Source organism: Chryseobacterium aurantiacum (assembly GCF_003020585.1).
GTDB classification, from domain to species: domain Bacteria; phylum Bacteroidota; class Bacteroidia; order Flavobacteriales; family Weeksellaceae; genus Chryseobacterium; species Chryseobacterium aurantiacum.
This window is the reverse complement of the sequence record NZ_PXUE01000003.1, coordinates 1-461,373: the sequence shown is the minus strand read 5'-3', so window position 1 is coordinate 461,373 and position 461,373 is coordinate 1. Positions and strand designations below refer to the sequence as shown.

At 36.1% G+C, this 461,373-nt stretch carries 405 protein-coding genes, 4 tRNA genes and 3 riboswitches (1 of these 412 only partly in view); of the genes, 214 read left to right on the top strand and 195 right to left on the bottom strand.

Annotation, left to right across the window (positions count from 1 at the left end; genetic code table 11):
- From C7D53_RS14210 to C7D53_RS14195, 4 genes are all read right to left on the bottom strand, one after another.
- On the bottom strand, positions 1-264 hold the 5' portion of the coding sequence (locus C7D53_RS14210) for a hypothetical protein (protein ID WP_106917092.1). The gene continues 156 nt to the left of window position 1, outside the view; only the first 264 of its 420 coding nucleotides appear in the window; its start codon is at positions 262-264; its stop codon lies off the left edge, out of view.
- A gap of 6 nt (positions 265-270) precedes the next feature.
- Positions 271-2,793: a beta strand repeat-containing protein gene (locus C7D53_RS14205; RefSeq protein ID WP_106917091.1), complete on the bottom strand. Its 2,523-nt coding sequence runs from the start codon at positions 2,791-2,793 to the stop codon at positions 271-273.
- A 5-nt stretch (positions 2,794-2,798) separates the two neighbouring features.
- Positions 2,799-3,275 carry a T9SS type A sorting domain-containing protein gene (locus C7D53_RS14200; RefSeq protein ID WP_106917090.1) on the bottom strand — a complete coding sequence of 159 codons (477 nt, stop codon included), beginning with the start codon at positions 3,273-3,275 and terminating at the stop codon, positions 2,799-2,801.
- A gap of 162 nt (positions 3,276-3,437) precedes the next feature.
- Positions 3,438-4,145: a LytR/AlgR family response regulator transcription factor gene (locus tag C7D53_RS14195; protein WP_228422354.1), complete on the bottom strand. Its 708-nt coding sequence runs from the start codon at positions 4,143-4,145 to the stop codon at positions 3,438-3,440.
- A 195-nt stretch (positions 4,146-4,340) separates the two neighbouring features.
- Here C7D53_RS14195 and hflX point away from each other — a divergent pair, with 195 nt between their 5' ends.
- The 9 genes from hflX (at position 4,341) to C7D53_RS14150 (ending at position 13,843) form a co-directional block, all read left to right on the top strand.
- Positions 4,341-5,564 carry a GTPase HflX gene (hflX, locus tag C7D53_RS14190; protein WP_106917089.1) on the top strand — a complete coding sequence of 408 codons (1,224 nt, stop codon included), beginning with the start codon at positions 4,341-4,343 and terminating at the stop codon, positions 5,562-5,564.
- A complete protein-coding gene (locus tag C7D53_RS14185) occupies positions 5,564-6,193 on the top strand; it encodes a DUF4919 domain-containing protein (RefSeq protein WP_106917088.1) in 630 nt (209 codons plus the stop codon). Before hflX ends, C7D53_RS14185 begins: the two co-directional genes overlap by 1 nt.
- Positions 6,194-6,221: 28 nt before the next feature.
- Complete coding sequence (locus tag C7D53_RS14180; RefSeq protein ID WP_106917087.1) at positions 6,222-7,508, top strand: cation:proton antiporter; 1,287 nt, start codon at positions 6,222-6,224, stop codon at positions 7,506-7,508.
- Between the two features lie 32 nt (positions 7,509-7,540).
- Positions 7,541-8,260 carry a DNA alkylation repair protein gene (locus C7D53_RS14175; RefSeq protein ID WP_106917086.1) on the top strand — a complete coding sequence of 240 codons (720 nt, stop codon included), beginning with the start codon at positions 7,541-7,543 and terminating at the stop codon, positions 8,258-8,260.
- 133 nt (positions 8,261-8,393) lie between these two features.
- Positions 8,394-9,062, top strand: a complete 669-nt coding sequence (locus C7D53_RS14170) for a hypothetical protein (RefSeq protein ID WP_106917085.1) — start codon at positions 8,394-8,396, stop codon at positions 9,060-9,062.
- A 17-nt stretch (positions 9,063-9,079) separates the two neighbouring features.
- Positions 9,080-11,104 carry a hypothetical protein gene (locus C7D53_RS14165; protein WP_106917084.1) on the top strand — a complete coding sequence of 675 codons (2,025 nt, stop codon included), beginning with the start codon at positions 9,080-9,082 and terminating at the stop codon, positions 11,102-11,104.
- The gene (locus tag C7D53_RS14160; RefSeq protein WP_106917083.1) at positions 11,105-12,340 is read left to right on the top strand and encodes a hypothetical protein; all 1,236 of its coding nucleotides are present in this window, start codon (positions 11,105-11,107) and stop codon (positions 12,338-12,340) included.
- Positions 12,341-12,367: 27 nt separating this feature from the next.
- Complete coding sequence (locus tag C7D53_RS14155) at positions 12,368-12,706, top strand: DUF6122 family protein (RefSeq protein ID WP_106917082.1); 339 nt, start codon at positions 12,368-12,370, stop codon at positions 12,704-12,706.
- Positions 12,707-12,772: 66 nt separating this feature from the next.
- A complete protein-coding gene (locus C7D53_RS14150) occupies positions 12,773-13,843 on the top strand; it encodes a calcium:proton antiporter (protein ID WP_106917081.1) in 1,071 nt (356 codons plus the stop codon).
- A gap of 130 nt (positions 13,844-13,973) precedes the next feature.
- On the opposite strand, the gene C7D53_RS14145 is transcribed toward C7D53_RS14150, so the two are convergent.
- Together C7D53_RS14145 and C7D53_RS14140 are read right to left on the bottom strand one after the other, a co-directional pair.
- The gene (locus tag C7D53_RS14145) at positions 13,974-14,387 is read right to left on the bottom strand and encodes a fascin domain-containing protein (RefSeq protein ID WP_106917080.1); all 414 of its coding nucleotides are present in this window, start codon (positions 14,385-14,387) and stop codon (positions 13,974-13,976) included.
- A 345-nt stretch (positions 14,388-14,732) separates the two neighbouring features.
- Positions 14,733-15,113, bottom strand: coding sequence for a group III truncated hemoglobin (locus C7D53_RS14140; RefSeq protein WP_106917079.1), 381 nt, complete (start codon positions 15,111-15,113; stop codon positions 14,733-14,735).
- Between the two features lie 153 nt (positions 15,114-15,266).
- Between C7D53_RS14140 and C7D53_RS14135 the strand changes: the two genes are divergently transcribed.
- From C7D53_RS14135 to C7D53_RS14125, 3 genes are all read left to right on the top strand, one after another.
- Positions 15,267-16,238 (top strand): ion channel, encoded by a 972-nt coding sequence (locus C7D53_RS14135; protein WP_106917078.1) that lies wholly within the window; start codon positions 15,267-15,269, stop codon positions 16,236-16,238.
- Positions 16,239-16,727: a YkgJ family cysteine cluster protein gene (locus tag C7D53_RS14130; RefSeq protein ID WP_106917077.1), complete on the top strand. Its 489-nt coding sequence runs from the start codon at positions 16,239-16,241 to the stop codon at positions 16,725-16,727.
- A 178-nt stretch (positions 16,728-16,905) separates the two neighbouring features.
- A complete protein-coding gene (locus C7D53_RS14125) occupies positions 16,906-17,214 on the top strand; it encodes a hypothetical protein (protein ID WP_106917076.1) in 309 nt (102 codons plus the stop codon).
- Positions 17,215-17,258: 44 nt separating this feature from the next.
- Here C7D53_RS14125 and C7D53_RS14120 read toward each other — a convergent pair whose 3' ends face one another.
- From C7D53_RS14120 to C7D53_RS14105, 4 genes are all read right to left on the bottom strand, one after another.
- Positions 17,259-17,627: an iron chaperone gene (locus C7D53_RS14120; RefSeq protein ID WP_106917075.1), complete on the bottom strand. Its 369-nt coding sequence runs from the start codon at positions 17,625-17,627 to the stop codon at positions 17,259-17,261.
- Positions 17,628-17,759: 132 nt separating this feature from the next.
- The gene (gdhA, locus tag C7D53_RS14115) at positions 17,760-19,118 is read right to left on the bottom strand and encodes an NADP-specific glutamate dehydrogenase (RefSeq protein ID WP_106917074.1); all 1,359 of its coding nucleotides are present in this window, start codon (positions 19,116-19,118) and stop codon (positions 17,760-17,762) included.
- A gap of 190 nt (positions 19,119-19,308) precedes the next feature.
- Positions 19,309-20,418: a DNA-processing protein DprA gene (gene dprA, locus C7D53_RS14110; protein ID WP_106917073.1), complete on the bottom strand. Its 1,110-nt coding sequence runs from the start codon at positions 20,416-20,418 to the stop codon at positions 19,309-19,311.
- 33 nt (positions 20,419-20,451) lie between these two features.
- A complete protein-coding gene (locus C7D53_RS14105) occupies positions 20,452-21,219 on the bottom strand; it encodes a rhomboid family intramembrane serine protease (protein WP_106917072.1) in 768 nt (255 codons plus the stop codon).
- 248 nt (positions 21,220-21,467) lie between these two features.
- Here C7D53_RS14105 and C7D53_RS14100 point away from each other — a divergent pair, with 248 nt between their 5' ends.
- Both C7D53_RS14100 and C7D53_RS14095 read left to right on the top strand, forming a co-directional pair.
- Positions 21,468-22,394: a DUF3078 domain-containing protein gene (locus tag C7D53_RS14100; protein ID WP_106917071.1), complete on the top strand. Its 927-nt coding sequence runs from the start codon at positions 21,468-21,470 to the stop codon at positions 22,392-22,394.
- Positions 22,395-22,618: 224 nt separating this feature from the next.
- Positions 22,619-23,542: a DUF3078 domain-containing protein gene (locus tag C7D53_RS14095; RefSeq protein ID WP_106917070.1), complete on the top strand. Its 924-nt coding sequence runs from the start codon at positions 22,619-22,621 to the stop codon at positions 23,540-23,542.
- A gap of 68 nt (positions 23,543-23,610) precedes the next feature.
- On the opposite strand, the gene sufD is transcribed toward C7D53_RS14095, so the two are convergent.
- From sufD to C7D53_RS14070, 5 genes are all read right to left on the bottom strand, one after another.
- Positions 23,611-24,918, bottom strand: coding sequence for a Fe-S cluster assembly protein SufD (gene sufD / locus C7D53_RS14090; protein ID WP_106917134.1), 1,308 nt, complete (start codon positions 24,916-24,918; stop codon positions 23,611-23,613).
- Positions 24,919-25,088: 170 nt separating this feature from the next.
- The gene (sufC, locus tag C7D53_RS14085; protein ID WP_106917069.1) at positions 25,089-25,832 is read right to left on the bottom strand and encodes a Fe-S cluster assembly ATPase SufC; all 744 of its coding nucleotides are present in this window, start codon (positions 25,830-25,832) and stop codon (positions 25,089-25,091) included.
- A gap of 18 nt (positions 25,833-25,850) precedes the next feature.
- The gene (locus tag C7D53_RS14080) at positions 25,851-26,357 is read right to left on the bottom strand and encodes a GNAT family N-acetyltransferase (RefSeq protein ID WP_106917068.1); all 507 of its coding nucleotides are present in this window, start codon (positions 26,355-26,357) and stop codon (positions 25,851-25,853) included.
- Positions 26,358-26,363: 6 nt separating this feature from the next.
- Positions 26,364-27,812, bottom strand: a complete 1,449-nt coding sequence (gene sufB / locus C7D53_RS14075) for a Fe-S cluster assembly protein SufB (protein ID WP_106917067.1) — start codon at positions 27,810-27,812, stop codon at positions 26,364-26,366.
- 84 nt (positions 27,813-27,896) lie between these two features.
- Positions 27,897-28,226 (bottom strand): HesB/IscA family protein, encoded by a 330-nt coding sequence (locus C7D53_RS14070; protein WP_027372006.1) that lies wholly within the window; start codon positions 28,224-28,226, stop codon positions 27,897-27,899.
- A 145-nt stretch (positions 28,227-28,371) separates the two neighbouring features.
- Here C7D53_RS14070 and C7D53_RS14065 point away from each other — a divergent pair, with 145 nt between their 5' ends.
- Positions 28,372-29,229, top strand: coding sequence for a GLPGLI family protein (locus C7D53_RS14065; protein WP_106917066.1), 858 nt, complete (start codon positions 28,372-28,374; stop codon positions 29,227-29,229).
- A gap of 64 nt (positions 29,230-29,293) precedes the next feature.
- Here the strand turns inward: C7D53_RS14065 and ypfJ are convergent, their stop codons facing one another.
- The 13 genes from ypfJ to C7D53_RS14000 all read right to left on the bottom strand — a co-directional run bounded on the left by ypfJ (position 29,294) and on the right by C7D53_RS14000 (position 45,315).
- Positions 29,294-30,157, bottom strand: coding sequence for a KPN_02809 family neutral zinc metallopeptidase (gene ypfJ / locus C7D53_RS14060; protein ID WP_106917065.1), 864 nt, complete (start codon positions 30,155-30,157; stop codon positions 29,294-29,296).
- 75 nt (positions 30,158-30,232) lie between these two features.
- A complete protein-coding gene (locus C7D53_RS14055; RefSeq protein WP_106917064.1) occupies positions 30,233-32,311 on the bottom strand; it encodes an LTA synthase family protein in 2,079 nt (692 codons plus the stop codon).
- A 211-nt stretch (positions 32,312-32,522) separates the two neighbouring features.
- Positions 32,523-33,041: a 6,7-dimethyl-8-ribityllumazine synthase gene (ribH, locus tag C7D53_RS14050; protein WP_034734563.1), complete on the bottom strand. Its 519-nt coding sequence runs from the start codon at positions 33,039-33,041 to the stop codon at positions 32,523-32,525.
- 3 nt (positions 33,042-33,044) lie between these two features.
- Complete coding sequence (locus C7D53_RS14045) at positions 33,045-33,752, bottom strand: YfgM family protein (protein WP_106917063.1); 708 nt, start codon at positions 33,750-33,752, stop codon at positions 33,045-33,047.
- Positions 33,753-33,946: 194 nt separating this feature from the next.
- Positions 33,947-34,483, bottom strand: a complete 537-nt coding sequence (locus C7D53_RS14040; protein WP_106917062.1) for an adenine phosphoribosyltransferase — start codon at positions 34,481-34,483, stop codon at positions 33,947-33,949.
- Positions 34,484-35,689, bottom strand: coding sequence for a hypothetical protein (locus C7D53_RS14035; RefSeq protein WP_106917061.1), 1,206 nt, complete (start codon positions 35,687-35,689; stop codon positions 34,484-34,486).
- 50 nt (positions 35,690-35,739) lie between these two features.
- A complete protein-coding gene (locus C7D53_RS14030) occupies positions 35,740-36,756 on the bottom strand; it encodes a hypothetical protein (RefSeq protein WP_106917060.1) in 1,017 nt (338 codons plus the stop codon).
- A gap of 152 nt (positions 36,757-36,908) precedes the next feature.
- Complete coding sequence (locus C7D53_RS14025; RefSeq protein ID WP_076353017.1) at positions 36,909-38,240, bottom strand: quinol:cytochrome C oxidoreductase; 1,332 nt, start codon at positions 38,238-38,240, stop codon at positions 36,909-36,911.
- Between the two features lie 8 nt (positions 38,241-38,248).
- Complete coding sequence (locus C7D53_RS14020) at positions 38,249-38,935, bottom strand: c-type cytochrome (RefSeq protein ID WP_106917059.1); 687 nt, start codon at positions 38,933-38,935, stop codon at positions 38,249-38,251.
- A 1-nt stretch (position 38,936) separates the two neighbouring features.
- Complete coding sequence (locus C7D53_RS14015) at positions 38,937-39,458, bottom strand: DUF3341 domain-containing protein (RefSeq protein ID WP_047376185.1); 522 nt, start codon at positions 39,456-39,458, stop codon at positions 38,937-38,939.
- Positions 39,445-40,842 carry an NrfD/PsrC family molybdoenzyme membrane anchor subunit gene (gene nrfD, locus C7D53_RS14010; protein ID WP_076353019.1) on the bottom strand — a complete coding sequence of 466 codons (1,398 nt, stop codon included), beginning with the start codon at positions 40,840-40,842 and terminating at the stop codon, positions 39,445-39,447. Before nrfD ends, C7D53_RS14015 begins: the two co-directional genes overlap by 14 nt.
- Positions 40,843-40,867: 25 nt before the next feature.
- The gene (locus tag C7D53_RS14005; RefSeq protein ID WP_106917058.1) at positions 40,868-43,933 is read right to left on the bottom strand and encodes a TAT-variant-translocated molybdopterin oxidoreductase; all 3,066 of its coding nucleotides are present in this window, start codon (positions 43,931-43,933) and stop codon (positions 40,868-40,870) included.
- A gap of 23 nt (positions 43,934-43,956) precedes the next feature.
- Entirely contained in the window at positions 43,957-45,315 is a 1,359-nt protein-coding gene (locus tag C7D53_RS14000) for a c-type cytochrome (protein WP_106917057.1), read from the bottom strand.
- A gap of 181 nt (positions 45,316-45,496) precedes the next feature.
- On the opposite strand from C7D53_RS14000, the gene C7D53_RS13995 reads away from it, so the two are divergent.
- On the top strand, positions 45,497-46,054 hold the full coding sequence (locus C7D53_RS13995) for an SPOR domain-containing protein (protein WP_106917056.1): 558 nt from the start codon (positions 45,497-45,499) through the stop codon (positions 46,052-46,054).
- A 48-nt stretch (positions 46,055-46,102) separates the two neighbouring features.
- On the opposite strand, the gene C7D53_RS13990 is transcribed toward C7D53_RS13995, so the two are convergent.
- The 5 genes from C7D53_RS13990 to C7D53_RS13970 form a co-directional block, all read right to left on the bottom strand.
- On the bottom strand, positions 46,103-47,380 hold the full coding sequence (locus C7D53_RS13990) for a DUF6080 domain-containing protein (protein ID WP_228422352.1): 1,278 nt from the start codon (positions 47,378-47,380) through the stop codon (positions 46,103-46,105).
- Between the two features lie 73 nt (positions 47,381-47,453).
- Positions 47,454-48,995 carry a protein adenylyltransferase SelO gene (locus tag C7D53_RS13985; protein WP_106917055.1) on the bottom strand — a complete coding sequence of 514 codons (1,542 nt, stop codon included), beginning with the start codon at positions 48,993-48,995 and terminating at the stop codon, positions 47,454-47,456.
- Positions 48,996-49,070: 75 nt separating this feature from the next.
- Complete coding sequence (locus C7D53_RS13980) at positions 49,071-51,449, bottom strand: transglycosylase domain-containing protein (protein ID WP_106917054.1); 2,379 nt, start codon at positions 51,447-51,449, stop codon at positions 49,071-49,073.
- A gap of 6 nt (positions 51,450-51,455) precedes the next feature.
- Positions 51,456-51,920 (bottom strand): gliding motility lipoprotein GldH, encoded by a 465-nt coding sequence (locus C7D53_RS13975; RefSeq protein ID WP_106917053.1) that lies wholly within the window; start codon positions 51,918-51,920, stop codon positions 51,456-51,458.
- Positions 51,913-53,325 (bottom strand): PSP1 domain-containing protein, encoded by a 1,413-nt coding sequence (locus C7D53_RS13970; protein ID WP_106917052.1) that lies wholly within the window; start codon positions 53,323-53,325, stop codon positions 51,913-51,915. Before C7D53_RS13970 ends, C7D53_RS13975 begins: the two co-directional genes overlap by 8 nt.
- Positions 53,326-53,815: 490 nt before the next feature.
- On the opposite strand from C7D53_RS13970, the gene C7D53_RS13965 reads away from it, so the two are divergent.
- The 5 genes from C7D53_RS13965 to C7D53_RS13945 all read left to right on the top strand — a co-directional run bounded on the left by C7D53_RS13965 (position 53,816) and on the right by C7D53_RS13945 (position 59,789).
- Positions 53,816-55,057 (top strand): OmpP1/FadL family transporter, encoded by a 1,242-nt coding sequence (locus C7D53_RS13965; protein ID WP_106917051.1) that lies wholly within the window; start codon positions 53,816-53,818, stop codon positions 55,055-55,057.
- 11 nt (positions 55,058-55,068) lie between these two features.
- The gene (locus tag C7D53_RS13960; protein WP_106917050.1) at positions 55,069-56,616 is read left to right on the top strand and encodes an SGNH/GDSL hydrolase family protein; all 1,548 of its coding nucleotides are present in this window, start codon (positions 55,069-55,071) and stop codon (positions 56,614-56,616) included.
- An 84-nt stretch (positions 56,617-56,700) separates the two neighbouring features.
- Complete coding sequence (locus C7D53_RS13955) at positions 56,701-57,639, top strand: ribose-phosphate pyrophosphokinase (RefSeq protein ID WP_106917049.1); 939 nt, start codon at positions 56,701-56,703, stop codon at positions 57,637-57,639.
- 56 nt (positions 57,640-57,695) lie between these two features.
- Positions 57,696-58,337, top strand: a complete 642-nt coding sequence (locus C7D53_RS13950) for a 50S ribosomal protein L25/general stress protein Ctc (RefSeq protein WP_106917048.1) — start codon at positions 57,696-57,698, stop codon at positions 58,335-58,337.
- Positions 58,338-58,568: 231 nt separating this feature from the next.
- The gene (locus C7D53_RS13945; RefSeq protein ID WP_106917047.1) at positions 58,569-59,789 is read left to right on the top strand and encodes an aminotransferase class V-fold PLP-dependent enzyme; all 1,221 of its coding nucleotides are present in this window, start codon (positions 58,569-58,571) and stop codon (positions 59,787-59,789) included.
- 94 nt (positions 59,790-59,883) lie between these two features.
- On the opposite strand, the gene hemE is transcribed toward C7D53_RS13945, so the two are convergent.
- Genes hemE through hemA form a run of 4 tightly spaced genes read right to left on the bottom strand, consistent with a single transcriptional unit; the run spans position 59,884 to position 63,866 of the window.
- Positions 59,884-60,915, bottom strand: a complete 1,032-nt coding sequence (gene hemE / locus C7D53_RS13940) for a uroporphyrinogen decarboxylase (protein WP_106917046.1) — start codon at positions 60,913-60,915, stop codon at positions 59,884-59,886.
- A 45-nt stretch (positions 60,916-60,960) separates the two neighbouring features.
- Positions 60,961-61,644, bottom strand: coding sequence for a uroporphyrinogen-III synthase (locus C7D53_RS13935; RefSeq protein WP_106917045.1), 684 nt, complete (start codon positions 61,642-61,644; stop codon positions 60,961-60,963).
- A 52-nt stretch (positions 61,645-61,696) separates the two neighbouring features.
- Positions 61,697-62,605, bottom strand: a complete 909-nt coding sequence (gene hemC, locus C7D53_RS13930; protein ID WP_106917044.1) for a hydroxymethylbilane synthase — start codon at positions 62,603-62,605, stop codon at positions 61,697-61,699.
- Positions 62,592-63,866 carry a glutamyl-tRNA reductase gene (gene hemA, locus C7D53_RS13925; protein WP_106917043.1) on the bottom strand — a complete coding sequence of 425 codons (1,275 nt, stop codon included), beginning with the start codon at positions 63,864-63,866 and terminating at the stop codon, positions 62,592-62,594. Before hemA ends, hemC begins: the two co-directional genes overlap by 14 nt.
- A 465-nt stretch (positions 63,867-64,331) precedes the next feature.
- On the opposite strand from hemA, the gene C7D53_RS13920 reads away from it, so the two are divergent.
- The 6 genes from C7D53_RS13920 to C7D53_RS13895 all read left to right on the top strand — a co-directional run bounded on the left by C7D53_RS13920 (position 64,332) and on the right by C7D53_RS13895 (position 70,681).
- Positions 64,332-65,357, top strand: a complete 1,026-nt coding sequence (locus tag C7D53_RS13920; protein ID WP_045491741.1) for a rod shape-determining protein — start codon at positions 64,332-64,334, stop codon at positions 65,355-65,357.
- A 28-nt stretch (positions 65,358-65,385) separates the two neighbouring features.
- Complete coding sequence (gene mreC, locus C7D53_RS13915; protein ID WP_106917042.1) at positions 65,386-66,240, top strand: rod shape-determining protein MreC; 855 nt, start codon at positions 65,386-65,388, stop codon at positions 66,238-66,240.
- Entirely contained in the window at positions 66,233-66,739 is a 507-nt protein-coding gene (locus C7D53_RS13910) for a rod shape-determining protein MreD (RefSeq protein WP_065395698.1), read from the top strand. Before mreC ends, C7D53_RS13910 begins: the two co-directional genes overlap by 8 nt.
- The gene (locus tag C7D53_RS13905; protein ID WP_106917041.1) at positions 66,736-68,763 is read left to right on the top strand and encodes a peptidoglycan D,D-transpeptidase FtsI family protein; all 2,028 of its coding nucleotides are present in this window, start codon (positions 66,736-66,738) and stop codon (positions 68,761-68,763) included. Before C7D53_RS13910 ends, C7D53_RS13905 begins: the two co-directional genes overlap by 4 nt.
- Positions 68,760-69,989: a rod shape-determining protein RodA gene (gene rodA / locus C7D53_RS13900; RefSeq protein ID WP_106917040.1), complete on the top strand. Its 1,230-nt coding sequence runs from the start codon at positions 68,760-68,762 to the stop codon at positions 69,987-69,989. Before C7D53_RS13905 ends, rodA begins: the two co-directional genes overlap by 4 nt.
- A gap of 116 nt (positions 69,990-70,105) precedes the next feature.
- A complete protein-coding gene (locus C7D53_RS13895) occupies positions 70,106-70,681 on the top strand; it encodes a pentapeptide repeat-containing protein (protein ID WP_106917039.1) in 576 nt (191 codons plus the stop codon).
- Between the two features lie 103 nt (positions 70,682-70,784).
- Here C7D53_RS13895 and C7D53_RS13890 read toward each other — a convergent pair whose 3' ends face one another.
- The 3 genes from C7D53_RS13890 to C7D53_RS13880 form a co-directional block, all read right to left on the bottom strand.
- Complete coding sequence (locus C7D53_RS13890) at positions 70,785-71,495, bottom strand: C40 family peptidase (RefSeq protein WP_106917038.1); 711 nt, start codon at positions 71,493-71,495, stop codon at positions 70,785-70,787.
- Between the two features lie 338 nt (positions 71,496-71,833).
- On the bottom strand, positions 71,834-74,029 hold the full coding sequence (locus C7D53_RS13885) for a glutamine synthetase III family protein (protein ID WP_106917037.1): 2,196 nt from the start codon (positions 74,027-74,029) through the stop codon (positions 71,834-71,836).
- A gap of 139 nt (positions 74,030-74,168) precedes the next feature.
- Positions 74,169-74,657, bottom strand: a complete 489-nt coding sequence (locus C7D53_RS13880; protein WP_106917036.1) for a hypothetical protein — start codon at positions 74,655-74,657, stop codon at positions 74,169-74,171.
- A gap of 248 nt (positions 74,658-74,905) precedes the next feature.
- On the opposite strand from C7D53_RS13880, the gene C7D53_RS13875 reads away from it, so the two are divergent.
- The 4 genes from C7D53_RS13875 (at position 74,906) to C7D53_RS13860 (ending at position 80,090) form a co-directional block, all read left to right on the top strand.
- Positions 74,906-76,597 (top strand): DUF6909 family protein, encoded by a 1,692-nt coding sequence (locus tag C7D53_RS13875; RefSeq protein WP_106917035.1) that lies wholly within the window; start codon positions 74,906-74,908, stop codon positions 76,595-76,597.
- Between the two features lie 214 nt (positions 76,598-76,811).
- Positions 76,812-78,650: a M1 family metallopeptidase gene (locus C7D53_RS13870; RefSeq protein WP_106917034.1), complete on the top strand. Its 1,839-nt coding sequence runs from the start codon at positions 76,812-76,814 to the stop codon at positions 78,648-78,650.
- Between the two features lie 103 nt (positions 78,651-78,753).
- The gene (locus C7D53_RS13865) at positions 78,754-79,512 is read left to right on the top strand and encodes a type III pantothenate kinase (protein ID WP_106917033.1); all 759 of its coding nucleotides are present in this window, start codon (positions 78,754-78,756) and stop codon (positions 79,510-79,512) included.
- Between the two features lie 41 nt (positions 79,513-79,553).
- A complete protein-coding gene (locus C7D53_RS13860) occupies positions 79,554-80,090 on the top strand; it encodes a GNAT family N-acetyltransferase (protein ID WP_106917032.1) in 537 nt (178 codons plus the stop codon).
- Positions 80,091-80,145: 55 nt separating this feature from the next.
- On the opposite strand, the gene C7D53_RS13855 is transcribed toward C7D53_RS13860, so the two are convergent.
- The 10 genes from C7D53_RS13855 to C7D53_RS13810 all read right to left on the bottom strand — a co-directional run bounded on the left by C7D53_RS13855 (position 80,146) and on the right by C7D53_RS13810 (position 92,286).
- Positions 80,146-80,325 carry a hypothetical protein gene (locus tag C7D53_RS13855; protein WP_106917031.1) on the bottom strand — a complete coding sequence of 60 codons (180 nt, stop codon included), beginning with the start codon at positions 80,323-80,325 and terminating at the stop codon, positions 80,146-80,148.
- A gap of 81 nt (positions 80,326-80,406) precedes the next feature.
- The gene (locus C7D53_RS13850) at positions 80,407-80,838 is read right to left on the bottom strand and encodes a nucleoside deaminase (protein WP_106917030.1); all 432 of its coding nucleotides are present in this window, start codon (positions 80,836-80,838) and stop codon (positions 80,407-80,409) included.
- Between the two features lie 50 nt (positions 80,839-80,888).
- The gene (locus C7D53_RS13845; RefSeq protein WP_106917132.1) at positions 80,889-81,407 is read right to left on the bottom strand and encodes a hypothetical protein; all 519 of its coding nucleotides are present in this window, start codon (positions 81,405-81,407) and stop codon (positions 80,889-80,891) included.
- Between the two features lie 163 nt (positions 81,408-81,570).
- Positions 81,571-82,491: a helix-turn-helix transcriptional regulator gene (locus C7D53_RS13840; RefSeq protein WP_106917029.1), complete on the bottom strand. Its 921-nt coding sequence runs from the start codon at positions 82,489-82,491 to the stop codon at positions 81,571-81,573.
- 263 nt (positions 82,492-82,754) lie between these two features.
- On the bottom strand, positions 82,755-84,236 hold the full coding sequence (locus C7D53_RS13835; protein WP_106917028.1) for a hypothetical protein: 1,482 nt from the start codon (positions 84,234-84,236) through the stop codon (positions 82,755-82,757).
- A 33-nt stretch (positions 84,237-84,269) separates the two neighbouring features.
- On the bottom strand, positions 84,270-87,986 hold the full coding sequence (locus C7D53_RS21165) for a hypothetical protein (RefSeq protein ID WP_228422350.1): 3,717 nt from the start codon (positions 87,984-87,986) through the stop codon (positions 84,270-84,272).
- 40 nt (positions 87,987-88,026) lie between these two features.
- Positions 88,027-89,754 carry a hypothetical protein gene (locus tag C7D53_RS13825; protein WP_106917027.1) on the bottom strand — a complete coding sequence of 576 codons (1,728 nt, stop codon included), beginning with the start codon at positions 89,752-89,754 and terminating at the stop codon, positions 88,027-88,029.
- 269 nt (positions 89,755-90,023) lie between these two features.
- The gene (locus C7D53_RS13820; RefSeq protein ID WP_162926177.1) at positions 90,024-90,194 is read right to left on the bottom strand and encodes a hypothetical protein; all 171 of its coding nucleotides are present in this window, start codon (positions 90,192-90,194) and stop codon (positions 90,024-90,026) included.
- A 232-nt stretch (positions 90,195-90,426) separates the two neighbouring features.
- Positions 90,427-91,464: a patatin-like phospholipase family protein gene (locus tag C7D53_RS13815; RefSeq protein WP_106917025.1), complete on the bottom strand. Its 1,038-nt coding sequence runs from the start codon at positions 91,462-91,464 to the stop codon at positions 90,427-90,429.
- Positions 91,465-91,785: 321 nt separating this feature from the next.
- Positions 91,786-92,286 carry a M15 family metallopeptidase gene (locus C7D53_RS13810; RefSeq protein ID WP_106917024.1) on the bottom strand — a complete coding sequence of 167 codons (501 nt, stop codon included), beginning with the start codon at positions 92,284-92,286 and terminating at the stop codon, positions 91,786-91,788.
- Positions 92,287-92,521: 235 nt separating this feature from the next.
- Here C7D53_RS13810 and C7D53_RS13805 point away from each other — a divergent pair, with 235 nt between their 5' ends.
- The 4 genes from C7D53_RS13805 (at position 92,522) to C7D53_RS13790 (ending at position 96,654) form a co-directional block, all read left to right on the top strand.
- Positions 92,522-93,817 carry a Y-family DNA polymerase gene (locus C7D53_RS13805; protein ID WP_228422348.1) on the top strand — a complete coding sequence of 432 codons (1,296 nt, stop codon included), beginning with the start codon at positions 92,522-92,524 and terminating at the stop codon, positions 93,815-93,817.
- 229 nt (positions 93,818-94,046) lie between these two features.
- On the top strand, positions 94,047-94,907 hold the full coding sequence (locus tag C7D53_RS13800; RefSeq protein WP_106917022.1) for a C1q-like domain-containing protein: 861 nt from the start codon (positions 94,047-94,049) through the stop codon (positions 94,905-94,907).
- Positions 94,908-94,918: 11 nt separating this feature from the next.
- Complete coding sequence (locus C7D53_RS13795; RefSeq protein WP_106917021.1) at positions 94,919-95,731, top strand: hypothetical protein; 813 nt, start codon at positions 94,919-94,921, stop codon at positions 95,729-95,731.
- A gap of 11 nt (positions 95,732-95,742) precedes the next feature.
- Positions 95,743-96,654, top strand: coding sequence for a hypothetical protein (locus tag C7D53_RS13790; RefSeq protein ID WP_162926176.1), 912 nt, complete (start codon positions 95,743-95,745; stop codon positions 96,652-96,654).
- 1 nt (position 96,655) lies between these two features.
- Here C7D53_RS13790 and C7D53_RS13785 read toward each other — a convergent pair whose 3' ends face one another.
- The 4 genes from C7D53_RS13785 to C7D53_RS13770 all read right to left on the bottom strand — a co-directional run bounded on the left by C7D53_RS13785 (position 96,656) and on the right by C7D53_RS13770 (position 101,673).
- Entirely contained in the window at positions 96,656-98,215 is a 1,560-nt protein-coding gene (locus C7D53_RS13785) for a tetratricopeptide repeat protein (RefSeq protein ID WP_106917019.1), read from the bottom strand.
- Between the two features lie 12 nt (positions 98,216-98,227).
- Positions 98,228-98,839 (bottom strand): YdeI/OmpD-associated family protein, encoded by a 612-nt coding sequence (locus C7D53_RS13780; RefSeq protein WP_106917018.1) that lies wholly within the window; start codon positions 98,837-98,839, stop codon positions 98,228-98,230.
- A gap of 6 nt (positions 98,840-98,845) precedes the next feature.
- Positions 98,846-99,979 (bottom strand): serine hydrolase domain-containing protein, encoded by a 1,134-nt coding sequence (locus tag C7D53_RS13775; RefSeq protein WP_106917017.1) that lies wholly within the window; start codon positions 99,977-99,979, stop codon positions 98,846-98,848.
- 152 nt (positions 99,980-100,131) lie between these two features.
- Positions 100,132-101,673 (bottom strand): glycine--tRNA ligase, encoded by a 1,542-nt coding sequence (locus C7D53_RS13770; RefSeq protein WP_076353060.1) that lies wholly within the window; start codon positions 101,671-101,673, stop codon positions 100,132-100,134.
- A 184-nt stretch (positions 101,674-101,857) separates the two neighbouring features.
- Between C7D53_RS13770 and C7D53_RS13765 the strand changes: the two genes are divergently transcribed.
- Both C7D53_RS13765 and C7D53_RS13760 read left to right on the top strand, forming a co-directional pair.
- Positions 101,858-102,565: a pseudouridine synthase gene (locus tag C7D53_RS13765; RefSeq protein WP_106917016.1), complete on the top strand. Its 708-nt coding sequence runs from the start codon at positions 101,858-101,860 to the stop codon at positions 102,563-102,565.
- Between the two features lie 371 nt (positions 102,566-102,936).
- Positions 102,937-103,974, top strand: coding sequence for a quinone-dependent dihydroorotate dehydrogenase (locus C7D53_RS13760; RefSeq protein ID WP_106917015.1), 1,038 nt, complete (start codon positions 102,937-102,939; stop codon positions 103,972-103,974).
- A gap of 35 nt (positions 103,975-104,009) precedes the next feature.
- On the opposite strand, the gene C7D53_RS13755 is transcribed toward C7D53_RS13760, so the two are convergent.
- Positions 104,010-104,897 carry a hypothetical protein gene (locus C7D53_RS13755; protein WP_162926175.1) on the bottom strand — a complete coding sequence of 296 codons (888 nt, stop codon included), beginning with the start codon at positions 104,895-104,897 and terminating at the stop codon, positions 104,010-104,012.
- Positions 104,898-104,914: 17 nt separating this feature from the next.
- Positions 104,915-106,159 carry a DUF445 domain-containing protein gene (locus tag C7D53_RS13750; RefSeq protein WP_106917013.1) on the bottom strand — a complete coding sequence of 415 codons (1,245 nt, stop codon included), beginning with the start codon at positions 106,157-106,159 and terminating at the stop codon, positions 104,915-104,917.
- Between the two features lie 200 nt (positions 106,160-106,359).
- On the opposite strand from C7D53_RS13750, the gene msrB reads away from it, so the two are divergent.
- From msrB to C7D53_RS13735, 3 genes are all read left to right on the top strand, one after another.
- On the top strand, positions 106,360-106,806 hold the full coding sequence (msrB, locus tag C7D53_RS13745; RefSeq protein ID WP_394337085.1) for a peptide-methionine (R)-S-oxide reductase MsrB: 447 nt from the start codon (positions 106,360-106,362) through the stop codon (positions 106,804-106,806).
- Positions 106,807-106,826: 20 nt separating this feature from the next.
- Entirely contained in the window at positions 106,827-107,213 is a 387-nt protein-coding gene (locus C7D53_RS13740) for a DUF7079 family protein (protein WP_106917011.1), read from the top strand.
- A gap of 98 nt (positions 107,214-107,311) precedes the next feature.
- On the top strand, positions 107,312-108,067 hold the full coding sequence (locus C7D53_RS13735) for a murein L,D-transpeptidase catalytic domain family protein (RefSeq protein WP_106917010.1): 756 nt from the start codon (positions 107,312-107,314) through the stop codon (positions 108,065-108,067).
- 137 nt (positions 108,068-108,204) lie between these two features.
- On the opposite strand, the gene fabF is transcribed toward C7D53_RS13735, so the two are convergent.
- The 5 genes from fabF to C7D53_RS13710 all read right to left on the bottom strand — a co-directional run bounded on the left by fabF (position 108,205) and on the right by C7D53_RS13710 (position 113,085).
- Positions 108,205-109,446: a beta-ketoacyl-ACP synthase II gene (fabF, locus tag C7D53_RS13730; RefSeq protein WP_106917009.1), complete on the bottom strand. Its 1,242-nt coding sequence runs from the start codon at positions 109,444-109,446 to the stop codon at positions 108,205-108,207.
- A gap of 204 nt (positions 109,447-109,650) precedes the next feature.
- Positions 109,651-110,919, bottom strand: a complete 1,269-nt coding sequence (locus C7D53_RS13725) for an acetyl-CoA C-acetyltransferase (RefSeq protein ID WP_106917008.1) — start codon at positions 110,917-110,919, stop codon at positions 109,651-109,653.
- A gap of 10 nt (positions 110,920-110,929) precedes the next feature.
- The gene (locus C7D53_RS13720; protein WP_106917007.1) at positions 110,930-111,535 is read right to left on the bottom strand and encodes a TetR/AcrR family transcriptional regulator; all 606 of its coding nucleotides are present in this window, start codon (positions 111,533-111,535) and stop codon (positions 110,930-110,932) included.
- Positions 111,536-111,714: 179 nt separating this feature from the next.
- Entirely contained in the window at positions 111,715-112,134 is a 420-nt protein-coding gene (locus C7D53_RS13715; protein WP_106917006.1) for an OsmC family protein, read from the bottom strand.
- A gap of 84 nt (positions 112,135-112,218) precedes the next feature.
- Complete coding sequence (locus C7D53_RS13710) at positions 112,219-113,085, bottom strand: helix-turn-helix domain-containing protein (protein WP_106917005.1); 867 nt, start codon at positions 113,083-113,085, stop codon at positions 112,219-112,221.
- A gap of 196 nt (positions 113,086-113,281) precedes the next feature.
- On the opposite strand from C7D53_RS13710, the gene C7D53_RS13705 reads away from it, so the two are divergent.
- The 12 genes from C7D53_RS13705 (at position 113,282) to C7D53_RS13650 (ending at position 133,953) form a co-directional block, all read left to right on the top strand.
- The gene (locus tag C7D53_RS13705) at positions 113,282-114,160 is read left to right on the top strand and encodes an AraC family transcriptional regulator (protein WP_106917004.1); all 879 of its coding nucleotides are present in this window, start codon (positions 113,282-113,284) and stop codon (positions 114,158-114,160) included.
- A 383-nt stretch (positions 114,161-114,543) separates the two neighbouring features.
- Positions 114,544-117,504, top strand: a complete 2,961-nt coding sequence (locus tag C7D53_RS13700; protein ID WP_106917003.1) for a SusC/RagA family TonB-linked outer membrane protein — start codon at positions 114,544-114,546, stop codon at positions 117,502-117,504.
- A gap of 17 nt (positions 117,505-117,521) precedes the next feature.
- Positions 117,522-119,147 carry a SusD/RagB family nutrient-binding outer membrane lipoprotein gene (locus C7D53_RS13695; RefSeq protein ID WP_106917002.1) on the top strand — a complete coding sequence of 542 codons (1,626 nt, stop codon included), beginning with the start codon at positions 117,522-117,524 and terminating at the stop codon, positions 119,145-119,147.
- A 165-nt stretch (positions 119,148-119,312) separates the two neighbouring features.
- Entirely contained in the window at positions 119,313-120,614 is a 1,302-nt protein-coding gene (locus C7D53_RS13690; protein ID WP_106917130.1) for an MFS transporter, read from the top strand.
- Between the two features lie 34 nt (positions 120,615-120,648).
- Complete coding sequence (locus tag C7D53_RS13685) at positions 120,649-121,620, top strand: glycoside hydrolase family 130 protein (RefSeq protein WP_106917001.1); 972 nt, start codon at positions 120,649-120,651, stop codon at positions 121,618-121,620.
- Between the two features lie 120 nt (positions 121,621-121,740).
- Entirely contained in the window at positions 121,741-123,972 is a 2,232-nt protein-coding gene (locus tag C7D53_RS13680) for a GH92 family glycosyl hydrolase (protein WP_228422346.1), read from the top strand.
- Positions 123,973-124,004: 32 nt separating this feature from the next.
- Positions 124,005-125,432 (top strand): glycoside hydrolase family 125 protein, encoded by a 1,428-nt coding sequence (locus tag C7D53_RS13675; RefSeq protein ID WP_106916999.1) that lies wholly within the window; start codon positions 124,005-124,007, stop codon positions 125,430-125,432.
- Between the two features lie 110 nt (positions 125,433-125,542).
- Complete coding sequence (locus tag C7D53_RS13670; RefSeq protein WP_106916998.1) at positions 125,543-127,675, top strand: endo-beta-N-acetylglucosaminidase H; 2,133 nt, start codon at positions 125,543-125,545, stop codon at positions 127,673-127,675.
- Between the two features lie 60 nt (positions 127,676-127,735).
- Positions 127,736-130,141 (top strand): endo-beta-N-acetylglucosaminidase H, encoded by a 2,406-nt coding sequence (locus C7D53_RS13665; RefSeq protein ID WP_106916997.1) that lies wholly within the window; start codon positions 127,736-127,738, stop codon positions 130,139-130,141.
- A gap of 123 nt (positions 130,142-130,264) precedes the next feature.
- A complete protein-coding gene (locus C7D53_RS13660) occupies positions 130,265-131,125 on the top strand; it encodes an ROK family protein (protein ID WP_106916996.1) in 861 nt (286 codons plus the stop codon).
- Positions 131,126-131,146: 21 nt separating this feature from the next.
- Positions 131,147-133,429, top strand: a complete 2,283-nt coding sequence (locus C7D53_RS13655; RefSeq protein ID WP_106916995.1) for a GH92 family glycosyl hydrolase — start codon at positions 131,147-131,149, stop codon at positions 133,427-133,429.
- A gap of 26 nt (positions 133,430-133,455) precedes the next feature.
- A complete protein-coding gene (locus tag C7D53_RS13650) occupies positions 133,456-133,953 on the top strand; it encodes a cupin domain-containing protein (protein ID WP_106916994.1) in 498 nt (165 codons plus the stop codon).
- Positions 133,954-134,032: 79 nt separating this feature from the next.
- On the opposite strand, the gene C7D53_RS13645 is transcribed toward C7D53_RS13650, so the two are convergent.
- From C7D53_RS13645 to C7D53_RS13625, 5 genes are all read right to left on the bottom strand, one after another.
- On the bottom strand, positions 134,033-136,717 hold the full coding sequence (locus C7D53_RS13645) for a TonB-dependent receptor domain-containing protein (protein ID WP_106916993.1): 2,685 nt from the start codon (positions 136,715-136,717) through the stop codon (positions 134,033-134,035).
- 66 nt (positions 136,718-136,783) lie between these two features.
- Complete coding sequence (locus tag C7D53_RS13640; protein WP_228422344.1) at positions 136,784-137,107, bottom strand: hypothetical protein; 324 nt, start codon at positions 137,105-137,107, stop codon at positions 136,784-136,786.
- A gap of 55 nt (positions 137,108-137,162) precedes the next feature.
- A complete protein-coding gene (locus C7D53_RS13635; protein ID WP_106916991.1) occupies positions 137,163-137,804 on the bottom strand; it encodes a hypothetical protein in 642 nt (213 codons plus the stop codon).
- 82 nt (positions 137,805-137,886) lie between these two features.
- The gene (locus C7D53_RS13630; protein ID WP_002982671.1) at positions 137,887-138,573 is read right to left on the bottom strand and encodes a response regulator transcription factor; all 687 of its coding nucleotides are present in this window, start codon (positions 138,571-138,573) and stop codon (positions 137,887-137,889) included.
- Positions 138,574-138,710: 137 nt separating this feature from the next.
- The gene (locus C7D53_RS13625) at positions 138,711-140,255 is read right to left on the bottom strand and encodes a sensor histidine kinase (RefSeq protein WP_106916990.1); all 1,545 of its coding nucleotides are present in this window, start codon (positions 140,253-140,255) and stop codon (positions 138,711-138,713) included.
- Between the two features lie 200 nt (positions 140,256-140,455).
- Between C7D53_RS13625 and C7D53_RS13620 the strand changes: the two genes are divergently transcribed.
- Positions 140,456-140,947 (top strand): SRPBCC family protein, encoded by a 492-nt coding sequence (locus C7D53_RS13620; protein WP_106916989.1) that lies wholly within the window; start codon positions 140,456-140,458, stop codon positions 140,945-140,947.
- Between the two features lie 112 nt (positions 140,948-141,059).
- On the opposite strand, the gene C7D53_RS13615 is transcribed toward C7D53_RS13620, so the two are convergent.
- The 7 genes from C7D53_RS13615 to C7D53_RS13585 all read right to left on the bottom strand — a co-directional run bounded on the left by C7D53_RS13615 (position 141,060) and on the right by C7D53_RS13585 (position 148,230).
- Positions 141,060-141,887: a hypothetical protein gene (locus C7D53_RS13615; RefSeq protein ID WP_106916988.1), complete on the bottom strand. Its 828-nt coding sequence runs from the start codon at positions 141,885-141,887 to the stop codon at positions 141,060-141,062.
- A gap of 1 nt (position 141,888) precedes the next feature.
- Entirely contained in the window at positions 141,889-142,728 is an 840-nt protein-coding gene (locus C7D53_RS13610; protein ID WP_106916987.1) for a hypothetical protein, read from the bottom strand.
- Position 142,729: 1 nt separating this feature from the next.
- On the bottom strand, positions 142,730-143,617 hold the full coding sequence (locus tag C7D53_RS13605; RefSeq protein ID WP_106916986.1) for a hypothetical protein: 888 nt from the start codon (positions 143,615-143,617) through the stop codon (positions 142,730-142,732).
- 549 nt (positions 143,618-144,166) lie between these two features.
- Positions 144,167-144,505: a hypothetical protein gene (locus C7D53_RS13600; protein WP_106916985.1), complete on the bottom strand. Its 339-nt coding sequence runs from the start codon at positions 144,503-144,505 to the stop codon at positions 144,167-144,169.
- Positions 144,506-144,607: 102 nt separating this feature from the next.
- On the bottom strand, positions 144,608-146,650 hold the full coding sequence (locus tag C7D53_RS13595) for a S9 family peptidase (protein ID WP_106916984.1): 2,043 nt from the start codon (positions 146,648-146,650) through the stop codon (positions 144,608-144,610).
- A gap of 158 nt (positions 146,651-146,808) precedes the next feature.
- The gene (locus tag C7D53_RS13590) at positions 146,809-147,549 is read right to left on the bottom strand and encodes a uroporphyrinogen-III synthase (protein WP_106917129.1); all 741 of its coding nucleotides are present in this window, start codon (positions 147,547-147,549) and stop codon (positions 146,809-146,811) included.
- Between the two features lie 12 nt (positions 147,550-147,561).
- Positions 147,562-148,230 carry a DUF4271 domain-containing protein gene (locus C7D53_RS13585; RefSeq protein WP_106916983.1) on the bottom strand — a complete coding sequence of 223 codons (669 nt, stop codon included), beginning with the start codon at positions 148,228-148,230 and terminating at the stop codon, positions 147,562-147,564.
- 240 nt (positions 148,231-148,470) lie between these two features.
- Between C7D53_RS13585 and C7D53_RS13580 the strand changes: the two genes are divergently transcribed.
- From C7D53_RS13580 to C7D53_RS13565, 4 genes are all read left to right on the top strand, one after another.
- A complete protein-coding gene (locus C7D53_RS13580; protein WP_106916982.1) occupies positions 148,471-149,187 on the top strand; it encodes a polyprenol monophosphomannose synthase in 717 nt (238 codons plus the stop codon).
- Between the two features lie 14 nt (positions 149,188-149,201).
- Positions 149,202-149,573: a DUF4296 domain-containing protein gene (locus C7D53_RS13575; RefSeq protein ID WP_228422342.1), complete on the top strand. Its 372-nt coding sequence runs from the start codon at positions 149,202-149,204 to the stop codon at positions 149,571-149,573.
- Between the two features lie 70 nt (positions 149,574-149,643).
- A complete protein-coding gene (tgt, locus tag C7D53_RS13570; RefSeq protein WP_106916980.1) occupies positions 149,644-150,774 on the top strand; it encodes a tRNA guanosine(34) transglycosylase Tgt in 1,131 nt (376 codons plus the stop codon).
- A 7-nt stretch (positions 150,775-150,781) separates the two neighbouring features.
- Complete coding sequence (locus tag C7D53_RS13565) at positions 150,782-151,894, top strand: LptF/LptG family permease (RefSeq protein WP_106916979.1); 1,113 nt, start codon at positions 150,782-150,784, stop codon at positions 151,892-151,894.
- On the opposite strand, the gene C7D53_RS13560 is transcribed toward C7D53_RS13565, so the two are convergent.
- On the bottom strand, positions 151,888-152,601 hold the full coding sequence (locus C7D53_RS13560; protein WP_106916978.1) for a biotin--[acetyl-CoA-carboxylase] ligase: 714 nt from the start codon (positions 152,599-152,601) through the stop codon (positions 151,888-151,890). The two genes, C7D53_RS13565 and C7D53_RS13560, sit on opposite strands and share 7 nt — an antisense overlap.
- An 87-nt stretch (positions 152,602-152,688) precedes the next feature.
- On the opposite strand from C7D53_RS13560, the gene rsfS reads away from it, so the two are divergent.
- From rsfS to C7D53_RS13535, 5 genes are all read left to right on the top strand, one after another.
- Positions 152,689-153,057 carry a ribosome silencing factor gene (gene rsfS, locus C7D53_RS13555; protein ID WP_076353097.1) on the top strand — a complete coding sequence of 123 codons (369 nt, stop codon included), beginning with the start codon at positions 152,689-152,691 and terminating at the stop codon, positions 153,055-153,057.
- A gap of 17 nt (positions 153,058-153,074) precedes the next feature.
- On the top strand, positions 153,075-155,096 hold the full coding sequence (gene ftsH, locus C7D53_RS13550; RefSeq protein ID WP_106916977.1) for an ATP-dependent zinc metalloprotease FtsH: 2,022 nt from the start codon (positions 153,075-153,077) through the stop codon (positions 155,094-155,096).
- Between the two features lie 134 nt (positions 155,097-155,230).
- A complete protein-coding gene (locus tag C7D53_RS13545; protein WP_162926174.1) occupies positions 155,231-155,812 on the top strand; it encodes an LUD domain-containing protein in 582 nt (193 codons plus the stop codon).
- A 24-nt stretch (positions 155,813-155,836) separates the two neighbouring features.
- Positions 155,837-156,709 carry a phosphatidate cytidylyltransferase gene (locus tag C7D53_RS13540; RefSeq protein ID WP_106916975.1) on the top strand — a complete coding sequence of 291 codons (873 nt, stop codon included), beginning with the start codon at positions 155,837-155,839 and terminating at the stop codon, positions 156,707-156,709.
- Positions 156,710-156,713: 4 nt separating this feature from the next.
- Positions 156,714-157,367, top strand: coding sequence for a phosphatidylserine decarboxylase family protein (locus C7D53_RS13535; protein WP_106916974.1), 654 nt, complete (start codon positions 156,714-156,716; stop codon positions 157,365-157,367).
- A 110-nt stretch (positions 157,368-157,477) separates the two neighbouring features.
- Here C7D53_RS13535 and C7D53_RS13530 read toward each other — a convergent pair whose 3' ends face one another.
- The 4 genes from C7D53_RS13530 to C7D53_RS13515 all read right to left on the bottom strand — a co-directional run bounded on the left by C7D53_RS13530 (position 157,478) and on the right by C7D53_RS13515 (position 161,377).
- Entirely contained in the window at positions 157,478-157,825 is a 348-nt protein-coding gene (locus C7D53_RS13530; RefSeq protein ID WP_106916973.1) for a DUF1801 domain-containing protein, read from the bottom strand.
- Between the two features lie 23 nt (positions 157,826-157,848).
- Complete coding sequence (locus tag C7D53_RS13525; RefSeq protein ID WP_106916972.1) at positions 157,849-159,687, bottom strand: ABC transporter ATP-binding protein; 1,839 nt, start codon at positions 159,685-159,687, stop codon at positions 157,849-157,851.
- 225 nt (positions 159,688-159,912) lie between these two features.
- On the bottom strand, positions 159,913-160,833 hold the full coding sequence (locus C7D53_RS13520) for a M28 family metallopeptidase (protein ID WP_106916971.1): 921 nt from the start codon (positions 160,831-160,833) through the stop codon (positions 159,913-159,915).
- Between the two features lie 154 nt (positions 160,834-160,987).
- Complete coding sequence (locus C7D53_RS13515; RefSeq protein WP_106916970.1) at positions 160,988-161,377, bottom strand: DUF4293 family protein; 390 nt, start codon at positions 161,375-161,377, stop codon at positions 160,988-160,990.
- Between the two features lie 144 nt (positions 161,378-161,521).
- On the opposite strand from C7D53_RS13515, the gene rho reads away from it, so the two are divergent.
- Positions 161,522-163,336 carry a transcription termination factor Rho gene (gene rho / locus C7D53_RS13510; protein ID WP_106916969.1) on the top strand — a complete coding sequence of 605 codons (1,815 nt, stop codon included), beginning with the start codon at positions 161,522-161,524 and terminating at the stop codon, positions 163,334-163,336.
- Between the two features lie 209 nt (positions 163,337-163,545).
- Positions 163,546-164,142: a superoxide dismutase gene (locus C7D53_RS13505; protein WP_106916968.1), complete on the top strand. Its 597-nt coding sequence runs from the start codon at positions 163,546-163,548 to the stop codon at positions 164,140-164,142.
- A 70-nt stretch (positions 164,143-164,212) separates the two neighbouring features.
- Here the strand turns inward: C7D53_RS13505 and C7D53_RS13500 are convergent, their stop codons facing one another.
- Together C7D53_RS13500 and C7D53_RS13495 are read right to left on the bottom strand one after the other, a co-directional pair.
- A complete protein-coding gene (locus tag C7D53_RS13500; RefSeq protein WP_106916967.1) occupies positions 164,213-165,721 on the bottom strand; it encodes a T9SS type A sorting domain-containing protein in 1,509 nt (502 codons plus the stop codon).
- Positions 165,722-166,002: 281 nt separating this feature from the next.
- On the bottom strand, positions 166,003-167,202 hold the full coding sequence (locus tag C7D53_RS13495) for an endonuclease/exonuclease/phosphatase family protein (RefSeq protein ID WP_106916966.1): 1,200 nt from the start codon (positions 167,200-167,202) through the stop codon (positions 166,003-166,005).
- A 403-nt stretch (positions 167,203-167,605) separates the two neighbouring features.
- On the opposite strand from C7D53_RS13495, the gene C7D53_RS13490 reads away from it, so the two are divergent.
- Entirely contained in the window at positions 167,606-170,335 is a 2,730-nt protein-coding gene (locus C7D53_RS13490) for a carboxypeptidase-like regulatory domain-containing protein (protein WP_106916965.1), read from the top strand.
- Positions 170,336-170,349: 14 nt separating this feature from the next.
- A complete protein-coding gene (locus C7D53_RS13485) occupies positions 170,350-172,554 on the top strand; it encodes a DUF5689 domain-containing protein (protein WP_106916964.1) in 2,205 nt (734 codons plus the stop codon).
- A 374-nt stretch (positions 172,555-172,928) separates the two neighbouring features.
- Here C7D53_RS13485 and C7D53_RS13480 read toward each other — a convergent pair whose 3' ends face one another.
- The 5 genes from C7D53_RS13480 to C7D53_RS13460 form a co-directional block, all read right to left on the bottom strand.
- On the bottom strand, positions 172,929-173,399 hold the full coding sequence (locus tag C7D53_RS13480) for a DUF6702 family protein (protein WP_228394029.1): 471 nt from the start codon (positions 173,397-173,399) through the stop codon (positions 172,929-172,931).
- Positions 173,400-173,457: 58 nt separating this feature from the next.
- Positions 173,458-174,159, bottom strand: coding sequence for an LOG family protein (locus tag C7D53_RS13475; protein WP_106917128.1), 702 nt, complete (start codon positions 174,157-174,159; stop codon positions 173,458-173,460).
- Between the two features lie 59 nt (positions 174,160-174,218).
- The gene (locus tag C7D53_RS13470; RefSeq protein WP_106916963.1) at positions 174,219-174,932 is read right to left on the bottom strand and encodes a nucleotidyltransferase family protein; all 714 of its coding nucleotides are present in this window, start codon (positions 174,930-174,932) and stop codon (positions 174,219-174,221) included.
- 66 nt (positions 174,933-174,998) lie between these two features.
- Positions 174,999-175,415 (bottom strand): RapZ C-terminal domain-containing protein, encoded by a 417-nt coding sequence (locus tag C7D53_RS13465; RefSeq protein WP_106916962.1) that lies wholly within the window; start codon positions 175,413-175,415, stop codon positions 174,999-175,001.
- 13 nt (positions 175,416-175,428) lie between these two features.
- A complete protein-coding gene (locus C7D53_RS13460; RefSeq protein WP_106916961.1) occupies positions 175,429-176,445 on the bottom strand; it encodes an aminoglycoside phosphotransferase family protein in 1,017 nt (338 codons plus the stop codon).
- A 275-nt stretch (positions 176,446-176,720) separates the two neighbouring features.
- Here C7D53_RS13460 and xrtF point away from each other — a divergent pair, with 275 nt between their 5' ends.
- Both xrtF and C7D53_RS13450 read left to right on the top strand, forming a co-directional pair.
- Positions 176,721-177,251, top strand: coding sequence for an exosortase family protein XrtF (gene xrtF, locus C7D53_RS13455; protein ID WP_106916960.1), 531 nt, complete (start codon positions 176,721-176,723; stop codon positions 177,249-177,251).
- The gene (locus tag C7D53_RS13450) at positions 177,238-177,684 is read left to right on the top strand and encodes an exosortase F system-associated membrane protein (protein WP_106916959.1); all 447 of its coding nucleotides are present in this window, start codon (positions 177,238-177,240) and stop codon (positions 177,682-177,684) included. The genes xrtF and C7D53_RS13450 overlap by 14 nt, the downstream gene beginning before the upstream one ends.
- Positions 177,685-177,756: 72 nt before the next feature.
- On the opposite strand, the gene C7D53_RS13445 is transcribed toward C7D53_RS13450, so the two are convergent.
- The 19 genes from C7D53_RS13445 to C7D53_RS13355 all read right to left on the bottom strand — a co-directional run bounded on the left by C7D53_RS13445 (position 177,757) and on the right by C7D53_RS13355 (position 203,206).
- Positions 177,757-178,755 carry a cation diffusion facilitator family transporter gene (locus C7D53_RS13445; RefSeq protein WP_106916958.1) on the bottom strand — a complete coding sequence of 333 codons (999 nt, stop codon included), beginning with the start codon at positions 178,753-178,755 and terminating at the stop codon, positions 177,757-177,759.
- Between the two features lie 57 nt (positions 178,756-178,812).
- The gene (locus tag C7D53_RS13440) at positions 178,813-179,805 is read right to left on the bottom strand and encodes an aspartate-semialdehyde dehydrogenase (RefSeq protein ID WP_106916957.1); all 993 of its coding nucleotides are present in this window, start codon (positions 179,803-179,805) and stop codon (positions 178,813-178,815) included.
- A gap of 72 nt (positions 179,806-179,877) precedes the next feature.
- Positions 179,878-180,309 carry a hypothetical protein gene (locus C7D53_RS13435; RefSeq protein ID WP_076353121.1) on the bottom strand — a complete coding sequence of 144 codons (432 nt, stop codon included), beginning with the start codon at positions 180,307-180,309 and terminating at the stop codon, positions 179,878-179,880.
- Positions 180,310-180,394: 85 nt separating this feature from the next.
- Positions 180,395-182,971, bottom strand: a complete 2,577-nt coding sequence (locus C7D53_RS13430; RefSeq protein WP_106916956.1) for a TonB-dependent receptor — start codon at positions 182,969-182,971, stop codon at positions 180,395-180,397.
- A gap of 208 nt (positions 182,972-183,179) precedes the next feature.
- Positions 183,180-184,040 (bottom strand): carboxylating nicotinate-nucleotide diphosphorylase, encoded by an 861-nt coding sequence (nadC, locus tag C7D53_RS13425; protein ID WP_106916955.1) that lies wholly within the window; start codon positions 184,038-184,040, stop codon positions 183,180-183,182.
- On the bottom strand, positions 184,040-185,623 hold the full coding sequence (nadB, locus tag C7D53_RS13420) for an L-aspartate oxidase (RefSeq protein ID WP_106916954.1): 1,584 nt from the start codon (positions 185,621-185,623) through the stop codon (positions 184,040-184,042). The genes nadC and nadB overlap by 1 nt, the downstream gene beginning before the upstream one ends.
- A gap of 29 nt (positions 185,624-185,652) precedes the next feature.
- A complete protein-coding gene (locus C7D53_RS13415) occupies positions 185,653-186,279 on the bottom strand; it encodes an NAD(P)H-dependent oxidoreductase (protein ID WP_106916953.1) in 627 nt (208 codons plus the stop codon).
- A gap of 122 nt (positions 186,280-186,401) precedes the next feature.
- Positions 186,402-188,663: a T9SS type B sorting domain-containing protein gene (locus C7D53_RS13410; RefSeq protein WP_106916952.1), complete on the bottom strand. Its 2,262-nt coding sequence runs from the start codon at positions 188,661-188,663 to the stop codon at positions 186,402-186,404.
- Positions 188,664-188,819: 156 nt separating this feature from the next.
- Positions 188,820-191,087, bottom strand: coding sequence for a T9SS type B sorting domain-containing protein (locus C7D53_RS13405; RefSeq protein ID WP_106916951.1), 2,268 nt, complete (start codon positions 191,085-191,087; stop codon positions 188,820-188,822).
- Between the two features lie 161 nt (positions 191,088-191,248).
- A complete protein-coding gene (gene rnhA / locus C7D53_RS13400) occupies positions 191,249-191,725 on the bottom strand; it encodes a ribonuclease HI (protein ID WP_106916950.1) in 477 nt (158 codons plus the stop codon).
- A 90-nt stretch (positions 191,726-191,815) separates the two neighbouring features.
- Positions 191,816-193,402, bottom strand: coding sequence for a replicative DNA helicase (dnaB, locus tag C7D53_RS13395; RefSeq protein WP_106916949.1), 1,587 nt, complete (start codon positions 193,400-193,402; stop codon positions 191,816-191,818).
- A 153-nt stretch (positions 193,403-193,555) separates the two neighbouring features.
- Positions 193,556-195,706, bottom strand: coding sequence for a T9SS type B sorting domain-containing protein (locus tag C7D53_RS13390; RefSeq protein WP_106916948.1), 2,151 nt, complete (start codon positions 195,704-195,706; stop codon positions 193,556-193,558).
- A 112-nt stretch (positions 195,707-195,818) separates the two neighbouring features.
- The gene (locus C7D53_RS13385; protein ID WP_106916947.1) at positions 195,819-197,891 is read right to left on the bottom strand and encodes a T9SS type B sorting domain-containing protein; all 2,073 of its coding nucleotides are present in this window, start codon (positions 197,889-197,891) and stop codon (positions 195,819-195,821) included.
- A gap of 138 nt (positions 197,892-198,029) precedes the next feature.
- Positions 198,030-198,626, bottom strand: coding sequence for a tetratricopeptide repeat protein (locus tag C7D53_RS13380; protein ID WP_106916946.1), 597 nt, complete (start codon positions 198,624-198,626; stop codon positions 198,030-198,032).
- A 301-nt stretch (positions 198,627-198,927) separates the two neighbouring features.
- Positions 198,928-200,163, bottom strand: a complete 1,236-nt coding sequence (locus C7D53_RS13375; protein ID WP_106916945.1) for an MFS transporter — start codon at positions 200,161-200,163, stop codon at positions 198,928-198,930.
- A gap of 92 nt (positions 200,164-200,255) precedes the next feature.
- Positions 200,256-200,618: a hypothetical protein gene (locus C7D53_RS13370; RefSeq protein ID WP_106916944.1), complete on the bottom strand. Its 363-nt coding sequence runs from the start codon at positions 200,616-200,618 to the stop codon at positions 200,256-200,258.
- Positions 200,619-200,687: 69 nt separating this feature from the next.
- Positions 200,688-202,187: a GH3 auxin-responsive promoter family protein gene (locus C7D53_RS13365; protein WP_106916943.1), complete on the bottom strand. Its 1,500-nt coding sequence runs from the start codon at positions 202,185-202,187 to the stop codon at positions 200,688-200,690.
- 133 nt (positions 202,188-202,320) lie between these two features.
- The gene (locus C7D53_RS13360) at positions 202,321-202,632 is read right to left on the bottom strand and encodes a hypothetical protein (RefSeq protein ID WP_106916942.1); all 312 of its coding nucleotides are present in this window, start codon (positions 202,630-202,632) and stop codon (positions 202,321-202,323) included.
- Between the two features lie 178 nt (positions 202,633-202,810).
- A complete protein-coding gene (locus C7D53_RS13355; protein WP_106916941.1) occupies positions 202,811-203,206 on the bottom strand; it encodes a hypothetical protein in 396 nt (131 codons plus the stop codon).
- A gap of 254 nt (positions 203,207-203,460) precedes the next feature.
- Here C7D53_RS13355 and mfd point away from each other — a divergent pair, with 254 nt between their 5' ends.
- The 7 genes from mfd (at position 203,461) to pth (ending at position 212,299) form a co-directional block, all read left to right on the top strand.
- A complete protein-coding gene (mfd, locus tag C7D53_RS13350) occupies positions 203,461-206,829 on the top strand; it encodes a transcription-repair coupling factor (RefSeq protein ID WP_106916940.1) in 3,369 nt (1,122 codons plus the stop codon).
- 370 nt (positions 206,830-207,199) lie between these two features.
- Positions 207,200-208,024 carry a hypothetical protein gene (locus C7D53_RS13345; protein WP_106916939.1) on the top strand — a complete coding sequence of 275 codons (825 nt, stop codon included), beginning with the start codon at positions 207,200-207,202 and terminating at the stop codon, positions 208,022-208,024.
- Positions 208,025-208,027: 3 nt separating this feature from the next.
- On the top strand, positions 208,028-208,852 hold the full coding sequence (locus C7D53_RS13340) for a hypothetical protein (RefSeq protein WP_106916938.1): 825 nt from the start codon (positions 208,028-208,030) through the stop codon (positions 208,850-208,852).
- A 9-nt stretch (positions 208,853-208,861) separates the two neighbouring features.
- Positions 208,862-209,596: a hypothetical protein gene (locus C7D53_RS13335; protein WP_106916937.1), complete on the top strand. Its 735-nt coding sequence runs from the start codon at positions 208,862-208,864 to the stop codon at positions 209,594-209,596.
- A 149-nt stretch (positions 209,597-209,745) separates the two neighbouring features.
- The gene (locus C7D53_RS13330; protein WP_106916936.1) at positions 209,746-210,630 is read left to right on the top strand and encodes a hypothetical protein; all 885 of its coding nucleotides are present in this window, start codon (positions 209,746-209,748) and stop codon (positions 210,628-210,630) included.
- A gap of 99 nt (positions 210,631-210,729) precedes the next feature.
- Positions 210,730-211,650, top strand: a complete 921-nt coding sequence (locus C7D53_RS13325; RefSeq protein WP_106916935.1) for a hypothetical protein — start codon at positions 210,730-210,732, stop codon at positions 211,648-211,650.
- A gap of 85 nt (positions 211,651-211,735) precedes the next feature.
- The gene (gene pth, locus C7D53_RS13320) at positions 211,736-212,299 is read left to right on the top strand and encodes an aminoacyl-tRNA hydrolase (RefSeq protein WP_106916934.1); all 564 of its coding nucleotides are present in this window, start codon (positions 211,736-211,738) and stop codon (positions 212,297-212,299) included.
- Between the two features lie 186 nt (positions 212,300-212,485).
- On the opposite strand, the gene C7D53_RS13315 is transcribed toward pth, so the two are convergent.
- From C7D53_RS13315 to C7D53_RS13300, 4 genes are all read right to left on the bottom strand, one after another.
- Positions 212,486-213,121: a carbonic anhydrase gene (locus tag C7D53_RS13315; RefSeq protein ID WP_106916933.1), complete on the bottom strand. Its 636-nt coding sequence runs from the start codon at positions 213,119-213,121 to the stop codon at positions 212,486-212,488.
- A gap of 54 nt (positions 213,122-213,175) precedes the next feature.
- A complete protein-coding gene (locus C7D53_RS13310) occupies positions 213,176-214,768 on the bottom strand; it encodes a SulP family inorganic anion transporter (RefSeq protein WP_106916932.1) in 1,593 nt (530 codons plus the stop codon).
- 151 nt (positions 214,769-214,919) lie between these two features.
- The gene (locus C7D53_RS13305; protein WP_106916931.1) at positions 214,920-215,219 is read right to left on the bottom strand and encodes a hypothetical protein; all 300 of its coding nucleotides are present in this window, start codon (positions 215,217-215,219) and stop codon (positions 214,920-214,922) included.
- 21 nt (positions 215,220-215,240) lie between these two features.
- A complete protein-coding gene (locus C7D53_RS13300; RefSeq protein WP_106916930.1) occupies positions 215,241-215,909 on the bottom strand; it encodes a carbonic anhydrase in 669 nt (222 codons plus the stop codon).
- A gap of 393 nt (positions 215,910-216,302) precedes the next feature.
- Between C7D53_RS13300 and C7D53_RS13295 the strand changes: the two genes are divergently transcribed.
- Complete coding sequence (locus tag C7D53_RS13295; protein ID WP_106916929.1) at positions 216,303-217,421, top strand: helix-turn-helix domain-containing protein; 1,119 nt, start codon at positions 216,303-216,305, stop codon at positions 217,419-217,421.
- A 100-nt stretch (positions 217,422-217,521) separates the two neighbouring features.
- The gene (locus C7D53_RS13290; protein WP_106916928.1) at positions 217,522-218,130 is read left to right on the top strand and encodes a DUF2306 domain-containing protein; all 609 of its coding nucleotides are present in this window, start codon (positions 217,522-217,524) and stop codon (positions 218,128-218,130) included.
- A 66-nt stretch (positions 218,131-218,196) separates the two neighbouring features.
- Here C7D53_RS13290 and C7D53_RS13285 read toward each other — a convergent pair whose 3' ends face one another.
- The 5 genes from C7D53_RS13285 to C7D53_RS13265 form a co-directional block, all read right to left on the bottom strand.
- The gene (locus C7D53_RS13285) at positions 218,197-223,161 is read right to left on the bottom strand and encodes a T9SS type A sorting domain-containing protein (protein WP_106916927.1); all 4,965 of its coding nucleotides are present in this window, start codon (positions 223,159-223,161) and stop codon (positions 218,197-218,199) included.
- A 416-nt stretch (positions 223,162-223,577) separates the two neighbouring features.
- On the bottom strand, positions 223,578-224,132 hold the full coding sequence (locus tag C7D53_RS13280) for a serine O-acetyltransferase (protein ID WP_106916926.1): 555 nt from the start codon (positions 224,130-224,132) through the stop codon (positions 223,578-223,580).
- Positions 224,133-224,142: 10 nt separating this feature from the next.
- The gene (locus C7D53_RS13275; protein ID WP_106916925.1) at positions 224,143-225,288 is read right to left on the bottom strand and encodes a glycosyltransferase; all 1,146 of its coding nucleotides are present in this window, start codon (positions 225,286-225,288) and stop codon (positions 224,143-224,145) included.
- Positions 225,289-225,349: 61 nt separating this feature from the next.
- Positions 225,350-226,483, bottom strand: a complete 1,134-nt coding sequence (locus C7D53_RS13270; RefSeq protein ID WP_106916924.1) for a glycosyltransferase — start codon at positions 226,481-226,483, stop codon at positions 225,350-225,352.
- A gap of 144 nt (positions 226,484-226,627) precedes the next feature.
- Positions 226,628-227,104: an acyltransferase gene (locus tag C7D53_RS13265; RefSeq protein ID WP_228422338.1), complete on the bottom strand. Its 477-nt coding sequence runs from the start codon at positions 227,102-227,104 to the stop codon at positions 226,628-226,630.
- Between the two features lie 137 nt (positions 227,105-227,241).
- Between C7D53_RS13265 and C7D53_RS13260 the strand changes: the two genes are divergently transcribed.
- From C7D53_RS13260 to C7D53_RS13250, 3 genes are read left to right on the top strand one after another with little or no spacing between them, the layout of a single operon-like run.
- The gene (locus tag C7D53_RS13260; protein WP_106916922.1) at positions 227,242-228,216 is read left to right on the top strand and encodes a 3-oxoacyl-ACP synthase III family protein; all 975 of its coding nucleotides are present in this window, start codon (positions 227,242-227,244) and stop codon (positions 228,214-228,216) included.
- 27 nt (positions 228,217-228,243) lie between these two features.
- On the top strand, positions 228,244-228,477 hold the full coding sequence (locus tag C7D53_RS13255) for a phosphopantetheine-binding protein (protein ID WP_106916921.1): 234 nt from the start codon (positions 228,244-228,246) through the stop codon (positions 228,475-228,477).
- Positions 228,477-229,235 (top strand): SDR family NAD(P)-dependent oxidoreductase, encoded by a 759-nt coding sequence (locus C7D53_RS13250; protein ID WP_106916920.1) that lies wholly within the window; start codon positions 228,477-228,479, stop codon positions 229,233-229,235. Before C7D53_RS13255 ends, C7D53_RS13250 begins: the two co-directional genes overlap by 1 nt.
- On the opposite strand, the gene C7D53_RS13245 is transcribed toward C7D53_RS13250, so the two are convergent.
- Both C7D53_RS13245 and C7D53_RS13240 read right to left on the bottom strand, forming a co-directional pair.
- On the bottom strand, positions 229,236-230,396 hold the full coding sequence (locus C7D53_RS13245; protein WP_106916919.1) for a glycosyltransferase: 1,161 nt from the start codon (positions 230,394-230,396) through the stop codon (positions 229,236-229,238).
- The gene (locus C7D53_RS13240) at positions 230,396-231,235 is read right to left on the bottom strand and encodes a glycosyltransferase family 2 protein (protein ID WP_106916918.1); all 840 of its coding nucleotides are present in this window, start codon (positions 231,233-231,235) and stop codon (positions 230,396-230,398) included. The genes C7D53_RS13245 and C7D53_RS13240 overlap by 1 nt, the downstream gene beginning before the upstream one ends.
- Positions 231,236-231,489: 254 nt before the next feature.
- On the opposite strand from C7D53_RS13240, the gene C7D53_RS13235 reads away from it, so the two are divergent.
- The 8 genes from C7D53_RS13235 (at position 231,490) to C7D53_RS13195 (ending at position 240,659) form a co-directional block, all read left to right on the top strand.
- Positions 231,490-232,260 carry a class I SAM-dependent methyltransferase gene (locus C7D53_RS13235; protein ID WP_106916917.1) on the top strand — a complete coding sequence of 257 codons (771 nt, stop codon included), beginning with the start codon at positions 231,490-231,492 and terminating at the stop codon, positions 232,258-232,260.
- A gap of 135 nt (positions 232,261-232,395) precedes the next feature.
- Positions 232,396-233,418 (top strand): acyltransferase family protein, encoded by a 1,023-nt coding sequence (locus tag C7D53_RS13230; RefSeq protein ID WP_106916916.1) that lies wholly within the window; start codon positions 232,396-232,398, stop codon positions 233,416-233,418.
- 172 nt (positions 233,419-233,590) lie between these two features.
- Positions 233,591-235,318: an HAD-IIIC family phosphatase gene (locus C7D53_RS13225; RefSeq protein ID WP_106916915.1), complete on the top strand. Its 1,728-nt coding sequence runs from the start codon at positions 233,591-233,593 to the stop codon at positions 235,316-235,318.
- 15 nt (positions 235,319-235,333) lie between these two features.
- Positions 235,334-235,570, top strand: coding sequence for an acyl carrier protein (locus C7D53_RS13220; protein WP_106916914.1), 237 nt, complete (start codon positions 235,334-235,336; stop codon positions 235,568-235,570).
- A gap of 10 nt (positions 235,571-235,580) precedes the next feature.
- Positions 235,581-237,014 (top strand): MBOAT family O-acyltransferase, encoded by a 1,434-nt coding sequence (locus C7D53_RS13215; RefSeq protein ID WP_106916913.1) that lies wholly within the window; start codon positions 235,581-235,583, stop codon positions 237,012-237,014.
- 76 nt (positions 237,015-237,090) lie between these two features.
- Positions 237,091-238,029, top strand: coding sequence for a hypothetical protein (locus tag C7D53_RS13210; RefSeq protein WP_106916912.1), 939 nt, complete (start codon positions 237,091-237,093; stop codon positions 238,027-238,029).
- A gap of 277 nt (positions 238,030-238,306) precedes the next feature.
- On the top strand, positions 238,307-239,740 hold the full coding sequence (locus tag C7D53_RS13200) for an MBOAT family O-acyltransferase (RefSeq protein ID WP_106916910.1): 1,434 nt from the start codon (positions 238,307-238,309) through the stop codon (positions 239,738-239,740).
- A gap of 1 nt (position 239,741) precedes the next feature.
- On the top strand, positions 239,742-240,659 hold the full coding sequence (locus C7D53_RS13195; RefSeq protein WP_106917127.1) for a hypothetical protein: 918 nt from the start codon (positions 239,742-239,744) through the stop codon (positions 240,657-240,659).
- A gap of 51 nt (positions 240,660-240,710) precedes the next feature.
- On the opposite strand, the gene C7D53_RS13190 is transcribed toward C7D53_RS13195, so the two are convergent.
- The 27 genes from C7D53_RS13190 to C7D53_RS13060 all read right to left on the bottom strand — a co-directional run bounded on the left by C7D53_RS13190 (position 240,711) and on the right by C7D53_RS13060 (position 267,941).
- Positions 240,711-241,652: a glycosyltransferase family 2 protein gene (locus tag C7D53_RS13190; protein ID WP_106916909.1), complete on the bottom strand. Its 942-nt coding sequence runs from the start codon at positions 241,650-241,652 to the stop codon at positions 240,711-240,713.
- Positions 241,653-241,881: 229 nt separating this feature from the next.
- Positions 241,882-242,832 carry a glycosyltransferase family 2 protein gene (locus tag C7D53_RS13185; RefSeq protein ID WP_228422336.1) on the bottom strand — a complete coding sequence of 317 codons (951 nt, stop codon included), beginning with the start codon at positions 242,830-242,832 and terminating at the stop codon, positions 241,882-241,884.
- Positions 242,833-243,124: 292 nt separating this feature from the next.
- The gene (locus tag C7D53_RS13180) at positions 243,125-244,060 is read right to left on the bottom strand and encodes a glycosyltransferase family 2 protein (protein ID WP_106917125.1); all 936 of its coding nucleotides are present in this window, start codon (positions 244,058-244,060) and stop codon (positions 243,125-243,127) included.
- A 2-nt stretch (positions 244,061-244,062) separates the two neighbouring features.
- A complete protein-coding gene (locus C7D53_RS13175) occupies positions 244,063-245,001 on the bottom strand; it encodes a glycosyltransferase family 2 protein (RefSeq protein ID WP_106916908.1) in 939 nt (312 codons plus the stop codon).
- Positions 245,001-246,797, bottom strand: coding sequence for an asparagine synthase (glutamine-hydrolyzing) (asnB, locus tag C7D53_RS13170; RefSeq protein ID WP_106916907.1), 1,797 nt, complete (start codon positions 246,795-246,797; stop codon positions 245,001-245,003). The genes C7D53_RS13175 and asnB overlap by 1 nt, the downstream gene beginning before the upstream one ends.
- Positions 246,798-246,844: 47 nt before the next feature.
- Complete coding sequence (locus tag C7D53_RS13165) at positions 246,845-247,768, bottom strand: glycosyltransferase family 2 protein (RefSeq protein ID WP_106916906.1); 924 nt, start codon at positions 247,766-247,768, stop codon at positions 246,845-246,847.
- A 45-nt stretch (positions 247,769-247,813) separates the two neighbouring features.
- Positions 247,814-248,947 carry a hypothetical protein gene (locus C7D53_RS13160; RefSeq protein ID WP_106916905.1) on the bottom strand — a complete coding sequence of 378 codons (1,134 nt, stop codon included), beginning with the start codon at positions 248,945-248,947 and terminating at the stop codon, positions 247,814-247,816.
- Positions 248,948-248,986: 39 nt separating this feature from the next.
- Positions 248,987-250,111, bottom strand: a complete 1,125-nt coding sequence (locus C7D53_RS13155; RefSeq protein ID WP_106916904.1) for a hypothetical protein — start codon at positions 250,109-250,111, stop codon at positions 248,987-248,989.
- 44 nt (positions 250,112-250,155) lie between these two features.
- Positions 250,156-251,118, bottom strand: a complete 963-nt coding sequence (locus C7D53_RS13150) for a glycosyltransferase family protein (protein WP_106916903.1) — start codon at positions 251,116-251,118, stop codon at positions 250,156-250,158.
- Between the two features lie 10 nt (positions 251,119-251,128).
- Positions 251,129-251,917 carry a glycosyltransferase family 2 protein gene (locus C7D53_RS13145; RefSeq protein WP_106916902.1) on the bottom strand — a complete coding sequence of 263 codons (789 nt, stop codon included), beginning with the start codon at positions 251,915-251,917 and terminating at the stop codon, positions 251,129-251,131.
- Between the two features lie 11 nt (positions 251,918-251,928).
- Entirely contained in the window at positions 251,929-252,879 is a 951-nt protein-coding gene (locus tag C7D53_RS13140; protein ID WP_106916901.1) for a glycosyltransferase family 2 protein, read from the bottom strand.
- A 2-nt stretch (positions 252,880-252,881) separates the two neighbouring features.
- Positions 252,882-253,550, bottom strand: a complete 669-nt coding sequence (locus C7D53_RS13135) for a Rossmann-fold NAD(P)-binding domain-containing protein (RefSeq protein ID WP_106916900.1) — start codon at positions 253,548-253,550, stop codon at positions 252,882-252,884.
- Positions 253,551-253,615: 65 nt separating this feature from the next.
- Positions 253,616-254,542 (bottom strand): glycosyltransferase, encoded by a 927-nt coding sequence (locus C7D53_RS13130; protein WP_106916899.1) that lies wholly within the window; start codon positions 254,540-254,542, stop codon positions 253,616-253,618.
- Positions 254,543-254,624: 82 nt separating this feature from the next.
- Positions 254,625-255,521 carry a glycosyltransferase family 2 protein gene (locus C7D53_RS13125; RefSeq protein WP_106916898.1) on the bottom strand — a complete coding sequence of 299 codons (897 nt, stop codon included), beginning with the start codon at positions 255,519-255,521 and terminating at the stop codon, positions 254,625-254,627.
- Positions 255,522-256,622 carry a DegT/DnrJ/EryC1/StrS family aminotransferase gene (locus C7D53_RS13120; protein ID WP_106916897.1) on the bottom strand — a complete coding sequence of 367 codons (1,101 nt, stop codon included), beginning with the start codon at positions 256,620-256,622 and terminating at the stop codon, positions 255,522-255,524.
- Positions 256,606-257,076: an acyltransferase gene (locus C7D53_RS13115; RefSeq protein ID WP_167392465.1), complete on the bottom strand. Its 471-nt coding sequence runs from the start codon at positions 257,074-257,076 to the stop codon at positions 256,606-256,608. The genes C7D53_RS13120 and C7D53_RS13115 overlap by 17 nt, the downstream gene beginning before the upstream one ends.
- Before the next feature lies 1 nt (position 257,077).
- Entirely contained in the window at positions 257,078-257,479 is a 402-nt protein-coding gene (locus C7D53_RS13110; RefSeq protein WP_106916896.1) for a sugar 3,4-ketoisomerase, read from the bottom strand.
- A gap of 258 nt (positions 257,480-257,737) precedes the next feature.
- On the bottom strand, positions 257,738-258,601 hold the full coding sequence (locus tag C7D53_RS13105; protein ID WP_106916895.1) for a glycosyltransferase family 2 protein: 864 nt from the start codon (positions 258,599-258,601) through the stop codon (positions 257,738-257,740).
- Positions 258,577-259,512 (bottom strand): glycosyltransferase family A protein, encoded by a 936-nt coding sequence (locus C7D53_RS13100; RefSeq protein WP_106916894.1) that lies wholly within the window; start codon positions 259,510-259,512, stop codon positions 258,577-258,579. Before C7D53_RS13100 ends, C7D53_RS13105 begins: the two co-directional genes overlap by 25 nt.
- Before the next feature lie 109 nt (positions 259,513-259,621).
- A complete protein-coding gene (locus C7D53_RS13095; protein WP_106916893.1) occupies positions 259,622-260,407 on the bottom strand; it encodes a class I SAM-dependent methyltransferase in 786 nt (261 codons plus the stop codon).
- Positions 260,394-261,635 (bottom strand): ABC transporter ATP-binding protein, encoded by a 1,242-nt coding sequence (locus C7D53_RS13090; RefSeq protein ID WP_106917123.1) that lies wholly within the window; start codon positions 261,633-261,635, stop codon positions 260,394-260,396. The genes C7D53_RS13095 and C7D53_RS13090 overlap by 14 nt, the downstream gene beginning before the upstream one ends.
- Before the next feature lie 43 nt (positions 261,636-261,678).
- Complete coding sequence (locus C7D53_RS13085; protein ID WP_106916892.1) at positions 261,679-262,527, bottom strand: ABC transporter permease; 849 nt, start codon at positions 262,525-262,527, stop codon at positions 261,679-261,681.
- A 172-nt stretch (positions 262,528-262,699) separates the two neighbouring features.
- Entirely contained in the window at positions 262,700-263,563 is an 864-nt protein-coding gene (rfbA, locus tag C7D53_RS13080) for a glucose-1-phosphate thymidylyltransferase RfbA (RefSeq protein WP_106916891.1), read from the bottom strand.
- Positions 263,564-263,569: 6 nt separating this feature from the next.
- The gene (locus C7D53_RS13075) at positions 263,570-264,016 is read right to left on the bottom strand and encodes a hypothetical protein (protein ID WP_106916890.1); all 447 of its coding nucleotides are present in this window, start codon (positions 264,014-264,016) and stop codon (positions 263,570-263,572) included.
- Between the two features lie 9 nt (positions 264,017-264,025).
- The gene (gene rfbB, locus C7D53_RS13070; protein ID WP_106916889.1) at positions 264,026-265,105 is read right to left on the bottom strand and encodes a dTDP-glucose 4,6-dehydratase; all 1,080 of its coding nucleotides are present in this window, start codon (positions 265,103-265,105) and stop codon (positions 264,026-264,028) included.
- Positions 265,098-265,772, bottom strand: a complete 675-nt coding sequence (locus C7D53_RS20950) for a hypothetical protein (RefSeq protein ID WP_162926172.1) — start codon at positions 265,770-265,772, stop codon at positions 265,098-265,100. Before C7D53_RS20950 ends, rfbB begins: the two co-directional genes overlap by 8 nt.
- Before the next feature lie 858 nt (positions 265,773-266,630).
- Positions 266,631-267,941, bottom strand: a complete 1,311-nt coding sequence (locus C7D53_RS13060; protein WP_106916887.1) for a UDP-glucose dehydrogenase family protein — start codon at positions 267,939-267,941, stop codon at positions 266,631-266,633.
- Between the two features lie 214 nt (positions 267,942-268,155).
- Here C7D53_RS13060 and rimP point away from each other — a divergent pair, with 214 nt between their 5' ends.
- The 11 genes from rimP to pckA all read left to right on the top strand — a co-directional run bounded on the left by rimP (position 268,156) and on the right by pckA (position 287,195).
- Positions 268,156-268,623, top strand: a complete 468-nt coding sequence (gene rimP / locus C7D53_RS13050; protein WP_106916885.1) for a ribosome assembly cofactor RimP — start codon at positions 268,156-268,158, stop codon at positions 268,621-268,623.
- Between the two features lie 16 nt (positions 268,624-268,639).
- Positions 268,640-269,875 carry a transcription termination factor NusA gene (gene nusA, locus C7D53_RS13045; RefSeq protein WP_106916884.1) on the top strand — a complete coding sequence of 412 codons (1,236 nt, stop codon included), beginning with the start codon at positions 268,640-268,642 and terminating at the stop codon, positions 269,873-269,875.
- A gap of 77 nt (positions 269,876-269,952) precedes the next feature.
- A complete protein-coding gene (infB, locus tag C7D53_RS13040; protein ID WP_106916883.1) occupies positions 269,953-272,916 on the top strand; it encodes a translation initiation factor IF-2 in 2,964 nt (987 codons plus the stop codon).
- 557 nt (positions 272,917-273,473) lie between these two features.
- Complete coding sequence (locus C7D53_RS13035) at positions 273,474-276,491, top strand: SusC/RagA family TonB-linked outer membrane protein (RefSeq protein ID WP_106916882.1); 3,018 nt, start codon at positions 273,474-273,476, stop codon at positions 276,489-276,491.
- Between the two features lie 83 nt (positions 276,492-276,574).
- Positions 276,575-277,960, top strand: coding sequence for a RagB/SusD family nutrient uptake outer membrane protein (locus C7D53_RS13030; protein ID WP_228422334.1), 1,386 nt, complete (start codon positions 276,575-276,577; stop codon positions 277,958-277,960).
- Between the two features lie 102 nt (positions 277,961-278,062).
- Positions 278,063-280,015 (top strand): putative porin, encoded by a 1,953-nt coding sequence (locus tag C7D53_RS13025; protein ID WP_106916880.1) that lies wholly within the window; start codon positions 278,063-278,065, stop codon positions 280,013-280,015.
- 12 nt (positions 280,016-280,027) lie between these two features.
- Positions 280,028-281,614, top strand: a complete 1,587-nt coding sequence (bshC, locus tag C7D53_RS13020; RefSeq protein WP_106916879.1) for a bacillithiol biosynthesis cysteine-adding enzyme BshC — start codon at positions 280,028-280,030, stop codon at positions 281,612-281,614.
- Positions 281,615-281,652: 38 nt separating this feature from the next.
- Positions 281,653-283,590, top strand: a complete 1,938-nt coding sequence (locus tag C7D53_RS13015) for an amino acid ABC transporter substrate-binding protein (RefSeq protein WP_228422332.1) — start codon at positions 281,653-281,655, stop codon at positions 283,588-283,590.
- 69 nt (positions 283,591-283,659) lie between these two features.
- On the top strand, positions 283,660-284,535 hold the full coding sequence (gene fabD, locus C7D53_RS13010; protein WP_106916877.1) for an ACP S-malonyltransferase: 876 nt from the start codon (positions 283,660-283,662) through the stop codon (positions 284,533-284,535).
- A gap of 10 nt (positions 284,536-284,545) precedes the next feature.
- The gene (locus tag C7D53_RS13005) at positions 284,546-285,451 is read left to right on the top strand and encodes a GYDIA family GHMP kinase (RefSeq protein ID WP_106916876.1); all 906 of its coding nucleotides are present in this window, start codon (positions 284,546-284,548) and stop codon (positions 285,449-285,451) included.
- A 127-nt stretch (positions 285,452-285,578) separates the two neighbouring features.
- Positions 285,579-287,195 carry a phosphoenolpyruvate carboxykinase (ATP) gene (gene pckA, locus C7D53_RS13000; protein WP_106916875.1) on the top strand — a complete coding sequence of 539 codons (1,617 nt, stop codon included), beginning with the start codon at positions 285,579-285,581 and terminating at the stop codon, positions 287,193-287,195.
- Between the two features lie 196 nt (positions 287,196-287,391).
- Here pckA and C7D53_RS12995 read toward each other — a convergent pair whose 3' ends face one another.
- Positions 287,392-287,799, bottom strand: coding sequence for a type II 3-dehydroquinate dehydratase (locus C7D53_RS12995; protein ID WP_106916874.1), 408 nt, complete (start codon positions 287,797-287,799; stop codon positions 287,392-287,394).
- A 243-nt stretch (positions 287,800-288,042) separates the two neighbouring features.
- Positions 288,043-288,139, top strand: a riboswitch (SAM riboswitch).
- 83 nt (positions 288,140-288,222) lie between these two features.
- Here C7D53_RS12995 and C7D53_RS12990 point away from each other — a divergent pair.
- Together C7D53_RS12990 and C7D53_RS12985 are read left to right on the top strand one after the other, a co-directional pair.
- A complete protein-coding gene (locus C7D53_RS12990; protein WP_106916873.1) occupies positions 288,223-291,159 on the top strand; it encodes a SusC/RagA family TonB-linked outer membrane protein in 2,937 nt (978 codons plus the stop codon).
- A gap of 17 nt (positions 291,160-291,176) precedes the next feature.
- Positions 291,177-292,670, top strand: a complete 1,494-nt coding sequence (locus tag C7D53_RS12985) for a RagB/SusD family nutrient uptake outer membrane protein (RefSeq protein WP_106916872.1) — start codon at positions 291,177-291,179, stop codon at positions 292,668-292,670.
- Between the two features lie 93 nt (positions 292,671-292,763).
- On the opposite strand, the gene C7D53_RS12980 is transcribed toward C7D53_RS12985, so the two are convergent.
- From C7D53_RS12980 to C7D53_RS12945, 9 genes are all read right to left on the bottom strand, one after another.
- A complete protein-coding gene (locus C7D53_RS12980; protein ID WP_106916871.1) occupies positions 292,764-293,207 on the bottom strand; it encodes a hypothetical protein in 444 nt (147 codons plus the stop codon).
- Positions 293,208-293,243: 36 nt separating this feature from the next.
- Positions 293,244-293,630 (bottom strand): hypothetical protein, encoded by a 387-nt coding sequence (locus tag C7D53_RS12975; RefSeq protein ID WP_106916870.1) that lies wholly within the window; start codon positions 293,628-293,630, stop codon positions 293,244-293,246.
- A 380-nt stretch (positions 293,631-294,010) separates the two neighbouring features.
- Positions 294,011-294,418: a hypothetical protein gene (locus C7D53_RS12970; RefSeq protein WP_106916869.1), complete on the bottom strand. Its 408-nt coding sequence runs from the start codon at positions 294,416-294,418 to the stop codon at positions 294,011-294,013.
- Between the two features lies 1 nt (position 294,419).
- Positions 294,420-294,563, bottom strand: a complete 144-nt coding sequence (locus tag C7D53_RS20945) for a hypothetical protein (RefSeq protein WP_162926171.1) — start codon at positions 294,561-294,563, stop codon at positions 294,420-294,422.
- A 59-nt stretch (positions 294,564-294,622) separates the two neighbouring features.
- Positions 294,623-294,940 (bottom strand): DUF1493 family protein, encoded by a 318-nt coding sequence (locus C7D53_RS12965; protein ID WP_106916868.1) that lies wholly within the window; start codon positions 294,938-294,940, stop codon positions 294,623-294,625.
- A 131-nt stretch (positions 294,941-295,071) separates the two neighbouring features.
- The gene (locus C7D53_RS12960) at positions 295,072-295,377 is read right to left on the bottom strand and encodes a DUF1493 family protein (protein WP_106916867.1); all 306 of its coding nucleotides are present in this window, start codon (positions 295,375-295,377) and stop codon (positions 295,072-295,074) included.
- Positions 295,377-302,138 (bottom strand): FG-GAP-like repeat-containing protein, encoded by a 6,762-nt coding sequence (locus C7D53_RS12955; protein WP_106916866.1) that lies wholly within the window; start codon positions 302,136-302,138, stop codon positions 295,377-295,379. Before C7D53_RS12955 ends, C7D53_RS12960 begins: the two co-directional genes overlap by 1 nt.
- A 102-nt stretch (positions 302,139-302,240) precedes the next feature.
- Positions 302,241-302,726 (bottom strand): hypothetical protein, encoded by a 486-nt coding sequence (locus C7D53_RS12950; protein WP_106916865.1) that lies wholly within the window; start codon positions 302,724-302,726, stop codon positions 302,241-302,243.
- 6 nt (positions 302,727-302,732) lie between these two features.
- Complete coding sequence (locus C7D53_RS12945) at positions 302,733-303,572, bottom strand: cell wall anchor protein (protein WP_106916864.1); 840 nt, start codon at positions 303,570-303,572, stop codon at positions 302,733-302,735.
- A 261-nt stretch (positions 303,573-303,833) separates the two neighbouring features.
- Between C7D53_RS12945 and C7D53_RS12940 the strand changes: the two genes are divergently transcribed.
- From C7D53_RS12940 to C7D53_RS12850, 19 genes are all read left to right on the top strand, one after another.
- Positions 303,834-304,160: a DUF6660 family protein gene (locus C7D53_RS12940; RefSeq protein ID WP_106917122.1), complete on the top strand. Its 327-nt coding sequence runs from the start codon at positions 303,834-303,836 to the stop codon at positions 304,158-304,160.
- Between the two features lie 136 nt (positions 304,161-304,296).
- Positions 304,297-308,658 (top strand): CusA/CzcA family heavy metal efflux RND transporter, encoded by a 4,362-nt coding sequence (locus tag C7D53_RS12935; RefSeq protein WP_106916863.1) that lies wholly within the window; start codon positions 304,297-304,299, stop codon positions 308,656-308,658.
- 76 nt (positions 308,659-308,734) lie between these two features.
- Positions 308,735-309,964: an efflux RND transporter periplasmic adaptor subunit gene (locus C7D53_RS12930; RefSeq protein ID WP_106917121.1), complete on the top strand. Its 1,230-nt coding sequence runs from the start codon at positions 308,735-308,737 to the stop codon at positions 309,962-309,964.
- 133 nt (positions 309,965-310,097) lie between these two features.
- Positions 310,098-310,976: a bestrophin family protein gene (locus C7D53_RS12925; RefSeq protein WP_106916862.1), complete on the top strand. Its 879-nt coding sequence runs from the start codon at positions 310,098-310,100 to the stop codon at positions 310,974-310,976.
- 14 nt (positions 310,977-310,990) lie between these two features.
- Complete coding sequence (locus C7D53_RS12920; protein ID WP_106916861.1) at positions 310,991-311,890, top strand: cation diffusion facilitator family transporter; 900 nt, start codon at positions 310,991-310,993, stop codon at positions 311,888-311,890.
- Positions 311,891-311,907: 17 nt separating this feature from the next.
- Positions 311,908-312,327, top strand: a complete 420-nt coding sequence (locus tag C7D53_RS12915) for a Fur family transcriptional regulator (protein ID WP_089734725.1) — start codon at positions 311,908-311,910, stop codon at positions 312,325-312,327.
- Between the two features lie 44 nt (positions 312,328-312,371).
- Positions 312,372-314,354, top strand: a complete 1,983-nt coding sequence (locus tag C7D53_RS12910) for a heavy metal translocating P-type ATPase (RefSeq protein ID WP_106916860.1) — start codon at positions 312,372-312,374, stop codon at positions 314,352-314,354.
- Between the two features lie 687 nt (positions 314,355-315,041).
- Positions 315,042-315,404: a hypothetical protein gene (locus C7D53_RS12905; protein WP_106916859.1), complete on the top strand. Its 363-nt coding sequence runs from the start codon at positions 315,042-315,044 to the stop codon at positions 315,402-315,404.
- A 239-nt stretch (positions 315,405-315,643) separates the two neighbouring features.
- Positions 315,644-315,916: a YHS domain-containing protein gene (locus tag C7D53_RS12900; RefSeq protein WP_106916858.1), complete on the top strand. Its 273-nt coding sequence runs from the start codon at positions 315,644-315,646 to the stop codon at positions 315,914-315,916.
- Entirely contained in the window at positions 315,903-316,580 is a 678-nt protein-coding gene (locus C7D53_RS12895; RefSeq protein WP_106916857.1) for an SCO family protein, read from the top strand. The genes C7D53_RS12900 and C7D53_RS12895 overlap by 14 nt, the downstream gene beginning before the upstream one ends.
- Before the next feature lie 63 nt (positions 316,581-316,643).
- Positions 316,644-317,318 carry a superoxide dismutase gene (locus C7D53_RS12890; RefSeq protein WP_106916856.1) on the top strand — a complete coding sequence of 225 codons (675 nt, stop codon included), beginning with the start codon at positions 316,644-316,646 and terminating at the stop codon, positions 317,316-317,318.
- 4 nt (positions 317,319-317,322) lie between these two features.
- Complete coding sequence (locus C7D53_RS12885) at positions 317,323-317,694, top strand: hypothetical protein (RefSeq protein ID WP_106916855.1); 372 nt, start codon at positions 317,323-317,325, stop codon at positions 317,692-317,694.
- A gap of 203 nt (positions 317,695-317,897) precedes the next feature.
- A complete protein-coding gene (locus C7D53_RS12880; protein WP_106917120.1) occupies positions 317,898-318,728 on the top strand; it encodes an MbnP family protein in 831 nt (276 codons plus the stop codon).
- The gene (locus C7D53_RS12875) at positions 318,721-319,770 is read left to right on the top strand and encodes a cytochrome-c peroxidase (RefSeq protein ID WP_106916854.1); all 1,050 of its coding nucleotides are present in this window, start codon (positions 318,721-318,723) and stop codon (positions 319,768-319,770) included. The genes C7D53_RS12880 and C7D53_RS12875 overlap by 8 nt, the downstream gene beginning before the upstream one ends.
- Positions 319,771-319,783: 13 nt before the next feature.
- Positions 319,784-320,731, top strand: a complete 948-nt coding sequence (locus C7D53_RS12870) for a transporter (RefSeq protein WP_106916853.1) — start codon at positions 319,784-319,786, stop codon at positions 320,729-320,731.
- Between the two features lie 217 nt (positions 320,732-320,948).
- A riboswitch (cobalamin riboswitch) is annotated at positions 320,949-321,133 on the top strand.
- 112 nt (positions 321,134-321,245) lie between these two features.
- A complete protein-coding gene (locus C7D53_RS12865; protein ID WP_106916852.1) occupies positions 321,246-323,297 on the top strand; it encodes a TonB-dependent receptor plug domain-containing protein in 2,052 nt (683 codons plus the stop codon).
- A complete protein-coding gene (locus tag C7D53_RS12860) occupies positions 323,294-324,430 on the top strand; it encodes a YncE family protein (protein ID WP_106916851.1) in 1,137 nt (378 codons plus the stop codon). The genes C7D53_RS12865 and C7D53_RS12860 overlap by 4 nt, the downstream gene beginning before the upstream one ends.
- A 14-nt stretch (positions 324,431-324,444) precedes the next feature.
- Positions 324,445-325,641, top strand: a complete 1,197-nt coding sequence (locus C7D53_RS12855; protein ID WP_106916850.1) for a cell surface protein — start codon at positions 324,445-324,447, stop codon at positions 325,639-325,641.
- 29 nt (positions 325,642-325,670) lie between these two features.
- Positions 325,671-327,950, top strand: coding sequence for a DUF5074 domain-containing protein (locus C7D53_RS12850; RefSeq protein ID WP_106916849.1), 2,280 nt, complete (start codon positions 325,671-325,673; stop codon positions 327,948-327,950).
- A 279-nt stretch (positions 327,951-328,229) separates the two neighbouring features.
- On the opposite strand, the gene C7D53_RS12845 is transcribed toward C7D53_RS12850, so the two are convergent.
- The 9 genes from C7D53_RS12845 to C7D53_RS12805 all read right to left on the bottom strand — a co-directional run bounded on the left by C7D53_RS12845 (position 328,230) and on the right by C7D53_RS12805 (position 332,908).
- Positions 328,230-329,009, bottom strand: coding sequence for a T9SS type A sorting domain-containing protein (locus C7D53_RS12845; RefSeq protein ID WP_106916848.1), 780 nt, complete (start codon positions 329,007-329,009; stop codon positions 328,230-328,232).
- 215 nt (positions 329,010-329,224) lie between these two features.
- On the bottom strand, positions 329,225-329,998 hold the full coding sequence (locus C7D53_RS12840) for a T9SS type A sorting domain-containing protein (RefSeq protein ID WP_106916847.1): 774 nt from the start codon (positions 329,996-329,998) through the stop codon (positions 329,225-329,227).
- 457 nt (positions 329,999-330,455) lie between these two features.
- Positions 330,456-330,527, bottom strand: a tRNA-Glu gene (locus C7D53_RS12835).
- A gap of 66 nt (positions 330,528-330,593) precedes the next feature.
- Positions 330,594-330,665, bottom strand: a tRNA-Glu gene (locus C7D53_RS12830).
- Between the two features lie 87 nt (positions 330,666-330,752).
- Positions 330,753-330,824, bottom strand: a tRNA-Glu gene (locus C7D53_RS12825).
- Positions 330,825-330,834: 10 nt separating this feature from the next.
- On the bottom strand, positions 330,835-331,089 hold the full coding sequence (gene rpsT, locus C7D53_RS12820) for a 30S ribosomal protein S20 (RefSeq protein WP_076353226.1): 255 nt from the start codon (positions 331,087-331,089) through the stop codon (positions 330,835-330,837).
- A gap of 66 nt (positions 331,090-331,155) precedes the next feature.
- Entirely contained in the window at positions 331,156-331,476 is a 321-nt protein-coding gene (locus tag C7D53_RS12815; protein ID WP_106916846.1) for a hypothetical protein, read from the bottom strand.
- An 11-nt stretch (positions 331,477-331,487) separates the two neighbouring features.
- Positions 331,488-331,562 (bottom strand) — tRNA-Glu (locus C7D53_RS12810).
- Positions 331,563-331,621: 59 nt separating this feature from the next.
- A complete protein-coding gene (locus C7D53_RS12805) occupies positions 331,622-332,908 on the bottom strand; it encodes an N-acetylmuramoyl-L-alanine amidase family protein (protein ID WP_185126698.1) in 1,287 nt (428 codons plus the stop codon).
- 53 nt (positions 332,909-332,961) lie between these two features.
- On the opposite strand from C7D53_RS12805, the gene C7D53_RS12800 reads away from it, so the two are divergent.
- The 3 genes from C7D53_RS12800 (at position 332,962) to C7D53_RS12790 (ending at position 336,514) form a co-directional block, all read left to right on the top strand.
- Complete coding sequence (locus tag C7D53_RS12800) at positions 332,962-335,547, top strand: putative LPS assembly protein LptD (protein WP_106916844.1); 2,586 nt, start codon at positions 332,962-332,964, stop codon at positions 335,545-335,547.
- 131 nt (positions 335,548-335,678) lie between these two features.
- Positions 335,679-336,059 carry a RidA family protein gene (locus tag C7D53_RS12795; protein WP_045491236.1) on the top strand — a complete coding sequence of 127 codons (381 nt, stop codon included), beginning with the start codon at positions 335,679-335,681 and terminating at the stop codon, positions 336,057-336,059.
- A complete protein-coding gene (locus tag C7D53_RS12790; RefSeq protein WP_076353229.1) occupies positions 336,059-336,514 on the top strand; it encodes a hypothetical protein in 456 nt (151 codons plus the stop codon). Before C7D53_RS12795 ends, C7D53_RS12790 begins: the two co-directional genes overlap by 1 nt.
- Before the next feature lie 72 nt (positions 336,515-336,586).
- Here C7D53_RS12790 and C7D53_RS12785 read toward each other — a convergent pair whose 3' ends face one another.
- Positions 336,587-338,116, bottom strand: a complete 1,530-nt coding sequence (locus C7D53_RS12785; RefSeq protein WP_106916843.1) for a trypsin-like peptidase domain-containing protein — start codon at positions 338,114-338,116, stop codon at positions 336,587-336,589.
- Positions 338,117-338,522: 406 nt separating this feature from the next.
- Between C7D53_RS12785 and trhO the strand changes: the two genes are divergently transcribed.
- Both trhO and C7D53_RS12775 read left to right on the top strand, forming a co-directional pair.
- Complete coding sequence (trhO, locus tag C7D53_RS12780; RefSeq protein WP_106916842.1) at positions 338,523-339,899, top strand: oxygen-dependent tRNA uridine(34) hydroxylase TrhO; 1,377 nt, start codon at positions 338,523-338,525, stop codon at positions 339,897-339,899.
- 4 nt (positions 339,900-339,903) lie between these two features.
- On the top strand, positions 339,904-340,479 hold the full coding sequence (locus C7D53_RS12775) for a 5-formyltetrahydrofolate cyclo-ligase (protein ID WP_106917119.1): 576 nt from the start codon (positions 339,904-339,906) through the stop codon (positions 340,477-340,479).
- Here the strand turns inward: C7D53_RS12775 and C7D53_RS12770 are convergent.
- Together C7D53_RS12770 and C7D53_RS12765 are read right to left on the bottom strand one after the other, a co-directional pair.
- The gene (locus C7D53_RS12770; protein WP_106916841.1) at positions 340,428-341,009 is read right to left on the bottom strand and encodes a hypothetical protein; all 582 of its coding nucleotides are present in this window, start codon (positions 341,007-341,009) and stop codon (positions 340,428-340,430) included. The two genes, C7D53_RS12775 and C7D53_RS12770, sit on opposite strands and share 52 nt — an antisense overlap.
- On the bottom strand, positions 340,993-342,174 hold the full coding sequence (locus tag C7D53_RS12765) for a hypothetical protein (protein WP_106916840.1): 1,182 nt from the start codon (positions 342,172-342,174) through the stop codon (positions 340,993-340,995). The genes C7D53_RS12770 and C7D53_RS12765 overlap by 17 nt, the downstream gene beginning before the upstream one ends.
- Positions 342,175-342,357: 183 nt before the next feature.
- On the opposite strand from C7D53_RS12765, the gene C7D53_RS12760 reads away from it, so the two are divergent.
- Positions 342,358-342,699, top strand: a complete 342-nt coding sequence (locus C7D53_RS12760) for a hypothetical protein (RefSeq protein WP_076353234.1) — start codon at positions 342,358-342,360, stop codon at positions 342,697-342,699.
- 133 nt (positions 342,700-342,832) lie between these two features.
- On the opposite strand, the gene C7D53_RS12755 is transcribed toward C7D53_RS12760, so the two are convergent.
- From C7D53_RS12755 to rmuC, 4 genes are all read right to left on the bottom strand, one after another.
- Positions 342,833-343,600 carry a TrmH family RNA methyltransferase gene (locus tag C7D53_RS12755; protein WP_106916839.1) on the bottom strand — a complete coding sequence of 256 codons (768 nt, stop codon included), beginning with the start codon at positions 343,598-343,600 and terminating at the stop codon, positions 342,833-342,835.
- Between the two features lie 20 nt (positions 343,601-343,620).
- Positions 343,621-344,412 carry a CPBP family intramembrane glutamic endopeptidase gene (locus C7D53_RS12750; RefSeq protein WP_106916838.1) on the bottom strand — a complete coding sequence of 264 codons (792 nt, stop codon included), beginning with the start codon at positions 344,410-344,412 and terminating at the stop codon, positions 343,621-343,623.
- Between the two features lie 91 nt (positions 344,413-344,503).
- A complete protein-coding gene (locus C7D53_RS12745; RefSeq protein ID WP_106916837.1) occupies positions 344,504-345,343 on the bottom strand; it encodes a LytTR family transcriptional regulator DNA-binding domain-containing protein in 840 nt (279 codons plus the stop codon).
- Positions 345,344-345,405: 62 nt separating this feature from the next.
- Positions 345,406-346,899, bottom strand: a complete 1,494-nt coding sequence (gene rmuC, locus C7D53_RS12740; RefSeq protein WP_394337083.1) for a DNA recombination protein RmuC — start codon at positions 346,897-346,899, stop codon at positions 345,406-345,408.
- A 161-nt stretch (positions 346,900-347,060) separates the two neighbouring features.
- Here rmuC and C7D53_RS12735 point away from each other — a divergent pair, with 161 nt between their 5' ends.
- From C7D53_RS12735 to C7D53_RS12715, 5 genes are all read left to right on the top strand, one after another.
- On the top strand, positions 347,061-347,735 hold the full coding sequence (locus tag C7D53_RS12735) for a response regulator transcription factor (RefSeq protein WP_106917118.1): 675 nt from the start codon (positions 347,061-347,063) through the stop codon (positions 347,733-347,735).
- A gap of 1 nt (position 347,736) precedes the next feature.
- The gene (locus tag C7D53_RS12730) at positions 347,737-349,098 is read left to right on the top strand and encodes a HAMP domain-containing sensor histidine kinase (protein ID WP_106916835.1); all 1,362 of its coding nucleotides are present in this window, start codon (positions 347,737-347,739) and stop codon (positions 349,096-349,098) included.
- Positions 349,099-349,334: 236 nt separating this feature from the next.
- On the top strand, positions 349,335-350,609 hold the full coding sequence (locus C7D53_RS12725; RefSeq protein ID WP_106916834.1) for a TolC family protein: 1,275 nt from the start codon (positions 349,335-349,337) through the stop codon (positions 350,607-350,609).
- Positions 350,610-350,697: 88 nt separating this feature from the next.
- A complete protein-coding gene (locus C7D53_RS12720; RefSeq protein ID WP_106916833.1) occupies positions 350,698-351,813 on the top strand; it encodes an efflux RND transporter periplasmic adaptor subunit in 1,116 nt (371 codons plus the stop codon).
- On the top strand, positions 351,813-354,911 hold the full coding sequence (locus C7D53_RS12715) for an efflux RND transporter permease subunit (RefSeq protein ID WP_106916832.1): 3,099 nt from the start codon (positions 351,813-351,815) through the stop codon (positions 354,909-354,911). Before C7D53_RS12720 ends, C7D53_RS12715 begins: the two co-directional genes overlap by 1 nt.
- 67 nt (positions 354,912-354,978) lie before the next feature.
- Here C7D53_RS12715 and C7D53_RS12710 read toward each other — a convergent pair whose 3' ends face one another.
- Positions 354,979-355,734 (bottom strand): DUF5995 family protein, encoded by a 756-nt coding sequence (locus tag C7D53_RS12710; protein WP_106916831.1) that lies wholly within the window; start codon positions 355,732-355,734, stop codon positions 354,979-354,981.
- A gap of 131 nt (positions 355,735-355,865) precedes the next feature.
- Positions 355,866-356,102 (bottom strand): hypothetical protein, encoded by a 237-nt coding sequence (locus C7D53_RS12705; protein WP_106916830.1) that lies wholly within the window; start codon positions 356,100-356,102, stop codon positions 355,866-355,868.
- A 265-nt stretch (positions 356,103-356,367) separates the two neighbouring features.
- Here C7D53_RS12705 and C7D53_RS20940 point away from each other — a divergent pair, with 265 nt between their 5' ends.
- Entirely contained in the window at positions 356,368-356,535 is a 168-nt protein-coding gene (locus C7D53_RS20940; protein ID WP_162926170.1) for a bacteriocin-like protein, read from the top strand.
- Between the two features lie 35 nt (positions 356,536-356,570).
- On the opposite strand, the gene C7D53_RS12700 is transcribed toward C7D53_RS20940, so the two are convergent.
- From C7D53_RS12700 to C7D53_RS12690, 3 genes are all read right to left on the bottom strand, one after another.
- Positions 356,571-357,041, bottom strand: coding sequence for a YciI family protein (locus tag C7D53_RS12700; protein WP_106916829.1), 471 nt, complete (start codon positions 357,039-357,041; stop codon positions 356,571-356,573).
- A gap of 126 nt (positions 357,042-357,167) precedes the next feature.
- Positions 357,168-358,346, bottom strand: a complete 1,179-nt coding sequence (pncB, locus tag C7D53_RS12695; protein ID WP_106916828.1) for a nicotinate phosphoribosyltransferase — start codon at positions 358,344-358,346, stop codon at positions 357,168-357,170.
- A 94-nt stretch (positions 358,347-358,440) separates the two neighbouring features.
- Positions 358,441-358,917 carry a Dps family protein gene (locus C7D53_RS12690; RefSeq protein ID WP_106916827.1) on the bottom strand — a complete coding sequence of 159 codons (477 nt, stop codon included), beginning with the start codon at positions 358,915-358,917 and terminating at the stop codon, positions 358,441-358,443.
- 210 nt (positions 358,918-359,127) lie between these two features.
- Here C7D53_RS12690 and C7D53_RS12685 point away from each other — a divergent pair, with 210 nt between their 5' ends.
- From C7D53_RS12685 to C7D53_RS12635, 11 genes are all read left to right on the top strand, one after another.
- A complete protein-coding gene (locus tag C7D53_RS12685; RefSeq protein WP_162926169.1) occupies positions 359,128-360,714 on the top strand; it encodes a hypothetical protein in 1,587 nt (528 codons plus the stop codon).
- A gap of 98 nt (positions 360,715-360,812) precedes the next feature.
- Positions 360,813-362,399 (top strand): hypothetical protein, encoded by a 1,587-nt coding sequence (locus C7D53_RS12680; protein WP_106916825.1) that lies wholly within the window; start codon positions 360,813-360,815, stop codon positions 362,397-362,399.
- Between the two features lie 149 nt (positions 362,400-362,548).
- On the top strand, positions 362,549-363,496 hold the full coding sequence (locus C7D53_RS12675; protein ID WP_106916824.1) for an alkaline phosphatase family protein: 948 nt from the start codon (positions 362,549-362,551) through the stop codon (positions 363,494-363,496).
- A 180-nt stretch (positions 363,497-363,676) separates the two neighbouring features.
- Positions 363,677-364,090: a 30S ribosomal protein S12 gene (rpsL, locus tag C7D53_RS12670; protein ID WP_002983146.1), complete on the top strand. Its 414-nt coding sequence runs from the start codon at positions 363,677-363,679 to the stop codon at positions 364,088-364,090.
- A 23-nt stretch (positions 364,091-364,113) separates the two neighbouring features.
- The gene (rpsG, locus tag C7D53_RS12665) at positions 364,114-364,590 is read left to right on the top strand and encodes a 30S ribosomal protein S7 (RefSeq protein ID WP_089734635.1); all 477 of its coding nucleotides are present in this window, start codon (positions 364,114-364,116) and stop codon (positions 364,588-364,590) included.
- Between the two features lie 6 nt (positions 364,591-364,596).
- Complete coding sequence (gene fusA / locus C7D53_RS12660) at positions 364,597-366,714, top strand: elongation factor G (protein WP_106916823.1); 2,118 nt, start codon at positions 364,597-364,599, stop codon at positions 366,712-366,714.
- A 16-nt stretch (positions 366,715-366,730) separates the two neighbouring features.
- Entirely contained in the window at positions 366,731-367,036 is a 306-nt protein-coding gene (gene rpsJ, locus C7D53_RS12655) for a 30S ribosomal protein S10 (protein ID WP_002661363.1), read from the top strand.
- Between the two features lie 334 nt (positions 367,037-367,370).
- Positions 367,371-369,380 carry a TonB-dependent receptor domain-containing protein gene (locus C7D53_RS12650; RefSeq protein ID WP_106916822.1) on the top strand — a complete coding sequence of 670 codons (2,010 nt, stop codon included), beginning with the start codon at positions 367,371-367,373 and terminating at the stop codon, positions 369,378-369,380.
- A 30-nt stretch (positions 369,381-369,410) separates the two neighbouring features.
- Complete coding sequence (locus C7D53_RS12645) at positions 369,411-370,031, top strand: hypothetical protein (protein WP_106916821.1); 621 nt, start codon at positions 369,411-369,413, stop codon at positions 370,029-370,031.
- A 185-nt stretch (positions 370,032-370,216) separates the two neighbouring features.
- Complete coding sequence (locus C7D53_RS12640; protein ID WP_106916820.1) at positions 370,217-371,413, top strand: PepSY-associated TM helix domain-containing protein; 1,197 nt, start codon at positions 370,217-370,219, stop codon at positions 371,411-371,413.
- A gap of 95 nt (positions 371,414-371,508) precedes the next feature.
- Positions 371,509-372,009, top strand: a complete 501-nt coding sequence (locus C7D53_RS12635) for a low affinity iron permease family protein (protein WP_106916819.1) — start codon at positions 371,509-371,511, stop codon at positions 372,007-372,009.
- A gap of 83 nt (positions 372,010-372,092) precedes the next feature.
- On the opposite strand, the gene C7D53_RS12630 is transcribed toward C7D53_RS12635, so the two are convergent.
- The 7 genes from C7D53_RS12630 to C7D53_RS12600 all read right to left on the bottom strand — a co-directional run bounded on the left by C7D53_RS12630 (position 372,093) and on the right by C7D53_RS12600 (position 381,203).
- Positions 372,093-374,828 carry a hypothetical protein gene (locus C7D53_RS12630; protein ID WP_106916818.1) on the bottom strand — a complete coding sequence of 912 codons (2,736 nt, stop codon included), beginning with the start codon at positions 374,826-374,828 and terminating at the stop codon, positions 372,093-372,095.
- Between the two features lie 110 nt (positions 374,829-374,938).
- Complete coding sequence (locus C7D53_RS12625) at positions 374,939-375,910, bottom strand: hypothetical protein (protein ID WP_106916817.1); 972 nt, start codon at positions 375,908-375,910, stop codon at positions 374,939-374,941.
- 69 nt (positions 375,911-375,979) lie between these two features.
- On the bottom strand, positions 375,980-376,399 hold the full coding sequence (locus C7D53_RS12620) for a hypothetical protein (RefSeq protein WP_106916816.1): 420 nt from the start codon (positions 376,397-376,399) through the stop codon (positions 375,980-375,982).
- Between the two features lie 126 nt (positions 376,400-376,525).
- Positions 376,526-377,335 (bottom strand): hypothetical protein, encoded by an 810-nt coding sequence (locus C7D53_RS12615; RefSeq protein WP_106916815.1) that lies wholly within the window; start codon positions 377,333-377,335, stop codon positions 376,526-376,528.
- Between the two features lie 9 nt (positions 377,336-377,344).
- A complete protein-coding gene (locus C7D53_RS12610) occupies positions 377,345-378,076 on the bottom strand; it encodes an MIP/aquaporin family protein (protein ID WP_106916814.1) in 732 nt (243 codons plus the stop codon).
- Between the two features lie 24 nt (positions 378,077-378,100).
- Positions 378,101-379,597 (bottom strand): glycerol kinase GlpK, encoded by a 1,497-nt coding sequence (glpK, locus tag C7D53_RS12605; protein WP_106916813.1) that lies wholly within the window; start codon positions 379,595-379,597, stop codon positions 378,101-378,103.
- 7 nt (positions 379,598-379,604) lie between these two features.
- The gene (locus tag C7D53_RS12600) at positions 379,605-381,203 is read right to left on the bottom strand and encodes a glycerol-3-phosphate dehydrogenase/oxidase (RefSeq protein WP_106916812.1); all 1,599 of its coding nucleotides are present in this window, start codon (positions 381,201-381,203) and stop codon (positions 379,605-379,607) included.
- A 116-nt stretch (positions 381,204-381,319) separates the two neighbouring features.
- Here C7D53_RS12600 and C7D53_RS12595 point away from each other — a divergent pair, with 116 nt between their 5' ends.
- From C7D53_RS12595 to C7D53_RS12440, 32 genes are all read left to right on the top strand, one after another.
- Positions 381,320-382,081, top strand: a complete 762-nt coding sequence (locus tag C7D53_RS12595; protein WP_106917117.1) for a DeoR/GlpR family DNA-binding transcription regulator — start codon at positions 381,320-381,322, stop codon at positions 382,079-382,081.
- A 162-nt stretch (positions 382,082-382,243) separates the two neighbouring features.
- Positions 382,244-382,483: a hypothetical protein gene (locus C7D53_RS12590; RefSeq protein WP_162926168.1), complete on the top strand. Its 240-nt coding sequence runs from the start codon at positions 382,244-382,246 to the stop codon at positions 382,481-382,483.
- 73 nt (positions 382,484-382,556) lie between these two features.
- A complete protein-coding gene (locus C7D53_RS12585; RefSeq protein WP_162926167.1) occupies positions 382,557-383,384 on the top strand; it encodes a GLPGLI family protein in 828 nt (275 codons plus the stop codon).
- Between the two features lie 348 nt (positions 383,385-383,732).
- Complete coding sequence (gene rplC, locus C7D53_RS12580; RefSeq protein ID WP_076353261.1) at positions 383,733-384,356, top strand: 50S ribosomal protein L3; 624 nt, start codon at positions 383,733-383,735, stop codon at positions 384,354-384,356.
- The gene (gene rplD, locus C7D53_RS12575; RefSeq protein ID WP_045491156.1) at positions 384,347-384,976 is read left to right on the top strand and encodes a 50S ribosomal protein L4; all 630 of its coding nucleotides are present in this window, start codon (positions 384,347-384,349) and stop codon (positions 384,974-384,976) included. Before rplC ends, rplD begins: the two co-directional genes overlap by 10 nt.
- Positions 384,977-384,979: 3 nt before the next feature.
- Complete coding sequence (gene rplW, locus C7D53_RS12570) at positions 384,980-385,270, top strand: 50S ribosomal protein L23 (protein ID WP_103289180.1); 291 nt, start codon at positions 384,980-384,982, stop codon at positions 385,268-385,270.
- 22 nt (positions 385,271-385,292) lie between these two features.
- A complete protein-coding gene (rplB, locus tag C7D53_RS12565; protein WP_076353262.1) occupies positions 385,293-386,114 on the top strand; it encodes a 50S ribosomal protein L2 in 822 nt (273 codons plus the stop codon).
- A 2-nt stretch (positions 386,115-386,116) separates the two neighbouring features.
- Positions 386,117-386,395 (top strand): 30S ribosomal protein S19, encoded by a 279-nt coding sequence (gene rpsS / locus C7D53_RS12560; RefSeq protein WP_034702850.1) that lies wholly within the window; start codon positions 386,117-386,119, stop codon positions 386,393-386,395.
- Between the two features lie 2 nt (positions 386,396-386,397).
- Complete coding sequence (gene rplV, locus C7D53_RS12555) at positions 386,398-386,796, top strand: 50S ribosomal protein L22 (RefSeq protein ID WP_034694674.1); 399 nt, start codon at positions 386,398-386,400, stop codon at positions 386,794-386,796.
- 7 nt (positions 386,797-386,803) lie between these two features.
- Positions 386,804-387,553, top strand: a complete 750-nt coding sequence (rpsC, locus tag C7D53_RS12550) for a 30S ribosomal protein S3 (RefSeq protein WP_076353263.1) — start codon at positions 386,804-386,806, stop codon at positions 387,551-387,553.
- A 98-nt stretch (positions 387,554-387,651) separates the two neighbouring features.
- The gene (rplP, locus tag C7D53_RS12545; protein WP_029297776.1) at positions 387,652-388,077 is read left to right on the top strand and encodes a 50S ribosomal protein L16; all 426 of its coding nucleotides are present in this window, start codon (positions 387,652-387,654) and stop codon (positions 388,075-388,077) included.
- Positions 388,078-388,089: 12 nt separating this feature from the next.
- The gene (gene rpmC / locus C7D53_RS12540; protein ID WP_027371716.1) at positions 388,090-388,275 is read left to right on the top strand and encodes a 50S ribosomal protein L29; all 186 of its coding nucleotides are present in this window, start codon (positions 388,090-388,092) and stop codon (positions 388,273-388,275) included.
- A gap of 12 nt (positions 388,276-388,287) precedes the next feature.
- A complete protein-coding gene (gene rpsQ / locus C7D53_RS12535; RefSeq protein ID WP_027387210.1) occupies positions 388,288-388,542 on the top strand; it encodes a 30S ribosomal protein S17 in 255 nt (84 codons plus the stop codon).
- Positions 388,543-388,544: 2 nt separating this feature from the next.
- Positions 388,545-388,913, top strand: a complete 369-nt coding sequence (gene rplN, locus C7D53_RS12530; protein ID WP_002983226.1) for a 50S ribosomal protein L14 — start codon at positions 388,545-388,547, stop codon at positions 388,911-388,913.
- 21 nt (positions 388,914-388,934) lie between these two features.
- Complete coding sequence (gene rplX, locus C7D53_RS12525) at positions 388,935-389,261, top strand: 50S ribosomal protein L24 (protein WP_106916809.1); 327 nt, start codon at positions 388,935-388,937, stop codon at positions 389,259-389,261.
- Between the two features lie 13 nt (positions 389,262-389,274).
- On the top strand, positions 389,275-389,826 hold the full coding sequence (gene rplE, locus C7D53_RS12520; RefSeq protein ID WP_106916808.1) for a 50S ribosomal protein L5: 552 nt from the start codon (positions 389,275-389,277) through the stop codon (positions 389,824-389,826).
- 3 nt (positions 389,827-389,829) lie between these two features.
- Positions 389,830-390,099, top strand: a complete 270-nt coding sequence (gene rpsN, locus C7D53_RS12515) for a 30S ribosomal protein S14 (RefSeq protein ID WP_047376574.1) — start codon at positions 389,830-389,832, stop codon at positions 390,097-390,099.
- Between the two features lie 148 nt (positions 390,100-390,247).
- Positions 390,248-390,646 (top strand): 30S ribosomal protein S8, encoded by a 399-nt coding sequence (gene rpsH / locus C7D53_RS12510; protein WP_106916807.1) that lies wholly within the window; start codon positions 390,248-390,250, stop codon positions 390,644-390,646.
- A 17-nt stretch (positions 390,647-390,663) separates the two neighbouring features.
- Positions 390,664-391,209 (top strand): 50S ribosomal protein L6, encoded by a 546-nt coding sequence (gene rplF / locus C7D53_RS12505; RefSeq protein ID WP_106916806.1) that lies wholly within the window; start codon positions 390,664-390,666, stop codon positions 391,207-391,209.
- Between the two features lie 15 nt (positions 391,210-391,224).
- Entirely contained in the window at positions 391,225-391,578 is a 354-nt protein-coding gene (rplR, locus tag C7D53_RS12500; protein WP_034694689.1) for a 50S ribosomal protein L18, read from the top strand.
- A 19-nt stretch (positions 391,579-391,597) separates the two neighbouring features.
- Positions 391,598-392,119 (top strand): 30S ribosomal protein S5, encoded by a 522-nt coding sequence (gene rpsE / locus C7D53_RS12495; RefSeq protein ID WP_045491132.1) that lies wholly within the window; start codon positions 391,598-391,600, stop codon positions 392,117-392,119.
- Positions 392,120-392,129: 10 nt separating this feature from the next.
- The gene (gene rpmD, locus C7D53_RS12490; RefSeq protein ID WP_029297759.1) at positions 392,130-392,306 is read left to right on the top strand and encodes a 50S ribosomal protein L30; all 177 of its coding nucleotides are present in this window, start codon (positions 392,130-392,132) and stop codon (positions 392,304-392,306) included.
- Positions 392,307-392,327: 21 nt separating this feature from the next.
- The gene (gene rplO / locus C7D53_RS12485) at positions 392,328-392,777 is read left to right on the top strand and encodes a 50S ribosomal protein L15 (protein WP_034694692.1); all 450 of its coding nucleotides are present in this window, start codon (positions 392,328-392,330) and stop codon (positions 392,775-392,777) included.
- Positions 392,778-392,786: 9 nt separating this feature from the next.
- Complete coding sequence (gene secY, locus C7D53_RS12480; RefSeq protein ID WP_103289186.1) at positions 392,787-394,166, top strand: preprotein translocase subunit SecY; 1,380 nt, start codon at positions 392,787-392,789, stop codon at positions 394,164-394,166.
- A 3-nt stretch (positions 394,167-394,169) separates the two neighbouring features.
- Positions 394,170-394,385, top strand: a complete 216-nt coding sequence (gene infA / locus C7D53_RS12475; protein ID WP_034684855.1) for a translation initiation factor IF-1 — start codon at positions 394,170-394,172, stop codon at positions 394,383-394,385.
- Positions 394,386-394,447: 62 nt separating this feature from the next.
- Positions 394,448-394,564, top strand: coding sequence for a 50S ribosomal protein L36 (gene rpmJ / locus C7D53_RS12470; RefSeq protein WP_007839480.1), 117 nt, complete (start codon positions 394,448-394,450; stop codon positions 394,562-394,564).
- A 9-nt stretch (positions 394,565-394,573) separates the two neighbouring features.
- On the top strand, positions 394,574-394,951 hold the full coding sequence (gene rpsM / locus C7D53_RS12465) for a 30S ribosomal protein S13 (RefSeq protein WP_034738759.1): 378 nt from the start codon (positions 394,574-394,576) through the stop codon (positions 394,949-394,951).
- 12 nt (positions 394,952-394,963) lie between these two features.
- Entirely contained in the window at positions 394,964-395,353 is a 390-nt protein-coding gene (gene rpsK, locus C7D53_RS12460) for a 30S ribosomal protein S11 (RefSeq protein ID WP_034694697.1), read from the top strand.
- A gap of 19 nt (positions 395,354-395,372) precedes the next feature.
- Positions 395,373-395,981, top strand: a complete 609-nt coding sequence (gene rpsD / locus C7D53_RS12455) for a 30S ribosomal protein S4 (protein WP_106916805.1) — start codon at positions 395,373-395,375, stop codon at positions 395,979-395,981.
- Between the two features lie 33 nt (positions 395,982-396,014).
- On the top strand, positions 396,015-397,010 hold the full coding sequence (locus tag C7D53_RS12450) for a DNA-directed RNA polymerase subunit alpha (RefSeq protein ID WP_106916804.1): 996 nt from the start codon (positions 396,015-396,017) through the stop codon (positions 397,008-397,010).
- A gap of 6 nt (positions 397,011-397,016) precedes the next feature.
- Positions 397,017-397,529: a 50S ribosomal protein L17 gene (gene rplQ / locus C7D53_RS12445; RefSeq protein WP_106916803.1), complete on the top strand. Its 513-nt coding sequence runs from the start codon at positions 397,017-397,019 to the stop codon at positions 397,527-397,529.
- Between the two features lie 73 nt (positions 397,530-397,602).
- Positions 397,603-399,675 (top strand): T9SS type A sorting domain-containing protein, encoded by a 2,073-nt coding sequence (locus C7D53_RS12440; protein WP_106916802.1) that lies wholly within the window; start codon positions 397,603-397,605, stop codon positions 399,673-399,675.
- A gap of 96 nt (positions 399,676-399,771) precedes the next feature.
- Here the strand turns inward: C7D53_RS12440 and C7D53_RS12435 are convergent, their stop codons facing one another.
- A complete protein-coding gene (locus C7D53_RS12435; protein WP_106916801.1) occupies positions 399,772-400,206 on the bottom strand; it encodes a hypothetical protein in 435 nt (144 codons plus the stop codon).
- 280 nt (positions 400,207-400,486) lie between these two features.
- On the opposite strand from C7D53_RS12435, the gene eno reads away from it, so the two are divergent.
- The 4 genes from eno (at position 400,487) to C7D53_RS12415 (ending at position 406,736) form a co-directional block, all read left to right on the top strand.
- Entirely contained in the window at positions 400,487-401,779 is a 1,293-nt protein-coding gene (eno, locus tag C7D53_RS12430; RefSeq protein WP_106916800.1) for a phosphopyruvate hydratase, read from the top strand.
- Positions 401,780-401,863: 84 nt separating this feature from the next.
- Entirely contained in the window at positions 401,864-403,150 is a 1,287-nt protein-coding gene (locus tag C7D53_RS12425) for a citrate synthase (protein WP_106916799.1), read from the top strand.
- Positions 403,151-403,419: 269 nt separating this feature from the next.
- A complete protein-coding gene (locus C7D53_RS12420) occupies positions 403,420-404,481 on the top strand; it encodes a helix-turn-helix domain-containing protein (protein ID WP_106916798.1) in 1,062 nt (353 codons plus the stop codon).
- 80 nt (positions 404,482-404,561) lie between these two features.
- The gene (locus tag C7D53_RS12415) at positions 404,562-406,736 is read left to right on the top strand and encodes a TonB-dependent receptor domain-containing protein (RefSeq protein WP_106916797.1); all 2,175 of its coding nucleotides are present in this window, start codon (positions 404,562-404,564) and stop codon (positions 406,734-406,736) included.
- 32 nt (positions 406,737-406,768) lie between these two features.
- Here the strand turns inward: C7D53_RS12415 and C7D53_RS20935 are convergent, their stop codons facing one another.
- Complete coding sequence (locus C7D53_RS20935; protein WP_162926166.1) at positions 406,769-406,933, bottom strand: hypothetical protein; 165 nt, start codon at positions 406,931-406,933, stop codon at positions 406,769-406,771.
- Positions 406,934-407,223: 290 nt separating this feature from the next.
- On the opposite strand from C7D53_RS20935, the gene C7D53_RS12410 reads away from it, so the two are divergent.
- The 11 genes from C7D53_RS12410 to C7D53_RS12360 all read left to right on the top strand — a co-directional run bounded on the left by C7D53_RS12410 (position 407,224) and on the right by C7D53_RS12360 (position 417,765).
- Positions 407,224-408,138: a dimethylarginine dimethylaminohydrolase family protein gene (locus C7D53_RS12410; RefSeq protein WP_076353276.1), complete on the top strand. Its 915-nt coding sequence runs from the start codon at positions 407,224-407,226 to the stop codon at positions 408,136-408,138.
- 97 nt (positions 408,139-408,235) lie between these two features.
- Complete coding sequence (locus C7D53_RS12405) at positions 408,236-408,643, top strand: four helix bundle protein (RefSeq protein WP_106916796.1); 408 nt, start codon at positions 408,236-408,238, stop codon at positions 408,641-408,643.
- A gap of 56 nt (positions 408,644-408,699) precedes the next feature.
- The gene (gene ctlX / locus C7D53_RS12400) at positions 408,700-409,623 is read left to right on the top strand and encodes a citrulline utilization hydrolase CtlX (RefSeq protein ID WP_106916795.1); all 924 of its coding nucleotides are present in this window, start codon (positions 408,700-408,702) and stop codon (positions 409,621-409,623) included.
- A gap of 20 nt (positions 409,624-409,643) precedes the next feature.
- Positions 409,644-410,003, top strand: coding sequence for an S-adenosylmethionine decarboxylase family protein (locus C7D53_RS12395; protein WP_076353278.1), 360 nt, complete (start codon positions 409,644-409,646; stop codon positions 410,001-410,003).
- Between the two features lie 2 nt (positions 410,004-410,005).
- Positions 410,006-411,469, top strand: a complete 1,464-nt coding sequence (locus C7D53_RS12390) for a DUF4178 domain-containing protein (RefSeq protein ID WP_106916794.1) — start codon at positions 410,006-410,008, stop codon at positions 411,467-411,469.
- A 2-nt stretch (positions 411,470-411,471) separates the two neighbouring features.
- On the top strand, positions 411,472-411,663 hold the full coding sequence (locus C7D53_RS12385; protein WP_228422330.1) for a hypothetical protein: 192 nt from the start codon (positions 411,472-411,474) through the stop codon (positions 411,661-411,663).
- An 11-nt stretch (positions 411,664-411,674) separates the two neighbouring features.
- A complete protein-coding gene (locus tag C7D53_RS12380) occupies positions 411,675-411,890 on the top strand; it encodes a DUF350 domain-containing protein (protein WP_106916793.1) in 216 nt (71 codons plus the stop codon).
- Positions 411,883-413,397, top strand: coding sequence for a polyamine aminopropyltransferase (locus C7D53_RS12375; RefSeq protein WP_106916792.1), 1,515 nt, complete (start codon positions 411,883-411,885; stop codon positions 413,395-413,397). The genes C7D53_RS12380 and C7D53_RS12375 overlap by 8 nt, the downstream gene beginning before the upstream one ends.
- A gap of 22 nt (positions 413,398-413,419) precedes the next feature.
- Complete coding sequence (locus tag C7D53_RS12370) at positions 413,420-414,961, top strand: NAD(P)/FAD-dependent oxidoreductase (RefSeq protein WP_228422328.1); 1,542 nt, start codon at positions 413,420-413,422, stop codon at positions 414,959-414,961.
- The gene (locus tag C7D53_RS12365) at positions 414,958-415,983 is read left to right on the top strand and encodes a hypothetical protein (protein WP_106916790.1); all 1,026 of its coding nucleotides are present in this window, start codon (positions 414,958-414,960) and stop codon (positions 415,981-415,983) included. Before C7D53_RS12370 ends, C7D53_RS12365 begins: the two co-directional genes overlap by 4 nt.
- Positions 415,984-416,010: 27 nt before the next feature.
- A complete protein-coding gene (locus tag C7D53_RS12360; protein ID WP_106916789.1) occupies positions 416,011-417,765 on the top strand; it encodes a discoidin domain-containing protein in 1,755 nt (584 codons plus the stop codon).
- Positions 417,766-417,814: 49 nt separating this feature from the next.
- Here C7D53_RS12360 and C7D53_RS12355 read toward each other — a convergent pair whose 3' ends face one another.
- The 7 genes from C7D53_RS12355 to C7D53_RS12325 form a co-directional block, all read right to left on the bottom strand.
- Entirely contained in the window at positions 417,815-418,588 is a 774-nt protein-coding gene (locus C7D53_RS12355; RefSeq protein ID WP_228422326.1) for an alpha/beta hydrolase, read from the bottom strand.
- A gap of 168 nt (positions 418,589-418,756) precedes the next feature.
- A complete protein-coding gene (locus C7D53_RS12350; RefSeq protein WP_106916787.1) occupies positions 418,757-421,015 on the bottom strand; it encodes a TonB-dependent receptor domain-containing protein in 2,259 nt (752 codons plus the stop codon).
- Positions 421,016-421,058: 43 nt separating this feature from the next.
- Positions 421,059-423,290, bottom strand: a complete 2,232-nt coding sequence (locus C7D53_RS12345; protein ID WP_106916786.1) for an outer membrane beta-barrel family protein — start codon at positions 423,288-423,290, stop codon at positions 421,059-421,061.
- Positions 423,291-423,534: 244 nt separating this feature from the next.
- Positions 423,535-423,873 carry a DUF3817 domain-containing protein gene (locus tag C7D53_RS12340; protein ID WP_106916785.1) on the bottom strand — a complete coding sequence of 113 codons (339 nt, stop codon included), beginning with the start codon at positions 423,871-423,873 and terminating at the stop codon, positions 423,535-423,537.
- 84 nt (positions 423,874-423,957) lie between these two features.
- The gene (gene nadD, locus C7D53_RS12335; RefSeq protein WP_106916784.1) at positions 423,958-424,542 is read right to left on the bottom strand and encodes a nicotinate (nicotinamide) nucleotide adenylyltransferase; all 585 of its coding nucleotides are present in this window, start codon (positions 424,540-424,542) and stop codon (positions 423,958-423,960) included.
- Positions 424,543-424,660: 118 nt separating this feature from the next.
- Positions 424,661-426,373, bottom strand: coding sequence for a single-stranded-DNA-specific exonuclease RecJ (recJ, locus tag C7D53_RS12330; protein WP_106916783.1), 1,713 nt, complete (start codon positions 426,371-426,373; stop codon positions 424,661-424,663).
- 80 nt (positions 426,374-426,453) lie between these two features.
- Complete coding sequence (locus C7D53_RS12325; RefSeq protein WP_106916782.1) at positions 426,454-427,479, bottom strand: hypothetical protein; 1,026 nt, start codon at positions 427,477-427,479, stop codon at positions 426,454-426,456.
- A 93-nt stretch (positions 427,480-427,572) separates the two neighbouring features.
- Between C7D53_RS12325 and C7D53_RS12320 the strand changes: the two genes are divergently transcribed.
- Positions 427,573-428,385, top strand: coding sequence for a M48 family metallopeptidase (locus C7D53_RS12320; protein WP_106916781.1), 813 nt, complete (start codon positions 427,573-427,575; stop codon positions 428,383-428,385).
- Positions 428,386-428,466: 81 nt separating this feature from the next.
- Here C7D53_RS12320 and C7D53_RS12315 read toward each other — a convergent pair whose 3' ends face one another.
- Positions 428,467-430,089: an ABC-F family ATP-binding cassette domain-containing protein gene (locus tag C7D53_RS12315; protein ID WP_106916780.1), complete on the bottom strand. Its 1,623-nt coding sequence runs from the start codon at positions 430,087-430,089 to the stop codon at positions 428,467-428,469.
- A gap of 121 nt (positions 430,090-430,210) precedes the next feature.
- Between C7D53_RS12315 and smpB the strand changes: the two genes are divergently transcribed.
- The 5 genes from smpB (at position 430,211) to C7D53_RS12290 (ending at position 435,038) form a co-directional block, all read left to right on the top strand.
- On the top strand, positions 430,211-430,669 hold the full coding sequence (gene smpB, locus C7D53_RS12310) for an SsrA-binding protein SmpB (RefSeq protein WP_076597029.1): 459 nt from the start codon (positions 430,211-430,213) through the stop codon (positions 430,667-430,669).
- A gap of 77 nt (positions 430,670-430,746) precedes the next feature.
- The gene (locus C7D53_RS12305; RefSeq protein ID WP_106916779.1) at positions 430,747-432,264 is read left to right on the top strand and encodes an OmpA family protein; all 1,518 of its coding nucleotides are present in this window, start codon (positions 430,747-430,749) and stop codon (positions 432,262-432,264) included.
- Positions 432,265-432,358: 94 nt separating this feature from the next.
- A complete protein-coding gene (locus tag C7D53_RS12300; protein ID WP_106917115.1) occupies positions 432,359-433,099 on the top strand; it encodes a YebC/PmpR family DNA-binding transcriptional regulator in 741 nt (246 codons plus the stop codon).
- A 142-nt stretch (positions 433,100-433,241) separates the two neighbouring features.
- Positions 433,242-434,066 (top strand): UDP-2,3-diacylglucosamine diphosphatase, encoded by an 825-nt coding sequence (locus C7D53_RS12295; protein WP_106917114.1) that lies wholly within the window; start codon positions 433,242-433,244, stop codon positions 434,064-434,066.
- On the top strand, positions 434,067-435,038 hold the full coding sequence (locus C7D53_RS12290) for a glycosyltransferase family protein (RefSeq protein ID WP_106916778.1): 972 nt from the start codon (positions 434,067-434,069) through the stop codon (positions 435,036-435,038).
- On the opposite strand, the gene C7D53_RS12285 is transcribed toward C7D53_RS12290, so the two are convergent.
- Positions 435,027-435,317, bottom strand: a complete 291-nt coding sequence (locus tag C7D53_RS12285; protein ID WP_106916777.1) for a GNAT family N-acetyltransferase — start codon at positions 435,315-435,317, stop codon at positions 435,027-435,029. The genes C7D53_RS12290 and C7D53_RS12285 overlap by 12 nt on opposite strands.
- A gap of 118 nt (positions 435,318-435,435) precedes the next feature.
- Complete coding sequence (locus tag C7D53_RS12280; protein ID WP_106916776.1) at positions 435,436-436,185, bottom strand: RDD family protein; 750 nt, start codon at positions 436,183-436,185, stop codon at positions 435,436-435,438.
- 27 nt (positions 436,186-436,212) lie between these two features.
- On the opposite strand from C7D53_RS12280, the gene C7D53_RS12275 reads away from it, so the two are divergent.
- From C7D53_RS12275 to C7D53_RS12245, 7 genes are all read left to right on the top strand, one after another.
- Positions 436,213-437,196: a stage II sporulation protein M gene (locus C7D53_RS12275; RefSeq protein WP_106916775.1), complete on the top strand. Its 984-nt coding sequence runs from the start codon at positions 436,213-436,215 to the stop codon at positions 437,194-437,196.
- A complete protein-coding gene (locus C7D53_RS12270) occupies positions 437,180-438,142 on the top strand; it encodes a DUF4013 domain-containing protein (RefSeq protein ID WP_106916774.1) in 963 nt (320 codons plus the stop codon). Before C7D53_RS12275 ends, C7D53_RS12270 begins: the two co-directional genes overlap by 17 nt.
- Positions 438,135-438,926, top strand: coding sequence for a DUF4129 domain-containing protein (locus C7D53_RS12265; RefSeq protein WP_106916773.1), 792 nt, complete (start codon positions 438,135-438,137; stop codon positions 438,924-438,926). The genes C7D53_RS12270 and C7D53_RS12265 overlap by 8 nt, the downstream gene beginning before the upstream one ends.
- Positions 438,927-438,937: 11 nt before the next feature.
- On the top strand, positions 438,938-440,095 hold the full coding sequence (locus C7D53_RS12260) for a hypothetical protein (protein ID WP_106916772.1): 1,158 nt from the start codon (positions 438,938-438,940) through the stop codon (positions 440,093-440,095).
- A gap of 68 nt (positions 440,096-440,163) precedes the next feature.
- Positions 440,164-441,195, top strand: a complete 1,032-nt coding sequence (locus C7D53_RS12255) for an AAA family ATPase (RefSeq protein WP_394337084.1) — start codon at positions 440,164-440,166, stop codon at positions 441,193-441,195.
- A 44-nt stretch (positions 441,196-441,239) separates the two neighbouring features.
- Entirely contained in the window at positions 441,240-442,562 is a 1,323-nt protein-coding gene (locus C7D53_RS12250; protein WP_106916771.1) for a DUF58 domain-containing protein, read from the top strand.
- Between the two features lie 27 nt (positions 442,563-442,589).
- Complete coding sequence (locus tag C7D53_RS12245) at positions 442,590-443,009, top strand: OsmC family protein (protein ID WP_106916770.1); 420 nt, start codon at positions 442,590-442,592, stop codon at positions 443,007-443,009.
- 63 nt (positions 443,010-443,072) lie between these two features.
- Here C7D53_RS12245 and C7D53_RS12240 read toward each other — a convergent pair whose 3' ends face one another.
- Positions 443,073-445,688: an MGH1-like glycoside hydrolase domain-containing protein gene (locus C7D53_RS12240; protein ID WP_106916769.1), complete on the bottom strand. Its 2,616-nt coding sequence runs from the start codon at positions 445,686-445,688 to the stop codon at positions 443,073-443,075.
- A 187-nt stretch (positions 445,689-445,875) separates the two neighbouring features.
- A riboswitch (SAM riboswitch) is annotated at positions 445,876-445,983 on the top strand.
- A gap of 66 nt (positions 445,984-446,049) precedes the next feature.
- Between C7D53_RS12240 and C7D53_RS12235 the strand changes: the two genes are divergently transcribed.
- From C7D53_RS12235 to metF, 8 genes are all read left to right on the top strand, one after another.
- Positions 446,050-447,006 carry an alpha/beta fold hydrolase gene (locus C7D53_RS12235; protein WP_106916768.1) on the top strand — a complete coding sequence of 319 codons (957 nt, stop codon included), beginning with the start codon at positions 446,050-446,052 and terminating at the stop codon, positions 447,004-447,006.
- On the top strand, positions 446,993-448,531 hold the full coding sequence (locus C7D53_RS12230) for an ACT domain-containing protein (protein WP_106916767.1): 1,539 nt from the start codon (positions 446,993-446,995) through the stop codon (positions 448,529-448,531). The genes C7D53_RS12235 and C7D53_RS12230 overlap by 14 nt, the downstream gene beginning before the upstream one ends.
- A 120-nt stretch (positions 448,532-448,651) precedes the next feature.
- Complete coding sequence (locus C7D53_RS12225; RefSeq protein WP_106916766.1) at positions 448,652-449,812, top strand: O-succinylhomoserine sulfhydrylase; 1,161 nt, start codon at positions 448,652-448,654, stop codon at positions 449,810-449,812.
- Positions 449,813-449,844: 32 nt separating this feature from the next.
- Positions 449,845-450,237: a four helix bundle protein gene (locus tag C7D53_RS12220; protein ID WP_228422324.1), complete on the top strand. Its 393-nt coding sequence runs from the start codon at positions 449,845-449,847 to the stop codon at positions 450,235-450,237.
- A complete protein-coding gene (locus C7D53_RS12215) occupies positions 450,212-451,222 on the top strand; it encodes a homocysteine S-methyltransferase family protein (RefSeq protein ID WP_106916764.1) in 1,011 nt (336 codons plus the stop codon). The genes C7D53_RS12220 and C7D53_RS12215 overlap by 26 nt, the downstream gene beginning before the upstream one ends.
- 83 nt (positions 451,223-451,305) lie before the next feature.
- Positions 451,306-452,397 (top strand): fatty acid desaturase family protein, encoded by a 1,092-nt coding sequence (locus C7D53_RS12210; RefSeq protein WP_106916763.1) that lies wholly within the window; start codon positions 451,306-451,308, stop codon positions 452,395-452,397.
- A gap of 5 nt (positions 452,398-452,402) precedes the next feature.
- Positions 452,403-455,063 carry a methionine synthase gene (metH, locus tag C7D53_RS12205; RefSeq protein WP_106916762.1) on the top strand — a complete coding sequence of 887 codons (2,661 nt, stop codon included), beginning with the start codon at positions 452,403-452,405 and terminating at the stop codon, positions 455,061-455,063.
- A gap of 7 nt (positions 455,064-455,070) precedes the next feature.
- Entirely contained in the window at positions 455,071-456,030 is a 960-nt protein-coding gene (metF, locus tag C7D53_RS12200; RefSeq protein WP_106916761.1) for a methylenetetrahydrofolate reductase [NAD(P)H], read from the top strand.
- Positions 456,031-456,085: 55 nt separating this feature from the next.
- Here metF and C7D53_RS12195 read toward each other — a convergent pair whose 3' ends face one another.
- On the bottom strand, positions 456,086-456,793 hold the full coding sequence (locus C7D53_RS12195; RefSeq protein ID WP_106916760.1) for a hypothetical protein: 708 nt from the start codon (positions 456,791-456,793) through the stop codon (positions 456,086-456,088).
- Between the two features lie 93 nt (positions 456,794-456,886).
- On the bottom strand, positions 456,887-458,038 hold the full coding sequence (locus C7D53_RS12190) for a hypothetical protein (RefSeq protein ID WP_106916759.1): 1,152 nt from the start codon (positions 458,036-458,038) through the stop codon (positions 456,887-456,889).
- 100 nt (positions 458,039-458,138) lie between these two features.
- On the opposite strand from C7D53_RS12190, the gene folE reads away from it, so the two are divergent.
- From folE to cysS, 3 genes are all read left to right on the top strand, one after another.
- The gene (folE, locus tag C7D53_RS12185) at positions 458,139-458,807 is read left to right on the top strand and encodes a GTP cyclohydrolase I FolE (protein ID WP_076353379.1); all 669 of its coding nucleotides are present in this window, start codon (positions 458,139-458,141) and stop codon (positions 458,805-458,807) included.
- Positions 458,808-458,809: 2 nt separating this feature from the next.
- Entirely contained in the window at positions 458,810-459,241 is a 432-nt protein-coding gene (locus tag C7D53_RS12180) for a DinB family protein (protein ID WP_106916758.1), read from the top strand.
- 119 nt (positions 459,242-459,360) lie between these two features.
- Positions 459,361-460,827 carry a cysteine--tRNA ligase gene (gene cysS / locus C7D53_RS12175; protein WP_106916757.1) on the top strand — a complete coding sequence of 489 codons (1,467 nt, stop codon included), beginning with the start codon at positions 459,361-459,363 and terminating at the stop codon, positions 460,825-460,827.
- Positions 460,828-461,373: the final 546 nt, after the last annotated feature.

Below are 461,373 nucleotides of genomic sequence, written 5' to 3'. Positions count from 1 at the left end.
AAGTAACTGCCCAGAATTATTATCAGCTGGAGCCTTGGATTTTGAAGCTTGTTGTTTTACTTCCAGCCCGTGATCAGAAACAAGTCCTGTCTGAGTGTTTTTTTTCTCTGCATTTTCCTGAGTGTCTTTCAGAATTTTTGCTTCATGCTCCTTAATCTGTTTTACGGCCAATGTCTGGTCTTCTGCCGGAGCTGCCTTTTTGCTTTCCTGGGCATAAGCAATAGTGCTTAAAAACAATAACGGGATGATATATGCTATTTTCATGATAGTTTATTTTATGTTGACTAATACTTGAATTTTTCCAATCTCTTTTTGGTCATAATCCTGAAGTGCCTTTCCGATAACCTGTCCTATTCTTACCTTATTGAGATCAGCTTTCATAGCAATCCCGGTTTTGGATGAAGTTACCAAAAGATCTCCTCGTTTTATTTTACCGTTTTCCAGACATACTTTGGTTGGAATAACTCCAATCACTCCCATAGGAACTTTATCCGAAAGATCAGCATCAATATGTTCCTCTGTAAGAAGAACCCCGGGCTTGGTAGCATATACTCCTGCAACTAAATTTGAATAAGGTTTTGAAGATTTTTCAACCGTTCTGTCAGAGCTTGTTGAGATCACAAGGATATCCCCGGATTCATATTCAGAAACAGATCCCTCTACATCAAATGCTTCAGCAACGTCTGCACCACTGTTTTGAGTTCCTCCGTTGAAGAAGCCTCTTCCTGTATTATCTATACGGGCAACATTTACAGTTCCTGGGTTTCCGGATTTGAATAGAGCGAGAGATCCAGCACTATGAGTTTCTACGGTAAGAGCAGGGTTGGTATTGGCTGTGTTGAAATTGATAAATCTTGCTGCACGTCCGTTACCAAAGTTGGGTACCCACGCGAAGATGGCACTTCCCGTTCCGTCTGCAGTGGTTTCAACACCATCCCCTCCATTTGAAGCATTAGCAGTGATCCCGTTTCCGTTACCATCTGCAATGGCAATAAGGGCAGGTCCATTTCCAGAAGGGTTGCTGGCGTGAAATAATCCACCATATCCACCTGTTCCTGATGATACCCCATAAATACCCGCTGTTCCGAAATTAGCAAATATTGAATTCACCTCGCCTTTCACCGCAGCTGAGGTTCCCTGTGTTTTATCTACTTTAAAATTTCCTGCAATACCATTTCCTACAGTTGTTACGGTTATTACATCACTTGTATTGTTTTCATTAAAAATATTAAATCTTCCTGCACGTCCGGTTGAAAAGGATGGGACCCATGCATAAAGGGCATTTCCGGCACCATCAATATTGGTTTCTACACCATTTCCATCTTTACCAGCGTTGGCTGTTATTGCATTTCCATTTCCGTCTGTTAGGGCTATTAATGAAGCTCCGTTTCCAGAGGGGTTTGATGCATAGAATAATCCTGCTCGGCCTCCTGTTCCTGATGATACCCCGAAAATACCAGCAGCACCAAAGTTTCCGAAAATAGTATTTACTTCTCCTCTTACTGCCGCTCCAACACTGTTGGTATTGTCAACAAGAAAAGAGGCTGCATTCCCTTGAGTATTGTCAGGAATATTCCCGTTACCATTGGTTTCTACCTCCAAAATATTTCCTGAAGTATTGGTTTGATTAACGTTTTCAAATCTTCCTGCACGCCCTGTACTGTTGTTTATTCCAACCTGTCCATAAACACCGATACCTGTTCCGGATGTATTGGTTGCAATAAATCCTCTCACTCCATATCCACCACCATCATTACGTCCCACTACAGCTCCGGCAATATCACTGGTTGTTAATCCCACTACAGCTTCTCCATTTCCTGTGTTGCTGCCAAGAACCCCCGCAGATGATTGGGCAGAGGCAGTCCCACGAAGAGCAATACCGGCACCCGTTGAACTTGCCACCCCATGTCCGGTTCCGGAAGTGGTAACATTTACAACAACTCCGTTTCCTACAGTAGAGGCATTGAGAACATTGTTGGCGTTCGCATTATTGAAAATAGACATACTGGCTGGAATTCCATTGTTACTGGTTGCTGTAAGACCGGTACCTGTGTTACTGTTGGCATAAACTCCGGTTCCGTTAGCACTGGAATTTCCATATACTCCTAAACCGTTGGGAGTTACGCCGTACACTCCCCATCCGCTTCCGTTCTGGCTTCCCCAGACCCCTACGCCAAGTCCGCCGGTTCCGTTATTGATCCCACGTACCCCAGAAGAAAAACCTCCAGGAGCCGTGCTGGTAACAACACCTCTTACGGCTGCAATGCTTGACGTTGCTGAATTGTTATTCCCCTCTACAGAGGTTCCATCACCATCATTAGTCAATGAAAACAAAGTAGAGGCATTATTTACTGTATTGGCATAAGGAATTGTAAAAGTTCCGCCGCTGCTTCCTGCAGATTTTGCATACATGGCGTATGGTACACTCAACAGCTGAGAGGTTCCTGTTATGGTGTAAGTAGTTCCTCCTGACGGGTCTGTTTCTGTTTTTAAATAATAGTTTCCTGAAGGCCAGTCGATGGTAGAAAATGTTCCAGAAAGAACTGTTCCTGTTCCTATTTCCAAAGTAACAAGTCCGTTAACATTGGTGTTTCCTGTAAGTCTTTCAGAATAAACAGATGGGCCTGCAGCCGATCCCTGTAATATACTTAATCTTATCGCAATAGCCTGATTGCTTAATATCTGTCCGGAACCATTTCTTACGACAGCCTGATAGCTCATTTTTTCTGGAGCCTGCGAAAGTCCCATAAAGAGACCAGACAGGATTCCAAACAATAATAATATTTTTTTCATGGTGGTTATTTTTTGATGATTTTAAATGTTTTGAGGTTTTCTCCATGCTGAGTAATCCTAATGATATATAGGGCAGACGGTAGAGAAGAGAAGTTGAGCTCAGATTTTGACTGTACAATTACATCCTTTTTAATGAGCTTACCTTGAGCATCAAATAGATGATATTCTGCATCTTTATAGTTACCTGAAGTAAAATCCAGATACAAAAAGTCTTTGAAGGGATTAGGATAAATTAAGATACCCTCCGAATTTGATGAAGTTTCACGGGTGGTAAGTGCAATGATTTCGTAAGGCTGCTGTACGCCTTCCAGAATTTGGTCTCCGGCTCCTTTATAAAGGTAGGCAGTCTGGCCTATACTGTAGGAAACCGAACCATTTCCGCCTGATGCATCTATTCCGGTTGCTAAAACTGCTGACTGAGCATGCAGGAATGAGAGGGAAAATAGAGGGAGCACGAGGCAATAAATAAATGTTTTTTTCATGGATAACAGTTTTTAGATTACTAATGGAAAGTTATTTTCTATGGGGGAATTTGGGAAGACTAAATTACTCCCTATCATAATCGAATAATAGAAAAATAGACCAACGACAGAAATAATCGACCAATGGCGATTTGTGAATTATTTTTAAAATTCAGTTGGTTGTTAAGGCTTAAAAAAAGAGAGGTTGTCCTTATAGGTTCTGCCGATAGGAAGCTTGATATGGTGTATCAATTCTATTTCATGACAGTTTTTCCCGCGGATGAGGTGGCGAGGTACGGCGTAGCTTCTGTGTATTCTCACAAAGGAGTCAAAAAAATTTTTATGGAGAAGATTCCCCAAAGAGTCCAGAATACAATGCTTCTTTTCAAGCGTAATGATTCGGGTATAATCCTTTAATGCTTCCAGATAAAGAATGTCTGTTTTTCTGACCTGAAAAATATTTCCGCTTTCCTTGAGATTAATGAAGTCCTGTCCCAAGATGGCGTCATAACATTCACATTTTTCTTTAACTTTAAAAAAGTCAAAAAGCTTTTGCATGGAGTAGTGAAACCGTTCCGTGGTTAAGGGCTTCGTAATAAAGTCAAGGGTATTCATCTCAAAAACACTGGCGGCAAGTGCCGGATGAGAGCTTACGAAGATACATGCGGGGATTTTATGAGCTAATTTCCTAAGTTCAAGACCGCTCATTCCCTTTAAATTCGTCTCTGTGATGAGAAGATCAATGGGAAGTTCAAGATAAGGAATTGCTTTTTCAGCCGAATCGAAAGATGCGACAATTTCTATGTTCTCGTACTGTTTGATATAGCGCTGAAGAACCAGTCTGTCCAGTTCATCATCATCAATAATCATACATCTAATATGGGTAATCATGATCTTCTGGATATTAATTTTTTAATTCAAATGTTTAAAAATCAGAAAATTGTTATATAAAGTTATTGATTTTTTAAACAATAATAAAGCGATAACCTTAAATTTATATTAAAAAATGTTATTAAATAAAATTTGATTTTGTTTTTTTTCTGAAAAATATTATCTTGTAAAAATCATAAACATAGACAGAACTTAATGTTAGAAAAGAAAGAACATAATTATGAGAAAGCAGTCTTGGTGGGGATTATTACTCAAAATCAAGACGAAGAAAAACTGGTGGAGTACATGGATGAACTGGAGTTTTTAGCTTTCACTGCTGGAGCAACTGTAGAAAAGCGCTTCACTCAAAAATTAACACAGCCTGATTCCAAAACCTTTATCGGGAGTGGAAAAGCACTCGAAATAAAAGAATATGTAAAAGAAAACGAAATCGGAACAGTAATTTTTGACGATGAACTTTCTCCTTCACAGCTTAAAAACCTGGAAAGAGAAATGGAGGTTAAAATTTTGGACCGTACCAATCTTATTCTTGACATTTTTGCACAGCGAGCACAAACTTCCTATGCGAGAACTCAGGTAGAATTGGCCCAATATCAATATCTTTTGCCTCGTTTGACAAGAATGTGGACTCACTTGGAGCGTCAAAAAGGAGGAATCGGGATGAGAGGTCCCGGTGAAACGGAAATTGAGACTGACCGTCGTATTATTCGTGACAGAATCACTTTGCTGAAAGATAAATTAAAGACCATCGATAAGCAAATGGCTACTCAGCGTAACAACCGCGGAAAAGTCGTTCGTGCAGCTTTGGTAGGATATACCAATGTTGGAAAGTCTACCTTGATGAATTCTCTTTCAAAATCTGAGGTGTTTGCGGAAAACAAATTATTTGCAACACTGGATACTACTGTACGAAAAGTGGTGATCGGAAACTTGCCGTTCCTGCTTACCGATACTGTAGGGTTTATCAGAAAACTTCCTACTCAATTGGTAGAATCTTTTAAATCTACATTGGATGAGGTTCGTGAAGCAGATCTTCTGATTCATGTGGTAGATATTTCCCATGAAAGTTTTGAAGACCATATTGCTTCTGTTAATCAGATTTTAATGGATATCAATGCTCATCAGAAACCAATGATCATGGTGTTCAATAAGATTGACGATTTCAGCTATGAGAAGAAAGATGAAGATGATTTGACCCCTAGTTCAAAGAAGAATATTTCTCTTGAAGAATGGAAAAAAACATGGATGGCGAAATCCAAGTATCCTACTGTTTTCATCTCTGCACTTACAAAGGAGAATTTTCCGGAAATGAAAAAAATGATCTATGATGAGGTGATGAAGATTCATATTTCAAGATTTCCTTACAACGATTTCCTTTTCGAGTATTTTGAGGACGAAGAGGAAGAAAACAACAATTAATGAAATATTACTTTTTCCTTTTATTCATGATGTTTTCGGTTTTTGGGTTCAGCCAGAAATCAAAAGTGGATTTTAAAGCCATCGAGAAAAGTTTCAAAAACTCTGATTCTCCGTATAAATATGAGAAGCTTATTTTTAAGTACAAAGGATATCCAAAGTCTCTGGACAGTATAGAGTCTCAATATCTTTATTACGGAAGAAATTTCAGGACAGATAAAGTAACTACTTCAGACGAGGCTTTCACAAGTCTGACAGAAGCTTTTAAGCAAAATAATTTCGAAGAATGCATCAAGCAGGGGAAGATCTTGTATGATAAAGATCCTACCAATCTGGATATCCTGCTGATTCTTCTCCGGGCATATGATTCTGTAAAGGATGGAAATAATTTTATGCATCATCTGAACCAGTTTCGCTCACTTGCAGACGGAATGAAGAGTTCGGGAGACGGGAAATCTGAAAAAACAGCCTATTTGGTTAATTCTGTAGGAGATGAGTATATCTTGCTGAATATTCTAAATATAGGAAAGGATTATACAAGAGGATCAAAGCCATCCAAAGACGGGATGTTTGATGTTTGGGAAAAGGAGGGGCAGAAAATCTATATTAAGGTCCTTTATTTAGATATTTAGAACTATAAATTAATTAAAAAAACACTTAGTGGAATTATATTATTCATTTTCAGCATTAATCGTATTAGCATCTATATTTGCCTATCTTAATTACAGATTCTTAAAACTTCCCAGTACTATCGGAATTATGGTGATTGCCATTGTGGTTTCTATTTTCCTGGTTATGTTCGGAGAAGCGGTACTTCCAAGAACATTCGGACACCTTAATAATCTGATGGAAAGTATTGATTTCACAGAAATTCTGATGGGAGCCATGTTGAACTTCCTTCTCTTTGCCGGAGGAATTCATATTAATATTAATGATCTTAAAGAACAGTTCAGGCCTGTACTGATATTTTCCACAGTGGGAGTTGTGATTTCCACTTTTGTGGTCGGTTTCGGTATGTTTTATCTGTTGCCTTATTTAGGGGTTAATCTTCCTTTTATCTACTGTTTGGTATTTGGAGCCTTGATTTCGCCTACGGATCCTGTAGCGGTATTAAGTGTACTGAAGCAGGCTAAGGTTTCCAAGTCTCTGGAAACAAAAGTTGCGGGAGAATCACTTTTCAATGATGGTATGGCGGTTGTGGTCTTTACGGTTGTTCTTCAGTTGGCCATAGGAAAAGAAGTAGATCTGGGGGTTGAAAGTATTGGTTTACTTTTACTTAAAGAAGCAGGAGGAGGTATTTTATTAGGAGTTTTACTTGGCTGGGTTACTTCAAGGCTTATGCGTGAAGTGGATGATTATATTATTTCCGTGCTAGTGACGCTTTCTGTGGTAATGGGTGGTTATCTTATTGCAAGACAGATGCATATTTCAGGACCATTAACGATGGTGGCGGCAGGATTATTCATGGGGAATTTCAATAGAAGTTTCAAAATGAAGTCCGTGACCCAAGATTATCTGATTAAATTCTGGGAACTGATTGACGAAATCCTGAATGCCGTATTATTCCTGTTTATAGGGTTTGAACTTTTGATGATTAAAGACCTGAAACACTTTATGATTCCTGGAGTTTTAGCCATTGCTGTCGTTTTGTTTGCAAGATTTATTTCAATCTGGGGACCTACGAAGTTCACATCCTTAAGAAAAAGCTTTAGCCCACAAACTGTAAAAGTATTGGTTTGGGGAGGAATTCGTGGAGGTGTTTCTATTGCACTGGCCATGTCTATTCCTAAGAGTGAATACAGTGAAATTATCCTAAGTATTACCTATTGTGTAGTTGTGTTTTCCATCATTGTTCAGGGGCTTACCATTGCTAAGGTGGCTAATCCAAATCAAATAGCCAAGGAAGAGGAGGAGCAGGAAAGCATTGCGCTGGAAGAGAAAGTATAATGTTGATAGTAAAAAATTAACAATAATTCAAAATGAGCAGCATTGTTAAAGATATAAAAGAAGCATTAGCCGTTTTATCCATTCCTGAAAAAGCAGAATTCTTTCCAAGGTTTTTCAAAACAGGGAAAGGGGAATATGGTGAGGGAGACTTGTTTCTGGGAGTGAAAGTTCCAGATCAGAGATCCGTAGCCAGGGAGTACTACTCAAAACTCAATTTAGAAGAACTGAGTGAGCTGCTTTCATCAAAATATCATGAACATCGGCTGACGGCTCTTTTTATGCTGATCTTGAAGTTTGAGAAAACAAAAGACAATGCAATAAAGGATGAAATTGTAGCATTTTATCTTAATCACCTTAAATATGTTAACAATTGGGATTTAGTAGATTCCAGCTGCTATAAAATTTTAGGCAGATATGCTTATGAAAATAAGAAAGAGGGCCTTTTGAGGGACCTTTCGGAGGCAGAGGAGATGTGGCATAAGCGAATTGCTGTTGTAGGAACAATGCATTACGTGAAAAAGGGATCTTATGACCTTACGAAGGAATTTGTAACCAGAAACCTAAAGCATTCCCACGATCTGATGCATAAGGCAAACGGATGGCTGCTTCGGGAAATGGGTAACAAAAACGAAAAAGAATTAATCAGCTATCTGGATACCTATTATAAAGAAATGCCAAGAACCTGCCTGCGGTATGCCATAGAAAAACTGGATGAAGAGGTAAGACAGGATTATTTAAAAGGGCGTATTTAAAAAAATAAAAGCATAATAGCATCGTTTTCGCTTCTTGAAAAACTACCTGAAAACAGCTATTTATATCCAAAAAATCAAAGATTGTAAGAGTTTAAGGCCGAAATTGAGTAATTTTGTCGCTTTAAGCCCAATCATGAAAAATATTCTTAAGTTTTGTCTTCTGTTTTTACCTTTTCTTTTGCTGACAAGCTGTTTTGATATTCTGGACAAGATTAATCTAAAAGCTGACGGAACAGGAGAATATACTGTTATTCTTAATGCAAGTAAAAGCAAAACAAGACTCGCTTCAATTTCTAAAATGGAAACCATTAATGGAAAAAAGGTTCCCAAAAAGTCAGAAATTGAAAATAAAATCAATGAAGCAGCTAAAATTTTCAAAGGAACACCAGGCATCAGTAATGTTAAAACCTCTATGGATTTTGATAATTACATCATCAAACTGAGCTGTAATTTTAAGAAAGTTGAAAATGTCAATGCCGGACTAGAAAAGCTAAAAGCCCAAAGTATACTGGGTAAAATGATTCCTACACAGATCTACAGTCAGGATCTTCAAAAAAAGGTATTGACAAGAAACAAAGTAAATACATTCAAGGCGGATTATGACAAGATGAGTAAAGCTGACAAAGAGGTTTTTAATGGCGCCACATACACTTCTGTAATGCAGTTTGAAAGCATTGTAAAATCCCAGACCAACAGCGGCTATCTGCTTTCTCCCAATAAAAAAGCCGTAAAAATGGATGCTGACATCCTAGAGGTAATTCTTCAGAAAAAACAATTACAAAATACCATTCTTTTCCAATAAATTTCTAACATTCAACCATGAAATATATATTCTTAAAAACACAAAAAATTATTTTATTACTCTTTGGCTTTACCATCGCTTTAGCTCAAAATAGTATGAAAGTACCCAATGATGCTATATTTTATATGGAAGTCAATGGGAAACAACTTAATAACAAAATCAATTGGAATAAACTGAACCCTTTGCTGCATGAGTTAAGTAAAAAGAGCAAAGAAAAACTTTCATGGACGGACTATTCCAAAACGGGAATTAAATATGATGCCGTTCAGTATCATTATGCCATCATTAATGATTCCATAAAGACCTACCACACTCATTTTATCATCGATAATAAAGATAAGTTTCAGGAATTCATTGATTCCGTCAAGAAAAAAGGACAGGAAACATCCAAAAGAAATAGTTATTCCTACGTTGATGTAGATGATGATGTTTTTGTTGCATGGAATGGAACACGTGCAGTCCTTAGTATGATAAGCTATAATAAGCCCTATAAAGACCTTTGGAAAGATGAGGCAGTAGTGGTTGCAGACAGTACAGCTGTAGAGGTTGATAGTGTAGCTATTGATGAAGCTTACAGCGAAGAAGTGGCAAAACCTTTTGATTATAAAGATGAAATAAAGAGCCTGAAAGAAGATATTCTATATCTGAAAGAAAGCATCAAAGATAACAATAAGGAGATCGCAAGAATTCAGAAAGATATTAAATACCTGCAAAAACATCACCAATATCCCAAAGAAAAAGAAGAGGCATTAACACCTGAACAAGAAGGAGAGGAAAGCTATGGTTCGGAGTATGATGATGCTGAATCAGAGAAAGCTTTTCAAAAAGAGCAGGATTCAATTCGCAGAGAGAACTTTAAGGTTGTAAAAAAATATGCTGAAGATCATTTTGACGGATATTTCAGTTCCAATCTGGAACTGGAAGCTTCTAAAGAGATGTTGACTTTCAGAGATGCAAATTCAGATGTTTTCGTTTATACAGATTATGGAAGAATCTTCAATGACGGAATTTACGGTAAAATGATGGATCGCTACGATTTCGGACAGGTATTCCAAAATATGTACAACTCAAATTCTGCCTATAACCTGTATTTTGACAAAGACAAAGTAAAACTGATCAATAATTATCAGCACAAGAATGCTGAGATTCAGAAAAACATTGCATCTATTTATAAAGGAAAGAAAAATAAAAAGCTTCTGCAACTCATCAATGAAAAAAGCGTGGGTTACTACGCCGTTAATGTAAGTGGAGGGAAGTGTTTTGATTTGATGTACAGCCTTCTTCAGGAAACAGGAGACGACAGTAAGTACAAAAAGGAGATGGAACTGATCATGGAGACCATGAAAATTATTTTGGATGAAGAAGCTATTGCTAAAATTGCACCAGGAAACGGAATCTTCGTCTTAAATGAACTAAAGTCTAAAAAAGTAGAATATACGGATTACGAATACGATGAAGATTATAATGAAAAAGAAGTAAAGAAAACCAAAGATGTAGCGGTTCCTAACTTTACTTTTGCTTTCGCAACGGAGAATGAGGGCTACTGGAAACGTATTTTTAATCTATTAATAACTAATAAAAAGCTGGCTAAGAAATTTACAAAAACAGGAGAGTTTTATTCTTTTAAAGAAAATGAAAAGGCAGCAGGATACGTTGATCAATTGTTCTTTACAATAAAAGACGGCATTGTATATGCGACGAGTTCTACAGAAAACATTCTTCCTGCAACTCAATCTGATGTTTCTAAAAAATGGGCAAAGGACTCTTCAAAATATCCTTTATCCGGAAGACTGGATCTGCAGAAACTTTTAATTGGCTTAGATAAAGAGTTCAAAAGCCCTTCGGAAAGAAAAACATTGGATCTTTTCAGAAAAAATGTAGGTGAACTGTATTATAAAACGGAAGTGAAGGGAGAGAGCATACAAACAGAAATGAATTACAATATTAAAAATTCTTCTGAAAACAGTCTGATGTATTTCTTTGACCTGTTTAATGAGTTTTTCAAAATAAAAGATTCGGAAAAAAAATTACCGGTATTGTAAATGAATAAGAAGAAAGTTTTTGCCTCGTTAATTCTGTTACTCGCTATAGCAGCTTATTTTGTGCTTTTTTATAAGGATAAGAAGCTTAAATTCATCCCTGAAAATGCTGATGCGGTTGTTTTAATAGACGTGAAGAATCTGACGAGGCAATATATTTTCAGCCTGATTACCCATCCTTCACAATGGGGAGGTAAAACAAAAGGAAAAAGTTCGGCTTCTCTGAGAGAGTCGGGGATTATAATTCCGGATTTTTTACAAATGTTCCATCTTAAAGGAACAGGTTTTTCAGATTGGTACAGTGTTATAGAACTTCAAGATCCGAAGAAATTTATTGAATTTTTAAAGCAGCAAAAGTTTGCAGATAAAGGCAAGAATGTTTTTCAAAAGGATCATGTTTTTCTTAGCATAGAAGGTGAAAAATGCATTGTAGGAACCTCCGATTCGGGCTTTGGAGTCATCAGCAAACATATTTTTCAGACTTCACCCAAAAACATTTTAAGCGCAGATCAGTTTATTCAGAATACGGTGGGGAGTATTTCTTTTCTTTCGGGGCCGAAAATCCGGAATTTTTCTATTGAGCTAAAAGATGATGAAATTGAAATACAAAACAGCCCCAATCCGGAAATGGTAAATGCCATTGTCTCTACATTACAACACAGAAACCACTTTTTAGAAGCAGAATTAAATGCCGATAACATAAAAAACGTGACCCGTTTTTTTAATATAAATAAAGGTGACTCAATATCCATCAACCATTTTAAAGCGACTGCGGATCTTGAACAGGTAAATGATACCATCATCACTTATGGCTATGATGATAACTTTAACGAAGTTGAAGAAAAAACGTATCAGAAGATTGTACAGCCAAACTACATTATTGATTTTCAAAGTAAGGTTCCTGAAAAAACATGGGACTATTTTCAAGCTAAAAAATGGACGAATAGCCAAAATCAATTCACGGTGATTCCTTTTCAGCCTAATAATGTCAGCAAAAATAGTACAGGAATTATTGTAAAGTCTGTCAGGAAACCAATACAGCAATCTCCTAAACTGGGAAAAAACTATATCTTCATCAAAAACAGTGAAATGCTTTTCTCTTCTTTGAATGTGCTAAGTAAAACTGAAAAAAGAATTATTTCCGATATAGAATATGTCTTTTATGGTAATGAGGCTCAAAATTATTGGGTTAAACTAAAGGCTAAGAATGGAAAATTACCCTTAATTTTACGGTGGTAAGTTTAAAAACCGAATAAAATTATTCTAATGGCTCCATCAGATATCGCATTGCTCAAAACCTTTACTCATTATTTTTTGCATCTTGTTTTTCCTGTCTTTATTGCATTGGTTTTTTATCGTAAAAATTGGAAAAAGGCATATTTTATTCTTCTTGCCACAATGGTGGTAGATCTAGACCATCTTTTTGCCAATCCAATCTTTGATCCTTCAAGAGAAAGTATAGGTTTTCATTTTTTACATTCTTATTATGCTATTGCGGTGTATTTTTTGCTGCTGTTCTTTAAAGGAAATATAAGAATTATAGGAATTGGCCTTTTGTTTCATATGTTCACAGATTATCAGGACTTTAACTTCTGGCCTCATTAAAATATTATTAATATTTTCTTTTAATATTTCAAAAGTTATAGATTTTTTGTATTTTGTAGTCACTTTATGAAACTTAGAGAACTTTTACATTATACCTATATTTTTCCTGTCCTTGCGGTAGGATACTACTTTTCCGGACTCATGGGAACTGACGTTATGCAGGATGTTATTGCCGGGATTTTACTTATTGGAAGCGTTTTATCGGCAGTGCATCATGCAGAAGTAGTTGCACATAAAGTAGGGGAACCTTTCGGGACCATTATTTTAGCCCTTTGTATCACCATTATTGAAGTTGCGTTAATCATCTCGCTCATGGTGGCCGGCGGAGATCAGGCGATCACGCTGGCAAGAGACACCGTTTTTGCTGCCGTCATGCTAATTCTCAACGGAATTTTAGGAATCTGTATTCTGGTAGGTGGCGTTAAATATCATGAACAGTTCTTTGCAAGAACTTCTGCCACCACTTATCTGGTGAGTATTGTTTCAATCCTTATCCTTACTTTGGTCCTGCCTAATTTTACTTCAAGCGTCAACGGACCTTTCTACAACGAAGCTCAGCTTATTTTTATATCTATTGCCTGTCTTGTAATCTATGGTGTTTTCCTGATGGTGCAGACCCTGCGCCACAGAAGCTATTTTATAGTTCCTGACGAGCATCCTGAAGAACATTATATACCTACATTAACTAAAACCCTTATAAGCTTTGTCTTTTTGGTGGTTTGCTTGGTTATTGTAGTTCTTATGGCAAAAGGTTTATCTGGAACCATTGAAGATATGGTACGAAGTCTGGGAGCACCAAAATCCCTTGTAGGAGTTATTATTGCTGCTGTAGTTCTTCTTCCGGAGGGGGTGGCAGCTATTAGAGCCGCAAGAAGTAATCAGATTCAGTCTAGCTTAAACCTGGCACTTGGATCAGCGCTTGCAAGTATAGGACTTACCATTCCGGCGGTATCTGCCGTTTGTATTATGTATGATATCCCTTTGGTTTTAGGATTGGATAAAAAAGATGTAATTCTGCTTTCCTTATCTGTATTTATCGTAATGCTTTCCTTGAGCCGAGGAAAAACCAATATCCTTTATGGTACAGTTCTATTGGTGAATCTGGCAGCCTATATATTTACGGTGATTGTTCCTTAAAAGAAGCTACAAAGAATTTAAAACTTGAGCGGGAGTTCTATTTTTACCTTATTTTGGATATTTAAATAACAAAAAAAGACCTACAATCTTTATGATGATTGTAAGCCCCTTTATTTAATGTATGTCACTGTTAATCTTGTATTTCCCAAAGCTCTCCTTCTCCCTGATAACCATTTTGTAACCACATTTTATCAAAAGCGTGGCTCAATGTTTTTCCTACTTCTTTACCATAGCAGTTAAAAGAAACTTTATTTGGGCTGTGTACTTTCATTTCCCATTCTTCTCCTTCTCCCTGGATACCTTTCTGAAGCCATAATTTGTCAAAAGCATGGCTTAAGTATAATCCACTTTCCTTACTGATGCATCTTAGGGCAACTCTGTTATTTGATAATTCTTCAAGAATAAAGACTTCCCCTAATCCCTGAATGCCATTTTGAAGGAATACATTTCCATTCCCATGACTTAAGAATTTTCCTTTTTCTTTTCCTTGAGCTTGTAATAATACTACTGTAGCTGTTTTTACATTTTCTTTGATAAGTTCCATGATTTCTGAGTTTTTTAGTTTCCTACTCTAATTGCTTTTCGGATACCGCAATCAAAATTTGATTTATAAGACGTCTGTAGTAATTTTGATAGGGTAAAGGTATAGATTAAAAAAACTTCTCGCATCAGTAGAAATACTTAAAAATCAATTACTTATAAATGTAACAAAATAGTGAAATATTCTATTTTTTTTGATTATTGATGGACTGTTCCAACTTTTTATCAGAAAGAAAGCTGGGTTTGGTGATCAAAAAAAAGCTTCAAAATTTAAGATGAAGAGATAAAAGAGATAGATGAATCTAGTAGAAATTATAATAAAAATGAATTGATAGGTTCGGTTAACCTTTTACAGTCTTCTTGCCAGTTCCATTTTAAAAGCCATTAGTTTGGCAATGTTTTCAGATTTATAGATTGCCATGTCTGCATTTTCACCTACAAAATTTTCTTCAATGGTAGTTCTCCATAGCTCTAGCCACCGGTCGAAGTGCTTTTGCTCCATAGCCTGAATTTCATTAATTGGAAAGTGAACACCCATAGGATTGCCTTTATAGCTCATCTGCCCAAAAAGAATAGACTCCCAAAAAGAATACATCTTGGGAAGATGTTTGTCCCAATCTACTTTGGCAACATCATTAAAAAAGAACCCGATGGTTTCGTCCTTTACTACCTTTGTGTAAAATGAATTGACAAGATGTTCAATATCTTCTCTTGATTCCAGCTTTTTCATACTTCAAATGTACTGCAAAATCAAATTGAATAAGTAATGATTCGATTGATAAAATTCATGAAAACAATATTTTATCTTTGCAATTGGGAATAGTGAAAAGACAACAGTAAAATCTTCTATTCTGATTAAACTATAAAAACAAGTGATATAAAGATGGCAAGAGGGTTCAGAAAAAAAATCCGTCAGAAAAACACTGAGAACAGTGGGTTCGGAAGCAATGCCTCAGGAAGATTCATCAACAAAGATGGGCTCCCGAATGTCAGGAGAACAGGCGTAAACGTCTTCAACAGATTGAGTTGGTATCATACCATGCTGAATTTGTCTTCGTTTCGCTTTATTTCTTATTTAGTAGTCGCTTATATCCTTATTAATCTTGTATTTGCGATGATCTATTACCTGATTGGGGTAGAGCATCTTACAGGAATAGACAAAAGTGATCCGCTGAATGAGTTTATTGATGTATTCTTTTTCAGTTCTCAGACCTTTACTACAGTTGGGTATGGAAGAATTGCTCCGGTAGGCTTCATGGCGAGTCTGGTGGCTACTTTTGAAGCTTTTTTAGGATTGCTTACCTTTGCCATTGCAACAGGTCTTTTTTATGGGAGATTTTCAAGACCAAGAGCCTACTTAAGGTTTTCTGATATAGCAGTGGTAGCTCCTTTTCAGGATTCTACCGCTTTAATGTTCAGACTAGCTCCCTATAAAAACAACGCACTGACAGATGCTGACGTAATTGTATCTACAGCCATTGAAGTCATTGAAAATGATGTTCCCAAGAGTAATTTTTACAGATTGGAAACTCATTTGAGTAAAATAAATACATTAGCTCTGAACTGGACAGTTGTTCATAAAATAGATGAAAATTCTCCGTTTTACGGATTTTCAGAGCATGATTTTAATAACATAGATATTGAAATTATTGTACAGGTACGGGCCTTTGATGAAGTTTTTTCAAATACCGTAGTTCAAAGATCGTCCTATGTTACCGGTGAAATCGTTTACGGAGCAAAATTTGTCCCGATGTATTATCCTAATAAGGGTAATCTTGCCACAATTTTAGATCTGGATAAGATTAACGAATATCAGAAAGCAGAACTTCCTACTCAGACAGGAAACAAAGAATAAATGAATTTAGATTTTTATAAAAAGCAGGCTTTACAAAAGCAGAAAGAACATAAAAAATTTTTGGATGGGTTAAAGAAAAAGCCACCCAAAAATCTTGATTATGTAGTGCAGGAGACCCATGATGAAGTTTTTGAAGAAATAGACTGTTTACAATGTGCAAATTGCTGTAAAACAACAGGGCCTCTTTATACTGAAAAAGATATTGAACGTATTTCCAAACACCTTCGTATGAAATCTGCTGATTTTGAAGCTAAGTTTTTAAGAGTGGATGAAGACAATGATAAAGTACTGCAAAACCTTCCTTGTTTTTTCCTGAATAATGATAATACCTGTTCTATCTATGAAGTGAGACCAAAGGCCTGTAGAGAGTATCCACATACAGATCGTAAAAAGATCTATCAGATCAATCACTTGATGCTGAAAAATACGGTAATCTGTCCGGCAGCCTTTGTATTTGTAGAGAAAATGATGAAGAATGTAACCAAGTAGACAGGTCTTACCCAAAGTCAATTTATTGAATATACTTTTATACTGAGGCAAAATCAATACTTAATCTTGTTTTGTGAAATCCTCTTAAATAATTATAAAGTCCGTTAAATAAAATACTTACACATAATTTTATAAATGATGACTCGTTTACCTTAAACAATCATTTAAATATTACATTATGAAAAAGTTATTTTTAACGGCCGCGTTTACATTAGTCGGAGTAATCGCAGTATCAGCCCAAACAGATACCAAAAAGCCAACTGAAACTACGACTAATAACCAAACAACAACCCAAAATCCACCTCAGAAAGCGGAAGCTACAACAGAATGGAATACGTCTTCTACAGCAAGTGGACAAAATACAACAACTGGAACTTCCACAGCAAGTCCGGCAGCTGAAGCCACTACAAGTACAGGAACTGCTACAGAGCCAACAAAACCTGCAGAAGCTACAAAAGAAGAAAAGAAGTCTAAAAAGAAAAAGTGATCATACCTTAGTAAACTCTAGTCGGAATCCTGAAATCTTGTATTTCAGGATTTTTTTTGAATGATTTCCCCCTTTCTGAATTCTACAATTCTACTGACAAGCTCCAGCGGAATATTTTCATTGATGGGAAACTGTACGGCCCCCTTGGAAAATTTATAGTTTTTTTCCTTAAAATCCTTTTCAAAATTTAAAATTCCCTCAGCACCGGGATAAAATCCGATATGTTTTTTATACCCAGCAAAATATACCAGAGGTTTCCCTCTATATTTAAAAGCAGGCATTTGATATCCAATATATTCCTCAAGATCCGATACCTGAGCGTGAATAACCTTTCTCAGTTGAAGAAGTTTTTCCTGAACCTCTATTGGAAACATAAGGATATATTCGTCAATATTTTTAAAAGTGTTTTTCATTATTATAAAAATAAAAAAAGTGCTGCATATAGCAGCACTTTCTCCTTTCACTTTTTACTTTTTTCCCATTATCCCGGGAACAGGCTATATCAAAAAAGGTCGGGAGTTTTTCCCAACCTTTGTTTTTTTATGTTACACAACTCCCTGAGCCAACATTGCTTCTGCTACTTTTACGAAGCCAGCGATATTTGCACCTTTTACGTAGTTTACATAACCGTCTTCGTCTTTTCCGTAGTCTCTACAAGCTTTATGGATACCGATCATGATTTCCTTTAATCTTGCATCGACCTCTTCAGAAGTCCAGTTAAGACGGATAGAGTTTTGTGTCATCTCTAAACCTGATGTTGCAACACCTCCAGCATTGGAAGCTTTACCAGGAGAGAATAATACTTTATTGTCTAAGAAATAGTTGATAGCATCTAGTGTAGATGGCATGTTAGCCGCTTCAGTTACACAAACACATCCGTTTTCAACTAATTTTCTTGCGTCATCTAAATCTAATTCGTTTTGAGTCGCAGATGGGAATGCTACATCACATTTAACCTCCCAAGGACGTTTTCCAGCGTGGAATTCAGCAGATGGATATTTTTTAGCATAGTCCTCAGCTCTGTTGTTTCCAGAAGCTCTAAGTTCTAATAAATAATCAATCTTTTCTCCGCTGATACCGTCTTTATCATAGATGTATCCATCAGGACCAGAAAGGGTTACCACTTTCGCTCCAAGCTCAGTCGCCTTTTTGATAACTCCCCAAGCTACGTTTCCGAAACCTGATACAGTTACTATTTTCCCTTGGAAATTCTCTCCAATTGTTTTAAGCATTTGCTCAGCGAAGTATACCACTCCGTATCCTGTAGCTTCAGGACGGATTAATGAACCTCCATAAGCAAGACCTTTTCCTGTAAGAACTCCGGTAAATTCGTTTCTGATTTTCTTGTATTGTCCGAATAAATATCCGATTTCTCTTGCTCCTACACCAATATCTCCTGCAGGTACATCTGTTTCAGGACCGATATGCTTACATAATTCTGTCATGAAAGCCTGGCAGAAACGCATTACTTCCATGTCAGATTTTCCTTGTGGATCGAAATCTGAACCTCCTTTACCACCACCCATTGGAAGAGTAGTTAAAGAGTTTTTAAACACTTGTTCGAAAGCTAAGAACTTAAGAACTGATAAGTTTACAGTAGGGTGGAAACGAATTCCTCCTTTGTATGGACCAATAGCAGAGTTCATTTGAATTCTGAAACCTCTGTTAACCTGAATCTCACCTTTATCATCAACCCATGGAACTCTGAAAATAATAATTCTTTCAGCTTCAGCCATTCTTTCAAGCAGCTTCATTCCTGTATATTCTTTTCTCGTAGCAATGAATGGAATTACAGTTACGGCAACTTCTTTTACAGCCTGTAAGAACTCCGGTTCATTTGGATTTTTTGCTTCAATTTTTGCAATAAACTCTTGGATTTTCTGGTCAATATTATATTGTTCCATATATTAAGGTTGAATATTATTGTCAACAAATTTAATTTTTTTTTCAAGATTCACAACACTGTATTTCAACTTTGTTAAAAATTAAATAATAATGTTTCGTAATATTATTAAATTGATAATTTATGTTCAAATTTTGTTAAAAATGAAATGTTATGTGTGAAATAATGCAATATTAAGAAATCGTTAAATCTTAAATTGCAATAAATTGTCTCCCGGAAAATGATTTTACTTTCCCCAAAAGTTCCAATTCCAAAATTATTGGTAAAATTTTATGGGAGGGAGTGTCAATTTTCTGTACCAAATCATCCAAAGTAATCTGTGGTTTCTCTTTAATACTTTGATAAATAAATTTTTGATTTTCAGTTAATTGTATTAAAGTCTCACTGTAGGGAAACAACTCTTCAATTTTTTGCTGAGGATTGTTCAGCCCAAGTATATTAATAAGATCTTTTATGGTTGAAATGGCTGTAGCTTTGTTGTGGAAAATCAATTGATTACAGCCTTGGCTGCAGACATCTGTAATTTTTCCCGGAAGAGCAAAAACATCCCTGTTATAATCATTGGCAAAGCCCGCAGTACTCACAGATCCTCCTCCAAAACCAGTTTCTACAACAATAGTAGATGAAGAAATTCCTGCTACAATTCTGTTTCGCTGTATAAAGTTTTCTCGATCCGGCTTTCTGGATGAATTGAATTCTGTTAATAAAGCCCCGCCATCCTCTATTATTTTTTCAGAAAGTTTTCTGTTTTTTGCAGGATATAAAAACGGAAATCCATGTGCCAGAACTGCTATAGTAGGCTTTTGATTACGAATAGACTGTTCATGAACTTCCTTGTCTACTCCTAACGCTAAACCGCTCACCGATGTATATTTTGAGGATTGAGTGGCCTCAAAGAAGTCTTCTATAAACTTTTGCCCGTAAGTTGTCATATTTCGGGTACCAACAATACTTATTTTCTGAAGATTATCAATGATATTTCCTTTTTGATATAAGATGGCTGGAGCGTCTATACACTCATTAAGCAGAGAGGGGGCTTCTCCAAGATGTTTTAATTTGATGTGAACAGTATTCTTTTCGCAGAATTTCAGTTCTCTTTCTGCAAACTTCAGATGTTCTTCATTTCCAATGTCAGAAACGGTTTTAAGACCCATTCCATCTATCTTTTTATACTCTTTTTTAGCTCTTTTCCATGCTTCCTGAGCACTTCCAAAATTTCGAATAAGTTTATGGAAATTGATATCACCAATCTGGCTGCACTCGCGTAGGGCGATTGCGTAAAAATATTCTTCGGAAATCATGTGTGTTTTTTATCAAATGTAGTAAATTAAGTTTTATTTTCTTCTTAATTCATCCAAATGATCCCAAATATCGTCTTTTTTTTTATACGGTAACTCCAGAAAATCATCGGGATGATTTTCCTTGTATTCCTGCCATAGTTTATCATCTTTTTCACTGTAGTAATTAGGAAATTCCCAAATAAATTTTTTCTTTTTTTCGCCTACATTCTTAAAGATAAAAGCAATGATGCTCCCCACCAAAGCTCCTGAAAGGTGAGCCTGCCATGAAATTTTACTCGGTTCCTGCATATTGTAGAAAAGTTCTTCGGGAAGCATTCCCCAAACTAAGCTGCCATAATATAATACCACAAGCATTGAAATGGTAAGCAGTTTTGTATTCCACTTAAATACACCACTAAAGAAGAGGAAGAATGCAAGAACATAGACTACACCACTGGCTCCAATGGTACAGGTGTACATATACTCGCCGGTCATGATGTCAATAGGAGGAAGAAGCCACACCAAAAATCCTGTTGCAATCCATCCTGTAATGAAAACCTTGTTGGCTACCATTGGATAGAATTGATACAGTAAAAACATCAATGCAGCGATTGGAATAGAGTTTCCAATTATATGATCGATATTTCCGTGTAACAAGGGAGAAGTAAAGATCCCAAGAAGACCTTCCGGTACCAATGGAATAATGGCTCCGAAGCAACTTCCAAAAAAGCCCTGCATTTGTAAAAAATATCCGAACCACATTGCAGAAAGCATCAGCAAGGGGTATATAATTGCTTTTTTGGAAATTACATTTTTAAACATGGGAGTTGTACGTCAAATCAAACGCCAAGGATAAATTTCGGAAAATTTGTCGATGAAAAGGGTTCTACCTCCCTGATTTTAAGACAAAAGGTATCAATTTTAACTTTTATACTTATTATTTGGCATCAATTTTATTGAAGTATCTTGTTGTTAAGGGATTAAACTTTAGTAAAATGAGATACTTTAAGACGGAATTTCCCTTTAAAAAAAATTTATTAATATTTTTGCATTGAAAATTATTTAGAGTAATGAAGAAGTTTTTACTTATTCTTTCCTCTTTTATGGGGATTTATGCCAGTGCGCAAGAAGAATTAAAAAAGGATTCCGTGAAAGTAGACACGGTAAAATATTGGTCAGTATTAGGAAAAAATACCTTAATGATCAATCAGGCTGCCTTTTCGAATTGGGTAGGAGGGGGAGCCAATAACGTGGGTTGGCTTGCCGGTATCAATTATAATATCACCTATGAAAAAGATAATGATCTTTGGGAGAACATTATTCTTCTTGGGTATGGTCAGAATGATACCAAGGGACAAGGAATAAGAAAAACTCAGGACGTTATTAATGTTTCTACCAATTATGGGCGAAAGTTTTCCAAAAGCTGGTATCTATCTTTGGGAGCTGGGTTACAGTCTCAGTTTGCTGCGGGATATGAAGACGGAAATAATCCGGAAGCCAAGAAAATTTCAAACTTTATGGCGCCTGGTTATGTTAACGTCGGTTTGGGTATCACTTATAGGCCGAATGATGATCTGACGGTAACACTTCGTCCTACCAACGCCAGATGGACTTTTGTAATGGATAAAGGGCTTCAGTATGCCGGAAGCTATGGTTTGAAAAGAGATGGTGATTCTTCATTACTGCAATTTGGTTTCCTGGGAACGGCAATGTATAAGCTGAAAATAATGGAAGATATTCATTTGACCAACACAGCTTCGGTCTTTTCCAATTATCTGGATCGGCCAGATAGATTAGTTCTTGCCTATGGAGCAATCTTGAATTTGAAAGTCAACAAGTATATTTCTTCTAATATTACGCTAGATCTGTTATATGACCATAATCAGATTGAAAAAACCCAGTTAAAACAAACCCTGGGAATTGGTTTTGCTTATACTTTGGACAATGGTGTGAAGCGTTCTGACCGTAAGGACAGCCAATGGTGGATAAAAAAATAAATAAGGTTACAAATACTATATTTTAACTTAAAAAGTGTTTCATTCTTGAAGCACTTTTTGTTTTTATTTTAAGTTGGTTTAAGTTTGGGGGTTAATATTATTCTTTTTAATAGGCTTAATTTCATTGTGTTATAGGGGTTGTTTCTCTATTATTAAATTCATTTTAAAGTGAATTTTAATCTGGCGTAAATTATTATTTATACATTTGTAGGAAATCGTTAATTATGAAAAAAGTTTTATTGATCGCTTCCATTTCTTTTGGAGCTTTTGCAATGGCTCAAGAGGCTAAAACTGATGCTCCCGCAACAGATACTGTTAAAGCCTGGTCTATTCAAGGACAAAACACATTAATGCTTAATCAGGCTGCTTTTTCCAATTGGGTAGGTGGTGGAGCCAACAACGTAGGATGGCTTGCCGGTGTTAATTATAACCTGACTTATGAAAAAAATAAGGATCTTTGGGAAAATATCATTATTCTAGGGTATGGACAAAATAACACGCAAGGAACAGGAGTAAGAAAAACTCAGGATGTCATTAATCTTTCTACAAACTATGGTAGGGAGTTTGCCAAAAACTGGTACCTTTCCGGAGGGGTAGGCTTTCAAACTCAGTTTGCTCCGGGATATGAAGATGGTAACAATCCTGATGCAAAGAAAATCTCAAACTTTATGGCGCCGGGATACCTGAATGTAGGGGTAGGGGTTACCTATCGTCCCAATGATAATTTTACAGTAACTATGCGCCCTGCAAATGCCAGATGGACTTTTGTCTTGGATAAGGATCTTCAGAAAGCTGGTACTTATGGACTTAAAAATGATGGTGACTCTTCTCTTTTCCAGTTCGGTTTCTTGGGAACAGCCATGTATAAGTTGAAAATCATGGAGAATATCAGTCTACTTAATACCGCTTCTGTCTTCTCAAACTATCTGGACCATCCTGATAGATTGGTTCTTGGATATAGTGGTGTGCTAAGTATGAAGATCAATAAATACATTTCTACGAATGTAACTCTGGATTTGTTATATGACCATAATCAGATCTGGAAGACACAGTTGAAGCAAACGCTGGGTGTAGGTTTGGCCTATAATTTTGATAACGGTAAGAAACGTTCAGATAATAAGGACAACCAAAGCTGGTTGAAGAAATAAATTCAATATCATAAAATAAAAAAAGCACTTCATTTCGAAGTGCTTTTGTGTATCAATATATATAATTTTTAAAACTCTATATCTACTTCTAATTTCTCAGCCAATAGCTTTGAAATTTTCTCTTTCAAAGGCTCAATGTCAATATTCTGCATCGCATCATTAGCAAATGCATATAAAAGCAAAGCCTGGGCTTCTTTCTTAGAGATTCCTCTTGCTCTCAGATAGAACAAGGCATCTTCATTCAATTGGCCAACGGTACATCCGTGAGAACACTTTACATCATCAGCAAAAATCTCCAATTGAGGTTTTGTATCAATGCTGGCTCCTTCACTTAGTAAAACGTTGTTATTCTGCTGATATGCGTTCGTTTTTTGAGCAATTTTATCAACAAAAACCTTTCCGTTGAATACACCATGTGCATTTCCGTCAAAAATTCCTTTATAGTTTTGGTAACTTTCACAGTTCGGGAAGTTATGGTGAACCGCTGTATGGTGATCAACCAACTGGTCTTTTCCTATAATGGTAATACCGTTCATGAATGAATTGATATTTGAACCATTATGAATGAAATCCAGATTGTTTCTTACCAGTTTACCTCCAAAAGAGAATGTATTTACAGTGGCTAAGCTGTCTTTCTCCTGTCTTGCAAAAGTACTGTCGATAAGATATGATGTGTTGTTATCATTCTGAAGCTTATGCCAGTCAGCTTTTGCATTAGGATAAGTGAAGATCTCCGTCACTGAGTTTGTCAATACATAAGTACTGTCAAAGTTATGATGACTTTCAATCACTTCTACTTTTGCCCCTTCTTCTACAATTAATAAATTTCTCGTGTTGTAGAAAGTATTTTCTTCCTGATTTTGAGAAATGTAGAAAACATGGATTGGTTTTTCAATGACTACGTTTTTAGGAACTTTCAAGAAGAACCCATATTTGCAGTAGGCAAGGTTTAGGTTAGTGAAAGCCTGCTCTTTGGAAGCAATCGTATTGAAATATTTTTCAAAAACTTCTTTATGTTTATCATCATTCAATGCGTAATTGAATGAAAGGAATTCTACATTTTCAATAGAAACCTTTGAAAGCTCTTTGTGAAGCTTACCGTTTACAAAAACAATCCAATCAAAGTTTTCCTCACCCAGATGCAATTGATCGAACTGCTCCTTGGTGATGTTATGGTGCTCATTCGGAAAGAAATTATAGTTTTTCTCCGTGATCTCCTTTAGATTGGTATATTTATATTCTTCGTCTTTCTTTGTAGGAAAACCAAGGGTCCCAAACTTTTGAAGAGCAGTTTTTCTATCATCATCCAGAAATCTGTGACGAAGACTCTCCAAAAACTCATTATGGTTTTCTATAATTTGTTCTTTTAATGCCATTACTGGTATATCTGTGGTTTGCACCATTTTTTCTTTTTATTTGAACTAAAATATTGTTATTCCAAGCAACAAGGAATCCAAATTTTTAATAATAGAGATTCTTCATTTTACTACGCTTCACTCAGAATGACAGCGAAAAATTTTGATCTCCGAAATAATCGATTTCCTTCTTAGTTAAGAAGCCAGTCGTAACCTTTTTCTTCAAGCTCTAATGCTAAAGATTTATCACCAGTTTTGATGATTTTTCCGTTGGCAAGAACGTGAACAAAGTCAGGTTGGATATAGTTAAGCAATCTTTGATAGTGGGTAATCAAAAGAACTGCATTTCCTTCATTTTTAAAGTGGTTTACACCATCTGCAACGATTCTTAAAGCGTCGATATCTAGTCCTGAATCTGTTTCATCAAGGATGGCCAACTTAGGATTAAGCATCATCATCTGAAAAATCTCGTTTCTTTTCTTTTCACCTCCGGAGAATCCCTCGTTCAATGATCTTGAAAGGAAATCTTTTTTGATTCCTAATTTCTCAGACTTCTCACGGATTAATGCAAGCATTTCTTTTGCCGGCATTTCTGTTAATCCATTTGCTTTTCTTGTTTCGTTTAAAGCAGCTTTGATAAAGTTGGTTACAGAAACTCCCGGAATTTCCACTGGATACTGGAAAGAAAGGAAGATCCCTTTATGTGCTCTGTCTTCCGGAGCATCTTCGCTGATGTCTTCTCCTTGGAAAAGGATTTCCCCATCAGTCACTTCATAATCTTCTTTTCCTGCGATAACAGAAGAAAGAGTAGATTTACCAGCTCCGTTCGGCCCCATGATAGCGTGAACTTCGCCCGGCTTTATTTCAAGATTAATACCCTTTAATATTTCTGCGCCATCTTCAATTTTGGCGTGAAGGTTTTTAATTTCTAACATTTTATTTGCTTAAACAAATTATTTTTGAATTCTATATACTAAACTTTCAGGTTGACCAGGAACATCATTAAGTGTTCCAATTGGTGTCATACCTGCCTTTTCCAAAACTTTAATAGAAGCTATATTGCTGGGACGGACAATGGCGAATATTTCTTCCTTATTGTCTTCATTCAACCCAAAATCTATAGTTTTCTTTGTGAATTCTGTGGCGTATCCTTTCCCCCATGCCTGGGAAGCAAAACGATAGCCTAAATTCAATTTTTCTTCTTCTCCGTAGAGTTTATAGCTCACTCCTCCAAAACCTATTATATTTTCCGGACTGTTCTTTTCAACAATTGTCCAGCTTCCAAAATTATGCTTTTCCCAATGATCAAGCATTCTCGCAAATGTGCTTTTTGCTTTTTCAAAACTCATTGGTCCGCCTGGATTGTGAATATTGGTTTGAGGGTCATGATTAATTTCAAAGAATCTTTCAAAATCTTCTTCTGTAGGTTTCCTTAAAATCAATCTTTCCGTAGCTATCATACTTTCTTACCCAACTGAGCCTTCTAATGAAATCTCCAATAGTTTTTGTGCTTCAATAGCGAACTCCATTGGAAGTTTATTTAAAACTTCTTTACTGAAACCATTTACAATCAAAGCAATTGCTCTTTCTGTATCAATACCTCTTTGGTTACAGTAGAAAATTTGATCTTCTCCAATTTTTGAAGTAGTTGCCTCGTGTTCTAGCTGTGCAGTTGGATCCTTAATCTCAATATATGGGAATGTGTGTGCTCCACATTCATTACCCATCAATAGAGAGTCACACTGAGAGAAGTTTCTGGCTCCTTTTGCAGAAGGCATTACTTTTACCAGTCCTCTGTATGAGTTTTGTGATTTTCCTGCAGAAATACCTTTTGAAATGATCGTTGACTTGGTATTTTTTCCAATGTGGATCATTTTAGTACCCGTATCTGCATATTGGTGATTGTTGGTTACCGCGATAGAGTAGAACTCTCCAATAGCTCCATCACCTTTAAGGATACAAGATGGATATTTCCATGTTACTGCAGATCCCGTTTCAACCTGAGTCCATGAGATTTTTGCATTTTTTTCGCAAAGTCCTCTCTTCGTTACAAAGTTGAATACCCCTCCTTTTCCTTCTTCATTACCCGGGTACCAGTTCTGTACAGTTGAATATTTAATTTCAGCATTGTCAAGAGCAATAAGTTCCACTACTGCTGCGTGAAGCTGGTTTTCATCTCTTGAAGGGGCTGTACATCCTTCAAGGTAAGAAACATAACTTCCTTCATCCGCAATTACAAGAGTTCTTTCAAACTGTCCTGTTCCTGCCTGGTTGATACGGAAGTAAGTAGAAAGTTCCATTGGGCATTTTACTCCTTTTGGAATATAGCAGAAACTTCCGTCAGAAAATACTGCGGAATTCAATGCTGCATAGAAATTATCTCCTCTAGGAACTACTTTTCCAAGGTGTTTTCTTACTAAATCTGGGTGATTCTTAATAGCCTCAGAGATTGAGCAGAAAATAATTCCTTTTTCTGCCAACGTATCCTGGAAAGTAGTTTTCACAGAAACTGAGTCTATTACGATATCTACAGCTACTCCTGAAAGTCTTTTTTGTTCCTCAATATTAATCCCTAGCTTTTCGAAGGTTTTCAATAATTCAGGATCTACCTGATCCAGGCTTTCTAATTCAGGTTTTGACTTTGGTGCTGCGTAGTAACGGATAGCTTGAAAATCCGGCTTTTCATACTTGATGTTTGCCCAATTAGGCTCAACCATCTTTAACCAGATTTTGAAAGATTCCAAACGCCATTCAGTCATCCATTCCGGCTCTTCTTTTTTAGCAGAGATGGCACGGACGATATCCTCATTTAAACCAATCGGGAAATCTTCGTAATCAATCTTAGTTTCCCAACCGAATTCATATTTTTTATTTTCTAGATCGACTCTTAAATCGTCTTCAGTATATTTACTCATTATTATTTTTTAGATTTCAGATTTTAGATTTCAAGGTTCAGAAATAAGTCTGAATTCACGAATCTAGTATCTTATGTCTTTTCTCTAAAGACTAAATGACTCTCCACATCCACATGTTCTGGATGCGTTCGGGTTGTTGAATACAAACCCCTTTCCGTTCAATCCTCCTGAGTACTCAAGAGTGGTTCCTGCTAAATAGAGGATGGATTTTTTATCTATAATAATTTTGATGTTATTATCTTCAAAAATCTGATCTGTGTCTGTTTTTTGGTTATCAAACTTTAAAACATACTCTAAACCAGAGCATCCGCCGCTTTTCACCCCAACTCTTATATAATCTTCAGCAGGGTTAAAACCATCTTCCGTCATAAGTTGGATGGCTTTCTCCTTTGCATAGTCTGATACTTTTATCATTGTATTTATTTAGAATGATTTAATGATGCAAAAATACGAACAAAAATCAGGATATAAAAATCAGCATTTTTATTTTATCGATTTTTATCATTGATGAGTTTAACCTTGGTAATCTTTTGAAATCCAAAACATAAATAGATTTAGAATGAAAAAATTAAGTATTATCGCGCTGGCACTCTTGATACAGCATGTTTCTGCACAGACGAACAGATTTGTGTATCAGGTAACAATGAAGCCGGACGCTGAAAATAAAACTGATATTAAGACAGAAAATACTTATCTTGATATTTCTCAGGAGAAATCAATTTTTTACTCTGAAAACAGAATTAAAAGGGATTCCATCATGCAGAAAGCTTTTCAGGGCGGCGGCGGAAGAGGAAATATAAACAGGGATCAGATGGAAAGTTTAAGAACCAGCATCAATTATTCTGTGGAAAAAGATAAGACTAATCAAAAGACCTATTTTAAAGATAGAATAGGACGTGATATTTATTCTTATGAAGAAGACAGACCATTGGTATGGAAAATTTCTTCAGAGACTACTAAAATAGGAGAGTATAAGGTTCAAAAAGCGGAAACGGATTTTGCAGGAAGAAAATGGACGGCTTGGTTTACTACAGATCTGCCTTATCAGGATGGACCTTATAAGTTTGGAGGTTTGCCGGGTTTAATTGTAAAAGTAGAAGACGATAAAGGAGATTATTCTTTTGATTTAATGAAAAATTACAAGATTGCTGAGCTTCCGACACTAAACCAGTTTGGAAATACATTGAAAGTAAAAAGAACTGATTTTGTAAAGCAACAGCAAAAATTTAAGTCAGATCCAATGTCATTTATGAATCAAAGCGGTGGAGGACCTGGCGGAATGGCTGCTGTTACAAGAATTGGCGGTGGAAGAGGCCAGGGTGGAGGAAATCAAAATCCTGCTGATATGAGAAAACGAATGGAAGAGAGGGTGAAAGAAGAAGCTAAGAAAAATACCAATCCAATTGAATTACAGTAGATAAAAAAGGCTGTCTCATTTTTGAGACAGCCTTTTTTGTATTTGTAAAGTTTTTTAAAACTAATTATTTTAAAAGCTGGTTGAAAGTATCACCTTGTCTGATATCGCCGGTATTATAACCTTTCATAAACCATTCCTTTCGTTGTGCCGAAGATCCATGGGTAAAGCTTTCCTGATTAACATATCCCTGCGCTCTTTTTTGAATATTGTCATCTCCTACAGCTTCTGCAGCGTCTATTGCAGACTGAATGTCTCCGGGTTCAAGAATCTGTTTGGAATCATTTGTACGTCTGGCCCAAACTCCTGCATAAAAATCTGCCTGTAACTCTGTAGCAACAGATACTTTGTTCATTTCTGCCTCAGAATATCTTCCACTTCTTCTAAGGGCGTCTACTTTTTGGGTAGTTCCCAGAAGGGTCTGTACATGGTGGCCTATTTCATGAGCAAGGACATAGGCTACTGTAAATTCGGTTACTTTGGCTCCAAATCTCTGTTGAAGTTCATTGAAGAAACTCATATCCATATAAACTTTCTGGTCAGCAGGGCAATAAAAAGGACCCATTGCAGACTGAGCAGTTCCACAAGCTGATTGTGTTGTGTCTTCAAAAAGAACTACAGAGGGTTTGGTATAAGTCATGCCATTTTCCTGAAAGACCTGGTTCCAGGTTTGATCATTCCATGTGGTCATCATCTCTACCATATCACCAATCTTTTTCTCATTGGCAGTAAGTTCTCTTTTTTCACCGGAGCCTCCAGAGGTTTGCATGCTGCCGGAATTTAATATACCGGAAGGGTCACCTCCCAAAAAGAAAACAATTGCAGCTATAATTAAAGTTCCGAGACCTCCGCCTACAATCATACCGCCGCCTCCGCCTCCGGAGCCTCTGCGATCTTCAACGTTTCCGCCTCTGTCGTCTGTCCATCTCATAGTAATATCTTTTTTTGTGAATTTAAATATTTTAAGTCAATCTGTAAAAATTATTAGAGCAAAATGTCTAGATTTTTATCGGTTAAGTTGTTTGGTTTTCAGCCAATAAGATGTAGATTGATATGCAGAAATAGCATCATCTACCAGTTTTTGGTCTGTATCTTTTAATAGCTTTTCGTCATAATAAAGCTTAAATTCAGGAGCCAGGGTACTCTTTTCCAGTTCCAAAGAATATTGCTTTGCCTTTTTCACCGGTGAAATAATCGTTAGACGTCCATCCTTTACAAATCCTAAATCCTGATAAGTAGCAATATAAGCTTTAGGCTGGAATTCTTTTTTGAAAACATCCTGACCTAGGAATTTGGATTGGTAACTGAAGTTCAATAATCCAAAAAGAGTAGGCATTACGTCAATCTGTGACATTAATGCATCAAACTTTTGAGGCTGGATAAATCCTTCTGAAAAGATCATGGCAGGGATTCTATATTTATCCATTGGAAGTTCTGTTTTTCCTGCACTGGATGCACAGTGGTCTGCAATAATAACAAAGACTGTATTTTTATACCAATCCTGTTTTTTGGCCATGTCAAAGAACAGTTTTAGAGAGTAGTCTGTATATTTTACCCCTCCTTCACGAGACTTTGCGGTTCCCGGAATATCAATTCTTCCATCAGGATAGGTAAAAGGTCTGTGGTTAGAAACAGTCATCCAGTGGTTAAAGAATGGTTTTCCGGATTTGGCTTCAGCATTCATCACCTTAATTGCTTTTCTGGCCATATCTTCATCAGCCACCCCCCAAACGTTGGCGAAAGTAATTTCCTCCGGTTTAAAGTTGTTTCTGTCTACAATTCCATAGCCATTTCCTCCGAAGAAGTCCTGCATATTATCGAAATAGCTGTATCCACCATACAGGAATTTAACATCATATCCTTTTGATTTGAATACGTTTCCTGTGGTAAACTTATTTTTATTGTCATCTCTTTTAATAATACTTTCCCCTGCTGTAGGAGGGATACAAAGTGTTAAAGCTTCCAGTCCGCGCACGGTTCTGTTTCCAGTAGCATAAAGATTGGTAAACATTAATGACTTTTCAGCAAGACTGTCCAGAAACGGAGTGATCTTCTGGGTATTTCCATAATGTTCCATAAAATCAGCAGAAAGACTTTCTATGGATATCAGAACAACATTTTTCTTTGCTTCAGGCTGCTCTGCTAGAATATTCCTTGACAATGTCTGTTGTGGATATTGACTCAGGAAGTTCTTTTCTGCCTGTTGCTGATTAAGCTGTGAATAAAACTGAAAATAATCCAGCTCATTATGTGTAAAAGCCCAGTAGAACTTAGGAAGTCCGTTGGCTTCAATTTCATCGGCAAAAACATTGTCAGATTTGATCTGCATTAGGGATGGGAGGGCCAATAAACTTACTCCACAAAGTACAATAAAGGACCCCAGAAGTATCATTTTTTGCTTAAAGTTGGGTAACTCCAGCAATTCATCCTTTGTTTTCTTATAAATAAACCACGTAATGGTAAGGGTAACAATCATTATCGCTGAAAATAAAGGAACTACGGGGTAGCTTTCCATGATGTTTCCGATAACTTCGTTGGTATAAATGAGATAATCTACCGCGATAAAGTTGTAGCGAACTCCAAATTCATTATAGAAAAAGTATTCACTTACTCCATTGAATATGATCAGCAGAACATATAAAAGTAATGTAATGAAATATAAAACATTGCGTATTTTAATTCTCTGCGTAGGCAGGAAAAGCATTAATCCGAATAAAAATGTTTTTATCCCGACAAAGGTTAACGCTACTTCGGTTACAGAACCTCCATATTGTTTGAAGATATTGTTCGGAACAAGCCATATATATAAGAAGAATAGGACTAATGCTCCAAATATAGCATAACCATAGGGTTTTTTATATTTTGAATTAGAAAGAAACAGGAAATAAAGCGCAAGAATTGCACTGGCAAGTATAAAGACAAAAACGTCATTCACCAAGCCAACTAAAAGCACTTTGATAATTTCGAAAAACCCAAAACTAGCAGTAGTAATAGGATGAAAAAAGAATACGGTTCTTATTATCAGTGAAATAATAAGATAAAAAATTCCTAAATATAGGAACGGTTTTACTTTTTTTAAAAACATGTAGTGACTGTCTATATTAGTTTTCACAAAGATAGTTTTTGTGTACAACTTTTAACATAAAAAAATCAAAACATGCCTTTTATTAATAAGATTTATGAATTTTTTGAATCAGAATGATGACAATAATTGAGATGAATAGCCACTGTGAAATAGTCCAACAAAAAAGGACTATTAAAAATAGTCCCTGTATATTGTTAAAGTTGTGTAAAGGTTAAGAGTGTCCAAAACCAATGTTTCCTTTTTTATCAGATAATTTCTTTTTGAAATCAATCATTCTTAGTGCTGTTACAGCTGCTTCCACTCCTTTGTTTCCAAGATCACCACCACTTCTTGCGATAGATTGCTCTTTTGTATCATCTGTAAGTACGCAGAAAATAGTAGGAGTGTCAGTCATGATATTACAATCCTTGATTCCTTGTGCTACTGCAGAACATACATAATCGAAGTGAGGAGTCTCCCCACGAATTACACATCCTATAGAGATCACTGCGTCATATTTTCTTTCTTTGCAAAGCTGCATGCTTGCATAGTTTAATTCAAAAGCTCCGGGAACAGGGAAAAGCTTAATATTTTCAGGTTTTACTCCTTCTTTCTCAAGGATTTCCAAAGCTGCATCACGAAGATTGTACGTTACAAAATCATTCCACTCAGAAAAAACAATGCCGATAGAAAAATCTTCGGCATTAGTTATATGAAGTGGCTTGTAATCGGAAAGATTAACTGTTGCCATTTTTTAATAATATTTAGTCATTTCAATATAAGAATCAGACATTCCGTTGTCGTAGTCCTGATATTTCTCGTCAATTGCAGAGAAGTATTTTTTAGCTTCTGCATTTTTCTTTAATCCTAATGCTACGATACCTGCTTTTCTTGTGAAGAAGTAAGTAGTATACGGATCATCAGATGCAGTAGACGCTTTGTCTAATAATGATAAAGCTTCATCGTTTTTGTTAAGTCCTGATTTTGCATCTGCCATAGCACCATATTTCATGGCTACTAAAGTCTTGTTGTCAGAAGAGAATTTATCTAAAAGATCATAAGCTTCCTGGAATTTTCCTTCTTTGAATTTCAATAGACCTGCATTGTAAGCTGAAAGTTGACCAATGCTTGTTCCTGAATATTCATTATATGTACCTACAAAACCTGGGTTTGCAGCAGATTTCCCACCTAAAGCTTCTTTTTCTTTACCGTCTGTAAGGTTTTTCTGAGCAGCAAGGAAACTTTTCACAGCTTCAGCGTTTTTAGGAGCAACTACAAATTGTTTGTAGGCGAAGAATCCTAAAACCCCTAAAATCAAAGCTCCAAATACAACGCCTAGTGGCTTTGAGTATTTTTCAACAAATCTTTCAGTGTTTAAAGCTTCTCTGTCAAGGTCTTTAAAGAACTCAACCGTTTCTTTACCTTCTTGCTCGTTTTGAGCACTCTTTCCCAATTTTGCCATAAGTTTTTAAAAATTGAAATGCAAATTTAATTGTTTCTGAGAGATTTACAAAATACTTTGTTGGTATTATTGTATAAATGTTATGAAATTGCCGTAAAAAAGCTTCGACTCTGCTCAGGGTGACATTTCTAAAACCATTTGTTTTGTAATGAATGTCATTCCGAGCAGAGTCGAAGCGTATATTTATTTAAATCTTAATATTCCAGGATATGGTAAACATCTGCCCCAAATTTCTTCAGTTTTTTATCTCCATTTAGCCCTTTCAGGCCGATCAGGAAGCTGAATTGGGAAACAATTGCGCCCTGTTTTTCTACTAACTTGGCCGCGGCTTCTGTAGTTCCTCCTGTTGCTAAAAGATCATCGTGAATAAGAAGTCTTTGTCCTTTTTTGATTTGACCTTCACGGGTTTCTATTTCGGCACTGCCATATTCCAAATCATATTTTTCTGAAATGACAGGTGGGGGGAGTTTTCCTGCTTTTCTAATTAAGATAAAAGGAACCTCCAATGCAACTGCAATTGCAATTCCGAATAGATAGCCACGGCTTTCAATTCCGCAAACTGCATCTACTTTACCTTTACTGAAAGCGGCAAGATCTGCAATAACATCCTCGTAAAGTTTTGGATCTAAAAAAATAGGGGATATATCCTTGAACTGTATTCCGGGAATCGGAAAGTCTGGGATATTTTCAATTGTCTCTTCTAGTTTTTTGATCAGTTCTGCTGAAGCCATTTATGGGTTTATTTTATAGCTGGAAATTTTCCAGTCTCCGTTTACATTTTTAAGTCCGAAAGTTACTTTTAAGGAGGTTGTTTTACCATTCTTATCAGTTACGTCATATGTTGCATTTACACTGGCTCCATTAGGATTGGAAGCACTTGTGGTAATGTTTTTAACACTTACATTTTTTACAGCACCAAAACCAGAGTTTGGATTAGAGAAAGACTCATAGCTTCCCCAGCTTGGGTTGCTGGATGTTTCATAAGCCGCTTTTAGATTTTGAGAGCTTACGCTGTTCAGGAATTTGCTTACTGTATTTTTAGGATCTGCAGTCGGTTGCTTTGGTGTGGCAGGAGCTGCAGGTACTGTTGTTGTGTTTGGATCTGTAGTTGTAGGAACTGTTGCAGACGGATTATTAGGATCCACTACTGCACTTGGCTGCTGTGGTACCGCTGTTGTATCTGTTTTAGGAACTGCAGGAACCTTTAGGGCTGCTGCGTTTACATCCAATCCAATTTTAGACATTTTGAAAGTCTTTGCAGTGGTTTTTACCGAAACAGTGATATCTATTTTATTGTCTACAACTTTTGAAGCCGGAATAGAGGAGAACTTAAGGTTGAAACCCTTAAAGTTATTATCCTGCATCAGGTTTTTAGCGGTAGAAAGTCTTACTCCATTGCTGAACACCTCTAGTGTTGCTTCCAATCCGGCACCAGTGAATGATACTGGGTTTCCGGCAGCATCTACAAGTCTAGGAACAATCTGGATTGCAGTAGGTGCACCGCTTCCATCATCTCCGGTTGGTCTTGTAATAAGGCTTAATGCTCCTGCTTTTACATCGTTAGGGTCGCTTTCCTTGGCTTTATCATCACCAAAGATATTCATTTCTCCAAGTGAAGGTGGGTCTGTACTTACCCATTCTATACCGTTTTTCTGTGCAACTTCGTCAGCCAGCGTCATAATTTCAGGAACTTTCTTCCCGTTGATCAGTTTTCCAAGAGCTTTTAGCTCATTTACATCTCCATCTGCTTCTACACCGAATGTTTTAAGGATATAAAGAGCTTCATTAAACTTAATCTGCTTAATGGTAGGTAGGCTGGAAGTCATATCATTGATACTTGACTGCAGCGTTTTAGTATTCGTAGCATCTACATGATCTTTCTTACATGCCGTAAAAAGCAACAGACTGAAAACAAGTAGAAAAGAAAACTTTTTCATTTTTATTTGGTTTGTTGCAAATTTAGTAAAACCTTTATTAATAGTAGATTTTATTTTTTGTTTTGTTTTTCCTGCAAATCCTCCTTGAAAAAGCTGCTAAATACGGTCTGCATGTTAGGAAATGCAGGTTCTTGCCAATAGGATGTTTTGTAGTTGCTTATTTCCGTATTGAACTTTACACTTTCCATCTTATTTTCATTGCTAAAACTGATTTCCTTGGTGTAGAAGTTTTCATAGGTAATAACTTGATTATAGTCTTTCTCGCTTTTATGTTTTAGCTTAATAAATTCTATTGCATTAAATTCGAGAAGGTCTTTGAGGGTTTTCTGAGAATTTTTTTCAAAAGCAATATTTTGAATACCTCTTAAATCAAAAAAACGAAACCCAAATAATGCAAATTCTTTTTTCTGAAGATATTCTCCTGTAAATTCTATTTCATCCTTTGAAGCGCCTTTAAGTTCTTTAATTCTTGTATTCTTCTTTTTAAATTCTTCAAGGTTGCCTATTTTTTTTAGTTTAGGAGGATTCAGTGAGCTTCCGTAGTCCCAACTTGCTGTTTGTTTTTTTTCCTCTTTTGGGTCATTCAGTCTGTAAATTCTGTATTGTTCAACATTTGTACTTTTTAACTTTTTTGTTTTATTATCAAAAATATATGTAATGACTCCATCCGCATAGCCATTTAATTTGTTATTGACTGTAACATATGAATTGAAGTTTCCTTTAATAAGAATATATTTTGCCGGTTTATTATTTTTGATCACAACAGTTTCAATTTCTTTTACCTGGTCATTGATTTTGATAAAAGGCTGATCAAATTCTGAATAGGAAAGATTGGCAACCGGAAAATTATTATAGACTAATTGAAATTTCTCCTGGGAAGATGATAATGATTGTTTTTCAATTTTACCATCAATATCTGAATAGGCGAGGATACTTCCATCTCTGCCAAATACTGAAACTTTAGAAAGTGGTTTATTCGTTTTTTCAGATATGAATGTAATGGTCTGCGCATTTGTAAAGATGGAGATCAAGCTAAAGATAATGTAGAACATGTAAATTCTTTTCATAGAAGGACTTTATTTTGGTGTTAAAGAATGATACTGTCTTAATGTAAGGATGAAAAATGATTGTTCTAAAAGACAATTATTCACATCAGGGCATAAAAAAAGACTGATTGTTTAACAATCAGTCTTTTTTCTTTTTATTTTGTTACAAGTCCTTAGAAAGGATACTCATAAATTTCAGATTCGTGTAGGTAAGGGTTTCCTGTAGGGATCAGCTTCAATTTAGATAAAGCAGAAAGTACAGTAAACATAAACAATCCAACTACGAATAGAAGAGCTCCTAGGATTAATATGAATACTTCAGGAGTTTTCCAGTATGGTCCTACCGTTCCAGGCATTACCATGTTGAAGTAATCTAAGATGTGTCCTAAGATAACTACTACAGCCATTACTGTTACTACTTTGTAGTTTCTCTTGATGCTGCTGCTTACTAGTACCAATAGTGGTAATAAGAAGTTTACAATCAGCATTGGTAAGAATGTAGTACCATAGTGTTGGAATCTTCCAAAGAAGTAGTTAACCTCTTCCGGAACGTTTGCATACCAATAAAGCATGAACTGAGCAAACCATGTATATGTCCAAAGCATACTTGTAGCGAAAAGGAATACTCCTAAATCGTGTAAGTGATTGTCGTTGAACTGTGGTAAGTAACCATTTTTCTTAAGATAAACACTTAATAGAATGATTACAGCAATACCACTTGATAGGCAGCTAACCATTGAATACCAGATATACATTGTAGAATACCAGTGAGGGTCAATAGACATCAACCAGTCCCAAGCCCAAGCAGCAGAAGCAAATCCGAAGAATGCGATATATCCTACTGCCCATCTGTAAAGCATTTGATACTCAACTTTAGATTTAGTATCGTCTACTTTTTTAGACTGAGCTTTAAGTTTCCATGCGAAGAAAGAAGCACCTACTACATAAATGATCGTTCTGATAGCATAGAAAGGTATATTTAAGAATCTTTTCTTTTCGAATAAAATTACGTCAAAGTGTGCAGATTCAGGATTCGTTAATTCCGGATCCATCCAGTGGAATAGGTGGCCATTGTGAGTGATATTTAATATCATCATGATAACCAGAATAGCACCTCCGTAAGGGATATAAGAAGCAATAGCTTCCATTACTCTTGTAATAATAATTGGCCAACCAGCGTGGGCAGCATGCTGAATACAGTAAAAAAACAATACAGCACAACTTACTCCAAAGAAGAACACAGCTACAAAGTGTAACGATGCTAAAGGCTGGTTGTGTACTTGCATTGTAGCATGCTCTAGGTGAGCAGCGTGATCCTGCGGTCCAACCATTTCACTTGAGTGTGTAGGAGCATCATGTCCAGAAGCATGAACCGCTTCCATCATGTGTTCTATTTGCTCAGTAGAAAGTCCTTTGTTCATAAAGAAACCAATACCAAACAGAACTAAACCTACAACAAGAAGTATTATAGAAGTTGATTTTAATTTTGGTGAAAAACTATACATTTCTTTTCTTATTTTTTAGTTTCGGTAGTCGTTTCAGTTGCTGGTGCCGCCGCTGTAGCTGCTGCCGGTGCTGCTGCTCCTTTCTTGAAAGCACTCATCACATACATAGCCACTCTCCATCTATCACCAGGGTTTAGCTGTCCAGCATAAGATCCCATCGCGTTTCTACCGTTTGTTAATACATAATGAACAGATCCTACTGTAAGCTCTCTATCAGCATAGTTAGGAACTCCAGAGAATGCTCCAGTTTGTACAATTGGTCCTTGTCCATCACCTCCTGTTCCGTGACATGCAGCACAAGTATGGTCAAATAATACTTTCCCTCTTTCAAGATCCTTAGCTGCATTAGCTGGATTTAGAGGAGAAGCTGTAAGTTTTTTAGAACCTTCATACCCTGCGTTGTACTCGTCAACATTCTTTGGTAGTAAGCTTTCTTCAAAAACTCCATCTTTATTTTGAGGAACAGATCCTTCTACTGGAGTAAGACCTGTTGCACCATTATTTTTAACAAAAGCAGGAATTTCGTTTTCATGATCTGAATAAGCGTCCTGAGCTTTCATCAATGGATCATAAGCTACCGGAAAATACATATCCGGGAAATATACCAATGGAGTGTTCTCCTTTGGTCCGCAAGAGTTAAGTAAAACTGTTGTTAAACCTAAAACTGCTGTAATTCTTAATACGTTCTTTTTCATTTTAAGCGTCTTTAACAGTTATTTCTTCAACTCCAGTTTCAATTAGCAACTGCTTTACAGATTCTACATCTTCAGTTACGAATTCCATCATGAATTTATCATCAGTAGTTCTTGGATCAGGATTCTGAGCTGGAGCTCCTGGATACATTTTGTTTCTAACTAAGAAAGTTAAAGACATCATGTGAGCTGCACAGAATACCATCAATTCAAACATTGGAACTACGAATGCAGGCATATTGTGAGCCCAGTCAAAAGCTGGTTTTCCACCAATATTCTGAGGCCAGTCATGATTCATTACATACCAAGTTACAGTAGCACCAATAGTAACACCATAAAGAGCATATAAGAATGCGGCATCAGAAATTCTAGTTTTCTTTAACCCTAAAGCCTTGTCTAGTCCGTGAACCGGAAACGGAGTGTAAACCTCGTTTATTGCGATTCCTTTATCGTTGAATGCCTTAACGCCGTTCATTAAATCGTCGTCGTCAGCATAAAGTCCGTATACAATTTTAGTGGTGCTCATCTCCTTCTTTTGCTTTATAAGTTTCACCTGAGATTTTCAAAATCGATTTTAATTCAGCCTGTGCAATTACAGGGAATGTTCTTGCATATAATAAGAATAATACAGAGAAGAATCCGATAGTTCCTAAGTATACACCCACATCAATGATCGTTGGCTTAAACATTGTCCATGATCCTGGTAAGTAGTCTCTAGAAAGGTTGATAACGATGATATCAAAACGCTCAAACCACATACCGATGTTAATGATCAATGCAACAATGAATGTCCAGATAATGTTCGTTCTAGCTTTTTTGAACCAGAAAGAAGCAGGAACCACAAGGTTACAGATAATCAATGACCAGAATGCCCACCAGTAAGGTCCTACTGCAGCACCTGGAGAAAGGTAAGTAAAGTCTTCAAATCTTGATCCGGAATACCATCCGATGAAATACTCAGTAGCATAAGCTACAGTTACCATACCACCTGTAAGAACGATTACGATGTTCATAATTTCGATATGATACATTGTGATATATTCTTCTAAGTGACAAACTTTTCTAGCAATCAACAATAGAGTCTGTACCATTGCAAATCCTGAGAAGATCGCACCAGCTACGAAGTAAGGAGGGTAGATTGTAGAGTGCCATCCTTTAATAACTGAAGTTGCGAAGTCAAAAGATACCGTGGTGTGTACCGAGAATACAAGTGGAGTTGCTAAACCTGCAAGAACCAAAGAAAGTTCTTCGAATCTTTGCCAGTGTTTTGCTTTACCACCCCATCCGAATGCTAGGAATGTATAGATTTTCTTCGTCCAAGGAGTTTTAGCTCTATCTCTGATCATTGCAAAGTCAGGGATTAGTCCCATGAACCAGAATACAGTTGATACTGAGAAATACGTAGAGATCGCAAATACGTCCCAAAGTAGAGGAGAGTTAAAGTTCCCCCAAAGAGAACCGAACTGGTTTGGTAAAGGGAATACCCAATATCCAACCCAAACTCTACCCATGTGGATTACAGGGAAGATAGCTGCCTGTACAACCGCAAAGATCGTCATCGCCTCTGCAGATCTGTTTACAGACATTCTCCATCTCTGTCTAAATAATAATAATACTGCGGAGATTAGGGTCCCGGCGTGACCGATACCTACCCACCATACGAAGTTGGTAATATCCCAACCCCAGTTAATAGTTCTGTTAAGCCCCCATGCTCCAATACCTGTTCCGATAGTATAAGCGATACAGCCGAATCCGTAGATGAATAGAACTAAGGCTGCATATAATGAGATCCACCATAATTTACCTGCTCTTTCTTCGATAGGTCGTGCAATATCTTCTGTGATATCGTGATAAGTTTTGTGACCAATAATTAGAGGTTCCCTTATCGGAGCTTCGTAATGTCCTGACATTTTTTACCTATTTATTATTTAAACTTTATTTTTCTACTCTGTTTCTTACTTTAGTGTGATAGAACACGTTTGGTTTTGTTCCGATCTCCTCTAGTAAATAATATCTTCTGTTAGACGCATATTGCTGTCTCACTTCAGACTCTTTATCATTCATGTCTCCGAAAGTCATTGCTCCAGTAGAACAAGCAGCTGCACAAGCACAAGAGTTCTTGAACTCAGCATCTGTTACTTTTCTGTTGTCTCTCTTAGCTGCTAAAATAGTAGCCTGAGTTTCTTGGATACACATTGAACATTTCTCCATTACCCCTCTAGTTCTTACAACTACGTCAGGGTTAAGTACCATTCTTCCTAAATCGTTGTTCATGTTGAAATCGAACTTGTCATTTAGGTTATAAGTAAACCAGTTGAAACGTCTTACTTTGTATGGACAGTTGTTTGCACAATATCTAGTACCGATACATCTGTTGTAAGCCATATGGTTTTGACCTTGCTTACCGTGTGAAGTAGCCGCTACCGGACATACAGTTTCACAAGGAGCGTGGTTACAGTGCTGACACATTACTGGTTGGAAGATTACATCCGGATTATCTGCAGGGTGGTTTAATGCACCTCCGTCTCCGAACGCTGTTCCGTACAATTCTGGTACAGCCATTCCTTCTTTCAATCCTTCGTATACTTCTACTTTCTGTCTTGAAGAATAGTAACGGTCAATTCTTAACCAGTACATATCTCTAGACATTCTTACTTCTTCTTTACCTACTACAGGAACGTTGTTCTCAGCCTGACAAGCAATTACACATGCTCCACAACCTGTACAAGAGTTCAAGTCAATAGATAAGTTAAAGTGAGGTCCGTCTGTATCATCAAAAGCATCCCAAAGGTCGATTTTTCTCGCTGGAAGTGCTCCACTGATTGTGTGATATTCCAAAGGCTTGTTCCATCCTTTATGTTCATCATCGAAAGGTACGTTGATAAATTCAGCTAAAGGAACTTCTTTAGCAATTTCGTAACGTCCCATTAGGGTATTCTGAAGCTGGATACCTGCAAATTCGTGATCTTCTCCTGTTTTCTCGATTTTAGCACCTGAAAGAACAAGGTTAGAACCATCGAATAGAGGATAAGCATTTACACCTGTATCTGCTGTAGCTCCTGAGTTTTTCTTACCATAACCAAGTGCAAGACCTACAGATCCTTCTGCCTGACCAGGTTGAATAAATACAGGAACATCTTTTATTGTTACTCCGTTTACAGTAAGGTTTACGATAGAACCATCTAACTGCATTCTTGCATTAAGATCATTTTCAATCGCAAATTTCTCTGCATCTTTAGGAGAAATAGTCAAGTAGTTATCCCAAGACATTCTTGTCAATGGATCTGGTAATTCCTGCAACCAAGGGTTGTTTGCCTGAGTTCCGTCTCCCATTGAAGTCTTAGTATATAATACCAATTCTAATTCAGAAGCTTTGAAGTTTCCTAGTTCAGCAACAGCCTGTGCAGCGTTTCCACCTGCATAAGATAATGTTGTTGAGTTAGTAGAAGCATTGATACCGTTATATAATGCCTTGTTGAAAGAAGTACCACCTAGGATAGAAGCTGAATTCGCTTTTAAATAATCGTAGTAATTGTTAGCAGCATTATTTTTACCATTCTTCCAAACCAATAGAGATTCTTCAATCTGTCTTGATTTGTAGATTTTCTGGATCGTAGGCTGCATTAATGAATATACACCAGTCTGTGGTTCGATATCTCCCCAAGACTCTAGCCAGTTAGCAACCGGAATTACAGCTTTCGCTGCCTTGTACATTTCATTTTTCTTATCAGCTACAGCAACTACGTAAGGAACTTTAGATAAAGATTTTTTGAAATCTTCTCCTTTCGGATGAGAGTAGATAGGGTCTACATTGTTAGCGATTAATACACCAACCTGACCTGCATTTACCCATCCTAAGAATTCCTGGTATCTTGCTTTATCAAATTCTTTTAGGAAGTTTGCCTTACCTGTGAAAGCAACTGATCCTAATTTTTGGTTGATTAAGTGTGCTAAAACCTGTGCACCTTTAGAACCGTCAGCTAAAACAACAGCTTTGCTGCCTTTTGCTTTCAATTCGTTAGCAATTTCAGTAGCAGTCTTATCAGAAGTACCACCACCTACGATTGCATTGTAAACTTCAACTAAAGTTTTGTTTACAGCACTTGGTTTTAATCTGTATCTTGAGTCAGAGTTAGCACCAGTTAATGACATGTTAGATTCCACTTGGATGTGTCTCAACATGTTTGCTCCTGGCTTTCTAGCTGCTGCATAAGAAGACTCTAGGCTTGAAGCGTTATAGTCTCCTAAGAAATCAGCCTGGAAAGAAACTACCAATTCAGAACCTTTAAGGTCATATATTGGCAATGCTCTTTGTCCGAATACTTCCTGAGCTGCATCCAAAGCTGCCGAGTAAGGGAAAGCATCATAAGTTACTAATTCTGCTGTAGGATATTTAGCTTTAAATTCAGCAAATAACTTTTTGAAAGTTGGTGAAGCAAAAGAGTGTGATAAAACCACAATCTTTTTACCTGACGCTTTAGCTTCTTCTAGACCTTTAAGAACAAAACTGTCTACTTTATCGAAAGTTTCATCTTTACCGTCTAGTTTAGGCTGCTTTACTTTATCATTATCATAAAGAGAAAGTACACTTGCCTGAGCTCTTGCGTTAGTTTTACCTAAATCACCAGCAACTGGGTTTGGATCAATTTTGATGGGTCTTCCTTCACGAGTTTTTACTAAAACGCTAGCGAAATCGAAACCATCAAAATATGTTGAAGCGTAATAATTTGGAACCCCTGGAATAATATCGTGTGGTTTTACTACGTAAGGAATCGTTTTAATTACCGGAGCTTCACAGGCAGCAAGAGTTACAGCTGCTGTAGAGAATCCTAGTAATTTTAAGAAATCTCTTCTTGAAGTACTGGAACCATTCTGTTCAGCATCTCCAAGGAAATCTTCTACCGGAATTTCTTCCTGGAACTCTTTAAGAGCCAGCTTACCATTTAAAGCTGGATCTTTAAGTTCATGAATACTTCTGAATTGTATTTTGTTTGAAGCCATTTATACTTCTAATTTTTTAGTTATTAATAATGACATTTACCACACTCAAGACCTCCAATTGCATCTACAGTGATCTTACCTCCATCTTGTGGATATTGTTTTTTCAACTTGTCATGTAGATTCTTGAAGTACTCTTTATTATAACCGTTGTTCATATCGATTTCAGTCGTTCTGTGACACTCGATACACCATCCCATCGTAAAGTCATTAGCCATTTGAACAACATTCATTGTATCAATTTTTCCGTGACAAGCCTTACATACAACATCAATTTTGTTGTTAGGATTCTTTTTGTTGAAAGAATTGATGATCGCTTGTTCACCTGCTACTACGTGCTGAGAGTGGTTGAAGTAAACGAAGTCTGGCATGTTGTGGATTCTTGTCCATTCAACCGGTTGTGTTTTTCCTGTATACTGTTGTTTAGCAGGATCCCAACCTGTTGCTGCGTAGATCTTCTGGATTTCTCCATCATAGAATGCCTTATCTTTTCCTGGCTCCATGTAGTGATCTGCGTTGTATTCAGAAATTGTTCTGTGACAGTTCATACAAACGTTCATAGAAGGAATCTCAGATACTTTTCCATATTTAGCACTAGAGTGACATAATTGACAGTCAATTTTCTGTTCTCCAGCGTGGATTTTGTGAGAGAAGTAGATAGGCTGCTCAGGTTTGTACCCTTTGTAAACCCCGATCCACATTAACCAGTTCCATACTCCGTAAGCAGCAAGAATAGCAAGAATAGCTATTAATCCTTTTCCTACATAGTGGAACTTCTCATACATTTCCTTAAACGAACGAACTCTCGTTTCGTTAAGCCCGGATAGTTCGTCAGATTGGCCTAGCTTCACTAATTGTCTTAGTTTCACCAAAATCCAAACTAATAAACCAGCGATGGCTAAAAGGGAAATGATTACAATGTTTGTTGTGCTTTTGTCTGCAGGAGCTGCCGCTTCAGCGCCAGCTGCAGGAGTTGCTTCCGTCTTTTTCTCTTCCGGAGCTGGTGGATTAGTTGTGAAAGCTAAAATGTCGTCAATATCCTTATCTGTAAGATTTGGAAAGACCTGCATTTCAGTCTTGTTAAACTTTTCAAAAATCTCATTGGCGTATTTATCCCCCGAAGCTCTAAGAGCTTTGTTGTCTTTGATCCACTTGTGAAGCCAATCTTTGTCTACACCACCCTCTGTCTTTACTCGCTCTACAACCCCTTTTAGTGGTGGTCCTATAACTTGTTTGTCCAGTGCGTGACATGCAGTACAATTCGCTTTGAAAAGTTTCTCTCCGTTTTTAGGATCGCCGTCTTGCCCGTAAAATGAAGCACTGGTTGATAGCAATAAGCCTATTGCGATCAACGTTTTTTTATAATGCTTTCTCCAACTAATCATTTAAATTATCTTATGTTAGTAAATTATTGAACATATCAATTCCGCAAAAATAATATTTTTAACAGAAATTTAACGGCATAAGGAAAGGGGAAAATATCATTTACGTTTAATTTGTATTGATTCTAAATAACTGGTTTGGTATAGTTTTTTAATTTGTATAAATTTGCGCAAACAAGTTTAAATGAGAAATTTGATTAAAATATTTTCGATATTATCATTATTTGGTTTTTATAGTATTGAAGCACAGCAGGTTGTTAAAAAAGATACGCTTTCGGGAACAGAGCTTGTCATTACTATGGATTCCAAAATAAATGCAGCCTTGGAAGGAATTGAAGGCAAATGTTCAAAAGTTGCCGTTAATAATCCGACTAAGGATTACAATAATAATGATGGTAATATTTCTACAGGCATCAGTACAAAACCTCCAAAGATTTATGTACCGAATAGGGAATTGACAAATGCTGAAATTTGTAAGAAAAATCCTCGAATTTTAGGTTATAAAATTCAGATTACAACAGTGAAAAGCAATGAAGAGGCTAATGAGGTGAAGTCTTATTTCAGAAAGAGATTTCCTAACCTGAAAGTGGAAACGGATGCTTCTTTAAGACCTAACTACAAGATCTTAGCTGGAAGTTATTTTACCAAGCAAAGTGCTGCCGGTGACCTTTCAAAAATAAGAGAATACTTCAAATCTGCTGTTGCTGTACAGTATAGAATTTTCTGTTCGGAAGCTAAATAGAACTTAAAAAGATATAGATAAAAAAGCTGAGGGTTTTCTCGGCTTTTTTTATTTATAATAGGTTTCCAGGAACCAGAAAAACTCTGACATTCTGAACAAGTTATTCATGATAAGATAAGTGAATAATAGGCTAACCGTAAGGGTTAAAAATGAGGTTGTTTTAGGGGAAGATCTGTAAGCGTAAAACAACCAGCCAATAAGCAGAGGATACACGAAAACGAAGTGTCCGCCGTAGATGTAGGAAGTGTGAAGCCCAAATCTCATTAGGCAATGGATGAAGATATCAAAGAGAAATGAAAGGGCAATTATTTGCACCCATTTATTTTTGAAATTCTTAAGATAACTCCAACTTATCAGTATCAATAATACGGCAATAAAAGCATAGGAAAATGGAGATGAATAAAGATCCATATACAAGGCTTTAAAATCAAAGCCTTTCATGTTATGTTTGTCTGAAATTATAAAGCCCGGAAACAAAATATTTCCTCCAAAAAAGAAAGACATGATCATATCCCAAGTGGGCATAGACTCCACGTTGGAAAATTTTTCATACTGTTGATTGGTTTTTGAAAAAATGTTTTGATATTTAAAATCGATCCTGTTGAGATAAAGGAGAATATAGATTACCAGAGCAATTATTCCTCTTAAGAAAGCATTTCCTAATTTTTTCCAATCCCTGAACAGATTTTTTTCAAAGAATATCGGGATAAAAACCTTTACAATGTTGGTAATAGTAAGTCCACCGATAGTAATTGCTGCCAATGACAGAGCTGCAGCTGGCGTTTTTTCTTCTTTTTTAAGTTTTATGGCTGCATAATAATTGTAAAGAGAAAGCAAAAATAGGGTATAGGTGAAGTTCTCTGGTGTAAAGGATAAAATAATATTTGTAGAAAATACTCCAAAGAAAAATGTAATCAAAATGCTGAATGTGAGCGGAAGTCTGATGATATTCTTCAGATATTTAAAAATCTGAACCACATTCAGGGTAATGATAATATTGCTTAACCAAGCCAGTGTAAGCCTGAAAGTCATATCCATTTTTCCACCGGAAACAAATAATGAAAATTCCCTGACCCAGTTGAAAAAATAATAGGATAGAGGGTGTCTTTCAAAGCTGCCTCCTGTCATTAATATGGATTTATTGTCAAAACTGAAGTAAGCATCCCATGGAATTCTGCTATCGAAGATGATTCTGTAGTGGATTGCTATATATGATCCCAGAATTCCGTAGCAGATAATGAAAAATAGGAAAACTGCAAGTTCTGTATATGAGGATGGAAAAACCAGCCTTAGAAAATTGATGAATTTTGTTTTGATAATAGACACGTGTCTTATTTTTCTGCAAAAGTAAAATAAAAAACCACCAAAGTAGGTGGTTTTGTAAATATTGTTATTCTAACTAAGAACTGCAGGAAAGAGTAGAGCATCCCGTGGTGTCATCATAGCCGGATGGTCTTTTGGCAGAAAACTCAGGAAATATTTCCTCATATGGATTTTCAAGAGCTTTGGTAAGTTTTTCCAGCATTTCAGTCTTGCCGCTGCTGATCTCTTCAATACATTCGTAGAGCAGATAGTTTCTAAGGGTGAACTTTGGATTGGATTTTTCCATCAATTTCTTGGAATCTTCTCTTGAAATTGAGTTGAATTTTAATCGAGATTCATAATTTTCAATGAAGTTTTTAAGTTTTTCAAGCTTTTCTTCATTCAAAAAGGTGTAGGAAACCTTACTAAAATGTTCTTTTAGGTCTAGATCTGCTGTTATTTTTTCCAGTTGATTAAAAAATAAGGTGTAATCAAGCTCAAGTTCCTGCATTAACCCTTGCCAATTGGTGAAAAATTCTTCATCCTCTTTTTTAAGTTCATCAAATCCGAACTTTCTGCAAAGCATTGTATCATGGGCTTCCCAGAAATAGGTACCATATTTATTCAAGGTATCTTCTAAAAACTTTTCATCCTTAATCATTGGATGCAGCGCATTGGCAAGCTGCCATAGGTTCCATTGAGAGATCTGCCCCTGCTTACCAAAGGCATATCTTCTTCCCGGAAGATCTGTTGTATTTGGAGTGAAATTCAAATCATATTCATCCATCATGGAATAAGGACCGTAGTCGATGGTTAAACCTAAAATCGACATATTGTCTGTATTCATTACCCCATGTACAAATCCGACGCGGAACCATTCAACCATAAGATTGGCCGTTCGGGTACAGATGTTCTCAAAAAAGTCTTTATATTTTTGATTGTCCGAAGATGTTATTTCAGGAAAATAATTTTCGATGGTAAAATCTAAAAGATCTTGTAGTGTTTTATATTCCTGCTGGGCAGACATTAATTCAAAATGACCAAAACGAAGGAAGCTTTCGGCTGTTCTTATGACAGCAGCCCCTTTTTCCAGTTGCGGGTTGCCATTATACATCATATCACGAACAACATCTTCTCCTGTGAAAGCTAAACTTAATGCTCTTGTTGTTGGAACTCCTAAGTGATACATTGCTTCACTCATCAGATATTCCCGTACAGAAGATCTCAACACAGCTCTTCCGTCTGCATGTCTGGAGTAGGGAGTTGCACCAGCTCCTTTCCATTGTATTTCTGTTTTTTTTCCGGAATCATTAATGATTTCACCGGCAAGAATAGCTCTTCCGTCTCCCAGTTGTCCCGCCCAGTTTCCAAACTGATGTCCTGCATAAGCGGTAGCATAGGTTTGAACATTTTCTGGGAGATCATTTCCAACCAGAAAATCCAGGTTTTTCTCTTCGAATTTTCCTAATCCTATTTCTTCTGAAAGAACATTATTAAAGGCTATTAATTGAGGATGATCAAAACCTGCAGGCTTGATGGTTGAAAATAGAACCTTAGGAGTATTTCTCTGCATTGTGTTGTTAGAGAAATCTCCGGGGAATTTCTTGATAAAAGGTTGTCTGATATGTTCGATATTCATGCACCAAAGGTATTAATTATAAAAGAAAAGACCTTTCAAATTATTGAAAGGTCTTATGTATTTCTAAAAGAGAAATTATTTATTAAAATCTACCTCATCATTGGAGTGGAGATTTTCATTGATGTTTTCTTCTTTCTTTTCTGTAGGTTTCTTAGGGGTAGGATCTGCCGGTCTCGGATTCTTGATCTCGTCAATGGTCTGAAGACTTCCGTCATCACCGTATCCTCCACTTAGCCCCTTAAGGTTTGAGCATCCGTCTTTCCAGTCTGAAGGCTTGATGAATTTATCATCAGGGGTAACACCTAGACTCTTATCCGCCCATACTTTCTTCATGAAGATCGCCCATATTGGTAATGCCATTCTTGCACCTTGACCTTCTCCTGTTCCAAAGAAGTGGGTTGCTCTGTCTTCCCATCCAACCCAGGCTCCTGTTGCTAATTTTGGTGTAATTCCCATAAACCAACCATCGGAGTTGTTCTGTGTAGTACCTGTTTTGGCAGCAATTTCAACTGCTTTTGAGATTCCTCTTCTTCCAAGTTCTCCAGATGCAGTACCATATTGTGCAACACCTTTCATCAATTCGATCATGGTGTAGGCGTATAATGGATTCATTACTTCTTTAGGTTCTACATTCACCTCTTTAATTACTCTACCATTGGCATCTTCAATTCTCCAGATCATTTCTGGTTTATTGTGGTTACCATAGTTGGCGAAAGTACTATAGGCACCTAGCATTTCATAGATGGTAATATCTGATGAACCCAGGGCAATGGTATTGTTTCTAGGAATGTCTTCTGTAACTCCAAGGTCTCTGGCGGTTTGGATAACAGCGTCTACTCCTGTCATTTCGATAAGTCTTGCAGCAATCGGGTTTTGAGAGTGTGCTAAACCATCTTTTAAGGTAAGCATTCCTCCTCTTCCCGGTACATGCCATCCGTTATGATCATAAGTTCCGTTAGAAACTGTAGAGCAAGGCGTCATTCCAAGTTTCATAATAGCAGTTGCATATACGAAAGGCTTGAATGTAGATCCTACCTGTCTCTTCCCTTGCTTGATGTGGTCATACTGGAAGTGCTGCCAATCGATACCACCTACCCACGCCTTGATTTCTCCAGTTCCTGGAACCATAGACATTAGCCCGGCCTGTGCAATTTGCTTGTGATATCTGATAGAATCCCAAGGTGACATTTCCACCTCTTCTTCTCCATTCCAAGTAAATCTTGAAGTTTTGATAGGCTTCTTGAATTCCATCATGATTGAATCTTCTGGCATTCCGTCTGCTTTTAGAAGCTTGTATCTTCCTGTTCTTTTCATGGCCTGAAGCATCACATCCTTAATTTGTTTATCATTAAGGTAGTAGAAAGGTCTGTTTTTTCTTCCTCTTTGCTCTGCATCAAATCTTTTCTGAAGATCAGTTAAGTGTTCCTTGATAGCCTCTTCTGCATACTTTTGCATTTTAGAATCAAGAGTAACGTAGATTTTTAATCCGTCTTTATAAAGATTTAGTTTCTTTCCTGTTTCTTTTTCATGAGTTTCAAGATACTTGTCAATCTCTTTTCTCAGATAGAATTTATAGTAAGCAGAATATCCGTCTGTAATACTTTTAATAGGATGGAAATCTACTTCTACAGGAGTATTGATTGCCTTTTGGTAGGTTTCTTCATTAATATACCCTGTTTTCTGCATTTGATCCAATACAACATTTCTTCTTTCTTTTGCTCTTTCAGGATATCTGTAAGGATTGTTTTTCCGTGGGTTTTCAAGCATTGCCACAAAAGTAGCTGCCTCAGGCAATGTAAGCTCTGATGTTTTCTTGTTAAAATATACTCTGGAAGCCATTTCAACACCATTAGCGTTGAAAAGGAAGTCAAATTTGTTAAAGTAAAGCGTAATGATTTCTTCCTTGGTATATCTCTTTTCAAGACTTACTGCTACTACCCATTCTTTTAATTTCTGGAAAGCTCTCTCAACTTTATTTTGAGAAGCATTTCCTGTGAAAAGAAGCTTGGCTAACTGTTGAGTAATGGTAGAACCACCTCCACGTCCACCTCCATAGGCAACAGCTCTGGCAATAGAGTATAAGTCAATTCCTGAGTGTTCCTTGAAACGCTCATCTTCTTTGGCTTGCAGGGCGTAGATAAGATAAGGAGGAAGATCCTTATAAACAATAGGTTGTGTTTTTTCTTTTTCAAACTTACCTAGTGTTACCCCATCTGAGGAAATAATTTCAGAAGCGACAAAGATGTCCGGGTTTTCAAGCTCTTTTACATCTGGCATTTCTCCAAGAAAACCTTGGGAAACAGCAAAGAAAAGCCCTGAAATTCCTAAAACTACCGCAATGAGTCCAATCCAAATAAATGAGACCCATTTTTTCCAAGAGGTATCTTTCTTTTTTTTAGGAGGTAGAGGAAAAGTTTTCCCTCTGTTTCCTGCATTTTTATTGTTTTCTTCCATTTATGGTTACGGTTTAGCCGTTTCTATTTTTATCCCAATGTCCTCAATTCCCGGTAGGTTATCATTTCTCATCGCCTGTGTAAGACCGATTTGATATTTTCCCTTTCCTGGAAACTTGTAATTTAATTTATACTGAAACAATGTTTCCTTTGTGTCACCAAAGCCTGTACCAAGCCATTCTCCGTTTGGTTTTGCCAGAACATAATTTAAGGTATCAGTTTCCTTTTTTTTGTTCTGTAGATTGGTGAAATTCACAATAAACCTTATATTACTGTAAGGGTAATTGTTGTTGTTTCTTACGACAAATATAATATTTTTAGGATTCTGCGGATCTGAAATTTCAAGATTAAATTTTTGCTCACTTTTCTTATTCCATTTGTTGTCAACGGAATTCATGATAGTGTTTTCCCCCGAAGGAGAGCTGCAGCTAAAGAAAAGGATAAGGGAAAATAATCCTAAAATTTTACGCATTTTTATCTTTTTTTGGAGGATATTTCTTTTTAAATTTTTTCTTGTTTGGGTTGCTTTGCGGGTTTTGCTCAGCATTCGGAGTGGTCTCAGATTTTACTTTTTCCACTGGAGCCTTTTGTTGAGGCTGTGGTTTTTGTTGTCTGGGCTGATTTCCGGAATTTGCATTAGGATTTTCGGTTCTTTCAGGTTTATCAGATCTTTCAGGTCTTTCTTGTCTCTCAGGTCTGCTTTTCTTCTGTCCTTGTGGTCCTTGTCCTTGATTGTTGCTTGGCTTATTCTGGTTCTGGTTGCTCCTGTTGTTTCTATTGTTTCTGTTTTTCTTTTCGAAACGATCTACACTGTTTTCCTGAATCAAATCAATAGTTTGAACGGATGTTTCAGGTTGTTTCAAATCTTCTAAAGGAAGGATTTTTTCACCTCTTTTATTCTTTGAAATCAGTTTTTTAACAAGATCGATATCAAAATCATACCATGCAATGGAGTGATCCACATAGGCAAACCACATTTTCTTTTTGAAAACATCTATTTTAATACAGAAAGCTCTTCCTTTTTCCGTATCCAGAGTCGTTGAAGAAGATGGGAAGTTGCTTAATGCATCCAAATAACTGTCCAGTTCATAGTTTAGACAACATTTAAGCTTACCACATTGTCCTGCAAGTTTTTGAGGATTAATGCTCAGCTGTTGGTATCTGGCTACGTTGGTGTTTACAGATCTGAAGTCTGTAAGCCATGTTGAACAGCAAAGTTCACGTCCGCAAGAGCCAATTCCGCCTACTTTTGCAGCTTCTTGTCTGAACCCGATCTGTTTCATGTCAATCTTGGTTCTGAAAGATCCGGCATAGTCTTTAATTAACTGCCTGAAATCTATCCTGTTGTCTGCAGTGTAATAAAATGTGATCTTTGAAGAATCACCCTGATATTCTACATCAGTAACTTTCATTTCAAGGCCTAATCTTTGAGCAATTTTTCTTGCCTCAAGCTTTACGCCGTCTTCTTTTTTTCTTGCTTCCTGCCATACCTCAAGATCCTTTTGGTTGGCCTGTCTGTATATTTTAAGTGCCAATTCTTCAGAAAACTTTTTCTTTTTCATCTGAATTTTTACTAATTCTCCCGTAAGGCTTACTACGCCTACATCGTGTCCCGGACTAGATTCTACTGTAACTACGCTACCTATATGTAAAGGAATATTATTTACATTTTTATAAAACGATTTCCTGTCATTTTTAAACCTAACTTCCACAAAATCACACCTATTTGATGTAGGATTGTTGATGTTAGAAAGCCAGTCAAAAACACTTAATTTATAACTATTCCCGCAGGTATTTACACTTTCACAACCAGTTGCGGTCTTTTTAGGGCCGCAAGAATGTGCAGAATCGCCGGATGTTTTACATCCACAACTCATATTACTATTATTTATAATCTTGCAAATTTATGTATTTTTATCTTTATGCAATTCTAAAATACTTAAATAACCTGAATTCAGATAAAACATTTCTATATTTTAACAAGGAAAAGAAGCTGGGAACTGAAAGAATAGAGCTACAAAGGGTTTTGGATGGTAGCTTTTTTTGATGGTGATGAAAATTTAATAACTTTTATAATGAGTGAATTATTAAAATTAACATTTCCAGCAATTGTATTCTTTTTTCTCTTCTCTAATTCTGTTTAAACCTATAACTTTCCTTTTGTTAAACAATTGTTTAATGTTAAACAATGTTTTAATATTAATTTAATATTTTAATTAAGTCCTTATAAACTATGGTTTTGAGGCGTGTTATGTCTAGAATGCTATTTTAAACATAGTTTTCTTTTGGTGTATTGTTTAAAATATTGGGAAATGTTAACAGTTGTATTCAAAATAATTTTATATTTGACTTATATAATAATAGTCTATGAAAAAAATATTAGTATCAACTGCTTTATTGGCGGGCGTTCTATCTTACGCAGGAGGCTTTAGAGTTTCTTTGCAAGGGGTAAAACAATTGGCAATGGCGCATACTAGTGCTCATGCCGAAGATGCGAGTGTGACATTTTTTAACCCAGCGGGTATGTCATTTATCCCTACCAGGCTGAGTGTAGTGGCAGGAGGGTTTGGTGCAAGTAATAAAGTTACTTTTCAGAACTTAAATACATTACAGAGCACAGAAACAGATAATCCTATTGGGACACCTTTCTATGCAGCGATTACTTATAAACCAATAGAAAACCTTTCCGTAGGTCTTAGTGTTACCACTCCTTTTGGAAGTACCATTCAATGGCCGGATAACTGGGAAGGTAAAGAGATGGTTCAGAAAATGGAACTGAAGAGTTTCTATTTCCAGCCAATGGTTTCCGTGAAGTTAGCTCCTTGGTTGGCTTTTGGTGCAAGTTATATCTATGCAAAAGGAAAAGTTGACTGGGATAAGGCTGTAACACAGTTTAACGGACAGGTTAATATTAATGACGATAATGCAAGCGGACACGGATATGGGTTCGGTTTCTATTTCAGACCTGATCCAAAATTGGATGTAAGTATTGCTTACCGTTCAGCAATAGACATGAAAGCTAAAAATGGAACAGCTACATTCAAGTTTCCATCCAAAACCCCATACGCTTTATTAAATCTGGATGGGGCAGGGCAGGATAAATTCTCTGCAACTCTTCCGCTAGTGGAAGAATATACAATCGGTTTGACGTATAAAATAACTCCAAAATGGTTGATTTCAGCAGACTTTAACTATCACGGATGGGAAAGATACAGCAAGCTTACACTGGATTTTGAAAAAGCACCTTTGGCTACCAATAATCCCGCAGACCCAACAGTTCTTGTGAATCCGAAGAATTTCAAAAATTCAAAAACATTCAGATTGGGTACTCAATATGCATTCACTGATATGATTTATGGACGTTTAGGAGCATATTACGATGAATCTCCTTATTCTGATGATAACTTCATTCCGGAAACTCCTTCATATGATACTTACGTAATCACTGGTGGTGTTGGATTTAAGTTAAAGCAATTCGGAATTGATCTTGCCGGTGGATACGCAATGCCGCAATACAGAGATGTAACCAATGCCAGCCTTGGATTCTATGGGCAATCTAAAGCAACAGCATTCTATTTTGGTCTAGGTTTATCTTATAACCCTTTTTAATTTAAAAGACTATGAAAAAAATTATAATATCAACGATAGCAGTTTCTGCACTTCTTTGTACGGTAACAAGTTGTAAGACTGATTTCGATACTGATGTAAGAGATATGCAGGCATCAAAAGGTAATGCAGATTTCTCAAGGTATGTTGCTTTAGGGAATTCATTAACTTCAGGATACAGAGATGGTGCTCTTTATATAGATGGTCAAAATGAATCTTATCCATCAATGATTGCTCAACAAATGAAATTAGTGGGCGGTGGAGAATTCAAACAGCCATTAATGGCAGACAATAACGGAGGGTTACTTCTTGCTGTTTCGCCAACTGCTACACTGCAGATTGCAAATACAAAACTTTTTGTGAATGGTTTCATTGATGGTGCGCCTGATTTGAAAATGGCTAACAATAATGTGGCAACTACAGTTGTAAATACTGTTTTGACAGGACCTTTCAATAACCTTGGGGTTCCTGGTGCAAAAGTAGCACACTTATTGGCTCCTGGATACGGAAATGTTCAGGGAGTGGCAACAAAAACAGCAAACCCTTATTTTGTGAGATTTGCTACAACGCCTACCACTTCTGTAATTGATGATTTTACAAAACAAAATCCTACATTTTTCTCCTTATGGATCGGTAATAATGATGCGTTATTATATGCTTTAGCTGGTGCAGATAGCTCTGTGGAAACACTTACACCTCCTGCTCAGTTTAAGCAATATTATGACATGCTTATTGCTAAAATAGAGGCTACAAAAGCTAAAGGAGTTATTGCAAATATTCCGAGTGTGACTACCGTTCCTGCTTTAACAACAATACCTACTAATCCTTTGACACCAGCTGTTTTAGGTAAAGGGAACGTTGCGGCAGGGGAGGCTATTATTGATGATTTAAATAAAAACCTTTACGGACCACTTAATCAGATCCTAACAAATTTTGGAGCAGGTGATAGAATAAAACCACTTTCTAAATCAGGAGGAAATCCATTATTAATTAAAGATGAATCTATAACAGACCTGAAAGCACAAATTACCGGTGCAGCTCTTGCCTCTGGAAATCCTACCTTGGTAGCTTTGGCTACTTATCTGGGAAATACCTATGGACAGGCGAGACAGGCAAAAACTGGTGACTTGGTTCCTTTAACTACAAAAGCAGATATCGGATCAACTGAGCCGGGAGTGCCAGCAGCTCTTTCTGCAAGAGGGGTTGCTTATCCGTTTGCGGACAAATATATATTGGTACCATCAGAAATTAATGAGATTAATAGTGCAATTGATGCATACAACGTAGCTATTAAAGCAGCGGCAACTTCAAAAGGATATGCTTTTGTAGATGCTAACTCTAAATTAAAAGAATTGTCAGGAAATTCAGGAATTTCTTGGGATGGAGTGAAATATACTGCCAAATTCGTCTCCGGAGGTGCATTCTCATTGGATGGAGTGCATTTAACAGGTAGAGGATATGGTATTATTGCCAACGAATTTATTAATGCAATTAATGCAACTTATAAATCGTCACTTCCACAGGTAAACCCTAATCAATACTCAGGAGTTACACTGCCGTAATAATTGATAAAATAAAAACTAGAAACCACAGGAGTAAATCTTGTGGTTTTTTTTTAAATTTGCAAAATCTTTTAAAAAGTAAAAATGGCCGATCAGTTAAGTTATCTATTTTGTACAAGAACCAGCAGGGACTTGGCAGAGAAAATTGCCCAGAGTTATGGGAAAGAATTAGGAAAAATCAACTTTCAGGAGTTCAGCGACGGGGAATTTGAACCTGTTTTGGATGAATCTGTAAGAGGTGGAAGAGTTTTTCTAATTGGATCTACGTTCCCGCCTGCAGACAATCTTTTAGAACTTCTTCTAATGATTGATGCAGCAAAAAGAGCTTCTGCAAAGAGCATTACCGTTGTAATCCCTTACTTCGGACTTGCCAGACAGGACAGAAAAGACAAACCAAGAGCACCGATCGGTGCCAAGTTAGTTGCGAACCTTCTTACAGCAGCAGGAGCAACAAGAGTGATGACAATGGATCTTCACGCAGATCAGATTCAAGGATTCTTCGAAATTCCGGTAGATCATCTTTATGCTTCTTCAATTTTTGTTGATTATATCAAATCCTTAAATCTTGACAGCCTTACCATTGCTTCTCCGGATATGGGAGGTGCAAAAAGAGCGAAAAACTATGCAGGTCACCTAGGTGCAGAGGTAGTAATTGCTTATAAGGAAAGAAAAAAGGCAAACGTTGTAGAAGAGATGTTCCTTATTGGAGATGTAACAGGTAAAAACGTAATCCTTATTGATGACATGATTGATACTGCAGGAACGCTTTGCAAAGCTGCGGATATCTTGATGGAGAAAGGAGCGAAAACAGTTAGAGCAATGGCTACTCACGGAGTGCTTTCAGGAAAGGCTTATGAGAATATTGAGAACTCAAAACTTCTGGAAGTTATTGTAACTGACTCAATTCCTGTCAAAAATAATTTGTCATCTAAAATAAAAGTGCTATCTTGCGCCCCGTTATTTGCAGATGTTATGACCATGGTTCATGAGCACAGATCAATTAGCAGTAAGTTTGTTATTTAATTGATTTTTAGCAAATTACAAAACAAAATTAGAACAATTTTTTAAATTTTTTATAAATGAAATCTATTACAATTCAAGGTACAAAAAGAGAAAGCGTGGGCAAAAAGTCTACAAAAGCTTTACGTGATGCTGAATTAGTTCCTTGTGTTGTTTATGGAGGTGGTGCACCATTGAACTTCTCTGCAGAAGAGAAAGCTTTCAAAGGTTTAGTATACACTCCTGAAGCACACACGGTATCTATTGAAGTTGATGGTCAAACAATTCCAGCAGTTCTTCAAGATATTCAGTTCCACCCAATTACTGACAAAATTCTTCACGTAGACTTCTTCCAATTATCTGACGATAAGCCAGTTGTTATGGAAGTTCCTGTAAGAATCACTGGACGTTCTAAAGGTGTTGTAGCTGGTGGTGTTTTACGTCAGTCTTTCAGAAAACTAAAAGTAAAAGCTATTCCTGCTAACTTGCCAGACGAGATCGTTGTAGATGTTACTCCATTAAGAATCGGTAACAAACTTTACATCGGTGGTATCAAAACTACAGGATATTCTTTCGTTCACCCAGACAATGCAGTAGTAGTTGCTGTTAAGATGTCTAGAAATGCAATGAAAGGAGGTGCAGCAGCTATGGATGATGAAGATGAAGAAGAAGTTGCAACTGAAGAAGGAGCAGCTCCAGCAGAAGAAACTGCAGCAGAATAAGAATTGCTTATTTAAACAATATAAAACCTGTCAATTTATTGGCAGGTTTTTTTGTGTTGGCTTTTCTTTAGCCCGTCACTTTACAGCTTTATCCATTTTCTTCACCTTTCACTATTGAGTATTTCTATGAACTGACAAGTATCAGTACCCAACCAGATGCCTCCTTTCAGAAAAAAAGCCGTAAATTTGAAGTGTTCTAAATAAGAACGTTTTAATTTAAAAAATAAATAAATGTTTGACATTCAGGAAATAAGAAGCCAGTTTTCTATATTGGACAGAGAAGTGAATGGTAAGCCGCTGGTTTATCTGGACAATGCAGCTACATCTCAAAAGCCAAATTCGGTTTTAGAAGTCTGTCACGCATATTATACGGAACTTAATGCCAATGTTCACAGAGGAATTCACACATTAAGCCAATTAGCAACAGAAGAAATGGAGCTTTCCAGAAGAAAGATTCAGAAATTCATCAATGCTGAGCATGATTTTGAAGTGATCTTTACCAAGGGAACAACAGAAGGATTGAACCTCATCGCTTATATTTTAACGCAAAAATTGCAAAAAGATGATGAGATCATTATTTCTTATCTGGAACATCACTCCAATATTGTTCCTTGGCAAATGCTATGTGAAAGAACAGGAGCAAAACTTCGTGTAATTCCTATTGATGAAAATGGAATTTTACAGTTGGATTACCTTGATGAATTCTTAAGTGAAAAAACAAAGGTTGTTTCTGTAAATCAGGTTTCCAATGCATTGGGAATTGTGAATCCTATTGAAGAAATTATTGCAAGAACAAGAAAGAATACAGACGCTTATATTGTTATTGATGGTGCTCAGTCTGCTCCGCATTTCAATATTGATGTTCAGAAGCTAGATTGTGATTTCTTTGTTTTTTCAGGGCATAAAATGTATGCGCCAATGGGAACAGGTATTTTATACGGAAAGCAAGAAATATTGGAAGCTTTACCACCATTCCACGGAGGAGGAGAGATGATTGCTACATGTTCTTTTGATGGAACAACCTATGCGGGTCTTCCATTTAAGTATGAAGCAGGAACACCTAATGTGGGAGGAAATATCGCGCTAGGAGCAGCAGTTGATTTTATGGAAAGAATCGGGCGTCAAAATATTCAAAATCATGAAAATGCTTTGCTGGATTATGCTCAAAGGCAGCTGTTAGAAATAGAGGGTATTAAAATCTATGGTGAAAAGGCTCATAGAACAGGAGTTGTTTCCTTTAATCTTGAGGGAGTGGGGATTTCATCTGATGTGGGAATGATCCTGGATAAAATGGGGATTGCCGTAAGAACGGGGCATCACTGTACGCAGCCTATTATGAATTTCTTTAATATTGCAGGAACTGTAAGAGCCAGTTTTGCCGTTTATAACACCTTTGAGGAAATTGATATTTTAGTAGAAGGAGTTAAAAAAGCACAACGAATGCTGAGCTAGTAATTGAACTTATTATAAAAATATAAAAGCCCTTTCAGTAATGATAGGGCTTTATTATTATCTTAAACTTTCAGATCGAAAGTTAATTTTGTTTTTAAAGATTAGGTTTCCAATCCACAACTGCTCTGATGAATGCCTCAGCATTTTCCACAGGAACATTTGGAAGGATTCCGTGTCCAAGATTGGCAATATATCTGTCCTTTCCGAAACGGTTAATCATTTCATTTACCATTTTCTTGATGGTTTCAGGCGTCGAATGCAATCTTGCAGGATCAAAATTTCCTTGTAAAGTCATAGTGTGGTTAGTCAACGTTCTCGCAAATTCTGGATTAATAGTCCAGTCAACACCAAGAGCAGAAGCCTTAGACATTGTCATATCCTCCAATGCAAACCAACATCCCTTTCCAAATACTACAACATGAGTAAGAGGGCTCAGTGCTTCAACAATTTGGTTGATATACTGCCAGGAGAACTCCTGGTAATCAGTTGGAGAAAGCATTCCTCCCCAAGAATCAAATATCTGTACAGCAGAAACTCCTTTTTCTACTTTTCTCTTTAAATAAGCAATAGTAGTATCTGTGATCTTTTGAAGTAGCAAATGAGCAGCCTCAGGCTGTTGAAAACAGAATGACTTTGCGATATCAAAAGCCTTGCTTCCTTTACCCTCTACGCAATAGCAAAGGATTGTCCATGGAGAGCCGGCAAAACCAATCAATGGAATGTCGTTGTCTAATTTCTGAAGAGTTAGCTCAATAGCATCAAAAACGTATCCTAAAGTGTCATTCACATCCGGAGTTTCAATATTCTGAACCTGTTCCATTGTTCTGATCGGAGTATCCAACCAAGGACCAACAGATTCTTTCATTTTGAAATCAATCCCCATAGCCTGTGGAACCACCAAAATATCTGAAAACAGAATCGCAGCATCCAAAGGAAATCTACGGATAGGCTGCATAGTAATCTCAGCAGCAAGTTCAGGTGTCTGACATCTTGTGAAGAAATCATACTTGTCTCTTAAGGCAATGAATTCCGGCAGATATCTTCCAGCCTGCCTCATCATCCAGACAGGAGGTCTTTCAACGGTTTCTCCGCGAAGTGCTTTTAAATATAGGTCGTTCTTTATCATAATCTATTTAAACTAATATTACCTTTCCATTCGGTAACAAATATTTTAAAATTTCCCTCCCATTTCGTTTCTGATCAATTCAAAGATTGAAGTCAGGGTGTTTTCTTCGGAAGTAAAAATTTTTTCTTGAGTGTAATTTCTCAATTCCCCGGATGTGGTTTCTCCAATCGAAAACAACTTCATATCCTTTAGGGAATTTTGCTTTGCAAAACTACGAACTCCGCTTGGACTAAAAAATACTGCAGCATGATATTTTTCAGGTATTAACGGATTGGTTTCCTCTGTGTTGTAGATCGTAATTTTTTTATACTTAATGTTTTGTAGAGGAAGATCATTATCCAGAACATTAATGGCAAGGTTACCACAGAAATGAAGAAACTGTTCATGTTGGCAGTTTCCGATAATAAACTGGGACAGCATTTCTGCATTTTTCAATACCTTGAATGTTCCAAAGCCATTTTTCCTTAATGCTCTCTTGGTTTTTTCACCAACGCAGTAAATTTTATTATAATTTTTTGCCGTAAAATCCTCATTGGGTTTAAAGCGGTTTTTAAAAAACGCTGCCACACCATTCACGCTGGTAAAAATCAGGGAATAGTTTTTAAGATCAAAGGGACTGATTATAATAGGCTTGGTCTTGATTACCTCAACACAGTCAACCGAAATATCCTCTCCTAATTCTTTGGATATAATCAATTGGTCTATATTTTTGGTAAATAAGATTTTCATATTTCTGCTAAGTAAAGATGAATGGAGCGTTAAAGGAAGCTTAAAGTAATCCTTAGATCTGGCTTTTAATTTCTGCCATTAATTCTTTTCCACCATTTTCAAGAACAACTTTCGCGAATTTTTCACCAAAGTTCTCTGATGAATTGTATTCAAAGTTCTCATCAATGGCAATACAGTTTTTACCATCCAGAGAGCAAAGTGCTGCCGTGAAGCGGATCTGATCCCCGATGATTTCTGCAAATGCCCCGATAGGTGCTGTACAACCTCCTTCCAATGTGCTTAGGAAATTTCTTTCTATTTCTACGCAGACTTGAGTAGGTTTATGATTGATTTGTCTTAAAATTTCATTGATCTCCGGTTTGTCGGAATGTCCTGCAACAGCAATTACACCTTGCGATGGAGCAGGGATCATTACCGGAAGCATTTCATAATCAATTTCCATTTTCATTCTTTTGATTCCCGCCAAAGATAGAATGGTGGCATCAAAATTTCCATCTTCAAGCTTTTGAAGACGGGTCTGGATATTTCCACGAATATCTGAGAACTCCGTGGTAGGATAATGTCTTAACCAGAATGCTCTTCTTCTCAAGCTGCTGGTAGCCAGTTTCAGTTCATGAAACTCTTTATTTCTTGCAGACTCCTTTCTGATCAGGATATCCTGAGGATAATCTCTTTCCAGATAAGCAATCATCTCAACGTTTTGAGGTAACTGAGTAGGGACATCCTTTAAAGAATGAACAGCAATGTCTATTTCATCGTTGAGTAAAGCCACATCAAGATCTCTTGTAAAAACACCGGTGATTCCCAGTGAATATAATGGCTGATTAAGGTTCTTATCGCCAGAAGAAACGATAGGAACAATCTCCGTTAAATAATTGTTGTTCTGAAGGTGCCTCGCAACCTCCCTTGCCTGCCAAAGTGCAAGTGCGGAATTTCTTGTTCCGATTCTAATGCTTTTCATTGAATTCGTTGTTTGGTTGTTCAACTAATATTTCGTGCATTAATTTACTAATTTCTTCGGCTTTCAAAGGATTATCGATGATATATTTTGCAAAACGGTTGGTAATCTTCTGGATCATTTTATCCGAAAGCTCCATGTCCGTAATACCTATATATTTATTCTTCTTATAGAAATTATGCATCTCATTGCGTTCCATGTTCTTTAAAACGGCCTTGAAATGATGAATATTTGGTGCTAGTTTTCTCTTTTTTTCCCACTCAATGAAGTCTTTCATCAGTTCCTTGATGATCTTTTCAGCTTTTGGGATTTCTTTTTCCCGTTGTTGAATTGTTTCCTGGATCTGTTTTGAAAGTTCATCAACGTCAATTAGAGTTACATTTTCGTTTTCCGTTACATTTTTTTCAACGTTATGCGGAATGGAAAGGTCAATCACTAATGTCTCTTTTCCATTAGGGAAATGAGATTGGTTGATGATCGGGTGTTTTGCCCCGGTGGCTACAATGAGGATATCCGTGTTTTTTAACTCTTGGTCAAAATCAGAATAATCAACATGAGGGATATTATATTTCTGGGAAATCTTTTCAGCTTTCTCCTGGGTTCTGTTGGCTATTTTAATTTTAGGCTGAAAGACATGTTTTACCAGATTTTCAACGGTATTTTGTCCAATTTCACCTACACCCAAAAGAAGAATGTTCTTTTCAGTAATTCTTTTTTGGCTGTTTAAAATATAATGTACTGCTGCGTAAGAAACAGAAGCAGCACCATTAGAAATGCCGGTTTCATTTTTAATTCTTTTCGAAATCTGTATGGCTGCATTAATTGCTCTTTCCAGATATGGATTAGAATTTTGTCTCTCTTTTTTGAAGCGGCTGTATGCTTTTTTGATTTGACCGATAATTTCAAAATCTCCGATGATCTGACTTTCAAGACCTGCAGCTACTCTAAAAAGGTGTATTAATGCCTCTTCTTTAGTATGAATATTGGCAAACTGAAGAAAATCAGTAATGTTAACTCCAATGGTTTTGCAGTATTCTTCTGCAACTAAAAGATAATTGGGAGAAGTGGTATAGATTTCAGTCCTGTTACATGTGGAGACCACAAATGCGTCCCCAAGATCTTCCTGATGGACCCGGGAAACGAAATTCTTGATGTTTTCATCAAAGAATGCAAACTTTCCTCTCGTTTCTACATCGGCCTTTTCGTAGCTGATGGAAAGCACGGCAAAATTCGATGTTCGATGGATGTTGGAATACTGTAACATAAGCAGTCGCAAATTTACGATTTTTTTAATTAATCAACCCCTGATACTGTATATGATAATTATCGTAAAAAACTATAAGAGGTTTGTAGTAAGATGGGTACTTTTGGAATGGAAAAACAAAGGAAGAGAACGGCAAAAAGGGAAAGATCCGGCATAGTTTTTCAAACTTATTTTGCTTTTTCATCTTTTGAATGTGGTCATTTTTAACCCTAAACACAATTTTAACTCTTTTGTCTTTTCGTTTTCAGGTTGTTTTTTTGTCATTTTACCCTTTTGTTATTTAGTCTTTTGAGCCCTCAATTTCCCTCATTAATTTTAGTTTAACTCAAACTCTGTAATTATCTAGACAGAAAGTTAATAAAGAATTATAAATTTTAATAAAATTTTAACCAAATAATGTTAGCGGGAAATTTCTTTAGTAGTGTTAAATTTATATCTTTGTAATCTTAAAATCAGAAGAAAAATATGAGTTTATTTGATATGTTTACGCAAGAAATTGCGATAGACCTAGGAACAGCTAATACCCTTATCATCCATAATAATAAAATTGTTATTGATCAACCGTCAATTGTCGCGATTGAACGTTCTACGGGTAAACCCATTGCTGTAGGTGAACAGGCTAAGCATATGCAAGGTAAAACTCACGAGGATATCAAGACCATCCGTCCTTTGAAAGATGGGGTTATTGCAGATTTCCACGCTTCTGAACACATGATTAAGGAATTTATCAAAAAAATTCCTGGAATTAAAGGTAAATTCATACAGCCTGCATTAAGAATTGTAATCTGTATTCCTTCTGGTATCACTGAAGTTGAAAAAAGAGCGGTAAGAGATTCTGCTCAGAAAGTAAATGCAAAAGAAGTGAGATTGATCTATGAGCCAATGGCAGCCGCTATAGGAGTTGGAATAGATGTACAAAAACCTGAAGGTAATATGATCATCGATATAGGTGGAGGTACTACGGAGATTGCTGTAGTAGCTTTAGGAGGTATTGTATGTGATAAATCTGTGAAAATTGCAGGAGACGTATTTACCAATGATATTGCTTATTACTTAAGAACTCACCATAACCTTTATATCGGGGAAAGAACTGCTGAAAGAATCAAAATTGAAGTAGGTTCTGCAGTAGAAGATCTTGATGTAGACATCGAAGATATCCCGGTACAAGGTAGAGACCTTATTACAGGTAAGCCTAAAGAAATTATGGTTGGATACAAAGAAATTGCACGTGCATTAGACAAGTCTATCATTAGAATTGAAGATGCTGTAATGGAAACTCTTTCTCTTACTCCACCGGAATTGGCCGCTGATATCTATAAAACCGGTATTTATCTTGCCGGAGGAGGAGCGTTGCTAAGAGGTCTTGCGGACAGAATTCACAAAAAGACAGGTCTTCCTGTATTTGTAGCGGAAGATCCGTTAAGAGCTGTAGTTCGTGGAACAGGTATTGCCCTTAAGAATATGGATAAATTCAATTTCTTAATTAAATAATTTTAACTTTTTACGACTTTATATCTGAATGGGATTTTTGCTGAGACTATTTTCGAAGAACACACTCTTTGTCTTCTTTATATTCCTGCAAATTATTGCTCTGGTTTTGATATTCACCAGAAATGCCATGCAGAAATCCTGGGTTGCCGGCCAAACAGCTGCTTTTAACTCCTGGGTTTCTGGATATATTGATGAAGGAGTTTCTTATCTGAAGCTAAAACAGATCAATGAGGATCTTGTGGTTCAGAATAAAGCCCTTATGACTGAACTTTATGGGAAAGACGGAGCGAAAAACCCTGTTTTCAGAAAAGTTCATGACACCATTGGTGGTGGGCAGATCTATACTTTTGTTGATGGAGAAATTGTTTTTAACAGTATCAACAGAAGAAATAATTATTTTACAATCAATCGTGGTAAAAGAGACGGGGTCTTTCCTCAAATGGGAATAATGGGACCTAGAGGAATCGCGGGGATTGTGATTAATTCTACAGATAGTTATGCACTGGTTCAGTCTGTATTGAGTGTAAACAAGATCAGAATTAATGCAGCACTCAAAAATTCAGGATATTTTGGTACCTTAACATGGAATGGAGATAACTCAAGGGTTATGCATCTTGCAGACATTCCAAAATATGTAGCATTAAAAATAGGAGATACGGTTGTTACAGACGGAAAGTCGGCAATCTTCCCGAAAGGGGTTACTATTGGTACTATTGCCGGTTATTCTGTAGATAATAAAACAGGATTCTGGGATATCTCAGTTGAACTGAGTGAAAAAATGGGAGCGTTGAATAAAGTGTATGTAATAAAGAATCTTAAAAAAGCAGAAGTGCAAAAGATTCAGGATACTATGCAAGCTGTAATAAAGAAAGAAAATGATTAGCAGGACTTTATTTACGGACATATTGATCATGATTTTTCTTGTTGCATTACAGGTATTTGTATTGAACAGGATTACTCTTTTCGGGAAATATACTCCGGTGTTATATCCTGTATTTGTCATGTTCTATCCTTTCTTTAGAAACAAATTTCAGTTCTTGGCTTTAAGTTTTTTAATGGGGTTGGCAATTGATGGATTCCTTTATTCATGGGGGATCAATGCCTTTGCTACAACATTGATTGCTTATTTTAGAACATTGATATTCAGGACCTCCACAGATACTTCCACAGACTTTTTTTCTTTTCAGTCCCTTCAATGGGCGCAGTTTTTGCTGTTTTTATTTTCAAGTATCTTTCTGCATCAGCTTTTAGTACAGTATATAGAGTTCTTTAAGTTTAGCAGATTTTTTGAAATATTATTTAATGTGTTGGTAACAAGTGTTATTTCATTTATCTTTATCGTCATCTACGCATTAATATTTAAAATCAAACAAAAAGTTTGAACACACGTTATTTAAAAATTTTTTCCATCCTTGTTGTAATCGCTCTTATTTTTGTAGCGAGGCTTGCTTATTTACAGCTGTTTACAGACCGTTACGCATTGAATGCAGCCAATACTTCCATTAAAACTGAATATATTATTCCGCAACGTGGGGTAATTTTTGACAGAAATGGTAAAATCATGGTAGGAAATCAGCCTGCCTATGAAATTTCCTTTACACAGGCCTTGATGAAGCCGGATTTTGATACATTGGGTTTTTGTGGCCTAATGAAGATTAGTAAAGCTGATTTTATCAAAAAAATTGATTTCATTAAAAAAGAAAAATATTATTCTAAGCTGACTCCTATGACTTTCTTAAAGGATCTTAGCAGGGAAGATATTGCAAGAGTACAGGAAATTATTTTTAAATATCCTGCCTTTAATATTGTGCAAAGACCTCAGCGTCAGTATGAAGTGTCTACTTCCGGAAACCTTCTGGGGTATACCAATGAAGTAAATGATGGCGAAATCAAAAAAGATTCTGCCTATTATCTTCCTGGTGACTTTATTGGGAAAAAAGGAGTGGAAAAATCTTACGAAAAGGAACTTCGAGGGATAAAAGGGGTTAAGTATATTCAAAAAGATATCAGACTTAGAAATATTGGGTCTTATAAAAACGGAACACTGGATAAGGATGTTGTTACCGGAAAAGATATTACGCTGACCATTGACTATGATCTTCAGAGAATGGCTGAAGAGATGCTGGTAAATAAACACGGTGCCATTGTGGCCATAGATCCTAACAATGGAGAAATTCTTACGCTGGCTTCAGGCCCCGATGTTGATCCAAACTTATTTACAGGACCAAATAAATCCAAAAACCTTTACGCACTATCAAGAGATACGCTTTATGAAAATAAACCGACTTTTGACAGATCCGTGCAGGCTGCCTATCCTCCGGGATCTACTTTCAAATTGCTGACGGCTCTTGCAGGAATGCAGATGGGAGTAATGACGGAGAATACCATTTTCCCATGTGGAGGCGGATTCTATTACAAAGGATTAAGAATTAAAGGACACGGTGGCGCAGATCCACTAATCCCATCTATTCAGGTATCCAGTAACTGTTATTTTTCGCATGCTTACCTGGCTATTATGAATAAATATCCGGGTGATCCATCCAAGGGAGTAGACGAATGGAAAGCCATTATGAACAGTTTTGGTGTGGGTGAGTTTTTAAATAATGACTTGGCTTCAGGAGCAAAAGGAAGAATTCCGAGCGGTGAGTTTTATGAAAAAAGACAAAAAAGTTTAAATAAGTATAGTGGCAAAAAAGATTTCAAAAATTGGGATCCTTTGGCTACAGGAGCAGTCTTCAATGGAATGGGGCAGGGAGATGTAATGCTTACCCCTTTACAGATGGCTAATTCTGTTGCTGCCATTGCCAATAAAGGCTGGTACTATACTCCTCATATTGTTAAAGGTATTGATGGAAAGTCAAATCCAGATCCAAGATTCAAGGTAAAGCATAAAACACTTGTTGATCCTAAATATTTTGATCCGGTATTGAAAGGTATGGAGGCCGTAGTGCTTAGAGGAACAGGACGAAGCCTGAAATCCAATGATTTTACACAGCTTGCCAAAACAGGTACGGCTCAGGTTCCTCAAGGGAAAGATAACTCAATCTTCGTACTGATTGCCCCTGCAGACAAACCTAAAATTGTAGTAGTTGCTGTAATGGAGCATGCGGGATTTGGAGCAACATGGGCGGGACCTGCCTGTACTGTAATTGCTGAAAAATATATTACAGGTGATCTTAAAAGAGAAAATCTTTACAAAAAGATGACTGGCGCAAGCTTTATGCCTGAATATAAAAGACAATGGATAGCTGATCTAAAGCGCAAGGGTCTTTATGTAGATTCTAAAGCGGATTCTATTAAGCGTAAAAAAATGCAGGACAGTCTGGAGTTTGTAAAACAACAGAAAGCCAAATTGCAACAGAGAATAAACGAAGAAACTAAAAATATTAAACCTGCCAAGCAATGAAATGGACTGAAGGAATAGATAAACTGGGCCTTGGGCTGTACTTCCTGCTTTGCATTTTTGCCATTGCAAATATTTACAGTGTTGACCAGAAGTTAGGAGAAAAACAGTTGGTTTTCTTCTGTATATCTGTATTTGTAGGTCTTATCATATTTGTAGGAAGAAGTAAGTTTTTCGAGAATATGTCCGGGATTATTTATATTGGGGGTGTTCTCTTGCTGATAGGGCTTTTTCCTTTTGGAAAAGAAATCCTTGGACAGAAGAATTGGTATAAGTTCGGAAGTTTTACCATGCAGCCTGTAGAATTTGCAAAAATTGGTACAGCTTTAATGCTTGCCAATTATGTTTCCGGACCGGATTTTAACCTGAAAAACAGGAAGTCCCTGTTAACAGCTTTGGCCGTTATTGGTATTCCGGCGGTAGTTGTACTTGCTATTCCTGATGTTGGGTCTATGCTTGTATTTATCGCATTTTTCATTGCTTTATACAGAGAAGGACTTAGTGGAATGTTATTTGGCGTAGGTTTTATTTTTGCTGGAGTTTTCCTTGTTTCACTGGCCATACCTCCGGTTTATGTGGCTGTGGCTATTTTAGTAATAGCTGGTGTTTTAATTGCCATGAACTATCATAGAATGTCCTGGGATGTGATTTCTATTTCCGGAATTACAGGGTCTGTTCTTTTGCTTTGTGGCTTGGCATTTGGTTCCCCTTTTATCTTGGAGAAGCTTCCTAAGCACCAGAGAGAAAGAATTGAGGTTCTTTACAAAGGAGAAAAAGCATTTAGAGATACTTCAGGATACAACTTGTTATATTCCAAGACTGCAATCGGTTCGGGAGGACTTTGGGGAAAAGGATATCGTGAAGGATCTGTTACCCAGGGTAAGTTTGTTCCTGAGCAGGAAACCGATTATATATTCTGTACAGTAGGAGAAGAATGGGGATTCGCGGGAAGCGCTCTTCTTATTTTGTGCTACATGGTTTATATTGGCCGAATCTATTATCTGGCTGAAAAACAGAAATCCACTTTTAATCGCGTATTTGGATATTGCTTTGCTTCGATCCTGCTGATGCACTTTTCAATCAATTTAGGGATGGTTATGGGGCTTTTTCCAACAGTAGGAATTCCTCTTCCGTATTTCAGTTATGGAGGTAGCTCCTTGCTGGCTTTCTCAATGATGACCTTTATTTTCTTTAAACTTAATTATTCAGACCAAAACAGTTTAGTATAGGTATTTATTCTCTTTAGGCAAACCAATAAAGCTGTAAAGAGGAGATGTCTAGTCTTATTATTAGCTCTGCAAAATAAGCAGACAGTGAAGTTATACCCATAAATCATTATATTTTTATGAAAGAAGCCTATGTCTTAGATCAGGACTTTGAAAACGTAGATTGCTCCCAATTAGAAAAAGGAGAGTATGAGAATTGTACTTTTAGAAACTGCAGTTTTGAATATATAAATCTATCGGGTTTCAGTTTTACAGACTGTGAGTTTTTAGAATGTAATCTTAGCATGGCAAAGCTTGTTGGTACAGCATTTAGAGACGTAAATTTTAAAGAATGCAAAATGTTTGGACTTGAATTCAGTAATTGCAATGAATTTGGAATGTCATTTACATTTGAGGGTTGCTCTCTGAATAACTCTATATTTTATCAAACTTCCATTAAGAAAACTGTTTTCAGAAATTCCAGGTTGATTGAAGTTGATTTTACTGAATGCGATTTATCCAATGCAATCATTAGTAACTGCGACTTGTCTGGCGCTGTTTTCGATAGTACAAACCTTGAAAAGGCAGATTTGAGGACGTCGTCCAATTATTCGATAGATCCGGCTTTAAATAGGCTTAAAAAGGCCAAGTTTTCACTTTCTGAAATATATGGACTGTTGTATAAACTCGATATAGAGATAGATCGGAATAGCTAAGGTAAAGATAATCGTTGTTTGAACTTCAGTTTATTTAGATAAACTACATAAAAAAGCCATCAGATTCTGATGGCTTCATTATTTAAATCAATTATTTATAAAATTAAAAATTTGCTGGTGTAGCTGGAGCGGTAGACGCTAGGTTGTTATAAGCTTCTCCCTCTTCGTTGATTACTCTTTTTGCGAATCTGTACTTAGGTCCCCAATAAGAGTCATTCAGTGAAGAGATCATTACTCCCTTTGATGTTGCTGCGTGGATGAATTTTACTTCCCCTTCTTCAGTAACACTTTCTACAATACCTACGTGAGAAATTCTTCTTCCATGAGAAAAGAAAATTAAGTCTCCTTTCTGTAGGCTTTCCTTTTCAATTCTTTCTCCCTCCTGAGCCTGAGATGCTGCTACTCTTGGTAAGCTAAGACCTGCTGCTGCTCCGAATACGGAAAGAACAAAAGCTGAACAATCTATACCTCTTCTTGTAGTTCCTCCATATCTGTAAGGAGTTCCAAGGTATGTTTCAGCTTCAGTAAGGATACCGTCAATGGTTTTATTATATCTGACTGCTTTAGCAATCTCAGAATTCTTAATGGCTTTTTTAGCGTTAGCTATAGATGCGGCCTTTTCTGCAAGAAAAGAGTTGATAAGTTTTTGCTTATCCAGCTCCATTTTTTTGTTATCAATAGAAGCTAGTTTGGCATCTGTTTTGTATTCTTTAGCGTAAGTTGCTGGTTTAGAAACTACATAATTAGTGGCGCACGATTGCAATGATACTGTAGTAACTAAAGCAACTAAATAAAACAAAACTCTTTTCTTCATATATATTTGATTAACCGTGTTAAAAAGGAATATTTATTTCCAAAAGCAATACAAAAGTAGAGATTCCGAGTAAAAGACCCCTGATATGATAATTGTCAGGATCTTATTTTAACACTATTTAACATATTATTTGCTTATGTTAAAGAAAAATAAACCGCAACAGCCTATTTTTGGTGAGTCTGCGGTTTTTTTTATTAAGATTCTTTAACAAACGATATCGATTTTCTTCTATAAATCGGCATTTAAGATTTAAAACTCCAATTTTTCAGGTTGTTAACAAAACAAAAAAATTCCCCGGAAAACCGAGGAATTTAAACTAATATGGAACTTTACAGAGGTTATTTTGTAAACAACATTTCTCTGTATTTTGTCATCGGCCAAAGCTCATCATCTACCATCATCTCAAGAGCATCAGAAGCATCTCTGATTCCATCGAATAATGGTTTTACGTTGTTACAATAGCTTTCTGCCTGTTTTTGGCTGTCTGATATGCTTTTGGCTTCTTCTCTGGCTTTAAGAAGATCTTCAACACCAAGCTTAATTTTAGAAACATTTTCAGAAATACTTGTAATTAAGCTCATTTGCTCTTTTGCCAATGGTTTAAATTCTTTATCTCCGAAGATCTCCTTAAGACCTTTTACGTTTTCAATTAATCTGTTCTGATAATTTAAAGCTGAAGGAATGATGTGGTTTCTTGCGATATCACTTAATACTCTTGCTTCAATATCAATAACAGTAGAGTACTTCTCTAATTTAATTTCGTTTCTTGCCTCAACTTCTCTGTGGTTGAAAATTCCCATCTCTTCATATAGGTCTAGGAATTTCTTGTCCATTTCCTGCTTTAATGCTTCAGGAGTTGTTTTAAGGTTGTTCAATCCTCTTTTCTCGGCTTCTTTTGCCCAGTCGTCAGAATATCCGTCACCTTCAAACATGATGTTTTTACATTGCTTAATGTATTCTCTTAGTACATTAAAGATGGCTTCATCTTTCTTAAGACCTGTTTCAACTAAAGCATCAACTTCTTTCTTGAAATCATTTAACTGTTTTGCAGCAATGGTATTCATTACAGTCATAGACTCTGCACAGTTTGCAGAAGATCCTACTGCTCTGATCTCAAATTTGTTTCCTGTAAATGCGAATGGAGAGGTTCTGTTTCTATCCGTGTTGTCTAATAGGATTTCAGGAATCTTTCCAACTACATTTAATTTTAATTCTGTTTTTTCTTCCGGAGACAATTTTCCGTTGGTTACTTTTTCAAGTTCTTCCAAAACGCTGAATAGCTGGCTTCCGATGAATACCGAAATAATTGCAGGGGGAGCTTCGTTGGCACCTAGTCTGTGGTCATTGCTTGCAGAAGCGATACTTGCTCTTAAAAGGTCAGCATATTCATGAACTGCTTTAATTGTATTCACGAAGAATGTTAAGAACTGTAAGTTTTTCTTAGGGTTTTTTCCTGGGCTTAGAAGGTTTTCACCTGTATCTGTTGCTAAAGACCAGTTGTTGTGCTTTCCGCTTCCGTTTACTCCTGCGAATGGCTTTTCGTGGAATAAGATATGGAAGTGGTGCTTGTGAGCTACTCTTGCCATGATGTCCATCAATAAAGAGTTGTGGTCTACAGCAACGTTCACTTCTTCAAACATAGGGGCAAGCTCAAATTGGTTTGGAGCTACCTCGTTGTGTCTTGTGGTTGCAGGAATACCCAATTTCATACATTCAATTTCCAGCTCCTTCATAAAGTTCATTACCCTTGTAGGGATAGATCCGAAGTAGTGGTCATCTAGTTGCTGTCCTTTTGCAGGAGAGTGTCCCAATAATGTTTTACCTGTTAAAACAAGATCCGGACGTGATTGGTATAAAGCTGAATCAACAAGGAAATATTCTTGTTCCCAACCTAAAGTAGGGGTTACTTTTGTTACGTTTTTGTCAAAATACTGCATTACATTCGTTGCAGCTTCATCTACAGCGTTCAAAGCTCTTAATAAAGGCGCCTTATAATCTAAAGTTTCACCAGTATAAGAAATGAAGATGGATGGAATACATAATGTAGTCCCCATAATGAAAGCAGGAGATGTAGGATCCCAAGCTGTATAACCTCTTGCCTCGAATGTATTTCTGATTCCTCCGTTAGGGAAAGAAGATGCATCCGGCTCCTGTTGGATCAGCATGTTTCCGCTGAATCTTTCAATGGCTCTGCCTCCTTCAATAGGAGTAAAGAAAGAATCATGCTTTTCTGCAGTAGTTCCTGTCAAAGGCTGAAACCAGTGAGTGTAGTGAGTAACTCCTTTGCTCATTGCCCAGTCTTTCATAGCCACAGCTACCTGGTCTGCGATATGTCTTTGGATCTTAGTACCTTTTTTAATGGCGTCCATGATAGAACCGAATGCTTCTTTTGTTAAATATTCTCTCATCGTCTCTTCCGAGAAAACATTTTTACAGAATAGTTCCGATAATTTTGCAGGGATTTCAACAGAGTTATCTTTTCTGAAATCCTTAAATGGTAGGGTTTCTAATGCTTTGAATCTTAAGGTTGACATATTTGGGTGATTTTTTACAGGGCAAATTTACAAAAAAAATGAATTGAAAATATTTTACCCCTATTTTTTTTAGGGGTATTTCAAATTTTAACTAAAATTTAAACAATGGTTTTACTTTTTTGGGAGGGGTTAATTGGAATTAAGAGCTATTGTTACGAAAAATTAAAGTGAAAATAGCATTGAACCATGCATAAAATAGAGTGCTCAAGCTTTTATACATATTAATGATATGCTTTCTGAAAATAACCATATTAATTATAATTGTTATTGACAGAACTATAACAGTTATAATATTTGCTCCATACCCTTCATTGCAAAACTGCATGAAAACAGGATAAGTTAAAGCCAACGAGAGAATATAACTTATGTAGAACTTTTGAATGTAGAGATCAATCAGATACATTACTACCATTGATATGATGACGAATACTCCGATTCCGTCCAGTATCCCGAATAATCCTATAATAGGGCTCCTCAATAGCTTTAAAAGAATATCATTACTAAAAATACCATCATCAGCCTTGTTGTCTCTTATGATTAAAAATAGAGTCAACAGAAAAAAATAAAGTAAGATATGACAGATCCATAGTTTCCAAAAAAGAGAAATCTTACTTAATCTGCCTTTCATATCATTAAATACTTTTGATATTGTCATATTGCTATCCGGATTGAATCTATCTTTTAACCTCAGCCCTAAAATTTATGCTTGTATAAATATAAGATTAAAACCGTAATATTCATTTCATATTAAAATAAAGAAGAAGATCGTCATATCTTAAAACAATACCGCCTATTTATGGGTTTTAAACAACTTAATTAAAAGATAGTTAAAATAAGTTGAGCGGAGATTTTGTATATTTGTGTGAAATTTATTTTATGACAAATTCTAGAGCAAGAGAAACTACAGAGGCTATTGAAAGGTTATACATCTCTATGAGACATTTATTTTATAGAGGATTTTTCAAGCCAGGAGGGGTTTCAGGAGAAAGTATCAGAAGTTTGTTGAAGACGATCAATCCGGAAATTTATGGTACCATGAATATTCCAAACAAATTGGAACTGGACGGGTTGATGTATGTTTTAGACAGGCTTCCTGAAGGGATTGAGGAGTGTGCTTTTATTCATCTTACATCAGATGAGGGGTTTGATAAAGGAAGTTTCGAACCTATTGTTCCAAAGAAAAGAAGAAGAAACTGCTATAGGATAGATGAACACCAGATGAATATTGAGGTTCTTTTGGGCCGTTCTGAAATTTATGATATTCTTACCCACCTTACATTCCTATTTATAGAAGCGGATAAAATCCGTAATCTGGCTTTCATTCAGGATGAAAACTGGAAGCCTATACGTGCCTTCAAAATTATTGAAGAGGTAGTGAAAGGGGAGAAGAAATTCAGCAGAAAAGAAAAAGAAGTTGCACTTATCCATCTTTCTTCTTTAATAGGAAGATCCTTTGATGAAACATTAAGAGCTTACAATACTTTTGGAGATGATGATAACCCTGATCGTTTATTTAAAATTATCTATAACCTTGGAAAGGTAAGTCTTGAGGATGCAAAAGGAGCTAGAGAAAGAGAAATTCATTTCAGTGCTATATTAAAGGAAAGAGTAGGACATCACTATTTTGGTGAGAAATGGGCGAACAAGGTAAAAGAGGTTTTATTTGAAAATAATCTTCACATGCGTCCGTTACATATTATTTCTGCCAATATGCACTCAGTGAAAAATATGCTGTATGCAAATGAAGCTCTTAAAAAGAAGCATAATAATGAGGTAGACTATAAGCTTTATGAGGAAATTTCAAATAAGAAAGAACTTCGTGACAAGGTATTAAAATATGCCATGGACGAGGGAATGATTCATATTGCTGATAAAAGCGGAAGTAATATTGATGTTCAGATCATAGATCTTAGCAAGACAAATCTGAAGAACACTCCATTTGCCGACTGTAAGTTCTCTGGAGATGATGTAGTGATGGTATTCGATTACGCATTCGGAGAGCAGGCTTTCGAGGTAATGGACGAATTGCTGAAGCCTTTTGAGCAGAAAGGAGAAATATATATGATGCATGTGAAATCTGTTTCCATTATGGGGAAAGCAGGAATTCTTACCGGTGCAAAAGGAGATATAATGATCCCAACTTCCCATATTTTTGAAGGGACTGCAGATAACTATCCTTTTGAGAATGCATTAAAGCTTGATGACTTCCATGATGATGAATTAAAAGCTTTTGAGGGGCCAATGATCACTGTTTTAGGAACATCTCTTCAGAATAAGGATATTCTTTCTTACTTTATGAACACTTCATGGAAAGCCATTGGTCTTGAAATGGAAGGAGCGCATTATCAGAAAGCCATTCAGGTAGCATCCAAGATCAGACACCATATTTCACCGGATCTGTTTGTTTGCTATGCTTACTATGCTTCGGATAATCCTCTGGAAACGGGAAGTACATTGTCTTCAGGAGGTTTAGGTCTTACAGGAGTAAAACCAACGTATCTGATTACATTAAGAATCCTTGAAAAGATCCTTAGAAGCGCAAAAAAAGAAGCTTCTGCTAAAAAATAATTGTAGTTTTAAATTACAAGATCAGCCTCAGGTGTATTTTGCATCTGAGGTTTTTTGTGTTGAAGAAATTCACTCTGTTGATTTTCATCAATCTCTTTTAACCAATTCAATTAAAACGTATCTAAATCCATATTCAACAGAAAAAAACCTCCGGATAACTCCTGTTTGAGGTTTTTATTTAAAATACCTACCTTTAGAAAAAATAAAATTTTAAATGAGAAAATCGGCTGCAATCATTTTTGCGTTTATCATTTCACAATTTCATGCTCAGCAAGGAGCTTATTATCAGCAGGCTGCGAAGTACAAGATGGATATTGATGTAAACGCTGAAAAATTTACCTATCAGGGAAAACAAACCTTAGAATACACCAATAACTCTCCGGATGAGCTGAATGTGGTTTATTTCCACTTATATTGGAATGCTTTTAAGCGCAACTCCATGATGGATCAAAGAGTGGCTTCCCAAGGGAAAAATGGGGACTCAAGATTGCAAAAAGACGGTATCTCAAGATTATCTTCTATTCCGAAAGATCAGGAAGGAGCTCAAAATATTCACTGGATCAAACAAAATGGCAAGGATCTGAAGTTTGAAGTTCAGGAAACCATTATGAAAGTATATCTGGCAGAGCCTATCAAACCCAACTCTACAACAACCTTTACAATGGACTGGGATGCAGTAATTCCGGAACAAATCAGAAGAAGTGGAAGAAATAACAGAGAAGGGGTGGATATGACCATGACGCAATGGTACCCAAAAATTGCTGAATATGATTATGATGGCTGGGCAACATTCGATTACATGGGAAGAGAATTTCATGCACCGTTTTCGGATTTTGATGTCAATATTAAAATCAATAAAGATTATGTAGTTGGAGCTGGAGGAATTCTTGAAAATCCAACAGACGTAAAAGGATATGATGCCAATGCAAAAATAAAGGCAGAGAAAGATAAAAAAGTAACCTGGAAATGGACAGCTAAGAACATTCTTGACTTTGCTTGGAGTGCAGACAGGGATTATTCTGTAGAAAGCTTTAACGTTCCGGATGGACCGAAAGTCTATTTGGTATATCAGAAAAACGATAAGACTAAAGTTTGGAGCGAGGCACCATCTTATATCACAAAGTATTTTCAGATCATGAATTCTCATTTCGGAAAATATGTATATCCTACCTATGCGTTTATTCAAGGAGGTGATGGTGGAATGGAGTATGGGATGTGTACTATGATTCTGGGAGAAGCTAAAAGTATTAAAGATTTAATGGGTCTTATGGCTCACGAAGGAGCGCACTCATGGTATCAGCAGATGCTTGCAACCAATGAATCTGTACGCCCATGGATGGATGAGGGCTTTACAAGCTATGCAGAGGGGTATACAATGCATCAGCTATTCCCGGAAGAACTTCCAAATCCTTTCGCCAAAACAATAGAAGCCTACAGAAACTTCATTAAAAAAGGAATTGAAGAACCTGCAGTTTGGTTGGGAGACCATCATGACAACGGAACGTCTTATACTTATTCTACCTATGTAAAAGGAGAATTGTATCTGGTACAGTTAGGATACATTATGGGAGAGCAGAACCTTGCAGAAACCCTAAAGCAATATTATGATCAATGGAGTATGAAGCATCCTTCAGACAGAGATTTTCTTCATATAGCACAGAAGGTTTCCGGGATGGATCTGAAGTGGTTCCACAATTACTGGATCAATACAACCAAAACAATCGATTACGGAATCAAAGATGTGAAATATGACGCAAAGTCTACCACAATTACTCTAGTGAACAACGGTCAGGTGCCAATGCCGGTTGATTTCAGCATAATGACCACAGATAAAAAGATTGTTACTTATCAAATTCCATTAAACATGACCCATACATGGAAAGAGAAAGATATTTATGGTGATTTTAAAACAATGCCTTACTGGCCTTGGACACAGAAAGAATATACCATCACTGTTCCTTATACAAAATCTCAATTGTCTGTATTGGGAATTGATTTCAGCCAAAGAATTGCAGATGTAAATATGGCAGATAATTTTGTAGAAGTAAAATAAAAAGATAAACATATAGATAAAAGGAGTATTTGCAAATACTCCTTTTATTTTTTTATAAATTTGAAGCTCAAATTTTTTCAAATCATAGCCTGTTAAAATATAAATGAATTCAATTGTAATAAATGTAGGGAACAGCAATATCAGATTCGGCCTTTTTAATGGTGATAATTGTGATATTTCCTGGGTGATCAATACGAAACCTTACAGAACAGCTGATGAGCTGTATGTACAAATGCTGATGCTTTATCAGACTTATAAAATTGACCCAAAGGAAATAAATAAAGTGATCATAGGATCTGTAGTACCTCAGCTTACCAAAGTGATGTGCTCAGGGATCAAAAAGATTCATGGCGTTAATCCGGTTATTGTTGACAGGGCTACACCATCTGGAGTGCAGGCAAAATCCAAGCAGATGGGAACGGATATTTATGCCAATCTTGTTGCTGCCCACAATTTGTATCCAGACAGAAAAAAAATCGTTATCGACTTTGGAACGGCTCTTACCGCAAGCTGTGTAACAGAAACAGGAGAAACCCTTGGAGTAATTATCGCTCCCGGAATTGTTACTTCCCTAAACTCTTTAATTAATCAGACCGCTCAGCTTCCGGACATTGAGCTTAAAAAGCCGAAATCGGTTTTAGGACTTGATACTGTAACCTGTATGCAGAGTGGAATGGTGTATGGATTCTTGGGAATGGTAGAGGGATTTGTTGACCGCATTAATGAAGAAGTGAATGATGACTGTTTTGTGGTTGCAACAGGAGGCGTTTCTCATGTTTATAAGCCTTTAACAGACAAAATCCATGTGATGGATAGATTACATACCCTAAAAGGACTTTATTTTCTGGGAAAAGATTTATAAACTTAAATGAAGATCCGACCTTAGCTTTAACCTTGAATAACATGAAAGAATTAAATGAGTTTCCAATAATAGAAACCGAAAGGCTTATTCTCTCCCAACTGGAAGAGGCGGATATTCCCTTGATTGTAGAGTTTCTTCAGCATAGAATTTATTCGGATCTTACTTCTAATATTCCTTATCCATATACGGAAAACGATGCCAAGCTATGGTTAAAGATGTCTAAGGATAGCTTTGAAAATAATAGCGGTTATACATTTGGGATCCGTAATAAGGAAAAACAGCTTATTGGAGCCATTGGGCTGCATGACAGAGATGATGATAAAGCTGAACTGGGATATTGGATAGGAATACCTTATTGGAATAAAGGATATGTAACCGAGGCGGCAAGAGCTATTGTAGATTTTGGATTTAAAGAACTGAATTTCAATAAAATATTTGCAACTCATTTTCTTCATAATCCGGCATCCGGAAAGATCATGGAAAAGATAGGAATGGAGAAAGAAGCACTTTTGAAACAGCACATGAAAAAAGACGGTGAATACTTCGATATTGCGATGTATTCTATTTTTAGGGAATAAAGGATGACTTACATCTTAAAAATATAAAAACAGCCTTGTAAGGCTGTTTTTTTGTTTAGCATGGCTGGCATTCATGTCCCGGATTAGGATATACCCATCCTCCACAGCAATCAGGAATAGGTCCTAGCAAACACCCGAGCCTTGTTTTTCCTGTTTCTGGATCTTTATAAAGACATTGGCCTACTCCAACACTTCCGTTAATTTTGGAAGCTTCTTTTCTTGTTAATTTTCTCATATTGATTTTGTTTGGTTGTATTCAAATTTAGGTAATTATTTGATTACTCGCATGTTGTTTGTTCAATATGTAGTGTGGAAATTATCTTTTGCTTTGAAAAAAGGTCTTTACAATGGATGAACATTCGCTTTCCATGATGCCTGTAATAATTTCTGTTTTAGGATGCAAGGAAAGATGCTTATTGATGAAGCCTCTCTGCTCATCTCTGGCGCCAATAACCACCTTTGAGATCTGTGACCAGGAGAGTGCTCCGGAGCACATTACACAAGGTTCCATCGTTACGTATAATGTACAGTCTTTTAAATATTTTCCTCCAAGGAAGTTAGCGGCTGAGGTTATTGCCTGCATTTCGGCGTGAGCGGTAACGTCATTTAAAGTTTCCGTAAGATTGTGTGCCCTTGCAATAATACGGTTGTTGGATACCACAATACATCCGATAGGGACCTCATCTTTTTCCAATGCTGCTTCTGCCTCCTGCAAAGCCATCTTCATATAATATTCGTCAGTAAACATTTTAGTTGGGATTTAAAGTGAAAAATAAAAACAAACAAAAGTATTTCTCATTAATCTGAAATAGTTAAGGTTAAAGGAATCCTGAAACGAAACCTTTCCGGATCACCTTTAACAAGGGCAGGAGAAAACTTTTCAGTAATAGAATACAGTGCAATCTCTGCCTGTCTGTTGAATGTGAAATTATCGCCTTGAGCATGAACATTACTGACGCTTCCGTCCTTTTCTACAATAAAGACAACATCTGTTTTTACGGTTTTAGCATCAGAGTTAACGCCATCCACGTAAAGTAGGTTGGCAACTTCCTGTCTCAGAGTATTCATACCGCCGGGATAATCAGCAATCTTTTCTACATTGGCAGGCTTATCGGTAAGATTTTGAGAGATTCCGCCTATTGTTTTTAAGGTCTGAAGATCTTCTATATTTCTTACCTTTAGCAAAGCCCCAATTAAAGCCGTATTTTCAATACTGTCCATTTTTTTCATGAAAAAAAGAAAGTCTCCCTTAATGGCTTCCTTTTTGAAAGTATTTTTTTCGGCATCAAATTTTTTCTTGAATTCCTTATTCAGCATGCCTCTGTGCTGATTGTAATAATTTTTTACAACCCGAAATTCTTCTTTCTGCTGTGACAAGCAAAATGAAGAAATAATGCAGCAAATACAAATGAATAAAGTTCTCAATAAGGGTATATTTATGTAAATATAATCAAAAAATATGAGAACTATTTATGATCTGTTAACTCTCAAGATATCTGTTTAGCGATTCCTGAAGGTGGTTGCGAATATCATCAACTAAACATTTAGGTTCCAAAACGGTTACCTCCTTTCCATAAGACAGAATCTCCTGCATGAAGTCATAGGTAGGGTGAAGAAAGAATTCAAAATAAATCTCTTCCGGAGTTTCCTTAGTCTCTTTTTGTGATTGGTGAAGAGGAAAACTTCTGATATATTCTCCCTGATGACGGCTGCACTTTAATACAATATTCTGAGGCTTTTGTTCCGCCAGATTCATCACCCCAAAAGCATTTTTGAAATGTTCTCTAAAGTTATAATTATACTTTTCACGGAACTTATTCTTTCCAACATCCAGATAATTGATCCTGTCCAGACCAAAAGATTTTAGAATTTTATCCTTCGTATCAATGGCGATGAGGTACCATCTGTCTTTGGATTCCTTTAGCGCCAGAGGATGTACCTTTCTGGAAGTCATCAGTTTATTTTTGTAGTTGTAATGTTCAAAGCTTACCACCCTTTTATTACGAATAGCAAAGAACAGATCATAAAAATGCTCTACACCAGTTGGCTTTCTGCTTTCAAAAAAAATAAAGTCGGAAAAGTTGGGATGAAGATTCAGGGCATTGCTTACCTGAAAAGATTCCAATAGCTTTTGGTTGTATTCATCCACTTCCATGATGGGGCGGCTCTCAATATAATATCTGTTGTCACCCTTTTTTTTGTTGTGAATAGAAAGGTTGAAAAGATCGGAAATCTCACGGATATCCCTCTGCAAAGTACGGATAGAGTAGCTCTTGATTCCCGCATCCTGGAATTCAAATGAATTTAAAAGATAATCTTCCACCTGAGAATAAGTAGCAGGAGAGCTTTCAAGTCTTTTAATGATTAAGGCATATCTAGTCAGATAAAAATCTTTTTTCATTCGGATATATTTATGTTTACAGCGTTACTATAGTTATTAATAGGGTATGAAACGCAGGTGTTTCATGGTAAAGTTTTGTAAGACAAATATATGCTCTTAATGCGACAAAACTTGTCGTGTTTTATTTTTTTGTTGGAAAGGAATGGTTTTCCTTTATTACCATTATTATTTGAGTGTTTTTCATTTTTAATAATTTTAAAGAGTAATAAAAAAGGCAGAGTTTTTAGGTCTGCCTTCTTTTATAATGATTATTCTTTGCTTTTTTACAGCAATAATAATTGAGTTGGTTTTGCAGTAAATGCACCAATTCCTCCATCAGATCGGGTTGCATAAAAATATCGGGGAATGGAAGGGATAGAAGTCACGGCAAATACGCGGGTCTTTCCATTTACCTCTGCAGCTAGAGTAAGGAGACCATTATAGTAGGATATATATAATACATCCGCTCTTGTAGGGAATCCTCCTATTGGGTCCGGATAAAAATCCAAATTCCCGGTTAATGTAACACCATATTCCAAGCCGTCATCTCCTTTCATTGTGAATCGTGTATGTCCTGCGAAATTCGCTCCATTACCTGTTACAGAAGTGGATACAGAACATTTTACAACAAACCCATTGATCATCTGCGGCGTGTTGATCAAAATATTTGTTCTCGCACTTCCACCAGCCGGCAGTACAATGTTGTTATTGCTGTCTACCTGTGCGGATCCTGTTAAATCTTGCCAAACAGGGTTCAATGCTGAAAAGGTAACCCCTTGTTTCACTAAAAGTTCAGGGCTGCTCAGATTGGTAAGCAGGTTATGGGTGCAAAAGAACTGGTAATAGCCTTGGGGATATTCATTCCATTTTAATCCGAAGTTCAAAATATTGGGCATATTTTGAAGAACAGTGAAATTATTAATATTGTATTCTTCAGGAGTTGCTAATACATTTCCATTAATATCTTTTACACGTTTCATGACAAGCTTTGCATTGGGAGTCTGGTTGTCTACAAACAAATTCAGGCCAATTAAAGTGATGTATTGTGTAAAGGTTAAAGAGTTATCTACGAACGGGAGAATAACACTGTCAATTCTTGGCTGACCTGTGGAATAAAGCTCGCTAGACAAACGCATTCCTTTTCGCCATGCAATCTTTTCAGTATCATTCAATGATGACGGAAGATTCATAAAGGGTTGCTTTCCATTTGTCTTTCCAATACGGCCAGACGCATTTTGAGTTAATAATGTATTAAATAATGCATCATTGGAAACATCTGCTAATCCTGTAATTGAATAGGGTAGACCGGAAGTAGTAATGCCCCAGCTATCTCCCAAGGTTAACCCTGCCCCTGCTGTAGAAGTCAGAGCTGAATTAGCAATGTTTTTTCCCAGATCTCCAGCAGGTAATTTTGCTGTATTTCCATTATGATCCAGGCCTAAAACTTTTGGATAATCCTGAAGACTCCCATCTTTGGAAGGCTTATTTATTTTATTATCCAGTTTTTCTCTGGTGTCTGTGTTATATTCTTTTTGGGTCTTGATTCCGGCAGCTAATAACGCCGGGTCAGAGATATTAATAGAACTATCTTTTAAATCTTCTTGTTGAAGACCAACTGCCGAGGTTTTCAGATCTCCATTTTCATCAATTGCATAGTCTGTATAAGTAGCTGAACCTGGTTCAGCTACTTGATAAATGACATTATTCTCTCTTTCTTGTTCTGGAGGTAATGCATTTACCCTTATGATTTTTCCTATATTGGACATATTATTTATTTTAGTAATTGGTTGATAGTTAAATTATTGCCAGTCTCCAGAAATAACTTTCTCTGAAGAGGTTCCCGAATTTTGAACACCCAGTAGGTTATTATTCTTTTTAAAATTGACATCCTCTGTGACTACATCAGAAGGAACTTCGAAATCTTCAAGGTTTTCCTTAGTAAATGGCAATGCCGTAAGGGTTTGTAAACCTGCGGACCCTTCCTGTAGAATGTTTAGAGAAGTAGGAAGTACCGTAATCCATGCTTTTCCTTGTTTTACACCTACCGGCTCACGCAATTCGTCTACAATACTTAGGTACATTGGATCTCCGATTACCGGAACCTCTCCACCGTTCCAAATTTTTCCTGTAGACATAAAGAACTGTACTGCATCTTCAAATCCTGGTTTTACAGTAACAATTACCCTTGCCATCCCTGCCTGAAGGAAGTTTCTGAATAAAGGATCCGTACTTTGAGACAGATACATTTGCTGCCATTTGGCTTTATCTCCCCAATAGTAAGGATAGAAAGTATAATCCATAATGCTCCATTCAAAAGCTTGTTCCATGAATTTTGCCAATGCGGTATATTGCTCAAGGTCATCGCTTAATACAATACTGAAGTCCTGCATTTTTTCTACTCCATTCGTGAAATCTTTTCCAAGTGAACCATAATCCTGCAACAGGTAGGCAATACAGTTATGCTTTAGGATGACAGATTCCATACTACGGAAGAAATTACTTGTATTAAGTGTTTCTCTGTTTTTCTCTTCTTCCTCTTTAGCTTTTTTCTCTATTTCTGCTTTTTTCTCTGCGAAAATGGCATAAGCCTCATCATAAGCTTTGATAATGGCTGTAAAGTTTTCTAATAGCCATGTTGACATATAGGCTGCAGAAAGTTTACAAGTAATTTCAAATGCGATATTTACAGAATCAATATTTACACATCTGTATAAGAAATCGAATGATCCCGTTACATTTTGTGGTGTAAAATAGGCTGTTTCATCAACAGATTTAATATGGCTGATAAATTCCTTCATACCTCCCGTGAAATCACTTGTATATAAAATATTTTTACCAGGAGAGTCTCTTTCGAAACCATAGTACATTTTTACGGCACTAGCTTCATAATTGTCAGGAATATCAATTTGTCTGTGTTTTGTTTCTCCGTTTCCGTCTATTTTATCCCATTGTTTTCCTAAAATAAGGTTAATTGGAGATTTCGGCTGATCTGTAAGCTTTACACCATAGTGATTAGCCCAGTATTCAACCTGTTCCCTAGTCGCTTTTTTAGCACTTTCCATTTTCCATTTGTCGGTACCACTTCTTGGGTCTAACGGTGGAACTAATTGGTCAGATTTTGACGAAGCTGCTGCAAGATTATGAAGTCTCGCCGGCTCAGGAACCATAAATTCAAACATGGTACGTTTACCGTAGTTGAAGATCTGGTTTTTCATCTTTTTATCTACCCATCTGTAGATACCCACTACATGCTTGTCTCCATTTCTGTTATCATAACCATGAGCATTGTTTTCTTCAAACTCCTCAATAATTTTTTCAATCCTTTCTTCCGCTACTTTGGTAAGGATTCTTTCCGTAGCTTTTTCTGTGATTTCCTGAGATTTCGAAATAGCCTGTCTGGTACTGTTTTCTTTAGAGTTTCTGGCTGCAAAACTTCCTCCTACTTCAAAAGATTTACCCATACCTCCATATCTGAAATGCGCTTCGGTATTGATGTCCTGTTGGATAACATTGGCAACTTCAGATTGCATGTCGTTTCTTGTTGTGGTAGTAGTATCGCTTAGAGTTTCTCTCTCCGTAGATTTGGAAGTTGTAGTTTGGATTTCACTTCTTCTCAGTCTACGTGTTGATTTTTGTTTAAACTCTTTTGCCATAATGTTTTCGATGTGAGTGACCTCACCCGGAACATAGGCATGGGTTGTCTGTACAACTTTTAAGTAATCTGCAATTCCCAATCTTTTTACCCCAAAGTGTTTAGGAATAAAGGTTCCCTGCTTATACTGGCCGCCTCCTTCGGTTGGGTTTTCACCTTCATCTTTTGTTTCTTCAGTATAAAGAATACCTGTAAAAGTCTTGTTAAGTTCAATTGCAGAAAGACGTAACGAAGCTTCTTTTCCATTATTGAAATGAATTTTAATGTCCAGAGAACGGATAAACTTGCCAAACTTGTCAATTAAGAATAAGGGCAGTTCCACTTTGTTATCTATAACTTCAATATTGGAAAAGTTTTCTTCATAAAGCCCGAAATCAGTGCTGGCATTGATTGTTACAGAAGCGGCTCCCCAGGCATTACTTTCAGCCTGATAATAGAATGTAGCCGTTGCTGGCATTCTGGAAGAGACAGGTTCGTATGATGTTTTTAGATAATAGGATCTTGGAACAATACGGGACGCAGCACTGTAAGAATTAACAACAGGAATTAATACTCCTCCGATGCTTGCATAAGTTTGTTCAAGAGATGGAGATTTCTGGAATAAAGTCTGAACTTTTGAAGTCGTTTCTTCATCCATTTTTTCAAAAATTTCAGGATAAGTATCAAATTCATCTGTAATTGAAACCTCAACTCTGCCCAATTGCAGCTTTCTGTCATTTAAAACCGTAATCGTTGAAAAATCCAATCCGTTTTCAGGTTTTTCTTCACTTGTTACCTTTGTGAAAATATTGACAAATAATTTAAAAGAATCTAACGAAAGTTTCTCTTTCAGATCTCCAAAATTAATTTCATTTTTATACTCAAATTTGAAAGGTGGAACTTTTAATGCTTCCAATGAAGCATACAGGGCATCGATCTGTTCCTGCGTTAAACCTCCATTTGCAATTTGTGACTTAATGCTTTCATGCATATTGTCATATTTTTCAACATCAGCCTGATGAGTATTCATGTACTCTTTGTAAGCAGCATCATATGCTTTGGCTCTTAAAGTATTGAATGTCTTCTGAGTCGCTTCCAGCTCAGATCTCAACTGGATCAATCCGTCTTTTTCAAAGGTAAGATGGGATAATTCTGAAATTCTCTCCCCTTCGGCTTTTAATTGTTGTTGGGCTGCCATTGAAAGGGCTGTTCCATTGATAACTCCATCTCCAATTTTAGAAACATTGACCTGAAAAGCATTTCCACTTCCATTAGAAGTAGAATCTGTATTTTCTCCTTCATAGCCATCTCCGAACAACTTCATTGGGAGAACAACTCTTGCTTCCAATGCTTTTGCTTTTAAATCTTCTCCGTTGACTTTTATTAATTCCGGAGTGGCAGGTAAGTCACAGACATATCCGAAGTGAAAGGCTCTTAAAATGTGTACTAAAGCTTCTTTAACGTAAAAGTTGTTTTGGGTAACAGTTTGATAAATAAGATTATCCCAAACTTGTCCTAGTTTACTTTGAATTGCACTGCTGTTGTATAGATTTTTGGCTGTAATTTCATCTAATGCTGTAATAACTTCTTTTTTTGCAATCTTTCTTCCTATTTTAAGAGCTTCAGAAAGAGAACTGCCTTCAATTTCGATTTCACTTTGATAACCTGTTGTATTGAATGTTTTAGCAGCATTTTCCAATGCCCTGAATTTTTCCAAAGCGGTGCTTCCAGGATTAATTGCTGAATCAAAAGAACTTTTCAATTGTGTTGGTCTGTGAATGAAACCTAGATTGACTTTTTTAGTTTCTGTCAATTCAGGATTTCTTAAACTCACAAATCTAAATAAGGTTTGTGGTGCAGTATTATTTGTTTCGTTTGTTGCCATTTTAATATTTTGCTGTTTTTGTGTTAAGTGATTATTGATATTAGGCCGGTTGATCTCCTTTCTTGGTGTATTCGAGAGTAAGCGTGAAAGAATTAATTGAAGAATAATTATAATTAGGAATACCTTTCAGCTGAAACTGTACAAACTCTTTTTGGAGTGAGATGAAAGCTTCACCTCTTAATTGGTTCCCTGAAAAATCTGCTTTCATATCATACCACTCTGTAAACATCTTATTGGAAACGATAATTTCCATGTCTTCGAAGATTTTGTCTATCTGAATAATTCCGTGATCTGGAATTTGAGAAAAAACAACTGTTTTTCTATAGATGGGTTTATTGTCAATCCATAACCCTCCGGTTTTTACTTCTTCTCTTGAATAAGAGTGTTGCCTGTCTGCATATTTCTTCTGGATATAATCAAGATCCGTTACATTATTCGTATAATCGGATGATCCCGAAAGCCCTCTTACATCAGCCCCACCACAACTAATCAGATAAGTAGGCTCAATTGTAGTAATTCCTTTTTTTGTAATTTCAGCTACCGGACCATCAAATTGTTCAAGGAATGTAAATGTAGAATGGCCCATAAGAGTTCCGTTTTGTGTCTTATCTGAACAGAAAACGGCACCTTTAGAAAGTCTGGTAAAACTATTGTTAGCCATATCTTTGATAACAATGTCTCCTGTTACTGGCTTATTAGAGATTGTTCCGGCTAATGGAACAGACTCAGAAGAGGCTTTATCTTCCCAACCGAATGTTCCATCAGGTCTTGCAACAATATTTTTGGTGTAACTTGAGTCAGCTGCTGGAATCTGATTGGGTGTAATTGATAATTTACCATTCAGATTTACATAGCGGTCTACGAAGTTTCCGGAGATTAAAGCATCAGATAATGTTACAGAATTTCCTGACTTATTATTGTGAATATATAAGCTGTTTTGTAATTGAGCGTTTGCAAATGCAGAATTATTACCCATTATAATATTACTGCTTGAGCCTGCAGAGAGCGCCGAACCTGCATTTTGACCTAAAATGATGTTCAGACTGTTACCGTCTCCACCCCAATTTGCTGCATAAGTTCCTATAATGGTATTGCCATTGGTTTGCTTGGCATTACCAAAAGCGGAGTATCCAATAACCGTATTGTCATTCGAGGATAGTCCGTTTGAGTAGCTGGAGTTACCAATAACTGTATTTCCTATAGAACTGCCATCAGATGTAACGTATGTGGAGTTTCCAATAATGAGATGATCAGAGCCATAGGGTTTTGAATTTTTACCTATTGAAATAGTATTACTGGAATTAACATTTAAGTCATCAACTTTATCATTAATTATAATATTGTTTAAAGCAGAAGATCCACCATAGCTTATTCCTTGTATATTGATGGATTTAGTAGTTTCATTTCCTCTATCGGTAACGGATTGCAGGGTTCCAAGCTCACCCTGGGTAATATCAATGTATCTGGCCCCTGTCCATCGGTAGAGTTTATTGTGGTCTTTGGTGATATAAATCTTTCCGGATTCCCCAGCTGGAGGAAAATTAGAAAAAGTATCAAATTCTAGAACATCATCTACATAGCTTGGTAATTGTGAAGCTGGAACTATTCCGTCTACAAGATCTGCTTTTTTGGAAAAATCATAGTTTAGCTTTTCTGCTGGAATCTTTTCCTCCTTATGCCAGTAGGATTCCTGCCATTCCCAAAATTCTTCCTGTTTTGGAATGTCTCCATTTTCGAAATAGACTTTTAGTTCTTCTTTTGTTCTCATAAAAATGTGATTTAATAAATAAGTGATATCTGAAACCCTCTGTTGAAAGGTTTCAATGTATTGTAGCCGTGTTTTTGGAGTGGTTATAGGCTATGTTTCCACTTTTGGGGGATATTTTAGGATTTTATGATCATTTTAAACACAGTTCCGGCTGTTCAGCATTTTGTGATGGTGATTCAAAGGATTCGAGAATAATGTAATGAGACTGTTGGTGTATAGTAGGGAAGTGACTGAACAGCAGCAGAACGTGTTGTGTTTAAAAGTATATATTAAATGGTGTCTTCTTCCAGAACATCATCTTCAAAGTCTGTTCTGAAGAAGTTTTCAATGTCATTGAGATAGTTTTCATAGTCCATCTCTGCATTTTCGATGTCACTCCACTCTATGGTGTAGAGATCTTCATCGAAGATTGTATCTGTGTTGTGAGTTGGCGTTTCCATGTTTTTTGTGATAAGGTGTTGGTTATATTTTGAACATATTTTGGGCTGTTCAGCATTGATGAATGTTGAAATCAAAGGCTTTTAAAGTTTTTGTTGATTGTTATTTTGTGGCTTTGTTTATACTACAAAAGTAGGGGTGGGGAGCGACAAAACTTGACGTGTTAAAAAAATATTTTTCAATTTGATGATATAATCTTTTAAGCTTATATTGAGTATTTATAAGCTTAAAAACTTATATTTTGTTTTTGATGAGCTTCTGAACAATTTGGTTCAATGTTTCTCTGTTATCATCAATATAGCTCAGCCCTGCCTGTATCAGGTTTTCAATATTAGAGCGTCTTACATTATCCATTGCCGGAGAGGCATTTTTCAAAGATGGATTGAGGCGGTAATAGTTTTTCTGATTTCTCAATCCTAAGGTTTGAAACATTTGACCCAGCTGATAATCAACTGTTTCGGCATTGGCAGACATTAAGATATCAATAATAGGATTTACCCAGCCAATTTTTCCGGCTTTTTCCAGTCTTTTAAAAGAATAAGGTCTGGCCTCAATTCCTGTCCCTATAGAGATGATAATCATGTCATTAACTCCAGGGTGGTTAGCTTTCTGATGATTTTTTAAAACCTCTGCAAAAGGGATTTTTCTTGCCTCTGCATAAGCGCAAAGAGCGGGGTTGTTTGCAAACATACCGCCATCAATGAGGCTAAAGATTTGTCCATACATAGATTTAATCTGTACAGGGCTAAAATAGGTGGGAGCTGCTGATGTGGCTCTGCAAACATCTTTTACATAAAAATTATCTGTGCTGAGGTGGGCCTCCCAGGAATTGAAAAGCTTTGCTCGCCTGTTTTCTATATCATAACTTGTTATTAAACATGGTTTTATTAATTCCTTTAATTCTAGATTTCCAAAAAAGTCGTTCAGATTTTTCTGAAGAGCTTCCTGAGAAATTCTTTCATTCAACAATCCAAATGGATTAACGAGTTTTTCCCAAAAGGAAACCTGGAAGATATCACCGCCTTTTTCAGCATACAATTCCAAACCTTTCTGAATGGAATATTTCGCTTTACGAACTTCATCGGGGCACAGGATAATTGACGCGATCAAACCTCCTGTGCTGCTGCCTGCTACCAAATCAAAATAATCCCCGAGCTTAGCAGTGGGTTTATCATAATACTGGAGCTGTTCTTCTATGTAGCGCAGAATAATGCAGGTAATAATTCCTCTTATTCCGCCTCCGTCCAAAGAAAGAATGGTTGTCTTTTTCATGTGATATTTTTATTTGTTTTTTAAGAATCCGGATAATTTTTATTTCAGATATCAGTTTTGTGTCTTGTGTTTTTTTGAGCTATATATCTGATTTTCATTATCTTTTTTGTTGTTTTCTTGTAGATCAAAGATAGGACGGAGAAGCGACAGAACTTGTCGTATTATCTGAACATTTAATTAATTTTCGATAAAAAATAGCTCTGAAAATAAGCAACTTAGAGACACGGTTATTTTATTTCTGAGAAACTTTAAAAAAAGTTTTTTCCCGGAATTTTTCAAGGCAGATTTATAATAAATATGGTAATTCATCCTTTCGGAAGGTTATAGTATAACATAGCCTGCCTTATCCCTTGGCATCTTTAGGAGTTTCCTCCAGCTGATTTTTATAGGTCCTTTTTTAGATGGAATGTTCTTTTTTTCAAAATGAGGAAGATCCTTGAATGTTTTCCAGTTTCCACCCCAGTCCCAGCCATGTCTGGCAAAAACCTTTACACACTCATACCAGTCGGCAACTTTATCGTTATCCCAGTCTTTTACCGTATCCCAACTTGCTACTTTTTCGTCAATCATCAGGCACATGTCTACAGCAAAACCATAGTTGTGAATACTTTGTCCTGCTTTGGCATTGGTCACTTTTTTTCCGGAAGTAATTCTTCCTATGGCATAGAGCTTTTCCTGTTCCTCAAACGATCTTAGTCCTTGGGTGATTCTTATTTTGGCTCTTCCGGTAAGAGCTTCGTCACATTCCTTGATAATTTGCTTCACTTCATCTCTTACCAGCGGGTGAAGTTTCTGAATACGTTCCGATGTTACTTTGTCCATAATCTTAGTAATTTTAAAGCAAAGGTAGCAGTGGGAAACGACAAAAATTGACGTGTTTTAATTTAAAATGAAAGCAAAAAAAGAGGAATAGAAAAATGTTTTTGAAAACAAAAGTACCATGATAATGCGACAAAAGTTGTCGCATTTAAAAATATTATTCATTTGTTTTTCAGGGTGTTAAATCTAATGTTAATTGTGAGTCAAAAGATTATTTTATTCTTTAAAAACAATAATTTTGCATATATATTCAAGATACGTCATGTATGCGCTTGTAGATTGTAACAATTTTTTTGTTTCCTGTGAAAGGACTTTGGATCCTACACTGGAGGGCAAACCCGTTGTGGTTCTTTCCAACAACGACGGATGTGTTGTGTCCCGAAGCAAAGAAGCGAAAGATCTGGGTATTCCTATGGCTGCACCGGCTTTCAAATACAAGGAACTTTTCCAACAGCATGATGTAAAAAGCTTTTCTGCAAAATTTGAACTTTATAATTACAAAAGCCAGCAGGTTATTCATATCGCCAGCTCCTATGTTTTGGACTTTGAGGTGTATAGTATTGATGAACTTTTTCTCGATTTGACAGGGTTTAAATATATTGATATTTATGATTACTGTTTTAAAATTAAGGAAGAAATTGATGAGAAAGAAAATATTCCTGTAAGTATAGGAATTGCCCCCACCAAAACTCTGTGTAAGGTTGCCAACAGAATTGTAAAGGATTTCCCAAAGCAATTTAACGGTGTTTATATCATGGATACTCCGGAGAAAATTGAAAAGGCCTTGAAATGGCTTAATATTAGCGATGTATGGGGAATTGGAAGAAAGCTGGCTGTAAAAATGAATGATAGTGGGGTTTATAAGGCATGGGATCTTCTTCAGAAGCCGGAAGCTTGGGTAAGGAAAATCATGGGAATTCACGGAATAAGAATGATGAATGAGTTGAAAGGAATTCGTCAGCTGGAATTGGATGCCCCGTCACCCAAAAAATCAATTGCTGTTACCCGAAGTTTTATGCAAATGCTTACAGATAAGGAAGAGATCCGAGAGCGGGTGGAAACCTTTGGAATGTATTGTTCGGAAAGATTACGCAAGCAAAATACCTGTTGCAGGATGATAACGGTATTTGTACAAACCAACAGATTCAGAAAAGACCTTCCTGAATATAGGAACGGGATGACCCAAATTCTTCCCAATCCTACCAATTCTTCCATTTTAATAGGAAGGGTTGTCAACGAACTTTTTGAAGCCATCTACAGGGAAGGATTTCATTATAAAAGAGCAGGGGTTATGGTAAACGACTTTGTTCCGGAAGACCAAAGGCAGATCAGCCTTTTTGAAGAAGATATCCAAAATCAGCACCTTCCAGTGATGAAAGCGATGGATGCCATGAACAGAAAATATGGAAAAGATAAGGTGCGTCTGGGAAGTATGAGCGGTGAAAATACTTTTGGCCGTGCGCAGCTGTCTCCTGAATATGAAGCTTTCTTAAAAAATAATACTTTACCAGAAGCTAACTTTAGGTTCCATTAGAAGCCAAAGACTGGTATAGAGAAAATATCATTTTAAAAATTCCTGAAAAATTCTTTTTTTATTTCTTAAATATATTAAAATACCGAATTTTGATATTGTAAAAAACGATGTAACGTATTGTTTTTCAGTTATTTTGTTTTTGGTTGTTAGCGTGGCTATTGTGTACGACATTCTTTTGGGTTTATCTTTGACACAGAAAATAATACACATTTTTAAAACCACAAATTACATGAAAAACTTGAACTTTCTGATGAAAGGTATTCTGATCACAGGATGTCTTACTTTTAACTTTTCTATAGCACAGGTAGGTATCAATACACCAAACCCTCAAGGAATGTTTCATGTGGATGGAGGGAAAGATAATCCTGCATCAGGAAATATAGCTTCAGTACAGGCTGCCAATGATGTGGTGATTACTTCTTCCGGTGAGCTGGGAATAGGAACATTGCTTCCGATCGTAAAAATAGATACCCGCTCTCCAGACAATACAGATAATTCGATTGGTATTGGAGAAACTTCTCAAATTGCTTCTGCAGCAGGAGGTGGCGCAGTAAGATATAATCCTTTAAATGGCGGGAAAATGCAATATTCAGATGGAGTAGTGTGGCAGGATCTTATATCTACTCCTACCAAAGCGGTAGTGGTAGCTAATATAGAAGCAGCCAGCTTTGCTATTAAAATTCCTTATCAAGTTTCTACCAGCGTTCTGGGATGGAACGAAATTACAGATCCAACGGGTGACTTTACTCCCACCACCGGAACGTTTACAGCACCAAGAACCGGGGTTTATCTGGTGTCTTTTACATATGATTTTGTAAGAATCCCTATTGAATCCGGATATTTTTCTGAAGCAAGATATGTAGTGAATGGAAATACCACTGTTAAAAAGTGCGTAAAATCATTTTCCAATATTTCAAAACAGGCTCAGGTGGCAGGGTCATGTGTCGCAGGAGTACAGCTGAACAAAGGAGATACACTTCAACCCCAGATCTATCAGTCCGTGTACAATGGAAGTTTAAGCTTACGAACAAATACTTCGTCTTCAAGTAACGACTACGGATTTGTAAATATTTCGATATTAGAACAATAACACATTTTGATATGATAAAAAAATTAATACCAGCTCTAATCATTTTCGGAAGTTTAGAGGTTAATGCACAAGTGGGTATCAATATGTCTGCGCCCGAAAGAGCACTTCATGTGGATGGACAAAAAAATACTTCTGTTTCAGTACCTTCTACTTACTATGATGATGTAGTGGTAACTTCTACCGGTAACATGGGCGTGGGAACAAAATCACCCAAAACAAGGCTAGACCTGCGGTCACAAGAAAAAGTAAATGCAATTGGTGTTGGAGGAACCTCGCAAACAGCAGCGGCGGCAAAAGCAGGAGCATTAAGATACAACTCCGGCACACAGGATCTAAGTTATTCTAATGGTACATCTTGGGTAACATTGGCACATAAGGTTTCAAATGATTTTGTGGATGCTGAAAATGCCTCCGGACAAAGCTTTAGCAATAATATACAGACTCCTGTTACTGGCTGGACAAAGAAAACAGATGTGAATAGTAGTTTTAATGCAGGGACGGGTACTTTTATCGCTTCCAAAACGGGTGTTTACGTTGTTTCCTTTACATTTTCCTTAGCTTCAGGAAGTGTTGTAAATGATTCACGATATGAAACCCTGATCCAGACCAATTCTACTTCTGCTTCTACCAATACGGTTTTCAAGTGTGTGGGAAGCTATCCCGGAAATAATACCATTGGGAATCGTATTGCCGGAAATTGTTCAGGAATCTTTAACCTGATCAAAGGAGATAATATTACGGTAAGCCTTAATCAAAAACTAGGCAGCGCAAAAACACTGGATGCAGACGCAACCCTTACTTCTTTAAGTATTTTCGGATTATAAAAAAATTAATGATGAAAAAAAACTGTTTACTGATTTTGATGACTTTAGGTTTCAATTATGCGTTTTCGCAGATTGGAATCAATACGCCCAATCCACAAGGCATTTTGCATATTGATGGAAAGGCAGATAACCCCGTTTCGGGGACGGTATTTACTCCTGCTCAGCAAAGTAATGATATTCTGATTAATAGCGCTGGAAGAGTGGGAGTGGGCACACATAGTCCTGCTGTAAAGGTAGATGGCAGAAACTCCGGAAATGGTGCTATTGGCTTCGGAACATCTTCACTAACGGCCGCTTTGGCGGATGAAGGGGCTGTTCGATACAATAGCGGAGTAGAATATTCTAACGGAAAAGAGTGGCTGCCACTACTCACGGCTCAGCCGGCAAATAATAAGATTATTGTTATTGCAGCCAAGACAAATAATAATGTAAAGCTAGCGGTACCATCAACCTCTACAATAAATGCAGGCTTACAAAACAGAGCCAGTAATTATCTGGTAGATTGGACTAAAACCTTTGAAAGCAATTCCGGAACAAGCTTTAATGCATCTACAGGGGTTTTTACAGCACCCAGAAATGGGGTTTATGTGGCTTCTTTCACTACGGACCTTGCCCCCCTTGCCATCAATTATACTACAGATGTTTTAAACCCGATTCAGATAGAGGCGATCTGGCAATTGTATGATAATACAACAGGCCTGCTCGGTACCAATATTGTAAACACTGTAAAGTGCGTCAATACAATGTCTTCCAATAGTTTAACCAATATTGATGCTGGAAGCAACTGTACAGCATCATTCTATATGACTACAGGACAAAGGCTAATGCCATACATCTGGTTTAATTTAAATAATTCAAATACTGCCAATTTTTCATTAAATAATGCAGGTGGGTATAACAACCTTACCATTGCAGAACAGTAATTTATGTAACCTCTCCAAGAGTTTTGATAAAGGCTGAAGGATGTAATCCTGTGATTCTTTTAAACTCAATGGAAAAAGCACTGTGAGAAGAATAACCCGTAATTTCGGCAAGATGATTGATCTTGTACTTTCGATATTGCGGGTCATTTTTTAGTTGGTTTACAATATAGTTGATCCTAAGCTGATTGATATACTGATTGAAGTTAAGATTCTTATGTTTCTTTATAACCGCTGAAAGATACTTTGTGTTTATATTCAGGAGATTGGCTAGGTTATAGCGTGAAATATTCTTGCTGTTAAAATGAAGACTCTCTTCAAAGTTTTTTAATCCGTTTAAAATATTTTCCTCTGCCTCAGGGGAAATTTTTACTTCCGCCGGAATATTACTGTGCTGAGGTTGAATTTCCTCGGCAACGTCACTGGAATCCTCTTCATAGGCAGGCGGTGTAATCCCGTCCCGGTATATTTTGGCAACCACTTCCTTGTGCTTTTTTCTGAGGCGAATAATATTAAAGATAACAAGGACCAATAACATAACCATGAAAAGGCAAACAATAATTAATCCTCTTGAAAATTTATGACTTTTGCTAAGTTCATTGTCGAAACTTTCTTCCTTTTTTGAAAGAGTTTTATTGATCGCCATTGCTTTATTATAGGAGATGCTGTCTTTCAGTTTGAGATTTTCAACTTTATATTTTTGAACGTTGGATGAATCCTGAAGCTGGGTGTAGACCGTTTCAAGATTTTTTGTAATTTCTATTTTCTTTTCATTAAAACCATATTTATTGACGATGGCTAATGCCTGCTGATAATACAAAACGGCACTGTCCGGTTTATTTTGTTTAAAGAAAGAAAACCCGATATCATTGAGAATATTGGATTTAAGATAATGGTTATTGCCATCTGTCAGTGCAAGAGCCTGGATAAAGTAAGATTTTGCTTCCTTGAATTTCCCTACCTCAGATAAGCTATATCCCATATTGGTATAGGCTGATATCAGCAGTTCATTTCGTCTGGGGGTATTTTTGATCCTCCGAAATTCCTGAACCGCGTTTTTGGAGTAAAGTTCTTTTTCCTTGTACTGATTTTCGTTAAGGAGAATCAAAAAAGAATTATAAATCATCCCTTTCAATTCATGACCCTCATCCGTATTATTATTTTTGACTTCAGCTAATGCCTTTTGTAAATTTTTAGAAGATTCTTTTAAAAGCCCAAGTTTTGCATATTGTGTGCCCTGCATCCTGTAGGCAAGGGCTTTTCCTATTGCATAATTGTTTTGTGTGGAAGTCTTCAATGCTTTTTCGGAATAATCAAGACAGCTCTTTGCATCTGACCTTAAATAGCTGTTGTATGACTTTAAATAATAAGCCTTGGCAAGATATTCCGGCAAGTTTCTTCTTTGTGCAGAGTCTATAATTGTATTAAGAACAATTTCTGAACTGTCCGGATTTTTTGAAGAAAGTCCTCGTGCATATTTATATTGTTTCTCAAAATCAAATGTCTGAGAAAATCCATATGTCGAAATAATGAGGAAGAAAAAGAATGTAATTTTTTTCTTCATTGTGTGTTGTGTTTATTTTTTTTCGTACTTCCAGTTTCTGCCTTTACCCTCTTCAATCCATTCCAAAGCCTGTTCCATTCTTTTATTTCTGGTAGCTTCTGTTTTGGCCTCTGCTATCCACGTGATGTATTCCTTTTTGAAAGAGGGGGCTGCTTTTTCAAAGAAACTCAATGCCTTTGAATGAGCATTTAAAGCGGCCTGAAAATAATCAGGAACCTCCATCTCTGTTTTGGATGGGGCTGCCTTTTTCAGGGTAACTCCCATATCAGTAAGCTCCATGGCTTCCAGAATTGCTTTTTTAAGCTGAGGTTTCGAGGGAAGATCTTCAATTTTTGTAATTTTTCCCAAGCTGAACATGGAATTTTTTTCAATATCCAGAGTAATTTCCTGCATGGTTTTCATCTCTTTCTCCAGCCAGAATCCAAAGGTGCAATGTTGCTTAAACGAGGCCATTGCACAAAGATTTTTCCCCTTGTAAATGAAATGAGGAAAACTCCACTTTATGGTTTCCTCTACTTCCGGACAATATTCATGAATTATTTCCCGGATGTAATGAAGGATAGGCTTTGCAAAGTCCTGCGATTTCTCAATATAGGAATCTATCTTTGAACTGTATTTTTCCATGTTTTTCTATTGAAATAACTGTACGGTTTCATTGACAAGGAATTTCACCTGATCGGGCCTTCCCCTGTCATTTTTAGGATTATTGACATAACTTCCGGTCTTTACAATAACCATATTGTGCTCCGGAACCATAATGATATACTGACCCTGAAGTCCCAGGAAATAATAATGCTTGACAGGATTGTCATGATTAATCCAAAGTCCCATTCCATAGATATTCTCAGACTTTTCTGTAGGGGTTCTCATTTGCTCAATAAAATCAGAATTAAGAATCTGCAGATCTCCTACCTTACCATCATCCAGAAATAGCTGGCCTAGTTTTGCAAAGTCCCTTGCATTAGAATGAATACAACAATATGTTTTTTCCATTCCATGATTGTCTGTACTCCATTTTGCATTTTGTTCCATTCCCAGTGGAATCCAGAATTTTTCAGATAAATAGTTAGCCAATGGTTGTTTTAAAGCTTTTTTGAGAGCAAAACCAAGAAGCTGTGTTGCCCCACTTTGATATTCAAACCTCGTACCCGGTATTTCCTTGAATTTTCTTGAAAATACTGCTTTTACAAGGCTTTTTCCATAGTATGCTTTGGCATTGGGGAGAAACGGACTATTGTAATTTTCGTCCCAGTCAAGACCTGCTTCCATTTGAGCAAGGTTTTTGAGGGTAACGGTATTTCCAAATGGTTTTTCTTTAAATTCAGTGTAAAAATCAGAAATCTTTTCGTCAACATTATGAATGAGCCCTTCTTCCAGAGATTTTCCCAAAAGCATAACAGTAACAGCCTTTGCTATGGAAAAAGAATTGGTTTGTGAAAGCTGATTATAGCCGTCCCAATATTGTTCATGAAGAATTTTACCATTCCTTACTACTACAAAAGCTGCTGTTTTGGAGTGTTTTAAATTTTCGACTAAATGTTTAGGTAATTCTTTTTTATTGTAATCAGAATCTTCTTCCCATAGCCTGGGCTCCTCTGTAGCAATAGGGTTGCTTGGAAACAGGTTTCCATCATCAATGTAGGCACTTGATTTTCCTTTAAGGTAGGTTTTGGAGATGCCACTAAATAAATAGTCATATCCAAAAAAATAAGCTGCTGCCGCTCCGGCTACTGCCCCGCCTATCATGTACTTTAATATTCTCATTTTTCGTCAATCGGTCTCTAACAAATTTAAAATAATTTAGTTGAAAAAATTAAAATGAATTAACAAATAAGTTATTTTTTGTTTTAATTGATGAATTTTCTGCTTTTTAACAATAGCACATAAAAAAGCCCTGATTTTTCAGGGCTTTTAAATTATATTTTAGAAAGTAAATTTCTGAAGTTGGTCTTCTCATCAATGATTCTTCTCAACTCTGAAACCGGAACTCTTTCCTGCTTCATTGTATCTCTGTCTCTTATCGTTACCGTGTGGTCTGTTAGAGAGTCATGGTCAATGGTAATACAGTAAGGGGTACCAATGGCATCCTGTCTTCTGTATCGTTTTCCGATGGCATCTTTCTCTTCGTAGAACAAGTTGAAATCATATTTCAGGTCATTGAAGATCTTTTCTGCATATTCTGCTAAACCGTCTTTCTTCATCAGTGGAAGAATAGCCGCTTTAATAGGAGCAATAGCAGGAGGTAAAGATAATACCGTTCTTTCTGAACCATCTTCCAACACTTCGTCTCTTAAACAATGAGAGAAGATAGAAAGGAATAATCTGTCTAAACCTACAGAAGTTTCTACTACATAAGGAACATAGTTTTCGTTTCTTTCAGGATCAAAGAACTGAAGCTTTCTTCCTGAGAATTCCTCGTGAGCCTTTAAGTCGAAATCTGTTCTTGAGTGAATACCTTCCAATTCTTTAAATCCGAATGGGAAATTAAATTCAATATCTGCTGCTGCATTAGCATAGTGAGCCAGTTTTTCATGGTCGTGGAATCTATAATTCTCATTACCTAATCCTAAAGCTAAGTGCCAGTTCAGACGTTTTTGTTTCCATTGCTCGTAGAACTCTAATTCTGTTCCCGGAGCCACAAAGAACTGCATTTCCATTTGTTCAAACTCACGCATTCTGAAGATAAACTGTCTTGCAACAATCTCATTTCTGAAAGCCTTACCAATCTGTGCAATACCGAAAGGAAGCTTATGACGTGAAGTTTTCTGTACATTCAGGAAGTTAACGAAAATACCCTGTGCTGTTTCAGGTCTTAGGTAAAGGTCCATCGCAGAATCAGCAGAAGCCCCTAGTTTAGTTCCAAACATCAGGTTGAATTGTCTTACTTCCGTCCAGTTTTTAGAACCCGTATCAGGATCTGCAATTTCAAGCTCTTCAATCAAAGATTTTACATCAGCAAGATCTTCATTTTCAAGAGATTTTGCCAGCCTTGAAAGAATAGCCTCTCTTTTTGCTCTGTATTCCAGAATTTTGGGATTCGTAGCAACAAACTGATCTTTATCGAAAGCATCCCCGAATCTCTTCGCTGCTTTTTCGATTTCTTTATTCTCTTTATCTTCAATTTTAGCACAGTAATCTTCCACCAAAACGTCTGCTCTGAAACGTTTTTTAGAATCTTTATTGTCAATCAATGGATCGTTGAAAGCGTCTACGTGGCCTGATGCCTTCCATGTTGTTGGGTGCATAAGGATCGCCGAATCAATGCCGACAATATTTTCGTTAAGCTGTACCATAGCTTTCCACCAATATTGTTTGATATTATTTTTTAGTTCGGCACCGTTCTGTCCATAATCATAAACAGCGGATAAACCATCATAGATCTCACTCGATGGGAAAATAAAACCATATTCTTTAGCGTGAGAAATCACTTTCTTGAAAACATCTTCTTGCTTTGCCATAATTTTTTTAACGTCTGAAATGCAAAAATAGTGAAAATGTGGGAAGATGGAAGCGTGAAGATGGAAGTTTTTATAATGCAGTAAATTAGAAGCCGGGAACCTGCTTTTCACTATATCTTTTGCTTTGCAAAAGGATGCCGTTACAATCAGGGCTATATCGGACGAAAATTTCTACTTTTGCATCATGTTAGAAATTCTTTATCGTGACGAGCATATTATTGCTATCAACAAACCCAGCGGATTACTGGTTCATAAATCTTTCTATGCAGGAGAAGCCGATACCTATGCTATTCAGGAATTGAAGAAACAGATTGGACAAAAAGTGTATCCTGTACATCGGTTAGACCGAAAAACATCAGGGGTTCTGTTGTTTACTTTAGATAAAGATACCCTTAGAATCATGAGCGAACAGTTTGCATCACGTGAAGTGGAGAAGAAATATCTGGCCATTCTTCGTGGTTGGGCAAAAGAAGAAGAAACGATAGATTATGATTTAGTTAACGAAAATGAAGTCAAGCAAAATGCAGTTACCTACTATCGCCGTTTGCAAACTTCGGAAATAGATTTGCCTTTTTTAAAACATCAGACCTCGAGATATTGTCTGGTAGAAGCCATTCCTGAAACGGGAAGATTTCATCAGTTGAGAAAACATTTCAAACATATTCTGCACCCTATTTTAGGTTGCAGAAAGCACGGCTGCAATAAACAAAACAAATTGTGGCTTCAAACATTTGAAATCAACAAAATGACGCTTCACGCCCATCAATTGGTTTTTAATCATCCGGTTTCTAACGAAAGAATTACGGTAAATGCAACTATAGATGAGGAATTCAAAAGAGTAGGGGATATCCTGAAATTTGACCTGAGCGCGTACTCTTCATTAAAATCTTAAGATTTTAAATATCCTTTTCAAGGTTTTAAACCTTGAGAAAGATGATGAAGGTATTTCTCTGTATCTATTGCTTTAGCGCAATGCTCGCAAAGTTTAACTAAAACATGATTTTTATTTCCGATCGCAAGGGCACTTCGTTCAGCAAATATTGATAGCTGGTACTTCGCTTAGTGAAACGCCCTTACGAACAAAAATGTTTTCAGGATTGTCCTATTTCTTTGCGATCGTAGCGTTAAAATAGCTCACTGATTTGTAGAAAATTACAGTTGTTGATTATCTTATAGATACTATAGATCAGCTATTTTGATAAAATATCATAGGTTAATCAAAGATTAATTTTAAAATGAGTATTTTTGTAAAACTTTTTTTCAATGTACAAATCGCTCATTCGACCAATCCTTTTCAAATTTGACCCGGAAGATGTTCATCACTTTACTTTTTCGGTACTTAAGAATTTTGGATTTCTTACTAAATTATTTTTCCCAAAACCTATTGAAGACAAACGTCTGGAAAGAGAAGTTTTCGGATTGAAATTTAAAAATCCTGTAGGACTGGCTGCCGGTTTCGATAAAAATGCAGTTTTATTCAACGAATTAGGTGATTTAGGTTTCGGTTTTGTAGAAATCGGGACGGTAACACCAAAGGCTCAGGCAGGAAATCCTAGGAAGAGATTGTTCCGTCTTATTGAAGATGGCGGAATCATCAACAGAATGGGATTCAACAATGATGGGCTTGAAGCTGCTATCGAAAAGCTGAAATCGAACAAAGGAAAAATAATCATCGGGGGGAATATTGGAAAGAATACCCATACAACTCCTGAAAATTATACGCAGGATTATCTGGATTGTTTTGAGGGGCTTCATCCTCATGTAGACTATTTTGTACTGAATGTAAGCTGCCCGAACGTGGGAAGCCATGCCAAACTTGAAGATGTAGAATATCTTAGAGAGTTGATTACAGAAGTGAAAAAAATAAACCAGTCAAAATCTGTACAGAAACCTATATTGCTGAAAATTGCACCGGATCTTAATAATAATCAGTTAGATGAAATTGTAGATTTGATTGCAGCAACGAAAATTGATGGTATTGTAGTGTCCAATACTTCAGTAAACAGAGAAGGTCTGAAAACCTCTGCGGAAGCTTTAGAGCAGATAGGAAACGGAGGGCTAAGTGGAAAACCTATCCGTGAGAGAAGTACAAAAATGATCAAATATCTTTCTGATAAAAGCAACAGAGCATTTCCAATTATTGGAGTAGGGGGAATTCACTCTGCAAAAGATGCAATGGAGAAGCTGGATGCAGGAGCTACACTGGTTCAGCTGTATACGGGATTTATTTATGAAGGTCCGGAATTGATTAACGAAATAAATCAGGAGCTTCTGAAAAGAGCAAGCAGATTACCAAGATAATATAAAGTAAAAGAGTTCAAAAATTGAACTCTTTTTTATTTGGACTTTACAATAAGTGCATTTTTTATATCAACAGTAAGAGTGTGGGGCGGTAAAGAATCTGACTTGCCTACTTTAAGCTGTATCATCTTCCCGTCTTTTGATTTTGTTTCGGTGGTATCATCAATGTTTTCCAGACAACTTTCGGTAAGGAACTCCTCATATCGTTTATAATTCCAGTCTTTGGTAAAGTAAAGAACTCTGTATCCTTTTTCTCCTTCACTGGCCCCGCATCTCCCGCAGGCATTGAAATTCGAGGAATGTTCAAAGTACAGTAAAACCCTGTTCCCCTTTTCTCCGGAAACATAGGAAAGCAATTCATTTCCGCCATGTTGATTGATGAAATCAAAAGTATTAATCTTTTTGTTATTGGGTAGGATCAGATAATTATTATATCGGTAGATCATATCATTACCGGTAAATAATTGGGCTGACAGCGCTTTATTTCCAAAATAAAATTTTCCCGAAATAGGATTTTCCTTAGTCTGATCCTGCCCAAATATGATGGATTCTTTTGGGTTGAGGTTTTGTGTAATTTCAACTATCTTTTCCACTTTCTGTGGTGAAGTGATTTCTTCTTTTAGCCATGCGGAGTTTTTTTTATGCTTGGTTCCGAAATTATATAATGTTAGTTTGCCATAGTCATAAATTCCAGTCAGGGGAATTTTCTTCTGATATTTATCGTAGTAATACCAACCCTCTACAAAATATTGATACAGGCTGCAATCTGCAATACCGGCATAATGAAGCTGCATGGTGATTGGAACACCGGCAATTTCTCCCTTGAAGAGCTGTGAAGAATCGGTAACTTTTTTTAATTCAACTTTTTGACAGAAAAGAACGATAAAGGAGAGGGATAATAATAAGATAAAGATTTTTTTCATGGTTAAGTGCAGCATTTTTAAAGAAAGAAGTGGGAAATGGTGTAGATAATCAATCCTACCAGGCCACCTACCAATGTACCATTCACACGAATAAACTGAAGATCTTTTCCTACTTCCAGCTCTAGTTTTTCACTTAGCTCCTTACCCTGCCAGTTTCCTACAGTAGTACTGATAAGGCTTCCGAATTGATGAGTGTTTTTTAGGATGTATTTGTACGCCGTTACACGAACCCAGTGATCAATCTTGTTTTGAAGATTTTCATCTGTTTTTAAATTTTGTGAAAATTCATTTAAGTTATTCAAAAGATAATTTTTCAAAGCTGAATGATCTTCCTGTAATTCTTTCATCAACGTTTTTTTGATGGAAATCCAAATGTCATTAGAATATTCATCAAGTTTGTCATTTTTCAGAAGACCGTTTTTGATCGTTTTGAACTCTTCATCCCATTTTGGATCTTCCTTAAGGTCTGTAGAAAACTCGTGAATTTTTTGAGTGATTAGCGTTCTTACCTCATGTTCCGTATTTTCTTCAATTTCCCTGAAAAAGTCCGACAGGCCATCTGTAATCTTATCTGCAATTTTAGTATCCACAAAGGATGGAATAAATGAGTAGCTGCCTTTTTTTACACGATCCTGAATCATTTCATCATTTTCAATAATGTACTCCTTGATCTGTTTAGACAGATTGGTAATAATTCTCTGATGATCATTCTTTTCCAAAATATAATGAATTCCGTTTCCTACTACTTTGTTAAGCTTAATATCATCAGTCATATCAGATACTTTTTTACTGATAAATTGACTTACTGTAGAATCATCAAGTTTATTGAGGATATCAAGAACGATGTCTGCGAGATTTTTGACCAGAATATTCTGATTTTTTTCCTTTCCCAGCCATTCGCCTACGAAGTTGGAAATCTTTATCTTTTGAATGTACGGACGTATATTCTGTGGAGAAAGAAAATTACTGACAACAAAGCTTCCCAGATTATCTCCCAATCTTTGTTTGCTGTTTTCAATCAGATTAGTATGGGGAATGGGCAAACCTAGCGGATGACGAAATAGAGCGGTTACGGCAAACCAATCGGCCAGGGCGCCTACCATGGCTGCTTCAGCAAAAGCACGTACATAGCCAATCCAATGAGAGGGATTGGACTTCTGTAGTAGAGTGGTAACAATGAAAATAAGGGCCATCAGAACAAATAGACCTGTGGCAAAAGCCTTATATTTTCTAAGCTGTTTTTTTTTTGCTTCGTCATTCATATTCTCAAATTTACTAAATTTGGTTATGAAACTGTTTAATCTTTATAAAAGCTTTAAACACTTTAGCTAACTTAAATGTTTTAAATCTTGTAGTTCAACCTTAAGAGTTAAAATTTACAATGAAATTCTTAGTTTCAATTATTATATTAATTTTTCTGCAAGGATGTACGCAGAAACAACAACCCATTCAAATTACTTCTATGGAAAATACTGAAGCAAAAAACAATCCATACTACTCAAGAACAGATACTACAAAGCTGAATATCTCCAATGATGAATGGAAGAAGATTCTTGCTCCTGACCTTTATTCTATTGCGAGGGAAGCTGCAACAGAAAGAGCTTTTACAGGAAAATATAATGAATTCGATGAGGTAGGAGACTATTTTTGTGCCGTTTGTGGAAATCATTTATTTCGCTCCACTTCAAAATTTGCAAGCAGCTGTGGATGGCCAAGTTTCTTTGAAGCAGATAAGGAAGGAACGTATTACAAAAGAGACCAGACATACGGAATGGAGAGGGTAGAAGTTCTTTGTAAAAGATGTGATTCGCATCTGGGACATGTTTTTGATGATGGGCCGAAGCCTACAGGATTGAGATATTGCATGAATTCGGTAAGCCTGGAATTTGTTTCGGATTCACACCAATAAAATCATTTTATCCAATTACTATGGAAGAGGAGAGTCTGGAAAGCAGAAAAAAAGTCTGGATTGCTCTGTCAGAACTATATCTTGATACTGAACTTCAGGAATCAGATTTTAAATACATGGCAAAAATTTTCCTTGAAAGTCCTTTTACTTTTGAGGACATAAAAACCATTGACCAAGATGAAGTTTTTCCGGTCCTCTTTTCAAATTTATTAACCCCGGCAGGAGAATGGGCAGGATTTAATGAACCAATATTGGTTAAAAATATTATGAAATGGATAGAAACAAGAAGTAAGCTTGATATTTTTGCTGTCAAATGTATTTACCTTTTCTATGGTAAGATTAATAGGAGTTATTGGAAAAAAGTAGAAGAGATTTATAATCAGATAGATGGAGGAGGCCTCCGTTAAAGTTTCTTAAATTGAGTTAAACTTTGTGGAGTTATAACTGTCTGGTAATTATGTTTTTATAATTTTGCCCCACTAATTTGGAATTAATATATTATTGAATGAATGGATTTTATGGCGTATTAGGCCTTGTTTACATGGTGACGACCTCATTCTATCTTTCTCCAAGAACGGTGGTAAAGAATGAAAATGTCATCACGACAAAAACTGAAAGAGTAACTGACACGAAATCTGAGAAGAGTACAGCTGTTGTATCTTCATCAGAAGCATTATACAATTCAATCGCATTTGAACCTGAACACGAACTAAACTACGAAGTCTTCTCTAAGGCATTAACAGGATTTGAAAATTTAAAGAAAGCCGGATTACTTACCCAGGACTCGCATTTATTGACTATCTGCGATTTTTCTATGTCTTCCAATATGAAAAGATTATGGGTAATAGATCTTGATGACAAAAAGGTAGTATTCAACTCTTTGGTTGCCCACGGAAAAAATACAGGCGAAGAATTTGCTACGAATTTTTCTAACACGGAAAGTTCGCGGCAGAGCAGCATGGGATTTTATATCACAGATGCAACTTATCAGGGAGACAACGGATATTCACTGAAGTTACTGGGAATGGATAAAGGATTCAACGATGCAGCGTATAGAAGAGCAATTGTAATGCATGGAGCAGATTATGTAAGTGACCAATTTGCTGCTACGCACAAAAGAATAGGAAGAAGCTGGGCATGTCCGGCGATACCAAGAGAATTGACACAATCAATGATCAATACAATAAAAGGAAGAAATTTATTATTCATTTATTATCCTGATCAGAATTATCTTTCCTCATCAGAATGGTTAAAATCATAGGTATAAAAGCAGTCGTTCAGGCTGCTTTTTTATTTGTCAGATGATTTATAAACTTTTAGTATCCACACCATCAGTAATGAAAAATAAAAAATCCCTGTACAGAAGCACAAGGATTTTCAAGTATTTTTATTTCAGAATTAGCTGAACTTCTTAAATACCAAAGTGGCATTATGCCCTCCGAAACCAAAGGCATTACTCAATGCAAAATTGATATCTTTCTCTTTTGCTTCCCCAAAAACAATATTAATATCTTTCGGAATATTCTCGTCAATACGATGAAGATTAATTGTTGGAGGAATAATACCATTCTGAATAGCCTTAATGGAAAGAATAGCTTCAACAGCTCCGGCAGCACCCAATAAATGTCCTGTCATAGACTTTGTAGCACTAATATCAAGGTTTTTACTCCCTTTAAAAGCATTATTAATTGCCTTTAACTCTACCAGATCTCCCAGTGGTGTTGAGGTAGCATGCGGATTAATATAATCTATGTCCTCCATATTTGCACCCGCTTCTTTTACAGCGATCTGCATGGCCTTAATAGCTCCAATACCATCAGGATGAGGTGCTGTCATGTGATAAGCATCGGCTGTCATAGCAGCTCCGGCTAATTCGGCATAGATTTTTGCCCCTCTTGCTTTTGCGTGTTCATATTCTTCAAGAATTAAAGCTCCCGCACCTTCTCCCATTACAAATCCATCTCTCTCTGCATCATAAGGACGGCTGGCGGAGGTAACGTCATCATTTCTTGTAGACATTGCTTTCATAATAGAAAATCCTCCAATGGAAGCAGGGGTAATAGCGGCTTCAGAACCACCACTTACAATTACCTTTGCTTTTCCCAGACGGATATAGTTGAAAGCATCCATTAATGCAGTATTTCCTGTTGCACAAGCAGAAACCGTTGTGTAATTAATTCCCTGAAGCCCATATTTCATGGAGATCATCCCGGAGGCCATGTTGGCAATAAACTTAGGGACAAAAAACGGATTAAAGCGAGGCGTACCATCACCTTGTGCAAAATCCATGACCTCTTTTTCAAAAGTCCACATTCCGCCTTGTCCTGTTCCCCAGATCACTCCTGTGTCAAACGGATCCATATTTTCAAGCTCCAGACCGGAATCCTTTAATGCCTCTGCAGAAGCATACATTGCATATTGTGTAAAAAGATCACTCCTTTTAATTTCATTGTGGGTAAGGTGTAGCTTTGGGTCAAAACCTTTTACCTCACAGGCAAAGTGTACCTTAAACTTTTCTGAATCGAAATGAGTGATTAACCCCGCTCCGCTAGCTCCGTTAATACTGTTTTGCCAAAAATCTTCGACATTATTTCCCAAGGGAGTCACTGCTCCCAAGCCTGTAATGACAACTCTTTTCATATTTAGTTATTAATTTTAAACAGATTAGATTTTCATGTGGTAAATCCGATTTACCCATGCTTCATTTTCACTTCTTTCTTTTATCATTTGGGTTTTCGTTTGCAATATTATCATTTTTCTTTCGCTACAGACGAATAATTAGACATATTATTTATTGCATAACGAAATTATTTTGGATAAAAGAGTGTACTTTATTATGGTAAATTACTTTTCTATGATCATGGTTACTCCCTGACCTCGTGCTGCACAGATTGAAATAAAACCCTTCCCGCTGCCTTTTTCATTCAGTAGTTTGGCTAATGTTGCAATGATTCTTCCGCCTGTTGCGGCAAAGGGATGAGCTGCTGCAAGGCTTCCTCCTTTTACGTTCAATTTGCTCCTTTCAATTGTCCCGAGAGCTTTCTCCAAGCCGAACTGTTTAGCCAGATCATCATTTTCCCAGATTTTTATGGTGGCTAAAACTTGTGCAGCAAAGGCTTCATGAATTTCGTAGTAATCAAAGTCTTCCAGATTCATATTGGCTTTCTTCAGCATTCTTTCAGCAGCGAAAACTGGGGCTAGCAGCAGATTTTGCTGATTCTCCACATATTCTATTCCTGCCAGCTCTGAAAATGTAATATAAGCCAGGATAGGCAAATTATTTGCTTTTGCCCAATCTTCACTTGCCAGCAAAACAGCAGAAGCTCCATCAGTAAATGGAGTTGAATTTCCTGCAGTTAAAGTTCCGTTCTGTTTATCAAATGCAGGCCTTAATTGGGATAGCTTTTCAAGGCTAGTATCACGACGTAGATTATTATCTTTATCTAATCCAAATGCCGGAGTGATCATGTCATCAAAAAATCCCTCATCATATGCTTTTGCCATATTTTGGTGGCTTTTAAAGGCGAGTTCATCCTGATCTTCTCTTGAAATTTTATAATATTTAGCCGTAATTTCCGTGTGCTCTCCCATTACCAGGCCAGTCTTGGGCTCCTGTCCTTTATACGGAATAGGCATCCAGTCTTTCAACCTTGGGCTTAGCAGGTGCTTTAATTTTCCCAATGCAGACTTTTCTTTATTGGCGTTCAAAAGTGCTTTTCTCAATCGGGGAGAAGATTCAAAAGGAATATTGCTCATGGCTTCTACACCGCAAGCTATTCCGCTTTCTATCTGTCCCAATGCAATTTTATTTCCAATGTAAATGGCTGCCTCAATACCGGTATCACAGGCTTGCTGAAGATCACAGGCAGGAGTGGCTGGATCCAGTGAAGTGTTCATTACCGCCTCCCGGATGAGGTTGCTCTCAGAAATATGCTTGATAACGGCTCCGCCGGCAACTTCTCCAAGTAGTTTACCTTTGAGCTGATGACGGTCTATCAAACCATTAAGGGCGGCAAGCAGAAGGTCCTGGTTCCCTTTTTCTGAATAGGCTGTATTCATTCTGGCAAACGGAATTCTGTTGTATCCTACAATTGCCACTTTTTTTGTTTCCATATTTTGAATTTTATGAAGGAATACTTGTTAATTCATGATCAATCATACTTTTGATCTTATCCAGAGCCTGGTTCAGGAATTTCTCATCATCCATGGTCTTGGAGAGTAGAATTCCTCCCTCGATTAGCATAATCAACAGAGATGCAAATTCTTCAGCATTTACCGATGTACGCAATTCTCCATTTTTTTGTCCCTGAATAATAACCGCCGCTATTTTATCCGCCCATGAGGAGAAAGATTTCTGAACATGTTTTTTCAGAGTGGGAAATGAATCATCTGCTTCTGTTGCAGCATTCATCAAAGGGCAGCCTCCGTTTGAGAAGACCGAGCGCCAGTTTTTTCTGTAAAAAGCAACAAAGGCATAAAGTTTTTCCTTTGAAGTTGAATATTGATCTCCAAGGGAATGACTCATTATCTTACTTAGCAGAGCAGCATTATATTTATATACCTCAATGGCCACTTCATCCTTATTCTCAAAGTTTCCATAGATGCTCCCTTTGGTTAGTCCTGTTGCCTGAGTAATATCTGACAATGATGTAGAAATATAGCCTTTTGTATTGAATAACGTCGCGGTTTTCTCAATAATAAATTGCTTTGTCTTTTCTGCCTTTGACATTTTAAGTATCTATTTTAATGCAAAGATACAAAAATATACCACTTGGTATATTTTGGATTGAACTTTTACTACTATCTAATATTGGGTCTTTCAGTTTGGGCTGAAACCAATAGAATTGTTTTAAATAAAAAACGGGCAAAAGCCCGTTCTTATTGATGTTGATATAAATGCATTGATTTTTAGCTCTCTAAAGTAGCATTCAAAGTAATTTCAAAGTTGAAAGCAGCACTTACAGGACATCCTTCTTCTGCTATTTTAGCCAACTTTTGAAACTCTTCTTCTGAAATTCCAGGAACCTTTGCCGTTAAAGTCAGTTCAGATTTTGTAATTTTTCCAATGTTTGGATCAAGAGTAATGACAGAAGTGGTTTTCAGTTCTTCAGGGTTGTATCCTGCCTGTGATAATTCTGCGTCCAATTTCATGGTAAAACATCCGGCATGGGCAGCTGCCAGCAATTCTTCAGGGTTTGTACCTACGCCATCCGCAAAACGGCTGTTGAAAGAATACTGAGTCTGGTTTAAAGTTGTACTTTGAGTAGTTAAATGTCCTTTTCCTTCTTTAATGGTACCGTTCCAAACGGCTGTTGCGTTACGTCTCATAATGTTTGTTTTTATTTAATATTGTTTGATTTTGATGTTACAAAGGTATGTCGGTGATCGGGCGTATTCAATAGATAAAAGGAATTAAATATTGTACTTTTTTCCCGATGTATAATTTTTTTTGAAATTTGCGGGTGTGTTTCCTGTTTTATGGGTAAAAAGCCTGTTGAAATAGGCGGGATCTTCGTATCCCAAATCATAAGCGATTTCCTTGACGGGTTTATCTGTGTAAAAAAGCAGTCTTTTAGCCTCTAATAAAATTCTGTTGATAATAAACTGATTGGGAGATTCCAGATGAAGGCTTTTAAACTTGTGGGTTAAGGTTTTGGGTGCCATATGAAGTAATTCGGCATAATCTGAAACATTATGTTTTTCTCTAAAGTGAATTTCAAGATGTCTGCTGAAATCTCTGAAAATATCTAGTTCACTGCCCGGGATTTTTATCGTGTTATTATCCAGATTCTGTTTTTTCCATTTTCTGGTAGCCTTGATGATGATCTGTTTTACATAGGTTCTTATCATTTCTTCCGCGGAGGAGTCTTTCCATTCAAGTTCATCTTTGATGTTCTGAAATAACCCTTTTACCATTGCTGTTTCAGACTGATCAAGTTCCACAAAAGGAATTTCAAATACATTATGGAATAGAAGCCCATCACAGGCCACTTCCTTATCATGAATCTGGATGCAGTAAAAATCACGATTGTAGTGGAGAAGCATAGATTCTTCTTTTCCTTTTTCTATGCTTAGGTGCTGGTTGGTGAGAAAGAAAAGGGCGGGTTTTTTGGTCTTGTACCGGTTAAAGTCTACTGTAAGTTCATACCCTGACGGAATGAAAAAAACTTTGATGTCTGATCTGAAAAGATTTCCGTTGAAGTTCCCCAAATTTTCTGCGGAAAATATTTCCAGGCCAAGCCTTTTATAATGATCTTCAAAAATAAGTGGTTGCAGCATACTTTAACTTTAGTCTAAAGATACAAAAAAGCATGATTTCGGATATATTAAATTACAGAACCCCATGTTTTATAAGGAGAATGTTGAATCGGAATGAAAAAAAGCGAAAATATGTTTTTAGATTGGTATTATTTTATCAATTTTACAAGAACTTGTACCGCGATTTATTTATTAACCTTTTTTCAAAACGGCCTGCATGAGTGAATTAGAAAATATTCTGAGAGAAATAACTCCACTATCTCCTGAGGACAGTTTTCTGGTGTTTGACAGGATCAAGGCTTCATTTGATTTTCCTTATCATTATCATCCGGAAATTGAAATTAACTTTGTGTACAAGGGAAAGGGGTACCGCAGGATGATTGGAGATCACACCGGAGAAATCGGAAATATAGAATTGGTATTGGTAGGTCCTAATTTGCCGCATTGCTGGGCCAATTACAAATGCAAGAATAGGAAAACACACGAGATCACCATACAATTCAATCAGGATTTCTTTAACCAGGCATTGATGGAAAAGAATATCCTGAAACCCATCAAAAATCTGATGCAGGATTCTATCAGGGGAATTTTATTTTCTACAGAAACCGCTGAAAAACTGAAAGATTCGTTTCTTAATCTTTCTAAAATGAACAGCTTTGAGTCATTCATAGAGATTATGAAGATCCTTAATGAACTGGCGATTGCGGAGGATAAAACACTTTTGTCGTCCTACAGTATAGAATTGGAAACGTTTGCAGACAATGATAAGATGAAGATTATTCATGATTTTGTGCATAAGAACTTTGAAAATAAAATAACGCTGGATAGTGTGGCGTCGCTTGTTAATATGAGTAATGTAACGTTCAACCGATTTATTAAAAAGAGAACGGGGAAAACGTTTGTCAATTATCTTAATGAAATAAGGATCAGCTATGCAGCCCGCTGGCTGATGGAAAAAAATCTTACTGTTTTTGAAATTGCCTTTGAAGCAGGCTTTAATAATATTGCCAACTTCAACAAGGTATTTAAGTCTATCAAAAAGACCACTCCCACTGAATTTAAAGAACAGTTTAAAGGGGTTAAAAAGATTGAATAATGTTTTTTAACATTCCTCTTTTTACTTTTCTGATGTTTAAGTTCATTCCAATACAAATCCGTGTCTTCTTTTTATTCTCGTAAATACAAAGATAAATCCTCTTTTATTGATTGTTTAATATTGGTTGTAAAAAGCTGATATATAGTTGATTATTTGCTTTTTAATGAAATTGCTGAAAAAATAATATCGTTTTATGATAAAATAGTATTATATCAGACTGGTTACAAAATTTAGATTTGTTAATGTGAATTAAATCTTAACAAAACTTTAAATTATTTAATGCATAAACAGCAAAAAATTGTCAAAAGAATAATATTTTTTTCTGTATTGAAATATAAAGTAATGTCATTGATTCTCAATTAAATCTAACTAATCTAAACCTTATGAGAAAAGCAGTTATACCGGTTCTATTTGTTTTTTCCCTTTCTGCAACTGCACAGGAAAGAAAAGCGGCCGACACTACTAAGACAACCGATATTCAGGAGGTCGTAGTCACCTCTTTGGGGATAAAAAGGCAGGCCCGCTCTCTTACATACTCCAGTCAGCAGATTGGAGGGGATGAGCTTACAGAAGTGAAAACGCCCAATCTTTTAAATGCCATCAACGGAAAAGTTTCCAATGTACAGATCAACAGAACCAATGGTGTAGGAAGCTCCGTAAGGGTAATAATGAGAGGTAATAAATCTGTAAACAATGCTCAGCCACTATATGTAATTGATGGAATTCCTATCATTAATGGATCGGGGAAGTCTGCGGATATTGGGCAGTATTCTAATATGCCGGATCCGGGAGATGTTTTAAGCTCAATTAATCCTGATGATATTGAAAGCATGAATTTTCTGAAAGGGGCTTCTGCTTCTGCATTGTATGGATCTGCCGGAGGAAACGGTGCTATTTTGATTACCACTAAAAAGGGACGTGCAGGTAAAAGTTCTATCACATACAGTTCTAGTCTTACAGTAGACAGGGCTTATAGTCTACCAAAATTGCAACACAGTTATTTGTCCTATGATCCCTCAATTCCGGGTCAGGCTCCGGGCCAATCTACGGAAAGCTGGGGAGCAAAAGGAGAGTCTAAGGATTATCTTAAAGATTTTCTGCAGACAGGAACTACATGGGTAAACAGCCTTTCTTTTCAGTCAGGAAATGAAAGATCAACGAGTTATTTCTCTATTGGGAATACAACCAATAAGGGAGTGGTTCCGATGTCGTATTTTGACCAGTATAATATCTCTTTTAGAAATTCAAGCAAGTTTCTGGATGATAAGCTGACATTAGATGCCAACTTTATTGGTTCCTTGCAGGAAAGTAAGAACAGGCAAACTCCGGGAGCATCTTTTTCTCCTTTAACGAGTTTGTACTGGTTACCAAGAGGAGTAAATTTTGATCAATATGGACCAGATAATTATTCTTATTTAGATAAAACCAGATTTTTACCCGCTCAAAACTGGTGGGAAGTAAATCCGGACGGAAGTTTCAAAGGGAATCCGGTAACGCAGAATCCTTATTGGATTTTAAACAGAAATCCGGTTACCGTTAGTAACAAGAATGCCTATGGAGCTCTTGCGCTATCTTACCAGATCAATCCATGGTTGTCTGCAAGAGTAAGAGGAAATTATAGCTGGAATACCTCTGATAGCCAACGTGATATTGCTGCTTTTTCAGCACCTAGCTTACTGGCGAATGGTGTTAATGGAAGGATTCTTAAGAATATCTATGAAAATTCCTCTACTTATGGAGATGTTTTATTAATTGGTAGCCCTAAAATAAGTGAATCTATTTCATTAGATTTTACAGTAGGAGGAAGTATTAATACAACAAGAAACAAGATAACGCAAATTGATAATGCTTATCTGGCAAATCCTAACCTTTTTACGTTGAATAACCTTCAGTGGAGCACCAATAGAGCACCTGGAGACGGATATCATCATACTTATACCAACATGAAAAAGCAAGTGCAGTCTTTCTTTGCAAGTGCTTCCGTAGGGTACAAGAATATGTTCTATGTGGATATGACTTTCAGAAATGACTGGGATTCTACCTTAGCTTTAACTGGAAGAACCGGATTTGATTATGAGTCTGTAGGTGTGAATGCCATATTATCTTCTGTTTTCAAACTTCCGGAAGTGATTAATTTCTGGAAAGTAAGAGGATCTTATGCAACTGTCGGATTGGGATTACCAACCAATATCTCCAATGCAATGGTTGAATACAGTAAAGGATATACCTATGGTGTAGATGCAGGAACGCTTGTATATCCTAAAAGCTCTTTTGCTACAGGTGAAGACTTTAAAGCTTTACTTCCAAAGCCGGAGCTTAATAAAACTTTTGAAGCGGGGACTGAAGTAAGAATGTTAGGAAACAAATTAAGTTTTGATATCACTTATTACAACTCGAACACAAGCAACCAGTTATTGGAAACCACAATTCCATCCTATTTAGGAGGTTTGATTCCCGGGTCATACTATATCAATGCAGGGAAAATCCGTAATACAGGTTTTGAGTCTTCCTTATCTTATAAAGTTTTCAATTCGGAAAAATTCGGATGGACAACTACTGTGAATGCATCAGCAAATAAAAATAAGATTGTTGAGTTATTACCAACAAGTATAAATATTTCTCAGGAACTTCCTTTCTCGCTGACTGGAGGAGGAGAGTATACTAAACTTAAATTGGGTGGATCTTTCGGAGATCTTTACGGAATTAAGTTTAAAAGAGATGATCAGGGGCGTATTTTAGTGAATGAAAAAGGTATTCCATTAGCTGAAACTACTGTTTCTTATCTTGGAAATCCGAACCCTAAGTTTATTATGGGCTTCAATAACTCATTTAACATTGGTAAGCTTGGAGTTTCCTTCCTTATTGATGGTAAATTCGGAGGTAAAGTTCTTTCCCTTACAGAGAAAGCCAATGATGTGTTTGGGGTAAGCCAGGCTACCGCTGATGCAAGAGATGCAGGAGGAGTATCTATTCCAAATGCAGTATATGCACCGGGAACTCCTAACGCAGGGCAGGCTTATACAGGGACTACCAATGCAAAAGATTACTATAAAGCAGTTGGTACTACAGAAGGGTTTGGAAAAGGAGTTGACGAAGTCTATTTATATAGTGCTACAACGGTACGTTTACGCCAGGCTTCTGTTTCATATACCTTTGATATCAATTCAAGATATATGAGAAATGCAACGGTAAGTTTAGTGGGAACCAATTTGTTTTTCTTCTACAAAAAAGCACCGTTTGATCCTGAGCAGGTATCAGGAAACACTCCTGGAGGAGTAGGGGTAGATTCATTCGGACTACCACTTACACGATCTATCGGATTATCATTAAAAGCTAACTTCTAACTTTTACAACTAAGAAAATGAAAATCAATACTATTAAAACATTGGTATTCGGAGCGGCTGTTCTGTTTTCTGCATCAGGATGTACCAATGACTTTGAACAATATAATCAGGAAAAACTGGGAGGGCCAGAAAATTTTTACGCAGATTTTATCGCTATTGTGAACCCAATGAAATCTATACAAAGGGGTCTGCAGTCAGATTATCAGCTTTATCCTAACCTTAGTGCAGATATGTACAGTGGAATGTTCAGTACGGCAACTCAGTTTAATGGTGGAGTCAATAACCTTACCTATTCTATGATGGATGGATGGAATAACAGAATTATTGCCAGACAACAGGATATTTTCAATTATTCTATCATCATTGATAATGCTGCTAAAGGTAATTATGCGGGAGTAGATTTTACCGGAACATTTGCCGTTAAAAAGATTCTGAAAGTTATTACGGCAGCAAGAGTCTCGGACAATCATGGTCCTCTGGTATACAGTAAATATGAAAAACCTAATCCTAACGGAGTTACTGATTTTGATTCCCAGCAGGATGCTTACAATTATTTTATTGCTGATCTTACTTCAGCCATTACAGATCTACAGAAAATAGCTGCTACTCCTGCCACACAGAATGTGGAAGATAAAACTTCATTAAAAAGCGCTGATTTAGTATATGGTGGAAATATGACTCAATGGGCAAAACTAGCCAACTCTTTGAAGCTGAGGTTAGCAATGAGAATGAGTTATGCAGATCCCGCCAAATCAAAACAATTTGCTGAAGAAGCATTGACGTCATCTGCAGGATTAATTACTGATAATGCCGATAATGCATTGATTAGTGTGGGGCAGTCTGAACTAAGTTTTATTATCTATTCATGGGGGGATTGTTTGATAGGAGCTCCATTGATGGCTTATATGAACGGATATAATGATCCAAGACTTTCTGCATACGCTATTCCTGCGAAAGATGCAGATGTTCTGGGAAAATATATAGGGGTACGTCAGGGAATTGATTTATTAAACGGAAAATCAACATATGGCGCATTCTCACAACCACAGGCAAAATCAGCATCTGGAGATTATTTTTCCGCAACCGATGGTAAAATGAAATTATTTACAGCCGCAGAAACATGGTTCCTAAAAGCGGAAGCAGCGCTGAGAGGATATGCAGGAGCTGGTGATATTAAAACCAACTACACAACCGGAGTTCAGCAATCTTTTGGTGAATGGGGGAAAGGTGCTGAGGTTGGAAGTTATCTTGCCAATACAACAGCTACGGAAGCTCCTTATGTTGATCCGAAAAATGCAGCCAATAACGTAGAGATCGGAAATCCTCAATTAAGCACGATTACCATCGCATGGAATGATGCAGATTCTAACGAAAGAAAACTGGAAAGAATCATTACCCAAAAATGGTTGTCTCTTTATCCGAATGGTCCTGAAGCATGGGCAGAGCAAAGAAGAACAGGATACCCTATTCTTTTTAAAGTAAGAAAAAATGACAGTGGAGGATTAATTAGCACAGATGCAATGATCAGAAGAATCCCTTTCACAATTGATACTAAAATCTCATTGTATAATTACCAGCAGGCCTCACAAATGCTTAATGGACCAGACACTGGAGGAACCAGATTATGGTGGGATAAAAAATAAAAACAAATCAATATCACTCAACAATACAGAGACATCTCAGAAGTCAGATTTATATAATCTATTTATTCTGGCAGGAGTGTACAATCTCCAATAAATTTATAGTTTCGTTTTTAGCCGGAATTAACTTTTGAGATGTTCTCTTTCTTTAGAATCTTATTTTTTAATATGGGAAAAAACAACTCCGGAACCCGTCGGATTCAACCGATTCTTTGGATATCCACATTATATTTTGCAATGGGCGTTCCCTTTGTAACCATTAATGCGGTTTCAGGAATTATGTATAAAGATATGGGCATTTCAGATTCACAAATTACATTCTGGACCGCCCTTATTATGTTTTCATGGACGTTGAAGCCTCTCTGGAGCCCTTTTCTCGAAATCTATAAAACCAAAAAATTCTTTGTTGTTGTTACCCAGTTTGCCATAGGAATTCTTTTTGCCCTGGTTGCCTTGAGCTTGCCTTTGAATGATTTTTTCAAATACAGCATTGCTCTTTTTGCCGTCATTGCATTTTGTGGTGCAACCCATGATGTAGTGGCAGACGGAACGTATATCGGCTTTCTTACCAATAAAGAACAGGCAAAATACATTGGTTGGCAGGGAGCTTTCTATAATCTTGCTAAAATTATCAGCAGTGGAGCATTAGTCTACTTTGCAGGATTTTTAGAGAAAACAAAAGGAGTTACCCGTGCCTGGATGATCATTATGGTGATCTATGCGCTTCTCTTTTTTGTATTGGCTATTTATCATTATTTGATTCTCCCCAAAGAGAACAAGCAAATAAATCAGAAAGATGAAAAAACAGCCGGAAATGTCCGTAAAGAATTATTGGAAGTTATTACCTCATTCTTTACCAAGAAAAACATCCTCTGGTCTGTCTTGTTTATTGTTCTGTATCGTTTTGCAGAAGGATTTGCCATTAAGATAGCGCCTTTATTTTTTAAGGCACCAAGAACTTCTGGCGGACTAGGATTATCAACCTCAGATATTGGACTTATTTATGGAACTTATGGTTCGGCAGCTTTTATCTTAGGATCAGTCCTTGCCGGATATTTTATTTCAGCCCGCGGATTGAAAAAATCACTGATATGGTTGTGCTGTGCATTCAATATTCCCTTTGTGGTATATGCACTATTGGCTTATTATCAGCCGGTTGATCTTTTTCCTGTAGGAGTTGCGGTAGTAATAGAATACTTTGGTTATGGGTTTGGGTTTGTAGGGTTGATGCTGTATATGATGCAGCAGATTGCCCCTGGAAAACATAAGACCGCCCATTATGCCTTTGCAACAGGGATTATGAACCTTGGAGTAATGATTCCGGGAATGTTTAGTGGAATGATTAGTGACTGGATCGGGTATAAGATGTTCTTTATCTGGGTGCTGTTTGCTACAATTCCCGCATTTCTTGTAACCTTATGGGTTCCTTTCCCTTATTCAGAAAATCAGAAAGAAGAACAAATCAGTTAGTAAACAAATTTAAAAATAAAAGTAAAAATACTTTATGACAGCTCAATCAGTAATGATCCCTTGGCAGGATCGCCCGGAAAGTTGCAATGATATCATGTGGAGGTTTTCCGAAAACCCGATCATTAACAGATATGCGATACCAACATCTAATAGTATATTCAATAGTGCCGTGATTCCTTTTGAAGATGGATTTGCAGGAGTGTTCCGTTGTGATAACAAAGCGGTACAGATGAATATTTTTGCTGGTTTCAGTAAAGACGGTATCAATTGGGATATCAATCATGATCCTATCGAAATGAAAGCAGGAAATACCGAAATGATTGAATCCGATTACAAATATGATCCTCGTGTCACATTCATAGAAGATCGTTATTGGATTACCTGGTGTAACGGATACAACGGACCTACCATTGGTATTGGATATACGTTTGACTTTAAAGAGTTTTTCCAGTGCGAGAATGCATTTCTTCCATTCAACAGAAACGGAGTGCTTTTCCCAGAGAAAATCAATGGTAAGTATGCCATGTTGAGCCGTCCGAGTGACAATGGGCATACCCCTTTTGGAGATATTTATATCAGCTACAGTCCTGATATGAAATATTGGGGAGAACACCGTTGTGTAATGAAAGTAACTCCTTTTGAAGACAGTGCATGGCAGTGTACAAAGATTGGAGGTGGGCCGGTTCCTATAAAAACAGAAGAAGGATGGTTATTGTTCTATCATGGAGTGATTAATACCTGCAGAGGTTTCAGATATTCAATGGGAGCTGCTTTGCTTGATCTTGAGGACCCTACAAAAGTATTATACAGAACAAAGCCCTATTTATTGGCTCCGGCAGAAGTATATGAATTGACAGGAGATGTTCCCAATGTAGTTTTCCCTTGTGCAGCATTAACGGAAGGTGACAAGGTAACAGTATACTACGGTGCTGCCGATACTGTAGTGGCAATTGCTTTTGGATATATTTCAGAAATTATTGATTTTATGAAAAAGAATTCAATCTAAATAATATAAAAATTAAAAATATGTTGAATAGCTTAATTTCTCTCCTTTTTGGGATCTTTGTTATGGTTTTCATATTTTTAAACCAGCTTTTAAATTAAAAAAATTCCGATCTCTCTTATCATGAAAAAAGAATTGCTTATCTGTCTTTTTACAGCCCTGATTTCTACAGCCAATGCCCAGCAAAATAAAAATGATGTTTTATCCTGGGTAGATCCTTTCATTGGAACAGGAGGGCATGGCCATACATTTCCGGGAGCTACCACACCCTTTGGAATGATTCAGCTAAGTCCGGATCAGAATACCAAAAGCGGAGATTGGGATTGGTGTTCAGGATATCACTACAGCAGTAAAACCATTATGGGATTCAGTCATAATCACCTTAGTGGTACCGGATGGGCAGATCTTGGAGATATTCTTGTAATGCCTACGGTAGGACAGGTAAAAATGGTTCCGGGATCAGAAGATAAACCTGAAACAGGATACCGTTCAACTTTCAGCCATGATAAGGAAGCCGCAGCACCGGGATATTATTCCGTAATGCTTGATAGTTATGGAATTAAAGCAGAACTTACCGCGTCCCCCAGAGTGGGATTTCATAAGTATACATTCCCCAAAAGTGAGGAAGCCAATATCATTATTGATCCTACCAATAAAATCTTCGGAAATATTTACCATACGCTCGTAAGCATTGAGGGGAACAATAAAATAAAAGGATATTGCTACAGTAACGGATGGGGAGGTAAAAGATTTGCCTATTTTGTAATGGAGTTTTCCAAACCATTCAAATCCTATGGAGTTTATGCAGAGGGAAAAGTAAAGAATAACGAAAAAATAGCCCTTGCTAAAGATGCTAAAGCTTTCGTAAGATTCTCCACAGAAGACAGCGAAAGTATTGAAGTAAAGGTTTCTCTATCTCCGGTAAGCACAGAAAATGCACAGGAGAATTTTGATACAGAAGCAAAGAATGTAGATTTTGCAAAAGCAAAGGAAACTGCTCAAAAAACATGGAGAGACCTAATCGGTAGATTTCAGGTAACAGGAGGTACAGATAGTCAGAGAAAAATTTTCTACACAGGAGTTTATCATACATTTATTGCACCCAATCTTTATATGGATGTTAATGGAGATTATGTAGCCGCTCAGGAAAATATGAATACTAAATGGTTTACCAACTATAGTACCTATTCATATTGGGATGGGTTTAGGGCAACACATCCATTGCTTACCATTATGGATCAGAAGCATACTAAAGAATTTGCTAATTCCTTAATTAGCAGATATACAGATCGTAAAGATCATATGCCAATCTGGGAATTATGCGGATATGATAACTTCTGTATGCTGGGTTATCACAGTACATCAGTAATCTGGGATGCCATCTCTAAAGGAGTACCCGGTATTGATGCTGAGAAAGCTTTTGCAGCCATGAAAGATGCTTCTCTTACAGACAAAATGAGCAGCAGTGATGGTGGCGGAGGTCTTAATGATTATATCAAGCTTGGCTATACCCCTTCAGAAAATGGAGCTTCCGTTTCTGCAACGCTAGAGTATTCTTATGATGATTGGTGTATTCAGCAATTGGCGGAAAAACTGGGCAAAAAAGATGAAGCTGAAGTGTACAGAAAACGTTCCATGAATTTCCTGAATACCTTCAATAAAGAAAACAATCATTTCTGGCCAAGACAAAAAGACGGAAAATTCTTAGCAGATTTTGCTTTGAATGACTGGAAGAAACTTCAGCCACACTGGGTTTCCGGAAATATCTGGGCCTATGATTTCTTTGTTCCGCACCAGATTGATGAAATGATGAATCTGTACGGAGGTAAAAAAGGCTTCGAAGAAAAACTGGATAAAACCTTTACAGAAGCTCTTAATATGGAAGGAGAACAACATGTTGACATTTCGGGATTCATAGGTTCTTTAGGATTCGGAGATGAGCCGGGGCACCATGTCCCTTATTTGTACAACTATGCAGGAAGCCCATACAAGACACAAAAAATGGTAAAATACATCCGTGACAATATGTATGCAGCCAAACCGGACGGAATTGTCAATAATGAAGACTGCGGGCAAATGTCAGCATGGTATATTTTCTCATCGTTAGGATTCTATCCCGTAACACCTGGGAAACCTGTTTATGCAATCGGTGCTCCCCAGTTTCCAAAAGCTTCTTTACAATTGGAAAACGGAAAGACCTTTACAGTAATTGCAGATAAAATATCAGACAAAAATATCTATGTACAGAAAATGTTCCTTAACGGGAAAGAGTACAAAAGCTGGGAGCTAAACCATACAGACATCATGAATGGTGGTGAACTTAGATTTGTAATGGGAAGTAAACCTGTAAAATAAGACTAATAAAAATAAACGAAACAAAAGTATCAATGGAAAGGAGAGATTTTATTAAAACAAGTGCATTGGCAGGAGCCGGATTGCTGTTTACCCAAAATGTTTTTGCTAAAAACCTGGCTATGGAAGATTTTCCTATAGTCCGAGTTCCTAAAGCCAAAAGACATTTTACCAGTGAGTCCGTAGAAAGCGCCATTGCAGCCTTTAAAAAGAAAGTGAAAAATAAAGAACTAAGCTGGCTCTTTGAAAACTGCTTTCCTAATACATTAGATACCACTGTTTTCTACAATGAAGCCAATGGAGTTCCGGATACCTATGTGATTACAGGAGACATTGATGCCATGTGGCTTCGTGACAGCTCTGCTCAGGTTTTTCCTTATCTGCAGTTCTCAAAAAAGGATGAAAAACTTCATAAGCTTATCTCAGGAGTAATCCATAAGCAGACAACATTCATTCTGAAAGATCCTTATGCCAATGCATTCTACAATGATGATCAGAAAATAAGTAAATGGAAAGAATATGATCATACAGATATGAAACCAGGAACCCATGAAAGAAAATGGGAGATAGATTCACTGTGTTATCCTATCCGCCTTGCTTATCATTTCTGGAAAACAACAGGAGATACCAAGCCTTTCGATGACAATTGGTTACAGGGAATCAAACTTACTTTGCAGACTTTTACAGAACAGCAGAGAAAAAAAGACTTAGGTCCTTACAAATTTGAACGAACAACAGCCTGGGCTACAGATGGAGTTCCTATGGGTGGGTATGGCTATCCGACAAAACCGGTAGGTCTTATCAGTTCCATGTTCCGTCCAAGTGATGATGCTACAATCTATGGATTTTTAATTCCTTCCAATCTATTTGCAGTGGTAAGCCTACGCCAGGCTGCAGAAATGGTTTCCCAAATAAAAAATGAAAAAACATTGGCCCAGCAGCTAATAAGTCTTGCTGATGAGGTAGATGCAGCCATTAAAAAGTACGGAATTTACAACCATCCTGAATATGGAAAGATATATGCTTTTGAAGTCAATGGTTTCGGAAGTTATAACCTGATGGATGATGCAAACTGCCCAAGCTTGCTAGGTTTGCCTTATCTGGATGCGGTGAAATCTGATGATCCTGTTTATTTGAATACAAGAAAATTCGTTTGGTCAGAAAACAACCCGTTCTTTTTCAAAGGGAAATTAGCAGAGGGAATAGGCGGGCCACACATTGGGCTTGATATGATCTGGCCAATGAGTATCATTATGAAAGCGCTCACTACAAAAGATAAAGGTGAGATCAGATGGTGTATAGATACTTTGCAGAAAACTCATGGTGGAACAGGCTTTATGCATGAATCCTTCCATAAAGACAATGACAAAAAATTTACCAGAGAATGGTTTGCATGGTCAAATACATTGTTTGGAGAATTGCTATGGAAAACGTTTAATGAAAACCCGGAACTGCTAGCATAGTTCACCATTTCATATCGTCCTTATTTTGAGGTGTTTTTCTTTAAAGAGAAGAATACTGAGGGAATTCCATATCAAATTTTAACACAAAAAAATCACCAAAATTTATAGTAATGAAAAAAAAATCCATCTTTACAGTACTGGCTGCGGCTATGCTTCAGTGCGGTTCCCTGCTTAATGCACAACAGCTTAATCCTACAGGAATATGCTATGTGGAAGTGAACAATAACAACCTCCTGAATGCAGGAGCGTACAAACTGCAAACATCGAACAGCTATCTGTTCAATGTGGTAAATATTTTTGCAGCCAATATTAACTATGATACCAGTCGTGGCAGAGCCTACCTGTACTCTAATAATAATGTAACCAAGGTTCTTACCAATGCCGATACCTACATCAAACCGCTCCAGCAGAAAGGAATGAAAGTAGTATTGACCATTCTGGGAAATCATCAGGGAGCAGGGATTTGTAATTTCCCTACCCGTGAGGCTGCAAAGGACTTCGCATTACAGCTTGCCAATACAGTTAATACCTACGGTCTGGATGGGATTGATTTTGATGATGAATATTCAGAATATGGAAAAAACGGAACAGGGCAGCCTAACGACAGTTCTTTTGTAATGCTTGTTCAGGAATTAAAAGCATTGCTTCCGAATAAAATAATTTCATTCTATTATTATGGGCCTGCAGCTTCAAAACTTTCATGGAACGGAGCTAGGGTGGGAGATTATGTCAACTACAGCTGGAATGCGATGTACGGAACATTTTCTGCTCCCAACGTACCTCCGCTTACGAAAGCACAAATCTCTCCCGCAGCAGTATGGATGGGAAATACTTCCAACTCTACAACCACTAGTCTGGCAACTCAGACTAAAAATGGAGGCTACGGAGTATTCATGTGGTATGATCTTCACGGAACTAATGAAACAGCCCAGCTTTCAGCAGGAACACAAACCTTATATGGACAGCCAACAGTGCTAAGTGGAACTTTACAATCCTGGACACAAGGTGTAAATTGTGATGCTCCCATTGGACTATTCACAAGCAACCTTACAGGCACAAGTGCAAAGCTGAACTGGTCTTCTGTAGGTACCAATACGTATGATATCGATTATAAACCGGCTTCATCTACAACTTGGACCAATGCCGCATCAGCTCTTAATTCTACTTCAGTAACGATTTCAGGATTGGCCGCCAATACCGAATACGACTGGAGGATCAGAACGAATTGCAGCGTGAAAAGTGCTTATATGTTTGCTCCAAGATTTAACAGCGGATCAGGAACAACAACTCCTACAGGCTCGTATGCGCTTTCTCTGGATGGAAGCTCTGAGTCAGGTGCCGCTGGAAACCTTACGCTGAGCGGTTCGGCACTATCTTTTGAGGGGTGGATTAAGCCATCATCTTTCAAATCAGCATCTCCTTATATTTCTTCAATTCTGGGAACGGAAATCAGTGACAGTAACTCTGCATTTTTACGATTGGGAGACGCCGGTTTGGCAAATAACAAGCTTCAGTTTGTAGTAAGTATTAACAATGTACAGCAAAAATTGGCTTCAGCTACAGCTTTGAATGCCAATACATGGTATCATGTGGCAGCTACTTATGATGGTGCCAATATGAAAATTTACATCAACGGTGCTCTGGATGCAACCAAAGCACAAACCGGAAGTGTCAATTCAAATGGAGCATTCAATGTAGGATATTTATACAATACTTCCAGAAACTTTAATGGTAAAGTAGATGAGGTTAGAGTCTGGAAACGAGCACTAAGCCAGACAGAAATTAGTCAGAATATGTGTAACGTATCAGTTCCTGCGTCCTCTCTTGCTGCCTACTGGAAATTTAACGAAGGAAGTGGTTCTACGGTTCAGGATAGCTCAGGAAACGGGGTGAGTTTAACATTAACCGGAGTAGATTCCTCCAACTGGGGAACAGATCTGCCTTGTACAACAGGAACTTCAAAATTAGCAAGAAATGCAGGAGAACTCAATGAAAAAAGACAGATAAAACTATATCCGAATCCGGTAAGCAAATCTTCATCCCTTACAGTTACTGTACCCGATGAATACAGCAGAGGAAAATTAACGATTTATAATTTTAATGGAAAAGCGGTAGATACGAAATCACTGAATGCCGGTGATAATTCATATGAACTGACCAAATTGGGAGAAGGAAATTATATTCTTCAGTTTGAGTCTAAGGATGGAGGTTTGAAACAGACAGAAGAATTAATGGTAAAATAAAAAAAAACAGGTCATTGGGCTCAGTCCCAATGGCTTTTTCTACTATAAAATTAATATACTATGAGAAAAAAATCCTTTTTTATTCCTTTAATGGCCCTGATGCTTCAGTCGGCTCCATTGCTCAAAGCACAGCAGCTTAATCCTTTGGGAGTGTGCTATGTAGAGGTAAACAATAATAATATGCTGAATGCGGGTTCTTATACTTTGCAGAATTCGAACAAACAGCTTTTTGATGTTGCCATTATCTTTGCTGCCAATATCAATTATGATGTGTCCAAAAACAGAGCATACATCTCGAACAATAACAACGTTACCAAGGTACTCAACGATGTGAATACCTATGTGAAACCTTTGCAACAAAAAGGAATCAAGGTATTATTAGATATTTTAGGAAACCATCAGGGAGCCGGTATTTCCAATTTCCCAAACCGTGAAGCAGCAAAAGACTTTGCTTTACAAGTGGCAAATACAGTATATACCTATGGACTGGATGGGGTAGATCTGGATGATGAATATGCAGGATACGGAAATAACGGAACGGGTCAACCTAATAACAGCTCTTTTGTAATGCTGTTGCAGGAACTTAAAGCAGCCATGCCGGATAAACTGATCACATTCTACTACTATGGTCCGGCCACATCAAGACAGAGTTATAACGGAGATCAGGCAGGAAACTATATCAATTATAGCTGGAATGCAATGTATGGTACCTACAGCGTTCCGAATGTTCCTCCACTTGATAAAACCAAGCTTTCTCCGGCTGCAATCTGGGTACAGAACTCAAACTCAGGTTCTACATCTGCGTCTACACTTGCCTCTTTAGCAACCAGCACAAAGACAGATGGCTATGGAGTTTTCATGTGGTATGATCTGGGATCAGCCGATGTTGCCAATTACCTGAGTACGGGCTCCAATATTCTTTATAACGAAAATACCCAGTTAAGTGGACAGCTATATACCTGGGCTCAAGGGCAAGCCTGTGATCCACCACTAGGATTGGAAGTTACCAATGTAGCAGGTACTTCTGCTAAACTCAATTGGACGTCCAATGGAACTCAAACATATAATATTGATTATAAACCAGCTAATTCAACAGTTTGGACTAATGCCGCTACTAATTATTCGGGAAGTAATGTAGTAATCAATAGTTTGAATTTAAATACAGATTATGACTGGAGAATACAATCCAACTGTTCTCCAACATTAACAAGTACTTACCTTTTTGCCCCAAGATTCAATTCCGGAAACGGATGTGCAACTCCTTCAGGACTGGTATCAGGAAGTTACCTTGGAAATACTACACAGCTATCATGGAGTACAAGTACAGCATCTTCTTATACCTTGCAATACAAACCAACAGCAGGATCAACATGGACTGTAGTACAGAATATTACATCCAATAATTATTCATTGCAAAACCTGACTCCTAACACAAGCTATGTCTGGAAAGTACAGGCAGTATGCGATGGAGGAACTACAAGTACCTATTCCGGAGACGGAACATTCAACAGCGGGCTGGCTCCTGTTACCAGTCCTGGTCCGAGATCACTTTCCTTTAACGGAAGTACAAATTACCTGAATGCAGGGCAATTTAACCTGAATGGAAATGCCTTAACATTTGAAGGTTGGGTAAAAGTGAATTCATTTAAAGCAGCATTCCCTTATATTTCCTCTGTAATGGGTATTGAAGTGGGTGACAGTAACTCGGCTATGCTAAGATTCGGGGATGGAAACCTGGCCAACAACAAGCTTCAGTTCATATTAAGTTTTGGATCTTCTCAGATAAAACTGAATAGCAACGCTACATTTAATACAAATACCTGGTATCATATTGCTGCAACGTATGATGGGGCTTCCATGAAGATGTATATCAATGGTAACCTGGATTCAAGTGTTGCTGCAACAGGTAATTTTACAGCAAACGGTATTCTTTATCTGGGTAGAAATTATGATAATTCCCGTGCTATCAACGGCTCTCTTGATGAATTTAGAGTTTGGAAAAGAGCACTGACGGCTCAGGAAATTTTGGATAATAAATGTAATGTGGCTTCGAACTCAGCAAGTCTGGAAGCCAACTGGAAAATGGATGAAGGAAGTGGAGTTGCAGCCCTGGATTCTACCCCAAATACTCATTTTGCAACACTTGTGAATATGTCAGATACCAATTGGAAAACGGATGTACCTTGTGATCCACTTCTATCTGTGAGAGACCTGAACGTGGCAAAAGAAAACGGGGCCTATCCAAATCCTGTAAAAAAAGGAAATGACATTCATTTCACAATCAATGGCAGTTCTACTGCTGAGGTTTTGTTGTATGATTCTACAGGAAAAGTTATCAAAAAGCAGAATATTAATCAAAATAATAATACAGTGAATACGCAGGATTTAATTACTGGTACTTATATTTACAAAATTACATCCTCAAACAATAAAGTCTCATCATCAGGTAAAATAATCATAAAGTAAAATTAAGATATTCAGATTGTTATCTGTAACTAAGATAAAGCTGTAAACAGGCAGACAAGTTGTACATTCTTGTTTGTCTGTTTTTCAGTAAGAGAGAATTACTAGAAGTTAAAATTAAAAATAATGCAGAATATAGTAGGAATCGATATTGGAGGGTCACATATTACACTGGCTCAGGTAAATCCTGAAAAACGTGAGATTATGGCTTCAACTTATGTAAGGGAACATGTTAATTCCTTTGATGATAAAGAAGTTATTTTTTCTGCGTGGGTTTCGGCCATTGAGAAAGGAACTCAGGATTTGGTAAAAAAGGATCTTTTAATAGGCATTGCAATGCCCGGGCCTTTTGATTATGAAAACGGAATCTCTTTAATGCAACAGGGAAAATTCATCGATATATACAAGGTAAATATCAAAGAAGAACTGGCAAAAAGACTATCCATTTCGCAGAATCAGATTCATTTTGTAAATGATGCGGCAGCCTTTATGGAAGGGGAAGTATTTGGGGGTTGTGTACAGGGTTTTAAAAGAATCTTTGGAGTAACTCTTGGGACAGGTTTGGGAACCACTTTTTACAATGGAGAAACGGCAACCGATGAAGATCTGTGGGATTCACCCTTTAAAGACTCTATCTGTGAAGATTATCTGGCAACACGCTGGTTTGTCAACTACTATGCAGAATTGACTGGTGAAAAAATTTCCGGAACCAAAGATCTCCTGGATAAACCTGTAGAAATACGTACCAAGATATTTGATGAATATGCAGACTCCTTTTCCGGATTCATTGTAAAATATGTAGACCACTATAAACCGGAAGTTTTAGTTATAGGAGGAAATATTGCAAAAGCTTACCCTTATTTTGAGGAAAGATTTCTTCAGAATTTAAAAAAGAATAATATTAATTTGCAGGTCAAAATCTCAGCTATTTTTGAAGATGCAGCCATTCTGGGAGCTGCCAGCTATGCATTAAAAAAGAGTATATAAATTAATAAACGAAATGATACAATGAAGTCTATATTTTCTACTTTCTTTCTCGTAGTACAGGCTCTGGCTTTCGGGCAGAATCTATCCCCTGTAGATTATGTAAACCCATTGATGGGAACCCAGTCTAAGCCTTCATTATCCAACGGAAATACCTATCCGGCTGTCGGACTTCCGTGGGGAATGAATATCTGGACCCCTCAAACCGGTAAAATGGGTGATGGATGGGCTTATACTTACGATGCAGATAAAATAAACGGGTTCAAGCAAACCCATCAGCCTTCTCCTTGGATGAATGATTACGGTGCATTTGCCATAATGCCGGGGGTGGGCAAGCTAAAATTTAAAGAAGATGAAAGGGCAAGCTGGTTCAGTCACAAAGCTGAAGTTACAACCCCTTATTTCTATAGTGTCTACCTGGCGGATATTAATGTAACCACAGAGTTTACACCAACAGAAAGGGCTTCTTTCTTCAAATTTGACTTTCCCAAAACAGACAGCGCCTATGTAGTCATTGATGCTCTCAACAAAGGCTCATACATCAAAATTTTGCCTAAGGAAAGAAAAATTCTGGGATACACAACCCGATATTCCACCGGGAAGTATGATAATTTTAAAAACTATTTTGTAGTTCAGTTTGATAAAGATTTTGAGCTGACAAAAACCTGGAAAGATGATAAATTCGTCAATGATCAATTGGAAATTACCAGCGATCATACAGGAGCAGTAGTAGGTTTTAAACTGAAAAATAAAGAAGCTGTCTATGCAAAAGTAGCCTCTTCATTCATAAGCTTCGAGCAGGCAGAACTGAATCTTAAAAGAGAAATCGGAAACAGAAACTTTGACCAGGTAAAAACAGATGCCCAAAATATCTGGAATAAAACATTAGGAAAAATTGAGGTAAAAGGAGGTACAGACCAACAAATGAGAACCTTTTACTCCTCTTTGTACAGAACTTTATTTTTTCCGCAAAAACTGTATGAAGTGGATGCTCAGAATAAAATAAAGCACTGGAGCCCTTACAATGGTAAAATAGCAGAAGGTAAAATGTTTGCCGGAACAGGTTTCTGGGATACATTCCGTGCTTTGTACCCTTTCCTGAACCTGGTATACCCAAGCATCAATGTAGAAATGCAGGAAGGATTGGCTAATGCCTACAAAGAAGGAGGCTTCTTACCAGAATGGAGCAGCCCGGGATATTCAAATATCATGATTGGAAATAATTCTGCATCCGTAGTAGCAGATGCCTATATAAAAGGACTTCGTGGATATGATGTGGAAACCCTTTGGAAAGCTGTAAAACACGGAGCAGACAACGAGGGCCCTATAGAAGCGGTAGGCCGTGCCGGAGTACAATATTATAACACATTAGGCTATGTTCCTTATGACGTAAAAATTAATGAAAATGCAGCCAGAACATTGGAATATGCCTACGATGACTTTTCTATTTATCAATTAGGAAAAGCATTGGGAAAACCTGCTTCAGAAATTGATATTTACAAAAAAAGAGCGTATAATTACAAAAATCTGTTTGATAAGGAAACAGGATTGATGCGTGGTAAAAATAAAGATGGAAACTTCCAGAAACCTTTCAATCCTTTCAAATGGGGTGATGCTTTCACAGAAGGAAACAGCTGGCACTATACTTGGTCTGTTTTCCAGGATATTGACGGGCTGGTAGCGCTGATGGGAGGTAAAAAGAAATTTGAAGCCAAACTGGATGAAGTATTTTCACTGCCTCCGGTTTTTGATGACAGCTATTATGGAGGAGTAATTCACGAGATCAGAGAAATGCAGATCATGAATATGGGGCAGTATGCCCACGGAAATCAGCCGATTCAACATATGATTTATCTGTACAATTATGCAGGAGCACCTTATAAAACACAATACTGGACAAGGCAGGTTATGAATAAATTATATCACGCCACCCCGGACGGTTATTGTGGAGATGAAGATAACGGGCAGACTTCCGCATGGTACATTTTCTCAGCACTCGGTTTTTACCCTGTGACGCCGGCAACAGATCAGTACGTGTTGGGAGCTCCATTATTTAAAGAAGCTACCATCCACCTGGAAAATGGTAAGAAAATTGAAATAAAAGCTCCGGAAAATAACGCTGAAAATTTTTATGTAAAATCATTCAATGTTAATCAGCAGCCTTACTCCAAAAACTGGATTAGCCATAAGGAACTGATGAAAGGAACGGTTTTAGACTTTAAAATGGACAGTAAACCGAATAAAGACCGAGGATCACAGGAAAAAGACTTTCCGTATTCCATGTCAAAAGAAGAATCAAGTAAATAAATTTTTAATTTAGAAATACAAGCTGTATGAGTACAGAAAAAAAAGAAATATTCGATAGAGTAGAAGAAATGCTGCACACGCAAGGTTTTAATATTGCAGCAAAAGATGATGCGAGGCCATGGGGAGGGTTTTTCGTGATTGATGAAACACAGGCGCAGGATTTTGCAAATCAGTACTTTGATGGTATTGACGTAGAAAACCTGAGAATAGGAGGGAAGCTAAGCCCAAAGATTCTTATTGTAGCTCCGGAAGCAAGACTAAGCTGGCAGTATCATCACAGGAGAGCTGAGATCTGGCAGGTTGTAGAAGGAACAGTAGGGATTAAACGCAGTATGACAGATGAAGAAGGTGAGGTTGGAGAATACAATCCTCAGGATCAGGTAAAACTCCAAAAAGGTGAAAGACACAGGTTAATTGGTCTGACAGGCTGGGGCGTAGTTGCCGAAATTTGGCAGCATACCGATGCTTCCAATCCTTCAGATGAAGATGATATTGTAAGAGTACAAGACGATTTTGGAAGATAAATATATAAAAAACAGCATCAATTTGATGCTGTTTTTTTATTCCTCCCAGAGAAAAGCAAGGGATAAGATTTTCTAAATTTTAGAATGTTACATCCAGTCCCACATAGAAGTTTGCTTTCATGATCGGAGCATATACCATTCCGCCATCAAAATAATTTCCAAAAGGATTTTTAAAATCAATGATCGCATTTTTCTGATAATAAGAAGTAAGGTTTTCTCCACCTACATAAGCTCTAAGCTTCTTGTTGAAGTTCTTTGATATCTGTGCATTAAGTACAGCATAGGAATTAGAATAAGCCGGCAGCTGAAACTCTGCAGGGTTGCTAGACATATCAGGAAGTCTTTGTTTTCCTACCCAGTTTAAAGTCGTGTCAAAGCTCCAGAATCCTCCTTTATCATTCTTATTGGTTGAATAGGCCAGATTGACAAAACCTCTGTGTTTTGCCATAAAAGGAACCTCTCTTCTTCCATCAATATAATCCGCCTGTACATCATAATATTTATAAGCCAGTCTTACATCAAAGTTTTTGAATGGAGTGAAATCCCATTGAGTCTGGAATGAGTTGGCAAAAGATTTACCATCCAAATTATAAAATGTCAGTTGCTGAGGAGATCTGTCAAGATCCACCAATACCTGATCCTGAAAGTCAGTTCTGAAAAAGTCTGCAATAATGGTTGATTTTCTTCCGAAAAGCTTAAACTCCTGCTGTAGACTTGCTCCGTAGTTCCATGCAATCTCAGGCCTTAGTCCATAGATGTTTCCACCGTTTGGTAAGATATTGATGGTTCTGTTGGATGCGAAATATTGCTGGCTTTCCGCAAATACATTCGCTGTTCTGAATCCTCTTCCCGCAGAAAGTCTCAAGATAGTCTGTGGTGTAAAATCATACTTAAAGTTAACTCTCGGCGTAAACTGAGTTCCTGCCAGATTGTGGAAATCAACTCTGGTTCCTGCTACTAATGTATATTTTAATCCTGTTAAAGTATATTCAGCAAAGATTCCAGGAACAATCTCATTTCTCTTAATGTCATCCATTAAATAAGTTTCCTCATACCCGTCATATAAAAAGCTTGCACCCGCCTTATATTTGTGGTTCGTATTTCCAAGAATACTTTCAAAGATTAAATTGGAATAATAAGTATGCTGTTTCCCTACATAATTTCTCAATCCAAAGAAACTATCCTGCTGATGATACACATATTGGTTCATCCAGCCAATACTTTGGTAAGGTTTTCCCTTGAAAACATATCCTGTTTTATTCCAAACCTGAAATCTTGAAATATCAATTCCTACCCCATAGGCAGGTTGCTTATCCTGAGCCAGTTTTTTATCAAAATTAGTTTGTCCGGCAGTTCTCTCATCCCTGATAAAGTTGATCCCAAAGTGAGAACCAAATCCTGACTTTTCCAAATCATTATAATTAAGAAGGTATGCCGCATTAATTTGAGTGCCCTTTGGTCTGTCAAGAAAACCGTCGTGATTCATATCCGTATTTCCAAAAGTTCCATTTCCGTGAAGAAGGAACGTCTGCGACCATTTATCGTTGATAGGGGATACACTCGTAATATTAGCTTCTGCTCTTCCATTAAAATCGGAAAAAAGATTCAGGGACGTTTCCGGAGTCTTCGCGTTTTTCAGAAGCTCAGTATTGATCTGTCCTGTAATACTTTCATAACCATTGGTTACGGTACTTCCCCCTTTGGTTAACTGGATGCTTTCAATCCATCTTCCGGGTATAAAATTCAATCCGTAGGCTGAAGCCAGTCCTCTGATCTCCGGCAGCTGCTCTTTGGTTAAACTGGTGTACTTTTGATCCAGACCAAGCATTTTCAGCTGTTTTGTTCCTGTTACCGCATTGCTGAAAGAAACATCTACAGTAGCATTGGTTTCAAAACTTTCTGATAAATTACAACAAGCAGCTTTTAATAGTTCTTTTTTATCAATATTAAAGACAAGTCCAGCCTCTTTTTTACTTAAAGAGGTTGCCGCCTTAGAGCCTGTAACAACAACTCCATCAATATTCTTTTCATGTTTGCTGTGAGTTTCATTATCAGACTGGGTAGAATGATCTTTATGATCCTCCTGCTTTGTTTCTTCCTCATAATGTACCTTTGGATTAGCTTCTCCAAAAGTGAAATCCCTGTCATATAGACAACATCCTGGAAGACCATTGTAAACGGAATCAGAAGTCTTGTATTTTTCATTGTCGTGTCCTGCATCGGCAATTGCCTTTAACACTTTATCCGATGAGGTTTTAGAGGAATCAAAATTTAAAGTAACAGTTTGTTTTTCTGCGTTCCATTCCGCGGAATCTGCGCCTGCTCCTTTGGCTGCTTTTTCAATTCTGGCTTTACAGGAAGCGCAGTTTCCTCTTACATAGAATTCATTGTCCTTTTTAGCATGATGCTCATGATTTTCAGCTGCTTTAGGCTGAAGATCTCGCTCATAAAGACAACATCCCGGAAGACTTTCATATGTTTCATTGGAAGCCTTATACTTTTCATTGTCATGGCCTGCCTCTGCAACCTTTTTTAGGATTTCGTCTGTAGAAACCTGGTCTGTTTCTAGTGTTAGTGTTTGAAGATCAATAGAATATGTCGCTGTTTTTGCGCCTGCTTTCTTAGCTGCTCCCTCAATTCTTGTTTTGCACATTTCACAGTTCCCCTTTACCTTGAACTGATTTTTTGAAAGATTTTGAGCCGATATAAATTGAGTAAATAAGAATAATGCACCAAGTATGAACCTGGAAATATATAATTTCATTTGTTTAAAGTTTAGATTAAGTAAAAACGGTTCATTATATCATATAACGAACACATAATGTTTTAATTAACCTATTTTGGGCGGCTGCCAGATCTCCTTTAAACGGTCTGAAAGGTATGGATCTGAATACTGGAACTGTGGATTCTTATTCGCTTTGTAGTAAGAAAGTTCCAAACGTAGATTTTTTGAAAATGGAGTCTCAATAAAAGTACAGCAGACAACGCATGATGAACAGCAGTCATCATTACATGATTTGTTTGAGTCTTTTTTACCGTCTTTTTTTGAGGAATGATTTTTACAGCAGTCACTCTTTTTAGATTCTGCCTTACAGCAGGTGTCCTGCATAGATTGAGCGTAGAAGCTGTCCTTAGGAACCAAAAAAATTCCCAAACAAAATACTATTGCAAGTAGATGAAACAGCTTCATATCTGCAAAAATACAAAATTTATGGCAAAGGATCACCAACTTTTAGAGAACAGCTATGCCAAGGTTCACCATGACCCGGGTTTAGCTTTGGTTTTTCTCCCATAGCAATATTTTGTGCTGCCGGAGCTGGAGCAGGGGTCGTTTGTACCACATTTTGAACAGGCTGTGGAGTTGCTGGAGCTGCCTTACTGTTCAAAGGCTGTCCTACAGCGATGTCGCATCTATGGCCCGGCTGCCCGTGTGGAGGATTCATTCCCGGGGCCGTTTTAATCTGTTTTCCGCTATTATTGTCAATGGTTACTTTTCCTGGAGACATTGAGTTTGGATCAATCTGAATGGCATTACTATTTCCCGTATTGACCGTTTGTACAGCAGGAGTCGCTGCCGGTTGTCCGTTCAAAGGTTGTCCTACCGGGATATCACAACGGTGTCCTGGTTGTCCGTGGGCAGGATTCATTCCTGCAGCAGTTGCAATGGGAGCAGGATTAGAGACAGACTGAATTCCAGCCTGATCCATCAGTGAAGCCTTGGGAGTGTTGTTTATTGCTACAGAAGATTGCTGAGAACCTGCTTCTTCTTTTAAATAAGTTGCTTTTTCATCCTTTTTACAAGAGACAGCTAATATTGATACAGAGATCAAACCTAAAAACGTATTCTTCATATCCTAGATTGGGTATGAAACAAAATTAGCAAAACATTTTCAATTGTTTTGCTAATTTTATATTTATAATTCGATTTTTAGATTAATTTTTTACAAGAAGTCTAAAACCTTCACCGTGAACGTTGATAATTTCCAATCCTTCATCATCTTTTAATAGTTTACGAAGCTTGGCAATGTAAACGTCCATACTTCTTGCTGTAAAGTAGTTTTCCTTTTTCCAGATCTTTCTTAGAGCAAGGTCTCTAGGCATGAAGTCGTTTCTGTGGATGCAAAGAAGCTTTAATAGTTCATTTTCCTTTGGAGAAAGCTTGTATTCTTTATCTCCCACCTTCAGTTGTCTCAACATAGAATCGAAGAAGATATTACTGATCTTGAACTGCTCCTGCTCTTCATTTTCCAACGTAGAGCTTCTTTGAAGAATAGCCTTGATCTTGTATAAAAGAAGTTCAGTATCAAATGGTTTTGTGATGTAATCATCCGCTCCCAGTTGATATCCTTTCAGAATATCCTCTCTCATATTTCTTGCTGTAAGGAATATGATTGGTGTATTTTTATCAATCTTTTTTACATCTTCTGCCAATGAGAATCCGTCTTTCTTAGGCATCATCACGTCAAATATGCAGATATCGAATTCGTTTTCTGTAAATTCTTTAAGTCCCTGCTCTCCGTCTGTTGCCAGGGTAACTTCAAAATTATTGATTGTTAAATAATCTTTAAGCACCGCTCCGAAACTCTGATCGTCCTCTACTAATAATATTCTGTTGCTCATAATTTTAATAATTAATAATTAACAATTAAGAATGAACCTTCTCACTCTCTCTTCTTATATTTTGTTTTTGGTTTATATTTTATAATGGATCAATGATGGTTGATATAAAGTGATTTATCATCATTGATCTTTTATCTTTAGCCCATTGGAAGCTTTATGGTAAATGTGCTTCCCTGTCCTTTATTAGAGTCTACTATAATCTGACCCTTATGGAGTTCTACAATCTTTTTAACATAGGAAAGACCCAGACCCTGTCCTTTTACGTTATGAATATTTCCGGTTTCTTCTCTGAAGAATTTCTCGAAGATCTTTGTTTTATTCTGAGTATCCATTCCCATTCCCTTATCTGAGATTTGGATGATGTACCAATGCCCCTCATTTCTTGTCTCTACGTGAATTTCAGGAGCCTCAGGAGAGTACTTGTTGGCATTATCCAATAGGTTCACCAGCATATTCGAGATGTGAAATTCATCTATCTTAAAATTATAATGAGTTGCATTAAATTCCTGGGTTAAAGATCCATTTCTCTGCTGTACAATAAGGTTAAAAGATTCTGTTGTTCTTTTGATTAATTCCCTTACGTTTGTTTCTTTTAAGAATAGTTCTACCTCATTTCTTTCAAGCTTAGACATGTTCAGGACATTTTCCACCTGCTTTTTCATCCTAAGATTTTCCTGCTTAATCAATTCTGAATAATATTTTACCTTATCCGGATTGGTTGCAATCTTATCATTAGCCAAAGAATCCGTTGCTACGGAAATAGTTGCCAATGGTGTCTTAAATTCATGAGACATATTGTTGATGAAGTCGGTTTTTACTTCAGCCAGCTTCTTCTGCCTCATCATGTAATTGATGGAAATAATATAAATTCCCAGAATGGTAAGTAAGGAAAGGAAAGTCCCCAATAGCATAGGCCAGTTGTTCATAGCCAAAGAGTATTCCTTTTTAGGGAATACCAATGCAAGACTGTATAGTGTATTTTTTTTGTCTGTAAAAAGAGGAAAGCTATAGGTATTGCTGTCTTTTTTCTCTTTATAGGCCTTGTTAGCAATGCTTGTTAATTTGCTGTTTCTATCAAGGACACCGTATCCGAATTTCGCGGTGATCCCTCTTATTCTCAATTCCTTGGTGATGACCGAATCAAGAACGGTAGCATCAACTCTTTTAGTAATAGGAAGATTGTTCCCGTATACCTTTACAAACTCTTTCATGGAGTAGTCACCCGTTTCTATATCCTGGTTGATATCCGTAGTAAGAAGCTCGCGGTTGGTGGTATCCCTCTTTATTTTATAGGCGGCTTCGTCCGTATATAAAGTAGTCAGCTTTATAGAATCCCCTTTCTTAGAGATGGGAAGCTGTGTTTTCTCAATAATGTTCTTGGAGTAAATGATCTGTCTTTGGGTTCCGGAATCTTCAACCTGTTGAATAGTGGTTAAAGAAGGCTGCTTACTGTTGGCAAGAATATTATTTCTGAAATTTTTATAATCCTGATTTAAATATTTCTCAGCTTCAATTTCTTCAATACTTTTTGAAGTACTTTCCAAAACAGCATAAACTTTATTTGAAAAATCCTGTTCCAGCACACCGTAATAGCCTTTCAGCCAATAAAATTGGAGCGTCACAAAGACAATCAGTGAAATTGTCATAAACACCGAAATTATTGGGATGAATTTGTTATTCATTATTTAATTATATATGTTTTGGAAAAATGAATGTTAAAATTAATTGTTTTAAGACTACGTAAACAAAAAACGAGCCAAAAAATTATGTTTTTTTTCTTAAAAGAGTGTTTTTTAACAATTATTTATGAATTATTGTTTACTTGTCATATGAAAAGTCCTTTCTATAAATAAAGACTTAACTTTATTAAAAATAATTAGTTATGGAATCTAATATCATTTTCAACAAAGATTTTGACTCGAATAGCGTCTATGTAATGAAAGTTTATCATGCTGATGTTTCAGCCGTATGGAACTATTTTACCCAATCTGAATTATTGGATCAATGGTGGGGACCTAAGCCGTGGAGATGTGAAACTTTAAATCAGGATTTTAAAGAAGGCGGCATCTGGCTCTATTCAATGGTAGGCCCAAACGGAGAAAAAGCGTATGCTCAATTCAAGTATGGAGAAATTATGGAGCATAGAAGCGTGGATTGGACAAGTGCATTTTGCGATGAAAAAGGGAATGTGAATGAAGATTTTTTCGGGTCAAAATGGCTGGTTGGCTTTACGGGAATAGAAGAGGGAACAAAAATTACAATCAATATTCATTACCAATCTCAGGAAATAATGAAAAAGATGTTGGAAATGGGATTTCAAGAAGGTTTTACAATAGGCCTGAATCAGTTGGAAGAAATTTTAGATCACCATTAAAAAAATAGAAAGTTAATTTTGTACTAATAAAATAGAGTGCTCCAATGGGAACACTCTATTTATTAAAATATGGAATTAAAAATATTTTACTGTTTCTTCTTTCTACTTCAGTTTATAACTTTTCTATGCTGATAAATGTTCCGTCTGTAGGAACTATTTTATAGACATCGGCAACGGTAAGGATTGAAATACCACCGGAAACCTGAACCTTAAGTTGGTCTCCTTTTTCAAACATTGCGAGAAACTCCATGGTTCCAACTCTATTGGCTCCCGCCGTAATTAGAATGGCTTCATTCAGGGATACGTCATTTCTGGCAAGCACGCTGCCATTCTTTAAAGCCCTGAATGAGATAACAGGCGGACTTACATGGATTCCTGAAGTTTTCACCTTTAAGCTGATCAGAACTCTGTAAAATCCTGATTCTTTGAATGTAAAGTTGTTGAAGTTGCTGTTCACTGTTCCCTGTGGATCAATAATGCCCAGATGGTCTCCATCCAAAGTATTGTTGTAAAAACCAAAAGGCACATCTTTTTCCCCGCAGCCAATAAGTATACACGCTACAGAAGGAAAATTATTTTCCGGTGTAGCAGGGTTCATGCTGGCACGGGTTGTTCTTCCACCATTTTCATAAAAAGTAGGCTTCCATTTTTCACCATCATAAACAACCACTCGCTGAATGTCTTTTCTATACATGATCATTCCCTGCATAGTAGGATCATTGCTAAAATGGTCAGATTCACCGCCATTATATAAAGGCAATTCTGATTCATTGTTTACCGTTGGGATCATCATCCCCTTGGATTTGGCTGAATTGTCCTCATTATTTACAACGCTAAACATGGAATTGTTGCTTGGGTTGCTGGCACTTCCAAGAGTGACTTGCGAGTAAGCTGCTCCAGCCCAAACCATAAGTGCTGAGATGTATATTTTTTTCATCATTTTAGTTCAGTTTTTCTATGTATAAAAATGTATCCTTATCGCTCATTTTAAACGTTACACCTGTTCCCACGTTTAATCCCGTGTCTGCCTGAATACCTGCTCTCAAACGAATTTGATCTCCTGCATGCAGATATTTGGTAGTAGAAAAGCTGTTTATTGAATTTGAACTTCCTCCTGTTACCAGCAATCCATACAGCAAAAAGCTGTTTTCATGAATTTTTTGCCATCCTTCTCCCACTGCATTTGCATAAAGAGCCTGTAGAGATACAATAGTAGCTGCATTTCCTACAGAAAGACCTCCTGCGCTACTCGTTTTAACGGAGGGATTAATTCTGTAGAATCCGCTTGCAGGAATGGTGATTTCTCCATTGGCATTAACCGTTAATCCTAAATTATTTATGTTATTTCGGTCAAAATCACTTAAAATATTAAACTGTAAGGTAGGTCGCCCTGTAATTCCTAATACATTAGCAACTGTCTGGTCAGAGGAACTAGATCCAAGAATGCTTAGGTTTTTATAATTTTTAATGCTTCTTTCTGTGGCTGCAATCCATCTATAACCGTCATATTTTACGGCATCCTTTATTTCTTTGCTATAAAATATCAATCCATTGTCGGTAGCATTGTTTTCATATAAATCTGGGTGTACGGGATTGTAATTGGGCAGCTCGGTGTGATTTTCCACAACTGGAAGCATTATTCCCTTGGTGTTGTGCTCTATCTGTAAAGCTGCTCGTGGATGAACAACTTCAGGCCTGTTGCCTATTTTTACCTGGGCATATCCAAGATATCCCATAGCCGTTAAAATAAAAACGTTGAGTGTAATAACTTTTTTAATCATTTTAATCACTTACTTTGGTGAACATTATTTCTCTTGGGTAGTATTGGGCGATATTTGCATTGGCAGCTGCAGTCAGCGTAACCACTACAGATACTGTTGCCAAAGGAGAATGTATTCTTGAAACAATATAATCCCCGGGATTCAGACGAATTCTGGTTGTGGTGAATGCTGCTGTATTGGTATCTCCACCTATTCCAAGAATGCCATAGTAATCGGGAAAGAAAGTTGTTAACTTCACTTCACTGTGGCTTCCGTCACTCTGTTTCAGATAAGCTCTGAGCTGGTATTGTGGTCCGCTTGTTAATGAAACAGCTCCTCCTGTTTTCGAGGGTACATTTAAATAAATGTCATAAACACCGGCCTCGTTCACGATAAACTTAGCATTGTCGAAGCTTTTGTTGCCATAGATTCCTCCTCCTGCTACTACTGCCGTTTCTCTTGTAATATTGAGATTATTATAAGATTGTTGCCCGTCCACAGGAGCACTAAACCCAATTCCTACATGTCGTCCGCGTCCCAGAAGAACACATACCACACTGGTTTCTTCATCAGCCGTGGATAGAAATCTGGATTGCTTCATTTTGAAGTCTGCGGCGGTAGGTTCATTGTTCCATCTGGCTCCGTCATAAGAATAAAATGTTGCATGTGTTTTTTCAAACATCATCATTCCTGTCATTTCAGGATCAGAAGAGGCTGGAGTATGCAACGGGAGGTTTTCCGGTGAAGAAACTTCAGGAAGCATCATGCCTAGGTTTTTCCTTTCATGTTTTCCGTCTACCTGTAAAATAGCCTTGTTGTGAATTTCAACGGTTGGATTTTTTGAAATTCCTACTTGTGAAAAAGCCAGGCTAGCAAGGAGCAACATCAAAGAAGTGCTGATTTTTTTCATGGTTTTGATTTCTATTTAAATTTTAATCTGTTTTATCCAGAAGAATTTTTATCGAAATACATCGTTTTTTCAGTTTTTAGTTTTTTGTGGTTTTTATTCAAAATTTTATCTCTCCAGATTCGGTTGTGAACTGGATTTTTCATTTGTTGTCTTTTTTTTCGGGCTTGTGATTAAAAAAGCCTGAAGAAATTGACCATCATATTCTGAGGGAAATTGATCATGGTGCCTGATCAAAAGAACGTGGTATGGGCCTCACTAAAGTACAAATCTAATGTGGTACCAACCTATCGAATTGTGAAATATTATAAGTAAGGCATTTAATCTTTAGAAAATAAAACGGTAAAGGTTTGGGAATGAATTGATTTAAATTTTTAATTATAATTTATTTTTTAAATAATATTTTTAATCAATCATTTAATTTTGTTTAAAAAAAATAGAGATAAGTTTTTGCTTACCTCTATTGTGTGAATGATATGCTTTTGTTTTGTTTAATATTGATAATTATTCTAATGTTTTATTATCAAATATTTAAATTATTGCGTTTTCAGGTTAAATTAATTCTTCTTCCTGAAAATACTGAATAATCGCCTTTTTCATCAGTAAGCTCTGCTCATTAGGCCTTAATTCAGGAAGGTCTTCCATTTTTTCAAACTGTGGCCACCCATCTTCATAGTGAGTGAATTTATAATATCCAAAAGGTTCAAGTAGCCTGCATACCGCAATGTGGATAAGGTTTACTTTGTCTTCTTTTGTATATTTCTGCTGCCCGCTTCCCAGTTCCTGTAATCCTATTAAAAACAAAAGAGTTTCAATAGGAGGATTCTTCTCTGTCTGGAAGTTGTCTTCGAAGAACTGTTCTATTTTTTTCCAATATTCAGATTCGTTCATATGATGATATCTGCCATTTTGATAATGACAATATATTTTTATAAATTATTATTTTCTTTTTATTTTCCTCACTTTAGGTTTTAATGGAAGAAAAACGTAAAATTATTCTTTATCAATCTTCAATAAAAACGCATATTCCAATGCATCTTCCTTCAATGATTCAAACCTTCCGCTTGCGCCTCCGTGTCCTGAGCTCATATCTGTTTTAAAGACTAAAATATTATTATCTGTTTTTACCTCTCTCAATTTAGCAGTCCATTTTGCGGGCTCCCAATATTGTACCTGAGAATCGTGAAATCCTGTAGTGATCAGCATATGCGGATAATCTTTGGCCTCTACATTATCATAAGGCGAATAGTCTTTCATATAATGATAATACTCCTTATCATTAGGATTTCCCCATTCATCATATTCCCCGGTTGTTAAAGGAATAGTGTCATCCAGCATAGTGGTAACAACGTCTACGAAAGGAACCTGTGCTACAATTCCGTTGAACAGTTGTGGCTCATAATTTACAACAGCTCCTACCAGTAGGCCTCCCGCGCTTCCGCCCATAGCATACAAATGTTTTGAAGAAGTGTAGTTCTCTTTTATTAAGTGTTTTCCTGCATCAATGAAGTCGAAGAATGTGTTTTTCTTGAATAGCATTTTCCCGTCTTCATACCATTCTCTACCCAGGTACTCGCCACCTCGGATGTGAGCAATGGCATAGATAAATCCACGATCCAGAATTGATAATCTTACATTAGAAAAGCTTGCATCCACCGTATGTCCGTAGCTTCCATATCCGTATAAAAGAAGAGGGGTGTCAGCAGATTTCTTTGTGTCTTTGTGATAGACAAGAGAAATAGGAACCTTTGTTTCTCCATCTCTGGAATCTGCCCATATTCTTTCAGAAATATAGTTTTCAGGAATGAAATGTCCACCTAAAACTTCCTGTTGTTTAAGAAGCTCTGTGGTGTTGTCTTTCATATTGTACTCATAAGTGGAACTTGGTTGTGTTAACGAGGTATAACCATAACGTAAAACATCCGTATCAAATTCTAGGTTGATTCCGATATAAGTAGTGTAAGTAGGATCCGAGAACGGTAAATAATGAGACTCCTGCGTTTTTTCATCAATAATCTTGATTTGTAGCAGTCCTTTTTCTCTTTCCTCAAGAACTAAATAATCTCTGAAGATTTCAAAGCCTTCCAGTAGAACTTCTGCGCGGTGAGGAATTACATCTACCCAGTTTTCCATGCCACAGTTATCAATCTTTGTTTTTACGATTTTGAAGTTCGTGGCATCATCAGCATTGGTAATGATGTAGAATTCATCCTCATAATGCTCTACAGAGTATTCAAGATCTTCTATTCTTGGCTGAATCACTTTCCAGTCTGCAAATACATTGTCAGAAGGGATGAAATGATGCTCATCAGAAATGGTGCTTGAGCTTGCAATGAAAATATATTGTAAAGATTTTGTCTTGAAGACGTTCACATCAAATGTTTCATCTTTTTCATGGAAGATGAGAACGTCCTCAGAAGAATCTGTCCCCAATTGGTGTCTGTATACCTGGAACGCGCGAAGGCTTTTATCTTTTCGGATGTAAAAAACATGTTCGTTATCGTTAGCCCAAACTGCTTTTCCTGTTGTGTTCTCTATTTTATCCTGAAGAATTTCACCTGTTTTTAAATTCTTGAAATTTAAAGTATAAATTCTTCTGCCTACATTGTCTGAAGAAAAAGAAGCCAATTCATTATTAGGGCTTACTGCTACACTACCCACCTCGAAGAAATCTTCGCCCTCTGCTAAAAGATTTACATCCAGTACAATTTCTTCAGGATTATCCAGGCTTTTATATTTTCTGCAGAAGATAGGGTATTCCCTGCCTTCTTCGTAGCGTACAATGTACCAGTATTCATTAAAGATATAAGGAAGAGATTCGTCATCCTTTTTATAACGAGCCTTCATTTCCTCAAAAAGCTGTTCCTGAAGTTCTTCCGTGTCTTTCATAATGAATTCTTCGTAAGCGTTTTCTTCTTCAAGATATTTGATAACTTCGGGGTTTTCCCTTTCATTAAGCCAGAAGTAGTTGTCTGTTCTTCTGTCGTTGTGAGTTTCTAGTATTTTTTCTATTTTTTTTGCCTGTGGAGCTTTCATCCGGATATTTTAATTTTTTAATGTCCCACGCAATTTTCTTTTTTGAAAATGTTTTGCATAGACATTTCATTCAATGTTAATTCTCGTTCAAATTTAGGTAAAAAAAAACCATCTTTCCTTTATTGAAAAGATGGTTGAGTTTATTTTTGTATTAAAGACTACTTGTGAAGCGCTTTAATATACTTTTCCAGTGCCATTGTCATGGATGGTGTTTCTTTTGTAGGAGCCATTAGATCTACCTTTAATCCTGCTTCTTCAGCAGCAGCTAAAGTAGTGTTTCCGAAAACTCCGATCTTTGTTTCATCCTGCTTAAAGTCTGGGAAATTCTGTTGTAAAGACTTAATTCCTTGCGGGCTGAAGAAAATCAACATGTCGTAATCCTTAATGGTGATGTCTGTCAGATCGCTGCATACAGTACGGTACATGATTGCTCTTGTCCATTCCACATTTGCAGAATCTAAAGTTTTTACAATATCCGGACTTAAAACATCTGAAGATGGCAACAGATATTTTTCAGTAGGAAACTTTTTGAAAAGAGGAAGCAGGTCTGAGAAGTTTTTCTCCCCAAAGCTGATTTTTCTTTTTCTGTACACAATATGCTTTTGAAGGTAGTTGGCTATTGCTTCCGACTGACAGATGTATCTCATTGTATCCGGAACTGCAAAACGCAGTTCTTCTGCTAGTCTGAAGTAATGGTCAATCGCATTTTTACTGGTAAAAATGATTCCAGTATATTGCGTCAGATCTATTTTCTGTGTTCTGAGCTCTTTATTGTCAACCCCTTCGACGTGGATAAATGGACGGAAATCAATCTTTATTTTTTCCTTCTTCGCTATATCCAAATATGGAGAAGACTCACTAGGCGCTGGTTGAGAAACCAATATAGACTTTATTCTCATCATTGACATTTATTAAAAAAATAACAACTTCCAAAGCAGTAATAATGGTGCGATTTGGAGCGTGCAAATATACAAAAATTTATAATACCATTTCTCAGGAAGAATCTTGTTCTTGTGAAATAAATAGAAAAAAACTTTGAAAACGAATACAAAAGAAAAGAAGAAGAAATAGTATGAAAATATTTTATTTCTGTCGATAGGGAAGTAATAATGGGTAATACACAAAATTATCAACAAAAAAGACAGGATAAAATAGAATTTTGTGGAGGTGAAATAAAAAATAGTCCATTTTTTTCCATCTCCTATACTTTGATAAAATAAAAAACCTAATGCTGATCTCATCACATAAAAAAAGATCACGACCAGTAATGTATAGCCAAATTTATTAAGTTGGTATCCCAAAACCTGAAGATCGGCAATATATTTCGGTACTATAGGAATATATTGTGAAATAAGTACAGACAAGGTAAGCGTGATGACGCAGGAAGTAATGATCCAGCTAGGCAGGTTGTTACTGGCGTCAAAATATTTTTGAAGCAAAAAATCTTTAAGACTTGCATCTCTTTCTATAATGTTCATCATAAAAACATATAAAAATATACAGCCTATTAATATAAAGACCACCCAGTCATTATTCTCAGGGATCCTTACGTGATTGATGAAGTTTTGTGATGATGGCAAATCTTAAGTTTTTTTAATTTTTATTTAACGCTCAATAACACAATCTGGCATGGATTTTCTTTATCGCTTCATCCGTGGTACTTATGTTAAAGTATACTTCCTTGCAGATTGTATATGGTATGCAGAACTATTTTATAAAGTATCAGCATCGTCATATAATCTATGAGAAATATTTTTGCAAAATTATAGATTATTTTGTATAAAATAAAAAGGTTAAATAAACTATCTTTGCAAACTGAAATGAAAAAACTCGTCATTATCCCAACGTATAACGAAAAGGAAAATATTGAAAATATTATTTCCGCGGTTTTTGCATTGGAGGATGACTTTCATATTTTAGTAGTGGATGATTCTTCTCCGGATGGAACTGCGGAAGTTGTAAAGGAATTACAGAAGAAATACCCACACTATCTTCATCTGTCAATAAGACATATTAAAGATGGTTTGGGAAAGGCATATATTCATGGTTTTAAATGGGCCATAGAAAACAAATATGACTACATTTTTGAAATGGATGCCGATTTTTCACACAATCCGAATGACTTACCGAAACTTTTTGAAGCCTGCAAAAATGCAGATATGGCTATTGGTTCCCGTTATTCAAAAGGGGTGAATGTGGTAAACTGGCCAATGGGAAGAGTATTGCTGTCCTATTTTGCCTCCAAATATGTAAGATTTGTTCTGGGACTCCCTATTCATGATACTACAGCCGGTTTTGTATGCTTTTCCAGAAAAGTATTAGAGGAAATCGGATTAGACAACGTAAGATTGAAAGGATACGGGTTTCAGATAGAAATGAAGTTCAGAGCCTACAAAAAAAATTTCAAAATTGTAGAAGTTCCTATTATATTTACCAACAGAATTTTAGGAGAAAGCAAAATGAATGGTGGGATTATCCACGAAGCTGTTTTTGGGGTACTCAACTTAAAATGGAAATCAATCATCAACAGATTATGAAACAAAGCATGACCATGATGAAACTACTGATCCTTGTTTTTGTTATACTGGGACTGTCCTCATGCAGTGATTATATTGATAAGCCTAAAAATCTTATTGATAAAGATGTCATGACGGATATTCTTGTTGATCTTACCATCAATGATCAGGCAATCTTTATGTATCAGGATAAAAATATGGAAGCCGGCACAAGATTCGTGTTGAAAACGCACAAAGTAAAACCTGATGACTTCACGGAAAGCTTTAAATACTATGTGATTAAAGAAGAAATGGAGGGGATAGTGGATGATGCTCAGGAAATTTTGCTGAAGAAAGATCCCAAGGCCAAAAAATATATTGAGGATAAGAAAAAACAGAATGGAGGACTGATGCCTTTCGTAAAATAAATAATGATGAAGCGGGTTCTTCCCGAATAATGATTAACCGCTGATGGCGGTGAATTTTAAAAATATACGAATGAAATTTTTTAATATAGAAAAAACCTCTGAAGGAAAAGCAAGGGCAGGGGAGATTACTACGGATCACGGAAAGATCCAAACTCCTATTTTTATGCCGGTGGGAACTGTTGCAAGTGTAAAAACAGTTCATCAGAGAGAATTAAAAGAAGACATTAAGGCCCAGATTATTTTGGGTAATACCTATCACCTTTACCTTCGTCCCGGTATGGAAACCATGCAGGACGCAGGAGGTCTGCATAAGTTCATGAATTGGGACCTTCCAATTCTTACAGACTCAGGAGGTTTTCAGGTTTTTTCATTGGCAAGTAACAGAAAAATGACAGAGGAAGGGGCTCGATTCAAGTCTCATATCGACGGAAGCTACCATATGTTTTCTCCCGAAAGATCTATGGAAATCCAAAGACAGATCGGAGCAGATATCTTCATGGCTTTTGATGAGTGTACACCTTATCCTTGCGAATATAATCAGGCAAAATCATCAATGGAACTTACCCACCGTTGGTTGAAAAGATGTATTGACTGGACCAATGATAACCCTGAGTTGTACGGTCATAAACAAAGGCTTTTCCCTATTGTACAGGGATCTACCTATTCTGATCTAAGAAAAATATCTGCAGAGGTGATTTCTGAGGCAGGAGCTGAAGGAAACGCCATAGGAGGACTTTCTGTAGGCGAGCCGGAAGAAGAAATGTACAGGATTACTGATGAAGTAACCGATATTCTTCCAAAAGAAAAACCAAGATATCTGATGGGAGTAGGAACTCCTTGGAATATTTTGGAATCCATTGGGTTGGGAATCGATATGATGGATTGCGTAATGCCTACAAGAAATGCAAGAAATGCAATGCTTTTCACATGGCAGGGAGTGATGAACCTTAAAAATGAGAAATGGAAGCGTGATTTTTCGCCTCTTGACGAATTTGGAACCAGCTTTGTAGACCGAGAATATTCAAAAGCGTATCTTCGTCACTTATTTGTATCCAAAGAATATCTGGCAAAACAGATTGCTTCAATTCATAATCTTGCATTTTACCTTGACCTGGTTAAGGTGGCAAGAGAGCACATCATAGCCGGAGATTTCTACGAATGGAAAAAATCTGTAGTACCAGTTCTTAGACAAAGAATGTAAGAGAATTATGCTTAAAATTGTAGACAAATATATCATTAAAAAATACCTTGGAACTTTTAGTTTCATGCTGGTGCTATTGTCTATAGTGGTGCTTGTCATAGATGTGCAGCAAAAGATCCCAAGGATAGAAAATGCAAAGGCGCTTGATCCAAAGCTTGATTTGGTGTACTTCCTGATTCATTTTTATCCTTTCTGGATCGTTAACCTTGTGGTGACGTTCCTTTCCATTCTGGTATTTATTACGGTTATTTACTTTACCTCCAGAATGGCCAATAATACCGAAATTGTAGCCATTATTAGTAGTGGAGCCAGTTTTCATAGGTTTTCAAAACCTTATCTTTATACTTCAATCCTGATTGCATTAGTTGCAATGCTGGTGTATCATATGGTCCTTCCTTGGGCCAATATCAAAAAGAACGAGTTAGAAGCTTATACCTATAACGCGGCCAATAAGGAAAAGATCCTGGGAACAGCCCCGGCTTCCTCACAGCTTAGCAAAACAGAGTACATCTTTGTGGATTCCTGGAACAAAAGAGAAAAAAGAGGATCCAGTTTTGTTTATCAGAAATTTGATAAAGACAGAAGAATGGTGTACGAACTGAAAGCGGGTGATGTATATTGGGATAATACCAAAAAGCAGTTCGTTCTAAATAATTACCTTGAAAAAACCATCAATAAAGACAATACCGAAAAATTAGGAAGTGGAATAGAGCTTAGGAAAAACTACGGACATTCACCGGAGGAACTTTTTCCAAACGAGCTTTTAGGACAAAATAAAACGACTCCTGAACTGTTAAAATTTATTGAAAGAGAAAAAGCAAGAGGAAACAGTAACCTGAATTCCTATCTTAATGAGCTTCACCAAAGAACCTCAATGCCTGTTTCTATCATTATTCTTACCTTTTTGGCACTGTCGCTGTCTTCCCAAAAGAAAAGAGGAGGACTGGGGGTCAACCTTGCCATAGGGATTTCCTTGGCTTTTCTCTTCGTGTTTTCATTTGAAGCATTGAAAGTAGTGTCAGAGAATAAAAGTTTATCTCCAGCCTTGGCAATGTGGTTGCCGAATCTGGTGTTTCTTCCGCTTACCCTTTATCTTTATATCAAAAGAGCCAATCAGTAAAGAAGCTTTACTTCTTTGTGATAAAAAGAGTGCAGTCCGTCTTCCAGTTCAATCCAAAGCTCACCTTTGTCATCTGCATTTCGGATAATGCCATTTTGGCGTTCTTTTTCAATCTCAAAGACTGATATCATGTCTTTTCTGAAAAGGTTCCTGTTGAAATCTTCCAGGATTTTTTGGTCAGAGGGAATATTTTTCAGCCTTTCACAAAGGAATTCATGAAAGTTCAATGTAAGGTCTTCAAGATCAAATTGCTGTCCTGTCTGCGTTAGGAGTGATCCTGCATTGGATATTGCTTCAAATTTATCCTGAAGTACATTGATGCCGGTTCCTATGATGAAATAATTATTTTGATTAATTTTTTTCTTTTCAATTAAAATTCCAACGATTTTTTTACCTTTAAGGATAATATCATTCGGCCACTTGATCTTTACGTCATAATCAGCCAAATTGGCCAGGTAATCCCTGACAATAATTGCGGTATAATAATTGAATATAAAGTCGGAGCACAGAATGTTGTGGGTATTCACTGCCAGCGTATAAGCCAGGTTTTTTCCGGCAGTTTGAGTCCATACATTTCCATACTGTCCACGGCCTTTTGTTTGATTGAAAGTATGAAGTCCAATAAAATCTGAATTTTCATAAAGTAAAAACTTTGATATTTCGTCATTAGTAGAAGAACATTCTTTCAGGTAGAATAGTTGACTCATTTAAGAAAACTTTAAGACATTAAGGGGGTAAAAGTAAGGTTAAAGTAAAGAAAAAACAATAAATTTGCAGATTATAGTATATTTTTAATGAATAAAACAGCAGAAAAACAAGCACTAATAGATAAAATCGTTGAAGCTCTTCAAGATATAAAGGCAGAAGATATTATGATCTTCGATCTTTCTAAAATTGAAAACTCAGTAGCGGAGACGTTCGTAATATGTAGCGGAAACTCAAATACACAGGTGGCAGCATTAGCAGGAGGTGTAGAGAAGAAAGTAAGAAATGACTTGAAAGATAGACCTTGGCATGTAGAAGGAACAGAAAATGCAATGTGGGTACTAATGGATTATGTTTCAGTAGTCGTTCATATTTTTCAAAAAGATGTACGTGAGTACTACGATATAGAAGAGCTTTGGAATGACGCAGTCATTACCAAAATTGAAAATGAATTTTAAAATCTTAAAAAGTATAAATGAATAATAAAGGATTCAACTGGTTCTTTCCTATTGCAATCATAGCTCTTTTGCTGTTCTTTGGCTCCAATTTTCTAGGAGGAGATACTGCAAAATCTATTGATGAAGATGGTTTCTTTAGAGAAATGCAGACGGGGAAAGTCCAAAATATAATTATATACAAAGACATAGAAAAAGCTGATGTTTTTCTTACCAAAGAAGCAAAATCAGCTATGGTTTCTAAAACCGCAAAGGAAAACAACCCACTTTCAGCATTTGAAATGGCTCCTAAAGCAGATTTTTCTGTGAAATATGGAGATCTTCAGCTTTTCCTTCAAAAATTTGAGCAGATTAAAGCAACCAATCCAGCTATTAAGACAGCCAAGGACTATGGAACAGGTAAAAGCCCGTTCGCAGATATTCTTGTGTCTGCATTAATTTGGATTGCTATTTTAGGATTGTTCTATTTCCTTCTTTTCAGAAAGATGGGAGGTGGAGGAGGTCCTGGCGGACAAATCTTCTCCATCGGAAAATCAAAAGCTAAGCTTTTTGATGAGAAAGAAAGAATTCAGGTGACATTTAAGGATGTTGCAGGATTAGAAGGGGCTAAAGAAGAAGTTCAGGAAGTTGTAGATTTCTTGAAGAACTCTGAAAAATATACAAAACTAGGAGGTAAAATCCCTAAAGGTGTACTTTTGGTAGGGCCTCCGGGAACAGGTAAAACCTTATTAGCTAAAGCTGTTGCAGGGGAAGCGAAGGTTCCTTTCTTCTCTCTTTCAGGTTCTGACTTTGTGGAAATGTTTGTTGGGGTAGGAGCTTCAAGAGTAAGAGACCTTTTTGCCCAGGCAAAAGCAAAATCTCCGGCTATTATCTTTATTGACGAGATTGATGCCATCGGACGTGCAAGAGGGAAAAATAATTTCTCTGGCGGAAACGACGAAAGAGAAAACACATTGAACCAGCTTCTTACTGAAATGGATGGTTTCGGAACAGATGTGAATGTTATTGTAATGGCTGCAACCAACAGAGCGGATATCCTTGATAAAGCTTTAATGAGAGCAGGGCGTTTCGATCGTTCAATTTATGTAGACCTTCCGGAATTGCATGAAAGAAAAGATATTTTTGATGTTCATTTGAAGAAAATCAAACTTGATGATAATGTGGACAGAGACTTCTTGGCAAAACAAACTCCAGGATTTAGTGGAGCAGACATTGCTAACGTTTGTAATGAAGCAGCATTAATTGCAGCAAGATACAATCATACCTCTGTTACAAAACAGGATTTCCTTGACGCTGTAGACAGAATCATCGGAGGTCTTGAAAAGAAAAACATGGCAATTAAGCCGTCTGAGAAGAGAAGAGTGGCTTATCATGAGGCAGGTCACGCTACCATCTCTTGGTTGGTAGAGCACGCATCTCCACTTCTGAAAGTAACAATTGTTCCAAGAGGACGTTCTCTGGGTGCTGCATGGTATCTTCCGGAAGAAAGACAGCTTACCACTACAGAGCAGATGTTAGATGAAATGTGTGCAACCTTAGGAGGTAGAGCTGCAGAACAGGTGATCTTCAACAATATTTCAACAGGAGCACTTTCTGACTTGGAAACTGTAACGAAGAGAGCTCAGGCAATGGTTACCATTTATGGGTTAAGCCCGAATATCGGTAATATTTCTTACTATGATAGTTCAGGTCAATCTGAATATAATTTTGGAAAACCTTATTCTGAAGAAACAGCTACTAAAATTGATGTAGAGATTAAAGCAATCATTGAAAATCAATACGAGAGAGCTGTAAGAATTCTTACAGAAAATAAGGATAAACTTGATGCTCTTGCGAATAAGCTTTTAGAAAAAGAAGTTATCTTCCGTGAAGATCTAGAAGATATTTTCGGAAAGAGAGCATGGGATCCTGAATTGACAGAGAAGCCCGTTACCAATACTATTCCTGAAAAAGGGGAACCTGTAGTATTGGAAACACCTCAAATAAAAGAAAAAGAGGAAGAAAGTGAAATACAGGCTCCAGAAAGCCCAACACAGCTTTAATACTCTGAAAATAAAATAATTTTAAACCTGACAACCTCAAAATTGTCAGGTTTTTTCATATTTAAAGAGATATTTTGGAATCTATTGTAATTTATTTTCTATTTTTGTATAAAGTTGACTAAAAATAGATTAAGTTGAATTTATTCAAGAGGATTGTAAGCAAACTTACCAACCAGCCTGAGGAAGAGGACAAACAGAGCCTGGAGAAGCTTGGAGATTCGCTGAAAAATGCGGATCTTGACTATAAGTTTGCGCAATTATTTACGCATTCAGGGGGATTTTTTAATTATTGTGCAGATGAAGCGGAAGCTCTACAAACTTTAAATCAAATTATCAAAATAGAAGGTATTGGAAACCTTTTCTGTTGGGATAAGGAACTTCAAAACTTCTTAAACGTTGTGAAGACCTCCTATACTTCAGAATTACAGACTTCCAATGATGCAGCATTCATTACTTGTGAATACCTGATTGCCTATGACGGAAGGATTATGCTTTCCCACAACAATATTCTCCATTATCATTCTTCAAGGCTACCGGATAAGATTATTATCATTGCCAATGTTTCACAGATTGTAAATAACCTGAATGATGCCATGGGGAAAATAAAAAGAAACGGAAATATCAAGAACCTTACTTCCATCAGCGGCAGCCAGTCGAAAATGGATAGTTCTTCAAATTCCAATACAAAATTGTTTTTACTGCTGCTTGAAGATTAAGCACCCACATCTAAATTTTAAATTTTGGACAAAAATCTCATTCAAAGAACCATTTCAGGTCTCGTTTATGTAGCCGTCATTATTCTTTGCTCGACTCCTTTAGGAGCACAATTCATCAATAACATTTTTCCTGGCCTTATTCAGCAGCAATATCTTTATTACGGACTGATGAGCCTCCTACTGGTTGTAGGTACCTGGGAGTGTGTGAAGATTATGAAATTCGGAAAAGGATATGAAAAATGGGTGGTTTATCCATTGGTCATCTTTATCTTTTATGTCTTTTCCAAAAGATACTTTCATCACGACTTCTTTTTTGATTTCAGATTAAGTGAAATACTGGCACTGGCGCTCATTGCCATTGCTGTAGTTACTTTATTTAAATTTCCTAACGAATTATACTACGACAGCGGAAAATTGATTTTTACGGTCATTTATGTGGCCCTTCCGTTTAGTTTTGCATTAGGATTACCCAAGTTCTCCAGCTATAATGATACTTTCTCTTTGGAGGTTCTTTTCCTGTTTGTGCTGATCTGGAGTAGTGATACCTTTGCCTATCTCGTTGGAAAGTTCTTCGGGAAGCATAAAATGGCACCCAAAATTTCACCTAAAAAAACCTGGGAAGGATATATTGGAGGCGTAGTTTTAACATTGGTTTTATCCTACTTTGTAGAGCATTATCAGCCGGAACTTCGCGGAAACTGGATGGTAGTAGGATTTTTAGTAGCAGCCTTTGCTCCGCTAGGGGATTTGGTAGAGAGCCAACTGAAAAGAAACTTTGGCGTAAAAGACAGTGGAAACATCATTCCGGGGCATGGAGGTGTTTTAGATAGGCTGGATAGTTTCATAATCTGTGTTCCTGTCGTATATTTGTACTTTATTTTAGAAAAATTTATATAGTCTCATGAAATTACATAGAGAATCAAAAGGAACAATTACTGTAGCAACCCTACTTTTTATTGTGTTGGGAGCTTTAGCGATCTATTTCCTTAAAATATGGTCCCTGTTGATCATCGTACCTTTGTTGGTTATTTACTGTTTGGTATTCTGGTTCTTCAGAGTTCCGAATCGTTCTATTCTTGACCACAAAGAAAACGTAATAGCTCCGGTTGACGGAAAAGTGGTAATGATTAAGGAAGTAGAAGAAAATGAATTCGTAAAAGGAAAAGCGATTCAGGTTTCTATCTTCATGTCTCCACTAAACGTACATATTTGTAGATATCCGGTTACCGGAAAGGTGGTTTACAAAAAATACCATCCGGGGAAATATCTGGTAGCATGGCATGAAAAGTCTTCTACAGAGAATGAAAGAACTACGGTAGCTGTTGAAACCTTAACCAACCATAAAGTTGTTTTCAGACAGATTGCAGGATATGTGGCAAGAAGAATCGTATTCTATTGTAATGAGGGTGATCAGGCAAAAGCTGGACATGAGTTTGGGTTTATTAAATTCGGTTCAAGAATGGACGTTTTCCTACCTTTGGATACTGAAATTACCTGTAAAATTGGTGATATAACAAAAGGAGGTCTGGATGTTATTGCAAAGTTAAAAGATTAAGATTTATAATCATCATACTAAAGGCTGTTCTGAAAAGAACAGCCTTTTTTGTTTTTACCAACTTAAATTAAAATTGAACACAATTTATTTTCCTTTTACCTATCCGACTATTACTTAATATAAGGCTTTATTTCCTCCAGTAGGCTCAATATAAACTCTACGGGAAGATCCTCTTCAATATCAAGTAATAGAATTTTAAACTTCTTTCTTCCGTCTTGGGTCAGCTCAGGATAATCCAATTTGTCTCCATGATAAAAGCTGACATAATGCTTTTTATATTTTTTGCTATAATAAAAATAGCACAGCATTTTCTTTTTATACTTTATAAAAGGAAGGCCAAAGCTTAAGGTTTCAGTAATGTGTTCTGTATCGGATGCTAGAATTTTTTCGCGCAAAAATAAAAGAGTACTTCTTTCAGGTTCTTGAATTCTGTAGAAGTACTCTTGTATAGGGTTCATTTTAAAATAATTTAAAGATGAGTTTAGTCGAAATTTTGAAGCTCCACAAGCTTGTTATACATTCCTTTTTTAGCAATAAGATCGTGGTGGGTTCCTTGTTCTACAATGGTTCCTTTTTCCATTACTACAATCCAGTCTGCTTTTTGGATGGTTGAAAGTCGGTGGGCAATAACAAGAGACGTTCTGTTTTCCATCATTTTTTCCAGAGCATCCTGTACAAATCTTTCAGATTCTGTATCCAGGGCTGAAGTAGCTTCATCCAAAATCATAATAGGAGGATTCTTCAATACGGCTCTAGCAATGGAAACTCTTTGTTTCTGACCTCCGGAAAGCTTATTCCCGTCATCCCCGATATTGGTATCATACCCCTCAGAAAGGCTTGAAATAAAAGCATCTGCATTGGCAATTTTCGCGGCTGCAATTACTTCTTCTTTGGTAGCATCAGGTTTACCCATCAGGATGTTGTTATACACAGAATCATTGAATAATACGGATTCCTGTGTTACCATTCCCAGAAGTTGACGGTATTCTTTTAATTTTAAATGCTTAATATCGGTTCCATCAATTAGGATTTCTCCTTCTGAAACATCATAGAATCTTGCTAAAAGGTTGGCAATCGTTGTTTTTCCACTTCCACTTTGCCCTACCAATGCCACGGTTTTACCTTTTGGAATCGTTAGGTTAAAGTTCTTAAGAATCAGATTGGCTTTATCATAATAGAATCCAATATTTTTGAATTCAATATTATTCTGAAGAGTAGAGATAGAAACTGGTTCTGCAATCTCATCTATTTTTACATCAGCATCCAGAATTTCCAGTACTCTTTTCAGGGATGCTTCTCCTTTCTGTACATTGGAGATGGATGTTGACAAACTCTTTGCTGGAGGCAGAATCTGGAAGAACATTCCCAGGAATACAAGGAAGTCAGCAGGTGATATGCTTTGTTCAACAATAATTTGTTTTCCTCCATACCAGGCAATGATTAAGAATGTAATAGACCCTAAAAATTCGCTCATTGGCGATGCCAGTTCTTTCTTTTTTCCTAGGTTGATTGAGCTTGAGATCCATTTGTTCATAGATTGCATGAAGCGGTTATCCATGATCTTTTCAGCATTAAAAATTTTAATAACTTTCGAAGATTTTAATGTTTCATCTACAATAGAAAATATAGTTCCCAGCTCGTGCTGGGCTTCATGAGAGTCTTTTTTAAGGCTTTTCCCGATCAAGGCAATCATGGTTCCCATTACAGGAAGTACCAATAAAGAGAAAAGTGTCATTTCTGGGCTTAAGAAGAATAAAGTAACCAATGTGCTGATAAGCATGAAAGGGGCATTAATCAACTCTATTAAACTTCCCAGGATACCTCCTTCAACTTCACCCACATCATTGGACATACGAGACATCATATCTCCTTTTCTGCTTTCCGTAAAGAATGAAACAGGTAAGGAAAGTATTTTTCTGTACATGGCACCACGAAGATCCTTGGTAACTCCCACACGGTAGTTGATCAATAATAAAGATCCAAAATATCTGAAAGCATTTCTTAAAAAGAACATGAACGCTGTAATAATACACAACCATGCAAGAACAGTAAGAGAGCCGTGGTCTTTTACCAATGTCTGTACATAATAATTGGAGTATTCTTTTATATAAGTAAAGAAGTCTGTGATATCACCAGAATATACAGGTGCTGTTTCATACTTCTCCGGTTTAATGGTGCCAAAAAGCATTCCTAAAACCGGTAAAATTGTTCCCAGTGAAGCAATTTGAAATACGGAGTACAGGATATTGAAAAATAAACTGCCGTAAATATATTTTTGATGGGGCCTCGCGAACCTCAGAATTTTTTTATACTCGTTCATTCAATGAAAAAATTGGATAGCAAAATTACGTAAAATTAAAAGATAAGACGTTCTTAATCCTATTTTACTTTAATTAATATGTTCCTCGAAAAGCCTCTTTGTTACAACAGAAACGCATTACATATGATTTTATATGTTAAATATTAGAAAAGGCAAGATTTCAGAAAGAGATACTAAAGAATAAAAACCGCCATTGAAGCGGTTTTATAAAGTCATTTATTTGGATTAAAATTTCACCTGATCATTGTATTTTGGAGCAAAGTTTTTAGGATTTAACTTATCCAGTGTTTTTCCGAAATTATTGATAATCTGGGTCATATTGCCAACATCTACAATGCTCATGTCATCCTTTTCCTGGTGATAATGGGTTGCCTTAGACATATCAACGGTTGAAAACGAGTGGGCAATGATTTTCTTTTTTACAAAGCTTACATTATCTGAACGGTAAAATAATTGTTGTTCAGAATAAGGATCAGCATTAATCTTCAGTCCGTTCACTGCATTTTTATTAAACAACTCATCCAGGTCCGAAAATCCGTCCCCTGTCATATACAAAGCATTTTTTCCCCACTGGGACTCTGTAGCTACCATTTCAAAATTGAAAAGGGCAGTCATATTATTATAAATTTTATCAAGATTTTTGTCTTTTGAAATAGCTCTTGATCCAAGCATTCCTTTTTCCTCACCATTAAAGGCCATAAATACCATTGAAAACTCCGGAGTTTTATTTTTAAAATAATCAGCAATGCCTGTTAAAGCTGTAATTCCGCTGGCATCATCATCAGCACCGTTATAAATATTGTCTCCGCTTTTATCACTGGTTCCAATGTGATCAAAATGCCCTGAAAAAGCCAAGTTTTTCTCTGATTTTCCTTTTTTTATACCACATACATTGTAGGCTGTTTTTCCTTTATATTCAAAAGGAATCAAATAGGAATTTCCTGTGCAGTACTCAAGGTTATTTTCCTTAAAAAGAGTTGCTATATAATGGGCTGCATTGTCATTTTCAGGAGTTCCGATCTCTCGGCCTTTCATTTCATCAGATGCAAGAGTTGAAATGATGGTTTTTACCCTTTCTTGTGAAACTTCCTGTGCAAATGTGCAGATGGAGAAAAGTGATAGAGTGAGATAAGTAATTTTTTTCATTGCTTTTACATTAGTTATAGAATCAGTCGTGTACTTTACATAAAAGTTGCATGAATATATAAATAAATTAAATAATTCTTTATGGCTTCTGCAATAAGCAAAAAAAAAACAGCTCCAAAAAGGAACTGTTCTTACTCAAAAAATCGTTGTAAGGCTATCGAAGTCTGTCTACAGATTTTACGAGCCTCTCATCTTTACGGATATACACGTTTGCAATAAGCAGACATATTACCGCAATCAATGGGAAAATCGGCTCAATACCCTTCTCAGGAAATTGAATTCCTCCGGATAAGTTTAGTAACCAGTACGCCAATACACCAATCAACAAAGCGTTTATAATGATGCTGATAGTATTCAGCAAAATTTGTCTTTTTCGGTTTTTGAAACTAAAAACACTTAATGCTCCAATAATCACAAGGACTATGCATCCTATATTTAATACGGGAATACTGTCAGAAACGACCGCATCCTGTCCTGTTATAAAAAGGAAAACAGCAGCTAAAACTGCTAGTAATGTCCATATGGTTTGTATTCTCTGTAGCATTGAATATTAAATTCTTGGCAAAAATAACATAAATTTTGCACAATTCAAAAATAAGTGTAGATTTGCATTATACAATGTACTTGAAAACAAAAGTCACCGGACTTACTTTTCTTACTCACAATTAATTACATTTTTACATTAAATATGTTTAACATAGAAACGTTAAGGTCAAAATCCGTAACGGAACTGACTAAAATCTTAAAGGATTTAGGCGTTAAAGTCGCAAGAAACAGCAACGAAAATGATAAAATCTTTGCAATTCTTGACTTTCAGGCTTCCAACCCTAAAGTGTCAAAAGATTATTTCAACGCCACGGAAACCAGCGCCAATACTGAAGAAGCTCCAGCAGAAAAAACTGTAAAGGCTCCGGTAAAAAAAGCTGCTCCAAAAAAAGCTCCAGCAAAACCAAGAGTGACTGCAAAAGCACCGACAGAAACTGTAGAAGAGGAAAAAGTAGAAGACAAAACGCCGGTTGCTGAAGAAATAAAAGCTGAAGAGCCTAAAGCGGAAACAGTTCTGGCAACAGAAGAAACACCTTCCGCAACAAATTCAGCTAAAAAGAAAAGAAAGAGAGTTCCTCCTACCAATACAGGTAACACCGAAATCTCTCAGGAGAAACCAGAAGCTCCTAAAAATACAGAATCTCAAGAGCCTGCTCAGTCGGAAGAAAAACCGAACAATCCTCAACAACAACAGGCTAACAGATCTCCGAAAGGACACAACCACCCGCAGAACAGCGGAAACCAACATAAAAATCAACATCAACACCAAAATCCTAATCAAAATCAGAATAGACATTCTGAAAAGAATGAGGAGCATGCTGACCATAAAAAAGAATTTAGTTTCGATGGAATGGTAAGTATTGAAGGAGTGTTGGAAATATTACCTGATAACTATGGATTCCTACGTTCTTCAGATTTTAGCTATATCTCTTCTCCTGATGATGTGTATGTTTCTACTGCACAAATCAGAAACTTTGGTTTAAAAACCGGAGATACAGTGAAAGGAATTGTAAGATTGCCTAAAGAAGGTGAAAAATATTTTTCATTACTAAAACCTACGGAAGTTAACGGACGTGATCTTGCGTTTATTAAGGACCGTGTTGCCTTTGAATATCTGACTCCACTTTTCCCTGAAGAAAAATTCAACCTTGCAGGAAGTGAATCTACAGTTTCTACAAGAATTGTGGACTTATTTGCCCCAATTGGTAAGGGACAAAGAGCAATGATTGTTGCACAACCTAAAACAGGTAAGACAATGTTGCTTAAAGATATTGCTAATTCTATTGCAGCTAACCACCCGGAAGTATACATGATGGTTCTTTTGATTGATGAACGTCCGGAAGAGGTTACTGATATGGAAAGAAGTGTAAATGCAGAAGTTATTGCCTCTACATTTGATGAAGCAGCAGAAAAACACGTGAAAGTAGCCAACCTTGTACTTGCAAAAGCACAGAGAATGGTTGAGTGTGGACATGATGTTGTAATTCTATTAGACTCTATCACCAGATTGGCGAGAGCTTACAATACAGTAACTCCTGCGTCAGGTAAGGTTCTTTCCGGTGGGGTAGATGCAAATGCACTTCACAAACCGAAGAGATTCTTTGGAGCAGCAAGAAAAATTGAGGGCGGAGGTTCCCTTACCATTATAGCAACAGCACTTATTGATACAGGTTCTAAAATGGACGAAGTAATCTTTGAAGAATTCAAAGGTACAGGTAACATGGAACTTCAATTAGATAGAAAAATTGCCAACAGAAGAATCTATCCTGCTATTGACCTGGTTACATCCAGTACACGTAGAGATGATCTGCTTCTTGATGAATTGACTTCTAAGAGAATGTGGATTTTGAGAAAATATCTTTCTGAAATGAATCCTGTAGAAGCAATGGAATTTGTAGATAAGAACATCAGAGGAACTCTTAATAATGAGGAATTCCTGATGTCCATGAATAAATAAATTTAATTATTGTTAAAGTAGAAAGCGCGGATCTCAGGATTCGTGCTTTTTATTTTGAAAGCTTAAATATTTAAGAATAAAAAATATTTAAAATTTAATTCATTCTAAATCAATGTGTCAATGTTAAAGATTTATTAAAGTAATCCCCAATCTTTGATAATAGCTTAAATATTGGCTAATTTTGGGTTATAACATTAAAAATAAAGATTATGTCATTTGAATTACCAAAACTAGGATATGCATATGATGCATTAGAGCCAACTATCGATGCAAAAACTATGGAAATCCACCATACAAAACATCACCAGGCGTATATTGACAATTTAAATAAAGCAATCGAAGGAACTGATTTAGCAGGGAAAACGATTGAGGAGATCTGCCAGACAGGAACTGATAAACCAGCTGTAAGAAACAATGGTGGAGGACACTTCAACCACTCTTTATTCTGGGTAATCTTAACTCCTGGAGGAAGCAAAGAGCCGGTAGGAAACGTAAAGGCTGCCATTGAGAACTATGGAGGTCTTGAAAAATTCAAAACTGATTTTTCTGATGCTGCTAAAACAAGATTCGGTTCAGGATGGGCTTGGTTGGTGAAGAATGCTGACGGTTCAGTATCTGTTTCTTCTACTCCAAACCAGGATAACCCATTAATGCCTGTAGCAGATGTGAAAGGAACTCCGGTTTTAGGATTAGACGTTTGGGAGCATGCTTATTACTTAAACTACCAAAACAGAAGACCTGATTATGTTTCTGCATTCTTCGATGTAGTAAACTGGGATAAGGTAGAAGAATTATTCAACAAATAATTTTCAACTATTATAAAAATAAAAGGTTCAGAATTTTCTGAACCTTTTTTCGTATTAATGTTTTTAAAATTTATCTTTTAATTACTTTCTGGGTAAAGATTTCATTTCCTGAACTTACTTTTACAATGTAGGTATTGGATGGCAGTGAATGAATATTTACAGCCACTTCTTTTTCATTGCTGAATGACTTTTCAAAAACAATCTTACCATTGATGTCGTTAACCTGTACTGATCCTGAGCGTACTTTATCAAGCGATACTACAAACACTCCGTTGCTTGGGTTAGGTGAAACCTGAATATTTTTCTGCTGAATTTTTTCTTTAAGCATGGATTTCGTGTTGTTTGGATCTGCATTAAGATCAATACGATAATCTTTATCAGTAGGCTTGATCTTTATTTTAGCAGGAATAGAAACCGGTAAATTGTCCATTTGTAAATTTTCCTGACAGTACATAAAGTCGTATGGGAGATAGCTAAGACTGTTTTCAGCATGAATTCCCTCATTGTTGCCCGCAAAAGAGTATACCATCTCAATGATGAACTTATATTGTCCGGAAGGTGGATTGGTTAGATCTGATTGATTGATTATAAACTCAAACTCATTAGGGTTGGGAAAGTTAAGGGTAGCAGATGTTGGGTACAATGCACTTGTTGCGATATCCAAAAGAGATATCTCAAAGTTTACAATACTTGCTCCCATAGGGATGGTATAATTTCCATTTACATGTAGCGGGAAGCTTGTTACTTCTTTGCATGAGCGGGTTTGGTAAGTAAACTCAAGACTTCCTGTATTCATTTTGCATATGGCACCACTTAATTCAGTGATTTCAGTATTGGTTAAGGTAAAGTTGGTCTTGTTCAAATAAAATCTAGGAAGCTGATTTTGATCAGGATCATCATTATATTGTTCAATAGCTCCGGTATATGAACCTCCACGGCTTGCAATATTAGCAGCGGCTTCTTTATAGGTTTGGTCAGTATTTACGTGTACTACAATAAACTTTGCATTTCTGTCCATTTTAAATTTTGTGAAGGCAGCAAATGCATTGTCCTCATGCAGACCGTTAGGAGGATTAAAGTTGACCAGATAAGAACCATTGCTCAAGCTTCCGTTTGCTCTTTCGGCATCAGAAAAAAGAACAATAACTAACGGTCTTGGACGGCGGGTATCTAAAGTTTTTTGCGGGCTCACAATATCCGGATGAGGATAATGATCAAGAGCTGCTCCTATTAAGCTTACAGCATCATGAAAATGATCCCCATTTCCTAATCTTCTGGAAAATGTTTGGGCTGTTGCCAGGTCATTGGTAAAATTAGATTCTATATAGATTCTTGGAACAGAAGGAGTCATGCCTGGATAGTCCGTTCCATAGTGTACTACAGAAACACGATTGTCACGATTGCATTTTAATACCTGCTCCATAAGTTTCATGGTGGAAACGGTCATTTGATTGAAGGCTACGTCACTGATAGAGCCACTATTGTCTAGACAAAAAATAATGTCACTTCCTGATTGCGAGTAGAGAGGTTTCCAGGATAATAAAATTGAAAATAAGATAAGCTTAAATGTATTTTTCATAATTCACAGATTTTAGTAATGTTAATTAATGAATTGATTAAAAGCTTTATCCGGTATTTGGACCTTTGAAATAGAAGAAAATGAGGGCATGGGTAAAAAGCACGCCATAGGTAATGAGTGTTTCATGGTTTTAATTTTTGTTATTAGGTTATTATTCACTGAAAAATCATAAGTCAGTGATATACAAATATAATTAAAACCCAGGCTAATGTTTAAATTATTTTCAATTTGATGGGTGCCTTAAAATAAAAAAGCACTCTAAAAAGAGTGCTTGTCTGTATTTATTTTTTAATGTATTCTTTCTGAACTACAGAAACTGCTGGGAAGTGGTCACTGTATCCACCAGTAAATCGGTCACCGTCCCAAGAACGTAAAGGATATCCTTTCCATTGCCCTTCCTTGTTTACTAAATAAGCCGGAGCATAGATCTCAGCTTTGTAAATACTGTAAGTAGGAGTGATTTTTTCTGGAGAATAAAGATTCCTTGAAACAATGATCTGATCAAATAAGTTGGGAGCATCTCTATAAGCCAAAGAAGCTACACCTGCTTTGTACAATTTGTACATTAAATTATAATAAGGGGTTTTATCTGACAGCTCACTTGGATCACCCACGGCAGCTAAGTGTTTCTTTAAGCTTGGGCTTACCGGGTCATCATTGTAATCTCCCATAGAGAATAACTTAATTCCCGGATTTTCAGCAGTTACCTTGTCCATTTCGCTTTTCAGGACTGTGGCAGCTGTATTTCTTTTTGCAAGAGAAATAGCTTCTCCACCTCTTCTGGATGGCCAGTGGTTCATAAAGATTCCTACTTTTTCCCCATCCAGTAAGCCTATTGCAATTACAATATCTCTGGTATATTCTCTTTTCCCGTTTTCATCATAAATCTTGATTTCCTTTTTATAGGAATCCAAAACTGAAAATCTTCCTTTCTGATAAATAATGGCTACATCAATTCCTCTTGAATCATAAGAATTGAAATGTACAATTCCATAATTACTTCTTGCCAATGCCGGCTGCTTGATAAGATCTTCAATAACCTGTCTGTTTTCTACCTCAATCAATCCGCAGATTGCAGGATTGTCATTGGTGTATTGTCTTCCAAGTTCTGAGATAACCTTAGCTTCATTCGCTAATTTTTGGTTATAATACTTTGAACCCCATCTTTTAGGGCTGTTAACTGTAAAGTCTTCAGATAAGAATTGTTTTCTGATTACTTTTTTTCCAATCAATAGATCATCACTCCATTCTCCTTTATAATCTTCTGTTGTTTCAAGATACTTCAGAGAATCCACGGGTACACTTCTGTGAAACTTGGGATTGGAACGAGGTAACGTTCCATCAATATAATCTGCAGAAGGAATTGTATCCCAAAGGTTTTCTACGTTTAGGAATGCGACAGCTGCTCTTTTTACCTGCTTCTGCTGTGAGAAAGCGGAGCCAAAGCAAAATAAAGCGGCAATGATTAAATATTTTTTCATATTCTTAGTATATTCAAAAAATTGAGGGGGTAAAATTACTAATTTTATATAAGAATAAAGATTAAAATGATCTGAGTTTAGTTTAAGAAAAGGTTAAGGATAAGATGAAATACCCAATAAAAGGCATTAGAGGGCATTATTTAATTGTTGATGAGATTTTATTCACTATTAAGAAATGAGCTGTTTCCTGTGGGATTCATAATTTCTATGGTGATTGTTTTGTAGCTTTCGTAAGATGATCTTTCATTTTTTGTGATTGATTAAAATTGGGGCTTTTTTTTAGGATAATGTAGGTAGGTTAAGAAAAATTAATAGAATAAATAACTAAAAATGTTTTAGTTAATGAAAATAGTCCTAAATTTGTTGCCCCTTAAATAAAGAAGGAGTTAAAAATAAGTTTATTATGATTAAAAAACTATCCCTAATCTCTTTGTTTACGTTAATGCCTGCCTCTTTTTACTTTGCGCAAACCACTGTGTATGCGTATGTTAAAGATCAGGATGGTAAGCCTTTAGAGAAAGCAGAAGTAGATCTAGCACAGTCCGGGAACGATGCCGCCGCGGATAAAATTGGGTACTTCCAGTTTGTGGATTTAAAACCTGGCCATTATCTTATCACGGTAACAAAACCAAGCTTCGAGTCAAAGATCTTAGAGTTTGATGTAACTGCTGATGAGAAGAGAAAAGATTTAGGTGTTATTACACTTAATTACAATTTAGGATCAGACGCAGGAGTAATAGTTATTGATGACTCAGCAAATGATACTGAAGATGGAGGCTCATCTATGCAGCCTACTGTAGGACTTTTAAGCTCAGGAAGAGATGCTTTCCAAAATGTTTCCGCGTTTGAACTAGGTGCTTACTGGTTCAGACCAAGAGGAGTAGACAACAGATTTGAGGATGTAATGTTTAATGGAGTTTCCATGTCTAAAAATGATGATGGAAAAGTAGACTTTAATAACTGGGGTGGTCTTAATGATGTAACAAGATACCCTTACGAAAATGTAGATAACATCACTCCTTCAGAATATACTTTCGGTAATTTGGGAGGTGCTGTTTATTATAATACAAGAGCTTCCAGCTATAGAAAGCAGACTTCACTTGCTTATTCATTTACGAACAGAAGCTACCTGCACAGAGCCATTGCTACTTATTCTTCAGGTCTTACCAGGAATGGTTGGGCATTTACGTTCTCAGCAAGTAGAAGATGGGGTGATAGAGCAATCCTTGATGGTGTTTATCAGGATGCCTACGCTTATTTTGCGTCTATCGAGAAGAAATTCAGTGACAGACACTCTATTAACTTAACTGCTTTTGGATCTCCTACTTACAGAGCTTCCAATTCACCAAATACCCAGGAGGTTTATGACATCATGGGGAAAAACTATAACTCATACTGGGGATGGCAGGATGGAGAAAAAAGAAACTCCAGAATCAGAAATGTATATGAACCTGTATTTATGTTGACAGACTACCTGAAAATCGGTAAAAACTCAAACTGGATCAATACAGTTTCCTATCAGTTTGGTAGCGATGCAAGAAGTAGACTAGACTGGTTCCATGCTGCAGATCCAAACCCTACCTATTACAGAAAATTACCAAGTTTTGGCCTTTTGACTGCTGATGAATTCAGAGAACAGGCACAAATCAACTGGAATGATCTATACAATACCAACCGTCTTAACCTGAAGAATATGGATGGAACCGAAAGAGGTGCTTCCTATACTTTGGTGGATGATGTAAATAAAGACAAAACTTTAAACATTGCATCACACTTTGATACAAGACTAAAGGATAACTGGAAATTGAATATTAACTTCAATTATCAGAACTTAAAATCAGATAACTTTAGAAGAATTAATGATTTATTAGGTGCTAACTATGCCAATAACCTTAATGCTTTTAATAATGATACTCAATACAATGTTGACGACCCAAATACTAAGGTTAGAGTGGGAGACAGAACTCAATATTCTTATGAGTTAACAAGAAACCACTATTCATTAAATGTTTCCACTGAAGTAGACTTCAACAAGTGGAATGTGGTAGCTTCCATCTTCTCTTCATATTCTGAATCTTACAGAGACGGGAAATTCAGAAATGCAATATTTATGGATAACTCAAAAGGAAAAAGTGCTATCTATAATGCATTGGATGCTGGACTTAAAGGCAAGATTACCTACAAAATCAACGGTAAGAACTTTATTGTTTATAACGGAGCATTATTTAGCCTGGCACCAACCCTTAATGAGATCTTCATTAACCCGAGAATGGGTGATTTCTTAACTCCAGGAGTTAAAAATCAGGTGATCAATTCTAATGATATCAGTTATATCATGAGAGGTCAGATTCTAAAGCTTAGAATATCCGGATACTATACTACCATTAGTAACTCAACGGAAATTTCAAGATATTACTTAGCGGTTTCTTCCAATAATACAGGGTCATACAACACATTGGTTAATGAGGCCATGAGTGGGGCAGACAAGAGATATCTTGGTGCAGAACTAGGATTTGATCTAAAGGTTACCCCTACACTTAACGCAGTTGGGGTGGCAAGTGTTGGTCAATATAAATTCACAAATACTCCTCAGGTATATACATTTGATGATCTTAACGGATTCAGAAGCTATGGTTCTGCTAATATTAAGGACTATAAAGTAGCGGGAACTCCACAAAAGGCATTCTCTTTAGGATTGAAATACAACTCGCCTAAGTACTGGTGGGTAGGAGCATCTGCAAACTACCTGATGGATCAGTATCTTGATTTCTCAGCAATCAATAAAACAGCTGCAATGTACACGGTTCCGGGTACAGGAGGTCTTCTTTATGATGGTGTTACGCCGGAGCTTATTCAAGAGCTTACAGCGCAAAAGAAATTTGACGATCAATTTATGTTGAATGCTAACGCAGGTAAGTCTTTCCAATTCGGAAAATACAGAATAGGTGTGAGTGTTTCAGTAAATAATATTTTAAATAACAGGAATTATGTAACAGGTGGATTCGAACAAGGAAGATACTCAAACTTCCCGGATGCACTTGCAGAATACCAAAGAGGTACTCCTTACTTTGGACCAAAACTTTGGTATGACAGAGGAAGAACTTTCTTTACTAATGTTTATTTAAGATTCTAATAACGATGACTATAATGAAAAAATATAATTCAGTTTTAAAATATATTTTTATCGCAGCAGCTTCCCTATTTGTAACGGTAGGATGTGTGCATGACGATAAATATGACCAGCCTAACCTAGACGGGTATGACTGTGCAGACAAGCAAGGAACTGCAATGCCATTTGCTGATGTAAAGGCAAAATTCCAAAATAATACCGTATATACATTCCCTAAGGATGAGACTCCTAACAATGAAGCAGATGATCTTTATATGGTAGGGTATGTTTCTTCTACGGATGAAACGGGGAACGTTTACAAAACAATTTATATCCAGGATGCACTGGCAAATCCTACCCATGGTTTTACCATCAGTGTAGACATGGTGAGCAGCTATACTAAATTTCCTCAGGGATCTAAGGTATATGTAAAGCTTAATGGCCTTTCAGTAGGTACTTATGGTGGAGTAGTACAATTAGGAGTAAAAACAGGAGCAGAATCAGCTGCTAATGGAGTATCCAGAATCCCGGAAAAATTAGTTCCAAACACCATTTTCAGATCATGTACAACAAGAGGAGAAGTAATTCCAAAGGTTTTAACTCTTGCTGAACTGAAAAATAACGAAAACCTAATCGGTTGTCTTGTACAGTTGAATGAAGTAGAATTTGACAGCAAAGCTTTATGTTCAAACTTCGCACCCAACGGTCAGACTGTAGACAGAGGAATTGGACAGGGATGGAATGAATCTAGCAGTGCATACGTGAGTACAGCAGTAGTAAGAAACAGTGGATTTGCTTCATTTGCCAATCAAACACTTCCTGCAGGAAAAGGAACACTTAAAGGGATTTATAGTAAATTCCAGTCAGGTTCTAATACAACGTACCAATTCTATATCAACAAGGTAGCAGACCTTGATATGGAAGGAGGACCATTAGATGCTAACGGAAAAGACAAGCACTTCCCTCGTTTGGATAAAATACAGGAAAACCCTTGTAGATTCAGTGCTACAAATCTTACCGCTAAAACAGTATCAGATATTAAGCAACTTGCAGGATCATTAGCTCCAAACGGACTTGTTCAGATTACAGGAGACTTCTATCTGAAAGCTCAGATTACCGCTAATGATGAAACTGGAAACTTATTTAAATATCTATATGTAGAAGATGCAACTGGAGGGATCAAAGTAAATATCAACAAAGCTGATTTATTCCTTGATGGCAGATTCAAAGTTGGAAAAGACCTGAATATTAAATTGAAAGGTTTATACATCAGAAACGTTGCTGGTGAACTTCAGATTGGATCTAATGACTCAAGCTCTGCTATTGCTTACAGAATTAAAGAAGAAGATGTATACAAATCTCTATTTGATTCAAACGCTCCGGCAAGAACTGTGGTTGCTACGGAAAGATCAATCTCTCAATTAACAACTGCTGATGTAGGAAGATGGATTAAAATTAGAGACCTTGAATTCATTAACGGTGATTTAGGGAAAACATATGCAGACGGTTCAGCTCTTTCAAACAGAACGCTGGAAGACTGTTCAGGAAAAACAATTACACTAAGAACCAGCGGACGTGCCATCTTTGGTATAAAAGCAGCAAGTGCTATTGAGGTTGCTGGTGGAAAAGGAGATGTATATGCTGTCCTAAGTGTATTCAATGGTACCTACCAATTATGGATTACACAGCTTACAGATCTTAACCTTACAAACCCTAGATGTGATGGAAGTGTTTATACACCTATCCCGCTTCTTTATGGTGATGATTTCGCTGCAGGTGGTTTCAGCTCAGACTGGACGGTTGTCAACAAGGTTGGACCCAACCAATTCTGGGGAACTTCTAACCAAGGTAACGGAACAAACTACTATGCAATGATGAATGGTAATGCAGGAGGTGCTGGTAATAACTTTGCCAACGAAGACTGGTTAATCTCTAAAGCAGTAAGCTTAGTTGGAAAATCTAAAGGAGTTGTAACCTTTACTACAGACGTAAGATATGCAGGAAATGCATTACAGGTATTTGCTACAGATAACTACACAGGAGACGTTGCAACTACCAATTGGACGGCTCTTCCGGCAAATCTGGATACCAACTCAAATGCATTTGGAGACTGGGTGAGCTCAGGAAATGTTGACTTAAGTGCTTTCTTAGGTAAAAATGTAAGAATTGCATTTAAATATACATCTACAACATCTGCTGCTGCAACATGGGAGATAGATGACTTCAAAATTAAAGGACAATAATTATTGTTTTTATAAAATTAAAACCGGTTCGTAAGAGCCGGTTTTTTTATTTTCAGATGCTATATCAATGGAATCACAGAAGAAAAAGCACCAGTATTAAGATACATGATCTTTCCTTTTAATGGGTGCCAAACTTGATATTGAAAAACGCATAAGAATGAAAGTGAGTATAAAGTAATTGAGAAAGACCGGATATTGAACATATTCCTTTTTAAACCTATAGACTAAGCGGTTCATTACGTATTGAAAAAGTAAATACTGTCCTTATGGTTCATGAATACTTAAAGAATAAGTAGAAAGCTTCTTGGATAGGGTAGCCTATAAAACAAAAAACCACCGCATCAGCAGTGGTTTTATATTTTAAAATTTCTTTCTTAAAAAGATACCTCATTCACTTCTTTTCCTCTTTGAAAGTTCATCGTTTTCTGACTGCCTTTGTAGGCAATATTAACGAGGTTAATCTGTTTAGGAAAAGCACTTAGGAGGATCGTATTCTTAATCTTTAAGGTATTGATATCTGAAACTCCTCCCGTTTCAAAATATACCCATACAGTTTCTCCACTTATCTGACTTCCGGTGAAAGTAATTGTTTTGGGAGCACCATTAACAAATACATCAAAATTATTGTTCACATATTTTTTCACTTCTGCCTCAAATCCGGCTGTGTTCGGATTGATCTTAATGGCATCAGAGATATGGCTTGTATTCATTTTTGTGGTAAACTTCAATGTCTTGCTTCCATCAATATAATCCACCTTGGTCATTGAAGAGAAAAAGTCTACATACATAAAACTCATTAACACAAAAAATGTTAAAATTCCTGATATATATAAAAGTTTTTTCATCTTAATTAATAGATTTACAATCATACTTGCTAGTTATAGTTCACAAATAATATGCCAATTAGAAATTTACATTCACAGAATATTTATCATAAAAAGCCTTAATGTGTGCTACTGCCTCATCAGCAGTGTCTACCACTCTGTAAAGATCTAAATCATCTTCTGCAATCATACTTTCTTTTAAGAGTGTAGCTTTGAACCAGTCCAATAATCCACCCCAAAATTCACTCCCCACCAATACAATCGGAAATTTACCTATTTTATTGGTTTGAATTAACGTCATTGCTTCTGTAAGCTCATCCAAAGTTCCAAAACCTCCGGGCATAACCACGAAACCTTGAGAATACTTTACAAACATTACCTTTCTTACGAAAAAGTAATCAAAATTCATGGAATAAGACTTATTGATGTAAGGATTGAAGTGCTGCTCAAAAGGAAGATCAATATTAAGCCCAATTGATTTTCCGCTGGCATTAAAAGCTCCTTTATTTCCTGCTTCCATGATTCCGGGACCACCTCCGGTGATAATTCCGAAGCCTAGTTTGGTAATCTTTTCCGCAATTTCTACAGCCATTTCATAGTATTTATTATCCGGTTTCAGACGTGCCGAACCGAATATAGAAACACACGGGCCAATTTTTGCCAGTTTTTCATAGCCATCTACAAACTCCGCCATGATCTTGAAGACCATCCAGCTGTCCTTGGTAACGGTTTCGTCCCATGTTTTTTGTCTGAAACTGTCGTGTAGCTTTATTTCGTTCATATCAAATTCCGGATTTACTAAACTTTCATCCCTCGTTCCATCAATTCCCATTACAAAAATTATTTAAAATGTTTTTCGGCTTCTATTACAGATTCTGGTCTTCCGACATCTATAAGAAGACTGTCATGCACAAAACCGTGGATATGTTCGGTCTGCATCAGATCCAGATATTCTTCCATAACAGAAAATTTGCCTTTCCTTTTTATTTTTTCAAAGATGGTAGGGTTGATGCAATGAACACCACTGAAAGCAAGAGCCTTAAATCCTTTGTTGAATTCTGCAAGTCTCTGTTCTCCCGTCTGTACATTGAGCCAGCCTCTTAAAACCATGTCATCATTGAAAAGAAGTTTTCTCGAACTTTCACGGTCCGAAACTGCTAAAGTAGCAAAATCTTTTATCTTTTTATGATATTCTACCAAAGCATTGATGTTTATATTGGTTAAAATATCAGCATTCATGATTAGAAAATCTTCTCCATGATCAAGAAATTTTCTAGCAAAAATTAAGCCGCCTCCGGTTTCCAGTAATTCGTTGGTTTCATCCGAGATTTCAATGTTGCATCCGAAGTTATCATTTTTCTTCAAAAAATCAACAATCTGATTCCCAAAATGATGAATGTTAATCACAAAATCTTGTATACCGAAACCTTTCAGATATTGGATGTTTCTCTCCAAAAGCGGAACATCATTCACTTTTGCCAGTGCTTTGGGGTGATGATCTGTAAACGGTTTAAGTCGGGTGCCTTTTCCTGCGGCGAAAATTAGAGCTTTCATATGGTAGGAGTAATACGTGATAAGTATTGAGTTTAAATAAGTAAGTGTGATATTACTTATGGCTCATTACTGATTACTAATGTTAAGTTGTGGTTGTTCATCATGATTGATGGTTACTTTTGTTCCGTTCGGGTATTTTTCCTTGATAAATTCAGCAATTTTTATTGCAGAATATACCGATCTGTGCTGCCCTCCGGTACATCCGAAATTGATTTGTAAATTCTCAAAACCTCTCTCAAGATAATCGTCAATATTGATGGATACAATAGACTTTACAAGCTCTAAAAATTTAGGCATTTCAGTTTTTGTTTCAAGATATTCCTGAACACCAATGTCATTTCCGGTTTGGATTTTATATTCTTCAATTCTTCCTGGGTTTAGAATTCCCCTGCAGTCAAAGGCAAAACCTCCTCCGTTTCCTGAATCGTCCTTAGGAATTCCTCCTTTCTTGTATGAAAAACTGTGTATGTCGATGTGTAGCATTTTCTTTATTTTTTTACTTTAAAATAGTATCAATTTTTTGTTTCGTTTTATCTGTAGCTAGCTGTTGAATTACTTTAAAAAGTTCAGGATAATGATCCATTTCTTCCCATGAAAAGGCAAACTGAGTGATGTTTTGAATTCCTTTTTCCAGACTTGCCATAAAATGTTGTTTCCTTTGAATCAGCCCTCTGAAGCCATAAGCTCCTAATACCTGAAGAAATCTCATCATCTGAATAGGCTTGACCGATTTTTTTAGTTGATCCTGTATTTCTGGATTTTCAAATAATTGAATGTAGAAATCCAGCATTTCATTTTTAAAGTCTTCCGGAAAATCTGCCTTGGCCTGAAAAAGAAATGAGATGACATCATACATTAAAGGGCCTTTCATCGCTGATTGATAATCGATGAATGAAACCTCATTTTTATCATTCACCATAATGTTTCTTGCCTGAAAGTCGCGGATCATAATTCCTTTAGGTTCCAGATTTTCTACAAGTGAGGCTACTTTTTTGAATTCCTTTAGGAGGGTAGACTTGTTGTATTCCAGTTCCAGTACATCTGCTACAAAATTTTTGAAGTAGTAAAGATCATGAATGATGGGTAATTCATCGTAGCTTTCATATTCAAATGTTCTTGAGAAATCAATTTTGCCATTGGTTTTCATTTGCAGTTGAAAAAGTTTTTCCAGAGTTTGCTGTACCAATGAAGTTACTTCCTGAGAAATATTCTGCTTTGTAATTACCTCCGAAAGGGTTTTTTCTCCTAGAAATTCCTGTATATACATTTTCCTGTCATCCGAAATAGATAGGATTTTAGGTGTATTCAGGCTTAAGTCTGAGAATATCTGAGAATAATACAGAAAACTTTCATTTTCCGGGATATTTTCATTGTAGGTAATGATATATTTTTCAGCAGGGGTTATGGCCAGAAAATTTACCCTCGCAGAACCGCTTTGGGCTAGTGTGATGAATTCAGTGGATTTTTTACCAATATGGTTTTCAAAAAATCTTTTTGCGTTTTCAGAAGTCATAATATGGAAACAAATATACTAATTTAACATGAGTTGGAAATAAAGGATCCTGATAGTTTTAAGATGTCCTAAAAAAGAGGATGGGATAATTTTTAGTCAACTGAAATGTTGGGTTCAGTTTGTTTAATAATGGATGTTTCAAAAAAAAATTGTGAATTTTTAGATTTTGTTATTCAATAGTGGTTTCTGTTCTCTTGTAACAGGGTTTTTGTCTTGAGGTTGAAGTTTCTTGCTTCGATTTCAGGTTATTACAGTCTAATTTTTATCTTTGTAGTATGCTAAAGGACTTTAAGCCGGTATTAGGTATTTTACTTCGCTTCATCATTATTTATCTGGTGTTGCTTTTTGCTTATCAATTTTACCTGAACACCAATAAGGATTTCGGTTTGGATCCTTTTTCCAGAATAATTGCTGATCAGGTGAGTGCTGTACAGAATGTGATGGCGTATCCTACGAAGCTTTATAATGATGTTAAAAATGAACAGGTTTGGTTCTATGTAAAGAATCAATATGTAACAAGAATGGTAGAGGGTTGCAATGCGATTTCTGTTATCATTTTGTTTGTGTCTTTTATTTTTGCTTTTTATAAAGGTTCAAAGACATTTGTTTTTGTAGGAGCAAGCCTGGTTTTGCTTTACATTATGAATCTTTTACGGATAGTAGGGCTGAACATTGTCATGGTGGACCATAAGGAGTATGGAAAGATGTTTCATGACTTTGTTTTTCCGGCTGTTATCTATGGAAGTGTGGTGCTGCTTTGGCTTGTTTGGATTAAATTCTTTGCTTTAAAACATGAAAATTCTTAATTGGCTTTTAGTTATTTCCGGGATCTGTGGATTGATAGGAATAAGAGTATTAGAGGAAAAACTTTTCTATGATCCTTTTCTTGGGTATTTTCATGAAGCCAATAAAAATATTGAGTTTCCCTTATTCGAATGGGGGAAATTAATTGGAGGACATTTGTTTAGGTTTCTCCTTAATCTGTTGTTTTCCTGCCTGATTATTCAGGGATTGTTTAAAAACAGACAATGGACGATGCAGGGAGCGATTATGATGGTCATTGTTTTCGCAATTTCCTTATCTATTTATCTATATTGTATTTACAGCCATTTTGAAATTGGGTATCTTTTTTCATTTTATATGAGAAGATTTGTAATACAGCCTTTGATTATATTATTAATTATTCCAATGTTTTATTATAGAAAACAGATGGTAGAAAAAGAGTCCGGAAACAAATAAAGCTGAGAAAGCAAATCAATGTAAATCGTTAATCTACATCTTTGCTTTCTCAGCTCTCTTTTTTTCTTTGGATTACTCTATAGTATGTTTGTCTACACTGGTTACATTCTCAGGAGTCCATTCTACACGTTTCACAAAGTCTTTTTCCCGAACAGGACATTCTTTGATCTGACAAACGGAGCATGATATTGGCTTACAGTCATCCATATGGAAATTGAACTCAATACTTCGTTTAATATTTTTTGCCAGAAGAAGAATGACTTTTTCCATTTCATTATGGGCATCCCGCAGGCTGTAATACCAAGGAAGAGTAATATGGGCATCAATATGAAGTGAGGCTCCGAACTGCTGGATTTTCATGTTGTGTACATCAATCCATTCCGTCCTCCTGTTTTCTTCAAGGATTCTGATGATCTGATTTAGTATTTCGGGATCCTGTTCATCCATAATGCCGCTTAATGACTTACGAACGATTTTATAGCCTACAAAGATGATATAAAGTCCAAAAATTAATGCCACAGCAGAGTCAAGCCAATATATTTTTGTAAAATATACAATCACTAAGCTTATAACTACACCCAGAGTGGTGATGGTATCTGATTGCAGATGTTTTCCGGAAGAGATCAATACCAGGGAATTCTCTCTTTCTCCTTTCTTTATGGAAATATAACCCAAAAGATAATTAACTACAGCTGTAGCTGCAATAATCCATATTCCTAAATCGATCTTGCTGAGTGTTTTTCCTACAATAAGGCTGTGGATTCCCTCATAAATAATCATAAGCCCTGCAATGGCTATTAAAGCGCCTTCGATACCGGAAGTAACAAATTCTACTTTTCCATGGCCGTAAGGGTGGTCATCATCCTTAGGTTTTGCTGCAAGGTGAAGGGAATAGAGTCCCATAAATGCACTAATGACATTCACGATACTTTCCATGGCATCGGAGAACACAGCATCGGAATTGGTTAATTTCCATGCAATGATTTTTCCAATAAAAAGGATTACTCCAAAGGCCGCTATAATTTTTTGGAATCCTATTTTGTCTTTATGGGTGTTTTTCGGGGTATTCATAAAGTGTTTGATAAAAAAAAGAATCTCAATTTTGAGACTCTTTTTTATTTTGTTAGTTTATACTAAGTTGTTTGCTACAAGGTATTCTGCAATTTGTACAGCGTTTGTTGCGGCTCCTTTCCGTAGGTTATCTGCTACGATCCAAAGGTTGAGCGTCTTGGGCTGTGACAGATCTCGTCTTATTCTTCCCACGAAGACTTCGTCTTTTCCTTCCAGATAGAAAGGCATCGGGTAGTGGTTGTTTTTAACATCATCCATCACCACAACTCCTGGGGTTTCAGATAAGATCTTTCTTACTTCATCCAGCTCAAATTCATTTTCAAATTCGATGTTTACACTTTCTGAGTGACCTCCCTGAACAGGAACTCTTACTGCTGTTGCTGTCAAGTTGAATGTATCATCACCTAGAATTTTCTTCGGCTCTTTCATTAACTTGATTTCTTCTTTCGTATAATCATCATCTGCAAATACATCACAATGAGGTAGTGCATTTTTGAAGATTTGATAAGGATATACCTTAGCGATAGAATCATCACCGCTAATCTCTCCGTTTAATTGATCTACTGCCGCTTTACCTGTTCCTGTTACAGACTGGTAAGTGGAAACGATCACTCTTTTTAAATCATATTTTTTGTTCAATGGTCCTAAAACCATTACCAATTGAATGGTAGAACAATTCGGATTTGCAATAATTTTGTCTTCTTTGGTCAATACATCAGCATTGATTTCCGGAACAATTAGTTTTTTGTCGGGATCCATTCTCCAAGCTGAAGAATTGTCGATAACAGTTGTTCCCACTTCTGCAAACAGGGGAGCAAACTCAAGGGATGTAGAACCTCCGGCAGAGAAGATCGCAATATCCGGTTTGGCAGCTATAGCGTCCTTCATGCTTACAATACTAAATTCCTTCTGTTTATACTTCACCTTCTTACCTACTGATTTTTCAGATGCTACTGGAATTAATTCTGTTATTGGGAAGTTTCTCTCTTCCAAAACTTTAAGCATAACTTGTCCAACCATTCCTGTTGAACCTACTACAGCTACTTTCATTGATTTAATTAAAAATTTAAGATTAAACTATTTGTAAATTATAACGCATAATGTATAATTTCTTTATCTATTTTATGCCCCAAAGACTTTCACCCAAGGGAATGCAAATGCAAATAATGCTACCGCAATTAATCCCATAATGGTAATTCCTAAGGAGATTGTATCATTGGATTTTACTTTTTTGTTAACGATCGTCATTAATACCGCTGCAATTAGCATAGAAAATGGATGTTCAACATATTGGAATCTTAATGCTGAATTCTTCATTACTTCCCCCATATTTAGACCTCCAGTAAAAGTAGTTATCAACATAATGATTCCTATTAAAAACTGAACGTGGAAGAAGATCATTGTGAAAAGGGTAGTTTTCTTTAAAAACTTGTTCACTTTCCCACTGAAACCGAACATAGTAGCCAAAAGTGCAATAATAAATAATGCCACCAAAAGAAGTTCAAGATACCCGAATCCTTTGTGGGCATTTTTCAAAATTCCGTAAAAATCCATATTTTCTATTTTTTTGTACACAAAGATAACAAAAATCCCGGCTCAAAGCCGGGATTCATATTTATAAAATCTAATATTGTGATAATTAGAAGTTGAATGATAGAGTTGCAGTCCAAGTTCTACCGAATCCAAAGAATACCTGGTTAGTCTGGCTGATTCCTTTGTAGTTTCCAGCTGCCTGGTAAGCTGCAAAGTCTTTAACAAGAGTAGGGTCAGTTACAGAAACTCCCTTAATGTTTGCATATTCCTGAGCAGTAAGATTAGCATGTGTACTTGTATTTGATTCAGCAATATATGTTACATCAAACAAGTTATATACATTTCCTCTAATTGTAAAGAATTGCTTACTGTTTAGGTTAATTTTATAAGAAAGACCTACATCAAATAAGTTAAAGCTTGGTAACTTTAGTGTACCTTTATCTGCAGCAGCCTGAGTTCTGAAGTTGAAAGCATCTAAGCTAGCATATAGATTGTTGGTATTTCTCCATGTCGCATCAAAGCTTAGGTTTTTAACAGGTCTTACTGTAGCTCCTAAAGAGGCAGTCATTTGAGCAGCGTCACCTACTTTTACTTTATCTAAGTATAAAGTAGTTTCGTTGCTTGTACTTCCTGGGAAATTAAGAGGCAAGTTTGTACTGTCTTCAAAAAGAGTTGCTGTAGCATTTCCTTTATAGTACCAATCTCCAACAGAGAACATACCATTAATTGTTAATAGTTTGTTTAAGTTATAGCTTGCATCAACTTCTAGACCCATGTGAACTTCATTTAATCCGTTCATTTCTACATAGGCAGTTTTTCCAGCTACTACATCTCTTAGACCTGTTCTTCTAAGGTATCTATCATCCCAAGAAGTTCTGTATAGGTTAACGTTAGCATTGAAGTTTGAAGATCTGAATCCGTATCCGATTTCTGCGCCAAAGATTTTTTCATTTTTAAGATCTGGAGAAACAATATTTTCATTACTTCTGTATACTGCACTGAAGAATGGTTGTTTTTCATAGTATCCAATATTTCCGAAAACATTGTGCTGTTCGTTGATGTTATAGTTAACACCTGCTTTAATGTTATATCCAAAAAGGTTTTTGAATCCTGTTTTAGTATTCATGATTTCTCCTTTTTTAGACTTAGAAACTCCGTCTATAATGAAGTTATCAATTCTTTGGAAACCTTGGTTGGAAACTGACCCCTGAACGAATGCAGAAATTTTATCGTTAGTATATTCGAATTGTCCGAAAGCTCCGTACCAAAGTACTTCACCATCATTACTGTAGCCAATTCTGTTGTTCATGTCATCAACCTTACCTCCAAATGGGTTCCAGCTTGATTCTGGTTTAGATACAGCTGTTACCAAGTTAGGTGGGATGTTTTTGTTATTTTTATCAAGGTATCCGCTTCCTCCTAATAGGTCAGTAACTACCTGATAATGGTAACCATAATAATATCTTGCATCAACCCCTGCTGAGAACTTAAATTTATCATTGATTGTGTGGTTGAAACTAGAAATTACACCAAACCAGTTGTGTGAGTTGATTGACGCATTTCTGATAAGAATACCTTTGTCCGGAGTTGAAGCCTGGTTAGCAGCATAAAGATCACCAAGGTTATATAAACCTGTTGTTTGATCTCTGAAGCTGTTTAAGCTTTTTCCATTAGCAGAACCGGTTGTGTTTGTTCCACCACCTCTACCGAAAGATGCATAAAATACAGTATTAAGCTTTGACTTTTCACTCATTGTCCAGTCCCAGTTCAATGACATTACCGGCTTATGGTAGTAGTTAACTCTTGTTCCGTACTGTTCTCCGTTAAGGTATCCCCAGTCTGAGTTATATCTTCTATTTGGAGTTCCGTCTTTATCCGGGTTGAATTTTATATAGTCTGAAATAGTAATGGCATATGATCTTTGGTTGTGCCATTGAGGAGCTCCAGTAATAGTGAATTGGAATTCATGGTTACCTCCTGGTTTTTTATATCCTACAGCGAAATAGTAGTTGTACCCTTCGAACTTAGTTCCATCAGCGTACATAGATCCTGCAGTTCTGGACATTAAGAAAGAAGATGCCCATCCTTTTTCAGATCTTCCTGTATTGTAAGCGAAAAGAGACTTTACATAGTCATTGTTCCCTACTGCTAAAGATACAATACCACCTTGTTTTTTATCAGCTGCTCTTGTAAGAATGTTTACAGTTCCTCCTACAGATGCGATAGCTAATTTAGAAGAACCAAGACCTCTCTGTACCTGCATAGCAGAAGTTACATCAGATAGTCCTGCCCAGTTTGACCAGTAAACTGATCCTCCTTCCATATCATTTACAGGCATACCGTTTACCATTACGGCAATATTGTTTTGGTTAAATCCTCTAATATTTAATTTAGAGTCTCCAAAACCACCACCACCTTTAGTAGCATAAACTGATGGTGTCGTGTTCAAGATCTCAGGGAATTCCTGATTTCCTAATCTTTCAACAATTTGTGCTTCCTTAATTGTTGAAACTGCTACTGGCGTCTTTCTATCTTTAGCGATATCGGCAACACCAGTTATTACAACTTGTTCAATGTCAGTAGACTTTGTTTTTACTGTGTCCTGAACCTGTTGAGCATAATAGACGCTAGCTGTAGATAATGTGATTACCGCAGATAACATCGATTTGTTGATTAATTTCATAATCGTTAGTAATAATTAGATTTAATTTTCTGCAAAATTCGCGAAATTAATTTTAACTATTATTAACTCAATGTTAATTTTTAATCAGTCTTAATAGTATTAAGTGTCTGATTGTTAGTAAAATAGATAAAAAACAACTTTTTATATGAAAAAAGTCATGTTATTGAATTTTTAATAAAGTGGGGGTGTTTTTATTAAAAATTCAACGCTATTTCACTGCTTTGAGACTCAAATCGATATTCTCAGCCGAGTGTGTAAGGGCGCCTACAGAGATAAATGTTACTCCTGTAGAGGCAATTTCTTTAAGCATATCACGGGTAATTCCACCTGAAGCTTCGGACTCGCAAGAACCATTAATCATCTTTACAGCTTGCTTCATGGTCTTTATATCCATATTATCAAGCATGATTCTGTCAACTTTTGCATTGATGGCTTCCTGAACTTCTTCAAGATTTCTTGTCTCAACTTCAATTTTTAACTTTTTCTTGCTTTTTTTAACATAATCTTTTGCCATTTTTACGGCATTGGTGATGCTTCCGTTGTAATCGATGTGGTTGTCTTTAAGCATTATCATATCATAAAGACCATATCTGTGGTTGGTTCCACCGCCAATGGCAACAGCCCATTTTTCGCATATCCTGAAGTTGGGAGTCGTTTTTCTGGTGTCTAAAAGCTTTGTTTTTGTACCAATTAATCTGGTATCCCATTCGTGAGTAAGGGTGGCAATGCCACTCATTCTTTGCATGCAGTTAAGAACAAGTCTTTCTGTAGAAAGTATAGATCTTGCGCTTCCGGTTACAATAAGGGCTATATCTCCTACTTTTGCGGTATCTCCATCTTTAAGAAATGTTTCAACTTTTAAATTTTTGTCAAAAGTTGTGAAGATAATTTCTGCCAGTTCAACGCCTGCCAAAATACAATCCTGTTTTACCAAAAGCTTTGCACTTTGTTCAAGGTCCTTTGGGATAGTAGAGAGGGTAGAGTGATCTCCATCCTGAATATCTTCTTCTAAGGCGTTGTTTATAAAAGTTTTTAATGCTTTATCGGTAACGTAGCTTGGTTTTTTCATTATTGTATGTTTTGGACTAGGTCTTTATTGTAAAATGCTCCTTTGTTCTCTGTCATTTCCATAGATTGGGTAATGATGAGGTGGGCAACGGTAGTAAGATTTCTTAATTCTGATAATTGTGGAGAAAGGATGGAGTAGTGGTAGATTTCATCAACGGCAGCAGCAATTTCCTGATGCTTTTGCAGGGCCATATTCAGACGTCTGTTGCTTCTTACAATACCTACAAGGTCACTCATCATTTCCTGAAGCTGTTTTCTAAGGTAGCTAACAATAACCATTTCATCCATGATTTTCATTCCTTCTTCGTCCCATTCCGGAACGGCTTTCAGATCATCAAAGTTGAATTTGTTTTCATTTAATAAGGACATGGTCTTCATGGCAGCATTATGCCCAAATACCAATCCTTCAAGTAAAGAGTTTGAGGCAAGTCTGTTCGCTCCGTGTAATCCGGAGTTGGTACATTCTCCAACTGCAAAAAGGTTTCTGATGGATGATTGTCCGTCTCTGTCTACTTCAATTCCTCCCATTAAATAGTGGCAGGCAGGAACTACAGGAATCAATTGAGTGAAAGGATCAATTCCTTCATCCTTACATTTCTTGTAAATATTTGGAAAGTGTTCTAAGAATTTTTCATGATTCATTTCCTTACAATCTAAGCCGACAAATTCGTCTCCGGTAATTTTCATTTCGGCGTCAATAGCTCTTGCAACAATATCTCTAGATGCTAATTCTTCACGCTCGTCATATTTATGCATGAATTTTTCGCCTCTTTTTGTTCTTAATTTTGCTCCGTCTCCCCGTACGGCTTCTGAGATTAAGAACAACATCCCATCCATTTTGCTGTATAAAGCTGTTGGATGGAACTGATAGTACTGCATGTTGGAAACCTTTCCCTTTGCTCTGGCTACAAAAGCAATTCCGTCTCCGGTTGCAATGGTAGGGTTAGTTGTATTTTTATAAACATGTCCGGCGCCTCCTGTGGCTACCAATGTTATTTTAGAGGTGATTTTTTTGATGGTCTTGGATTTTTCATCCAAAATATAAGCTCCATAGCAATGAATGTCTCCTTCGTTTAGTTCTTGTCCCGGAACATGGTGTTGGGTAATAATATCGATTACATAATGATGATCAAGGATTTCAATGTTGGGGCTGCTGTTGGCGGTTTCCAATAACGCTCTTTCAATTTCAAAACCGGTGATGTCTTTATGGTGAACGATTCTGTTTTCAGTGTGACCTCCTTCTCTTCCTAGTGCAAATTTTCCGTTCTTCATGTCGAACTGAGCACCCCATTCTACTATTTCATTGAATCTTGCAGGGGCTTCCCTTACTACCATTTCTACAACATCGTGTTTGCTTTCTCCATCTCCGGCGCGCATCGTGTCTTGAATGTGCTTTTCGAAATTATCATTCTGAAAGTCTGTCACTACAGCTAGTCCGCCCTGTGCATATTTCGTATTGCTTTCGTCTTCGTCAGATTTTGTTACGATGATTATTTTGGCATCAGGGAGTTGTTCAGAAACTTTAATGGCATAGGAAAGTCCGGAAATACCGGAACCGATTACTAATACATCCGCTTTTATCATATGCTTGCTTTAGGTACAATCGTTTAATATTAAATAAATTTAAACAATTTTTCGTTTGGTTTTCTTACTTTTTTCATGTGCTGAAAATGGTCTTCCTCAGAACGGTAGCCTAAAGCGAGGGTAACGGTTACTTTTTCTGTCTCGGAGTTTATATTCAGGATTTCTTCTATCAGATCCTGTCGGAAGCCTTCCATAGGGCAAGAGTCTATATTCTCTATAGCAGCGGCATACATAAGATTGGCCAATACTATATAAGACTGTTTTTCTGCCCAGTTGAAAATTTCATCCTGTGTTTTTTGATTGATATGTTGATTGATGCTGTTTCTGAAAGGATCAAGATTCTCCAAAGGAGTTTCCCTTACCTCAGAAATATGATTAAAATATCCATGGATATAATTCTCTTCTATTGTTTTCTTTGAAATAATAACCACAAGATGAGAGCAGGTGGAAATCTGAGACGGGTTATAAAAAGCAGGGATTAACTTCTGCTTCATTTCTTCACTTTCAACAACAATAATTTTATAGGGTTGAAGTCCCAGCGAGCTTGCAGATAGCTTTCCCGACTCAAGAATGTTATGAAGGGTTTCCTGAGGAATGATTTGATTATTAAATTTTTTCACAGAATATCTTCTGCTTAAAGCTTCCAAATAATTCATAGGACAAATTTAAGGATTGAATATGAATAAAGAGTCTTTTAAATGAAATATATCCTTTTAATTACCACAAAAAAATCACCCCGAATATCGGAGTGATCATGTTAATATATATAAGAAAGTGATTATTCTCTATTTTTTACAACAATCCAGCCTGAGAATTTTACCGGAGTGATCTGTTTGTTGTTTTCATTCCATGAAACAGAATACCAATAATTTCCGGTAGGAACTCTTCTTCCGTTAGCTGTTCCGTTCCATTTATATCCGTTGGCTTTATCTGCTTTGAAAAGCTGTACGCCATATCGGTCATAAATATTGACTTCAAGATTTTGCTTCACAGCCAGTGCAGAATAGTCGATAATATCATTAATACCATCGTCATTAGGTGTAATTACATTGATTAGATTAGGGACTGTAATATTAATTTCAATAGGTTCGCAATTATAGCGGTCCTTTACAAATACTTTTGCTACACCTCTGGCAACATTGGAAAATACATTGGAATCCTGCCAGTGAACATTATCCATTGAATATTGATAAGGTGGGGTTCCTCCATTTACATATACAGTAACTGTTCCTCCGGAAATATCAATGTTGGACACTACAGGATGTTCAGATGGGTAAATGTTTACTGTTTGGGTAGCAATACATTCTCCGGTTTTAAGTTTTACCCAGTAGGTACCTACTCCAACATTTTTGATTATCTGTGTTGTAGCTCCTGTACTCCATTGGTAACTACTGAATCCAGGCCCTGCATCTAATGTTGTTTTACCTGTCATACAAATGGTTTGGTTTTGCAAAACTTTTGACAGGACAGGGGCTAATACGTTTAGTTTTACCTTAGCGATTGCATAACAGCCGTTTGAATTAAATACTTTTACATAAACAACACCGTTGGGCGCAATGTAATTAGCAGCATTGGTTATTTCATTGGTGTTGTCAACAGCATCCGTTAAAGATGGGTAGTATTTTTTTGTTAAACCTACAGGGGTTGGTGTGACTGCAGCTCCCGTAAGATCGAAAGAAGCTGTTGATGGATTGCTTTCAATGAAGCATGATCTTAGTTCCACCTCGTTCACGGTAACAACAGGGTGAATATTTAATGTGATCTTGGAAGTACTTACGCATCCCTGTGAGGTGGTTACTCTTACATATATGGTAGCAGGTCCCGATGCATAAGCATTAGGATTGGTAATCAGATTGGTTCCTGCATTAAGGTCATATAAGGTTGGGTAAAACTCTTTGGTTACTCCCGTCAGGGTGGTTACTGCTGCGGTATTAAGGTCAAATGTTGCTGTGCCGGCATTATTGTTATTACATCCGATAAGGCTTGCATCACTGGCGGCAAATGGAGTTGGGTTGAGTTGTATAACTCCGTCTCCATTGTCGCAAAGAGTTGAAGTAGGATCCTTAATAACCACTTTAATGGTAGTGTTTCCTGAATATTGAAAGCTGGTTGGGTTAGCGATAGGAGTAGCAACCCCTAATATATAATAAGTGAAAAGGTAATTTCCGGGATTATTTACAAACTGTGAGTTATAGGAAGTAAGATCCACGGTGCCATTTCCTGTGGTGGGGTTGGTACACACAAAAGGAGTAATGGTATTATTTAAAATAGGAACTTTATCTACAAATACTTTGGCGTTTTTGATGGAATGTCTTGCGCTGGCACCTCCTGTTGCTGCAGAAAACCCAAAATATCCCTGTGTCATTCCGATTGCATTTCCTGATGGTGCAAATGATTGATCTACAATAAGTACACCGTCTATTCTGATTTTGATAATCCAGTTGGTAGGATTGCTAAGGTCAGTTTCGCCATTTACCTCCACGTGCTTATAGGTGTCTCCTACGAATGGCTGGGTAGAGTAGAGATCAGGAGAATGGAATGAACTTCCCGGGGTATTATTGTATTCTATATTGTTACCCGCTGTATTATTGGTACCATATAAAAGATGCACCTTACTCATTTGACCTTCTGTTGTATTGTTGAAAATATCAAATCCAACCATTAGGCCAGAGGCATTAGATGGAATTCCTAATCCACCTCCGGAAACAAATCCTGTGGGAGGGTTGGCCAGGTACCAAAATGTAAATCCGTCTCCTCTTCCAAATTGGGTGGTTCCGTTTCCATCAATTCTAAAGTCGAATTCCACCTTCCATTTATCACAATAGCTAAGGGTGATGGGTGTGGAGAGCTTAATGGCTCCATATCGACTGGTTTGATCTGTAGTAAGTCTGATGAAGTCTCCGCTTACAATGGCATCTGAAACAAGATCCCATCCCGTAGTGTTTACAGGGTTTCCGGTAAGCTGATACGTTTGTGAAAGTAATTTTCCAGGGAGGCATGATAAAGTAGCCAACAAAAAAAAGAGTATATTTTTTTTCATAGTGGAAAGATTGTGAAGTTGTTATTTGTATTAAAATGTTAAAATATAATCATTGATGAGTTTTATTAATGTTATTATATAATGAGCTTGGTATGAAGCATGATGATAAAACCATTGAGCCTCTTTCATTTATAAATGATGTATTTCTGAGATTATTTATTCTCTGTTTTTTACCAATACCCAACCGGAATATTTAGTTTCAGTATTGTTTTTGTTGTCTTCATTCCAGGAAATGGTATACCAATAAGTTCCTGTAGGAACTCTTTTTCCGTAGGCCATTCCGTCCCATGTGAAATTTCTTATTTTGCCGGCTTCATGAATTTTATTTCCATATCTGTCATACACTACAAATAGTAAATTCCTTTTGTAAGCCAAAGCAGAATAGTCTATTTGATCATTGATATTGTCTCCGTTTGGAGTAATCACGTTGATGAGGTTGGGTATCGTAATTTGTACTTCAACAGGAACGCAATTGTAGAAGTCTTTTACGAAAACCTTTACTTCTCCTCTGGCCAGACCGTTAAATGTGTTTGAAACTTGCCAGTTAGTTCCGTTTAGAGAATATTGATACGGAGATGTTCCCCCGGCTACATTTACTGTAATGGTGTTATTATGGATATCAATATTTGAAATAACAGGATTAGGAGATGGTAATACGTTTACAGTTTGAGTTGTAATACAGTTTCCTGTTTTAAGCTTTACCCAATAGGTTCCTACAATTATATCCTTGATAGATGATGTAGTAGCTCCCGTACTCCATAGGTATTCACTAAAACCTGGACCGGCATCAAGATCTGTTTTCTCTTCAATGCAAATGGTTTTGTCTTTTAGAATGGTAGATTTAACAGGGGGAAGAACAACTAGATTAATTTTGGCAAGGGCAAAACATCCATTGGCATCCGTTACCTTCGCATATACAACAGTACTTACTGAGGTGTATTGAAGAGTGTTGGAAATCTCATTGGTTCCGTTAAGGGCATTTTCTACAGAAGTATAATACTTTTTACTTACACCGGTTGTTAATGAAGTTACATCTGCAGTGGTTAAATTGAATATTGCATTTGAAATATTGCTTTCAATAAAGCAGGATTGTAAAGTTGCATCTTTTACAGGGGTATCAGAATAAAAAGTAAGGTTAATTTTTGCCGTACCCGTACATCCCTGAGGAGTCGTTACTTTTACATAAACGCTTCCGGGAGCAGAAAGATAATTATTAGGATACAAGATCTCATTGGTTCCTGCATTCAGATCATTAAGTGTTTTATAATATTTTTTTGTAACTCCCGGTACACTTGTTACATTTGCTGAGGTGAGGTTGAAAGTGGCAGTTCCTGCCTTGTTATTATTACATTCCGTAAGAGTTTTATCTTCTGCTTTGAATGCTGCCAGTACAAGCTGGATCTTTCCATCAGGATTGTCACAAAGAATTCCTGCATTATCTTTAATAACGACAGTGACTGTTGTATTGGTATTAAATTGATAATTCGAAGGGCTGCTAATGGGAGTAGAACTGCCTAAAGGATAATATGTGAATGTGTAATTTCCAGGGTTGCTTACAAACTGTGAATTAAAGCTTGTTAAATTCACATTCCCATATCCTGTAGTAGGATTGGGGCAAAATGATTGAGTCGTTGAATTTTGTAAAATAGGAACTTTGTCAGTGTATATTTTTACATTTTTAATGGAGTTTCTCGCCGAGGCGCCTCCTGTAGATGCTGAAAATCCAAAATACCCCTGAGTCATCGTTGCAGCCCCTCCTGATGGGGCAAATGATTGAGAAGTAATAGTATTGCCATCTATTTTTACCGTTATAATCCAATTGGTAGGAGTGGCGGGATCAACCTGGCCTGTTACTTCTACATGTTTATAGGTATCCCCGATAAAAGATTGTGTAGAGTTAAGATCCGGTGAGTGGAATGAGCTTCCTGCAGTATTGAAAAATTCAATGTTGTTGGTGTCTGTTGTGTTGGGAACTACCCCATACGCAATATGTACCTTGCTCATTGCGCTGCTTGTAGTATTGTTGTAAATATCAAAACCCACCATAAAACCTATGGCATTCTGCGGAATCCCCAGTCCAGATCCCTGCTGACTAGTAATAGGAGGGTTGGCCAAATACCAAAAAGCAAAACCATCTCCTTTTCCAAATCCGGGTATGCCGTTTCCATTAATTCTAAAATCAAATTCTACCTTCCATTTATCACAATATTTTAAATTGATGGGATCATTTAATTTTATTGCTCCCGAACTATTTCCTACATCATCTGTCAACATAACAAAGTCTCCACTGGTTGTAGCGCTTGGTACTACAGTCCATCCAGTAGTATTAATAGGTGTTCCGGTCAGTTGATAGGTCTGTGCGAAAAAATTTTCGGATAGGCAGAATAAAAGAATTGAAAAATAAAACAATAAATTTTTATTCATTTAACTGGGATTTAGGATCAGGTAAAGATATTAAATCCTATTTGAAAAATATGTATTTAATGTTAATTTTGTTAAAAAAATTAATTATTATTCGTTAAACAGTATTTCTTGTGATGGAATAACGAATGTTAGTCGGTAAAATTTCGAATTGTGTTAATTGGTTAAAAGAGAGAATTATTGTCCAATCCTTCGAAATAGGTGTCAATATCAAGATCCGGAGAACTCGCTGCAGCAACGGCTAGTTTATCACAAAGCTCGTTTTCAAAATGTCCTGCATGCCCCTTTACCCAATGCATTGTAGGGGTGTGTTTATTGTAAAGTTCAATGAATTTTTTCCAGAGATCAGGGTTTTTTACATTTTTCCAGCCTCTTTTAATCCACCCTGCAATCCAGTTCTGGTTTACGGCATCTGCAACATATTTACTATCCGTGTAAACATGGATGTCATTTTCTGCAGACTTCAGTTTCTCCATTGCTGTGATTACCGCAAGAAGTTCCATTCTGTTGTTGGTAGTTTTTCTAAAACCTTTGGAAAATGTTTTCTGGTAGTTTTTTTCGGGAACACGCATGAGAATTCCATATCCGCCTTTTCCGGGATTTCCACTACAAGCACCATCGGTGTAAATTTCGATTCTCAAACTTAATTATATAAAAAATGAATTGTCTTTAATAAAGCCACAAGGCTACAAGTGTCCTAATGCTTATGATAATGTCTTGATTTTAAAGCCTTAAAACGGAAAGTCATCGTCATCATCAAAATCATTCATAGAAGATCCTGAAAGTTTTGAGCTGTCCGGAAGATCAAATGCTGCTCCTGGTTGGATGGTTGTTTTAATCTTGTCAAAACCGCTTGGTTCACCGTAGTTGGATGGATAGCCACCTCCTGCATTGCTGTCAAAGGCTGCCTCAATATCACCAAATTTTGCAAAATGCTTTAAGAAAGATAATCTTACATCTGCTGTTGCACCATTCCTGTGTTTTGCAATAATTAATTCGGCCTGGTTTTCTGTAGAAGTTTCCTGTCCCTCATCATCATTATCCCAAACAGTAATTTTATAATATTCCGGTCTAAAGATAAAGGATACAATATCGGCATCCTGCTCAATTGCTCCGGATTCCCTTAGATCTGAAAGCTGAGGTCTTTTCCCCGGGCGGGTTTCCACACTTCGCGATAGCTGGGAAAGAGCAATTACCGGTACGTTAAGTTCTTTTGCAATTGCTTTTAATGAACGGGAGATCATGGAGATTTCCTGTTCACGGTTTCCAACTCCTTTTCCACTGCTTCCCGCTGTCATCAGCTGAAGATAATCGACCATGATAAGTCTTACTCCATGCTGCATTACCAGTCTTCGGCACTTTGCACGGAAGTCAAAGATAGAAAGAGAAGGGGTTTCGTCAATATATAAAGGGGCATTTTCTAACTCGGATACATTGGAGAAAAGTCTTTGCCATTCTTCATCATCCAGGGTTCCTTTACGAAGTTTTTCAGATGAAATCTTTGTTTCGGAAGCAATCATCCTTGTGATAAGCTGTACAGATGCCATCTCGAGGGAGAATAGAGCCATAGGGATTTGGTGCCCCACTGCAATATTTCTTGCCATGGAAAGAAGGAATGCCGTTTTACCCATCGCCGGACGGGCTGCAATAATAATAAGGTCAGAATTCTGCCATCCGCCGGTTTCTTTGTCTATATCTCTGAATCCTGATGGAACCCCTGAAATCCCCTCTTTGTCCTTTAAAGATTTGATCGTGTCTATGGCTTGTTTTACCAAAGAATTTGCGGTATCAAAACCTTTCTTAATGGTTCCGTTAGTAATTTCAAAGAAAGATTGTTCTGCTTTGTCCAGAAGTTCAAAAACGTCTGTTGATTCTTTATAGGAAGAGTCAATTACATTCGCGGAAACATTAATAAGACTTCTTAAAATATATTTTTCAAGAATTACGCGTACATGGTATTCAATATGGGCAGATGAGCTTACTCCCATGGTCAGGTCAATGATGTAGTGATCACCACCTGCCTGACTTAGTTTATCATCTTTCTTTAAGTTCTGAATAACAGTCATTAAGTCCACGGGATGGTTTCCTTCATAAAGCTTCAGAATTGTAGAGAAAATGACCTGATGCCTAGGATCATAAAATACTTCTGGGGTAAGAAGATCAATGGAATGGTCAAGACCTTTTTTGTCAATCAAAAAAGTTCCTACAACAAGTCTTTCAAAATCCACTGCATTAGGAGGCATTTTTCCATCCGCAATAGATAGCTCTTTTGCAAAGTTTCCGTGGGTAAGGGATGATAATGTTTCTTTCTGCGCCATGATGCAAAGATAGCTTATTTAGAAAATATTAAAAAAATAGTATTCAACAAATTATTCGCACTTATTTGGAAAATGCGGTAAACAGGAGCTTGGTAATGTTGATAAAAAAAATCACCTCAAGCGAGGTGATTTTTTAATTATATGAGTAAAAGCTTACTCTTTATTTTTTACCAATACCCATCCTGAGTATTTAGTCTCGGTATTATTCTTGTCATTTTCATTCCATGAAATTGTATACCAGTACGTTCCTGTAGATATTTTTTTACCTGAGGCTGTTCCGTCCCAAGTGTAATTTCTTATCTTATTGGCTTCATAAAGCTTGTTTCCATATCTATCGTATACAATAAATATAAGGTTTTTCTTATAAGACAGAGCTGAATAATCTATTACATCATTAATGTTATCTCCGTTTGGAGTAATGGCATTAATCAGGTTAGGAACCGTAACTGTAACCTGGATAGGAGTACAGTTGTAAGAATCTTTTACATAGGCTGTATTTTCTCCTCTAGGAAGACCTTTAAATGAATTTGAATCCTGCCAGTTTATTCCGTCGATAGAATATTTGTAAGGGGGTACACCTCCCGTCGCAGTAATGGTGAAGCTGTTATTACTGATCTCAATATTGGAAACAACAGGTTGTAAACTTGGAAGCACGGTTACTTCCTGAGTTGTGTAACATCTTCCTGTCTGAAGTTTTACCCAATATGTTCCTACAGCAACATTGCTGATGGATTGAGATGTTTGGCCTGTGCTCCATTCATAGCTGTCAAATCCAGGTCCTGCATCTAGGGTTGTTTTGCTTTCAGCACAAATAGTTTTATTCTTTAAAACCTTAGATTTTACTGGAGCCAGAACTTTTAATGTGATTTGAGCAATTGAATAACATTGTTGCGCATTGTTAACCCTTACATATACTACAGTACTTTCTGAAAGGAAGTTTGTTGGACTTGCAATTGGGTTGGTTTCGTCCTTCGCGTCAGCTATCGTTTTGTAGTATTTTATTACCGTTCCTGTTGGTTCAGGATTCGGTACTCCTATAGATGCTTTTGTAAGATTAAATGTAGAACGGGTAATATCATTTTCAATATAGCAATTCTCAATTTGAGCATCTTTTAATATAACTGTTGGATGGAATTTTAACAGAATGGTAGTCGTTGCTGTACATCCAAATGAAGAAATTACTTTCACATATACTGTTTTTTCCGGAGAAATATAATTGGTAGGAGTTGTAATCTCATTGGTGTCTGCATTCAGATCAGCCTGAGTAGGGTAGTATTTAATAGTGGCTCCTGTGCCTGTAAATACATTCGCTGTTGTAAGGTCAAATGCGGCAGTGCCTGCATAGTTGTTGTTACATGAAAATAGAGTAGAGGCTGTATTAGCTTTGATGCTAACATCTACAAATTTAAATTTCCCTGTAATGAAACAGCCATTGGCCGGATTGTTTGCATTATTTGGATCATGATATACAATTCTGTAGTAGTATGTTTTAACTGCGTCTACAGTTTCAATTGTAAGAGGATTATCACCTGTAAGAACGTCATTAGTATCTTTATGGTAAGTTACTTTAAAGTCAGAACTGTTTCCATTGATAATTCCAGCAGTAAGAGTTGAAAAATTAAACTGTGTAGGAAGGGCACACACCATTACCTTACTTGGTTCACTAGTATCAGCTGCAGGTACCCCTGGAGTAATGAATGGGAAAGGAGCTAAAGTAGGATCGTTAAATGCTGAGCTTAAACTCGCTGTTCCGGTCCAGATCATGGAGAATCCATTAGTAGATTTATCCCAGTTGTCTATGATTAAATAATAGGTTTCACCTGGTAAAACATTCAGATAAGGACACCACTTACCAGTGTTCATACTGTTGGTAGCACCTGGAGGAAAGGTAGGGAATACAGCAGGAGGAGGCATAGCGATATCCAATCCTGTATCTCCCTTAGCACCATCATAGTTACATCTTATTGGCTGTACAAACACATGGTTGGCATCCTGTAAAGAAGCACATCCATTGGCAGTTGGGCCATATATTGCAAAGTCATAATCGTCTCCGGGGTCATTGGGTTTAATGGTGAATGCAAGTGTTCCTGGAGTTGAAACGGTGAAAGTATACCAAACAGAATACTTTTCATTACTTCCCAGGCATCCGCCATTTTCTCTAAGGATTTCTACGATGTTCCCCACTCCGGAAGGAGTGTAGGAAATATTAGAATTTCCACATATAGGAATTGCTGAAACACAGTCTGATTGTGAGTAAATAGTCTGTGTTATGAGTAAAATAAAAAAGAGTAATATTTTCTTCATTGTTAAAATGATTTTTGTGAAACAAAATTAAGAGGTCTATAGTTTTTTTGTCATTTTTTTTGTGTAGAGAAAAAGCCGCCAAAAGCGGCTTTTTCGGTATATTTCTACTGAATTATTCTCTGTTCTTTACAATAATCCATCCCGAGAATTTGAAAGGAGTGTTCTTTTTGTCATTCTCATTCCATGTTAAAGAATACCAGTAGGTACCTGTTGGTATTTTTTTACCAGCAATAGTTCCATCCCATTTGTATCCGTTAGATTTGTCAGCTTGGTGAATTTTCACACCATATCTATCAAAAATGTTGAATATCAGATTTTGCTTATCGGCAATAGCTGAATAATCCAATACATCATTTACTCCGTCTCCATTTGGCGTAATAATGTTGATCAAATTAGGAACCAGTACAGAAACTACAATAGGCTCACAATCGTAGGCATCTTTTACGTATACCTTGTAAGTCCCTCTTGCAATATTGTTGAAGACATTAGAATCCTGCCATATGATATTATCTATGGAGTATTTGTAGTCAGGAGCTCCACCTATAACATTTACAGTTAATGTTGTGTTTGATACATCAATGCTGGTTATTACCGGCTGCTCAGAAGGATATATTTTTACAGTTTGAGTAGTAACACATTCTCCGGTTTTCAGTTTTACCCAGTACGTTCCTACTCCCACATCCTTGATAGACTGGGTGGTAGCTCCCGTGCTCCATTCGTAACTTTTAAATCCAGGTCCTGCATCCAAAGTAGTTTTGTCTTCTACGCAAATGATTTTGTCTTTCAGTACATTAGATTTTACAGGAGGAAGTACAGTTAGCTCAATCTTAACAACCGTATAACATCCTCTGGTATCACTTACTCTTACATATACAACACCATTTGGTGCAGTGTAAGTTGTAGGGTTTAAAATCTCGTTCGTAGCATCTACAGCATCAGTTAAAGATGGGAAATATCTCTTTGTAATACCTGCTGCTGGAGTGATAACCGGAGCATTGTCTAGGTTAAACAAAGCTGTAGAAGGGTTTGATTCTATGAAACATTCTCTCATAAAAGCATTCTTCGCGATAACAATCGGGTAGAATTTAAGAGTGATCTCAGCTGTGTCAACACACCCGTATTGAGAAGTTACTTTTACATATATTTTTCCTTCTGCCGAAACATACTGATAGATTGAAGTAATCTCGTTTGTTCCCGCATTCAGGTCATGCATTGTTGGATAATATTTTTTTGTAGCAGTAGGATCTGCAAAAACATCTGCAGTGGTAAGGTCATACACAGCTGTTCCTGCATTGTTGTTGTTGCACATGGTTAATGTGGCGTCTTTTGCTACAATGGTTCCATCCTTAAACTTAAACTTACCGGTTTGCCTACACTTATTTATCGGATTGTTGGCATCAAGAGGATCCGTATAGCTAATGCTGTAATAATACTCTGTTGTTATACCTACACTAATAGGAGTTGTAATAGGATTATTAGCTGTTAAAGCTTCATTCTGATTATAGTGATAAGTAACTGAGAAGTTAGGATTTCCATTGATGATCCCTGCTGATAAAGATGAAAAATCAAAAAGCGTAGGATTGCTACAGATAGGAACCTCTCTTGGGTCTGCAGGGGTTGCACCGGCAACTCCTGGAGGGTTGAATGGATGAGGCTGTATGTTTGGATCAGTAAATGGAGATGCTAAAGTAGCAGTTCCTCCCCATTTCATAATGAAACCATTTGCAGACTCACTATGGTTGTTTACTATTAAATAGTAGGTTTCACCAGGTAAAACGTCCATATACTTTGCCCATTTGTCTCCACCTACAGTGTCACACAAATCTGTGGAAGTCATGTTAAGACCAGTAATTCCACTTGTTACCGCATAAGATCCACGAAGAGGGGTTCCTCGGGTGGCGCATGTTTTATTGGGACCAAATACTGCAAAGTCATAGTCATTACCAAGGTCATTAGGAACAATTTCAAATGTAAGAGTTCCTCCTGCAGCAATGGTAAAAGAGTACCATACTGAGAACTTTTCACTACTAAGACAGCCGCCAATGGTTTCCAGAGTATCTCCATGGCCATTGGGAGTGTATGAGATAGTTGTATTTCCACATACTGCCATTGCTGTTGAACAATCTGATTGAGCATATGCAATATGTGAGAATATTATTAAGAAAATGAGTAGTATTTTTTTCATAGGAGAATGTTTAAAACAAATATTAAAACTATGATGGTGAGAAAAAGGCTCTTGTTTTTAGTGCTGAAGAAATAATGGATATAATGTTGCAAGATAAAATGCTATTCTTCAGATCAAAAGCCATGGTCTTCATTGGGTTTATTGTTCTATTAACTGTTTACCCCAGTTTGGAGAACCGGCAGAAAGATCTTTAAACTCACTAGCTGCAGTTTGGTGCAGTTTTATAGCTTCAGTTTTGTTATTGGAAAGTTCAGCTATTTCAGCTTTTAAATGGGTAAGTCTTGGGTTATTTTTTAGTTGGGTATCTGCTTTTGTCATATATCCGATCGCTGTTTTCAAATCCTTTTGAGGATCTGTAGAAGCTACTATTCTGATTTTTTGGATATGAATGAGTCCCAAAAGTGTATTGATTTCCCCATTGTTTTTTTCTGAAGCGAGTGCCTGTGCTGCAAATTTTCTTGCCAGCTCATTCGGTTCAGTCATGGGGGTGTTTGTTGTATTTGTTAACAAAAATTGAGCTTTGGAATACATTGCTACTGCAGCATAGTAATTAGCTTTCCACTTCTCTGAGGTTTTAGTTTCGGAAAATGTATGAAAGAGAGTATCATAGTCACTGTCTGTCTTGGCATTATTGAGCTGCTGGACAGACTGCTGTAAAGCTTCATCCGAAAAAGTCTGAGCACTTACCCAGAAATTAGTCACGAAAAAGCCTAAAATAAATAAAAGTTTATTCATAAAGGGGATATTTGTAGCAAATATAAAAAATTATTAACGTTAAATTAAAGATTTTGAGATATATTTAATGAATCTGCTATGTTGTTTTTTGATATTGCATTTTTTGTTTATTATTAAATTATATGAAGATCGTAATAATAATAACGCTTTGACTTTAAATTGCGTATAAATGAAGTGAAATATTTTTAATAAACAGGTGTAAATGTAAAATGAGAATAGAAAAACATTCTATTCTCATTTTAAGTATATCGAATTTCGAAAACGCTGTAGACGTTTTTGTATTTATTTAATAATGAATCTGTTAATATTGCATTTTTCTTAGCTTAGGATTGGTGCTTGCTACTGCAAGAGCAACAAGAACAGTCATGCATCCGCCAAATACTACAGACCGTACCACACCCAATAACTTGGCCATAACTCCACTTTCAAATTGTCCCATTTCATTACTGGACATGATGAAAATTGAGTTCACACTCAGTACACGCCCTCTTATATGATCCGGTGTTTTCAGCTGCACAATGGTTCCTCTGATGACCACCGAAATCCCATCCAACATGCCACTTATGACAAGGAACATAAAAGAAAGCCAATACAGTTTGGATAGCCCAAATCCAATAATACAGATTCCAAATCCTGTAACTACGGCAAGAAGTATTTTCCCCTGATTCTTTCGTAAAGGAACAATAGATAAAAGAGTAATAATACACATGGAACCAATGTCAGAAGCGGCGTTCAGTAGACCAAAGCCCTCAGCACCTGACTTTAGAATGTCAGTAGCAAATACAGGGATCATGGCTACAGCACCTCCAAAAAGTACAGCAAACATATCCAGGCATAAAGCACCCAGAATTTCTTTTGTTTTAAAAATATAGGAAATCCCCTCACGCATACTTTCCACAACATTTACATCTTCCTTTTTATGTTCAGAATACTGCTTGTTTAGCTGCCAGAAAAATAGAGAAGCCACAAAAATGAGGGATAAAATAACCACCAATGTCCATTGTACTCCAAAATATCCAATCAAAATTCCTCCTATGGCGTGTCCACATACAGAAGATATCAGGAAAGTAGCCTGATTTAAGGTTACAGCATTTGGTAGATTCTCTTTCTTTACAATTTTGGGAATCATAGACGGTACAATAGGGCCAATAAAGGCTCTGGCAATTCCGGTAAAGAATATCACACCATAAATAAAGTAGGTGATCTGATGACCTGTGAAATGCATCTCTACATCAAGGAATGCAGGAATAAGCAAAAGGCCGATGAGAAAAATATAAACATAGTTACAAATAAGCAACAGTCGCTTTTTTTCATTCATATCAATAACGTGGCCGGCATACAAAGCGCAGCTTACCGCAGGAATTACCTCAGATAACCCAATAAGACCTATGGAAAAAGGATCCTGTGTTAATTGATATACCCACCATCCTAATAATGTGGCAAGCATTCTGAAAGCTAAAACAATAAAAAATCTTCCCGTTAGAAGATTTCTGAATTCAATATTTTGTAATGTTTTTAGGGGGGTAAAGGAAATCATGAACAAAAATAGCCCTAAAAATTTATTTAGGGCTATTTATATGTGGTTTTTTAAAAGATATAGTAAATACCTTCTGAAAGATAATATCTATTTTAGTCCGCTCTTGAAGAACTGATTACAATGGCTGCAACCCCTGCTGCACCAATGATGGCAGCTCCTGTTGCAATTCTAGCTTTTCTCTGGTCTTTTACCGCTGCTACATTTGCTTTAGGAATCGTTACTACTGTACTGTCTTTTTTTCCAGCTGTACCTACAAGGTTATCTCCAACAATATTTCTGAATAATATTTTCTGTTTAGGAGATCCGTCTTTCATGGTAACCTTATATACTTTTCCGGCTTCCAGGTTAGAATAGTTGTTTTTAGAAACATCCTCGCTGTATTTTGTAGTAGCGCAAGATGTAATAACAAATAAAGACGTTAATAAAGATGATTTCAACAGTACAGATGCTTTCATTATTTTCGTTTAGTTTTTCAAATTTATAATTTTTTTCGAATATACGTTTTTGGAATTGAAAAAATATCTTTAAAATTTGTAAATTTCTAAGATATTTGCAACATTTCTATCATTGGCTAATCTTGGAGTCTTGTTTTGACCTCCCAATTTCCCCTGAGATTTTGCATACTCATGGAATGCATTTTTCTTAAGTCTTGTGATCTGAAGTTTCTGTAAAATATTTCCGGAAATCAAATCATCGTAATACGTATTTCTGTTTCTAAGCTGCACATCCAGCTCATCTCTGAATATTTCCATGTTTTCAGGATCCTTTTCAAACTCTATCAGCCATTCATGATAAGGAAGTCCCTCACTAGGATTTACTTGTGGGGCAAGATGGAACTCTGTAATCTGTGCCGGATATTTTTCAATAGTCGCCCTCATCGCTTCCTCCACTTCAAAGGCAATTACATGTTCCCCAAATGCCGAGGTAAAATGCTTTGTTCTGCCGCTTACCAATATCCTGTGTGGATTTTTATCAATAAATCGAACAACATCACCAATGGAATAGGCCCATAATCCGGAATTGGTAGTAAGAATCAATGCATAGTCCTTATTAAGTTCTATCTCTTTTAAGGTCAATCTTCTTGCACCAGGTTTCCCATATTCTTCTAGTGGAATAAATTCATAAAATATACCATGGTTAGTCAATAGCAGAAGCCCTTCTTTTGTATAGTCATCCTGAAAAGCAAAGAACCCCTCAGAAGCCGGAAAAGTCTGAATAATATCTACACTACCACCCAATAGATCCTCCATTTTATCACGGTAAGGTTCGTAGTTTACCCCTCCGGTAACAAGAAGCTGTAGATTAGGAAACAATTGTTTGATCTTTTTCCCATGCTTCTCAGTAAGTTTTTCAAAATACATAATAAGCCATGGTGGAATTCCAGAGATCAACGTCATGTTTTCATGTTCCGTTTCCTCAATTATTTTGTCTACTTTGGCTTCCCAGTCTTCCATAATGTTGGTTTCCCAGCTTGGTAAGCGATTTTTTTGCAGGTAATTAGGAATATGGTGGGCTACAATACCGGATAATCTTCCTGTTTTTATCCCAAAAACTTCTTCTAGTTCCGGACTTCCCTGTAGGAAAATCATTTTTCCGTTTACGAAATCTGCGTTGTTTTTTTTGCTGATATAATGGAAAAGCGCACTTTGGGCTCCGGCAATTTGAAATGGCATCCCTTCTTTAGAAATAGGAATATATTTGGATCCCGAAGTCGTTCCGGAGGTTTTGGCAAAATATTCCGGAGTTTCTGTCCATAGAATATTGGCCTGTCCTTTTTTTACTCTTTCGATATAAGGTTTCAGGTCTTCATAATCTGCAACGGGAACCCTGTCCTGAAATTCTTTTACAGAATGGATGTTTTCAAAATCATGCTCACGACCAAAAAGTGTTTTTTGAGCCGTAGATACAAGAGAAATCAATAAGTCATCCTGATTTTTCTCTGCATTTTTTTTGAATTCCCCTGTCTTTTGGACATGTTTTTTTGCCCAGATAAGCGCTGCATTTTTCTTGAAGAAGTTTAACATGCGTCAAATTTATAAATAAGTATAGAATTTGAAACCATTTTTATAAAACATGACATAAAAAAAACCGATGAAATCGTTCATCGGTTTCTCGAAATTTGATTATGAAAATAACAACTATATGTTAATGTTATGCTTATTTGTTTGCTTTATATCTTTTATCTGGTGTACCGTCTTTTTTCAAATGCTTATTGTCCTTATATCTCTTGTCCGGAGTACCATCTTTTTTCATTTTGGCAGCAGGTTGTGCAGGCTTGGCCGGTTTTGCTTCTGCCGGTTTTACCGTCTTCATTTCAGCTGGTTTTGCAGCTTTTGCCTCAACTGGTTTTGCAGGTTTCATTACTTTTGCCGGTTGATGAGCCGTAGTGCTTGTAGCGGGAGCAGTCTGCTGGGCAGTAGCAAGTCCTAATCCTAAAATTAAAGACATTGCAGATAATAATTTTTTCATAAGAATTACAATTTGTTTTTGTTGAATAAAGATATACAAAAAGCAGGCTAGAAAATTTGGAATTTTAAACTTAACTAAAGTTTATTACAGCTTAAAAAAAGATTAAAGAGTTATAAGCAATGTAAAGAAAAACCTGCTCTCATTTCTGAAAACAGGCTTTTGTATATAAATTGTTTGTTTATCGGGTACAGTTGGCTGTCCAGGTTTTACCATCCTTAATATATAAAATCTTCAATGTATTATTGTCAATTCTAATGTAAGAAGTTGCGGTAGAACCGATCATTACAAGGGTGTTGTCTCCCTTTTGTTCAAATTCAACTCCATTCAGGTCAGGAATGCTGTTTGAAAATGCAAAATTGTACTTGGTACCACTGGCAATTTTTGTTACGAAAACACTTCCGTTATCAGTACTGATGTTGGTAGAACCCCCATCGTTGTAAGAAACACTTCCTTTATAGGTTCCTGCGAAGAAGTCGTTGTTGGTAGGGTCATCATCCCTGCTGCACGACGAAAACGATGATGCTGTAAAAATCAACAGCATAAAAATTCCTAAGATTTTAATTGCTTTTTTCATAATACTATTCTCTTTAATGTTTGGTAGGCTTAAAAATCCCAAACACTATGCCACGAGAAAATATTTGAGTTATTTTAACAGGTAATTAAATAAATTAGCAGAAAATTAAGATTTAAACAACCTAAGTTGTTCATTTTAAATTTGAAAGTCTTCCCATTTCTATTGAAAGAAAAAAATATTCTTACCTTTGCCATAGCATAAACGGTTTCGGAAAACTCCCGAAATCGCTTTTGTCGTTTATACCATTACAATTTATGCAGTTAAAATCCATCAACGAAAAGTTTCTTCCTGATCTATTGCAAAAAGAATTTGGAAAAGAGATTTTTAGCCAGTTAGAAAACAATCAGCATATTGCTGTGAAAGGAAGTGCCGGATCTTCAGTTTCCGTCTTTGTAGCTGAACTTTTTTTGGTTCAAAAAAAACATATTCTTTATCTTGTAGATGATAAGGAAGATGCACTATATGCCAATACGGAAATGGAAGACCTGCTTGGAAAAGAAAAGGTGCTTTATTTTCCGGCAACCCATCTAGAGCCTTATCAGGTAGAGAAAACACAAAATGCCAATTTGGTATTGAGGACTGAGGTTTTAAATAAAATCAATTCCGGGAGATCTCCAAAGGTTATTGTAGCTTATGCGGGAGCCTTATCGGAAAAAGTATTAAAGAAAGAAGATTTTAAGGCCATTTCTCACCATATAAAGGTGGGAGATCAGCTGGATTTTGATTTTGTTGATGAATTGCTCAATCATTATCACTTTCAGCAGGCTGATTTTGTTTCTGAACCAGGAGAGTTCTCTGTGAGGGGAGGGATTGTGGATGTATTTTCTTATTCCTACGAAAAACCATACAGGATTACTTTCTTTGGTAATGAGGTGGAAAGTATTAAAACATTTGATATAGAAACGCAGCTTTCTGTAGAGAGGGTCAAGGATTTTCAATTGGTTTCGAATATGAATTTTTCTGTGACCGGAAGTAGAGTATCTCTGTTGCAGCTCTTGCCTAAGGAAAGTTATGTTATTTCCAAAAATGGAATGGTAGGAATGCAGAAGATTAAAACATTCTACGAAAAATCCCTTGAAAAATATGATACTTTAAATAAAGATATTGCGCATAGAGCACCACAGGAGCTTTTTATTTCCGATCAGGAATTTTTGTTTGATTATAAGAAATTTAAAACAGTTGATTTCGGAAACGCATCTATTGAAGGCTTAAAAGAGAGAGCTGACGTTAAAATGGAACAGCTCCCACAACCATCTTTTCATAAAAACTTTGAACTCCTTATTGAGGACATAGAAGAAAAGCAAAGTGAGGGGTTTGATACCTGGATTTCCTTTTCAACGGAGAAGCAGAAAGAAAGACTGGAATCTATTTTCGAAGAACTTGAACATGAACTTCCTTTTAAAAGTTTCAAATCCGAGTTGCATGAAGGGTTTGTAGATAATGGGCATAAGCTATTGGTATATACGGATCACCAGATTTTTGACCGCTATCAAAGATACAAGGCTAAAAATACCTTTGCAAAATCGGAACAACTTACCCTCAAGGATTTGATGTCTTTAAAGATCGGAGATTATATTGCCCATATAGATCATGGAATCGGTAAGTTTATGGGGCTGGTAAAAGTAAACAATGATGGCAAGATTCAAGAATGTTTTAAGCTAACCTATAAAAATGGAGACCTATTATATGTAAGTATTCATTCCCTGCATAAGATTTCAAAATACAATGGACCTGATGGTCGAGAAATTGTTTTGAGTAAACTAGGGTCTCCAACATGGAAGACCTTGAAGCAAAAAACAAAAGCCAAGGTTAAGCAGATTGCATTTGACCTTATCAGGTTATATGCTGAAAGAAAAACAGCTAAAGGTTTTGCCTATACACCGGATTCTTATTTACAGAATGAGCTGGAAGCAAGCTTTATTTATGAAGATACTCCTGACCAGGAAAAAGCAACCATAGATGTAAAAAAAGATATGGAAGCAGATACAGTGATGGACAGGTTGGTCTGTGGTGACGTAGGTTTTGGTAAAACAGAAGTTGCAATTCGTGCTGCCTTTAAAGCTGCTACAGACGGAAAGCAGGTTGCTGTACTGGTGCCGACAACTATTCTGGCATTTCAGCATTACAGAAGTTTTAAAGAAAGGCTTAAAGATTTTCCGGTAAATGTTTCTTATGTCAACAGATTCAGAACAGCCAAGCAAAAATCTGAAACCCTGGATGATCTGAAAAATGGGAAACTAGACATTATTATCGGAACCCATCAATTGGCAAGCAGCTCAGTCAAATTTAAAGATCTTGGGTTGTTAATTATTGATGAAGAACACAAATTCGGGGTGTCTGTGAAAGATAAACTGAAGACACTTAAAAATAATGTAGATACGCTTACCTTGACAGCAACTCCAATTCCTAGGACCCTTCAGTTCTCATTAATGGCTGCAAGAGATTTATCCGTAATCAAAACACCTCCGCCAAACAGGCAGCCGGTGGATACACAATTGATAGGATTCAGTGAAGAAATTCTTCGTGATGCTGTTTCTTATGAGCTTCAAAGAGATGGGCAGGTTTATTTTATCAATAACAGGATTGAAAACCTTAAAGATATTGCAGGACTTATTCAACGTTTGGTTCCTGATGCAAGGGTTATTACAGGACATGGGCAGATGGAAGGAAAGCAATTGGAAAAAAATGTGTTGGACTTTATGGAGGGAAAATATGATGTCCTTGTTTCGACCACCATTGTAGAAAGTGGGGTAGATGTCCCGAATGCCAATACGATCTTCATTAATGATGCTCAAAGATTCGGAATGGCGGATCTGCACCAGATGAGAGGAAGAGTGGGGCGAAGTAATAGAAAAGCTTTCTGCTACCTTATTACTCCTCCTTATGATATGATGACTTCTGATGCCAGAAAACGTTTGGAAGCAATAGAGCAGTTTTCAGATTTGGGAAGCGGTTTCCAGATTGCCATGAAGGATCTTGAGATTCGTGGAGCAGGAGATTTATTGGGAGCAGAACAAAGTGGATTTATCAATGAAATGGGTTTTGAAACCTATCAAAAACTAATGCAGGAAGCACTTGAAGAGTTGAAGGATGATGCTGATTTTGAAAGTTTATTTGAAAATGAAGAAGACAGGCAGAAGCTTTTCAAATCTGTGAAAGATGTGAATATCGATACCGATTTAGAGCTGATGTTACCGGATTTCTATATTTCCAATACAGAAGAAAGATTACTGCTTTATCAGAAACTAGCTGAGATTAATAATGAAAATGAACTTCACCAGTTTGAACTTGAATTGATTGACCGTTTTGGGGCATTGCCTAAGGAAGCTGTCAATTTATTAAAAAGTGTTTCCTTGAAATGGCTGGCTGCAGATATTGGTTTTGAGAAAATTGTTATGAAAAATGGGGTATTCCTTGGGTATTTCCCGGGTAACCCTCAGGATAAATTCTATCAGACAGATAGATTTAGACATATTATTAACTATTTAACCCGAAATCCGGCCGAAGCTCAGCTTAAGGAAAAATCCGGCAAAGAGGGAAATCAGCTTATGATGAGAAAAGAAAGGGTGAAAAATGTAGATGAGGTCAATATTTTATTAAAAGCGATAATTGAGCATAATTAAAGCATAATTTCTATAAATTAATAAGTTTACTGCAAACGCTGAAAAAACATATAAAATTTTAAGTTTTTATATGTTTTTTTGTGATTGTTATCAGTTTTTAGGTAGGTAATACTCATGCTTAAGAGAATTAAACCCTTTTTAACAGGGTGAAAATCACCATTCAATGACTAAAAAAAGTTTCCAACACACGGCACAGTAAGGGTTTGGGACCTTTTGGTATTTGAAAAAAATATAAAAAGTAGAGTTACGTAGAAATAATTCTACTTTTGTGTGTGATTAATTCTATCTCGTAATGTGTTTATTTCTATAGGTTTAAGTAGGTGTAACTGGAATTTTATGGACTTCAATTTGTACCTTTGCAGTCCTTATTATGAAAAAAATTATATTTTGTTGCGCGGCTGGACTTTTATCTTTCTATGCTAACGCACAGGTGGGAATCGGTACTGATAAACCAAAATCAATGCTCGATATCAATGGTAAAACCACCTTAAGAAAAGAACTTAGAGTAGGCGGGTCTTCAACTCAGGCAGGTAGTGCAGGATTGAACGGCCAGGTTTTGGTTTCCCAGGGAGAGGGCAAAGCTCCTGTCTGGAAATCATTGAATGTATCCTTTATGGAAGAGGGACAGTATAAATTGACTAATTCATATCTGTCGTCAGATCAAACGGGTATTGCATCCCTTTCTAATGGCGTTGCGGGTGATGGTATCTACACCAATAATGTTGGAGATGATATCACAGATGCGAGCAAAGGGAAATGGGCTAAAATTACAGGTCTTGAAAATAGTTTTACCATCAAGAATGGAAAAAACAGACTTACTTATCAGTTTCAGACTGGGATTGAAATGAAAGCACCTGTATCTACAACTTCACAAAACATAAGATTTGCCTGTGGCGTTTTCAGAAATGGTAAGCTGGTTGCGGTACGTCCGGACAGAGTAGCTTCCAATAATAATGATGCAAAAGGCGGTCTTCAGGATTATATTTTCACTCTTAATTATACAGAACTTGATGTTCCGGTAGGATTACACAAAATTGAAATTGCGTGTAGAAAGATTACCACTTCAAGCTCTCTTTCTCAATTTGCAGTTGGACGTGATGTTCAGTCGTCCAATGGAGCATCCAATGCATTTACTCTGGAATCTACCATGAAGATGGATGTCATTGAATATGTAAGTTATAAAACCAATAATTAAGTGATGAAAAAAATATTATCGACCTTATTTCTTGCCTCGGGCCTGCTATTGTCAGCTCAGGTTGGAATCAATACAGATTCTCCGAAAGCGAAAATTGACGTTAATGGAGATTTGAATCTAAGACAAAAAATTGTTGTACTCAATACTACTGATAATAGCCTTTCTCAAGGAAATAATGATCAGTTACTGGTTTCTCAGGGTGAAGGTTTTGCTCCAATATGGAAAACTCTTCGTATTCCTGAATATGAAACCAATAAATTTTATTTGATATTCAATAACTCCTTTTCGGATAAAGACGGAATTTTATTTGCATCCAGTGATGAAGTAAGTTTAACGACTTCTAAGGCGGCTACATTTGTGAAGGGAGCTGATCTTAGCAGTTTGAAAGGATTTAAAAAAATTAATGGACTATCACAGGATATTAGTGTTTTCAGTACAGAGAGTAAGGCTTATTTCCAGTTTGAAACTGTGGTGCAGGCGGATTTCTCTACCCTTTCTGCCAATGCTGATGATACTTCTATAGACTATGCATGCGGTATTTTTGTAGATAATAAATTGATCAATCTTAGACAGAGAAACTTAAAGGCAATCAACTCTTCTTTTCCTTTCCTTACCCATAATCAAATTGGTATTGTAGAGAATCTTCCCAAAGGAATTCATAAAGTAGATGTGGCGTGCTCGAGACTGGCTTCCTATGGAGAAAGTTTTAGAAAGCTATCGGTTGGAACGAATACCAGTTCAAACATTAATGATTTCATTGCTCAGTCATCCCTAAAGGTAGATGTATATGAGGTTCCACAAGTATTTAACCCGATAATAGTAAATTAAAAACCAATTATGAAAAAAATATTTTTTGTTCAATTTTTATTGTTTATCGGACTTGCAAGTGCTCAGGTGGGTATTAATACTGCTAATCCTGTCAATATGCTTGATGTAAATGGAGACATTAATGTAAGAAAGGAATTAAGAACCGGAGGTACCAATGCCTTGAAAGGATCATCTGGATTAGCCGGAGATATTTTTCACAATAATACTGATCTTCAGGCCAATGACTGGAAGGCTGTCAAAATTGCTGATGGGATGGGAAGTATGTCTTTATTTTCTATCAATACCGTTGCGGATAAAACAGGAGTTTCTTTCTCCGGAAATAACGGGCAATCTGTTCCTTATTATGAAGGGAATTCTATCAGCGGATGGTCTGCAATTCCCTCAGCTTCTGATACATTTTCTGTTACCAATGCTAATAATAAAGTAACATTCTCATTTCAGACAACAGTGCAAAAAACAGGAGGTAATTCTGCCAGTTTTGCATGTGGAGTTTTTGTAGATGATTTACTTAAAGCAGTAAGAACGGATGTACTATTGGGAGAAAGTGGAGCCTACAAAATTTTTAACCTTAATGCTACATTAACTAATATTACTCCTAAAAATCAATATAAAGTTAAAGTTGCCTGCATAAAAAGAGCAATTTCCGGGAATACGCTTGGTATCGGAAGAGCTGTGGATGGCTCATTCCTAAACAGTGATATGTCACAGTCTGTATTAACAACATCTGTACTTCAGCCGTATTAATTTCCGGACTTATATAATAAATTAGAATCTAAAAACGTTATGTTTTTAGATTTTTTTGTTTATTAACTCAGTTCTTTGTGAATTTGTAAGGATAAAGTACTCCTTTTTGTTGAAAATTGAATTATATTTGAGCAAGTTAAAATTTTTTTATGGTAAAAAACTATTTTCTTAAAATGTTTGCCGGTATTGCTCTTTTTGGTTTACTGGCTTCATGTAATACAACACAGGATCCTACGGAGTCAAAACCAAACCCTGACGATGGACCTGCGGTACCAAAAATTCTTACAAAGGTTATGATGGATACAAGCCTTTATGAAGAATATATTTCAACCAATAAAGGTGTTCTGCAGCAAAATTTATTTAAAGATGAAAAAGCTGTTAATACGTATTACACAGGTACATTAACATACACTGATGACCCTGATGATAATACGAAAAAAAACATCACTAAAGTTAAGTTTGTAAGTCCGGCCGCCGGAAGCCTTAGTTATAGTTTTGATATTGTACCAGGGCAAAAAGGAAAAATCTCCTCCGTATCATGTACAGCAACAGGAGCAAATCCTGCCGTTTCTCACTTAAGTGACTATGCCTTTACCTATGATGCAACGGATAAGCTGACTAAGATTCTTGAAAAAAGAAAAGAAGGTGGAATTTCTGCCTATAATAAGTTCATAGAATATACCTTTGTGTATTCTGGAGACAATATTTTTCAGGCCATTTGCAAAAAAGGGATTCTGGATATCACCGGTGCTCCCGAAATGGCAACGGCAGTGAAGACAACCTATAGTTTTCAAAATTATGATTCAAAGAAAAGTGCATTTTCTTTACTTCCTAAGAACTATTTTATCGTACGAAGTTTAATGGATCCTACCAATTTCTATAAGATGTCTCCGAATAATCCTACATCTATGTATTTTGATATGCCGCCTCCAACTCCGTCTGTTAATACGGGGCAGAGTTATTCTTATGATAATCAAGGATATCCTATGGCAGAAAAAAATCAGAAATTTACATTTACCTATAAAAATTTATAGGATAAATATTACTATTAATCTTACCAGAATATAAATAATAATATAATTTTTATGCAAAAAAAAATTATATTTGTCAAAAAAATAATCAATTACCTGAAAATGAAACAAATTTTCTATTTTATCTTATTAATTGCAGGTTTTTCTTCAATACACTCCTGCAAAAATTTATTGGATGAAGACGGGAATCCTCTATTGGATCTGAACGATAAGGGAGGTCTGAATGGGCCTAGAGCATTATATAGAGAGATTACAGCTAAGGACACCCTTGCTGAATATCATTATAGCGGACTTCTTGTTACTAAAGTAATTACAGACAGTGCCTCTATTACAGATATCATGTACAGTGGTGATAAAATAAGCCAAATTAACTTTAATGGTTTCCTGGATCTTGATGGAAACGGAAAACTTGATAAGGATAGTGTATCGTATTCTCAGATTTTTAACTATGGTAATAACAGTAAGTTACAAACAATCTCTGAAAACCGTTCTATCTTCAGAAGAACACCTCCTGTTCTACCAACAGATCCTCCTGGACCACAAACGTTATTAAGTAAAGAAAAGTCTCTTTACAGAATAGTATACAATCCTGTAACTGCAAAACTGGATTCTATCGATATGAAGAATGGGGTAGAGGTTGCCGGAACTGCGTTTGCATTTACAAATTATTCAAAAACGGCTTATTCTTATGTTGGGGATAATGTATCTAAGGTTATAAGACATTATGGACTTATAAATAGTGCACCGACTAAAAAATACAGCTATGATTATTATGCGTATGATGATCAGATCAGTCCGTTCACCTTATTACCGCATGCCTATAAGATTTCAAGATTATTATCCACTATAATCAATGATAAAGAAAGTCTTATCCTATCTCCAAATAACCCGAAGAGATGGTCTGTTACAGATTTAACAGTACCTATTCCAACTCCGGTTGTAAAGAGCACCAATTATGCATATGACCTACAGACTTATATGACAAAAGGATATGGTATCAACTACATCTATAAACCACAATAGAATAGTTTTTTAACAATATTTAAACTCAATCTTGCTAAGGTTGAGTTTTTTATTTTTTATCTCTTAATTTTGCAAAAAATTTCTGATGAAATATTTAATAGTTGGGCTTGGGAATAAAGGCTCAGAATATGAAAATACACGACACAATATAGGATTTAAAGTGGCCGAGAAAATAGCTGAAACACTTGAGGTATCTTTTAATACCGCTAACTTCGGCTGGATGGCAGAAGGAAAGTATAAAGGCAGAAAAGTTTTTGTTCTGAAACCTGATACCTATATGAATCTTTCAGGAAATGCTGTAAGATACTGGATGCAGAAAGAAAATATTCCCTTAGAGAATGTACTGATTGTAACCGATGATTTGGCCCTTCCTTTCGGGACATTGAGGTTGAAGGGGAAAGGTTCTGATGCCGGTCATAACGGGCTCAAAAACATCAATGAAGTATTACAGACTCAAAACTATGCACGACTTCGTTTTGGAATTTCGGCAGATTTCTCTGCGGGTAGACAGGTAGATTACGTATTGGGAACCTGGAATGAGGAGGAAACGGAAAAGCTTTCTGAGAGAATTGAGACCTTTTCAAAGGCTAGTCTTTCCTTTGTTTTTGCCGGAATCAGCAATACAATGTCAGCTTTTAATGGTAAATAAGAAGCAAACCTGTTGATCAGGACAAGCATTGTATAGAAAATAATTAAATTTCGATTTGAATAAAAAAAGGCCATCGGATTCCCGATGGCCTTTTGACGTGCTTTAAAAATTAATTTCCAATCAATTTATCTGAGCGAGGCTCTATTTTGTCTATTTTTTTTTGTAACTAGCTGAAATGAAATGATGTTATAACCAGCTTACAGCGCCAGTTTCAACATCGTAATTGGCTCCAACGATTTTAATCTTACCGTCTTCTTCAAGCTTTCTAAGTGTTGTGCTCTGCTTACGGATGTCTTCAATCGCACTTCTTACGTTTTGATGATTAAGTCTTTCCAAAAGTGAGCTGTTTTTTGATGAACGTTCTTCATTTTCCTCAATCACTTCATTGATGATTGGATCAAAATGATTGATAAGGTGGTTTAGATTATCCATTCCCAGTCCTTCAATTTGTGCAGCATCAAGACCTCCTTTTAAAGCACCACATTTTGTGTGCCCTAAAACTACGATCAGTTTGGAACCTGCAACGTTACACCCGAATTCCATTGAACCAAGGATATCCTGATTAACAAAATTACCGGCAATTCTGATACTGAAAACATCTCCCAGCCCTTGGTCAAAAATAAGCTCTGCAGAAGTACGGCTGTCTATACAGCTTAAAACCACAGCAAAAGGCCATTGTCCTTCGCGGGTAGCATTTACCTGCTCCAGAAGATCTCTGTTTGCTTTAAGGTTATTTACAAACCTTTGGTTTCCTTCTTTTAAAAAGTCTAAAGCTTTTTCAGGAGTAATTGATGACTGAGTTTCGTATGTATGTGCTTTCATATAATTTAATTGTTTTTCGAATTTAAAGTTAATAATAAATGTTAATAAGTGAGCTTACATTGCTCTTTTGTGGGTAATTAGGATGTGAGAATCTTCACTCCTTTCATAATCCCTGTATGAAGTTTTAAAGCCTAAAAGCTCTACATTGATGTCCTCTTCCTTTGCACGGATATTGGCAAAATCCTGGATCATTTCCAATACATCTGTAGCAATATAAGAGGTTTCTCTTGCATCAATGATCACATTGGAATTAGGCTTAATGTTTTTCAAAGTTTTTTTAATGGCAGCCTTATTTAAGAATGAAACCTCTTCGGCTAATTTTATTCCGATCCCATCGGCATCATCCAGTTTTTCTCTGCTTAAATAATAAGCTCGTTTCATATTTCCTTGAAGGATATAGAAAACAGAGATCGCAAGACCAATTCCAACTCCTTTTAATAAGTCTGTTGCTACCACTGCCACTACCGTTGCTACAAATGGTACAAACTGGAATTTTCCAAGATGCCAGAAATGTTTGAACGTAGCTGGTTTCGCCAGCTTATATCCTACCAGAATCAATACTGCAGCAAGAGTTGCAAGCGGGATAAGGTTTAGGATAAAAGGAATGGTAAGGACGCATACCAGTAGAAGAACTCCGTGGATCATCGCTGATGTCTTGGAAGTAGCACCCGCATTCGCATTAGCAGAACTTCTTACCACTACAGAGGTCATTGGAAGTCCTCCAATGAATGAACTGATAAGGTTTCCTATTCCCTGAGCTTTAAGTTCAAGGTTAGTATCTGTAATTCTTCTTTGTTTATCTAATCTGTCTGATGCTTCAATACAAAGTAAGGTTTCAATAGAAGCTACAATGGCAATAGTTGCTCCTACGATCCATACTTTAGGATTGGTGAATCCTCCGAAATCAGGCATTACAATAAGATTTTTGAAATCCTCCAAAGATTTTGGAACCGGTAAAGATACTAAGTGCTCTGTGCCAATAGCCAATGCACTTCCAGACAATTTAAATGCTTCGTTTAAAAGGATTCCGGCAACTACGGCAACCAAGGCTCCCGGAAGCATTTTCAATTTTCTAAGACCCGGTATTTTGTCCCATGCAATAAGAATACCTACTGATACTGCAGTTACAAGAATGGCTCCCAAATGAATAGCTCCAAACAACTCTGTGAAATAATTAAAATTAATCCCATTGCTGAAAAGAGATTGATTTCCTTCGTAATCTTTATCAAATCCCAACGCGTGCGGAATTTGTTTTAGAATAATAATAATACCGATGGCGGCAAGCATTCCCTCAATAACGTTATTGGGAAAGTAATTGGAAATACTACCTGCTCGAACGAATCCTAGAATCAATTGAATTAATCCTGCGATGATTCCGGCGCAAAGAAATAGTTCAAATGCTCCAAGATCAGTAATTGCAGTAAGAACAATAGCAGTAAGACCTGCAGCCGGTCCTGAAACCGAGATATTAGAATTACTAAGAAATCCTACGACAAGACCTCCTACTATCCCGGAAATAATCCCGGATAATGGCGGGGCTCCCGATGCTAAGGCGATTCCTAAGCACAGGGGAAGCGCTACTAAGAATACAACGAGTCCGGAAGGGAAATTCTCCTTGATTCCTCCTAATAATGATGTTTTTTTCATGATATTTTTGAAAATATTATAACCGATTGATTTATTCCTAAATAATCAATTATAAAAGATTGGAAAATTAATTTTAAAGCACGTACATGATTGTTCAGTGCCGGAAAACGACATGAACGGGTGTACAAAATAATCTAATGATACTTAAAAATTAAGCTTCCGGAGGCGGAGAAAATATAGTGAGTAAAGGTGAAAGATGAAAAGAATCATCCACCAATATAAAAGACATCCCCTGAAGATCAGGTTCAGAAAATTTTAGATAATCGAAGACATCCAAAGGTTTTGGAAGGGTCTTTTCATACACAATAAATGAGGATGGGTGAGAATGTGGTTCTTCTTCATTAACTATTATATTCGTTCTTAGAATATCCCAGCCTGCAACCGCAGCAATGCTTGGCAGCGCTGTAAAATTCAGAAAAAACGTTAATACAATAATACTCCAGAATTTCATTTTACATTCTTTTTAGAAAAACTATTTGGTCTTCCTGCTCATTACCCAATCAGAACCTGTAAGATTGTAGATCTTTTGGATATCTTTTAAGGTTTTCTCAAAATCAATTTCCAGATCAATAATTTTACCTGTTCTAAGGTCAAATACCCAGCCGTGCACAATAGGTTGCTCTTCTAAGATATACCTTTCCTGTACGCAGGCCATTTTAATAACGTTGATGCATTGCTCCTGAACATTAAGTTCTACAAGTCTGTCATAACGTTTGTCTTCATCTGTGATGGAATCAAGTTCAGCCTGGTGCAATCTGTAAACATCACGAATATTTCTCAACCAAGGATTTAACAATCCTAAATCCTGAGGAGTCATCGCTGCTTTTACGCCACCGCAGTTGTAGTGTCCACATACAATAATGTGCTTTACTTTTAGATGTTCTACAGCATATTGAATAACCGCTGTGGAACTCATGTCTAAAGTATTGACAACATTAGCAATGTTTCTGTGAACGAAAACCTCTCCCGGTTTTGCACCCATCAATTCTTCTGCTGTTGCTCTGCTGTCTGAACATCCGATATACAGATAGTCAGGATGCTGAGTTTTTGCCAACTCATGGAAGAAATGTGGATCTTCTGAAACTTTAGATTCTACCCATTTTCTATTGTTCTCGAAAATAACCTCGTACGATTGTGACATAATTTTAAAAATTTAAAAAAGGTTTATAATTATTTATTTCGTTTAAATTATTTTCAAAATCAATAGACTAAATCAATAATTGTGCAAAAATATACTTTTTGCAGAAAAATCACTTACTTTTAACAAAGTTTAATATTAAAATATGCTTAAAATCATATCTAATATTCCGATATACTTTGCCTTAGAGGGATTGCTAGCCATTCGATAATCCAAACGTTTAAAATCTAAGATAAAATTACGAAGTATAAATTATAATTTGAGAATTGTACATTAAAATTTTTTTAAATTTTGATGTTGCCCTAAAGACCAGTAGATCATGATATTCAAAATAAATCATTATTTAGTGTGGGAAAATGAATAAATTAATGCCCTGATTTTAACCCTATAGTTTCAATGGAGAACTTTGATCTGGGAATATTTTATTGGGCAGGAATTTTTATTGCCTGCTTTTCATCTTTCCTGATATTGGGAAAGCCACAAAAGAGAACATCGGATTTTCTTTTGGCAATTTGGTTTCTGATTATAGGGGTTCATCTTGTTTTTTTTGTATTGCTTCGTTCAGGAGGTTATATGAAATTTCCTTATCTCATTGGATTTGAACTTCCTTTTCCTTTCATGCACGGTCCTATGTTGTATTTGTATATTTTGAGTGTTACAGGCAGAAAGATGAGCTGGAAGATCTGGTTGCTGCATTGCATGCCTGTTCTGCTGATTTATGTGGTTCTATTTCAATTTTTGATGTTGTCTCCTCATGAAAGAATGTTGGTTTACCAGAATAGGGGTAAAGGATATGAAGGGTTGAGTGACGCTCTCAAATTTTTAATGATCATGTCCGGAATTGTATATGTGGGCTTAAGTCTGCTTGCAATCAGAAAATACAAGAAAGAGATTTCCAATCAATACTCCAACACGGAGAAAATTAACCTGAATTGGGCATACTATCTGATTACAGGAATTGCGTTCATATGGATTGCCGTGGTCATAAGGAATAATATTCTTATTTTTTCTATGGTGGTACTGTTTATTCTGGTAGCCGCTTACTTTGGTATCAGTCGTGTGGGTATTTTGGGTTTACCGGTTGTAGCTGATGATGCTGATGAAAAAGAAATTGATAATGAGGTGGTAAAGTATCAAAAGAACTCTCCGGGAGATGGTGTTATACAAGGCATCTACGAAAAACTTGTGTATAGGATGAATCATGAAAAGCTGTATAAAGATCCAGATCTGAACCTGAATCATGTTGCACAGCTGCTGGATGTTCATCCCAATGTGTTATCCCAGACCATTAATTCAGTAGAAAATAAGAACTTTTATGATTATATCAACCGGCAAAGGGTTGAGGAGTTCAAAAAAATAGCACTACTTCCTGAAAATCAAAAGTACACAATTTTGTCATTAGCTTTTGAAAGTGGGTTCAATTCCAAGACCTCATTTAACAGGAATTTTAAGAAATACATGAATTGTTCTCCAAGAGAGTTTTTAAAAAGTCAAAATCTTACTTTAGAAGAGTAAGTGTCACATAATAAATGATATAATATTTGTTTCATCTTTCATTTTGGAACAGTTGAACCTTTCTTTATGCTCATTTTTGCAGGAAAATTAATCAACTGTCATGAGGAAGCTCTTATTTATTATCGTCTGTATTTTTGCATTGCTTATTGGTGTTTATCCTTTAATTTATTTTTTTGTTGATCACAAGAATACCTTTTTAGGCTCTAAATCTTTGGATGTTCTCCAAAACCAAATCTGGAGAATTGCATTTTTTGCCCATATTATTTTTGGCGGAATTTCTCTCTTTATAGGCTGGCGCCAGTTTGGGAGTAAGTTCAGGAATAAATACATCAGAATACACAGAAGTATTGGAAAAGTGTATGTGGTTTCGGTGCTGATAAGTTCTGTTGCTGCTATCTATATGGGATTTTATGCCAATGGCGGGGTTATTTCTGCTACAGGTTTTATTGGTTTGGGACTTGTTTGGCTGGTTACAACTCTTCTGGGATTGGTTGCAATAAGAAAAGGAGAGGTTATAAAACATAAACGATTCATGATCTACAGCTATGCCTGTACTTTTGCCGCAGTAACCCTCCGGTTATGGTTTCCATTGTTGCAGAATATTACGCATAACCCTCTTGGTTCCTACCTTGCTGTAGCCTGGTTATGCTGGGTTCCTAATGTATTGGTTGCTTATTTTATTACCCGGAATTTGAGAATTGAGAATTGATGTTTTTAATTTTTTGCATAAAAAAACGGCCCCAATTGGGGCCGTTTAATGTGAGAATAATAAATGTTATTCTTTAATAATTTTCACCAATGTTTCAGAATTATTGATTCTTACTAAATAAGCTCCCGATATTAAAGAAGACAGATCTGTTTTCTCATTTTCAAACTTACCGGATTTGATAAGTTGTCCAGACATATTATAGATCTGATAGTAATACTCTTTAACCTCATTAGGCTTGATATACAGAATACTTTTTACCGGATTCGGGAATACAGTTAGCTTGTCCTTTACAACCATTTCTGTAACCTTTGCTTGCTCAAAAGTATTGGATGCTTTTCTAAGGGCATCTTTTGGTACGGCTACAGCATTAGGGTCGTATCGGGCTATTTCTTTACCTAAACTGTTATATTGAATTTTGGCACAACGGCAAGACATTCCTGCCTGTGGAGAAAATGCAAAAGATGGGTTCAGGAAATATAGCTTATCATTTGCCCCGGTTGTAATTTCAGCATTGAAATACATTCCTGCCGCATGTCCACTGCTTCCTAACGGTGAAGAAGTCCAAATACCAGATCTTCTAAGTTGGGCTGTTACATCCGGTGTTACGATGTCATCAAGTGTTTTACCTCCTGCAAAACCTCTGATGCCATTATTGGCAAAGGTTCCAATGTTATATTCAGGTCTGTTTAGAATATATCCATATCGTATAGGTAGTTTATTGGTTGGTATTACCCTTACATAACCACCCAGATAAGTCATTTTATTAACGTTATAAGGTTCATTGCTTACATAGGCATTAACATCTGAGGGGTCTATTCCATAGAAGTTTTTATAAACTCCTGACTGTAGGATACTGAACTTAGCATTGTAAAACCAAGGTGAGTTACCTTTGGCATAGGCTAGATATCCATCAAATATATTCACACCTTCTGCAGATGTACCTTGTAAGTCTGGTATTCTCCATCCTTCAGGACAAGGGTCATACGGAGATTTTTCCGTAGCGTGTCCCCAACGATTGGGAAGAAGTCCGTTCTCATTAGATAACCAGTCTTTAACCGGGCTGGTGGAGTTATTATACAAGAATATAAATGGATTGTTTACAGAATATTTTATAATTTTCTTTATCCTGTCTGCTGTAGCATCATTGGCATTGATGATACTTGAATACGTGGAATATTCCTTAGTATAATTTGCTTCATAATTTGTATTGTTAATTGCCGCAGAGTATACCGGAGCAGTACCACTTATACCTGTCTGTCTAAAGATAGTATACACATTAAATGAACGATAGGTGTTGTAAAAACCTCCTGGATTATAGAATACAGGAATTGGGTCTTTTCTTCCCCACTGAAAGTGCATACCCCCACTGTTCTTTATTTGTAATACCCTTAAACTATTTTCAGCCGTTGGGTTAGCTGGGTTGTAGGATAATGGGTCGGTGGTTGACTCTGCCGGGAGTGCCATATGAGTATCGATAAAAGGCATTTGTGCTCCTAAATCCCTATCCATTAGAATAGTCTTCAAAGGAACTCCATAGTAACTGTTGGCGGGGTTTACAAATTGGTTGCTTGTATCCGCTTTAATACCTCCATTGGCTACTGTTTCTGTAGTGAATTCAGCCTGCTGCTGTACGATAGACTGTGGAACCCATATATGCCAGCTCCAGATAATAGGGTCACTGTTGTTATTGTTTACCCACTGTCCTGAATTTCCTAAATGAAATGCGACTACGGCATTACCAGCTTTGTTTTCATTCAGGGTTACTCTTAATTTAGCATCTTCCATAGCGCCATCTATAATCTCCACTTTTGAGATGAGAGTCTTGTCAGTTGTCCATACAATGGATGTTGACTTGGTACTTCCGGTAGGGAAATCATTACTCTCCGATAAGTATAGTTTATACATTGCATAAGCCTTTCTTAAAGGAATATCAATTATTCTATCCTTATCAGCCGGAGTTGGAGTTGCTAATGTTGAATTGGTATACTCAATATAGCTATTAGCTTCCTTTGTCCATCCTTTAAGGGTTTCCAATGAGTATTGTACAGGAGATGAGGCAATATATTCTGCTTCAAATTCTGTAGGCATATAAGCATTATTAGGATCCTTTATACAACGTACTGCTCTTGTTTCATAAGTATTTCCTTCCAAAACTCGGTTGTATGCGATGTTATGCCATCCCAGATTTGAGTGGCCGGGTACGTTTCCTGCATCGGATATAAGGAAAAGACCTCTTGCTCCTGTAACAGGAGCTTCTCCTGGGCTGATGGAAGAGAAAAACGTAGATGCATGCAATGCTCCGTCACTGTGCTGGTCTTGAAAACCTATGAATGGTTGTTTGTATAACTTGTTGCCATCCCTTAGGGCATCAATCTGTGCACTGGTACGGTTCGCCAAAGTCATTGGTTGAGGATAATATTCATAATTTCCTGTAATTGGCAGCATTCCTAAATTTCGGTCCGCAACATTGCTTAAATCAAATCCATATCCAGGATATACTTTTATTCCAGGGTATTGAACACTTGGAGTGTTGGGAACAATATCCACATTCCCTAAGCCTCCGGTTTTACCCCACGGGCTGGATTTAGGTGAAGCATCTACTGATGAGTAGAAAGATGGAACTCTCCATCCGCAAGGGCATGGGTCAAAAGAGGATTTCAGGGCATATTGCTTACTTTCTTTCGCAACTGTTGCATCAGAAGTATTCATATTTACCCATTTTCCACCACGGGTATCTCCCCAAAGGTCCCAGGTTTCATTTTCGTAATGGTTATTTTTATTGAAAAATTTATATTTATTTTTAGAGAACCATGTAGTTTGTTCTTTCCTTTCCCAATCAGATGCATTCGGCCCTTGCTTCAGATAGTTTTCACCATTATCCACCAACGTTTCTCCAATTTTGTATACATAGACAGGAGGAATAATCAGGTTGATTGGATTATTAATAGAATATCTGATGTTTCCGTTAGGAGAGTCAAAACCTGTATTGTCAGCTGCTGCATATAGATTTCCTCTGTATTTCAAGGGAACAGAACCTTTTAATGTTCCTACTTCTCCTTTGATGGTATATACCGAAAGGTCCTTGTAATTGGATGGGAATGGGTCTTTTCTTCCCCATTGATACTGCAATCCTCCAGATTTATGGAAATCATGACCTACAAGATTTGCATTGGTTGCTCCTAGGTTTCTGTCCATCCATCTCCAGTCTGTAACCTGTTGGTTTTCTTTGTCAGCTTCAAATCCTTGATGATAAGTACTTCCGTTCGTTGGGTCATCAGTAACCCAAACGTGCCATGTCCAGTATACCTTATCATTGATACGATAAGAAACTACAGCGTTTCCTTCTTTAAGCTTGTTAACAAGTACTTTGATTTTAGCATTTTCTCCACTTCCCTCAAGGGCAACTGATTGTATCAATCCCACTTCATCTTCCCAATATAATCCCGCTTTTGCAATTCCTCCGTCTGGAATTTTAGTATAATTGTTAAGCTCATCTTTCATTAAATCGCCTCCTTTTGCCCACATTTCATGTGCCTTTTTAACAGGAATGTAAAGACCATCTACGGCATTGCCATTCTTGTCTTTTCCTGTAAAGATATAGCTGTTAGGAGCCTTGGTCCAGTCTGTGGCATTGTTATCAGGAGTGGCTCCCGAATTTACGGTGAAACATGAGTTGACACATTCTCCAACATTATAAGGAACATTGAAGATTCCTACATAGTTAATGAATTTTGATACTTCCGATTCAATATCCTGTAAAGATCTTACAGGCTGGTAGAAGTTGGTTACATCATTTCGTAGTGCTCCCATGCCATATAAAGTCATTTCCGGAGTATGAGAAATGATGAGGTCTTCAGAACCTGGCCCTCTGCGGGCATTTCCTTCGTTATTGGTATAACCGAAATGAGGAGCTCCATAATTACTGTGAGCAGTCAGATTGGTAATATTGATATAGGTACCATTGCTTTTATATACCCTGAATCCTGTGATATAACTCGAGACAATCACGATAGGCTCCTGATCCGTCATGAAGTCAGATAGTTTCTCATGAATTGTATTATACATATTAAAGTATCTGCTTTCCAGGCTGTTTGGGTTCTTGAAATTATGATAGCCTGGTCCGTTAGGCTCTCCTGGCCATTGGCTGAATTTCATCATTAATCCGTGAATGGAAAATTTCCCTGCAAACATGTATACCGGATCATTATAGCTGTATAAATACGGTATTGGGTGTCCAGGCATTGCATGATAGATAAACTCAGGCGTAGCTCCCAATGTGTCACTTATTGCCCCTGTATTTATCAGTTTTACAGATTTACTGCCATTGATATCTGTGATGAGGTTTGAAGGATTTGTTGTAGCAAATACCACATCATCCTTTTTATTGTTCATGATGACATTGCCAAGCTTGTTCCATGCATGGGCCGATGTTACCCTGTCTTTAATACCGGTCACCTTTCCTGCATTGTCTAGGATCAATGTATTTTCCTTTTTAGGAGTAAGGAGGATGGTATATTCGTTTTCATCCAGATCACAGCTGGTAGCTGCATAATCTCCCTGCTTGTAATGACTTACTGATTTATTCCAAACCACACTGTTGAAATTGCTGAGATTGGAATTTGAGCTGAGCTCAATTTTCAGATTGTACGTTGCTGTGGTGGAGGCAGGTAATTCGAAAACAGCCTTCAGGTTTTCATTGTACTGGTTGTAAGAATACAAGATCTTGCACCAAGCGGTTACCCAGTTCCCTTGCGCGTTCTGGTACTTGATTTCCATTCGGATGTCATCACTGGTAAAAGGTTTTGTAAGCTTACCTTCAACAATGGTTAATCCTTTTTGGTTCACATTCTGCTGAATGCTGAAACCTGGATCTAAATCATAAAGATAGGGTGGAGCATAATGGCTCGACCGTGAAAATTCTTCTTTTCCATAACCGTACTCTGCCGGGACGGAAGAGACTCTCGAAAAAGCATGGGCAGGTACTATACAAAATAGTACGGCTAGTGCCCTGAGCGTAGACTTTTTTTTCATAATGTTCCGAGGAATTGTTAAGTGTTGTGTTTTGAGTACATATTAAAATAAACAGTCAAATTATATTGCGATTCTCACTGACGGATAATGAAAATGCAAGGGCTATAAACACGCAAATGTTTACAGTTTTCTAATTTTAAACCGTAGATCTTTATTTTTCGAAATCAAAAAGAGTAGGAAAATGACAGTTTTTAAACCGTCCAGGATGAATCTGAGTGTTTTTTTTCATGGTAAGTGTTTTTAGTTTTATGAAAAATAAATGATAGCATCGCTCTCTTTATTTTTTTTGTAAAAGTAAATAAAAATAATAAATCCCACAACATTGATGTGTGATTTATTATTGATTATGAATATGTTATGTTAAATAGTCTTTGGTGTTTTCCTTTTAAAAGGATTTCATTTGAGCCTGTTCAGCTTTATACTTTATTGTTGATATAACCGCTCGTTGCTTCTGTGGTTGGGGAGATCTTTCCTGGGTTTCCCATTACGACAGAATCATCCGGAACATCGAAATTGACATAGGCATTGGGAGCAATCAGTACATTGCTGCCAATCTTTACATTTCCAACGATAACAGCGTTGGGACCTATCCATACTTCATCACCAATGATAGGGTAGCCTTCATTTTTTCCTCGGTTTTGCTGGCCTATGGTAACACCCTGGGCAATATTGCAGTTCTTTCCGATTTTAGTTTTAGGATTGATGACAAGTGCTCCCCAATGTCCAAGGTACAGCCCTTCCCCAATTTCAGTTTCAGGGTAGATTTGAAAACCATATTTTATTTGATAATGCCTTAAAATTACCCTCCAGAATATACCGGAAAAAGATTTCTTCGGATATTTTTGTGCTTTTCTTAAAATATAAATGTAATGAAGATTGGGATTGATACATTTTTTCCAAATCCCAACAGTAGAAAGCCATTGGCCTTTTTCTCTGTAAAAATCTTTCTGTATTATCGTGTAATCCGGCATGGCAAATATTTTATATTTTATCTATAATTTCCTGAAGGTGCGCTACCGATTTCTCCAATACAAACGGTAGGTCTGTATTGGTAATTTCTCTTTCGTACTGTTTTGAAAGGTCCTTGTCGGTAAGTATTTTTTTCATCCCCTCATAGATTCCCTCCTCTGAATTAGGAGTAATAAGACCTAGTTTCCCATCCTGTAACAAGTCTCTGATCCCTGAAACATCTGTAGAAACTACCGGTTTATTCAGAATAAGGGCTTCAGCAATAATGGTAGGAAATCCCTCGTGTCGGGAAGACATGATATAAAAGTCTGATTTTTTAAGGTAAGGATAAGGATTGCTTCGGAATCCCAGCATTTTCACCGTTTCCTGAAGTCCCAATTGATTAAGTTTTCCCTGAATATTTTCAAAATCATATCCATCACCAATAATGATGATCTGATGCTTTAAACCTTCATCCATTAATTTTTTATGAACGTCAAGAAGTCTGTCGTAGCCTTTCTGCGGATAAACAGTTCCAATGGTAACAAAGGTTGGTAGATCTTTAGAAAAAGGGAAATCATTGATCTCTATGTCTGCCTTTTGTAAAGTATCTTCTTTATCGATAGGGTTGAAAATTTTAATAACCGCCTGTTTTTCTTTTTCACTTTGAGCCAGTTTTTGCATTTCTTCCTTTAGCTTATTGGAAATAACAAGGATCCTGTTAAACCTGAAGAGTTGCTGAATCACTTCCGGAGTATATGCCTTAAGGTTGAAAATGTCATTCTGAATCCAGATGATTTTCTTAGAATCTTTTTGCGGACTGGATAACAATTCTCTGTACATCCCATGAATAGCAGCTATTTCTACATCGTATTTTTTGTTTTTTAAAACAAACTTGTACAGAAGAGATGGAAATAAAAGAAACATTTTTTGGTAAAGTACCCTGAATGCTTTTATAGGAATCTCATGAGGCCTGTTGGTGGTAATCATTTCTCCCTTCAGAAGATAATGTAAATTAACCCATGACGGAACTTCCTGAATGTACATTCCTGTATAGAGATTAATTAATAAATCAACTTCATATTTGTCTTCAGGAAGGTTTTTGAGGAAATTGATCAAAACCTTTTCTGCACCTCCATGGCGCAGGGAACCAATACGTATAAGAATTTTTTTCTTCATTCAGGAGAATCTTTATATTTTATGAAAAATATTTATTGCTGTTTATAACGGATAATTTAGTTTATTGAAGGAGTTTGTCCCATTCCTCTAATATAGCCTCTTTTCTCCATTTTTTTGATTCTTCAAAAGAGGATTTCATCAAGCTAGCGAGCCGTTCTTCATCATGAATCAGGAGTTCAAGCTTTTCAGAAAACATTTTTCTATCATGTAAAGGTATTAAAAAACCATTTTTCTCATTAATAATATCTGATGGCCCAAATTCGCAATCATAAGAAATAATAGCATTGCTACAGAACATGGCTTCTACCAGAACCAATCCGAATGCTTCACTTAAGGAGGTAAAAACAAATATTTTTGACTTTTCTAATAATTTGGCCACTTCTTCAGGGGTTTTAGGCCCCAATAAGAAAACGCTGTTTTCCAGATTATGATCTCTTATATAGGCTGCAATAGTATCTCTTTCTGGTCCCTCACCAATGACCTGTAGCTTCCAGTCTGCCGGTTTTGGAGTGTCTTTGAAAATCCTAACCAGATCTATTGCATTCTTGGTTTTATCCAGTCTTCCGGCAAAGCTGATGATATTCTCCTTTTCATGATTAGGAGTAAATGTAAGATCTTCATAAATTCCATCCGAAAGATTAGGGATGAAAAAGGTTGTATTCAACTTTTCATAATACTCCACAGAAGGTTTATTGATGCTAACAATAGATTTTAATTTCCGATAATTCTTTCTTAGCATTTTGTCATAGATCATGCCTCCTACCCGAAATGAAGAATGTTCCCAGGCAATGGTTTTCTTGCTGATTTCCTTATCAAATGAGAGCATGGTGGCCAGTTTGTACCAGCATGTAACAATAGTAGTGTAATGATGATGATTTTCCTTGATCCAGTCCCGGAATACCCTGTAGGAACCCCAGTCATAAAGATAGGAGTAGGCTGTATGTATTTTGGGAGCAGAACTGTATTTTTCTCTGATATGCAATGCAAACTGAGAATACTTGTCTGCAAATGAATCTATATAATGTTTTTTGATTTTAGGGTTGACGGTATAAAAATCGTCATGAGGAGCCATTAAAAAAAGGATTTCAATAGTATAACCCCGGTCTGCTAAATTGGAAGTGATATTAGTTAACACTTTAGCTACACCACCAATTTTAATATTCTGATAGTATACAAATAAAATTTTTTTATTCATTTGTGATCTTTAATTCATCATTAGGTCTAACACAAAAGTATAAAAAATAAAGTTTCTGTTCTGAAATACTGAGAATTTATTATTAAACAAAAGGAATTTAGAAAAATAAATACATTGTTTCATCAGAACTAAAACCCTGTCGGTCTATTTTATTCTTCTTGCTTTTTTGTATTTGTGTGGAAGATTGGCCTTAATGTATTCATCCAGTTTTTTGCGGTCTTTTTCCAGTTCTCTCGGGTAATCCGGATTGTTTTTTAAAACAATGTCTCCATAGTCTTCAATGGTACAAAGAAATTGAGCAGGATTACCAATAAATACAGTGTTATCCGGCATAGACTGCGATAAAACAGAATTGGCTCCCAATATACAGTTGTTTCCAATCTGCACATCCTGAGTAATAACACAATTGATTCCTATTGTACAGTTATTGCCAATTTTAATCCTTCCAAGAATTCTAGCATCTTCATATCCCGGAAGCTTTCTCAGCAGGGTAGTGGTTCCTCCATGGTTAACAAATCTTACACCTGCAGCAATATTAACGTCATCACCAATTTCAATAAGATAAGGCTCCGTTCCAAAATAGATTTTGTCCGGCATATTGAAATTTTTCCCTACTTTCATACCATGATATTTTGCTGCCTCTAAACTGGCTTTGTTTAAAAAGGTATGATAGACGGAATGTATTTTAAGTACTATTCGGTATATGAATATCATTATTGTAAATTTGTTTTTTACTTTTGCAAAGAAAAAGAATTTATATGATAAAAGTTTCCAAAATAGAATATTATTTGCCGGAGCTGGTTCTTACCAACGAGGATTTGGAAAAAGAGTTCCCCGAATGGAGTTCCGATAGGATCCAGGAAAAAGTAGGCATCTCGCAACGCCACATCTCGGCAGAAAATGAAACGGTATTAGACCTTGCCGTAAAATCATCAGAAAAACTTTTTGAGAGCTACGACAGAGAAAAAGTAGACTTTATTCTCTTCTGTACCCAAAGCCCGGACTATTTTCTTCCCACTACGGCTTGCATTTTGCAGGATAAGCTTGGGCTTAGAAAAAATATAGGAGCCATGGATTTTAACCTGGGATGCTCAGGATTTGTCTATGGGCTGGCATTTGCCAAAGGTTTGATTGCAGGAGGAATCGCTAAAAGCATTTTGCTGATCACTTCAGAAACCTATACAAAGCATATTAATCCAAAAGATAAAGGAAACCGAAGCATATTCGGGGATGCATCTGCTTCAGCTATTATTGAAAAAGCTGACAACGGAAAAGACTATAAGTTCTGCCTGGGAACAGATGGAAGTGGTGCTGAAAATCTTATTGTGAAAAAAGGAGCTTTCAGAACAGATTTTGAACTGAATCCTGAAAATGAGTTTGAACCCGAAAATCTATATATGAACGGACCTGAGATTTTTAATTTTACTATTGAAAATATTCCGGGTCTTGTAAAGGAAACAATGGAGATTAATGGGCTGACAATGGATGATATTGACCATTTTGTTTTTCATCAGGCTAATTCTTTCATGTTGAATTATCTTAGAAAGAAAACCAAAATACCCGCAGAGAAGTTCTATATTGACATGGAAAAAACAGGGAATACGGTTTCTGCAACCATTCCAATTGCATTGAAAAATATGATGGATAAAGGAATGTTAAAAGAAGGCGGTAAAATTCTAGTGGCAGGTTTTGGAGTAGGTTATTCCTGGGGCGCAACCATATTGGAAATTTAATTATAAACATCATAAAATAAAAAATATATGAAGACATCCGTTTTTTTAGAAAAGTTACAAGAAGAATTAGAAGAAGATCAAACTCTTACATTAGACACAAACCTTAAAGAGCTGGAAAGCTATGATTCAATCAGTTTACTTTCTGTTATTGCTTTTGTAGATGAGAATTTCAGTAAAAAGATTGATACAAAGCATTTTAAAGACGTTCAGACGGTAGCAGATCTTGTAAATATTATTGGTAAAGAAAACTTTGAAGATTAATGAATCAGTTTTCATTAAAAGATAAAAATATTCTTATTACAGGGGCTTCTTCCGGAATCGGGAGAAGCTGTTCTGTAGAATGCAGCAAGAGTGGTGCAAACCTTATCCTGATTGCAAGGAATGAAGAAGAGCTTCAGAAAACAGTATCCATGCTGGCTCCGGAGACCAAAACTCAAACTATTATTGCAGATATTGCAGAATGTGAAAACCTTGAGGAACTAGTTGCTGAAAAAGTATCAGAATTAGGAAAGATCTCAGGCTTTATCCACTGTGCAGGAGTAGAAAAAACGCTACCACTAAAAAAACATACCCCACAGCTTTACCATGATATTTTTGCTGTTAATGTGATTGCCGGTTTTGAAATCGCCAAGATTTTGTCCCTTAAAAAATATAAAACCGAAACTTCTAGTTTTGTCTTTATTTCTTCTGTAGCAGGAATGGTTGGTGAAATCGGAAAAGCTGCTTACTCCTCCAGCAAAGGGGCCGTTATTTCCGGAGCACGTTCTATGGCCATGGAACTTTCGAGAAGTAATGTCCGCGTTAACAGTATCAGCCCGGCCATGGTAAATACCCCTATTTTGGAAAAGATGTTTGAAAATATCGGCGAAGAAGCTGCTGAGGAAATCCTTAAAAAACATCCTCTGGGAATCGGGACACCTGAAGACGTGGCCAATGCCTGTATTTTCTTACTCTCTGATGCCGCAAGATGGATTACAGGTTCCAATCTGGTAGTAGACGGAGGCTATTCCGCGCAGTAATTATTTTTGATGAAGACTCTCAATAATCTTTTCTACAGCATTGAAGATTTTCTGATTGTCAAACTGATCTTCTATTGTTTCAAGATTTTTTCTGATCTTGGCAATAAGCTCCTGATCCGTTAGAAAAACTTTCATGGCTTCATACATTTCATGGGTGTCATAATTGATGAGGTATCCGGTTTCTCTGTCTTTTACCATGACACTTACATCACCAGTGTCAGTGGCAATAATCGGGGTTTGAAGAATCAAAGCTTCAGCAACTACAAGTGGCCATGCTTCTGACTCGGAGGAAAGGATGAAGTAATCTGCGTTTTTAATATAAGGATAAGGATTCATCCTGTTACCACACAAAATAAAGGTATCCTGAACATTATTAACACGAATCTGCTCTGTCAGGTTTTTCCTTTCCTCTCCATTACCTACAACAACAACACTGTGATGAAATCCCTCGTCAATTAACCTTTTATGAGCGTCAATGAGCTTATGATAGCCTTTTCTGGTATGAAGACGCCCTACGGAAACAAAAATAGGCCCTTGAGGAAGATCGTTTATCTTTTCCTCGGCTTTCTTTTTAATTTCTTCAATAGGAATAGCATTAATCACCACACTTTCTGCTGGGTATAACAAATCAGGATAGGACTGATGCATGATATCCTTAATCTTTTGAGAACAGTAGATCATATGATCAAATTGAGGAAAGTTCTTAAGAATTTCCGGAACCAGCGGCTGCATCCCAGGAACATTAATTTCAGAGTGAAACCATCCTATTTTTTTTGAAGATCCGTTGCTGGAGTTAATCACAGATGAGAAAGCGGCATATGTGGGGGCAATCTCAATATCAAATTTTTTATTTCCAAGAATACGATCAGATACCTTGTGATCCTTTAGAGCTTGTGAAAGCTTCATTCTTCGGCGGATAAGCTGAAGTTTATGAATAAGAGGATTTTGTGAAAAACTTTCCTTCCCTTCCGTTAAATATACTTTCTTTATATGTTTTGGAAATTCATCCCGCAGTTCTCCCTGATTGAGGTTAAGGCAAACGGTAATGTCAAACTTTTCAGGATTAAGATTGTTGAGCATACTCAATATAACCTTTTCCACACCTCCCATTTCCATAGAGCGATGCCTGAAAAGAACCTGTATTTTTTTATTTTCTGACATTATCTGAACAGTTTTTGTAAAGCAATAATTATTTTCTTCTTTATTCTATAGCCAATACCATGCTGATATTCCAAAAGGGAGAAAATTTCCTGATGATTGGTATATTTTTCCGGAATTTTTTTTCCATTGATGCTTGTGAGCTTTCTTCTTTTCATTGTTGCGAAAACCACTTGAGCAAAATAATCATAGGATCTTCCCTTATTGTCATTCTGAGAAATCCCTCCGGAATGTGCCCTGTACAGATAATTGGTGTCATCAATGAAGTAAACATCACCCTTTTCGTACATCTTCAGATATAAATCCTGATCCTCAGCGATTCTTAATTCCGGGTTCATTTTTTCGGTCTGTTCATAAACATCCTTTCGGAACGTCGTAAAATGACCAATTTGGATAGGATAATTAAAGAAATAAGGGTCGTTGTTCCTTACCTGCATTGCTGATTTGTAGGCAGCAATAGGTTTAAGATCTTTATCACATCCCATAAAACGCGAATAGGTGAGTACCACATTTTTTTTGTGTTCAAAAATCTGCATGGCCTTTTCGATGGCTGTCGGAAGAATGGCATCATCAGGATCTACAAAACCACAAACCTCTCCTGCAGCCAGCTCTATGAGTCTGCTTTTAGTAACCCCAACACCACTGTTTTTTTCATTTTCAAAAAATCTGAATCTCTCGTCTCCTGCAATGATGGCTTTCACCTGATCTCTTTCACTTTCTGAAGAGGCATCATCTACTATAACGGCTTCCCAGTTCGGATAGGTCTGCAGTAGCAGAGAGTTGTAGCAATCCTTGAACAGTACCGCGTTGTTGTAATGGGCTATAAGTACAGAAAACTTCATATTAATTTAAAAGAGGGTTGAGGGTTAACAGCTGACTGTAAAGTTCAATATTTTTATCAATTAATAATGATGGAAGTCTCAGAAAGTATGTTGAATGAAAATTGTTCATTGAAAATGGGATCTTGAGGGTAAAATGGCACTTTTCATAATGAAGATACGGCCCTGTTTTTTTTCACTTGAGTTACACAAATATAATCTGTTTTTATATTAAATGAAAAAAAAATCTTTATTTTTGCTCTATTAAAGGCAACACAGTGAGTGAAATAACAAGAGTTCTCAAAACATTTATCGGGTATCTGAAAAGACCCGACCTTTATCCGGAACTGGGTAGAAAAATTATTAAAAATACGGTCAACAGAGGCAATGCATTCAAAGGAAAGGAAAAAACCAATTCTTGGGCTGCCGGAAGAGCTGTATCACAGAAAGAGGCTATTTCAAAGCTCTTCGGGCTTGAAATAGATGCTTTTCGTAGCAATTATCAGGAGATTTTAGCAACAGCAACACAAAAGGAAAAGGATTGTCCCGTAAAAATGGGAGGACCCGGTGCTTTGGAGCTGATTTATTATGCTTGTGAGTTTACGAATGCTAAACATGTAGTGGAAACAGGAGTGGCCTATGGATGGTCTTCATTGGCAAGCCTTTTATCACTGGTAAAAAGAAACGGAACTCTATACAGTTCAGATATGCCTTACCTTGCACAGGATGGCGATCAGTACGTAGGATATGTAGTTCCTGAAATCCTTAAGACAGGCTGGAAATTATTCCGTTTTGCAGACAGGGAGTCATTACCGAAGATATTTTCCGAAAACGCTACGTTTGATGTTCTTCACTATGATTCTGACAAGAGCTATAACGGAAGAATGTGGGCTTATGATGAACTTTACAGCCACCTGAGAAAAGGAGGTGTTTTCATCAGTGATGATATCGGAGATAACTCTGCCTATCAGGATTTCTGTGAAAAAAATAAAATAGAAACCACAGTTGTAGAATACGAAGGGAAATATATTGGTGTTTTTATTAAATAGCTTTTAAAAAAAGAGGTTGGTTCCCTTTTTATAATACCCGTTTAATTTAAATGGTGATAGATTTTAATCGTTGAAGATTTCTGGATGAAAAAATGTTTAAATAAAAACTTATAACACGACTGTTTAGCAGTTTATATGAAGATAAGCCAGATTACATTTACCAGGTTTCTTGCCGCTATGGCAATTGTCATATCCCATTTCAACAAAGATCTGTTTTTATATAACATAGATTATATTTCAAATATCTTTCTGAGAGCTAATGTAGGAGTAAGTTACTTCTTCATTCTTTCAGGTTTTATTATGATTGTTGCCTATCACAAAAAAGATAGGATAGACTACTTTGATTATTATAAAAACAGATTTGCAAGGATCTATCCGCTATATGTAGTAGGGCTTCTGCTTTATCTGATCACAAGGTATTATAACTTCAGTGTTTACAGAGGATTTTTGTATCTGCTGGGGCTTCAGAGCTGGCTTCCGGGAGAGGCTATGATCCTTAATTTTCCGGGATGGTCTATTTCTGTTGAGTTTTTGTTTTACCTGATTTTTCCTTTGCTATACAACTATTTTTATTCCAAGGGAAATAAAAGTATCTGGGTGGTCACAATTATTATCTGGATTATTACTCAGGTTTTCTGTAATCTTTATGCTGGTTCATCCTATTATGAAGGACCTCATACGGAAAGTCATGAACTGCTGTATTATTTCCCTCTAATGCATGTTAATGAATTTTTAGTAGGAAATCTTGCCGGATTATACTTTGTGAAGAACTCAGGACAGAAGAATTTTGATATTCCGATGATGATTATTTTTGCAGCTATTTTGATATCCTTAATCTTCGTTCCTCTTTTTTATCATGATGGTTTGATGGCGATTCTTTTTATTCCGCTTATTATTTTAATATCCAAAAATAACGGAACATTAACGAAGCTGTTTTCATGGAAACCTTTGGAATATTTGGGAGAAGCAAGTTATGCTGTATATATTACCCATATCCCTATTTTATATATTCTTAGAGAAATATTAAAAGAATATAATCTTGATATTAACACTATATTTGGAATTTATATCATTGTTCTTATTATGACTTCCATTGTGTTTTATCAATTTATAGAAAAACCATTGAGAGATTATCTGAAAAAGTTGAATATCAGATAAAAATCTTTATTTTTGCAAGAAAGCAACACAATTTTAAAAATGAAAAAAGTTTCCCATACAAACATGTCGAGTGAAGATTCGATATCCCTTGCCTGTAAAGTGAAAAATAAGAAAGAGCCGAGTGTATTCGTAGATTGTACATCTATATTTTAATTCAATAAAAAGAATAAGTATGTACAAGACGTTTTCGGAGCTTAAAAAAGAACTTCGCAAAAATATACAGGGACTAAAAAAAATAAAGATTGCCTTATTGGGTGATACTGCTACTCAGTTTCTGAATATTGCCTTAAAGGGAACGGCCATTCATGATGGTTTTGATTTTGAGATCTTTGAAACAGATTTCGGACAAATTTCCCGTCAGATACTGGATCCTACCTCTGAATATTACGAGTTTAATGCAGACTACACCATTATATTTGAGTCTTCTCATAAACTTTTGGGACAGTATTATAAGTCATATGATTCCCAGACGGTCTTTGCGGACAATAAGATCACATATGTAGAGGAACTTTATAAAACAATTCAGGGCAGAACAAAAAGCCGTGTGATCTATTGCAATTTTCCATCCATTAATAATCAGGTCTTTGGAAACTTTTCCAATAAAGTTGAGTCTTCATTTGTTTTTCAGCAGAATAAACTTAATTATCTTCTTTCAGCAGAAATTGCAGTAAAGAATAATAACTTTTTTATAGCAGACCTGGTTTCTATTCAAAATAAATGGGGAAGAGATTTTATGTTTTCTCCTAATATCTATGTAAACACAGAAATGGTATTGTCATTGGATGCATTACCTATTGTTGCTCATCATATTACAGGAATTATTTCCTCTCTGGAAGGGAAGTTTAAAAAATGCCTGATTCTGGATCTGGATAATACAACCTGGGGTGGAATCATAGGAGATGACGGCCTTGAAAAAATTCAAATCGGAAGCTTTGGAATTGGAAAGGCATTTACAGAATTTCAATATTGGGTAAAAGCTCTGCAAAAAAGAGGAGTAATCCTTGCTGTTTGTAGTAAAAATGATGAAGATAAAGCCAAGGAGCCCTTTGAGAAACACCCGGATATGGTTCTTAGACTAGAGGATATAGCGGTTTTTGTTGCCAATTGGGAAAATAAGGCAGATAATATCAGGAAAATACAAAGCATTCTAAATATAGGGTTTGACTCTATGGTCTTTCTGGATGATAACCCATTTGAAAGAAATATTGTAAGAGAGAATATTCCGGAAGTTTGTGTTCCGGAGCTGCCTGAGGATCCTGCAGAATATCTTGAGTATCTGTACAGCCTAAACCTTTTTGAAACTGCAAGCTTTTCTGAGAATGATTCCGAAAGAACAAAGCAATATCAGGTTGAGGCACAGAGAGCTGTAGATATAGAAAGTTTTACAAACGTTGAAGACTTTCTGAAAAGCATGAACATGGTTTCAGATGTTCAGGCTTTCAATAGCTTTTCAAAACCAAGGGTTTCACAATTAACCCAGCGGTCTAATCAGTTTAATCTGAGAACGATACGGTATACAGAACAAGATGTTGAAGAACTGATGAAGTCTGAAGATCATCATACCATTTCCTTTACTTTGGAGGATAAATATGGAGATAATGGACTGATATGCGTTATCGTACTTGAAAAGAAAACTCAGGAAACAATGTTTATCAATACATGGCTGATGAGCTGCCGTGTCCTGAAAAGAGGGATGGAGGATTTTACCCTGAATACCATTGTAGATACCGCCCAGAAAAACGGATACAAATATATAGAAGGAGAGTTTATTCCAACCTCCAAAAACCAAATGGTCAAAGATCATTATGAAAGACTGGGATTCACAAAGCAGGATGAAAAATGGATATTGAATGTGGATGAGTATACAACCAAGCAAGTATATATTAATAATAAACTATAAAACACATTAAACATCATGAATAAGGATGAAATTTTAGTGAAACTTACGGGTATTTTCCGTGATGAATTGGATAATGAAGAGATTGTACTAACTCCCGAAACTACAGCGGAAGATATTGAAGAATGGGATTCTCTTTCTCATATTCAGTTAATTGTAGCTGTAGAAAAGGCTTTCGGAATGCGTTTTACATCATCGGAAATCAGAAGCTGGAATGATGTGGGTGAAATGATAGATTCCATAACTTCCAAATAAAATCTGTTGTATGCTTCTTAATTCATACAGCTTTATACTGTTCTTCATTGCATTATATTTTGCTTACTATCTTTTTGGAAAAACCACTAAGATTCAAAATATAATTCTGCTTTTAGGAAGCTATATTTTCTACAGCAGCTGGAGTTGGGAGTTTTTGTCATTGCTTATTGTTTCCACAGCCATTACTTATTTCGTAGGAAACAAGATAAAGTCTTCTCATGAGAAAGCTAAGGTAATTTGGCTGAGATCAGGCGTTTTTATTGTCCTGATTCAACTTTTATACTTTAAATATTTTAACTTTTTCATTGAAAACTTTAATGATTTTCTGCAACTTTTTGGATTTAAAGACCAACTGGGTTTATTGAAAATCATCTTCCCGATAGGAATTAGTTTCTACTCATTTAGAATGATCAGCTACTTATTGGATATCAGAAACAATAAACTGAAAGAGATTCCGTCCCTATTGGACTATTCCATATTTGTAGCCTTTTTTCCATGCATCATTGCCGGACCAATTGACAGGGCAACTCCTTTCCTGAAAAACCTTAAAGTAAAGAGAGAATTTTCTGCACCTCAGTTTTCAGATGGTCTGAAGCAGATTTTATGGGGGCTTTTCAAAAAACTTGTAATTGCAGATAATATTGCAGTCATTACTGCTAAATTATTTGAAGCGTATCCCACCTTAAATGGAAGCGCATTGTTTGTAGGAGCGGTACTGTATTTTATCCAGTTGTATTCAGATTTTTCAGGATATACAGATATGGCAATTGGGATTTCAAAGCTATTGGGAATCAAAATTCAACCCAACTTCAATTACCCTTTGTTTGCACAGAATGTAGCCGATTATTGGAGAAGATGGCATATTTCCCTTACTTCATGGCTTACAGAATATGTCTTTACCCCATTATCCATTAATTTCAGGGATTATGGAAAGTACGGACTGATTATGGCCATCATTATTAACTTTTTAGTGGTTGGTTTTTGGCATGGGGCAGAGTGGCATTACATTGTACATGGGCTGGTAAGTGGAATCATGTTTATCCCATTAATTATGAGTGGGAAGATGAATAAAAAAATTAAAACATCAAATAATTTTATTCCGACCAAAGAGGAATTTAAAAATATTCCTGTAACGTTTGTTCTTTTCTCATTATTGATGATTCTCTTCTTCGCAAAAGATATGGAAATGGCTATGAAGTACTATCAGGGGATATTTTCCTTGTCATTTTTTCAGTTGCCTAATTTTCCGATCCAAAAAGGAGTTATTATTCTTACTTTTTTCATGCTTCTGCTAGAGTGGTCATATAGGGATCAGGAATATGCCATTAAAGAGATCTTTGTAGGAAGAAGCATTGTGCTGAGATGGGGACTTTATTATGTTCTCGTATTTTTAGTTTTCCTGTTCTATATTGCTCCGAAAGGATTTATGTATGCCATGTTTTAAGGTATTGTATCTAAAAAGTCTTGTTGGTGAGCAGAAATGTATAATGAGTGTTTTGAACTCAAGTATAATTTAATTTATGAAGAAATCAATTCTAAGATTGGCCGTTTTTTCTGTACTTCCATTGCTAGTCATTGTATATGCCGTCTATTATTTGGGAAAAAATACGGACGATTATTATAAAAGATTCACATCGCCCCAGCAGAATTCCCTTATTATGGGAAGCTCAAGAGCTGCGGTGGTAGATCCTGATATTATGAACAGTATTATACACGAGAAGTTTCCCCATGCAACATTGTATAATTATTCCTTTACCTGGGCACACTCACCATACGGACCGAAGTATCTGGAATCTATCGAAAAAAAGATAAAACCGGATACCAAAGATGGCGTTTTTGTGGTTACGGTAGAGCCAACGGCTTTAATGGTAGATAAAAACAAGCCGGACAGCCCGGAGTTTTATATTGAAAACGATAAATCGGTTGCAAAAACTTCCAGGGTTGCCATCAATCCTAATATTGAATATTTATTTGAAAGTTATGAGCCATCTCTTACAAATGAACTCAATAAAAAAATAAGGCCAGCTTTAGATGCAATTGCTGAAGCAGTAATCTTAGACAACGGTAAGTATGATATTAAGATCATTAAAAAAGTTTCTCCTGAAAAGCAAGCCATGTTCGACAGAAATAATATGGATAAATTTCAAGAGAGAATGAACGGATTAAAAATTTCTGAACATAGAATTATTTACCTTGAAAAAGCCATCGATTTTTTGAAAAAGCATGGTAAAGTGATTGTTATAAGAATGCCAATTAATAAAGAACCATATTCCATAGAAAATAATGCATTTCCGGACTTTGACAGCCGTATGAATAATGTGGCTTCAAAAACAAAGGTATCTTACATTAATTACAACAACCTACCGAATCAATATAAATGGCTGGATGAGGTTCACCTGAATCGTAATTCTGAAATTTTATTTTCAAGAGCCTTGGCAAAGGATATTTTATCACATTAATTCGGTTGAAGAATTTCGCTGTTGCCTTTTTGGTGGAAGAACCGTAAATTGAGTCTCAAAAGTAGATGACTTTGAAAGCTTTAAAGAAAAATTATTTTTTTTGTAAAATTTAAAAACATCCATAATGATTGAAATAACAAATGTTCCCGTTAAAACAATTCTTTTTCCAACAAAAAAGGACATAATACTTACCGGTATTTCGGAAAAAAAGACATTGGATTGAAACTTTAGAACCTTAAAAAAGTATAGAACTATTAACAAATTCTAAAGTCACCATATGTTATTCAACTCAATAGGATTCCTCATTTTTTTACCAATAGTATTTTGTCTCTATTGGTTTGTCTTCAATAAAAAATTCCAGCATCAGAACAGATTGTTATTGTTTGCCAGTTTTTATTTTTATGCCTGTTGGGACTGGAGGTTTCTCTTTTTACTTATGTTTTCTATAGGACTGGATTATTTATCCGGTATTAAAATTGAGAATAGCCGAAGTAATCGGGAAGCTAAATTCTGGCTTACATTAAGCATTGTTATCAACCTTGGATTTTTAGGCTTTTTCAAGTATTATAATTTCTTTGTGGATAGCTTTGCAGAACTTTTGGGTGGTTTTGGTTTCAAGGTGAATGTTTGGCTTCTCAACATTATCCTTCCGGTTGGTATTTCTTTCTATACATTCCACGGGCTGTCCTATGTGATTGACGTTTATAAAAAAAGAATAAAGGCAGAAAGAAACTTTACTGATTATGCCGTTTTCGTAAGTTATTTTCCTCTCCTTGTAGCGGGTCCCATAGAAAGGGCTACTCACCTTTTGCCTCAAATACAAAGAAAGAGAATATTTAATTATGAACAGGCCGTAGATGGGATGCGTCAGATCCTTTGGGGATTTTTCAAGAAAATGGTGATTGCAGATACCTGTGCCCCTCTAGTGAATGTGATCTTTGCCAATTACCAAACCGAAAGCCCCGGAAATCTTGCAATAGGTGCTGTTTTGTTTGCTTTTCAGATCTATGGAGATTTTTCCGGATACTCTGATATAGCATTGGGAGTTTCAAGATTGTTTGGGATTGAACTATTAAAAAACTTCTCCTTTCCCTATTTCTCAAGAGATATCGCCGAATTTTGGAGAAGATGGCATATTTCACTTTCCTCATGGTTTAGAGACTATCTTTATATTCCTTTAGGTGGCAGTAAGGGAGGTCTTCTGATGAAAATCAGAAATACATTTATTATCTTCCTTGTTTCGGGGTTCTGGCATGGTGCCAACTGGACATTTATTATCTGGGGTGGGCTGAATGCTTTATATTTTATGCCACTATTGATTATGAACAAAAACCGTCAGAACATGGAGGTTGCTGCCCAAGGAAAAATAGTACCGTCAGTCAAGGAGTGTTTTCAGATTTTGATCACCTTTCTGGTTACTTGCATTGCCTGGATTTTTTTCAGAGCAGAATCTGTCTCACAGGCTTGGCATTACATAGGAAGAATTTTCAGTAGAGAGCTATTTTCCATGCCGGAGCCATTGCCAATCAAAGCATTGGCGTTGATTGTTTTCATGCTCGTTATAGAATGGATCAACAGGGAAAGATTTCACGGGTTAGAAATTAAAAGATTTAATCCGTGGGTAAGACGTGTTTTTTATCTTATAGTTATTTATGTTATTCTCCGATATGCCAATTTCGGGAATAATGAATTCATTTATTTTCAGTTTTAGCATGAAAAAGTTTTTAATTAAAATAGTCCCTTACTTTGTTGCAGTACTTATTGTATTGGCCATACTTGGATCTTATGCAGATGGAAATACAGATGATAACTATATGCACTTTGCGGTTAAGAAACCACAGAATATTATTTTAGGAGATTCTCGTGGCTCTCAGGCAATAGTGTCCGGAGTTTTAAAAAATAAACTTTCTACAGATTTTGATAACTTTTCCCTGAATATTGTACAGTCTCCCTATGGTCAGGTTTACTTTAAAGCTTTGAAAAGAAAGCTGGATCCGGAAACTAAGAATGGAATTTTTATTTTAACAGTCAATCCGTGGAGTGTATCATTGAATAAGAGTGTTAAGAAAGAGAAAGATTTTCCTGAAGAACATTCTCCGCTCAATGATATGCACTTTTACGACTGTTCTCCCAATTATGAATATCTATTAAAACATTATACAAGAAGCTGGTTTAAGATTTATACAGAACGAGCTGAAGCAGGAAGATCAAATACCTTTCTTCACAATGATGGCTGGCTGGAAGTAAGCATAGACATGAACGTCGACTCTGTAGCAGCGAGAACCCAGGAAAAAACAAAATTTTATAGAGATATTGCAAATGTTGTGGAACTGTCACCTGAACGTCTTGATGCCTTTAATGAAATCATCAATTATCTGAGAACAAAAGGATCTGTTTATCTCGTCCGAATTCCTACCTCTAAAAACCTTACAGCCATTGAGAATAAAAAATATCCCCACTTCAGTAAACTATTGCAGGATATTGCCCGTAAGCAAAATGTAAAGTTTTTTGATTTTTCAAAAAATTACGCAGATTATGATTATACGGATGGAAACCATATGTATAAGGAATCTGGAAAGAAACTTACTTCCCAGATTGCAGACTCTATCATTGCCAGTAGAAAAAAATAAAATAATTGAGTACTAAGACTCCTGTTTAGTTTTTCAAAATGGATGTAAGGGCTAGAACAAGTTACCCCTGAAATTAATATTATAAATTCCTGATCGTATACTTTTATAGTCTTTCAAAAAGTATTTTAAGATCATTTTCCATTTTTTTGAAGTTGTGGAGTTGGCAATCTGAAAACTTCTGTACATTCTCATGATATGGAGTTTTATATTCTCAGGAAGAGTAGCTTCATTCTCTGCCCAGTCATTTACTTCTTTCCATAAAAGAACCCTAGTAGTGGCAGGGTTTACTTTTTTAGAATCTACTTGGGTAATTCTATTGTCTTCATGTACACCTCTTATAGCCACTGCTTTATCCAGGATCCCAGGATAAAGATCAAGATAATAAGAAAGCCTGAATAAAAACTCCGTATCCTGATGAAGCCTTAAGCTAGCCTTGAATAGGGTGTCCATTTTTTTCATCAGAGAGTCTCTGCGTATGGTTAATGCATCAATACTAAAAAGCCCAAAACTCCCCAGCATGTAAATCTGTCCAAGAAAAACCTCCTTAGGCTCATGTCTTTTATAGACTGTAGTTAGTCTGTCGCCAAATAGCTGGTAATATTGTTGTTTTGCTTTTTCAGTGTAATAATGTACGCCAAGCGCACCATAAACTCCCTCCACTTCAGGTCGTTTGAAGAGTTCTTTTTCAGCATCGAATCTATTGGGAAGAAAATAATCATCAGCATCTAAAAAAGAAATGAAATCTCCTGTAGATTTTTGTATTCCCAAATTTCTTGTAGGGCCGGCCCCGTGGTTTCCCTTGTCAGGATGTTGATAAAGCTTTACCCTGTCATATTCTTCGGCAAGCTGTTCACATACCTGCAGTGCTTGGTCGGGAGATTTATCCTCAACTAAAATAACTTCATATACCTCCTCAAACTGAAGCGCTGATTTCACAGCTTGGGATACGAACTTTTCAGCGTTGTAAACGGGAATAATTACTGAGATTCTCATTTTTTTATCAACTTAATTTTTTAAATCATTTGTATGTGTAAGAGTACTGCAAGATAGTTAATTATAAAGAATTATATAAGGATTTTTTTACATAAAAAAGTAGATATATAGATAAACTGAGTTTAGAGACAAAAATCGGCTGAATAGGAATTATTCAGTCGATTTTTGCAGAAAAATGCTTAAAATTCTGACTTTTTTTAGTAGATAAAATTTTGAGAGAATCTCATTTTTATGAGATCAAAGAATGTCTGAAATTGATATTATACAATCCTGATCTTATGCTTCTATAATCTGTGAACAGATATTTAATAATCATTCCCCATTTTTTAAATAGGGGAGCCTTGGCAATTTCAAAGCTGCGGTGCATTCTTTTGATATGGATTCTGATGTCATCAGAAATGTCATTTTCGGTTTGTGACCAAAGATCAACCTCATTCCAGAGTAAAGCCCGGGAAACTGAGGGGTCTATCAAGCGAAGATCCACCTTTGTTATTCTGTTGTCCTCATGAACACCTCTTATGGCGATAGCTTCGTCTAAAATTCCGGGATAGAGATCAAGGTAGAAGGAAAGGCGGAACAGAAATTCTGTGTCTTCATGAAGCCTTAGATGCGGTTTGAAGAAAGGATTCATTTTCTTGATCAGAGACTCTCTTCGGACCGTTAAAGTATCAATGCTGAAAAGTCCAAAACTTCCCAACATATGTAATTGTCCAGGAAAGACATCCTTGGGATCATATTTTTTATAGACAGTGGTTAATCGGTCTTCGAATAACTGATAATATTGCTGTTTTGCTTTTTCAGAATAATATTGTACGCCAAGAGCTCCGTAAACACCCTCTACGTTTGGATTTTTAAATAGCTCTTTTTCAGCATCGAACCTATTGGGAAGGAAATAGTCGTCTGCGTCTAAGAAAGCAATAAAGTCACCTGTTGATTTTTCGATGCCCAAATTTCTACTTGGGCTTGCTCCGTGATTTTCTTTATCAGGATGTTGGTAAAGTTTTACTTTTTCATATTTTTCAGCAAGCTGCTGGCATACCGCTAATGCATTATCTGGGGACTTATCTTCAATAAGAATAATTTCGTATACCTCCTCTAACCGAAGAGCTGAGTCTACTGCCTGGGAAACATATTTTTCTGCATTATAAACGGGAATAACTACTGAGATTCTCATTTTCATTTCTCCTTTTTACAATAAATTTAGAATTACAATTGCGTTTTATTTAGTACCTTTTGAATTATGAAATTTAAGCTTTTAATTTTATTTTCACATACTAAGTGAGGTTTTTTTCCATAAAAAAACACGCAAACATTGCTGGAGTAATTACAATGTAGATTTTAAGTGTAAAATATTCTTTTTGAAAACAAAAAAATGCTATAAAATCTCACTATAGGGAAAAATTTACTAATGATTCGTTCCCTAGAATAAATGGTTTAAGTAGGAGGATTATAAAAACTAATAAAATTAATTTTTATGAATGAGAGTAAGTGAATCTATATTTAGTTCTTAATATATTAGGATTTTTAATAATGGTAACAAGTAAATCTAAGGTTTTTGAAAGCCCTTTTTTTGTGGATAGTTCAAATGCCTTTTTTTGAAGATCAATGTGCTGTTTGACATCTTTTTCCAAAGCTAAAGTTTGGGACCATTCATACAAGGAATTCCAGAAAAGAAATTGTCGTTGATTGTATTGTGGAGAGTATTTTACAATCTTGGTGATTCTGTTATCATCATGCATTCCTCTCATTGCAACCGGCTGATCTATAATTCCGGATTTCAGATGACAATGATGGGCAAGTTTCATAATAAAATCAGAATCCTGATGAAGACGGAGTGCTTCATTGAATCTTAATTTGCTTGATTCTAGGGAAGATCTTCGGACAGTAACCGCATCCAGAGTAAAAAAAGAACCAAATGTTTTAGCAGTAAGGCCCAATAAACCTCTAAAAACCTCCTTTCCTTCTGCGGGATAATTAACAGTCAATAGATGGCTATCATTGATATTGGCAAGGAACTCTTCCTTTCCTTTCTCTGTTAGATATTCAGTGCCAATGGCATTGAAAACACCTTCTATAGTAGGGTTTTGGAATAATTCTTTTTCAGCAGTGAACCTGTTGGGTAGAAAATAATCATCAGCATCCAGAAAGGCAATGAAATCTCCGGTCGCTTTTTCTATTCCCAGATTTCTGCTGGCTCCGGCACCGTGATTTCCCTGATCAAAATGTTGAAAAAGCTTTACCCGACTATCCTTCTGTACGAGCTCACGGCAAACTTGAAGAGCATTGTCCGGTGATTTATCTTCTACCAGAATAACTTCATCTACTTCATCAAGTTGTAAGGCGGATTCTACAGCTTTTGATACATATTTTTCTGCATTGTAAACAGGAATAATTACTGAAATCTTCATTTTCATTTATTGTAATAAGTGAAACGATACTTGGTCTTTAATATTTCCGGGTTTTTTAGAACTTCACCCAAAATATTACAATATTTGACAAATCCTTTTTTTAAGGACAGATCAAATGATTTATAAATTAAATAAATCCTTTTTCTTGGCTCTGATGGAATTTGGCTGTCGGAAGCCCAGTTATTCAGGGAACTCCATAAAAGAAGTTGCCTTTGATTGTATTGAGGAGAATATTTTATAATCTTGGTGATCCTGTTATTGTCATGAACGCCTCTTATAGCTACAGCTTTATCTATACATCCTGTTTTTAAATGACAATGGTAAGCCAGTTTTATAATGAATTCCGTGTCCTGGTGTACCCGAAGATCCTTATTGAATCGGATGTGATGAGGTTCCAAAGATTCTTTTCTAATGGTAAGTGAATTGAGGTGGAAAGATGTACCGAAAGTTTTAGTTGTTAAACCTAAAAGACCCAAAAATACTTCTTCTCCCTCTGCCGGATAATTAACAGTACTGAGTGATAGCTCCTTAAATTTGGATTCAAATTCCTCTTTTCCTTTTTCTGTTAAATACTCAGTACCAATGGCATTAAAAACACCCTCTACCTTTAAATCTTTAAAGAGTTCTTTCTCTGCATCAAATCTGTTGGGAAGATAATAGTCATCTGCATCAAGAAATGCAATGAAATGAGCTGATGATTTTTCAATTCCCAGATTTCTTGCCGCTCCTGCGCCATGATTTCCTCGATCAGGATGCTGAAAAAACTTTACCTTGGGGTTCTTACTACTTAAATACTGACAAATTTCCAGGGAATTGTCTGTAGATTTATCCTCGATTAAGATGATTTCCTTTACTTCTTCAAATTGTACAGCGGACTGTACCGCTTTTTCCAGAAATTCAGCTGCATTGTATACAGGAATAATAACAGAGATGTCAAGCATTACAATACAGATTTATTATTATCGGCCCATAAGGCGAGCTGTAAAAGGTTCCAGTGCTTTTCATCCTTATCAAGGAAATTTTGAGCCGCTTTAAAGTCAATATAATCGAAAACTTTATGATTGGGATCTTTTAATAAATCATTTGAAAAGTTCATCAGATTATCTTCTGCAAACCAACTCTTTACTCCGAGACCAAATCCTTGCTTATGACGTGATCTGATAGTATCTGTCCAATAAGATCCCATTGCCTCCCGAAGAATGATTTTGTCATTGGTATCATTCAGTTTTAATTGATCCGGCAGCTGAATGCAAAATTCAGCAAAATCAATGTCCAGAAAAGGAGTTCTTACTTCCAGAGAGTTGGCCATAGCCATTCTGTCGGATTTCACCATCATATTGGCTGGAACATAATTTTCGAGATCTACCCTCATAATATCATTAAGAGAGTCTGGATGGGGAGTAAAACTATACGTTTGCAGATAATCAGAGCTTACCCCCAGAAGATTACGTTCCTTTTTATTGAATGCATTTCGAACATCATTCAGATGAAAATCCATAATGGACGAAAATTCCATATTTTTCTGAGTAAGGAATGAGGTTGGCTTAAGTTGTTGATAAAGTTTTAAACCAAACTGAGCAATCATATTTTTATAGCTGAAATGTTTTTTTAATTTATTTTCAACAGTATAGAAATGGTAGCCTCCAAATAGTTCATCTCCTACATCTCCTGATAATACTACGGTAAGATTCTTTTTAGCAGCCCTGCAAATCTCATAATGAGGGATAAAAGAGGCATCTGCGAAAGGTTCATCAAAGAATGGAGATATTTTTAAAAGAGAGGAAACAAGATCAGATTTCTGCTCATGAACTTCTATATGATTGGTTTTGTATTTATCAGCAATTTCTTTTGCATATTTCAGCTCGTTGTCCTTGTGATCATAACCAAAGCTGATGGTAGTCTGATGAGGCAGAAATTCATCTACCAAGGCTACAACGGAAGAGGAATCCAGTCCTCCACTGAGGAAACTTCCTACTTCAACATCTGCAATAAGCTGTTTCTTAACTGCATTTTTTAACAGATACAAAAATTCTTCCTTGGCATCAGAAAGGCCAATCACTCTGTCTTTTGCAGGGAGGTTGTAATAGCGTGATACGGTAAACCTGCCATCTTTCCAGATCAGCTGGTGTGCTGGTGGAAGAGTGAATATATTGCTGTAAATACTTTGATTGGAACTTACATATCCATATTGAAGATAGTGGGAGAGTGCATCGGAACTCACTTTAGGCTGAATAAGTCCGGAAGCCAGGATGGCCTTTATTTCTGATGCAAAAATAAATTCATTGTTTTTACCTATGGCATAATAAAAAGGCTTTTCTCCAAAACGATCTCTGGCACAAAATAGTTGTTGCTTCTGGTTGTCCCAAATAGCAAATGCAAACATCCCCGGAAGATCATGGATAAGGTTTTCCTGTTTTCTCTGGTACATGGCGAGAATAACTTCAGTGTCAGAAGTTCCATGGTAAGGATATTCGCAGTATTGTTTTTTTATATCCTGATATCCGTAGATTTCACCGTTCAGAACAATGCATTCATTTTTAGTATTGGAGAACATGGGTTGTTTCCCATTTTCAGAGAGGTCTATAATGGAAAGTCTGCGGTGGCCTAATGCAGCATTATCATAAAATTCATGATGTGAAGAATCTGGTCCGCGATGGATCAGTGAGTCTGTCATTTTCTGAATCTCTTCCTGATAATTTCTGGCATTGCTGCCTATAATTCCCGCTATTCCACACATAATATTTTATTTTTCATCATTAATTTTCAATTTTTGTATGAGCTAATTTACGATAGATTCAGAAAAGTAGGGCCTGCCTGAATCAATTGCGCTCTTAAACTGCTCAATTTTTCACTGTCTCTTGTGATTTTTTTATATTTCAAAGAAGATTCTTTGTACTTTCCCATGTTTCCTGTCATCAGGCTTTTAAACATGCTTTGTTGCAATGACTTCTTTTCCTGTTGTAAACCATTAGGAAAATTGGGGTTTAGGGTATTGATTTCAATACGAACATCTTCATATTTAGTAAAGTCTATTTTATGAAGCTGCTGTACTCCGTCATGTACAACTTTGCTGCCAGGAACAAGAAGTACTTTCTTTTGATGGAAATGAATTCTATTTACGTATTCATCATCTTCTCCATAATGAAAAAAGTAAGGATTGAAGCCTCCAATTGTTTCTATCGTTTTCTTGGGTAAAAGCCAGTGAGCGGCATTTACAAAATGAATTTCATAATAAGGTTTCAGGGTCTGAAAGTACAGATCTGAGATCATTCTTGTTTTTTCGTAATTCTTTGCGATATATTGATCCAGAAAAATATCGAGGTATTTTTCAGTACCATCCACATGAATGGGGCTTATGATTCCAATTTCATCTTTGTTGGGGTGATTGTTATAAACTTCCAACATCTTTTCTATGCTGTTTTCATATAACCATGCATCCTGATTCATCAGATAGAAAAAGTCTGCCCCATCTTTATATGCTTTTTCAATGCCAATATTATTCGCCTTTCCAAAACCAAGATTGGATTCAGACTGGGTAAAATCTACTTCAGGAAAATGATGTTGAATATATTCCTGAGTACCATCTGTAGATCCGTTGTCTATTACAAAACATTTTACAGGGACAGAGGATTTCCTTAGACTGCTAAAGCATCTTTCTGCCCACTTCATGGCATTGTAGGTAACAATAATAATATGAATCTTCGACATTGTTTATCTTAATATTTTCATCGGGAAACAAAGTTGCCCATAATTTTAAAGCAAATTAGTGATTCTAAAATACAAAAAATAGTATACGCGCTTAAGAAAGCCATCAAATTCCGGAAAGACTAAAAATCCTTGGGTCATCAACATCATTTTCCAGGAAAGGTTAAATAAGATGATTAATCCTGCTATAATTTCCTGTTTCCTGGTAAGCATTGCTTTTTGTTCTATAGCTACAAATATCGTTAGCAGAGAGAAGAAGATATAAGTCCATCTTCCCCAATCTATAGCCATATAAAATAATGGAACAAGAAAAAGAACTTGTATTATAAGAAATATTGCATTGATTTTAACCTTATTGAACCTGCTGTAAATGTAAAATGTTAATGCTCCAAGCAAGATGCTTATCCCGTAGGTTTGATAATCATACAGATGAGATCTGTAGTGGTTCAAAACATTATAATTGGGATCATAATCAAAAATCCCCATTTCGCCAAGGACTAATCCATGCGCCTTGAAGAATGAGATGGTATTCTCCGTCCTTAGATTAATTCCAAACTTATAAAGAAGGAGCATGATAATGACGGATGGCAAAAACTGATAGAGCAGTATTCTCTTTATTTTATCAGGTGATGAACCGCTATTTTTCATAAAGTAGGCGAGCCCTACAAACGGTAAATAAAAAAATGCAGCCTCATGGGTAAGAAGGGCAATGATGATAAAAAAAGTAATACTAATGTCCTTTATGATGACTTTAGAACGAAGACATAGGATATAAATAAGATAAAGCAGAAAGAATAAAATCTCTTTTCTTGTAGCGATGTTAGGATCTTTATACATCATTCCAAAACCTGCCGGAAGTAATATAAGAGCAATGGTAAGAAGATTGTTTCTTTCTTTTCGGAAGAGCTGTATCAAGAGTAAAAAAAGAACCGTGTACAGGAGGAAAACAAATGCAAATACGATATATTCCAGTTGAATATGGGTAAGCTCATTGATCCATATGAATAGAGTTCCGAAAAGTCCTCTTCGCTTAAAGCCACCATCCTGATAATTGATAATCCATTCTCCAAAACACCATCCTCCTTTTTTTGTTACAATCAGAAAGTATGAGGTTTTAATACTTATAAAATAATAAGTAATTAATATTAAGCTGATTATGTAGTTGGTTATTTTTGTTTTCATACTTAGTATCCAAGTCCGGGTTGAGTATTTGTATATTTATTAGAAAATTTTGAAATAGAAAAAATAGTACAGTTTTTTTATAAAGGCATCAAGGGCCGGAAAAGTCATGAAGCCAGCCGTGAAAAGCATCATTGTCCACAATGAGTTAAAAAGGATTAAAGCAATAGCAATCATATTTCCTTTCGCTGTACTGATTAACTGTCTTTCTCCTGCTATAAAGATGGTTAACAAAGTAAAGAAAATATTAATCCATCTTCCCCAGTCATAAGCAATATAAAATAAGGGAATCAGGAAAATGAACTGGATGATCAGAAATTTTTTGCTGATATGGATCTTATTAAATTTACAGTAGATGAAAAATGTAAGGGAAGCGAAAAACAAACTGATCAGATAGGTTTGATACCCATACAGATGAGACTTGTAAAAATTCAGGACATTATATTGAGGATCATAACCGTAAATACCTTTAAGAACCAAATCCAGCCCGTGGTTTTTCAGAAATTGCAGAGAGTTTTCAGTACTGATGCTATACCCGAATTTATAAAGCAGCAACATGACAACCGCTGCAGGGGCAAGATGGTACAGAAAGATTTTCTTTAATTTGATATAAGTTGTTGAATCCTCTTTTACAAAGTAGGTGAAACTTACAAATGGGATATAGAAAAATGCGGCTTCATGATTAAGAATGGCAACAATAATAAAAAATGTGACAGCAAGATCTTTTACTGCCTTTTTGGATTCAAGACGTAGAAAATAAATTAGATATAAAAGAAAAATAAAAATTTCCTTTTTTGCAATGATGGTAGGGTCTTTCAGCATCATTCCCAATCCTGCTGGAAGTAAAAGGATACTTATGGTAAGCAGTGTATTTTTTTTCTGAACAAAAAGCTGTATCAAAAGTGAAAAAAACAGGGCATACAGAAGAGCTACAAATGCAAATACAATAAATTGAAGCTGGATGCCGGTGAGCTCATTGATCCATATGAATAGAGTTCCGAAAAGTCCTCGGCGCTTGAACCCGCCATCCTGATAATTAATCAGCCATTCACCAAGGTACCATCCATTTTTATGGAAAGCGATCTGAAGATAGCTGTTTTGAATACAGATCCAATAGTAAATGATAAATATTGAACCAATTATATAATTGATTATTTTTGTTTTCATATACTCTTTGATTGGTTATTAAGTTTGATTTTTTACTATTTACTTTAATCAATAAATACCTTTTTAAAAGTATCCATTACGGGATGAGGTAGAAACTTTTCATAGAGCTCTTTTGCAGATAGAGTAAGATCTGCATCCAGAATAATATCCTGAAGTTCTTTACCGTCCTGGTAGTAGTAGGCCTGATCTTTCATATGGTTGATATGAGCTTTCTCAGGCGGGTTGGCAAAAGCAATCACAGGTTTTCCCATAATGGCAAATTCCGCGACCGTGATTCCGAATGTTTCTCCCCTTTCACGGGCATGAAGCAAAGCATCACAAGTATTGATAAACCTCTGTTTCATGATGATATCTGAACTTGGAGGTAGAAATATAATATTGGACGGAGCAGACTTCCACCATTTCTTTTTGATAAAAGGATCCACCCCCATGAAGATAAAATAGACATCCTTATACTTGGACGCTATTTTTTCAATCGTCTTTTGGGCAAAAACAATATTAAAGCTAATGTGGCCACCATAATATCCAAATACTTTTGCCTTTGGAGGGATGTTCAGCTCTGCTCTCAAATCTTCATTGGTTTGAGATTCAAAATTAACCATATGAGGAACGTAAGGGTATTTTGAACCTGTCATTTCCTCACTCAGCCATTCTGAAACATAAGCATAGACATCTCCATGAGGTTCAAAATGGGTGAAAACACTGTGTATGGCAGTTTTACATTCCTTAGAATCTATACCGTCTACATATCCGTTTTTAATGGCATAGAAAAGGTCTATATTATTTTCTCGGATGAGTTGATCAACCTCATTAAAGTCGGAGTAGCCATGTACACGAAAGCGTTTTTCAAATTTTTCAACTCCCAATGGATGATTGGTCTTTGAGTTTTTATTGTAAACAATTATAGATTCATTTCCCAGATATCTTTCATTGAAATCTGCATAATCATATACTGCGATGGAAGTCCCTCTGTAGTTGAGTTCATCCTCATGGAAAAGAATTTTCATCTTAGTTGTGTTATTTAAATTTATTTTTCAGTCGTCCTACTATTTTCTGAATAATGGTTTTCTTCGGATATTTTGTAAGATCATTGTGCATAAAAAGTCCTTCTCCCTGCGCAATTTTGAAGTTTTGTTTTACCCACCAGGCTGCAATATTTCTTTCCAGGGATGCTGTTTCCCCTGAAAACGGGATAATGGTTTCCAACAGAAATTTTTTCCTCACAAGATAAGGATTATTGGTCCAGTTGGCCCAGCGTGAGGTCGTAATAAAAAAATCTCCCTGCTTTTGTATTTTATCAGGAAATCCGGCTGCGGGATCCAGCCAGTGTAAAGATTCTAAAAGATGTGGAGAGGTACACTCATGCCAGTCGTCATAATAGTTCAGCTCATTTCCTTTGTGTCTTATTGATATAAGGGGATATCCCGGGTTTTCTCTGCTTCGGTAGCGGATTACATCAAATCCGTTGTCAAGCATTTCCAGTCCGCCATTAAGTTGTGTAAATACGGTCTTTTGGTCTTCAATAAGCTCCCAATCATGTTCCAGAAAGAGAATATTTTCACAGGCAGCATTTTCAGCGAGCATTTTCATCCCTTTCCCGATTCCAATATTATTTTGGAGCCCAATGTATCTGATTTTATACTGATCCGCCAGTTTTTTATCCTCTTCACTTACTTCCTGAAAAAGGATAACAATATCTTGGGTCATGTTCAGAAGACCGAATTTACTGTAGGACTTGAGCGTATTTTTCAGCGTTTTTCCTGTTTTCCAGGAAAGGATGCAGATACTTATGGGTAACTTTTCCATATTCATTGGGACTAAAGATTAAGGAACGGATGCTGTGCCGTCATGGAGGCTTTTCTGGCAGCCTCTATTTCTTTAAATTTTTTAGAGAAATACTGATACTGTTCCATATAAAACTTATATTCACTTATATTCCCTTTGGCTCCCATTTTAAGGGCAAAAGAGAGTAGGGCTGTCTTTTCTCTTTTTGAATCATAGCCGTAGTTGGGATCAAGGTATTTGGTTTCCCTTTGCATGATCATGGACAGTCTTTTATTCTTTAATAGTTCAGCCTTATCATTGGGTTCTTTTTTGTAAAATGACTGAATGGTATCATGTACTACTTTACTTTGAGTACATACGATTGTTTTAAGCCCGAAATAAGAGATTCGGTTTACATATTCATAATCTTCAGCTCCATGAAAAAAATAAGGATTGAATCCTCCTATTTTTTCAATGATATTACGTGGGATGCACCAGTGTGCGGCATTTACAAAGCTTATTTCGTAGTATTCTTTTGCTTCACCAAAATAAATATCTGAAAGCATCCTGTTATTTCTCAGGTCCTTGGCCAAATAATTTTCAAAGTGAAGGTCAAGTTTTTTTTCACTTCCATCAAGGTGCATAGGGCTTAGAATCCCAATTGTATGGTTGTCCGGATGATTATTGTACACGTCCAGTAGCTTTTGAAAGCTGTCAGGATATATCCATGCATCCTGGTTCATCAGGTAGAAAAAGTCTGCTCCTTCTTGGTAGGCTTTTTCAATTCCGAGATTATTGGCTTTTCCAAAACCTAGGTTTTCCGAAGCTTGTATAAAATCGATCTCAGGAAAATAAGTTTTTATGTATTCCTGTGTGCCGTCTGTAGAACCATTGTCTATCGTGATACAGGTAATTGGAACAGAAGAATTTCTTAAACTGGTAAAGCATTTCTCTGCCCATTTCATGGCATTGTAAGTAACGATGATAACGTAGATAGTAGCCATTTTTAGATATACTTTTGGGTTAGATTTTCCAAATAGTCCTCAGGGCTTATTTTGGAGAAAAATGTAATGATATCTTCATCAAAATCTACTTTATAGAAATCTCCTTCATCAGCTTCTGAATAAAGTCCTTTTTTGCTGGTCTTTTTTTCAATGGCACTTATGATTTCTTTTAAATCATAATAGTAGGGATAAGAGATATTGATAATTTTATTGCCGGCTTCCAGGCAATGCGAGTCTATAAACTTTGAAATATCTTCAATATCTAAAAGCAGTCTTCTTGCTTTAAGGTGCAGCATAAACTGATTGTCATTGATTATCTGTGTTTTAAGAAAATTGAAAAGTGTGTTGGGATTTCCTCCTTTTCCCACAATATTTCCAATCCTTAGAATCAGATAATGATCAATATTGTTTTCTATATACTGCTCAATTTCTTTTTTATGAATAACATAATGGCTGTTTTGCTTGGATTGGTCATGAATACTCAGGGTAGAAAAGTAGATGAGTTTTTTGCCTTTGTTCTCGTTGCATACCGTTTTTAAAAGAGAAAGCTCCCTTTCAAATTCTGATGCTCTTGTTTCCAGTGAGTTTGAAACTCCTGAAGCAAAAAAAATGATATCCTCTCTGTCATGGGATTTTACAGCATTTGCTATAATACCGTTGCCAATAATCATATGTTAGTTATTTTCATTAATGATGTAGTAGGGAAGTCATATTTCATATCCAAATTATCAACAATTTATTTCAGATAATCAAATATATGAAAATAGTATTTCATTTTTAATCTGGTCATTAGGCGTTCCAAAAAGGGCAAATTTTTAAGATAATTCTGATATTGCTGAAGACAATATTTTTTATATCCGTTTTCCAGATCCTTATTTAAATTAAGTTCGATAATCGCTTTTTTTACAAAAGGGTTCCTTTGAAATATTGTAAAGAGGGCGTCTCGGGTTAATGTTTCCTTTTCGGAAGTATTAAAGTGAGAAAAAGTTTGGTATCCGATACTTTGTTTAGGATGAATTCGATATTCTCCCAGAACTGCTTTTTCCATCCATACAGCCTCTTTGTCGGAGGCAAGAAGCAAGAGCTCATAATCGTGGATGATCACGGGATTGATTTTTTTCAAGGGAAGATTTTTTTTCAGAAAAGTATTTCTAATCGCCATACTCATTCCCGGAAATATATTTCCCTGGTATAAAATTCTTTTAATAATATCCTGTGGCTGTATAAAATTCTGTTGTTTGATACCATCCAGATCCCAATAAGTAGTTTCCTCAGAACCTTTGATCATTTCACCAAAAAGCTTAACGTTATGGCAGACAATATCAACGGTTGTGTGGCTTTTAAATATTTCAGTAATGGTCTCTATTTTCTGGCTATACCAACGGTCATCCTGATCACATAAGAAAACAAGATCTCCTGAACAAAGGTTCATTGCCTTTTCAAAATTTCCTACATATCCTAGATTTTCTGGGTTGAGGTATACCTTGATAATAGTGGGATAGCGGTCTGCATAATCAGAAAGAATTTTTAAAGTATCATCAGTAGAACCGTCATCACAGATGATAATCTCATGCACAGGTTTTGTCTGGCTGAGAATACTTTCCAGCTGTTCTGCGATATACGTTTCGCCGTTATAAGTACAGAGGGCTACAGATGAGGTCATTGTGTTTTGTTTTTTTCAGTTTTATTTCTGAAAGGGTTTGTAATAATTTCTTTTACGTCATTATTTTCAAAGATATGCTATTTTAAAAAAGTTTCTTTAATATCTTGTATAAAGGAATGGGAAGATTCTTTTTTATAGCAAAATCTAACTTTTTTAGATGAAAAGGATACGAACGATACGCTGTAAGATATTCCTCTGAAAGTTCCGTTCCTGAAAAATAAAACTTTTCGATAGCAGTGTTGATGCTACTCTTTGCAACACCCTTTTTATCAAACATCATCTGAAGTAAAGCAGCTTCTTTTTCAATTTTTTCTGCTTTAACCTTGGAAATATTTTCCTCATGCAGTCGGTAGTAGGCCTGCTTTTCAGGAATATAGGCGATCAAATATTTTTGACTGATCTTTAGCCAACGGTAGTAATCCTCAATAATAAATTGAGTATCATAGAGGCCGGTTTCTCTAATAACATCTGTTTTTGCCAGTACGGTTAAAGCCGCAATTCTGTTACCTTTTAATAAGTCTTCTTTAAAAATGGATGGATCTACTTTTCCCATCGCATTATAATCTGCAATATCCTGAATGATCTGGCTGTCATTATCAATAGCATAAGTATCTGAAAAAGACATTCCGTACTCATTTCCCAGACTCTCAAGAGTGGAAACTGATTTTTCAATGGACTCCGGATGCAGAAAATCATCAGCAGCAATCATCTTTATATATTTTCCCCTGGCAAGTTCAACGCACTCGTTCAGCATTGTGGGTAATCCTGTATTTTGAGTGTGAAAGTTTTTTTCTGCAGGGTAATGATTCTCTTTCAGCCATTCTTCAAAAACTTCTATTGAATGATCAGGAGAAGCATCATCCCCCACAATCAATTGGATATTTTTGTAGGTCTGATTTTTTATACTGTCCAGATTTTCTTTTATAAATCGGGAATGGTTATAAGAAACTACTACAATTGTTACTAATGGCTGCTCCATTTAAAAGTTGTTTACCGTTTTAATGATCATTTGTATTTCTTCTTCTTCTAAAACAGAGGAAATAGGAAGACTTAAAACTTCTGCATGAATTTTTTCACTTATAGGGAAAGAAAGCTCATTCCATTCCTTATACGCTTGCTGTTGATGAGGAGGAATAGGATAGTGGATAATGGTTTGTATCCCTTGTTCTGTAAGGTAAGCCTGAAGCTCATCTCTTTTGGCTGTTCTGATAACGAAAACATGCCATACATGCTCAGCTTCATTTTTAGGATTTTCAGGGAGAATGATATTAGGGTTTTTGATTTCTTCAATAAACCTTTTGGCTACTGTTCTCCTCGTGTTGTTCTCCTCGTCAATATGTTTCAGCTTAACATCTAAAACAGCAGCCTGAAGCTCATCTAATCTGGAGTTTAAACCTTTGTAAATATTTACATATTTTTGGTTAGATCCGTAGTTGGCTAAAGCTCGGATGGTTTTTGCCAGCTCATCATCATTGGTCGTCACGGCTCCGCCATCACCTAATGCACCTAGATTTTTTCCAGGATAAAAACTGAATCCGGCAGCATCTCCCAGATTTCCTGTTTTTATATCATTCCATTCTGCTCCTATGGACTGAGCATTGTCTTCAATAATTTTTAAATTATGCTTTGCTGCTATCTCTTTAAGCTGATCAGAAAAAACAACTCTTCCCTGAAGGTGAACAATAAGAAGTCCCTTTGTTTTTGGAGTTATTTTTTCTTCAATTTTAGAAATATCAATATTGTAGGTATTAAGTTCAGGCTCTACCAATACAGGCACTAAACCGTTGTCTGAAACGGCTAATATAGATGCGATATATGTATTGGAGGGAACAATGATCTCGTCTCCGGCTTTCATGATACCGAGTTCTATATAAGCGCGCAAAATAAGGCGGAGTGCATCTAGCCCGTTAGCTACACCAATGGCATGTTGAGTTCCTATATATTGGGCTAAATTGGTTTCAAAACCTTTATTTCTTTCTCCCTGAAGATACCATCCGGATCTGAATGTCTGTAATAAGGCCTCTTCTATTTCTTGTTGATAATTAAGGTTTACTTTCTGTAAATCAAGAAATTTTATCATGTTGATTTTTCTTTAAAAATTTAGCTGGGTTTCCTACCCATATTTCGTTTTCCGGTATATCTTTAGTTACAACGCTTCCTGCACCAACAAGGGCATTTTCGCCAATGGTAATTCCTGCAAGGATTGTGGCATTAGCTCCAATAGAAGCTCCTTTTTTTACAAATGTTTTTTCCAGTTTAAAATCCTTATTTTTAGATTTAGGAAAAAGATCGTTGGTAAATGTTACATTAGGCCCAATGAATACATTGTCCTCAAGATTAACCCCGTCCCAAATTTGAACTCCCGGTTTTATGGTGACATTATTTCCAATGATCACATCATTTTCTATGAGCACCTGGCAATTGATATTGCATCCATTTCCAATTTTTGCTCCTTTTAAAATGACACAGAATTGCCATACAAAAGTTCCCTCACCTATATTTTGAGACTGTACGTCAGCTAAAGGATGTATCATGTTAATAATTTTTAAATTCTTCAAAATCTCTGAAGTAATCTTTCTCATCATACAATTCTGAAGCCAGGCAAAGCAAAACGGCATTATGAGTAAACTGAATATCTCTCCAAATTAATTCAGGGATATACAATCCTTTGGTAGGATGATCTAAAACAAAAGTTTCCTTATTTCCTTCTTTATCTTCAGTATTAAAGGTTATTGTTCCGGACACCGCAAATATGACCTGTTGAAGTTTTTTATGTGCGTGACCTCCACGGGTCACATCTTGTGGAGTATAATAAGTCCAATATACACGTTGTATGTCAAAAGGTACATCCTTTTGTGCTTCAGCTATCGTAATGTAACCTAATTCTGAAGAACCTATCTTATCAAGAAGAAGAATATGTGGCTTATGTTTTTCCATTAATATATTTAAAATGTTCAACAATTGTCAATGTAATAAAATCATCGAAGTTAAGGTTATTCTTATTATTAAACCAACCTCGGAGGTGTCTTAAACCTCAGGGATGAGAGATACATTAGATTGCTAAACGACTATTGAGGGTGTAAAATTATGAATTTATCTTGTTTTTGTAATCAAAGACGATCAGATAACATCAAACATGAAATTCAATATCTCAAATTTTCCTCGAATTTGAATGAATCTTAAGAGCAGATGTGGTTATTTTTTTTTCTGAAAAAGTTTATAATAATACTTCTTGAAAGCGAGATAACCTGCTATAAATCTACCACCTGTTATTTTATTAAACTCAGATCTTAGCTGTATAAGCTGATTGGTATGTACATCAATCATATGATAGGCCAGTCTGTCGTGAAGATCCTCACCGTATAATTTTTTTAGTACAGGAAGTAGCTGAACCCTGCGAAGAAGAATGTTATTATAATCAGAAGACAAACTTTGTGTATCATTTTCTTTCCGATAATGGGCTAAAGGTTCATCAATAAGAATGGCTTTCGGATGGTTTTTGGTGATGTATATCCACATCAGCCAGTCTTCATTATGTTGTAAGGTAAGATCAAAACGAAACCCATCCAGCAGTTTTCTGGAAATTAAAGCACAATGTATGGGAATGGTAAATTTTAGATTCCATCCGAAAACGATATTGTCAAATGTCAGATAGTCTTGTTCAATCCTGTTGTAACCAGGTAAGTGTTGGCCGTTTCTATAGATTGTGAACTGGCTTACAATCAATTCGTAATTTTCATTTCCGATGAGACTTTTTGAAAATTTTTCAGGATCAAGAATGTCATCTCCATCTAAGAATTGTACATATTCTCCTGAAGCTTTATCAAGACCTGCATTTCTTGCAGAGGAAATACCTCCGTTTTCTTTATATACATAGATAAACCGGCTGTCTTTTTCCAGCCATCTTTTGGCTACCTCTGCGGAGTGATCCGTAGACCCGTCGTTTACAATAATGCATTCCCAATCTGTAAAGGATTGGTTCAATAAAGACTGCAGACATTCATCAAGATAATTCTCTTGATTATAGCATGGTACTATGATGGAAATTGTAGGCGACATTTTCTTTTGATGTAATAAATTTTTTTGAGTGCCTTTAAAAAAGCCTTAATTTTAAAATGTTTAAGATAAAAGAATATTACCGAATAATGAGCATTATAGGTTTTGTAATTACTCACGTTTAAATATTCTTCTACCACTCCGGATATGAATTGGTAATCAAATAATGAAGAATACTGGGTAACCAAAATTTCCTTTAACTCAAAATAAGCTTTCTGCTTTTGATCATCTAAATGATCTGATCCTGAAATGCTGGAACCTGAAATTCTTACCTTTACTTTGCTGTTCTTGGTGTAGAGAATATTATTTCCTTGAGCAAATAAAAATATGGCCAAATCATCGCTTCCCCAAGCTAATGTCATTTTTTGAAACCCTATTTTTTTATAGCTGTCAAGCTTGAAGATGTTTTCGGAAAGACTGCTCTGTATTTCGTGAGTATATTTTTTGATGAAAAACTCTGACGGTTTCAGCTCTGAAAAATCATAATCAAAATCTTCTATCACCTGATCATGTTCGTCAATCCATTGATGTGAAAACTTAATCACAGAGATCTTTTTAGTCTCAACTAAAGGCAAGCTTTGATAAAATACATCTACAAAATTTTCAGAGATCATATCATCATCCCCTAAGATCTGAAACCATTCTTCCTGAACATTTTCCAATATTCGCTCCCATTGAAGCGCCAGATTTTGACCACCAATGTTTTTTTTATAATCAAAATAATGATAGGTCCCCACTTCAAAATATTTCTGAATGATGGGCAGGGGATCATTTGGGCTGGTGTCATTACCTATATATAAAGTAAAGTTCTTGTTGGTTTGTGCTGCAACAGATTTTAAGGTTTCCTCAAAAAAATCTATCTTATAGTAAGGGATCACTATAGCCAGCTTATTCTGATGATTCTGAGGCGTCATTGTATCAGGTTTTTTATGTTATATTTTTCCAATCAGTAATGAACTACACAATAAATAGATGATGATTTAATACTTAGTTGATTCTTCTTCAGAAGAACCATTCAATATTTTACTTACTGGATTTTTTCTTCAATACTAGTAGCTGATACCCTTCATTACATAAATTCATATCATATTGATTGGTGAATTTTTCAATATCTTTTCCGGTTATATTTAATACCTTTTCCGGAGATATTCTATTGAGAATACGGTTTTTGATGGTATATTCTTGTCTTTTTCTTTCACCCGGTATTTTTATTTGCTGTAGCATAATCTCAACGATTTCGAATTTATCTGTAAACAGCTTGTGGAAATCATAGAAATTCCATTCAATAACGTGAAATGGATTATTGGGTTTTGTATTGGTAACTTTAGTAATGGGAGTAGAGATTAATAACACTCCGTCATCGCTTAGGTTTTTATATAAATTATCTATAAAGTCAATGTAATCAGGAACATGTTCAATGGTTTCAAAGCTTACAATGACATCGAAAGGATATTCATTTTTGTATTTTACACCATCTTCAACCAATCTTTTTAGATTGTGGTGAGAGTATCTGTAATTTCCGTAACGAACTGCTTCCTCACTTAGATCCACACCAATTATAGATTCAGCCTCACCCTGGTTTGCCAGAAGATAAGTGCCATAGCCACAACCGCAGGCAATATCCAGAACTTTTTTCCCTTTTGTATAGGCTTGTGCATATTTATATCTATCCAGATGTTCGTCTTCATATCTTTTTAACATAAAGCCATACACCCATCTTTCTGCTTTTCCATATACAAGTAAGTCAGACAGATTTCTCAGTTCAAAATTTGTACAGAATAATTCTTCTTCAATATTATTTTCTCTCATTTGTCCAGTTTTGGTTTATAATAAAATATCCTTGTGAATAATCGGGTTTTTCTAATGTGAAATTATCTTTCACATTCACTTTTAGTCCTTTGTCGTAATAATCTAATGTTTCGGTATTGTCACCTATATAAACTTCACAGGTGTATTTACCTGATTTTAGTGGGAAATTATCTATTGTACAATAAATCATGTTTTCTCCGATGGATAGATCAAACATTTTTTGAAAATGAGCAGAGAAAGGAGTAAATAATCTGTTTCCCATGTCATCATTGAAGCCAATACCTATTTTAACATTTTTTAAATTCTTGCTAGAGTAAATGTTAAATTCCAAAACACCATTTTTAGCGGTTTGTAAATTGCTTTCATTATCATCTTCACTATAGGAATTGAAATTTTTCAAGTAAACCTCTTTGTCAGAATTAGGAATGATATCTTCACTTTCCGCATTGTGGGAATACATGCTTATGATCGTGCTGATATCAGAAGACCCTTTCAATAATCCATTTTCTAAAAGAATTCCTTTTTTGCAAAGCTGCAAAATGCTAGGAAGATTGTGGCTTACAAAAAGAATTGTTCTTCCTTCTCCTTTTGTAACATCTCCCATTTTTCCCAGACATTTTTTCTGGAATTCTGCATCACCTACAGCCAATACTTCATCTACAATAAGAATTTCAGATTCTAAGTGAGCTGCTACGGCAAAAGCAAGACGAACATACATTCCTGAAGAATATCTTTTTACAGGAGTGTCAATATATCTTTCAACACCCGAAAAATCTACAATTTCGTCAAATTTACGCTTGATCTCTTTTCTGGTCATTCCCAGAATAGCTCCATTCAGGAATACATTTTCACGTCCTGTCATCTCAGGATGGAAACCAGTTCCTACTTCTAGCAGTGAAGCGATTCTTCCATTGGTGTATATTTGCCCTGTAGTAGGCTTGGTAACTTTACTTAATAGTTTTAACAGGGTAGATTTTCCAGCTCCATTTTTCCCAATGATTCCTACGGCATCTCCTTGTTCAATTTCAAAATTGATATCACGAAGAGACCAAACATATTCAGAATCTCCCTTTGTTGTTCTATCGTTAGCTTCACCTATTTTTAAATAAGGATCTTCCTTTCCTCTTACCTTGTGCCAAAATCTATTAAGGTCATGAGATAAGGTTCCCGTTCCCACCTGTCCAAGGCGGTACTGTTTTGATATATTTTCTGCTTTTAAAGCCAGCATGTTTAATTTGAATTTTAAATTAATAGAAGGTAATTCCCAAGTATTATACAGTATCCATAAAGGTTTTTTCAACCTTATTAAAGATAAGTATTCCTATTAGTAAAAGAATAAGAATAATGACCGTACTGATTCCCAGCATTAAAGGCGAGAAATCACCTACGCCTAACCAGGCGTATTTAAAACATTCAAAAATCCCTGTAAGAGGATTGTAATACGCCAGTTTTTTGAAACCGGCAGGAAGTGAAGAAACCGGATAGATTACCGGAGTTGCATACATATATAAGCTGATTCCAAATCCCAGTAGCATACTAAGGTCTTTATATTTGGTAGTAAGCGCAGAAAATATCATCCCCATACCTAGGGCGAAAAACGCCATTAATACAACTAAAAAAGGAGTTGCAAGAATCCATATATTAGGATGTACTTTTCCTTGGCTTAGATAATAGGCCCATGCAAGAATAAATAAAAGAAACTGCACGGAAAAGCGCATTAGGTTAGAAATAACAATGGAAATAGGAGTCACAAGCCTTGGAAAGTATACTTTTCCAAAAATAGTTGAATTTCCTACAAATGTACTGGAGGTTGCCAGCAGTGAAGCTGAGAAGTAATTCCAAAGGGTTACGCCAGCCAGATAAAACAAAATAGGCGGAGCACCATCTGTAGGAAGCTTGGCAATAGCGCCAAAAACAACCAAATATACGATCGTTGTTAAAATAGGATTAATAAAAAACCAGATCGGTCCTAAAATGGTTTGCTTAAAGCTTGATATAAAATCTCTCTTTACAAACATGTAAATAAGATCCTTATATCTCCAGACTTCCTTGAATTTTAAATCAAATAAAGAATGATCTGCTTCAATCGTTTCTGTCCACTTTTGTTGTGGTTCATTCATCTGTGTAAGTTTTTGCAAATTTATAATAATTAATTCTTACCGGATTTTTCAGTTTGTAAATTATCATTCATATAAAACTGAAAAATAACAACTAATATATTGATATTTGTTGTTATGGACAAAAACTATTGGCCATAAAGCCAATAGTTTATAAGATCTATAAATTGTGTGGTTAGTTACCTACAAGTTTCTTCAGGTATTCTCCATAGCCGCTTTTTCCATACTTTGCAGCCGTTTCCAATAGCTTTTCCTCGTTGATGAATTTATTTCTGAAAGCAATTTCTTCAATACATCCAATTTTGAAACCTTGTCTTTTTTCAATTACACTCACAAATTCAGAAGCGTCATGAAGAGAATCAAAAGTTCCGGTATCCAGCCATGCTGTTCCTCTGTCCAAGACACCTACTTCAAGTTTTCCGTTTTTCAAATAAACGTTGTTGATATCGGTGATTTCAAGCTCGCCTCTTGCAGATGGTTGTATGTTTTTAGCAATCTCCACAACCTCATTGTCATAAAAATATAATCCGGGAACAGCGTAGTTTGACTTAGGTTTTAAAGGTTTTTCCTCAATAGAAACAGCTTTGAAGTTTTCATCAAATTCTACTACACCATATCTTTCAGGATCTGCCACGTGGTAAGCAAAGACTACACCTCCGTTTGGATTGGTTTTATTTTTTAGTAAATTACCCATTTCAGAGCCATAGAAGATGTTGTCTCCTAAAACAAGTGCTGCAGGATCATTGCCAATAAACTGATCACCCAGAATGAATGCCTGAGCTAAACCATCCGGGCTAGGTTGTACAACATATTCTATATTACAGCCAATTTGAGAGCCATCACCCAAAAGTTTGATGAATCCGGCCTGGTCATGTGGAGTGGTAATGATCAGGATATCCTTAATTCCTGCCAAAAGCAATGTAGAAAGTGGATAGTAAATCATAGGTTTGTCATAAACAGGCATTAGCTGCTTGCTTACGGCAATCGTTAGAGGGTAAAGTCTTGTTCCGGATCCTCCGGCTAATATTATTCCTTTCATCTTTTTTTATTTTATATTTTCTATTGCATAGTCCATTTGATTTTTAATATTCAAATCAATGGCAGGTGTCATTAAAAGTGCAGAGTTACCTCTTGATAATTCGCCTCCTATACTCTTGTGAAACCTGATCAGCTCTTTTAGATTTTTTTCTGATATAAAAGAGAATGAACTATATAACGAAGTTTTAAAATCATCAAAATTGAAACTGTTGATGATTGAATTGGCTTGTTTCTTTGTAAGTAGTTCCTTTGGGGGATCTACATTATAATCAAACATTTTGAGTTCGAGATACTCTTTGGCATAATTGATCAATGCTTCCTTGTAGTGGGATGCTTCTATGAATTCATCAATCAGTCTTTGTTGGGAAAGATTGGACATTGCCGGAGGGGGAAGCTCCTGAGCCGAAGCAAAAGAAGAAAATACTACAAAAAGCAATGAAACAATATACTTCATTATTTTATTTTAGTTGTATTGGTTTTCGTAATACTTCTGATAATCTCCACTGGTTACATTTTCTAACCATTCTTTGTTTTCAAGATACCAATCGATTGTTTTTCCTAATCCTTCTTCAAAGGTTACCGATGGTTTCCATCCTAAATCTTTATTTAGCTTAGTGGCGTCAATAGCGTAACGCTTGTCATGACCTGGTCTATCCTTTACAAAAGTGATTAGCTTTTCAGAATGTCCTTCAGGTTTACCCAATTTAGCATCCATTTGCTTGATAAGTTCTTTTACCAAGTCAATATTCTGCCACTCATTGAATCCTCCGATATTATAGGTCTCACCAGTTTTTGCATCATTGAAAATTTGGTGAATAGCTCTCGCGTGATCAATTACAAATAACCAGTCTCTTGTATATTTCCCGTCACCATAGATTGGTAAAGGTCTTTCGTTGATAATATTTGAAATACAAAGTGGAATTAACTTTTCCGGAAAGTGATTGGGGCCATAGTTGTTTGAACAGTTTGAAACAATGAATGGCATCCCGTAGGTATTTCCATATGCTCTTACTAAATGGTCAGAAGCAGCTTTTGATGCAGAATATGGTGATTGTGGATCATAGGAAGTTGTCTCAAGGAAGAATCCAGTTTCTCCCAGGCTTCCATACACTTCATCTGTGGAAACATGATAGAATAGGTTTGTCCTTTTCTCATCAGGAAATCTTCCATGGGTATGGTCAGGGTTTAATGTCCAAAATTCCTTACATAGATTAAGAAGATTGGCTGTTCCGTTTACATTGGTATTGATAAAAGCCATTGGATCTGTAATGCTTCTGTCCACATGGCTTTCTGCTGCCAAATGAATAACAGCGTCCGGGTTATATTTTTCAAAAACCTTTCTTAGTTCCTCAGGTTTTGTAATGTCAGCTTTTTCGAAAACATAATTAGGTTCATTTTCAATGTCCTTTAGGTTTTCAAGATTTCCGGCGTAGGTTAATGCATCAAGGTTGATGATTGTCATGTCCGGATTGTTTTTTACAAATTCTCTTACAACATGAGATCCAATAAATCCGGCTCCCCCTGTAATGATTACATTATTCATTTTTTGTACTTTTATAATTGTGAGTGTGTAATTTAATAATTGTTTTTAGCCTTTCTAAACTAAAAATATTTCCTTTCGAAACGATATTAACATCATCATATAGCTCCGCAGCATCTTTGTCCCGTAATACATTTTTATTCAAAAGTACGGATTCAAAAAGTCCTATTTGTTTTAAACGATCAATATTTACAAAATAATGCCCGGGTCTTTCTCCTTTGCTTCCATAATTCTTTATATAATACGTTATAAAAGGGCTGGCCAAACCAACAGGATCTATGAAGTAAGTATTTCCACTTTCGGGCAGCAATGGTGTATGAAGCATTTGTACGTTTTCACTAATGGATGTTATATCTTTTACCGGTTTATTATAGATGAAGTTGATGTTTGAAAACCTTTTTGTATAATATTCTCTTTCGTTCGTTAAAATGAAACGTCCTTTTACATAGTTATCCGCATATAGCTTTACTACCGGAGGAAAGAAAAATACAATGGCAAATAAGACTAATGAAAGTGCAGATACTTTGATGAAATTTTTTCTATAAACCCGGATTTCTTTTTTTGAGGTAAACTCTATAATTGAGATGATGGAAATAGGTACTAAAATAGTAAACAGTCTTCCAAACATATAATCACGTACCAGAAATATATAAACCAGATAGAAGATCATCCCAAGAAATATTTTTTTATTAGTAAAATATGAACTGTATAACCCCAAGGCTATTAGCAGAAACATAGGTTTACTTTCGAATATGTTTTCCTTATAATAGAATAGAGATTGATAAAGATTGAAATTATTGGTTTTAAGATAAAAGCTATTAGGAAATATACTCCCAAAATAAAAAAAAGAAAATATAAGCCAGCTCAATATTATAATGCACATTGTCATAAATCCTTTTGTGAACTTATGCTTGTAGAAATAATAGAGTATTGTGGGACAAACTATTAGAAAAAAATCATATCGGGTGAGGAAAACTAAAGCAACAACAATAGGAATCAGGAAAACTGATTTTGGGTTCTCCTCATTCATGCTTAGTATCGTAAACCATGCTATAACCGAATATGACAATGAATTTTCTAGGCCGCTGGTACTAAAATCAATATAAAATTTTGAAGCTAATAATAAACCAAAACTAAATAGCAATATAATGATTTGCTCAGGCTTAATTGTTGTGGTTTTTAAATATAAATATCTCAATATCATTGTAATTGATGTTATTGAGAATATCATATTAATAATAATGGGAATGTTGAATATTTTATTGTCTGAGATGTGAAATACCTTGAATAATAAATCAAAAATGTAGGTGAGGGGAATAGAGGTAATGGTAAAAAGAGGAGATGTTGAAACATATGTTCTTTCTCCTAAATTCCAGACTAATCCTAATCCATTCAAAACATTGTAAGATTGGTATGTAACTGAAAGTCCATCTGAGGAAACCCATTTGGAATAATATATTAAACTAAAATAAATCAGTCCCAAGCTAGCAATAAGCCAAAACTTGAAATCTTTTACAATTGGCATAATTTAGGAAATCGTTTTTCTACCTATACTCTTATAATAAAATCCATTTTGTTCCGGGATTTCTAGCGGATACATATTTCTTCCATCAAAAATTACTTTGTTTTTCATCTTCTTAGCGATGAGTTCAAAATTAGGATTTTTAAACTCAGGCCATTCTGTAGATATAAATAAAGCGTCTGCATCTTCCAGTGCATCATACATGCCTTTAGCATATTGGATCTTATCACCAAGAAGTTTTTTTACATTATTTTCTGCAACAGCATCATATGCTACAATTTCTGCGCCTTTTTCTAATAAGAGGGCAATATTATCTAAAGAAGAAGCCTCTCTGATGTCATCTGTATTGGCTTTGAATGCAAGTCCCCACATGGCAATCTTCTTTCCTTTAATATTTCCTCCGAAGTATTTTTCAATTTCTGCAACAAGAATTACTTTCTGTGCAGTATTTACATTTTCTGTAGCTTCAAGGATCTGGAAATTAAAATCTTCCTGTTTTCCGGACTTGATAAGTGCCTTGACATCCTTAGGGAAACAGCTTCCGCCGTATCCAATACCAGGGAACAGAAATCTATGGCCAATCCTGTCATCACTTCCCATCCCTAATCTTACCTTGTCTACATCTGCTCCTACCTTTTCACAGTAATTTGCAATTTCATTCATAAAGGTAATTTTTACAGCTAAGAATGAATTGGCAGCATACTTTGTAAGCTCGGATGATTTCTCATCCATAAAGATAATAGGGATTCCTATATTTGTAAATGGCTGATAAATTTTAGCCATGATGTCTTTTGCCTTTTCAGAACTCGCTCCCACAACTACTCTTGATGGGTTCATAGAATCTTCAACGGCAAAACCTTCTCTTAAAAACTCAGGATTTGAAACCACATCAAAAGGGATGTCGGTTTTAGAAGATATAGTTTCTCTTACCCTGTCTGCGGTTCCTACAGGTACGGTGCTTTTGTTAACAATAACCTTGTATTCTGTCATCATTTCACCTATATCACCGGAAACCTTAAGCACATAAGATAAATCTGCAGATCCGTCCTCTCCGGGAGGGGTGGGCAGGGCTAAATAGATAACCTCACTCTTGTCCAGGGCTTCTTTAAGATTGGTAGTGAAGAATAGTCTTTCAGATTGGATGTTTCTAAGGAACATCTCTTCAAGGTTCGGCTCATAGATGGGAACAACGCCGTTTTTCATACCTTCTACCTTTTTTTCATCAATATCAACACAGTATACTGAATTGCCAAGTTCTGCCAGTGTAGTTCCTGTAACTAACCCTACATAACCTGTTCCTACAATCGTTATATTCAAAATGTTTGTTTTTTTAAATTCAAAGACAAAAATAATAAAAATACTTTCACTTGCTCTTTTAATTTATGGTAAATGAAATGTGCGCTATTTACTTGATAATAAGATAATTTTGCATTTTTAGAAAAAAGACGTATATTTGCATTGGATTTACGGAAAAAATGGGAAGGCTTCGGAAGAAAGCCTTTTTTCGTACTGTAAATCAAGATAAAAATTTATGGAGTTTAGAAAAAGAATTGAAGAATTATTAAATGAATTCCTTGAGACCAGAGAAGATCTCTTTCTTATTGATCTTAAGTTCTCTACAGGGGATGACATTACAGTGATTTTAGATGGTGACAACGGTGTTTCATTGCAGGATTGCCTTGATGCAAGCCGCGCAGTAGAATTCAATATGGATCGTGAAGAACATGACTTTAGCCTTCAGGTAATGTCTGCAGGATTAAGTGAGCCATTGTCTACTCCAAGACAGTTTAGAAAAAATTTAGGAAGAGAGATTGAAGTGATGCTGGAAGATGCTTCTAAAATTGAAGGAGAGCTGTCAAAGGCAGATGAAGAAAAGATCACACTTGTTTTACGTTACCGCAAACCGAAAGATATCGGAAAAGGAAAGGTAGATGTGGAGGAGGAAAAAGAAATTCCTTACTCTGAGATCAAAAAAGCATTAGTAGTAATTAAATTTTAAAAAGAAAAAAGAATAGATGGATAATATAGCGTTGATTGAATCCTTTGGTGATTTTAAAGACGAAAAGGGGATCAGTAAGATTGATCTTATGGCAATTATTGAGGATTCACTGAAGACACTTTTGAGAAAAAGATTTGATTCAGATGACCACTTTGACGTGATTGTAAACCCGGATAAAGGAGATTTTCAGATATTTTTAAATAAAACTATTGTTGAAGACGAAATGTCTGAAGACGATGACCTGGAAATTGAAATTTCTGAAGCAAAGAAAATTGATCCTACATTTGAAGTAGGAGAAGACTTTACGATGGAAATTCCTGTTGCTCAGTTAGGAAGAAGAAATATTCTTACTCTGAAGCAGATCTTGGCTACAAAACTTCAGGAACATAACAATGCAATGCTGTATGAACAATTTAGAGATAAAATTGGTGAAATTGTAGTAGGAGAAATCCACCATATCCGTCACAAGCATGTGATCTTGTTGGATGATGAAGGAAACGAATTTATTTTACCGAAAGAAAACCAGATCCCATCCGATTTCTTTAAAAAGGGTGAGAATATCAGAGCTATTGTTGAGACAGTAGACTTTAAAGGTTCAAAACCACAGATTATTATTTCCAGAACTGCACCTAAGTTCCTTGAGAAGTTATTAGAGCTGGAGATTCCTGAAATTCAGGACGGAACTATTATCTTGAAAAAGGTAGTAAGAATTCCTGGAGAAAAGGCGAAGATTGCAGTAGATGCTTATGATGACAGAATTGATCCTGTAGGAGCTTGTGTAGGAGTGAAAGGATCCAGAATTCATGGGGTTGTAAGAGAGTTGAGAAATGAAAACATCGATGTTATTCAGTGGTCTAAAAACCCTGAAATTTTGGTGAAGAGAGCTTTAGGAAATGTTACCATCAATAAAATTGATATCAATGAGGAGCAAAACTATGCATTAGTATATACTCCTGTTGAAGAGATTTCTAAAGTAATTGGAAAACAAGGACAGAATATTAGACTGGCTTCTTGGTTGTCAGGATATGAAATTGATGTATACAGAGAGTCCAGCGAGGATGACGATGTTGAATTGAGAGAATTTAATGACGATATCGAGCAGTGGATTTTGGATGAGTTTAAGAAAGTAGGACTTACAACTGCAAAATCAGTATTGGATAAAGAAACTGAAAGTCTTCTAAATATGGTTGACCTTGAAGAAGAAACTATCGAGGATGTTAAACGTATTCTGAGAGAAGAATTTGAAGATTAAGATGTAAAATAAATCTTAATAAACAGTAAAAAGGAAATACTTTAATTTTAAAAATTAAAAAACAGTAAATAATATAGATGCCAAAAATTAGATTAAATAAAGCGGTTAAGGAATTCAACATTTCGATGTCCAGATTAGTAGAGTTTTTACAGTCTAGAGGTTTCGTGGTTGAAAGCAATCCTAACGCTCAATTGGAAGAATCGGCATATTCTGCATTGGAAGCTGAGTTTGCTAAAGATGGCGAACAACGAAAGGCTTCCCATGAGGTGGTGATCACTAAAGTTCCGGAAGAAAAACTGGAAATTGAAGAAAAGAAAACCCCTGAAGTGATAAGAGCTAAAGCAAACAAACCAGAAACTAAAATTTTAGGTAAGATAGATCTAGAACCTAGCAAGCCCGAAGTTGAAGAGGCTCCTGCAGCTCCTGAGGCTCCTGTAGCTAAACCGGTTGAAGAAAAGAAAGAAGAAATAGTGAAAGAAGAACCGGAAGTGAAGGCAGCTCCTGAAAAGCAGGAATTTAAAGTTTTAGATAAAATTGATTTGTCTCAAATAGAGTCTAGAAATAGACCTGTGAAAAAAGACAAACCAAAAGTAGAGGAGAAAAAAGAAGAAATAAAATCTGTGGAACCAGTGAAAGAAACTCCCAAACCTGTCGTTACTGAAGAGAAAAAAGTAGAAGCTCCAAAAGTGGAAGCTGAACCAGAATCTCAGGAACCTCAGAAAATCGAGACAGTTTATCAAAAACTTGACGGTCCTAAGATTGTCGGAGAAAAGATTGACTTAACTCAGTTTGCACCAAAACCAGGTTCTGGGGCAAAAAAGAAAAGAAAAAGAATTGAAAAACCTGGAGGCCAGAATAATAACCAACAAGGCCAAGGTAATAATCAAAACTCCGGAAATAACAACCAAGGAGGTGGTCAAGGTGGTAACCGTCCACACAACAATGGTGGTCAAGGTGGTCAAGGAAACCGTCCTCAGGGTCAAGGTGGCCAAGGAAACCGTCCGCAAGGTCAGGGAGGTCAAGGTGGAAACCGTTTCGGAAACAATAACCAAAACCGTCCAGGTGGTCAAGGTGGTGGGTTTAAGAAAGGTGGTCAGAATAACAGACCTGGTCAAAGAGTTATGCCAGTTGAATTAACTGACGAACAAGTTAAAAACCAGATCAAGGAGACCCTTGAAAAACTTACCAATAAAGGAGGTAAATCTAAATCTGCAAAACACAGAAAAGATAAGAGAACATACCGTAGAGAACAAGATGAGCGTCAGCAAGAGCTTGAAGCACAAGATAGAACTCTAAAGGTAACAGAATTTATTACTGTAGGGGAATTGGCGAGCTTAATGAACGTTTCTCCAACAGAAGTAATTTCTGCATGTTTCTCACTTGGGGTAATGGTTACCATGAACCAGAGATTAGAAGCTGATACCTTATTATTAGTAGCAGATGAATTTGGTTATAAAATTGAATTCTCCGATGCTGATCTTGAAGAAAGCGATAGTGAAGAAGAAGTAGACAATGAAGAGGATCTTGTATCAAGAGCTCCAATTGTAACCGTAATGGGTCACGTAGACCACGGTAAAACTTCATTACTTGACTACATTAGAAAAACCAACGTAATTGCAGGTGAATCTGGAGGAATTACACAGCATATTGGTGCTTATAATGTGAAGCTTGAAAACGGACAGAGAATTACATTCTTAGATACTCCGGGTCACGAAGCCTTTACAGCAATGAGAGCCAGAGGTGCTCAGATCACGGATATCGCAATTATTGTGATTGCTGCCGATGATGATGTAATGCCACAAACGAGAGAAGCAATCTCCCACGCACAGGCTGCTGGTGTACCAATGATTATTGCATTGAATAAAGTAGATAGACCAAGTGCAAACCCTGATAATATTCGTCAACAACTTTCAGGAATGAATATTCTTGTAGAAGAATGGGGTGGAAATGTTCAGGCACAGGAGATCTCTGCAAAATTCGGTAACAATATGGATGTTCTATTGGAAAAAGTTTTACTTCAGGCAGAAATGCTTGACTTAAAAGCGAATCCTAATAGAAATGCTCAAGGAGTTGTTATTGAAGCTTCCCTAGATAAAGGAAGAGGATATGTTGCAACTATGTTGGTGCAAACAGGTACTCTAAAAGTAGGAGACTATGTGGTTGCCGGTAAAAACCATGGTAAGGTGAAAGCGATGCTTGATGAAAGAGGAAGAAACCTTACAGAGGCTGGTCCATCTATCCCTGTAACTATATTAGGACTAGACGGAGCGCCTACAGCTGGTGATAAGTTTAAAGTATATGAAGATGAAAGTGAAGGTAAAACTATTGCTAATAAGAGAGAACAACTTCAGAGAGAACTTTCAATCAGAACTAAGAAGCATACTACGCTTGAAGAACTTGGTAGAAGAATTGCTCTAGGTGATTTCAAAGAATTGAATATTATCTTGAAAGGTGACGTGGATGGTTCTGTTGAAGCATTGTCTGATCAGTTACAAAGATTGTCTACTGCAGAGATTAATGTAAACATTCTTCATAAAGGAGTAGGCCAGATTACTGAATCTGATGTTAACTTAGCTGCCGCTTCAGATGCAATTATTATCGGATTTAATGTAAGAGCTGGTGCTAATGCTAAAGACCTTGCTGATAGAGAAGAAATTGAGATCAGAAACTATTCTGTAATCTATGCTGCTATCGAAGAAGTGAAAGAAGCTATGGAGGGAATGCTTTCTCCTGAAATTAAAGAACAGGTAATTGGTAATGTTGAGATCAGAGAGGTGTTTAAAATCTCTAAAGTCGGAACAATTGCAGGATGTATGGTTCTTTCAGGAAAAGTAGCTAGAAACTCTAAAGTAAGAGTATTAAGAGATGGTATCGTGAAGTTTGACGGAGAGCTTGAAAGCTTGAAGCGTTTCAAGGATGATGTAAAAGAAGTAACTAAAGGTTACGAATGTGGTCTGAATCTGAAAGGGTACAACGATATTGAAGTAGGAGATATTCTTGAAGTTTACGAAGAAGTAGCTGTTAAGAAAAAGCTTAAATAATATTTTAATATAATAGATAAAAGTGTCATCTCATGAGATGACACTTTTTTTATGTCTATATCTAGAGGTTAAGTAATTTGTTAATGTTATTTGTTGTATTGGTTATTTTTTTTCGTTTTATAGTTTTTTCTCTCTTGATGGGGAAGTGCATGGATCTTATGCCTTTATTTAAAATTCTGGAATGCTCATCTTCTTGTTTTTGGGAAATGATGTTTAATCATTTAGGGTAATTCGTTGAGATTGTGCATTAAATGCTTGTTTTTTTTCCTTTTTATATGGGAATATGACCTAAAAAGCTAATTTTTTTCCAATACTTCAGTTTAGAATCGTTATAAATAAAATAATATTAATTTGTGGATTAGTTATTTAAAGCGTTTGTTTTTAGTCTTCATTTGAATTTTAAGCTGTTTAATCCTTTAAAAATTGTGATATATTTATAATTTAAGCTGTAATTGACGTTTGTTGTTAAAAATTTATTGTTTTATGTAAGTTAAAAATTTGCTAGTGTTAATATTTATTAACATATTTGCCTCTAAAATATATTAAAATTTGTTAATATGAATGTTAAACTACGTGTGTTATCTGCAGGAGTTTTGTTCTTTATGGGAGGACAAGCTTTGCTGGCACAAAAAAAAACTAATGATACAATTCCTCAACAGACAAAGGAACTTGATGAAGTTGTCGTTGTTGCTTTCGGATCTCAGAAGAAACAATCTATTGCTGGATCTGTTGCGAAAATTGATGCAAAAGAATTAGCTAATGCTCAAACAAGTAACGTAATTACATCACTATCTGGTAAAGTAGGAGGGGTGCAGATTACGACGAACTCAGGACAGCCTGGAGATCCTCCGCAAGTAAGATTTAGAGGTCTAGGATCACTGTCCTCTTCTAACAACCCTCTATATGTAGTAGATGGGATGCCTTTTGGAGGGAATATCAATGCATTGAATAATAATGATATTGAAAGTATTACTTTCCTAAAAGATGCATCTGCTAACGCGCTATACGGAAGTAGAGGAGCAAACGGGGTTGTAATGATTACAACTAAGAAAGGAAAGAAAGGAAAAATGAACATTACTTTTGATACTAAATTCGGGGTTAACTCGAGAGCAGTAAAAGAGTATGATCTAATTACAGACCCGGGAGAATTTTATCAAGTATATTTCGAAAGACTAAGAGTAAGCAATGTTTTCGCAGGTATGAATTATGCTGATGCTTCTGCTGATGCAGCTGCTAACTTAATCACAGGTCCTGATGGATTGGCTTATAACAATTATAATGTACCAGATAATCAATTAATAGATCCTTTAACAGGAAAGCTAAACCCAAATGCTAAGCTTTTATATCATGATGACTGGAATAAGGAAATGTTTAAACCAAGTGTTAGACAGGAATATAATGTTAGCCTTCAGGCAGGATCAGATAAACTTAATACTTACTTCTCATTAGGATATTTAAATGATCAGGGATTCTTATTGAATTCAGGATTTAAAAGATTCTCTGGACGTTCAAAGGTTGATTATCAAATTACAGATAAATTAAAATTAAGTACTAGTATAAACTATACAAGAACTGACCAAGGAGCTCCAAACTCTTTAACAGGAAATGCTACTTACTCTAACTTAATTGGATGGGGAAGAAATATCGCTCCTATTTATCCTATTTGGGCTAGAAACGCTGATGGAAGCTTGAAATATGCTTCTTATGGTAGAATGTATGACTTCGGAAGCATGGGGAATCCTAATGGAATGGGATTAGCTAGACCTTACGGAGGTGGTTTGAATACATATGCTAAGGCTGATTTAGATCAAGTTAGAAATCTTGAAGATAACGTAAGTGGTAGAGCTAGCTTATCTTGGGATTTCTTTGAAGGGTTCAATTTTACCTATAACTTCGGTATGGATATCGTAAATGGTAACTATAGCTCATATGGAAATAACATAGGTGGTGACTATTATGGTAAAACAAATGGTCAGGTAAGAACTGCAACTTCAACTGATCAAACGATCAATAATCAACAGTTATTATCTTGGAAAAAGAACTTTGGACAGCATAATATTGACATCCTAATAGGTCATGAAAATAATGACTTTACTTCGAGAATGCTATCTGGAACCAGAACAAACATTGTAATCCCTGGTGGAACAAATGTAAGTAACGGATCTAGATTTGTTGATTTGAATGGTTATAATGATATATATACAACAGAAGGATATCTATCTAGAATTAACTATGGTTACGCAAATAAATATTTTGTGAACGCAAGTTATAGAAGAGATGCATCTTCTGTTTTCAGCCCGGATAGCAGATGGGGTAACTTCTTCGGACTTGGAGGTGCTTGGATGGTTTCTAACGAAGACTTCTTAAAAGGAAATAAAATTGTTACAAGCTTAAAGCTTAAAGGAAGTTACGGTGAGCAAGGAAATGATGCTTTATACTATCCTGATTCTGTAAGCATGAACCACAGAAGTTACTTTGGATGGGCAAGAAACTACAAGGCTTATCAATCTCAGTGGGAGAATATTCCTGATGCAAATGGAGATGTTTCTATCGTACAGGTTTACGAAGGAAATCCAGATATCAAATGGGAAACTTCTAAAAACTTAAATACAGGTTTTGAATTAGAATTATTCAATAGAATTACTATTGATGCAGAATATTTCCAAAGAAAGGTAAATGATTTATTATTTAACTTCCCATTGGCTTCATCTACAGGAACTTCGTTTATTACCAGAAATATTGGTAATATGCAGAATACAGGATTTGAATTGAATATCTCTGCAGATATCATTAAAGGAGAGAATTTTAACTGGACTGTTTACGGAAACGGTACATACTATAAAAATAAGGTTACTTATTTACCAAATTCATTTACATCAGAAATCTTCAAATTTGAAGAAGGTAAAGAAGCATATACTTTCAACATGAGAAAGTTTGCAGGAGTAAATGCTAGTAATGGTAATGCGATTTGGTATAAAGATATTAAAGATGCAAGTGGTAATGTTACTGGACAAACTACAACAGAAGTATATACAGATGCAACTTTATATTCTTTAGATAAGAGTGCTAACCCTAAATATTATGGAGGATTTGGTACTAGATTCGGTTACAAGGGAATTAACCTTTCCATGAACTTTGCTTATCAGTTTGGAGGATATATGTATGATGGTACCTATGCAGGCATGCTTAGATCAAGAGATTCCGGAGATATTACAAACTTCCACAAGGATATTTATAATACTTGGACTCCTACCAATACGAATGCTGCTCTACCTGCAGTTGACAGAGTAAGACCTAACAACATGCAAACTTCAGATTTATTCTTAATTAAGTCAGATTATATAAGTCTTGAAGATGTTTCAGTTACCTATGATTTCAGTAAAACTCTATTACCAGAAGGAATCTCTGGAGTTACTTTTGGGGTATTTGCTACTAACTTAGCACTTTGGTCAAAAAGACAAGGATTGGACCCACGTTTGAATTCTGTTGGGAATTCTTTGGGTACAAATGGACAAGCAACCAACAAATATGGTGCACAAAGATCAATATCTTTAGGTTTAACAGTTAAATTTTAATTAAAATGAAAAAAATATTCGGAATATTATTTTGTTCCACTTTAATACTTACAGGATGTAGTCAAGACTATCTTGATACGGATTTGAAGTCGACGATTAATGAAGATCAATTAGCTACATCTCCTCTAGCCCTACAAGGGTTACTTGATGGAGTTTATACCAGTCTTCATACATTTGGTCTAGTAGATGGACAGAACCATGAAGATTTTGGACACAAAGCTGTTTTGGCTGGGATGGACATGATGACCAATGATATGGTACAGACAAAGGGTAGCTGGTTTGGTAGTTTTTATAACTATCAAGGAAGAATACAAACCAGTGTTAGACCTATTATGATCTGGAAAACTTATTATCAGCAAATAAAAGCTGTTAATAACGTTATTGCTGCTATTGAAAAGGGTGGAGTAAAGCCTGAAACTAAGGCTATGTATGGCCAGGCATTAGCCCTAAGAGGATATATGCATTTTATGTTAGCTCGTATTTTTGGACCTACATATGTTGGTCATACTTCAGAACTTGCTATTCCTGTATATACTGCTGTTACCCTTGAAGGGAAAGCTCGTTCTACAGTTGGTGATACTTATTCGCAGATTGTAAATGATTTGAATAAAGGGATCAGTAATTTAGATGGCTTTACAAGAGTTAATAAAGAAAAAGTTGATAAAAGTGTTGCTCAAGCATTTTTAGCAGAAGTTGCTTTGGAAATGGGAGACTATGCTAAGGCTGCTGAAATGGCTAACAAAGCAAGACAGTCTTTTACTCAGCCAACAGAAGCTCAATGGCTTGATGGTTTCTATGACTTAAACAAAGTCCCTGATGTAATGTGGGGAGGTATTATATCTGAAGCAACAACTTCTTTTGTGGCTAGTTATTTTGCACATTTTGACAATACAGATCCAAGTGGTTATGCAGGAGGGTTAGCTTTTATTAAGTCTATTGATAAAAGATTATATGATGCAATTCCAGACACTGACTATAGAAAGAAAGCTTACCAAGCTTCTAACAACGCAGCTCCATATGATGGTGTAGATGGTGTAAGCTTACCGAAGTATGCAAATCTTAAATTTAGAGATATGTCAGTAGGTAATGGTGGAGATTATATCTACATGAGAGCATCTGAGATGTATTATATTGAAGCAGAAGCTTTGGCTAGAACAGGAAATGAGGCAGGAGCAAAAGCTCTTCTAGCAGAAATTACTGTATTGAGAAACCCAGCATATACTGTAACAGCATCAGGAACTGCACTAATTAACGAAATTATTTTACAGAAAAGAATTGAGTTATGGGGTGAAGGATGTGCTTGGACAGATATGAAGAGATTAAATGTATCTTTAGTAAGAAACTATCCAGATAGTAACCACGTTCTTCTATCAGGTAAAATAGATATTCCTGCTGGAGATCCAAGATTCAAATATCAGATTCCTCAAGCAGAAATGTTAGCTAATCCAAATATGGTTCAAAACCCTTAATCGGTTAGTTTAATATTCATAATACTAAATAGGCTGTCTCACTTTCGAGACAGCCTATTTTATTTACTATTATTTCTTATTTTTGCTGTACAATAATGAATAATGAAGTATATACTTTTCATAATCACTCTCTTTAGCTTTGCTGTAAAGGCACAAGTTGTAAATACAACAGATACAAATAAGTCTAAACCAGAGGATACTTTGGTCATAGATTCAGGTAAAAAAGATTCCCTAAAGATCTTTAAACCTACCATCAACGACTATCAATTTCAAACCCAGTTTTCAGAAAAGAAAATCTTTGATACGGTAATGACTTTTGATAAAACCCTTATTTTTTCACAATACAATAATGCCGATAACTTTGGAAGAGTACAGCCCGCTAATATCGGGGCAGGATTCAATCCATTGGTATTCGAAGTAAATGCCGAACAAAACCTTTCCTTGCTGCCATCCAATAAATCTTATATGATTCTTGGAGCTAATGATGTGAAGTACTATGATGTAAAAACACCCACTGCAACATTTATCTATCATAATGCCATGAGAAACGGAGCAGCTTTACAATCTACTTACACCCAGAATATTGGAAAAAGATTCAACTTTGCCCTTGAATATATGGGACTTCGTTCACAAGGGTTATATAGAAATTCATTATCAGCGAATAACAATACCTTATTCTCTGGGCACTACACCTCTAAAAGTGGTAACTATGAACTTTTCGCTCACTATCTTCATCAAAACGTAAACAACCAGGAAAGTGGTGGTATTACTGAAGATAATCTTTTTCAAGAGGGAGCTAGTGACTATAAAAACAGACAAAACGCACAAGTAAATTTAGCGTCTAGTAGTTCACAATATGCTTATAGAAGGTACTATCTTAGCCATCAGTTTACTCCATTTAATTCAGAAAAATTTCCTTTCAGCATTAGACATACAATGTCTCACCAGGGAAATAAGTACTATTATAATCAGGGAGCATTGGAAACTTATTGGTATGACCAGCCTACAGAATTAGTCAACGGTTTTCCATTGACTACAAAAAAATACTCCAGTAACTTCAGCAATACAGTAAGTCTGGTTTTTAACAATGAAAAATTCAAACTAGATGCCGGAGTTCGTTATCAGACAATTAAACTTGGAATAAGAGATCTCGTTTCCTTTAATGGCGTTCCTTTTCCTGAAGAGCTTAAGGAGAACAGAATTGGAGCTGTAGGAAACCTACAGGTAAAACTATGGGATAAAGTTCAATTGAATTCATTTTTAGAGTTTTCCAACGGAAGCCAGTTTAAGAGCTTCCTTAAAACAACAAACAACCTGAAGTTTGAACCTATAAAAGATTACTTTGTTAATGCAAAAGTGAATTTCCAGAGTGCTTATCCATCATTCAACTACTTATTAAATACTTCAGTTTATAATAATTTCAACTACTATCTTGAAAACGCGAAGAATCAATCTGTAATGGAAATTGGAGGGAGCGTCAACCTGAAGTGGTTCAAAACACAAATTTTTGCCAACTATTTCAGAATTGATAATTATACGTATCTTGATAACGATGTTAAACCTGGATTTGGAGCTACACCAAAACAAAGTGAAAGCTCAGTGAATATCTCTCAAATTGGTGGAGACGCAACATTCAGTTATGGTAAATTTCATTTGAATACAAGATTACATTTCCAAAATGTAATGACTAATAAAAATTTGTTACCAATGCCTAGTTTTATTGGGAGAGCCAATTTCTTCTACCAAACACAGGCATTCAAAAAGGCAGCAGAAATTCAGGCAGGACTTAAGGTGTATTATTTCTCTAAATTTGCTTCAAGAGATTATTCGCCAATCCTTAATGAATATATTCTTCCCAATGCAGATTCGTTCTCAATCGGAGGGCAGCCCATTGTTGATCTGTATATCAATATGAAAGTTAAAAAGATGTTCTTTTTCATAGAAGGTCAGCAAATAGGAACCTTTATTTCTAATAACAAGGCATATGCATTCCCACATTATCCGGTGTATGATTTTAGATTGAATATTGGGATTGTGTGGTATATGTTCAACTAAAAATTATACAAGTTGAAAACAATTAATAAAATATCATTTAACGATATAGAAAGCATACCTCAATTGGTGAAAGATTTTTTGAATCAAAAAATTGAGGGTTTTGAAAACAATACATTCTCTTTAGATCACTTTAGTCAACAAATCCATGTGAAAAAAGATTCCTTTTCATCAGAACAAAGGGATGTTTTAGCCGATGTATTTGAAAAACAATTGTCGGAGCTTACCCTTTCTTCAAAACAGAAAGAAAATCTTGAAAATCTAAAGTTACCCAACACATTTACGATCACAACAGGGCACCAGCTGAATCTTTTTTCCGGACCTGTTTTCTTTGTCTACAAAATTTTGCAGACTATTAAAACATGTGTCTATCTGAAAGAAAATTTTCCGGACTTCAACTTTGTGCCGGTTTATTGGATGGCATCCGAGGATCATGATTTTGTGGAGATCAACCACTTCAAGACCGAAAATAATTATTACGAAACTAACGAGCTCTCCGGTGGTCCTGTAGGTAGAATTAAAATTAATGACACGTATTTTATTTCAGAATTTGAAAAAGAATTTAAGGATTCTGTGTTTGGTACTGAATTGATCTTAATGCTGAAAGAAGCCTATAAAGCTGGAAATACTTTGACGCAAGCCATTAAAATATTGGTTAACCGTCTTTTTTCTGAATTTGGACTTTTGATCGTGGATGGAGATTCAAGAGAACTTAAAGAACAGATTAAAGATGTTTTTAAAGATGAACTGCTTGGCTTTGAACTTCAAAAAACATCTAAAGATAAAGTAGATTTCCTGACAGAAAAATACGGGAAAGTTCAGGTAAATCCCAGGGATATCAATCTTTTTTATCTTTCCGAAACAAGAGACAGAATAGATTTTAACGGCCAGAAATATATTGTTGTAGACACCAATATTCAGTTTACAAAAGAAGAAATTATTGCAGAGCTGGAAAATCATCCCGAAAGATTCAGCCCCAATGCCTTAATGCGTCCGGTATACCAGGAAAAAGTATTACCCAACCTAGCCTATATTGGAGGAAATGCAGAAATTATGTATTGGCTGGAACTGAAAGATTACTTTTCAAAAATTAACATTCCCTTTCCAATCCTGATTCCGAGAAACTCCATGCTTTTCCTGAAAGAGAAAACATTAGGAAAAATTGAGAAACTGGATCTCAAAATTGAAGATTTTTTCCAAAACTTTACAGTAATTACCAATCATAAAATTTTAAATAATAATCCTATTTTAAAATTACTGGAAGAAAAAGAAGAACTTTTAATCAACAATTTTGCTCAGCTGAAAACATCTGCAGAATCCACTGAAAAATCCTTTGGAAATATGGTGAAAGCAGAAGAAGTAAGACAATTGAAATCTTTTAAAAGAATGAAAAAACGTCTGCTTCATGCCGAAAAAATAAAACAGAACGAATTGCTGGAAAGACTCGAAAATTTATTTTTAGACGTACACCCATCTAAAACCTGGCAGGAAAGAGTCTACAACTTTAGTGTATTCTTTTCAGATTACGGCTATTCGTGGCTTGAAAATTGTTTGGAAGAGATGGTGGTTCAAGATTCCAAATTAATAATTGTTGCCATTTAATTTTAAAGAAGTATTTTTGTAAATTATAATTATCGAATATGATAAAGAGGTTTTTTATTCTATCCAGTTTATGTATGGTTTTGGGAGTTTCAGCCCAGAAATCACATACGGTTGTACAAGGTGATAATCCTTACAACATTGCAAAAAAGTATGGAATAACTGTAGATGAATTGCTGAAGCTAAACCCAAAACATAAAGATGGCAAACTGGCTATTGGAGATGTTTTAACTATAAATTCTGAGAAAACAACTCCGGCTGTTACCAAAGCAGTGGTTGCTGAAAAAGTAACCCATACGGCAGGTACAGCAGTGGGTAAGATTGTTTTACAGCCAAAGCAGACCATTTACGGAATTACAAAACAATACCGAATCTCTGAAACCGATTTAAGAAAGTTGAATCCTGAATTGGATTCTCACATGAAAATTGGTGACGAAATTACATTGCCTCTTACAAGTATTAAAAAATATGGCGGAGACCAACAGGCTGTAGTTGCTACAAAACCTGTAGAAACACCCGTAGAAAAAACAGTAACGGCTACACCGGCTGCTGCTGAGGGAGAAGCGTATGTGATTCAGGCTAAGGATAATTATTACAGAATTACAAAACAATTTGGCATCAGCCAACAAGATCTTTTTGCTCTCAATCCAGGATTGGAAGAAAAAGGCTTAAAGCCTGGTGATACCATCAAAATTAAAAAATCAAATAGCAATACAGCTTCCGTTACTGAACCAGTGGCTAATCCAAAAGAAAAAATGGATTCAGGAAACGAAAAATCATCAACAGCCTCCAATGTGGTAGTAGGGGATGATTACGTAACCTATACTGTTCAGCAGGGAGATACTGTATTCTCTATTGTAAATAAATTTGGTGTTTCAATCGATGAATTGATCGCACTTAACCCGGATCTTTCACATGGATTGAAGACCGGAATGGTTTTGAAAATCAAAAAACAAGATGCTGCATACGTTAAGAAAAATGGAGAGGTCCTAAGCGTAGTATTGATGCTTCCTTTCGGATACAGTACAAATGAAACGCAGTACAGAGGAATGGCTCTTGACTTTTTGACAGGTGCCAAACTAGCCATTGAAAGAAATGCAAAAGCTGGACAGAAACTGGATGTAAAAATCGTAGATTCAGGAAATGAAGCTTCTTTCAAAAATTCTCTAACGCAGATTAATCCTGATAATACAGACCTTATTATCGGTCCATTCTTCAAATCAAACGTAATTGACGTTCTTGATTTTACTAAAAATCAAAAAATTCCTGTAGTAGCACCATTTGCTAATACACCGGAATTATACAACTATAGCAATCTGATTATTGTAGAAACAAACAATCAGACCTATGCAGATAAGATTGTAGAAGAAGTAAAAGCAGTGTATTCAGATCAAAAAATATATGTAGTGGCAGACGCTAAAAAAGAAAATGCGAACTACATTAAATCCGGTCTGGAAAAAGCTGTAAAGAACCCTAATATTATTATTGTTAATTCTCCGGCAGATATTCAGTTAGATCAGAATATGATGACAGGGCAATCTGCACCGGTAATTGCTATTTTGGCAAATGATGATATGGGAGATGCTTTTGCAAACAAAATCACTGCTCTTTCTAAAGAGGTGCAGGGAGTAAAGGCTTTCAGTATGTTCTATTCTCCTATTTTTGAAAAGAAAGTGGATGAATTAAGCCAGGCAAGCTTGGTATATCTAATGGATAGAAAAATCAATACAGATGGTAATTTTGAGAAGGAAATTCTAGCAGCTTATAAAACTAAGTACTGCAAAACACCACCAAAATATGCTGTTGTAGGTTTTGATGTTGTTAATGATATGCTGACAAGAGAAAATAAAAAAGGAGAAATCTTTAAACAAATGAATAAGGTTCAGACTCAGTTGGCAACAAAATTTGAGTTTGTAAAATCAAAAGCTAATGGAGCTTATGTAAATACTGGTTACAGAGTAATCAGGTTAGTTCCTTAAATGATATACTTCATAAAAAGGAATATTGTTAACATTATAGTTATATTTGCATAATATTTAATTCAATACATGAAAGCACTTGTATTTCCAGGTCAGGGTTCTCAGTTCATAGGAATGGGAAAAGAATTGTACGATTCCAGAAAAGATATTAAAGATCTGATGGAATCTGCTAATGAAATCTTAGGTTTCGATATTCTTTCCATTATGTTTAACGGAACGGATGCAGATCTAAAGAAAACAGAGGTTACCCAACCTTCAATTTTTATACATTCAGTAGCAGCATTAAAAGCAGTAAATGGTCTTGGGGCTGAAATGGTAGCAGGACATTCCCTAGGAGAGTTCTCTGCGTTGGTTGCCAATGGTGTTTTATCTTTTGATGATGGTTTGAAACTAGTATCCGAGAGAGCTAAGGCTATGCAGGCTGCTTGTGATGCAAATCCAAGTTCTATGGCAGCTATTTTAGGATTAGAAGATGCTAAGGTTGAAGAAATCTGTGCTCAGATCAATGGGATAGTAGTTCCTGCAAACTATAACTGTCCGGGACAATTGGTAATTTCAGGTGAAACTGCTGCAGTAGAAGAAGCTTGCGCTAAACTAAAAGAAGCTGGAGCAAAAAGAGCCCTATTATTACCGGTAAATGGAGCTTTCCATTCACCATTGATGCAGCCTGCACAAGAAAGACTGGCAGCAGCTATAGAAAAAACAAAATTCAGAAAAGCAACAATTCCTGTATATCAGAATATTACCACTACAGCGGTAACAAACCCTGATGAGATTAAGCAAAATCTTATTGCTCAGCTTACAGGTCCTGTAAAATGGACTCAGTCTGTTCAGAATATGATCAAAGATGGTGCTTCTAACTTTGTAGAAGTTGGACCAGGAAAAACCCTTCAAGGATTAATCAAGAAAATTGATGGATCAGTTGATGCTACTTCTGCTATCTAATTAAAAAAATATGAACGCGATTTTTTCACCGGGAAAGCTTATGCTTACTTCAGAATATTTCGCAATCGATGGAGCTCTTGTCTTAGCGGTACCTACCAAGCTGGGACAAGAGTTTTTTTTTGAAGAAAAAGATGATGCAAGATCCCTTATTTTTTGGGAAGCCCTACATCAAGACAAACATTGGTTAACTGCAGTTATAGATTATAAAAACTGGCAGATTCTGGAAACCAATATTCCAGCAAGCGCAGAATTTATTTTAAAGACATTAAAAAATGTTCAGCAGCTTTCTACTACGAAGTTCAAAACCAACTTTACTTACCATTTAAAAACAAATCTTCAGTTTCCTGCTAATTTTGGACTTGGAAGCAGTTCTACCTTAATGAACAACCTTTCAGAATGGGCAGAGATAGATCCTTTCCATTTAAACACCATCAGTTTAGGGGGCAGCGGATATGATATTGCTGTTGCAAAGGAGAAATCAGCTGTTCTTTTTCAAAACAAACCTGAGATTAAGTTTGAAAAGGTAGATTTTAACCCTTCCTTTAAAGATGAATTGATTTTTATCCATTTAAATCAAAAGCAGGATAGCAGAGAAGGGATTAATCTTTATAAATCAAAAAATAAGTCTCCGGAACTTGTTGATGAATTTTCAGATATCACAAAGAAAATTTTATTATGCAATGAATTGGAAAGTTTTTCCGAATTAATGATGATTCATGAGCGTAAAATTGCTTATTTTCTTGAGATTCCTACAGTTAAGGAAAAAATATTCTCAGACTGCCCTTCTTTCGTTAAAAGTTTAGGCGCTTGGGGTGGAGATTTTGTGATGAGTGCCAAATTTGGGGGCTTTAAAGACTATTTTTGGGAGAAAGGTTTTACAACTATTTTTGAATGGAAAAATATAATTGATTTATAACCAGTTATTTACCGTCCTGTTTTTTTATTTGTCATTCTGACTTATATCAGTATATTTAAACCTCCTTTAACAAATAATTAATATTATTTTTGTTGAAGTCAATAAAGAAATAGAAAATATAAGTAAAATGAAAAACACTAAAATCATCCAGGATTTAGAGAAATTAGGGATTAAAGGAAACTATGAAGTAGTGTATAATCCTTCTTACGAAGAATTATATCAGGCTGAAGTTTCTCCTGAAAATCAAGGGTTTGAGAAAGCTGAACTTACAGAATCTGGCGCGGTATCAGTAAAAACAGGAATTTTCACAGGTCGTTCACCTAAAGACAGATATATTGTTCAGGATGATGTTACAAGAGATACGATTTTCTGGGATGGTAAAGTAAACTTACCAACGAGTACAGAAATTTTTGCGTCTTGTAAAGAACTAGTGCTGGACCAACTTGCTGAAGCAAAGAAAATTTATGTTGTAGATGCTTTCTGTGGAACAAATGCAGATACAAGACTTAAGGTAAGATTTATCGTTGAAGTAGCATGGCAGGCGCATTTTGTTACTAATATGTTTATCCGTCCTTCTCATTATGAGCTGGAAAGCTTTGGAGAGCCTGATTTCACTGTAATCAACGGTTCTAAAACGACAAACCCGAACTGGGAAGCACAAGGATTGAACTCTGAAAACTTCGTTATGTTCAACCTTACTGAAAAACTACAGATTATTGGAGGTACTTGGTACGGAGGTGAAATGAAGAAAGGAATGTTCGCTATGATGAACTATTACCTACCATTAAAAGGTATGGCTTCAATGCACTGTTCTGCAAACGTAGGAGAAAAAGGTGATGTTGCTTTATTCTTTGGTCTTTCAGGAACTGGTAAAACTACTTTATCTGCAGATCCAAAAAGATACCTTATCGGTGACGATGAGCATGGATGGGATAATAACGGAGTATTCAACTATGAAGGAGGATGCTACGCTAAAGTTATTGACCTTTCAGAAGAAAAAGAACCGGATATCTTCAGAGCAATCAAAAGAGATGCACTTCTTGAAAATGTTGTAATCAACAATGGAGTAGCAGATTATACAGACGGATCTATTACTGAGAATACAAGGGTTTCTTATCCAATCTACCATATCAATAAAATTGTATTACCATCTAAAGCTGGTCATGCTAAGAAGATCGTTTATCTTTCTGCGGATGCATTCGGGGTACTTCCTCCGGTTTCCATCTTGAATGAAGATCAGGCTCAATACCACTTCCTTTGCGGTTATACATCTAAATTAGCCGGAACAGAAAGAGGAATTACAGAACCTCAACCATCTTTCTCACCTGCATTTGGTGAGGCGTTTCTTACATTACACCCAACAATGTATTCAAAAACTTTGATTGGTAAAATGAAAGAACACGGAGCTAAAGCTTACCTAGTAAACACAGGTTGGAACGGAACAGGAAAGAGAATTTCTCTAAAAGATACAAGAGCAATCATCGATGCTATCATTGACGGATCTATTGATAATGCTCATAAAACTCAGGTTCCAATCATGAATCTTGAGATTCCTACTGAGCTTCCAAACGTTTCTGCAGGTATCCTGGATCCTAGAGAAACTTATGAGAATGCTTCTGAATGGGAAGAAAAAGCAAAAGATCTTGCTTCAAGATATATCAAGAACTTCGAACAGTATTGTGATACTGAGGAAGGTAAGAGATTAATCCCTTCAGGGCCTCAATTACAGCAACAAACAATCTAATAGTATTGTTTATATAAATAAAAGCCTCATCATTGATGAGGCTTTTTTGTTTTTATACTTATTATAAGCTTTACAGAATCATATGATGTTTTTTAAGATTTGCATAATCTGCTAAATCAGCGAGCAATACATTTAACATGTAAATTAAATTGTATATACGGAAGCATCTTGTGAATTTTTTAATTCTTTGTTTAACTTACTTTATACTCAATAAAGCCAGCCTGTATCCATCCATTCCAAATCCGGACAAAACTGCATCAGTGTTAGCTGCAGTTACAGATTTTTGTCTGAACTCTTCTCTTTTGTAAATATTGCTGATGTGAACCTCGATCTTTGGCTTTCGAATATTCTTTAAGCAGTCTGCAATTGCATAAGAATAATGAGTAAATGCTCCGGGATTGATCACTACGGCATCGAAATCATCCTCCTGAAGTCTATTGATGATTTCTCCTTCAATATTAGACTGGTAATATTTTAATTCATGAGAATGAAACTCGGATCTTAAATTCTCCAAATAAGTTTCCATGGAAATCGTACCATAGATTTCAGGTTCTCTGGTGCCTAGAAGATTTAGGTTGGGCCCGTTTATAATCAAAACTTTCATTCTATAAAATTAAAACTTTTTTTAATTAAAGCTCAGAAATTTCTGTTTGTCTTTGGTTTTTGTCAATTGAATTATGTTTAATGATATTTGTCATGTTTGAAAAATTGATAATTCCTGCAACTCCTTATTTTAATGGCTTTTAATATAATCTTATGTTAATTTTTGAAAATTTATCATGAAAAAATAATAAGTCTACTTGTTTTGTAGACTAAAAGTTTATAGCTTTGCAACCATATTTCGATCGGCTTATAAAGAAAGATGGAGGGAACTGACCCTGCGAAATCTTAACAACCTGCTTCGCGTAAGGTGTTACATTCAGCCTTTAAAGGAAAAATAAGCATTTGGTTTATCGTATTTATCGATGCCCTTTGCTGACTTTTCTGCAAAGGGCAAAATTTTAATATATGATAAATAAAACTGATTATGTTTGGTAAAAATTTAATTAATTCTAAAGTTTGGATTCCACCAGTTGCTGCATTTTTTTTAGGAATTGTAGGCGTAAGTGGGCAGAATTCCAAGCCGAAAAAAGATACACTTAGAGAAAAGGAAATTGATGAAGTAGTAGTGGTAGCTTATGGAAAGGCTAAAAAAAATAGCTATACCGGTTCTGTAGCCACTCTTTCAGGGGATAAGATCAATAACAGACCTGTCACCAATATTACGAAAGCTTTGGATGGACAGGTTGCCGGAGTTCAGACTACGGGATCTTCAGGACAACCGGGGGCTTTGTCTACCATTCGAATCAGAGGAATTGGTTCGGTAAGTGCTTCCAGCGATCCTTTATTTGTTGTGGATGGAATTCCTTTTGACGGAAATATAAACGCGATAAGCCCTAATGATATTGAATCCATCAGTGTTTTGAAAGATGCTACGGCAAGTGCCTTGTATGGTTCAAGAGGAGCGAACGGAATTATCATCGTTACCACAAAATCCGGTAAGAAAGGAGAAGCAAAGGTTAATCTTAATATTAGCCAGGGATTCTCAGGAAGAGCCGTAAAAGATTACGAACAGGTGAGTACAGACCAGTATTTTCAATTATACTGGGAAGCCATGAGAAATGGATATCAGTCTGATAAAGTGAATGCACAGCAGGCAGGGCAGATGGCAACGGATAATATTGTTTCAGCTCTGGGAATTAACCCTTACGGAATTAATTATTCAAAACCTGTAGGCACAGATGGAAAACTATTGCCGGGAGCAACTCCTCTGTGGAATGATGACTGGAGAGATATTTTGCAAAGAGTGGCTTCCAGAAACCAGGTAGATTTGGATATCAGTGGTGGAAGTGAGAAAAGCAATTATTTCTTTTCATTAGGATATCTTGATGATAAAGGGATGGCTATTGAATCTGGCTTTAAAAGATATAATACCAGATTAAAGATTAATTCTGAGGTGAAAAAATGGTTGAATGTTGGTGTGAATTTAAGTTATACAAACAGTCTTCAGCAGGCTCCAACCTCTTCAGATTCCAAGGCTAGTAACATTATTAATGCCGCGAGATTCGTTCCATCATTCTATCCTTACTATGAAAGAAATGCAGATGGATCTTATGTGTTGGATGCAGATGGAAATAAGATTTATGATTTCGGAAAATACAGACCTACGGTAGCTCTTCAGAATCAAAATGCTGCGGCAAGTCTACCTTTAGATAAAAATGAAAATAAGGAAGATAACTTTTCAGGGAAAGGGTTTATGGAGTTTACATTCCTTCCGGAATTGAAGTTCAAGACCAGCTTTTCTGTTGACTTAGTGAATTATAACGGACATTATTATACCAATCCGCTTCTTGGACAAGGAGTTGATATCGGAGGTTCAGTTACAAAATCCAACACAAGAACGCTTTCTTACACCACCAGTAATATTCTGACCTACGATAAGAAATTTGGGAAACACCATATTAATGTTTTAGCAGGGCAGGAATTTTATAAATACGATTATCAGACTATTTCCGGGACAAGAAACCGTTTTGGTCTGCCTTATTACTATGAGCCGGATGCTGCTTCTTTATTGGTAGATTTTGGTGGGAAAAGTGATAAATTAAGTCTGTTAAGTTACCTTGGAAGAGTTGAATATGATTTTAACAATACCTATTTCCTATCGGCTTCAGGTAGGGCAGATAGTTCTTCAAGATTCAGTAGAGATAACAGATGGGGAAGATTTTGGTCTGTAGGAGCTTCATGGAAAATTTCTAATGAAGAGTTTATCAAAAACCTAAATTTCTTCAATCAATTAACCCTGCGTGCCAGTTATGGTGGACAAGGGAATGATAAATTATTAAGACCCAATGGAGAGCCGCTTTATTATGCTTATCAGGAATTATACAAAACCTATAATCTGGGTGGAGAATCTGGAACAACATTGGAAAAAGCAGGTACACTGGATCTAAAATGGGAAACCAATCTCAACTTAAATGTAGGATTAGAGTTTGCGATTTTGAAAAACAGAATTAAAGGAAATATCGAATATTTTAAAAGAGAAAGCCAGGATCTTCTGTTCAACGTACCGGTTGCTCCGTCTATAGGAATCAGTGATTATCCTGCGAATATCGGAACAATACAGAATACAGGTTTTGAATTTTCATTATTCACTACACCTGTTAGAACGGATAATTTCCAGTGGAATGTAGATGTTAACCTGAGTACTTTAAATAACAAAATAACCAAATTACCAAAAGGACCTCTTGTTGTAGGGCAAACCAAAATGCTGAGAGAAGGAGGTTCTGTATATGATTTCTATATTCAGGAATGGGCAGGAGTAGATCCAAGTAACGGAAGCCCATTATGGAAAACAATTTCTAAGGATGCCAATGGAAATACAGTTGAGGGAACAACTTCTGAATATGCAAAAGCAACAAAAATATTACAAGGCTCTGCATTACCTAAGCTAACAGGAGGGATTAATACAAGTATTGCTTATAAGAACTTTGATTTTTCTGCATTGTTAACATTTAAAATCGGAGGAAAAATTTTAGATACAGATTACACTTCCGTTCTGCATAACGGAAATTCCGGAGGACGTGCATGGGGCGTGGAAATGTTGAATAGATGGACGCCGGAAAATACCAACACGGATGTTCCTGCCTTAAGTACAAGAACAAATAACTGGACTTCAAACTCTACAAGATTTTTATATTCAGGAACTTATGCAAGACTTAAAAATGTGAGCATAGGGTATACACTTCCGTCAGATTATTTTGAAAAAATAGGACTTAAGAAATTCAGAATTTATGTTCAGGCAGAGAATCTTCTGACATTCTATAAGCATAAAGGGATGGATCCTGAGCAGGCATTGGATGGTACAACTTACTATAGATATCCTGCAATGAGAACAATTACATTTGGTCTTCAGGCAACTCTTTAATCTTTAAAATTGAAACAATGAAAAAAATAAAATATATCTCTCTTGCTCTAATAGGATTATGGTCGCTGACAAGTTGTGAAAGTGAATTGGATACAGCTCCAACCGATCAGTCTAATAGTGTAGAGGTTTTTAAAACAGCTGAAAATGCTGAGACAGTTATCAACGGAACCTGGGCAAAATTTAATAATGACGGGACCACTTTTGCCAATATTGGTTACTCTACTGTTTTAAGGGCAAGTGATGCCATGGGAAGTGATGTTGCTGTACTTACCAATAAATATGGGTTTGCGTCTACCTATGGTTTTACGGAAATGGTCAACAATACATTAGGTCGCCCGTCGTTTATCTGGACTATGCTTTATTCTACAATCAATAATATGAACAATGTTATTGCAAGAATAGACGGAACAGAGGGCAGTCAGGAAAAAAAGAATCAGGTGAAAGGGCAGGCGAAAGCATTACGTGCTTTCTGTTATCTTAATATTGCCAGCTTTTACCAGTTCAGTTACCTTAAGGATAAAACCGCTTTAACGGCTCCCATTTATACAGAACCTTCCTCTACAAGTACAGTAGGAAAGAAAAAGTCCAGTCTGGAAGACATCTATACTTTAATTAAAAGTGATCTTACAGATGCAGATAATTTATTAAAAAATTATACAAGAAATAATAAGGATAAAATCAACCGAAATGTAGTAAACGGGATTTTAGCAAGGGTTTATCTGAATACGGGGGAATGGAGTAAAGCTTCTGCGGCTGCAAAAATTGCAAAAGAAGGATTTACGTTAATGGCTCCGGAAAAGTATAAGGAGGGCTTCAATGATATTAACAATGTGGAGTGGATCTGGGGACATGCACAAACCCAGGAGCAATCAGACGCCAGTTATGCCTTCCACTACTTGGATGTATCTTCATCAGGAAGTTATTATTACAGTTTTATGGCAGACCCTTTCTTTAAAAATTTGTTTGATACCAACGATATCAGATCTCAGTTGTTTTCATGGGATGGTCTTCCGGCAAGAGAGGGATTGCTGAGATATGCTAAATTTAAATTTAAACCCAATCTTATTGCAGATATTGTCTACATGAGAGCTGCTGAGATGTACCTGATCGAAGCTGAATCAGAAGCGCGAAACGGAAATACGACACAGGCAGTAGCTATTTTAAATCAATTGAGATCAGCAAGAAATGCTAATGTATATAGCGGGCCGTTGGCACAAAATGATGTGGTGAATGAAATCTTGATTGAAAGAAGAAAAGAATTATTTGGAGAAGGATTCTCTCTTTCAGATATTATAAGAACACAAGGTTCTGTGGTAAGAAAGCCATTTGTAGATGCTGATGGAAAGCCTATCAAAGTTCAGATAACAACACCTAACGGAACTGTGAAAACAGTTGATGGTAGAGGTCATTCCATCTTTGATCTTCCTAATAAGAACGCATTTACCCCAAACAGTAGTTATTATTTATTCAGTATTCCACAGAAGGAAATTGAGAATAATCCCAATTTATAATTACAGTCCATAATTAGATTTGATTTTTTAAACCACCGCAAAAGCGGTGGTTTTTTGTTTTTAAATAGAACAAAGGTATTCGTTCTGAATGTATTAATCCTTGTCAGAAATACCAAGGTCTCTAAGAGCTACTATACATCCTATATTTTTCAGTTTAGCTCCTTTTTTCAAATAAAATAAGACATATTCCTTTTCACCCTTATTCAACTTATTAAAAATTGATATATCATAATGTTGAGTCCCTGGAGCTTGTTTCAGTCCAATTATTTGTACAAAGATCTCATGACAGGCATCTCCATGATTATATTTATCTGCCATTAAAATTGAGTAGGGTAAGGTTTTATTATGAAATGGTGAGTTAAGATAATATAGTGTTAGTTGGTTGTAAGCATTAATACTGCCATTCATCAGAACCTCTTTTTTATATTTTTCTAAAGGAATACTTTTAGGTTTATTTTGCTCCTTATCTTTTGAACAGTAGATTAGTAATGCAAATAAAAATAGCATTATGACTTTCTTTAAATACGTGATTTTCATTTATTAATATTTAAATAAACATTCTTTTTAATTTACTTAATTATCATTTTTAACTCTTTTAAATATAAACACTTTGTTATTTTTAATGATTAATAATGTATCACTATTGGCTTTTTTAATAATTTTAAAAGGAAGATTAACTTCTCTCCAAGATATGGGGAATTCATCATTTGCTAAACTTCCTGGTATTAAAAATTTTCTTTCCGCTAAACTTTTTGTATAATAAAAGAAATTATATTTTTTGTTAGCATACCTATGTTTTTCAATTTCAAATTCATATCCAATACCATAAGTTCCTTCACCTTCTATAATTGTATTAAATGAATAATTATTAAAATCACGAAGATCTTTGCCATCTTTATCCTTACAACTTAAAGTAGTGAAAAAGGAAAGTATTATTATTAAAGCTGTACGATAATTCATGTTTTCTATTTATTAAAGATTGATTTAAGTTGAATAAACCTATCGGCTGACATTGTCTTGTTGAAGTTAATATCAACACCAGTTGCTACTGAATCTAATCCAAAACTTACAGATATTCCATAAGTTTTAAATTTCCATCTTTAATCTTCTTAATAAGAACTTATTTACCCCAAACAGTAGTTATTATTTATTCAGTATTCCGCCAGAGAATATATACTAGAGTTAGGGTTTGAATGTTTATTACTCTCATCTATATTTAATTTAATATTGTTTACTTTATAATGATAAAGTAATTCTATCGCATAATCTTTGCAATCTGAGAATATGTAAGTATACAGTTTCTCTCTCTTTTATGGAGCTATCACTATAAATGATAGTTCCTATAAACAGGCCTCTTTCCATTCTCCATCACATTTATTTTTCCAATCTTTTGGAAAATTTTTGCTATTCTGTAAATCCTGAGATATAATTTCAAAAACTTGTTTATGCCATAAACCGTTATGTTTATAATAATAGAAAGGACTATTAGTAAACTTTTTTATGCTATCACCAATACTTACCATCTCTACTTTATTCAAAAAAATCAAAGTATCTTTTTGTCCTATTTTTATCTTAGCATGGGAAAGAACTCCTTTTCGAACATCTACTTTTTCTATAATTATACCGTGAAAACTATATTTAATATTATGGATAATCCACTTTTGATTTGGGTTGTGATTATAGATGAATAAACCTATTAAACAGAGAATGGATGCTAAAAATAATAAAAACTTAATATTACGATACATTTTAAAATATTTTTTTCATAATGCTAGAGTTTGCCCAAGACATTTTAGCTCCTGCTCTCGCTGCAATGGTCCAGGTACTTCCTAAAGAATTGGCAACCTGACTTCCTATCTGGAAAATTTCTCCTACACCATTTGCTATTCCCACACTGGCATACGAAATAATAAGTCAACTTTTACATCAGAAAGAAACAACAATTTGAACTTCTATTCAGGATCAAACCATTCTTTTCGCTTTGCTACCTCTATCATATGGTGTATTGTTATTGATGGTTTGTTTTCTATTTTAATTTTAAATCCAAATTCTATCAAAATTTTTTTTAAAAATGATATTTGATAAAAATATTTATAAACATCAAAATCATGGCTGTTCTCAATATCAAACTCTTTAAAGAAAGATTCAAATAACCATTCCAAATCCATAAAATCTTCATTTATATCATTAATAATTGTTTTGTTTTTTAATTCACCATTATAAACTCCCCATTTTTTAAAAAACATTATTACTTTCTCCTGTATATTCATCTTCAGTGTTATTTATTAGTTGTATTATAGATAAGTCCGTTTCCTACTCCTGCTCGTGCACCTCCAAACCACACTGGCACACGAAATAATAAGTCAACTTTTACATCAGAAAGAAACAACAATTTGAACTTCTATTCAGGGTCAAACCATTCTTTTCGCTTTGCTACTTTTATCATATGAGCAACGGTAATTAATGGTCGATTTACTTTTTTACTTTTTTTCTTAAATAAATTAAAACTAATACTGGATAAAGGTTCGAAAAATTTATCTATTTCTAAATAACCTTTCTCTATATTAAATTCCTTTATAAAACGTCCCATAATTATGTTAGCATCATCAGATAAAATAAAATCTGGATTTATAATCGCATTAACATCTTTAATGGGGATGTCATATTTTGAAAAAAAATCTATAATCTTTTTCTCTAAATCTTTCATTATTTTCTAGTTTTTGTAATTGAACTATTTATTCTGCGTGCGCTGTCATACATCATTGCAGTCCCAATTATTGGTGAATTTCTTCCTAAAAATGTACCCCAAGTAACAGCTTTTCCATATAATGTTGGTAGAGATTTCAATCCAAATAAATTAATACTTTTTGATCCTATTACATTTTCAAAGAAAACAGAAGATTTTAAGGTATATTTTGAAGCTCCAAATACAGTTCTTATGCCCACTTCTGATTTTAATACTTTTGTCACCCCCATTTTCAAAACATTATATCCTGCTTTCACTTCTCCAGCACCAATAAACATTGAAGCAACATCCCAGCTGGCATCATACATAGCTCCACCCGTTCCTTGGTTATAGTGCCTGAACCCATATCCTTCAAATGAAGAAGAAAGCTCTCCTCCTTGAGAACGAGTTATTTTTACAGACGTTGAAGATATTACATTTCCATTATCATCATATTTATAATCTGTTTTATCTCCACCATTATTGTTAATTTTATTTCCATTTTTATCATACCCATTATCAGGACTATCTTCCACAACAGTAGTTTCTTTATGCGCTAAGTAATTAAAAGCCGTAACAATTAGTCCTTGTCCTGCACCCATCCAGAAATTCCCGCCTCCAAGCACAGAACCAGCACCGCCACTTACCGCTCCATTAAATAAAGCAAAACCATCACTTCTTAAAATATTATTTTCACCTACCTTACTTGTAGCTAATCCAAGTAAATCATTAGATACGCTAGCAAAAGCACCACTTAAAGCACCACCCCAGAAGTTACCTCCTTGTACTGTTGAAAAAATACCCTGCGTTAGAGCGTGTGCCCCTGCTCTGGCTACAATCGTTCCCCATTTACCAAGAGCTCCTGCTACAGAAGCTATTTTAAATACGTCTCCTATCGCTCCTGCTATTCCAGCGCTTGCATATGACATAGCAAGACCACCTACAAAACGAGCTCCATTAAAAGGAGTCTGTGTATAATACATGGTAAAAAACTCCGAAACTACAGCTGCTATGATAGGGACAAACCAGACAAACTCCCCATTCGGGTCATTATACATCAATGGATTGTTAAATACATATCCATATTTGTTGTAATTCTGGGTGTTGAATATATCTTGTATATTCTCGTCTGCATTTAAGAATCTTCTGAGTAATGGATCATACAATCTACCATTCATGTGAATGATTCCTACTTCCATAAAATGCTCATGACTGGTATATCCTCTGTCTACACTAAGATCTTTCGATAAGTTCAGAATAGCGTCCTTATCTGTAATAACCGCTCCATTGCCAATCTGTAAATGAGTGAAATTACCCCACGCATCAAAATGCCTTTGTTCCAGTTTATTTCCTACCTCATCACTGATCGCCAGAATACTTCCGATATAATCTTTATGCAAAAATTTATAAGAACCGCTGCTCTCCGTATAGTTCTTTAAATATAGAATATTAGATTCATATGGTGTCCCACCAATATAAAGAATATGCTTTTCCTTTCCGGTCGTATTATCTTTTATCACTTCATAGCTTCCGTCTTCACTGTAAAATTTAGTGAATTTCCCTTCTCCATCTGTACTGAAATTACCGCCAAAGGTAACTCTTTGTCTCATGCTCGTTAAGCCATACTGGAATGCGGCGTCTCCTTTAATCCCATCAATGAATACAGGGTCATTATTTTCGTTATAGCTAATGCTTTGTATTAAATTATTATTATAATTCTGTTCTCCGGCAGCATTCAACGTCATTCCTGTCGGTTGGTAGATTTTGGCAGAATTCTCAAACTTGATGGTTCCTACCTGATCGTTTTGGGTAATTCTTCCTTTGATGTCATAGACATTTCTGTTCATTGCTGGCTTGATTCCGGTTACAGGATTCGTCCAGTTAATTAATCGGTTGTTATCATCATAATCGAAAGATTCTACTATATTGAAATCCCCTCCAGTTATTCTGCTTTTCAGCTCATTCTTTATAGCATCAAATGAGTAAGAAAGTTGCAGAATGCTTGGCTTAACAGCTGATGAATGGCTAACATTCGTTAAGAACCCATTAGCATCGTAGGTATTATTAACATCCGCTACTCCTAATTTAGCTTTTAAAACCTGGCCTTTAGCATTGGCTTCCTTAAGCTCCCACAGGCTCTTGCCAGTTATTTTATCTTTTACCTGTATAAGCTCTCCATTCCAAGCGCTATATACATTTTCAATCTGAACCTTAGTAAGAACACCAGAAGAATATAATTGCTTCTCATAAGAAACAACCCTTGCTTTATCATCATAGGTAATATCTTTTTGGATAAAATACTTTCCACTACTGCTTTCCGAAGATGATAATACTCTTCCCTGTGGATCATAACTGATATTGGAACTGTATGATTTTCCTTTCGAAGTTCCTGATCTTGAAATAATCCTTCCTTTATCGTCATAAGCAAAGGAAATTAATTTATTGGTTGCTTCTCCACCATCAACAGTAGAGAGTTCTTTTTGAGAAATTAATTGCCCCAAAGCGTTGTAGCTATATTCTTTGGTTCCTTTCGGACTTATGATCTTCTTTGGTTGTCCGAATCCATCGTATTCATATTTGTAAATGCCATTAGAAGGATCGTTAAATTCTGATTTTCTTCCCCAGGAGTTATATTTTGTCGTAACAATATTTTCGGCATATTTTACCTGAATTTGTTCTCCTGCTGCATTGTAGGAGAATTGAATCGTTCCTCCTTTGTCGGTGGAAGAAATGACATTTCCCAGGGCATCTGTAGTTTTGGAGGTTGTTCTGCCATAACCATTAAGTTCTTTTATCGTTGTGGTTAAACTGGAAACTGAGGTTTCTGTTCTCTTCCCGCTGAATGCATTAGCACTAGCTTTGGCAGGGAAAACGGTATCATCATAAACAATAGTATTCCATTGAGATGCATTTTGTCCCTCAAAGTAAGGTTCACTTTCTGAAGTTTGTCTGCCTAAAACATCATAAGTAATATCTTTTGAAATAAATTGCCCTTGCCCAAATGCTTTGGTAGAAGTTTTATAATCCTGGCCTAATCTGTTGGTGAATTTTTTAGAAATATCCCCATCGGGGTAATATTGTGTAACAGTGATATTAGAATTGTTATCTTTGTTATACTGATACGCGGTTGTTCCTCCAAGATTGGTTTTGGAGGTCAGTAGTTTTCCCCAACCATCATATGTGTTAACAAGCGTATTTCCTAAAGGATCTTTCTGTTTTTTTATTTGTCCCCAATCATTATATTCAATATTGGTTTCTAATCCTAAGTTATCTGTTTTTTTGATTACAAATCTTCCTTTTGGATCATACTCACTTGTATTTGTTTGGATTTGAGCATCAATGCTGTTACTTATTACTTTTTGGGTAATATTTCCGAAACCATCATTACTATAGGTTTCAAGCAAATATCCAGTATTATCCCTGTTCCATGTTTTTAACGTTTTTAAAAGATTGTTTTCATAAGTATATTCTTCCTTAGCAGATTTTGTATCACTATATGCCTGAACAGTTTCTGTTTTAACTTTAGGTTTTCCAATGCTATAATTTGTTCCGGGGGTAGTATTAGGCGGATAATATTCTAATTCAGATGTTGAAACAGAGTATCCGTCATTAATCCTCGTTACCGATTTTTTAGGAAGATATAAATTATCATATTGCTCTACAGTATGAATTGTTTTAATATTGGTTAAAAAATCTTTTGATGTCGTTACAGACGGATTAATGGCAAGAACTATTTTAGATTTATCCGCATTAGAAACATTAGTAACAACATTTCCATTCAATAACTTATCAATTTTATAATCATATTGTTTGAATGTTAATAGTTGAGTGTTATTTAACGAAATATCAATCGGAAATATTTTTGTTTCATCCGCAGTTCTTATAGACCAATCCTTATACGGTAATCCTTCATTAATAGGGTTTATTTCTGAACCTGTCCAGATTTTAGTATTTTCAAATCCATTGGCAAAGAATGTGGATCTTGCAGTTTGTCTGAAACCAATAATTCCTTTACCGTGCAAATGTCCTATTAAATCTCTGTATCTAAATTCCTGTTTTCTTTCTCCTTGGGTTAGTTTTGAGACAACATGATAGTTTAGATTCTCTTTAATATTAACATAAGGATAATTTACAGTAGTAGTCTCTAAATAAGATTTATAAATGTTTCCTTCATTTATCAAAGGAGAATATTCTATATCTGTTTTTACACCTCCTTGGATAATAGATTTAATTCTTGCTATTTTATCAAGCTTACCTTCTAGATCCCATGTGATAAGTTTTGTCTTATGGATAATAGCAAAGTCGGTATTTAACTGCGAAAGACGAAAAGTTCCCAATAAAGGCAAATAGTGCTCTCCATAATTAGAGTAGTTAATGTCTTCACCATTTTTATCTCCCCATGCTGTTTCTTCTTTAGAGGCTAGATCATAAGCGACTGTAAGTACAGGTTTACCTGTAGTGTCTACACCATCATTTCTGAAATAAACAAAGCCATAACTAGAATCTGGATTATTGATTGCCCATTCTCTAAACCATACCTCAGATTGGAATTGAAGGAAGTCACTTTTCCCATCTTTATTCAGGTCAGGTACAAAGTAATTTCTTATGGTATTTCTTCGCTTAGTAGGAGCTCCAGTATGCTGAGGTTTATAAAGTGACAAATTTGAATAATAGTACTCTGCAATACCTTTACCTGTTGAAATAAACATTTTCCAGTCTGAAGAGTCTTCTGCTACTGGAGACATTACATCAGTTTTTCCATCACCATTAAAATCACCAAGTAGTGCCACTCCTTTAACAGAAATTTGAGCTGGAGATTGTGCTTTTAAATCAAATTCTTTTGTGACAGTATTTAGGGAGTAGATTTTAGTCCCGTCTTTCAACCCAAATAAATCTGTTTTTCCATCACCATCAAAATCACCTAATGGTATAGGCTTATAGTAGGCAGACGAAATAAAGGTATACTGTCCCATATTGGTTGTATAATCCGTTAGCGGATACTCTCTCTTTTTTAGTATTCCTTGCAATGGGTCAAGGTAGAATTCAAAAACTTCACTTCCAATATTTGCAGTTCCTTGCAATTCGGGATACCCGTTCCAGTCTTGTCCCCAAATTTCTTCATATACATCTTTTAATGTAGTAATAATAAATTCAGAAATACCATCACCATTAAAATCTCCTTCAAGAAATTTTAAATCACTGAGCAGATAGCCTATTGGTCCATGTTGAGTCCCATGATAACCTGTTAGATCTGAAAACCCAAATGAAGAAAAATCAAATTGCTTTAGCATGATTTCATCAACTCCAGACCCATTAAAATTATAGGCTCTAAGAGTTAATTTATAAGTTGGCCCAAAAACCCATTCATAAGTAAAGAATGTATCGTTTGATGGCATTACCCCATTATTTTTAGGGTAATTGCCACGAGTTATAACCGTTCCTGTGTAATTAATATTTACAAAATTTCCTGAACCATCAAGCCTTCCTAGCATTAATGTGTTTCCTTTGATAAAATCTAATTTTCCATCACCATTAAAATCTCCTGAAACAACACTATCCCCATATATTTCGTCAAACCTAGAATTTTGATTAAAAGTATTTGATGATTGAGTAGATGATGCATTTTCAAAAACTATGGGATTAGCAGGTTCATTATTGGCATTGTATTCAGTTATTTTATTAACAAATTGATAATTTGAACCATTATTACTGTATTCAATTAGAAATCTTTTAAATTGATTATTATTAGATTTTACAACTATGTCGTTTAAAAGTTTATCTTGAAACAGCGAAATTCCATTTATATATGATATTTCCTTTAAGTTTCTTGTGGTATTTGTATTGTAATTGAATGTAATACTATTAAAGTGTGCTTTCCCAAGATTTTCATTTCCTCCCCAGCTAATAGTTGAAATTATCGCTATATTATTATAATTGTTCTGGGTGTAGTTGTAAATAATAAAATTCCCCAGTGCATCTTTCCATTTGACAATATTGTATTCGATAGGAGTTCTGGCATTACTAAGCCCCGAATTGGTTGCCCCATACCAAGCCTGTGAACCATCCTCAAAAGTGACCTCCCAATATTCAGGACCTTTCCATGTTTGTCCTGTTATTGAGCCAAGAGATTTTATTTTGATATTGGAATATTTCTCCGTAACATATTCGGCTCCATCTTTTCCATATTCACCAGATTTCAAGATCAGCCTTTGCCCATTGAAGCTGTAATAATCAGAATAGTCTAGTTGGACTCCCTGTAGTTCTCCATCTTTCTCAATGGTTTTCCCTATTCTTGAAATAGCTGTAAGGCCTGATATATTCCATCCATATCCAGCAATTCCATTTCCAGAGCCACTAGTATAAACAAGGTTAATTTGCGGTGCTACGCTTTTCACCCCAGGTGGTAAAGCAATAGGTAAAGTAAATTGCAATTGTCCGGCTCCATTTACTTCAATATTCCCTTTAGTATCATGGAAACTTTTCCCTTGTGGAGCCGTTGTTCCTGATGGATTGGTTGCTCCTGCTCCTGAATCTACTAGTCCTCCGCCTGGGGTTTCTGTCGCAGGACCAATCTTAGCAATAAAAGGATTAGAAACATCTGATTTTGCATGAAATCCTTCAGTCAAAATAACTGTTTGTGGATCTTGCACTGTCCGTGAAGTAGTTTCTGCCTGGTACAGTATGGTTTGTGAAAAACCTATTACTGAACACAAGGATAATATCAATGATGAAATAAATTTCATATTTATATTGGTTATTTTATAAGTGATAATTAATAAAGATTACTCAATACAGGTAAGAGCAAAGAAAACTCTTTCAATGCCTTTACATTTTTCTTTTAATCTTTATCTTTTGGTGACATTTCTGGCAAAGACTCTTCCGTCTTTTAGGGTAAAGCGTAGAATATAGATACCCCAATCATACCCAGTCATATTAATTTTAAGCTGACGGTTTAGTCCAGGAATATTCTGTTGCTGAAATTTCCAATGAACGGTACTGTGCTGGTAGAGAGAAACCGATTCTATTAATCCATCCACTTCTTCAGTCCAGTCAATCGTCAGATAATCGTTCACCGGAACCGGGTAGAGCCTGATCTGTTTCCAGAAAGTTGTTTCATCCATACTAAGAGCCTGCGTGGTAATGGCTGCTGTTTTGGACTGTTCCTCAATTTTTGCTTCTTTTAGGATTTGTTTTTCTGCGTTTTTACCCGCGGCGTTAGTTCCTCTATATCGTTGGTTTCCGGCTTCATCATATTTGAAGTAGACTTCAGTTTGTGAAAACCCTAAAAATCCAATGAACAGGGAAAACAGAGAAAGTAATTTTCTTTTCATCGGTATTTATTTTTTGGTAGAAATTAATTGCTGTACTTGTTCTCGAAGTTCCTTAATCTCTTCAGACTGGGATTTCAGTTGTTTGTTTTGTTCAATGGAATAGAGGGTTAATTCTTCTATTTTTTCCAAAAGCTTAGCATCCATTTCACCTAGATTAATTCCATCTTTTTCCACTTCTTTTGCGGATGGAATGTTGGGTAAATGACCTTTTTCCGAAATGTGTTTTTCTACCTCTTCCAAAGATCTGAGTTTATAGCCTTTTTTGAACACGTAGTCAGCCCAACCGTTGCTTGATGGATTTTCAACTTTTACCTTTTCAGCCTTGATTCCATCTTTTACAAATAATCTGTATTCGTTACAGTCACTGCATCCGGAAAGTGCTGTGTTCATTGATGTTCCGATCAGAACTCTCCCGTTTGCTCTTACTGAGAATAAGGGTTTTGCCCAATCACCGGAGAAAAGAGGAGCAGAAAGAGTTAATAATCCAACATCATTAGATTGGTATTTATTATAAACTCCCCATATTAAATCTACCCCAGCACTAACGTTATCCAATGTACCCAATACTTGAAAACCATCAGCATTAGCATTTGTATGAAACTGAGCTCTACCATAAGTTTTGAAAGTGATGTTTGGATCTATTACAGGGCCACCTATGGCTACACTTCCTGTAGAACTGATTTTTATTCTTTCAGTATTATTGGTTTTTAATATTAAACTCTGATTATCCTTAGTTCCAATAAAGTTGTTTGAAGAATTTGTACCTGTATTTCCTATAGTACTCCAGCTTTGAGCAAAAATATAAGAAGTAGTTATTGTACAGGCTAATAGTAGTAATCGTTTCATAATTAGTTAAATAAATAATTCGTTGCGTGAATTTACTAAATGCTGCATTTGTTATTTTTAGTCCAATTTGTTATTGTTTATTAATCTTATTTAATCATTTGAAGTATTTGTTTAACTTTTTTGTTGTTAATTTTGTTTTATTTATAATTTTAAAAGATTGTTTTGGACTTTTTTCTTAGATCGATGTTTTTTTATGATTTTTATCATGTATTTAAAATTGAAAGTTTACCCATTTTAGAAAAAAACTTTACCTTTGTCACAATGAACTTGTTAAGATGGATACTGGCAATTTATTTCATGGCGTTATCATTGATGCCCTGTGAAGACGTGTCTCATCTTTCATCAGACACTGGAGATAAAAAGATTTCCCTAAACATTCAGGGAGCTCACTCAACAGAAAAAGGGGATATTTGTTCACCTCTTTGTGCCTGCAGCTGTTGCCAGATTACGGTTTCAGCATTTAAAATGGGTTCATTGTTAGAAATTCCAGAGCAGATTCCTGCTTACTTTTCAAAGAAAATTTTATTTCATAAAAACGACTTTGCTTACCAGGTGTATGATCACGTCTGGCAACCCCCTAAAATTTAATTTTATTGATTTTTAGAAAGTTACCTTTCTAAACGTGTTTGAAACTTTGCAATACCATTGCAGAGGTTTTCAGGATATTTTTGCTGCAGAATTAAGCTGTACGCAATGTATTTTCAATAAAAATTAAATATAAATCGTGTTAGATAAAATCATAAAACTTAGTATCAAAAACAAAGTTGTTATTGGTATTATGACCCTGATACTGATCATTTGGGGAACATGGAGTGCCACAAAGCTACCCATAGATGCAGTACCGGATATTACCAACAATCAAGTGCAAATTATTACCGCTTGTCCTACGTTGGCAGGGCAGGAAGTAGAACAGTTGGTCACCTTTCCCATTGAACAAAGTATCGCAAATGTTCCCGATATTCAGGAAACAAGAAGTATTTCAAGATTTGGACTTTCTGTAATAACAGTTGTTTTCAAGGAAGATGTAAATATTTACTTTGCCAGACAGCTTATCAGTGAACAATTAAAAAATGCAGTAGAGGAAATTCCGAAAGGAGTGGGAACCCCCGAATTAGCTCCCGTAAGTACAGGTCTTGGAGAAGTATATCAGTATATTCTTCACCCGAAAAAAGGAAGCGAAAAGAAATACAATGCCAAAGAATTAAGAACCATGCAGGACTGGATTGTCCGCAGACAGCTTAACGGAACTCCGGGAGTGGCAGAAATCAACAGTTTCGGAGGAGAATTAAAGCAATATGAAGTAGCCATTGACCCCAATCGATTAAAGGCGATGGGAACAAGCATTACCGAAATATTTACAGCGCTTGAAAAAAACAATCAAAATACTGGCGGAGCCTATATTGATAAAAAACCCAATGCTTATTTTATCCGTGGAATCGGGCTTGTGACTTCTTTGGAAGATATCAGGAACATTGCCGTTAAAAATGAAACAGGAAGCGTTCCCATTTTTATAAAGGATGTTGCCGATGTTCGTTTAGGAAGTGCAGTACGCTATGGAGCTTTAACCTATGACGGAAAAGTAGATGCCGTGGGTGGAGTAGTGATGATGCTAAAAGGAGCCAACAGTAATGAAGTTGTTGGCAACATCAAAGAGAAAATTCCGACCATTCAGAAATCACTTCCGGATGATGTGGTAATAGAACCGTTTTTAGACAGGACAGATTTAGTAGACAGGGCCATTAGTACCGTTCAGAAAAACCTGATCGAAGGAGCGTTGATCGTTATCTTTGTTCTTGTAGTTTTTCTGGGGAACCTTAGAGCTGGGCTCATTGTGGCCTCTGCCATTCCACTTTCCTTATTATTTGCGCTGGGGATGATGAACGTCTTTGGGGTGAGTGCCAATTTAATGAGCCTTGGAGCAATAGATTTCGGATTAATTGTAGACGGAGCTGTTATTATCGTAGAAGCAACCCTGCATCATCTTGGGGTAAGGAAATCAATGAGGACGTTAACTCAGTCTGAGATTGACGAAGAAGTCTTCCTTTCAGCATCAAAGATCAGAAGCAGTGCTGCATTCGGGGAAATCATTATCCTGATTGTATATATTCCGATTCTTACCTTAGTAGGAATAGAGGGAAAAATGTTCACACCAATGGCAAAAACAGTAGGATTTGCAATTCTTGGGGCCTTGATCTTGTCATTAACTTATATTCCGATGATGAGTGCCTTGTTCTTATCTAAAAAAATATCACACAAGGAAACATTCTCAGATAAAATGATGAATCGTCTTCAGAAGATTTATCAGCCATTATTGCAAAAAGCAATCAAAGTAAAATATATTGTTGTTTCAGCAACAGTAGCGGTTTTTGTGATCTCCGCATTTACCTTTAAAAATATGGGTGGAGAGTTTATTCCACAATTACAGGAGGGAGATTTTGCGTTCCATTGTATTTTACCACAGGGAAGTTCCCTGAGCCAGAGTATAGAAACCTCCATGCAGGCTTCCAGAATCATCAAGCAGTTTGATGAGGTGAAAATGGTAGTAGGGAAAACAGGATCTGCTGAGGTTCCTACAGATCCGATGCCGCCTGAGGCAACAGATATGATTGTGGTCTTAAAACCCCAAAGCGAATGGAAAACTAAAAAATCCTATAGTGAACTGGCAGATGAAATCAGTGAAAAGCTGGAAACAATTCCCGGGGTATTTTTCGAGAAAAACCAGCCTATCCAAATGCGTTTTAATGAGCTGATGACGGGGATCCGACAAGATGTTGCCGTGAAAATCTTTGGAGAAAACCTAGATTCATTAGCCGTATATGCCGATAAAGTTGGAAAAATTATTCAGACTGTAGATGGCGCAACAGCTCCTCAGATTGAAAGAGTAAGCGGCCTTCCGCAGATCAATGTGCAATACGACAGAACAAGAATTGCTAATTACGGATTAAATATAGAAGATGTCAACAATGCGGTAAGTACTGCCTTTGCAGGAAAAGCTGCCGGACAGGTTTTTGAAAATGAAAGACGTTTTGATTTGGTAGTACGTCTGGACAGTCTTCACAGAACAGATATTTCAGATGTGAATAACCTAATGATTACCTCAGGCACAGGAGCACAGATTCCATTGTCACAGGTTGCCAATGTAAGTTATAAGCTTGGTCCGGCACAAATCAGCCGCGAACAGGGAAAACGTAGAATTGTAATCGGATTCAATGTGAAAGGTCGAGATGTGGAAAGTGTAGTAAAGGACATTCAGGCAAAGCTGGATAAGGTGAAATTACCGTCCGGATACTACTTTACCTATGGCGGGCAGTTTGAAAACCTACAGGAAGCAAGCAAACGTCTGATGATTGCTGTTCCGGTATCACTGCTTCTTATTTTTATGTTGTTGTATTTTACTTTCCGTTCATTCAAGCAGGCCGGATTAATCTTTACGGCTATTCCAATGAGTGCTATCGGAGGTGTTTTTGCCTTGATTATAAGAGATATGCCATTCAGTATCAGTGCGGGAATTGGATTTATTGCTCTTTTTGGAGTGGCAGTTCTTAACGGGATTGTCTTGATAGGAACCTTTAATCAATTGGAAAAAGAGGGTGAGAAAGATATTTTAAAACGTGTTTTTGAAGGAACAAAAACCAGATTAAGACCCGTTTTGATGACGGCCACCGTAGCATCATTGGGATTTTTACCGATGGCAATTTCTACAGGGGCTGGAGCAGAAGTACAAAAGCCTCTGGCAACAGTAGTCATTGGAGGGTTGGTATCGGCAACATTCCTTACCCTATTCGTTCTACCAATGCTTTATATTATTTTTAATACAAAGATTTTGAAAAGAAAAAATAACCAGACAGGATCATTTACAATCATTCTTCTTTTAGGATTAATGATGATGGGACAGACCTTTAAAGCTCAAACCCGACCCATATCCGTGGAAGAGGCTGTACAAATGGCGATGAATAATAATTTAACCCTACAGTCAAAGGACTTAAGCATAAAATCTGCAGAAGCTTTAAGACCTACGGCAAAGGAACTTCCCAAATTAAGCTTTGATGCTCAGCTGGGACAATACAACAGCCCAAAATTTGACCAGTCTTTTGCTATTTCACAAAGTATTCCTTTTCCCACCTTGTTTAAGGCAAGAAAGGAACTCATTAATGAAAATATTAAGAGTAAGCAAATTGATAAGGAAGTTACAGCCAATGAGCTTGTTAAAGACGTTCGGACTTATTATTACCAGATTGAATATCTTCAGTACAATAAAGAAAAACTGACGAGCCTGGCAGGATTTTATGAAGAGTTTATCAGAATTGCAACCGTAAGATTTAAAGCAGGTGATATCAAAAAGATCGAAATCAATACAGCAGAAACCCAAAAAGGAGAAATCGATCTGCTTCTGAGACAAAATGAAGTATTTCTGAATAATGCCTATAAGAATTTAAAAACCCTCCTGAATACTTCAGAATCCCTGGAGGTACCATTCAAGACAGGTTATGAACCTTTAAAGGCCGAAAATGTATTGGATAGTGCAGTGGTTGCCAATAATCCTACGGTAAAGGCTTTTTATCACGAAATGGAAATTGCGGAAAAGAATAAAAAGGTAGAAAAAGCCCTTGGGTTGCCGGATTTTAGCTTGGGATATACAAACCAGTCATTAATAGGATTCCATACCATAAACGGACAGGAAAATTTCTATGATTCCGGGAAGCGCTTTCAATCAGCAACAGTAGGAGTAGCAATACCTTTAACATTTGGTGCTACAAAGGCAAGAATGAGGGCTTTAGAATATGATAAGCAAGTAGCAGAAACCAATGCCAGAATGCAGAAAAAACAACTTTCTGCCCAGTTGGAAAATGCATTTAATCAATATCAGCAGGATACACAGCAGTATGATTACTATACCAATCAGGCGCTGCCTAATGCTGAGAAAATTGTAAAAGCAGCTCAATTAGGATATAAAACAGGGGAGATTTCTTATGTAGAATACCTTTTTGCCTTACAGACCGCCACCAATATTCAATTAAAATATCTGGAATCAATCCAGCAGGTGAATCAATCTGTAGTTACCATTAATTCAATCATTAACAAATAATATGAAGCCGCTATTAACAGAAAATTCCCCAATGAAGATGATGGCATACGATTTTAGAAAAAATAAATATTCGCATATGAAACTCAAATATAATATCCTATCTCTTGTATTAATCTCTCTGTTTGCAATAAGCTGTGGGAAAAAGGAATCTACAGAAGAAAAAGCACCGGAAAAAACGGAACAGAAAGAGAAAGCCCACGAAGAAGCCCCTGAAACCATTGCCTCATTAACAGAAGAGCAGATGAAATCTGTAGGAGTAGCTTTGGGGTCGGTAGAAATGAAGGAACTTACCTCTACCATCAAGGCAAATGGTCTTTTGAGCGTGCCGAACAGTAATAAGGCAACCATAACTTCTCTATACGGAGGAATTATTAAAACAATCAATATTCAGGTAGGAAGTATTGTGAAAAAAGGACAGGTTATCGCAACCATTGCCAATCCTGAATATATACAACTTCAGGAAGATTATCTGACTACCAATAGCAGGATTGCCTATGCTGAACAGGAGTTCAGAAGACAAAGAGAGCTTTTCGACAATGATGCGGGAGCCAAGAAGAATCTTCAAAGTGCAGATGCAGAATTGAAAACACTAAGAACCAAAAGAGCCTCCCTTTTGAAGCAGCTTCAAATGATGGGAATAAACCCGGGAAGTGTAAACAATGGTAACATGAAATCCGGTTTGGTTATCACAGCTCCAATCAGTGGAACAATCAGCGGTATCACAGCACAGATAGGAAGTTATGTAGATATTTCATCCCCTGTTGCTACAGTTATTGATAACGGTTCCATCCATCTGGATCTTCAGGTGTTTGAAAAAGATCTTCCGAAAATGAGAGTAGGGCAGATTGTTCATTTTAAACTGACCAATAATCCCGAAACAGAATATGATGCAAAAATTTACAGCATTGGATCTTCCTTTGAAAACGAAAGCAAGACCATCTCTATGCACTGCGAGGTGATAGGAAATAAATCTGGGCTGATTGACGGGATGAATATTACAGGGCTGGTAAGCCTTGATAAAAGTACAACACCTGCAGTTCCTACTGAAGCCATTGTAGAGGCAGACGGAAAATACTATGTGTTTGTACAAACCGATAAAAAGGTAGAAGAAGAACATGAAGAAAAAGGAAAACCACATCCGAAGACCCTGAATTTTGAAAAAATGGAAGTAGTAAAAGGAACCTCAGACATGGGATACACTGCCATTACTTCTATTGGACAAATCCCGGAGCAGGCAAAAATTGTAGTAAAAGGAGCCTTTTTTGTGAATGCGAAACTAGTAAATTCAGGAGAGCATGAACATTAATGAAAGTGTTTAAAATCAATAAAATGTCGAATTTTATACTTAAATTAGAGCTGTTTACGGAATAGTTTTATTGAAGTTAAAACGACTGAGGGAAAGCAAAGAATATCTTATAAAATTTAATACATGCCCAACTATGCTATTAAACAAAAAAATATCAGTCTGGTATTTCATCCGTGAAATAAAATCTCAAATTCTGTTTATTGGAATATTCGCCGTGGTTATTGGACTTTTGGATATGCTGCCATGGTTTCAGAAAATTTCACTTCCACTGAATATTCCGGCGCTTTTAGGAACAGCGGTTTCGCTATTGCTGGCGTTCAGAACCTCTCAGTCCTATGAAAGATGGTGGGAAGCCAGAACGGTTTGGGGAGCTATTGTGAATGATTCCAGAACACTGGTAAGGCTGGTTAGTCAGTTTTTGCCTGAAGGAGATCAAAATATCAGAGCCATTGCAGAAAGACAGATCATCTGGACCTATGCCTTGGGAGAATCTTTGAGAAAGCTGCCTTTTTCTGATAAAGTTCAAAAATATTTGGATGAAAATAAAATCAGTGCAGTCAATATCCCCAACGCTCTTTTAGATGCCCATTCCAAGCAGCTTAAAGAAATTGCAGCTTCAAAAGAGCTTACAGATTTTCATCAGATGCAACTGAATGATATGATCACAAGGCTATGTGACAGTATGGGAAAATGTGAAAGATTAAAAAATACAGTTTTTCCAAGATCCTATAGTGTTTTAGTGCATATTCTGATCTATGTATTTGCAGCTATCCTGCCATTTGGGTTGGATGATTCGCAGCTGACAGTAGAGATTATGATTACTTTTCTGGTTCCGATAGTGTTTATTACCATAGAAAAAACATCTATCATTATGCAGGATCCATTCGAAAATGGTCCGGTAGATACTCCCATGACTTCCCTTGCGCAGACTATAGAAATCAATATCCGGCAAATGATCGGGGAGCAAAATGTGCCTTTAAAAAAAGAAAATACATCCTATTATGAAATGTAATTAAGCCACCAGCTATGGAAACCAAAACACAAACCCAACTTCCCTCTGCAGCAAGCAGACATAAAAAAAATCTCCTGATTGTACTATGCCTAAGTGGAACCTATCTCATTGCTGAGGTAATTGGAGGACTTATTACCAATAGTCTTGCCTTATTAGCCGATGCTGCACATATGCTCACAGATGTCGTAGGCCTATTATTGGCATTTATTGCCATAAAAATTGGAGAGAAAAAAGCAGACCCTTCCAGAACCTACGGATATTACCGTACTGAAATATTGGCTGCTGTTATTAATGCTGTGGTGCTATTGGGAATTTCTATATATGTTCTATTTGAAGCATATCGACGCTTTCAGGATCCACCGGAAGTACAAAGCAAATCTATGCTGATTGTAGCAGGTATAGGATTGTTAGTAAACATTGTCGGAATGATGATTCTAAGAAAAGATTCAGAAAGAAGCCTTAATATGAAAGGAGCCTATTTTGAAGTCCTTTCAGATATGCTAACCTCAGTAGGAGTGATGATTGCAGGAATTATTATGCTGACAACCGGCTGGTATTATGCTGATCCGTTGATTTCGGCAGCCATTGGCCTTTTAATATTTCCAAGAACATGGCGGCTGTTGAAAGAAGCGATCAATGTATTATTAGAAGGAACTCCCAATGATGTAGATATTCATGAGCTGCGTAAATCACTGGAGCAGACACAGGGAGTGAAAAATGTTCACGATCTTCATGTATGGTCGTTAACATCAAGTGTGAATGCGATGAGTGCCCACATTGTGAAAGAAGAAACATTTCCCCAGAATCAATTGTTGAAAACATTAACAGATAAAACAGTGGAGAACTTTAAAATAAGCCACACTACTTTTCAGATAGAAGAAGATGGCTATGAAGAAAATGAAGTCCATCTGTAAATTTTAAATTGTTGAAAATGAAAAAAGATATAGAAAACAAACTCATTGATAAAAATACCAAACCCACCAGCATGAGGATTCTGGTGTACGATTTTCTAAGCTCACAGGATGCAGCAATGTCCCTTTCTGAAATAGAAAATCACTTTGAGAATGCAGACAGAATTACCATTTACAGAACATTAAAAACCTTTGAAGAAAAAGGAATTGTTCACAGTATACAGGAAAATACAACCACAAAATACAAACTGTGTGATGATGATTGTGACGAGAAAACCCATAAGGACTGGCACCTTCATTTCTATTGCAAAATATGTAAGCAAACAACATGTAAAGAAGATATTTCCTTTCCTGAAAATATTCAGACCAATTTCAGGATTGATGAAATAAGGCTTTTTGCCAAAGGAATATGTGAAAATTGTCTTGAAAGTTTGCAATAGCATTGCATCCGTTTCCCCATTAAATTTGTATAAAAATATCAGTTATGGAAAAATGCTGTAGTACAACCCCCGAAAAAATAGAACCAAAAGGACACAATCATAATCATTCAGACGGAGATGGACATGACCATGACGGGCATGATCACTCCCATGATTCCGGAGATCAGACCATCTTTCAGATGTTTCTTCCGGCCATTATATCCTTTGTGATCTTATTATTAGGAATTGCTTTTGACAATTATATAAAACCAGCATGGTTTACAGGCTGGGTAAGACTGGTGTGGTTTCTTGCCGCCTATATTCCTGTAGGATTTCCTGTATTGAGGGATGCCTATAAAAGTATTATTAAAGGAGATGTGTTTTCAGAATTCTTTTTGATGAGCATTGCTACCATCGGTGCTTTTGCCATTGGAGAATATCCTGAAGGAGTTGCTGTAATGCTTTTTTATGCTGTAGGAGAAGTTTTCCAATCCATGGCGGTAACCAGAGCAAAAGGAAATATAAAAGCCTTGCTGGATCAGCGTCCCGATGAGGTAACGATTATGGAAAATAATCAGCCTAAAACCATTAAAGCCAAAGAAACCAAAATCGGAAATATTATCCAGTTGAAGCCGGGAGAGAAACTGGCATTGGACGGTGAACTGCTTTCAGATTCAGCATCATTCAATACAGCTGCCTTAACGGGAGAAAGTAAACCGGATACCAAAAATAAAGGTGAGGTTGTATTGGCAGGGATGATCAATATGAACAGCATAGCCCTTGTTAAGGTAACTACGGCCTATGAAGACAGTAAATTAAGTAAAATATTAGAGCTGGTTCAGAATGCAACCGCTCAAAAGGCTCCTACAGAACTATTCATCAGAAAATTTGCCAAGGTTTATACACCGATTGTAGTTTTTCTTGCCATAGGAATCTGTCTCTTGCCTTATTTCATTGTAAATGATTATCAGTTCAGAGATTGGCTTTACAGAGCCTTAATTTTCCTTGTGATCTCTTGTCCTTGTGCCTTAGTAATTTCCATTCCATTGGGGTATTTCGGAGGAATCGGAGCAGCCAGCCGAAACGGAATTTTATTTAAAGGAAGTAACTTTCTCGACAGCATTGCGGAGATTCAAAATGTTGTGATGGATAAAACAGGAACTATGACGGAAGGAGTCTTCAAAGTTCAGGAAGTAAGTATAGCCTCCGGATTTAATAAAGATGAGATTCTTCAATTAGTCAATCTACTGGAAAGCAAAAGTACACACCCTGTAGCAACTGCTATCCACAACTATGTAGGAGATATTAATTATTCCATTCCGATGGAAAATGTAGAGGAAATTGCAGGACACGGATTAAAGGCTACCGTTAATGGAAAAGAACTACTTGTAGGGAATTTCAAATTAATGGATAAGTTCAATATCCAATATGATATTAACCATGCCAATATTGTATACACCCTTATTGCTGTAGCTTACGATAAAAAATTTGCAGGGTATATTACTATCGCAGACAGCATAAAAGAAGATGCAAAAGAAACAGTTGATAATCTTCATAAAATGGGTGTAAAAGCCACAATGTTGAGCGGTGATAAAGGAACCGTTGTAAAATATGTTGCAGACCAACTTGGTATTGATAATGCGTTCGGAGACCTTTTACCGGAAGATAAAGTGAATAAGGTTAAAGAAATAAAGGCAAAAAAACAAACAGTAGCTTTTGTGGGAGATGGCGTTAATGATGCTCCGGTAGTTGCTTTGAGCGACGTAGGGATAGCCATGGGAGGTTTAGGAAGTGATGCAACCATTGAGACGGCAGATGTCGTTATTCAGGATGACAAACCAAGCAAAATTCCAATGGCCATCAATATCGGAAAGCAAACGAAAAAGATCGTTTGGCAAAATATTATTCTGGCTTTTGCAGTAAAAGCAGTTGTTTTGGTTCTGGGAGCAGGAGGTCTTGCAACCATGTGGGAAGCCGTTTTTGCAGATGTCGGAGTAGCGCTGTTGGCTATTTTAAATGCTGTAAGAATTCAGAGAATGAAGTTCTAGAAAGCAAACAATAACATACAACTAAATTATATTAATAAAGGCTCTGCTGTTTTCAGTAGAGCTTTTTTATTGAAATTCTATATATAAAGTGGGAAGAACATAAAACCCGCATTATTCAATTTTATCAGAGATGAATCCTTGCTCCTTATCATGGGCTTAAAAGAACTTAGCGTCTTTCCGAATTTCCAACCAAAAATATCTGCATAATCAATAAAATCTGCGAGAGAGAAAAATGACATGAAATTCACTCAACCTCTAGTGTCCAAAGAAAAGCTCCACTGAAAACCATCAGCAGAGCTTTAACAAGATTAAACTTTTATAAAGAACTAAATTTTGCTTTGATAAGAAAAGGAAGCCAAATGTTTGTTTCCTGATCCTGAATTAAATTCACAAGCCTTATAATCAAAGGTCGTGATAATATTAATACAATAACAGATACAGTTTTTTTAATTTTATGGGTAACAGATCTCTATTTTCATTTTAGTAGCTATTAATAATGAAAAATGAAGAATTTTCACCTGAAAATATCTGCCCAATCAGAAAAATCTGCGGAAATAAAAATGACAAGAAAACAACTCTAATCAATATAATCTACATGTAAAACAATAAAATCAATGAATGACATTCATCATAAATAGAGCATAAAACAATTTCGAAATAGTATATTTGTAACACAGAACTGAAGAGTTGAAGGTATTCATTTCCATATTTATCATTTTTACAGTTGCAATACGTCCTGTATTGCCGTTGGTAAACTATGTGGTAAACTATGATTACATTGTAAATAACCTTTGTGAAAACAGAGAAATACCTCAGTCTACCTGTAAAGGAAAATGTTATGTTGAAAAAGAACTTGCAAAAACAGAAAAGCAATCCAATAGTTCACAGACTATAAAGATAGCAGGTCTGGATGTTTTTCTTTCTCATGATATCCTTTCATTTTTGGATCAAAAAGATCTGGAACCGTTGGTGGAAACTCCCAGTTCGGATTATCCCGATTTCCAATCTTCAGATTATTTTTTCAGGATTTTTCATCCTCCGCTTATTTAATTTCAAAATAAACTAAAATATTAGTTTTAAACTAACGGTATCTTAATCATTTAATTATATAGCATGGTTTTAGACTTACTGAAATAGATTTAAGTAAGTTTAAATAAAATCATCGTGTTTTTTTATGATGTAATCCAATGAGCTTCAACAACTATTTGTTAAAGTTTAGATTTTTTTCAAGATGCATTGCTTAGTGTTATACCTTTATTCAATAATATTAATTTCAATTTACCATTAAAATGAAATCTCCAGTTATTTTGGCTGCATTGCTGTCAATATCATTGCTATCCTGTGCAAAAGAACCTCAGGTGAAGCATAAAAACAACATGAGTTCTTCCAAAGAAAATATAAAAAATGTACAAGTTGTGAACCAGGAAGATCCTATATGTCATATGAAAACGGCAGAATTTTTGAAAGATACTGCAGTATATAAAAATAAAACATACGGTTTCTGCAGTTCTTATTGTAAAGATGAATTCAAGAAAAATCCGGAAAGCTATGTCCAAAAATAAGCAGACTAATAACAAGAGCAAGGTCATCATTCCGATTGCAGTTATTGCCTTATTATTTCTGGGAATAGGAGTAGGAATGGGATATTTTAAAAAGAATCTGTATACAGTAATGGCGGTTCCTAATTTTGAACTGACAGATCAGAACAGTAAAAAGATTACCAATAAAGATATGCTTGGAAAAGTATACCTGGTTGAGTTTTTCTTTAGCAAATGTCCTACCATATGTCCTGTGATGAATAGCAATATGAAAGCTATTCAAAACCAGATTAATGATCCTGATTTCGGAATTGTTTCCATTAGTATTGATCCCGAAAATGATACACCCGAAGCCTTAAAAGAGCATGCTCAAAGAATAGGAGCAAAATCTCCAAACTGGCATTTTTTGACGGGTGACAGAACCTATATCGGTAATCTTGCAGACAAGTTTAATATTTATGTGGGAGATAAGGAGGACGAAAGTGAAAGTCTGAATCACAGCGGAATGATTGCCTTAGTAGATCAGGAGGGAAATATCCGATGCAGATACAACAAAGACAATATGCCGATCTTGTATTATTCAGGACTAAATTATGAAGATCCCGAAGGGAAGACAGCGAAACTAACAGGGAAGTATCATCCCGACAGAGAGATTTTGATAGAAGATATCAAAAAGCTTTTAAAGTAAGTACCGGAAGCAAATAGCTTCCATTTGAGAAAAAAATATTGTTTAACCATACAACAAAATGTTATGAAGATTTTGAAAATTGCTGCTTTAGGAGCAGTATTTGCGGCTCAGTTTACAATGGCCCAATTTAAGCAGACTCCTCTGCCATATGCCTACAACGCATTGGAAGGGTCTATAGATGCACAAACAATGGAGATCCATTATTCCAAACATGGAGCAGCCTATGCGGCTAACCTGAATAAGGCTATTGCAGGAACACCACAGGAAAAACAAACCTTGATTCAGATTCTTTCTGAAACATCCAAGTTAACCCCTGCGGTAAGAAATAATGCAGGTGGACATTACAACCACGAGCTTTTCTGGACCATTCTTACCCCGGAAAAAAATAGCCAGCCATCAGCAAAATTAGCAAAGGCAATCAATGAAACCTTTGGAAGCATGGATGCCTTTAAAGAAAAAATGAGTAAAGCAGGAGCAGATCGTTTTGGATCAGGATGGGCTTGGCTTTCTGTGGATAAAACAGGAAAACTATTTGTTTCTTCAACCCCAAATCAGGATAACCCTTTAATGGATATTGTAGAGGAAAAAGGAACTCCAATTTTAGGAATTGATGTTTGGGAACATGCTTACTACCTGAAGTATCAAAATAAAAGAGCAGACTATCTTTCCGCAATCTGGAATGTATTGAACTGGAAAGAAGTAAGCAAAAGATATGAAGAAGCTTTAAGCAAAAAATAACTTCATGAAACTATTTTACAGCATGCTTTTTACCCTTTATATGGTGTTCAGACCTCTGATCCCCCTGGTAGAGTATGCTGTAAATTATAATTATATTGTTGATACCTTATGTATTAACAAAAGCAAGCCGGAAGTTCATTGTAACGGAAAATGTTATCTGAGTAAAGAGCTGGCAAAAGCCAGTGACAATGCAGAGTCTACCCCTTTCAGTAAGGTGAAGAATTCAGGGCAGAAGATTCTTGATATTTATATTCTTCCTGACATTGCAGAAATTAACATCACGGAAAAAATTCCATTTTTCAATTTCAATTTTATCTATAAAACAGATTATTCTTTTCTGTTTCTGAAACACATTTTCAGACCACCAGTTCTTTAAGTTGTAACTATCACTATTCAACCCCAAAAGTCCCAAAAGCTTATTTACATTAAAAATCAAAGATTTTTAAAAAGCTTAAGTGTTCTTATGATGCATAAAGCCTATCACTTAATAACCTTAAGTGTAAGAACTTTGGTGCCTTTTGTGGTGAAAAAAGAATGTTTTTACATTCAAAAATTATAATTCAACTTAAAAAATCAACAATGAAAATTTATAAATTTTTATCACTATTCTTTATTGCCTTTACCTTATTTTCTTTTTCATCATGCAGCAGCAGAGATGATGATGATAATCCGCAGGATACAACTCCAGGAAATCTTCAGATTAAATTTGAAAACGGATTTAATAACCTTGGAGATATTGTTCTCAATCAAACTGTACAAACTTCTTCTCAGGGACAAAAACATAATTTTTCAACCCTAAAATACGTCATTAGCAATATTACTCTGACCGATGAAAATGGAAATGAATTTAAATACAACGAGAATAATCCTGATAAAGGTGCATTTATCATTGATCAGGCAGATGCTGTAGCAGGAATTATTTATTTAAACCTTAACGAAATCCCGAAAAATAATTATAAGAAAATAAAATTTGGACTGGGAATCAGTCAAAATGCATATCTATTAGGAATGGACGGCCAGGCTGATTTCTGGAACAGAGCCAAGCAAAAAGGAATGTCATGGTCGTGGGCTGCCGGCTATGTCTTTGTAAAATTAGAAGGAAAATACGGAACAGGTTCTGCAACCACCGAATTTATGAATCATACAGGAAATATGGGGAAAGTGGCAGAGAACAACACTCCTGATCTATACAGGGAAATTACACTGAATCTTCCTACCACAGCAAGGGTAAATGGTAAAATAAGACCATCCATTCATATTTTGGCAGATTTAAATCAATTTTTAAGCGGAGACCAATCACTTGCCCTTACCGAAGCTAATGCAATGATGATGGGTTCAAGCCAGCATTTGGTGGATGTTACCAACAATCTTACAAAAATGTTTAAAGTAGATCATGTACACAATGACTAATTTTTTCATAAAAACAGTACTGGCTCTGGGAGTTTTGCTCCTGAGCTGTACTTCTTGTTCAGATGAGGTGATGCAGCCTCTTGATAAAAATGAAGCATATAATCTAAGTTTTCCCTCTTATTTTCCGGAAATGACTTTTGATAAGTCTGCCAACCCTGTTACCAAAAATGGGGTAGAGCTGGGTAGAAAATTGTTCTATGAAGGAAGACTTTCCAGAAACAATACTATTTCCTGCGGTTTTTGCCATATTCAGGAAAATGCTTTTACCCATCACGGACATACCGTAAGCCACGGAGTTGATGACAGAATCGGAATCAGAAATGCACCTCCTATTCAGAATATGGCATTTCTCAAAAGGTATATGTGGGATGGGGTTATTCACAACTTAAATGAACAACCCATTATCCCTATGACAGATGTGAATGAAATGGATAGCTCTATGCCGGAAGCCATTTCCAAAATAAAAGATGATCCGAAGTATAAAAAACTATTTGGTGCAGCCTATGGAGATGAAAATGTAACCGGCGAAAGAATTTTAAAGGCTTTATCTCAGTTTATGGCATCAATGATTTCTGCCGATTCTAAATATGACAGATTCAAGCAAGGAAAGGAAAATCTGACTTCTGAAGAATCCCAGGGGATGGCTTTATTTAATCAAAAATGTGCCAGTTGCCATAGTGGAGGATTGTTTACAGATGAAAGTTTCAGAAATACAGGGATGTACTACAATAATCAATTTAAAGATGCAGGTCTCCACCGCGTAACATTGAATCAAAATGACTGGATGAAATTCCGGGTGCCAAGTTTGAGGAATGTAGAATATACAGCTCCCTATATGCATGACGGAAGATTTTATACATTGGAAGCAGTCCTTAATTTTTACTCAGACAATGTAGAGGATAATCCCAATCTTGATCCTCAGCTGAAGCAGAACAATCACATCGGAATTGCCATGAACGGCCAGGAAAAACAGTTGATTATTACATTTCTGAAAACCTTATCCGATAAAGACTTTATCACCAATCCAAAATTTGCAGAATAAATTAAATACAGACATGAAGAAGATCTTTTTAATCATGAGCTTGGTTCTATTTACGGTAAGCCAGGCGAAAACAATCAGAGACAGCGCAGATATTTCACTGAATAATTTTAGAACAATAGATTTTGATGACGATTGTGATGCCTGCGGTTGTGCTGCAGGAAACGGTTCATCAGGTTTTGAATCCTTATTGAATCCACAATTTATAGGAATTAAATACTTTGCACAGCATTACAAGGCAAAGGAAAATTTATTTGTAAAGGATTTAACACAGGATCAGTATTTCAATACCTTACAGCTTTGGGGAAAGATACCATTAACCCAAAAACTGAGCGTATATGCAAGCTTGCCATTCCATTTTCATGAGAAGAAAACGATGCAGGGGGATATCAGGATCAATGGGATAGGAGACCTTAATCTGATGGGAATTTATAAGCTTCTTAATTCCAAAGATAACTTTCACCAGCTAAGTGGAGGATTAGGAGTAAAGGTACCCTTGGGTAAATTTGATGAAAAAGGAATCTCAGGTGTTAACCCAAGTTTTCAATTGGGAACAGGAAGTTGGGATTATCAGGCAGCTCTGAACTATAAATTTCAAAAGAATAAAATTGCAGTGCTGATCAATACAGATTATACCATAAAAACTGAAAATAAAAAGAACTATCGTTTCGGAAACCAATGGAATTACGCTGCAACAGGGTTTTATCAGATTGCAGGCAATGAAAAGTCTATTTTTTCTGTAAAAGCAGGAGTACAGGGAGAAGTGTATGCTCAAAACAAACAGTTTGATGAAGCTTTACCCAATACAGCCGGAAGTGCTTTATATGGAAAATTAGGATTTGAGGCCTCTTACAAAAAATTCAGCCTGGGAAGTGAAATTATGCTGCCGGCCTATACCAACCTTGCGGGAGGAGATATTGAAGCGAAATCACGGTTCAGTATCTTTGTAAATATTGGAATATAACTTCTACCGAAAGCAAAGTTTAATTTTTAGAATTTATCATCCTTAAAGTCGATGTTTTCTAAAAATTAAACTTTGTATTTAAAAAAATCATCATTCAAAGTTCCATCAGGTTCATGATGAGATTTAATAATCTTATATCTAAAACAAGATTTCAAAACCATTCTATTTATAATATTGTAAATCATTTTGTTATTTAGGACTATATATTAATAATTGTTTATCTTTGCCGAAATTTGGTGAGCCCTAAAAAGCTCTTAAAAGGGAATCCGGTGAAAATCCGGAACAGACCCGCTGCTGTAAGCTCCACACCAAAGTTTTTGAAGAATATATCCACTGTTTTTTAATGGGAAGGATTTCAAAAACGGAGTAAGTCAGAAGACCTGCCAGAAAATATAAACGTTTGACGCTTTCGTGGAATAAAGCTTAGGACAACAATGATTCTGTGCAGTAACAGCTGTGCTTTGTCGTTGCTTTCTTATATCCATTAGCGTTATCATTATTCCTGAATGAGCTAATGGTGGCAAAACCGACTACATCTCAATTTCATAAGGTTGTTTTCACAGTATTTGTGTTAGCATCTCAACTCTTGTTTTCCCAAACGAAGAAAAAAGACAGCATTAAGGAAGAAACCATTAAGGTTGTCAATATTTACAAAAAGAACTTTAAAGAAATACTTCCTGCCCAAATCTTGCAGGGGGAAGAGCTTGAAAGGCTGAACAGCCATTCTGTGGCGGATGCTTTGCGATATTTCTCAGGAGTCCAGATCAAGGATTATGGAGGAATGGGTGGCTTAAAAACCATTAATATCCGAAGTATGGGAAGCCAGCATGTGGGGGTTTTCTATGATGGAATTCAACTGGGAAATGCTCAAAATGGAGTTGTAGATTTAGGAAGATATTCTTTGGATGATCTGGAGGAAATTTCATTATACAACGGACAAAAGAGCGAGATTTTTCAGCCCGCAAAAGATTTCGGCTCATCGGGATCTATTTATTTGCAACCCAAGACTCCTGTTTTTACAGGAACCAGAAAAACTAATCTGGTTATTAGAGCCAAAAGTGCTTCTATTGACTTATTTAACCCTTCTTTCCGTTTAGAACAAAAGATTTCAAAAAGAGTTTCTGCCAGCGTGAGTGTTGAATTTCTGCAAAGTGATGGACTGTATAAATTCCGTTATACCAGAAAATACCCGAATGGGGAAACCGCTACAGATACAATTGCTAAAAGATACGACTCTGATATTAAAGCAAAGCGTTTTGAAACATCAGTTAACGGTACTTTAAATAACGGTAGCTGGAATGTACGCGGTTATGGGTACATCTCAGACAGAGGGATTCCGGCACCTATTGTAAAATATCGTTTTAAGGCCAGAGGAGCGAGAATGCTTGATGAAAATTATTTTGTACAGGCAAATTTTAGAAAGAAACTATTTCCAAAGTTTGAAACCCAGCTAAAGGCAAAATTTGCCTACGATTATACTCATTTCAATGACACTGTACTGGCTCAAACGGTTAAAAGTTCAATAAATACTTATATTCAAAGGGAAGTATATCTTTCTTCTTCCAATTTGTATTCTATTAATTCTAATTGGGATGTAAGTTTAAATGGCGATTTTCAGTACAATAATCTGAATGCAGATTTAACAAACTTTACGTATCCTACCCGATATACCACACTTGTAGCATTGGCTACAACTTACCAGTGGAACAGATTCAAGTTTCTGGGAAGCCTTCTGGGTACCTTTACCTTTGAAGAGGTAAGAAGAAATAAAAGACCGGATGACAGAAGAGAATGGACACCGGCTCTGTTTATGAGCTATCAGCCTGCGGCCATTCCGGAACTTACCCTTAGGGCTTTTTATAAAAAGATTTTCAGACTGCCAACCTTCAATGACCTGTATTATACCAATATCGGGAGTACCTATCTGGAACCCGAATTTACTTTTCAGCATGACATCGGGTTTACCTATCAGAAAAAATATAATAACTCTGTATTAAAGGGATTTTACGTGAAGGTAGACGGATATTATAACAGGGTGAAGGATAAGATTGTTGCAGTACCTACCGTGAATATGTTCCGATGGATGATGGTTAACCTTGGAAGAGTTGAAATCATTGGAGCTGACGTAAATGTTCAGGCAGAAATGATGTTGGGAAAAGTAAAGCTCAAGCCATTACTGTCCTATACTTATCAAAGTGCAAAGGATAAGACTGATAAAGGCTGGGGGATTATTCCCGGAGATACTTTTTATGGGCAGCAAATTCCTTATACCCCTTGGCACAGCGGATCTTTTACCATGATGGCAGACTATAAGGATTGGGGATTCAATTACAGTATGATCTATGTAGGAAAGCGCTATGACGGTCAGATGGATAATATTCAGTACAACTTTGTTCAGCCTTGGTATACCCATGATCTTTCCGTTCAGAAAAAATTGAGTCTGGCCGGGCATCCGTTTAAGATTAACCTTGAAATGAATAATGTTTTTAATCAATACTATGATGTTGTACAGAATTATCCTATGCCGGGAAGAAACTTTAGACTCACTTTAAACTTTACCTTATGAGAAAACTGAATATCTGTTTTATATTTTTTGCATTGGTTTCTCTTGTAGCCTGCCGTACGGATGAAATTGTGATTCCGATGGAGGTGGTAGATGGTCTTGCTCCTGCTGAAAATACAGCCATAAAAGGGTTCTATGTACTGAATGAGGGCAATATGGGAAGCAATAAATGTACATTGGATTTTTTTGATTATACCAAAGGAACCTACTACAGGAATATCTATGCAGAGATTAACCCGAATGTCCTAAAGGAATTAGGAGATGTAGGAAATGATATTAAGATCTATGGGGGTAAACTATACATTGTAGTGAATGTCTCCAACACCATTGAAGTTCTTGATGCCAAAACCGCCAAACGAATAAAATCCATTCACCTGCAGAACTGCAGATATTTAGCATTCAATAACGGAAAGGCTTATGCCAGCAGTTATGTGGGACCTGTAGATATCAATCCCAATGCGCCCAAGGGAAAAGTAGTGGAAATTGATACCACCTCTCTGGCCATCCAGCGGGAAGTAACGGTAGGATATCAGCCGGAAGAGATGGAGATTATCGGAAACAGGCTTTTTGTGGCCAATTCCGGAGGATATATGGTTCCCAACTATGACAAAACAGTTTCGGTAATAGATCTTAACACCTTTACAGAAACAAAAAAGATTGATGTTGCCATTAATCTTCATCGTCTTAAAAAAGACAATTATGGAGATTTATACGTAAGCTCAAGAGGAGATTACTATGATATTCCATCCAATTTATACCTCATAGATGCGGCTACAGGAGCTATAAAAAAAGATTTTCACCTTGCTGTCAATGAAATGACAATAGTCAATGACAAGCTTTATTTCTACGGAAACGAATTCAATTACAATACCCATACCTATAAGAAAACATTTGGAATTATTGATGTAAAGACTGAGCAGATTATTGCCAACAGAATTGTTGATCCGGAGTATGAAGCCATCATTAAGACTCCATACGGAATTGCTGTAAACCCTATCACAGAGGACATTTACATTACCGATGCCAGAAATTATGTATCAATGGGATATGTGTATTGCTTTGATAAAAACGGACATTTTAAATGGAAAACAGAAGGAGGAAATATTCCTGCCCATTTCGCTTTTCTATATAAATAATAAAACTGAGAGACATGAATAAAAGAACGACTAATTATTTAAAAACCGGAGCCTTATCACTTCTTTTTGTAGGACTGATAGCTTCCTGTAAACATGATGATAATGATTTCTCCTTTAACGGATTAGATGATTCCTACACCATTGAACGTTTCAAAGTACTGAATATTCCAACCAATATTTCCGGAAGCTTTACCTGGAGTATTAATGACTCTATTATTTCTAACAATTCAGAGCTGGAATTCATCAGTGCAAAGGCTGATGCTTTTCCTTTAACATTAAAGATTGGGCATAATGGTGAGGAAAAAGTCTATCATTCTAAAATTGTTGTGACTAAAGAAACGGGAACCTTAAGTAAATATATTGCAAAGGTCCTTGATTTTCGTCCGGCTGTAGGCCAATTCATGAATGAAATTCCTGAATATGTTCAAGGCAATACAGCAGCAGATATGCTTCAGAAAGCCAATGCATCCCTTGTGGGTTCCAATTCTACAATGCTAAGTCTTGGAGGCTTCGGAGGATATGTAGTATTCGGATTTGACCATACCATACCTAATTTAAATGGAAGAGATTTTAAGATTCTCGGAAATGCATTCTTTGGAAATGCTGCCAATGATCCCCGCTCAGGAAGTTGCGAGCCTGGAATTATTATGGTTGCCTACGACAGAAACAAAAACGGGAAACCCGATGACAATGAATGGTATGAAATTGCAGGAAGTGAATATTTTAAAAACACAACAACAAAGGACTATAGCATCACCTATTTCAAACCCAATGACAATAAAGCTCCTGTTCCTGGAAATGATGGCTGGCAGACAGATATAGAATACATCAAGTGGCAGGATAATCTTGGGAATAGCGGATTTAAAACAAAAAATACGTTCCACGCACAAAGCTACTACCCTTTATGGTTTTCAGATGCTTCTTATGGATTTACAGGAACCAGACTTAAAGATAATTTTTACGATCAAAGCGGAACAGGTACCTACTGGGTAGGAAAGTCATATGACTTTGGATATGCTGATAATGCCCCAAATACCGATGAAGCCTCCAATATTGATATCTCATGGGCGGTTGACCGTAACGGAAGATATGTGAAACTCCCGGGAGTTGATTTTGTAAGAGTACATACAGGAATCAATCAGGAGGCCGGCTGGTTGGGAGAAGTCTCTACAGAAGTTGCCGGAGCCTATGATCTACACTTTAAAAAATAATTCAACGAAATAATTCAAATTAATAAAAAATGAAAAAGTTTTACATTTTTACCATGCTTTTTCTCTTTGCATTGTTCACGAATGCTCAGATGAAAGTACAGGGTGTACCCCGAAATGATCTTTCAGGGAATAATCAATTAAACACCACTAATAATACCACCACTACAATCAGTTTTTCTGATGTGCAGTATTGGGTAGGAACTGGTTCCAATCAGGCTGCATTTGTTGTACAATGGAATGACAGCAAAAACCCGGATGCTTTGGTATGGGGATTTAAATGGGACGGAAATGCTACCGGAGAAGATATGCTTAAAGCTATTGCAAAGGCAGATCATAGATTTTATACGTTGCTATACCAGGGTACTCAGTTTGGAACAGCAATAGGTGGAATTGGTTTTGACCTGAACGGGCAAAACAGCAGAGCCCTTATTAAGAATAACAATACTACCTATCCACTATATCCTCTGGATGGTATTGTAAACACTACAGCTTATGATTTTGATGATTATATTGCTCAGGATACCGGTGATCACTGGAATTCAGGATGGTATAATGGCTTTTGGTCATACTGGGTGAAAGATCCTACAGATGCAGACTTTGGCTTTTCAGGAGTAGGAGCTACTTCCCGTGTACTTCAAAACGGTTCATGGGATGTATGGAATTACAGTCCTATGTCAGGATCATTTCCGATTTCTTCTACAATGACGCCTGTTTCTCCGTACATAAGTTCTACAAACTTTACCAACGGATTCTTTATGGTAAATGAAGAATGGTACGGGCATACCAACGGATCCGTTAACTTTATAGATAACAACGGGCAAATCACGAATCGCGTTTACAGCAATGCAAACAACAATCATGCTTTCGGAGCAACTACACAATTCGGAACAATCTATGGTGATAAATTCTACTTTGTATCTAAGCAGGCTGCTGATGCGGGAGATGCACAATATACACCTGGTGGTAGACTTGTAATTGCCAATGCACAGACCATGCAGAAAATTGCAGGATTCAATGATATAGGAGGGGGAGATGGAAGATCTTTCCTTGGGGTAAACGAACACAAGGGATATATTGGTGCTTCCAATGGAATTTATTTATTTAATATCGATAATCTGCAGGTTGGAAGTCTAATAACCGGAACAGGTGGTGGAAGCCAGTATGCAGGACAAATTGGAAATATGATCCGTACTTCAAAATATGTTTTTGCAGTAAAACAAGGTGCCGGTATTTTAGTAATTGATCCTAATACAGATACTTTAGTAAATACAATTGCAGGACCTTTTATTTCTATTACTCAGGCAAAAGATGGAAGTGTATGGGCAATTGAGAAGCAGAAATTAGCCAATATCAATCCTGCAACTCTTGCATTACAATATTATAATATCCCTACTACAACATACTCAGATTCATGGGGTGCGTGGAATGCAGGAAGCTTTACAGCAAGCAATACAGAAAATACATTATATTGGATTAAAGGCGGAAACGGATTTGTTCCAGGAAATCAAATTGTTAAGTTTGATGTTACCACAAAAGGATTTAACGAGACATTTATTACACTTCCCGGGCAAACAGGGAGCTTTAAGCAGATTCCTTATGGAGCAGCACTGCGTGTAAATCCATCTACAGGAAATCTTATCCTGAATACCACAGAAAGCGGATATGGTGCCCATTTTCAAAAGAACTGGATCCATACATTTGACGCTGCCGGTACTCTGATCAATACCAAAACACTAGACGATTATTATTGGTTCCCATCATTGGCCGTATTCCCGGATAATACCGCTCCAACTGTAAGCAACACTTTCCCGACACAGCTAACAGCTGCTAATGTTACTTCTATTGATCTGAAAACAATGGTTTCCGATGAAGATAGCTTCGGATCATCCATTATTAAATCTGTGAAATCAAACAGTAACCCTACAGTTGTTTCTGCCGAAATTAATGCTAATGAAGAACTGGTCATTACACCAATTACCTCTGGAACAGCTAATATTGTAATTAGTTTCAATTCTAACGGTAAGGTTGTAGATAAAACACTTACAGTAAGCAGTGCTGGGGCAACTTTAGCAACTGCTGAGGTGAAAAAACTTGAATTTGGTATTTATCCGAATCCGGTTACAGATATCCTTTATATCAAGACACAGGAAAAAGTAGTCAATGTGACTATTTATGACGCTTCCGGTAAACTGGTTAACACACAGTTCAGCAATGGACAGGTTAATGTAAGTGCGCTGCCAAAAGGAATGTATATTTTGAAAGCAGTAACTGACAAAGCAACATATCAGCAAAAACTGATTAAAAATTAATTTTAGCATAGCTAATTTTGTTTCATTTAGCCCCGGCCAATCTTGGTCGGGGCTTTTTTATAAAAATAATATTCAGCCAAAAATGGAATGTAGGCTAGCCTTACTAAACTAATGCAATCTGCGTTATAATCTATGGTAAGGCTTTACTTAAGAACATTGGATGATCATTAAATAATAAATACTTGCTTTAGCATACATTACCATCAAGCCTGTCTGGTGTAGGTGTAAAATAAAAACGGCTGACTTAAAAAAGTCAGCCGTTTCGTGGGTTTAAAAATTTTATTTAATCAAGATCTTCTTAGAATAAGTTTCTCCTTTCTTAGTCTGAATGGTCATAATATAGATCCCCTCATGCTGATTGGTTTCAAAAGTATTTGAATTCAACTTAGTGCGGAATACTTCTTTTCCTGAAGTATTAACCAAGGTAACCTCTGAACCTTCTACTGGAAGATTTTTATCAATGGTAACCTGTCCATTTTGGCTGTGAGCACGTAGACTGATAAACGGATCCTTGTATTGGTATCCATAGTATACTCTAAGCTCACCTCCTAAATTAAGTAAACCTGAATTCACATTTATTTTAATTCGGTCATAAGGCTTGTTCATGGTAAGTTCAATCTCACCCTTACTTGGATCTGTATCTCCTAGCTTAAGAATGTCATTGCTTAGATTTTGGTAGTCATTGTTTGAAACTTCTCCATTAAATGTTTCAATAGATACACCTCCCAATACTTGTGCAGATAAAGGAGTTCCGTTTGACCCGATTCCTATAACCAACTTATTGGTATAAGTACTATTCGGGAAAATTAATGTTTGCTCCGTACGGGCAAGTAAGCCTATTGAAACCTGTAGAACAGAATAATCATTCTCATTGCTTCCTACAGCATTTTGAGGATTTACTACGCCACAGCCTATGCAAACACCCAAAACTTGATTCGTCTGGCTGCTGGCATAATACTTTACAATCTGGGCAAAAGACATAGAGTTCATTAAGAACAAAAATAGGGCTGACATCGCTGCTTTTATTGCATGCTGTCTCACTAATAAATTGGTTTTCATATGTTGATATTTTAGGATTTTAGTTTTTGTAAATTTACATATAAATTGATTATGTTGATTATTTTATTTCTATTTTTTGTGATTTATTAATATTTTGTTTTAATAACTATAATTTTTTGATTTAGAAATAATATTTTTTAAAATTCTGTTTTCCCTGTGATTAAGCATAAAAAAAACGGCAACCTTAGTAAGATTGCCGTTTTGTTCCTTGAGAATTATTTAATAATAATTTTTTTAGAATAAGTTTTTCCTTCCTTAGTCTGAACGGTCATAAAGTAAACCCCTTCAGGCTGATTGGTTTCAAATGATTTTGATCTCAATTTAGAACGGTGTACTTCTTTTCCTGAAGTATTGGTTAAAGCTATTTCTGCTCCCTCTAGTGAGACGTTGGCATCAAGAGTAACCTGTCCGTTCTGGCTGTGGGCCATTATACTAATCAATGGATCCTGATAAGCGTAGTAAATTCGGAATCCACCGCCAAGGCTTAGTACTCCTCCTGTTAAACCGATTCTTATACCATCATAAGGTTTTGCCGGTTTGAATTCCACTGTTCCCCTGTTTGGTGTTGCTCCTAACTTAAGCAAACTTATATCTATCGTTCTACGGTCTTCGTTAGAAGTTCCTCCGTTCATTGTTTCAAGGGTAACACCACTTAGAAGCTGTACAGATAATGGAATATTGTCTGTGCCTATTCCTACAACCAATCTTGTATCCGATCTAAGATCCGGGAAAATTAAAGTTTGCTGGATTCCTCCTAATAGAGCCGTTCCCAATACCATTGTAGAATAATCGTCTTCGTTACCACCAACTGCATTTAGTGGATTGTCTACACGGCATCCCAGACATGCTACTCCAAATACCCCTGAGCTTTGAGCATGAGCATAAATTCTGTCCTGTCCGAATGATAAGGCTTGCGTTGAAAGTAAGAATAAAGTTACTAACGCAGCTTTAAAAGAGGAATGATTTCCCAAAAGTAAATTAAATTTCATGTTATTTATTTTTTGATGAATAGTTTTATTCAAATTTAAGCAATTAAAGGAAGAGTAAGAAATAATATTTCCATTTATGGTGATTTTTAGATCAAAATTAATATTGCTGAATAAAATGGTTTGAAATCTGGTGTTGAAGAGTATGATAGTAAATAAAAGGGGTGTCTATCGTTTGTTGGTTCCAAAGAAGATAGTAATAAAATTAATAGGGTACAGCTTGAAAATACCCCGGTGATGTTAAGGTGTTTGCTCTCTATGGATGAATAATTTTCACCAGGAGATAGCAGTTAAAGAGAAGGTCAATAAAGTGGAATAAGAATAGGGAAGTAGTATATCTTTATAAAGGATCAATTCAAAGGTTTATTAATTTCAATGATGTAATACTTTGTATGAAAAAGATAAACAGGAAGGGTGTGGTATAAAACAAAAAAAAGGATTTCCGAAAAAATCCTTTTTGTAGCCCGTAGGGGAATCGAACCCCTCTTACCAGAATGAAAATCTGAGGTCCTAACCGATAGACGAACGGGCCCTCTATCTTCCATTACCGAAGTAACGTGTTAGTTTTTGTTTTTATAAGTATCAACTCTTAATCTTGTAGCCCGTAGGGGAATCGAACCCCTCTTACCAGAATGAAAATCTGAGGTCCTAACCGATAGACGAACGGGCCGGTTAGATTTTTTATTTTAAATATTAGCTTTTCTACTTTCTCTTTAAAAAACCACTGATTTTATACAGTGGTTTTTAAAGATTTAAGTAGCCCGTAGGGGAATCGAACCCCTCTTACCAGAATGAAAATCTGAGGTCCTAACCGATAGACGAACGGGCCAGCTATATTTTTACGCTAATTTATTAACGTGCTTTGTTAATTTGCTTTTTAAGTTAGCTGCTTTGTTTTTGTGGATAATATTTTTCTTAGCTAATTTATCCAATAAAGCGATAACTTTTGGCAACTGTTCTGTAGCTGCAGCTTTGTTTTCCTCATTTCTTAAGGTCTTCAATGCTGTTCTAGCAGTCTTGTGATAATATCTGTTACGAAGTCTTCTAGTTTCGTTTTGTCTAATTCTTTTTAGAGCTGATTTATGATTTGCCATATCGTTTAAATGTGAGTGCAAAACTATAAACTTTTTTTTTAACTACCAAATTTATTTTGAAAATTTTCAATTTTCTTCGGAAAGGTACTTTCTAAGCTTATCTATTGCTTGTTCTATTTTTAAATTTTCCTGTTCTTTTTCTATTTTTTTGATCGTATTTCCAAGCATGATCAGTGCATTGTTCCATTCCCCAGTTGTATTGGTGAAAGTGAGTTCATCAATTGTTACTTCAAAAGCAACCCTTTCTCCAGTCCTGTAAAGTCTGAAACTGATTTTATCATCCCTGCCTGTAATCCCTTCTTCATTGATTTGTAAATCATAACTTTTTGGGTTAGAGTGGATTTTCTTAAAGAGCAATTTTGCTTCTTGTATTTTTAAATCCGGCATGATATCAAATTTGGTAGCCTATAGGGGAATCGAACCCCTGTTGCAAGAATGAAAATCTTGAGTCCTGACCACTAGACGAATAGGCCAAATTTTGAGGTTGCAAAAGTAATAATTAACTTTTAAACCTCAAAATTATTTTTTTAAATTATTTATAAACTTTTTGTATCACTGTGTTTTTGATGCCTTTAGCTTCAACTTCTTTTTGAAGCTTTACAGCATCTTCCAACGTATATACCTTTCCATAGGTGTAGTAAAAGACTCCGCTGTCTTTTTCTCTTTCCACATCTTTCAGGTTTTGAAGGATGTATGAATTACCATTTAATTTATCACCGGTATACACTTCTAGGGTATAATAACCCATATTTATTTTCTGGTTTGGCATAAAGCCTACAGCAAAAGCATTTCTAAATCCGGCGTCTTTGGCGCTTTTAAGATTAATATCTTTTACAGAAGCCATGTTGGTTACCGCATAGTAATACTTGTACTGTCCGTTCTCCTTAAGGGTCAGGATATAGCTTAATCCTTTCAGGGCAGGGTCATTCTCATTGTACTTCGTAGGAGAGCTCATCAGTAATATTCTGAAATCATTTTTCAGCGGCGTTTCGGCAGGTTTCTCCGGCTCTTGCTTTTTAGCGGTAAAGGATCCTCCTGATTTTCTGTCCACCGCTTTTTTATAATCAATGATGGCATTGTAAATACTTTCTGCTATTTCATTCTGTCCCTTTTCGGAAGCAATGTAGTGGCTTTCCTCCGGGTGGTTGATAAAACCTGTTTCTATCAGTACAGAAGGCATGGCATTCATACGCAGAACGTGAAGGTTCTTCTGAAATACCCCTCTGGAAGACCTTTTATCTTTATTTACAAAATTATCCTCTACCAATCCTCCCAGAAGAAGACTGGACTCAAGATACTTGCTTTGTTGAAGTTTTAATGCAATAAGAGACTCAGGAGACTCGGGATTGTAGGATCCGAAGATCTGCTTATCCTTTTCATCCAGAAAGATCACGTCATTTTCTCTTTTTGCTACCTCAAGGTTTTCGTTATTTTGATTAGGTCCCTGTACGTAAGTTTCTGTTCCATAGGCTGTAGGTCTCGCAGAAGAGTTACAGTGTATGGATACAAATAAATCAGCCTTACTTCTGTTGGCAAGGTTGGTTCTGTCAGAAAGAGAGGGGTACTCATCTATCTTACGAGTGTAGATAACCTTGAAGTCTCTGTTTTTTTCTAGCATTGCCCCTACCTTGAGAGTAATGGCAAGTGTAATGTCTTTTTCTGCTATTCTTCCAATGTCCGAATAGGACCTGTTAGCCCCATGATCACTTCCTCCATGTCCGGCATCTAAAACAATTGTAAATTTCTTTTGAGAGAAAAAAAAGTTACTCATTAGAATAAGGAGAAATGATAAAATTATTTTAAAATTTTGTTTGTGCATCTTACAGTTATAAAAATTATATTAATTTTGGGCCTTAATTATATATAATAAAATTGGCCAAAACCGTCCTCAAAAATATATTACAAATTTTAATTATCCTAATTTTTAACAATTTTTTAGCACAAAAAACGCCTGAGAAATTGCCTAAAAATGCGGTTAATGATACTATTTCCAAAAAGGATACCATAGTTGTAAAAAAAGAAGCTTTAGATGATGTTCTTCATACAAAAGCAGATGATCAACGAAGAGATATCCCCAAGAAAATGACATTCCTTAACAAGAATGCCCAGGTAAAATACCAGGATATGCAGATTGATGCAGATTATATTTCCATTGATGATAATAAAAATCTGATCTATGCCAGGGGGAAACAAGACTCTTTAGGAAAAATAATAGAACCTGTAATTACCACACAGGCAGGGAAAAAATACGAAACCAACGAGTTTAGTTATAATACGAAAACCAAACAAGCTATCGCTTTCAATGCCAGAACGGAGGAGAGCGAAGGGGTGATTATAGCACAAAAAACAAAAAAATATAATGACTCTGTGTTTGCAATGCGAAAAGCAGATTACACCACAGATGAATATTTTCTTAAGAAAAAAGATACAACCGCGGATTATTTTATGAGGGCTTATAATATTAAGCTTATCAAAACCAAAAATAAATCTCAGATCGTTACCGGACCTATCCAGATGTTTATAGAACAGGTTCCTACACCTCTGTATCTGCCATTTGCCATCTTGCCGTTTTCTGATAAAAGAGCAGCGGGTATTCTTATTCCAAGTTTTGGAGAAAGAGAAGATGTAGGTTTCTTCCTGAATGGAATAGGGTATTACCAGCCTATTGGAGAACATTTCGACCTTAAAGTTCTGGCCGATATTTATACAAAAGGAAGTTGGAACCTACGTCCTCAGATGAACTACCAGAAGAAATACCGTTATTCAGGAACCTTTAATGCGGATGTTGGGACCATGGTAAGAGGAATAAAGGGACTGGATGACTATACTAAAAACAGTACCTATAGAATCAATTGGAGCCACTCGCAGGATGTTAAAGCAAATCCTTTCCTTACGTTTAGTGCACAGGTGGATATTGTAAGTACGAAGTTTTATAACAATCCACTTAACAACAACTATATTTTCAACCAAAACGTCCTGAATACCCAGCAGAACTCTACGGTAAGTCTTACCAAAAGATTTTTGAAGCTTCCGGTAACTATTACGGGTACTGCGTCTTATTCACAGAATTTTGCAACAGGTTCTTCCGATCTTCGTTTACCACAAATGAACGTAGCGGTTAATCAGTTTTATCTGTTCAAATCCAAAACAGGAGTAAGACAAGGCCTTCTTGAAAATATTACAGTAAATACAGGATTTAACCTTACCAATTTTGTAAGCACTCAGGAAAACGAATTGTTTAAAAAGGAAATGTGGGATAAAATGCAGACTGGTCTTAAGAACAATATTGCATTGGCAACCAATACCACATTGGCCAAATATTTTACCTTCAGCTTAAGTGCCAATATTGATAATGCCTTAACAACAAAAACACTGAACAGATATTATGATCCTATCAAGAATGTTACAGTGGACGAAATCAGTAAGAATTTCACAGGATATTCTACTTTCTCTACCACAGCCAGTCTTCAAACCACTCTTTACGGGATGATGAAGTTTAAAAAAGGATCAGCTGTAGAAGCAATAAGACATATGATGATTCCAAGTATTGGATTTACGTATGCTCCGGACTTTTCAAGTCCTAACTTCGGATACTATAGAAATTACTATAACGCAACGGGTGCTATTACTCCTTATTCTATTTTTGAAAAAGGTATTGTAGGAAGCCCGTCAAGTGGTATGGTAGGAGCACTAGGTTTTAGTATCGGGAACAATATCGAAATGAAAGTAAAGTCTAAGAGCGATTCTACCGGGGTGAAGAAGATCAAAATCTTTGAATCTCTAAATCTTACAGGAAGCTATAACTTTGCTGCGAAAACTCACCCGTGGTCTATTTTTACCATCAATGGACAATCGTCTTTCTTTAATAACAAGCTTACAGTAAATACAAGCCTTTCACTTGAACCGTATAAAATTATGTTTTTACCAGGTCAGGATACCGGAATCAGAACCGAGCAGTTTGGACATTTCGGAGTACAAGGATTCAATGTTCAGTTATCTTATCCTTTAAGCAGCGAACTTTTTGGGGAAAAGAAAGATTATGCTAAAAAATACTCCATGAAAGGAGAGGTTCGAAATGAAAATTATTATTTTGATGACGATCACTATGCTCATTTTGATCAGGCATGGACTTTGAATGTGAATGCAAATTATGCCTATTCAAAAGGACTTAGCCGATTTGGTAGCAAAATTGCATCCATTGGTCTTGACGGAAGTATTAAGCTTACCCCATATTGGAATATCAATGGAAGTACTCACTATGACTTGGTGACTAAAGAATTGGCATATACAAGAATTGGTTTTTCAAGAGATCAACGAAGTTTTACCATTAATTTTAACTGGGTGCCGTTCGGACAATATAAAGTGTATGACTTCTTTATTGGGATCAAAGCCAATATCTTAAGCGATGCACTGAAGTATAAAGACCGAAGCTTTACGCAGCCAAATTCACCTTTCTAATATCAGATTGGCATTTGTGAATATAAATTTTATATTTGCAACCAAAATAAAAGCTAAGGAAATCGGTTAGAAAAGAAATATAAATGAAGAAGACGATTTCATTTGACCATTAAAAAAATAAATATCCGCATATGAAACAAATAATCAATACAGTTAATGCACCTGCAGCAATCGGGCCTTATTCTCAAGCTAATATGGCAAACGGAGTGTTATACATCTCCGGGCAGATTCCTGTAGATCCTGCAACTGGTAAACTGGTAGAGGGAATTGAAAAAGAAACACATCAGGTAATGAAGAACCTTGAGGCGATTCTTACTGAGGCTGGGATGACTTTCAAAAATGTTGTAAAAGCTACAATCTTCCTGAAAAGTATGGATGATTTTGCGGTAATGAATGATATTTATGCTTCTTATTTAGATGCAGAGAGCTATCCTGCTCGCGAAACTGTACAGGTTTCTTGTCTGCCTAAAAATGTGGATATCGAAATTTCTATGATTGCACATCAGGATTAATGAATTTTATAAGAAATACAATTGCGGTGTTGGTAGGCCTTGGTATTGCTGGGCTTATTATTACTCTTGGTATAAGGGTTTTTCCGCAATGGGTTACCTTCGAGGCCTTTGCTCCATTTGAACACTGGCAGAGGTTTCTTTTCAGTATGAAAGATGATAAAGCCTTTTTTGGCTTCCTGTTGTTTATTTCCGGATTGGGAACCACAATTGGAGGGGTAGCAACGGCAATCATCGTTAAATATGCCAAGGTAGCCTATGCTATTCTGATCGGTTTTATTATGCTTTTTATTGCAATGTTGGATGTGATTATATTTCCTTATCACCCTACATTCTATAAGATTTCTATCTTCCTTACCTTTTTCCCTTTTTCATGGATTGGGGGTAAGATTGTAGAAGTTATTTATGAGCGAAATAAGAAGAAAAGGATCGCTGAAAAAATGAATAAACCTAAATAAATAATATAAAAAACGCTGCAAATATTTGCAGCGTTTTTTGTTGATATGAAAATAACTATTGTTTAGTTTAGATTAAGGCATTTTAAATCCTTTAGTATAGATTCTTCCGTAGTCATCTACAAATTTTACTTGTACATTTCCTTGGTATTTATCCAGGATCTTTTCTACATCTTTCTGTGAATTCACCGGCTTGCCATTCACCTCAATGATGATATAGTTGTCTACAATTCCGATTTTCGCCATTTCACTGCCTTCAGATACATTCTTGGCAACTACACCGCTGTTCAGTCCGTATTCTGTTTTGAATCTTTCGGTAAGTGGGTCAAACTCTGCTCCAATTTTTTCCGTAATGCTAAGGTCTGCCTTTGTTCTGGTAGACGTTCCTCCTTTTTGGTCTCTAAGTGTTACACTTGTAGTAGATTCTTTACCGTTTCTTGAATAAGTTACCTGAACCTTATCACCAGGACGTTTGCTTCCGATAGACATGGATAAGTCTGCAAAATCCGTAATGTCATAGCTGTCTATTTTAGTAATGATATCACCCTTTTTAAGACCTGCATCTTCTGCACCACTATTATCCCCAAATCCTGTAACATATACTCCCGAACCAGACTTAAGGTTGGTCTTATACTGTTTGTTGTATGCTGCTACTAACTGATCATTGGAAAGATCTAATGACTGAACTCCAAGGAATCCTCTTTGTACAATACCAAATTTCTTAATATCCTCCACAATTTTTCTTGCCAGGTTAGCAGGAACAGCAAATCCGTATCCTTGATAATATCCTGTCGTAGACTGAATCGCCGAGTTGATCCCGATTAATTCACCATTAGTATTTACCAATGCTCCACCAGAGTTACCCGGGTTAATTGCAGCATCCGTTTGGATAAAGCTTTCAATAGGATTGGCAGCCTTTCCCTGGCTTCCTAAAATCCCAATACCTCTTCCTTTAGCAGAAACAATCCCTGCCGTTACTGTAGAATTTAATCCCAGTGGGTTTCCTACTGCAAGCACCCATTGTCCTACATCAATATTGTCTGAGTTGGCAAAATTTAAGTAAGGAAGTCCCTTTTCCTCAATCTTTAATAAAGAGATATCTGTATTAGGGTCTGTACCAACCAATGTTGCTATATATGATTTCTTGTTGCTTAGTACAACTTCCAATTTATTGGCACCTGCTACAACGTGGTTATTCGAAATGATATAACCGTCAGGAGAGATAATGACACCAGAACCCATTCCGGAAGGCATGTTGTCTGGAGCCTGCTGCTGCTTTTGTCTTTGCTGGCCTCTTCCTCCAAAAGGATCTCCGAAGAAATAGTCAAACAAGTCCTGTTCAGATGCTCTGTTTGCTGTTCTGTTTTGGTAATTTTTAATGGTAACTACAGCAGGAACGGTTGTCTTTGCTGCCTTTACAAAGTCATCACCTACCGCTCCGGTATTCATTCCCGCGAATGTAGCTGTAGGGGCTGATGTTGTGAAAAATGATTGATCTCCGTTGTTGGAGGTATGTCCAAAATATTGTATAGCTCCAACGGTAGTAGCTCCGGAAATTACCCCGACTACTGCAAATGGTAATAGTTTTTTTAAAGTACTCTTCATTGTATATCTTTCTTGTTTATTAATTATAATTTCTAATTATGTTTTTGAGTAAACAAATTTAATGTTAAATAAGTAAGCAATTAGTATGCTATGTTTCAATTTTAACTAAAATTTAACGGCTATTGTGTCATTTTGTGCATTATGTCATAATTGTTAACGTGATAGTTAACAAAAATTAAAAAAATATTAAAGAAAATAATACGATGTCTTATGATAAAATGGGACACGAAAAAATTAAAATATAGAAAAATCGATGCCAATCTTATGTCTCTGTAATAAATTATCAGCCCTTATTAAAGGCTTTGTTATTTATATTCTATAGGATGCAATGATGAAAGAGAAATCCATTTAATTGAAAAATTACTATCTTTGCAAAAATATTTTTCTCACTTAAAACGTTTATAGCATGCAACTGTATAACACCTTAAGCGCAGAAGAAAGAGCTCAACTTATTGATGAAGCTGGTAAGGACCGCCTTACATTGTCTTTCTATGCGTATGCCAAAATTGAAGATCCCAAAAAATTTCGCGACGAATTATTTATAGCCTGGAACGCCCTTGATGCCCTAGGCCGTATTTATGTAGCGCATGAAGGAATAAATGCTCAAATGAGTGTTCCTGCTGACCAATTTGAGGCTTTTCGGGATACGCTGGAAGTTTATGACTTCATGAAAGGAATTCGTTTAAATGTAGCAGTAGATCAGGATAACCATTCTTTTTTAAAGCTAACTATAAAGGTTAGAAATAAAATTGTTGCTGATGGTTTGAATGACGAATCTTTTGATGTTACGAATAAAGGAATCCATTTAAAAGCACAGGAATTTAATAATATGCTTGATGATCCTAACACCATTGTAGTTGATTTTAGAAATCACTACGAGAGTGAGGTAGGGCACTTTGAGGGAGCTATTACTCCTGATGTGGAAAACTTCAGAGAAAGTTTACCCATCATTAATGATCAGCTACAGGATTTTAAAGAAGATAAAAACCTTCTAATGTATTGTACCGGTGGAATTCGTTGTGAAAAGGCCAGTGCTTACTTCAAACATCAGGGTTTTAAAAATGTTTTCCAATTAGAAGGGGGAATCATTGAATATACCCGCCAGATTAAAGAAGAAGGAATAGAGAGTAAATTTATAGGTAAAAATTTCGTGTTTGACCACCGCTTAGGGGAAAGAATTACAGACGATATTATTTCTCAGTGCCATCAATGTGGAAAGCCTTGTGATAACCATACCAATTGTGCCAATGATGCCTGTCATTTATTGTTTATTCAATGTGATGAATGTAAAGCAGCCATGGAAAACACTTGTTCTACTGAATGTTTAGAAACAATACATTTACCAGTAGAAGAGCAGGTTAAGCTAAGAAAAGGATTGCAGGTTGGAAATAAAGTATTCAGAAAAGGAAAATCTGACGCACTGAAATTTAAAAATTCAGGAGATTTATCAACTCAAACTTTAGGAAAGGCTACAAAAGCTGAAACGAAAGATATTCGCCAGAAAATAAAAGTTAAAAAAACATTAATTGGAAAGGCAGAACATTATTATTCAAAATCAAAAATTGCACAGTTCCTAATTGAAAACAAAGAGCTTTCTATAGGAGATAAAGTTTTGATTTCAGGACCTACTACAGGAGAGCAGGAAGTTACAATTACTCAGATTTATGCAAACGGAGGTCCTTGTGAAATAGCAAATGTAGGAGATCAGATTACTTTTGAATTACCATTTAGAGTTCGTTTGTCTGACAAATTATATAAAATTGCGCAAACTGAAAATGCATAAGACTATGCTAAAAGCAGAACTTAGAAAAAAATATATACAAAAAAGAAAAGCCTTGTCTCCTGATGAGGCTTTCTTGTTATCTGAAAAGATTTTTGAAAATTTCATTCATCATTTCCAGCCAAAAGAGTCGGAGAAAGTACATGTTTTTATCCCGATTGTGGCCAGAAAAGAAATTGATACCCAAATCTTCATCCAGTATTTTTTATCACATAATATCCGTGTGTTTGTGCCTAAAATAGTAGGGGATGAGCTCATCAATATAGAAATTTTTGAAGATACATTATTTGAAACCAACAGTTGGGGAATTTCAGAGCCTGTCTCCAATGAGGATGCTGATGAAAATGATTACCATTATGTAATTACACCTCTTTTATATTGTGACAAAAAAGGAAATAGGATAGGCTATGGAAAAGGTTTCTACGATGGCCTTTTTCAAGGGATGTCATCCGAGACAAAAAAAATCGGAGTCAATTACTTTGACCCCGATGAATATATCGATGACGTCTGGGAATATGATATTCCGCTGGACTATTTGGTTACTCCTACAGAAGTACTGTCTTTCTTGATTGGTTTGGAATAAAAATCTAAAAAGTAGAACTTAAATTCTTTTTTTAGCTTGGAGGTGGACAGTAATATGTACTGTGCATTCTTCTCAAAATTTCCTAATGACTTATTTTTGCCGTCAAAATATTCTACATTGAATCTTGCATAATCAAGCGTATCTTTCTTATAGAATTCCTTGTAGACGTTTAAATTGTTCACTTTCACAGATTTTACCTTCATACTGTCCAGTTCTGAAAATAACCTTTTAAAAGTTAAAGAGTCAGGTTTATGGAAGTAGCTTTCCATCTGGGAATAAATAACAGTATCTATCTCCGTATTTCTGTTTCCGGATAAATATAGGGTGGAAAGGTCAAGAAGTTCCTGAACCTTTTGTTTGGTTATGGAGTTGATGGCCTGCATACTATCCATTTGTACAGCAGGATAGCTTTTTGCATTATTGCTGTTTCTTAGTTTGTCCAGATCGCTTACCTCTGTTTTTTTATTATTACAGGCAACAAATAAAGTCAGAAGTACCGAGAAAATTAAAAAGTTATTTATTCTTTTCATCTGTGGAGGTAATTTTAAATTTAATGGATACAATCTTACCGTTGTTATCCTTTTTCATTTCTATTACATTCAGGTTTTTCAGTGAAGTAGTAGGAGTGGTTACAAGGGTGATGTACTTTTGTTTGTCAAGTCTTTCAATTCCATAAGTGTTATTGTCGTATACCTGATATATAATAGCATTGTTGCTAATCAGGTTTTCCAGCTGATTTCTTTTCTGCTTAATAAGGGCTACCTGTTCTTCAGGGTTTCCACCTTTAATATCCTTTATAGAGAAATAATAGACTGCCATTTTATAATCATCCGGCTTCAGTTCTATTTTTTCCTCTTCAGGAGCATTTTCCAGATTTCTGTTAACCTCCAAAGGTTCATAAAATGGAGCACTAATGCGCATTTTTAGAATCTTATCCTTAGTGGAATAAGAAAAACAATCACCTGGCTTTATTTTATACATCAAAGGAGATTCATTTTCCTTAACTACCATTATCTCTAATGTGTTGATTACGGAAACTCCCCTGTCCTTATCAATAAAACAATACGTATAACTTTTTGAAAAAATTACATCTTTAAATCCTAACAGACCGGTTATGGTAATTAAAACGGAAGTAATAAGTGCCCAAGCATTCTTTTTGAAGAAATTTTTCTTAGGAGGGATAGGTGAAAATTCAGTTTCGTTATTTTTTGTAACGGAAGTATTAACTTGTTGATTTTCAGTAATTGATTTTTGTAAATCAGTGTTTTCAGGGGTGTTAAGTTCTGTTTTTTTAGGCTGAAACTCATTTTTTTGAAGTTCAGGAGCTGATGTCACTGTTTTTTCCAATTCATCAATTTCTTCTTCATCCAGATTTTCATTTTCGAGTAATAATTCCCCAGCAAAAAGATGCTGTTTCTTAAATTCATACCATGAGTCATAACCCGCATAAATACTCAATAAATTAAGCATATCTATCCTCGGTAATTTTGTGACTGGTGAATTTTTGAAATAGGTGTAAAATGACTTTTCACTGATGTTACCTTTTGCTTTTTTGCGCAGGTCTTCCTGAAAATATATGATATCTATACCCTTCCACTTGGATATGTCATCCTGCGAAGGGGTATATTCTTTTAAATATTGACCCTGAACGTCCTTTTTTAGTTGTTCAAAGTGTAATAGATCTAAATCTGTCAATTTTTTTTTAAATAATTAAATTGTTGATTATCAGTTATGTTTTTTTGTAAAACTATTTTACAAAGGTATTACAATTATTTTTCATAAACAAATTTTCTAACTGCTCTACCTTTGTCTTGTTCAAATAACAGAACAGAAGAAAATTTTATAAAACAATATTAACAAAATTAAATTTAATTTATTATGAAAAAGTCATTATTCGTAGCTGCTATCGCTGCAATCTCTCTAGTTGCTTGTAAAAAAACTGACGCTACTGCTACTGAAGGTACAACTGATTCTGCTGCTGCTAACGTAGCTGATTCTGCTGCTGTAGTTTCTGATTCTGCTGCTAAAGTTGTTGATTCTGCTGCAACTACTGCTGTAGAAGCTACTAAAGATGCTGCTGCTGCTACTACTGCTGCTGGAACTGAAGTTGCTAAAGATGCTGCTAAAGGAGCTGCTGACGCTGCTAAAGGAGCTGCTGATGCTGCTAAAGGAGCTGCTGACGCTGCTAAAGATGCTGCAAAAGACGCTGCTAAGAAATAATTTTAGCCTAGCTTAAAAATAAAAGAACCGTTTCACTCAGTGAGACGGTTTTTTTATGCTTTAATATCATAAACAAAAAGATGAATCCTAAATATCTAAAAGATGATATCATCTTAAGGAGTCTATATTCTCTTTATCCTTTCTTCTGTCTTAAGGATTCATAACAAGTAATAGCCACAGCATTACTCAGATTCAGAGAATCAATACTTCCTGCCATAGGAATAAGTGTATTTTTCCCTTTTCCAATCCAGAAATCACTTAACCCGGAATGTTCAGTCCCAAATAATACGGCAGAACGCTGAGTGAAATCTCTTTTATAAAGATCTTCCGCACTTTCGTCCATCAATGTTGTATAAATACTGAAGTTGTTTTTTTGCAGGAATTCTAATGTTTCATTATTTTCAGCCTGATAAACTTCCATTCCAAAAAGGCAGCCTACACTGGATCTGATCACATTAGGGTTGTAGAAATCGGTTTTACCGTCTGCAACAATCAGGGCATCAATGCCAAAAGCTTCACAACTTCTTAGAATAGCTCCAAGATTGCCTGGTTTTTCAACTCCTTCCACAATAATAACCGTAGAATTTTCCTTGGGAATATATGATGAAAGTGGCGTTTCTTTAGCTTGGTATATTCCAATAATTCCCTCAGAACTTCCTCTGTAAGCTATTTTTTCGTAAACCTTATCACTTACATAATGGATTTTTCCATCAGGAATGGCTCCTTTGAAGATATTTTCACAGATAAAGAACTCCAATGGTTCGAAGTTATATTGTACAGCCCTTTCGTTCTCTTGCTGTCCTTCTACGACAAAAACCTTCGATTTTTTACGGAATCTGTTGTCAGTAAGTAGCTTAGTGACATTTTTTATTTTTTCGTTTTGAAAACTTTCTATCAACATTTCGCAAAATTATGCAAAATTTATGATTGAACTTCTGTGCTTTTTATAAAAAGACTTTTCCATGAGATTTGAAAAGGTATTTTATCTTTCCTTTTATGATATATAGTGATGCCTATAATTAGAAAGATAGATAGAATTTTATAAAGATTTCCATAAAGGTTTCCGGAAACATTTTCCGAGACATTGAAGATTTCCCAATACAAGTTCATGAAAAAATGGAGAGATATGGCACACCAGAGGTTAAAATTGTGTTCAAAATATACCCACGCAAAAAATACAGAGCCCAGAAATGTAATGAGAAATATTTCAATAAGCTCTATGGTTTTTTGACTTTGATATAAGTGTACCTGTGCAAATAATAATGATCCCAGTAATACAGATGACAGAAATCCGAGTTTTGTGAATCGGAATAATGTTCCAATGAGAAATGCTCTGAAGATTATTTCTTCAAAAAAAGCAGAGGAAATAGTATTGATGAATAAGGATTCAATATTTATTGAACGGGTTATTTTAAAATGTACCCAATTCCCAATGAGCATGGGTAATGTTCCTAAAAAAGCTAAGGTAAATCCTTTAATAACAGATTTATCTAATGAGAATAGATTAAGAATATTCTTTTTATAAAATAAAATCTTTAATGTTATTCCCAATGGAATTAAGCTCACCGCGTAAGCAATAATATGGGCAACAGCTTTACTGTGAAAAAGGTGTTTTGAGAATTGCTGTATGCTTTTAAAACAATATAAATCAAAGAAATAGTAGGTAGTAAAACCGAGAATAAAGATGGAAAAAAAGCGAATATTTTTACTCATGTCAGTTATTTTTGAGCAAAAATGTAGCTTTTGATAAAGAGAATCAAATGAATGTGATGAGTGTCAAGGAATAGTGACCAGCGACAAGTTTTTACTTTCTGTATTCTTGTAACCCGGGAATAATATTTGAGATAAAGCTTCTGGAAACCGGAATTTCAAATTCGATTTCAGGAAGAATTAATTTATATCCTTGAGCATTTCCTTTAAGGTTTTTTACTTTTTCCAGATTAACAATGTAAGAGCGATGGCATTTTTTGATGGAGTCTGTTTCCACTTGTGATAAAACATTGGATAAACTTATTCTGAGCAAAAGTTTTTTTATTGCATTATTTTCTACAATGTATAGATTGCAGTAGTTCTCCATAGATTGGGCACACAAAAAATCTTCTTCTGCAATGGCCAGGTCAATATTGTTACCGGAAATTTTCAGGATTTTTTCTTTGGTGTTTTCATGGCTATCCATTAGTCGAGGTGCGATTTCCTGTGCAATATTTTCATGGATGTTTTTTAAATAAATATATCTTGACAGAATATAGATAGTAGAAATAGGAATGCCTACTGCGAGTGAGTAGAGAAGCATATAACCATAATTTTCAAGACTAAGTTTTACATGACTTATAAATAATGTATTGTAAAGGTAGGACAAGATGGAACCAAGCAATAAGATGACGAAGATTTTCAAGAGCTCAGAGCCGATATTCCAATCTTTGAATTTGAAAACAAAGAGGCTTGAAACAAAAAAGGCTGCCCCAAAAATAAGAGTGTATGGAAAAAGAATAAGGTATTTGTATGGATGGTGATAGTTTTCTGTACCAAATGGCTGAAAAATAATCAGGAAAAGATAAACAAGAATTCCTGCTGCCACAGAGGAAATCAATATTTCTTTTACCGATTTTGATTTTGGATATGAATAGGGTACAAGGGAAAACATATCAGCTACTTTTTAAATTTTAATTTTCTTTACTGGATTTCAACAGAATAATATTTTGTCTTTTATTCAATTAAATTAGTGTTGTCGATAAGACTTTTGGGGAGTTCTTTTTTATTTTTAATTCCCAATGATTTTAATTTTTGAGTCTGAATGACAAGGTTGTCATTTCCGGTATAAAGCTGTTTGTAGGCATCATTATAAACATTTTTAGCAAGATCAAGATTTCTTCCTACTTTTTCGAGGTTATCCACAAATCCTACAAATTTATCATAAAGTCTTGCTCCACGATCTGCAATTTCCAATGCATTTTTATTTTGATACTCGCGTTTCCAAAGATCTGCGATCAGCTTTAGGGAAGTGATTAGGTTACTTGGGTTCAAGAGAAGAATTCTCCTGTCGTAGGCATAGTTCCAAAGGTTTTGGTCTGCCTGCATAGCTGCAATATAAGCGGGCTCACTTGGGATAAACATCATGACAAAGTCCAGAGATTTTCCATAATCGTCATAAGCTTTTTGGCTAAGCTGCATGATATGGTTTTTGATAGAACCTAGATGTTGATTAAGCTTCATCATGTAAACATCCTGATCTGTTTCATCCACCAATTCTGTGAAAGCCGTAAGGGAAACCTTAGAATCAATAATGACATTTCTTTCATCGGGATATTTTACAACGGCATCGGGACGCATTTTTTTTCCTGAGAATTCAGAAAACAAAGCTTTGTTGTCTTCATCACGAAGTTCGTGTTCCAGAAAATATTCTCTGCCCTTTACCAATCCTGATTTTTCAAGGATACTTTCCAAAATCATTTCACCCCAGTTTCCTTGGGTTTTGCTTTCACCTTTGAGGGCTCGGGTTAATTTTTTTGCATCTTCAGAAATTTGTTGGTTCAGTTCTGCAAGTTCCTTTACTTTTTCAGCAAGGGAGAAACGTTCCTTGTTCTCCTTTTCATAGGCTTCATTCACTCTGTTTTTTAAGTCAGCAATTTTTTCCTGAAACGGATCAAGAATATTTTTTAAGTTATTTTGATTTAAAGTGGTGAACTTTTCAGTTTTTTCTTCCAGGATTTTATTCGCTAGATTTTCAAACTGCAATTTAGACTCTTCTTGTATTTTTGTAATTTCTTCCTTTTGAGTAGAAAGAGATTTTTGTAGGCTTTCATTTTGGGCAGAAAGTTCAGCATTTTTAGCGAAAAATTCCTGCTTCTCGGCAATAAGTGTTTCTATTTGAAAGCCCTGTTTTAAATTCGCTTGTTTCTGCTCCTGAAACTGATTATTCAAAGAAGAGTGCTGGGCAGAGATCTTGGCAAATTCATTTTTCAGGTCATTCAAAAGATCCTGCTGTTGTATATTTAATTCTTTTTCTTTGGTAAGATTTTGATTCAGCTCCTGAACTTTCAAGGCTGAGTTTTCAAGATCTGATTTGTTTTTAATGTGGAGAGTATTGAGTTCATCATAAGAACTTCTTGAAACCGTAGACGATTTCAACGCAAAATATAAAATAATGGCTCCCAATAATCCGCCGGCAATACATCCAATAATTAAATATGTCATCTCCATTTCTCAAAATTATGAAAAAAGGCTGGAAGTTGTTATTGAATGATTCATTTCGAAATGGTATTGTTGTTATTATTTTAAAGCTTGAAAAATTTTCGCTTCTTGTTTCTGGCTTCCTTTCTTCAACCAGAATCCCTATATTTATGGGAAATTTCAGAAACATTATGAATATCTTATTGGTAGAGGACGATCAAAGAATTAGCAGTTTCCTGTTGAAAGGACTTTCTGAAGCCGGCCATAATATGACACTTGCTGATTCGGGGGAAAAGGCCAGAGAAATTCTTCATACCTATGATTTTGATATTATACTGATGGATATTATGCTTCCGGGATTGGATGGAATGCAGCTTACCCAAATCATAAGGTTTAAGGGAAATTACACTCCGATTTTGGTGCTGAGTGCCCTGAACAGTCCGGATGATAAAATTAAAATGCTGGATTTGGGGGCGGATGACTACTTATCCAAGCCTTTCCATTTTGAAGAGCTGATCTCTAGGATTAAGGCTTTAACAAGGCGTAATAAACTGAGCTATCAAAAAGAAGATCACTATCTAACTTGTGGGACTATTGTGATTGATACGGACCTTCATAAGGTGACTCAAAATGAAAAAGAGATTGAGTTTTCTCCTACAGAATATAAGCTTTTTACTTTTTTGATGGAAAATAAAAATAAGGTATTGAGCAGAACACAGATTTTGCACAATGTTTGGGGAATAGATTTTGACAGTACTACGAATGTGGTGGATGTGTATATTTCCTATGTTCGTAATAAAATTGATGAAACGCAACAGAAAATTATCCATACTGTAAAGGGAACAGGATATTTAATTAAAGATTGAAATGACTCTTAGGAACAGGTTTACCCTTATTTCAAGCCTTTCGTTTGGCATTGTTTCTATCATCACATCTGCGGTGATATTTTTTGCCTATTATGACAGTACAAAGATCTTTTATTTTGAAAAGCTTAGGAATACAGCACTTATTTCAGCTATCTATTATCTTGAAAAAGATGAACTACCCAAGAACAGGCATGCCCAGATTAAACAAGAATATAATCATCTTATCCAGAATAACAGGGTAGCGGTTTATAACCAGAATAATCAGGTTACTTTTGGTCACAATCTGAATGACAAAAATATTAAACCTATTCATTTACAAGCTGCCAGAAATAATAAGGGAACACAATTCATGGCTGGTAATGATTTCTACTACGGTATTTTTTATCCGGATAATCAGGGTGACTTTGTTGTATTTGTAAAATCGCCTAATGATTCATTTCAATCGCAGATTTGGCGACTTGCCATTATTATGATTTCTGTGCTTATTATCGGGTTGCTGGCCATTTATTTTTTAAGCAGATACCTTTCAAAGGTTGTATATAAACCGATTTCCAATGTGGTAGAGCGGATCAACAAAGTGGAATATAATAATATTTCTACAGCCATTACATCTACCAATACCAATGATGAGATTGAAGATCTGATTAAATCTTACAATAAATTATTAGGCCGTATTTCTGAAAATGTCCTGCTGCAACAGAACTTTATCAACTATGTTTCCCATGAATTTAAAACTCCTTTAGCCGCAATTTCCGGAAACCTGGAAGTATTTGCCCAAAGGGACCGAACTCCGGAAGAATATAAAAAGGTGGCCAAGGAATCATTGGAGAATGTTTATGAAATTGAAAATATTCTCAATAATCTTCTTCTGATGTCGGGAATGACAAAGCTTGAGGCCTCCCATAAGCAGGTGAGGATAGACGAACTTATCTGGAAAATCTATGAAAAACTGGAACCTAAGGCGAAGGAAAAACAATCTAAGCTTAAAATAGAGCTTCAGGTTACAAAACCAACCCTGCTTGAGTTTCCTGGGAATGAGACTCTTTTATATTTAGCGTTATATAATATTGTAGAAAACGCCATTAAGTATTCTCAGGACCATCCTGTGATTATCAATTTGTCAGAAAAAAATAATCAGTTGAATATAGAGGTTAAAGACCAGGGTAAGGGCATTCTCTCTGATGACCTTTTGAAGATTACAGAAACTTTTTACAGGGGACAAAATGTAGAAAATGTGAAAGGAAGCGGAATTGGATTGTCATTATCCAAAAGCATTTTTGATCATCATAATATCCTAATGAAAATTGATTCTGTTGTAAATGTTGGTACAAGTGTTCTTCTTGAATTTCCGGTTCATTCCTGATGTTTCTCTCTCATATTTTGCTGATTGGGTAAATTCAATATTCAATGGAAGCAGGTTTTAACCCACTTACATAATAGGCTCATAATTCTTTAGCCAAAATATAATTAATCAAATATAATTTACCGGAATAAAAATCATTCTAATCAAACTCTAATGTTGAACTAATTGAATTTTAATTTCACTCGAAATTGCCTCTAATGTTAGAAAAATAATTTTGTGGTTTTAAATAAGAGACCTTGAAGAAAATTTTTTTTACACTATTTTATATTCATTGTTTCAGTTTCTTTTCAGCACAGATTTCAGATACTCTGAGAATTGACAGAAAGGAAGCTGAAACGATTTTTCTTGCCAATAACCTTGATCTTATTGCCCAAAAACTTGAAATTTCTCAGGCAGAGGCAAGGGCAGTTCAGGCTAAATACTGGCCCAATCCTAAATTAAGCATCAGTGAAGTTAATCTGTGGAGAACTTATGATATTGAAGAGCAGCCTGCACTGATTGGAAACTGGGGAAAAAACACACAGATCTCTGCAGAAATAGAACAGGTAATTCAGACAGCAGGAAAGAGAAGAAAAAATATTGAATTGCAGAAAATTGAAGTTGAGGGAGAAAAGTATGAACTACAGGAAGTATTACGTGAGCTCAAAAAAACGTTGAGGAATACAATTACTGAAATTTTGTTCAATCAGGAACAGCAAAAGATCTATCAGGGGCAGATTGCATCCATTGAAAAATTAACGAAATCCTATCATAACCAATTGAATCTGGGGAATATTAGTAAGGCAGAGTATGTTCGTTTAAAGGCTCAGGAAATTGAATTCAAGAAAAAGCTTGTTTCATTGAAGCAGGAAATTGAAGATCAACAAGTGGAGCTGAAATCTTTACTTATGATTCCGTCCCATTCTTACCTTGTGATTTCAGATGTATTTACAATGCCGGAAAAACAACTTTCGGAAATAGAATTGACACAGTGGCTGGAAAAGGCAAAGGAAAATCGTCCGGATATCTTGATTTCAAAAAACAAAGAAAAGCATGCTTTTAAGAATCTTGAAATTCAAAATGCAATGAAGACTCCTGATGTAGCAGTTTCCATAGGGTATGACCGAGGGGGAAATATTATGAAAGACTTTATTGGATTAGGGGTTTCGGTTGATCTTCCGATTTTCGACAGAAATAAAGGAAATATTCAGGAAGCTAAGCTTGAAATAGAGAAAAGCAAGAATGAAACCCGAAAAAATAGGTTGAAGTCTGAGAATGAAATAGTCTCCGTTTTCAGAAATTATATCCGTACCCAGGAAGTTTCCGAAGAAATTGATGATGCTTACGAAGCTACATTAGACGGTTTGTTGGTGAGTCATGAGAAAAACTTTAGACTAAGAAATATCAGTATGCTGGAATACATGGATTTTCTGGATACCTACATTGGCAATAAAATGATCATACTGGATACTAAAAAGGAACTTAATCAATACTACGAAAACCTGCAATATGTTGTAGGACAAGATTTATAAGATGTAAAGCTGTCATTGAAAGAATCCCAGTGAATAGGGATACCGCAGACAACTATCCATTACCTTATAAAAATACAAACATCTACTTATGAAAATAAATACTACCCAATACATTGCAGTAATATATCTGTCTGCCCTGGTTACGCTTACAGGCTGTAAAGATCAAAAACAGGATAATGAAGCAGAAAAAACATACTGCATCAGCAAGGAGCTAAAAAAGGATATTAAACTTGCTAAAGCAGAAATGCTTCCCATAGAAGAAAGCATCACTCTTACCGGAGAAGTGGAGAGTAATTCTGATAAAACAGTTCCCTTTGTAAGCCTTGTAGATGGAGTGGTTACAGATACCTATTTTTCTTTGGGAGATTATGTAAAAAAAGGACAGATTCTAGCCAGTGTAAAAAGTACAGCGGTTAACGAAATGCAGGATGATACTCAAACCTTACAAGCGCAATTGGCTGTGGCCAAAAGAAAACTGGCTTCTGTAGAAGCCATGTATAAAGACGATATCGCTTCTCAAAAAGACCTTCAGGAAGCCAGATCGGAAGTAACCATATTACAGTCCAATATTTCAAAGACTCAAAAAAATATGCAGCTGTATTCTGCGGGGGGAAGTACCATTCAGATAAAGGCCCCTGCAGACGGATATGTTATTGCCAAGAATATTTCCAAGGGAATGCCGGTTACCGCTGGTGGAGATCAGCTTTTCACTATTTCTAATCTGGATAAGGTTTGGGTAATGGCGAATGTATATGCAACCAATATGAGGCACGTGTACGTAGACCAACCTGTTGTGGTAAAGACTTTGGCTTATCCTGATGATAATTTCTCAGGTAAAATCAACAATATATCACAGGTGTTTAATGAAAATGAAAGAGTATTAAAGGCCAAGATTATTATGGATAATAACGGGATGAAGCTAAGGCCAGGAATGTCAGCAGATGTTGTTTTGCCTGTTAATTCTCAAAATAAAAGCGCATTGGCTATACCTGCAAAGGCATTGATCTTTGACAACAATCAAAGTTATGTGGTAGTGTATAAAAAAGACTGTGAACTGGAGATAAGGCCTGTAACAGAAGTGGCTTCCAACAGCCAGTATATTTATGTAGAAGGAAACTTAAAGCAGGGAGAAAATGTAATTGCCTCTAATGGGTTACTGATCTATGAAAACCTGAAAAATCAATTAAATAAGTCGACCAAGTAATGCGAAAATTTGTACAGAATATAGTTTCCTTTTCGTTAAAAAACTCACTGATTGTTCTTTTAGGAACTTTTCTTTTGTTGGCTGGAGGTATTTATTCCTATATACATACTCCTATTGAGGCATTTCCGGATGTTACCAATACAAGGGTAAGAGTCATTACCCAATGGCCGGGAAGAAGTGCTGAAGAAATAGAGAAATTTGTCACGCTCCCAATTTCCAAGGAGATGAATGCGATCCCGAATAAAACTTCGGTGCGCTCCATTTCTTTATTCGGATTATCTGTGGTTACGGTCATTTTTGATGACCATGTCAATGATTTTTATGCCCAGCAATATGCTTCCAATAAATTAGGAAATGTAAATCTTCCGGGTGGAGCAGAATATAGTATTGAGCCTCCATCAGGAGCCACCGGTGAAATTTACAGGTATATTATTAAAAGTAAATTACCCATTAAAGAAGTTACCGCCATTCAGGATTGGGTGGTAGAAAGAGAATTGTTGGCCGTTCCGGGAGTTGCTGATGTGGTAAGCTTTGGTGGAGAGGAAAAAACATATGAAATAAAAATTAATCCTACGGAGCTACACAATTATGACCTTTCCCCCCTGGATGTGTATGAAGCAGTTTCGAAGAGTAATATTAATGTAGGCGGAGATGTAGTAGCAAAAGGAGATCAGGCTTATGTAGTGAGGGGGATTGGTCTTTTAGAGAAAAAAGAGGATATTGAAAATATTCAGATTGAGGTAAAAGGTTCTACTCCTATTTTGGTAAAGCACGTTGCTGAAGTAAAGGTTTCTGCAAAGCCAAGATTGGGTCAGGTAGGGTACAACAAAGAAAATGATGTTGTAGAAGGCATTGTAATCATGCTTCGTGGTGAAAATCCAAGTGAAGTGATTGCAAGACTTAAAGACAGAATAGAACAGCTGAATGGCGGAGAATTACCAGGAGATGTTCAGATTGTTCCTATTATTGACCGTACAGAACTGGTAAATACAACCGTTCATACCGTTTCCAAAAATTTGATTGAAGGGGTAATTCTGGTTTCCATTATTGTATTCATATTTCTGTATAACTGGAGAACTACATTTATTGTTGCCTCTGTGATTCCATTGGCATTCCTTTTTGCAATCATTATGCTGAAAATTCAGGGATTGCCGGCTAACTTGATTTCCATGGGAGCGCTTGATTTTGGGTTGCTGCTGGAGGGAACCCTGGTCATCGTAGAACATGTATTTGTTGCCCTCGAATTGAAAGCTAAAAAAATTGGATTAAAGAGATTTAATAAAATTTCTAAACTAGGAATCATCAAGAAGAGTGCAGGAAGTGTAGCAAGTTATATTTTCTTTGCCCTATTGATCCTGATTGTAGCCCTGATGCCGATCTTCTCATTCCAGAAAGTGGAGGGCAAAATGTTCTCACCTCTGGCGTTTACATTAGGCTATGCTTTGTTAGGATCATTAATTCTAAGCTTAACGTATGTTCCGGCGATGTGTAAGCTTTTATTAACTAAAAATATTGAAGAAAAAGAGAACTTTATTTCCAGATTCTTCAGGGTAAATATTTACAGAATCTACGAGTTCAGTATTCATCATAAAAAAGGATTTATCATTGGTTTTGTAGGGTTAATTGCAATTTGTGGATGGAAGTTCTCAAATTACGGTTCAGAATTTCTACCCAAACTGAATGAGGGAGCTATCTATGTACGGGCAACACTTCCCAACAGTGTAAATCTTGATGAATCTGTGCGGTTGACCAAGGAGATGAAAGAGATTTTGATGAAGTATGATGAAGTGAAATTTGTAATGACCCAAACCGGCCGTCCCAATGATGGAACAGATCCCACAGGATTTTTTAATATTGAATTTAATATCCAGCTGAAACCTGAAAAGGAGTGGAAGAAAAAAATATCCAAAGAAGAACTTCTTGAGGAAATGAGGGTTTCTCTTGAAAAATATCCTGGTATCAATTTCGGTTTCAGCCAGCCAATTCAGGATAACGTAGAAGAATATGTTGCCGGGGTAAAAGCTCCGTTGGTTATTAAAATATTTGGGAATGATTTATTTGAACTTGAAAATTATGCCAATCAGGTCGCTAATTCCATCAGAACCGTTCCGGGAATTTCAGATGTAAATGTTTTCAAAAATATTGGGCTTCCGGAACTGAGAATACAGCTTCACGATTCTAAAATGGCTAAGTATGGTGTTTCTACAGCAGATGCGCAGGCCGTAATTGAAATGACGATTGGAGGACAGGCTGCAACCAAGTTCTATGAAGAAGAAAGAATGTTTGACGTGATGCTGAGGTTTGAAAAAGAATACCGTGATACTCCGGAAAAAATGGGAAATATTTTGATTCCTACTCAGGATAATAAAAAAGTACCATTGAAGGAAATTGCAACCATCGACTATCATACGGGGCCATCCTTTATTTACCGTGAAGGAAACAGCAGATACATTGGAGTAGGATTCAATATCGAGGGACGTGATCTGGGAAGTACCATTGAAGAAGCCAAGATTAAAGTGGATAAAGATGTAAAGCTTCCCAAAAATCATAAAATGACCTGGGCCGGTGAGTTTGAAAGCAAAGAAAGAGCAGCAAAGCAGTTGGCAATGGTGGTTCCAATTTCCTTAGTTCTTATTCTTATGCTCCTGTATTTCAACTTTGGAAATGTAAAAGATACACTGATCTCATCCATCACACTGGCCTTTGCATTTATTGGAGGGTTTTTATCCCTATGGTTTACAGGAACCATCTTTGGAATTTCGGCAGGAATTGGTTTCATTATCCTTTTCGGAGTAGCTACCATTGACGGGATTGTCCTGATTGGGGTAATGAAAGAGAATCTTCAAAATAGAATGTCCCTAAAAGAGTCTATTTCAGAAGGAGTTAAAAGCAGAATTCGGCCGGTAGTAATGATTGCATTAATGGGGTCTATGGGACTTCTTCCTGCGGCAATGTCCAACGGAATGGGGTCAGAAATTCAAAAACCTTTAGCCATTATGATTGTTGGAGGACTTATCATCTGTATGCTGCTATCATTTACAGTATTGCCAATTGTATTTCATTATGCCTATCGTAAAAAGCATAAGGAAACAATATAGTTTCTTTTATTTTGTTCATTATGAGGTCGGGATCCGTGAGGAAGATCCCGGCCTTTTTTATTTTCTGTTAAACCGTTTTTGTTGATTCCAATATTTCGATATTTTTTATCACATCACCACTTTCACATTTTTTAAGTTCCCTGATAAGGGTAGGAGTGAGGAGTCTCGGGCTTACAATTTGGGTAGCAATCTTTGCTGCTGCATAATCAACAATACTAATGACTGATTCCCTGAGGAAATTTGGAGTGCTTGATGCTATTACAGCCGTTGCCCAAGAGGTTTCTCTCGCTTTGGAGATTGCAAAATCGAGTATGGCATTATCTTTTCCATTAGAAAGCTGATCAATAAGATCTACAGGGTAACATATTTTACTCAAAGAATCCTGAACTTTTTGGTTGATGAATGCAATGACATTATTAATATTTTCAAAGTCCCTTTTTAAAGGATTTATTTTTCGGTAAGGCATAATGGAGGCTGCCGAAACCCCCAAATCAAGATTGATATGGGCATTCATGCCAAGGAAGATATGCTGTAGAATCAATAGGTCCTTGTTTTTGGTTGCTTCAAAGGCCAGATACCATGAGTTTGTACATTTCTTGCCTTTGCTGTAGTTTTCCCATGCTTCAAGATACCTTTGTGCAAAAGCAATATCAAGCATTGTCATCCTTGGATTGTCATCAAATTTCTTCTGCTGGATTCCTTTTAAAACCTGTGCCGTCATAATGCGGTAAGTACAGGCAAAATATCCTGCCGGACTTTTGTTTTCCTTGCACCAGATAATAATGGCATCCAGTTTTTGTAAAACTTCTTCAATGGTTTTCATGGTGGTTTTTGTTTACTTAAAGATAATAAAAACCAAGGATCAGTGATGTATTGCTTTGAAAACGAGTGTAGTGATCTTTTTAATAATGAAAAAGTGAGCTAGGAAGCCCACTTTATGTATTGTTCATTAGGTTATGGAGTGATTTCAATGGGACCAGGAAAAGGTTCAAGAACCAATGGTTTGCACATGGCGGCCGGTTGGCAGGTTCCCCCCATACATATAAAATTAGTCATTGTGGTAGTGCCGTCAGGACATCTGATCATGCCCTCACCATGACATCCTCCGGGACATTCTGGCAGATATAAATACCCGCCGAATACATCTTTCAGTTTTGCTCTTGAAAGTTTTGATACATTAATTTTTTTCATGGAATTAATTTTTAATTATGGTATTGTTTGTTTGCAAACTACTCACAATTAGATTGATAAGTGGAATTGCTAATAAGCTAAAATAATTAAATTAATTCATTAAAACAAGAGATATGTTTTATATTTTTCGCATTATTTATATATAATTATTTGAAATGTAATAGATTAAAAAAGAAATTGTATATTTATTTCTACATAAAGAGAAATAAAAAAGAGGAATCCGAAAATCTTTAAGAGTAGGAAATTAAACTAAACAAAATTAATCATGAAAAATTTAAAAAACTTAAACAGGAAAGAGTTGAAAACTGTCTTGGGAGGTGCAGCATTGGCTTGTGAAACTCCTGTAGACGGAGGATGTCCGGCAGGATACACGTTTTGTAGTAATCCTTATTGCTGTTACCCACCAAGAAAACCGTATATCTGTTTTGATTAATAAAAAAATCCCTCAAGTGAGGGATTTGTTATTTCTTAAGGATTTTCCTTTGAGATTTCTTCATGGTGCTTAAGGTATAAAGGTAATGCAGCCGATCCATACCAAGGGAAGATTTCATAGCTGAAAACTCCGGCTTGAACTGCAGGATCTGTTTTTACCCATTGTTCGGCTTCTTCTTTAGATTTAGTGTTGAAAATAAACATTCCACGATAGTTTTCCTTATTCTTTTCCAGAAAAGGTCCGGCTACAACAATTTTACCCTCATCTGCCAGCTTGCCAATGTTGGCCATATGTCCCTTCATTAAAGAACCCATTTTGGTTTTATCTTCAATCTTTGCAGAACCGGTTGTAAGCATTACAATGGTGTAAGCTTTCATGCCATACTGGTCTGCACCGAGAGAAGTGGCTAGTTCTTGGTTAAATTGGGGTTTACCGATCTTTTTTTCCTGTGCAAAGGATAATGTTGAGATGAAGAGGGAAGTGATAAATAATGTTCTTGATATCATATTGTTTTGTTTTGATAAATATAATAAAACCTTATAAATTTTTGAAGCCGAAATTTCAAATGATGATGTAAAACAAAAAAACCTCGATGGTTACGAGGTTGTATTTAATATCTTAATAAGATGATGCTAATCTTTTATTCTTAAAAATTCTTTAGCAAGCTCAATCATCTTTGGGTCTCCGGTATATTTTCCATGTTCATCAGAAAGTTTTACCGTAGGAATCCATTCTTTATTGGGTGCCTGAACTCCAATAAGCTTCATCACAATGTTCATTGGCTTTAATCCTACATCATTCGTAAGGTTGGTTCCTATTCCAAAAGAAATTCCGATTTTTCCCCTGCAGTAATTGGTGATTTCTTCCACCTTTTCTAGATTCAAAGCATCGGAGAAAATGATATATTTAAACATCGGATTGATGCCGTTTCTTTGATAATGAGCGATGGTCTTATCTGCAAACTCCAAAGCATCACCACTGTCATGTCGTACCCCGTCAAAAAGCTTGGCGAATTTCTTGTCAAACTGCTGGAAGAAAACATCAGTAGTGTAGGTGTCTGAAAGTGCTACTCCCAGATCTCCTCTGTAAACATCCACCCAGTGCTCCAGTGCCATTTCATTGGCCATTTTGAAACCATATTCTGCAGCATGAAACATAAACCATTCATGAGCATGGGTTCCAATAGGCTTTACTCCATATTTCATGGCAAAGTGCACGTTTGAACTTCCGATAAATGTGGATTCTTTTTTCTGTGTCAAAGCCTCCATTACCAGATTTTGTACTTTATAGGAATGTCTTCTTCTTGTGCCGAATTCTGCAAATGTAACTCCAAGTCTGGCAAGTGATTCTGCTTTTTCAATGGTTTTGCTCATAACCACTTCATTAGAATCCCTTTCCATATGATTCATTTCATAATGAAGCTCACTGATAAGCGCCAATAAAGGAACTTCCCAAAGGATGGTTCTGTACCAAAGTCCTTCAACGGTTACAGACAGGTCACCTCCTTCCTGATGAATCTTTACCTCTGACGGGTCATAATGATAACCCTCCAGAAAATCCAGATAAGGAAGATCAATATAAGGGCAGGTTCTTGCCATGAATTTCTTCTCTTCCTTGGTAAGTTTCAGTTCAGCCATTTTGTTGACTGCTTCTTTTAGGGCAGCATCAAACCCATCAGGGAAGTGATGCTTACCTCTGTTGATGAATTCATATTTTACAATAGAGCCAGGAAATAATTTTACCACTGCATTTTGCATGGTTATTTTATAGAAATCGTTATCTAGAATAGAGTTGAGTCTTACGTCGTTCATAATATGTGTAATTTTAACGCAAATATAAAAATAAAAAATAAAATCGCCTAAATGTAAGGCGATTTTTTTGAAATATTTCGATGATCTTTATCGGTTATTTTCCTAAATAGGAATTGTACATCCAAACTTCTTTCTCCTGCTCAGTGATATAGTCGCTCATCTGAGAGTTTGTACCCTCGTCACCTGCTTTATCTGTAATATCTAAAAGCTCTCTTTGAAGATCAAGTACAACCTTGAATGAGTTTAAGATTTGCTCAACACTTTTGTTTCCATCACTTACTTCTTTGCTCTCCTGAATGGTGGCTACTTTTAAATAATCAGAGTAGTTGTGTGCCGGAGTAGCGCCTAAAGTAAGGATTCTTTCAGCAATTTCATCAATCTTTAAAACAAGACTATTATACAATTCCTCAAACTTTGGATGAAGTGTAAAAAACTGTTCTCCTTTGATGTTCCAGTGAGAACCTCTTGTATTCTGATAAAATACAGAGTAGTTAGCTAACAGTACATTTAACTTTTCTGCTATTTTCTTGCAGTCGGCCTCTTTAAGGCCAATAATACTAGCGTTTTTCATATGTATATATTTATTTTTTTAAGGTTATATCTCAATTGCAGACTTCATTCATATGACTGGAAATGAAGTTATGATAATAGCAATTTTGTAAGTTTATCATTTATGTATCACAAATTTACGAAATATCGTGCCGAACTCCCTTGCTTATTGATAGATGATAACTATAAGAAAATTTTTTAAAATAGTTTGGAAGTATTAATATTGCAAATAATGAAAAGTTTACTAACAACTGCGGCATTATTTTTTGGAATGTGTATGGTTTACATGCTCCTAATGCTTTCGGAAACCGAGGGTTATTTTACCTATATTCTGGATGATGCCTATATCCATCTTGCAATAGCTAAGAATTTTGCTTTTCATGGAGTGTGGGGTGTCACAAAGTATACTTTTTCTTCTACCTCTTCTTCACCGGTTTTTACTGTAATTTTAAGTGGTCTTATTTATCTATTTGGAGATCATGAACTTATTCCTTTGATTTTTAATTTACTATGTGCCTTTTTTGCAATATATTTTCTGAATAAATACTATGCAGATTATTTTAGTAAAACCAAGTCCATTATATTGAGTAATCTTTTTACATTGTTTTTTGCTTCTGTTTCGCTTCTTGTTTTTTCTGGAATGGAGCATGTGATGCAGGCATTGGTAATGGTTGTGAATGTTCTCTGCCTTGAAAGATGGTTGAGGTCTGAGTATAGAGATCGCTATTATTCAGGTTGGTTTTATTGTACCCTTGCTTTGCTTGGGCTGATCAGGTTTGATTTTATGTTCTATTTCTTATCGCTTGCCTTAGTTTTTCTGTTGCTGAGAAGATGGAAGCAGGTTGCCTGGGTACTGGTATTTGGTTTTATTCCCGTTTTAATTTTCGGATATTTTACTTATCAGGAAACAGGATATTTTTTTCCCAATTCAGTTGTTGTAAAGGGGGCCAAGTTTGATTTTTCTGATGCTTTCTTTAGGCAGATAGCCAGTATATTGTTTAATAAAATCTTATATAACCGTTATTTTTATTTTGCTGGTTTACTACCACTACTGCTTTCTGCAATTCTAATTGCCAAAGATGTTAAAAAGGGTTTGAGTTTTCAAAAAATTGTAGTAAATCATTTTCTTCTTATTGTTTGGTGTATTACATTGTTTCTGCATGGTACTTTCAGTCAGTTGACCAGATTGTATCGATATGAAGTGTATATATTAATAGGCTTTGCTATGGCTATTCTTCCAAGGCTCAGGTCTGTTTTTGAACAACGTAATTTTTTATTGAAAGAAAATAGACTTGTTTCTTCATTGCTCTTGCTGTCATGTCTTACTTTACTCTTGAAGATTGGGATTGTCAGCGATCTTATTGTGGTTGGAAGTAGAAATATCTATGAACAGCAGATACAGTCTGCCAGATTTCTGAAAAAATATTATAACGATTCTAAAGTGGTCGCTAATGATATTGGGGCAATCTGTTATTTTACTGATATTCGTCTGCTAGACTTTGAGGGACTGGGATCAAAGGAAGTGATGCCCTTTAGAAAAAGGTTAATAGGAATAGATGATCAATTTGAAAAATTCTTAACAGAGTATACAATCAAAAATAACTACCAGCTTGCAATAGCCTATGAAGAATGGTTAGAAGGGCATACTCCAAAAAACTGGAAAAAGGTTGCTGTTTTAACAATCAGTGGAAGCAATGCTGTGCTGGGGAGAGATCACTTATATATTTACTCCATTAATCCCAAAATTCACGGAGCTTTAAAAGAACAGGTGAGAAACTTTAAATGGAACAAAAATGTATCAGTTAAGCTAATCAACTAAATTCTTGATAGCTATATCATGTTCGGATTGTTTCCTTTTAAATGAACAGGTGTTATTGCATTTTTTTTAATAGTTTGGAAGTGGTAATATTGCAAATAATGAAAAGCTTTTTAACAACAGTAACTTTATTTTTCGGAGTATGTTTGATGTATATTCTGATCATGCTGTCTACTACTGAGAACTACTTTACTTATATATTGGATGATGCTTATATTCATTTGGCGGTGGCTAAAAATTTTGCATTACACGGAGTTTGGGGAGTAACAAAATATGCCTTTTCATCCTCTTCATCATCTCCCGTTTTTACATTTATTTTAAGTATTTTGATTTCTGTTTTTGGAAATCATGCACTTATCCCTTTGATTTTTAATATAGCCGCAGCCTGTTTGCTTATTGTGATCCTGAATAAATACTATTCATATTATTTTAACCAATCCAGACATATTGTTATTGCCTGTTTGTTTACTCTTTTCTTTGCAGTACTCCATGTGCAGATTGTATCAGGAATGGAACATGTCCTGCAAGTGCTTGTAATAGCTGTGAATATTTATTGTTTTCAAAAATGGATCAAAGAGAACTTTAAGGCAGGAGTCTATGCATATTGGTTTTATTTTACCATTCTTTTATTGGGATTAATAAGATTTGAAAGCATGTTTTACTTTGCCTCCCTTGCTTTTGTTTTCTTTTTGATCAGGAAATTTAAGAATGCAGGACTTGTACTTATTATTGGTTTTCTTCCGATTCTTATTTTTGGGTATTTCAATTATCCCAGAAGTGGATATTTCTTCCCCAATTCAGTAGTAGTAAAGGGGACCTTGCTGGATCTTTCAGGCAATGTTTTTACTCAGGCACTGGAAATTATCTTAAAAAAGTTGATTTTAAATATTACCTTTTATAAGATAGGAATATTCCCATTATTGATCGGGGTAATTTTGATGTACCGGGATTATAAGTGCAAGTTGAGTTTTAAAAATATTGTATTGAAGAATTTCCTATTCTTGGCTTGGGGTCTCACTCTAGTTTTGCATTGCCTGTTTGGGGAGATTAAAAGTATTTTCAGATATGAGGCTTATTTATTAGTTGCTTTTGCTATGATCCTAATCCCGAGGTTAGTTTCTTTTATTACAAAGCCATGGTTAACCTTTAAAACAGAGAAAATAATAGGAATCTTTGTATTGGCAAATATGGCCTTGCTTATTTATAAATTTGGGTATGGTCATACTTTAATTACCAATGGAAGTGCAAATATTTATGAGCAACAGGTAGAATCTGCCAGATTCTTAAATACCTATTACAATGATTCTAAAGTGGTGGCCAATGATATTGGAGCAATCACTTACTTCACAGATATTCATTTGCTTGATTTTATGGGGTTGGGATCCATGGAAATGGTTGAATTTAAAATTAAGAAGAAGTTTTTTGATGATGAGGTCGAAGACTTTCTTACCAACTATACCCGTGATAATAACTATCAGCTCGCCATAGCTTATGAGGAATGGCTTGATGGACACACTCCTAGAAACTGGAAAAAGATTGCTGCTTTAAAGATCAATGGAAGCAGTGCCGTGCTAGGGGAAGATCACTTGTATATTTACTCCATCAATCCCGAAATTCATAATATCTTAAAAGAACAGGTGAGAAACTTTAAATGGAACAAAAAAGTTACTGTTACCATCTTGGAATAATATCTTGTGAAATATTTTCGGTTAAAAAATATCCATCTAATTTAAGAACCGAGCTTAAATTCTTAAGGAATAGATAACAATTTATTAATAAATCCTGAATGTCCGTTTTCTAGCTTTGCACTTTAAATCTATAAAAAAGTAAAAAAGCTATGAAGAAGATCTTCTTGTATTTCAGTTTGTTGTTTTCAATACTTTCATGCAGTAGTAATGATACGGAAGCCCAAACAAAAACCGAGGAAAAATATCAAACTAAAAATGTAGTTCTGCTGGTGGTGGACGGACCTCGTATTTCTGAAACATGGGAAGCTGCCAATAAAGAGAATATACCTAATAGGGTAAGCTTGCTGAGCCAGGGTGTTTTTATCAGTAATTTCAAAAATAACGGGACTACCAATACCAATCCCGGTCATAGTGCCATGTGTTCTGGGGTATACGAAAACATTAAAAATAACGGTACTGAGCTCCCCGGGTTTCCTTCTGTAATGCAACAATGGTTAAAATATACCGGGGCAGATAAAACTAAGGCTTGGGTTATTGCTTCCAAGGATAAATTAGAAGTATTGAATAACTGCAAACTGGAAGAATGGAATGGCAAGTTTCAGCCAAGTGTTGACTGTGGAGTAAGCGGAAATGGCTCAGGATACCGCGCAGATGCGGTGACAATGGCAAATACAAAAGAAGTGATGAAGAAGTATAGTCCAAATGTAATGGTTATTAATCTTAAGGATGTAGACTCCTATGGACATGCCAATAACTGGAACGAATATATTAAGGCCATTAAAACTACAGATGCTTCCATTAAGGAGATCTGGGATTATATTCAGTTACTTCCTGCCTATAAAGATAAAACAACGCTGATTGTTTCCAACGACCACGGAAGACATCTGGATGCCAATGGAGGTTTTGCAGAACATGGGGATGACTGTGCTGGTTGCAGACATATCGAGTTTTTTGCAATGGGACCGGATTTCAAAAAGAATACAACCATAAGCACCGGAAATTATGAACAGATTGATATTGCCAGTACAATGGCTGAACTTTTAGGAATGCCTAAACAATACATGAAAGGAAAAGTAATAAAGGATGCCTTTAAATAAATTTTAATTTTTTGAGATCAGTTTCATCACCCCAAAATGATGGAATAATATAAAATTCATCGAGGTTTCAGCTTGTTATGGAAATCAATTAAGAAAAAAAGAGAAGAAATAAAATTCCATAACTGCTTGTCAATTAAAAAAATATTATTATTTTTGCACCCTAAAATAAAAAGCAATTAAATGCCTACTATTCAACAATTAGTAAGAAAAGGAAGAGCCACGCTTGCCAAGAAGAGCAAATCGGCTGCCCTTGATTCTTGTCCACAAAGACGTGGTGTATGTACGAGAGTATATACTACTACACCTAAGAAACCTAACTCTGCACTTAGAAAAGTTGCAAGGGTAAGACTTTCTAACGGTAAAGAAGTTAACGCCTATATCCCGGGCGAAGGACATAATCTTCAAGAGCACTCGATAGTATTGGTTAGAGGCGGAAGGGTGAAAGACCTACCGGGAGTACGTTACCACATCGTAAGAGGTGCTTTAGACACAGCTGGTGTAAATGGAAGAACTCAGAGAAGATCTAAGTACGGAGCTAAGAGACCTAAACCAGGACAAGCAGCTGCTGCTCCTGCAAAAGGAAAGAAAAAATAATCATTAAATAAGGTACAAAAGCAATGAGAAAGACAAAAGCGAAAAAAAGACCGTTGTTACCAGATCCGAAATTTAATGATCAATTGGTAACGAGATTCGTAAACAACTTAATGCTTGACGGTAAGAAGTCAATCGCATTCAAAATTTTCTATGATGCATTAGAAATCGTAGAAACTAAAAAAGGAGAAACTGAGAAAACTGCACTAGAAATCTGGAAAGATGCACTTACAAATGTAATGCCTCACGTAGAAGTACGTTCTAGAAGAGTAGGTGGAGCTAACTTCCAGATTCCTATGCCAATCAGAGCTGATAGAAAAATTTCTATGGCAATGAAATGGTTAATTAGCTACTCTAAAAAGAGAAATGATAAGTCTATGGCTTTGAAATTAGCTAATGAAGTTGTAGCTGCTTCAAGAGAAGAAGGTGCTGCTTTCAAAAAGAAATCTGACACTCACAAAATGGCGGAAGCTAACAAAGCTTTCTCACACTTCAAATTCTAATCTGAAATGGGAAGAGATCTTAAATTCACAAGAAATATTGGTATTGCTGCTCACATTGATGCAGGTAAAACTACCACTACAGAAAGAATTTTATTCTATACAGGTGTTAACCACAAGATTGGTGAAGTTCACGATGGTGCTTCTACAATGGACTGGATGGAGCAGGAAGCAGAAAGAGGTATTACTATTACTTCAGCTGCAACTACTTGTTCTTGGAACTTTCCAACTGATCAAGGAAAACCTGTTGCAGATACTAAACCTTACCACTTCAACATCATCGATACACCGGGACACGTTGACTTCACTGTAGAAGTAAACAGATCTTTAAGAGTATTGGATGGATTGGTATTCTTATTCTCAGCAGTAGATGGAGTAGAGCCTCAGTCTGAAACAAACTGGAGACTTGCTGACAACTACAAAGTTGCTAGAATGGGATTCGTAAACAAAATGGACAGACAAGGTGCTGACTTCCTTAACGTGGTAAACCAGGTTAAAGATATGTTAGGATCTAACGCAGTTCCAATCGTTTTACCAATCGGTGCTGAAGAAGATTTCAAAGGAGTTGTTGACTTAATTAAAAACAGAGCTATCATCTGGGATGAAGCAGGACAAGGAGCTACTTTCGAAGTAGTGCCAATTCCTGAAGACATGAAAGCTGAAGTTCTTGAATATAGAGAGAAACTAGTAGAAGCTGTTGCTGACTACGATGATACTTTGATGGAGAAATTCTTCGAAGATCCAGATTCTATCTCTGAAGAAGAAATCAACGAAGCTCTAAGAAAAGCTACTATCGATTTATCTATTATCCCAATGACTTGTGGTTCTTCATTCAAAAATAAAGGAGTACAGTTTATGTTGGATGCAGTATGTAAATACTTGCCTTCTCCATTGGATAAAGATGATATCAAAGGTACTGACCCTAGAACTGACGCTGAAATCACAAGAAAACCAGACGTAAACGAGCCGTTCGCAGCTCTAGCATTTAAGATTGCTACTGACCCATTCGTGGGAAGATTGGCATTCTTCAGAGCATACTCTGGAAGACTAGATGCAGGTTCTTATATCTTGAACACTCGTTCAGGAGATAAAGAAAGAATCTCAAGAATCTATCAGATGCACGCTAACAAGCAAAACCCAGTAGAATATATTGAAGCTGGTGATATTGGTGCAGCGGTAGGTTTCAAATCTATCAAAACTGGTGATACTATGTGTGACGAGAAAAACCCAATCGTTCTTGAATCGATGGTTTTCCCTGATCCGGTAATTGGTATCGCTGTTGAGCCTAAAACTAAAGCTGACCAGGATAAAATGGGTAACGCTTTAGCTAAATTGGCTGAAGAAGATCCAACGTTTACTGTTAGAACTGACGAAGCTTCTGGACAAACGATTATCTCTGGTATGGGTGAGCTTCACTTGGATATCATTGTTGACCGTATGAAGAGAGAATTCAAAGTTGAAGTAAACCAAGGACAACCTCAGGTAGAGTACAAAGAAAACTTAACAAAAGTTGCTCAACACAGAGAAGTTTACAAAAAACAATCTGGTGGTAAAGGTAAATTTGCTGACATTGTATTTGAACTAGGACCTGCTGACGAAGGTAAAATTGGTTTAGAATTCATCAATGAGATCAAAGGTGGTAACGTTCCTAGAGAATTTGTTCCTGCAATTGAAAAAGGCTTTAAAGCTGCAATGAAGAACGGTCCTTTGGCTGGTTTCGAAGTTGAAGGTATTAAAGTTATTCTTAAAGACGGATCTTTCCACGCGGTGGATTCTGATGCTCTTTCCTTTGAAATGGCTGCTAAATTAGGATTTAAAGAAGCGGGACGTGCTGCTAAGCCAGTAATTATGGAGCCTATTATGAAACTGGAAGTTGTAACTCCAGAAGAATACATGGGTAACATCATTGGTGACCTTAACAAGAGAAGAGGTACAATCAGTGGTCAGGAAGAGAAAAATGGAGCTGTTGTAATCAAAGGTTCTGTTCCACTTTCTGAAATGTTTGGATATGTAACTACTCTAAGAACACTTTCATCAGGAAGAGCTACTTCTTCTATGGAATTAGAGAAGTATCAAGCTACTCCACAAAACGTTGCTGAAGATATCATAGCTAAAGCAAAAGGTTAATTTTTAAATTAAAGAAATGTCACAAAGAATCAGAATAAAACTAAAATCTTACGATTACAACTTGGTAGACAAGTCTGCTGAGAAAATCGTAAAAACGGTAAAGGCTACTGGTGCTGTTGTAAACGGTCCAATTCCATTGCCAACGAATAAGAGAATCTTCACAGTGTTGAGATCTCCGCACGTAAACAAGAAAGCAAGAGAGCAGTTCCAATTATCAGCTCACAAGAGACTAATGGATATCTACTCTTCTTCTTCTAAAACTGTTGATGCTCTAATGAAGTTAGAGTTACCAAGCGGTGTTGACGTTGAAATTAAAGTGTGATAATTGCATAATTTGCAATCATTATAGAATCCGTTCCTGAAAAGGAACGGATTTTTTTATGCCCATAATTTATCTCTAATGATTTCCAATAGAGTTGTAATGGCCTATTTTTTTTAATCAAAATGGTAACTTTTTTTAATTTAATTTTTTACATTCATATAGTCTCTTGTGAATATATAACCTAATGATCTGTAGATCCTGATAGTATATTTTTACAATGAATATGCAATGGTTGATAATCTGGTAATGATTATTCTTTTTCATGTGACATATGTCAGTTTAATTTGTTTATTTAGAATCATTAAAAATAATAATTTTGCAAAAAATTTTATTGATGATAAGAACAGTATCTTTTTCTTTACTTGTTTTAGGAACAGCTTTAGCAAATGCACAGAAAACTAAGGACACTTTGAAAAGCCATAGTATTAATGAAGTAGTAATAACTGGTTCTGGATATGCTCAGAAGATTAAGGATACTCCGGCAACAATTTCTGTAATTACACAGGCAGACCTTAAAAAAAGAGCCTATAGAGATATTACAGATGCATTGCAGGATGTACCCGGAGTTTTCATTACAGGAGGAGGAAGTACAAGTGATTTCTCAATAAGAGGTGCCGAGTCTGGGCAAACATTGGTTCTAATTGATGGTAAAAGAATTAATACAAGAGAAACAAGACCCAACTCTGATGGTCCCGGAATTGAACAGGGATGGATGCCACCATTGGAAACCATTGAAAGAATTGAAGTAGTAAAAGGACCCATGTCTTCCTTATATGGATCCGATGCAATGGGAGGGGTAATTAACATCATCACTAAAAAACTTACAGACGGATGGAGAGGATCTGTGGGAACAAGCTTAATACAGCAAGTACATAAAGAATCCGGGAATACCTACCAGATTGATGGATATACTGCCGGATCTTTAGTGAAGAACCTGCTTCAAATGAAAGTGACAGGAAGTTACTCAAACAGAAACGAAGACAAGTTTGTAGGGGGATTTACAGAAAGAGTTATTAAAGCTTTTGGTACAGAATTTAGCCTTACTCCAAATGCAAAAAATACATTTAAATTAAACTATGACTATAACCGTCAGGAGAGAAACCAGAACCCTGGATACTCCTTGGCTCCAAATGCAAAAAGCTCAAGTAATAACTACGAGAGAAATGTATTGGCTTTAAGTCACAAAGGAGATTACTCCAACTTCCATACGAATTCTTACATTCAATATGATAATACCAATAACCCAAACAGGGATATGAGGTATGAAACTTTCTTGGCTTACAGTCTTAATAATTTCAATCTGAAAGATCATGTAATCAGCTTTGGTGCAGAATACAGATATGAAAGACTGAATGACCTGGGAAATAAAATGAAATCTGAAAACGGTGACATTGTAAGCAGATTGACCCGTTGGAACTGGTCTGCATTTGCCGAAGCAAACTGGAAATTAGTTGACAAACTTCACTTGGTTACGGGTGCCCGTTTGGATAATGATGAAAACTATGGTTCCAATTTTACACCAAGAGGATATTTGGTGTGGAGCATTAACAATAACTTTACCGTAAAAGGAGGAACTTCATGGGGATATAAAGCACCTGGATTAAGAGCCGTTAATCCTTTCTGGGGACAAGTTACCGGAGGAGGAACTCAGGATGGAGTGATCATCGGGAACAAAGATCTAAAGCCGGAAAAAAGCTTCAACCAGGAAGTTACTGTAATGTTTGAGGATAACAAAAAAGTTATTAACCTAAGCGTTACAGGATTTAATACAGACTTTAGAAACAAATTGGTAGAAGTAAGAAAATGTAATAATACAGAAGAATGTAAACAATTTGAAAGTCTGTACAATCATCTTTATGACTTTATCTCCACAAGAGAAAACCTTGGTAAAGCAAACAGCATGGGCCTAGAAGCTAACCTTGGAGTAAATGTAACAAAGGATATTGCTCTAAAAGCAAATTATACCTATACAGATACTAAAATCAAATCTGATGAAATCCCTGCCCTTTACAATAAACCTTATGCAAGAATACCGAAGCATATGGCCAATGTGAACCTTTCATGGAAAGCAACGGATAGCTTTGAATTCTGGTCAAGAGGAAATTATAGAAGTGAAAGCCAACCTGGTGTAAACAGAGGTAAGGCTCAAGAGTATCCAATACCATCATACTTCCTTTGGGATTTAGGAACAATGTACAAACTAAACAAGCATGTTCGTTTCACGTTTGGAGTATACAATTTATTAGATAAAAATATACGTAACGACGCATCTGATCCGGCAAATAACTTTGGTTTCAGAATAGATGGTATCAGATATCAGTTCGGAGCAAATTACTTTTTCTAACAATATTTAAAACCTTAAAATAAAATATCAATGAAAAGCACTTATATCAAAACTGTAGCAGTAGCATTCGCCACTTTCTTGGTTGTTTCATGTTCAGGAGACAAGAAGAAAGGAGTAGATTATAATCAATTCAAAACAGAAGTAAAGCTTACTCCTGAGCAGGAAAAAAGCTTTGATGAGATTACAACAAAATACCAGCAATTACAGGAACAGAACTTCCAGGCTGCAAAAGCTCAGGGAGGAAACATGGACCGTGTTGCACTGGGAATTAAAGGGGAAGAACTGAGAGCACAACAGGCGATCGAAATGGCTAAAGTCCTGGATGCTCCACAAATGGAGAAATTCAACAAATTTGTTGATGAAAATTCTAGAAAAAGACCAAGATATGACAATGCTTTATTAGAAAAAATAAAAGCAGAAGCTCAGCTTTCTGAAGATGAATTCAAAATGGTGAACGCTGCTAATGATGCCTTTGAAAAAGCATTCAATGATGCTCACGATGTATATCATGGGAATAATGACTTAGCTAAAGAATACTGGGAAAAATTTGATGCCCAAAGAAAAGCTGCCATTCAAAAAGCATTGACTCCGGAACACTTTACAAAATTCGAGGAGATTGTAAAGGAAGTTCAGTTTAAAGGAAGAAAATAACCAACATTGATACCGGTTTAGGTGAGAAGTAAGGAGAAAGAAGATGGAATGTTTTGGAGATCAATAATTTCATCATCGGTGCCGGATTCTTTCCTTAATTCGTATTAACTTTTTAATTTATTCATATCAATTTAAAAACATTAAGACGGCAAAACTGTCTTAATGTTTTTGCTATTATAACAAAAATGAAAACATTGTTTAAAAGCCTTTACAGGAAAAGACGGAAGAACGAATCTATCATTAAATATGTAATGTGGATTACTCATCTTTGGCTGGGACTTTTATCAAGTATCATTGTTTTCGTGGTGTGTCTTACAGGTTGCCTTTATGCCTTTAAAAACCAGATCACCGACTTTAGTAATAGAGATAAGGTGTACATCAGTTCATCCTCTAAACAGATTAAAAGTCCTGATCAGATTCAGTCCGAACTGTTGAAAGATGGTAAGGAATTAACATCCTTGCTGATGCCTGATGACTTGGGGAGAAGTTATGTGGTTGGTTATCGTGAAAAGCAACTGGACAAAGCCACCTATTATAATCAATATACAGGCAAAATTCTTGGACAGCCTGATGTAGGATCGAGCCGTTTTTTTGAGATTGTTCTTGATATCCACAGAAATCTAATGATGGGAAATGCAGGACGTCAGATATTGGGTGCCGGAGTATTGATGTTTTGTGTACTGCTGGTTTCAGGTTTTATACTTTGGTTACCCAAAAAGTTGAAGTTCCTGAAGCAGGGATTAACCGTTATGTTCAAGGCGAAGTTCCAACGATTGAATTATGACCTGCACAACACTCTTGGTTTCTACACTTTTCTGATACTGTTCTTCATTGCCATTACCGGTTTGTATGTCACCTATCCTTGGGTGAAGAATGGTCTTATTGTAAGCCTGGGCGGATCATCCATCGATAATATTTCCAAAGATAAAGATAGTGAGGATTATGCTTTTGGGGGCCTTTTAGAAGATATGCTTCAAAAACAGGATGAAAAGAAAAATCTTAAAAATTCCGAATCGGCGTCCATTGATAAAATTTTAAAATTAGCAGACCAGCAGTTGCCTTATACCGCTACCACCAGTATTGAGCTTCCCAACAAGGAAAACCCACGATATGTAGTGATAAAAACGAACACGCAAAACTTTTTGGGAATGATGCTTCCGGATGAAGTGACCTTTGACAAAACCGGAGTGTTTAAAACAAAAGAATTGTTCTCTGATAAACCATTAAATAAACAATTTACAGCATTGGCTAAACCACTTCATACAGGAGAAATTGTGGGTTTGCCAAGTATTATTCTGTATTTCATCATCTCCCTTATCGGTTGTTCTTTGCCCGTTACAGGATTTCTAATCTGGTGGCACAGATTCAGAAAAATGAAATAAAAAAAGTCTTTATTATCTGATTTTGTATTCTGATTTTTAATATTTCGTTCGTTCAGGTTAATTTTATACATTTATTATATAAAACAACCTCTATTATGGACCATCAAAATAAAAATCTTTTTGAAAAATTTTCAAACTGGGCTGTCGGATTTACCGGAAGCCCCAATGCTTTTTTAGGAGCGATGGCTATCGTAATAGCTTGGGCTGTATCCGGACCTTTTTTTGATTATTCAGAAACATGGCAGCTGGTTATCAATACAGGAACCACAATCATTACATTTCTAATGGTTTTTCTTATTCAGAAAGCCCAGAATAAAGATTCAAAAGCCACACAGATTAAACTGAATGAACTTATTGCTGCTCACGAAAAAGCAAGTAACAGAATTGTAGATATTGAAGATCTTACAGAGAAAGAATTGGATCAGCTTCACCACTATTATGAAAACTTGGCACGCTTTGCGAAGAAAGATGCCGATATTCATACCTCTCATTCCATTGATGCCGCGCAAAGAAACCAAGACTATAAGCATGAATTCTTCAGAAAAAAACATGAAGAATGGTTACAGAAACAAGAACAAAAAAAGGAATCGCAATGATTCCTTTTTTATTTGATAAATGCTAAGCTTGTCTTGAATTTTACCTGAATATTTATACATCATTTCAGATATAATTCCATACATTATCTTTTCATAAAATAGCTAAAGTAACTACAGCTTCCCATCAGGCTTTGAGCAGCCTCGGTATCGGAATACTGAGTTTTTAACTGTGCAAAATAGGTTCTGTACTTTTGGTTTTTAAGGTTGTCCATTTCTTTCTGGCGTGCCTCTTCTTTTTCAGACCACTTTGGATCAGAGTAATCGAAGTCTTTCTGTGATTTTGCTTCGTACTGGTAGTATTTCCCTTGCTCAGCACTTGCCATCTGGAACAGGATTCTTGCTTTTTCTTCCTTATTATTTGAAAGTTTAAGTGCTTTCTGATAATAATTAATCGCTAAATCAAAGTTATCAGGTTCAATATATGAAGTGTCAAGAAAGTTCTTGTAATAATACTTGTAGGGGTTACTGGTATTCGTGTTCCAGAAGTTGTATTTTCCACCATTGCTGTTATCAATATCCATTACAAAAAGCTGTCGGTAATACCCCAAAATAGAGGTGTTATACAATAGGTTTCCGATAAGTTGATTTGCTTTCGCAGCCTTTTCATTATTTCCGGTTCCTATCTTCTTAAGCTGGATAAGGATATCAGCAAGTTCAAGCTTATTCATATTATCCTTAATGAAAGGGAAGTCAGTATAGCTTTCGGCTTTCATGCTTTCAGTATCCGGACTTTGGAAGCTTTCCCATACATTATGTCCGAAGACCAAACTCGAAATATTGTTGAATCCGTTATACTCGGAAGATGTATATTGTTTTTGGGTAATCGTCTGACCGTTGTTTTCAGTCCAGTCATAATTTACTCTTGGAATTCCGGCAAACTTTTGAGCCTTTTCATAATATGATTTAGCCTTTTCGAAGTCGGCAAGCCTCATAGCTCTGTCACCATAGATTGAATTGAAGAAAGCATCAATATTTCCTACACTGTCCATATTTTTGGCAATGATCTGCTGTTCAAACTGTGACTTATTTGGTTTTTTGTAGAACTCCTCAACGCTCTTTACCAAACTAGAGTTCGGATTATACTGAAGATCAGAAAGCTTATTATTCATCAGGAATGATTTTCCATCTTCCCCCTGAAGAAAATAACGGTTTGCCATTACATCCTTAAGGAAATCTGCAGTAGAAGGAACATCTCCGTAATAGTCATAATCATTAACGTTGGCGGTATCCTTTTTCACTTCTTTTTCCACAAAATATTCAGCATAGTCTTTCATTAAATGATCTTCGTAGGCTGCATCTACTTTAGGCTGGGAAACAATATCATTAAGGACCTTCATTCTTTTAATTTCCTCCAGATATTCAGGATTGGTAGTCTTGATGTCGTTAAGAATTTCAGTACTTTCTTTATAATCTTTCTTTAAAAACTTCAGGTATGCATCTGCAATCTGCCAATATTCATCCTTAGATTTTTCCTTGGTTTTTGCGGTGAACTTTTCAAGATCATCCAGATAATCCTTGGTTGTCTGATCATAGCCTTCATAGCCGGTGGTATAGAAAGGGATTCTATTCGGATTATTTAATAATTCATCATCACTTTGGTCGGCTTTATTTCCGTCACCCGTTTTATCAGAAGATGAACCTCCAAAAAGATTTTTAAAGAATCGGACAATCTTCTGCCAGAAAGAAACTTTTTCCTCTTTTACTTCTGCTGTAGCTTTATTATCGGCAGGAGTATCTTTTGAGGTTTTGGTTTCAGTATTTCCTGTGTGTACAGATACCTTTCCCAAAGAGGATGACGTGTAGTAATAAGTAGGAAGATAACTTCTCTCCAGTTCATTAATGCTTCTTACGGCCATTACTTTCAAAATCTCAGAATCAGGATTGATGTCGAACATCTTTTCCATAATAGGAATGGGATTATTGAAGTCTTCATAACCTAAAAGGAAATAAGCCATGTTCTTTTCCTCATTCGTATTTGCTCTTTTCATGATATTACTGAAAGAAGCTGTATCCGAAAGCTTCATGGAAACAAACGCAGATTCCTTGCGATCCTTGCTGTTCATGAATACCTGGAAGAAGTTCCAATTGGCATCACCATTCATTTCGAGTCCTCTTTGGGCTCCCGCTAACTGGTCCAGTGCCATAAAGTAAACGGTACCTTTTAGTTTGATAGGTTCTATATAGGTTTTGAATGCCTGTAATGCATCATCGTAGTTTCTGGTGTAATGATTGAAACGTACAAGCTGGTATCCGTAACGTTGCTTGATCTCAGGATTTTTTGCAGCATTGTACAAAGATGTAAGGGCGGCAATTGTTTTATTGTAATCAAGAGAAGTTGCATCTTTCTTGCTCTCATTTCTGCTATAAGAATAGAATGAATTTTCAGTTTCAACATAATTGATGCTCATGTAAGGTTCCAGATACTTGGCTTCAATTAAATAATCAATTCCTTCCTTATATTTCTGATAAAATCCGGTTCCCAGTTTTTGTAAAAGGGGCTGGGTGGGGTTGCCATTCTTTAAAGCATTCAGATCATTCATGCTTAGTTTATACACAAGATTCTGGGTCTCGGCATAATTAAGCTGATTGTTGAAGAATTTTTTCCATGCTTCAACATTGTCATCAGGAATCAGAGACGGGTTGTATCCGCCAAAGAATCTGCTGGAGTAGGTATGCAGAAAAGGAAGGTAAGATTTATCCTTGATAATACTTTGTGTAAAAAGATTGAAGTATTCATAATCAGGATCCGACCATGCACAGGCATCAGAATTCGTGTAGAAAAGAGATACAACCGCAAGTGAAAGAATGTATTTTTTCATAGGGTGTGTAGTGTTTTTATAATTTTATATAGTTGTTTGTAATAATGGTGCTGGCAGAAAATAATTCAGCTTAATGATGTTTTTATAATCTGCCGTAATCTGTAAAAGATTTAAAAGTTTCGATCTAACACAAATTTACTATCTAATTGATAATAAATAATATTAAAATGCGGGATTTTTTTATCAAGGAAAGCTGTGACATCTTCCAGTTGTTCTTTGGAAATTTCTTCTACCTTTATTTTAAAACCTTTATTAAGATAGTTTCCAAAATAAAAACCGTCTTTCATTATTTCAACTTCATGATCAGAGATTTTCTTAAAATTGGGGTTTTCAAGGTCACTTTTAGATAAGGCATTGATCAGTCTGTGCTTGTCCAGATGATTGGTAATAATGCCCCATGAATAAATAGGGAGAGCCACTTCAATTTCTTTGATGGGATAATCTTCCATTTTTGAAAGATAACTTTTAAGAGTAGGAACATCCAGAATAGAATTTTTGTCTGACTTTTCCAATGGCGAAGAAGTAGAGTAGCACATCAGATACACTTTTCCTACCGGTGGAATTCCTGTTTTCTTTTTATCCTTAACCTGATGAAGACGTAATGTACAGGTAATTTCTTTTCCGGAAACCCTTTTAAGTTCTTTTAAAAATTTAAAATAATCATCCCGCGTTCCGGCGGTCCAGTCACAATCAATTTGAATTTCATTATTGGTCTTCAAATGATATTCCTGGGCTTTCTTTTGAACCAGCTGATGAATGCTTTCTGCAAGAAACTTAATCTCTTCTGAAGAAATACCCAATAAAGTCCGATTGGTTATAAAAACAGTAGGTACAATCTGTTTTTGAGTTTCAAAGCTCTTGTCCTTGGTGATGACAGCAACAGGCTGAAACTTTCCTCCCATTTTATCAACATCAAAAAACCGGGTATATAAATAAGGAACAGAAGCCTGATCCAATACTTTCTTTTCTTCACGATCCAATTTCAAGTTGGTTTTCCAGTAATAGAACGTGTAAGGATGATTTTCTTTCTTACTGCATGAAGCCATTAGAAAGAATAGCAGTAAAATTCTTAAAATTTTCATTGATGTAAAATACTCTTGCAGTTGCAATTTGGTTTAGTCATTTCGGGCACAGAAAGCAGTAGCTATATTTTATTGGTACAGCTCACTTTCACAGGGGCAGGTCTCTTTGTCTATGCTTTCGCTGGAAGAGCAGCAACCCTCAAGATTTTGGATGTTTCCTTTTTCATCCGTCAGGTAGATTTTATTGTTGTTAAGTTTAACAAAAAAGGTCTCGTTGAATTTTTTAAATACAACTTTCATTACCTTGTTGGGAGCATATTTGCCTGCATTTATTTCTTCTTTGGTTTCCTTTCCGTTGGCCTGATTCACCTGAACATATCCAAAGTGTACATCGCCATTTTTTTTCAAATCCAAATAATAATGAGGAGTACCGGTACCGCTATATCCTTTAAGAATATCAAAGCTTCTGTGTCCGTTAAAAGGAGTTTTTATCTGTGCTAAAGCAAACATACTGATGCACAGAATTACTAAGCTGAAAATTTTTTTCATAGTTTTTTTTCAAAATTAGGAATATTTACCCAGTCAGTAAGCCGTAAAAACCCTGATATTGACTTTTAGTAATAACAAAAACCGCCCCAAAAGGAGCGGCTTGTCTATAATTTAGTTAAAGCTAGATTAAAAAACTGTTGCTGCAAGTTGAATTCTTGCATATTTATTAGACGGGTTCCACATCGCCATCATAGAGACCGGAAGATTGTAATGATCTGTGATCTTGATAATCTTTCCTGCTTTTACTCCTACATTAACAATATCAAAATTGTTTTTTCCATTTCCATACAAAAAGGATTTGTCGTTGAGTGAAAATCCTGCTCCTACAAACGCATCCAGATTCACTTTCTGCCCGCTTATTACAGGATAACTTGCCTGAATATAAGTGGAATATCTGTTCTTTTTATAGCTTCCATCGGCTTCCAGAATAACTTCTCCTGCATTAGCACCACCATAAAGCATAATGTCTGCCTCAATATTAATAGGGAAAGAAGGCCCGAATGTGTAATTGGTTCTTAAATCAATAATATGAGCTGTTCTCCTTTGGGAGTAACTAAAGATATCATCGGCAGCAATGGCTGTGTTGATGTTTCTCGAGTTGTAAAGATCCCATAATCCAATATAAAAACGTCCGTTAGAATACTGAACATAGTAATTGATCTCTTTGTAATGGGTATTGTCTTTGTCATCTGCCAGTGCAGAAGCTCCCCAAATACCTACTTTCCATTTCTTTTCTGCATCCAAAGCATATGAAAGATTACCCATCACAACCGGTTTGTCAGTAATAATCAAGCCTCTCCATAAATGGTTGTTTTGAATATTGGCCGTGAAATCAAGTCTGCCTTCTTTTGTCTCTTTCGTATCACTGCTCTCTTGTGAAAATAACTTCCCTGTACCCAGAAGTAGCAGGAAGATCCCTTTTAGTATTCTCATCATGTGTATTTTTTATTTTAAAATCAGGAATAATAAAGCGGCAATTATAGCACCTGTAACAGGGCCTATTACAGGAATCCATGAGTAGCTCCAATCACTGCTTCCTTTTACGGGAAGAATAGAATGCATAATTCTTGGGGCGAGATCTCTGGCAGGGTTGATGGCGTATCCTGTAGTTCCTCCTAAAGAAAGACCTATTACCCAAACAAGAAATGTAACGGGAATGGCTCCTACAGTGCCAAGTCCAACTTGTGCGTTAGGATCTGCCTGTAATGTGATGCTAGGATTCGAAAAATGGAGAATAACAAATACCAGTACAAATGTCCCGATAATCTCACTGATAAGGTTGGATGAAACCTTTCTGATGGCAGGACTTGTGCTGAAACAAGCCAATTTTGCTCCTTCATCTTCTGTAATGGCAAAATGATCTTTATTGAACAGCCATACCAGAAATGCACCCAGCATTCCTCCAATCATTTGGGCAGCAATGTAAGAAGGCACTAAATCCCAGGAAAACTTTCCTGCAGCAGCCAAACCAATGGTTACGGCCGGATTTAAATGAGCTCCACTTACAGGACCTGCAACGGTTACCCCGACAAAAACGGCTAACGCCCAGGCAGTGGTAATAACAATCCATCCGGAATTATTTCCTTTGGTATCTTTCAAGACAACATTGGCTACAACGCCGTTGCCTAACAATATAAGAAGCATCGTTCCGATTACTTCTGCGATAAATGGACTCATACGTGTATTTTTAAGGTCAGGGGATTAATCTTCGATCCAGCTTTGAGCACGAGATACGGCTTTGGTCCAAAAGTGAACCATGGTATCTACCTTTTCTTTATCCAATTGAGGGTGGAAATCTTTGTCCACAATCCATTGTTCCTGTATTTCATCAATATTTTTCCAGTATCCTACTGCAAGACCTGCAAGGTAGGCCGCTCCCAACGCTGTTGTTTCCAGTGTTTTGGGTCTTGTGATTTTAAATCCGAAAAGGTCAGATTGTATCTGCATCAATAGGTTGCTTGCTGAAGCGCCACCGTCTACTCTTAGTTCAAGACTTGCTCTTCCGGAATCAGCCTCCATGGATTTTACAATATCATATACCTGAAAGGCAATTCCTTCAAGGGTAGCTCTTGCAATATGTCCATCAGTAGTTCCACGAGTAATTCCTACAATAGTTCCACGTGCATACTGATCCCAATGAGGGGCACCTAGACCGGTAAGGGCAGGAACAAAGTAAACTCCGCCATTGTCTTCAACAGATGCTGCAAGATCATTTACTTCCTCAGAAGAATGAATAAGTTTAAGACCATCTCTCAGCCATTGGATGGCTGCACCTCCTACAAATACACTTCCTTCCAGGGCGTAGTTGACTTCTCCATTAATCTTCCATGCAACCGTAGTCAGAAGATTATTCTTGGAGGCAACAGCTTCTTTTCCTGTGTTCATTAGTAAGAAGCATCCTGTTCCGTAGGTGTTTTTAACCATTCCGGGAGAAGTACACATCTGTCCAAACAAAGCTGCCTGTTGGTCTCCTGCAATACCTGCAATCGGAATTTTCGTAGAGAATAGAGTAGTGGCTGTTTCTCCATATACCTCACTGCTTTGCTTTACCTCAGGAAGAATGGCTTTAGGAATGTTGAATAATTCTAATAAGTCAGAATCCCATTCTAATGTATGGATATTTAGAAGCATGGTTCTGCTGGCATTGGAAACATCAGTGATAAACATTTTCCCACGGGTTAATTTCCACACAAGCCATGTATCAACAGTTCCGAAGCATAGTTCTCCGGCTTCAGCTTTTTCTCTCGCCCCGTCTACATTGTCAAGGATCCATTTCAGCTTCGTTGCAGAGAAGTAAGCATCAAGAATAAGTCCTGTTTTTTCTTTTATAGTTTCTGCATGCCCTTGTTCTTTCAGTTCATCGCAGTACTTTGAAGTTCTACGGTCTTGCCAGACAATAGCATTGTAAATAGGTTCACCGGTTTCCTTATCCCAAACAATAGTTGTCTCACGTTGGTTGGTGATACCAATTGCGGCTACTTCCAATCCGGAAATGCCAGCCTTGGCAATACTTTCTGCGGCCACTGAAATCTGTGAAGACCAGATCTCGTTCGGGTCATGCTCTACCCAGCCCGGAGTTGGAAATATTTGTCTGAAATCTTTTTGAGATACATATTTTATTTCTCCGCTGTGATTGAATAGAATCGCTCTGGAGGAAGTAGTTCCCTGATCTAAAGCGAGTATTAATTTTTCATTCATATTATGATTAATTAAGGTTGATGACTTTAGGTGAATAAGGTGTTAATAGATATCCTTTTGCTAGTTCGATAAATTCGTTTTCCTGCTGCTGAGCCCATTCTTCAGAATATCCTTTCTCTTCTGCAATAATTCTTGCAACGTTGTGGGCGCTGTCTATAGCTGCTCTGGCATCAAGGAATAGTAAACGTGCTCTTCTTGCCAAAACGTCTTCAATAGTTTCAGCCATTTCATTTCTTACAGCCCAAACTACTTCTGCAACCGTGAAAGGGTGATCAGGATGTATTTTTTGTAAAAGGCGTGGGTTGCTTTCCTGTAAAGCTTTTATAGCAGGAATATCAGATCCGTATACGTATAAATGATTGGTTCTGTCTACCTGTTCGGGTTTTACATTTCCATGAATGGACATGTGTTCTGTTTTTGAGGTAGTATTACCCAGTTTGTGTACTTGCATTGCCTTGTCAACAGTATCCTCTGCCATCTTACGATAAGTAGTCCACTTTCCACCAATAATGGAGATTAATCCGGTTTCAGAGGCAATTACTTTATGGCTTCGGGAAACCTCTTTTGTACTTTTGCTTCCATCTTTAGGAGCAGCAAGAGGACGAAGGCCGGCAAAGACAGATTTTACATCTTCACGGGTTGGTTTTTTAGACAGATACTGTCTTGCTGTGTTTAAAACAAAGTTGATCTCTTCTTCTAAGGCACGCGGTTCAAAGCTTTCATCCTTTAGAAGGGTATCAGTAGTTCCTACCAAAGCTCTGTCATGCCAAGGCACAACAAATAGAACCCTGCCATCAGAAGTTTTAGGAATCATAATGGCGTCATCACTTTTCAGGAATGATTTATCCAATACCAGATGAATTCCCTGGCTGGGTACCACCAGCTTACCATGCTTAGGATTATTCATGTTAAGAATGTCATTTGTGAAGACACCTGTAGCATTAATGACCACCTTTGCGTGAATTTGATATTGCTGTTTCGAGAATTGATCCTCTGCTACGACACCAATAATTTTATCAGCATCATCTTTCAGAAGATTAACCACCTTTACATAGTTAACTGCACTTCCGCCTTTCTCTATAATGGTTTGGGTTAAGTTAATCGCAAGCCTTGCATCATCAAACTGTCCGTCCTGGTAAACAACACCACTTACTAAATGGTTTTGTTCAATAGTGGGAAGTTTTTCAACGGTTTTAGACTTACCGATATATTTCGTTTTACCCAAGCTTAGTTTTCCCGCAAGGAAATCATAAACAGAGAGTCCTATCTTATAATAGATTCCACCCCACCATGTGTAATTGGGGATAATAAAAGATTGGTTTTTTACAATATGCGCTGCATTTTTTGCTAATAGACCTCTTTCTTTTAAAGCCTCTTTCACTAATCCAACATCTCCCTGTGCCAAATATCTTACCCCACCGTGTACTAACTTGGTGCTTCTGCTAGAAGTTGCTTTCGCAAAATCATGAGATTCAAGCAATAAGGTTTTGAATCCTCTGCTTACTGCATCTAATGCTGAGCCTAAACCACTGGCTCCCCCTCCGATGACAATAAAGTCCCATTCCTTTACATTGGTTAACTTACTGAGTTCTTCGTTTCGTTTCATAAATGTTTCGTTTATGTTTCGTTTTCAAATATATAAATTAAAAATGAAAGCAAAAAGAAAATAAATGAAATTTTAAGATGTGGAAAAAAAAGGGTATTTTTGATCAAACGAATAAAATGGAGAAGCTAATCCCCAGGCATGATGAAATACTAAAAGAACTTGATGAAAAAGGACATGTTCTTGTTCAGGATCTATGTGAAAAACTGAATGTTTCTTCGGTTACGATACGAAAGGATCTGAATTTTCTTGAAAGTATAGGGCTTCTTTTCAGAAATCATGGAGGAGCCAGTAAACAGCTAAGATATGCCTATGAAAAAAATGTGGTAGAAAAGGAAAGTATTAATGTGGAAGCAAAGCAGGCCATTGCAAAGGCTGCACTCTCTTTGATTCAGGAGAATGACTGTATTATACTGGCTTCCGGGACTACCATGCATTATCTTGCAAGGATGCTGGTGAATTTTGGCCCGCTTACGGTATTAACATCTTCGCTGAGGGTGGCTATTGAACTTTGTAATAATCCTAATATTAATATCATCCAATTGGGTGGAGAGGTTAGAAAAAGCTCTACTTCCATCGTGGGATCTATCTCAGAAGGTATCCTTAGGCAGTTTTCCTGCAATAAGCTTTTTCTGGGAGTAGACGGAATTGATGTAGATTTTGGGATCAGTACTTCCAATGCAGCGGAAGCTCATTTGAATCAGGTGATGATGGAGTGTGCAGATCAGACTATTATTCTGGCAGATTCTTCAAAATTAAATAAGAAAGGGTTCGGTAAAATCGCATTATTGGATCAGGTAGATTATCTGATTACAGATGACGGGATTTCTGCTGAAGAACATATAAGATTAGAAGAAGTTGGAGTTAATGTTATCAAATAACCATTAATATTGAAGTTGGATAATGCTTATCGAAAATAAATATTCATATTTTATGTTAAATACTTAATTATTTTTCATTAATTGGTGATTTTCTTTGTTGAAAATTTGGCTATTTGCCTTTTTTTTAATTACTTAGTGAAACTAAAACAAAAAATTATTACCATGAAAAAATTATTCTTAGTAGCAACAATTATGGTTGCTGGTTCAATGAGTGCGAATACTATTTCCTCTGAAACTGAAATTGTAGAAGAAAATGCAACTGTTAAGGTTGAAGCGGCAGCTGCGTATGGCTGTGTACCTACAACTCTTTCTTGTGGAATCACAGGAATGGCTTGTGGAGAAACGCTTGCTGATGTGATTGACATCGCTATTATAGCGGATGATATACTGTGTGGAAATTAATTAATATTAATCAATACAAACTATGAAAGGGGATGTCATATCCTCTTTTATAGTTTACTGTAGATACTTTTTTATGCAAAAACAATTTATAGCGTCGATGCTGTTCTTCTTTTTATGCACGATGGGGAATGGGCTCTATGGCCAAAAGAATGTGGATATAGATGTAGTAAAATCTCAATATATTTATTTATTGACTAATCAGCGTGACTCCTTGGATGTTGAAAATAAAAGTGAGGAATATTTTATATTACAGAGAGGGAAGGATAAATCGCAATTCATGAGTTTGAACTCTTATAAAAGAGATTCTGTTGCTGCGGGATTGGTTAATACTAGTGTGAGGACGTCAACATTGGATTTAACAAACATTCCAAAAACTAATTTTACATACAGAATTATTAAAGATCCGGCCAAAAGCAAAATTGATTATTATGATAAAATAATCAGAATGGATTTTTCCTATGAAGAAAATCCCGGATTTAACTGGAAGATCACCAGTGAAAAAAAGAATATTGGAAATCTGAAATGCCAGGCTGCTGTTCTTAAGTATGGAGGGCGTAATTATAAAGCTTGGTTTACAAACGATATTCCTGTGTCAGACGGCCCGTATAAGTTTTATGGATTGCCGGGACTCATTGTAGAAATGGAAGATGATAAAAAGCATTATAAATTTGAATTATTAAGTTATAAAAATTTTGCCGATGAAAAGTCTTTGTGGATTTCAGAGAAAAGAATGAACGGAAAAAAGATATCTAAGGCAGATTTTTACAAAGGATTGAAAAATAGCCAGGAGAATCTGGTCCAGGAAATGGCGAAAAGTGGATTTAAGCTGGATGCCGGTGCAGAAAGTTTAGTAAAAGATAAATTGAAAAAAAGAAATAATCCTATAGAATTAATTCCTTAATATATAGGATGTCGAAAATGCAAAGCTTTATGGTTTCATAAGGCTTTTGCTTTTTTTTAATTATAGACGGTAAAGTTTAATGTTGCTGTTGTAAAATATATTTTTTGAGACTTCTGTTCTTTCTCGATAGGTTTGGTTTGTCTTAAAAATAAAAGGTGATTTTTTTAAAAAAGTGTAAATGGTTAAAAATCAAAATATTTTAGTCAAAATATTTGTCAGTAATAAAATTATTCGTAGATTTGCACACTCATTTTAGGAGCGTAGTATGCCTATATCAAAAGTAGAAATTACTTCAGACTTCCAAAAAATGGTGATAAATAAAGGATAAATTTTATTATAATATAAACAATGTCAGGTATTATTGGTAAAAAAATCGGTATGACTTCTTTGTTTAACGAAGACGGGAAAAACATTCCTTGTACAGTTATTCAAGCTGGTCCATGCTCGATTTTACAGGTCAGAACCTTAGAAAAAGACGGTTATACAGCTGTTCAATTAGGTTTCGATGACAAGAGTGAAAAGAACGTTGGTAAAGCGTTAGCTGGCCATTTTAAAAAGGCTGGTTCTGCTCCTAAAGCTAAATTAGTAGAATTCCATGATGGATTCTCTGATGCTAAAGTAGGAGAAGAAGTGAAAGTTGATTTATTCATCGAAGGTGAATATGTTGACGTAACAGGAACTTCAAAAGGTAAAGGCTTCCAGGGTGTTGTTAAAAGACACGGATTTGGAGGTGTAATGCAGGCAACTCATGGTCAGCACAACAGACTTAGAGCTCCAGGTTCTATCGGTGCTGGTTCAGACCCTTCAAGAGTATTCAAAGGGATGAGAATGGCTGGAAGAATGGGAGGTGAGCAGGTAACTGTTCAAAACCTTCAAGTGTTAAAAGTTGATCAAGAACAAAATCTTTTAGTAGTAAAAGGTGCTGTTCCGGGAGCTAAAAATTCTTATGTAATTATCAGAAAATGGAACTAGTAGTATTAAATACATCAGGAAAAGAGACCGGAAGAAAAGTAACTCTAGACGAAACAGTATTCGGAATTGAGCCAAATCAGCACGCGGTTTACTTAGAAGTTAAACAGTACCTTGCTGCACAAAGACAAGGGACTCATAAAGCAAAAGAAAGAAGCGAAATTACTGCTTCTACTAAAAAGCTTAAGAAGCAAAAAGGATCAGGATCTGCTAGATATGGTGATATCAAATCTCCAACTTTCAGAGGTGGAGGTAGAGTATTCGGACCAAAACCAAGAGACTACAGATTCAAATTGAACAAAGCTCTTAAGAGATTAGCTAAAAAATCTGTTTTATCTCAGAAAATGAGAGACAACAGCATTAAAGTTTTAGAAGATTTGAGCTTTGGTGCTCCTAAGACTAAAGATTTCATCAATGTATTAAACGCATTGGAACTTAACGGTAAAAAATCTTTATTCGTTCTTCCTGAAGCTAACAAGAATGTGTATTTATCTTCAAGAAACTTACCTAAAACTAAAGTAATGAACTTCAACGAGATCAGTTCTTACGATCTAGTAAACGCAGGTGAGATTATTTTCTTCGAAGGTGCAGTTGAAAAATTCCAGGAAAATTTAAAGAAATAAGTCATGTCTATTATTATTAAACCAGTTATTTCAGAAAAGGCTAATTACCTTACAGATTTAAGAGGTTCTTATTCTTTCTTAGTTAATCCTAAGGCGAATAAAATCCAGATTAAAAAAGCTGTTGAAGCAGCTTACGGTGTAAAAGTAGCAGACGTTAACACAATGATTTATGCTCCGAAGGTTTCTTCAAAATACACTAAAAAAGGTCTTCAAGTAGGAAAGACAAACAAATTGAAAAAAGCGGTAATCAAACTTGCTGAAGGTGAGGTTATCGATATTTTTGCTGTAAATTAATTATTAATTATAAATAATAGTAATGTCTGTTAGAAAATTAAAACCTATCACCCCGGGACAGAGATTCAGAATTGTAAACAATTTTGAAGAAATTACTACCAACAAACCAGAGAAATCTCTAACAGTTGGTATTAGTAAGTCAGGTGGACGTAACCAAACTGGTAAAATGACCATGCGTTACACCGGAGGTGGACACAAAAAGAAATACAGAATTATTGACTTCAAAAGAAACAAAGCAAACGTTGAAGCAACTGTAAAAACTGTAGAGTATGATCCAAACAGAACTGCATTTATCGCTTTACTAGAGTACGCAGATGGAGAGAAAAGATATATCATCGCTCCAAATGGTATCAAAGTTGATCAGAAAGTAATTTCTGGTGAAAGCGTAGAACCAAATGTAGGGAACGCAATGAAGTTGAAAAACATTCCATTAGGTACTGTTATTTCTTGTGTTGAAATGAAGCCTGGTCAAGGTGCAATTTTAGCAAGAAGTGCTGGTTCTTCAGCTCAATTAACTTCTAGAGATGGAAAATATGCAATCATCAAGTTACCTTCAGGAGAATCAAGAATGATCCTTACTGAATGTTATGCAATGATTGGATCAGTTTCTAACTCAGACCACCAATTAACTGTATCAGGTAAGGCTGGTAGAAGCAGATGGTTAGGTAGAAGACCAAGAACAAGAGCGGTTGTAATGAACCCAGTAGATCACCCAATGGGAGGTGGTGAAGGACGTTCTTCAGGAGGTCACCCAAGATCTAGAAACGGTATGCCTGCTAAAGGTTACAAAACCAGAAAGAAAAATAAAGCGTCTAACCGTCATATCATATCTAAACGTAAATAATTATGGCAAGATCACTTAAAAAAGGACCATTCATTCATCATACTTTAGATAAGAAGGTTCAGACAAATATAGAGTCTGGTAAGAAGACAGTTATCAAAACTTGGTCTAGAGCATCAATGATCTCTCCGGACTTCGTAGGACAAACTATTGCAGTACACAACGGGAAATCTTTTATCCCTGTTTATGTTACAGAAAACATGGTTGGTCACAAGCTAGGCGAATTTTCTCCAACAAGATCTTTCAGAGGTCATGGTGGTAACAAAAACAAAGGAAGCAGATAATCATGGGATCAAGAAAAAGAGAAAGTGCATTAGCACGTAAATTGACAAACCAAGATGTAGTAAAAGCAATTCACAATGATTGCCCATCTTCTCCAAGAAAAATGAGATTAGTAGCTGATATCATTAGAGGTGAGCAAGTGGACAAAGCTTTATACATTCTAAAATATTCTAAAAAAGACGCATCTAACAAGTTAGAAAAAGTATTGCTTTCAGCAATGGCTAACTGGCAAACTAAAAACGAAGGTGCTGATATTGAAGAAGCAAATCTTATCGTTAAAGAAATTTTTGTAGACAGTGCAAGACAATTGAAGAGACTAAGACCAGCTCCACAAGGTAGAGGGTACAGAATCAGAAAAAGATCAAACCACATTACATTAATCTTAGGTAAAAAAGAAAATTAATCAAGGTATGGGACAGAAGACAAATCCAATTGGTAATAGATTAGGTATCATCAGAGGATGGGATTCTAACTGGTTTGGTGGAAACGATTATGGAGACAGAATCGCTGAAGACTACAAAATCAGAAGATACCTTGAGGCTAGATTATCTAAAGGTGGTATTTCAAAAATTTATATTGAAAGAACATTAAAATTAGTAACAGTTACAATCACTACTGCTAGACCGGGACTTATCATCGGTAAAGGAGGTCAGGAAGTTGATAAATTGAAAGAAGAATTGAAGAAACTTACAGGTAAGGATATTCAAATCAATATTTTCGAAATCAAAAGACCTGAATTAGATGCTGTACTAGTTGCTGATAGTATTTCTAAGCAAATTGAAAACAGAATTTCTTACAGAAGAGCTGTTAAAATGGCAATGGCAAGTACTATGAGAATGGGTGCTGAAGGTATCAAAGTTCAAATCTCTGGTAGATTGAACGGAGCTGAAATGGCAAGATCAGAATCTTTCAAAGACGGAAGAATTCCATTGTCTACTTTCAGAGCAGATATCGATTACCACTGGGCAGAAGCTCACACTACTTACGGTAGACTAGGTGTAAAAGTTTGGATCATGAAAGGTGAAGTTTACGGTAAAAGAGAACTTTCTCCACTAGTGGGACAACAGAAAAAAGGAGGTCAGTCAGACAGAGGAAACAGAGGAGGAGACAGAGACAACAGAAGACCTAGAAAAAACAACAACAATAACAATAATAATTAAAATTTTAGATTAGAAATTTTGAATTTTAAATTACCGTTACTTTTTTAAAATTAAAAAAAATCTAAAATCTAAAATCTAAAATCTAAAATTTAGAAATTATGTTACAACCAAAAAGAACCAAATTCCGTAGAGTTCACAAGATGAAGATGAAGGGGAATGCCCAAAGAGGTAGTCAACTTGCTTACGGAACTTTTGGGATCAAAGCTACGGAAGGAGCTTGGATCACTGCAAGACAAATTGAAGCAGCTCGTATTGCTGCTACAAGATATATGAAGAGAGAAGGTCAACTATGGATCAAAATCTTCCCAGATAAGCCAATTACTAAAAAACCAGCGGAAGTACGTATGGGTAAAGGTAAAGGTGCTGTTGAATACTGGGTAGCTGTAGTAAAACCAGGTAAAATTATGTTCGAAATCGGAGGTGTACCTTACGATATCGCTAAGGAAGCTTTAAGACTTGCTGCACAAAAATTACCAGTAGTTACTAAATTCATCGTTGCTAACGATTTTGTTAAACCTCTATAATCTTTGAATACAATGAAAAATGCTGATATTAAAAATTTAAGCGCGGGTGATATTCAAGCTCAATTAACTGAAGCAAAAGCTCAATATTCTAAATTGAAATTGGCTCATGCAATCAGCCCAATTGAAAACCCGATTCAAATCAAAGATTTGAGAAGAACAATCGCAAGACTAAACACTGAGTTAACTAACAAACAATAATTTCATTTTACAATGGATAGAAATTTAAGAAAAGAAAGAATCGGAGTGGTTTCCAGCAATAAAATGGAAAAAACTATTGTTGTTAGTGAAACTACAAGAGTGAAGCACCCGATGTACGGTAAATTCGTTTTGAAAACGAAAAAATATACTGCACACGACGAGAACAACGAATGCACAGAAGGTGATACAGTTCTTATCCAAGAAACTAGACCTATGAGCAAGAGCAAGAGATGGAGATTAGTAAGAATCATTGAAAAAGCTAAGTAATAATGTTACAAACAGAATCAAGATTAAAAGTTGCTGATAACACAGGTGCAAAAGAAGTACTAGTTATCAGAGTTCTGGGAGGAACCAGAAGAAGATATGCTTCAGTTGGTGATAAAATCGTTGTTACTATCAAGGATTCTACACCATCAGGAAACGCTAAAAAAGGTCAGGTATCTAAAGCTGTAGTAGTAAGAACTAAAAAAGCAGTAAGAAGAAAAGATGGTTCATACATCAAATTCGACGACAATGCTTGTGTATTACTAAACGCAGCGGGAGAAATGAGAGGAACTCGTGTTTTCGGACCAGTTGCTCGTGAGTTGAGAGACAAAGAATATATGAAAATCATTTCATTAGCTCCTGAAGTACTTTAATTTTTAAAATTTTTTAAAGAAATGTCAAAGTTAAAAATAAAAAGAGGAGATAACGTAATCATTACTACTGGTAAGAAAGATATCAAAGGTAAAACTGGTGAAGTTATTGAAGTGATCAAGAAAGAAGGTAGAGACCCTAGAGTAATTGTTGCAGGACTTAACATCGTTAAAAAACACGTTAAGCCTTCAGCTTCAAATCCTCAAGGAGGAATTACTGAAAAGGAAGCTTCTATTCATATCTCAAACGTAGCTTTAGTTGATAAAGACGGAAAAGCTATCAAAATCGGTTACAAAATCGAAGGAGATACGAAAGTAAGAATCAACAAAAAAACGGGTGAAACTTTATAATTTAAATTAACACATGGAATTTATAGCAAGACCCAAAAAAATATATAAAGAGCAAATTGTTCCTGCAATGATGGAAGAATTTGGGTACAAGTCAATCATGCAAGTACCTAGATTAGAGAAAATCGTTATTTCGCAAGGTTTAGGAGATGCTACTGCAGATAAGAAAATTATTGATTATGCTGTAGAAGAATTAACAAACATTACAGGTCAGAAAGCAGTAGGTACAATCTCTAAGAAAGATGAAGCTGCATTCAAACTAAGAAAAGGAATGCCTGTAGGAGCAAAAGTAACATTGAGAGCTCACAGAATGTATGAGTTCTTAGACAGACTTACTTCTTCTGCTTTACCACGTATCAGAGATTTCTCTGGTATCAAAGCAGATGGTTTCGATGGTAGAGGTAACTACAACTTAGGTATTACTGAGCAAATTATCTTCCCTGAAATCGTAATTGACAAAGTGAAAAAAATCCAAGGGATGGACATTACTTTCGTTACAACTGCGAAGACAGATAAAGAAGCTAAAGCATTATTAACTCACTTCGGTTTACCATTTAAAAAGAACTAAGAAATGGCTAAAGAATCAATGAAAGCGCGTGAGCGCAAAAGAGAAGCACTTGTTGCTAAATACGCTGACAAAAGAAAAGCTTTAAAAGAAGCAGGTGATTACGAAGGACTTCAAAAATTACCAAAAAATGCTTCTCCTGTAAGATTACACAACAGATGTAAACTAACAGGTAGACCAAGAGGATACATGAGAACGTTTGGTATTTCCAGAGTAACTTTCAGAGAAATGGCAAACAACGGTCTTATCCCAGGTGTAAGAAAAGCTAGTTGGTAATAATTACTAATTGAAAATCGGGACAATTAAGTTGTCAAGATACTAGAGAATAAAAATATCAGACCTAAGAATTTCTGAAGTCTGATATTTTAATCTTCAAGTCTTTTCAAAACTGATTGTTCTTTAACCAATAATTTATAAAAGAAAAATGGTAACAGATCCAATTTCAGATTTCCTAACAAGAGTAAGGAACGCACAAAGCGCAGGCCACAAGGTGGTGGAAATTCCTGCATCGAAAATCAAAAAGGAGATTACTAAGATCTTATTTGATCAAGGGTATATCTTAAACTACAAGTTTGAAGATAGCGCTGTTCAAGGAGTGATCAAAATCGCTTTAAAGTACGATAAGCAAACTAACAAACCTGCTATCAAGTCTATTCAAAGAGCTTCTAGACCAGGTTTGAGACAGTACAAAGGTTCTACTGAACTTCCAAGAGTACTAAACGGTTTGGGTATTTCTATCATCTCTACTTCTAAAGGAGTAATGACTGACAAGAAAGCTAGAGAAGAGAAAGTAGGCGGTGAAGTAATCTGCTATGTTTATTAATTTTTAATCAGAGGAAAATGTCAAGAATTGGTAAAGCAATTATAACAATTCCAGCTGGAGTTACAGTCACTGAAAATAACGGTGTAGTAACAGTAAAAGGAGCTAAAGGAGAACTTTCTCAGGAGCTTACAGCAGGAATTACTTTAGAACAGAAAGATGGTGAACTTAACGTAAACAGACCATCTGATTCTAAACAACACAAAGCGCTTCACGGTTTATACAGAGCGTTGATCGCCAACATGATCGTAGGTGTATCAGAAGGTTTCGAAAAGAAACTAGAACTAGTAGGGGTAGGATATAGAGCTTCTCACACAGGTCAAAAACTTGAGTTAGCTTTAGGATTCTCTCACGGTATCGTATTAGAACTTCCAACTGAAGTGAAAATTGATACATTGACTGAAAAAGGTAAAAACCCAATTATTACTTTAGCGTCTCACGACAAGCAACTTCTAGGAATGGTTACTGCAAAGATCCGTTCTTTCAGAAAGCCTGAGCCATACAAAGGAAAAGGTGTAAGATTCGTAGGAGAAATTGTTAGACGTAAAGCTGGTAAATCTGCTTAATAAATTATAAGTATTATGGCATTAAGTAAATTAGAAAAAAGAATAAGAATCAAAAGAAGAGTAAGAGGGAAAATCTCTGGATCTTCTGAATTGCCAAGATTATCTGTATACAAAAGTAATAAGGAAATTTACGCTCAGTTAATCGATGATAAAAATGGTAAAACTTTAGCATCAGCTTCTTCTAGAGAGAAAGGTGTAGACGCTAAAGGTACTAAGACTGAAGTTTCTGCTGCTGTTGGTAAAGCTATCGCTGCTAAAGCTATCGCTGCAGGAATCGAAAGTATTGTATTTGACAGAAACGGTTTCGTTTACCACGGTAGAGTAAAAGCTCTAGCTGATGGTGCGAGAGAAGGTGGACTTAAATTCTAATCATTAAATTTCGGAAAATATGTTAGGACTAGATAATATAGAAAGAGTAAAACCGGGAGGATTAGAATTAAAAGATCGTCTCGTAGCTGTTAACAGAGTAACAAAAGTAACTAAAGGGGGTAGAGCTTTCGGATTTTCTGCTATTGTTGTAGTAGGTAACGAAGAAGGTATTATCGGTTTTGGTTTAGGAAAATCTAAAGAGGTTGCTTCTGCAATTGCTAAAGCAGTTGAAGACGCTAAGAAAAACCTTGTGAAAGTTCCTGTAATGAACCATACTATTCCTCACCAAACTACTGCTAGATACGGTGGTGCAGATATCTTCTTAAGACCTGCTTCTCACGGTACAGGACTTATCGCAGGTGGTGCGGTAAGAGCGGTATTGGAATCTGCTGGTATTCACGATATCCTTTCAAAATCTAAAGGATCTTCTAACCCTCACAACGTGGTGAAAGCTACTTTCAAAGCGTTATTGGATATCAGAAGACCTGAAGAGATCGCAAGAATGAGAGGAGTTTCTCTAAGTAAAGTGTTTAACGGTTAATAATAAAACAATGGCAACAATTAAAGTAAAGCAAGTAAGAAGCGCTATTGGTAGAACAAAAACCCAAAAGAGAACGCTTGAAGCATTAGGATTAAAAAAACTTCACCAAGTTGTAGAACACGAAGCAACTCCTTCTATCTTAGGAATGATCGCTGCAGTAAGCCACTTACTTGAAGTTCAAAAATAATTTTATAAAAGAGAAATTAAAATGAATTTAAATAACATACAACCTGCTGCAGGATCTACTTTCAACTCAAAGAGAATTGGTAGAGGTCAAGGTAGTGGAAAAGGAGGTACTTCAACAAAAGGTCACAAAGGTCAGAAAGCTAGAGCTGGTTATTCTCAGAAAATCGGTTTCGAAGGTGGACAGATGCCTTTACAAAGAAGATTACCTAAATTCGGATTCAAAAACGTAAACAGAAAAGAGTTTAGAGGAGTTAACCTTGACACTATTCAAACTTTAATCGAGAACAAATCCATCACTGGAGATATCACGAAAGAAGTTTTAGTAGCAAACGGGATAGTTTCTAAAAACGAATTAGTGAAAATTATGGGTAGAGGAGAATTGAAATCTGCGGTTTCAATCTCTGCTGACAAGTTCACTAAATCTGCTGAAGAGCTTATTGCTAAGGCAGGTGGAAAAGCAATTACCTTATAATACTTACTAATGAAAGAATTTATACAAACACTTAAAAATATATGGAGCCTAAAGGAGTTAAGAGATAAAATTCTCTTTACGTTAGGTATTATCCTTGTGTATAGATTCGCATCTTATATCTCACTTCCTGCAATTAACCTTGCAGAGGTGGGAGATCTCTTAGAGCATTATAAAAATCAAGGCGGTAACAAGCAAGGAGCAGGTCTCCTTGGCTTGCTTTCGTCGTTTACGGGGGGAGCTTTCAGCCACGCTTCCGTAATGGCGTTGGGTATCATGCCTTATATTTCTGCTTCTATTATTGTTCAGTTGATGGGAATGGCTATTCCTTATCTTCAGAAGCTTCAGAAAGATGGAGAGTCAGGTAGAAATACATTGAACCAAATTACAAGATGGTTAACGATCGGGGTTTGTCTGGTACAGGCACCTTCTTACTTAACTTCTATTACTCAATTATTCTTACCGTATGCTCAATTCCAATCTGCATATTTTGTAGAGCCAAATTCTATCATGTTCTGGTTGCCAAGTATTGTAATCTTGGTAGGTGGTTCAGTATTCGCAATGTGGTTAGGTGAAAAAATCACCGACAAAGGTATCGGAAATGGTATCTCTATCCTTATTATGGTGGGGATCCTTTCAAGATTACCAGAAGCATTCGTTCAGGAAATGGCCGTGCAGAACGGAAAAGGAGGAATGGGATCTATCATGATCCTTATTGAAGTATTATTCTGGATGGTAGTTGTTCTTCTGGCCGTGATTTTATCAGTGGCTGTTAGAAAAATTCCTATTCAGTATGTAAGCAGAGCTCAAGCAAGAGGAGGTGTAAACAAAAATCTTATGCAGGGAGCAAGACAATGGATTCCTTTGAAAGTAAATGCTGCTGGTGTAATGCCGATTATCTTTGCTCAGGCATTGATGTTCGTACCAGGATTATTAACAAAATTCGATGAATCTAATACCTTTCTTGCAGGTTTCAAAAATGTTTTTAGCTGGCAATACAACGTATTGTTTGCGCTATTAATTATTATCTTCTCATTTTTCTATACTGCAATTACAATTCCGGTAAACCAAATGGCTGATGACTTGAAGAGAAATGGAGGTTTAGTACCAAAAGTAAGACCCGGAAAAGAGACCGCTGATTATTTAGATGATATTTTATCAAAAATTACCTTGCCAGGTGCAATTTTTTTATCTATCTTTGCAGTCCTTCCTGCAATTGTGCATGGAAGCTTTGTTCAGACAGATGCGTTTGCCCTGTTTTTCGGGGGAACGTCGCTATTAATCATGGTGGGTGTAATTTTAGATACAGTTCAACAGATTAATACATATCTGCTGAACCATCATTATGATGGCTTAATGCAGTCTAAATTATCAAGAACGACTGGATATTAATTTATGGCGAAACAAAAACATATTGAACAAGACGGCGTTATCACGGAAGCACTTTCGAACGCCCAGTTCCGTGTAGAGCTGGAGAATGGGCATATACTTATCGCTCATATTTCCGGTAAAATGAGAATGCATTATATTAAACTTTTACCTGGTGATAAGGTAAAACTAGAAATGTCTCCCTATGATTTAACAAAAGGGAGAATCACATTTAGATACTAAACAATTAGCCAAATGGAACATGCATTCCATTTGGCATTTGTTAAAAAATAAATACTATCAAAATGAAAGTAAGAGCATCAATTAAAAAAAGAAGCGCTGATTGCAAAATTGTACGCAGAAAAGGTGTACTGTTCGTAATCAACAAGAAGAACCCAAAATTTAAACAAAGACAAGGTTAACATTAAATTATGGCGAGAATTGCAGGTATTGATTTACCAAAAAACAAAAGAGGTGTTATCGGTTTAACTTACATCTATGGAGTAGGAAGAAATACTTCTTCTGAAATCCTTAAAGCTGCCGGTATCAGCGAAGACAAGAAAGTCAACGAATGGAATGACGATGAATTGGCTGCAATCAGAACATATATCTCTGAAAACGTAAAAGTAGAAGGAGAATTAAGATCTGAAGTGCAATTGAACATCAAGAGATTGATGGACATAGGATGCCAACGAGGAATACGTCACAGACTAGGATTACCTTTAAGAGGCCAGAGAACGAAAAACAACTCTAGAACCCGAAAAGGAAAGAGAAAAACTGTTGCTAACAAGAAAAAAGCTAGTAAATAATCGTTAGGAATTATGGCAAAACAAACTAAAGTAGTTAAAAAAAGAAAAGTAAAAGTTGAAGCTATTGGTGAAGCACATATTCAAGCTTCTTTCAATAACATCATCATTTCTTTAACAAATAAAAACGGAGAGGTTATCTCTTGGGCTTCTGCCGGTAAAATGGGTTTCAGAGGTTCTAAAAAGAATACTCCATTTGCTGCTCAAATGGCAGCTGAAAATTGCTCTGCTGTAGCTCACGAAGCTGGTTTAAGAAGAGTAAAGGTGTTTGTAAAAGGTCCAGGTGCAGGTAGAGAATCTGCTATCAGATCTATTCACAATTCAGGTATTGAAGTAAGTGAAATCGTTGATGTGACTCCTATGCCGCACAATGGATGTAGACCACCAAAAAGAAGAAGAGTTTAATTTTTAGAATTTACCCATTATGGCAAGATATATTGGACCTAAAACTAAGATTGCTAGAAAGTTTGGTGCTGCAATCTACGGAGATGATAAAAACTTCGAAAAGAGAAAAAACCAACCGCCAGGACAACACGGTCCTAACAAGAGAAGAGGTGCTAAAAAATCAGAATATGCAGTTCAGTTAGCTGAAAAACAAAAAGCTAAATATACTTACGGTATTTTAGAAAGACAGTTTGCTAACTTATTTGAAAAAGCACACAGAAGTAAAGGTGTAACAGGGGAAGTTCTATTACAACTTTGTGAATCAAGATTGGATAACGTTGTATACAGATTAGGTTTTGCTAAAACTAGATCTGGTGCAAGACAATTGGTTTCTCACAGACACATCACTGTGAACGGAGAAATCCTTAACATCCCTTCTTATTTGGTAAAAGCTGGTGATATTATCACTGTAAGAGAAAAGTCTAAGTCTCTTGAGGTTGTTACCAATGCATTGGCTTCTAAGTCAAACTATGAGTGGTTACAATTCAACGATGAGAAGAAAGAAGGTACTTTCATTTCTGCTCCTGAAAGAATCCAAATTCCGGAGGACATTAAGGAGAACCTTATCGTCGAACTTTACTCTAAATAATTTTTTAATCAAATTTTTGCTCAACCCAATAATATGGCAATTTTACAATTCATAAAACCCGATAAAGTAATTTTACTTAACTCTGATGAATTTAAAGGTCAATTCGAATTCAGACCTTTAGAACCAGGTTTCGGGCTTACAATCGGTAATGCTTTGAGAAGAGTGTTGCTTTCTTCTCTGGAAGGATACGCTATTTCATCTATCAAAATAGAAGGTGTAGAGCACGAATTTTCAACTATTCCAGGAGTAATCGAAGACGTTACCGAAATTATTCTTAACCTTAAGCAGGTTAGATTAAAAGCTTCAGCAGAAGGCCAGGCTAACGAGCAGGTTGTTGCTAAAGTTTCAGGTCAAACGATTATTACTGCTGGTGATTTAGGAAAATCGATCAACGGATTTGAGGTCTTAAACCCGGATTTAGTGATTTGTAACCTAAATAATGATGTAACTTTCGAAATTACTTTCAATATTGAAAAAGGTAGAGGGTATGTTCCTTCGGAACAAAATAAGTCAAACAATGCACCTGTAGGTACTATTGCTATTGACTCTATTTTTACGCCGATCAAGAAAGTACAATACAGCATTGAAAATTATCGTGTAGAGCAAAAAACAGACTACGAAAAACTTGTATTAGATATAGAAACTGATGGGTCTATTAGCCCTCAGAATGCTTTAACAGAAGCTTCTAAGATATTAATTTATCACTTCATGTTATTCTCTGATGAGAGAATCACGCTTGAAACTGAAGCTGTAAAAGCATCTATCCAATACGATGAAGAGACACTTCACACAAGACAACTACTTAAGTCTAAATTAGCAGATATGGATCTTTCTGTAAGAGCCCTTAACTGTCTAAAAGCTGCTGAAGTAGAAACTCTTGGAGAACTTGTTTCTTACAGTAAGTCTGATTTGATGAAATTCAGAAATTTTGGTAAAAAATCTTTGACAGAACTAGAAGAATTAGTGCATTCAAAAGGTCTTAACTTCGGTTTCGACGTTGCAAAATATAAGTTAGACGCTGATAAATAATTAATAATGAGACACGGTAAAAAATTCAATCACTTAGGAAGAACAGCTTCTCACAGAAGTGCTTTACTTTCTAATATGGCTTGTTCTCTAATTGAGCATAAAAGAATCAACACTACTGTAGCTAAAGCTAAAGCTTTAAGAGTATATGTTGAGCCTCTATTAACAAAAGCAAAAGAAGATACTACACATAACAGAAGAGTAGTATTCTCTTACCTTCAAAATAAATTTGCGGTTGCTGAATTATTCAGAACTGTAGCTCCAAAAATCGCTGAAAGAAACGGTGGTTATACAAGAATCATTAAGACAGGTTTCAGACCAGGTGATGCTGCTGATACTGCTCTTATCGAATTAGTAGATTTCAACGAGCTTTACAACCCTAATGCTGAAGAGAAAAAAGCTACAAGAAGAAGCAGAAGATCTACGCCAGCTAAAGCAACAGTTGTTGCTGATGCTCCAGCAGTAGAAGAAAAAGTAGAAGAAGCTAAAGCTGACACTACTGAAGAAAAAACTGAAGAATAATTAGTTTACACTTCAAAATATTTTAAAGGAGCTTGTGGTTTACCATAAGCTCCTTTTATTTAAAACTAAAACCATGAAAAAAATAATATTTGCAACAGCAATCCTATGCTGTACTCTATTTTTCAGTCAATCATTGAATACTGACTGGATGCTCACTACCCCATTTTTAAAAGGGGAGAGCGTGATGAAGATGGAAATTTTACCAGATGGAAGTTACTTGGTACAAAAACGTAATGAAGATGATGATTTATTGATAACTGAGAATGAAGGTAATACTTGGAGGAAAATTAATGACTATAGTAACGTAAGCGATTTTACAATTCATAATAATAAAGGTTATGCTGTAATAGGATATAACTTGATCATCTCTGATCCTAAGTTTTCAACACCGGGTGTTTCTTATCCATTACCTGGGTCGCTTTTTCCCGAGGCATTGTTTGTTTTGAATGATAGCACTATATTTATAAGTACTACAAATAGCCGGATAATGAAATCTACTGATGGTGGGGTTACATGGAATGTATATATGGTACCTACTGGTGATTATGCTGCAAAAATTACAAGTCTGTTCTTTACAGATGCAAATACAGGATACTGTGTAACTGAGGCGGCAGCAGGTAATAGCTTTATTTTAAAATCAACGGATGGAGGTCAAACTTGGATTAAGGTAAGTGAAAGCCCTGGTAGGTTTTGGAAAGTTATTTTTAAAAATGCACTAAACGGTATTGCATCTCTTGATAATGGAACTACCAAATATACATTGGATGGTGGAAATACTTGGCTGGACACAAATATTCCCCTTCTAAAGGATATTAAGGTTTATAATAATGAATTCATTGCCGTTGGAACTCCAAACAAATTGTACAGAACAGCAACAGGGGAATTATGGAATTCAAGTGTTATATATCCTACTTCATTCCATGTCTTTACTGCTCTTGCAATAAGCGGAGGAAAATTTCTAGTAGGTGGAGATAATGAAACAGGCAACGAGCTACATCATTCAATTTTTAAGAGTACAGATCTTGTGAACTGGATTCCTGAAAAAATAAATTGGATTTATAGAGGAGGCTTAAAATATGATTATTCTTATGCAAGTAAAAATCTTGCAACAGCAGGGGGAGAATACGCATCAACAGATAAGGGAAAGACTTGGAAGTATATGCCTCCTAGTATACCCACTGGAGCTATTAGTATACTTCCTAATGGTAAAGGAATCGGACTACGTAAATATGCCTATGAATTTTGGAAAACACAAGATAACGGTTTAACTTGGACTATCCAGAGTATTTCCCGTGGTTTGACAGGGGCACTAGCAATGAAGCCTAATGGTGACTTTGCAATGGCAACGAGAGGAGATAATGCAGATCAATATAAAGGTTACGTTACTATTTACAACGAAACGACAGGATGGTCAACTCCTTTTGAGGTGGGACGATATGTGCAAGTCATGAAATTTGTGGATAATAATGTAGGGTTTCTTCTTACTAGTGAAAAAATGATGAAGACAATTGATGGTGGTCTAACCTGGAGCACCATTAGTATTCCCGGAGGAGTCTCTAATGTTAGAGATATTATTTTCGGAAATTCTTCAAGAATATATGTAGGAAGTTATTGTTCTGTAGATTTGGGAAACACATGGTTTGTTAATAATAACTGGACAGGATCTTTTAAAGATTTTGAAATCTTCGATGATGGTACGGGCTATGGAGTACATGATGGAGATATTTTTAAAACAACAGATTATGGAGTATCCTGGCAAAAAATACGGGAGACAAAATTATATTATTCAACTGCAGCGAATATGGGTAAGTACGCCATTTATAGAGACTATATAATTGGAACTGGAACGTTTGGATTCTATAGATTGGATTTGGTGAATAATGGTACTTTAACAATTAATGAGGAAAGTATTAAAACCAATAATGAAATGAGGATCTATCCAAATCCCACTTCTTCAGTTCTGTTTTTTGATACTAAAGAACAAATCAAGAATATTGTTGTTGTAGATATGATAGGTAGGGTCTTCAAAAATATGGATAATATTAAAGGAAACTCCATAGATATTTCTAACCTCGAAAAAGGGAATTATCTTGTAAAAATTACCACCAATAATAAAACATACTTTGAAAAAGTAATCAAAAAATAAAATAAAAACCGTTCAGCATGCTGAACGGTTTTTATTTGTTTGTATATCGATGGAAATTGATATCGTCATCGTTTCATTTCCCGACTTGAAATCAATCTAGATCTTAGTTCTTTTCAATTCTATGATATTATTTCCCTGCTCCAGGTGTAAGCTGTCTCCTTTTACCCTTGCCGTCATATCATCTTTCTTATAGATGGTTTCCTCCCCTTTAGTTTCAGTTTTAGGAAGAGTAAATGTTTTTTTGTTGCTGGTAATAGCTACTGTACTTTCCTTTGGGTCATTCTTAAATATAACCTTTACCAAGGTTCCGTCCGTAGCTTTATAAACAAAATCTGTTTTTTCAATTTTCTTTCCGTTTACATCTATTGTTGATGAGCTTTGTGTTACAGAATCAATTTTTCCATTGTTATCAGTAACCAATGTTTCCGAGCTATCTGTTTTAATTACACTTTTGTTTCCGCTTTCACTTTTTTTGCAGCTTGTAAGTAGTAGGGCAGAAGCTGAAACTGCTATTAAAAGTCCTTTTTTCATAATGGTTATTTTTTATGTATCGAATATAGGTTTTTATTCCTATAATGAAGAATTTAATTATTTTAATGAAATCAAAAAGTAAACCAACAACGTTAATTTTACATTTAAAAATTACATGAAAACGAAAGGATACCTGTAATTTTTTTTATTGAATCTTTATACAATTAGAATGTTCAAAATTAACGAAAATTTAACTCTGAATTTGTACCAAAAGATCCATGAAAAATGCCCCTTTAAAGTTTATTTTTGATTAAATTTGTGTAAACTAAAAAAATAAAAAATGAGTGCAATTTCTTACATAGAAGCAAGACAAATTTTAGATTCCAGAGGTAATCCAACCATTGAAGTAGATGTATTTACAGAAAGTGGAGCAATGGGGCGTGCAGCTGTACCTTCAGGAGCATCTACCGGAGAACACGAAGCTGTGGAACTACGTGACGGTGGTTCAGAATACCAAGGAAAAGGAGTTCTGAAAGCTGTTGAAAATGTAAAAGAAGTAATTGCTGAAAATTTAGTTGGACAGCCGGTTTTTGAACAAAACTATATCGATCAGATTATGATTGATCTTGACGGAACGGCTAACAAAGGAAATCTTGGTGCTAATGCAATTCTTGGTGTTTCTTTAGCAGTAGCAAAAGCTGCAGCTGCAGAATTAGGAATGCCTCTATATAAATATGTAGGTGGTGTAAATGCAAATACACTTCCTGTTCCTATGATGAATGTAATTAATGGTGGTTCTCACTCTGATGCCCCTATTGCATTCCAGGAATTTATGATTATGCCGGTAAAGGCAGATTCTTTCTCTCACGCTTTGAGAAAGGGTACTGAAATTTTCCACAACCTAAAATCAATCCTTAAAGGAAGAGGTCTTTCTACAGCAGTAGGGGACGAGGGAGGTTTTGCTCCTACATTCAACGGGACTGAAGATGCTTTGGATACTTTACTTCAGGCTATTGAAAAGGCAGGTTATAAGCCTGGTGATGATATCATGTTGGCGTTAGACTGTGCTGCTTCAGAATTCTATAAAGATGGAACTTACGATTACAGAAAATTTGAAGGAGATAAAGGAGCTCACAGATCAAGAGAAGAGCAGGTTTCTTACCTTGCAGAATTAGCAGCTAAATATCCTATCATCTCTATTGAAGATGGTATGCAGGAAGATGACTGGGAAGGGTGGAAAATGTTAACTGATAAAATCGGTGACAGAGTACAGTTGGTAGGTGACGATTTATTCGTGACTAATGTGGATAGATTATCAAGAGGTGTAAAAGAAGGTATTGCTAATTCAATCCTTGTAAAAGTAAACCAAATTGGTTCTCTTTCTGAAACAATGGCTGCTGTACAAATGGCTCAGAACAACAAGTTCACTTCAGTAATGTCTCACAGATCAGGAGAAACTGAAGATGCTACAATTGCTGACTTGGCAGTAGCAATGAACTGTGGACAAATCAAAACAGGTTCAGCTTCAAGATCAGACAGAATGGCGAAATATAACCAATTGTTGAGAATTGAAGAAGCACTAGGTGAAACTGCAATTTTCCCAGGTTTAGAAGCATTTAAAATTAAAAGATAATTGAATTTATAAATAACGGCAAGCGATAATTTTTGTTTGCCGTATTTTATGGAAAGTGGTATATTTAAAAAAAATAAATAAATAATGTCAGACAACAAAGTAATATTGAATTACGACGGTAATTCATATGAATATCCTATCGTGGATAGTACTATCGGAGACAGAGGGATTGATATTTCAAAATTAAGAGACCAGACAGGTTTAATCACTCTGGATTTAGGTTACAAAAATACTGGAGCTACTATTAGCGACATCACTTACTTAGACGGAGATAAAGGAGAATTATTCTACAGAGGTTATCCAATTGAACAAATTGCTGAAAAATCTAACTTCACAGAAGTAATGTATCTTTTATTACATGGAGAATTACCTACTCAGGATCAATTTACTTCTTTCGACAACAACATTAAAAAATATAACTTCATCGCAGATGAAATGAAAAAGATCATTGATGTTTTTCCTCGTTCTGCTCACCCTATGGGAGTTTTATCTTCTATGACTTCTGCTTTAACAGCTTTCAACCCGAAAGCAGTTAACGTAAACTCTAAAGAAGAAATGGATCATGCTGCTGAGCTAATGATCGCGAAGTTCTCTCACCTTTGTGCTTGGACTTACAGAAAAACTCAAGGTTTACCATTAAACCACGGAGACAACAACCTAAACTACGTAGAAAACTTCTACAAAATGGCATTCAGATTACCAAACGCTGATTTCGAAATCGATCCGGTAGTAGTAGGTGCTTTAGATAAATTATTAATTCTTCACGCTGACCACGAGCAAAACTGTTCTACTTCTACAGTAAGAATGGTAGGGTCTGCTCACACAGGTCTTTTCGCTTCTATCTCTGCTGGGGTATCTGCACTTTGGGGACCACTTCACGGTGGAGCTAACCAGGCTGTAATCGAAATGCTTGAGCTTATTGAAAAAGATGGAGGTGACGTATCTAAATATGTTGCTAAAGCTAAAGATAAAAACGATAGCTTCCGTCTAATGGGATTCGGACACAGAGTTTACAAAAACTTCGACCCAAGAGCAAAAATCATCAAAAAAGCTGCTGACGATATCCTTACTGCACTAGGTATCCAGGATAAAGCCCTTGATATTGCAATGCAGTTAGAAAGAGTAGCCCTTGAGGATGAGTACTTCATTGAAAGAAAACTATATCCAAACGTAGACTTCTACTCAGGTATCATCTACAGAGCATTAGGAATTCCTACAGAAATGTTTACTGTAATGTTTGCATTAGGAAGACTTCCAGGATGGATTTCTCAGTGGAAAGAAATGAGATTAAAAGGAGATCCAATCGGAAGACCAAGACAGGTTTACCAAGGTGCTCAAGAAAGAAACTATATCGATATTACAAACAGATAATTTCGGTTTCTATAATAAAAAAATCCCAAAGCTTGCTTTGGGATTTTTTATTTAGGTTGATAGCAAAATTTTATTTTGATGAAATGTATATAGGTCTGATATTAAATAAATTATTAAATTTACTCTTGCAGAATAAAAGGTTCAGATAAAGTCAGATGATGGATGTTTATTGATGAAGTGACATAAAGATTATGGCTATTGATCAGGCTGTAACATAATTTTTGAAATCATTTGTACAGCTTTTTGTTTAAAATAAAAAATAACAGACCATGACTTTCGGGCAACAGATGCTATTTTTCTTCAGCGCAGTGGGAGCTTTTAATGGGCTTCTGCTTGGGATTTATCTGTTGTTTATCAAGAAACTGAAAAACCTTCCAGATTTTTTTCTGGGAATTCTTCTCCTAATGCTAAGTTTGCGAGTAGGGATTTCCGTGTGTATTTATTTTTATCCGGATTTACCAAGGGTTATTCAGCATTTGGGGATGCCCGCATTATTTTTTACAGGACCCGCACTTTATTACTATGTAAAATCTTCCTTTCAGAATGATCATTTTGATTTTAAGAACTGTAGGAAGGTATTCGGAATACTGACTCTTATTTTGGGAGCTGTCGGGTTACTGTATTTATTTTTTCCTGTTACATGGGATCATTATTTTGGAACTTTTATTTACACCGTTTGGTCGATATTTATGTTTCTTGCGGTTTATCAATATTATATCTTAGTAAAACAAGGCCAGAAAAGCTTCAATAAGTTTCTTCTTCCTGTTTTGATTAGTAATGTGATTATCTTTTTAACCTACCAATTAATTTCTACGGGCTGGGTACAAATCTATTGTGCAGGTGGAAGTCTGGTATTTTCGTTCGTACTCTATGCAAATTTTTTGACTTTATTCAATAAAAAGTATCAAGCGGCAGAAGTAAAAGAAGCTCACAAATATTCAAATAGAAAAATCTCCGGAGAGCAGGCCAATAGTTTTGTAACTAAGCTGGAGAAGTTAATGGATTCTGAAGATTTGTATAGGAATCCAAATTTGAAGCTTAGTGACCTTGCTTTTAAAATGAATATGTCTTCGCATCAGCTTTCTCAATTGTTGAATGATAATCTGGGGAAAAGCTTTTCCACCTACATTAATGAATATAGAATCCATGAAGCATGTGAAAAAATAGATAATGGTTCTTATTTAAAGATCGAGGAGATCGGTTACGAAGTAGGCTTTAATTCTAAATCTACATTTTTCTCAACATTCAAAAAAATTAAAAACACCACTCCGCTTTTATATAGGCAATCCCAAATGCCGTCTGAGCATAGTTTTCAGGGTTCTAATTTATAATTTCGTACTGCGGAATTTTAACTTCAAAACCTATTTTCTTTGGTAAGCTAATACTTTTGGTTTCATAAAATATAAAATTTATGACCACTAAACTATGGCTACTTCTGTTGCTATTATTTATCTCATTTTTTGGAAATGCTCAGAACGTTGTAAAAGAAAAAACAGCAGATTCTTTGATTGCCCCAAAAGCTACAACCACAAATATTTCAGAAGTGGTGATTCAGGCTGTACCCAGAAACCTGAAGTTGAATGACGGAAGCATCGTGATGGCTGTCTCCGGTAATAAAGACTTCAAAACTTCTACCCATCTTCTTGAAGTCCTCAGAAGAACACCAGGAGTTACCGTAGATCAGGAAGATGGAATTTTTATTGGTGGAAGAATAGCACCGGCGATATTTATTGATGGAAAACCTATTGTGGTGAGTTCTCAGGAGTTGCAGGCCTATTTACGGTCTTTGTCACCTGAAATGGTAGAGTCCATAGAAGTCAATACCAATCCGTCTTCAAAGTATGATGCAGAATTTAAAGGAATTATTGATATTAAGCTTAAAAAAAATACCAATCTTGGCTGGAAAGGAAGCTATAATGGAAATCTATATATAAACAAATTCAGTTCACGAGAGAATTCCTTGAATTTAACAAACAATACGGAAAAAGTTGCTTATATCCTACAAGCAGGGTATAATGATGGAATTTCTACCTATCGTTATAATGCACTGCAAAGGTTAGCCAATACCAATGTCATGGGAACGGCTACCTATCAGAAAGATCACGGAAAATTTTTTAATATTCAGGCAGGGGCAGATGTCAGACTGAATGATAAGCATCGGGTAAGCTTAAATTTAAGGGGCAATTTCAGGGAAAATGACCGTTTACGCTCAGGCTCATTATATACTACTGATAAAAATGAAAATCAACTTATATTTAATACTGAAAGTGAAAATCCAATAGATTATTCACAGAATAATTATGGCATTACCACTGACTATTCTTTTCAAAATAAAAATTTTAAATTGAGCTTCTTGGGGAATTATCTTTCTGTGAAAAATAAGCAGCAGGATGACTTCATTAATAAGAATAAATCTTCTTCTGAAATATTATCCTACTGGAAGTCTGATCTGTTTAATAAAATTGATATTTATACAGGACAGGTAGATTCCTCTCAGAAAATAGGAAGTGCCACTATAGAGGCTGGCTTTAAATATAGTCAATCGGTTACCAATAATAATATCAGATATGATACTTTGTCAGTAAACAAACAGTTTGTTTTTGATGCTACAAGAAGTAATCTTTTCATTTACAAAGAAAAAATAATGGCAGGTTATCTAGCGTATAGACAAAGGTTTGAAAAGCTTCAGATCAATGCAGGGATAAGAGCTGAAAATACACAAAGTATTTCAGATGCAGCTGTTGTGGGTTCCGTTATTTCAAGAAATTATCTTGAATGGCTGCCCTCTTTTAGTGCAAGCTATTCTTTTAATAAATCTAATGAATTGTCTTTTTCCTATAGCAGAAAAATAACAAGACCTGTTTTCTCACAACTTAACCCCTTTCGGTTTTATTTCAGCCCATTGAACTACTGGATAGGAAATCCTTATTTGTTACCCTCTTTTACCACTCAAATTAAAACAGCCTATCGGTACAAAAACTGGGTGACCAGTTTCACCATTGGAAAAGAAAAAGATGTTATGACCCGTTATCCTTTGTACAATCCTGAAACCAATGTTCTTGAATATTTAGGGACCAATCTTCCTTATAGAAATTTTGCTTCCCTTGAGACAAGCTTCCCTGTAAAATTAACAAAGTGGTGGAATATCACCAGTCAGTTTGCAGGATATTACAACTATGAATTCCGACCCTATCTTAATGATGTTTTTGCATTGAAAATTTATAATTACGAGATAAGAGTAAATCAAGTCTTTACTTTACCCAAAGGATATACTATTAATGTGTTTGCAAATTATGAATCCAAAACAGGAAACAGTCTTTATATTATCAGGCCGCGTTATACTGTAGATTTATCTGTTCAAAAATCATGGTTGGATAATAAACTGAGTACTAAGCTTGGGTACAGTAATATTTTTGATTCTTACGATCAACGTTTAGAATTCAGACATAAACAGATTATGGATAATAGGTTTACCCATTGGTGGGATAGTAGCAGGCTGTTAATTTCATTGAGTTATCATTTTGGAAGCTCAAAATATCAGGCTAAAGAAATTCAGAAGACAGAAGAAGAAAACAGAACCAGATAAAAAAACCTGCTTAAAAAAGCAGGTTCTTATATTTAAGGACATTGGCATCTGTCACATGTCCAGATATAGCATTTTCCGTTCTGGTCCCATTCACAACATCTTCTTCCTGTTGAAATTGGAGCACCTCCCATAAGTGATTTTTGTTGCTCTCTTCCTAATTTTTGTGCATTCTTTAGCACTGGATTGTTCTTGTTCATGACTTTGTTTTTTGATGTTAATAGTTAAGTTTTAGTACTTATAATTTCGCGAAAATTATATCACTAATATAGGAAATTAAATAATATGATTATCTGTTTTTTTCTACTTATGTAGATGGAAAATAGTAAGTTGTAGATGTTTTTGGAGCAATTCACTACAGTTAGCTAAACAGACAAGGAAATTTTGTTGAAGAGGGGTGATTTTGGAAACCAAATTTAATGCATAAAATATTCCAAAAGTTTTATAGGTAGAGACCTTTACTTATATTTGTAGTATTGCATGAATCTTTATGAGACTAAACATTAAAAACGAAACGGGTAGGCTGAAGTCAGTAGTTCTAGGCCAGCCTAATTCATTGGGACCGGTTCCCACGCTAGAGGAAAGTTATGACGCCAAGTCATATTACTCAATCGAACACAATATATATCCTAAAGAACAGGATATCATTAACGAAATGAACGCTTTTGAAGCGGTCTTAAAAAAGTATGACGTAGAAGTACTGCGTCCAAGCATCATCGAAGACTACAATCAGGTTTTTTCAAGAGATGTAGCCTTTGTTATTGATGACAAGATGATTATTTCTAATGTAATTGCAGATAGAGCAGATGAGCAGGAAGCATACAAGAGTGTTTTTGAAAAAGTTGCTTGGAGAAAAATCATCAACCTTCCGGAAACAGCCCATATTGAAGGAGGTGATGTAATTGTATGGAATGACTTTCTATTCATAGGAACTTGCTTCAGTGAAGATTACAGAAACTATAAAACGGCAAGAACCAACGAATATGCCATTGAAATCTTAAAAGAATACTTTCCCAAGAAAAGAATTATTGATCTTGAATTAAAGAAAAATGATAAAATCCCATTTGAGGGAATCCTACACCTTGATTGTACTTTCAACCCAATAGGAGAAGATAAATGTATCATTTATAAAAACGGATTTGTTGACGAAAGCGATTATCGTTTAATCATCGATATTTTCGGTGAAGAAAACTGCTTCCACATCAATGATGAAGAAATGTTTGAAATGTTCCCGAATATCTTTTCTATATCTCCTGAAATAGTTGTTTCGGACAAAACATTTACCAGAATGAACAATCATTTAAGAAACGAATGGGGAATGACAGTAGAAGAAATTCCTTACAGAGAAATCTCTAAAATGGGAGGTTTGTTGAGATGTTCTACAATGCCACTTGTTAGGGAGTAATTGAGTTGTAGAGTAATAGAGTAATAGAGTGAGAGAGTTTTGGAGTAAGTAGTAAAGTTGTAAGAGGAAGTGATTTTTAACCTTAAATAATTGAACGATGTCAACAATTAAATTTCATCAGGATTTAAAAGTTTTTCAAAAATCTTTTCAGACAGCACAGTATATTTATGAACTCTCAAAGTCTTTTCCAAAAGAAGAACTTTACTCTCTTACAGATCAAATAAGAAGATCATCAAGATCTGTAACTGCAAACATTAGTGAAGCCTGGGGAAAAAGGAGATATGAGAAATCCTTTATTGCTAAGCTTACAGACGCAGAAGGGGAAGCAAGAGAAACCCAAACATGGCTTCAATTTGCTTATGCCTGCAGCTACATAAATGAAGATCAATATAATAACTTGCATAATCAGTATAACCAAATAATAGGGATGTTAATCAATATGATGAGTCAGTCAGAAAAATGGTGTTCATTTTCATCACTCAATAAAGAGAATAAGAATGTATAGCCACATTGATATACTCCCAAACACTCATACACAAACACCCTCAAACTAAAAAAAACATGCAGACAACAGATACCGTATTAATGATAGAACCGATTGCATTCGGTTATAATGCAGAAACTGCGAAAAATAATTATTTTCAGGTAGAACAAACAGGTTCCGATATACAGTCAAAGGCATTGGCAGAGTTCAATACTTTTGTTGGAAAACTTAGAGGTAAAGGCATCAATGTAATTACCATAAAAGATACATTGGATCCCCATACACCAGATTCTATTTTCCCAAATAACTGGGTAAGCTTTCATAATGATGGAAAAGTAGTTCTATATCCTATGTTCGCGTCCAACAGAAGAGTGGAAAGAAGAGATGATATTATTGAAAATATCAAAGAACAGGGATTCGAAGTTGCTGAAATAGATGATTGGTCCTTTCCTGAAACACAAGGACACTTCCTGGAGGGAACAGGAAGTATGATCTTCGACCACGACAAGAAAATTGCCTATGGTTCTGTTTCTTTGAGGCTAGATGAAAATCTGTTCAGAGAATTTTGCGAAAAATATGGTTTTACACCCATCGTTTTCCATTCCTACCAGACTGTGGGTACAGAAAGACTTCCTATCTATCATACCAACGTTATGATGTGTGTGGCAGATCAATTTGTTGTTATTTGTCTTGATTGTATTGATGATGAGCTGGAAAGAGAAAAGGTAATTGAAACCATCAAAAATTCCGGAAAAGAAATCATTGAAATTTCAGAAGAGCAGATGCAGCAGTTTGCAGGAAATATGCTTCAGGTACAAAATAAAGATGGTGAAAAGTTTTTGGTGATGAGCCAGACCGCTTACCAGTCTTTAACACCAGAACAGGTTGCCGCTATTGAAAAGTACTGTGAGATTATTTACTCAGATCTTAATACCATAGAAGTAAATGGAGGCGGAAGTGCAAGATGCATGCTTGCCGAGGTTTTTCTTCCAAAAAAATAATATATTTACGAAAAAATTAATTGAACCCATTATCAAATAAAGGTTTACATATTCTTCTGACTTTGGAAACAGAGTCAGAAGATTTGTTATTAGACAGCAAGAGATTTCTTGCATTCACAGAAGATATTCTGAAAACAAAAGAAGTAGAAATAGTAGGGATTACTAACCATATTTTTGAAAATCAAAGCTTCACCTCGGCAGTTTGTCTTAAAGAGTCCCATCTTTGTATTCATACGTGGCCGGAGTTTAAGCAGCTTACTTTTGATGTATTCCTATGTAATTATACTCAGGACAATACAGAAAAAGTAGAACAGATAGCTGATGAAGTGGTTCAATATTTTAAAGCTAATACCATTCAAAAACACAAAATTTACAGATAAAAATGGATCACATTTGTCCCATTTGCCGAACCAATAATAATGATATGGCCATTGATTTTGCCATTGAAGAATTTATCTGCAGTCATTGTAATACCCTTATTGGAGTAAAAAATATTACCCAGAAGAAAAATATTAAAAAGCCTGTAGAAAACGTTGTTTTGGAAGTAGGGCGTAAGGGAACGCTCTATGGTACAGATTATTGGGTGATTAATATTGTCATTAAAAAATACGGTTCGGATACCTTTTGGCGTGAATATGCATTGAAAGATCAAACCGGAAATAATGCTTATCTAAGTGAAAGTGATGGGCACTGGGTTTTTCTTCGACAATTGGAAGTTGCCTTTAAAGAATCTAAGTTTCATGCTGAATTGGACGGACGTAAATACAGATGGTACGAAACCACACCATGTACAACCTACGCCGCTGCAGGGTATTTTGAAGATAAACTGAATTTTGGACTCGTTAATTATAAAGAATATGTGAATGGCGCAGAAATGATCTCTCGGGAGCAGTACGGAAATTCATCACAGTTCTTTAAAGGGAATCATATTTCGAAATCCCAGATAAGAAAAGCCTTTGGCCTAAAAAATATGCCCTATAGCTCAGGAATAGGAATTGTTCAACCCTTTCCTTATAATGTAAGGCAATGTATCAATATTATGGCAATTACGGCATTGCTGATATGCCTGCTGCAATTGTATGTAGTCACTTCAAGAAACAATCAGACTGTTTTTGAACAAAATATAAACTTTGCAGATGTAAATGATAAAGAACTGGTGAGCAAAAGCTTCAGCTTTTCTGGCGGTTCGGCACCCTTAAAAATTCATCTTTTTTCTGAGGTGAATAACTCCTGGGCAAATGTAGGGATAGGTCTCGTTAATGAGAAAACCAATGAAGTAATCTACGCTACCAAGGATATTGAAAAATACTCCGGATTTGAAGGTGGAGAAAGCTGGAGTGAGGGAAGCCAGACGGAAGATTTTAATATATGCGGTATTCCTCAGGGAACATACCATTTTTTAATATCAGCGGAAAAAGAAGGAGGAGTAGCAGATCCTTTCAAATCAGGTTACCGGCCGGAAAATGGGGATTTCTCAATCATTCAAAATGAAACCGGAGCTTTCTTTATGCAAAATGATAAAGACAAAAGCATCAGTACCTATACAGACAGAGTCGCACTGGAAAATGATATTCTATTAAAAACCGGTCTTCAAAATAATTTAAAAGAGCTTGGTAAGCTAGATTCTATCCTTGTTAATATGGTACCAAATTATGGCTATCCAAGCAATAGTGAACAAAATGCTACCGTAAAGATCAAAGCCACATGGCTCCCTGTTTCGTTCTGGAACTTTGGGATTGTACTTGTCTGCTTATTGATATTTGCCGGATTGAGCTATTTGGCTCGACGCATTTTTGAAGGAAACAAATGGAGTAACAGTTCCAACTCACCTTATCCCGTTAATTAATCATGGAAAGAATCATCAATTATATCAGAAATAATTGGCAATTGTTTGCCATTGGAGGGTTATTCCTGGGCTGGTTTGTGTACCTGACTTTTACAGGAAATCAATTCTGTGACTGTGCCAAAACGGAAAACTACCGTGACGGAACCACAAGAAGCCACTCCAGAGCAGGATTTTACAGATACTATCACAAATAAAAAATATAACTATGGACAACATTAATCTATTACCAATATTCAATTCAGTTCTTTATTCATTCTTAGGAATTGCCATTTTGCTGTTATGCTATTTCATCATCGAGAAACTAACTCCTGAGAAAACATGGCATGAGATTGCCCAAAATAAAAATATAGCACTGGCTATTGTTTTTGGAGCCTTTATCATCGGTATTTCAATGATTATAAGCGCTGCAATTCATGGATAAGAAGAGGATTCCTCTTGAGCTGCTTTTATTGTTTTCAGTATTTGTCATTGCTACATGTGGATTGATTTATGAATTGGTGGCCGGAGCCTTGGCGAGCTATCTTTTAGGGGATTCTGTAAAGCAGTTTTCCTTTATCATCGGAGTATATCTGTTTTCAATGGGGGTGGGTTCCTATTTTGCAAAATTTATCAAAGGAAACTTAATAGATAAATTTGTAGAAATTGAAATTCTGGTAGGAATTGTTGGAGGAATAAGTTCCGTGGTACTATTCATCCTCTTCAATACATTAGCCCATTTTGAAGCCGTTCTGTACCTCTTTGTATTTTTTACAGGATCTTTGGTAGGAGTGGAGATTCCGCTTTTAATGAATATTTTGAAAGATAGGGTTCAGTTTAAAGATTTAGTATCCAATGTTTTTGCTTTCGACTATATTGGAGCCTTACTCGCGTCCATTCTTTTTCCTTTGGTATTAATTCCTAACCTTGGAATTGTAAAAACCCCATTATTCTTTGGCTTGATTAATATCTCCATTGCGATATTCCTGTGTTTTTATCTTACCAAAGAACTTTCAAAACCAATCTCTCTAAAGGTAAAATCAATTGGAGCTTTTGTATTCCTTTTGGGACTTTTCATATTTTCAGATAAGATTTTGTCCTACTCAGAAGAAAAATTATATGGAGAGAATATAGTCTATACAAAAAGTTCTCCCTATCAAAGAATTGTTCTAACAAGAAATAACCGGGAGTTCAGGCTTTATCTCAATAATAACTTGCAGTTCTCATCCACAGATGAATATCGTTATCATGAAGCATTGGTGCATCCTGCAATGTCTATGGCCAAAAATATTAATAACGTTCTGATTCTTGGAGGTGGTGATGGCTTTGCTGTTCGTGAAGTACTGAAATATAAAGAGGTGAATAAAGTTACCCTTGTAGATCTTGATGGTGATATGACCCAGTTTTTCAAAACCAATGAGACCATGCGTAAGCTGAACCAAAACTCCCTATCCAGCCCTAAAGTGGAAGTTATTAACAAGGATGCCTATATTTGGGTAAAGGAGAATAAAAAGAAATTTGATGTCATTATCATTGACTTTCCGGATCCATCCAATTATAGTTTGGGAAAACTCTATTCTCTGCAGTTTTATAAAGAACTTGAAAGAATAACCACTCCGGAGACAAAGATTGTAGTACAAACTACTTCTCCCTATTTTGCACCAAAATCTTTCTGGTGTATAGAGAAAACAATCAATCAGATATTTCCGTTTACCTCCGCGTATCACACCTATGTTCCGTCGTTTGGAGAGTGGGGCTTTGCAATGGCTTCATTTGAACCGGTCAATAATAAGATCTACAGACAGATTCCCAACTTAAAATACTACGATTATGATTTTTCGCAAATGTCCTACTTTAACAAGGATATGAAAGTAAAAGATGTAGAAGTTAACCGTCTGGATAACCAGATACTAGTTCGCTATTTTGATGAAGAGTGGGGGAAGGTTCAGTAGAAAGGATTTCCTAAAGACAGTAATGTTAGGCAGTCTAATGCTTCCCTTTCTGCAATATTGTGGAAAGAAAGCAAAAACTTTATTACTGAGAATTACAGGAACCAATCATATTCTTGGGCATACATTGTGGGCTAAGGATTTTCCACAATCTACAGAAGTTATCCACACCCAATATCTTATTGTGGGTGGTGGGATCTCTGGGCTTTCTGCATGCAGGTTTTTCAGTCAAAATAACAAGCATGATTATCTCCTTCTGGAAATGGAGGATCACTTGGGAGGAAATTCTTCAAATGGACAGAATTCATTTTCAAAGTTTCCATTGGGAGCACATTATCTGCCTCTACCCAATAAAGAAAACACAGAAATTATCGAATTTCTGACAGAGTGTGGAATCTGCCAGGGAATAGAAGAAAATGGTGAACCTATTCTGGATGAATATCAGATGACTTTTCCACAGCAGGAAAGATTGTTCTATAAAAACTCATGGCAGAATGATGTTGTCCCGCAAAAGGGAATATCATCAGAAATACAAAAAGAGCTTAACCGTTTCTTTACAATGATGAACGATTTCCGTCAAAAAAAAGATCATCTTGGAAAGTATTGGTTTGCCATTCCTGTACATGATTCCAGCAGGGAAGATGAGGTGATGAAGCTTGAAAAAACTCTTTTTATAGATTGGCTTCAGGAACATCATTTTCAGTCAGAAGAACTTCTTTGGTTATTGGACTATTCCTGTAGAGATGATTATGGCTTGGGGATAGACTATGTTTCGGCCTGGGCGGGGATTCATTATTTTGCCGGAAGAAAAAATAACTGGAGTACAAAATATAAGGACCAGGTATTTACTTGGCCGGAAGGAAATGCAAGACTCACTCAGCATTTTTCAAAATATATCAAAGAAAAATCTTTAACTAATCATTTAGTTTTTGATGTTGAAATTAATGATAAGGTTGAAATACAGTGTTTTGATAATGCTCAGAAGAAAACAAAGACTATTGTAGCCGAAAAAGTTTTGTTTGCCATTCCTCAGTTTGTCAACGAAAGAATTTTAAATAATAGAAACACAAAATCATTTCAATATGTTCCCTGGCTTTTGACAACCATTACCTTGAAGAATGAGTTTGGAGGAGATGAAGAGCTTGCCTGGGATAATGTAATCTATGGATCTTCCGGGTTAGGGTATATTTATGATCAGCATCAGAATATCAATCAGGTGTTGGGAGAAAAAGTAATTACCTATTACAAAAGCTTCTCTACAAATGATTGTAAAAAAGCCAGAAAGAAGCTGTATTCCATGAAAGAAGCTGAACTTAAAACTTTAGTTTTAGAGGACCTGAAGAAAGCACATCCGCTCATAGAAGAATTTATTCTTGAAATGCAGTTTCATAAAATAGGACACGCTATGATTGCTCCGGTTCCCAATCAAATTTTTGGTGAAGACATCAGGCTTGCTAAAGAACCTATGGATGGGAAAGTTTTCTTTGCTCATTCTGATCTTTCCGGAATATCTATTTTTGAAGAAGCCTTTTATCAGGGAATAAGAACTGCTAAGCAAATGATATGAAGCAACCTTGGATACATAATGCAAAAACAGATTGGTGGTTTATTTTATCCCCACCTTTTATAGTTTTGTTGATAATTTTTCTTTTCCAGAAACAAATTCAAGGATTAGAAAATAAGTATTCCTTTTATACATGGCTTCTTTTGATTGTTTTTGTGGATGTTGCCCATGTATATTCCACTTTGTTTAAGACTTATTTTGTAAAAGATGAGGTTCAGAAAAGGAAATTACTGTATTTCGGGGTTCCCATTCTAGGCTGGTTCCTGGGAATTGCTTTATTCCAACTTGGAAGCCTTACATTCTGGTCGGTACTGGCATTCATTGCTGTTTTTCATTTTATCAGACAGCAATATGGGTTCATGAGAATATACGCCCGCTTTGAACCTAATAACTGGAAGAAGAAAATAGATGAGGTAGCTGTATATGCTGCTACAATTTTCCCAATGTTGTATTGGTTTAAAACACCACGTGCATTTACATGGTTTGTTAATAATGAATTTGACTGGCTTAAAAACTTGCCCGATTATATTGGTTTTATCACAGTTCTGTATATAGGAATATTAACAATCTGGATGCTGAAAACCATTTTTGAAATCATAAAAACCAGAACCATTAATATTCCCAAAACAGCTCTCATTACCGGAACTTATCTTTCCTGGTATTTCGGGATTGTCTATTTTAATAATGATTTGCTCTTTACTTTCCTGAATGTCGTATCCCACGGGATTCCTTATATTGCCTTGATCTATCTTCGTGAAATAAAGCAAAAAGATAATCATCAGTTGAACAGGTTGCAGATCTTTAAATCAGCCACGGGAATATTTTTATTTGTAGGAGTTATTTTAGGCTTTGCTTTGCTTGAAGAATTTCTATGGGAAACCTTGGTTTGGAATGAGCATTTTTCACTGGAATTTGTGATCTCTGAAAATCTACTGCAGTTTTTAGTTCCGCTGTTGGTGGTGCCGCAGCTTACCCATTATCTTTTGGATGGTTTTATTTGGAGAAAACCAAAAAAAGTTAGCTAAATTTGTTGGAATCTTTAAAATCTAAAAATGAGACAATATATTCTGTCATTAGCAATTTTTCTTGGAATGATTGTAGGAGCTCAGCAGAAAACATTTTGTAATCCGATCAACATAGATTATGGTTATACTCCTTTTGAAGTTTTTTCAAAACAAGGGAAACACCGCGCCACAGCAGATCCGGTGATTGTTAATTTTAAAAATAAGCTGTTTCTTTTTTCTACAAACCAGGAAGGATATTGGTACAGTGATGATATGCTGGACTGGAAGTTTGTAAAAAGGAAATTTCTCAGAGATAATAAATATATTCATGATCTTAATGCTCCGGCAGTATGGGCTATGAAAGATACTCTATATGTTTATGGTTCTACCTGGGAGCAGGATTTCCCAATCTGGAAAAGTACAAATCCAACTAAAGATGACTGGAAAATTGCAGTAGATACTTTAAAAGTAGGCGCATGGGATCCTGCATTCCATTATGATGAAGATAGGAATAAATTATATCTATATTGGGGTTCAAGTAATGAATGGCCTTTGCTGGGAACAGAAGTGAAAGTGAAAAATCTTCAGTCTGAAGGTTTTGTGAAGCCCATTCTAAAACTAAAACCCGAAGACCACGGATGGGAGCGTTTCGGAGAATACAATGATAATGTTTTTCTTCAGCCTTTTGTAGAAGGAGCGTGGATGACAAAACATAACGGGAAATATTATATGCAGTATGGTGCTCCGGCAACAGAATTCAGTGGATATTCCGATGGAGTATACGTAAGCAAAAGCCCTTTGGAAGGTTTTGAATATCAGCAGCATAATCCATTCTCTTATAAACCTGGAGGTTTTGCAAGGGGAGCTGGTCATGGAGCAACTTTTGAAGACAATTATAAAAACTGGTGGCACGTTTCCACTATATTTATTTCTACCAAAAATAATTTTGAAAGAAGGTTGGGTATCTGGCCTGCAGGTTTTGATAAAGATGATGTGATGTATTGTAATACGGCTTATGGTGATTATCCTACTTATCTTCCGCAGTATGCACAAGGGAAAGACTTTACAAAAGGTCTTTTTGCCGGATGGATGTTATTAAATTATAATAAACCGGTTCAGGTTTCATCTACTTTAGGTGGTTATCAACCCAATTATGCTGTAGATGAAGATATCAAGTCCTATTGGAGTGCTAAAACAGGGAATTCCGGAGAATGGTTCCAGACGGATCTGGGTGAAGTTTCAACAATCAATGCCATTCAGATCAATTATGCAGACCAGGATGCTGAATTCATGGGGAAAACCTTAGGGAAAATGCATCAATATAAAATCTACGGCTCTCATGATGGCAAGACGTGGAATGTGATTGTGGATAAGAGCAAGAATACAAAAGATGTTCCTCACGATTATATTGAGCTTGAGCAGCCTGCAAAAACCCGCTTCCTAAAAATGGAAAACCTTAAAATACCTACAGGAAAATTTGCATTAAGTGGCTTCAGAGTGTTTGGAAAAGGAGCTGGGAAACAGCCTGCAAAAGTGGAAGGTTTTGTACCTTTAAGAGCTGACCCTAAAAAGTATGGAGAAAGAAGAAGTATTTGGATGAAATGGCAACAGAATCCTGAAGCGGATGGCTATGTAATCTACTGGGGGAAATCTCCTGAGAAAATGTACGGAAGCATTATGGTATACGGAAAGAATGAATATTTCTTTACAGGAGCAGACAGAACAGATTCTTATTATTTCCAGATTGAAGCTTTCAACGCGAATGGAGTTTCAGAAAGAACAGCAGTCGCAAAATCCGAGTAAATCAAATTAAAAGATAAAAAAATAACACGTTTTGAAAAATCAGAACGTGTTATTTTTTGTCTGTCTTTTTAAGAAAAGCTTCAATCTTATCGATAAGAAAAGTATGGTTTGGTGCCTTATCCCAATCCAAATGACCTCCACTGAATTCAAAAGATTCGTGAAAAACATTCTTTTTATTCAAAACAGAATCCAGAATCTTATTTTGGTTTAAAGGTACTACTTGATCTATTTTTCCATAATAGGAAAGAGTAGGAGCAGAGGTGTTATCTATCCAATGAACCGGACTGGCAAAATTAACTGCTGGAGCACCTTTTGTGAGTATTTTGGGATCTATCAGGCGCTGCTCTACAAAGGAATATTCTTGATAGGTCTTAAAACCGGAATCAGATAGATCAGCCGGCCCTACAATGTTAATCACAGCCTTTACTTCTTTATCGATATCAAATTTATAAGCGTAGAGCATAGATAAATGTCCACCGGCACTATTTCCCATTAGAATAATCTTTGGGCTATCTTTTAGTTTTCTTTTTAAAAAAGTAATTGCGTTTTTAATATCATCCGTTTGATTGGGAATGGCATATTGTGTTGGAGAAGCTTTCCGATAGTTAATATTGGCAAAAATATAATCAGGAAATTTCTGCATCATAGATAAGGTAAAGAAAGTAAGTTGAGATTTGTTTCCACTACGCCAGCCCCCTCCATGAATGATAATAAATACATCTCTTTTCTTCGTAGATTTTTGATGGGGGATATAAAGATCCATGACTTGGTCAGAATCATTTCCATAATGAATGTTTTCCTCTTTATCAAAGGAAATATTCATCCCTAGTGTGACCTTTTTTTCCTTACAGTTTGTCAGCAGAAAGGATAAACTAAAATATAAAAAAATAAAGGCTAACTTTCTTTTCATGCCTATAAAGATAGAAAACCTGTTGAAAGATCAACAGGTTTCCGTGGAATATAATTGAGTTGAATATGAAGAAAGATTATTTTACTTTGTTCTACTCTTGATAGAGTCAGAAGCACCCTCAATATCTCTTACCTTTTTCAGTTTTTTATTTCCGAAGTTGTAAGTAAGGCTTACCGTTAAGCTTCTTGGGTATTGATTCTGGTGGATGTAATTTTTGTTTCCATTGTCTTGGATGTCATCAATGACTACAATATTGGTTCTTAAGACATCATTTACATTGACTGCAAAAGTCCAGTCGTTCCAATTTTTCTTGATGCTAAGATCTAAACTTGATAAACTTCGTAGCATACCCAGTTCTATCTGCTGCTTGTCTATGAAGAAAAAGTTAACTCCAAGGAACCATGTTTTCGCTTTATCAAGACGGATGGTATTGTTCGTTTGAATCAAAATACTGGTAGAGTTGGTCTTATTAATATAGGTGACAAATTCTCCTTTCTCATTTTTGAAACGGTCCCCAGTAGTGGGATCCATATCCAAGCTTCCATTGTTTCTGTTATGTTGAATACCGATGCTGAAATTCGTAGTCAAATATTGTTTGAAGAATGATTTCTGGATTCCTACCATGGCAGACATTTCCTGCTTATCTCCAAAATTGGTTCTGATGTATCTTAAGGCAAGATTTTCTCCTAGCTCCCCATTAGGCTTCTCGGGATAACCTTGTAACGGGACCTGAGTGATGGCATCTTTAATATAAGAATGGTTTAAAACTACAAAATAAGAGTTTTTATACATATAAGTCAGTTCCTGATTATAAGTAGAAGAAGCCTTTACAAAAGGGTTGTTTTGAGTGTAATTATCATCAGTCAGTTTATTTACCACCGGATTTATTTCCCAGAAGCTAGGTCTTCTCATCCTGCTTGAAAAGGAGTAGGAAATATTGTTTTTATCATTGATGGCATAGTTAAGACTCATATAAGGAAGAAAATTGTTATAGTTTCTTTCAATTCTTTTAAGAGCTTCTGTTGGCGGATTATCTGAGGTTCCTAAACTGTTGGTAATCTCATATCGGGTTCCTATTTTTCCGGAAAATTTATCCGAAAACTTCTTTTCGGCAGTTACATAAAAGCCATAAATGTTTTCATCATAAATAAAGTGGTTAGGTGCTAATTTCGGTTCTTTTTCAGGATCAATAAAATAAGTGTCACTTTTAGTATCGTTATCTGTTTTTGTTTTGTTATAATTTCCACCTACAGAAATAGTAAGATCATTTTTAAATTTCTGGATGTAATCTACCATTCCGGAGAAATTGTTAATGATCTGCGGAAGGTCCTGAAACATCTGGATAGATTTATCTCTATAGTCTAGCTTTCTATTGATATCGGATTTATAAGTGATATTGTCTGTAACCTGAAATCTTTTATAATTCAGATAAGCTGCATTTACATTTAACTTGCTTCCTAGGGAATCTGTTTTTAACTCATAGTTTAAATTGAGCGAGTTATTATAGGTTCTCGCATCCTCTTTATTTTTAGACCATGTGTATTGGGGGCCCTCTTTATTAACAATTGTATTGAAAAGTGATACCGTTGAATTATAGCTCTTGTTGGCCCATGTATTCCATGATAAAGCCAGGTTACTATTATCATTCAACTGATAATCAATGTTCAGATAACCTCCGATATTTTTGTTTGGATCGGTGATATCACCGGTTGATTCATTTGAAGCATTGTCACTGCTGTTTCTTAAAGTATAGGTTTGAGCCTGAATGTTTTCCCCACCGCTGAGGTTGGCACTAATTCCCAGTTTGTCTTTTCTATAATTGGCAGAGAAACTTGCCTGGCTGGCATTGTATTTACTTTGAGTATTAGAGAATCTCATGTTTCCGTTAAGGCCATCACTCATCTTTTTCTTTAAGACAATATTGATAATCCCATCAGAAGACTCCACCTGAAACTCACTTCCCGGCACTGTAATTACCTCAATTTTCTGGATGTTTTCGGCCGGTGTATTTTTGAGGAATTGCGCCAGAGACTCTGCATCCATATTGGATTTTCTTCCGTTGATATAAACTAATACATTGTTTTTTCCTGCAATTTTTAATGTTTTATCATCAGTTGAAGATAACAATGGCGTTTGTTTCAAAAGATCAAAAGTAGTATTTCCTTTCGCTATAGGAGAAGCAGCAACATCATATACAAAACGGTCACTTTGTTTTTTAAATACCTGTTTGGTGATGGTAATACCTTCTATATTTTTAGTTTTTGCCGTGTCTGATTTCTTTTCCTGAGCAAAAGCACAGGTACCGAATATGACAGCTATTGACAAAAGTATACGTTTCATGTTTGTTTTTTTAGAGTGGTTAAGTGAGATAAGTTTTTATAGATTAGGTTCTTGATTTTACAGCATCATTAGCTGATTTCATTTCCCTTGCTTTTTTCAGTTTCTGATTTCCAAAATTGTAGGTAACCCCAACACTAAATAATCTTGGATAATTGAAATTGGTTACATTGTTATAACTGCCATGAGGCTGTACTCCTTCAATCTTATAGAAATTCTGATTGAATACATCATATAATTCTACTAGCACCGTCCAGTCTCCAACTATTTTCTTTACACTAAAATCAAGGCTTTGTCTTACTCCCATCATTCCCCCTTCTGTTGCAGCTCTGCTGGCTATAAAATAATTAACTCCCAGAAACCAATCCTTTTTAGAAGAAAGACGGATGTTATTATTAAGCGTAGCGCTTATATTGTAGTTTTTAATATCAAGAACATAGGCTTCCAACTCTTCTGTTTCCCCAGCTGCAGGGATGGAGGTAGGATCCTTTGTTACACTACCATTGAACGTTGTATATCCAAGATTCACAGAATAATTGGTGGTCCAGATATCTTTAAACCAGGATTTGTTCATTCCCAATGTTAATCCTAATTCTCTGCTGTTGCCATAGTTGGTTCTTATATATCGAAGAAACTTTACTTTTTCTGTAATAGGATTTCCATTCTCATCCTCTTTAGTTCGGGTTAAAGTTCCTCTTAATGGTAGCTGGCTGGAAGCATCGTCTATCATTGTGAAACTAAGATTGGCATAAAATGCATTTTTATACATATAATTCAGTTCCTGATTATAGAACTTTGAAGCCAATATAAATGGGTTATTCTGAGTATAGTTATTAGGAGTAAAATACATTCTCGATGGGTTCAGTTCCCAGAATCTAGGTCTTCTGATTCTGCTGGAGAATGTATAGCTTAGATTATGATCCGAACTGATGGCATAGTTCAGGTTCAGGTAAGGTAAGAGATTGTTGTAGTTTCTTTCAAATCCTGTTTTTCCAAGAATATCTCCCGTGCTTTTGGTCATTTCGTATCTAAGGCCTGCTTTTCCGGAAATTTTTTCAGTCAGCTTTCTCTCATAATTGATGTAAGCTCCCAGAATTTGTTCCTTATAAATGAAGTGATTGGTTTGTGCCGGATTATCCACGAATGTTGTTCCGTTAAAAACATCCTGTCTGGTATCATTATCCGTATTGGTATGGTTGTAGCTCACTCCCATCAACCATGTTGCACCCTTAGCCGTCTTTTTCAAATAATCAATATTGGCAGCATAGTTATTAATAATCTGTGGTACAGATTGATGCAAAGCTGAATACCTGTTGTTCACATCCTCATACAAAGGAAAACTTTCATTAAAACTTACTTTATCCCTGTTGAACCACAAGTACGAAACATTAGATGTAAGTTTACTTCCCAGAGAATCAATCTTTATTTCATAATTTAAATTAAATGAATGATTTCTGGTTTGTGCATTTTCATTATTAATCGTTCTGTTCGTTAAAACTCCATCTTGCCAGTTCATCATTTCCAGAACAGAGTTGAAGCTTTTATTGTATCTCATATTGTAAGAGAATCCCAAACTCTGCTTTTTGTTAATCTCATAATCAAGATTAATACCTCCTCCATAGTTATTGTTAGGATCAGCATTATAACCATAAGACTCATTTCTGAACGTTGGGTCCCCGTTGGATAATCTATATTTCTCTCTGTCTGTCCAGTTTCCTACTCTTACATTTGAGTTCCCAGACCATTTTCCTTGTCTGAAATTGAATGAACCTCCAGCCGAAGGATTATTATAATAACCATGCTCATTCTGCATTTTCATAGTTCCATTGTAGCCGTTGTTTCTGCTTTTTTTCATCACAATATTGATGACACCTTCCTTAGATTCCACCTGGAATTCACTTCCCGGAACAGTTATTACCTCAATTTTCTGAATATCTTCCGATGGAGTAGACTTTAGCATTTCAATTAATGCCTCAGCATCCATATTCGTTTTTTTATTGTTGATATAGATAACCGCGTCAGATTTACCCAAAATCTTCAACGTTTTCCCATCCACACTAGAAATCATTGGAGTTTGTTTCAAGAGAGTAAATGTATTTGTTCCCTTAGCAATAGGAGAGGAAGCTACATCATATACCAAACGGTCACCTTGTTTTTTGAAAACCTGCTTCTTGATATTTACTGCATCAATAGCATTTACTTTCACACTGTCTTTTTTCTGCTGAGCAGTAACAAATCCACTGAAAAATAGGGCTGCAATAAGAATTTGAGTTTTCATGATTATTATTTTTTAAATGTTAATAGCTTGTATGGTTTGTTATTTTACATTACAAAGATATATAATAAATTTAGTATTATGCAATACAAAGTACTTAAAAATATTTTTAATTTGTTATAAATGATTGATTTACAGTGTGTAAAATTTTAAATTAAATTATTGATTATTTGACCTTTCTGTATAATAAGACAACTGTAACAATAAATTTGTTACAGCAAAACATGAAATTTTATGAAAAATAGATTTATTCTCTGTCGAATTTAGCCAGTTTTTTATCAACCCAAATCGTTGCAAATGGGAAAAAAGCAGCTAATAAAGCAAAAACAAAATCTTCATCATCCCAGTTGTAAATTTTTCTTGCAGGAAGACAAAGTAGAAGATAAAGGGTGAAAAATAACCCGTGCAAGCTACCAATAATACTGATGAAGATAATAGAATATAAATTTTCATCATAACGGATCCAGATCATCGCAACACAGTATAGTAAAAAACATGAAATAGCTTCCGCAAGACATACCTGCTTAAACCATTTGATCATTTTTTCCTGAGAATATTTTGAGAAAAATTTTTCGATGAAGTCCATTTCTTAAGGTTGTGAGGTGAGAGTTAAAAGCAAGAGTCTTTCTCTGGCTTTATAGTTTTGTTCTCTCATTTCTGATTTACAAAATTACTTATAAAAATTACTTCCATCCAAATATTCAAAAACTTCAGGTGGCAGCATTGGTCTTACATTTTTGCCATCTTTAATCATATTGCGGATTTCAGTAGCGGAAAGCTCTATCACAGGCGCTTTTATCAGAGATATGTTCTCATGCTGAAGATAGTCAGAATCTTTCTTTTCCCCATCAAAAACCCTTGGATAAACAATAATATGATGATTCTTGATAAGAGTATCATAATTTTTCCATTTGTGAAGGCTCTTCAGATTATCCTCACCCATAATCAGACTAAAGGAATAATCAGGATGTTTCTCATGAAGATAAGTGAGTGTATCAATCGTATAGCTCGGCTGTGGAAGAGAAAATTCAACATTGGAAGCACGCATATTCGGATAATTTTTTACAGCAAGCTGCACCATATCCAGTCTGTTATGGTCTTTCAATAAAGATTTTTTATCCTTAAACGGATTTTGTGGGCTTACTACAAACCACAACTCATCCATGTCAGAATTTTCAAGAATATAATTGGCCAAAATAAGATGTCCAATGTGTATTGGATTAAAAGATCCGAAGAATAGACCGATTTTTTTCATTTTTTGTTGGGTAATAGGTAGCAAGCATGGAGCAGTGGTTAGGAATATCAATATTTTGATCAGAATTTTATAGGGGTTCAGACTTTCATTACCTGGAACCTAAATCCTGCAGCCTTATTTACTCCCTAAACTTTACGTCCTTTATATTAAGATAATGAGTTACATTGCCTTTCCAATGATTTTCCTCCAGGGTAAAAGCAATATCAAAATTTTTATTTTTAAAATCCTCTACAAACTGGCCAAGCTTAAAGCCTACGCATTCAATATTTCGTCCCGTAGATTCCTGCTTGATATAAAACTTCATATGGTTATTGTCTTTCCCCATAGTCTTTACATATCCAGATAGCTTTTGATCAGTTAATGTAAAAATAGGTTTCATATTGTGGGGCCCGAAAGGAGCAAGTTTTCTGTGGAAATTAATAAACTCCCTGTTGATTTCATCAATTTTAATTTCAGAATCAATCGTAATGGATGGCTCCTTTTGGTGTTCCTTGATCTTTTCAGAAACAATTTTTTCAAATTTTTCCTTGAATGCTTCAAACTTATCCTTTTCCATAGACAGTCCTGCCGCAGCATGATGTCCACCGAATTTCAGGAAATATTCCGAACACATATCAAGAGCTTCATGAACATCAAAATCTGAAACGGATCTTGCAGAAGCAACCATTTCCCCATTATTACCATCCGTAAAGACCAGTGTTGGTTTATAATAGGTTTCAATAAGTCTTGAAGCCACAATCCCTATGACCCCTTTGTTCCATTCAGGATGATAAACAATAGTGGAGTGTTTGGTTTCCTGCTGAGATTCCATAATTTGATTCAAAGCAGAAAGAGTAGAGTTCATATCCAATTCACGCCTTTCATCGTTCAGGTTCATGATGTCATGAACAATTTGGTGGGCATGCTTCAGGTTATCAGACACCATAAGTTCCACAGCGGCTTTACCATGTGAAATTCTTCCGGCAGCGTTTATTTTAGGTGCAATTTCAAAAACAATATTTGAAATTTCAAAATGAGAAAGCTTATCCTCAGGAATCAAAAGCCTTAATCCAAGATTTCTGGTCTTTCTAAGAGTTTTTAGCCCCATTTTAGCAAGAACCCTGTTTTCACCAGTCATCGAAACAATATCTGCGGCAATGGAGATCGCCAAAAGATCTGTTAGCTCAAACAATTCAGCATCTGGCAGCTTATAAATGGTATTTAATCCCTGGCAAAGCTTAAAGCCGACACCACATCCGGAAAGTTCCTTAAATGGATACCTACAGTCACTTCTTTTAGGATCAAGTACAGCCGCAGCATTGGGAATTTCGTCACCAGGAAGGTGGTGATCACAAATAATAAAGTCAATATCCAGGCTAGAGGCATAATTAATCATGTCAAGAGCCTTAATTCCACAGTCAAGAGCAATGATTAATGAAAAACCATTCTCCTTGGCAAAATCAATTCCCTCTGTGGAAATACCATATCCTTCAGAATTTCTGTCCGGAATATAATAATCCAAATATTTTTTCTCAACAATTTTGCTGAGGTAAAGGTACATTAAAGCAACTGCTGTAGTTCCATCTACATCATAATCACCATATACCAATATCTTTTCGCCATTTTCAATTGCAGTGGCAATACGCTCTACAGCTTTTTGCATGTCTGCCATTAAAAACGGACTGTGTATATCGTTAAGGTTTGGTTTGAAAAATTCTCTCGCCTTTTGATAATTGTCAATTCCTCTTAGAACGAGAATTTTAGATTCAAAAGTACCAAAACCAAGCGACGAACTTAGTCCGTCCACAATTTCCTCATCGGGTTCGGGCTTATAAATCCATTTTTGACTCATTTCACAAAAATAAGGAAAAAAGTTCTAAAAGCCTCTTTAAAAATCAGCAAATTAGATTTTAAAAAACAGCAGGAATAAGTCTAATAAAACTCATACTTATTTGTAAAAATAACGGTAGAATCTATTTTTCCATTCTTTTCTGAAATCATCTTTACAGGCATGTTATACTCATCCAAATCAAATTTTTCGAATGCTTTTTCATCGTTTTCCTGAGTAAAGCTATCATCAAAAATCAGTGTTTTTCCAAAGTATTTTCTTTTCTGGTTAAATTTATATTCCGTATTAGCCGTTTCAATAAGAGTAAATTTATCCTCAGAATATTCCGTTGTGGTTTGAGTTAAATTCTTTTCCTCATCATATTCTTTTGTGATCTTTTTATTGTCTTTATATTCAATGAAATAAGAGTTGTCATAATAGATTTTACCCTGATCTAAAACAGTCTTTGACATTAATTGATTTGAGTCATTAAATTGATACACACTATGGAAATCATGATTTGAAGGCTGATCCTTGTGGAATGCTTTTACTAGCTTTCTATTAAAATCATATTCAAAAACATAGGCGCTTTTATTCTTTTTATTATTCAGTTTCAGAATATTTTTATCCTTGTCAAAATCTTCGGGTTTTAGTAAACTTTCGATATATCTCCAGGCATTTTCATTGCCTCCGATTATTGGAATTCCTGTGCTGTTTACAAGGATTATATTTCCTACAGCATCATAATGATATTCATTTAAACTTGCACCAGTATTAGAGTGTAGAATAAGGGTTTTGACCGGCTGGTTTTTATCATTGTAAATATTTCTTTCAATAATAGTCAGGTATTTTCCATCCCAGTTTTCACTTACATATTGTCGGTAATATTTATAGATCAAATTTCCGTTTTTATCATACTCTAAAATATTAAGATATTCTCCATTGCTTTTTTGCTCCAGTCTTTTTAAGTTTTTGGGATAGGTTGATGATGTAAAATTGACATTAAACGGTAGATTATAACTAGTAGAGGTCATCATTACATCTTCATAATCAGGCATATTATATTTCATTTTTTCCTGCCCGGTGAATAGAGAAAAGAAGAATATAGTAAAAAGGTAAATGGCTTTCATTTTTTCGTTTAAAATTAAAAAAAACAGAGTTTACTTTTTAAACTTTATTATTGTTGAAAAATGGTTATCTTCGTCCTCCAAATTTAAATGACTATGAAAAAAATTATCGTGTGCCTTTCACTTTTAGGGGCAATGAATTCGATCAGTGCACAAAAAATTAATCTTGGTAAAGCTGCCGGAATAGTTTCAAATGGTGCTAAAGCCTTAACTTTTACGAACGAAGATGCAGTTAAATTATCCAAAGAATCAGTAGATTGGATGGATAAAAACAACGCGGTAGCAGGACCGAAAGATCCATATACCGTAAGACTGAACAAACTGTTTGGAAAACACAAATCTCAAGACGGTCTGAACCTAAACTACAAAGTGTATAAAGTGAAAGATATCAATGCTTTTGCTTGTGCAGACGGTAGTGTACGTGTGTTTTCATCTTTAATGGATATCATGACAGATAATGAGCTGCTAGCTGTAATCGGTCACGAAATTGGCCACGTAAAGAATGAAGATACAAAAGATGCTATGAAATCTGCTTATTTAAAAGCAGCAGCATTAGATGCGGCTTCTTCTGCTTCCAACGCCGTAGCTACTCTTAATGATAGCCAGGTGGGTAAGATGGCGAATGCATTTTTAGATGCTTCTCACAGTAAGAAACAGGAGTCTGAAGCAGATACTTATTCATACGACTTCATGAAAGCCAATAAATATGATGTAGTAGGAGCTTATACAGCTTTCAAAAAACTGGCATTGCTTTCACAGGGAAGTACACAGACCGGTTTTGAAAAAATGTTCAACTCTCACCCTGATAGTGAGAAAAGAGCACAGGCAATCAAGAAAAGAGCAGAAAAGGATGGATTATGGAAAGATCCGGGAACTGTTGCTCTTCCAACAGCAAAACTTACAAAATAATTATTTTATTTATTGTTGAAAATAAAATACCTCAAAGCACTGCTTTGAGGTATTTTTATTTGATTCCGTATTCAGATCAGATTAAGAATACATTTTTTCTCTTAATTCTTTTACCTTTTTGTCTGCAAGGTATTCGTCATAAGTCATTTCTCTATCGATGATTCCGCTAGGAGTCAATTCGATGATTCTGTTACAGACAGTTGAAAGCATTTCGTGGTCATGAGATGCCAATAAAAGATTTCCTTTAAAGTTAGACAATGAGTTGTTCAAAGTAGTAATACTTTCAAGGTCTAAGTGGTTGGTAGGCTCATCTAATAAAAGAACGTTAGCTTTCTGAAGCATCATTCTACTGAACATACATCTCATTTTTTCACCTCCTGAAAGTACTTTACAAGACTTCAAAGCTTCATCACCAGAGAAAAGCATTCTTCCTAAGAATCCTCTTACAAATTCTTCGTGACGCTCCTCATCATTTTTAGTGAATTGTCTCAACCAATCTACCAAGCTTAAATCCTCTTGGAAGAAGTTCGTATTATCTAAAGGCATGTGAGACTGGTTTGTAGTAACTCCCCAAGCAACATTTCCTTTGTCTGCTTCAACATTTCCAGCCAGGATTTCGAAAAATTCTGTGATAGCCAAAGAGTTTTTCGAAAGAACTGCTACTTTATCTCCTTTTTTAAGATTTAAATCAATGTTAGAGAATAATAGTTCACCGTCTTTTGTTTTTTCAAGACCTTTTACATCCAAGATTTGATCTCCTGCTTCTCTTTCCATTTCGAAAATAATAGCCGGATATCTTCTTGAAGATGGTTTAATATCGTCAATGTTTAATTTGTCGATCATCTTCTTTCTTGCAGTAGCTTGTTTTGCCTTAGCAACGTTAGAGCTAAATCTGGCAATGAAGTCCTGAAGTTCTTTTTTCTTCTCTTCAGCTTTCTTGTTAGCCTGAGCTCTTTGTCTTGTTGCCAACTGAGAAGCCTGGTACCAGAAAGAGTAGTTACCTGTGTAAAGGTTAAGTTTAGCATAATCCAAGTCACCGATGTGGGTACATACCGTATCTAAGAAGTGACGGTCGTGAGATACCACAATTACAGTGTTTTCATAATCAGCAAGGAAGTCCTCTAACCAAGAAATTGTATCAATGTCAAGGTCATTGGTAGGTTCATCCAGAATCAATACATCAGGATTTCCGAAAAGTGCCTGAGCCAAAAGAACTTTTACTTTGTCCTTATTCTCAAGTTCACTCATCATCTGCCAGTGCATATCATCTTTGATACCTACGTTTGAAAGCATGGTTTGTGCATCAGGTTCAGCAGTCCATCCTCCCATTTCATCATAGATTACACCTAGTTCACCAGCTTTAATTCCGTCTTCATCAGAGAAATCTTCTTTTGCGTATAACGCATCCATTTCCTCCTTTATCTCAAATAATTTTTTGTTACCTCTTAAAACAGCTTCAAGAACAGTATACTGATCAAAAGCAAAGTGATCCTGCTCCAAAACAGACATTCTTTTTCCTGGTTCCAAAGATACATGTCCTGTTGTTGGATCCTGCTTTCCTGTTAATATTTTAAGGAATGTAGACTTTCCTGCACCGTTTGCTCCGATAATCCCGTAGCAGTTTCCTTTGGTAAACATAATATTTACCTCGTCAAAAAGAACTCTTTTCCCGAATTGTAAAGATAAGTTAGATACTGTTAACATATAGTTTTGTAAATTTGGCGCAAAATTACGAAAAGAATTTGGGTATTTTGTAATATTATAATAGTCAAGTTTTTAAATGTATCGTATTTTTTATATATTTCATTAACGAAATTTTAAAATGATGAAGATTGAAAAAACAGTTAGCATATTAAATAAAAGGGCCCGTTTTGAATATGAGATTCTTGAAGAATACGAAGCAGGAATGGTTTTGACGGGTACAGAAATAAAATCTTTACGTTCCTCCAAAGCATCCATTACAGAATCGTTCTGTCAGTTTATTGATGGGGAGTTATACATTATAAATATGATGATTGACGAGTATAAATTAGGAACTTTTTACAATCATAAAACAAAAAGGGAACGGAAATTGCTCTTGCACAAAAAAGAATTACAGAAACTTGAAAAAAAGTTAAAGGATGCCGGGAACACTATCGTACCCCTAAAGTTATATATCACTGATCGAGGTAAAGCAAAAGTGCTGATAGCACTTGGTAGAGGGAAAAAACTTTTCGATAAAAGGGAGGCGATAAAAGATAGAGAAAATAAACGGAACCTGGACAGAATATTAAAGAAAAGTTAAAAATCATTTGAAAAACTTTGTATATAAAGAAAAATTATATTTATTTTGCATTATCAATTATTTAATCATTTAATTCTATGAAAAATCTAAAATTAGGAATTTCAGCATTGGCACTTACTGTTGCTTCTACTGTTTTCGCGCAGACTACCAACAATCCGTGGTTAATCGGGGTTGGTGCTCATGCAGAAAACCATGTAGCAGTTAGAGATGGCTTCAGTAATACGTTCGCTGCTAAAAATTTAACAAAGAGATTGTTCAATGTGAACAATTACTCTATTACACCTCCTTTATCTAAGTTAACAGTTGCTAGAAACATTGGAAAAGGTTTAGTTATCGACTGGCAAACTTCTGTTGGAAATGTTGAAAACAAAAGATTCAACATGGGGAAAGAATTTTTCCTAATGACAGGTATTGGTTTCCAGGCTAAAGCTGCAGGTCTTTTATGGAACGAAGAATCTTGGTTTGATCCATATTTAAGAGTTGGTGCTAACTACTTAAGACATGACTATACTGGACTTTCTTTCCCAAGAAATGCTGTTGATGCTGACGGTAATTTCATTGAAACTGTTAAGAACGGTAAAGATGGTAATGAGAACGGTAAAGCAAACCACTTTGCAGTTTCTACTGGTGCTGGTGCTAACTTCTGGGTAACTAAGAACTTCGGTCTTGGTATCCAAGGTGATTATGTATCAACTCCAGGTGACCACTCTACAGTTGCTAACTTCTGGCAAGCTTCTGCATCTATCTTATTTAGATTCGGAAACAGAGATAGAGATAAGGATGGTATCCTAGATAAAGATGACCTTTGTCCAGATACTCCAGGTTTACCAGAATTCCAAGGATGTCCTGATACTGACGGAGATGGAGTTCCAGATAAAGACGATCAGTGTCCAGATGTAGCTGGTCCAGTTGAAAACAACGGTTGTCCTTGGCCAGATACAGATGGTGACGGTGTTATCGACAAAGATGATGCTTGTCCTACAGTAGCAGGTCCTGCTGAAAACAACGGTTGTCCTTGGCCAGATCAAGACGGTGACGGTATCTTAGATAAAGATGATGCTTGTCCTACTGTTCCAGGTCTTCCAGAATACAACGGATGTCCTAAACCTAAGACTAAAACTGCTGAAGAAGTTGAAACTACATTCAAGAGTGTATTCTTCGATTTCAACAAAGCTACAATCAAAGCTGAGTCTGCAGGTGCATTAGATAGAGCTGCTGATATCATTAAGAAAGATGGAGGTAACTATCTATTAGAAGGTAGAACTGATGCTAAAGGTGCTGCTGCTTACAACTTGAAATTATCTAGAGAAAGAGCTGCTGCTGTAGTTGCTGCTTTAGATGCAAGAGGTGTAGATGCTAACGCTCTTAAATCAGTAGGTGTAGGTGCTACTAAAGCTACTATTCCTGCTAAAGCTACAGATGCTGAAAGACAAGTTGACAGAAAAGTAGTTGTAAAAGCTATTGAAAATGCTTCTGAGTGGAACGCAATCGCTAAGAAAGATTACGCTGATGCTCCAGTTAAGAAGAAAGCTGTTAAAAAAGCAACTAAAAAAGCTCCAGCTAAGAAAAAAGCTGTTGCTAAAAAGAAAAAATAATTAATTTTTCTAAATAATGAATACCTCCAATCTTTTGGAGGTATTTTTTTTTTGTAGACTTTTAAGTAATTTTGTTGAAAATTTTAAAAATAAAATGGGAAGAGCATTTGAATATAGAAAAGCTTCTAAAATGGCCAGATGGGATAAAATGGCCAAAACATTCTCTAAAATAGGTAAGGATATTGCATTAGCAGTAAAGGCTGGTGGGGTAGATCCTGAATCTAACCCGGCATTGAGAAGATGTATCCAGAATGCAAAAGGGGCTAATATGCCTAAAGATAATGTTGAAAGAGCAATTAAAAAAGCCAGCGGTGCTGATGCTGAAAACTATGAAGAGGTTACTTATGAAGGATACGGACAGGGAGGTGTCGCTTTTTTTGTAGAATGTACTACAAATAATACAACAAGAACGGTAGCCAACGTAAGGGCTGTTTTTAACAAGTTTGATGGTAACCTTGGGAAAAATGGTGAACTAGCATTTATCTTCGACAGAAAAGGTATTTTCACCATTGATTTGGCTCAAATCAAAATGGATTGGGATGAGTTCGAAATGGAAATGATTGATGGAGGTGCTGAAGATGTGGAAAAAGACGAAGAAGAAGTAATGATTACTACTGCTTTTGAAGACTTTGGTTCATTGTCTCATAAATTGGATGAGCTTGGTATTGAAGCAAAGAGTGCAGAATTACAAAGAATTCCAAACAATACAAAAGAAGTAAACGAAGAACAGTTTAAAGCAAATATGAAAATGCTTGAACGTTTCGAAGAGGATGATGATGTTCAGAACGTTTACCACAACATGGAAATTACAGAAGAGTTGATGAACTCTTTATAAAAAATAATATAGCATTCATATACAGTTAACTTTCAATTAGTTTCTTTGTATAAAACTATGAAATGCCCTGAAGCACTTTTTTAAATAATAAAAAGCATTGTGGCATTCCATTCGGCAAAATAAAAAAGCTGAAAATATACGGATGAAAAGAAACGTTGAATTAGTTGTCATATCGGATGTTCATTTGGGAACTTATGGATGTAAGGCTAAAGAATTACTGAGGTATCTCAATTCTATTCAGCCTAAAACTTTGGTTTTGAATGGCGATATTATCGATATCTGGCAGTTCAAAAAGTCTTACTTCCCTAAACCTCATTTGAAAGTGATCAGAAAGATTCTTTCATTTGCTACCAAGAATACCGACGTTTACTATATTACAGGAAATCATGATGAGATGTTCCGGAAGTTTACCGATTTTGAACTTGGAAAGCTTAAGGTCTGTAATAAGATTTGTCTGACTATTGATCAAAAGAAAACCTGGATTTTTCATGGTGATGTTTTCGATGCATCAGTTCAGCATTCCAAATGGATTGCGAAGCTTGGTGGAAAGGGATATGATCTTTTAATCATCATCAATAACGTGGTGAACTGGTTCCTGGAAAAAATGGGTAAGGAAAAATATTCATTTTCAAAAAAAATCAAAAACAATGTAAAGAAAGCGGTAAAGTATATTGGAGACTTTGAATTAACTGCTTCTGAGCTAGCAATAGATAACCACTATGATTATGTAGTTTGTGGACATATTCACCAGCCGCAGATTAGAGAAGTTGTTAATAAAAAAGGGTCTTGTACTTATCTGAATTCCGGAGATTGGATTGAAAATCTATCAGCACTCGAATATAACGAGAATGAATGGAAGATCTTTTACTACGATGACCATAAACATTTACTGAAAGATGATGAAACAGAGGAAATTCAGGACATGGACAATTCTGCACTTTTAAAAATAGTAACTAATTTTACCTAAATGAAGATCTTGTATGCATTTCAAGGTACCGGAAATGGTCATGTGGCTAGAGCGCAGGAAATTATTCCAATTCTCAAAAAACATGCCTCAGTAGATACATTGATAAGTGGGCATCAATCGCAATTAAAGGCTGATTTTGACGTTAACTTCCAATACAAGGGTATTTCTCTTCTTTACAACAAAACAGGCGGTTTATCCTACCGTAAAACATTTACTGATAATAAATTCATTGAAGCAGCAAGAACGATAAGGGATCTTGAACTTTCAAAGTATGATCTGATCATTAATGATTATGAACCCTTAACCGGATGGGCTTCTAAATTGAAAAAGCTTCCGATGATAGAACTGAGCCATCAGGCATCCATGAGTTTTTCTGAAACCCCTAAACCTAAAAAGAAAGATTTTCTGGGAGAAATGATTTTGAAATATTATGTTCCCAGCGAAAGAAAAATAGGTTTTCACTTTGAAAATTATCATCCACAGATTAAGAAACCTGTGATCCGGAAAAAGATCAGAAACCTTAATCCTTATAAACAAGGCTATTACCTGGTTTATCTCCCAAGTTTTGCAGACGAAAATATCATTAAGGTTCTAAGGAAAATTCCTGTGGAGTGGAAAGTGTTTTCGAAATATAGTAAGGTACAGGTGAAAGTAAAAAATGTTGAAGTATTTCCTATTGATGAAATACAGTACCTAAAATACTTTGAAGGCTGTGAGGGAATTCTGTGTAATGCAGGTTTTGAAACCCCGGCTGAAGCTCTTTTCATGCATAAAAAACTATTTGTAATTCCTATCCATAATCAATATGAACAGGAATGCAATGCATGTGCCTTAGATACAATGGGAATTCCAAATTCTAAGGTTTTAAATTTACAGGAGATCATGGAGTGGGTAGCTGCTGACCATCACCTGGATGTAGATTATCCAAATGATATTGAAGATATTCTGCTGAATGAAGTTTTAATTCTTTAAAAAAATATCTTCCACATCACTCATTCTCGTCATTACTGATCTAGCGTAAGAACAGTGAGGGTAAACTTTCCAGTTGTTTTCTCTTGCAAACCTAATGGCTTCTTCCACTAGGTATTTTCCCATTCCTCTGCCCTCAAACTCAGGGTGAACAAGTACAAACGAAATGATAAACTTATGGTCTTCCGGGAAAATGGTATAGGTTAATCTTCCAACTTCTTTCACTTCGTTGTTAAGGGTAAGAAATCCACCGTTTCCGGATTTGTTGTTTTCAAAATTCATAACTTAAGGCTTTGCTGTTAATAAATATACGAAAATTATGAATAATAAATGATGGATTATTTTGTTGTCTTGTTTATTGCTTTACCATTAAAGTTCGCCATTCCCTATTTTAAAATCACTAATTATCTTTTCCTGTGTAATAGTTATAATCTTTAATAATGACATTAATAAACTGTTTTTCTGTCATTTTTGTAGGATCTATTTCCAGTTTTAGGATACTTTTGATCTTGTCGGAAAGTTTGCGGATGATTTGTCGGTCATCTATTTTTAAAGCTTTTGTATAATTATCCTTGATAATTCTCATGTCATTATCACTCAATGCAATAACCTGCGGAAATGAGGGGATATAATCTTCATGGATATTTTCCAAAATAGTGTGGGAAATATTGATGTTGTTCTTAAGTGAAATTACGGCGGTTCCGGAAGCTATATCTCCTAACCGCTGATTGTTTTTGGAAACAATCATAGAAATTAAACCCACAACGCCGGCAAAGGATACATCTACAAGCCTGAATACCCAACGGATCATATAATCTCCGAAACTAGCTTGATAGCCGTCAATTTTTACGACTCTTATCTTCATTAATTTTTTACCCGGAGTCTGCCCTTCCATTAAGCTTTCCAAAACAACAGGATAAATATAGGTAGGGAATGTAAGAATAATATATACCGCCATCACAGACCATTGATCCAGACCATTTAACAGGTACCCCAAATCAAAAACATTGAAGAATATATAAAGGACTATAATCACATAGGCAACCCTTATCAGAAGATCAATAATGAAGGCGAGCATTCTTTCTCCTACACTGGCAGTATTAAAGTTAATATTTACATTTTGTGAGGTATTTATCGCAATTTGAGACATATTTTTTATTATTTTAGCCTTACAATTATGAGAGAAGTTTATTTCATTAAACAAAATAAAGAAAAATGGTTGGGAATAGAACAGGTTATTGATGGGAAAATTAAAAAAAATCCTGATGACCTGTCTTCGCTGTATATCAACCTGATTAATGATCTTTCTTTTGCACAGACTTACTATCCCAAAAGTAATACCACTGTTTATCTGAATCACTTATCCTCCCAGATCTTTCAGAAAATCTATAAAACGAAAAGAGTAGAGGAGAACAGATTGCTTTATTTCTTTAAAACTGAGGTTCCGTTGTTGGTTTATCAGTACAGAAGATACCTGTTGTATGCTTTTCTGTTTTTTATTCTTTTTACTTCTATAGGAGTACTTTCAGCGGTTTATGATAAGGATTTTGTTAATATTATTCTTGGGGAAAGCTATGTAAATGAAACTATTGAAAATATTAAAAATAATAACGCAGTAGGAGTCTATCAGAGTGGAACTACATGGGGAACCACTATCGGAATCATTTTTAATAATATTAAGGTAGGAGCCAAGTTATATATCTATGGAGTTTCCGGAGGAGTAGGGACCTTATTTGCTTTACTCTCCAATAGCGTAATGCTAGGATCTTTTCAATATTTTTTCTATGATTATGGTGCATTGAAGGACAGTGCAAGAGGGATTTGGCTGCATGGGGTATTTGAAATTTTTTCCATGGTGGTAGAAGCGATGTGCGGATTGATTCTTGGTGCTTCTATTTTATTTCCGAAAACTTTGTCAAGATTTAATTCCTTTAAAAAAGGGTTTAAAGATTCTTTCAAAATATTTTTAAGTACCATTCCATTCACAATCTGTGCAGGAATCATTGAGGGATATGTAACAAGACATGCATTAAAGATGCCCTTGATTTTAAACCTGTTGATTATTTTCGGTTCACTGGCCATTGTCATATTTTACTATCTTGTGTATCCGTCCATTGTGAATAAAAAAACTAATAAACACACCAATGATACAATTTTATAAAAAAAGAGATTTTGGAGCTTTCATTAGTGACAGTTTCAACTTTTTCAAGATATACGGAAAAAATTATTTTAAAAACTATCTTTTGATCAATGGATTGTTGTTGATCTTAATGGTTACCGTTTTTATTTTTGGTTATAGAGAACTTTTTTCACAGATTTTCGGATCCAATTTAGATGGAGATTCCTATTATTTTGAACGATATTTCTCTAATAATGCAGGAATGCTCATAGGTGTAGGAATAATAACGTTTTTGCTTTGTATGATTCTTGCAATTGTCAATTACTTATATCCTGTTTTCTATCTGAAAAGAATTGCACAGGGATCCGATAGAATAAAAACTGATGAAATCTTAGATGATTTTAAGAAAAATTTGGGGAGAATTGCTAAACTATGCCTCGGGATGACTTTTGTTATCATTCCATTGGCTTTGTTTATCGTAGCTTTTTCCTATATATTGATAATCATTATTATTGGATTTTTCCTCATAGTACTTGTTTATCCTACCCTGTTTAATGTAGTTACATTTCTGATGTATGATTATTTTAATTCAGGGAGAGGTTTCTGGGAAAGTCTGAGTTATTCCATACGATCGCAGTTTTCTTATCCTAATGGAAGTGAAAAGTCACCCTATTGGAAATATTGGGCTGCCGCATTTATTATGTTTATCATGATATCCATTGCCAGTTCCATTTTCACCTACGTTCCTATGATCTTTGTTTATGGATCAGTTCTTACCTCTACTCCGGATGGGAATTTTGAACAAAATCCTTTTACCGGGACTGTAGGGATTATCTTTTTTGTATTCTATGGAATTTCAATGCTGCTTTCATTCTTGCTTTCCAATCTGTTGTATGTGAATGCAGGATTCATGTATTATGACAGCAGAACAGATCTTCACCAGAAAGTTGAACTTGAAGAAATAGACACTATTGGGATCAATGAATAGGATTTTACTTTTTATACTGCTTTTCTTCTCACTAGGCCTTGTTAAGGCTCAGGAAGATGACTCTGCGGACGATTATTTGGGTGATTCTCTATATACAACAGGGCATTATCATAATATGCTTCGTGCAGATTCTGTATTGATGAAAAAGCCGGTTACAGAAAATACAGTGTACCCAAAAGAATTTAAAAAAAATATTCCCTCAAGATATAAAGGAAATGAATTTGATTATTCAGTATCAAAACCAAGAGAATCTTTCTGGCAAAAGTTAGTAAGAAAAATCGACCGTGTTTTACAAAGTATTTTTGGGGAAACAGTTTTTACCAAGTCCTCCGAGTTTACCGTAGCCCTTGTTCGCCTTTTTGCGATCCTTTTGGTAGGATTTCTACTTTATTTTATTATTAAGTATGTTCTTGGTAAAGACGGAAACTTTATTTTCGGTAAAAAGAATAAGAAGCTGGATCTGAATGTGGAAGAACTGCATGAAAACATCCATGAAATCAATTTTCCTGAAAGTATTGCAAACTTTGAACGTGCAGGAGACTATCGTTCGGCTGTTCGTTATCAGTTTTTGTTCATTCTTAAAAAACTAAGTGACAAAAAACTGATCAACTGGAATCCAGAAAAAACCAACAAGGATTATGTAGCAGAATTAAAAGCTCCGAATCTTAAAAATGAATTTTCTGATCTGTCCTATATCTTTGATTATGTCTGGTATGGAGAATTCAATATTGATGAGCAGAGTTATCAGAAATTTAAAAATCAGTATCAGGCATTTAAACCATAATCCCAATCACCATGAATAAGACTTTCAGAATATATGCTGTAATCTTCATCGTAGTGATGGTTATTTTGGCATTGCTTGAAGTTAACAAAAAAGAAACCACCAACTGGCGTAAAAATTTTGACATCAATGAGAAGTCTCCTTTTGGCCTGTTTGTTTTTAATAATGAAGCCAAGGATCTTTTTAAGAACCATCTGAAAAAGATTGATCAGGCTCCTTATGAATATTATAGCCAGCACAAAAAAAGCAGCCACAATATTGTTGTTATCGAAAACGATATTGATGGTGAATCCTGGAAGAAAATTCTGGATCAGGTATCGAAAGGCTCGGATGCATTGTTGATTGTGAGCCGTATGCCTAAGGAAATTTCAGATAGCATTGGATTTTATGATTCGGAAATATCCTTTGAAGAGCAGAATGTATTGAAACTTACCGATACGAAATATCAGAATGATTTTATTAAATTGGATAAATTTCCGTCTGGGAGAGGATTCTCATTCATTAAACCGGATGTTGAAGTACTTGGGAAAACGGTAGAGGATAAAAATACGGATCAGGCCAACTTTATTAAAGTAAAATTTGGAAAAGGAAATATGTATGTTCACAGTGAACCTCTTTTTCTCACCAATTATTATTTGTTGAAACCCGGAAGTATAAAATATGCACAGGATGTTTTCTCATATCTTCAGGATAGAGAAACGCTTTGGTTTGTAGAGGGTGGGACCAAGGCTTCAAGTTTCTTTATGAGATTTGTACTGGGAAATCCGGCTCTGAAATATGCCTGGTGGGTATTTCTGGGTGGATTAATTCTTTTTATCTTCTTTAATGCAAAAAGAAAACAAAGAATTGTACCTGTAATAGAGCCATTGCGGAATACCTCATTAGATTTTGTGAAAAGTATTGGAAATCTTTATCTGCAGGAGGGAGATTTTCATGATATGATGGCCAAAAAAGCTCAGTATTTCCTGAATAAGGTAAGAATGGATTTTCTTATTGATACTCAGAATTTAGATAGTGAATTTGCCAAGAAGCTGCAATTAAAGACCGGAAAGACAATGGAAATGATCAATGAAGCTATTCATCTTATCAAAAAAGCACAGGATCCTTATTCCAGTGTAATGAAAGAAGACCTGGTAAGAATGAATAAGCTGCTTGATGAAATACTAAAATAAGAGAATCCTAACAGGATGATTTAATAAAAGATAGAATGAGTTCTATCGGAAAACCAAAGATAAAAATTATGGAAAACTTTGATAACCAAGATATAGAAAATCAAACTTCTATAAACCTTAATAAAAATGAAGATCAGTTTCAGTCCCGTATTGATATGATTGAACTTCGCGCCAGCCTGGATAAAGTAAAAACCGAAATAGGCAAGGTGATTGTAGGACAGGAAAGCATGATAGAACATCTGTTAGCAGCTTTGCTTTCTAATGGCCATGTACTTATTGAGGGAGTACCCGGAGTAGCCAAAACAATTACAGCCAAGTTACTGGCAAAGACCATTGACGTAGGTTTCAGCAGAATTCAGTTTACGCCGGATTTGATGCCTTCCGATATCCTGGGAACTTCAATATTCAATGTGAAAAATTCAGAATTTGAATTTAAAAAAGGACCTATTTTTTCCAATTTTATATTAATTGATGAGATCAACAGATCGCCAGCGAAAACACAGGCTGCATTGTTTGAAGTAATGGAAGAAAGACAGATCACAATGGATGGTACCCGCTACATCATGGAGGAGCCATTTCTAGTTGTGGCTACTCAAAATCCAATAGAGCATGAAGGAACCTATAGACTTCCTGAAGCTCAGCTTGACCGTTTTCTATTCAAAATCAATGTAGGGTATCCTAATCTTGAACAGGAAATTACCATCATTAAGAACCAGCACGAAAGCAAAAAAGAAGATAAAACAGAAAGCGTAAACAAAGTGATTACTGCAGAACAACTGAAGGCGTATCAGCATTTGGTAAAGGAAATCATTGTAGAAGCTCAGTTGATGGAATATATTGCTAAAATTATCATTAACACCAGAGAAAATCAATTCTTATATCTTGGGGCTTCACCAAGAGCATCCTTAGCACTTCTTACTGCGTCCAAAGCCTTTGCCGCATTAAGAGGAAGAGACTTTGTAACTCCGGAAGATATTAAGGAAGCAAGTTATGCTGTACTAAGACATAGAGTAATCGTTTCTCCGGAAAGAGAAATGGAAGGCCTTACAGCCGATGAAATTATCCGTCAAATCTTAGAGGGAATAGAAATTCCTAGATAGGAGAGTAGATTGTAACTTATAATCTGCTACCCGCCACCTAAACAATGAAAAACTTATACATCAATACACGTTTCTTCTTTACACTCATCGGAGTGGGGATACTGTATGTTCTTGCATTTTTCTTTCCGGGGCTGATGTGGGTTGCCCATATTGTACTGTTGCTCTGTTTTCTTGCCGTCATGGTAGATTATCTGCTGATTTTTAATCAAAAAAATGCTTTGCAGGCACAGAGAATATTACCGGAGAAATTGTCCAATGGTGACGAAAATTTTGTAAAGATTGATATTAAAAATAATTACAGTTTTAAAATCACAACTAAAATTATCGATGAAATTCCGTTTCAATTTCAGAAAAGAGATTTCCTGATTGAAAAGCATATTAACCCGGGAGCAAATACTTTCTTCCAATATACTCTGGAACCTAAGGAAAGAGGAGAGTATCATTTTGGAAGCCTGAATATATATGCCTCGTCACCACTGGGATTAGTCTCAAAAAGATTTAATTTTCAAAAAGATGCAATGCTGGCGTCTTATCCATCCTTTGTTCACCTCAGAAAATATGAGCTGATGGCTTTACAGAGTGAATTCTTATTGGGAGGAATCAAGAAAGTAAGAAAGCTTGGGCATACCATGGAATTTGAGCAGATCAAGGAATACGTTCCCGGAGATGATATCAGAACAATTAACTGGAAAGCTACCTCCAAAGCCAATCGATTGATGGTCAATCAGTTTCAGGATGAAAAATCACAGCGTATTTTTATGTTGATTGATAAGGGACGAACAATGAAAATGCCTTTTAACGGATTAAGCTTATTGGATTATTCCATCAATGCTACGATGGCGCTGTCCCATATTATTTTAAGAAAAGGAGATAGAGCAGGAATGATGACGTTCTCAAAAAAGACCGAAAATAAAATTGCAGCAGAAAATAAATCCGGACAGCTGAAAAAAATATCGGAAGCGCTTTATAATATTAAAACAGATTTCTTTGAAAGTGATTTCAATCGTTTATATCAGGATGTGAAATACTCCATCAACCAGAGAAGTCTGATCCTGCTTTTTACCAACTTTGAAACTTTGGATGGCTTGAACCGCCAGTTGAAATACCTTCGTGGAATTGCAAAGAATCACCTATTGGTTGTGGTATTTTTCAAAAACTCGGAACTGCAGACTATGATTAACAAGAATCCCGAGAATATGCAGGAGATCTATGATGAAATTGTGGCCGAAAAATTTGAATTTGAAAAGAAACTCATCATTCAGGAACTTCGTAAGTATGGAATTTATACAGTGTATACCCTTCCTGAGAATTTGAATATTGATGTTATCAATAAATATCTGGAGATAAAAGCGAGAGGAATTTTATAACTTTGTAGAAGCAATAAGCAATAAATAATGAAAATTACACTTAACAGAATAAACGACGATTTTTTATTTGAATGTACAAATGCCCAGGGAAATTCAATTCTTTTGGATAATACTTCCCAGCCGGGAGCTAAAGGAGTTTCTCCAATGGAGAGTGTACTAATGGCAGTAGCAGGATGCAGCGGGATAGATGTGGTTTCTATTCTGAAGAAGCAGCGTCAGGAAATCAAGAGTTTTCAGGCAGAAGTAGAAGGAGAAAGAGTGCAGGTAGAAGATGCAAAACCTTTTAAATCAATCAACGTGAAATTTCTTTTAGAGGGAGAAATTGACCCTAAAAAAGCTCAAAAGGCTGCAGAATTGTCTTTTGAAAAGTATTGTTCTGTATCAAAAACTTTAGAACCGAATGTAGAAATCGGATACGAAGTCTATGTGAATGGAGAAAAAATTTAATCTCTGATATAAAAATAGAAAAAGCCGGATAATTTATCCGGCTTTTTTATTGCTCATTACCTATTAAAAGGTAAGTCTGGGTTTTATCAGTTTTGCTACAGTGGCAGTCCATCCTGTCTGGTGAGAAGCACCCACGCCACGTCCGTTATCTCCATGGAAATATTCGAAGAACGTAATGTAATCCTTAAAATGTTCATCATAATTAAACTTTGGATTTCCTCCATTAAAAGCACGTTGCCCATGTTCATCCTTTAAGAAGATAGAACAAAGTCTTTTACTGATGTTTTGGGCTACTTCATCAAGATTTTTCTTTTCACCACTTCCGGTTGGAAGTTCCACTTTCAGGCTATTTCCGTAATAATAATGGAAACGTTGTAAACTTTCCACGATCAGAAAATTAATTGGGAACCAGATGGGGCCACGCCAATTGCTGTTTCCTCCAAACATTCTGCTGTCACTTTCTGCAGGGGTATAGTACACCATATTTTCATTCCCATGTACAGAAAATACAAACGGGTTTTCCTCATATACCTTAGACATGGCACGGATTCCGTAGGAACTTAAAAATTCCTTTTCATCAAGCATTCTGCTTAAAACCTTTGTCAGTCTATTTTTACGAAGAATACTCATCAGGTGTTTTCGTCCCTGCCCTTCCTCATCCCAGTGAGACACAAGCTTGGTGAGTTCAGGTTTGTTTTTTAAGATCCATTCCATTCTGGTTTTGAAGTTGGGCATCTTTTCGAGCAATCGATGATCAACAATTTCTACGGCAAACAATGGAATTAATCCGACAATACTTCTCAATCTTAAAGAAACACTGTCTCCGTTCCCAAGTTGAAGAACATCATAGAAGAAACCGTCTTCCTCATTCCATAGGCCTTTTGTTCCTTCACCCAGATTCTCCATGGCCTCTGCGATGTAAAGATAATGTTCAAAGAATTTGATGGCCATATCTTCATATACCTGATAATATTGGGCAAGTTCCATGGCTATTCGCATCATATTTAAAGCATACATGGCCATCCAGCTTGTACCATCTGCCTGCTCAAGATGCTGGCCATCCTGTAATACCATATTTCTGTCAAAGGCTCCAATATTATCCAGCCCCAGGAAACCACCACCAAAAATATTCTTTCCGTTTTTATCCTTTCGGTTCACCCACCATGTAAAGTTCAGGAGAAGTTTTTGAAAGACTTTCTCTAAAAACAACAAATCAGGTTTGCCGTTATTTTTCTCATCAATTTTAAAAACCCTGAAGCAGGACCATGCATGTACAGGAGGATTCACATCACTCATATTCCATTCATAGGCAGGAAGCTGTCCGTTGGGGTGCATGTACCATTCCTTGGTAAGAAGTAAAAGCTGTCCTTTTGCAAACTCTGCATCAATGATGGATAAAGGAACACAGTGAAATGCAAGATCCCATGTTGCATACCAGGGATATTCCCACTTATCAGGCATGGAAATAATATCCTTATTGTGGAGATGATTCCATTCCGTATTTCTTACATATTCATTAAAATTTCTGGGAGCTTCAAAATTAGGGTCACCTTTCAGCCATTTCCCGATATTGTAGTGATAAAACTGTTTATTCCAAAGAAGTCCTGCAAAAGCTTGTCTCTGCACATTCTTCTCATCCTCGTTTGTTGTATCGGTTTGAACCTCGCGGTAAAACTCCTCAGCTTCAGATTTTCTGATACTGAAGATTTCATCAAACCTCTCAAAAGGTTCAGCAGTTGGCTCAGGACAAAGCCTGAATTCAAACGTTTCAGATTGTCCCGCACCTATTATTTCATCAATCAAAAAAGAAGCCTTTGTTCCTCTTTTTTCAGGATTTACCGTATGGCTGCGATGAATAATAAAATCATTGATTCCATCTTTAAAATAAGTGTTTTCTGCCTGAGGAGCACCATACAACTTGGGTGTATTGGTTTCATTTTCACAGAATACCCTTTGTGTATTATCTTTTCTTGAATAAAACTTTTTGATAGAAATACTGTCGTGTTCAATATTAATACTTCCGTCATGGGAAGCATACATATCAGCTTTATAGGTGTTGTATCCCCATTTCCAGTTGTTTCTGAACCAGGCAGTAGGTGCAACTACAATGGGAGCATCATGCTGGCTTCTGTTGCAAATAGTAACTCTGACCAGAATATCATTGTGATCAGCCTTGCAGTATTCAATGAAAATATCAAAATACTCATCATGGTCAAAGATTCCAGTATCGAAGAGCTCATATTCCGGTTCCTGTTTACTGCGTCGTCCATTTTCGGCAACAAGTTCATCATAGGGAAATTCATTAATAGGATACTTGTAAACCATCTTCATATAGCTATGAGTAGGGGTATTATCCAGATAATAGAAAATTTCCTTAATATCTTCACCATGATTTCCCTGTGGATTACTCAATCCAAAGAAACGCTCCTTTACAATTTTATCTCTTTTATTCCAGAATGAAAAAGCAAAACAGAACAATTGCTTTACATCAGAAATTCCGGCAATACCTTCTTCTCCCCAGCGGTAGGTATAGCTTTCAGCATTATCATGATTGGTATAGTTCCATGCATTTCCATTGGTACTGTAGTCTTCACGTACATTTCCCCATTGCCGGTTGCTTACATAAGGTCCCCAGTTTTTCCATTTGGTATCTTGTAATCTTTCTTTTTCGGCGATCATATATCATCATTTTCCATACGAAGTTAGTTTTTTTGCAAAATAATTCCAATTCTTTCCATCTGAATAATTATTAATATGGTCTTGAAATACTTGTATTTAAAGGCTTTTTAAAATATTAAATTAATTTTTTTTTGATTTTAAAAGAAAAGAACTACCTTTGCACCATTCGTTCATTCAAATATTGAAAATGTTATCAAGAAAGGTTGAGGGATTAGACCCTATGAAACCTTAGCAACCCTTTGCGCAAGCAAAGAAGGTGCTACGTTCTACCAAAATTATTTTGGACAGATAACTTACTGAAGTTCTTTTCAGCCATTTCCTGTGGCATTTTCAATTGTATTAAAATAATAATATAATAGAATTGAAAACAGAACTAAACTATATTAATCTTTCGTATCAAACTTATTCTCAAAAGGAATACAATATCTCGTTAAGCTATGAGCTTTTCGGGAAAGACCTATTTACAGCTCCTATTATTTTAATTAATCATGCCTTAACCGGAAATTCAAGCGTATCCGGAGAGACAGGCTGGTGGAAGCAATTGGTAGGAGAAAATCAAATTGTTGATACGAATAAATACACCGTTCTGTGTTTCAATATCCCTGGAAATGGATATGATCATTTTTTAATTGAAGATTATGAAGACTTCACGCCATCAGATATAGCCAATATATTTCTGAAAGGGCTGGAAGCTTTACATATCAAAAACCTATATGCCATTATTGGCGGCTCTCTTGGAGGAGGAATTGCATGGGAAATGCTTGCAAAGCAACCTAAGCTTGCGGAAATCTTTATTCCTATAGCCTGTGATTACAGAACTCACGATTGGCTTCATGCACAATGTCTGGTTCAGAAATTTTTATTGAATGATAAAGATGAGCCACTACAAAAAGCAAGAATTCATGCCATGTTGTGTTATAGAACTCCAGAATCTCTTAACGATAGATTTCAAAATAAATACAATAAGGAAAAGCAACGCTTAGAATCAGAAGACTGGTTAGTTTATCATGGTAATGCATTAAACGAAAGGTTTAGTTTACAAGCCTACAAGCTCATGAATCATTTGCTGATGAATATTAATGCTGATGAAGCTGCACTCGAGAAAATAGAAGCACGAATGCACATGATCTCCGTAGATACCGACTTATTCTTTCCCGCTTTTGAAATCCGAATGTGTTTTGAGAACTTAAAAAAGAAAAAAGAGAATATTTCTTATCACGAGATCCAATCTATGCACGGGCACGATGCCTTCCTAATGGAATATCAACAATTAAATAATATAATAAAAAACATTTTATATAGTAATGAAAAAGGCTAACGAAATAAAATTTTTAAAGAACAGATCAATCGTCAAATTTGAAGGAGAAGATTTCCTAGGAGAAATCGGAATTGACGGACGAATTTTTAAAGCGCTTACTTTAGCGCGTATCAGTGTAGGAGTAATCTCTCAGCAAGCCATAGAAAACGGAATTTCTATTTTGGTTCAGGAAAATGATGCAGAAAAAGCCGTTGCTTGTCTTATCGATGAATTTGAAGCAGAAAGAAAATCAGGAAAAGTTTCACAAATTTATAGTATTAATAATGTTTCTGTCATTGGTTTTGTAGCAGAAGATTTCAATAAAGTTTTTGCCGAACTGGCCAGAAACAACGTTTTCCCATTACTTTTAAATCAGGTAGCAGGAGAAAACAGAGTGAATATTGTGGTGACTTCTTCGCAGGATGAAAAAACAAAAAATATCATAGAGTCCGAAATTTTCAAAAAGCCAAAGCCCGTTCATCTGGCCATCATTGGGCATGGTAACGTGGGGAAAACTTTGATAGAACAGGTTCTGGAATCTTCAGAAGAAATAAAAAGACGTAAAAAAATAGACCTGAAGGTTGTTGCAGTAGCTAACTCAAAGAAAATTGCCTTCAACAAAAAAGGTTTTGATGCCAACTGGGCAGATGAGGTTTTAACTGCAGAACATCCGTCAAGCATTCAGGAGCTGATTAATTTTTCTAATGAAAATCAATTAGAAAACCTGATTGTTGTGGATAACACTGCAAGTAAGGATTTTGTTAAAAACTATCACGCTTTGGCAGAAAATGGATTTGATTTAGTCTCTTCCAACAAAATTTTCAACACTCTTCCTATCGAGGAATATAGAAAACTAAGATATACGTTAAGCAAAAATAACAGACGTTATCTGTATGAGACCAATGTAGGAGCGGGTCTTCCGTTAATTGATACCATTAAATTATTACACCTTTCAGGAGAAAATATCACAAGAATCAAAGGGGTGTTCTCCGGAACATTGAGCTATGTTTTCAATAATTTTTCTTTGAGAAATAACAAATTCTCAACGATCATCAATGAGGCTTTAGAAAAAGGATACACAGAACCGGATCCAAGAGAAGACCTATCCGGAAATGATGTAGCAAGAAAATTATTGATTTTGGCAAGAGAGCTGGATCTAATCAATGAATTTGACGATATAAATATTCAAAATCTGGTCCCGGAAAGTTTACTTTCAGTTTCAAAACCAGAATTCCTTTCCAGACTTGAAGAATTGGATGAAGAATACCAGAAAATTAAAGAAAATCAAGAGCCTGGTCATGTATTGAGATATGTTGGTGATCTACACGGTGACTTACAGAAAGACAAAGGCGAATTGGATGTAAAACTGATTTCTGTGCCTGCTACTTCAGCCTTAGGACAGTTGAAAGGTTCCGATTCTATTTTTGAGATTTATACAGAAAGTTATGGAGAAAACCCAATTGTAATTATGGGAGCCGGAGCCGGAGCACAAGTAACTGCAAGAGGAGTATTCGGAGATATTTTAAGAGTAAGTGAAACAAAATAATAATGTACCAATATAACAATGTATCAGTTTACCAATAATAGTTATTGTCATTCTGAGCGTAGCGAAGAATCTCATTGTTACATTATTAGACTGCTACATTGTTACATTAATTAAAACTATATGGAAAATTTTGAAACATCAGCAATAAGAACCCAAACTGAAAGAAGTCAGTTTGACGAGCATTCTACGCCATTATACCTTACTTCCAGTTTTATATTTCAGGATGCTGAGGATATGAGAGCAAGTTTTGCTGAAGAAAAACCTAAAAACTTATACAGTCGCTTTTCCAATCCAAATGTAACGGAATTTACAGATAAAATTGCAAAAATGGAAGGCGCAGAAGCCGGATATGCATTTGCTACAGGAATGGCTGCCATCTATTCAACATTTGCAGCGTTATTGAGTGCGGGGGACCATATTGTAAGCTGCCAGTCGGTTTTTGGATCTACCCACACCTTATTTACCAAGTATTTTCCGAAATGGAATATTGAAACTACTTATTTCAAGGCCGGAGATGCAGAGAATGTTGAGAAATACATTAAACCTAATACAAAAGTACTATACCTTGAAACACCTACCAATCCTGCTATAGAAATTCTGGACCTGGAGTTTTTTGGGAAGATTGCTAAAAAACATAATCTGATATTTATTGTAGATAACTGTTTTGCAACACCTTATCTTCAGCAGCCTATTAAATATGGTGCAGATGTTGTTGTACACTCTGCAACGAAGTTGATTGACGGGCAGGGAAGAGTATTGGGAGGAATAGCAGTAGGTAAAGAAGACCTGATCAGAGAAATCTATCTTTTCGCAAGAAATACAGGTCCCGCTCTGTCTCCTTTTAATGCATGGGTATTATCAAAAAGCTTAGAAACATTGGCTATCCGCGTGGAAAAACACTGCGAAAATGCTTTGAAAGTAGCTGAGTTTTTAGAAAGCCATCCTAATGTGGAATTGGTAAAATATCCGTTCCTCAAATCCCATCCTAGCTATGAAGTAGCCAAGAAACAAATGAAACTTGGTGGTAACATTGTTGCTTTTGAAATAAAAGGCGGAATAGAGGGTGGAAGAAACTTCTTGGACAAGATACAAATGTGTTCGCTTTCTGCTAACCTTGGTGATACAAGAACGATCGTTACTCATCCGGCATCCACCACACACTCCAAATTGTCAGATGAAGAAAGAAATGAAGTAGGAATTACAGCAGGATTAGTTCGCTGCTCTGTAGGATTAGAGAATGTAGAGGATATCATTGCGGATTTAAAGCAAGCTTTAGGCTAATCGAAAGATAATAGTTGACCATTGATACCTAGATGATGAGTAGAGACTGTACAGAGCTAGAAGTTTGGATACAAGGAAAAAAGTTGGTGAACCTGGCTTATATTTTAACCACAAGATTTCCTAAGAAAGAATTATTTGATTTAACCAGTCAGGTAAGAAGAATTGCCACTTCAGTTCCATTAAACATAGCTGAAGGATACGAAAGAAGAACTTCTAAAGATGATGCATTACAATTTTTGCATGCTGCTCAAGAGTCTCTCTATGAATTGGAAACTAAATTTGGGGTCGCCTTAGATCAGAAATATGTTTCTAATGTGAATTTTGAAATCATTAGTAAAAAAATTCACTTGTCTAAAAAATTGACGAGCGGATTTATAAATTATTACAAAAAGATAGAAAATGAAAAATTCAGAACAATTATATAAAGCCTTATCCGAAAGAATTTTAATTCTTGATGGGGCAATGGGAACAATGCTTCAGAGATATAAGTTCGAAGAAGAAGATTACCGTGGGGAACGTTTCAAAGACTGGGAACATCCGGTAAAGGGAAATAATGACCTACTTTCCCTTACCCAGCCTCATGCCATTGAAGAAGTTCACAAAAAGTATCTGGAAGCAGATGCAGATATCATTGAAACCAATACATTCTCCGGAACTACAATTGCCATGGCAGATTATCACATGGAAGATCTGGTTTATGAACTGAACTATGAGTCTGCAAAAATTGCCAGAAAAGTCTGTGATGAATTTACAGCCAAAAACCCTGATAAACCAAGATTTGTAGCAGGATCCATTGGGCCTACAAACAGAACGGCAAGTTTAAGTCCTGATGTAAACGATCCCGGATATAGAGCCATAACATTCGAAGAACTGAGGGTTGCTTACAGACAGCAGTGTGAAGCACTATTAGACGGAGGGTCAGACATTCTGTTAGTAGAAACCATCTTTGATACTCTGAATGCCAAGGCTGCTTTGTTCGCCATTGATGAACTGCAAGACGAAAGGGGAATTAAAATTCCAATTATGGTTTCAGGAACTATCACAGATGCTTCAGGAAGAACCTTGAGCGGGCAGACAGCAGATGCCTTCTTAATTTCAGTTTCCCATTTGAATTTATTAAGCGTGGGATTCAACTGTGCTTTGGGAGCAGATCAGTTAACACCTTATCTGGAAACCTTGGCCCATAATTCAGAATTTTATATTTCAGCTTATCCGAATGCCGGTTTACCCAATGCTTTTGGAAAATATGATGAAACTCCGGAAGATATGGCCAGACAGATCAAAGAATATGTAGAAAAAGGATTAATCAATATTATTGGAGGCTGTTGTGGTACCACGCCGGAACATATCAAAGCAATTGCTGATCTGGTGAAAACTTATCCACCAAGAAAATTGAAAGAATTTGTGTGATTTGATAGATTTTTTTAATTAAAATCAATAATGTAGGCTGAATTATAAATATTAACTTTAAATAAATCATAAAGTCTATTATAATGGAAAAGCCGATTTATTTAAAAGATTCAGATGATACAAAACTCTTTAATGAACTGAGAAAGAAAGTGAACCAACGAGTAGAGGCAATTCCTGAAAATAGGGAGATCTATATTCAAATCAAGGCGGTGATTTTACCCCTGATCTATGTAGGTTTATACTGGTTGGCTATTCTAAATGCAGAGAAACCTTGGGTTTATATACTGAGTTTTGTATTAATGGGGATTTCCTTGGTTTTAATTTATTTAAACCTGATTCATGAAGCAGCCCATAATAATATCTATAAAAGTAAAAGGCTGAACGGATGGGTGTTGCACATTTTTGACTTTATAGGAGCCAACTCTTATATCTGGAAAAAAAGACATATTGCAAGCCACCATGCATATCCGAATGTAGATGGATGGGATACAGACATAGAGCAGAGCGGGTTACTTTTAATAGTACCATGGATAAAAGCCAAAGGAGTTCAGAAGTATCAGCACAGGTTTTTCTTTTTAGTCTATCCGTTGTATTTATTTAACTGGATGTTTATAAGAGACTTTAGAGACTTCTTTGACAAGGAGAGAGTGATTTTAAAAACCCAGGGAAGAATACCTGTTGCGGAAAAAATAAAGATGGTTAGTTATAAGCTGTTTTACTTTTTTTATCAAATTATTGTTCCTGTTATGTTCTTTAAAGTATCAATTGGTTTGGCTTTTGGAGCTTGGTTTTTGCAGGTGATTGCAGCAAGTATTTTTGCATTGTTTGTTTTATTGCCTCTGCATCCGCTTCCTGACAATGCTTTTCCAAAATTGGATAAAGATAACGGACTTCCATTCAGCTGGCTTCGTCATCAATTGGAAGTGACAAATGATTTAAAAGAAAATAACTGGTTTGTAAGAAATGTATTAGGAAACTTTAATTTTCATGTGGCTCATCACCTTTTTCCTAACTACAGTTATATGTATTACAATGAGATCACAGAAGAAATAGAAGAATTTGCTAAAGAACACCACTTGGCATACAAAAGATTTCCGCTGTTAGCCGCTTTAGGTAAGCACAGGGATTTATTGAGGCAGAATGCAAACAATGCCTACTATATTTTAGAAGAATAAAATAGATGAAGTATTTAAGATTATCAGGCCTTGAGCCTCTTATCATAACGCCGGAAAGTAATTTCATCAATGTTGGTGAGAGAACTAACGTTGCCGGTTCCAAAAAGTTTTTAAGACTAATTAAAGAAGAAAAGTTCTCTGAAGCATTAGACATTGCCCGTCATCAGGTAGAAGGAGGCGCGCAGATTCTTGATGTTAATTTTGATGATGGATTGATTGATGGAAAAGCTTCCATGGTTAAATTCCTGAACTTAATAGCATCAGAACCGGACATCGCAAGGATCCCTATCATGGTAGACTCTTCCAAATGGGAAATTTTGGAGGCAGGTCTTCAGGTTGCACAGGGAAAATGTGTGGTAAACTCCATCAGTTTAAAAGAAGGAGAAGAAGAATTTATCAAGCATGCAAAAGCAATCAAGAGATATGGAGCAGCAGTTATTGTAATGGCATTTGATGAGGTAGGACAGGCTGACAATCTTGAGCGAAGAATCGAAATTTCCAAACGATCCTATGATATTCTGGTTAACCAAATAGGCTTTCCCGCTGAAGATATCATTTTTGACTTAAACATCTTCCCGGTTGCAACAGGTATGGATGAGCATAGAAGGAATGCCATCGAATTTATTGAAGCAACCCGATGGGTAAGACAAAATCTTCCATATGTCTCCGTAAGTGGGGGAGTGAGCAACGTTTCTTTCTCATTCCGAGGAAATGATACGGTAAGAGAAGCTATGCACTCGGTATTTCTTTACCATGCCATTCAGGCCGGGATGAATATCGGTATTGTAAACCCTGCCATGCTGGAGGTTTATGATGAAATTAATAAAGAGCTTTTAGAACTTGTAGAAGATGTAATTCTTGATAAAAGAGAAGATGCTACAGAAAGACTTCTCGATTATTCTGAAAAACATAAATCAGTTAAAAAAGAAAAGACCGAAGATCTTGAATGGAGAAACAACCCATTACAGGAAAGAATTACTTATGCTCTGGTAAAAGGTATTGACCGTTTTATAGAAGAAGACGTAGAAGAAGCCAGACAATTGGCAGCAAGACCACTCCATGTCATTGAAATCAATCTTATGACCGGAATGGGAGTGGTAGGAGATCTTTTCGGAAGCGGAAAAATGTTTTTACCACAAGTAGTGAAGTCTGCAAGGGTAATGAAAAAAGCGGTGGCCTATTTACAGCCTTACATTGAAGCTGAAAAAGATGGAACAAGACCTGCCAATGGAAAAATTTTAATGGCTACTGTAAAAGGAGACGTTCATGATATTGGTAAAAATATTGTGAGCGTTGTTTTGGGTTGTAACAATTATGAAATTGTAGACCTTGGAGTAATGGTACCGGCTGAAAAGATTATTCAGACAGCTATTGCAGAAAAAGTAGACGTAATCGGGTTAAGCGGATTGATTACACCAAGTCTGGATGAAATGGTGTACATCGCATCAGAATTAGAAAGACAAAATTTGAATTTTCCTTTGCTAATAGGTGGTGCAACAACTTCAAAAGCACATACCGCCGTGAAAATCGATTTAAAATATAAAAATGCAGTCGTTCACGTGAATGATGCATCCAGAGCCGTAAACGTGGTAAGCTCATTGCTTGGGGACAGAAATAAAGAATATGTTTCCGACCTAAAGAGCGATTATTCGGACTTTAGAGAAAAGTTTTTGAATAGACAGGTTGATAAAGATTATGTTTCCATTCAGGAAGCAAGAGAAAATCAATTTAAAATTGATTGGGAAAACGAAGAAATTTTCACTCCAAATAACTTGGGGATAACGGTTGTGGAGAACCAGGACCTTAATGAGCTTCTTCCTTTTATTGACTGGTCTCCGTTTTTCAGAAGCTGGGATCTTCACGGAAAATATCCAAATATCTTAGAAGATGAGGTGGTAGGTGTTCAGGCAAAAGAACTTTTCAAAGATGCTCAGGTTATTTTAAAAAGAATTTTAGACGAAAAGCTTCTAACGGCAAAAGCTATCTTCGGAATTTTTAAAGCCAATGCCAATGAGACGGATGATATCTTAATTTTTGATGAAAATAACAATGAGCAAGCCAAATTTTTAACCCTAAGACAGCAGGCTCAAAGATCAAAAGGAAAAGACTATTTAGCATTAAGCGACTTCATAGCACCACAAAGCTCCGGCAAAACCGATTATGTAGGGGCATTTTGTGTAACCACAGGTTTCGGAACAGATGAACTGTCTGCCGAATATGAAAAAGCAAATGATGATTATAACTCCATTATGGTAAAGGCTTTGGCTGACCGTTTTGCAGAAGCCTATGCCGAATTTTTGCACAAAAAAGTAAGAACAGAATATTGGGGCTATGCCAACCAGGAAAGTTTAAGCAATGAAGAGCTAATTGCTGAAAAATATAAGGGAGTTCGTCCTGCACCAGGGTATCCGGCCTGCCCGGACCACTTAGAAAAGAAAACAATCTGGGATCTTTTAAAAGTAGAAGAAAATACAGGAGTTTACCTTACAGAGAGCCTGGCGATGTTCCCAACAGCATCTGTTTCCGGATATTATTTCGGAAGCCCGCATGCGAAGTATTTCGGTTTAGGAAAAATTACAGAAGACCAGCTTAAGGATTATGCAGAAAGAAGAGGGTGTAGCATCCAGGAAGCGAAAAAATGGTTGTCACCAAATTTAGCAGATTAAAATTGACATGAAGATAACAGAACACATTAAAAACGCAAATGGAAAAACGTTATTCTCCTTAGAAGTGGTTCCGCCACAAAAGGGGATAGGTATTGAAGATCTCTATACAAACATAGATCCGTTGATGGAGTTCAAGCCTCCATTCATTGATGTAACTACTTCAAGAGAAGAATATATCTATCTCGACAAAGGAAATGGCCTCATGGAACGCCGTATCACAAGAATGCGCCCGGGAACACTGGGAATTTGCGCTGCCATTCAGCATAAATATAACGTAGATACAGTTCCTCATTTATTGTGTGGAGGCTTTACCAAAGAAGAAACCGAATACCTTCTGGTAGACTGTATGTACCTTGGAATAGATAATGTAATGGCGCTGAGAGGAGATGCCATGAAGGGACATCAGTATTTTGAGCCCACACAAGGCGGTCATGCCAGTGCAATGGATCTTGTCAACCAGATTAATAACTTAGGAAGAGGAAAATATCTCCACAATGAAGAACAGGTTTGTGATGAACTTAATAAATTCTGCATTGGGGTAGCAGGCTATCCGGAGAAGCATATGGAAGCGCCATCCATGAACTATGATTTAAAATGGCTAAAGCAAAAAGTAGATGCAGGAGCAGATTATATCGTTACCCAAATGTTTTTTGACAATAAAAAGTATATTGAATTCGTTCAGAAAGCAAGAGAAATGGGAATTACAGTTCCAATTATTCCGGGGATAAAGCCAATTGCCACAAAAAAACACTTGAAAATTCTTCCACAGGTATTCAAAATAGACCTTCCGGAAGAACTGATTACGGAAGTGGAAAATGCCAAAAATAATGAAGCAGTAAAGCAGATTGGAATAGAGTGGTCCATTGCCCAGTGCAAAGAACTTCTTGATTTTGGAGTACCTGTTCTACACTTTTACTCCATGGGGAAGAGTGATAATATTAAAAAAGTAGCCGGAGAGCTATTCTAATAAAAGTACCAAAAATGAAAGGAACCCTGTGAATTTTCACAGGGTTTTTATTTTTTTATTGATTTAAAAAGTTCACCAATTTAATCAGATCCTCCTCTTTGTTTAATTTAATTGAGTTTGATTTAAAGAATGCTTCCAGAGCTTCTTTCTTTTCAGGAAAGAATAACAGAATATCTTTCTCCTTTTTAGTTTTTCTAATGAGTCCTTTTGTTGTTTTAATATAATAAACAGGATCCAGTGTTCTGAAGAATGCTGCTTTCTCTGATGCGTAGGAATTAGCCGCAGGAACAACATCGTTAAACTTAGTCTTTACTTTCTTATAAAGTACATTACTTCCATGAACAAGCTCAAAAAAATAACCGCTTAGCTCATCTTTGGTGTCTAATAATACAATGGTATTTTTAGGTGAAGTAATTTCAATTCTGGAGAACTTTTCCTCTTTGGGAAGTACAAGGGGTTTTCCATCTTTTTGAAACTCTACTTCATCCAGATAGCTGTTATATCGTACGGCTGCTTTTTCATAGTTGTCTGAAATTTTAGCAAGCTGAAATTCGGTGTTGTGATAAGGAGAGCCAATGATCTCATCATATTTTAATGACCTCCCCGAGTTTTCAGATTTTACTCCAAATACAGCATGATCTCCTCCAAGGCTATTTACCGAAAGGGTACTTGAATAGCTAGATTTATAGCCGCTTGGGGTAAAGTTTTGTGAATAAGTAATACTAAAAGATATTAATAAAATACTAATAATAACTTTTTTCATTTTATATGGTTTATTTTAGTTTTTTTTAAAAAATATAAGTTCTGTTCTCTCACTATTGAAAGAATGAAAAATCTAGAACAAAGAATTATTTAATTATAGATAAGGATGCCTTTCAAACGTTTTATTTCTGTCAAATAAATACCGGTAAGTAGCCAGTTTTCTGGTCACGGTGGTATCAAGAGTTTCTGCAATCTTGATCATTTTCGGGTTGAAATCGCCAATCCATTGAAGTTCAGTAATCTTAAAATCAGTATGCTTTCTCAGGTGCTGTGTGCCTTCCCAGATCATGTAGCCGTCAATTCCTTTTCTTTGCCATTCCGGAACCACTCCAAAGACAAGACCTACCATTTTTTCATTCTTTTTAAATTGCTTCAAAAAGAGCAGCTTAATCTTTTCAAAAATTCCAAACTTTCCGTTGAGGTATTTAAACCATTGATTCAGATCCGGAATATTGATCCACATGGCAATAGGAGTTTCATTTTCATAAACAAACCAGGAGATATGTTCATTAATGATAGGCTTCATCGTATTAAACATTTTCAGGACTTTGGCCTCTTCCAGTTGTTTCCCCTCTCCATGAGATGCCCAGGCCTTATTATAAACTTCTGTAAAGTCTTTTGCAAACTTTCCTAGGTTATTCTTTTTCATGGGCCGGGCTGAAATAGCAGGATTTCTTCTGTTTCTTTCATAGGCAATGGTGAAAACCCGTGAAACTTCAGCAAAAATGGGCCTTGTAAAGCAAAGCTGTTCAAAATAAACTTGTAGACCATAGTTTTCAAAAAGTTCTTTGTAGTAAGGGAAATTGTAGTTCATCCCAAACAAAGGCTCCCCGAAACCTTCAATCAAAAGTCCCCAGAATTTATCACGTTCTCCAAAGTTAATGGGGCCATCCATAGCTTCCATTCCTCTTTCCTGAAGCCAGTTTTTACAATGATCAAAAATAAAATTAGCCGTTGCCTGATCATGAATACAATCAAAAAAACCGAACCCTCCCGTCGGCTGATCCTGTTCATAGCAGTTATTGATAAAAACAGCCACTTTACCAACTGTTTTATGATCTTTTTTAAACAAAAACCTTTTACATTCCCCACTCTTGAAGAATTTGTTTTTTTCAGGGTTGAAAATCTCCTCAATATGGTTGTCTAAAGGGCGTATATAATTTTTGTCGTGCTGATAAAGTTGTGTCGGGAATACTAAAAATTCCTTTTTTTGGTGTTGGTTTTGTACTTCTTCGACAATAATCATAGGTTTTCTAATCAGAGTAGGTTATAAAAGATAACGTTTTTCATTCAATTGAAATCGATGAAACAATATTATCCGTATTTTTGCTGCAAATTAAATAAAAATGGTTGATTTTACTGATAACGACGATGATATTTTCACTGGAAAAGAACATACGCCTATAAGGAAAGATGCTTTTGATAAATCGCCACAGGAAAAAATAGAAAAAATTACTGAGCTTTTTGGTGAGATTATGGAAACATTAGGATTAGATATGACTGATGACTCTCTAAAAGACTCTCCGAAGCGTGTTGCCAAAATGTATGTGAATGAAATTTTCGGAGGACTTCTTCCTGAAAATAAACCGGGGATTTCTACATTTTCAAACAAATATAAATACCGTCAGATGCTGGTGGAAAAAGATATCACCGTATATTCTTTTTGTGAACACCACTTTTTACCAATTATAGGGAGAGCGCATGTGGCCTATATTTCAAACGGGGAGGTAATTGGTCTTTCAAAGATTAACAGAATTGTGGATTATTATGCAAAAAGACCACAAGTTCAGGAAAGACTTACAATGCAGATTGTAGACGCTTTGAAAGAAGCATTGGGAACCAAAGATGTTGCCTGTATCATTGATGCAAAACATCTTTGTGTAAATTGCAGAGGAATTAAAGATACGGCAAGTTCTACCATTACAGCAGAATTGAGCGGTATATTCAGAACAAACCCTATTACAAGACAAGAATTCTTACATTATGTAGGAAGCCATGCTAAACTAGATTATTAGTAATGAACTATCAGGTCCTTAAGAATATTGTAGACGCTGAATTTCAGAGATTTCAAATGATTTCTGAAGAAGAGTGGGCATACAAGGTTACACCGGAGAAATGGTCTAAAAAAGAAATTATTGGACACCTTTGTGATAGCGCTTTTACAAATATCCGTAGATTTGTAGTAACTCAATATAAAGAGAACGAGAATATTGTATATGATCAGAATGCTTGGGTAAAAGCTCAGAACTATCAAAATGTTCCGGCTTCAGAGCTGATTAACCTGTGGAAGTCTTTGAATTATCAGATTGTTCATGTAGTAGAAAATATTCCTGATGAAGCCCTACAAAAGACTTGTGATACTACCAAAACAGAACCTAAGGTCTTTACACTGGAATTCATCATTAAGGATTATATAGATCATTTGCAGCATCATTTAGAAACTATTTAATTATGATACAATTTAAAAAGGTTTCAGATAAAATTTTTATTGCAACAATTATTTGTTGTAGTCAAATTATTTTGACTAATTTTTAAAACTTAATTATTTGAATCTTTGAACTTAAAAAAATGCAATTAAAAATTTATAACTCGCTTACAGCGGAAAAAGAAATATTCAAACCTATTTTAGACGGAAATGTTGGCATGTATGTCTGCGGACCTACAGTGTATAGCAATGTGCACTTGGGAAATGTAAGAACTTTTCTTTCATTCGATTTTATTTACCGTACCTTAATGCATTTAGGGTATAAAGTAAGATATGTAAGAAATATTACCGATGCAGGGCACCTTACCGATGATGGAAACGTTGATAACGACAGATTCGTAAAACAAACCCGACTTGAAAAGTTGGAGCCAATGGAAATTGTACAGAAATATACTGTTGATTTTCATAAAGTATTAGATATGTTCAACCTGCTTCCTCCTAATATTGAGCCTACTGCAACAGGCCATATTGTAGAGCAGATAGAACTGACCCAAAAATTAATAGAACGTGGCTTTGCCTATGAAAGCAATGGTTCAGTATACTTTGATGTATTGGAATACAACAAAAGAGGACTGAACTATGGTGAACTTTCAAAACGTAATATAGAAGAACTTTTTGCAAATACCCGTGACCTTGACGGACAGGGAGAAAAGAAAAACCCTCAGGACTTTGCTCTTTGGAAAAAAGCATCTCCGGCTCACATTATGAGATGGAATTCCCCTTGGGGAGAAGGTTTTCCGGGATGGCATCTTGAGTGTACTGCAATGAGTACTAAATATTTAGGTGAAACTTTTGATATTCACGGAGGTGGAATGGATCTGAAATTCCCACACCATGAATGTGAGATTGCACAAGGAAAAGCTTGCAATGATGCAGCTCCCGTAAACTATTGGATGCATGCCAACATGCTGACAATGAACTCTCAACGTATGAGTAAGTCTACAGGAAATTATATTCTTCCAATGCAGCTGGTTACAGGAGACAATGACTTCTTTGAAAAACCTTTTCACCCTTCAATCGTACGTTTTTGTTTCTTACAGGCGCATTACAGAAGCGTTTTGGATATTTCCAACGATGCCATGATTGCCAGTGAGAAAGGATTTATCAGATTAATGGAAGCTGTAAAAGTATTGAATACAATTACTCCTAATGATGAAAAACCATCTGGTTTCAGCCTTGCAGACTGGAAGAATAAATCTTATGAAGCTTTAACAGACGATTTCAATTCTCCAATCCTAATTGCTCACCTATTTGAAGCCGTGAAATACATCTTCGCTTTAAACGACGATAAGGAGACCATCTCAACAGAAGATCTTGAAGATTTAAAATTAACCTTAAATGCCTTTATCTTTGATGTGTTGGGGTTACAGAATGTAGAAGAAAACAACAATGAGAAGCTAGATCAAACATTAAAAGTTTTGATCGAATTGAGAAATCAGGCAAGAAAATCCAAAAACTTCGACCTTTCAGACCAGATCAGAGACAAGCTGCTAGCTGAAGGTATCGAATTAAAAGACGGAAGAGACGGAACATCTTATGTTCTAAGCTAAAAATATAAACTTAGGTTTTATCATATTTCCGTAAGGATCCCATATTTAGGATTCTTACGGAATTTTTTTTACCTTCAAACCTATCTATAATACAATGGTTGATACCACTTGGAGCCAAGTGTTCACCAATGATCCAATTTAAAAAGGAGCTTTATCCTGCTATTCACTTCTACTCCTCGCGCCAGGCGTCCCCAATCCAGGTCCACCCGCTTCCCGATCCCTGCTGCGGGGTAACCGTTGCTATCAGGGCTAGGGAAGATGTCGTATATATAAATATAATGTATAGGCATGTCTTTCATCACCCATTTCTCTCCATTTGCCTCCATATACTGTCCCCCTTCCACCGCTGCCCTGCGTTCCCAAACATTTGTTTAAAATCTTTCCCGCTGACTGCCAGCCCCTTATGGAAATATATGAACAAAATATGAACTTTATGTTAAATAAACTTGCGGGTTATGGCATAAGTTTCTATCTTTGCCCCACTGAAAACGAGAGTGGATCAGTAGCGCAGAAGAGCCTTTTGATAGGCAGAGACATTATAGACTA

Bases quoted from the DNA above. Each gene is read 5' to 3' on its own strand.
- C7D53_RS14205 (WP_106917091.1), bottom strand. From the start codon at position 2,793: ATGAAAAAAATATTATTATTGTTTGGAATCCTGTCTGGTCTCTTTATG.
- C7D53_RS14200 (WP_106917090.1), bottom strand. From the start codon at position 3,275: ATGAAAAAAACATTTATTTATTGCCTCGTGCTCCCTCTATTTTCCCTC.
- C7D53_RS14195 (WP_228422354.1), bottom strand. From the start codon at position 4,145: ATGATTACCCATATTAGATGTATGATTATTGATGATGATGAACTGGAC.
- hflX (WP_106917089.1), top strand. From the start codon at position 4,341: ATGTTAGAAAAGAAAGAACATAATTATGAGAAAGCAGTCTTGGTGGGG.
- C7D53_RS14185 (WP_106917088.1), top strand. From the start codon at position 5,564: ATGAAATATTACTTTTTCCTTTTATTCATGATGTTTTCGGTTTTTGGG.
- C7D53_RS14175 (WP_106917086.1), top strand. From the start codon at position 7,541: ATGAGCAGCATTGTTAAAGATATAAAAGAAGCATTAGCCGTTTTATCC.
- C7D53_RS14170 (WP_106917085.1), top strand. From the start codon at position 8,394: ATGAAAAATATTCTTAAGTTTTGTCTTCTGTTTTTACCTTTTCTTTTG.
- C7D53_RS14165 (WP_106917084.1), top strand. From the start codon at position 9,080: ATGAAATATATATTCTTAAAAACACAAAAAATTATTTTATTACTCTTT.
- C7D53_RS14160 (WP_106917083.1), top strand. From the start codon at position 11,105: ATGAATAAGAAGAAAGTTTTTGCCTCGTTAATTCTGTTACTCGCTATA.
- C7D53_RS14155 (WP_106917082.1), top strand. From the start codon at position 12,368: ATGGCTCCATCAGATATCGCATTGCTCAAAACCTTTACTCATTATTTT.
- C7D53_RS14150 (WP_106917081.1), top strand. From the start codon at position 12,773: ATGAAACTTAGAGAACTTTTACATTATACCTATATTTTTCCTGTCCTT.
- C7D53_RS14145 (WP_106917080.1), bottom strand. From the start codon at position 14,387: ATGGAACTTATCAAAGAAAATGTAAAAACAGCTACAGTAGTATTATTA.
- C7D53_RS14140 (WP_106917079.1), bottom strand. From the start codon at position 15,113: ATGAAAAAGCTGGAATCAAGAGAAGATATTGAACATCTTGTCAATTCA.
- C7D53_RS14135 (WP_106917078.1), top strand. From the start codon at position 15,267: ATGGCAAGAGGGTTCAGAAAAAAAATCCGTCAGAAAAACACTGAGAAC.
- C7D53_RS14130 (WP_106917077.1), top strand. From the start codon at position 16,239: ATGAATTTAGATTTTTATAAAAAGCAGGCTTTACAAAAGCAGAAAGAA.
- C7D53_RS14125 (WP_106917076.1), top strand. From the start codon at position 16,906: ATGAAAAAGTTATTTTTAACGGCCGCGTTTACATTAGTCGGAGTAATC.
- C7D53_RS14120 (WP_106917075.1), bottom strand. From the start codon at position 17,627: ATGAAAAACACTTTTAAAAATATTGACGAATATATCCTTATGTTTCCA.
- gdhA (WP_106917074.1), bottom strand. From the start codon at position 19,118: ATGGAACAATATAATATTGACCAGAAAATCCAAGAGTTTATTGCAAAA.
- dprA (WP_106917073.1), bottom strand. From the start codon at position 20,418: ATGATTTCCGAAGAATATTTTTACGCAATCGCCCTACGCGAGTGCAGC.
- C7D53_RS14105 (WP_106917072.1), bottom strand. From the start codon at position 21,219: ATGTTTAAAAATGTAATTTCCAAAAAAGCAATTATATACCCCTTGCTG.
- C7D53_RS14100 (WP_106917071.1), top strand. From the start codon at position 21,468: ATGAAGAAGTTTTTACTTATTCTTTCCTCTTTTATGGGGATTTATGCC.
- C7D53_RS14095 (WP_106917070.1), top strand. From the start codon at position 22,619: ATGAAAAAAGTTTTATTGATCGCTTCCATTTCTTTTGGAGCTTTTGCA.
- sufD (WP_106917134.1), bottom strand. From the start codon at position 24,918: ATGGCATTAAAAGAACAAATTATAGAAAACCATAATGAGTTTTTGGAG.
- sufC (WP_106917069.1), bottom strand. From the start codon at position 25,832: ATGTTAGAAATTAAAAACCTTCACGCCAAAATTGAAGATGGCGCAGAA.
- C7D53_RS14080 (WP_106917068.1), bottom strand. From the start codon at position 26,357: ATGATAGCTACGGAAAGATTGATTTTAAGGAAACCTACAGAAGAAGAT.
- sufB (WP_106917067.1), bottom strand. From the start codon at position 27,812: ATGAGTAAATATACTGAAGACGATTTAAGAGTCGATCTAGAAAATAAA.
- C7D53_RS14070 (WP_027372006.1), bottom strand. From the start codon at position 28,226: ATGATAAAAGTATCAGACTATGCAAAGGAGAAAGCCATCCAACTTATG.
- C7D53_RS14065 (WP_106917066.1), top strand. From the start codon at position 28,372: ATGAAAAAATTAAGTATTATCGCGCTGGCACTCTTGATACAGCATGTT.
- ypfJ (WP_106917065.1), bottom strand. From the start codon at position 30,157: ATGAGATGGACAGACGACAGAGGCGGAAACGTTGAAGATCGCAGAGGC.
- C7D53_RS14055 (WP_106917064.1), bottom strand. From the start codon at position 32,311: ATGTTTTTAAAAAAAGTAAAACCGTTCCTATATTTAGGAATTTTTTAT.
- ribH (WP_034734563.1), bottom strand. From the start codon at position 33,041: ATGGCAACAGTTAATCTTTCCGATTACAAGCCACTTCATATAACTAAT.
- C7D53_RS14045 (WP_106917063.1), bottom strand. From the start codon at position 33,752: ATGGCAAAATTGGGAAAGAGTGCTCAAAACGAGCAAGAAGGTAAAGAA.
- C7D53_RS14040 (WP_106917062.1), bottom strand. From the start codon at position 34,483: ATGGCTTCAGCAGAACTGATCAAAAAACTAGAAGAGACAATTGAAAAT.
- C7D53_RS14035 (WP_106917061.1), bottom strand. From the start codon at position 35,689: ATGAAAAAGTTTTCTTTTCTACTTGTTTTCAGTCTGTTGCTTTTTACG.
- C7D53_RS14030 (WP_106917060.1), bottom strand. From the start codon at position 36,756: ATGAAAAGAATTTACATGTTCTACATTATCTTTAGCTTGATCTCCATC.
- C7D53_RS14025 (WP_076353017.1), bottom strand. From the start codon at position 38,240: ATGTATAGTTTTTCACCAAAATTAAAATCAACTTCTATAATACTTCTT.
- C7D53_RS14020 (WP_106917059.1), bottom strand. From the start codon at position 38,935: ATGAAAAAGAACGTATTAAGAATTACAGCAGTTTTAGGTTTAACAACA.
- C7D53_RS14015 (WP_047376185.1), bottom strand. From the start codon at position 39,458: ATGAGCACCACTAAAATTGTATACGGACTTTATGCTGACGACGACGAT.
- nrfD (WP_076353019.1), bottom strand. From the start codon at position 40,842: ATGTCAGGACATTACGAAGCTCCGATAAGGGAACCTCTAATTATTGGT.
- C7D53_RS14005 (WP_106917058.1), bottom strand. From the start codon at position 43,933: ATGGCTTCAAACAAAATACAATTCAGAAGTATTCATGAACTTAAAGAT.
- C7D53_RS14000 (WP_106917057.1), bottom strand. From the start codon at position 45,315: ATGATTAGTTGGAGAAAGCATTATAAAAAAACGTTGATCGCAATAGGC.
- C7D53_RS13995 (WP_106917056.1), top strand. From the start codon at position 45,497: ATGAGAAATTTGATTAAAATATTTTCGATATTATCATTATTTGGTTTT.
- C7D53_RS13985 (WP_106917055.1), bottom strand. From the start codon at position 48,995: ATGAATATCGAACATATCAGACAACCTTTTATCAAGAAATTCCCCGGA.
- C7D53_RS13980 (WP_106917054.1), bottom strand. From the start codon at position 51,449: ATGGAAGAAAACAATAAAAATGCAGGAAACAGAGGGAAAACTTTTCCT.
- C7D53_RS13975 (WP_106917053.1), bottom strand. From the start codon at position 51,920: ATGCGTAAAATTTTAGGATTATTTTCCCTTATCCTTTTCTTTAGCTGC.
- C7D53_RS13970 (WP_106917052.1), bottom strand. From the start codon at position 53,325: ATGAGTTGTGGATGTAAAACATCCGGCGATTCTGCACATTCTTGCGGC.
- C7D53_RS13965 (WP_106917051.1), top strand. From the start codon at position 53,816: ATGAAAAAAATATTAGTATCAACTGCTTTATTGGCGGGCGTTCTATCT.
- C7D53_RS13960 (WP_106917050.1), top strand. From the start codon at position 55,069: ATGAAAAAAATTATAATATCAACGATAGCAGTTTCTGCACTTCTTTGT.
- C7D53_RS13955 (WP_106917049.1), top strand. From the start codon at position 56,701: ATGGCCGATCAGTTAAGTTATCTATTTTGTACAAGAACCAGCAGGGAC.
- C7D53_RS13950 (WP_106917048.1), top strand. From the start codon at position 57,696: ATGAAATCTATTACAATTCAAGGTACAAAAAGAGAAAGCGTGGGCAAA.
- C7D53_RS13945 (WP_106917047.1), top strand. From the start codon at position 58,569: ATGTTTGACATTCAGGAAATAAGAAGCCAGTTTTCTATATTGGACAGA.
- hemE (WP_106917046.1), bottom strand. From the start codon at position 60,915: ATGATAAAGAACGACCTATATTTAAAAGCACTTCGCGGAGAAACCGTT.
- C7D53_RS13935 (WP_106917045.1), bottom strand. From the start codon at position 61,644: ATGAAAATCTTATTTACCAAAAATATAGACCAATTGATTATATCCAAA.
- hemC (WP_106917044.1), bottom strand. From the start codon at position 62,605: ATGAAAAGCATTAGAATCGGAACAAGAAATTCCGCACTTGCACTTTGG.
- hemA (WP_106917043.1), bottom strand. From the start codon at position 63,866: ATGTTACAGTATTCCAACATCCATCGAACATCGAATTTTGCCGTGCTT.
- C7D53_RS13920 (WP_045491741.1), top strand. From the start codon at position 64,332: ATGAGTTTATTTGATATGTTTACGCAAGAAATTGCGATAGACCTAGGA.
- mreC (WP_106917042.1), top strand. From the start codon at position 65,386: ATGGGATTTTTGCTGAGACTATTTTCGAAGAACACACTCTTTGTCTTC.
- C7D53_RS13910 (WP_065395698.1), top strand. From the start codon at position 66,233: ATGATTAGCAGGACTTTATTTACGGACATATTGATCATGATTTTTCTT.
- rodA (WP_106917040.1), top strand. From the start codon at position 68,760: ATGAAATGGACTGAAGGAATAGATAAACTGGGCCTTGGGCTGTACTTC.
- C7D53_RS13895 (WP_106917039.1), top strand. From the start codon at position 70,106: ATGAAAGAAGCCTATGTCTTAGATCAGGACTTTGAAAACGTAGATTGC.
- C7D53_RS13890 (WP_106917038.1), bottom strand. From the start codon at position 71,495: ATGAAGAAAAGAGTTTTGTTTTATTTAGTTGCTTTAGTTACTACAGTA.
- C7D53_RS13885 (WP_106917037.1), bottom strand. From the start codon at position 74,029: ATGTCAACCTTAAGATTCAAAGCATTAGAAACCCTACCATTTAAGGAT.
- C7D53_RS13880 (WP_106917036.1), bottom strand. From the start codon at position 74,657: ATGAAAGGCAGATTAAGTAAGATTTCTCTTTTTTGGAAACTATGGATC.
- C7D53_RS13875 (WP_106917035.1), top strand. From the start codon at position 74,906: ATGACAAATTCTAGAGCAAGAGAAACTACAGAGGCTATTGAAAGGTTA.
- C7D53_RS13870 (WP_106917034.1), top strand. From the start codon at position 76,812: ATGAGAAAATCGGCTGCAATCATTTTTGCGTTTATCATTTCACAATTT.
- C7D53_RS13865 (WP_106917033.1), top strand. From the start codon at position 78,754: ATGAATTCAATTGTAATAAATGTAGGGAACAGCAATATCAGATTCGGC.
- C7D53_RS13860 (WP_106917032.1), top strand. From the start codon at position 79,554: ATGAAAGAATTAAATGAGTTTCCAATAATAGAAACCGAAAGGCTTATT.
- C7D53_RS13855 (WP_106917031.1), bottom strand. From the start codon at position 80,325: ATGAGAAAATTAACAAGAAAAGAAGCTTCCAAAATTAACGGAAGTGTT.
- C7D53_RS13850 (WP_106917030.1), bottom strand. From the start codon at position 80,838: ATGTTTACTGACGAATATTATATGAAGATGGCTTTGCAGGAGGCAGAA.
- C7D53_RS13845 (WP_106917132.1), bottom strand. From the start codon at position 81,407: ATGCTGAATAAGGAATTCAAGAAAAAATTTGATGCCGAAAAAAATACT.
- C7D53_RS13840 (WP_106917029.1), bottom strand. From the start codon at position 82,491: ATGAAAAAAGATTTTTATCTGACTAGATATGCCTTAATCATTAAAAGA.
- C7D53_RS13835 (WP_106917028.1), bottom strand. From the start codon at position 84,236: ATGTCCAATATAGGAAAAATCATAAGGGTAAATGCATTACCTCCAGAA.
- C7D53_RS21165 (WP_228422350.1), bottom strand. From the start codon at position 87,986: ATGGCAACAAACGAAACAAATAATACTGCACCACAAACCTTATTTAGA.
- C7D53_RS13825 (WP_106917027.1), bottom strand. From the start codon at position 89,754: ATGAGAACAAAAGAAGAACTAAAAGTCTATTTCGAAAATGGAGACATT.
- C7D53_RS13820 (WP_162926177.1), bottom strand. From the start codon at position 90,194: ATGGAAACGCCAACTCACAACACAGATACAATCTTCGATGAAGATCTC.
- C7D53_RS13815 (WP_106917025.1), bottom strand. From the start codon at position 91,464: ATGAAAAAGACAACCATTCTTTCTTTGGACGGAGGCGGAATAAGAGGA.
- C7D53_RS13810 (WP_106917024.1), bottom strand. From the start codon at position 92,286: ATGGACAAAGTAACATCGGAACGTATTCAGAAACTTCACCCGCTGGTA.
- C7D53_RS13800 (WP_106917022.1), top strand. From the start codon at position 94,047: ATGAAAAACTTGAACTTTCTGATGAAAGGTATTCTGATCACAGGATGT.
- C7D53_RS13795 (WP_106917021.1), top strand. From the start codon at position 94,919: ATGATAAAAAAATTAATACCAGCTCTAATCATTTTCGGAAGTTTAGAG.
- C7D53_RS13790 (WP_162926176.1), top strand. From the start codon at position 95,743: ATGAAAAAAAACTGTTTACTGATTTTGATGACTTTAGGTTTCAATTAT.
- C7D53_RS13785 (WP_106917019.1), bottom strand. From the start codon at position 98,215: ATGAAGAAAAAAATTACATTCTTTTTCTTCCTCATTATTTCGACATAT.
- C7D53_RS13780 (WP_106917018.1), bottom strand. From the start codon at position 98,839: ATGGAAAAATACAGTTCAAAGATAGATTCCTATATTGAGAAATCGCAG.
- C7D53_RS13775 (WP_106917017.1), bottom strand. From the start codon at position 99,979: ATGAGAATATTAAAGTACATGATAGGCGGGGCAGTAGCCGGAGCGGCA.
- C7D53_RS13770 (WP_076353060.1), bottom strand. From the start codon at position 101,673: ATGGCAAAGCAAGAAGATGTTTTCAAGAAAGTGATTTCTCACGCTAAA.
- C7D53_RS13765 (WP_106917016.1), top strand. From the start codon at position 101,858: ATGTTAGAAATTCTTTATCGTGACGAGCATATTATTGCTATCAACAAA.
- C7D53_RS13760 (WP_106917015.1), top strand. From the start codon at position 102,937: ATGTACAAATCGCTCATTCGACCAATCCTTTTCAAATTTGACCCGGAA.
- C7D53_RS13755 (WP_162926175.1), bottom strand. From the start codon at position 104,897: ATGAAAAAAATCTTTATCTTATTATTATCCCTCTCCTTTATCGTTCTT.
- C7D53_RS13750 (WP_106917013.1), bottom strand. From the start codon at position 106,159: ATGAATGACGAAGCAAAAAAAAAACAGCTTAGAAAATATAAGGCTTTT.
- msrB (WP_394337085.1), top strand. From the start codon at position 106,360: ATGGAAAATACTGAAGCAAAAAACAATCCATACTACTCAAGAACAGAT.
- C7D53_RS13740 (WP_106917011.1), top strand. From the start codon at position 106,827: ATGGAAGAGGAGAGTCTGGAAAGCAGAAAAAAAGTCTGGATTGCTCTG.
- C7D53_RS13735 (WP_106917010.1), top strand. From the start codon at position 107,312: ATGAATGGATTTTATGGCGTATTAGGCCTTGTTTACATGGTGACGACC.
- fabF (WP_106917009.1), bottom strand. From the start codon at position 109,446: ATGAAAAGAGTTGTCATTACAGGCTTGGGAGCAGTGACTCCCTTGGGA.
- C7D53_RS13725 (WP_106917008.1), bottom strand. From the start codon at position 110,919: ATGGAAACAAAAAAAGTGGCAATTGTAGGATACAACAGAATTCCGTTT.
- C7D53_RS13720 (WP_106917007.1), bottom strand. From the start codon at position 111,535: ATGTCAAAGGCAGAAAAGACAAAGCAATTTATTATTGAGAAAACCGCG.
- C7D53_RS13715 (WP_106917006.1), bottom strand. From the start codon at position 112,134: ATGAGACGTAACGCAACAGCCGTTTGGAACGGTACCATTAAAGAAGGA.
- C7D53_RS13710 (WP_106917005.1), bottom strand. From the start codon at position 113,085: ATGCTGCAACCACTTATTTTTGAAGATCATTATAAAAGGCTTGGCCTG.
- C7D53_RS13705 (WP_106917004.1), top strand. From the start codon at position 113,282: ATGAGTGAATTAGAAAATATTCTGAGAGAAATAACTCCACTATCTCCT.
- C7D53_RS13700 (WP_106917003.1), top strand. From the start codon at position 114,544: ATGAGAAAAGCAGTTATACCGGTTCTATTTGTTTTTTCCCTTTCTGCA.
- C7D53_RS13695 (WP_106917002.1), top strand. From the start codon at position 117,522: ATGAAAATCAATACTATTAAAACATTGGTATTCGGAGCGGCTGTTCTG.
- C7D53_RS13690 (WP_106917130.1), top strand. From the start codon at position 119,313: ATGGGAAAAAACAACTCCGGAACCCGTCGGATTCAACCGATTCTTTGG.
- C7D53_RS13685 (WP_106917001.1), top strand. From the start codon at position 120,649: ATGACAGCTCAATCAGTAATGATCCCTTGGCAGGATCGCCCGGAAAGT.
- C7D53_RS13680 (WP_228422346.1), top strand. From the start codon at position 121,741: ATGAAAAAAGAATTGCTTATCTGTCTTTTTACAGCCCTGATTTCTACA.
- C7D53_RS13675 (WP_106916999.1), top strand. From the start codon at position 124,005: ATGGAAAGGAGAGATTTTATTAAAACAAGTGCATTGGCAGGAGCCGGA.
- C7D53_RS13670 (WP_106916998.1), top strand. From the start codon at position 125,543: ATGAAAAAAAAATCCATCTTTACAGTACTGGCTGCGGCTATGCTTCAG.
- C7D53_RS13665 (WP_106916997.1), top strand. From the start codon at position 127,736: ATGAGAAAAAAATCCTTTTTTATTCCTTTAATGGCCCTGATGCTTCAG.
- C7D53_RS13660 (WP_106916996.1), top strand. From the start codon at position 130,265: ATGCAGAATATAGTAGGAATCGATATTGGAGGGTCACATATTACACTG.
- C7D53_RS13655 (WP_106916995.1), top strand. From the start codon at position 131,147: ATGAAGTCTATATTTTCTACTTTCTTTCTCGTAGTACAGGCTCTGGCT.
- C7D53_RS13650 (WP_106916994.1), top strand. From the start codon at position 133,456: ATGAGTACAGAAAAAAAAGAAATATTCGATAGAGTAGAAGAAATGCTG.
- C7D53_RS13645 (WP_106916993.1), bottom strand. From the start codon at position 136,717: ATGAAATTATATATTTCCAGGTTCATACTTGGTGCATTATTCTTATTT.
- C7D53_RS13635 (WP_106916991.1), bottom strand. From the start codon at position 137,804: ATGAAGAATACGTTTTTAGGTTTGATCTCTGTATCAATATTAGCTGTC.
- C7D53_RS13630 (WP_002982671.1), bottom strand. From the start codon at position 138,573: ATGAGCAACAGAATATTATTAGTAGAGGACGATCAGAGTTTCGGAGCG.
- C7D53_RS13625 (WP_106916990.1), bottom strand. From the start codon at position 140,255: ATGAATAACAAATTCATCCCAATAATTTCGGTGTTTATGACAATTTCA.
- C7D53_RS13620 (WP_106916989.1), top strand. From the start codon at position 140,456: ATGGAATCTAATATCATTTTCAACAAAGATTTTGACTCGAATAGCGTC.
- C7D53_RS13615 (WP_106916988.1), bottom strand. From the start codon at position 141,887: ATGATGAAAAAAATATACATCTCAGCACTTATGGTTTGGGCTGGAGCA.
- C7D53_RS13610 (WP_106916987.1), bottom strand. From the start codon at position 142,728: ATGATTAAAAAAGTTATTACACTCAACGTTTTTATTTTAACGGCTATG.
- C7D53_RS13605 (WP_106916986.1), bottom strand. From the start codon at position 143,617: ATGAAAAAAATCAGCACTTCTTTGATGTTGCTCCTTGCTAGCCTGGCT.
- C7D53_RS13600 (WP_106916985.1), bottom strand. From the start codon at position 144,505: ATGAACGAATCTGAATATTGGAAAAAAATAGAACAGTTCTTCGAAGAC.
- C7D53_RS13595 (WP_106916984.1), bottom strand. From the start codon at position 146,650: ATGAAAGCTCCACAGGCAAAAAAAATAGAAAAAATACTAGAAACTCAC.
- C7D53_RS13590 (WP_106917129.1), bottom strand. From the start codon at position 147,549: ATGAGAATAAAGTCTATATTGGTTTCTCAACCAGCGCCTAGTGAGTCT.
- C7D53_RS13580 (WP_106916982.1), top strand. From the start codon at position 148,471: ATGAAAAAACTCGTCATTATCCCAACGTATAACGAAAAGGAAAATATT.
- C7D53_RS13575 (WP_228422342.1), top strand. From the start codon at position 149,202: ATGATGAAACTACTGATCCTTGTTTTTGTTATACTGGGACTGTCCTCA.
- tgt (WP_106916980.1), top strand. From the start codon at position 149,644: ATGAAATTTTTTAATATAGAAAAAACCTCTGAAGGAAAAGCAAGGGCA.
- C7D53_RS13565 (WP_106916979.1), top strand. From the start codon at position 150,782: ATGCTTAAAATTGTAGACAAATATATCATTAAAAAATACCTTGGAACT.
- C7D53_RS13560 (WP_106916978.1), bottom strand. From the start codon at position 152,601: ATGAGTCAACTATTCTACCTGAAAGAATGTTCTTCTACTAATGACGAA.
- rsfS (WP_076353097.1), top strand. From the start codon at position 152,689: ATGAATAAAACAGCAGAAAAACAAGCACTAATAGATAAAATCGTTGAA.
- ftsH (WP_106916977.1), top strand. From the start codon at position 153,075: ATGAATAATAAAGGATTCAACTGGTTCTTTCCTATTGCAATCATAGCT.
- C7D53_RS13535 (WP_106916974.1), top strand. From the start codon at position 156,714: ATGAAATTACATAGAGAATCAAAAGGAACAATTACTGTAGCAACCCTA.
- C7D53_RS13530 (WP_106916973.1), bottom strand. From the start codon at position 157,825: ATGAACCCTATACAAGAGTACTTCTACAGAATTCAAGAACCTGAAAGA.
- C7D53_RS13525 (WP_106916972.1), bottom strand. From the start codon at position 159,687: ATGAACGAGTATAAAAAAATTCTGAGGTTCGCGAGGCCCCATCAAAAA.
- C7D53_RS13520 (WP_106916971.1), bottom strand. From the start codon at position 160,833: ATGAAAAAAATTACTTATCTCACTCTATCACTTTTCTCCATCTGCACA.
- C7D53_RS13515 (WP_106916970.1), bottom strand. From the start codon at position 161,377: ATGCTACAGAGAATACAAACCATATGGACATTACTAGCAGTTTTAGCT.
- rho (WP_106916969.1), top strand. From the start codon at position 161,522: ATGTTTAACATAGAAACGTTAAGGTCAAAATCCGTAACGGAACTGACT.
- C7D53_RS13505 (WP_106916968.1), top strand. From the start codon at position 163,546: ATGTCATTTGAATTACCAAAACTAGGATATGCATATGATGCATTAGAG.
- C7D53_RS13500 (WP_106916967.1), bottom strand. From the start codon at position 165,721: ATGAAAAATACATTTAAGCTTATCTTATTTTCAATTTTATTATCCTGG.
- C7D53_RS13495 (WP_106916966.1), bottom strand. From the start codon at position 167,202: ATGAAAAAATATTTAATCATTGCCGCTTTATTTTGCTTTGGCTCCGCT.
- C7D53_RS13490 (WP_106916965.1), top strand. From the start codon at position 167,606: ATGATTAAAAAACTATCCCTAATCTCTTTGTTTACGTTAATGCCTGCC.
- C7D53_RS13485 (WP_106916964.1), top strand. From the start codon at position 170,350: ATGAAAAAATATAATTCAGTTTTAAAATATATTTTTATCGCAGCAGCT.
- C7D53_RS13480 (WP_228394029.1), bottom strand. From the start codon at position 173,399: ATGAAAAAACTTTTATATATATCAGGAATTTTAACATTTTTTGTGTTA.
- C7D53_RS13475 (WP_106917128.1), bottom strand. From the start codon at position 174,159: ATGAACGAAATAAAGCTACACGACAGTTTCAGACAAAAAACATGGGAC.
- C7D53_RS13470 (WP_106916963.1), bottom strand. From the start codon at position 174,932: ATGAAAGCTCTAATTTTCGCCGCAGGAAAAGGCACCCGACTTAAACCG.
- C7D53_RS13465 (WP_106916962.1), bottom strand. From the start codon at position 175,415: ATGCTACACATCGACATACACAGTTTTTCATACAAGAAAGGAGGAATT.
- C7D53_RS13460 (WP_106916961.1), bottom strand. From the start codon at position 176,445: ATGACTTCTGAAAACGCAAAAAGATTTTTTGAAAACCATATTGGTAAA.
- xrtF (WP_106916960.1), top strand. From the start codon at position 176,721: ATGCTAAAGGACTTTAAGCCGGTATTAGGTATTTTACTTCGCTTCATC.
- C7D53_RS13450 (WP_106916959.1), top strand. From the start codon at position 177,238: ATGAAAATTCTTAATTGGCTTTTAGTTATTTCCGGGATCTGTGGATTG.
- C7D53_RS13445 (WP_106916958.1), bottom strand. From the start codon at position 178,755: ATGAATACCCCGAAAAACACCCATAAAGACAAAATAGGATTCCAAAAA.
- C7D53_RS13440 (WP_106916957.1), bottom strand. From the start codon at position 179,805: ATGAAAGTAGCTGTAGTAGGTTCAACAGGAATGGTTGGACAAGTTATG.
- C7D53_RS13435 (WP_076353121.1), bottom strand. From the start codon at position 180,309: ATGGATTTTTACGGAATTTTGAAAAATGCCCACAAAGGATTCGGGTAT.
- C7D53_RS13430 (WP_106916956.1), bottom strand. From the start codon at position 182,971: ATGAAATTAATCAACAAATCGATGTTATCTGCGGTAATCACATTATCT.
- nadC (WP_106916955.1), bottom strand. From the start codon at position 184,040: ATGAAAAAACCAAGCTACGTTACCGATAAAGCATTAAAAACTTTTATA.
- nadB (WP_106916954.1), bottom strand. From the start codon at position 185,623: ATGATAAAAGCGGATGTATTAGTAATCGGTTCCGGTATTTCCGGACTT.
- C7D53_RS13415 (WP_106916953.1), bottom strand. From the start codon at position 186,279: ATGAATTATTTGGAAGCTTTAAGCAGAAGATATTCTGTGAAAAAATTT.
- C7D53_RS13410 (WP_106916952.1), bottom strand. From the start codon at position 188,663: ATGAAAAAAAATATACTCTTTTTTTTGTTGGCTACTTTATCATGCCTC.
- C7D53_RS13405 (WP_106916951.1), bottom strand. From the start codon at position 191,087: ATGAATAAAAATTTATTGTTTTATTTTTCAATTCTTTTATTCTGCCTA.
- dnaB (WP_106916949.1), bottom strand. From the start codon at position 193,402: ATGGCGCAGAAAGAAACATTATCATCCCTTACCCACGGAAACTTTGCA.
- C7D53_RS13390 (WP_106916948.1), bottom strand. From the start codon at position 195,706: ATGAAGAAAATATTACTCTTTTTTATTTTACTCATAACACAGACTATT.
- C7D53_RS13385 (WP_106916947.1), bottom strand. From the start codon at position 197,891: ATGAAAAAAATACTACTCATTTTCTTAATAATATTCTCACATATTGCA.
- C7D53_RS13380 (WP_106916946.1), bottom strand. From the start codon at position 198,626: ATGAATAAACTTTTATTTATTTTAGGCTTTTTCGTGACTAATTTCTGG.
- C7D53_RS13375 (WP_106916945.1), bottom strand. From the start codon at position 200,163: ATGATTTCCTTTACCCCCCTAAAAACATTACAAAATATTGAATTCAGA.
- C7D53_RS13370 (WP_106916944.1), bottom strand. From the start codon at position 200,618: ATGAAAGCATCTGTACTGTTGAAATCATCTTTATTAACGTCTTTATTT.
- C7D53_RS13365 (WP_106916943.1), bottom strand. From the start codon at position 202,187: ATGTTAAACTTCTTCAAGAAAAATGCAGCGCTTATCTGGGCAAAAAAA.
- C7D53_RS13360 (WP_106916942.1), bottom strand. From the start codon at position 202,632: ATGAAAAAATTATTATCTGCAATGTCTTTAATTTTAGGATTAGGACTT.
- C7D53_RS13355 (WP_106916941.1), bottom strand. From the start codon at position 203,206: ATGAAAAAAGCAATTAAAATCTTAGGAATTTTTATGCTGTTGATTTTT.
- mfd (WP_106916940.1), top strand. From the start codon at position 203,461: ATGCAGTTAAAATCCATCAACGAAAAGTTTCTTCCTGATCTATTGCAA.
- C7D53_RS13345 (WP_106916939.1), top strand. From the start codon at position 207,200: ATGAAAAAAATTATATTTTGTTGCGCGGCTGGACTTTTATCTTTCTAT.
- C7D53_RS13340 (WP_106916938.1), top strand. From the start codon at position 208,028: ATGAAAAAAATATTATCGACCTTATTTCTTGCCTCGGGCCTGCTATTG.
- C7D53_RS13335 (WP_106916937.1), top strand. From the start codon at position 208,862: ATGAAAAAAATATTTTTTGTTCAATTTTTATTGTTTATCGGACTTGCA.
- C7D53_RS13330 (WP_106916936.1), top strand. From the start codon at position 209,746: ATGGTAAAAAACTATTTTCTTAAAATGTTTGCCGGTATTGCTCTTTTT.
- C7D53_RS13325 (WP_106916935.1), top strand. From the start codon at position 210,730: ATGAAACAAATTTTCTATTTTATCTTATTAATTGCAGGTTTTTCTTCA.
- pth (WP_106916934.1), top strand. From the start codon at position 211,736: ATGAAATATTTAATAGTTGGGCTTGGGAATAAAGGCTCAGAATATGAA.
- C7D53_RS13315 (WP_106916933.1), bottom strand. From the start codon at position 213,121: ATGAAAGCACATACATACGAAACTCAGTCATCAATTACTCCTGAAAAA.
- C7D53_RS13310 (WP_106916932.1), bottom strand. From the start codon at position 214,768: ATGAAAAAAACATCATTATTAGGAGGAATCAAGGAGAATTTCCCTTCC.
- C7D53_RS13305 (WP_106916931.1), bottom strand. From the start codon at position 215,219: ATGAAATTCTGGAGTATTATTGTATTAACGTTTTTTCTGAATTTTACA.
- C7D53_RS13300 (WP_106916930.1), bottom strand. From the start codon at position 215,909: ATGTCACAATCGTACGAGGTTATTTTCGAGAACAATAGAAAATGGGTA.
- C7D53_RS13295 (WP_106916929.1), top strand. From the start codon at position 216,303: ATGGAGAACTTTGATCTGGGAATATTTTATTGGGCAGGAATTTTTATT.
- C7D53_RS13290 (WP_106916928.1), top strand. From the start codon at position 217,522: ATGAGGAAGCTCTTATTTATTATCGTCTGTATTTTTGCATTGCTTATT.
- C7D53_RS13285 (WP_106916927.1), bottom strand. From the start codon at position 223,161: ATGAAAAAAAAGTCTACGCTCAGGGCACTAGCCGTACTATTTTGTATA.
- C7D53_RS13280 (WP_106916926.1), bottom strand. From the start codon at position 224,132: ATGCCGGATTACACGATAATACAGAAAGATTTTTACAGAGAAAAAGGC.
- C7D53_RS13275 (WP_106916925.1), bottom strand. From the start codon at position 225,288: ATGAAGAAAAAAATTCTTATACGTATTGGTTCCCTGCGCCATGGAGGT.
- C7D53_RS13270 (WP_106916924.1), bottom strand. From the start codon at position 226,483: ATGAATAAAAAAATTTTATTTGTATACTATCAGAATATTAAAATTGGT.
- C7D53_RS13265 (WP_228422338.1), bottom strand. From the start codon at position 227,104: ATGAAAGTAGGGAAAAATTTCAATATGCCGGACAAAATCTATTTTGGA.
- C7D53_RS13260 (WP_106916922.1), top strand. From the start codon at position 227,242: ATGATAAAAGTTTCCAAAATAGAATATTATTTGCCGGAGCTGGTTCTT.
- C7D53_RS13255 (WP_106916921.1), top strand. From the start codon at position 228,244: ATGAAGACATCCGTTTTTTTAGAAAAGTTACAAGAAGAATTAGAAGAA.
- C7D53_RS13250 (WP_106916920.1), top strand. From the start codon at position 228,477: ATGAATCAGTTTTCATTAAAAGATAAAAATATTCTTATTACAGGGGCT.
- C7D53_RS13245 (WP_106916919.1), bottom strand. From the start codon at position 230,396: ATGTCAGAAAATAAAAAAATACAGGTTCTTTTCAGGCATCGCTCTATG.
- C7D53_RS13240 (WP_106916918.1), bottom strand. From the start codon at position 231,235: ATGAAGTTTTCTGTACTTATAGCCCATTACAACAACGCGGTACTGTTC.
- C7D53_RS13230 (WP_106916916.1), top strand. From the start codon at position 232,396: ATGAAGATAAGCCAGATTACATTTACCAGGTTTCTTGCCGCTATGGCA.
- C7D53_RS13225 (WP_106916915.1), top strand. From the start codon at position 233,591: ATGTACAAGACGTTTTCGGAGCTTAAAAAAGAACTTCGCAAAAATATA.
- C7D53_RS13220 (WP_106916914.1), top strand. From the start codon at position 235,334: ATGAATAAGGATGAAATTTTAGTGAAACTTACGGGTATTTTCCGTGAT.
- C7D53_RS13215 (WP_106916913.1), top strand. From the start codon at position 235,581: ATGCTTCTTAATTCATACAGCTTTATACTGTTCTTCATTGCATTATAT.
- C7D53_RS13210 (WP_106916912.1), top strand. From the start codon at position 237,091: ATGAAGAAATCAATTCTAAGATTGGCCGTTTTTTCTGTACTTCCATTG.
- C7D53_RS13200 (WP_106916910.1), top strand. From the start codon at position 238,307: ATGTTATTCAACTCAATAGGATTCCTCATTTTTTTACCAATAGTATTT.
- C7D53_RS13195 (WP_106917127.1), top strand. From the start codon at position 239,742: ATGAAAAAGTTTTTAATTAAAATAGTCCCTTACTTTGTTGCAGTACTT.
- C7D53_RS13190 (WP_106916909.1), bottom strand. From the start codon at position 241,652: ATGAGAATCTCAGTAATTATTCCCGTTTACAACGCTGAAAAGTTCGTA.
- C7D53_RS13185 (WP_228422336.1), bottom strand. From the start codon at position 242,832: ATGAAAATGAGAATCTCAGTAGTTATTCCCGTTTATAATGCAGAAAAA.
- C7D53_RS13180 (WP_106917125.1), bottom strand. From the start codon at position 244,060: ATGAAGATTTCAGTAATTATTCCTGTTTACAATGCAGAAAAATATGTA.
- C7D53_RS13175 (WP_106916908.1), bottom strand. From the start codon at position 245,001: ATGCTTGACATCTCTGTTATTATTCCTGTATACAATGCAGCTGAATTT.
- asnB (WP_106916907.1), bottom strand. From the start codon at position 246,797: ATGTGTGGAATAGCGGGAATTATAGGCAGCAATGCCAGAAATTATCAG.
- C7D53_RS13165 (WP_106916906.1), bottom strand. From the start codon at position 247,768: ATGTCGAAGATTCATATTATTATTGTTACCTACAATGCCATGAAGTGG.
- C7D53_RS13160 (WP_106916905.1), bottom strand. From the start codon at position 248,947: ATGAAAACAAAAATAACCAACTACATAATCAGCTTAATATTAATTACT.
- C7D53_RS13155 (WP_106916904.1), bottom strand. From the start codon at position 250,111: ATGAAAACAAAAATAATCAATTATATAATTGGTTCAATATTTATCATT.
- C7D53_RS13150 (WP_106916903.1), bottom strand. From the start codon at position 251,118: ATGAAAATTCTTTTCCATGAGGATGAACTCAACTACAGAGGGACTTCC.
- C7D53_RS13145 (WP_106916902.1), bottom strand. From the start codon at position 251,917: ATGGAAAAGTTACCCATAAGTATCTGCATCCTTTCCTGGAAAACAGGA.
- C7D53_RS13140 (WP_106916901.1), bottom strand. From the start codon at position 252,879: ATGGCTACTATCTACGTTATCATCGTTACTTACAATGCCATGAAATGG.
- C7D53_RS13135 (WP_106916900.1), bottom strand. From the start codon at position 253,550: ATGATTATTGGCAACGGTATTATAGCAAATGCTGTAAAATCCCATGAC.
- C7D53_RS13130 (WP_106916899.1), bottom strand. From the start codon at position 254,542: ATGACCTCATCTGTAGCCCTCTGTACTTATAACGGCGAAACGTATATC.
- C7D53_RS13125 (WP_106916898.1), bottom strand. From the start codon at position 255,521: ATGGAGCAGCCATTAGTAACAATTGTAGTAGTTTCTTATAACCATTCC.
- C7D53_RS13120 (WP_106916897.1), bottom strand. From the start codon at position 256,622: ATGATAAAATTTCTTGATTTACAGAAAGTAAACCTTAATTATCAACAA.
- C7D53_RS13115 (WP_167392465.1), bottom strand. From the start codon at position 257,076: ATGATACATCCTTTAGCTGACGTACAGTCTCAAAATATAGGTGAGGGA.
- C7D53_RS13110 (WP_106916896.1), bottom strand. From the start codon at position 257,479: ATGGAAAAACATAAGCCACATATTCTTCTTCTTGATAAGATAGGTTCT.
- C7D53_RS13105 (WP_106916895.1), bottom strand. From the start codon at position 258,601: ATGTCGCCTACAATTTCCATCATAGTACCATGCTATAATCAAGAGAAT.
- C7D53_RS13100 (WP_106916894.1), bottom strand. From the start codon at position 259,512: ATGACGCCTCAGAATCATCAGAATAAGCTGGCTATAGTGATCCCTTAC.
- C7D53_RS13095 (WP_106916893.1), bottom strand. From the start codon at position 260,407: ATGAGAGAAAATAATATTGAAGAAGAATTATTCTGTACAAATTTTGAA.
- C7D53_RS13090 (WP_106917123.1), bottom strand. From the start codon at position 261,635: ATGCTGGCTTTAAAAGCAGAAAATATATCAAAACAGTACCGCCTTGGA.
- C7D53_RS13085 (WP_106916892.1), bottom strand. From the start codon at position 262,527: ATGAATGAACCACAACAAAAGTGGACAGAAACGATTGAAGCAGATCAT.
- rfbA (WP_106916891.1), bottom strand. From the start codon at position 263,563: ATGAAAGGAATAATATTAGCCGGAGGATCCGGAACAAGACTTTACCCT.
- C7D53_RS13075 (WP_106916890.1), bottom strand. From the start codon at position 264,016: ATGAAGTATATTGTTTCATTGCTTTTTGTAGTATTTTCTTCTTTTGCT.
- rfbB (WP_106916889.1), bottom strand. From the start codon at position 265,105: ATGAATAATGTAATCATTACAGGGGGAGCCGGATTTATTGGATCTCAT.
- C7D53_RS20950 (WP_162926172.1), bottom strand. From the start codon at position 265,772: ATGATCTTCTATCTGGTTTATATATTTCTGGTACGTGATTATATGTTT.
- rimP (WP_106916885.1), top strand. From the start codon at position 268,156: ATGGAGTTTAGAAAAAGAATTGAAGAATTATTAAATGAATTCCTTGAG.
- nusA (WP_106916884.1), top strand. From the start codon at position 268,640: ATGGATAATATAGCGTTGATTGAATCCTTTGGTGATTTTAAAGACGAA.
- infB (WP_106916883.1), top strand. From the start codon at position 269,953: ATGCCAAAAATTAGATTAAATAAAGCGGTTAAGGAATTCAACATTTCG.
- C7D53_RS13035 (WP_106916882.1), top strand. From the start codon at position 273,474: ATGAATGTTAAACTACGTGTGTTATCTGCAGGAGTTTTGTTCTTTATG.
- C7D53_RS13025 (WP_106916880.1), top strand. From the start codon at position 278,063: ATGAAGTATATACTTTTCATAATCACTCTCTTTAGCTTTGCTGTAAAG.
- C7D53_RS13015 (WP_228422332.1), top strand. From the start codon at position 281,653: ATGATAAAGAGGTTTTTTATTCTATCCAGTTTATGTATGGTTTTGGGA.
- fabD (WP_106916877.1), top strand. From the start codon at position 283,660: ATGAAAGCACTTGTATTTCCAGGTCAGGGTTCTCAGTTCATAGGAATG.
- C7D53_RS13005 (WP_106916876.1), top strand. From the start codon at position 284,546: ATGAACGCGATTTTTTCACCGGGAAAGCTTATGCTTACTTCAGAATAT.
- pckA (WP_106916875.1), top strand. From the start codon at position 285,579: ATGAAAAACACTAAAATCATCCAGGATTTAGAGAAATTAGGGATTAAA.
- C7D53_RS12995 (WP_106916874.1), bottom strand. From the start codon at position 287,799: ATGAAAGTTTTGATTATAAACGGGCCCAACCTAAATCTTCTAGGCACC.
- C7D53_RS12990 (WP_106916873.1), top strand. From the start codon at position 288,223: ATGTTTGGTAAAAATTTAATTAATTCTAAAGTTTGGATTCCACCAGTT.
- C7D53_RS12985 (WP_106916872.1), top strand. From the start codon at position 291,177: ATGAAAAAAATAAAATATATCTCTCTTGCTCTAATAGGATTATGGTCG.
- C7D53_RS12980 (WP_106916871.1), bottom strand. From the start codon at position 293,207: ATGAAAATCACGTATTTAAAGAAAGTCATAATGCTATTTTTATTTGCA.
- C7D53_RS12975 (WP_106916870.1), bottom strand. From the start codon at position 293,630: ATGAATTATCGTACAGCTTTAATAATAATACTTTCCTTTTTCACTACT.
- C7D53_RS12970 (WP_106916869.1), bottom strand. From the start codon at position 294,418: ATGTATCGTAATATTAAGTTTTTATTATTTTTAGCATCCATTCTCTGT.
- C7D53_RS12965 (WP_106916868.1), bottom strand. From the start codon at position 294,940: ATGAATATACAGGAGAAAGTAATAATGTTTTTTAAAAAATGGGGAGTT.
- C7D53_RS12960 (WP_106916867.1), bottom strand. From the start codon at position 295,377: ATGAAAGATTTAGAGAAAAAGATTATAGATTTTTTTTCAAAATATGAC.
- C7D53_RS12955 (WP_106916866.1), bottom strand. From the start codon at position 302,138: ATGAAATTTATTTCATCATTGATATTATCCTTGTGTTCAGTAATAGGT.
- C7D53_RS12950 (WP_106916865.1), bottom strand. From the start codon at position 302,726: ATGAAAAGAAAATTACTTTCTCTGTTTTCCCTGTTCATTGGATTTTTA.
- C7D53_RS12945 (WP_106916864.1), bottom strand. From the start codon at position 303,572: ATGAAACGATTACTACTATTAGCCTGTACAATAACTACTTCTTATATT.
- C7D53_RS12940 (WP_106917122.1), top strand. From the start codon at position 303,834: ATGAACTTGTTAAGATGGATACTGGCAATTTATTTCATGGCGTTATCA.
- C7D53_RS12930 (WP_106917121.1), top strand. From the start codon at position 308,735: ATGAAACTCAAATATAATATCCTATCTCTTGTATTAATCTCTCTGTTT.
- C7D53_RS12925 (WP_106916862.1), top strand. From the start codon at position 310,098: ATGCTATTAAACAAAAAAATATCAGTCTGGTATTTCATCCGTGAAATA.
- C7D53_RS12920 (WP_106916861.1), top strand. From the start codon at position 310,991: ATGGAAACCAAAACACAAACCCAACTTCCCTCTGCAGCAAGCAGACAT.
- C7D53_RS12915 (WP_089734725.1), top strand. From the start codon at position 311,908: ATGAAAAAAGATATAGAAAACAAACTCATTGATAAAAATACCAAACCC.
- C7D53_RS12910 (WP_106916860.1), top strand. From the start codon at position 312,372: ATGGAAAAATGCTGTAGTACAACCCCCGAAAAAATAGAACCAAAAGGA.
- C7D53_RS12900 (WP_106916858.1), top strand. From the start codon at position 315,644: ATGAAATCTCCAGTTATTTTGGCTGCATTGCTGTCAATATCATTGCTA.
- C7D53_RS12895 (WP_106916857.1), top strand. From the start codon at position 315,903: ATGTCCAAAAATAAGCAGACTAATAACAAGAGCAAGGTCATCATTCCG.
- C7D53_RS12890 (WP_106916856.1), top strand. From the start codon at position 316,644: ATGAAGATTTTGAAAATTGCTGCTTTAGGAGCAGTATTTGCGGCTCAG.
- C7D53_RS12885 (WP_106916855.1), top strand. From the start codon at position 317,323: ATGAAACTATTTTACAGCATGCTTTTTACCCTTTATATGGTGTTCAGA.
- C7D53_RS12880 (WP_106917120.1), top strand. From the start codon at position 317,898: ATGAAAATTTATAAATTTTTATCACTATTCTTTATTGCCTTTACCTTA.
- C7D53_RS12875 (WP_106916854.1), top strand. From the start codon at position 318,721: ATGACTAATTTTTTCATAAAAACAGTACTGGCTCTGGGAGTTTTGCTC.
- C7D53_RS12870 (WP_106916853.1), top strand. From the start codon at position 319,784: ATGAAGAAGATCTTTTTAATCATGAGCTTGGTTCTATTTACGGTAAGC.
- C7D53_RS12865 (WP_106916852.1), top strand. From the start codon at position 321,246: ATGGTGGCAAAACCGACTACATCTCAATTTCATAAGGTTGTTTTCACA.
- C7D53_RS12860 (WP_106916851.1), top strand. From the start codon at position 323,294: ATGAGAAAACTGAATATCTGTTTTATATTTTTTGCATTGGTTTCTCTT.
- C7D53_RS12855 (WP_106916850.1), top strand. From the start codon at position 324,445: ATGAATAAAAGAACGACTAATTATTTAAAAACCGGAGCCTTATCACTT.
- C7D53_RS12850 (WP_106916849.1), top strand. From the start codon at position 325,671: ATGAAAAAGTTTTACATTTTTACCATGCTTTTTCTCTTTGCATTGTTC.
- C7D53_RS12845 (WP_106916848.1), bottom strand. From the start codon at position 329,009: ATGAAAACCAATTTATTAGTGAGACAGCATGCAATAAAAGCAGCGATG.
- C7D53_RS12840 (WP_106916847.1), bottom strand. From the start codon at position 329,998: ATGAAATTTAATTTACTTTTGGGAAATCATTCCTCTTTTAAAGCTGCG.
- rpsT (WP_076353226.1), bottom strand. From the start codon at position 331,089: ATGGCAAATCATAAATCAGCTCTAAAAAGAATTAGACAAAACGAAACT.
- C7D53_RS12815 (WP_106916846.1), bottom strand. From the start codon at position 331,476: ATGCCGGATTTAAAAATACAAGAAGCAAAATTGCTCTTTAAGAAAATC.
- C7D53_RS12805 (WP_185126698.1), bottom strand. From the start codon at position 332,908: ATGCACAAACAAAATTTTAAAATAATTTTATCATTTCTCCTTATTCTA.
- C7D53_RS12795 (WP_045491236.1), top strand. From the start codon at position 335,679: ATGAAACAAATAATCAATACAGTTAATGCACCTGCAGCAATCGGGCCT.
- C7D53_RS12790 (WP_076353229.1), top strand. From the start codon at position 336,059: ATGAATTTTATAAGAAATACAATTGCGGTGTTGGTAGGCCTTGGTATT.
- C7D53_RS12785 (WP_106916843.1), bottom strand. From the start codon at position 338,116: ATGAAGAGTACTTTAAAAAAACTATTACCATTTGCAGTAGTCGGGGTA.
- trhO (WP_106916842.1), top strand. From the start codon at position 338,523: ATGCAACTGTATAACACCTTAAGCGCAGAAGAAAGAGCTCAACTTATT.
- C7D53_RS12775 (WP_106917119.1), top strand. From the start codon at position 339,904: ATGCTAAAAGCAGAACTTAGAAAAAAATATATACAAAAAAGAAAAGCC.
- C7D53_RS12770 (WP_106916841.1), bottom strand. From the start codon at position 341,009: ATGAAAAGAATAAATAACTTTTTAATTTTCTCGGTACTTCTGACTTTA.
- C7D53_RS12760 (WP_076353234.1), top strand. From the start codon at position 342,358: ATGAAAAAGTCATTATTCGTAGCTGCTATCGCTGCAATCTCTCTAGTT.
- C7D53_RS12755 (WP_106916839.1), bottom strand. From the start codon at position 343,600: ATGTTGATAGAAAGTTTTCAAAACGAAAAAATAAAAAATGTCACTAAG.
- C7D53_RS12750 (WP_106916838.1), bottom strand. From the start codon at position 344,412: ATGAGTAAAAATATTCGCTTTTTTTCCATCTTTATTCTCGGTTTTACT.
- C7D53_RS12745 (WP_106916837.1), bottom strand. From the start codon at position 345,343: ATGTTTTCCCTTGTACCCTATTCATATCCAAAATCAAAATCGGTAAAA.
- rmuC (WP_394337083.1), bottom strand. From the start codon at position 346,899: ATGGAGATGACATATTTAATTATTGGATGTATTGCCGGCGGATTATTG.
- C7D53_RS12735 (WP_106917118.1), top strand. From the start codon at position 347,061: ATGAATATCTTATTGGTAGAGGACGATCAAAGAATTAGCAGTTTCCTG.
- C7D53_RS12730 (WP_106916835.1), top strand. From the start codon at position 347,737: ATGACTCTTAGGAACAGGTTTACCCTTATTTCAAGCCTTTCGTTTGGC.
- C7D53_RS12720 (WP_106916833.1), top strand. From the start codon at position 350,698: ATGAAAATAAATACTACCCAATACATTGCAGTAATATATCTGTCTGCC.
- C7D53_RS12715 (WP_106916832.1), top strand. From the start codon at position 351,813: ATGCGAAAATTTGTACAGAATATAGTTTCCTTTTCGTTAAAAAACTCA.
- C7D53_RS12710 (WP_106916831.1), bottom strand. From the start codon at position 355,734: ATGAAAACCATTGAAGAAGTTTTACAAAAACTGGATGCCATTATTATC.
- C7D53_RS12705 (WP_106916830.1), bottom strand. From the start codon at position 356,102: ATGAAAAAAATTAATGTATCAAAACTTTCAAGAGCAAAACTGAAAGAT.
- C7D53_RS20940 (WP_162926170.1), top strand. From the start codon at position 356,368: ATGAAAAATTTAAAAAACTTAAACAGGAAAGAGTTGAAAACTGTCTTG.
- C7D53_RS12700 (WP_106916829.1), bottom strand. From the start codon at position 357,041: ATGATATCAAGAACATTATTTATCACTTCCCTCTTCATCTCAACATTA.
- pncB (WP_106916828.1), bottom strand. From the start codon at position 358,346: ATGAACGACGTAAGACTCAACTCTATTCTAGATAACGATTTCTATAAA.
- C7D53_RS12690 (WP_106916827.1), bottom strand. From the start codon at position 358,917: ATGAAAAACGCTAGTATTATTGGCCTTAAAGAGGCCGACTGCAAGAAA.
- C7D53_RS12685 (WP_162926169.1), top strand. From the start codon at position 359,128: ATGAAAAGTTTACTAACAACTGCGGCATTATTTTTTGGAATGTGTATG.
- C7D53_RS12680 (WP_106916825.1), top strand. From the start codon at position 360,813: ATGAAAAGCTTTTTAACAACAGTAACTTTATTTTTCGGAGTATGTTTG.
- C7D53_RS12675 (WP_106916824.1), top strand. From the start codon at position 362,549: ATGAAGAAGATCTTCTTGTATTTCAGTTTGTTGTTTTCAATACTTTCA.
- rpsL (WP_002983146.1), top strand. From the start codon at position 363,677: ATGCCTACTATTCAACAATTAGTAAGAAAAGGAAGAGCCACGCTTGCC.
- rpsG (WP_089734635.1), top strand. From the start codon at position 364,114: ATGAGAAAGACAAAAGCGAAAAAAAGACCGTTGTTACCAGATCCGAAA.
- fusA (WP_106916823.1), top strand. From the start codon at position 364,597: ATGGGAAGAGATCTTAAATTCACAAGAAATATTGGTATTGCTGCTCAC.
- rpsJ (WP_002661363.1), top strand. From the start codon at position 366,731: ATGTCACAAAGAATCAGAATAAAACTAAAATCTTACGATTACAACTTG.
- C7D53_RS12650 (WP_106916822.1), top strand. From the start codon at position 367,371: ATGATAAGAACAGTATCTTTTTCTTTACTTGTTTTAGGAACAGCTTTA.
- C7D53_RS12645 (WP_106916821.1), top strand. From the start codon at position 369,411: ATGAAAAGCACTTATATCAAAACTGTAGCAGTAGCATTCGCCACTTTC.
- C7D53_RS12640 (WP_106916820.1), top strand. From the start codon at position 370,217: ATGAAAACATTGTTTAAAAGCCTTTACAGGAAAAGACGGAAGAACGAA.
- C7D53_RS12635 (WP_106916819.1), top strand. From the start codon at position 371,509: ATGGACCATCAAAATAAAAATCTTTTTGAAAAATTTTCAAACTGGGCT.
- C7D53_RS12630 (WP_106916818.1), bottom strand. From the start codon at position 374,828: ATGAAAAAATACATTCTTTCACTTGCGGTTGTATCTCTTTTCTACACG.
- C7D53_RS12625 (WP_106916817.1), bottom strand. From the start codon at position 375,910: ATGAAAATTTTAAGAATTTTACTGCTATTCTTTCTAATGGCTTCATGC.
- C7D53_RS12620 (WP_106916816.1), bottom strand. From the start codon at position 376,399: ATGAAAAAAATTTTCAGCTTAGTAATTCTGTGCATCAGTATGTTTGCT.
- C7D53_RS12615 (WP_106916815.1), bottom strand. From the start codon at position 377,335: ATGATGAGAATACTAAAAGGGATCTTCCTGCTACTTCTGGGTACAGGG.
- C7D53_RS12610 (WP_106916814.1), bottom strand. From the start codon at position 378,076: ATGAGTCCATTTATCGCAGAAGTAATCGGAACGATGCTTCTTATATTG.
- glpK (WP_106916813.1), bottom strand. From the start codon at position 379,597: ATGAATGAAAAATTAATACTCGCTTTAGATCAGGGAACTACTTCCTCC.
- C7D53_RS12600 (WP_106916812.1), bottom strand. From the start codon at position 381,203: ATGAAACGAAACGAAGAACTCAGTAAGTTAACCAATGTAAAGGAATGG.
- C7D53_RS12595 (WP_106917117.1), top strand. From the start codon at position 381,320: ATGGAGAAGCTAATCCCCAGGCATGATGAAATACTAAAAGAACTTGAT.
- C7D53_RS12590 (WP_162926168.1), top strand. From the start codon at position 382,244: ATGAAAAAATTATTCTTAGTAGCAACAATTATGGTTGCTGGTTCAATG.
- C7D53_RS12585 (WP_162926167.1), top strand. From the start codon at position 382,557: ATGCAAAAACAATTTATAGCGTCGATGCTGTTCTTCTTTTTATGCACG.
- rplC (WP_076353261.1), top strand. From the start codon at position 383,733: ATGTCAGGTATTATTGGTAAAAAAATCGGTATGACTTCTTTGTTTAAC.
- rplD (WP_045491156.1), top strand. From the start codon at position 384,347: ATGGAACTAGTAGTATTAAATACATCAGGAAAAGAGACCGGAAGAAAA.
- rplW (WP_103289180.1), top strand. From the start codon at position 384,980: ATGTCTATTATTATTAAACCAGTTATTTCAGAAAAGGCTAATTACCTT.
- rplB (WP_076353262.1), top strand. From the start codon at position 385,293: ATGTCTGTTAGAAAATTAAAACCTATCACCCCGGGACAGAGATTCAGA.
- rpsS (WP_034702850.1), top strand. From the start codon at position 386,117: ATGGCAAGATCACTTAAAAAAGGACCATTCATTCATCATACTTTAGAT.
- rplV (WP_034694674.1), top strand. From the start codon at position 386,398: ATGGGATCAAGAAAAAGAGAAAGTGCATTAGCACGTAAATTGACAAAC.
- rpsC (WP_076353263.1), top strand. From the start codon at position 386,804: ATGGGACAGAAGACAAATCCAATTGGTAATAGATTAGGTATCATCAGA.
- rplP (WP_029297776.1), top strand. From the start codon at position 387,652: ATGTTACAACCAAAAAGAACCAAATTCCGTAGAGTTCACAAGATGAAG.
- rpmC (WP_027371716.1), top strand. From the start codon at position 388,090: ATGAAAAATGCTGATATTAAAAATTTAAGCGCGGGTGATATTCAAGCT.
- rpsQ (WP_027387210.1), top strand. From the start codon at position 388,288: ATGGATAGAAATTTAAGAAAAGAAAGAATCGGAGTGGTTTCCAGCAAT.
- rplN (WP_002983226.1), top strand. From the start codon at position 388,545: ATGTTACAAACAGAATCAAGATTAAAAGTTGCTGATAACACAGGTGCA.
- rplX (WP_106916809.1), top strand. From the start codon at position 388,935: ATGTCAAAGTTAAAAATAAAAAGAGGAGATAACGTAATCATTACTACT.
- rplE (WP_106916808.1), top strand. From the start codon at position 389,275: ATGGAATTTATAGCAAGACCCAAAAAAATATATAAAGAGCAAATTGTT.
- rpsN (WP_047376574.1), top strand. From the start codon at position 389,830: ATGGCTAAAGAATCAATGAAAGCGCGTGAGCGCAAAAGAGAAGCACTT.
- rpsH (WP_106916807.1), top strand. From the start codon at position 390,248: ATGGTAACAGATCCAATTTCAGATTTCCTAACAAGAGTAAGGAACGCA.
- rplF (WP_106916806.1), top strand. From the start codon at position 390,664: ATGTCAAGAATTGGTAAAGCAATTATAACAATTCCAGCTGGAGTTACA.
- rplR (WP_034694689.1), top strand. From the start codon at position 391,225: ATGGCATTAAGTAAATTAGAAAAAAGAATAAGAATCAAAAGAAGAGTA.
- rpsE (WP_045491132.1), top strand. From the start codon at position 391,598: ATGTTAGGACTAGATAATATAGAAAGAGTAAAACCGGGAGGATTAGAA.
- rpmD (WP_029297759.1), top strand. From the start codon at position 392,130: ATGGCAACAATTAAAGTAAAGCAAGTAAGAAGCGCTATTGGTAGAACA.
- rplO (WP_034694692.1), top strand. From the start codon at position 392,328: ATGAATTTAAATAACATACAACCTGCTGCAGGATCTACTTTCAACTCA.
- secY (WP_103289186.1), top strand. From the start codon at position 392,787: ATGAAAGAATTTATACAAACACTTAAAAATATATGGAGCCTAAAGGAG.
- infA (WP_034684855.1), top strand. From the start codon at position 394,170: ATGGCGAAACAAAAACATATTGAACAAGACGGCGTTATCACGGAAGCA.
- rpmJ (WP_007839480.1), top strand. From the start codon at position 394,448: ATGAAAGTAAGAGCATCAATTAAAAAAAGAAGCGCTGATTGCAAAATT.
- rpsM (WP_034738759.1), top strand. From the start codon at position 394,574: ATGGCGAGAATTGCAGGTATTGATTTACCAAAAAACAAAAGAGGTGTT.
- rpsK (WP_034694697.1), top strand. From the start codon at position 394,964: ATGGCAAAACAAACTAAAGTAGTTAAAAAAAGAAAAGTAAAAGTTGAA.
- rpsD (WP_106916805.1), top strand. From the start codon at position 395,373: ATGGCAAGATATATTGGACCTAAAACTAAGATTGCTAGAAAGTTTGGT.
- C7D53_RS12450 (WP_106916804.1), top strand. From the start codon at position 396,015: ATGGCAATTTTACAATTCATAAAACCCGATAAAGTAATTTTACTTAAC.
- rplQ (WP_106916803.1), top strand. From the start codon at position 397,017: ATGAGACACGGTAAAAAATTCAATCACTTAGGAAGAACAGCTTCTCAC.
- C7D53_RS12440 (WP_106916802.1), top strand. From the start codon at position 397,603: ATGAAAAAAATAATATTTGCAACAGCAATCCTATGCTGTACTCTATTT.
- C7D53_RS12435 (WP_106916801.1), bottom strand. From the start codon at position 400,206: ATGAAAAAAGGACTTTTAATAGCAGTTTCAGCTTCTGCCCTACTACTT.
- eno (WP_106916800.1), top strand. From the start codon at position 400,487: ATGAGTGCAATTTCTTACATAGAAGCAAGACAAATTTTAGATTCCAGA.
- C7D53_RS12425 (WP_106916799.1), top strand. From the start codon at position 401,864: ATGTCAGACAACAAAGTAATATTGAATTACGACGGTAATTCATATGAA.
- C7D53_RS12420 (WP_106916798.1), top strand. From the start codon at position 403,420: ATGACTTTCGGGCAACAGATGCTATTTTTCTTCAGCGCAGTGGGAGCT.
- C7D53_RS12415 (WP_106916797.1), top strand. From the start codon at position 404,562: ATGACCACTAAACTATGGCTACTTCTGTTGCTATTATTTATCTCATTT.
- C7D53_RS20935 (WP_162926166.1), bottom strand. From the start codon at position 406,933: ATGAACAAGAACAATCCAGTGCTAAAGAATGCACAAAAATTAGGAAGA.
- C7D53_RS12410 (WP_076353276.1), top strand. From the start codon at position 407,224: ATGAGACTAAACATTAAAAACGAAACGGGTAGGCTGAAGTCAGTAGTT.
- C7D53_RS12405 (WP_106916796.1), top strand. From the start codon at position 408,236: ATGTCAACAATTAAATTTCATCAGGATTTAAAAGTTTTTCAAAAATCT.
- ctlX (WP_106916795.1), top strand. From the start codon at position 408,700: ATGCAGACAACAGATACCGTATTAATGATAGAACCGATTGCATTCGGT.
- C7D53_RS12390 (WP_106916794.1), top strand. From the start codon at position 410,006: ATGGATCACATTTGTCCCATTTGCCGAACCAATAATAATGATATGGCC.
- C7D53_RS12385 (WP_228422330.1), top strand. From the start codon at position 411,472: ATGGAAAGAATCATCAATTATATCAGAAATAATTGGCAATTGTTTGCC.
- C7D53_RS12380 (WP_106916793.1), top strand. From the start codon at position 411,675: ATGGACAACATTAATCTATTACCAATATTCAATTCAGTTCTTTATTCA.
- C7D53_RS12375 (WP_106916792.1), top strand. From the start codon at position 411,883: ATGGATAAGAAGAGGATTCCTCTTGAGCTGCTTTTATTGTTTTCAGTA.
- C7D53_RS12370 (WP_228422328.1), top strand. From the start codon at position 413,420: ATGTTAGGCAGTCTAATGCTTCCCTTTCTGCAATATTGTGGAAAGAAA.
- C7D53_RS12365 (WP_106916790.1), top strand. From the start codon at position 414,958: ATGAAGCAACCTTGGATACATAATGCAAAAACAGATTGGTGGTTTATT.
- C7D53_RS12360 (WP_106916789.1), top strand. From the start codon at position 416,011: ATGAGACAATATATTCTGTCATTAGCAATTTTTCTTGGAATGATTGTA.
- C7D53_RS12355 (WP_228422326.1), bottom strand. From the start codon at position 418,588: ATGAATATTTCCTTTGATAAAGAGGAAAACATTCATTATGGAAATGAT.
- C7D53_RS12350 (WP_106916787.1), bottom strand. From the start codon at position 421,015: ATGAAACGTATACTTTTGTCAATAGCTGTCATATTCGGTACCTGTGCT.
- C7D53_RS12345 (WP_106916786.1), bottom strand. From the start codon at position 423,290: ATGAAAACTCAAATTCTTATTGCAGCCCTATTTTTCAGTGGATTTGTT.
- C7D53_RS12340 (WP_106916785.1), bottom strand. From the start codon at position 423,873: ATGGACTTCATCGAAAAATTTTTCTCAAAATATTCTCAGGAAAAAATG.
- nadD (WP_106916784.1), bottom strand. From the start codon at position 424,542: ATGAAAAAAATCGGTCTATTCTTCGGATCTTTTAATCCAATACACATT.
- recJ (WP_106916783.1), bottom strand. From the start codon at position 426,373: ATGAGTCAAAAATGGATTTATAAGCCCGAACCCGATGAGGAAATTGTG.
- C7D53_RS12325 (WP_106916782.1), bottom strand. From the start codon at position 427,479: ATGAAAGCCATTTACCTTTTTACTATATTCTTCTTTTCTCTATTCACC.
- C7D53_RS12320 (WP_106916781.1), top strand. From the start codon at position 427,573: ATGAAAAAAATTATCGTGTGCCTTTCACTTTTAGGGGCAATGAATTCG.
- C7D53_RS12315 (WP_106916780.1), bottom strand. From the start codon at position 430,089: ATGTTAACAGTATCTAACTTATCTTTACAATTCGGGAAAAGAGTTCTT.
- smpB (WP_076597029.1), top strand. From the start codon at position 430,211: ATGAAGATTGAAAAAACAGTTAGCATATTAAATAAAAGGGCCCGTTTT.
- C7D53_RS12305 (WP_106916779.1), top strand. From the start codon at position 430,747: ATGAAAAATCTAAAATTAGGAATTTCAGCATTGGCACTTACTGTTGCT.
- C7D53_RS12300 (WP_106917115.1), top strand. From the start codon at position 432,359: ATGGGAAGAGCATTTGAATATAGAAAAGCTTCTAAAATGGCCAGATGG.
- C7D53_RS12295 (WP_106917114.1), top strand. From the start codon at position 433,242: ATGAAAAGAAACGTTGAATTAGTTGTCATATCGGATGTTCATTTGGGA.
- C7D53_RS12290 (WP_106916778.1), top strand. From the start codon at position 434,067: ATGAAGATCTTGTATGCATTTCAAGGTACCGGAAATGGTCATGTGGCT.
- C7D53_RS12285 (WP_106916777.1), bottom strand. From the start codon at position 435,317: ATGAATTTTGAAAACAACAAATCCGGAAACGGTGGATTTCTTACCCTT.
- C7D53_RS12280 (WP_106916776.1), bottom strand. From the start codon at position 436,185: ATGTCTCAAATTGCGATAAATACCTCACAAAATGTAAATATTAACTTT.
- C7D53_RS12275 (WP_106916775.1), top strand. From the start codon at position 436,213: ATGAGAGAAGTTTATTTCATTAAACAAAATAAAGAAAAATGGTTGGGA.
- C7D53_RS12270 (WP_106916774.1), top strand. From the start codon at position 437,180: ATGATACAATTTTATAAAAAAAGAGATTTTGGAGCTTTCATTAGTGAC.
- C7D53_RS12265 (WP_106916773.1), top strand. From the start codon at position 438,135: ATGAATAGGATTTTACTTTTTATACTGCTTTTCTTCTCACTAGGCCTT.
- C7D53_RS12260 (WP_106916772.1), top strand. From the start codon at position 438,938: ATGAATAAGACTTTCAGAATATATGCTGTAATCTTCATCGTAGTGATG.
- C7D53_RS12255 (WP_394337084.1), top strand. From the start codon at position 440,164: ATGGAAAACTTTGATAACCAAGATATAGAAAATCAAACTTCTATAAAC.
- C7D53_RS12250 (WP_106916771.1), top strand. From the start codon at position 441,240: ATGAAAAACTTATACATCAATACACGTTTCTTCTTTACACTCATCGGA.
- C7D53_RS12245 (WP_106916770.1), top strand. From the start codon at position 442,590: ATGAAAATTACACTTAACAGAATAAACGACGATTTTTTATTTGAATGT.
- C7D53_RS12240 (WP_106916769.1), bottom strand. From the start codon at position 445,688: ATGATCGCCGAAAAAGAAAGATTACAAGATACCAAATGGAAAAACTGG.
- C7D53_RS12230 (WP_106916767.1), top strand. From the start codon at position 446,993: ATGAAAAAGGCTAACGAAATAAAATTTTTAAAGAACAGATCAATCGTC.
- C7D53_RS12225 (WP_106916766.1), top strand. From the start codon at position 448,652: ATGGAAAATTTTGAAACATCAGCAATAAGAACCCAAACTGAAAGAAGT.
- C7D53_RS12220 (WP_228422324.1), top strand. From the start codon at position 449,845: ATGATGAGTAGAGACTGTACAGAGCTAGAAGTTTGGATACAAGGAAAA.
- C7D53_RS12215 (WP_106916764.1), top strand. From the start codon at position 450,212: ATGAAAAATTCAGAACAATTATATAAAGCCTTATCCGAAAGAATTTTA.
- C7D53_RS12210 (WP_106916763.1), top strand. From the start codon at position 451,306: ATGGAAAAGCCGATTTATTTAAAAGATTCAGATGATACAAAACTCTTT.
- metH (WP_106916762.1), top strand. From the start codon at position 452,403: ATGAAGTATTTAAGATTATCAGGCCTTGAGCCTCTTATCATAACGCCG.
- metF (WP_106916761.1), top strand. From the start codon at position 455,071: ATGAAGATAACAGAACACATTAAAAACGCAAATGGAAAAACGTTATTC.
- C7D53_RS12195 (WP_106916760.1), bottom strand. From the start codon at position 456,793: ATGAAAAAAGTTATTATTAGTATTTTATTAATATCTTTTAGTATTACT.
- C7D53_RS12190 (WP_106916759.1), bottom strand. From the start codon at position 458,038: ATGATTATTGTCGAAGAAGTACAAAACCAACACCAAAAAAAGGAATTT.
- folE (WP_076353379.1), top strand. From the start codon at position 458,139: ATGGTTGATTTTACTGATAACGACGATGATATTTTCACTGGAAAAGAA.
- C7D53_RS12180 (WP_106916758.1), top strand. From the start codon at position 458,810: ATGAACTATCAGGTCCTTAAGAATATTGTAGACGCTGAATTTCAGAGA.
- cysS (WP_106916757.1), top strand. From the start codon at position 459,361: ATGCAATTAAAAATTTATAACTCGCTTACAGCGGAAAAAGAAATATTC.